The sequence below is a fragment of the Kaistia soli DSM 19436 genome, from assembly GCF_900129325.1.
In the GTDB taxonomy this organism is placed as follows: Bacteria; Pseudomonadota; Alphaproteobacteria; order Rhizobiales; family Kaistiaceae; genus Kaistia; species Kaistia soli.
Map to the genome: position 1 here is coordinate 1 of NZ_FQUP01000003.1, position 461,373 is coordinate 461,373.

Sequence of the window (461,373 nt, forward strand, 5' to 3'; positions counted from 1 at the left end):
CCGTGTTGAACGACGACGACCGCCGCTTGACGCCGTGCACGACATAGCCCTTCTCGAGCAGAAGCTCCGAGAGATACGCCCCGTCCTGACCCGTCGCGCCGGTGATCAGCGCCGTCTTGCCCGTATGTGAAACCATGAACTCTGTCGCCGCCCCGTAAAAGTTGAGCCGTCACTCGATGTGCCGATGAGCCCGCACGCCCATACGCTTTCACCAAGTTATGAAGGTTTTATGTGGCAGTGCAACATAAATGTGCAGCCGCACATTCACCGCCCCTGCCGGCGATAATCACCCTGTCGAAGCCTACATATGCCGTGCCGAAGGCCGGCACCAGCAACGCATGGTTCCAGCGCGCCGCCCCGGAACAGCCCCCGCCGGATAGAGCATCAATCACCCGACGGCGCCGCCACAACGACGCAAAATACTATTCCGCCGCGGCCTCGAGGACGTCGCCGGTATCGTCGACGCCACGGCCGACCGACGTGTAGCTGAAACCATGGCGCGCCGCGTCTTCGCGACTGTAGACGTTGCGAAGGTCGACAAGAACCGGCGTCTCCATCGCCGACTTCAGCCGGCCGAGATCGAGCGCCCGGAACTGGTCCCATTCGGTCACCAACACCAGCGCATTCGCGCCGGCCGCCGCGTCATAGGGGCTCGCGGCATACGTGACGCGTTCGTCGAGAAGGGGCTTCGCCGCTTCCATGCCGACCGGGTCATGCGCCACGATCCGCGCCCCGGCATCCTGCAGGGCTTGGATGATTGCCAGCGACGGCGCCTCGCGCATGTCGTCCGTCCGCGGCTTGAAGGTCAGCCCCAGCACAGCAATCAGCTTGCCGCGCACGTCGCCGCCGCAGGCCTGGATCACCTTGCGGGCCATTGCGCGCTTGCGCTGGTCGTTGATCGCTACGGTCGTCTCGATCAGCCGGATCGGACTGCCGTGATCCTGCGCCGTCTTGACCAGCGCCAGCGTGTCCTTCGGGAAGCAGGAACCGCCATAGCCGGGACCGGCATGAAGGAATTTCGAGCCAATGCGGTTGTCGAGACCTATCCCGCGCGACACCGCCTGCACATCCGCCCCGACCTGCTCGCAAAGATCGGCGACCTCGTTGATGAAAGTGATCTTCATCGCGAGGAAGGCATTCGCCGCATATTTGATCAGCTCGGACGAGCGGCGAGAGGTGAAGACGATCGGCGAGTAATTGAGATACAGCGGCCTGTAGACCTCTACCATCGGCTCGCGCGCCCGTTCGTCCTCGAGGCCCACGACGATTCGGTCCGGCTTCTTGAAGTCGGCGATCGCCGCGCCTTCGCGCAGGAATTCCGGGTTTGAAACCACCGCGACATCGGCCGCAGGGTTGGTCTCGCGGATGATTCGCTCCACTTCATCGCCCGTCCCCACCGGGACGGTCGACTTTGTGACGACGACAGTGAAGCCCGTGACCGCAGCGGCGATCTCGCGTGCCACCGCATATACATAGGAAAGGTCGGCATGGCCATCGCCGCGCCGCGACGGCGTCCCGACTGCGATGAACACAACATCGGCGTCGCCGACCGGACCGGCAAACTCGGTCGTGAACGACAGCCGACCCGCTTTCACGTTCTCTGCAACAAGTTCGTCGAGTCCCGGCTCGTAGATCGGGATCTGACCCTGCTCGAGTGCCGCGATCTTTTTCACATCCTTGTCGATGCAGACCACGCTGTGGCCGAAATCGGCAAAGCAGGCTCCCGAGACGAGGCCAACATAGCCAGAACCAATCATCGCAATTTTCACGGGCGCACCACGCTGCTGTTCATGGGAGGCCTAAATTCAAGTTGCAGATTGCCGTTTCTGACCGACGTCTGCGGCTCAATATCTACAATGACGCCGGATGATAGTGCAATGCAAAGCTGGATGATAGTGCAATGCATAACACTCTATCGCGCTGCACAATTTTTGCCGCTGCGCCCATTTTTCCCATGCCAAATGGACGAACACGCGGGTAGAGCGGTCGGAAAGGCGCCATGCCGACAAGCCGAGCGCGGTATGTCGCTGCGGCCGAAAGCGGTCGGTTGGAGAATGTGACGCCCTTCGGGCATAGGTTGCGAGCCTCCCGCCGGCCTGATCGGCCCAGACGCCGCAATGAGCGCGATGAGACTCAATCCGGGCTTATGAGCGCTGCTTCTTGTTGGCCCAATGGGGCTTGCCGGCACCACCCGGACGCGAGCGGTTCGACTTCGGGGCCGGCCGCGCCGCGGCCGGCGCCTCAGCCGGCTCGATACGGATCTCTTCCTCGCCGCCACGACGAATCGCGATAGCAAATCGTTCCGCCGCCTCGGCGGTGATCTCGAATTTGCTGTCGCGCTCAAAAATCTTGATCGCGCCGATCTCGTTCTTTGTAACGTGGCCGCGCCGGCAGATCAGCGGCAGCAGCCATTTCGGATCGGCGTTCTTGGTCTTGCCGACCGAAAGGCGGAACCAGACCATGGGCTTGTCGGAATTGCTGAACGGGCGTTCCGAGACGCTTCCCGCGTCGTCGCGCGGGGAATCACGGAAGGGGCGCTCGCCGCCCTTACCGTCTTCGCGCTCGCGACGCTGCGGTCGCTCGCGGGCATCGTTGCGACCAGCGCGGGCCGGGCGTTCGTCCGACGACGGACCGGGATCGAAGAGCTCCTCGGGCTCGGGAAGGCGTGTGCGATGCAGACGGATCAGAGCCGCGGCCACGGCCTCGGCGCCGATGCGCTCGATCAGGGTCTGCACGATCGGCAGTTCGTCGGCCGTCGGCGCCTCCGTCGAAACGAAACTCTCGATCAGACGCTCGCGGTCCTTGGCGCGGATTTCGTCAGCTGAAGGGGCGGATGTCCAATAGGCATCGACGCCGGCACCCTTGATGAGGCGGATCGCCTTGCTGCGCGCCGTGTAGGGAACGAGCAGGGCGCTGATACCCTTGCGACCGGCGCGGCCGGTGCGGCCGCTGCGATGCAGCATTACCGCCGGGCCGGTCGGCAGATCCGCATGAATAACGAGGCCGAGATCCGGCAGGTCGAGGCCACGTGCGGCGACGTCGGTGGCGACACAGACGCGGGCGCGGCCATCGCGAAGTGCTTGTAGCGCCTGCATGCGCTCGCCCTGGCTCAGTTCGCCTGAGAGCGCCACGGCGGCAAAGCCGCGCTCGACAAGGGCGGCATGGAGATGGCGGACCGCCTCGCGCGTCGAGCAGAAGACGAGCGTCGCGCCGACGTCGAAATAGCGGAGCGTGTTGACCACAGCCATTTCGATCTCGTTCGGCGCCACGCGAAGCGCGCGATATTCGATATCTCCATGCGGCTGGTTCTGCACGATCGTATCGATCCGCATGGCATCGCGCTGATATTGGCGTGCGAGACGGACGATTTCGCGCGGCAGCGTCGCGGAGAACAGCAGCGTGCGTCGCTCCTTCGGCGCGGCGTCGAGGATCAGTTCGAGATCTTCGCGAAAGCCGAGATCGAGCATCTCATCGGCCTCGTCCAGCACCACGACCTTCAGTGCCGAAATATCGAGGCGGCCGCGCTCCAGATGGTCGCGCAGGCGGCCAGGCGTCCCGACGACGATATGGGCGCCATCGGCCAGAGCGCGCTGTTCGCGCCGGATGTCCATGCCGCCGACGCAGGTGGCGATACGCGCGCCAGTCGCAGCGTAGAGCCAGGCCAGTTCCGCCTGCACCTGCTGGGCCAGCTCGCGGGTCGGTGCGATGATGAGGGCGAGCGGCAGCTCAGCCCGGTCGAATCGCGTGGCTTCGCCGAGAATGGTCGTCGCCATGGTCAGACCATAGGCCACCGTCTTGCCGGACCCGGTCTGGGCCGAGACGAGCAGGTCGCTCTCGCCGACTTCCGTGCCGACAACGGCCGATTGGACAGCGGTCAGGCTCGTATAGCCCCGCTCGGCGAGCGCCGCGGCGAGGGCGGGATGGCGGATAATCGGAGCGGTGACGGCAGATGCGGCTTCAGAAGTCATGGCGGATATGAAGGCTTTCGGATCGAGCAACCGGTGCCGGACGCCCCTGCGCCCGAGCCCGGACGGCGTCCGGTGGGTTCGTCATAGTGCGATGCGGCAGCGCAGTCCATCGTCGTGAGTGGCCCGCCGGTTCGGAAACGCCGCGTTAATCGTCTTCGTCCATGATCCACTTACCATGTTGCATCGCATCGACACCCCATGATGACCACGCGCCAGCGCCGCAATTCCCACTATAGCAAGCTGCTGCTGCCCCTGGGGGCAATCGCGGTGATGGCCTATTTCGGCTATCACTCGTTCAATGGCGACTATGGCATCTGGTCTCGCGACCGCATGCGCCGCGAGGCGATCGGACTCGAGGCGGAACTCGCGAGCCTCAAGGCCGAGCGGCTCGCCTTGCAGGAGCGGGCCAAGCTCCTTCGCCCGGAAAGTCTCGATCCCGACATGATCGACGAGCGGGCGCGGCGTAATCTCAATGTGCTTAAGTCGGACGAGCTCGTGATTGATCTTGCTGCGGCGCGGCAGGCCAAGGCACAGTGAATTCTGCGCTGCGAGACGATTAACCGAAAATCAGTTCATACGACATTTAGGCAACGAAGTCATGTAGTTGGCGCATGGCTCCGATGCTTGCCATGCATCTTGGATTGCGTGCGGCCTTCGGATAACGTCTGGCCCATTAAGTTTGGGAAACGCTCCGGAGACGTAAGGTATGGCCGTAGCCAAATCGCAGGTCAGCAGCAAGGCTGCGACGACCGACGGACGCAAGCCGGCGGCGAGGGCAGCTAAAGCTGCAAGCGCGCGCACGGCTGGCGCCAAGCCGTCGATCGCCGAATTCTCGCGCGACGAGGAACTCGCCGCCTATCGCGAGATGCTGCTGATCCGCCGATTCGAGGAGAAGGCCGGCCAGATGTACGGCATGGGCCTCATCCATGGGTTCTGCCATCTTTATATCGGCCAGGAGGCGGTCGTGGTGGGCATGCAGATGGCCATCCGCACCGGCGAAGACCAGGTGATCACGGGTTACCGTGATCATGGCCACATGCTGGCGACCGGCATGGACGCCAAGGGCGTGATGGCCGAGCTGACCGGACGGCGCGACGGCTATTCGCGCGGCAAGGGCGGCTCGATGCACATGTTTTCCATCGAGAAGCAGTTCTTCGGCGGTCACGGCATCGTCGGTGCGCAGGTCTCGCTCGGAACTGGCCTTGCCTTTGCCAATCGCTATCGCAAGAACGACCGCGTCTCGCTGACCTATTTCGGCGACGGCGCCGCCAACCAGGGCCAGGTTTACGAGAGTTTCAACATGGCCGAGCTGTGGAAGTTGCCGGTCATCTATATCATCGAGAACAATCGCTACGCGATGGGCACCTCGGTCAGCCGCTCTTCGGCGCAGACCGATTTCTCGAAGCGCGGGCTTTCCTTCAACATCCCCGGCGAGCAGGTCGATGGCATGGATGTGCGCGCTGTGCGCGCCGCCGGCGAGCGGGCTGTGGAATGGTGCCGCGCGGGCAAGGGTCCCTACATCCTCGAGATGCAGACCTATCGCTATCGCGGCCACTCGATGTCCGATCCGGCCAAGTACCGGTCTAAGGACGAAGTGCAGAAGATGCGCACCGAGCACGATCCGATCGAGCAGGTGCGCCTGCGCCTGATCGACAAGGGCTGGGCGAGCGAGGACGATCTCAAGAAGGTCGATGCCGAGGTGCGCGATATCGTCAATGAAGCGGCGGATTTCGCCCAGAACAGTCCCGAGCCGGATGCTTCCGAGCTCTGGACCGATATTCTCAAGTAGGGCGAGGGACAGTCATGCCGATCGAAATTCTGATGCCGGCGCTGTCGCCGACCATGGAGGAGGGCACGCTCTCCAAATGGCTCAAGAAGGAAGGTGACAGCGTCAAGTCCGGCGACGTCATCGCCGAAATCGAGACCGACAAGGCCACGATGGAAGTCGAGGCCATCGACGACGGCAAGATCGGCAAGCTGCTGATCCCCGAGGGCTCGCAGAACGTCAAGGTCAATACGCCGATCGCCGTTTTGCTGGCCGATGGCGAGGACGCCTCTGCCGCTTCGGCGGCCCCGGCCAAGGACGAACATGGCGTGCCCGAGGCTGCAAAGAATGGCAGCGGAGAGGCGGGCTCTGCCCCAGCCGCCAGTGCCGGCGCAGCACCCGCAGCTCCGGCTGCAATCAAGACAGAGATTGCCAACGATCCCGACATTCCCGCCGGCACCGAATTCGTCACCATGACGGTGCGAGAGGCGCTTCGCGACGCGATGGCGGAAGAGATGCGCCGCGACGCAGACGTCTTCGTCATCGGCGAGGAAGTCGCGGAATATCAGGGTGCCTACAAGATCACGCAGGGCCTGCTGCAGGAGTTCGGTGCCGATCGCGTGATCGATACGCCGATCACCGAGCATGGCTTTGCGGGCCTTGCCACGGGCGCTGCGCTCGCCGGGTTGAAGCCGATCGTCGAGTTCATGACGTTCAATTTTGCCATGCAGGCGATCGACCAGATCATCAACTCGGCCGCAAAGACGCTCTACATGTCGGGCGGCCAGCTTGGCGCCTCGATCGTGTTCCGCGGCCCGAACGGCGCCGCCTCGCGCGTCGGCGCGCAGCACAGCCAGGACTATTCGGCCTGGTACAGCCAGATCCCGGGTCTGAAGGTCGTCGTGCCCTATACGGCCGCCGACGCCAAGGGCCTCTTGAAAGCGGCGATCCGCGATCCGAACCCGGTCGTGTTCCTCGAGAACGAAATGGTCTACGGCCATTCCTTCGAGGTGCCGAAGCTCGATGATTTCGTGCTGCCGATCGGCAAGGCGCGTATCCACAAGGCCGGCAAGGATGTCACGATCGTCTCGTTCGGCATTGGGATGAGCTATGCGATCAAGGCCGCCGAGCAACTCGCAGCCGAGGGGATCGACGCCGAGGTCATCGATCTGCGCACGCTGCGTCCGCTCGACATCGACACGGTGATCGCCTCGGTCAAGAAGACCGGCCGCTGCGTCACTGTCGAGGAAGGTTGGCCGCAGAATTCGGTCGGCTCGGAAATCGCCTCGCAGCTCATGGAGAAGGCGTTCGACTATCTCGATGCGCCGGTGCTCAAGGTCACGGGCAAGGACGTCCCGATGCCCTACGCCGCCAATCTCGAGAAGCTCGCGCTGCCGAATGTCGGCGAAGTGATCGCGGCGGTCAAAGCCGTCACGTATCGCTAGGGGGAAGCGGCCATGCCGATCAATATCCTGATGCCTGCGCTTTCGCCGACCATGGAGGAGGGCAACCTCTCCAAGTGGAACGTGAAGGAAGGCGATAAGGTCAAGTCCGGTGACGTGATCGCCGAGATCGAGACCGACAAGGCGACGATGGAAGTTGAATCCATCGACGAGGGCACGGTCGGCAAGATCGTGGTTGCCGAGGGCACGCAGGGCGTGAAGGTCAACGCGCTGATCGCGGTCCTGCTCGCTGATGGCGAGGATTCGTCGGCCATCGGGCGTGCTCCGGCGCCCGAAGCGAAGGCCGAGGCCAAGCCTGAGGCCGCGCCGACGCCGGCCGCCGTTCCAGCTGCAACACCGGCTCCCGCCGCGCCAGCGGCAGCAGCGGCGCCGGCCGCTGCCGGCGACCGCGTCTTCGCCTCGCCGCTCGCCCGCCGCATCGCGAAGGAGGCCGGGCTCGACATCGCGAAGATCGCCGGCACTGGCCCGCATGGCCGCGTGATCCAGGCCGATGTCGAGGCGGCCAAGTCTGGCGCGCCGGCGAAGGCAGCCCCGACTTCGGCACCGCAAGCGGCCGCCGCGCCTGCCCCTGCTCCGGTCCCGGCTGGCGCGTCCGATGCGCAGGTGCTGAAGCTCTTCGCTGAGGGCTCCTACGATCTCGTTCCGCATGACAACATGCGCAAGACGATCGCGCGGCGCCTTTCGGAATCGAAGCAGACCGTCCCGCATTTTTACCTGACGATCGACACCGATCTCGATGCGCTGTTGGCGCTGCGCGAGCAGATCAACGGTGCCGCGCCGAAGGACAAGGACGGCAATCCAGCCTACAAGATCTCCGTCAACGACATGATCATCAAGGCGATGGCCTTGTCGCTCAAAAAGGTTCCTGCCGCCAACGCGTCCTGGACCGGCGACAACATGATCCTGCACAAGGTGGTCGATGTCGGCGTCGCCGTTTCGATCCCCGGCGGGTTGATTACGCCTATCGTCCGCAATGCCGACCAGAAGACGCTGTCCGCGATCTCGAACGAGATGAAGGACCTCGCCAAGCGTGCGCGCGATCGCAAGCTGAAGCCCGAGGAATATCAGGGCGGCACGACTGCGGTCTCCAATCTCGGCATGTTCGGTGTCAAGGACTTCGCCGCGATCATCAGCCCGCCGCATGCGACGATCCTGGCCGTCGGTGCCGGCATCCCGAAGCCGGTGGTTAAGGGTGGCGAGATCAAGATCGCGACGGTGATGTCGGTGACGCTCTCGACCGATCACCGCGTCGTCGACGGCGCGCTTGGCGCGGAATTGATGCAGGCCTTCCGCGGCTATATCGAGAAGCCGATGGGAATGCTGGTCTGACCGGCCCGGCCGGCTGCCTTGATCCCGATCAAGGACGCCGGCCGCCCGATCGGCAAGTGAGAGCGCGTCTGAACACCCAAGGAGAGACGCCATGGCCCATACGCCGCACGAGCTTGCCGAGGATTTCCCTGACGACCAGGACAAGATTGCCCGGCTGAAGGCCGAGGACGCGCATTTCGCGAAGCTGGTCGAGGCCTATCACGACGTCAATCGCGCCGTGCACCGGGCCGAGACCGATGTGGAGCCGACCGACGACGCCCACATGACGGACCTGCGCAAGCGCAGGATGCAGTTGAAGGATGAGATTGCCGGACGGCTCAGGGCGTGAGCGGGCAGGGCGGACCTTCAGGCCCGCCCGCCTGCCGCCTCAGGCGGTCCGGACCACAACCATGACGCCGGCCCTCGCAGATGGTCCGGTGGAAGCGGCGAAGGGGATGGGCCGATGGCCAACAGCTACGACGTGATCATCATCGGTTCCGGTCCTGGCGGCTATGTCGCCGCGATCCGGGCTGCGCAGCTCGGGCTGAAGACGGCGGTCGTCGAGAGCAAGCATCTCGGCGGAATCTGTTTGAACTGGGGCTGCATTCCGACCAAGGCGCTGCTGCGCTCTGCCGAGGTGTTCCATTACATGGAGCATGCCGGCGACTACGGCCTTTCGGCCGACAAGGTCGGCGCCGATGTCGCCGCGATTACCAAACGCTCGCGCGGCGTTGCCAGCCAGCTCAACCAGGGCGTTACCGGCCTTTTGAAGAAGAACAAGGTCGATGTGATCTGGGGCGTCGCTGAGATTGCCGCGCCCGGCAAGGTGACCGTCAAGCCGGCTCCGGCCGAGGCCTATGGCAAGCCCAACACGCCGCCCAAGGGCGCGCTCGGCGCGGGCGACTACGAGGGGAAATCGATCATCGTTGCGACCGGCGCCCGGCCGCGCGCCTTGCCCGGCATCGAGCCCGACGGCAAGCTGATCCTGACCTATTTCGAGGCGATGGTGCCCGAGACGCTGCCGAAAAAGCTGCTCGTCATGGGCTCCGGCGCGATCGGGATCGAATTTGCTTCGTTCTACCGGACGCTTGGTTCGGAAGTCACGGTCGTTGAGGTGCTGCCGCAGATCCTCCCAGTCGAAGATGAGGAGATCGCAGCACATGCCCGCAAGCGCCTGGAAAAGCAGGGCTTCCGCATCCTGACCGGTGCCAAGGTGACCAAGGTCGTCAAGGGCGCGTCGTCGATCACCGCGACGGTGGATCTCGGCGACGGCAAGAGCGAAGAGATTACCGCCGACAAGATGATCTCAGCAGTTGGCGTCGTCGGCAACATTGAAGGCCTCGGCCTCGAAAAGCTCGGCGTAAAGACGGATCGCGGCTGCGTCGTCACCGATGGCCTTGGCCGGACCAATGTGCCGGGCATCTTCGCGATCGGCGACGTGGCGGGTCCGCCGATGCTCGCGCACAAGGCCGAGCATGAGGGCGTGATCTGCGTCGAAGGCATCGCCGGCCAGCATCCGCATCCGATGGACAAAGCCAAGATCCCGGGCTGCACCTACTGCAATCCGCAGGTCGCCTCGGTCGGCCTCACTGAGAAGAAGGCGCGCGAGGCGGGCTATGACATCCGCGTCGGCAAGTTCCCGTTCATCGGCAACGGCAAGGCTATCGCGCTCGGCGAGCCCGAGGGCCTCGTCAAGACGATCTTCGACAAGAAGACCGGCCAGTTGCTCGGCGCCCACATGGTCGGCGCGGAAGTGACCGAACTGATCCAGGGCTTCGTCATCGCCATGAATCTCGAGACGACGGAAGAGGACCTGATCCATTCCGTCTTCCCGCATCCGACTCTCTCCGAGACGATGCACGAAAGCGTCATGGCCGCCTATGGCAGGGCGATCCATATCTGATCGACGACGGCGATCGGTCGTCCGACTGCCGGAATGAAGGTCCGTCGACCACCGCCTCGCGCATGATCGCCATGCGTGAGGCGATCTGGCGCAGGCGGTGCAAAGCCTCCATATTGGGGGCGTAGTGGGAGGAGAGAGGTCGGATATGACGGGTGTTGGCATCTTCGCGACGATCATTATTGGCATCCTTGCCGGCTGGATCGCCTCGCGTACGCTCGGTCGCAGTCACGGGCTAATCATCAACCTGATCGTCGGCCTCATCGGCTCGTGGATTGGCGCGATCCTCGTTTCGACGTTCAATCTCGATCCGCAGCCGGGCTTCATTTCGAGCCTTGTCGTCTCGACGGTCGGCGCGATCGTGCTTCTCTTCCTGCTCGGCCTCTTCCGCGGCCGCTGAATTCCGGAGACCTCATGGTCGTCGTTCTCGATACGGTCAACGCCAAGCTCTCCGAGGCCAAGGACCGCCGTCCGCGTCACCCTGAAAAGGTGAACCGGCCGGAGACGCCGCTGTTGCGCAAGCCGGACTGGATCCGCGTCAAGGCGCCTGGCTCGCCGGTCTATCGCGAGACGCAGGACATCGTGAAGAAGAACGGCCTCGTCACCGTGTGTGAGGAAGCCGGCTGCCCGAACATCGGCGAGTGCTGGTCGAAGAAGCACGCGACCTTCATGATCATGGGCGACACCTGCACGAGGGCCTGCGCCTTCTGCAATGTGCGCACCGGCATGCCGGAGGCACTTGATCGCGCCGAGCCGCAAAAGGTCGCCGAAGCGGTGGCGAAGCTCGGCCTCGAGCATGTCGTGATCACGTCGGTCGATCGCGACGATCTCGACGATGGCGGCGCACAGCATTTCGCCGAGGTCATCCTGGCGATCCGCGCCGCGGCGCCCGGCACGACGATCGAGATTCTGACGCCCGATTTCCTTCGCAAGCCGGGTGCGCTCGAAATAGTCGTCGCGGCAAAGCCCGACGTCTTCAACCACAATCTCGAAACCGTGCCGTCGAAATATCTGAAGGTGCGTCCCGGCGCCCGCTACTTTCATTCGCTGCGCCTGCTGCAGCGGGTGAAGGAACTCGATCCCGGCATGTTCACCAAGTCCGGCATCATGGTTGGGCTCGGCGAGGAGCGGAACGAGATCCTGCAGCTCATGGATGATCTTCGCGTTGCGGATGTGGATTTCCTTACGGTCGGGCAATATCTGCAACCAAGCCGCAAGCATCATCCGGTGATCCGCTTCGTCACGCCGGACGAGTTCAAGTCGTTCGAGACGATTGGCTATGCCAAGGGCTTCCTGATGGTGTCATCCAGCCCGCTGACCCGCTCGTCGCATCACGCCGGCGAGGATTTTGCCCGCCTGCGCGCGGCGCGGCAGGCGCTGCCGCGCGGCTGAGGATCGGATGCCCCATTTCGACACCGAGCGGACCGTCGCGCATTCGGCCGAGGCGATGTTCGCGCTCGTCGCGGATGTCGACAAATATCCCGAGTTCGTCCCGCTCTGCGAAAAGCTGACGGTGCGCGGCCGGCAATCGTCCGGGACGCGCGACGTGCTGATCGCCGACATGACCGTCGCCTACAAGATCGTTCGCGAGACCTTCACCACCAAGGTCGTGCTCGACGAGGCCGCCCGGACGATCCGGGCCGATTATCTCGACGGCCCGTTCAAGCATCTCGAGAATATCTGGACCTTCACGCCCATCGACGATGGCCACTGTAAGATCCGCTTCTCGATCGACTACGAATTCCGCTCGCGGACGCTGTCGATGCTGATGGGAACGGTCTTCGACAAGGCCTTCCGCAAGTTCGCCGACGCCTTCGAAAAGCGAGCCGATGCGGTCTACGGGAAGACCGTCTGACCAGCGCGTCAGCTCCCCACCAATGCCATGAGCATCGCCAGCGCGCGTTCCACCGTTGCGAAGCGAACGCCGGAGCGGTCGCGGTCTTCGAAGACATGCGCCTCGTGAACCGCCTGGCCGCCGCGGCGCATCGCGGCGAAATGGACGAGGCCGACGGGTTTTTCTGGTGAACCGCCGCCGGGGCCCGCAATTCCCGTCACTGCGACCGCAAGGTCTGCGTCGGACTTCGCCAAGGCGCCGACGACCATCGCCAGCGCCACTTCGCGGCTGACCGCGCCGACACGATCGATCAGGGCGGCGGGCACAGCAATCATCGCCGTCTTTGCGGCATTCGAATAAGTGACGAAGCCGCGATCGACGACAGCCGATGAGCCGGCGACCTCGGTGAGCGCGCCTGCAATCAGTCCGCCCGTACAGGATTCGGCCGTTGCGATCGTGAGACCCTTGTCGGCGCAAAGACGGATCAGGGTGCTGGCGGCCGGCAGGAGCGGGGAGAGGTCGGTCATCACGAGGCCTCGAAGGGCAGGCGGATGGTTGCCGTGCCAATGGCCGCGATGCCCTCGCCGCGGCCGACAAAGCCAAGCTTCTCGTTGGTCGTCGCCTTGACGCCGACCCGGTCTACGGAAATGCCGGCGATCTCGGCAATCCGTACGCGCATGGCGTCGCGATGCGGCCCGATTTTTGGGGCCTCCGCGACGATGGCGAGATCGAGATGCACGACCGTGCCCCTGCGCTGCCGGACGCGATCAACCGCATAGGCGAGGAACCGATCGGACGAGGCGCCGCGCCATTGCGGGTCGGAGGGCGGAAAATGCGAGCCGATATCGCCGTCGGCGAGCGCGCCCAGCAATGCGTCGGTCAGCGCATGTAGCGCGACATCGGCGTCGGAGTGGCCGGCGAGGGTCTGATGATGCGGGATCTTGATGCCGCCAAGCCAGACGCCGTCGCCCTCCGTGAAGGGGTGCACGTCATAACCCGTGCCGACGCGCGTCTCGCCATGCAGCATCAGGGTCTCGGCCGCCAGCCGCGCATCGGCCATCTCGATATCCTCCGGGCTGGTCAGCTTTATGTTGGTGCGCGCGCCTGTAACGAGCTTCACCGGAAGTCCCGCCCATTCGGCCAGCGCCGCGTCGTCCGTCGCTTCAATTCGGGCCTCGGAAGCGCGGCGATGGGCATCGAGAATGGTCGTGAACCGGAAGCCTTGCGGTGTCTCAGCGGCGAAGAGGTTTTCGCGCGGCACCGTATCGCCGACAAAACCGCTCTCATCGGCCCGTTTCAGCGTGTCTGTAACCGGCGAGGCGGCAAGGACGGCGTCATGCGCCTCGAGCGCGTCGATTACGCGCGAGATGAGCGCGGGCGAGGCAAACGGGCGGACGGCATCGTGGATGAGTACGGCGTCGGGCGCGAGCGGTGCCAGCGCCTCCAGGCCGAGACGGACCGAGGCCTGACGCGTTGCGCCGCCAGCGACGGCCGGCAGGAGCCCCGGTGCGTCACGGACGGCCGCCCCGTAGAGCGCGGCGTCATTGGGATGGATGACGACGGCAACCGCGCTGATATCAGGATGATCGAGAAAGAGGCGGACCGTGCGGGCGAGAATGGCCTCGCCACCGATCGAGCGATACTGCTTGGGGAGGCCGCCGCCAGCCCGCACCCCGCGCCCGGCCGCGACGATCAGCGCGACAATCAGCGGTTGGTTGGCGGCAGGCGACATGGCACATGTTCCGGACTTGGCCGTCGGGCGAAATCAGATCGCCGGGGCCCTTTCTTGGAGGCTTTGCGGCATGGATCGGAGATTTCCTCCTGCCGTGCAACAAGTCTCTTGCCGCCGCTCAATCCCTGACTAATATGTGGGCAGAGGGCACAGTGCCTATTCGGTAGTCAATTGATTGAAATCTCTACCTCTTTGCGGCGGTTGGCCGATCCGATGGCGATCGGCGATGTCACCATCGCCAATCGCGTCCTGCTTGCGCCGATGTCCGGCGTCTCCGATCGACCGTTCCGGCGCGTTGTCGCGGCGCAAGGCGCCGGGCTTGTGGTCTCCGAGATGGTGGCGAGCGAGGAGCTTGCCGGCGGCAATCCCGAATCGGTTCTGCGCGCCGAGGCGACGGGCAACGCGCTCCATGTCGTCCAGCTCGCCGGCCGCGAGCCGCACTGGATGGCGGAAGGCGCCCGCGCAGCGGCAGAAGCCGGCGCGGATATCATCGACATCAATATGGGCTGTCCGGCGAAGCGCGTGACGACGGGCTATTCCGGATCGGCGCTGATGCGCGATCTTGATCACGCGCTGACGCTGATCGAAGCGACGGTGGCGGCAAGCCCGGTTCCGGTGACGCTGAAGATGCGGCTCGGGTGGGACGAGCGAACCATCAACGCGCCCGAGCTCGCGCGTCGTGCCGAGGCCGCGGGCATCGCCATGGTCACGGTCCACGGACGCACGCGCTGCCAGTTCTACAAGGGCGAGGCGGATTGGGCGGCGATTGCTGCGGTCAAGCAGGCTGTCTCGATCCCGCTCATCGCCAATGGCGACATTCGGACGATCACAGAGGCCGAGACGGCGCTTCGCCTCTCCGGCGCGGACGGCATCATGATCGGTCGCGGCGCCTATGGCCAGCCGTGGCTGCCGGGGGCGATCGCCGCCTATTGCCGCGACGGCGTGATGCCAGTGGCGCCGGCGGGCGAGGCGCTCGTTGATCTTCTCGTCGCGCAATATGAGGAAATGCTGATGGTCTACGGCCCGATCATGGGGGTCCGTAACGCCCGCAAGCATCTTGGCTGGACCATGGAGGCGCTGGATCCCGGCGCGGTCGATCCCGCGATCCGCCAGGCAATCATGACGGAAAACCATCCCGCGCGTGTCATCGCGCTGCTGCGCTCGCATCTATCGAGCGTCCCGGAGCGGAGAGCCGCATGACCCCGCCTCCAGATACACGGGTTCGCAAGCAGGTGGACAATGCCGCCGCCCTGCTGCTCGACGCGCTGCCGCACCCGGTCCTGCTCATCGATCCTGAAGGTCATGTCACCGAGGCCAACGGCGCGGCACAGGACTTCTTCCAGGTGTCGGTGGCAATGCTGCGCCGGCAGCCGATGACCAATTTTGTGCCGTTCGGCAGCCCGCTTCTCGCGCTGATCGATCAGGTGCGCATGCGCGGCGCAGCGGTGAACGAATACCGGGTCGATGTCGGCACGCCGCGCAATGGCAGCGAGCGGATCGTCGACATCTATGCCTCGCCGATCCTGGAGCAGCCGCAGCATGTCGTGGTGATGCTGCAGGAGCGGACCATGGCGGAGAAGATCGACCGCCAGCTGACGCATCGCGGGGCGGCACGCTCGGTCACGGGGCTTGCCGCCATGCTGGCGCACGAGATCAAGAACCCGCTTTCGGGAATTCGCGGCGCTGCCCAGCTGCTCGAAACCTCGGTCGACGACAATGACAGGGCGCTGACGCGGCTCATCACCGACGAGGCCGACCGTATCGTCAAGCTGGTCGACCGCATGGAGGTCTTCTCCGACGAGCGTCCGATCGAGCGCGATCCGGTCAACATTCATGTCGTGCTCGAACATGTGAAGCGGCTGGCGCAGTCCGGTTTTGCCCGTCACATCCGCATCGTCGAGGAATATGATCCCTCGCTACCGCCGGTCTATGCCAATCGCGACCAGCTCATCCAGGTGTTCCTGAACCTCGTCAAGAACGCCGCCGAGGCGATTGGCGACGACGCCGATGGCGAGATCATGCTGACGACGGCCTTCCGGCCGGGCATTCGCCTTTCGGTTCCAGGTTCTGCCAACCGCGTGACGCTGCCGCTTGAATTCGCGGTTCGCGACAATGGCGGCGGCGTGCCGGCCGAGATCCTGCCGCATCTGTTCGATCCGTTCGTGACCACCAAGACAAACGGCACGGGCCTCGGCCTTGCGCTGGTCGCCAAGATCATCGGCGACCATGGCGGCGTGATCGAATGCGAATCGCAACAGAACCGGACCATTTTCCGCGTGCTGATGCCGGCCTTCCCCGGCGCCATGCCGCCAGACAAGGATGACTGAGATGCCGATCGGCAACATTCTCGTAGCCGATGACGATGCGGCGATCCGCACAGTCCTCAACCAGGCGCTCTCGCGCGCCGGCTATGAAGTCCGCCTGACCTCGAATGCTGCGACGCTGTGGCGTTGGGTCAGCCAGGGCGAGGGTGACCTTGTCATTACCGACGTCATCATGCCGGACGAGAACGCCTTCGATCTGCTGCCGCGCATCAAGCGCGCTAGGCCGGAGCTGCCGGTCATCGTCATGAGCGCGCAGAACACCTTCATGACGGCGATCCGCGCCTCGGAGAAGGGCGCCTACGAGTATCTGCCGAAGCCGTTCGATCTCAAGGAACTGATCTCGATCGTCGGCCGAGCGCTGTCGGAGCCGAAGCAGCGCCGGCAGGACCAGCGCGTCGACGAGGGCAGCGAGAACATCCCGCTGGTCGGCCGCTCGCCGGCGATGCAGGACATCTACCGCGTGCTGGCGCGTCTGATGCAGACCGATCTCACGGTGATGATCTCGGGCGAATCCGGCACCGGCAAGGAGCTGGTCGCGCGGGCGCTGCATGATTACGGCAAGCGCCGCACCGGGCCTTTCGTCGCGATCAACATGGCCGCCATTCCCCGCGATCTGATCGAGAGCGAGCTGTTCGGACATGAGAAGGGCGCCTTTACGGGCGCGCAGGCACGCTCCGCCGGCCGCTTCGAACAGGCGGAGGGCGGCACGCTGTTCCTCGACGAAATCGGCGACATGCCGATGGAGGCGCAGACCCGGCTACTGCGCGTCTTGCAGCAGGGCGAATATACGACGGTCGGCGGGCGTACCCCGATCAAGACCGATGTCCGCATCATCGCCGCGACCAATAAGGATCTCCGCATCCTCATCAATCAGGGCCTTTTCCGCGAGGACCTGTTTTTCCGCCTGAACGTGGTGCCGATCCGCCTGCCCGGACTCCGCGAGCGCTCGGAGGACATTCCCGATCTGGTGCGCCATTTCTTCACGCTCGTCGAAAAAGAAGGCCTGCCGCACAAGCAGATCGAGCCGGCGGCAGTTGAGCGACTGAAGCGCTATCGCTGGCCGGGCAATGTGCGCGAGCTGGAAAACCTGATCCGCCGTCTCGCCGCGCTCTATCCGCAGGATACGATCACCGAGAACATCATCGAGGCCGAGCTCGACCAGCCTGTAATAAACCTGCAGGCGCCGGAAACGGCGATGGACGATACGCTCTCGGGATCGATGGAGCGTCACCTTTCGGCCTATTTCCAGGGTTTCGGTGACAATCTTCCCCCGCCCGGCCTCTATCACCGCATCCTGCGCGAGGTCGAGTATCCGCTGATTTCGACGGCGCTGGCCGCGACGCGCGGCAACCAGATCAAGGCGGCCGAGCTGCTTGGCGTCAATCGCAACACGCTGAGAAAGAAGATCCGCGATCTCGATGTCCAGGTGATCCGCTCGTCGCGATAGCGTGCGGCGGCTGTTGCCGCTTCGCCACAATGCTGTTGCAATTCGGTCTCAGTGTCCGGTGTATGTCACGAATCGGACACATCATCCTGAGCCCCAGATCCTTTGCAGCGCGGTCGCTTTCGTGAGCGCCACCGCAGAAATGCCGATGACGTCGCGTGTCGAACGGCCAAGCCGCCGGCGCGTGACGATGCGCGGCGCCGGCTACGTGACCGTCGTTCTGGCGCTCACCAGCGCTTGCACGACCTTCTTCGTGCTGATGGGGCTGACGCCGATCCAGCCGACCGATTCGGTCGTGTTCTGGGCGCTCGCTATCAATGGCTTCCTGACCTTCCTGCTGGTCGCCGAAACCGCGGTCGAGGTGGCGATGCTGATCCGCGCCCGTCGACGGGGCAGGGCGGCGGCGCGCCTGCATATCCGCATCGTCGCGCTGTTCAGCATCGTCGCGGTCGTTCCCGCCATCCTGATGGCGATCATCGCCAGCATCACGCTCAATCGCGGGCTCGATCACTGGTTCTCGGAGCGGACCCGCGCGATTGTCGACACCTCGTTGTCGATCGCACAGGCCTATGCCGAGGAGCATGCCCGGACCTTGAAGGTCGATATTCTCGGCCTCAAGGGCGATTTCGAGCGGGCGCAGACGTTGCTCGCCCGGGATCCCGACCAGTTCCAGAATTTCATGAACTCGATCGCGGCGCTGCGCGGCATTCCAGGCGTCTACCTCGTCAAGCCTGACGGCTCGATGATCGCGCAGGCCGAGTTCCAGTTTTCGAGCAATTTCCCGCCACCACCACTTGATGCTGTCAACCGCGCCAAGCAGAGCGGAGCGGAGCCCGTGCTTATTTCGCCCGGCGCAACCAACGCCGTCGGCGCCGTGGTCAAGCTCGAGAACTACAAGGACGTCTTCCTCTATATCGCTCGCGATATCGACCCAAAGGTCATCCGCTACATCGCGCAGACGAGCGCCAGCGTCGACGAATACAAAAATCTCGCGGCGACGCGCCTCGGCGTGCAGATCGCCTTCGCCGTGCTTTATCTCGGTCTCGCGCTCGTGCTGCTGCTTTCGGCGATCTGGCTCGGCATCGGCTTCGCCAACCGGCTCGTCGCGCCGATCAGAACGCTGATCGACGCGGCCGATGAGATCGGTCAGGGCAATCTCGACGTCACCGTGCCGTTCAAATCGTCGGACGGTGACCTCGGCGCGCTGGGCGCGACCTTCAACACCATGACGGCCGAGTTGCGCAGCCAGCGCTCCGAACTGGTGGCGGCCAGCGAGCAGATCGACTCGCGACGGCGGTTTTCCGAGGCGGTGCTGGCTGGTGTCAGCGCCGGCGTCATCGGCACCGACGCGCGCGGCATCGTCACGATCGCCAATCGCGGCGCGATGCGCTTTCTCGGCGCCAATGCCGGCTCGATCGTCGGGCGTCCGATCGTGGAGGTCGCGCCGGAGCTGATGAATGCTGTCGAGGCCGCGTTCGGAGATCATTTCCGCCTTGAGCATCGCGACCAGATTTCGCTGATGCGCGAGGGTCGTGATCGCACGATCAATGTGCGGGTGACGACCGAGGAGGCGGGGCCGGAGCAGCGCGGCTATGTCATCACGCTCGACGACATCACCGACCTCGTCGCGGCGCAGCGTAGTTCCGCCTGGGCCGATATTGCGCGTCGTATCGCGCATGAAATCAAGAATCCGCTGACGCCGATCCAGCTTTCGGCCGAACGGCTGAAGCGCCGCTTCGGCAAGCTGATCGACGAAGGGCAGGGCCGCGACGTCTTCGACCAGTGCACGGATACGATCATCCGGCAGGTCGGCGATATCGGCCGCATGGTCGATGAGTTCTCGTCATTCGCGCGCATGCCGAAGCCGACCTTCGAGGAGCGGAATATTGGCGAAGCGGCGCGCGAAGCGGTGTTCCTGATGGAGGTGGCGCATCCCGACATCGCCTTCGAGGTGGATCTGCCGGATCAGCCGATGATGGGTCGCTTCGACCCGCGCCTGATGTCGCAGGCGCTGACCAATATCGTGAAGAACGCGACCGAGGCGATTTCCGCGGTTCCGCCCGAGGAGAATGTCGCCCCCAAGATCACCGTTCGCGGCCGGGTCGAGGGCGATATGAACGTGGTCGAGGTGATCGATACCGGTATCGGGCTGCCGGTCGAAAATCGCCACCGCCTCCTCGAGCCCTATATGACGACGCGCGAGAAGGGCACCGGCCTCGGCCTCGCGATCGTCGGCAAGGTCATCGAGGAACATCACGGCCGCCTTGAACTGCTCGATTCGCCGGAGGTCGAGCATGGCGGGCGCGGCGCGATGATCCGCATCACGCTGCCTCGCTCTCACCTCGGCTCCCCGACGCCTGCACCTGCGGCGTCCGCCTTGCCGGCCCCCGTTTCACCCGAAGCCTGACGAAGACGGAAACCCATGCCTTCCGACATTCTCATCATTGACGACGAAGCCGATATCCGCGGTCTCGTTTCGGGCATCCTCGACGACGAGGGGCACGGCACGCGAACGGCCGGCGACACCGACAAAGCCTTGGCCGAGATCGCCATGCGGCGGCCGAACCTCATTTTCCTCGATATCTGGCTCACCGGCAGCCGGATCGACGGCTTGACGCTGCTCGACATGATCAAGGCGCAGCATCCCGATCTTCCGGTCGTGATGATCTCCGGCCACGGCAATATCGAAACCGCCGTGTCGGCCATCAAGCGCGGCGCCTATGACTATATCGAGAAGCCGTTCAAGGCCGACCGCCTTCTGCTGATCGCCGAGCGCGCGCTGGAGGCCTCGAAGCTGCGGCGCGAGGTGCGGGAACTCCGCGAGCGTGCCGGATCGGTCAATATGCTGATCGGTACCTCGATCGCGATGAACCATCTGCGCCAGACGATCGATCGCGTCGCTCCCACCAACAGCCGCATCATGATCTCCGGACCCTCGGGAGCCGGCAAGGAAACCGTCGCGCGGACGATCCATGATCTCTCCCATCGCGCCTCCGGGCCGTTCGTCGTCGTGAACGCAGCGACGATCACGCCTGACCGGATGGAACACGAGCTGTTCGGCACCGAGAATGCCAACGGCCCGCGCCAGATCGGGGCGCTGGAAGAGGCGCACGGCGGCACGCTCTATCTCGATGAAGTCGCCGACATGCCCCGGGAAACGCAGGGCAAGATCTTGCGCGTCCTGATCGACCAGAATTTTCTGCGCGTCGGTGGCACGACACGGGTCAATGTCGATGTGCGCATCATCTCGTCGACCGCGCGCGACCTGGAGCGGGAGATCCAGGAGGGCAGCTTCCGCGAGGATCTGTTCCATCGCCTCTCCGTCGTGCCGCTGCGCGTCCCGGCGCTCGCCGAGCGGCGCGACGACGTGCCGGCACTGGTGCAGCACTTCATCGACCTGATCTCGCACACGACCGGCCTGCCGGTGCGAAAGGTTGGCGAGGACGCGCTTGCGGTGCTGCAGGCGCATGACTGGCCGGGCAACATCCGGCAGCTGCGCAACAATATCGAGCGGCTGTTGATTCTCGCTCGCGGCGACGAAACCCAGATGATCACCGCTGACATGCTGCCGCCGGAAGTCGGAGAGATGCTGCCGACGACGCCGAACCGCGGCGGCGAGCATCTGATGTCGCTGCCGCTTCGCGATGCGCGGGAAATCTTCGAGCGCGAATATCTGACGGCCCAGGTCAACCGCTTCGGCGGCAATATCTCCCGCACGGCCGAATTTGTCGGGATGGAACGCTCGGCGCTTCATCGTAAGCTGAAATCGCTCGGCGTCGGCTGATCCGCCGCCATCATCCCTGTCGTCCGGATTATTTCCATGTCGCGTTTTGCCTATGTCAACGGCCGCTATGCCCGCCACGCCGATGCGGCCATCCATATCGAGGACCGCGGCTACCAGTTCGCCGATGGCGTCTATGAGGTCTGCGAAGTGCGCGGCGGCCGGCTGATCGACGAGCGGCTGCATATGGATCGGCTCGAACGCTCGCTCGGCGAGCTTCGCATCGCGATGCCGATGAGCCGTGCCGCGCTCGGCGCCGTGCTCCGCGAGACAGTCCGGCGCAATCTCGTCCGCGACGGCATGGTCTATCTGCAGGTTTCGCGTGGTGTCTCGCCCCGCAATCATCTGTTCCCGTCGGCAGATACGCTGCCGGCTGTCGTGGTCACGGCGAAGTCCGTGGCGCGGGCGTCAGGCGACAAGCGTGCCGAAGCCGGCGTCGCCGTCATCAGTGTCCCAGACAACCGCTGGGAACGCGTTGACATCAAGACGGTCTCTCTTCTGCCCAACGTCCTCGCCAAGCAGAAGGCCAAGGAGGCTGGCGCCTATGAGGCCTGGTTCGTCGACAAGGACGGCAATGTCACCGAGGGATCTTCCACCAATGCGTGGATCGTGACAGCCGACGGCGCACTGGTGACGCGGCCGGCAACGGTCGGAATCCTCAAGGGCATCACACGAACCGTCGTGTTCGAGCTTGCCGCACGGTCGGGCCTGCGCATCGAGGAGCGAGCATTCAGTCTCGACGAAGCCAAGGCCGCGCGCGAGGCCTTCATTACCGCGGCGACGACCGTGGTCATGCCCGTCGTGCGCATCGATGATCAGGCAATCGGCAATGGCACGCCCGGTTCGATCGCGACGTCGCTCCGCGAGCATTTCCATGAATTCGCCGAGGAGGCCGCGGCCTGGTCCAGGGGCTGAGCAATGCGGCGTTGCGGTATGATTGTGCGGACGCCACATTTGGGGCGTGACGGGCGGGCCCTAAGCGGGCAGACTGGTTAGCGGCCAACTGGCTATGGCCACGGGACACTGTCCCCAACCGGGACCGAAGTCCCCAACAACATCGAGGCGTGAGACAAAAGAATGGCGGACCGCGCACAAAACCTTCAGGATACGTTCCTGAACCATGTCCGAAAGAGCAAGACGCCCCTGACGATTTTCCTCGTCAACGGCGTTAAACTGCAGGGTATAGTTACCTGGTTCGATAATTTCTGCGTGCTTCTGCGCAGGGATGGCCACTCGCAGCTTGTCTATAAGCATGCGATCTCGACCATCATGCCGGGTGCACCTGTGCAACTCTTCGAGCCGGGCGACGAAGCCTGAGCGGGCCAAGGGCCCACGAGCGAGATCATTGACCGACGAGATCGAATTTCCTGACGATGCCGACGAGATTGCCGGCGTCAAAGACGAATCACCCGAGCGAGAACCCGACCGCACGGTGGTGCTGGTGCCCATTCGTTCGGCCCGTTCACGACGAGCCGCTGGCGAAGTGCCGAACCTTGCCCGCAGCGCCGAGGCGCGCGTCGACGAGGCGGTTGGACTGGCGCGGGCGATCTCGCTTGATGTCGTCGGCCAGATTGCCGTTCCCCTCTCGATGCCGCGACCGGCGACCTTGTTCGGCTCCGGCAAGGTCGAGGAAATCGCGGCTCTGGTTAAGGCGGAAGGCGCGGGCCTGGTCTTCGTCGACCATGCCCTGACGCCCGTGCAGCAGCGCAATCTCGAAACGGCCTGGAATGCCAAGGTCATCGACCGGACCGGCCTGATCCTCGAAATCTTCGGCGAGCGTGCGCAGACCCGTGAAGGTCGCCTGCAGGTCGAACTGGCGCATCTTAACTACCAGAAGAGCCGCCTCGTTCGAAGCTGGACGCACCTTGAACGCCAGCGTGGCGGCTTCGGCTTCCTCGGCGGCCCGGGTGAGACGCAGATCGAGGCTGACCGCCGCGCCTTGCAGGAGCGGATCGCGCGCATCGAGCATGAGCTCGAAACCGTGGTGCGAACCCGCCGCCTGCAGCGCGAGAACCGCCGCAAGGTGCCGCACCCGATCGTGGCGCTGGTCGGCTACACCAACGCCGGCAAGTCGACGCTGTTCAACACGCTGACAAATGCCGGCATCTTCGCCGAGAACCTGTTGTTCGCGACGCTGGATCCGACGCTGAGGCGGCTCAAGCTGCCGCATGGCACCGAAGTCATCCTGTCCGACACGGTGGGCTTCATTTCCGACCTACCGACCCATCTCGTCGCCGCATTCCGCGCGACGTTGGAAGAGGTGATCGAGGCGAGCCTCATCCTGCATGTTCGCGATATTGCCCATGAGGACAGCGACGCGCAGGCGAAAGACGTCGAGACCGTGCTCGGACAGCTTGGCATCGAGATCGGCAAGTCCGAGCGCATCATCGAGGTCTGGAACAAGATCGACCTGTTGCCGGAGGATGCGCGGCCGAGCGAGCAACTGAAGGCAGAGCCTGGCCGTCCCGCCGTGGTGCCAATTTCGGCGCTGACGGGCGAGGGGTTGCCGGCGCTTGTGCAACTGGTTGAAGACCGGCTCAACAAGGGCCGCGCGGCCTTCACCGTCGATTTGGCCGGCGCCGATCTCGCCAAGCTGCATCGCCTCTATGAACTCGGCGAGGTGATGTCACGCGAGGACGACGAGGACGGCACCACGCACGCCGTTCTCAGGGTTTCCGAGAAACACGAGACGGCGTTCCACACCGAGTTTCCCAAGGCGCGCCAGACGCATTGAGCGGATTTGGCGGGGGCGCCGCTGTTAATCCGGCAGCGGCGGCGGGCCGCTTTCCAGCGCACGCGGGACGATGGCGAGGTCCATCGCCTTGATGCGCTCGTAGAGCTTGACCTCGCGGGCGAATGGCCACCAGTCGTAGAGCAGGAGTTCGGCCGGACGCCAGAGGCTGACCCAGCCGGCTATGAGAAAGCCCTCGCCGAACAGGCGGCCTTGCATGCTGTAGGTCGAGAACAGCTTCTCTGAAAGCGTCGACAGCAGAAGGCAGACGGCCCAGGCGATGAATCCGATGCGGAGCGCGCGCTGTCCTTCGATGCGCGTTTCCCGGACGCGCTGGCGCGAAAGGCGTTTCTGAACGTTACAGTAGGTGGTGATGGCCGTTTTGAGCCGCGCCGTGAGATCCGGTGTGATGTCCTCTGGCGGCAGGTGCAGGACGATACGCTGCAGCTTGGGCGCGCCACGCGGGCGCGCCTTCATCGTGTCCATCAGTTGGTCGATCCCCGACTCGCTGATGCTGTCCCCTTTGAATGGATCCAGGGCCGGCGCCTCGAAAAAGTGGTGGACGTCGGTCAGGTAGAGGGCTGCATCGCTATCGGTGACGACGGTCATGATCCAGCGTGCTGGGCCTCCACTGCGGCCAGGATCGTCATGTTGGCGACCCCGCGTGACGTCACCGAGGGTGTCAGGATATGCGCCGGCTTGGCGGGACCGAGAAGGATCGGGCCGACATGAAGCGCGTCGGTCATTACCTTAACGACATTGAGCGTGATGTTGGCGGCGTCGAGATTTGGGAAGACGAGCAGGTTGGCCTCGCCGGTCAGTTTCGAGCGCGGCATTGCCCTGACGCGCAGCGCCTCCGAGAGCGCCGCATCGCCATGCATTTCGCCGTCTACCTCAAGGTTCGGCGCCGTCTTCCACAGCAGCTCCACCGCCTGACGCATCTTGCGGCTTGATTCCGTGCGGTGCGAGCCGAAGTTCGAATGCGACAGCAGGGCAGCCTTCGGGACGATGCCGAAGCGGCGAACCTGATCCGCAGCGAGGCAGGTCAGCTCGGCGATCTCCTCGGCCGAGGGGTCGATATTCACATAGGTGTCGGTCAGGAAGGTTGTCGACTCCGACGATATCAGCAGGCTCATCGCGGCGAAGCGGCGCGTGCCCGGACGGAGCCCGATCACCTCACGGATGACCTGGAAATGGCTGCGGAACTGGCCTTCCAGTCCGCAGAGCATCGCGTCCGCCTCGCCCCGTTCGACGGCCAGAGCCGCGATCACCGTTGAATTGGTGCGCACGATGGTGCGCGCCGCATCGGGAACGACGCCGCTGCGGCCGACCTTGTCGAGGAAGAGGTCGACATAGTCGCGATAGCGCGGGTCATCGTCCGGATTGATCACTTCGAAATCAACATCCGGCCTGATTTTGAGGCCGAAGCGCTCCAGCCGGCTCGCGATCACCGAGGGACGGCCGACAAGGATCGGCGAGGCGAGGCCGTCCTCGATGACGGCTTGGGCAGCGCGCAGCACGCGCTCGTCCTCGCCATCAGCATAGATGACGCGCTTGACCTCACCCTTCGCCGCGGCGACCAGCGGCTTCATGACGAGGCCCGACTTGAAGACGAAGCGGGTCAGGCGGTCCATGTAGGCGTCGAAATCGTCGATCGGGCGTGTCGCGACACCCGAATCCATCGCCGCCTTAGCAACCGCCGGGGCGATACGAAGGATCAGCCGCTGGTCGAAAGGCGAAGGGATCAGGAATTCCGGCCCGAACGTGCGCTCCACGCCGCCATAGGCCTGCGCCACGACGTCGGACGGCTCCTCCTTGGCGAGCGCCGCAATGGCGCGCACCGCCGCATGCTTCATTTCCTCGTTGATCGTCGTCGCGCCGACGTCGAGCGCGCCGCGGAAGATGTAAGGAAAGCAGAGGACGTTATTGACCTGATTGGGGAAATCGGACCGGCCAGTGCAGATCATGGCGTCGGGCCGCGCCGCGCGCGCGACTTCCGGCATGATCTCGGGCGATGGATTTGCCAGAGCGAGGATCAGCGGGTGATCGGCCATCCGCTTGACCATGTCCGCCGTCAAAACGCCGCCCGCGGAAACGCCGAGGAAGATGTCGGCGCCATCGATGACTTCGCCGAGCGTCCGTTTGTCCGTGTCCTGGGCGAAGGCGCCCTTCCAGCGATCCATGAGGACAGGACGGTCCTTGTAGACGACGCCCTCGATGTCACAGACCGTAATGTTCTCGCGCTTCGCGCCGAGCGAGACCAGCATGTTGAGGCAGGCGATCGCAGCCGCGCCGGCGCCGGAGGCAACGATCTTCGCCTCCTCGATGGGCTTCGCCTTGATTTCGAGGGCGTTGACGACAGCCGCGCCGACGATGATCGCCGTGCCGTGCTGGTCGTCATGGAAGACGGGGATATTCATCCGCGCCCTGAGCTTCGTCTCGATGTCGAAGCATTCGGGGGCCTTGATGTCTTCGAGATTGATACCGCCGAAGGTCGGCTCCAGCGCTGCCACGACATCGACGAACCGGTCGATGTCGCGCTCGTCGACCTCGATATCGAAGACGTCGATGCCGGCGAATTTCTTGAAGAGGACGGCCTTGCCTTCCATCACAGGCTTGCCGGCCAGCGCGCCGATGGCGCCGAGGCCGAGCACGGCGGTGCCGTTCGAGATCACCGCGACGAGGTTGCCACGCGCCGTATAGTCGAAAGCCTTGGTGGGATCGGCGGCGATGGCGAGGCAGGGGGCAGCGACGCCCGGCGAATAGGCAAGCGCCAGGTCGCGCTGGTTGCCCAGCGGCTTGGTCGCCCTGATCTCCAGCTTCCCGGGTTCGGGATAGCGATGGTAGTAGAGGGCGGCCTCGTCCAGATCGGCGCCTGCCGGTCCTCTTTGCGTCATGATCTGCCTGCGGTGTTTCGTTGTGTCAGTTGCGGCCGAACGGCCCGTGACACCTCTACAACACCAAGGACGATGCCGCGAGGCTCAGAACGTCGCCAGGCGCGGAGACAGCGTGCCGCAGCCGATTCCGGCATTGACGCAAAGACCGATCATCGAGCCGCGCGGGTCGCGGAGTTCCGTATGCATGGAGGGGCGGACCAGCTCGGCCATGCCGATACCGATCAGTGTTGCGAAAAGAGTGACGACGAGGAACGAGCGGGTGGCCATCGAACGCATCTCCAAAGGACCGGCGACGGGACAAACCCTAGATAAATCCGCCTGAACCGCTCCTGAAACAGGCGTTCATAGAGCGTTTGGATTGATTGCGATTTGATTAAAATTGGAACGATCGGCGGACCTGCTCACAGCCTCGTGTTCGGCTTGACGCCCTCGGCGAAATCCTGCATCACGCAGGCATGATGGCTTGGAAGCGTCCTGAATTTCGCTGTCGCCGTGGTGGTTGTCCGGCCTGCTGAACGCCGGCGGGAGCTTGCGCCTGCGGTTCGCCGAAGGGGCCAATGCCTTGATCACCACGGGACCTCATCACCATGACGACGCTTCGCCTGTTCAATACCCTCTCCAAGGAAAAAGAGACCTTCACGCCGATCGACGCGCAGCATGTTCGTATGTATGTCTGCGGCCCGACGGTCTATGATTTCGCGCATATCGGCAATGCGCGACCGGTCATTGTCTTCGATCTGCTCTATCGGTTGCTGCGCTTCTTCTATGGCGCGCGTCACGTCACCTATGTCCGCAACATCACGGATGTTGACGACAAGATCAACGCACGCGCCGGCTCTGAGCATCCGGGAATGCCGCTGAACGAGGCGATCCGGCTTATCACCGAGAAGACCAACATCCAGTTTCAGGCGGATGTTTCGGCGCTCGGCTGCCTTGACCCGACCGAGCAGCCGCGCGCGACCGAACATATCGACGCCATGAAGGCGATGATCGAGCGATTGATCGCGCGTGGCGTCGCCTATGTCGCCGAGGGTCATGTGCTGTTCTCGCCGTCGGCGATGGACCAGCTATCCGGCGTGCCCCGCTATGGTGCGCTGGCGCGGCGGTCGCTCGACGAGATGATTGCCGGCGCGCGCGTCGATGTCGCGCCCTACAAGCGTGACGCGACCGACTTCGTGCTGTGGAAGCCCTCGACAGACGAGGAGCCGGGCTGGCCGTCGCCAGCGGGCATCGGCGGGCGTGGCCGACCGGGCTGGCATATCGAGTGCTCGGCGATGTCGATGGCCCGTCTGCTGGAGCCCTTCGGCGGCGGGCTGCAATGCGACGACCCGGCCAAGAATGTGTTCGACATTCATGGCGGCGGTATCGATCTCGTCTTCCCGCACCACGAGAACGAAATCGCGCAGTCCTGCTGCGCCTTCGGCACCGCGCGCATGGCCAATATCTGGATGCATAACGGCTTCCTGCAGGTCGAAGGCGAGAAGATGTCGAAAAGCCTCGGCAACTTCGTCACCATCCGCCAGGTGATGGAGACGCTCGGCGGCGAGCGGTTTGCGGGCGAGATCGCGCGGCTCACCATGCTGAAGGCGCAGTATCGCCAGCCAATCGACTGGACCGAAAAAGGTCTTGGCGAGTCGACTGTCGAGATCGAGGGGTTGCGACGCGCATTGCGGTCTGCCGTTCCGGGTGATCCATCCGAAGCGGTGGTCGAGGCGCTTGCCGACGATCTCAATACGCCGCAGGCCTTGGCCGAGATCTGGCGGCTGAGCGGTGAGGCGAGGGCAGCGTCCTCTCCGGCGCGTCGGCGCGAGGCTGCGGATGCGCTGGCTGGCTCCTTGAAGCTGCTTGGTTTCGATAGGCTGGTCGACGACGTGACGGAGGAGAATCATGCCCTTCGCGAGGAGCTCGATCGGACGATCCTCGAAGCCACTCGCACTGCGATCGATCCAGACTCGTTCGAACGTCTCGCCGGCGAGGCCGCCGAAGCTTTCGAGGCTCAGATCAAGCGCCGCGAGGCTGAAAGCCTCGGCCTTGAGATCGGCGAGATCGAGACATTGATCGCGGCGCGTCTTGCCGCGCGGCGCGTCAGGAACTTCGCTGAGGCCGACCGCATCCGCGGCGAGCTGGAGGTAATGGGCATCACGCTCAGGGATGCCAAGGACCCGGTGACGGGCGATATCGTGACAAGCTGGGAGCCGCGCTGAGCGCGGCCCCATTCGTCAGGTGATCAGGTAGCCGCCGTCGATGACCAGCACGGCGCCGGTGACGAAGCTGGCGAGCGGCGAGGCGAGGAACAGGACGCCGCCCGCTATCTCTGCCGGGTCTCCCCAGCGCTTCATCGCTGTTCGGCTCCGAATGGCGGCATCGCGTTCGGCATCGGCTCGAAGGGTGGCGGTGAGGGGCGTTGCGATCCAGCCCGGCGCGACGGCGTTGACGCGGATGCCGTCGCTCGCATAGGCGATCGCCAGCGACTTCGTCAGTTGCGCAATGCCGCCCTTCGAGGCGGAATAGCCGGGCACGAGCCCGCCGCCGAAAAACGCGAGCATCGAGGCCGTGTTGATGATCGTTCCGGATGTCTCGGCGAGGCGCGGACGTGCGGCAGCGCAGACGCGCATGGTGCCGTTCAGGTTGATGTCGACGACATCGGCGAAGATGTCGGGATCGAGTTCCGCGCCGCGCCGGATGACGCCCGCACAATTCACGACATGATCGAGGCGCGGCAAACCGGCGACCACGGCCTCGACCGCCGCGCCGTCGCGGACGTCAAGGAGCGAGAAGCGAGCGCCTGCCATCGCAGGATCCGCCCGCGCTGCAGCAACCTCAGCGTCGGTGACGCCGGTCGCCAGCACCGTCGCGCCGAGCGACAGGAAGGCGCGGGCGATCGCGGCGCCTATGCCGGACGTTCCGCCGGTCACCAGGATCTGACGGTTCTCGAACAGGCCGGGGCGCAGTGCCCCGGCGATCGCGGCGAGGCGGTCAGCGGATGAACTGTTCGACATAATCTGCACCGAGGCCCACGGCTGTGTAGTGCGCGCGGCAAAGATCGATCTTGGTGAAGACGTCCTCGATCCCGAGCGGATCGCCATAGGCGTCGACATAGACCATGATGCCGTTGACTTGGAAAAAAGTAATCATCTCCTCGACATCGTCGGGCACGACGAGCGTGTGCGTCTCGCCCGGCGGCTCGAAGACATAGCCGCCTTCCTCCGCCACCCAATCGTGCTCGAGATAGTGCCAGCGCCCCTTGAGCACGAAACCGTGCACCGCCTGCGGATGGCGATGGCGCGACAGCACACCGGACTTCCGTACGCGCAGCAGGTTCATCCAGTAGCCCTGCGAGCGGTTAAGGCAGAGCGGCCGGAACCAGACATTCTCGCCTTGCGGCACCCAGATGCGCTCATCCTCGGGAATCGCATTGGGTATGACGATATCGCTGAGCGCCTCGACAGGATTGGCATGCTGATAGGGCATGCGCGGGTTGGGATCCTTGCGGATGGGCGGCATGGGGTTTCCTCCGGCGTGGTGTTGTTTTCGCGAGCATCGCGGGCCGGCGTCAGCATGTCCACTGTCGCGATCGACGTCGCCGCGGCATCCTTGTCGCATTCACGGGAGAAACGAACTTGACTGAGGCTGCGATTGCCCTCTGGGGCATCAAGAACTGCGACACGATGAAGAAGGCACGGCTCTGGCTCGACGAGAATGGCGTCGCCTACACATTTCGGGACTACAAGCAGGAGGGCGCCGATCCGAAACGCCTCGCGCATTGGGTCGAGAGGCTCGGCTGGGAGGTTGTGCTCAACCGCGCCGGCACGACGTTCCGCGCCCTGCCCGATGACGAGAAGCAGGGCCTTGACGCCGTAAAGGCCATCAAGCTGATGCTGGCGCAGCCCTCGATGATCAAGCGGCCGGTGCTGGAGCGCGATGACGGCCTGCTGCTGGCCGGCTTCAAGCCGGAAACCTATGCGAAGGCTTTGTCGGGCGCGGCGGACTGAGGCGTTGCCAGCGCCCTGCGCGCGGACTAGATCTCCGCCAGCGGTCCATGTCGACCGAACCAACGGGATGACGACAGCGATGAGCGGTGCAGTTTCGCCCGGCGAGGGACTGGACGTCCACCGCCGGAGAACCCATTTTCGGGCTTGGCATCGCGGCATGCGCGAGATGGATCTCATTCTCGGGCGCTTCGCCGATGCCAATATCGCCGGTCTCTCACTTGATGAGCTCGATGCTTTCGATGCGCTGATGGAAGAGCAGGACCGCGATATCTTCGCCTGGTTGACGGGCGAGATCACGACCCCCGCTGCCAGTGACACACCCTTTTTCCGCAAGCTCGCCGCCTTTACGGGCGCAACCCTCCGATAGGCTCCATGATCCGTTTCGAAACCGTTCTCGGTCGTCGCTCGACCGTCCTGTCGGGCGTGCCGGACGGCTTCGATGGCCGTGTCGTCGCCGATCTTGCGACGCTTTCCGCCAAGGACGGCCGTCCGTTCCTGCTTGTCGTCGCGCGCGACGGCAACCGGATGAACGATCTCGAGCAGGCGATGAAGTTCTTCGCGCCGGCGCAGGAAGTGCTGTCCTTCCCGGCCTGGGATTGCATGCCCTATGACCGCGTCTCGCCGAATCCTTCGGTCGTGTCGCGCCGGATGGCGGCGTTGGCCCAGCTTGCGACCCATAAGGCGGAGCCGGGCAGGGCGCTCGTCGTGCTCACGACAGTCAACGCCATCGTCCAGCGCGTGCCGCGCCGGACGGATGTCGCCCGCCAGAGCCTTGCCATCGCACCGGGCAGCCGGCTGCCGATGGAAAAGCTGGTCGGCTGGCTCGAGGATAACGGCTTTATGCGCACCTCCACCGTGCGCGAAGCCGGCGAGTATGCGGTGCGCGGCGGCATTGTCGATCTCTTCGCGGCCGGCCTTGGCGAGCCGATCCGCGTCGATTATTTCGGCGACACGATTGATTCGATCCGTTCATTCGACGCCGAGACGCAGCGCACGGTGCAGCAGAAGAAGCGCATCGACCTCGTGCCGGTGAGCGAACTGGTGCTTTCCCCGGAGGCGATCGCACGCTTCCGCGAGGCCTATGTCGGGCTCTTTGGCGCTTCCGACCGCGACGACCAGCTCTACCAGAATGTCAGCGAGGGTCGCCGCTACACCGGCGTGGAGCACTGGCTGCCGCTCTTCGCCGAGGGGCTCGACACGCTGTTCGACTACCTCCCCGAGGCGGCTGTGGTGCTCGATCACCTGACCGAGGAGGCGCTGGCTGAGCGGCTCGACGACATCGTCGATCATTATGATGCGCGCAAGAGCGCGATGGGCCAGAACCAGGGCGGCGTGCCCTATAAGCCGATCCCGCCGGCCGGGCTCTATCTCGATCGCGACGAGTGGAAGCGGCATGAGGCGGTTGTCCCGCTCATCCGCATGACGCCGTTCGCCGAGCCAGACGATACGATGGTCGTCGATCTCGGCGGCCGGCAGGGTCGGAGCTTCGCGGCCGAGCGATCGGCGGGCGATGTCAATGTCTTCGACGCGGTCATCAATTATGTCGGCACGCTGCGCGAGAAGAAGCGCGTCGTCATCGCGTCCTGGAGCGAGGGCGCGCGCGACCGCCTCGCGCAAGTGCTCGCCGATCACGGCTTGAAGCGCGTCCAGATCATCGACAACTGGCCGTCGGCGCAGTCGCTGCAAAAAGGCATGGTAGCGCTCGGCGTGCTGGGGCTGGAGTCCGGCTTCGAGGCGCCGGATATTGTCGTTGTCGGCGAGCAGGACATTCTCGGCGACCGTCTGGTTAGGCCGCGCAAGCGCTCGAAGAAGGCGTCCGACTTCCTCAGCGAAATCACGGCGCTGTCGGAAGGCGACCTCGTCGTCCATGTCGATCACGGCATCGGCCGTTTCACCGGGCTGAAGACGATCACGGCCGCCGGCGCGCCGCGCGACTGCCTCGAGATCATCTATGCCGGTGGTGACCGGCTCTATTTGCCCGTCGAGAATATCGAGCTTCTGTCGCGTTACGGCTCGGAGGAGACCGACGCTTCGCTCGACAAGCTCGGCGGCGTCGCCTGGCAGTCACGCAAGGCTAAGCTCAAGAAGCGCATTCGCGACATGGCCGCCCAGCTCATCAAGGTCGCCGCGGCCCGCGCGATGCGCCAGGGCACGGTGCTGGCGCCGCCGGATGGGCTCTATGACGAGTTCGCCGCACGTTTCCCCTATGAGGAGACCGAGGACCAGCTCGCAGCCATCGAGGCAGTGGTTGCCGATCTTTCGGCGGGCACGCCGATGGACCGGCTCGTCTGCGGCGATGTCGGCTTCGGCAAGACCGAGGTGGCGCTACGCGCCGCTTTCGTCGCCGTGATGAGCGGCAAGCAGGTTGCGGTCGTAGTCCCGACGACGCTGCTTTCGCGGCAGCATTTCAAGACCTTCACCGCCCGCTTCGCCGGCCTGCCGGTTCGCGTCGAGCAGGCCTCGCGCCTCGTCTCGGCCAAGGATCTCGCCGAGACCAAGAAGGGCATCAAGGAGGGGCAGGTCGACATCGTCGTCGGCACGCATGCCCTGCTCGGCAAGGGCATTGAGTTCAAGGATCTCGGCCTGCTCGTCATCGACGAGGAGCAGCATTTCGGCGTCAAGCACAAGGAACGGCTGAAGGAACTGAAGGCCGACGTGCATGTGCTGACGCTCTCGGCGACGCCGATCCCACGCACGCTGCAGCTGGCGCTGACGGGCGTACGAGAGCTGTCGCTTATCACGACGCCGCCGGTCGACCGCATGGCGGTGCGAACCTTCATTTCGCCCTTCGACGCGCTGGCGGTGCGCGAGGCGCTGCTGCGCGAGCGCTATCGCGGCGGCCAGAGCTTCTATGTGTGCCCGCGCCTTGCCGACCTCGCCGAGCGCAAGGAGTTCCTCGACAAGTTCGTGCCCGAGGTGAAGGTCGCCATCGCGCATGGCCAGATGCCGGCGACCGAGCTCGACGACATCATGAACGCCTTCTATGAGGGCGCCTATGACGTGCTGCTCTCGACGACGATCGTCGAATCCGGCCTCGATATCCCGACCGCAAATACCCTCATCGTCCACCGCGCGGACATGTTCGGCCTTGCCCAGCTTTATCAGCTGCGCGGGCGCGTCGGCCGTTCCAAGACGCGAGCCTATGCACTGTTCACGGTCCCGGCCGACAAGAAGCTGACGCCGATGGCCGATCGGCGCTTGAAGGTGCTGCAGTCGCTCGACACGCTCGGCGCCGGTTTCCAGCTCGCGAGCCACGATCTCGATCTGCGCGGCGCCGGCAACCTGCTCGGCGAGGAGCAATCGGGCCACATCAAGGAAGTCGGCTACGAGCTTTACCAGCAGATGCTGGAAGAGGCCGTGGCGGCGCTTCGCCAGGGCGGCGAGGACGAGGCGGAGGCCGATGGCCGTTGGTCGCCGCAGATCACGGTCGGCACGCCTGTCATGTTGCCGGAGAGCTACGTCCCGGACCTGCCGCTGCGGCTCAGCCTCTATCGCCGCCTCGGCGATCTCGACGAGCCGGAACAGATCGATTCCTTCGGTGCCGAGCTGATCGACCGATTCGGCCCGCTGCCGGACGAGGTCGAGCACCTCTTGAAGATCGTCTATATCAAGGCGCTCTGCCGCAAGGCGAATGTCGAGAAGGTCGATGCGGGTCCGAAGGGCATCGTCATCTCGTTCCGCAATTCGACTTTCTCCAATCCGGCCGGCCTCATCCGCTATATCGGTGAGCAGGGAAGCCTCGCGAAGGTCCGTCCCGACCAGAAGATCGTCCTCATCCGCGATTGGGAAGACCCCGAGAAGCGCCTGAAGGGCACTGCGGTGGTCCTAACGCAGCTCGCGCGTCTCGCTGCGGGCGACGGCAAGAAAGCGGCTTAGCAACGCCGACTTTCACGGCGTGCTGCTGCCGTATTGACGGCGCCAGGCGCCGGGCTCGAAGTCCCGCGGCCGTCCCTTCACCCCGGCATGACCCCGATGCGATAGGCTTCGGCAGCATCGGCATTCGCCGACGCGCTGGCCTGCGGGGGTTAAGGTCATGAAACAACGGCATCCAGTCGGGAACGACCGTACAAAACATGGCGCGACAGAGACTTTCGGATCTCACCTGAAGCGCGCCTTCATCGATGGCGCGGTGATCGTCGTTCCGATCGCGACCATCGTGCTCCTGACGCTCAGCGTCGTCCGTCGCCTGCAGGATGCGGCCCATCCGCTGGTCGGCCACGTCGTCCATCCGTTGATCGTTGCGATCGCGGCCCTGGTACTGATCGTGCTCGCGTTTGGACTTCTCGTCCGCTCGGCGCCTGGTCGTTGGGTCCAGCGGCGGATGGAGGCGTGGATCTTCGAGCGCGTGCCCGGCTACAAGCTGGCCAAGGCCTTCGCCTCCGAACAAATTCTCGGCGAAGGTGACGGACGGACGATCCGCCCGGCGCTCGCCACCATCGAGGATGGGCAATGCCCGGCCTTCGTGATGGACGAACTGGCTGATGGACGCCTGCTCGTCTTCGTGCCTGGCTCGCCTGCGCCGATGGCGGGTGCGCTTTACATCTTCACGGCCGACAAGGTGCAAATCCTCGACATTCCGGTGATGCCATTCGTCCAGGCCATCTCGTCCTGGGGTCTTGGCATGGCCGACCTGCTCCAGTCGTCGCTTGCGGCAAAGCCGGGTCAGTACGATCCTCCGCCAAGTGGATCGAACTGAAGCCGAGGCAATCATGGAAGACCGGTGGCTTACACGTGCGAAGCGTCTGCATGCCGTTGCTGCGACCGGCCTTCACTTCTCCACGGACGCGTTCGATCGTGAACGGTACAGCGAGATCGCAGAGCTCGCAGAGGCCATGCTGGCCGAACTCGCCGATGTTCCGATCGTCCGCATTGCCGGACTGGTCTCGGACCGCGCCACCGGCTATGCCACACCCAAGATCGATGTTCGCGGCGCGCTGATCGAAAACGGGCGCGTCCTGCTTGTGCGCGAGCAGAGCGACGGACTTTGGACGCTACCAGGAGGCTTCGCCGACATCGGTCACTCCGCGGCGGAGAATGTCGTCAAGGAGATGCGCGAGGAGGCGGGGCTGGATGTTTCGGCCACGCGGCTCTATTGCGTCCGACACAAGGCGAAGCATGCCTATAGCCCGGATGTCCGCGACTTCTACAAGCTGTTCTTCTTGTGCGAACGCCGCGGCGATATGGCGTTCACGGCCAGTTCTGAGATCAGCGAAGCCGGCTTCTTTCCGCCGGGACAGCTGCCGCCGCTTTCGCGCGGACGGGTGATCGAGGGCGACATTCTGGCCGCCTTCGCCCTTCATGCAGATCCCGCGCTGCCAACCGTTTTCGACTGACAAGGCGCGAGCCGTTCGGCTACCGGCGGGGGGCGTTCACTTTGCCGGGGCGGCGTACCATGTCGAGAGCGTGTAGCCGTTGACCGATTGCGTCTTCGGGTGCTCGACGCGGGCCCAGCGCGCGAGCCATTGATCGGGCAGGTAATAGAGCGGCACGACATAGTGGCCCGAGATCAGGACGCGGTCGAGCGCACGGACCGCAGCCACGAAATCCTCTTGGCTTTCCGCGGCGAGCAGGGCGGCCAGCATCGCATCGATGGCCGGGCTATGGGCGCCGACATAGTTGAACGAAGCGGGCACGTCGACATTGGTGCTCGACCAGCGATTGCCCTGCTCGTTGCCAGGCGACAGCGAAGCGGGCCACGACGTCATGATCATGTCGAAGTCGAAATCCTGCACGCGGCGCTGATACTGGGTCGAATCCACGGTGCGCACGGTCGCCTTGATGCCGATGCGCTGCAGCGTCCTGGCATAGGCGAGGGCGACGCGTTCCTGATTGCGGTCCTGCAGCAGGATCTCGAAGCCAAGCGGCTGTCCCGTCTTCTCTTCGATCAGAGCGTTGCCATCCAGCTTGTAGCCGGCAGCCTGCAGCAGATCGAGTGCGCCGCGCATAACCTTGCGGTCGCCGCCGGAACCATCGGAAATGGTCGGCCTGTAGGTGCCGTCCATGACATCAGGCTCGACAGCATCCGGGAAGGGGGCGAGCAGAGCCTTTTCGGCGGCTGAGGCCGGCACGCCGACCGAGGACAGCACCGAATCCTGGAAGAAGCTGGCGTCACGGCTATAGGCGCCGGAGAACAGGTTCTTGTTGACCCATTCGAAATCGAACAGCATGGCGAGCGCCTTGCGCACCCTTATATCGGCGAAGACGGGCCGGCGCGTGTTCATCGCGAAGCCCAGCATGCCCTTCGGCAACCCGTTCTGGACGGTTTCCTTGACGACTCGTCCGTCGTTGACGGCGGCGAAGTTGTAGCCCTCCAGCCAGCGTGCCGGATCGGCCTCCGGATTGACGTCGTAGAGCCCCTTCTTGAACGCTTCGAACATCGCATTGCCATCGCGATAATAGTCGATGCGGATCTCGTCGAAATTGTCGAAGCCGCGCTTCGCCGGCAGGTCCTTGCCCCAATAGTTGGGGTCGCGCTTCAAGACGAAGCGGTCGCCGGGCTTGATATCGGCCATCACATAGGGACCGCTGCCGATCATCGGCTTCAGCGTCGACTGGTCGAACGTCTCGGGATCGATCGCGTGTTTCGGCAGGATCGGCATCAGACCGATCAGCATTGGCAATTCGCGGTTTTCGCCGTTCTTGAAGGTGAATTTGACGCCGCGCTCGCCGACCTTCTCCGCCTTTTCGACCTGGCCGTACCAGGTCTTGTAGATCGGACGGCCCTTGTCCTTGAGAATATCGAGCGAGAACAGCACGTCCTCGACCGTTACCGGCTGGCCGTCGGAGAATTTGGCCAACGGGTTGATCGTGAAGGTGATCGAGGTGCGATCTTCCGGCATCTCCACCGAGTCTGCGAGAAGCCCATAGAGGCTGAAGGCCTCATCGCGGTTCCGGACGAGCAAGCTCTCGAAGACGTTGTTGCCAAGCGAGGCGTCCCAGATGCCGCGCGAGGTCGTCGTCGCGCTTTTGACGATGAACGGGTTCAGGCTGTCATAGGTGCCGACAAAGGCATAGGTGATCGAACCACCTTTCGGCGCGTCCGGGTCGGCATAAGGGAAATGGTCAAAATCGGCAGGTAGAGCCGGCTCGCCATGCATCGCGATGCCATGCATCGGTGCGGCAAGGACAGGACCGCCAGCAAGTCCCGTCATGACAAGCGCGGCCAACGCGATCATCGGTCCGAGGGCGCGATTCAACATCGACTCAACCTCCCGCTCATGCGGCTCATCGCCGGCCGGGGCAAAAAAGCTCAGCAAGCCGAGCTTGGCAACTGCTTGAGGCTGGAAAATCACTGGATGAGCGGCTAATGATGCGCCGCCGCCCGCGCGTCACCGTGTCGCCTCAATTGCTGGTCATCCAGCCCCGATCAGTGTCGCCGGAGATGGGGCAAGCATCGCCCTTCGCCTGTGGCAGCGCAAGGCAGACGAAAACTCAAGGACACGCTCGATGTCGTATCGTTGGAATATTGGTTCGGTTCGGGCGCCCCTTTTGGCGGCTGCCGCGCTGATGATGATCGGCGCCGCGCCGATGGCCTATGCACAGGACGCGCCGGCCCCGAAGACGCCGGTTGCCAAGCCCGCCGCTCCGGCGGCTGCTGCTCCGGCAGCGGACGCCAGCGCCGCTGCGGCACCGGGCACGCCGTGGATCAAGGAATGCGGCCAGGACCCGCAGTCCAAGAAGAAGCTTTGCATCACCTCGCAGGAACTGCGCGCCGAGACGAATCAGTTCATCGCCTCGCTGCAGCTGCGCAAGCTGGAGGGTGATCCGAAGATGGCCCTGACGGCCATCGTGCTCACCGGCCAGCTCATCCAGCCGGGCCTCCTGATCCAGGTTGATCAGAACAAGGCCGTGCCGCTTAAGTATGTGATCTGCGATCCGACCGTCTGCTATGCGCAGGCCGAGATCGACGACAGCTTCATCAGCTTGCTGAAGAAGGGCAACAAGGTCGCCGCGATCACGATGAACCCGCAGGGCAAGCCGATGGTGTTCCCCTTCGCGCTGACGGGCTTCACCAAGACCTTCGACGGGGAAGGCCTCGACCGCGCCGCCGGCAAGGCGCGTCGCGACGCGCTGCAGGAGCAGCTGCAGAAGAACGCCGAGGACAACCGCCAGAAGCTCATCGAGCAGCAGAACAAGGAACGCGGCACCGAGACGCCGCCGGCCCAGTAGTCGCGCATCGCGGCAACGAAATGCGAAACGGCGCGCCTCTGGCGCGCCGTTTTCATTTCAGTCAACGCTGGAGCGGTCAGTTGAGCCCGCGACGATGGGCGACATAGATGTCACCCTGCCGCTCGCCGAAATAATCCGGAAGCTGCGGATGGCGGAGCGGCTCGTCCGAACGGTCGGCGAGGAGGTTCTGCTCCGAAACATAAGCGACATATTCGCTTTCGTCGTTCTCGGCGAGGAGATGATAGAAGGGCTGGTCCTTCGACGGACGCACCTCTTCCGGGATCGACAGCCACCACTCTTCGGTGTTGTCGAAGATCGGGTCGACATCGAAAACCACGCCGCGGAACGAGAAATGGCGGTGGCGGACGATCTGACCGATCTGGAACTTTGCTTCGCGTGACTGACCCATCAATAACCTCGAACTGACCGGCGAGCCAAAAGCCATGCCACGCCCCGCCAAGTCAAGGTGGTGCATGGTCGCCGTCAAAGATGCGGCGCGAGCGCCTGGCGCATGGCGAAGCGCTTCAGAGCGGGAAGGCGGTCGAGGGCGAAGAGGCCGATCCCCCGCGCCGCCTGTACCGGCAGGAAGCTCGTCAGCAAGGTGCGATTGAGCGCGTCGACCGCCGTCGTGCGCGAGAGGATGTCGCCCGACCGACGGCGATCATAATCCGCAAGTGCATCGGCCGCGCCGGGATCGATCCGATGGGCAGCCGCCACCGCTGCAAAGACGGCCGCATCGCGCAGGCTGAGATTAAGCCCCTGTGCGCCGATCGGCGGGAAGACATGCGCCGCCTCGCCGATCAATGCGATGCGGCGGGCCGCGAATTGGCGGGCCGTCTGGCCGGTCAGTGGGAAGCGCTGCCGCGCGCCGTCGATCTTGATATCGCCGACGAGGAAGCGCGACTTCTCTTCGAAGATGCGCGCGAGTTCGGCGTCGGGCACCGCCGTGAGCCGCTCCGCCTCGTCGGGTTTCACCACGCAGACAACCGCCGAGCGCCTGCCGGGGAGCGGCACCAACGTGAACGGTCCTGTTTCGGTGTGGAACTCCGTTGACACGTCGTCATGCGGCAGGCTGTGGGTGATGTTCACGACGAGCGCGGTCTGGGGATAGGACCAGCGTCGAACCGAGATGCCCGCCGCCTCGCGTGCCGGAGAATTACGCCCATCTGCGGCGCCAACGAGCCGCGCCTCGATCTGGCCGGCATCCACGGCGTCGACGGCAACACGATCTTCGCTCGGCGTGATCGCGCGCGCGAACCCGTCGAGCCTCATGATGCCCGCGCTCTCGGCCTCGTGCTCGAGCGCCGCGACGAGGGCGGCGTTTGGCACATTGTAGCCGAAGGCCGGGCGGCCGATTTCGCTGGCATGGAACTCGACCAGCGGGGCGCGAACGAGGCGCCGCGTCGCGTCGACGATGCGCATCGTGGCGAGCGGCGCGATGGTATCGGAGAGCGCCGTCCAGACGCCGGCCTCCTCAAGGATATCGACCGAAACGCCGAGCATGGCGACGGTGCGCTTGTCCTTCGGGAACTCGCGCGGCGCGACAAGCGCCACGGAGAGGCCGCGGCTTCGCGCCAGCAGGGCGGCGACAAGGCCAGCCGGGCCCGCACCGACGACGGCGACATCGACAAGGTCAGTCACGATTCAATCTCCTGCGCGGCGCCCATGACCGAGCGCTGGGCACGCCGACGCCAAAGATGGACAACGGCGGTGCCGAGCAGCATCGACATGAGGAACAAGATGATGGCCGGGAAGGCGAAGACAAGATCTGCGACGGCGGGACCGGGACAAAGCCCCGAGAGGCCCCATCCGACGCCGAACAGCGCCGCGCCGATCGCAAGCTGCCCCTCGATCCGCCTTGTATGGGGTTGCGAGAACGACGCCGCCGCGATGGGGCGGCGGCGGCGATGACCGATGCGCACGGCCATCATGGTCACGATCACGGCCGCGGCCATGACGAAGGCGAGACTTGGATCCCAGCCGCCCGAGGGGATGCGGGACACGTCGAGAAACGCCTTGATCTTCTGGGGATAGACCATCCCCGAGATGGCGAGCCCGAGGCCGAAGATCGTGCCCGACGCAAGCGCCGCTGCATGGAAGAGCACGCTGCGGCGTCGATCCGGCTCCGTCACGGCCATTGCTTTGCGAACAGGACCGTCAGTACTGCCGTCGTCATGAAGATCGCGACGGCGAGAAACGATCGGAGCGATAGATTGGCGAGGCCGAAGACCCCATGGCCCGACGTGCAACCCCGCGCGAGCGCCGTCCCGACGCCGACGAGAAAGCCGGCGATGACAATCAGAGGCGACGGGAGATCGAGTGTCGGCAAGGCTCCAGACATCTCCGAGAGGAAGTCCGGTCCGAATTCCAGCCCGATCGCCGCGCCGAGCGGTAAGCCGACTAGGAAGAGAAGGCGCCAGGGTAGATCGACCCGCGCGCCGAAGACGAGGCTGCCAAAGATATTGGATATGCCCGCGACGCGACCATTGACGATCCAGAGCAGCCCCGCGCCGAGGCCGATCAGGGCACCGCCTATGGTCGCGGAAACGGGCGTGAATCCGATCATCGAGTGCTCCGGAGGACTGAGCTTGAAATTGAACACCGAAGCGCTGCGCCGCAACCCCGGGTGATGTCGCAGGCGACAGGACGCCGCACTCTTCGCTCTCGCGCTCTTGCCAGCCCCGCGAGGAGACCCTATCGACAATTCGGCCCGCGCCGCAACGGGACCGGCCTTTGCCGGGCGGCGGCGGGCGAGGGCGCGAACCGGCCTGCCGGTCCGGCGTGGGGAAAGCTGACGTGATGATCAAGGCCTGGCCGCGGACGAGCAGCTGGATCGTCCATATGCTGACGACGAGCGGCGCGGCGTTTTCGCTGCTGGCGGCGATCGCGGCGGGGCGCGGCGACTTCGTCGAAACCTTCCTCTGGCTTGGCGCCGCGCTGTTCGTGGACGGAATCGACGGTCCGCTGGCGCGTCTCGTCCGCGTCGAGGAGCGCGTGCCGTGGTTCGATGGCGCGATCCTCGATCTCGTCATCGACTATTCGACTTATGTCTTCATTCCGGCACTGATCCTGGCACGTTCCGATATCCTGCCGCCGGCGCTCGCCGTGCCGGGTGCGGTTCTGGTCGTTGTCGTTGGCGCCATCTATTTTGCCGATACGCGGATGAAGACGGCCGACTATGGCTTTCGCGGGTTTCCGGCTGTCTGGAACATGGTCGTGTTCGTGCTGATGGCCTTCGCGCTGCCTCAGGCGGCTGCTGCGGGCATCATCGTTCTCTTCGCAGTCCTGACCTTCGCGCCGATCGAATTCGTGCATCCGTTCCGCGTCAAGCGTCTGCGGCCACTGACGCTTGCCGTCACATTCGCCTGGGCGCTGCTGTCGATCCTGACAGTCGTTGCCGGTCTGAGGCCGGGGCATCTTGTTCTCGCCGCTCTGGGCGCGACCACCACTTATCTGACGGTCATCGGCGCCCTTCTGCAGGCGACGCGGCCGCGGCCGGCGGGGGCTTGATCCCGTTGCGGGAACGATTGGCCGGCATGCGGATTGCGACGGTCAGGGTCCGCTGGCCATCCGCCAGCGGATTTCTTCTTCATGGGGCGAGGGCGACACGATGAATCTGGATCTCCTGTTCGAGGCGAGCGCCTGGGCGAGCCTCCTGACACTGACAGCCATGGAGATCGTCCTCGGCATCGACAATATCGTTTTCATCTCGGTGCTGGTCAGCCGCTTGCCGGCCGTAGAGGGCAAGCGCGCCCGACAGATCGGTCTCGCGCTCGCGCTGGTCTTCCGTATCGCGCTGCTGCTGATCCTTTCCTGGCTGATCGGGCTGACCGAGCCCGTGATCACGATCCTCGGCCAGGGATTGTCCTGGCGCGATCTCATCCTGCTCGCGGGCGGCCTGTTCCTGATCTACAAGGCCACGCATGAGATCCATCAGGGCGTCGAAGGCCACGGCGAGGATGGCGCCAAGCCCGTGCAGGCCAGCTTCACGGCGATCATCGCGCAGATCATCGTCATCGACATGGTGTTCTCGGTCGACTCGATCGTCACGGCGATCGGCATGGCGGAGCATGTCGAGATCATGATCGCGGCGGTCGTCATCGCGATGGGCGTCATGTATATCGCCTCCGGCGCCATCGCAGGCTTCATCGATCGGCATCCGACCACCAAGATGCTGGCGCTCGCATTCCTGCTGATGATCGGCATCGCGCTCGTCGCCGATGGCGTCGGCTTCCACATCCCGCGCGGCTATATCTACACCGCCATGGCGTTCTCGGCTTTCGTCGAAATCCTCAACGTCTCGGCGCGCCGGAAGCGGACGGGCTGAACCGGTTCAAAATGCGACGGCCGGCAATTGCCAGCCGTCGCGGGTGCCTGTAGAAAAGGCAAATCTCGAAAGGATTGGCGAATCCGTCAGCGGCGGACTTCAGCCCCGGCCGCGCAAGCGGCTGTTTCCGCACAACGCCGGCAGATTTCAGATGGCACTTTCGTTCGCTTCGGCACGCCTCATCATGGGGCTTTTCTTCGTTTATTCCTTCGCGCTCGCGAACTGGCTCATCCGCATTCCCGATGTCCAGCATCGCCTCGAGCTCGCGCCTGGCGGCCTAGCCCTGTGTCTGCTCGGTCTTCCCTTCGGTCTCGTCTGCTCGATGGTGTTCTCGGGCCCGCTCGTCGAGAAATTCGGGCCGCGACGCGCCATCCGCTACGGCTTCGTCTTCTATGCGCTGCCGCTGATGCTGCCGGGCTTTGCCTTTTCTCCTGTCATGCTGTTTGTCGCGCTCATGCTCGTCGGCCTCGGCATGGGCCCGCTCGAAGTCGGCATGAATGTCGCGGCGGATCGCATCGGAACGGCCATCGGTCGCACCGTCATGTCGCGCTGCCATGGGTTCTGGAGCCTGGGTCTGATGGCGGGCGGCGCTGTTGGGACGGCAGCGGCGACGTTCGGCCTGCCGCCCGGCGAGCACATCGCGATCGCGATCATCCTGGTGCTCATCGTCAGCCAGCTGATCGCCATGCGTTTGCCAGCTCTTGGCGCGCTGCCTGCGGCTGAGCCCGGGGAGAAGGCGCCCGTCTTCGTGCTGCCGCCGCGCAGCATCATCGCGCTTTGCTTCTTCGCCTTCGGCATGCTGCTGGTCGAGGGGGCGATCACAGACTGGAGCGCAATCTACCTGCGCGATGTCTTCGGACAGACGCCGCCGATCACTGGCTTCGCCTTCACCGCATTCGGCTTCCTGATGGCGGCTGGCCGTCTCGCTGGTGACTGGCTGTCGACGCGGTTCGGGCCAGCCACGATGGCGCGCGTCTGCTGTTCGGTCGGCCTTGCCGGGCTTCTCGCCATGGTTCTCGCGGTCGATCCCTTTATGGTCATCGTCGGCGCGGCTGCCGCAGGCTTCGGCGTGTCGATCGTGTTCCCGCTCGCCGTCACTGCGGCCGCATCGCGCGACGGGTCGCCCGCCGTCAACGTCGCCGCGCTGTCTCTGCTGTCCTTCTCGGGCTTCATGGTCGGACCCGTGGTGATCGGCTTCGTGGCCGAGGCTTTCGGCCTCAGGCTCGCACTCGCGACGCTGCTGCTCGCGGCCGGCATGAGCCTTCTCCTTTCAGGCGAGGTTCGAGTTCGGCCGCAGAAACAGACACCACCGCTGCCTTCCTCCGACAGCAAGGCAGCCGCCGCGTAAATCCTCCTAAAAGTCCAGTCAGCACCGCGAGCCGAGCCATGTCCGATAGCCGCCGCATCATGGCGATCTTCTTCATCCAGTCGATCGCCATGGGAAGCTGGTTTCCCCGCATCCCCGAGGTTCAGGCGGCGCTGGGTCTTGGTCCGGCGCAACTGGCGCTGGCGCTTCTCGGCATGCCGATCGGCCTCCTGCTGACGCTGCCATTTGCTGGGCGGGTCGTCGCAAAGATCGGCGCGCGCACAGCGATCATGGGCGGATTCCTGGTGTTTCTCGTGCTGGCGCCGCTGCCGGCCTTTGCCTGGAACCTGCCCAGTCTCTTCTTCGCGCTCCTGGTCGTCGGGACGGCGGTCTCGGGTCTCGAACTTGGAATGAACGTCGCCGCGGACGCGATCGAGCACGCTGCCGGCGCGAAGATCATGAGTACTTGCCACGGCTTCTGGAGCCTCGGCCAGATGGTCGGCAGTCTGGTCGGTGTCGCCTTCGCGGCGCTGGCCGTGCCGGTCAGTGGTTCGCTCGTCACCGTCTCGCTCATCCTGCTTGGCCCGGCGCTCTGGCTCGGCTTAACGCTGCCGCGACTGCCAGACGCCGTCAGTCACGCCGCTGAGCCACGCCGCGACTGGCCGGGCCCATCGAAAGCGCTGATCGGTCTCTGCATCTTCGTGTTCGGCATTGCGATGGCGGAAGGCGCGGCCGCCGACTGGTCTGCGGTGTTCCTGCGCGACATCATCGGCGCGCCGCTCGCGCAGGCCGGCTTCGGCTACACCGCCTATGCCTTCGCGATCGCGGCCGGGCGCTTCCTCGGCGACCGTCTTTCGACGCGGTTCGGGCCGGTGATGCTTGCCCGCTTCTGTGGCGCCGTGACGATCATTGGGATCGGCATCGTCGTTACGAGCTCGGGTGCGCTGCAGGCGATGATCGGACTTGCCGCGCTCGGCTTCGGCTGTTCGGTCGGCTTCCCGCTTGGCGTCACGGCTGCGGCGCGTCTCGGCGACCGGCCCGCGGCGCCGAATGTCGCGCTCCTGTCGCTGTTCGCGCTGTTTGGCTTCCTGGTCGGCGCGCCGATGATCGGCTTCGTCGCGCAGCATCTCGACTTGCGCTTCGGCCTCGCGATGCTGTTGCCGCCGCTTTTTCTCAGCGTCGCGCTGGCCAGCGGCTTGCGTCCGCACCGCACGGCTGGTGAACTCGCGGCTGCCCGCGCCTGATGGCGGGATCATCGGAGGAGAGGTTCATGACCCGAGCGATCCGTATCCATGCGCAAGGCGGTCCCGAGGCGCTGCGCTTCGAAGCCGTCGAGGTCGGAGCACCCGGGCCGGGCGAGGTCCGGCTCCGGCATACGGCGATCGGGCTCAACTTCATCGACGTCTATCACCGCTCCGGCCTCTATCCGCCGCCGCAGCCTCTGCCCTTCGTGCCGGGCAGCGAAGGTGTCGGCATCGTCGAAGCTGTGGGTGAGGGCATTGCCGACATCAAGGTCGGCGACCGGGTCGGCTATGCCGGCCCGACGGGCGCCTACAGCGAGGAGAGGATCATCACGGCCGAGCGGCTAGTGCCGGTCCCTGACGGAATCGACGACGCCATCGCGGCATCGGTGCTGTTGAAGGGACTCACGGCGCGCTATCTGCTGCGCCAAACCTATGTCGTCACGCCGCAGACAGTGCTGCTGTTCCACGCTGCGGCCGGCGGTGTCGGCTCAATCGCCTGCCAATGGGCCGCGGCGCTCGGCGCGACGGTCATCGGGACGGCCGGCTCGGCTCAAAAGGCGGCTCGCGCCCATACGCTCGGTTGCGACCATGTGATCAATTATCGCGAGGAGGACTTCGTCCAGCGGGTCACTGACATCACGGACGGCGCCAAATGCGATGTCGTCTATGATTCGGTTGGCAAGGACACGTTTATCGGGTCGCTCGACTGCCTGAAGCCGCGCGGCATGCTGGTATCGTTCGGTAATTCCTCGGGTGCCGTACCGCCTTTCGAGATGAACCTGCTGCAGCGCAAGGGCTCGCTCTACGCGACGCGGCCGACCCTCGGCCACTATGTCGCGAAGCGGTCCGAATTGCTCGACGCGGCTGCTGATCTCTTCGAGATGATTCTCTCCGGGAAGGTTCGCATCGACGCGCCGGAGCGTTTTCCGCTTGCCGACGCCGCGAAGGCGCAGACTGCGCTCGAAACCCGTCGCACCCAGGGTTCCGTCGTGCTCATCCCCCACCACTGACCGCCGCATGCGGACATTCTGCCGCCATTGCGTGCAGCTCCGGAATGATTGTACGATTTGATTAAGGCTTGTGCAGCTTCAGCTGTGCCGGCCTCAGGCATGTCTTGCATGGAGTTCGAATGGGCCGCCTCACGACGCATGTTCTCGACACGGCGGCAGGCCGCCCGGCGGCCGGTCTGAAGATCGAGCTCTATCGCCTTGATCAAGAACGACATCTCGTCCGATCGGCTGTGACGAATCCCGACGGTCGGATCGACGGTCCGTTGCTGGAAGGCGACGATTTCTCGACGGGTGTTTACGAGCTCGTCTTCCATGCCGGCGACTATCTGAAGCGCGGCGCCATCGCCCTGCCGGACCCGGCCTTTCTCGACGTTATCCCGATCCGTTTTGGGATCGCAGAGCCCGGCCAGCACTATCATGTGCCGCTGCTGATTTCGCCCTTCGGCTATTCAACCTATCGCGGCAGCTGACCTTCATGCGCGACACCATTCGATTCATCCGCCGCGGGGGCATTGTCGAGGTCGGTAACTTCGATCCGATGGCGATGCTGCTCGACCATCTGCGTCTCGAGGAAGGCGCGAAGGGCACCAAGGAGGGGTGCGGCGAGGGCGATTGCGGCGCCTGCACCGTCGCGATCGGCCGTTGCCGCAATGGCGAGGTCGTCTACGAGCCGGTCAACGCCTGCATTCAGCTGCTCGGCATGGTCGACGGCACGGAAGTGGTGGCCATCGAGGATCTGGCCGAGGGCGATGTGCTGCACCCGATCCAGCAGGCGATGGTCGATCGGCACGGCTCGCAATGCGGATTCTGCACGCCAGGCTTCGTCATGAGCCTCTTCGCGCTGTTCCACGCCAGCCAAGGACCGGTGACGCGCGGCGAGATCAATGACTGGATCGCTGGCAATCTCTGCCGCTGTACCGGGTATCGGCCGATCGTCGATGCCGCGCTTGAGGCCTCCGGTGCGCCCCGCGCGGACAAGTTCCACAAGGCGAGCGCCGATACCGCCGGTATCCTGCAATTCCTTGCCGACGACCGCGATCTCTTCATCGGTGATGACGATCGTTTCTTTGCCGCGCCGGCCTCGGTCGATGCGCTGGCCGCGCTCTACCAGAAGCACCCGACGGCAGTCATCGTTGCCGGCGCGACCGATGTCGGGCTGTGGATCACCAAACAGCTGCGCGATATCCCGAAGATCATCCATATCGGCCGTGTCGCCGGGATGAACCGCATCGAGGACACCGGCCGCGAAATCCTGATCGGCGCCACCGCGACCTTCGCCAATGCCGAGCCTTATATGCGGGCCATCGATCCCGACCTCGGCGAACTGTTCCGCCGCATCGGCTCCAAGCAGGTCCGCGCCAGCGGCACCGTGGGCGGCAACGTCGCCAACGGCTCGCCGATCGGGGATTCGCCACCGGCGCTGATCGCGCTCGGTGCGACCATGGAACTCCGGCGTGGAGATCGCGCCCGCGCCATCCCGCTCGAGGATTTCTTCATCGATTACGGCAAGCAGAACCGCGCCTCGGGCGAGTTCGTCACTGGACTGCTGGTGCCGCGTCTGCGCGAGGACCAGGTGTTCCGCTGCTACAAGGTGACGAAGCGCTTCGACCAGGACATCTCGGCCGTGATGGGCGCCTTCCGCTTCACGCTCGACGCGGATGGTCTCATTCGCGAGACGCGCATCGCCTATGGCGGAATGGCGGGAACGCCCAAGCGGGCGAAGGGTGCCGAAGCCGCGCTGAATGGCGCTGCGATCCGCGATTCGGCGGCATGGTCGAAGGCCTTCGCGGCGCTGCGCGAGGATTACGCGCCGCTCGATGATCACCGCGCCAGCGCGGCCTATCGGGCCGAAATCGCGCATGCGCTGCTCGGCAAGGCGCTTCTGGAGGCAGCGGGCACGTCGACGGCGCGCACGCGTATCGTCGGCCGTCGCGAGGAGGCAGCTGATGCCGCCGAGTGAAACCCTGATCCCCGAGGCCGAACTGCAGGTTGTCCGCAAGTCGCTGCCGCATGACAGCGCGCCGCGCCATGTGACGGGCTCGGCTGCCTATATCGATGATATCCGCGAGCCCCAAGGGACGCTGCATATCGCACCCGGCTACGCACCGATCGCGTCGGGGAGGATCACCGCGCTCGATCTCTCCGCCGTCCGCGCCGCGCCCGGTGTCGTCGCCGTCATGACGGCCGAGGACATTCCGGGCGCCAACGACATCTCGCCAAAGCTTGTCGGCGACGATCCGGCGCTGGCCGTGGGCGAGATCCGCTTCCACGGCCAGGTCGTTTTCATCGTCATTGCCGAGACACGCGATCTGGCCCGTCGTGCAACGCGCAAGGCGAAATACACCACCGAAGCGGCGGTCCCGGTCATCGATGTCAGCGAGGCGAGCGAACTCGTCCTGCCGGAATACGCCTTCGTGCAGGGCGATCCAGACGCGGCACTGGAGGCGGCGCCGGTCAGCTTTTCGGACACGTTCCGCATTGGCGGGCAGGAGCACTTCTATCTCGAGGGGCAGATCGCCATGGCGGTGCCGGGCGAGGCGGGCGAGATGTTCGTCTATTCCTCGACGCAGCATCCGAGCGAGGTGCAGCATCTCGTCGCCCACGCGCTGCATCTGCCCTCGAGCGCCGTCACGGTCGAAATCCGCCGCATGGGCGGGGCCTTCGGCGGCAAGGAGAGTCAGGCCTCGCAATGGGCCGTGCTCGCGGCGCTTGCCGCCTGGAAGACCGGCGCGCCCTGCAAGATGCGGCTCGACCGCGACGACGACATGATGATGACCGGCAAGCGGCACGACTTCCGCGTCGGCTATCGCGTCGGCCATGACGAGGCAGGGGTGCTGCAGTCGGTCGATGTCACCTTCGACGCGCGTTGCGGACATTCGGAAGACCTGTCGATGGGCGTCGTCGACCGGACGATGTTCCATGCCGACAATTCCTATTTCTATCCGCAGACCCGCATTCTGACGCGGCGCTATCGCACTAACACCTGCTCGAACACGGCCTTCCGCGGCTTCGGCGGCCCACAGGGCATGGTGTTCGCCGAGCGGATGATGGACCAGATCGCCTATCGGCTCGGCATGGACCCGCTCGATGTCCGCAAGGCCAATTTCTACGCTGGCCGCGGCCGAGACCTGACACCCTATGGGCAGCAGGTCTCGGACAATCTGCTGCATGAGCTTGTCGCCGAGTTGGAAGCCGATTGCGATTATCGCGCGCGCCGCGCCGAGATCGCCGCGTGGAACGCCGAAAGCCGCATCCTGAAAAGGGGGCTGGCGCTGACGCCCGTGAAATTCGGCATCTCCTTCACGCTGATGCCGCTCAACCAGGCCGGCGCTCTGGTGCATCTCTATCGCGATGGTTCGCTGCATCTGAACCATGGCGGCACCGAGATGGGGCAGGGCTTGTTCCTCAAGGTGGCGCAGGTCGTGGCTGAAGAGTTCGGCGTCGACATGGGCAAGGTCGCGATCACCGCGACCCGCACCGATAAGGTGCCGAACACCTCGCCGACGGCTGCTTCTTCCGGCACGGACCTCAATGCCATGGCGGCGCTCGCGGCCTGTGGCGAGATCAAGGACCGGCTGTTCGCCTTTATCGAGCAGAAGTGGCGCGTGCGCCGCGATCAGGTCCGCTTCCGCGACAACCGTGTGTTCTTCGGCAACCAGTCCCTTAGCCTGGCCGAGCTTGCCAGCGCTGCCTATGCCGAGCGCATCCAGCTTTCCTCGGCCGGCTATTACCGCACACCGATCATCGCCTGGAACCGCGACAAGGCCGAGGGGCGGCCGTTCCTCTATTACGCCTATGGTGCCTCCTGCTCCGAGGTCACCATCGACACCATGACGGGCGAGATGAAAGTCGATCGTGTCGACGTGCTGCATGATGTCGGCAAGTCCCTCAATCCGGCCATCGATATCGGCCAGATCGAGGGTGGCTTCGTTCAGGGCATGGGCTGGCTGACGACGGAAGAGCTGGTCTGGGACAAGCAGGGGCGGCTCAGGACGCACGCGCCGTCGACCTACAAGATCCCGACGGCGTCCGATATTCCGGAGCATTTCGTCGTCAAGCTGTTCCAGTCCGAGGGCGCGCGCGAGAAGACAATCTATCGCTCCAAGGCGGTCGGCGAGCCGCCTCTGATGCTGCCGATCTCCGTCTGGTGCGCCGTCGCCAATGCGATCGCCTCGCTCGGGCCGGGCGTCGTTCCCGATCTCGACGCGCCCGCGACGCCGGAGGCGATCATGAAGGCGGTGAGGGGAGCGCGCTCGGGAGGGAATTGATGCTGGTCTGGCAACGTCTCCTCGATGCGATCGACCGTCACGGCAGAGCTGCCATGGCGAGCCTGGTGGAGACACGCGGATCGGCGCCGCGCGAAGCAGGGGCACGGCTGTTGGTCATGCCGGACGGCGGCTTCAGCGGCACGATCGGCGGCGGCACGCTCGAATGGCGTGCGATCGCCGAGGCACAGCGGCTCCTGGCGCGGGAGCCGGCATCCGGCCTCCAGATATCCTCGATCGCGCTTGGACCGGAGCTTGGCCAGTGTTGTGGCGGCCGGGTCGAGCTGGCGTTGGAGATCTTCGGCTCCGAGCGACGCGACGAGGTCGGCCGGCTTGCCGAGTTAGAAGCGGCCGGGCCGTTCCGAACCCGCGCAACGCTCTCCAAGACCAGTGATCGGCTGACGCGCCAGGTGGTTGAGGACGGCAGCGTTGAGATCGGAGGCGCCCGTATCGACCATGGCACGCTGGAAGAGGGGTTTGGTGAGGAGCGACGGGCGCTGTTCCTGTTTGGCTCCGGCCATGTTGGTCGCGCGCTGGTGCTCGCGCTGGCGCCGCTGCCCTTTGCGGTGACGTGGATCGATCCGCGGCCCGATGCCTTTCCCGCTCTTGTTCCGGCCAATTGCCGCTGTGTTCAGCAATCCGATGCACCCGAAGCCCTTTCAGCCGCGCCGGACGGGGCGTTCGTTCTGATCATGACGCATAGCCATGCACTCGATCTCGCCATTGTGCACAAAGCTTTGGCAGATGAGCGCTTTGCTTATGTCGGCCTGATCGGCAGCGCTTCGAAGCGGGCCCGGTTCTCGCGGCTGCTCGGCGAAGCGGGGGTCGGCGCGGCCGGCATTGCCCGAATGGCCTGCCCAATCGGCATTCCCGGCATTCGTTCCAAGCTGCCGGCGGTCATCGCCGCGTCGGTGGCATCAGACTTGCTAATTCGTGACGAGGCGGCGCGCGGGGCGATCCCGATCGAGGCTGACCCGCATCGTCAGGCATCGCTCCGTTCGCCGAGAGGAAGCTGAATTGGAACCCAAAATCGCTGGCCGCCGGACGCGGCCGGAGAGCGGTGCCCTCATCCAGGCGATCGGCATCACCAAGCTGTTCGGCAGCTTCAAGGCCAATGACTCCGTTGACCTGACGATCAGGCCCGGCGAGATTCATGCGCTGCTCGGCGAGAACGGCGCCGGCAAGTCGACGCTGGTGAAGATACTCTACGGCTCGCTGCAGCCGAGCGAGGGCGAGATCCGCTGGAAGGGACAGCCGGTGCGCATCGCCAGCCCCTCGGCGGCGCGCAAGCTGGGCATCGGCATGGTGTTCCAGCATTTCTCGCTGTTCGATGCGCTGACCGTCACAGAAAACATCGCGCTGGCGCTCAGCGACCGCTCCAATCGCACGGCGCTCGCCAAGGAGATCGAGAAAGTCTCGCTCGAATACGGCCTGCCGCTCAATCCGGCTTCGCGCATCGTCGATCTTTCGGTCGGCGAACGGCAGCGGGTGGAGATTGTGCGCTGCCTGCTGCAGAATCCGGAACTCCTGATCATGGACGAGCCGACTTCGGTGCTGACGCCGCAGGAGGCGGACGATCTGTTCCAGACGCTCGACCGGCTGACGGCGCGTGGCTGTGCTGTGCTTTACATCAGCCATCGCCTCGAAGAAGTGAAGCAGATCTGCCATCACGCGACGATCCTCCGCCTCGGCAAGGTCGTCGCCGAATGCGACCCGCAGCAGGAGACGGCCTCGCAGCTCGCCAGCCTGATGGTCGGTGCCGATGTCCACGTGCTGTCCTCGGACACGCCGCCGCCGACATCCGCCAAGACGCGTCTTTCGGTGCGCAATCTGTCGCTGCCCGAGCCGCATCCCTTTGCCGTCGCGCTGCACGACATCTCGCTTGATCTGAAGGCCGGTGAAATCGTCGGCATTGCCGGGATCGCTGGCAATGGTCAGGGCGAGTTCTTCGACGCGCTGTCGGGCGAGCGAACGACTGACCGGCCGGATACGGTTACGATCGATGGCAAGGCAGCCGGCAAGCTCGGCGTCACCGCGCGACGCCGCCTCGGCGCCGCCTTCGTTCCCGAGGAGCGGATCGGGCACGGCGCTGTGCCGCGGCTGCGCCTTTCCGACAATGTCCTCCTGACGCGTCATGCCACGGGCGACCAGTTGCTCCGGGTCGGCGTCATTGATTTTGGCGGCATGAAGACGCTCGCCGATCGGATCGGCCGTTCGTTCGATGTGCGGAAGTCCGCGGTCGATCCGGAAGCCGGGTCGCTCTCAGGCGGAAATCTGCAGAAATTCATCGTCGGTCGCGAAATCGACCGTCAGCCTTCGGTCCTTGTCGTCAGCCAGCCGACCTGGGGCGTCGATGCCGGCGCAGCGGCCGTCATCCGGCAGGTGCTCATCGATCTCGCCCGGTCCGGCTCGGCGGTTCTCATCATCAGCCAGGATCTCGACGAAATCTTCGAGATCGCCGACCGCGTGGCCGTCATATCGCGCGGTCATCTATCCGAGCCGGTACCGGCGCGCTCACTCACCCGCGAGCAGATTGGCCTGATGATGGCCGGGCTCGGCGAAGGCAAGCCTGTGGCCAAGAAGGAGACCGCGCATGCGCATCGTGCTTGAGCGGCGCCTGACGCCCAGCCGAAGCATGCAGTATCTATCGCCGCTGCTGGCGATCGTGCTGTCGCTCGTCACCTTCTTCATCATCTTCGTGCTCTCGGGGATCGACCCGCTCAAGGCGCTCTACATCTATTTCGTCGAGCCGTTGACGGCGGTGTGGTCGATCGAAGATCTCCTGGTGAAGGCCGTGCCTATCATCCTGATCGCGATCGGCCTCGCCTTTTGCTACCAGTCAGCCGTCTGGAACATTGGCGCAGAAGGACAACTCGCCGCCGGCGCGCTCGCCGGCTCGATCATTCCGGTGATGTTCCCGTTGCTGCAGGGACCGGCCGTGATCACTGCGATGATCCTGATGGGCATCGCTGGAGGCATGGCTTATGCCGCGATCCCGGCGATCCTGAAGATCCGCTTCAACGCCAACGAGACTTTGACGACGCTGATGCTCGTCTATGTCGCCAATCTCTTTCTCGACTATATGGCGCGCGGTCCGTGGCGCGATCCGGCCGGCTTCAATTTTCCGAACAGCCGTCCCTTCGACGAGGGACAGATGCTTCCGATCATCGCGGGCGACTCCGTTCGAATTTCGATCGTCTTCATGCTTGTCGCCGTCGTCGTCGCCTGGTTCCTGACCACCAAGACCATGACCGGCTTCAAGATCCGTGTGCTCGGCCTCTCGCCGCGCGCCGGCTCGTTCGGCGGCTTCTCGCGCAACAAGATGGTGATGCTGACCTTCCTGATCTCCGGCGGGCTCGCGGGCCTTGCCGGCATCTGCGAAGTGGCGGGGCCCATCGGCCAGCTACGGACCACGGTTTCTCCCGGCTACGGCTTCACGGCGATCATCGTGGCCTTTCTCGGCCGCCTTCATCCCTTCGGCATCCTAATCGCCGGCCTGTTGCTGGCGCTCTCCTATATGGGCGGGGAGGGCGCGCAAGTCGCCATCGGCCTGTCCGACCAGACGACGCAGGTCTTCCAGGGCATGCTGCTCTTCTACGTCCTCGCCTGCGACAGCTTTATCTACTACCGCCTGAAATTCGTGCGCGAGCGCGCGCTCGATGCAGCAACGGCCGGGTGACGTCATGACGATGCTGGAAGGAATTCTGCTCACCATCGTCACGGCGGCGACGCCGCTGCTGTTCGCCGCGATCGGCGAATTGGTGGCGGAGCGCTCGGGCGTGCTCAATCTCGGTGTCGAAGGCATGATGGCGGTCGGCGCCGTCTGCGGTTTTGCTGCGGCCAGCACGACCGGCCAGCCAATTCTGGGGGTTCTTGCAGCGATCATCGCTGGGATGCTGGCGGCGAGCCTCTTCGGCATCGTCGCACTGTTCTTCGTCGCCAACCAGAATGCCACTGGCGTCGCGTTGACCTTGTTCGGCCTGGGACTTTCCGGGTTGATCGGAGACAGTTTCGTCGGCACGCCGGGCATTCCGATTCCGAAGGTCAATATTCCTGTGCTCAGCGACCTTCCGGTCGTCGGCAGGCTGATCTTCGGCGAGGATCCCTTCGTCTATCTGGCTGTGGCGCTGGCGCTCGCGACCTGGTGGTTCCTGTTCAAGACACGCGGCGGGTTGATCATCCGCGCCGTCGGCGACAACGCACATTCCGCGCACGCGCTCGGCTTCTCCGTGCTGAAGACGCGCTTTCTGGCCGTGCTCTTCGGCGGCGCCTGTGCGGGGCTCGGCGGTGCCTATCTCTCGCTCGTCTACACACCGCAATGGACGCAGGCGATGACCGCCGGCCGTGGCTGGATCGCGCTCGCTTTGGTGGTGTTCGCCTCCTGGCTGCCGGGCCGGCTGGTCGTCGGCGCCGTTCTTTTCGGCGCCGTCAGCATCCTGCAGCTTCATGCCCAGGCGATCGGTATCGGCATTCCCTCGCAGTTCCTGTCGATGCTGCCTTACATCGTGACGGTCGTTGCGCTGGTGGTGATCTCGCGCAATCGCGCCCTGCTCAGCGTCAATACGCCCGCCTGTCTCGGTCGCCCCTTCGTCGCCGATAGCTGATGATTGGCCGTTCGTGCCTTGCGGCATGAGCGGCGTTCTTGCTGCACTGAACTGATCCAGAGGAAGGACAAGAAACGATGCGTAAATACGTGGTTGCCCTCGGTGCCGTTGCCCTCGTGGCCGGCATGGTTTCGGGCGCCGAAGCCGCCGACAAGATCAAGGCGTGCTTCGTTTATACCGGACCGCACAATGACGGTGGCTGGAGCCAGCAGCACGACATGGCCCGCCTCGAAGTCGAAAAGCACTTCGCGGGCAAGGTCGAGACGGCCTATGTCGAGAACGTGCCGGAAGGCCCGGATGCCGAGCGCGCCATCGAGCGTTTCGCCCGGTCGGGCTGCAACGTGATCTTCACGACCTCGTTCGGCTTCATGGACCCGACGATCAAGGTCGCCAAGAAGTTCCCCGACGTGAAGTTCGAGCATGATGCCGGCTACAAGACCGCCGACAACGTCTCGATCTACAATATGCGCTGGTATGAGGGCCGCTACGTCCAGGGCCAGATCGCTGCGAAGATGTCGAAGACCGGCGTTGCCGGCTATATCGTCTCCTTCCCGATCCCTGAGGTCGTGATGGGCATCGATGCCTTCATGCTCGGCGCGCAGTCGGTCAATCCCGACTTCAAGATCAAGGTCGTCTGGGTCAACACCTGGTTCGATCCTGGCAAGGAAGCGGACGCCGCCAAGGCGCTGATCGACCAGGGCGCGGACATCATTGTCCAGCACACCGACTCGCCGGCTGCGATGCAGATCGCCGAGGAGCGCGGCCTGCATGCGTTCGGCCAGTCGGCCGACATGTCGAAGTTCGGGCCGAAGGCGCATCTCGCCTCGCTGGTCGACAACTGGACGCCCTACTACATCGAGCGCGTCCAGGCGGTTCTCGACGGCACCTGGAAGTCGACCGACACGTGGGATGGCATGAAGGAAGGCCTCGTCGTGCTCGGGCCGCTCACCAATATGCCGGACGACGTCAAGGCCTTGGCAGAGGACTCGATCGCCAAGATCAAGGCGGGCGAGCTCCAGGTCTTCAAGGGACCGATCACCAAGCAGGACGGTTCGGTTGGCGTCGCCGACGGCGCGGTTGCCGACGACAAGACGCTGCTCGGCCTTAACTGGTACGTGAAGGGCATCGACGACAAGCTGCCGCAGTAGCGGACGCGCCGCGGCGTGCCACGGTGGCACGCCGCATGATTCATGGCCGGTGCCCGCGTGGCGCCGGCCATCACCGCAACGGGGCCGAATTCCGCAAAGATGTCCGCATTCGTCGTCGACTGGCTCAATCTCCTCATCCGCTGGTCCCATCTCATCGTGGGCATCGGCTGGATCGGCACCTCGTTCTATTTCATCGCGCTGGATCTCTCGCTGAAGAAGCGCGAGCAGATGAACCCGGGCGTCTATGGCACCGCATGGGAGGTTCATGGCGGCGGCTTCTATCATGTCGAGAAATATCTGGTCGCCCCGCCGGCGCTGCCGTCTGACCTGATCTGGTACAAGTGGGAGGCCTATCTCACATGGGTTTCCGGCTTCCTGCTGCTGATCGTCCAGTATTATTGGAACGCCAACTCCTTCCTGATCGATCGTTCGGTCCTGCCGCTGCTGCCCTCGCAGGCGATCGTCATCTCGATGCTTTCGCTGGTCGGCGGCTGGCTGATTTATGACCGGCTGTGCAAGTCGTCGCTTGGCCGCTCGACGCCTGTCCTTGCCGTCTGCCTGTTCATCCTGATCGTCGGCGCGGCGTATCTGTTCACGCATGTGTTCTCGGGGCGCGGCGCCTTCATTCATGTTGGCGCGTTCATCGGCACGATCATGGCAGTCAACGTGTTCGGCATCATCGTGCCGAACCAGCGCAAGATCGTCGCCTCGCTGCTCGCGCATGAGCCGCCGGATCCGCGCCTCGGCGCCATCGGCAAGCAGCGATCGGTGCACAACAACTATCTGACGCTGCCCGTGCTGCTGATGATGGTCTCGAACCACTATCCGTTCCTGACCAGCCATCCGCAGAGCTGGATGATCGTCGCCTTCATCCTGCTGCTTGGCGGCTCAATCCGGCATTTCCTCAATCGGCATGAGGCGCACGACCCGTTCCTGAAATTCGCCTGGACCCTGCCGGTCGGCATCGTCGCGCTCGGCGTGCTGATCAGCATGACCGCGCCGAAGCCGCTCGAGATCGCGCCGGGCATGACCGTCTCCGATGCCGATGTTCTCGCGCTGACCGCCAAGCATTGCACCATGTGCCATGCCGCCAAGCCGACGCATGACGGCTTCGACGCGCCCCCGAAGGGCGTGATGCTGCAGACGACAGCGGAACTGGTGCAGCACAAGGATCAGATCATCGCGCAGGCGGTGCAGGGCAGGGCGATGCCGCTTGGAAACGAGCACGGCATGACCGACGAGGAGCGCAAGACGCTTGGCGCGTGGCTGCAAAGCCATTAGACACCAGCCGGTCGCAACAAGGCCCGCCGGAACGACGATGCAGAATACGCCGCTCTCCCTCGACGCGGTCAATGCCATGAACGAGACGGCCTTTATCGCCTCGTTCGGCGATATCGCCGAGCACTCCCCCTGGGTCGCCCGCGCGGCCTATGCTGGCCACCCCTTTGCCGATCATGCGGCGTTGGTGGCGGCTTTCCATGCCGCCATCGCCGCCGCTCCGCATGAGGCGCAGCTCGCACTCCTCCGTGAGCATCCCGATCTTGCCGGCCGCGCCCGCATCGCAGAGCTGGCCGTCGAATCGCAGGTCGAGCAGCTCGGCGCGGGACTCGATCGTCTGACGGCCGACGAATATGCCGAGTTCACCCGCCTCAACGAGGCTTATCGGGCGCGGCACGGCATTCCGTTCATCCGCGCGGTCAAGGGCTCCACAAAGGAGCAGATCATCGAAGCGTTCCGCGAGCGGCTGCCGAATACGCCGGAGACGGAGTTCGCCATGGCGCTGACGCAGGTGCAGCGGATCATCCGCTTCCGCCTTGAGGATCGCGTCGCATCATGACCATCGTGCCGGCAATCGGACGTCTGACGACACGGCAGATCGGCGAGCGCGCCCAGGCCATGATCGATGCGCTCTCGGTGATCTCCGCTGACGAGGACGCCCTGACGCGGCTCTATCTGACGCCGGAGCATCGCCACGCCGCCGAGATGGTCAGCGGCTGGATGGAGGCTGCGGGCCTTTCGGCGCGGATGGACGCTGCTGGGACGGTGCGCGGCGCGATGCCGCCAGCCGCCACTGGCCGCAACAGCAACAAGGTGCTGTTGATCGGTTCGCACATCGACACCGTCATTGATGCCGGTCGGTTCGACGGCAATCTTGGCGTCATCGTCGGAATCCTGGCCGTGGAGCAATTGCGGGCGCGCGGCATCGCGCTGCCGTTCGGCCTTGAAGTCCTTGCCTTCGGCGATGAGGAGGGCGTCCGCTTTCCGGTGACACTGACCTCGTCCGCAGTAGCGGCTGGCGTTTTCGACACCAAGGCGCTCGACGTCGCGGACGAGAAAGGCGTCACGTTGCGCGAGGCGCTGATCGCCTTTGGCGGCGATCCGGAGCGGCTGCGGCAGGAGGCCTATCAGCGTCCGGCGGTGCTAGGCTATCTCGAGGTGCATATCGAGCAGGGGCCGGTCCTGGAGCGCGCGGGCGAGCCGCTGGGCGTCGTGACCGCCATCGCCAGCCAGAGCCGCCACCGCATCCGCATCCGCGGCGAGGCGGGCCACGCTGGCACCGTCCCGATGGAGATGCGCCACGACGCGCTCATGGCCGCCGCCGAAATCATGCTGATGGTCGAGGCCATCGCGCGGAAGGGCAAGAAGCATGCTCTGGTTGCAACCGTCGGCCATGTCGAGGTGATGCCCGGCGCCTCCAACGTAATCCCGGCCGATGTGCGCTTTTCGCTCGACGTCCGCGCCGCGACGGATGAAGCCCGCAAGGCAGCGGTGGAGGAGATCACCCTGTTCGCGCGCAAGATCGACAAGCGCCGCCACGTCGTCGTCGGTGTCGAGACGATGATGGAGAAGGGCGTCGCAACCTGCGCGCCGCGCCTGACCAAGGCGATTGCGGCAGGTGTTGGGGCCGTCCAGGGCAAGCCGGCGCGCAGCCTAATGTCGGGCGCCGGCCATGATGGCCAGTCGATGGTGCAACTCGGCGATTTTGGAATGATCTTTGTTCGCTGCCGGGCCGGCATCAGTCATAATCCCAACGAATGGGTGTCGATCGACGACATGGGCGTCGCGGTGGAGGCGCTGGTGGCGACGATCGAGGAACTGGGGCGGCAGGAAAGGGCAGGGCGATGATCGGCGCGGCGGTCGACAGCCTCTTTGAACGCGAAGTCGCGTTTCTGAAGGCCATGATCCGCATCCCGAGTGACAATCCGCCCGGCGATTGCGCCGCGCATGCCGAGGCCGCGACTGCCGCTCTTGAAGCGCTCGGCTTCAGCGTCGAGCAGCATCCCGTCCCCGAGCCGTTTTCCCGCCAGCATGGCCTTCGCAGCATCATCAACCTGATCGTCCGGAAGACGTTCGGCAGTGGCCTCGGCCCGGTCATCGCGCTCGCCGCCCATGGCGACGTGGTGCCGCCCGGCGAGGGCTGGAGTACCGATCCGTATGGCGCGGAGGAACGGCATGGCGCCATCTATGGCCGCGGTGCCGCTGTCTCGAAAGCGGATTTCGCGGCCTATGCCTTTGCGCTTCTGGCGCTAGGCCAGTCCGACAGGGCGCTTGATGGCGGCGTCGAGCTGCATTTCACCTATGACGAGGAAACGGGCGGCTTTGTGGGGCCGAAATGGCTGCTGGAGCACGGTCTCTCCAAGGCCGACTATGCGATCACGTCGGGCTTCTCTCATGCTGTCGCCACGGCGCATAGCGGCGTGCTGCATCTTGAAGTCGTTGTTCGCGGCCGGCAGGCACATGCGGCCGTCGCCGCGCTCGGCGCCGACGCGCTCGAAGCGGCGACACCCGTCCTCGCCGCCATCTATGCCGAGCGCCGCCGCCTGACAGCCATCCGCTCGGATGAGCCGGGCATCGGCGGTCCGCAGATCACCGTTGGTCTCATCTCGGGCGGCATCAACACCAATGTCGTGCCGGATCGCATTCTGCTCAGGATCGACCGGCGCATCATTACCGAAGAAGACGGCGAGGCCGTCGAGGCTGAGCTGATCGGGTTGATCGAGGCGGCGGCGCCCTCGACCCCCGGCATCGAGATCGAATGCCGCCGCATCCTGCTGGCCGAGCCGCTGCGGCCGCTGCCCGGCGTCGACAAACTGGTCGAAGCCATCAGGGAACCTGCCGAGGCGCTGTTCGGCGTGCCGATCGCCGTCACAGGCGTGCCGCTCTACACCGATGCGCGCCACTATGCGGCAGCCGGAATCCCCACGGTGCTTTATGGCGCCGGCCCGCGTTCGATCGCCGACGGCAACGCGCATTCGGCCGACGAGCATATCCGCCTCGACGATCTGCGCGCGGCCACCGAAGTCATCGCACGGGCGCTTGAGACGTTGCTCGCGCGATAGAGGCAACCTTTCGGACGCCGAGGAACGTCAGCGCGCCGGACCGGGCCAGACTGCTGATGGTGCCGTCTCGTTCAGCGAGCGCCTGATCCCGAGTGCGCCATCCTCGATGCGGATTCGATAGACGAGAAGCGCGATGTTGAGCACGCCGAACAGCAGGGCCAGCCAAGGTAGGCCGAGCGCACAAGGCAGCAGAGGCATCTCGATCGCGACGATCAGGTAGTTCGGATGCCGCATCAGCCTGTAGGGCCCGCGGCGGCGAAGCGGCAGGTCGTCGACTGTGATGATACGCGTCGTCCAGAAGGCGCCGAGGCTGGCGATCGTCCAGACCCGCATCACCTGGAGCAGCGCATAGACACCCAGGAGGATCCAGGGCACCGGAATACCCGGCTGCACGAACAGCAGCATGGCACCGATCCAGGCGCCATGCAGGAGGATGAACAACGGATAGTGCCCGGCGCCGATCTCGCGGCCCCGCCGCAACATCAAGGCGCGGCGGTTTCGCTCCGACCAGGCCAGTTCGATGATGCGTTGGATGACAACGAAACCGAGCAGGAGGTAGGGCCAGAGCATGATCATGCTGCGCCGGATCCGACATGTACCATCTGGAAGGCCGCCGTGAAGCCGGGGCCGAGCGCCGAGAGCAGAAGCGAGCCCGTCGTGCCGCGGCGGATCAGTTCATCAAGAACGAAGAGCACGGTCGGCGCCGACATATTGCCGTTCTCGCGCAGCACCTTGCGCTCCGCATCGAGGCCCATCGGCTCGTAGCCGAAGACTTTTTCGAGTTCGTCGACAACCTTGGCGCCGCCGGGATGGCAGCAGGGGCGATCGATGTCGTCGGGGGAAAGGCCGGCGCTCCCGAGAAAGCCCTCGAGCGCGCCCGGCATGTCGCGCGAGACGATTTCGGGAATGCTCTGCTTGAAGATGACGTCCAGTCCCTGGCCGTCGACATCCCAGCCCATGACATCGAGCGTATCGGGCCAGCAGTGTTCACCACCGGCGCCGATCATCACAGCGCTGTCCGCGGCGCTGCCGCTTTCAAGCACGGCAGCGGCGCCGCCATCGCCGAACAGGGCGCAGGCGACGAGGTTGCTCTTGGTGATGCGGTCGTAGCGAAACGCCAGCGACGAGAACTCCACGACGATGAGCAGGCACCTGCTCCCCGGCATGGCCCGCGCCATCTGCGCGGCACGGCTGAGGCCGAGAACGCCGCCGGCGCAGCCGAGGCCGAAAATCGGCAGTCGCACGACATCGCGCCGGAACGGCATCTCGTTCATGATGCGCGCCTCAATGCTCGGCGTCGAAATGCCGGTCGACGACACGAACACAATCTGGTCGATGTCCTCCGCCTTCAGTCCCGCAGCCTCGAGCGCCTTCTCAGCCGCCTTGCGGGCGAGGGCGGTGGCGTTCTTGACGTAGAGCTTCGTCTTTTCGCCGAAATCGGCCTCGCCCATGAACCATTCGACGGGAAGACAGGAATGGCGCGTGTCGATGGCGGCGTTGTCGAACACCTGCTGCAACTGATCAAAGAATGGCATGCGGCTGCCGAAGACCTCGCGGGCCCGCTCACGCGCCACGATCTGCGGCACGTGATGATCGGGGGTAACCGTGACGAGCGAGCGAAGGGTCACCGACGGCGGCACGAGGTGCTGCGCCGCCGCCAGATCGAGAGGACGCTGAAGCGTCATGAGATCGGTCTTTCTGCTCGGGGGCGCTTATTCGTGCCCGGTTGTGAGGAAGTTGGAGAGGTCCTGGTACTGCTCGCAACTAGTATTGCCGCATAGCTTTGCCAGTGTGGCGAGTTCGGCCTTCGCTTCCTCGATCCGGCCGGCAGTCGCATAGCCTTCGCCGAGATATTCGCGCGTATTGAGATTGTCGGGCTCGAGTTCGAGCGCCTGCTTGTAGTAGCCGATGCCGACATCGACGTCGCCCATCTTGCGGTGGCTGTAGCCGATATAGGTCAGGACCGTCGCATCTTTCTTGTTGCCGACGGCGTCTAGCACCGCGAGCGCGTTGTCATAGTAGCCGGCGAGGGCGAGGGCACGACCCTGCTGTGTCAACTCCTTGTCCGACAGGCTGCCCGATTGCGCCTTGACGCAGCGCTCCAGAGCCTTCGACCAGACGAGGCCCTTCCTGCAGACCTGATTGGCGGGCATCCCGCCGCTGCCGCTGCTTCCGCCTCCGCTGCCGCCACCTCCACCGCCGCTCGCGGCCGCTGCGGGCAGGGCGGCCAGCACCGAGATTCCGACCGCGAGAGCGGTTCGCGTTGCAAAGCCGAACATGTTAGTCATCGTCACCTCCAGCGCATCCTCGCCGCGATCGGCGTGGTCTGTGCATGAACACGCGCTCCCAGCCGCCTATTCGCATCCCGATGAACAACAGCAGTCACGATGATGTGAGATTGGGGCTGAGGCCGTCATTGCCCGCGCTCTGGCGCTTCGCTCTCGTGCTTTCGCGCAGCCGGGACACGGCCGATGACCTCGTGCAGGCAACCTGTGTGCGCGCGCTCGAGCGGGCAGGGCAGTACGAGCCCGGGACGCGGCTCGACCGGTGGCTGTTCTCGATCCTGCATTCAATCTGGGTCAACGAAGTGCGGTCACGCAAGGTCCGACAAGGCAGTGGCGTCATCGATGCCGAACTGGCGCTGATTTTTGACGGCCGACAGGCGATCGAGACGAATATTCTGGCGGCTCAGATGTTAGCTGCCATCGGGAAGCTGCCCGAGCCTCAGCGCGAGGCTGTGCTGCTCGTCTATGCCGAAGGATTTTCCTATCAGGAGGCCGCGACCTTTCTCGGCATACCTATCGGAACGATCATGAGCCGGCTGGCCGCGGCGCGCGGGCGGCTCGCTGAATTGAACGACAACAGCGGGGACGGCGATGGCCGGAACTGAGCATCAGGATGACGAGACGCTCACCGCCTTCCTCGACGGGGAACTGAGCCCGCGTGACCATGGCGCCGTGCTCGAGCGGCTCGGCGGAGATCCCGGACTGCGTCAACGCCTGGAGGCGCTGCAATTCTCCCGGCAAGGCCTCGACGCCGCGTTCGGGGCAATGCTGAGCGTTGCGCCACGCGCCGATCTCGAAGCAATGCTCGACCGGGCGCTCGCCCAGGCGCCGCAGCCGCGCCGTTCTGCGCCGATCCGCTCGCGCATTTGGCAGACGTGGCAGCCGCGTCTTCTTGCAGCGGCGGCCCTCATCGTCGTTGCCTGTCTGGCGGGCGGTCTCGGCTATAGCCTTGGCGGCGCGAACGCGCCCAAGGCGGCTGAAGGCTGGCATGAGGCCGTCGCGGAATACTGGGCGCTGACGACCAAGGCGACGCTTGCATTGGCGCCGTCGCCGGCGACGCGGACGCAGCAGCTCGCTCTTGCCGGCGACGCGCTCGGCATTCCCTTGACCGCATCGGCGATCTCGCTGGACGGGCAGTCCTTCCGCGGCGCGCAGCTCTACGAGTTCAACGGCAAGCCGCTGGTGCAAATTGCCTATCTCGATCCGGACTATGGCCCGATCGCCTATTGCGTGATCCGCAATGGCAAGCCGGGCGCGACATCCCCGACGTCAGCGGAAATCGGCGGCTTCAATGTCGTGCACTGGTCCGGCGACGGGTTCGGCCGGATGGTCATCGGCCGTGCGCCCGCCGGGCGGCTGGCCGAGATCGCGGCAAGGCTGGCAGGCGAAGCCGGGCAGGGCGCCTGAGCGCCCTATCCCGCTGCGACCTCAGACGACCTGACCGTAGAGGTCGTAGGCGTCAGCGCGATCGATCTTGGCGGTGACGATGTCGCCGACGCGGATCGGGCGGCGCGACACCAGGTGGACGTTGCCGTCGATCTCGGGTGCATCCCAGACCGAGCGTCCCTTGGCCGAAAGCCCGCCGCTTTCGTCGACGATGACCTGGATGCGGCGGCCGACCCGCTTCTGCTGGCGGGCGGCGCTGATCGCCTGCTGCTTCTTCATGAAGCGGTTCCAGCGTTGCTGCTTGACCTCTTCCGGCACCGGATCGGCGAGCTCATTGGCTGGCGCACCGTCGACCGGTTCGAACTTGAAGCAGCCGACGCGGTCGAGCTTCACCTCGTCCAGCCATTCAAGCAGGAACTCGAAATCCTCGTCGGTCTCGCCGGGAAAGCCGACGATAAAAGTCGACCGGATCGCCAGATCGGGACAGATTTCGCGCCACCGATGGATGCGCTCGGCCGTCTTTTCCTGGTTGCCCGGACGGCGCATGGCCTTGAGGACGCGCGGGCTCGCATGCTGGAAGGGAATGTCGATATAGGGAAGGATCTTGCCCTCGGCCATCAGTTCGACGACAGCGTCGACATGAGGGTAGGGGTAGACATAGTGCATTCGCACCCAGGCGCCGAGTTCGCCGAGCGCCGATGAAAGGTCGAGGAACTTCGCCCTCACCTCGCGGTCGCGCCAGCGGCTCGCTTCATATTTGATGTCGACGCCGTAGGCGCTGGTGTCCTGCGAGATGACCAGAAGCTCCTTGACGCCGGCCTTCACGAGGCGCTCGGCCTCGCGCAGCACATCGCCGGCCGGGCGGCTGACGAGATCGCCGCGCAGCTTGGGGATGATGCAGAAGGAGCAGCGGTTGTTGCAGCCTTCGGAGATCTTGAGATAGGCGTAGTGGCGCGGCGTCAGCTTGATGCCCTGCGGCGGCACGAGATCGACGAAGGGATTGTGCGCCGGCGGCACCGCCTGATGCACGGCGCCGAGCACGCTCTCATATTGCTGAGGGCCGGTGATCGCGAGCACATTCGGGAAGGCGTTGCGGATCTGCTCGGGCTCGGCGCCCATGCAGCCGGTAACGATGACCTTGCCGTTCTCTTTCATCGCCGTGCCGATCGCTTCGAGCGATTCCGCCTTGGCGCTGTCGAGGAAGCCGCAGGTATTGACGATCACGACATCGGCGCCGTCGTGATGGCGCGACAGTTCGTAGCCCTCGGCGCGCAGATGCGTCAGGATCCGCTCGCTGTCGACCAGTGCCTTGGGACAGCCGAGGCTGACGAAGGAAATGCGCGGGGCTTCGCCCGTAGGCGCTTCGGGATTCATGGACATCATCCGAAAACGAGGGTGGGGCGGCATCGTGGCAGCCGCCAGATCGCCCGATCTGCGGGCGTTTGGCGCCTATCTGTCCAACCGCCCGGCGCATGTCAATGGCGAAGGACGCGGCAAGGCGCCCGAGCCCGGCCGCGCCGGAGGAGGGCGACCGTTTAGCCCCCTAGGCAAACAGCAGTTCCAGCGCGCGGTGATCCGAGACCTCCGGCTCGGCGACGACATCGAACTGCGTGACCGCGACGGTGTCCGAGACCAGCATATAATCGGCAAAACGACCGGGCTTCCGGTACCAGGACGTGCGCGTGTCGGTGTGGCCGCGGCCGGTGACGAGATCGGCGAGGCCGAGGCGCGCAAGAGCGGCGAGGGTGGCGCTGTCTGGCAGCACATTGAAATCGCCGCAGACGACGAGCCGCTCACCGGCCGGACGCACCTGCCCGATCAACCGGATCAGCGCTTCAGCTTGCGCCGCGCGTTCCGGCGTATCGCCCTTGCCGGCCGGGTCGCGCAGGCCGTGCATCTGCGCGACAGTCAACGTGAAGTCGGCCGCATAGTCATGGACCCGGAAGACGTGGGCGTTGCGCGCGCGCGGATGCTCGCCCCAGCCATTGGCCGAGAACGCGCCGTGGACGAAGCCCTGGGCCTGGCCGAGCAGCGGCAGCGATTTCCGAATGAACGTCGCAAGCCCGAACTCCGACATCACGGCCTGATCGCCATCCCAAAGGACACCGCGCGCTGCCGGCATGAACAGGCCGTCGTGTCCCGGCAACACTGCGGCGATCTCGCTGAAAAGATCGGACCGTTGCGACAGCTCGATCCCGTCGTCACGATAGACGAGCCAGGACGAGGTCTCGGCAGCGCTGCCGACCTCAGGCGACCGATGCGTCCGCGTCACTTCCTGGAGGCAGAGAATGTCGGCGTCGCATTCGCCGAGGTAACGGAGCAGCGGCGCATGGAGGCGGCCGCCCCACACATTCAGCGACAGGATCTTCAGCATCGGTCCATCTGCTCATCTGTAACGATCATTGCTGCCGAGCCTCTCCGCAAATGCGGCGCTTGCCAATCGCGACGTCAGCGAGCTTTCGCGCGGTGCGGACCATCGGATGGGGCAGGCAGCGTTTGGGGCCATGGCTTTACGGTCGTCAGGGCCTGAGCACGCCACATGCAAGATTCGCATAAGGAAGATTATGGAACCAAAATGCTAGTCCGGGCGAGGGTGGCGATATCTGCCATTGGCGCCCCCCGCGCTGCAGTCGAGCCAGGTCGCGATCGCAATGGTTTCGGGAAACCGGTGAAGCTCTCCGAGCGTATGTGATATCGGGCGCCGCATCCATGGTGCCCGCTTCCTGCCCGCAGATTTTCTCCCTGGAGATCGCTAATGAGCATCGCGACCCGCAACGAAGCGGTCGATCGTCCGGCGACGATTGCGGCTCTCTGCTGGCTCGGCACGGCCACAGCCTATCTGGTGGCGGAGACGATCGCGGCGCGCGCCTTTCGCGATTACAGCTACCAGACCAACTTCATCAGCGATCTCGGTATCCCGTATCAGACGGTCTCCGGCGGACGTGCGATCGACTCGCCGCTGGCTTGGGTGATGAATGCCGGCTTCCTGGTCCAGGCGCTGTTCTTCGCTTCGGCGGCGCTGGCCATCGGTCGGGCGCTGCCGGTGCGCGGCAAGGCCTATGGGCTCTTCCTCGGCGCTGCGCTGGCCGACGCCACCGGCTTGATCTTGATCTCGGTCTTTCACAGCGGCGCTCGTGAGGTCGCCAATGGCCAAATCGTCTGGCATACGATTGGCGCCGGACTTTCGATCCTTGGCGGCAATCTCGTCGCGATCTCGTCGGGTTTTGCGTTGCGGCCGCTCGGCATGCCGCGCTTCTACAAGCCGGCCGGCATCGCGTTCGGCCTATTCGGCATCGGCAGCATTGCCTGGCTGATGGTGGGGCCGAAGGTCATTCCGGACGGCCTCGTCGAGCGTGCCAGCGTCTATTCAATTACCGCCTGGGAATTGATGACCGCGGCACTGCTGCTCAGGAATCGCGGCGGCCGGCCGTGAACGGGTCGGCCGGCCGGTCGGGGCAGGGCTTCAGAAGGTGAGCTGATGCACGCCGCGGACAAGGCCGCCAACGGCCGCACCCGATAGGCTCCAGGCCGTGCCGACGAGTTCGCTACCGCCGGAGATAACGGCCTCGCCGCTGCGGACGAGGAGACCGCGCTCACTCCCCTCACCTGCCACACGACCCACCGGCAGCGGCGGAACGGGACCATCCGGCGCGGCCGTCGCCACGTCATATTCTGCTTCGGCCGGCGCCGGATCAACGGGCGTCTGTACGACCGGCTGGGCTGTTGCCACCACCGGCGTCGCAGGCGGCGCGATGCATTCGAGGCATGGCCGCCGCAGCGGCTTCGGCGGCAGTGCCGCGACCGGTTCGGGCTGCTCGGCAGCAGGCTTCGCCTGGTCGGCGACCGGCGCCACCTTGGCAGGCTGCACGACGGCCACAGGCGCCGGTGCGACGGGCTCGATGATGCTGGCGATGCGATCCGGCCCGATCATGTGGGTTCCCGAGACCACGAGGACAGGCTGCTCGACATCGCCCGGCGCAAGCGCGCCGGTGCTGGCAATCGCCGCCGCGCCGAGAGCGACCGCGATCGCGGCGCTATAAAGCACGATGGGGAACCGGCCGGATGACCGTTCCATGCGGAAGTGCTTGTCCATGATGATCTCTGGCCTCTGCGATTCTCTTTGCATGCGTTGCAGTCTTGCCGCAGTTTTCGGCTGCATGCCGACCGGATCGCGGCGCGATTGCGTCTTTTGTGACGAAGGATTGCGTCTATCGAGCCGGCATGGCGCGAGATTTCGGGTTTTCGGCAGCGTGTCATATGGTAATACCAAAGACGCATCCGGTGACCTTCCGAGGACGCCGGCAAAGACCCGACATCCTGGAGGATCGCCTTGGCCTATAGTGACCATCCGCGCCCGCAGATCGAGCGCGCCCGCTGGCTCTCGCTCGATGGAGCGTGGCAGTTTGCCTATGATGACGACGCACGCTGGACCGGCCCGGCCGATGCCTCGTTTGATCGCACCATCACCGTCCCCTATGCGCCCGAGGCACCGCGAAGCGGCATCCACGACGAGGGTTTCCATCCGGTCGTCTGGTATCGCCGCACGCTTGAGCTGCCCGCCGATCTCGCGCCTGATGCCGCGCATGACGCGATCCTGCATTTCGGCGCCATCGACTATAAGAGCGATGTCTGGATCAACGGCCAGCATGCCGCGTCGCATATCGGCGGTCACACGCCCGTCCGCGTCCGCCTTGCGCCCTTCATGACCGGCGGATCGCTGGACATCGTCGTCCGCGCCGAAGACGATCCGCTCGACATGATGAAGCCCCGCGGCAAGCAGGACTGGCTCGCGGCCCCGCATGGCATCTGGTATCCGCGCACCACCGGCATCTGGCAGACCGTGTTCGTCGAGCAGGTCGGCCGCAGCCATATCGAGCGGCTGCAATGGACCCCGGATTTCGCGAAGTTCGAGATCCGCCTTGATACGCGCATTGCTGCGCCTGACGGTCATCGTCTGCGCGTCCGGCTCTGGCTCGGCGGCCGCGTGCTGGTCGAGGACGAATATGGCCTGAAGGGGCGGGACACCAGCCGCGTCATCGCCCTCCCCGATCCGGGCATCGATGACGCCCGGGCCGACTTCGTCTGGTCGCCGGAGCACCCGCAGCTCATCGATGCGGAGCTGTTCCTGGTCGATGCGAATGGCGACGTCGTCGACGAGGTCAAGAGCTATACCGCGCTCAGGGCCGTCTCGACCGCCAATGGCCGCTTCATCATGAATGGCCGCTCCTACTTCCTGCGTCTCGTGCTCGACCAGGGCTATTGGCGCGAAGGCGTGATGACCGCGAGCGACGAGGAACTGCGCCGCGATGTCGAACTGACCAAGGCGCTCGGATTCAATGGCGTGCGCAAGCACCAGAAGATCGAGAACCCGCGGTTCCTCTATTGGGCCGATGTGCTCGGCCTGCTCGTCTGGGAGGAAATGCCCAGCGCCTATGGCTATTCGAACGAGTCCGTAACGCGGCTCACGGCCGAATGGCAGGAAGCGATCGAGCGCGACTATTCGCATCCTTCGATCGTCGCCTGGGTTCCGTTCAACGAGTCTTGGGGCATCCCGGAGCTGCCGCACAGCCCGGTCCAGCGCAGCTACCAGCAGGCGCTCTATCACCTGACCAAGACGCTCGATCCAACCCGTCCGGTGAGCGGCAATGACGGCTGGGAGCAGATCGCCACCGACATCTTTGCGGTGCACGACTATCATCATAGCGGCGCGATCCTGCACGAGCGTTATGGCTCCGCCCCTGCCTTCAAGGACACGCTGACGACATTCCGTTCAGCGGGACGCGCGCTTGCCATCGATGGCCATCCATTTGCCGGCCAGCCGGTGATGCTGACCGAATTCGGTGGCATCGCTTATTTCATGGGGACTGAGGCCGGCTGGGGCTACAGCACGGCGCAGGACGCGGAGGATTTCGTCGAGCGCTATGCCGACGTCCTCTCCGGGGTCACCGATTCCGAGCTCCTCGCCGGCTATTGCTACACGCAGCTGACGGACACCTACCAGGAGCAGAACGGCGTCCTCACCATGGACCGCAAGCCGAAGGCCGATATCGAGGCCATCCGGGCGGCCAATCTCGGCGTCGCGATCGAGCGGCTGCCGCAACACCCGCTTGGCTACAATGCCCGCTGGCTGAAGACACAGGCAGAACGCGGCAACTGAGCGCCGCATCTCATAAGCCGAAGACCGAAGGGCAGGGGCGATCTCCCTGCCCTTCTTGTTTCAGGGGCCGATAGGCGGCGGCAGATTCTTGCGGCCGAGCTGGGTTTTCTCGAAGGCGAGCACGATGAACAAGGAAAGGCCGAAGGGAATCAGGAGGTAGAGCAGGCGAAACACGATCAGTGCCGCCAGCACGTCATTCGGGTTCATCTCGGGCAACGCAGCCAGGAAGGTGACTTCCAGCACGCCGAGGCCGCCGGGCGCGTGCGACAGCAGCGCCAGCGTGAAGGAGGCCAGGAAGATGCCGAGGATGATCAGGTAGCCCGGATTCCCGGTCTCCGGCAGCGCAAAATAGATGATCGCCGCTGCCCCGCCGAGCTCAATCGGGCCGGCGAGAAGCTGGCGTCCCACGATTGGAAGGCGCGGATACTGAACGTAGAACTTGCGGATGTGCCACGGAGGCAGATGCCGCCAGGACCCAAACACATAAAGCGCAACGAGAAGCAGCAGGACGAGGCCGAGAACCAGTCCCGTCAAAGGCGGCACGTCGATGAAGCGCGTGATCAGATGCGGTTTTAGCACGAGCACAAGCCCGCTGGTCAGCACGGTGCCGAGGGCAAAGGTGAACGAGCAGAAGACGATGAGAAGCCCGATTTCCTGCGCCGTCAGTCCGCGCGTCGAATAGGCCCGATAGCGAACCACCGCGCCCGAAATCACCGAGGCGCCGATATTGTGCGACAGCGCGTAGGTCGTGAACGAGCAGAGCGAGATGAACAGCCAGGAGATCTTCTTGCCGCCGATATGGGCGATCGCGATCCGGTCATACCAGGCGAGCGCGCCATAGGCGCAAAGCGTCGCCAAAACCGCCAGGATCCAGTTGTGGACGCTGATCGCCGCCAGGCTGTCAGCAACAGCCGCGAAAGAAATACGGCGAAACTCACGATAGAGAATGAAGATCGAGACGATGACCGCCACGATACCGAAAATAGACCATGCCGCGTTGCGGAGCTTCATTGACGCCTTTTTCCTTTTCGCACCGATCTCCGCCGGCGCTGCCACAGCTTCAGGAGATTGGCATGCTGGTTCCGGGACGGCCAGACCTAAGCGGCCCGATCGCCTCCAAAGCAGACACCAATCGCTAGAGGGAAAGGTCGATGACCATGCCGTCAAAGGCCGGCTCGATATCGCCGGGCAGCATCGCAACGAGCGTGCGATAGTCGAGATCACCATGCATATGCGTGAAGATCGTGCGGCGCGGGCGCAGGCGATCATGCCAGGCGATCGATTCATCGACGCTGAAATGACTTGGATGCGGCCGCCAGCGCAGCGCGTCGACAATCCATAATGAAAGCTGCTGCAGGTGTGGCAGCGTCTCGTCGGGGAGAGCGCTGACATCGCTCGAATAGGCGAAGTCGCCGATCTTGAAGCCGAGGCTATCGATATCGCCATGAACCTGGCGGAACGGCAGGATCGCCAGCCTTCCTCCCGGACCATCGACGCTAAAGCGCTCGCCGGCGACGATTCTCTGGCGGCCGAGGATCGGCGGGTAGCTGCCGCCGGCCGGCGTCTTGAAGCAGTAGCCGAACGCCTCCTCCAGCCGCTCCTGTGTGCTGTCGTCCGTATGGACCGGTACCAGCTTGCGACTATCGAGCCAGAAGGAGCGCAGGTCGTCGATGCCGTGCGTGTGATCGGCATGGGGATGCGTGTAGAGGACGGCATCGAGCCGGTCGACTCGCGCCTCGAGAAGCTGGTTACGGACATCAGGGCCCGTATCGACCAGCACGCGGGTCGGATAGGGGCTGTCGCCCCGGAAGCCGTCGATGAGGATCGAGGCACGCGTGCGCCGGTTTTTCGGTTCAGACGGGTCGCAGGCGCCCCAGTCATTGCCGATGCGGGGCGTGCCCGGCGAGGCGCCGCAGCCAAGAATGGTGATGCGGATGCGCTCGGCCGCTGGTGCCGTTTCCATCGGCTCACCCATGGGCCGCAGCAGCCTTCTCGAATGCCGACGCCGGCACCTTGGTGAAGAGGCGGCGGAAATTGGCCGTCGTGACGGCCGCAATCCGCTCCATTGAAAGGCCGCGCACCTCGGCAAGCACGGCTGCGGTGTCTCGCACATAGGCTGGGCGATTGGTGTGGCCGCGATGCGGCACCGGTGCCAGATAGGGCGCATCGGTCTCGACGAGAAGCCGGTCTTCCGGGATGTCGCGGGCGATCGCGCGGATGTTCTCGGCGCTGCGGAACGTCAGGATGCCGGAAAACGACACATAGCAGCCAAGCGCGACGCCGACCTCGGCCAGTCTGGCCCCTGACGAAAAACAGTGCAGGATAGCCGGGAAGGCACCCTCCCCGTTTTCTTCGGTCAAGATGGCGACCATATCTTCGTCGGCTTCGCGGGCGTGGATCACCAGCGGCAGGCCGGTGAGACGCGCTGCCGCGATGTGGCGCCTGAGGCCCCTCGCCTGCTCGGCCTTGTGCTCGGCGCCATAGACATAGTCCAGCCCCGCCTCGCCGATCGCGACCACTTTCGGATGCGCGGCAAGGGCAACGAGCTCGGCCGTCGTGACATCGGGCTCTTCATGGGCGCTGTTCGGATGCGTCCCGACGGAGCAGAAGACGGATGGATAACGCTCGGCGATGGCGCGGATCTGGTCGAACCGGCGAACGCGAGTCGAGATCGTCACCATCAGGCCGACACCTGCCGCGTGGGCCTCGTCGATGAGCCCCGCGCGGTCGGCATCGAATTCGGGGAAATCGAGGTGGCAGTGGCTGTCGACGAGCATTGGTCCTGAAAGCAAATTGCGTGACGTGCCCTCGAGGCGAGGCACGGGCCAGAGGATTGAGTAGCTGCTTCGTGCTGCCCTGTCGACCGTTCTGGACAGGCTGAGGCCCGCGCTTCTACAATCTATGCAAGCATCATTCCGAACGGGATTCGATATTGCCTTCCCTGCAAGTTTCCCTGTTTGGGTTGACACCGAAGCGCCTCAAGGAAGAGGTGATGCTGCGGCGTCTTGCGACCGGCATTTCCGAGATGGCGACGTTCTCGCCAAGCCTTGCCTTCGAGCATGGCAGCGAGCGCAGCCGCCATCGTCATCTGGTCGGCTTCGAGCGCATCGGCAACCAGATCAACATCGTGCTCGACCGCGATCGACTTGCTAGCGATTGGCCCCTCTACCAGATGATGTGGCGCCGTTTGCCGACGCTGGTCAGGCTGGTGTCGCGCACGGCGCCTGAGGTCACTTCGCTGCTCGGCAACATCTCGGACGGCGGCGGAAACGAACCGAACGAACTCGCTTTCTGCAGCGACGAGCCGCAAGCGGTTCTGGTGCCCGACCCCGGCTTCATGACGGCGCGTCTTTATCAGCCTTTCCGGGAACTGGCGGACAGCAAGCCCGGGCAGTGGAACCGGCGCAAGGAGACGCTGCTCTGGCGCGGCGCCATCACCGGGCCTGGCCATGCCATCACCGAGCAGATGGACATGGACGATCCGAGCCTCAAACAGCGCGTCCGCTTGTGCCTCGCCCTGCGCGGGCTTCCCGATGTCGATGTGAAACTGACGTCGACGGAGCGCGACGCCGCCTCCCACCAGACGCGAGAAGCAATCCGCACGCACGGACTACTGGGGGATTTCGTCCCGCCCTCGCGCTGGCACAGTGTCAAATTTGCGCTCGATATCGATGGCCCAACAAACAGTTGGGGCAACATGTTCACGCGGCTTCTCATGGGCTGCTGCATGCTGAAGGTCGAGTCGTCGCACGGCTTTCGCCAGTGGTATTACGACGATCTCGTGCCTTGGACGCATTATGTCCCGGTCGCAGCTGATCTCTCGGATATCGTCGAGAAGATCGAATGGTGTCGCGATCACGATCAGGCTTGCCGCGAGATTGCGGCAGCCGGCCAGGACTTCGCCCTTCGCCGCACGGTCGAATCAGAAACCGTCGCGAGCGTTCAGAAAATCAACGAGATTTTCGCCGGAGCTTGAGCGTCGCCCGGGACGTGGGAAGCACCGACTTCGCCGGTGCCTCCTGTTACTCGATGCCGGTGTCTGATCGGCACGCTGGCTAAGCTTGCGTCCCTTCGTCCGCGACATAGCGCGGGAATACACCGCTCGGCACCGGCAGAGCGCTCCCGCCTACAAGCCGCCCTGCTTCGCCGAGTGCTTTGAAATCACGGCGATCAGACGGGACACCCAGCAGATCCAGCAGCTTGCCGCTGGATGCTGGCATGACGGGCTGCGACAGGATCGCGATCTGGCGAACCAGTTCGGCCGTGACATACAGCACGGTCGCCATGCGCTCCGGATCGGTCTTCTTCAACTGCCAGGGCGCCTCGCCCGCAAAATAGCGGTTGGCTTCGGCGACGACCGTCCAGATGGCGCCAAGCGCCTGGTGGATCTGCTGGCTCGCGAAAGCGGCGCGGCAGATGGGCAGCAGACCGTCGGCGCTGGCAAGGATCTCGCGATCGGCGTCGGTCAAAGCCCCTGGAACCGGCAACGTGCCGTCGAGGTTCTTGGCGATCATCGACAGCGAGCGCTGCGCCAGATTGCCGAGGTCATTGGCGAGATCGGCATTGATGCGGTTGACGATCGCCTCGTGGCTATAGCTGCCGTCCTGCCCGAACGGGACCTCGCGCATGAAGAAGAAGCGAACGGGATCAAGGCCGTAGGTCTCGATCATCGAGAACGGGTCGATGACGTTGCCGACCGACTTCGACATCTTCTCGCCGCGGTTGAACAGGAAGCCGTGCGCGAAGATCCGCTTGGGCAGAGCGATCCCGGCCGACAACAGGAAGGCCGGCCAGTAGACCGCATGGAACCGCACGATATCCTTGCCGATGACGTGAAGATCGGCCGGCCAATAGCGCTTGAAGCTTGCGCTCTCTGTGTCGGGGTAACCGACGCCGGTGATGTAATTGGTCAGGGCGTCGACCCAGACATACATCACATGCTTCGGGTCGCCCGGCACCGGAATGCCCCAGTCGAAGGTGGTGCGCGAGATCGAGAGGTCGCGAAGGCCTCCGCGCACGAAACTTATGACCTCGTTCCGGCGCTCATCCGGTCCGATAAAGTCCGGATTGGACTCATAATGGGCGAGCAGACGGTCCTGATAGGCGGAAAGGCGGAAGAAGTAGCTCTCTTCCTCGACCCATTCGACCGGTGATCCCAGCGGTTCGCGGCGCACACCATCCGTACCGACCGTCGTCTCCTTCTCGTCGAAGAATTGCTCCTGCCGGACGGAGTACCAGCCCGCATATTTATCCAGGTAGATATCGCCGTTTTCGGCCATGCGGCGCCAGATTTCTTCGCTGGACCGATGGTGGCGCGTTTCCGTGGTGCGGATGAAATCGCTGGGGTCGGCGCCAACCGCGGCGACCAACCTCTGGAAGGCCGCGGAATTCTGGTCAGCGAGGGCAAGCGGCGCCAGGCCGGCCTTCTCGGCGGTCTGCTGCATCTTGAGGCCGTGCTCGTCCGTTCCGGTCAGGAAGAACACGTCCTTGCCGTCGAGCTTTTGAAATCGCGCCAGTGTATCCGTCGCGATCACAGTATAGGCGTGACCAATGTGCGGAACGCCGTTCGGGTAGAAAATCGGGGTGGTGAGGTAGTACTTCGGCGTCGTCATCGCCTTCTCGCCTTTTTTTCGATTGCGACATCAACAAGGGCCCCGAACTGTGTCAGGGTCGCGGAGCGTCACATTCGGGTTGCGCGGGCGAGCATGTCGATAGTCGTGAGCACGTATTGCTTGCGGTCAAGATTGAGTGCCTCGACCTCGGCCGAGGATTGGCGGACTTTCTCCCATACCTCCGCCCAGTGCGCAAGCGGAACGGCCGCCACGACCGGTGGCAGAGCGCCGAGCGTTTCCGGCTCGGGCAATCCGCGCGCGCGGCGCGCCAGCCAGTCGAAGACGAGGTCCTGGAAGCTCTCGAAAGCGTCGTCGGCGCCCCTCTGCGCGACAAGATCGCCGAGGCGGTGGGCCGCGTTCGCGTCAAGCGCCGGGAATCGGCTGACGGCGCGGCTGAACGCGTTGCCGATCGCCAACACGTCTTCGTCGAGAAAGCGGACGGCGCGGCGGATGCTGCCTTCGCCCGCCAGCGCCGCGAACCGCCGCTCATCCGGTCCAGCATCGGAATGGCGCTCCAGCGCGTGTTCGATGGCTTCGGGCGTGAGCGGCGTCAGGTCGAGACGTCGGCAGCGCGAGCGGATCGTCGGCAGAAGCCGGCCCGGCGCATGGCTGAGCACGAAGAACAACGCGCCGCGTGGCGGCTCTTCGAGAACCTTCAACAAGGCATTGGCCGCGTTGGTATTCATGTCGTCAGCGGCATCAACGATCGCAATGCGCCAGCCTGCTTCGCCGGCCGTCGCGCCGAAAAACGGGATCGTGCGACGGACCTCATCGACGGTCAGCGATTCCTTGAAGCGCTTGTTTTTGTCGTCATAAGGCCGCGCCAGGGTCAGGAGATTCGGATGCGCGTGGGCCGCGATCTTGCGCGCTGCCGGATGATCGGGGTCGATCGCGAGGCTTGTCGCTGCTGGTGCCAGCGTCGGATCGGGATGGGCGAGCGCGAAGCGGGCGAAGCGATAGGCGAGCGTCGCCTTGCCACTGCCACGCGGACCGCTGATCAGCCAGGCATGGTGCATGCGCCCGCCGCGATAGGCGTCAATCAGAAGTTGTTCGTCAGCTACGGAGCCATACCAGTCCGTCTGCTGCTCAGGGCTCGGCCAGCCATCAAGCGCGTCGAGCTGCGGCAGATCCGGCGAGGCGGCCATGATCAATCCTTCATTCGGTTTGTGCCAGCAATCGGCTGACCACGGCCTGCCAGATATCCGCCGCAACGTCATCCTCTTCTCGCGTCGCGTCGATCACGATGCACCGTTCTGGTTCACGCGCTGCGATACCGAGAAAGATTTGCCGGCGGACCTCGTGCCGGGCGATCGTCTCGCGCTCAAAGCGATCGGCGCCATCCGATCCCCGCCGCGCCGCCGCCCGGGCCAGCCCGATCTCGGCCGGCAGATCGAGCATCAGCGTCAGATGCGGTCGCATGTTGCCGATGGCAAGCGCCTCGAGTTGATCAATGAAGGTGGGATCGACGCCGTCGGCACCTTGATAGGCACGTGTGGAATCGATGAACCGGTCGCACAGCACGAATGCACCGCGATCGATCGCTGGCTTGATGACCTGATCGACGTGATCCGCTCTGGCTGCCGCGAAAAGGATCGTCTCCCCCTCCGCGCCAAGTGGCTCAGCGGCGCCGGAGAGAATATAGCTGCGGATCGCCTCTGCTGTCGGTGTTCCTCCCGGCTCGCGCGTCACGACCACATCGATGCCGTCGTTCTTCAGGCGTTCGGCGAGACGCCGCAACTGTGTCGACTTCCCCGCGCCCTCGCCGCCTTCGAAGGTGATGAAGCGCCCTGCCCGCGCCGACGACGATCCCGACGGATCGCCAGATTCTTCTGCGCGCATCAGAGCCAGCCGATCAGCAATTCGCCGAGCGCATCAAAGGCCCGCCGTTCCATTGTTCCCGTCGCGACATCCGCCATCGTGACGACCGGCTTCTCGACCAGAAGGTCGTCTCCGACATAGACCTTCACGGTTCCAACCTGCTGTCCAGCCTTCACAGGCGCGACCAGCGGCCCGTCATAGACGAGCCGCGCACGAATCCGGTCTCGCGCGCCGCGGACAAGCAGCACATCGAGTGGTGCCGTAGTCGCGAGCGGCACGCCACCCGCCACGCCGCCATAAACCCGAGCATCGGCGATCGTCTCTCCGGCGCCGAAGAACCTTATCCGCTCAAAGGCCGTATCTGCATAGTCGAACAGCTTGGAGGCTTCCTCCGCCCTCGCTTTGTCGGTCGGCAGGCCGCTGACGACCGCCGTCAGTCTGTGGCCGTCGCGGAGCGCCGAGGCGGTCAGCCCAAAGCCCGCCGTTTCGCTGTAACCGGTCGAAAGGCCGTCGACCCCGATGCCGGCGGCTAGCAGCGGGTTGCGGTTGCGCTGATAAATCTTGTTCCAGGTGAAGTCCGGCTCAGCATAAATCTTGTAGAGATCTGGATGGGTGAGCGCGAGATAGTTGGCGATCGTGGCGAGGTCGGCGGCTGTCGTCTTCTGCTCTGGATCGGCAAGGCCCGTGACATTGCGAAAGCTCGAGCCAGTGAGGCCAAGCGCCGCCGCCTTCTCGTTCATGCGAACCACGAATGCCGCTTCCGAACCCGCAATCCCTTCGGCAAGGATCAGACAGGCGTCGTTGCCAGCCTGCACGATCGCGCCACGAAGCAGGTCCGCCACAGGCACGCCCGACTTGAGCGCCGCGAACATCGTGGCGCCACGCGACGGCGCGCCACCGGTGCGCCAGGCGTTCTCGCTGACCTTGAAAGTCTGGTCAATCTTGACTTCGCCGGCCTTCAAGGCGTCGAAGACCACCGCCATGGTCATCATCTTTGCCATCGCGGCGGGCTCGAACGGATCATTCTCCGCCTTTCGGTAGAGTGTCGCGCCGGAATCGACATCGATCAGGATGGCGCGCGGCGCCTTACTGTCGAAGGCTTGCTGCGCCTGGACGGCAGCCACCGAAAGCTGCAGCAATGCAACGGCGATCAAAGCTTGGCGCGGCGCATAAGGCAGCATGACAGGACCCGCTCGGAGACGCCCTGGCTTTGAGATGTCGTTGCTGCGGACCGGCCGTCAAGCGCCCTTACGGCACTGACTTCCTTAGCGCGTGACGACGTACGCATCCCGGGCGCCGGCCGCCGTGACGGCCGCGACAGCTTCGCTGTCGGAAACGCCCCGGTTGGTGACGAGCAGCGTCAACCGCTGCATCGTCTTCCCGCCAACGACAACGTCAACCGTTCTCGCGCGCCCGAGCCAAGAGAGGCGTTCCGCCATGGCTGCGGCATTGGCATCGCTGGCGAAGACGCCGATGGCGATCTCCGTCGCGTCTGCGCTGCGCTCGGCAGCAGCGCGGGCAACGGCTTGCTGCAAGGCGAGCTTGAGGCCGGCACGGGAGGATCGCCCCAGATCATCGGCAGCGCGCTGCGCTTCCGTGAAGTCTGGATCAGAGGCGTAGGATGACCGTGCGGAGCGATAGACCGGCTGTTGATCCTGCTCGGTGAACGCCGATGGATCGTCGACAGTGAAACTGCCGAGCGTGCGCTCGCCATAGGTCGTGCCGTCGGTCGCCGACGCGCGCACAACGGTCGGCGCGGCGACGCTTTCCGGTTCGGCAATCGCAACGGCGGCAGGAGCCTGATAGACAGGCGCCGCGGCCGGCACGTTGTTCTGCGCAGCCTGAATTTCATAATTGTACGGATCGATCGGCGTTCCGCCCTCGACGAAGATGTCCGGGCGTGCACGCGGGATCGGGGCCATCGCGAGAACGATCTGCGAACTGGCGGCCGGCGCGCGCATGGCGACAGGGACGATCGCGGTAGGCGCAGGCTGGCGCATCGCAACCGAGATCGTCGGCGCAGCCGCCCGCGGCTGCGACCGCATGGCGACGGCCACCGCGCTCGCGCGCTTCACCTCGTTCATGGCAACCATCACATTCGGATTGCCGATCTCGGTGTTCTGCGGTGCGACATAGGTCGCCATCAACATCTGGCGGTCATGACCTTCCATCTTGGCCGGGCCGATATATTCGACCTTGACCTTGACGGCTCCGTGCCGCTTCACCTCAAGCAGTTCCGCTGTCTTGGCGGAAAGATCGATCAGACGGTCACGCTCATAGGGACCGCGATCATTGACGCGGACCACGACTGACGAGCCATTCTTGAGGTTCGTGACGCGTGCATAGCTCGGCAGCGGCATGGTCGGATGCGCCGCCGAGAGCGTATCCATGTCATAGACTTCGCCGTTTGCCGTATACCTGCCGTGGAAGGCGGAGCCATACCAGGACGCGTAACCGACAGCCGTATATTTGCGGTTCTCGAACGGCTTGTAGACACGGCCTTTCACTGTATAGGCCTTGCCGACCATATAGCGTCCGCCGCCCTGCGGGACGGCCTGCCCATATTGGACAACGCGCGGGCTGGCTTTCACGCCATACTTGCTCTCAGGAAAATATTCGGACGAGCGCTTCTTGGAAGGCGGCGGCGCGGATGCGCACGAGGCCACGAATGACGCTGCCGCGGCGATGAACAACGCTGCCACAAACGGCTTTGCGGCCAAACGGTCCAGTCGCGATACGCGCGGGCTGTGTTTACTAGACGTCCCCATCCTGCCTCTCTGATAGCAGCAACTGCCCGCCTTGTCGACCAAGCAGCCGGATCGCGCCTCAACACCGACACGCCGACGGCACGGACAAGGCGATACCGCCCGGCCATCCCATGCTCCATAGGCAGGCACTTCTGTTGACAGGTGGTTAAGAAGCCCTCACCCGGACAAGTGAAATTCGTGACCATCTGTCGGGACGCGGACAAATCCGGACAAGCACCGGCATGAGATTGGCCACCGCCCAACAGTCCGGTTGTTGGGCCATATTCGCGGATTGGACCACCGCTTCTCGCGGCACCTCTTGAGGGCGGACGCTTCCCTTCGGCGCGAAATCTATGGAATTCGAGGGTGCCTGCCGATGCCCGCCGAACGCTCCACATGGCGCGACGTCCGACGCTGCCGCGCGTGTTGACGGGACGATCGGAGGCGCGCTAAAGGCGGGTCTCCGGGACCGTTAGGCGCCTGGCAGCAGCGCCCCTCGTGGGGGCATGACTGCACCAAGGCGGGAGCGTTCAGGGTCCGGATGGGTGGCCGAGTGGTTTAAGGCAGCGGTCTTGAAAACCGCCGAGGGTGCAAGCCCTCCGTGGGTTCGAATCCCACCCCATCCGCCAGTAACTCGTTGTACTTGCAATACGTATTGCTCTTTTCGACCGTTCGTTGACCGTGTTCGATGCGAGAATAATGCGCGCCAACTGATACGAAGACCTCGGAATCGGGCGCTAAGGCGGACCAAATCCCCGGAAAATCCCCGGAGGGTGCTTTTCAAGGCCATGCCGCGCTCGTCCAAGCCGAAAGCCCCCACCCGACTTGTCCAGCAATGGCCTTTGTCGACAGCGGCCACGTTGGGATCTGCTGTCCGGACGCGGGGTATCCTGCTCGAGGTGCGGGCGCAGCTGTCGTTTATCGAGCGGAAACTGGTCGACGTCGAAACCGGCACACTCGTGCTGCGCGTCCCGGAAGACGATCTCGACCCTCATGCGGCCACGGCCGCCGTCGTCGCTCAAACACTGACCGGCATCGAGGATCTGCCGATCATCCCGCGCGAGATCGAAGATATCCTTTCAATCAAGACGGCCGAGCGCCACCGCTGGCTGAAGGACGGTCGGCTGCAGAGCGCCGGCACCCGCACGGTCAAGCTGCGCGGTCGCGCGCGAAAGATCACCTTCCATGTCTTCGAGCCGCGCCACATCGAAGACATCCTCGACCGCAACCTGCCGGACATCTGGCGCGAGCAGGACGCGCTGGCGGCGGCCGAGAATCGCCAGCGTGGCAGGCAGAAGGCCGCGCTGAAGAAGGCCGGCAAGCTGGCGGACAACGCGGAGGCTGGGGGCAGCGCTCGTCAGGAGAAGACGCCGCTGAAAGGCTGGGACGATTTCGACCTGGACGGCCTGCTGCGCTGATGAGGCTGCCGGCCGGCCTCGCGACCAAGCGGAACAGCAGCCGATCGCGCGGCACGGTGCGCGCCGTCCGCAGCAACTTTCAGACCGAGCGCGTCCTAGGGGCGGAGTTCACCACTTTCAGACGACCGGATGGACGACGCGCCGCCCATTCTCACGCTCAGACGCGACTCGGCATCGTTCGAGCGTTCAAACACGAGACAATCTGCCAACCAACCTATCATTCACGGGCAACCGCTTCGGTCTTCCCGAGATAGTCGGCCGGCCTCCTGGCAGGTGACTGGCGCTAGGGGCGTTGCATGAGGTCGCTGGCGGCGGCAATGGGGTGACGGACGGCGCGGCGGCCTTCCGACCGCGACGGCCTCTGTCACACGGTGGCGCTTAAGCGCCCCGCCCTCCTCGCCCTTGCCGGTGCCTGGCGTGGGCCGGCCGGCATCTGGAGCTGATCCGCGCCGGCGGGAGCGCGAACTTCGAAGTGGAGACCTGCGATGAATCGGACGGGAAGGTGTCTCGATCTGACTGGATCAGGAGCTATCTGGGAATTCCAGCAGTCGCGACTGAAACACCCTCGCGGCGCGAGATGGTCGAACGCAGATCTTGCAGCCCTAAGCCGCTATATGGCGACTTCAGAAGAAGGGAACACGAGAACCAGCTGAAAATCGCCGGGGGGTTCACCGGGGGTTTCCAGCGCATCGAACAGGACCTTGCCCGGGCCGGCGCGGCGAGTGAAGCACCGGACCGCCAACCTGTCGGGATCGATGCAAATCGACCGTCGGACACCGTTCGAGCTCTCATTCCTGCGTGCCGACCAGACCCGAACCCTTGTCGCTTTCTACTTCTCGTTGCACGTCTAGGGGCTAGTATGTTTGCGTCTGTCCTTCGGTCTCGGCGCTGCCGTGAGACCTTCTTAACGTTCTATAAACAGATGGAGCAAGAAATTGAATACAATCCCAATGAAAAACGATTTCGTTGTACTGAATCGGGCGACGTCGGATCCCGGCAAGCTCGCGAAGGCTGAGGCCGCCAGGGCGATCCGCGATATCGGCTATGACAATTTGCACGTCGACATCGATACGCTCAATGCGACGTGCTGGTGCCTCATGGATCCGGTGGGCAAGCCCTCCTACACGCACGGCCTGATGCACGACATCAGTCGGATGCAGACGGCGATCACGCAGAGCTTCGCGAACCTCTCCAGCCCGGCGGAAGCGCCCTTCTCCTGGTTCGTCATGGCCTCGGCCGTGCCGGGGATCTACAATCTGGGCGGCGACCTCGGGCACTTCGCGCAGCGCATCCGCAGCCGGGACCTGTCGGCCATGCAGCATTACGGCCATGTCGCTGTCGAGGCCATCCACCGCAATGCCGTGGCTTTCGACGCGCCTGTCGTAACGATGGCGCTTGTTCAGGGCGATGCACTGGGCGGCGGCTTCGAGCACGCGCTTTCCTTCGACCTGATCGTCGCCGAGCGCAGCGCAAAGATGGGCCTGCCCGAGATCCTGTTCAACATGTTCCCCGGCATGGGCGCCTACAGCTTCCTGTCGCGGCGCATGACCCGTGATAAGGCGGAGGCGCTCATCCTGTCGGGCCGTATCCACACGGCTGAAGAGCTGTACGATATGGGCGTCGTCGATGTACTGGCGGAAGACGGTGAGGGCCAGTCGGCCGTGCTGGACTACATTGCGCGCCACAACCGCAAGCACAACGCCCACCAGTCGCTCTATCGGGCACGGCGGCGCGTCAATCCGGTGACCCTGGACGAGTTGATCGACGTTGTCGATATCTGGGCCGAAGCGGCATTGAACCTGACAGAGGCCGATCTTCGCAAAATGGACCGGCTCTGCGCGGCGCAGGACCGCAGGCTGGCGACGCTTCACTCCAGCATGCCCGTTCTGGTGGCCGCCGAATGAGGTCGCTCGGCGATGCGCCCACAAGGCGCATCGCCTGCCGCCCCGGCGCTTCAGCCGAGGCCAGCTTCGCGCGCCGAATAGGCGCGCATGGCTTTCTGCGTGCGCTTCAGTTCCGCCCTAGACTGCCGCGCAAAATCCGCGGCGCCCGCCCGCAATTCATCGCTGCGCAGGTCTCGCCAGGATGCGCAGATCCGGCCAAGGGCCAGAGCGCCGATATTCGCCGAGCTGCTCTGGAGGGCGTGGTCATCGCTGCGAAAGGTCTCGAGATCGCCCTTGGCGGCGCTCTTGGCCAGCCGTTCCAGCAGGATCTCGGCGTCCGACAGATAGTCTTCCATCAATTCGATCACGAACTCCGCGCTTCCCAGCTTCTGCAGCCGCTCGACGACCACCTCGTCCAAGCTTGGCAGGACAGCCGGACGGACCAAAGCTGGCCGAGCCTCGCCCGGGACGAGCCTCTCGAGCCCGTCCTTAGCCAGTCGGTCGACGAGAGCCAGAAGCACGGAGGGCTCCACCGGCTTGATGAGACAGTCGTCCATGCCCGCCTCGCGCCAGCGATTGCCCATCAGAGCGGTCGCGTCGGCGGTCAGGCCCACGATGGGGAGCCGCCGTCCGCCGTTGGCCATCATCCGAAACAGCTTCGTGGCCTCGAGCCCGTCGGTGTCGGGCATGTTGAAGTCCATCAGGACGATGTCGAATTGATCCGCCCGCTCCTCCAGGAGGTCGAGCGCCTGCTCGCCCGTTTCCGCCAACCGCACGGAATGGCCGGCGGCTTCGAGGATGCGGGAAAAGACGCGCTGGTTGATGCGATTATCGTCCGCCAGCAAGATGCTGCGGGGCCGGCGCGGCGGAACCGCATCTATAGTCGCAGCTTGCTCCAGCGATGGCGCCGGGGCCGCCAGCCGGCAGGCGATCGTCAGCGCACGGCGCAGCTCGATCGCCGTCGGGTGCTGCGAAAGAAGGCAGGCGCTCCGCTGCCGGATCTTCATCGCCGGTAATGTCGGCGGGGCGTCCGGTCGGATCAGGACGACCTTCGGCGGGGGGCCTGACGCGTTCGTGGACACGAGCGGCAGATTGGCGGTGTCCGGGTCGAAAAGCAGTCGAACCGCATCAGCGGCATGCGGCGGGAACATACGCGCAGGCCCGCGGCTCGGATCGGCGATCAGAGGCTTCACCCCCAGCGTGCCAAGCATGGTGACCAACTCAGCCAGGGGGGCCGCATCGCGGCAAACGAGGACGACGCCGCGTTCGCGCCAGGGTTCCTCGGTTGAGAGACCCTCATCCGGCAGCGTTGAGGTGAGGATGTCGAAACGGAAGGTACTACCTTCGCCCAAGGAGCTTTCGACGGAGATCGAGCCTCCCAGCAGTTCCACCAGCCGCCGCGCGATCGCGAGGCCCAGCCCCGTGCCGCCGAAGCGATTCATGATGCTGGGATTGGCCTGCGTGAAATCCTCGAAGATCCGCTCCTGGTCCTTCGGCGCGATGCCGATGCCGGTATCTGTGATTTCCACCGTCAACCGCACACTGCCGTCCTCCTGCGGCTCGCCGTCCACCGCGATCGTCACGCCGCCATCACGGGTGAACTTCACGGCATTGCCAACCAGATTGACCAGGATCTCGTGCAGGTGCTGGCGGCTACCGAGCAGCCTTAGCGGCGTGCGCGCGGTGATGTGGATGTCGAAGCTCAATCCCCGTTCGCGCACCTGGCTTTCGACCAGCCGGCGCGCATCGACGAGCAGTGCGACAAGGTCGATCGCTTCCTTCGAAACTGGCATGCGCCCGGCCTCGATCCGCGAGAGATCGAGCAGACTGTTGATCAGCGACTGAAGCGAACGGGTGGCCACATCGACGGTCTCGACCATGTCGCGCTGGTCGGCGGCGAGCGGGCCGACCCGCAGCAGTCCGGTCATGCCCACAATGGCCGTCAGCGGGGTGCGCAATTCGTGGCTGACGCTTGCAAGGAAGAGGCTTTTCGCCTGGCTCGCCTCCTCGGCGGCCTCCGTGGCCTGGGAGAGCTTGCGGATGAGCGTCCCGGCATAGGCTGGCAGGATGACGAGCCCGCCCAGCAGCCCCGCCGAGAGATGCCAGCGATTGAACCAGAACGGCGTCGTCAAGACCACGATGCCGAAGCACGCCGTCGCAACCGGAATAGCGACGGCCAGCGAAACCAGACCGAAACGGAAGCCGTTGCCGAAAATGATCCAGAGATAGATAGGGAAGAATAGCGAGGCGACCTCGCCGCCCAGATACAACTGCCAGGAAAGGAAGCCGCAATCCATCAGCAGGGCAAAGAGGCGCCGGCCGCGCGAACGCCCTGGAAAAAGCAGGATGTGCCCCAGCACCCCCAGCGCGAGGGCGATGTAGAGCACCATCACGTTCAGAGCGGGAGCCGTATCGTCGCGGGACGGCGACATCACCAGAACGATGACGATGATGATTGCGAAAATGAGCCGGTTGAAGCTCATCTCATGTTCACTATCGGGCCGGTCCCGGAGTCGTTCGGCCATCCAGTGAAGCGGCGTGGTCAATGGCCGGAGCACCCTAGACGGTGCGGGCATGCTCATTCTCCATCGAGGCCTGCCGGCGCTCGGTGCCTCCCTTACCGTACTGCGCGATCCAGTCGGCAAATTCATCCGCCGGAACCGGTCGGCTGAAATAATAGCCCTGCCCCTCGTCACAGCCCTCCGAACGCAGGAGCTGGAGCTGGGACTCCGTCTCGACGCCTTCAGCCAGCACCTGGAGATGCAGGATATGGCCGAGGTCGATGATGGTACGCACGATCGCCAGCGCGCTGGGATCGCTCCCCAGATCTTGGACGAAGGAACGGTCGATCTTCAGTCGGTGCAGCGGAAAGCTGCGGAGGTAGCTCAGCGAGGAATAGCCCGTGCCGAAATCGTCGACCGACAGGGTTACGCCCAGCGACCGCAGGATGTGCATCTGCTTGACGATCTGCTCGTCATTGCCGAGCAGGATGCCCTCCGTCAGTTCCAGCTCCAACGATGTCGGCCGCATGCCGCTCGCTCCGAGAGCTTCCTTGACCAGCGTTTCCACTCCCTGGCGCTTGAACTGAATCGGCGACATGTTGACGGCGACGCGGAGGTCACGCAGCCCGGACGCTTCCCATGCCGCGCCTTGGCGGCAGGCCTCGTTCAAGACCCACTCGTTGATGAGCAGAATCAGGCCTGTTTCTTCGGCGAGGCTCAGAAACGAGCCGGGGGACAGCAGGCCGCGCTGCGGATGCTGCCAGCGGAGAAGCGCTTCGACGCCAACCACCCTGTCGCCACGCAGGTCGATCTGCGGCTGATAGTGGAGCGTGAATTCGCGGCGCGACAACGCACCGCGCAACTCGGCCTCCATCTGCACCGTCTGGTTCGCGCGAGGGCGCATGTCGGGGGCGAAGAAGCGCCACGTCCCGCCGCCGAGCGACTTGGCGAGGTACATCGCCTGGTCCGAGTTCTTGAGCAGGTCGTCCGGATCCGTCCCATCGAGAGGGGCCAGGGTGACGCCGATACTGGCGCCGATATTAAGCGACAGCCGGCTGTCCGATTCGCTGTTGAGCAGGTCGAGGATCGACTGGGCCAGCCGGCCCGCGTCATCGGAGCCATTGATGTCGGGCTGCAGGACGGCGAATTCGTCGCCACCCAGACGCGCCACGGTGCCGCTCTCTCCGACAAGTTCCGACAGAGCTTCGGCGACACGCTGAAGCAGCTCGTCCCCCCAATGGTGGCCATGCGCATCATTGACCGCCTTGAAGCGGTCGAGATCGATGAAATGCAGGGCGAAGTTCTGATCGCCCCGTCGGCCGCGCGCGAGTTCGCGCCGCAGATGATCCCGCAGCAGCAGGCGGTTGGGCAGGCCCGTCAGCAGATCGTGATTGGCTATGTGCAGCAGGCGCCGCTCGGCCTGGCGCTGGTCGGTGATGTCGATCGACGTCGAAAGGACGCTCGCGATCTCGCCCATCCCGTCATAGAGCGGGGCCTTGCTGGTGAGGAAAATTCGCGGCTCGCCATCCGGCGCCAGCACGTCCTCTTGCCGGGACGATATGGAGCGGCCGGTCTTGAGCACCAGCTGGTCGAGTCGGCGGCTGATATGAGCCCTCTCCTCCCCCAGAAGCGTCTCGATCGGCTGGCCGACCAGATCCTCCGGCGCCTTGCCGTAGAAGGCGGCCTGATGGGCGTTGACGAATACGCAGCGACCGTTGCGATCGGTTGCGTTGATCATGGCGGGGACGGTGTCGATGACCTGGGCCAGCGCCTCGCGACTCTCCCGCAGCAACTGTTCCTTGGCGTTCAGGCTGATCTCCAGCAGGTCGGCCCGCTTCGCGAGGAGCAGCTGTTGGGTCCTGAGCTTCAGAAGGTTCCTGGCCCGGGCGAGGAATTCGACGTGGTCCACCGGGCTGAGCAGGAAATCCGTCGCTCCCGCCTCCAGAGCGGCGACCCTGAAGTGCTGATCGTTGTAGGCCGTTATGACGATGACCGGAACGTCCCGATTGGAGACATTGTCCCGGATGGCGGCGGTCAGCTTCGCACCGGTCATCAACGGCATCTTGTAGTCGGTAATGATCAGATCGGCGGTGTTCTCGGCAAGCCAGTCCAGCGCCTTGCGCGGATTTCCGAAAGTCTGAATCTCAAGCTCGGATCCGATCTGCCTCGCCAGCTTCGAATAGATGCGCTGATTGGTCGAGCTGTCATCGACAATGACGATCTTGTGCATCAGTTCAAGCGCCGTGGACACAGGGCGAACCTCTTACGACGATAGCGTTAGCACCGCGAACGGCGACGACCGGCAATAAGTTGCCTTACAAGCGGTTGCGAAGTGCGTTCAACCTCGATCTATGCGTATACGCTTGTGGCTGGGCAAGAGGTAGCGGTCGGTTCGACCGGCCGGCACAATTTGATCCCAACTTCAATATCGCGCCGATGCATCGCCTGGGTCTTCCGCGCAAAGGCTTGAAGCGCCGAGGGTTCGTTCGGGCGCTTGCGATGCTGTCCCATACAACTATCGATATCGCCGCGGTTCTGCACCAGATTGCGAATGGCTGGCCGCGCCTTCGTAGCGCCGGTTCCCGGTGCCAGCCACGGGGGTGGTGTCAATGCCATTCGGCATCATGCCGTATCGAGCCATTATCCACCAAGAAATTGAGCCGAATAAGAGGAGCGCCCGTACGGAATACCGTCAACTGGGGCGTTCGGGTCTCAAGGCCTCCTCTATGGCCTTCGGGACAGCGACCTTCGGCGGCGTCGGGGCGCTTTCGAAATGGGGAGCAACCGACGATCGGGAGGCCCGGCATCTCCTCGAGATCTGTATCGACGCGGGAATCAATACCGTCGATACCGCCAATGCCTATTCGAACGGCCGGGCGGAAGAGATCCTGGGCGTGGCGATCGAGGGCCGCCGCTAGGATCTCGTCTTAGCCACCAAGGTCCGTTTCCCCATGGGCTCGGGACCCAATGACGAGAGGCTCTCCCGCCACCACATCATCGCCGCGTGCGAGGCAAGCCTCCAGCGGCTGCGGACGGACGATATCGACCTCTACCAGCTGCATGAGTGGGATGGGCTGACCCCTAGCCTCCGCACCTGCTGCGCGATCGTGAATCCAGTGCGAATGACAAGCAATGTCGCAGCCGTCGACTCAGCAATTCGATAATTAGCAAAGTTTAATTTCAGACTTCCAGATAAACTCCGTTAATTATTGATTGACCTACCAATTAACGTGGTACCGTGCCTGCGTAATCGGGCAGTCTTCTGGATGATAGGAAAACAATTGCCGAAGTTCGAATGGATCAAGGCTGCTCTCGGTGGCGCTGTCGTCGGGGCAGTCGTGATGGCGGTGGTCGGGTTTTCCTGGGGCGGCTGGGTAACCGGGAGTGCGTCGAGAGAGAATGCGGAAACGATCGCCGATGCCCGTGTTGTAACAGCTTTGACGCCCTATTGCGTCGTCAATGCTCAAGCGGATCCGCAGTCGTCCGAGCGGCTCGCGGCGCTCAAGTCTGCGTCAAGCTATCAGCGGCGTGATCTGGTGATGGCGAATGGCTGGGCGACACTGGCCGTCGGAAAAGACCCGGATCGGGCCGTCGCGGACGCGTGCCAGAAAGTGCTGGCCAGTTAGGTTCAGCCTCGGCGCTTGTGCCGATCGACGGCGGCGATGTGGCACAGGCCCATTGCGCCGCCAACCGTGGAGAATGCCGAATGTCGCTCAATTTTCCCAACCAGAGCCGCAGCTACAACGCCTCTCATGACTGCGTCTGTTTCTGGGGCCATGAATCCCAGTTCGAAGTCGCGTTTCAGATCGGCAGCGATGCGCTGAAGCGGCTGAATTCGACCGTTCCGGACGACGAGGAAGCACTGCTGCGCGTCTTTGATGGCAACCGTGTCCAGATCCAAAAGGTCGCCGCGCGCGCACATGCACAAAAGCCGGACGGATTTCACCGGCTGTCTGCGACAGACTTCGGATAAAGGTGGTCGAACGCCGCGCCGGCGGCGTCCACGCTCCTCGATCTGAGTGTGGACGGCTAGCCGGCCTTCTCGCGCGACAGGATGAAGTCGAATTCCACGTCGTAATAGGGCGCGGTAACGCCGACCGTGGCGGCTGCGGCCGTGTCTTCGACTTTGGAGAACTCCGCGAGTAGGCTCTTCTTCACGCCGAACACTGCATCTGAATTGATGTAGGGATCGTCGGGATCGAAGATATGCGTTGTCAGCTGCTCGAAACCTTCGGCCGAGATGATGTAGTGCAGATGCGCCGGCCTGTATGGATGGCGCCCAAGCGCGCCAAGCAGCTTGCCGACGGGGCCGTCATCGGGGATCGGGTAGTATTTCGGCTTCACGCCGCGGAACCAGTAGCGCCCGTCATCGCCGGTCCGGAATACGCCCCGCAGGTTGAAGTCGGGCTGGATGCCCTTCTGCTGCACGTCGTAGAAGCCCTCGTCATTGGCCTGCCAGACATCGATCTTGGCGCCCGAAATTGGGTTGCCCTTCGTATCCAGGATGTGGCCATGGACGAACATCGGCTCGCCCTTCTGGTCGAGGCAGATGTCGGCGCCCATCGGCAGCTCGGGCGCATCGTCGACATGGAATGGGCCGAGGACGGTCGATTCCGAGGCGCCGGATGGCTTCCGGTTGTTGATCGCGTCGACCAGCATCGAGACGCCAAGGATGTCTGAGAGCAGGATATATTCCTGCCGCCATTCGTTACAGATCTGGCCGGTTTCGGTGAGGAACATGATCGCGCGGAACCACTCGTCCTGCGTCGGCTCGATCTCCTTGACCGCTTCGTGCAGCTTGCGGGTGATGACCTCCATCACCTGTTTCAGCCGCTCGTCGTTCGCGTTGGCATTGCGCGCGACAACGACGTCGGCTGAGTTCGCCTCGGTGAAATAGCCATACTCGTGCTCGTTGCTCATGGCTGTTCCTCAGCGCGCGAGAATGGATTTGAGGATCCGGCGCAACTCGGCTGCGGGGTCGGCGGCGAGCCCTTCCGAGCGCCAGGCCACGTGATGGTCGGGCCTTACGAGCAGGCAGCCCGCATCACGGATCTCGCGGGCGCGTGCCCAATCGCCGGTATGATCTTCGATCGCGCGGCGCGGACCGATGACATGGGTGCGGATCGGCAGGCCGAACTCGCCGCCAACGGTCTCCGCCGCCGAAACCCACGCCTCGCCACCGATGCCGGTCAGCAGAGTGAATTCGCCATGTCCGCAGAGATCGAGCGTCGAGACCGCCTTACCCGCGCGGTCGAAGACCCAGACATGCGGTAGCCGGGCACCGGGCCATGTGGTCGGCGCGTAATGCAGCTCGCGATCCTGGTCGAAGGCTGGCTCTGCCTGCCCGTCCGACGCTGTCGCGGCCGACTTGTAGCGCTGGTTCATCTCGACGCCATGCGCGTCGAACTCATATTTCTTGAAGGCGATTGCCTTGCGGAGAGCTTCGCGCTGGCTCTCGGCCGCTGGCGTCGCGTCGGCGCGCGCTTCCATGTTACGCTGGATCTTGTCGTGATCGACGCCGCCATCCATGCCGAGCGCCTCGAAGATCGGCCCGAATTCGCCGATCGACTGATTGGCGCGCGTTACGATCTGGCGGGCGATCGGTGCGCGCTCGGCGGTATAGCTATCGAGCAGCGCGAGACCCGCCTGCCCTTTCACCACCTTGGCAAGCTTCCATGCCAGGTTGAAGCCATCCTGGATCGAGGTGTTCGAGCCAAGGCCATTCGACGGTGGATGCCGGTGCGCGGCATCGCCCATGATGAACACCCTGCCCTTCGACATTTGTGTCGCAAAGCAATTGTTCACCGTCCAGGTGTTGGCGCCGAGCAGCTCGATCTCGAGCTCCGGATCGCCGACGAGCTGGCGCGCGACCTCGGTCGCGAGTTCTGGCGTCACCGTTGGCGGCGGCTGGTTGATGTCGTAGCCCCAGACGATGAGCCACTCATTCCAGGGCCGCACCATGCGCACGAGGCCCATGCCGATGCCGCCGACATCGGCGCCGGGCTGCATGACCCAATAAAGAACGCTGGGACGATGGGCGACATATTTCGAGAGGTCGGCGCGGAACAGGATGTTCATCGAGCCGCCGACGCCCATCTTGCCTTCGAAAGGCAAGCCGAGATGCTCGGCGACCAGCGAATTGCCGCCGTCGGCGCCGACCAGGAATTTCGAGCGCACGGTGAACGTCGCCCCCGAAAGGCGGTCGCGTAGCGTCGTCGTGACGCCTTCGGCGTCCCGGATATGGCTGAGATATTCCGTGCTCATCCGTGCCTGCGTCCCGCGCGAACAGGCGGTCTTGAACAGGATCGGCTCCATGAAGGTCTGCGGAAGGTCGTTCATGAAGGTCGGCGATGACAGGAGATGCTCAGCCTTGGAGTGGGGATGCGTGCCCCAGCTCTTCATGCGGCCGATCTCCTCCCCGGCGAGGCTCTCGCAGAAGACGTTCTCGCCCATTATCTCCTGCGGCGAGGCGTGCATCATCGCCTCAGCCTCGACCTCAGCCCCAAGGTCGCGCAGCACTTCCATGGTGCGCTGGTTGGTGATGTGAGCGCGCGGCGTATTCGATAGCCAGCGGTAGCGGTTGACGACCATGTTGGCGATGCCGGCGCTTGCGAGCAGTGCCGCGGTGGCCGAGCCGGCAGGGCCCGTTCCCACGATCAGCACATCGGTCTCGATATTCGCCATCAGATTCCTCCCTCGATCTTAGGACCGGTCAGCCTGCGGCGGACCGGGAACAGGTGCAGGCCTGACCTTGACGAGATCAGACCCCAGAGCCCCTTGGGGGCGAAAAGCATGACGATGATGGCGATCACACCGAGCGTCATCAGGTACCAGCTGCCGTAATCGGCCAAGGCCGAGCGGAGGATGAAGAACACGATCACGCCGACGATCGGCCCCTCGATCGTCCCGATGCCGCCGATGACCACGATGAAGATGACGTAGGCGGTCCAATCGGTAACGGCGAAGGCGGCATCCGGCGATATGCGAGCTGTCTGCATGAAGATCAGCGCGCCCGTCAGCCCCGTCGCGGCAGCGGCGATAAGGAACACTGCCCATTTGAGCCGGCCGGTATCGACGCCGACAGAGCGCGCCGCCTCAGAATTGTCGCGCACGGCCGCCAGCGCCAGGCCGAGGCGGCTCTTCAGCAGCCAGTAGATCCCGCCTGTGACGATGACGACGAGGAGGAGCGCCAGCCAATAAGCGAGGATGTCGCGCGCGGCCGCCTCGCGGACGCCGAAAAGGGCCCGAATCGCGTCGGTGCCGAGGATGTTGCTCGTCGCCTCGCGCGGCAGCGACGTACCCGTACCGCCGCCCAGCGTCTTCCATTGCGCGATCAGCAACCTCGTTACCTCGGCGATCACCCAGGTGCCGATGGCGAAATAGGCGCCCTGCAGGCGGAACGCGAAGAAGGCCGTCGGGATCGCGAGAAGCAGCCCGGCGACACCGCCGAGGAGGATCGCCCAGACCGGGTTCCAGCCGGCGAGAATGACGCCGGCAAACATCGCATAGGCGCCGATGCCGACGAACGCCTGCTGTCCGACCGAAACGAGGCCGCCATAGCCGGCGAGCAGGTTCCAGAGCTGCGCCAGCGTCAGCATGGTCAGGATGAAGAACAGGTCCTGGATGACACCGCGCGATGTCACGGCGGGCAAGGGGAGGCCCGCCAGGACGAGTGCCACTGCGACGATAGCGGTTGTCGTGCCGGCGCGGGTGCGGGTGGTGAGCTTGTACATGCCGCCCTCAATCCACGGCGCGCGGGAACAGGCCCCGCGGCTTCAGCAGCATCACGGCCAGGAAGGCGAGATGTCCCGCCAGGATCTGCCATTCGGGGTTTACGGCAGCGCCGAAGGTCTGCGCGACGCCGATGATCACGCCGCCGGCCAGCGTACCCCAAAGGCTCCCGAGCCCGCCGATGATCACCGCCTCGAAGGCATAGATCAGTCGCGCCGGTCCGATCGACGGATCGAAATTGGCGCGCATGCCGAGATAGAGCGCAGCGATCGTGACCACGACCATTGCGATGCCGGTGGCTATTGCGAAGATGCGCTTTGGTTCGATCCCCATCAGCCCTGCCGTCACGGCATCGTCCGACGTCGCGCGGAAGGCCCGGCCCAGGGCGGTGTGGTAGAAGAGTGCATTCAGCGCCACGATCACGATGATGGCCGATGCAAAGGTTAGAAGTGGCATGACGCCGACCGTGACGATGCCGAGATCGAGCGAAGCGCCTTCCAGACTCCCTGCCGGAATGCGGCGGCTATCGGCGGAAAAGGTTTCGAGCAAACCGTTCTGCAACGCGACTGAGAGGCCGAAGGTAACCAGAAGCGGCGGCAGGATGTCCTTGCCGAGCACGCGGTTGAGCACTGCCGATTGCAGCAGCCAGCCAAGACCGAACATCAGTGGCATGGCGATGAGCGCGGCAATCCAGGGCGGGAGCCCGAGCAGCGTGACGCCCATCAGGATGAGATAGGCGGCAAAGACGATCAGATCGCCATGGGCGAGATTGACCAGTCGCATGATGCCGAAGACGAGGCTGAGCCCAGCCGCGAACAGCGCATAGAGGCCGCCGAGCAGGATGCCCTGCACAAGAGTGTCGACCCAAATCATGCCGCCTCTCCGAAATAGGCGGCATGGATCGCTTCGCGCGTGACGTCGGCCGGCTTGGCGACGAGCGTGACGCGCCCCTCCATCATGCAGTAGACGCGGTCGGCGACGGCGAGCGCCTTGCCGATATCCTGCTCCACGACGACGATCGCCGCGCCACCTTCGCGGATTCTGGGAAGGACCGCGTAGATGTCCCGAATGACGACGGGCGCGAGGCCGAGGCTGATCTCGTCGCAGAGCAGCAGTTCCGGGTTCGACATCAGCGCCCGGCCGATCGCCACCATCTGCTGCTGACCACCGGAAAGCGCCGTGCCAGAGTTCTTCCGCCGCTCGCGCAGGATCGGGAACAGGCCATAGATGGACTCGAGGCTCCAGGGCCCCGGTACCTGGCGCGCCTGCCCGCCGATCAGGAGATTTTCCTCGACCGTGAGCGAGGGAAACAGCCGGCGGCCCTCCGGCACCATGGCGATGCCGCGTTTCATGATCTCGGCCGAGGACAGCGCTCCGATCGGCGTGCCGCGGTGGAGGACCATGCCGGGTTCGTTGCGGATGACGCCGGTGATCGAGCGCATCAGCGTCGATTTCCCGGCGCCATTGGCGCCGATGATGGCGATGCATTCGCCCTCGGCAACGGCGATGTCGACACCGAACAGGGCCCGGAACTGGCCGTAATTGGCGGTGAGGCCATGGGTTTCGAGCAGCATCAGACCTCGAGCCCCAGATAGATTTCGCGAACTTCCTTCGAGGCCATGATCGCGTCGGGCGTGCCGATGGAGATCACGCGTCCGAAATCCAGCACCAGCAGCCTCTCCACGACGGATATGAGCGCATGCAGCACATGCTCTATCCAGATGATCGTAGTGCCACGGGCATGAATGGCCTTGATGGTCGCGACCAGCGCCTTGCACTCGCCCTCGGTCAGGCCGCCGGCGATCTCGTCCAGCAGCAGTAGTTCCGGGCCGGTGGCCATGGCGCGGGCAAGTTCCAGGCGCTTGCGGTCCAATAGGCTCAGCGAGCCGGCGACGACATTCGCCTTCTTGAGAAGCTCGGTTTCTTCCAGGATGCGGGCGCAATCATCGACCATATCGGCCTCGCGCCCTCCCCGTCCGAAGGCGGCGGCGGTGAGCAGGTTCTCGAAGACGGTGAGCCCCTCGAAAGGCTGGGGGATCTGGAAGGACCGGCCGACGCCCATGCGCACCCTGTCCATGGCCGGAGCGCGCGTGACGTCACGGCCGAGAAACTCGATCCGTCCCGCATTCGCCAGAACATTGCCGGTGATCAGGTTGAAAAGGGTCGACTTGCCGGCGCCATTCGGCCCGATGATGCCGAGCGCCTCGCCGCGCGACACCGCGAAGGTCACGGCATCCGTCACCTTCAAAGCGCCGTAGGACTTCGAGACGTCGTCTAGCCTCAGGATCATCGCGGGTGTCCCTCGAATGCGTGCGGAACGCGGGCCGGCTTGGCCGGCCCGCGTGATCGGTCAGGTAAGGGCTTCCATCTTGCCGGCAGTCGGAATCTCCGGCGCGATGCCGTTCTCGACGATCACCAGATCGAAGCCGCCATCGGCCTTGCGGCGCCACTGGCCGCCGACGAGCGGCGTCTTGCAGACATTCTTCGCCGCGAAGGGCGGAACACCGGCGCCGTTCCACGCCACCTTGCCAACAACAGTCGTCATGTCGGTGGCGGCGATCGCGGCGGCGATCGCATCGGCATCGGCCGGGTCCGAGACACGCCCCATGACATTTGCGGCGACCTCGAACAGCGAATGCACGAAACCGATCGGCTGCGTCCAGGGACGCCCGGACTTCGCCGTGAAATCGGCCGCAAGTTCGGCCGAAGACTGGCCTGTCAGCGTCGATTTGAACGGATGCGAGGCCGACCACCAGACTTCGGAGGACAGGTTGTTGCCGGCAGCGCCGAGCGTCTCGACGGATTGCGGGAACAGGATCGCCTTGGCGACCGTCACGGCTTTCGGATTGAACCCCTGCTGCCGCGCCTGGTTCCAGAAGGTGGTGAAGTCGGGCGGGATCACGACGCCAGTGACGATCTCGGCATTGGCGGCCTTGAAGGCGTTGACCTGCGCGGTGAAATCGTCCGAGAGATTCTGATAGCGGCCGGGATCGGTCAGCGTGAAACCGGCAGCTTCGAGCCCTGGCTTCAGGCCGTTCTTGGGATCGCCCCAGGCATTGCCGTCGGCATCGTTCGGGAAGAGGCCACCGACCTTGCCATTGGTCTCGAGCTGCTTCCACATCGCTGTATAGACCGCGATGATGTCCTCAAGACCCCAGAAATAGTGATAGGCGAACTTGAATGGCTTCCACGAGGCGGGATCGCCCGGATTGCCTTGCTGGCCGATGAACCAGGGCTGCCACGGCGCCATGGTCGAGACGACAGGAATGCCTTCCGCCTCGCAGGTGGTGGCGACGGGGTTGGTGTTTTCCGGCGTCGAGCCGACGAGCATCAGGTTGATCTCGTCGTCGACGATCAGGCTCTTGGCGACCTCCGCTGCCCGGTTCGGGTTGGACTGGCTGTCCTTGACGATGACCTCGAAGTTTTTGCCAGCCTCGGATTCGAGGAAGGCCTTGATGTTGTAGGCGTCGCTTTCGGCAAAGCCGGCGAGCGGACCCGTCTGTGGCGAAACATAGCCAAGCTTGATCTTGGCCCCCTGCGCGATGGCCGGCGCTGCGAGACCCGCCGTCGCAAGAGCCAGACCCGTGGCTGCCGAACCCTTCAGCAGATTGCGTCTTGTAAGCATGTCTTCCTCCTCCCTCTTGTTTGCTTTCAGTCCCCCGGACGGCGTCCCTCCCACGCCGTCTGAAGGAGTTCCCGGATCGATCCGGGGTTTATCGGTCGTGGATTGGCATAGGCGTTCCTGACGGCGATCGCCGTCGCGCGGTCGAGATCGTCCTCGCTGATCCCGATTGCTTTGAGGCTCAGCGGCGACCCGACACTCTTGGCGAAATCCCAGAGCCCGCCGCCCGCGGAGCCGCCGCCAAACGCCTCAGCGATCGGGGTGAGCAGTTCCGGCACGGCTGCCTCGTTGAAAGCGGCCGTATACGGCAGCAGGATTGCGTGGGTTTCGGCGTGAGGCGTGTCGAAGGAGCCGCCGAAGACATGGGCGAGCTTGTGGTGCAGCGCCATCTGGACATAGCCGAGCGCCGTCGAACAGCACCACGCGGCGTAGAGCGCCTTGCTCCGGGCCGCGCGATCATGTGGATCTTCGATCAGCCTGGGGATTCCGTCGCGGAAAGCCACCATGGCGTCCTTGATCATCAGCACGATCACCGGATTACGATCCGGCGCGTAGAACGCCTCCATCGCATGGGCGATCGCGTTCATCGCCGAAGTAACGGTCAGGGCGACCGGCAGCGACAAGGTCAGGTCGACATCGTAGATCACCGTCTCCGGGCGGATGTCGGGCGAGCGGCGCGTCGTCTTCTCTCCGGCCGACGTCTCGCCGAGGATGTCGGTCATCTCCGAGCCGGCATAGGTGGTGGGGATCACGACTTGGTCCGCGCCGGTGCGCAGGGCGATCGCCTTGCCGAGGCCAGTGGTGGATCCGCCGCCGAGGCTGATGACGGCCGTGGCGCCGCTGGCGCGGAAGGCTTCGACGGCCGTATCGGTGATCTCAACCGGCGTGTGCATGGTCGCGCCGGCGAAAACCCCCGCGGCGAGAGCCCCGATCGTTCCCGCGAGCTTTTCCGCATCGGCCTTCTGGTGCGGGGTAGAGAGCACCAGCACCCTGTCATGGCCGAGCCGACGTATCTCCTCCTCCGCCCGCGCCATCGTGCCGGAGCCGAACACGACCCGCGTCGTCAGGCCGGGAAAGACAAAACTCTCCATCATCGCGCTGCCTCCATGCGGGGCGCCCGCCCGCGGGCGAGATCGGCGAGCATCGTCTCCAGCATTGCGATTTCGGGATCTGAAACCTCATGGCTTCGGCCGGGGAAAAGATCGGCCCGCAGGTTGGCTCCCCGTCGGCCGAGCGTCGCCGCAGCCTCGGCAAAGGCGGCAACCGGAATCCAGGGATCGGCATCGCCTCCCGTCAGGTAGACCGGTATGCGGCCCGGCACCTGTTCGGCCCGCGCATCTGCGGCAATGCCAATGCGGCAGCCCGTGAAAGCGGCCAGCGCCTCTGGCGGCGGCAACCCGGCGCAGAGATATTCGATGACGAGACATGCACCTTGCGAAAAGCCCGCGAGCAGCAACGGCAATCTTGGCAGTTCGCCCCGAGCCGCGGCGACCGCGGCGGCAAGATGATCGAGCGCTGCCGACAGCTGCGCCCGCGCGACCGGCGTCAGCGGATCGATCGCTCGTGCTTCGACCCATACGCCCGACGGGGCGCGCGGCAGAATGAAGGCCACGGATGGCGCGGCAAGCCGCGCCAGCACGTGGGCCTGCATCTCCTCCGGTGATTGGCCACGACCATGGACGAAGACACAGATTGCCTTCGCCTCAGGGCCCTTCGCACCAAGTCGCAGAGGTCCGCTCCCTGAGTTCATGCGAAGTCCGCCTGCTCCAAACCGGCCCGAAGCTCCGCCTCGCGGTCTTTGAACCATGGCGGGAACACCAGCGTCTTGCCGATCGCGCCCGGGGGCTCGTCCTTGGCCCAGCCTTCCGGTGTCGTCCAGGCGAGCTCGAACAGAGCGCCACCCGGCGAGCGGACATAGCAGGACTTGAAGTAATTGCGGTCCTTCTGCTCCGAGATGTCAGTGAAGCCGAGGCCCTCGATATGGGCGCGGAGCTTCAGCTGGTTCTCTTCATTGCCGGTGTTCAGCGCCAGATGATGGATGGTGCCGCCGGCCAGCGTCCAAGTGCCCTGCGGGCTGTCACGATCGACGATCACCTCGACGCGCTGGTTGGCGCCCGTCTCGTCGGGGACGCGATAGACGAGGCCCTCATGCGTGTCGGCTTCTTTGGTTAGCGGCAGCGCGATGGTCAGGAAGTCGTCCATCGCGGTGCGGTCGGTCACGGCGACCGAGGCGCCGTAGATGCCCTTGATGCCGTGTTCCCGGCCGATTCCCTGTGATGCATTGGTGATCGGCTCCCGGGGATCGCTGTCGCTTTCGACGAGCTCGTGCAGGATGCCAGAGGGATGAGCGAAAGCGGCGCGGTCGGCGCCGAAGCGCGTGATCTTCTTCGTCTCGATGCCGCGGGCGTTCAGCCTGTTAACCCAGAAGTCCGCCGCGCCCTTGGGGATGGATTGCAGAATCGTCCGCGACTGGTTTGTACCGCGACGGCCATAGACGCCGGGTTTCCGAAAGGGGAAGGTCGTGATGATGGTCGAGGCATCGCCATTCGGCGAGCCGTAATAGAGGTGATAGACAGGGATCACCCCGTCGAAAAGCACAGTGCGCTTCACGGAATGAAGGCCAAGCGCCTTGGTATAGAAGTCGAAATCCTCCTGCGCGCCGTCCGTCGACATCGTCAGATGGTGGTATCCGCTTACACGGGCCATGGTCATCTCCTCCCAGAGCGTTTGATTTGGCCCTGCCTCTCCGGGCAGAGAACCAGATTGAGGTTGAGCGCGTATCTTCGCTTGCCGGCCGACGCCGGCAGCGCACGAAACGCGGCGATGAGTTCGGGCTTGACCCCGAATATGGCGTCCCGGTCGATCGCCGGGTCCGACCCGTCGAAGATGTGGGTCGTCAAGGTCTCGAACCCGTCGCTCGAGACGCGGAAATGAATGTGGGCGGGCCGCTCAAGGCCGAGGCCGAGCGCCGTCATCAACTGGCCGACCGGACCGTCGGACGGCAATGCATATCCCCGCGGCTTTACGGTCAGGAAATGAAACCGGCCCTGCGGATCGGTCCGGAACCGGCCGCGAAGGTTAAATTCCGGCTGACGGTCCGGCTCCTGATTCTCGTAGAGCCCCTCGGCATTGGCCTGCCAGACTTCGACCAGAGCGCCGGCGACCGGCGAACCGTCAACCGCCAGCACGCGGCCCTCAACCGCGAGTGGATCGCCCTTGTGGTCACGCGACAGGTCGGCACCAAGCGCCATGTCAGGAACATCGGGCCGGTAGAATGGCCCGGCGAGCGTGTTGGGCGTTGCGGCTTCAGGCCGTGGGTTGTTCTGGTCTTCTATCAGCGAGGACACGCCGAGCACGTCGGCAAGCAGCACCCATTCCTGCCGCCGCGAATCTGCGTAGTGGCCGACGTCGGTCAGGAAATCGATCCCAAGACGGAATTCCTCGCCAGACGGACGCAATTCGGCGATGAGCGCATGGATCGCTCTGACCGCGGCCTCCGCCGCCGCCGCGACCCGGCTCTGCCCGGCAGCCGTCAGGCGACGCGAGAATTCCTCGGCTTGAGCCGAGATGGCCCCGGCGCGCTGCTCCCGTGTCGGACCGTCATGCTGGCCGTGCATCCCGCCGGGGCCTCCCTTCCCCTTGACCATTGGGATAGCACGGGCCGGCCGGGCGCTTGATGAGTTGTGAGACGGCTTGTATAGCATTTTGCTATGAAGCTGAACGAGCGCCACTTGATGCAGCTTGCCGCCGTCCTCGATGCTGGCGGGGTCTCGGAAGGCGCGGCGACGCTGGGCCTGACACAGCCGGCCGTCAGCCGTTCCCTGGCCATGCTCGAGGCGCGTGTCGGCGAGCCGCTGTTCGTGAAGGGCCGCCGGCCTCTGCAGGCAACGCCGCTCGGTGCACAGCTTGCCGCACAAGGCCGCGCCATCATCATCGCGTCGCGCAAGGCAAGCGATACCGTTCAAGGCTTCATCAAAGGCACCAAAGGCATCGTCCGCGTCGGCGGCGTGCCGTTCTTCATGGATGCGATGATCAGCCGGATGATCGGCGAGTTCCAGAACCTCGAACCGGAAGTCACTATCCAGCAGAGCTATCTCAATCTGCCGGAAATGGTCGCGGCGCTGCAGGGCGATCAGATCGATCTCGGCATCGTGCCAATTGGCGTGCTCGATCTCGGCCCCGGCTTTGAATTCAACGAGATCCTCCCGGGCCGCAACATCGTGGCATGCCGGCCCGATCATCCGCTGCTGCGCAATCGCCGTCTCCGGGCGCATGACCTGACCAGCTTCCCGTGGGTCGCTCCCCTGCCCGGCTCGCCGCTGATGTCCGATCTGCAGATGATCCTGATGAGCATCGGCATGTCGGACCTGAACATCCGTTATTCCGGCGGCTCGTTGATGAGCGTCATCAACTTCCTCGCCGAGACGGATGCCTTGGCGGTCCTGCCTTTCTCGGTGGTGTTTGCCCAGCGCAAGGAAAACCGCGTGACGGTGCTTCCCTATGAAATTCCGCAGCCGAACCGCTCGCTCGGCATCCTGCGCCGGGTCGGCGCCCCGCGCTCCCCCGCGGCCGAGCGCTTCGCAGGGCATGTCACGACGGCCTTTGAAAACCTTAAGCACATCATCAAGCGCCACGAGAATGCCGTCGTCTGGGGCCGCTAACGCCCGGAAGCGATAGCAAGCTCAGTGACCTAGACCGGCGCTGCAACGATCACCCCGACTCGCGGGCTAGACGTCCTGTTCAGCTTCAGACAGGCGTTGGACTCGGCTCATGCGCGCCAATAGGCTGGCCCATCCGCAATAGCAGTGATGGATGGATCATGAAGTTCGGCGTTCTTGGCACGGGCGAGGTCGGCAGCGCGATCAGCGGAAAGCTGATGCAGCTTGGGCATGATGTCGTCATCGGGTCGCGCCAACCCGGGGGCGACAAGGCCCGCGCACTCGCAGCGCGGACAGGCGGCGGCATCGGCAGCTACGCCGAAGCGGCTGCGCATGCTGAGTGGATCGTCAATGCTCTACCTGGCGAGGAAGCGATCGGCATCCTCGGTGGCTGCGCCATCGACAGCAAGATTCTGATCGATATCGCGAATTACAATTCTGCCGTCGATCAGCCGATCATCACCCCCATCGGCATTGCCATCCAGAAGGCATTTCCCGGCGTTCGGCTGGTGAAGACGCTGAACAGCGTCAGCGCGCATCTGATGGTGGATCCGGACAGCCTCGGCCAGGCGCACCACGTCTTCATCGCCAGCAACGATGTTGCCGCCAAGGCAGAAGTGACCGCGCTGCTGCGTTCGTTCGGTTGGACGTCGATCCTCGACCTTGGCGATCTCACGGCCTGCCGGGCGATGGAACAACTGATACCGCTCTGGATGCGACTCGAAGAGACGCTGAAGACCACGCATTTCAATCTTGCTGTCGCGCATGACGGCAGCGGCCCGTCCTCCACCTCGTCATAGCAAGGTTCAGGCGCGACAACGCTTTCCCCGCCGCGGACGCCTCCTCCCCTCGGTTGATGATGAGCCGGCGCAGGGCCGCCGGGCGACACTATTTACATATAATAGTACTAATGGTATCGACTCGTCATGCCGTGCTGGGGAGGAACGCCGCGCGGCCAAGGGAGGAAATCTTGAGCATCTTGAAGAAACTCGCCCTCGCGGCGGGCATCGCCACCGCTTTGTCTTCTGCAGCCATGGCTGCGGATATGACGGTCGGCTTCTCGCAGATCGGCTCCGAGTCCGGCTGGCGCGCCGCCGAGACCTCGGTCACCAAACAGCAGGCCGAGAGCCGCGGCATCAACCTGAAATTTGCTGACGCACAGCAGAAGCAGGAAAACCAGATCAAGGCGATCCGCGGCTTCATCGCCCAGGGCGTCGATGCGATCCTGGTCGCACCCGTGGTCGCCACGGGCTGGGAAGACGTGCTCAGCGAAGCCAAGGAAGCCAAGATCCCCGTGGTTCTTCTCGACCGTGGCATCGACGGCCCGCAGGACCTCTACCTGACGTCGGTCGCGTCCGACCAGGTCAAGGAAGGCAAGGTTGCCGGCGACTGGCTTGTCGGCACCGTGAAGGACAAGGATTGCCGCGTCGTCGAATTGCAGGGGACCGTCGGCTCGACGCCGGCGATCAACCGCAAGAAGGGCTTCGAGGAGGCGATTGCCGGCCACTCCAACATCTCCATCGTCCGCAGCCAGACGGGTGACTTCACCCGTTCGAAGGGCAAGGAAGTGATGGAAGGTTTCCTGAAGGCCGAGAATGGCGGCAAGAACATCTGCGCGGTCTATGCCCATAATGACGACATGGCGGTCGGCGCGATTCAGGCCATCAAGGATGCGGGCCTTAAGCCGGGCACCGATATCCTCGTCGTCTCGATCGACGGCGTTCCGGATCTCTTCTCCGCCATGGCGGCCGGCGAGGCCAATGCCACCGTCGAGCTGACGCCGAACATGGCCGGCCCGGCCTTCGACGCTCTCGCCGCCTACAAAAAGGACGGCACGGTCCCGCCGAAGTTCATCATCACCGAATCGAAGCTCTATACGCCCGCCGATGATCCGAAGGGCGAAGCTGAGCGCCGCAAGAGCCTCGGCTACTGATCGGCAATCCAACCAACCACGCCTCGCCGGCTTACGCCGGCGGGGCTATTCTTTGCGGAATCATCCGGCATTGGCCGGTTGAGGCTTGGGGGACGCGACGTGGCAGAGACCGCCTTCCGCATGGAGGCGCGTGGGGTCTCCAAGATCTTTGGAACCCACAGGGCGCTCGACAAGGTTGATTTCGGACTGCTCGCGGGCGAGGTGCACGCGCTCCTCGGCGAAAACGGCGCCGGCAAATCGACTTTGATCAAGATCCTTACAGGCGCCTATCAGCCTGACGGAGGCGAAGTTCTCGTCGACGGCGAACCAGTCCATCTCGATAGCCCGCTGCATGCCCAGTCCTTCGGAATCGGAACCGTCTACCAGGAGGTCAACCTCCTGCCGAACCGATCCGTCGCGGAAAATCTCTTTCTCGGGCATCAGCCGACGCGTTTCGGTCTCGTCGATCGCAAGCGCATGAACCGCGATGCGCGGGTTCTCCTGAAGCGCTACGGGCTCGAGATCGATCCGTCGAGCGAACTTGGCAGTCACTCGGTCGCCGTCCAGCAGATCGTCGCGATCGCGAGAGCGGTGCAACTTTCCGGCAAGGTCCTGATCCTCGACGAGCCGACCGCAAGCCTTGATCGCGACGAGGTGCAGCGACTGTTCGAAGTTGTCGCCAGCCTCAAGCGCGATGGTCTCGCCATCGTCTTTATCACCCATTTCCTCGACCAGGTCTTCGCTCTCGCCGATCGCGTCACGATCCTGCGCAATGGCAAGCTGGTCGATACGCGCCGGCTCAGCGAGCTCACGCGCACCGATCTTGTGCGCAAGATGCTCGGCAAGGACATCGCGTTTTCAGGATCTACCAGCCTGGAGGCCCAGCGCCCCGTCACGGACGTGTTGCTCGAATTCAAGGGCTATGGCCGAAAGCGCAGCGTCCGCCCGTTCACGCTGACGATCCACAAGGGCGAAGTGATCGGCGTCGCCGGCCTGCTCGGCTCCGGACGCACGGAGATGGCGCGCGTCATGTTCGGCATCGACCCGTCTGACGAAGGATCGGTCGCGCTGAACGGCAAGCCCATCTCCATCCGGGCGGCGACCGATGCGATCGCCCATGGTTTCGGCTTCTGCCCTGAAGATCGAAAGGCCGACGGCATCTTCGGCGATTTGTCGGTGCGGGAGAACATCGTCATCGCGTTGCAGGGCAAGCTCGGCTGGTTCCGCGCACTGAACCGCGACGAACAGCTCGATCTCGCCGGCCAGTTCGGCGAATCCATGGATATCCGGGCAGCGTCGCTGGACATGCCGGTCAAGCTGCTCTCGGGCGGCAACCAGCAGAAGGTGATCCTCGCGCGCTGGCTCGCGACCGACCCGGCCTTCCTGATCCTCGATGAGCCGACGCGCGGCATCGATGTCGGCGCGCATGCCGAGATCGTGCGCACCATCAATCGGCTGCGCGACGACGGCATGGCGCTCGTCGTCATCTCGTCGGAGATCGACGAGGTCGTCGCCTATTCCTCGCGCGTCGTCGTGATGCGCGACCGCGAGATGGTGGCGGAGTTGCGCGGCGAGGACATCAGTCCGGCCGTGATCGTCCAGGCAATCGCCACCCATGGCGAACCGACCCCTGAGGAAACGGCGGCATGACGCGTATCTCGTTCGGCCGGATCTTCAATACGCAGACCATCGCGCTCGTCAGCGTGCTGCTGCTGAACTGGATCCTCTTTCCCGGCTTCTTCAAGATCGAATGGCAGGACGGCCGTCTGTTCGGCAGCCTCATCGACGTGCTCAATCGGGGGGCTCCCGTCGCGATCCTTGCGATCGGCATGACGGCGGTCATCGCGACCAAAGGCGTCGACCTCTCCGTCGGCGCCGTGATGGCGATGTCGGGTGCGGTTGCGGCGACGCTGGTCGTGGCCGGCTATTCCGGCCCCGTGGCGGTTGGCGGCGCACTCGCCGTCGGTCTGGCCTGCGGGCTCTGGAACGGCGTTCTCGTCGCCATGCTGGACATTCAGCCGATCATTGCGACGCTGGTCCTGATGGTCGCGGGACGCGGCATCGCCCAGCTCATCACCGAAGGGTCCATCGTCACCTTCTCAGACCCGACGCTGATCTTCATCGGCACGGGATCATTCCTCGGCATGCCCATGCCGGTGGTGATCGCTTTCGCGCTGATGGTGCTGGTGACGCTGGTGGTCAGGAAGACGGCGATCGGGTTGTTCATCGAGGCCGTCGGCGTCAATCGCTCCGCCGCGACCCTCGCGGGCATCCGCAGCCGCCTGTTGCTGCTCACGGTCTATTCGGTCAGCGGCATCTGCGCAGCGATCGCAGGCATCATCGTCGCCGGCGACATCCGCGGCGCCGACGCAAACAATGCCGGTCTCTGGCTGGAACTCGACGCTATCCTCGCGGCAGTCATCGGCGGTACGTCACTGCTTGGCGGGCGGTTCTCGATACCAATGTCGGTGATCGGTGCCCTGATCATCCAGGCAATGAACACCGGCATCCTCGTTTCCGGCTATCCGCCGGAGTTCAACCTCGTGGTCAAGGCAGGCATCATCACGGTGATCCTGATGATCCAGTCGCCGCTGGCCGGCCAGGTCCTCGGCTTCTTTGGCCGCAAGAAATCCGGTGCCTCCCGATGAACCGCAGCATGCGTCCCCTCTTGGCGACGGTCGCGATCTTTCTCGTCGCCTATGCCGCAGCCGTCTTCCAGTTTCCCGGCCTGCTCTCCACCCGCGTGCTGGGCAATTTCCTGACCGACAATGCGTTTCTAGGGATCACCGCCGTCGGAATGACCTTCGTCATCATTTCCGGCGGCATCGATCTTTCGGTCGGGGCGGTGATCGGCTTTACCGGGGTTCTGGTCGCGGTGCTGATCTCGAGTTTCGGGCTGCACCCACTTGTGGCCTTTGCCATCGCCCTTGCCGTCGCCGCCCTGTTCGGCGCGGCTATGGGGCTTGCGATCCACTATCTCGAAGTGCCGGCTTTCATCGTCACGCTGGCGGGCATGTTCCTGGCGCGCGGCGGCGCCTCGGTGATCACCCAGGATTCGGTGCCGATCAACCACGAGTTCTACTCGACGATTTCCTCGCTCTATTTCCGGCTCCCCGGTGGCGGAAGGCTGAGCTTCGTCGGGCTGCTGATGATCGCGGTCTTCGTCTTTGGCGCCGTTGTCGCCCACCGCACGCGTTTCGGCTCCTATGTCTATGCGCTGGGTGGCAACACCACATCGGCCTCGCTGATGGGCGTGCCTGTCGCCCGGACGACGGTGCAGATCTACATGCTGTCGAGCATGCTCGCCTGTCTGGCTGGAATCGTTTTCTCGCTCTATACGTCGGCCGGCTATCCACTGGCCGCGGTGGGCGTCGAACTGGACGCGATCGGTGCGGTTGTCATCGGCGGAACACTCCTGACAGGCGGCTATGGCTTCGTGTTTGGAACATTCGTTGGCGTGATGCTGCTCGGCCTGGTGCAGACCTACATTATCTTTGACGGGACGCTGTCGAGCTGGTGGACCAAGATCGTGATCGGCATCCTCCTGTTCCTGTTCATCGTGCTGCAGCGGCTGGTTTTCGCCGCTTCGGCCCGCGGAGACAGATCATCCGAGACGGCCTAGCATGAGCGAGCCAGGTAGCCTTCTGCGCTCGCTATCGGGCAAGCCGGCTGCGCGCAACTTCCACACATTCGTCATCAACGAGATCGGCGTCGGCATTGTGTCCGGGCGCTTCGCGGTTGGCTCGATCCTGCCGAGCGATGCGGAGATGATGGCGACCTTCGGCGTGTCGCGCACCGTCCTGCGCGAGGCGTTGCGGACACTCGAAGCCAAGGGCATGGTCGAGGCGCGGCCGAAGGTCGGCACGCGCGTCTCTCAGAAAAGCCGCTGGAATCTCTTCGATCAGCAGGTGCTGGCCTGGCATTTCGAGGCGGAGCTCGATGCGGATTTCATCGCTGGGCTGTTCGACATTCGCGCCTCGCTCGAAGGCAGGGCGGCGGATCTGGCGTCACGCCGGCGGACCGCCGAACAGGTTCGATTGCTCAAATACTGGTTGCATCAGATGGAACTGGCCGAGGACGACGCAGAATCGCACGCCTTGGCAGGTCTGGAAGTGCACCGGATCATCGCCGATGCCTCGGGCAATCCGCTCCTTCGCTCGTCGATTGGCCTCGTCGAGCTGACGCTGGCGCTTGTGGCCGTGGCTGGACACGACGTGGAAAAGCGCCGCGCGGCCCGTGCGACATTGACGGCGGACAGTCACACGCTCGTCGCCGCGATCGAAGCCGGCGACGCGCCTACCGCCGTTGACAAGATGTCAGCGATCATCGCGTTCGGGCTCAGTCGCGTTCTGTCCGTGCGCCGCGCTGCCGCGGCGCGCGAATGACGGTCAGGTCAGGAGCCGGCTCACCGGAATGACGAGGACGACGACGAGGCCTTCCGCCAGCCATTCGCGGGTGAGCGTCGCGCCAAGCTGCGTCGATGCGACACGCTCGGAAAGCGTGGTGCCGAAGCCCTTGCGGGTCGGAGTCCCGTCGACGGGCGGTCCGCCGGTCTCCCGCCACCGGATCGTCAGGTGCTTGTCGGCATCGGAACAGTCGACGGCCACCAGCCCGCCGTCCCCTGACAGCGCCCCATATTTGACTGCATTGGTGGCCAGCTCGTGAATGATCAGCGCCATTGCGGTTGCTGCCTGCGTTCCGATCGGCTGATCGTCCCCTTCGATGACGATGCGTCCCCGGCCAGGCGCGTTGTAGGGCGAGACCAGCAGCTGCATGAGGCCTTTGACCGTGTGCGAGTCGTCCTCGGGCGCCGAGAGTGCACTGTGCGGCCGGACATATTCATGGGCCGAAGCCAGGGCCTGGATGCGGGCCTGCACCGATACGGCAAAGGGCCGTGCCTCCGGCTGATCGCGGGTCGGCAGCATAACAAGGCTTGAGACGACCGCGAAAATGTTGCGGATCCGATGCGAAAGCTCGCGGGCAATCAGCTCGCGCTGCGCCTCGGCTTCTTTCAGATCGTCGATGTCCGTGCAGGTGCCATACCAGCGCACAATCCTGCCCTCGCCGTCACGGACGCATTTGGCTCGCCCGATGACCCAACGATAATTGCCGGAATGATGTCGAAGGCGATATTCGATGTGATAAGGCTCGCCAGTTTCCAGCGAATGACGCCAACGTTCCCAGGCACGCTCCTGGTCGTCAGGATGGAACATCCCGTTCCAGGCCTCGCCATCGGTCGTGCCGACCTCCATGCCGGTGAATTCGTACCAACGTTGATTGTAGTAGTCGTGGAAGCCGTCCGGTCGCGTTGACCAGATCATCTGGTCGACGGAGTTGGTAATCGCTTCGAAGCGCTCCTCGCTGGCGCGCAAAGCCATTTCCGTCTGGTGCTGCTCGGTAACATCGACGGCGACGCCGATGAGGCGACCAGTTCCGCCCTCCTCCAGCGTGCGCATCCGGCCGCGAAGCAGCAGCCAGGCGAGTTCGCCGTCTGCGCCGACAACACGGTATTCGCAGCGCAGGCGCTCGACCTTGCGGTCGGCTGCCGCACGAAGGGCGGTCGCCAAAAGCTCGCGATCGTCGGCCATCACCATGGCGAGCAAGCCTTGGAGGTTGCCGGGAGCGTCGCGGCCCTTCTGAAGCCCGTGGAGCGACCAGAAGCTTTCGTCTGCGGAGAGCCAGTCCGTAGCGACGTCGAGCTCCCAGGCTCCAACGCCACCGGCCGCGTCCAGGGCCAAGCGCAATCTGGCCTCGCTGCCGGGTCCCGGCCGAGCCCCAGGCGCAAAAATTACCATCGTATTGAAGCTCTCCGGACCGCCGACGAACCGGCTGTGTAGCGTTGTAGACACAAGTGTCACCAACGTCTGCGCACAAGTGAACATATCAAGGTCTCGTGCATTGTTGAATTCGGAGGCGCGGCGAAGCGCCCTCGCCTGTCAACTAGGGAGAAGACCGTGGCGACTGCTCACCGACCCAAGGATAGACGCGCGAACAATCTGCTCAGAGCCCTCCGCCCTGCCGATCTGGCGCTGCTGGAACCCCATCTTGTCGAGCAGACCCTCCCCTCGGGAACGGTACTGTATGAGCCCGGCGACAATGTGCAGAAGGTCTATTTCCCCTGCGATTCGACGCTGCTCTCCTTTCGGATACAGCTCGATGACGGCCGGGCCGTCGAGACAGCCCTCGTCGGCAGGGAGGGTGCAGTCGCCGGCATTGTGAGCCAGGGCCATCTGCCAGCCTATTCGCGGGCTGAGGTGCAGTTCGGCGGGCCGATCCTCTGGATGAACATCGAGGATCTCGAAGAAGCGAAAATGAAGTCGCCGGTCCTGCACCACTTTTTTGCGCGCTATGCCGACTGCCTGATGGCGCAAGTGTTTCAGTCGGTCGCCTGCAATGCGGCGCATTCGATCGAGCAGCGAGCCGCCAAGTGGCTTATCTCCGCCATGGAGCGCACCAACGACACGTCGCTGCCGATGACACAGGAGCAACTCGCCGGGATGCTGGGCGTCGGGCGCAGCTATGTCAGTCGCGTCATCCAGACCCTAAAGCATCGGGGCATGATCGAGACCCAGCGCGGGCGGCTGACCGTTTCAAATCCGGCCGGCCTCGGGCACCTCGCCTGTTCCTGCCAGATGGCCGTGCGCCGACATTTTGACGAAGTCCTCCGAGGCGTTTATCCGGACGATCCGATCGTCGATTCCAATCGTCGCACACACGCCAACGGGACCGGCTGAACGCCCAGAAAAGGATGCGGCGATTCGGGCAAGACTCTCTTTCGCAACGTTTTTCTGGAACCTTCGGCTAATCTGACTCTTGGTTTGGCAATCTGAAACGGCTCGGCTGATAATGCGGCCTTGCCCTCTGCGCATGGAGGCTCGAGGATTTTGGAGGCGCGTGATGCCTGGAAGCTGACCGACCGGCTGCAGGCCCCGACCGGCAAGGGCGATCCTTTCGCAGCGGCGGTGAGGGCGACGCGCATGTCGATGGTCATCACAGATCCGACCCAGCTTGATAACCCGATCGTTTTCGTCAACGACGCCTTTGTTCAGCTGACGGGCTATCGCCGCGATGAGATCATCGGGCGGAACTGTCGCTTCCTGCAGGGGCCCGATACCGATCCTGGTTCCATTTCGGCGATCCGAAAGGCCATCGAAACCAGAACCGACATAGCGATCGATATTCTCAACTACCGTCGTGACGGCACGCCATTCTGGAACGCCCTTTATCTCTCGCCCGTCACCGACGACGACGGCGAGGTGCTCTTCTTCTTCGCCAGCCAGCTCGATGTGACCCGCCGCAAACGCGCCGAACTGGATGTCATCGAGGACCGCGACCGGGTCGAGGCAGCTGTAGCCGACCGCACCCGCGAGCTGGAGGCTGCGCTCCAGGCTCGCACCGATCTGCTGCATGAAGTCGATCACCGCGTGAAGAACAATCTGCAGCTGATCTCGGCTCTCGTACTGATCGAACGCCGCAAGGCGACGGACCCGTCGACCAAGGCGACTCTGACCACACTTCGCGAACGCGTCGAGGCGCTCTCGGCCGTGCATCGCCTGCTCTACCGCGACGACAATGTCGTGCGGTTCGATATCGCCGGCTTCATCCGGGAATTCGCCGCGGAAGCGACGCATGCGGGCGGCAAACCTCCCGTCGGCCTGAAGCTCGACCTCGAATCCTTAAGCGTTGCCGCCGCTTTTGCTGCGCCTGTCGCCTTGATGGCGAGCGAATTGGTACGAATTGCCATCTCGCATGCGCTGACTTCCGGAACGGAGCGGTTCATTTCGCTCAGCATCAAGCCGACTGGCGCCGGTCTCTACCGCTTCTGCATTGCAGATGACGGATTCGCAACCGGGATCATGAGCAGCGTTGAGCCGGATCAGAGGGCTTTCATCGAACTTCTGGCCACACAATTGCATGCGAAAGTTCATTGGGACGGGCAGGCAGAAGCTAGTCACAGCATATGCGTTGATCTACCGATCGACGAACCGCCACGCGGAGGTTGAATGAATACCCAACTGCGGGTCTTCGTTGTCGAGGATGAGGTTCTGCTGCAGATGCAGCTCGAAGTTTTCCTTGAGGACGCCGGACACTTGATGGTCGGCAGTGCGACCACGATGCATGAGGCCATTACCAAGGCAGGCTCTGCCGGGGCGGATCTTGCGCTGGTCGATATTCACCTGGCTGACGGCCCAACGGGCCTCGAGGTTGGCCGTGCGCTGGCCGATATGGGCCTGCCGGTTGTCTTCATGACAGCGAATGCACGCCGCATTCCCGAGGATTTCTCGGGGGCGATCGGCATCATCAGCAAGCCCTACAGCCAGTCGGGGGTCGCGGAGGCGCTCAACTTCCTCGTCAGCGCGGTCAAGTATCCGCCGCCAGAAGCGCCGCTGCCCCCCTGCCTGGTGCTGGCGCCGGCGCTCGCCGAGCGCTGGCGCATCAACTAGCTGGCACAGTCAGTCCGACTGCTTCGGCGGCATGATGACGAGACCGGAGATCGGCTCGACACAGACGAGGTTGTCGACTACCGAGTGGACCCCCGGCACATTTTCAGCCACCACGCGTGCTGCTGCGCGCTCGCGTTCATCGAAGATGGTGCCGGTCAGGTCCACGGTGCCTTTGTCCACATGCACCCTGATGAGCCCGTTGCCACTCCATGACTGGCGGCCGAATTCCGCGGCGAGTGCAGAGCGGATGGTAGCGTCATCGCTCGGTGCTGATGCCGCTTCCTCGCGCGCCCGCACCATGGCCTTCATGAGGTCGGAGCGGCTGACGATGCCAAGGAGATTGCCCTTGTCATCGACGATTGGAACCCGCTTGACGCGCCGGCGGGTCATGATCTCCACGATCTCCTCGAGCGCGGTCTGCGGCGACGCAGTTTCCACGTCGTGGGTCATGACATCCCCGACCCGCCTGGCATGCGCCTCGACATAATCGGATGCCGCCTGTCCTGGGCTCAGCAGAAACTCCAGCCAGCGCGAGCGCTTACGCCCGGTCGCGATTTCGCTGCGGCGGAGAAAGTCGCCCTCGCTGACGATGCCGACGAGCCGGCCGCCACTTTCAACGACCGGAAGTCCACTGACCTTGTGCGACAGCATTAGCTTCGCGGCGTCATCGATGCTGGTGGTCGGTTCGACGCTGATAACCGGCGTCGTCATCACGGCTTCGGCGCGCATGGCGGCCTCCTAAATTCTGTGGGCCTCGCGGTCCCTGTTCCACGTCTACTCGTTGCTGCGCCGGGAACCTTGATCGCGATCAAGGTCATTGGCGGTCGCCGCCGGGCAGGAATTCCCTGCCGGCGGCGGGGCCGCTACAGTCGCCTCCGGCCGGTAAACGCCATCATAAGCCTGCCGAAGGAAATCGCCATGGCTCAGCCCACGCTGCTCACCTTCAATGCCGGTTCTTCCACCATCAAACTTGGCCTGTTCGCGATGGATGGGACGACGCCACATCGGTTCGGCAAGGGCATGGTCGATCTTCGCCGCGAGCCGCTGATGTTGCACGTCACGGAAGGCGCAGAAAAGGCGGACATTCCGCTCGATGCCAAAGCCGCCGAGGACCTCGACGAGGTGGTCGCGGAAACGCTCGAAGTGCTCGCGACGCAATTCCGGCATGACGCAATTGCAGCGGCCGGCCATCGCATCGTCCATGGTGGCGACCGGTTTCGCGGACCGGCCCCGATCAACGACGAGACGTTGCACGCGATCGAGGCGCTGGTGCCGCTCGCGCCACTGCATCAGCCGCAGGGCTTGCGGTTAATTCGCTCACTCCGCCGGCTGAGACCGGATATCCCCCAGACGGCGTCGTTCGATACTGCGTTTCATCAGACCCAGAGCGACGCCATGCGCCGGCTGCCCCTGCCTCGCGAATGGTTTGATCGCGGTGTCAAGCGCTATGGCTTCCACGGCCTGTCCTACTGCTTCATCGCCAGGGAGCTTGCCCGTGTCGCGCCGGAATTGGCCGCGCGCAAAGTGGTCGTGGCGCATCTCGGCAGCGGCGCCAGCCTCTGCGCGATCGAGAAGGGTGCGAGCCGCGCAACCTCCATGACGTTTTCGACGCTTGACGGGATCGTCATGGCGACGCGGCCGGGCGCCCTCGATCCAGGTGTCATCATCCACCTCGCCAAAGGCGGTCTCCCGATCGAGGAGATCGAAGCGATGCTCTATCACCGGTCAGGATTGCTCGGGCTTTCTGGAATTAGCGCCGATGCACGAGATCTTGCGGCGAGCGATGCGCCGGAGGCCCGCGAGGCGCTCGATCATTTCGCGAGGACGATCGCGGGCATGACCGCGTCGCTGGGCGCCGCACTCGAGGGGCTTGATGTCCTTGTCTTCACCGCAGGCATCGGCGAGCACCAGCCGGCGCTCCGGGCTGATGTCTGCCGCCGCCTCGGCTTTCTCGGCATCTTCGTCGATGAAGAGCGGAACTCCCGGAACGCGCAACGGATCGACGCCGCGTCGAGCCGCGTTGCCGTGTTCGTGATTCCGACTGACGAGGAGCAGGTGATCGCCGAGGAAGCGGCATCGCTTCTCTCTGCGGCGGACTGACCGTTCAGACGCTCAGGGCCGGTCCGAGCAGCGCGCGAAGCCGGGTTGCCAGCGCCGCCGTCGTATAGGGCTTCCGCAGCCACGTCCCGGTTTCGGCCTGCCCGCGCTCTGCAATGCTCGGTTCGGCATAGCCTGAGGTGAGCAGGACCTTGATGCCAGGTCGCAGCGCGCGGATTTCGGCAGCAAGTGTATCGCCATCCATTCCGCCGGGCATCACGACATCGCTGAAGAGCAGGTCGATCGTGCGGTCCTCGCCAGCAACCGCGAGCGCTTCAGCCGCGTCCGATACCTCAATCACTTCGTAGCCGAGATCGCGCAGCCGCGCGACGGCGACGCGCCTGACCCGTGGCTCGTCTTCAACTACAAGGATCGTTTCCGTGCCGCCTTGAGGACGTCCCGGCGCCTCCGACGTTTTCCCCTCGCCAAGGGCCGCGGCCGCGGGCCGCGCGCCTGGCAGGTAGATGCGTACGGTCGTGCCGTGTCCCGGCTCGCTTTCGAGGCGAATGAGACCGCCCGACTGCGTGACGAACCCGTAGACCATGCTGAGGCCGAGGCCCGTGCCGGCGCCGACGCCCTTGGTCGTGAAGAACGGTTCGAAGGCCCGCTCCCGGACAGCCGGCGTCATTCCCGTGCCCGTGTCGGAGACCGAGATCAGGACATAGTCGCCCGGCCGCATATCGGGCCGCGATCCAGTTTCTGCCAAGGCGATTTCGGCATGGCTGATCTCGACGGTGAGCCGGCCGCCACGCGGCATGGCGTCCCGGGCATTGAGCGCGAGGTTCAGCAGCGCGTTCTGAAGCTGCGACGCGTCGACCATTGCATGGTTGGACGAGCCGGTCACGACAGTGCGGAGTTCGATCGTCTCGCCGAGAGCGCGGCGCAGCAGATCGGAGAAATGGGCAACGAGCTGGCTGATGTCCGCCAACTGGGCATTGAGTGGCTGGCGACGTCCGAAAGCGAGGAGTTGCCCCGTGAGCCGCGCGCCGTCATCGGCGGCCTCCTGTGCCGCCTGAATCAGTTCGCGGGTCGGGCCGGCCTCGACGCGCTGCTCGATCATTTCGAGATTGCCGCTGATAATCGTCAGGAGATTGTTGAAGTCATGGGCGATCCCGCCAGTGAGCTGGCCGATCGCTTCCATCTTCTGAGCCTGGCGCAGCTCTTCCTCGAGCTTGTGCCGGCTGGTCAGATCGCGGATGAAACCGGTGAAAATGCGCTGGCCATTGGCGACCGTTTCGCCGACGGCCAGCTCCATCGGGAAGCGTGAGCCGTCCTTCTTGGTGCCTGTGACGATGCGGCCGTAGCCGATGATGTGCCGACGGCCTGTCGCGAGATAGCGCGCCAGATAATTGTCGTGATTGTCGCGGTCCGGCGGCGGCATCAGCATGCGGACATTGTGTCCGCGCACTTCGTTGGCTGAATAGCCGAACAACCGTTCCGCAGCCGCGCTGAACGAATCGATCGTGCCCTTTTCATCGATGATGACCATCGCTTCGGGAACGGTTTCGAGAATCGAGCGCAGATGAGCTTCGCGCGTCGCGATCTCGAGCTGGGCCCGCTTCAAATCGCTCAGATCGTGATTGACGCAGAGGACCGAACCCGGTGGCACCGCGATCATCCGGCTCGCGATCGCCAGCATGCGCCCGTCGCGGTGGCGCTGCTGAACTTCACCGTCCCAAGAACCTGTCTTCGCCAGCGCATTGACCATCGCAGCCCGGGGCGAGGCAAAACTCGTGAGGAGAAATTGCTGGAGTGGCTGGCCGACCGCTTCCTCGCGCGTCCAGCCGTAGAGCGCTTCCGAGCCGCTGCTCCAATGCGAAATCACGCCGCTCTTGGCGTCATGGATGATGATGCTGCCTGCGTCGAGAAGAGCGGCGATGGTATCGAGATTGGCTGCGCCGGGGGGCGCGGCATGGTGGGCGTCAGTCACGATCGGGCCTCGTTACACAATGGACCCGGCTAGTGGGGCCAGACAGCCTGACGTGAATAGGCGACTGCGATCGGGTCGTGCGCACCATCGTCGCCTTCGCCGGCCAGAATCTCAAGCTTCAACGGCTGACGGACGACGATCGCGTGGCGACCGCTGGCCGCAATGACGCCGCGGCTGGTGAGACGAGTCATGATGCGCGAGACCGTCTCGATGGTGAGGCCGAGATAGTCCGCCATGTCGAGCCGGGTCATCGGGAGGTCGATCAGCGGCTGGCCGTCCAGATGCGCCGATGCGCGCCGGGCGATGGCCAGCAGGAAGCTTGCGACGCGCTCCTCTGCACTCTTGCGTGCCAGAAGCACCATCTGGTCCTGGGCCGCTTCCATCTCGTCCGAAAGGCGGGCGAACAGCTCCGGCCGAAGCGTCGGGGAGCCGTTGACCTCTTCGTCGAAGCGGTTCCGCGTCACGCGGCGGAGCTTCACCCGGGTGACGGCCTCTGCGGTATAGAGATAGCAGCGACGCTGCGACAGGCCGACGAGATCGCCTGGATAGAGGAAGCCGGTGATCACCCGGCGGCCGTCGCCGATGATCTTATAGACGCGGAGAACACCTTCGATGATCTGGAAGAGATGGGCGGCGACATCGCCCTCCCAGAAGAGGGCCGCGCCCGGCTCGAATCGCTCCTCAGCCTGACGGCGGAAGACGCTGGCGAGCCCCTCGCCGGAACCGATCTCGCCGGGAACGTGGTCCTGGCGGCTCAGTGCCATCATCGGTTCGGAGTACATCGGGAAACCCTCGCGTCTCGTTGCTGCCGGGTGTCATCTGACGGGCTCTCGGTGACGCGGGGACGATGCGCGTGCTACGTTCGGTGCTCGTTCGTAACAGAGTGTGACAGCAGTCGATGATCCCTGCCGAGACTGGAACCGCAGAGACACGCCATGGCTGAGCCGCATGCGCGGCAGGAGCATCTGGTCGTGGTCGATGACGACGCGCGCATTCGCCAGATGCTCGCCCGCTATTTCGAGGAAGAGGGCTATCGGGTCACCACGGTGAGCGACGGCAAGTCCATGCGCGAGGTACTCGGGCGTGGCGCCGCCGACCTGGTGCTGCTCGATCTGATGCTTGGGCCCGGCGAGAGCGGGCTTGATATCGCGCGGGATCTGCGCGCCCGCTCGGACATCCCGATCATCATGCTCACCGGACGCGATGACGTCGTAGACCGGATCGTCGGTCTCGAGGTCGGCGCCGACGACTACATTGCTAAGCCATTTCACCTGCGCGAGGTGTTGGCGCGGATCAAGACTGTGCTGCGCCGCCGCGCGCCGGCGCAGCGCGTCGCGGAAGCGTCCGCAGATGGACCGATCCGCTTCGAAGGCTGGGAGCTCGACATCGGGCGCCGCCGGGTCGTCAGGCCAGACGGCTCCGACGTGGCCCTCACGACCGGCGAGTTCGATATCCTTTCGATCCTCGCCCGCAGCCCAGGCCGCGTCTTCTCGCGCGATATGCTGATGGATCTCACGCGAGGCCGTCAGCTCGATGTTTTCGATCGTACGATCGACGCGCAGATCGCCAGGCTGCGCAAGAAGATCGAGACAGATCCGAAAAATCCGCTGCTCGTAAAATCGGTAAGGGGCGTCGGCTATGTGTTTACGGGAAAAGCGGACTAGGAGCGGACTAGAATACCAGCGAGGCCCCGAGTCCAAGCATGGCGCCGACGGCGCCGCCGCAGAGAATGGCAATTGCGAGCGCTAGAATCTTGCGCATCAGATTTAGATCTCCATGATTGGGTTTTGCCGCCACTTCGGTAACACCGGCGTACCTTCTTGCCAGTGACCGGCTTCACGGCCATGTTCCGCCCGCTGACATGTAACGCCTGTCTCCGAGGAGAGTTTCATCAATGGGCACGCTTTCGATCGACCTGGTGACAGATATCGTCTGCCCGTGGTGCTTCATCGGGCTGACCCGTCTCGACAATGTCCTGAAGGAGACGGGAATGGAGGCCACGATCACCCACCATCCCTACTTCCTCGACCCCGACCTGCCGGCCGAGGGCGTCGACGTCGCGGAGCGGCTGAAAGCCAAATATGGTGGCGATGTCAGTGCGATGTTCGCGCGGGTCGAGGCCGAGGCCCGCAAGAGCGGCATCCCGCTCGATCTTTCCAAGCAGCCGCGCCAGCGCCCTACCGACCGCGCCCATGCGTTGATCCGCGCCGCAGCGGAGAAGGGCACCCAGCATGCCCTCGCCCGGGCTCTGTTCGAGGCGCATTTCCTTCAGTCGCGCAATATCGCCGATGCTGACGTGATCGCTGAAATCGCCGTCGGCTTCGGCTTCTCCGATGATGAGGCGCGGGCGGTGGTCGTTGACGCCGACGCGCTCCACCGCACCCGCCAGGAGGCGGCCGCTATGGCGGATATGGGCATCGGCGGCGTGCCGTTCTTCGTATTCAACCGGGCGCTTGCGCTTTCCGGCGCGCAGCCGGAAGCGGTGATGGCCGACGCCATGCGCCAGGCGGCCGCTTCGGAGCCAGCCACCTGACGTCTTGTCGCGGCGACGCCATCGCTGGAAACTGTCTCGGTCGCTCGGGCGTTATCAGCCCATGGACGGCCGACTTCGCGCTGAATTGAAGGAAACGACGCCATGACCGATCGTTCGCGTCTGTTCCCCGCACTCCGCTATAACGACGCGCGGGCTGCGATTGATTTCCTCGTCGCAGCGTTCGGCTTTACGCCGCACGCGATCCACACGACGCCCGACGGCCTGATAGCTCACGCGGAACTCCGGCTTGGTGACGGCATGGTCATGATCGGCGCGATCGGGCCGGACCTAGCCGCCAAGGGCCGCACCGTTAGCGGCGGCACAAGCAGCATCTACGTTTCTGTCGCCTATGTGGATGGTCATCACGACAAGGCCGTTGCCGCCGGAGCAGTCGTGACGCGTCCGCTCGCCGATACGGATTACGGATCGCGCGAATACTCGTGCCGCGACCTCGAGGGCTATGAATGGTCGTTCGGCACCTACGATCCCATGTTGCCGCCTGGCGACTGAGCTACAGGATACGGCGGAAGAGACCGTCATAGAGGGTGACGAGCCCCTGCCCGTCCACCTCGATCATCGCTTCGAAACTGCCGTCCGCCGCCTCATAGCGATAGAGCCTATCTTGCTCGACGCATGTGTAGCGCTGGTGATCGAGCGAGAGTTCGAGATCGGGAAAGCGGACATAGAGCGCGGTGATCTCGGCAGACTGACCTTCGGTGAGGCCAAGGCGCCGGATCGGCAACGTGTTGGTGAACGGGCTTGCCGAGAAATCGACATCGAGGGCGCCGGCAAGTGCGGTCAGTCGCTTGCCCTCGCCGTTTCGCCATTTGCCGTCGCCATCTGACTGCAGCATGAGCTTCGGGCCGCCGGCCACCGCGACCTGCGCACGCGCCACAGCACCTGAGGCATGGCAGGCGACTTCATAGGCGGCCGCGAAATGGGCGTCGCCTCCCGACAGGATAGCGCCCTCGCCGCTGATGCCCGCCTCCCGATCGGCAAAAACCAGATGCTCGATGCCGTTGCCGTCCCAACTCTTCCAACGCACTGCCTTCGACATGCCAGTCCCCTCTCCTTGAACAGCCACAAGGCCGCTTCGGATGTCACCATATTTGACGGCAGGCCAGCCTATCGATCGAGGCCCGCCAGCAGCAGGTACTTCTTCTCCACGAATTCATCGATGCCGTGATGAGACCCTTCGCGGCCGTTTCCGCTTTCCTTGACGCCGCCGAATGGGGCGAGTTCCGTCGAGATCAGCCCCGAATTGATGCCTACCATGCCGTATTCCAGCCCTTCGCCCACGCGGAAGATGCGGCCGATGTCGCGTGCGTAGAAGTAGGCCGCAAGGCCGAATTCGGTATCGTTCGCGGCAGCGATGACCTCCTCCTCCGTCTCGAAACGGAAGACGGGGGCTACAGGTCCGAAAGTCTCCTCGCGGGCGAGCTTCATGGCGGCCGATGCCCCGGTCAGCACCGTTGGCTCGAAGAACGTGCCGCCAAGGCGGTGCCGATGCCCACCGAGCATGACCTTCGCGCCCTTAGACGTCGCATCGGCTAGATGCTCTTCCACCTTGGCGATAGCCTTGTCATTGATCAGTGGCCCCTGCGTGACACCCTCAGCCGTTCCATTCCCGACCGACAGCTTGGCCACGGCGGCGGTCAGCTTCTCCACGAAAGCATCATGGATGCCGGCCTGGGCGTAGATCCGGTTCGCGCAGACGCAGGTCTGACCCATGTTGCGGAACTTCGACACCATGGCGCCTTCAACGGCTGCATCGAGATCGGCATCATCGAAAACGATGAAGGGTGCATTGCCGCCGAGTTCGAGTGCGACCTTCTTCACGGTGCCCGCCGCCTGTCGCATCAGCAGCTTCCCGATTTCGGTCGACCCGGTGAAATTGACGAGACGGATCGCCGGATGTGACGTCAGCACGCCCCCGATTTCCTTGGCGTCGCCGGTAACGACGTTGAAGACGCCTTTGGGAATGCCAGCGCGGTCGGCGAGTTCGGCCAGCGCCAGCGCCGTCAGCGGCGTCTCGCCGGCCGGCTTCACGACGATCGGGCAGCCGGCGGCGATCGCGGGGCCGGCCTTGCGGGTGATCATGGCCGCCGGAAAATTCCAGGGCGTGATGGCGCCGACAATGCCCATCGGCTGGCGCAGCACGAGGATGCGCGCATCGGCGCGGTGGCTCGGCAATGTCTCGCCGGCAATGCGCTTCGCTTCCTCTGCATAGAATTCGATATAGCTGGCCGCATAGTCGATTTCTCCCCGCGACTCGGCGAGCGGCTTGCCCTGTTCGCTTGTGAGGATCAGAGCGAGATCCTCACGATGGGCTATGATCCGCTCATACCACTGGCGGATGAGCTTCGACCGTTCCTTGGCGGTCCTCGCAGCCCAGCCCTTGAACGCCGCCGCTGCCGCATCGACGGCCGCGGTCGTCTCGTCGGCGCCAAAATGGGGCACGCGTCCAATCACCGCGCCCGTCGCCGGATTGGTGACGTCAGTCTTGGCCGTTCCGACCCAGGCGCCGTCGACATAGCAGCGATCCTTCAGAAGCGTCGGATCGATCAGGTCAAGCTCGATCAGAGCAGGCGTGTTCATGGGCTTGATCCTTGGGATGCTGCATGTTCGAATTGACGGTCAGCGGTTCTGCCGACATGGAACGGCGAAAATAGCGCGCGTCGCCCCGCACTGCCATGGTGACTCTGTCGGACAACGGGAAACCAGCGTGAAGCTCATTTACGACACTGATATCGGCTGGATGAATGACGACTGCATCGCCGCGCTGCTCGCGCTGCACTCCCCGCGGATCGACCTTCTCGGCATCACGCCTGTCATGGGCAATTACGACCTGAAGCTCTCGCTCGCCGCCGCCCTTCGCCTTCTGGAATTCACAGGGAAGGAGGACGTTCCAGTCTGTGCCGGCTTCGACCGGCCGCTGCTGCATGAGCGCAGCGCTTATGCCGACCAGATGTGGGGCGAGTGGGCGACGCATCCCGCCGAAGTCGAACTGCCCTGCGGCCTGCCACAACTCGCAGCCGATCCCATGCATGCCTCCGACTTCATCATCGAGATGGTGACGGCGTGGCCGCATGAAGTGACCATCGTGGCGGTCGGGCCGCTGACTAATCTCGCCGTCGCCCTTCGGAAGGCGCCCGAGATCGCTAGCCTGATCAAGAGCGTCGTGGTGATGGGCGGTGCGCTGCAGCTTTATCCCGATGGCTGGGGAAATTCGACGCCGCTGTCGGAGTTCAATTTCTGGGTCGACCCGGAGGCGGCGCGGATCGTGCTGCGGGCAGGACTGCCGCTCAGCCTGCTGCCGATGAACGTCTGTCGCAAGACGCATATGCCCCGGGCCTTCGTCGACCGGATCGCTGCCTCAACCACGGCGGCAACCGGCGCGGCGCAGCTTTTTCGTGACTATATGCTACCGCTCTTCGACGCCGAGGGCACCCAGAACCATCTGGTCTATGGCCTCTATGATTCCTCGGCCCTGGCCTACGCCCTGGAACCCGGCCTCTTCCGCTCCGAGCGCCTCTGCGTCGACGTCATCACCGAGCCCGGACTACAATATGGCATGAGCGTCGGCTATCGAGCGGGCGCGAGCGGGGTCGGCCACGACAATACCCGCTTCCCTGTGAACGACGCGCCGCCGGAGGTCACCGTGGTTCACGACATGGATTTCGATGCCGTGGTCTCACTCTACTTGAACGAAATCGGCGCCTAGCGTTCGCCCAAAACGTCAAGGAGCGCTGGCAAGCCCATGATGTCCATGATGACATGGTCAGCATGCGGCGCGAGAGCTTCGGCTGGGAGATACCCGCTCGCAACGCCGATGGCGAGGACGCCGGCCGCGCGGGCGGCGTCCAGATCATGCAGCGTGTCTCCTATCAGGGCAGTCTCTGCCGGCGCTGTGTCGAAGCGGTCCATGAAGGCGTGTATCTGGCCAGCATCCGGCTTCCTGCCAAAGCCTGAGTCATAGCCGATGATCGCGTCGAACAACCGATCGACGCCGAGCTTCTCGCTCTGCGCCCGCGCACCAGACTCAGTGTCGTTGGTGACAATGCCCAGCAGATAGCCCTCGGCCTTCAACATCGTGAGCAGGCCAAGCGGGTCGCCGATCGGCGCGACGGAGGCCAATGCCCCGGCGTTGAACAACTGGGATAAGCGCTCGACGAAGGCTTCGTGATTGCCGACAGCTATCCCAACGACGGGCGCGAAATGTGCGGCGATGTCGGTGACCGTCCCACCGACAAAAGGCGAGGTCGGCATGATGGCCGCGGTCGCAGTGTCATAGTGAAGAATGGCGGCAAGCTGGCGATGCATCTCGGCATCATTGCCGGCCAGCGATGCCAGCACCGAAGCCGCGGCGCCGTTCCAGGTGATTGCAAAATCGACCAGGGTTCCGTCCTTGTCGAAGAGAAGCGCCTTCAGCCGCGCCATCAGATCACCGCCTCGATCAGGAACGGGCCCTTCCGCACAACGGCAGACCGATAAAGGTCGGCGAAGCGCTCGCAGGTCTCAGCACGGGCCGCCTCGACGCCCATGCCATGCGCCAGCGACACCCAATCGAGCGCCGGCTCGTCGAGCCGCAGCATGCGGTCGGCATTGTGGCCGAAGCCGGTCACGCCAACATTGCCCATTTCGAGGCGCAAGATGGCGTAGGCGCGATTGGCGAAGACGATCACGACGACATCCAGCTTCTCCCGCGCCGCCGTCCATAGCGCTTGGAGAGTATACATGCCGCTGCCATCGGCTTGGAGCGTCACGACCTTTCGGTCCGGGCAGGCGATCGCTGCACCGACCGAAAGCGGCATGCCGGTCCCGATCGCACCGCCAGTGCACATCATGTAATCGTGCTGCGGCCCCTGTGCGCTCAGCGCGTAGAAACGCCGGCCGGAGGTCAGCCCCTCGTCGACCACAATGGCCTGCTCCGGAAGAACGGCGGCGGCGATGATCGAGACGGCGTCTTCGTTTAGCGGTCCACTGGGCATCGCCGGCATCGGCACGGCATCGGGGCGGCGTGGCGAGCTCTGCCTGGCACCAAGCCGGTCCGCAAGGCGTTCGAGCGCATCCGGGATGTCGTCATCGGCCTCCACCAGTGTCGCGACATCACATCCGGCGGGCAGGAGCCGGCTCGGCTTGCCGGGATAGGCGAAGAAGGCGACCGGCTCGCGGGCGCCGACCAGCACGAGCAATGTCAGGTCGGCCAGTGCCGCCGTCGCCTGGGCGATCGGATAAGGGATTCGCTCCAGTGGAACGCGGTCTACGCCCCGCTCGCTGCGTCCGTTCAAGACCTCTTCGAACAGGCGGGCGCCGGTCTTGGCTGCAATTCGCCCAGCCATCTCCAGCGCCGTGCCGCGGGGCGCCGTGCCCGCGAGCAGGAGCCCTGCCCGGCCTCCGGCGGCCGCGAGGGCCGAGGCCAGCTCGGCAATCCGCGCTTCTTCGACCCGAGGCGGCGATGCGATTCTGGCCGGTCGCGCGTCGCCATCGGTGGTAACCGAACCCCACGCGGCATCGGACGGCAGGATGAGCGTCGCGACGCCGGGCCTCTCGATGGCTGCGGCAATCGTCGCTTCCGCCGCCGGGCCGACGTCATCCGGCCCGGTGGCGCGGCGGACGAAACTCGACATCGACCGGGCCAGCGAGTCGATATCGCTGGTCAGTGGCGCATCGAAGCCGAGATGATAAGTGGCGTGATCGCCGACGATGTTCACGAGCGGCGTCCGGGCGCGGCGGGCATTGTGCAGATTGGCAAGCCCATTGGCGAGGCCGGGCCCGGTATGCAGCAAGGTGGCTGCCGGCCTGCCGGCCATGCGGCCGTAGCCGTCGGCGGCGCCGGTCGCGACCCCCTCGAACAGGGCGAGAACACAGCGCATCGCCGGCTTTCGATCCAGCGCCGCGACGAAATGCATTTCCGAGGTGCCTGGATTGGCGAAACAGACGTCGATGCCGCTGGCAAGTAGCGTATCGCAGAGGCGGTCAGCGCCGTTCATTCCATATCCGCCGGGCTCGGGCTTGGGACGGGCCAGACAGTCGCGCGTGGACGACGCGGCTGTCAATCAGGCCTAAGGGCGGGCTCCACCTCGCCCCCTGTCTATTCGGCTGGCAAGCAGTTGCTTTTGTTCTCCGGGGATGGAATATCGCGCGTCCTCCTGTCTCCGGAATTTCATCATGAACAAGGGCGTCGTCCTCGCGCTCGCGAGCTATGCCGTCTTTTCGTGCGCCGACGCGGCCATCAAGGCCGCTGGCGGAAGGCTGCATGTTGCCGAAATGACGCTGATCCTCACCGTCTTTTCATGCCTCGCCGTCTTCTTCGCCAAGCCGAGGCAGGAGCGTTGGGGCGACATGTTGCGGATGCAGCGGCCGGGCCTGGTTGTGGCCCGCATGTGCGCCGCCGTTGGAGCAGGCCTCGCCAGCGCCTATGCCTTCACGACGCTGCCCCTCGCCGACGCCTATTCGCTGATCTTCCTGTTGCCGCTGTTCGTCGCTGCCTTCTCGTTCTTCTATCTGCGCGAGCGGACTAACCTCGCGCGGCTCGTCGGACTGATGTTCGGCCTTGCTGGCGTGTTGCTCGTCGTGCGGCCGGGCTTTCGCGAGATTCTGCCGGGCCACCTCGCGGCGGTCGCAACGGCGCTGCTCGGGGCACTGTCGCTGCTGATGTTGCGCGTCATCGGGCGAACCGAGCGGCAAGTCACGCTGCTAGGCACGCTGATGCTCGGCTCGCTGGTGGTCAATGGCGTGATCACGCTCTTCGTCTTCGAATGGCCGACGATGCACGAGCTGATGCTTCTGGCGCTTTGCGGCCTCCTGGCCGGCGCCGGCCATCTGCTGATCATGGCCGCGACACGCAATGCGCCGGCCAATCGCATTGGCCCGATGCAATATAGTCAGATCGTCTGGGCGGTCGTGTTGGGCGGATTGCTGTTCGACGAACTGCCAGATGCGATTGCTCTTATCGGTATCGGGCTGGTGCTGCTTTCGGGCGTGCTGAATTTCCTGCCGGCCCGGTCGTCCGAGGCCGTTGCGGCGGTCAACGGACCGGTTCCGGCTCCGCGGCATCCAGAATCCTGAGGCTCGCCTGCTTGCGGCCTTGCCAGTGATCGAGGCCGAGCACACCAGCGACATGCAGCGGCCGGCCGCGGCTTTCGAGCAGCAGGCGGCCAAGCTCGGTGTCGGCGGCGCGAAATGCGATGGCGCGCAGGTTTTGATCGCCGCCTGACAGCTGCACGCGGACATGCCCGTTGCCCACGGTCTCGACATAGCCAATGCGGTGCGCCGGAAAGGCGAAGACAGGCTCGGCATGGCCGGCACCGAACGGCCCTGCCCGCTCGATCTGCTCGATGAAATCGGGCGTCGCCGCCCGCGCGGTCAGCGCGCCATCGACGAGAAGCGCGCTGGCGGAACGAGCCGCGCGGGACGCCACAGCCGCTCGAACCTCGAGGAAAGCCCTGAAATCGCCGAGCCGCGCCTTCTCGACCGTGATGCCGGCCGCCATGGCGTGGCCACCGCCCTTGACGAGCAGGCCTTCGCCAACGGCTGCGCGGACAAGCGCGCCGAGATCGACGCCAGGCACTGAGCGGCCCGAGCCGGTGCCGAGCCCGTTCGGCATCATGGCGATGGCGAAAGCCGGACGCTGGAACCGTTCCTTCAGCCGCGCTGCTATCAGTCCGACGATGCCCGGATGCCAGTGCTCGTCCGCTGTGACCAGCACGGCCGGGCCTTCGGAGCCGCCGATCTCCGCCTCGGCCTCGGCCAGCGCCTGTTCGAGCATCGCCGCCTCGACGGCCTGGCGCTGACGGTTGAGGTCATCGAGCGAGGCAGCGATCACTTCGGCCTCGGCCGTCGAATCCAGCGACAGGAGTCGCGCGCCGAGCGCAGCATCGCCGATCCGGCCGCCAGCGTTGATGCGCGGCCCGATCAGAAAGCCGAGATGATAGGGCGAGACGGGCGCATCGATCCGCGCCAGGCGCGCCAGCGCTGCAATGCCCGGATTGGCGCCTCGGCGTAGCGTGATGAGGCCCTTTACGACGAAGGCGCGGTTCAGTCCGATGAGCGGCACGACATCGCAGACCGTGCCGAGCGCCACCAGATCGAGCCATTGCAGAAGATCTGGCTCCTGGCGGCTTTCGCCATACCAGCCACGGCGGCGCAGAGCCCGGTTGACAGCCACGACAGCCAGGAAGCTAACACCGACGGCCGCGAGGTAGCCGAGCCCCGAAAGGTCGTCCTGCCGATTGGGATTGACGACGGCATGAGCCGGCGGAAGGTCGGCGCCCATCTGATGATGGTCGAGCACGACCACGGGATGGCCAAGATCCGCCGCGACGCCGAGGGCCTCGTGGCTGGTTGAGCCGCAGTCAACCGTGACGATGAGCCCGGCGCCTTCCTCGATCAGGAGACGGATCGCATCAGGGTTGGGACCGTAGCCCTCGAAGATACGATCGGGGATGTAGACGCGGGTCGGAACGCCCTGGCTTTGCAGAAAGCGGGCGAGCAGTGCCGAGGAGGTGGCGCCGTCCACGTCATAGTCGCCGAAGATCGCAACCGCCTCTCCGCGCTCGACGGCATCGGCAATGCGCTCAGCGGCGCTGTCCATGTCGGTCAGCACCGAGGGATCGGGCATCAGCTGGCGGAGGCTCGGATTGAGGAAATCGGACGCGTCATCGACGGCGACGCCGCGCGCCGCTAGGACGCGGGCCAGAAGCTCGGGCAGTTCGTGGCGCTGAACCATGGCGGTGGCCGAGAGGCCAGCCGTCGCGTCGAGGCGATCATCCCAGCGCCGCCCCGTCGCCGACCGCTCGACGCCGAGAAAGCTGCGTCGGGCGGCCGTGCCGAAATCAGACATTGCCGTGCCCGATCAATTCTCCGTCGCGAACTTCTCGTCGTCGCGATGGGTCGCTTTGATGAAGCGGATCGTGCCCTTGGAAGAGCGCATCACCAGCGTTTCCGTCGTGATACGGCCGTCACGTGCATAGTGCACGCCGTTCAGCATGTTGCCGTCGGTGACGCCGGTCGCCGCGAACAGCACTTCGCCACGGCACATTTCGTGATGAGTGTACTTCTTGTCGAAATCGACGATGCCCATCTTGCCGGCGCGGGCCTTCTGGGACTCCGACTGCGTGATCAGCCTGCCCTGCATCTGGCCTCCCGTGCAGCAGAGCGCTGCGGCAGCAAGGACGCCTTCCGGCGCGCCGCCGGTGCCGAGATAGATATCGATCCCGGTCGCATCGGGATCGGTGACGTCGATGATGCCGGCAACGTCGCCATCGCCGATCAGCCGAACAGCGGCTCCGGTGGCGCGAACCTCGTCGATGAGTTTGGCATGACGCGGTCGGTCCAGGATGCAGGCCGTGATTTCGTTGACCCGCACGCCCTTGGCCTTGGCCAGCGAGGCGATGTTCTCGGACGGCGTCCGGTCGAGATCGACAGTTCCTTCGGGATAGCCGGGGCCAATGGCGATCTTGTCCATATAGACGTCCGGCGCGTGCAGCAGCGTGCCGCCTTCGGCGATCGCCACGACCGCCAGCGAATTCGGAAGGTTCTTGGCGCAGATCGTGGTGCCCTCGAGCGGATCGAGCGCGATATCAACTGCGGGCCCGTAGCCGGTACCGACTTCCTCGCCGATATAGAGCATCGGCGCCTCGTCGCGCTCGCCTTCACCGATGACGACGGTGCCCTCGATGGCGAGATTGTTGAGCTCCTTGCGCATGGCGTCTACGGCCGCCTGGTCGGCCGCCTTCTCATCGCCACGACCGCGCCAGCGAGCCGCTGCCACAGCCGCCCGCTCCGTCACGCGAACAAGCTCGAGTGTCAGAATTCGATCAAGTCCCGCGGTCTTTGCTTCCGTCAAAGCCATCGCTTTCCCCACTTATGCGAACTGTTCGATCCGTATCATCTGCGGATGCTCGGCGATATGGCCGTCGACAGTGATGCGATCCAGCGCGTCCTTGATCTGCGCTTCCGTCGTATCATAGGTGATCAGGATGACAGGCTGAGGCTCAAGCGGCGTCGGATGATCCGGGGCGTCGGCGCGTGGCGCCCGCCGCCGCTGCACAATTGATTCGAGCGAGATGCCGTTTTCAGCCATGCGCTGCGCAATTGAGGCAAAGGCGCCAGGCCGATCGAAGACGGCGAGGCGGACATAGTAGCCGCCCTCATGGGCCCGCATCTGCGCCCGGCGATAGGGCTGCAGGGCGCTCGCCGGCCGCCCAAACGTGCCGACGACATCGCCGCGCGCAATGTCCGCGATATCGCTCATCACGGAGGACGCGGTGGCGTCACCGCCCGCCCCCGGCCCGGACAGCACCAGGCGCCCTACGAAATCGGCCTCTACTGCGACGGCATTCGTGACGCCGTCGACCCTGGCGATGGGTGAGGATTTCGGCACCATCGTTGGGTGCACGCGCTGCTCGAAGCCGGTATCGGTTCGGCTCGCGACGCCGAGAAGCTTGATGCGATAGCCGAGCTCGTCAGCGGCCTCGATGTCGGCAGTCGTGATCGAACGGATGCCCTCGACATAGACGGCGTCGGCGTCGATTTCCGTTCCGAAGGAGATCGCGGCAAGCAGCGACAGCTTGTGGGCTGTGTCGAAACCATCGACGTCGAAGGTCGGATCGGCCTCGGCATAGCCGAGACGTTGTGCTTCGGCGAGGCAGGCCTCGAACGACAGCCCTTCCCGCTCCATGCGCGTCAGGATGTAGTTGCAGGTGCCGTTCAGGATGCCGAACACGCGCGAGACGGTATTCCCGGCCAGCGACTCGCGCAGCGTCTTGATGATGGGAATTCCGCCCGCGACGGCCGCCTCGAAATTGAGCGAGACCCCTTTGGCCTCGGCGGCCGCGGCGAGCTCGGCGCCGTGTCGCGCGAGCAGCGCCTTGTTGGCGGTCACGACATGCTTGCCGGAGGAAATGGCGGCGCGGACAGCCTCATTGGCCGCACCTTCGGCACCGCCAATGAGTTCGACGAAGACATCGATTTCGGCAGACCGCGCCAGCGCCACCGGATCGTCGAACCAGCCGCAGCCCGAAATGTCGACGCCACGGTCGCGATCACGGTCGCGGGCGGAAACGCCCGTGATCGCGATGGGCCGGCGGGTTCGGACAGCAAGATCTTGGCCGTGCCGCTCAACCAGACGAAGCAGGGACGTGCCAACCGTGCCCAGCCCGGCAACGCCCAGCCTCAAAACCGTTTGATTCATAAGTCGCCCCAGAGGGGCCCGGACTATCGCCGGGCGCTGCTGATCGGGACGACGTTGTGCAACGTTTTGTCTGCCGATTCAAGGAAGCGGCGGATATTGCGGGCCGCCTGGCGGATGCGCTGTTCGTTCTCGACCAGCGCGATGCGGACATACTCGTCCCCATGCTCGCCAAAGCCGACGCCTGGCGCCACCGCGACATCCGCCTTCTCGATCAAGAGCTTCGAGAATTCGAGGCTGCCGAGCGAACGGAACGGCTCGGGGATCGGCACCCACGCGAACATCGAGGCGCGCGGAGCTGGAATCTCCCAGCCGGCCCGTCCGAAGCTCTCGACGAGCGCGTCGCGGCGATGCTTGTAGGTGGCGCGCATCTCGTCGATGCAGTTCTGCGGACCATTGAGGGCCGCCGTCGCCGCTACCTGGATCGGCGTATAGGCGCCGTAGTCGAGATAGGACTTCACGCGGGCCAATGCCGCGATCAGGCGCTCATTGCCCACGGCAAAGCCCATGCGCCAGCCGGCCATGGAATAGGTCTTCGACATCGAGGTGAATTCGACCGCGACGTCCATCGCGCCGGGCACCTGGAGAATCGAGGGCGGCGGCACATCATCGAAATAGATCTCAGCGTAAGCGAGATCCGACAGAACGAAGAGGTCGTGCCGGCGCGCGAACGTCACCACGTCGCGATAGAAGTCGAGATCGGCGACATGGGCCGTCGGATTCGACGGATAGCAGAGCACCACGGCGATCGGCTTCGGGATCGAGTGGATGACTGCCCGCTCCATCGCATGGAAGAATTCCGGCCCCGGCTCGGACGGAACCGAGCGGATGACACCGCCGGCCATCAGAAAACCGAACGCATGAATCGGGTAGCTCGGATTGGGGCAGAGGACCACGTCGCCCGGGGCGGTGATCGCCTGCGCCATGTTGGCGAAGCCTTCCTTCGAGCCGATCGTCGCGACGATCTGCGTCGCGGGATCGAGCTTCACGCCGAAGCGGCGCTCGTAATAGGCCGCCTGGGCCTTGCGCAATCCATTGATGCCACGCGACGCGGAATAGCCATGCACATCGGGGCGCGCCGCGGTCTCGGCCAGTTTCTGCACGATGTGCGGCGGCGTCGGAAGGTCGGGGTTGCCCATGCCAAGGTCGATGATGTCGGCGCCTGCGGCCCGTGCGCTCGCCTTAAGCCGGTTGACCTGCTCGAAGACGTATTGCGGCAGACGCCGCACGCTGTGGAACTCGCTCATTGCTCCGGATCCATCCTGGCTCGATGCACTTTGATTGGATGCATTTAACGTTGCGCCTTTGCCGGCGCGGCGGGGTTCATATCATTGAACCGGCTTCAAAAGGGAGCACTTTCATTGCGGGCATTTCGTGGCATCGATCACCTTGTCGGTGCCGCAGCCGTTCTGGATTTCCTCCAGCGTCTGCGCGGCATGATTCTTGGCGAGCGCATCGAGTTCGGTGGCCCGCTCAGCCCCCTGCTTCTTGGCGTCTGCCCCGGCCTCGGGACTGGCGATCTTGCCCTGTGCGGCGATCGCGGCCTTGGTTTGGTCCTGTTCGGCCGGCGTCAACGGCTTGCCGGGTTGAGGCGCGCCGCCCGTATTGATGTTGGGATAGGTACCCGGTCGCTGCATCTCCGGGTCAGCGCTGAAATCCAGCGTCTTCTTGACCGTCGTGCAGCCCGAAAGCGCAGCAACAAGCCCGATCGACAGCCAAAACACCATTCTTCGGCGTTGCCGCATCTCGTCACCGACCATTGAAGCCACCATTATTTTCCGCTGCGAGGGTAAGCGTCTCGTAAACGCCTCCCGGATATCCCTCATCCTGCGAACCTATTACACTTGCAGCGCGCCGAAAGCAGCGGCGTCGCGAAAAAGTCCGGACAAGCGAGGAAGCAATGGCTGGCGACAAGAGCGCATCGGGCGGGCCAACGGGGCCGGCGGGAACGCCGATCAACCTGATGGTGAAAGACCCCGAGCGGCTTGCGCGCAACATCGCGCTCATCCTCGAAGGCGCCTCGCGGGCTGCTGCCAACTTCCTCAAGCCGCGTGAGAACGGCTCCGTTTCGGCCGATGTGGTCGACGAAATCACCGAGATCATCAAGACGCTGTCCAAGGTGATCGAATACTGGACGGCCGATCCAACCCGCACGGTCCAGGCGCAGACGCGGCTGTTCGGGCGCTATTTCGCGTTGTGGAATTCGTCCATTGCCCGCATGGCCGGCGCTCCGATGCCACCGATCGCCGTCCCTGACGCGCGTGACAAGCGCTTCCAGGATCCTGAATGGACCGACAACCAGTATTTCGACTTCATCAAGCAGTTCTATCTCATCACGGCCCAGTGGGCGGACGAGATGGCGCGCGATGCCGGCGATATCGATGCACACACGCGGCTCAAGGCGCGCTTCTATGTCCGCCAGATCGCGAATGCGATCTCACCCTCGAATTTCCTCTTCACGAACCCGGAGATCCTGCGCGATACGCTCGATTCAAGCGCCGAGAATCTGGTCCGCGGCGTCAACATGTTTGCTGACGATATCGCCGCCGGCGAGGGCGAACTGAAGATCCGCCAGGTCGACACGTCGAGCTTCTCGATCGGTGGCAATCTGGCGCTGACGCCCGGCAAGGTCGTGCACCAGAACGATGTCTGCCAGCTGATCCAGTACAAGGCCGCGACGACCGAGGTGTTGAAGCGTCCCCTCTTCATCGTCCCGCCCTGGATCAACAAGTTCTACATCCTCGATCTGACGCCCGAAAAATCCTTCATCAAATGGGCCGTCGAGCAGGGGCACACGGTCTTCGTCGTTTCCTGGATCAACCCGGGCGAAAGGCAGGCCGGCAAGAGCTTCGAGCACTATATGCGCGAGGGCATCCTCGAATCGCTTGACGTCATCGAGAAGATCACGCGCGAAAGGCAAGTGAACGCCATCGGCTACTGCGTCGGCGGCACGCTGCTGTCCTTCTCGATGGCCTATATGGCGGCCACCGGCGATACCCGCATCGCCGCCGCAACGCTGTTCGCGACGCAGGTCGACTTCACCTTCGCCGGCGATCTCAAGGTGTTCATCGACGAGGAGCAGATCGAGCAGATCGAAAAGAAGATGAGCGTGCGCGGCTATCTCGAAGGCAAGAACATGGCGTCTTCCTTCAACATGCTTCGCTCCAACGAGCTCATCTGGTCTTACGTGGTTAACAATTACTTTCGCGGCCGCGAACCGATTCCGTTCGATCTCTTGTTCTGGAATTCAGACGCGACACGAATGCCCGCCGCTAACCACTCGTTTTATCTGCGAAACTGCTATCTGGACAACAAGCTCGCCAAGGGCGAGCTGTCGGTCGGCGATGTCCGGTTGTCACTCCGCGACATCAAGATCCCGATCTACAATCTAGCAACGCGGGAGGACCATATCGCTCCGCCGCGCTCCGTGTTCTACGGTTCGTCCTTCTTCGGGGGGCCCGTGACATTCGTGCTGTCCGGCTCGGGACACATTGCCGGCGTGGTCAATCCGCCTGTACGCAAGAAATATCAGTACTGGACAGGCCCCGCTCCGGCTGGCGATGGCTTTGACGACTGGCAGGCCAAGGCCGAGGAGCATCCGGGCTCCTGGTGGCCGCACTGGCAGGCATGGATCGAGAGCCTCGACGCAACACGCGTCAAGGCGCGCATCCCCGGCGGCCGTCGCGTCAAGGCAATCGAGGATGCGCCCGGAAGCTACGTGAAGGTGATGTCGTAACTCGTTCTGGTGAGAGGGGGACCGCGATCCCTCAACGCCGCAGAGAATAGCCCAACAGGATCAGCGCACGCTTCTGATCATTGCTCATGTCGATACGGCTGAAAGTCAGGACGATTTCTTGGTCTCCCGGCGCGATCGTGAGTTCAACGAAGCATGTCTCGCCCTCTTTCTTGAATGCGACCGCGATCGTGCAATGGCCTTGGCCGCGACCACCGATCGAGACGGAGATCGTCTGGTCAGGCACGGGCGACATGACGTCGAGACGAAGGGTCGCCTTACCAGGCGTCGTATCCAAGAGTTTGAGCGTCGCTGCCGAGCCAATCACCCAGCGCATCTGCGGTAGGTTCCACTGCGGATAGGGGCCCTCAAGCCCAAGTATCCCGGTGCCGGGTGCCAGCGTCGGGAGGCTCGTCTTCCGCGCATAGATTTCAATAGGTCCACCCGAAAGGGGCGGCGTCAGCGACGCGATCCTCACGAAGTCGGAATTGGCTTTGACGGCCTCGCGGACCGCCGGCAGCGATCTGACGCTCGGCAGCCAGCTGATGAGGTCAGGATCATCGGGCGAGAACAAAACCACATGTGACGCCGCTTCGATATTGGCGAGGTGCTCCGCCACATCGTCCGAGCGGTGAGCGTCGAAGGCGTGATCGGTCGCATCACTCCGCTGAATGAAGGCGAAGTCCAGGACATCTGCATTCAGATAATCCGTGATTGCCGGAAAGTATATCCTCGATACGGTGTCGCCTTGCGGCTTTGTCGCTTCGTAAGTCGCATCGATCAGGGCGCGCCGCTTTGCCAGGACGTCAAGTGAAGCGACGCTCTGCTTACCCTCCTTATTGAACCAGTGCCACTGAAAGCTTGACAGGGCCGTGCCAACCAGAACGACGGCCAAGGCGGCTGCAAAGCCATTTTGCCAAGCCTTGTGGGCCAGCGCGGCCGAGAACAGGGCGCGCGCAGCCAGCAGGAAGAATACGAGGCAGAACGCTGTAACCTGAATGCCGAGAAAGACCGATTTATGCGCCGGTAGCGACACCAAGGCATAGGAGGCGCAAAAAATCAGAGCCATCGCGGCGACCCTGCGAAGCGCGGAATCGCGCCGACGGATCACGAGCCCGACAACCGCAACAACGATAAGCGCCAAGGTCACGAAGACCCAGACACCCATGGTCTTGTGGCCACCCTGTCCGCCCCAGAGATAGAAAGTGGCCTGTTCATAGGGCGGCAGCTTGACGGCCCAGAGGTCCTTCTCCCGCGTGAACGTGGTGACGATGATGTACTGGATCTCGCGGGCGGCGGCCAAGATGTAGTGAGGAAGCACGACGACAAGGGTAATGGCCACCGCAGCCACATTGTGGCGGAGCATCGTGCCCGGCTTCAGCGTCCGCTGCCGCTCGAGATAGTCGAGCCCCGTCGCCAGCATGAGACTGAAGCCGTAGAGCGCGATCGTGATCGGAAAGACCGATGGCTTGGTCAGGAGAGCCGCAGCAAAGATCAGCGCGATCGCTAGCAGGCGTCTGCGCCCCGCGCCGACCCACGGTCGCTCGACGAGCGCGATGCAGCCGAAGGCGAGCAGGAACGCGTTGACGATGTCGGGGCGCGCCTCGATCACGAGGAAGCCGAGGACCGGCCAAGCGAGCACCGCAATGACGACGGTCGCGGTCACCCAGGCGGGCAGATCTGCGAACCAACGCCGGACAACAAGCAAAAGGGCTACGACCCAGGCCGTATTGACCAGCGCGGGCGCCCATTCGTTGATGCCGAATATGAGGAAGCCGATGAAACTGACTGCAGTCGCGGTTGGTGCATGCGGAGAATCTGCGACGTAACCTTTGAAAAGTCCCGAGAAGCCGAGATCGTAGAAGCTGAGCAACCTGCGGCCGGAATCGACGAAATAGCCGATGTCGTCGAACGTGGCCGGCGCTGCCAATTGGCCCTGGCGGAGCGACTGCATTACCGAGGCAACAGCAAAGAGCACACCGGCCGCTACGAACCAGACAGCCGGCAGCGGCTTCTGAGTTGGAGACGGTACTGGGCTAGCCAAAGGTTCGCTCACGATGCCGCCCTTTCGGGGGCCGCGGTCCCGCCGGTTGCCGCAACGGCTAACGTTGCTGCTGGAAGGTGGGGCGGCACGGCGAGCTGGTGTCTGGGCGGCATTCGTCCCTCGCGGTCGGCTGAGATCATCGCCGTCGCGTTATGGCCGAGCGCGGCGCCCACCGCAATTGTCGGTTGGCATTTCGCGCGGTTGCAGTGGAACGCTTGAGCATCCCACTGCAATGCGCCGGCCCCCTAACGGGCCGGTTGCCGTTCGATCAGCTGGTGATGAAGGCCAGGAGGTCCGCGTTGATCACCTCGGCATGGGTGGTCAGCATGCCATGCGGATAGCCTGGATAGGTCTTCAGCGTGCCGTTCTTCAGCAGCTTGACGGACAAGAGGGCACTATCGGCAATCGGAACCACCTGATCGTCTTCCCCGTGCAGAACCAGCGTCGGGACAGTGATCGCCTTCAGGTCTTCGGTCTGGTCGGTCTCGGAGAAAGCCTTGATGCCTTCATAATGCGCCTTGGCGCTGCCCATCATCCCCTGTCGCCACCAGTTGTTGATGACGCCCTGCGAGACTTCGGCGCCTTGGCGGTTGAAGCCATAAAAGGGGCCGGTCGGGAAGTCGACGAAGAGCTGCGCGCGGTTAGCGGCGAGGCCAGCACGGATGCCGTCGAAAACCTCGATCGGCAGGCCGCCCGGATTGGCTTCGGTCTTCAGCATCAGCGGTGGCACGGCGCTGACCAGAATGGCCTTCGCGACTCGCCCCTGCGGCTCGCCGAATTTCGCAACATAGCGTGCGACTTCACCGCCGCCGGTGGAGTGGCCGATATGGACGGAGTTCCGGAGATCGAGATGCTCAGCGACCGCCGAGGCGTCGGCAGCGTAGTGGTCCATGTCGTGGCCGTCGCTGACCTGCGCTGATCGGCCGTGGCCGCGACGGTCATGAGCGACGACGCGGAAACCCTTGCTGAGGAAGAACAGCATCTGGGCGTCCCAGTCGTCACTCGACAAGGGCCAGCCGTGATGAAAGACAATGGGTTGCGCATCCTTCGGGCCCCAGTCCTTGTAGAAGATCTCGGTTCCGTCGGCGGTCGTGATCGTGCTCATGATGGTTCCCTCGGCCAGGACGGCCCCATGCCGGCCTGCTGGACGAATATGTAGCGCTGCGAAGCTTGGTTGCGTGCGTGGCAGGAGTGACATTCTGAGGGGTAAAAGCGACAAGATGGATCTCCCGGACAGCATCTGCACCGAGGTCGCGATCCTTTGCTATCCAGACTGCCAGCTTGCGGCGGTGTACGGACTGACCGATCTCTTTCGTATTGCGGGGGAGATCAGCCGCGACCGTGCCGATGGCGAAACGACGCCTGCCATTCGCGTCAGCCACTGGCAGCTCGATGCTTTCGGCGCGGAGGTCGTCTGCACATTCGATAGCCATCCAGGACGTCCGCACAGGCTCGGTTACGTCGTCGTCCCGCCCAGCCTGATCGTGCCCTCTCGGATGCAGCCGATGCAGACGCTCGTTTCTTGGCTGCTGGCGCAACACGGCAACGGCACCCGGCTTTGCTCGGTCTGCGCCGGGGCATTCCTCGCCGCAGAGACAGGCCTTCTCGACGGCCGCGATGTCACGACGCACTGGGCGTTCGCCGCCGAGCTTGCCGAGCGCTACCCGCAGCTCCGCGTCGATGCCGACCGCATGCTCATCGACGACGGCGATGTCGTCACGGCGGGCGGCATCCTCGCCTGGACCGATCTTGGCCTGACGATGGTGGCGCAACAGCTCGGCCCCTCGATTATGCTCGATACCGCGCGCTTCCTCCTCACCGACCCTCCCGGCCGCCTGCAGCAACCCTTCATCGGGTTCGTGCAGCGCCGGGATCATGGCGACGAGGCGATCCTGAAGGTCCAGAACTGGCTACAGACCACAAACGCACGCGATCATGCGATCGAAATGCTCGCCGGCCGGGCCGGATTAGGTGAGCGGACATTCCAGCGCCGCTTCCTCAAGGCAACGGGACTGCGCCTGACAGAATATGCGCAGCATATCCGCGTCGCGAAAGCACGCGAACAGCTCGAGACAAGCCGCAGAAGCATCGAGCAAATCGCATGGGACGTCGGCTATGGCGACGTCTCGGCCTTCCGCCGCATCTTCCAGCGGCTGACAGGCCTGGCGCCGGCCGATTACCGGCGCCGCTTCGGTGCGGTACTGCAGGATCCGGAGGAGCCGCTGGTCCCGACTATTCCCTGAAGGTGCCTGCTTTCGTCGCCGCAAATGTCGCGAGCGCATCCATCAGCGGCGGCGAGAGGCAGTCATACGGCTCCAGTCCCACCTCCCGGATTCGGGCCCGAATGCCGTCCATCTTTTTCGGCGAAACGCCGCTTTCAATCACCGACGAGACAAAGGCGGCGAATTGCGGCGCCTGCCAGCCCTTGTCGCTCGAAAGCTCGGTGTGGACGAAGGTGAGCCCCTGGAAGGCATGGTCGCGCTCGACCGGGCCGTGCATATGAGCGCCGCAGGCCCTGCAGGCATGGCGCAGGATCAGGGCGCCAGGATCGACGACCGCCAGCTTGTCGCCGTTCTCGACGACATGGACATTCGCCGTCGGGGTGACCGCGACGACGGAGAATGTCGCACCGGCCGGCTTCCAGCATTTGGTGCAGCCACAGGCATGGTTGTGCACCACCTGCCCATCGATCCGCACCTTCACTGGCTTGTCCACACAGAGGCAGACAAGCGTGCCACCTGCGAAGCTGTCGGATCCCGCAACGATGCCATCGTCGATCGCCGGGTGAAGAAGAACCTTCTCTGGCATTTCCTGCTCCCTCTCGCTCTTTTCTGGCCCGTTGGCGCGGGCAGGAGAAAAGCTAGACCCGTTCCCATGCTTTGGGAACGAATCATTGGGGCCCCCCAAAGGGCGATCAGGAAAGGCCGGCGGCCTCCTCGAGACCGAGCGCGAGATTGAGGTTCTGCACCGCGGCGCCCGAGGCACCCTTGCCGAGATTGTCGAGCAGCGCCAGTGCCATTCCCTGCCCGTTCGACGCGTTGCCGAAGGCCATGATGCGCAGGCGATTGGTGCCGTTGAGGTTTTCAGGGTCTATGAGGGCGTGAAAGCCGGCTGCGCCCGCCCGCGCCTTCTGCACTTCAGCCGCCTCGTCGGCGGAGAGCACCTCAATGAACCGCTCGCCCTTGTAATGCGCCTCATAGGCGGCCGTGAGATCAGACGCCGAGGGTTTGCCGGGCAGCCGCCCGAGATGGAGCGGCAGCTCGATGATCATGCCCTGAGCGAAGCGACCGACCGCCGGCGTGAAGATCGGCGCTTCGGCGATCGAGCCATAGCGCACGACTTCCGGCAGGTGCTTGTGGGCGAGCGTCAGGCCATAGGGCCGGAACGCGTCGTGCGAGCCGGGCGGCGGGGTCTGCTGCTCGAATTCGGTGATGAGGCCCTTGCCTCCGCCGGAATAGCCGGAAATGCCGTTGACATAGAGCGGCCAGTCGGCGGGTAGCAGGCCGGCATCGACCAGCGGCCGGATCAGCGCGATGGCGCCCGTCGCATAGCAGCCAGGGTTGGCAATGCGGGTCGCCTCGGCGATCTTCTGGCGTTGGCCCGGCGCCAATTCGGCGAAACCGTAGGCCCAGCCCGGGAACACGCGATGCGCCGTCGAGGCATCGATGATCCGCGTCTCCGGATTGGTCACGAGCGTCACCGCCTCGCGGGCCGCATCGTCGGGCAGGCAGAGAATTACCGCGTCGGCAGCGTTCATCATCTCGGCCCGTGCGGACGTTTCCTTGCGCCGCTCCGGCTCGATCGACAGCAGCGCGATATCCGGCCGCCCCTCCAGGCGCTGGCGGATCTGCAGCCCGGTGGTTCCGGCTTCGCCGTCGATGAAGACCTTGGCTGACATGATCGTCTCCGCTTTGAGCAAGTCGTGGAGGTATGCGGATGAAGTGCCCGCCAACCGGCCCTATCAGGTGGGTATGACGGGACCATGCAAAAAGGGCGCTCCGGTTTCCCGAAGCGCCCTTTCCGAAACGTCTGTTGACGCGGCTTAGCGCTTGGAGAACTGGAAGCTGCGACGCGCCTTGGCGCGGCCGTACTTCTTGCGCTCGACGACGCGGCTGTCGCGGGTCAGGAAGCCGCCCTTCTTGAGGACGCCGCGCAGCTCGGGCTCGTAATAGGTGAGCGCCTTCGAGATGCCGTGGCGCAGCGCGCCAGCCTGGCCCGAGAGGCCGCCGCCGGCAACGGTGGCGACGATGTCATACTGGCCATTGCGATTGGCAACGCCGATCGCCTGGCGAACCAGCATCTGCAACACCGGGCGCGCGAAATAAGCCGAGAACTCACGCGTGTTCACGGTGATCTTGCCGGTGCCCGGACGGATCCAGACGCGGGCGATCGCGTTCTTGCGCTTGCCGGTGGCATAGGCGCGGCCCTGGGCGTCCAGCTTCTGGACATGAACCGGAGCGGCGTTCTCGGACGAAGTCGAGACGAGGTCCTGGAGCGACTGAAGATCGGCCATGTTCAGGCAACCCTCTTGTTCTTGGGATTGAGCGCGGCGACATCGAGCACTTCAGGCTGCTGTGCCTCATGCGGATGGCTGGAGCCACCATAGACGCGCAGATTGCTGAACTGCCGACGGCCGAGCGGACCCTCGGGGAGCATGCGCTCGACGGCCTTCTCGATCACACGCTCGGGGAAACGCCCCTCGATGATCTGGCGCGGGCTGCGCTCCTTGATGCCGCCGATATAGCCGGTGTGCCAGTAGTAACGCTTGTCCTGGTACTTGCGGCCCGTGAAGACGCACTTCTCGGCATTGATGATGATGACGTTGTCGCCATCATCGACATGCGGCGTGAAGCTGGCCTTGTGCTTGCCGCGCAGACGGTTGGCCACGATGGTGGCGAGCCGGCCGACGACCAGCCCTTCGGCGTCGATCAGAATCCACTTCTTCTCGACATCCGCCGGCTTGGTGGAAATGGTGCTCATTATCGAACTCGTTTCTCGTGCCCTCGGGGGCATAAGGGAAGGCAACGGGACGAGCCCGTCGATCGGCGGGTTATCTACAGTTTCGCTGTCCGCGCGTCAACCATGACAAGATCGCCTCAGCGGCAAAAGCTCTATAAAAATCATAGTTCTGGCTATTGCGGTAATATGATACCGCAAATCGTGTCCGGCCGATTTCCGCCACGATGATAGGGCTCATTGGCAGCGGCCGGGATGAACTGTTCCCGCTACCTGCCGATCGGCTATTGTGTCGTCCCAATCGCGCGACCAGGAAGAAGACAATGACCGAAGGCGGACTTTCTCCCCGATTGAGCATCGTGACGCTGGGTGTCGCCAATGTCGCGAAGTCGAGAGCGTTCTACGAGTCGCTCGGCTGGCGGCCGTCCTCGGCCAGCCAGGAGCAGATCGTCTTCTTCCAACTGTCCGGGGTCGTGCTGGCGCTGTTCGACCGCAACCACCTCGCCGACGACGCCACGGTCGCGCCAGCCGGCGACGGCTTCCGCGCGGTGACGCTGGCGCACAATGTCGCTTCGGAAGCCGAGGTCGATGCTGCCCTCGCGCATGTCGAGCGCTGCGGCGCCCGCATCGTCAAGCCGGCGGCGAAAGTCTTCTGGGGCGGCTATTCCGGCTATTTCGCCGATCCCGACGGCCATCTCTGGGAGGTGGCCTTTAACCCATTCATTTCCTTTGATGAGGCAGGTCGCCTCGTCCTCCCTGGACCCGTCGTATGAAAATCAGAACGCTCGCTCTTCTGCTCGCCGCGACGTCGGCCCTTGCCGGCTCGCAGGCTTTTGCCGCCACGCCCTACACGCCGGTTGTCGCCACCTATGACACGGCCGGTGCCGATGATGCCGAGCTCAAGGCCTTCATCGATTCGCTGCAGAAGGCGATCGACGGCGGCGATGCCGCTTTCCTGAAGCTTCAGGTCGCCAAGGACCTTCTGATCTACGCGCCGCCCGTCGGCTTCCCCGATGCCACGACACCCGGCCCTCTCGCCAATCCAGACAAGCATGAGGGCGAACAGCGGCTCGACGAGGCTGCAATTCTGATGGGTTCGGCGGATGTCGATTACACCCGCGATGATCTCGACAGCATGGTGATCGACCTGTTCGGCACGGCCATCGAGCCAAGGACGGTGGGCAAGTCCAAGATCGCCGGCGACCGGCTGTGCTCGCCCGCGGAACCGATCTTCGATCGCGACAAGGCGCTGGAGATGGCAGCCGCGGCCGATGTTCCGCCCGGGAACCTGTGGATTCTGTCCGACAAGACGGACTTCCACGAGAAACCCGACGCCAAGTCGCCGGTCATCGAGACACTGCCGGCCAATTCGGTGGTTCCGTTCATCGAGGGCTCTGTCGACGTTCCTCCGGCGGATGGGGGTGCCACAGCGCCCGATACGAATGATGCCGAGGCCGCGGATGATGGCGGTTGGTATTCGGTCGCCCTGCCCTCGGGCAAGACCGGCTATGCCAGCGACGACGCCTCGCTCGGCTTCCAGGCGGTCAGCGTCTGCTACGGCAAGGTCGAAGGTCACTGGGCCGTGACGGCCGTGATGGTGCCGAGTCTCTGAGGGGCTCCAGCCATCGGCGTCGGCTCAATGAGCCGACGTCCGCGACATCAGGTTGACGATCATCACGCCGACAAGGATGAAGCCGATGCCGACGGTGCCCCAGGCGTCCGGCTTCTGGCCGAACACCGCCCAGCCGATGGCCGAGATCAACACGATGCCGATGCCGGACCAGACGGCGTAGGCGACGCCGATCGGGATCGCGCGGAGCGTCAGTGACAGGAAGTAGAAGGCGGTGACATAGCCGACGGCGACGACCAGAGATGGCCCGAGCCGCGTGAAGCCGTTGGAGGCCTTCAGCGACAAGGTCGCGATCGTCTCGGCGAAGATCGCAATTCCCAGAAAGAGATAGCTCTGCATGATCAGGCGCCCTTCCGCGTCTGTTCCATAAGGCGGTCGCGCAGCCCTGCCCGATCGTCGGTTTCGAAGCCAAGAATGTCAGCCAACCACACGCCATCCGCCGCGAACCGGGCGAGTTGCAACGCATTGTCGCTGTCGGTCTCGACATGTTGGCCCAGCCGTCGCCGCAGCCATGCGGCCCAGGCGGTGCGGATCTGCGGATCGGCGATGGCGGATATCCAGAGGCCCGCAAAAGGCGGGCTCTGATGGCGTTCGTCGGCGCGGAACACCGAGCCGATATAGGCGCGGGTGAAGCAACCATACCGCTCACCGTCTGCCGCGATCGCTTCGTCGATCTCGCGGTCGAGCTCGTCGAAGAGGCCCGCGAAGACCGCATCGACGAGGGCGGACTTGCTGCCGAAATGATGGAAGAACGCACCCTTGGTGACGCCGGCCGCCGCGGCGACGGCGTTGACGCTGAGCCCTGCGACGCCCGCGTCCACGACCAGCGTGCGCGCGCAATCGAGCAGCGTGGCGCGGACCTGTTCTGGGTCTTTGGGTTTGCGATGAGCCTGCGACATGAACGAAACATACCGCGCGGTATGTTCGAGCGTCCAGCCTTGTGATTGAGGCGTTCGGGCCTCATCTGATGATTCCCGCATCAGGAGCTCACCGATGACGATCGATCACGACCGCTATGATGATGACTATCTGCGTGACATCCTCGCGACGACGCAGACAATCGCCATGGTCGGCGCCAGCCCGAAGCCCGATCGTCCGAGCAATGGCGTGCTCGCCTATTTGAATCGCGCGGGCTACGCGACCTATCCGGTCCACCCCGGACTTGCCGGCGGCACGATCCACGGACGGACGGTTGTGGCCCGGCTCGCCGACGTGCCGGTGCCGATCGACATGGTCGATGTGTTTCGGAATTCCGATGCGATCCCGGCTTTGGTCGATGAGGTGCTGGCGCTCGATCCGCTCCCGAAGGTCGTCTGGCTGCAGCTTGCGATCCGCAATGATTCAGCGGCGGCGCGGCTCGAAGCGGCCGGGGTCAGGGTCGTGATGGACCGGTGTCCCGCAATCGAGCGGCCGCGCCTGCTAAGCCGCTGACGAGCGAGCACAAACGAGCCATTCGCGGCTAAAACGCGGAAAATCCTTCTTTGCCAGGCGCCATCGCTTCGCGCTATCGATAGAAAAAGTGCGCGGACCATCAGGTGCGCGAATGCGTCTGGCTTGGGAGGACAAGATGGCTGAAGACAGGATTCCGGGATTTGCGACGCTCGCGGTACATGCCGGAGCGCAGCCAGATCCAACGACCGGCGCGCGGGTGACGCCAATCTATCAGACGTCGTCCTTCGTGTTCGAGGACGTCGACCACGCCGCCGCCCTGTTCGGGCTGCAGGCCTTCGGCAACATCTATACCCGCATCGGCAACCCGACCAATGCCGTGCTGGAAGAGCGCGTCGCGGCGCTGGAAGGCGGCACCGCCGCACTCTCCGTCGCCTCGGGCCATGCGGCGCAGCTCCTCGTTTTTCACACGCTCCTGACGTCGGGCGACGAGTTCGTCGCCTCCAAGAAGCTCTATGGCGGCTCGATCAACCAGTTCGGCAATGCGTTCAAAAGCTTTGGCTGGAACGTTGTCTGGGCTGATCCGGACGACATCTCGTCCTTTGAGCGGGCAATCACGCCAAAGACCAAGGCGATCTTCATCGAGTCGATCGCCAATCCGGGTGGGATCATCACCGACATCGCGGCGATCGCAGCCGTCGCCAAGCGGGCCAACGTGCCGCTGATCGTCGATAACACGCTGGCGACGCCCTATCTCTGCCGGCCGTTCGAGCATGGCGCCGACATCGTGGTGCATTCGCTCACCAAGTTCCTCGGCGGCCACGGCAATTCGATCGGCGGCATCATCGTCGATGGTGGTCGCTTCAACTGGACGCGCGAGGGCCGCTATCCGAAGCTGTCCGCGCCGCTCGCCGAATATGGCGGCATCGTGCTCGCCGAGACCTTCGGCAATTTCGCCTTTGCCATTGCCTGCCGCGTGCTGGGCCTCCGCGATCTCGGACCGGCGCTGGCGCCGCAGAACGCATTCCTGATCCTCACCGGCATTGAGACGCTGCCGCTGCGCATGCAGCGCCATTCCGAGAACGCGCGCGCCGTAGCGGAATTCCTCGTCGATCATCCGGCAGTATCCTGGGTCAGCTATGCCGGCTTGCCGGGCGATCGGTACTACAATCTCGCGAAGCGCTATGTGCCGAAGGGCGCCGGGGCCGTGCTGACCTTCGGCCTTGCGGGCGGCTACGAGGCGGGCATCAAGCTCGTCTCGTCGGTCAAGCTGTTCTCGCATCTCGCCAATATCGGCGACACGCGCTCGCTGATCATTCACCCGGCCTCGACGACGCATCGGCAGTTGTCCGATGCACAGAAGGTGCAGGCTGGCGCGGGTCCGGATGTGGTGCGTCTCTCGATCGGAATCGAGGACAAGGAAGACATCATCGCCGACTTGCAGCAGGCGCTCGGCTAACCGCTGGCGCGGGGCGGGCTCAGGCAGCCTGCCCCGCCGACCAGCCTGATGACCACGCCCACTGAAAATTGTAGCCGCCGAGCCAGCCGGTGACGTCGACGACCTCACCGACGAAATAGAGGCCCGGCACGACTTTCGCCTGCATCGTCTTCGAATCGAGGCCCGCAGTATCGACGCCGCCAAGCGTCACCTCGGCGGTCCGATAGCCTTCCGAGCCGTTCGGTTTGACCCGCCAGTTGTTCACGGCGGCATCCACCGTCTTCAGCACCGCGTCAGAGCAGTCCGCAAGGTTTGGCCTCGCGCCGGACTCGTTCGCGATGAACTGCGCCAGCCGCTTCGGCATCTGCTCGGAGAGCAACGTCGCAACCTGCTGGCGCCCATTCGCGGCGCGAGCGGCCTTCAGCGCAGCGAGAACATCCATGCTGGGCAGAAGGGACAGGCCGATCGCCTCGCCCGGCCGCCAGTAGGATGAGATCTGCAGGATCGCCGGGCCGCTGAGACCGCGATGGGTGAAGAGCAGCGCTTCGTCGAACGATGTCTTGCCCGCGCGCGCGATGGCGTCGACGGCGAGCCCGGCCAGGGGTGCGGTCTTCTCGAGCAGCGCTGGCTCAAATGTCAGCGGCACCAGTCCCGGCCGGGTCTCGACGATGGCAAGGCCGAACTGCCGCGCGATGCGATAGCCGAAATCAGTCGCGCCCATCTTGGCGATCGACAATCCGCCGGTGGCGACGACCAGCGACTGCGCTTCGACCGTTTCTTCCGGCAGGTCGATGCGATAGCCATCCGGACCATGCCCGACCGCGCCGACCGGGCAGCCAAGGCGCAGCGTGACGTCGCCGAACGCCATTTCGGCGATCATCATTTCGACGATCTGTCGCGCGGAGCCGTCGCAGAACAGTTGTCCGAGCTTCTTTTCGTGCCAGGCGATCTTGTGACGCTCGACCAGCGCGATGAAATCCTGCGGCCGGTAGCGTGACAGCGCCGAGATTGCGAAGCGTGGATTGGCCGAGATAAAATTTGCCGGCGCGGCGCCGACATTGGTGAAGTTGCAGCGGCCTCCGCCGGAGATACGGATCTTCTCGCCGGCCGTGCGCGCGTGATCGACGATGAGGACGCGGCGCCCCCGCTTGCCGGCCTCGGCGGCCGCCATCATGCCGGCGGCTCCGGCGCCGATGACGACGACGTCGAACCGCGTCACGCGGGCCTCGGGGTGGCGAAGATGGCGTCGATCTCCGTCGGGCCGAGAATGCGAAACGCACCCGGCTCCAGGTCTCCGGGAAGAGCGAGCCCGCCCACGCGGTCACGATGCAGTGCGTCGACATGGTTGCCGAGCGCCGCGAACATCCGCCGAACCTGATGGTAGCGGCCCTCGTTCAGCGTCACGAAGCACTCTGTCGGCGAAAGCGTCTCCATCGCGACCGGAAGCAGCGGCTTTTCCTCGCCTTCGAGCATCAGCGTTCCCGCGGCGAGCGCCGCAGCCTCGCTGCCATCGAGCGGGCGAGCGAGCGACACGCGATAGCGCTTCGGCACATGGCTTTTCGGGGCGATGATCCGGTGCAGCAACGCCCCGTCATCCGTCATGAGGATGAGGCCGGACGTCTCCTTGTCCAGCCGCCCGACCGTCGAGATGGCCGGGTCGCGCCGGCGCCAGCGCTCGGGCAGCAGACTGTAGATCAGCGGGCCGATATCCTTCTGCGAGCAGGTGACGCCGAGCGGCTTGTTCAGCATCAGGATGAAGCCGGGCGCCGGGTCGAGCGCCACACCTGAAACCGTCATGCGGGTCGCGAGGTCGGCGGTCACATAGACGCGCTGCGCCGGGTCGGTCTCGGCCTCGCCATCGAGGATCACGCGGCCGCCCTCGATCAGCGTCTGCACCTCGCGGCGCGAGCCATAGCCGAGATTTGCCAGCAGCTTGTCGAGCCTCGCGGTCGGCGCCTTGCTCATCGGATGGCCTCAAACAGTTTGTAGCCGTCGGCATCGCCGATGAGGCGGACCACCTTGAAGCTCGCCTTGAGCACGTCCTCATAGGGCAGATGCCGGTTTGCCGTCACGAAGGCACGGCCGCCGCGGCGCAGGCTGCCGGCGGCGCGGCGGATGAAGGCCTGGCCGAGCGCCCTGTCCTCTGCGCCGCCGTCATGGAAGGGGGGATTCATGACGATGAAATCGAGTGCCTCGGGCAATGCGGCCGTTCGCACATCGGCCCAGAGAAAGTTGGCGCGGGCGTCGACGACATTATGCTCGGCGCATTCGACGGCCCGGCGGTCGATGTCGACCAGCGTCAGCGATGTCACGAGCGGCGACGGCAACACGGCGCGGGCCAGGATGCCGATGCCACAGCCCAGATCCGCGCCGCGGCCCTCGAGCAACGGCAGTACCTCGATCAGCGCGGCCGTACCGGGATCGATGCGATCAAACGCGAAGACGCCGGGCTGGGACCAGAGCCCGAGTTCGGGGACAATGCGCGGCGCGCCATCGGCAATCGCTTCATCGATGCCTTCGAGCGGACGATCAATCACGACCTCGCAGACGCGGTGATGCCGGCGGGGGGCAGAGGCGACGGCGAGCCCAAAGGCCTCGAGCTCCGCCACAAGGCGCGCGCCGCCCTTCTTCACAGGCGCCATCACCGTGAACCGCCCGCCCGGCGCCAGCGCCTTCAAGGCGAGCGCCAGCACATAGCGCCGCTCGATCGTCCCCGGAGGGGCCAGCATCGCCAGCGTGGCTAGGTCGTGGTCGCGCTCTTCGAGCTTCGCGGCGCCTGGCATCAGCGGCGAGAATTGCGCCGCGTCCTTCGCCACTTCGGCGAGTTCCGCGGGTGGCTCGCCATAAACACCCTGTTGCTTGCTGTCCGCCATGTCCCGCCACATCTGATCATCTTCGGGGTTCCTACCCCGCAACGGCGGATCGCGAAAGTCCCTGACAGCTCGGCGGCGGTCCGGGTTGCCGGAGCGGGCGTGGCCATGGATGTTGGGGGCAAGGAGAATCATGCCGGCAATGCGTCCCGATATCCTCAATCCGCTGTTCCGCTCGGTCACGAGCCTTCCCGGAGTCGGGCCGAAGGTCGGTGAGATGATCAGCCGGCTGCTCGGCCTCAATGCTGCCGGCGAGCCGCCGCGGGTTGTCGACTTGCTGTTCCACATGCCGACCGGCGTCATCGACCGCCGCAAACAGCCCGGCATCGCTCTTTCGCCTGAGGGCGCGATCGTGACGCTTGCGCTTCGGATCGACCGGCATCAGCCGCCACCGCCGGGCAATCGCAAGCAGCCTTACCGCGTCTTCGGGCAGGACGAGACCGGCGAGATTGCGCTCGTCTTCTTCCACGCCGAGACGGCCTTTCTCGAACGCACCATGCCGGTCGGCGAGACGCGCTATGTCAGCGGCCGGGTCGAGTGGTTCAACGGCCGCCCGCAGATGGTCCATCCGGATCATGTCGTCGATCGGGATGGCTTTGAAAAGCTGCCGATGATCGAGCCTGTCTATCCGATGACAGCGGGTCTCGCCCGCAAGACGTTGGCGCGCGCGATCCGCGGCGCAGTCGATAGCCTGCCGCATTTGCCCGAGTGGTTCGACGCTCCGCTGCTTGCCCAGCGGAGCTGGCCGGACTTCCACGATGCGCTCGACGCCTCGCATACACCGCGTGGTGCGGAAGATCTGGCCGCAACAAGTCCGGCGCTGATGCGTCTCGCCTATGACGAGATTCTCGCCAGCCAGCTGGCGCTCGCCCTCACCCGCGCCAATCTTCGCCGTGCCTCCGGTCGTGCACGGGTCGGCGATGGCCGCATGCGCCATGCGATCGTGGAGGCCCTGCCTTTCAGCCTGACGGCGAGCCAGAGCCAAGCGATTGCCGAGATCGAGACGGACCTCGTGGCGCCGGACCGGATGCTGCGCCTCCTCCAAGGCGATGTCGGCTCCGGCAAGACGCTGGTGGCGCTGATGGCGGCCGCCATCGTCATCGAGAGCGGCGCGCAGGTCGCCCTGATGGCACCGACCGAACTGCTCGCGCGTCAGCACGCGAAATCGCTGGCGCCGCTCGCCGAGGCCGCAGGCATGCGCCTGGCGGTCCTGACCGGCCGGGAGAAAGGCCGCGAGCGCGTCACAATCCTCGAAAGGCTTGCAGAGGGCGCCATAGATCTCGTCGTCGGCACGCATGCCGTCTTTCAATCGGGCGTGGAATTTCGCGATCTGGGCCTTGCCGTCGTCGATGAGCAGCACCGCTTCGGGGTGCATCAGCGTCTCGCGCTCGCCGGCAAGGGCGCTGCGACCGATATCCTTGTAATGACGGCAACGCCCATCCCGCGCACGCTGGTGCTGGCCGCCTTCGGCGACATGGACGTCTCCAAGCTCACGGAAAAGCCAGCCGGCCGGCGCCCTATCGAAACGCGCACCATTCCGCTCGAACGTCTCGACGAGGTCGTCGGGCGCATCGCGACCGCCATCGAAGGTGGCGCCAAGGTCTATTGGGTATGTCCCCTGGTCGAGGAGTCGGAGGAGGTTGACGCCGCAGCCGCTGAAGCCCGCTTCGCCGAGCTGCAAGCGACGCTGGGTGCTGCGGTCGGTCTCGTGCATGGCCGTATGAAGGCGGCGGACAAAGATGCTGCGATGCTGGCCTTCCAGCGCGGCGACACGCGGCTCCTCGTCGCGACGACCGTGATCGAGGTAGGCGTCGACGTTCCGGATGCAACCATCATCGTCATCGAGCATGCTGAACGCTTTGGCCTCGCGCAGCTCCACCAATTGCGCGGACGTGTCGGGCGCGGTTCGAAGCCGTCGACCTGTCTGCTGCTCTATCGCGGACCGCTCGGCGAGACGGCGCATGGCCGCCTCGCCATCATGCGGGAGACCGAGGACGGCTTCCGCATCGCGGAGGAAGATCTCCGCCTGCGCGGCGAGGGCGATCTGCTCGGCACCAAGCAGTCCGGCGTGCCGGGCTTCCGCATCGCCCGGTTCGAGGAGCACGGCGCGCTGTTCGAGATCGCGCGGCAGGATGCGCGGCTGATCGTCGAGCGCGACCGCGATCTCATCTCGGAGCGCGGCAAGGCCCTGCGGCTGCTGCTCTATCTCTTTGGCCGCGACGAAGCGATCCGCCTGTTGCGCGCCGGCTGATTACGCCTCGCCTCGGCCGCGATTTACGGGTAGGCGTTTGGCTCCCGCCGAACCGTTCGAGCGTCATGCCTCCGCCCGCTCCCCCCGAACGTCCGCTGGCGCGAGTTCGCGCCCTCTTCCGCTCCAGCGAGCCGTCGCTGCTGCTGCTCGCGGCCATCATCGGCGCGCTTGCCGGCGTGATCGTCGTGACGATCTCCTTGTTGACCGAGGCACTGCATGTCCTGCTTTTCGGCATCGATCCGGGCAGTCAGCTCAGCGCAGCCGCGTCGATCGAGCCGTGGCAGGTCGCCGTTCCGCTTGCCGGCGGGGCGCTGCTCGGTCTCGTCGTCTTCCTCTTTCGCAAGCGACGCCGCCTGATCGTCGACCCGATCGAGGCCAATGCGCTGCATGGGGGGCAGATGTCACTCTTCGACAGCCTGCGCGTCGGTCTCGAAAGCGTCATCTCGAACGGCTTCGGCGCCTCGGTCGGTCTCGAGGCCGGCTATACGCAGGTTGCGAGCGGCTTTGCTTCGGCCATCGGTACGCGCCTTGGACTGCGCCGTGCCGATCTCCGCCTTGTCGTCGGCTGCGGCTCGGCCGGCGCTATCGCCGCCGCATTCGGTGGCCCGCTGACCGGGGCCTTCTATGGCTTCGAGCTGATCATCGGCGTCTATTCCGTTGCGAATGTCGCTCCGGTCCTGATCGCCGCCCTGACGGGTTATCTCGTTGCGCGGGGTCTCGGCCTTGACGCGCATGTCATCACAGTTCCGAGCGACTTCCATATCGAGGCTGCGAACTATCCGCCTTTCCTGTTGCTCGGACTGCTGCTTGGCCTGCTTGCGATCGGCATCATGCGCCTTATCACGCTGGTCGAACTTGGCTTTCAGAAGAGCGGCATTCCGCGCTTCTTCCGGCCGGCGATTGGCGGTGCCGCGGTCGGCCTGCTGGCGCTGATCACGCCGCAGGCGCTGTCCGGCGGGCATGGCGCGCTCTACCTCAATCTGGCGACGACCCCGGCCATCGGCACGCTTCTGCTGGTGATCCTCGTCAAGATCGCCGCGACCTCGACCTCGGTGGGCTCGGGCTTCCGCGGAGGTCTATTCTTCGCCTCGCTGTTCCTCGGCGTCCTGGTCGGTCGTCTCTACGGCGCCTCGCTCGAGCTCGCCTTTCCACAGCTCGACCTCGATCCGACTGTGACGGCGATCGTCGGCATGAGTGCGCTGGCGGTCGGCATCATCGGCGGTCCGCTCACCATGACATTCCTGGCGCTTGAAGTGACCGGCGATCTGCAGCTGACCGGCATCGTGCTGGCCGCCTCGGTGCTCTCGACGACGATGGTGCGGCAGTTCTTCGGCTATTCGTTCTCGACATGGCGACTGCATCTGCGTGGCGAGACGATCCGCGGCGCACAGGATATCGGTTGGCTCCGTGATCTGACCGTGGGACGCATGATGCGCACGGATGTGCGGCCGATCCTGGCCTCGATGCGGCTCGACGCCTTTCGCAGTCTCTACCCGCTCGGCTCGGCGCAGCGTGTGGTGGCAACCGACAATGCCGGCGCCTATGCCGGCATTGTGCTGGTTTCCGATGCACATGCGAGCGCCGAACCCGGCGAACATAGCGTCGCGAAGCTCTGCCGCTACCCGGACCGGATGCTGCTTCCCGACATGACGGCGCGCGAGGCGGCAGCGACCTTCGATGCCGCCGAAAGCGAGGAACTCGTCGTCGTCGACGACACGGATCACCGACAGGTCATCGGCCTCCTGACCGAGGCCCATCTGCTGCGCCGCTATGCAGAAGAACTCGACAAGGCGCGACGCTCCCTTTCAGGCGAGAGTTAAGCGCTCAGGCGGCCGGCAGGCGCGGCGGCAGCGCGGGATGGAGCCGCGCCGGATCGTATTCCGGCGTGACGAGGCCGGCGGACAGCACCACCTTCGCGGCCTCTTCGACCGTCATGTCGAGTTCGATCAGCTCGCTGCGCTTTACGAACAGCATGAAGCCGGCCGTCGGCGCCGGGCTTGGCGGCAGGAACACGGTCACCCATTCCTCGCCGTCCTGGCCGATACGCTGGCGGATTTCGCCGCGCGTCTCGGTGGCGATGAAGACAATCGCGTAGACGCCCTTGTAGGGAAACTCCATCAGCGCGGTCTTGTGGAACGACTTGCCCTTCGACGAGAGCACGGTCTCGAACAGCTGCTTCAGCGCGCCATAGAGGTTGCGCACCAGCGGCGTGCGGCCAACGAGCGATTCGCCGAGGCCGACCAGCGTGCGGCCGACGAAATTCGCCGTCAGGAAGCCGAGCAGCGTCAGCGCGATCACGGCGACCAGCACACCGAAGCCGGGCACAGAGAACGGCAGATACGAGTCGGGGCTGTATTCGCGCGGAATGACCGGTTTCACCCAGCCGTCGATCCATTTGATCAGCGACCAGGTGAGATAGATGGTGATCGAGATCGGCGCCGCGATCACGAGGCCGGTCAGGAAGTAGTTCCGCAGCCGCTTGACGATACGCCGACCAGGCGAATCGACGGGTACGGATATCTGAGGCTCGTCCAGGCTCATGCCGTCTCCTGTCGCCGAAAGGCGAACTCTGCCACGGCATTATGACGGCTGCGAAAAGGATCGCCAGCCTCGATCCGCGCCAGATGGCAGCGGCAGAGGCAACGCAGCGGCGCTGCTATTCGACCGTCACCGACTTGGCGAGGTTTCGCGGCTGATCAACGTCGGTGCCCATGAAGACAGCCGTGTGATAGGCGAGCAGTTGGACCGGGATCGCATAGACGAGCGGTGTCACCGCCGCCGGCATTTCCGGCAGGATCAAGGTCTCGACAGCGTCGATCGCTGCCGCTTCGCTGCCCTTGCGGTCAGTGATCAGGATGATCCGTCCGCCGCGGGCGGCCACCTCCTGCATGTTGGAGACCGTCTTCTCGAAGACGCGATCATAAGGCGCGATCACGACGACAGGCATCTCCTCATCGATCAGCGCGATCGGTCCATGCTTCAGCTCGCCGGCCGCATAGCCTTCGGCATGGATGTAGGAGATTTCCTTCAGTTTCAACGCGCCCTCCAGTGCGATCGGATAGCTCGTCCCGCGGCCGAGATAGAGACAGTGCTTCACCTTGGCGAGATCGCGGGCGAGCGCCTCGATCTGGCCTTCAAGGCGGAGCGCCTCATGCATCAGGCGCGGAACCTCGCTGAAGCTCCGGACGAGCAGCGCTTCCTCGGCGGCATCGATGGTACCGCGCGCCCGTCCGGCTGCGATCGCGACCGCGGCGAGCACGGCGAGCTGGGCGGTGAAGGCCTTGGTCGACGCGACGCCGATCTCCGGCCCGGCGAGGATGGGCAGCATGACATCCGCCTCGCGGGCGATCGTCGATTCGCGGACATTGACGATCGCCGCAATCCGCTGGCCCTGGCCCTTCGCGTAGCGGAGCGAGGCCAGAGTGTCGGCTGTCTCACCGGATTGCGATATCACGATCGACAATCCGTCCTTCGACAGGGGCTGCTCGCGGTAACGGAACTCCGAGGCGATATCGATGTCGACAGGCAGCCGGGCGATCCGCTCGAACCAGTATTTCGCGACGAAGCCGGCGTAGTAGGCAGTGCCGCAGGCCGTGATCGAGAGGCGGTCGATGCGCGAGAAGTCGATGTCGTCGACCGCCTTGGCGGCGCTTGCGACGAGATCGAGATAATGCCCGAGCGTCCGGCCGACGACCTCCGGCTGCTCATGGATCTCCTTGACCATGAAATGGCGGTGGTTGCCCTTGTCCGCGATATAGGTCGAACCGGCGGTGGTCGTCGGCGTGCGGGCAATCTCGACGTCGTCGGCATCGAAGATCGTGGCGCCGGCTCTTGTCAGGACGACGCTGTCGCCGTCTTCGAGATAGGTGATCTCGTCGGTAAACGGACCGAGCGCGATGGCATCGGAGCCGAGGAACATCTCGCCGCTGCCCCAGCCGATGGCGAGCGGGCTGCCGCGGCGGGCGCCGATCACCAGATCGTCCTCGCCCTCGAACAGGAAGGCGAGCGCGAACGCGCCGGTCAACCGTTTCAGCGTCGCCTGCACGGCCTCCTTGGGCGACAGACCATCGATGAGTCCGAGCGTCACCAGATGGGCAACGACTTCGGTGTCGGTGTCGGACGAGAACACGCGGCCAGCGGCCTCCATCTCGAGCCGCAATTCGCGAAAATTCTCGATGATGCCGTTATGGACGACCGCGACGCGTTCGGTCGCATGCGGATGGGCGTTGCGCTCAGTCGGAGCGCCATGCGTCGCCCAGCGGGTGTGGCCGATGCCGGAGCGTCCGGTCTTGCGATTGGCGCGGAGCTTCGCTTCGAGATTGCGCAGCTTGCCCTCGGCCCGCAGCCGGTCGAGATGGCCCTCTTCGAGGACGGCAATGCCGGCCGAATCATAGCCGCGATATTCGAGGCGCTTCAGCCCGTCGACGAGAAGCGGCGCAACCGGCGTCAGTCCGAGAATGCCGATGATGCCGCACATGCCTCGCGTCCCCCATGATCCGAGGCCGGCGATCATCCGGCCGATTTTCAGACCCTGCCGCCAGAACCCTTAATAGTCCTTGGCAAACCCCGGAAATCACGTCCTGTTTCGGATTTTCATTGATCCCTCAGACGCGCTTCCGCTGCGTGGCCGCTTTGGCGGCTCGGAAGCGCGCGGCCCAGCCGGGCTTTTCCACTTGCCGTCCGCGCCCAAGCGCCAGCGCATCCGGCGCGACGTCCTCGGTGATGACGCTTCCCGAGCCGACATAGGCCCCGTCGCCTATATTAACCGGGGCGACCAGCGCGCTGTTCGAGCCGATGAAGGCGCCCTCGCCGATCACTGTCAGCGCTTTGTCGAAACCATCGTAATTGCAGGTAACAGTACCGGCGCCGATATTCGCCTCGGCACCGACACGGGCGTCTCCGATATAGGTCAGGTGACTGACCTTGGCGCCGGCACCGATCTCGGCATTCTTCACCTCGACGAAATTGCCAACTTTCGCCTGGGGCCCGAGCTTTGCGCCCGGGCGAAGCCGCGCGAAGGGCCCGACAGCCGCGCCGGCTTCGACCCGCGCGCCTTCGAGATGGGAGAAGGCATGGATGACCGCGCCGCTTTCGACCGTCACGGCAGGGCCGAACACAACGTTCGGCTCGACGGTGACATCAGGCTCCAAAAGCGTGTCATGGGAAAAGAACACCGTTTCCGGCGCGACCAGCGTCACGCCGGCCAGCATGGCGCGACGGCGCGCGCGCGTTTGCCAGATGGCTTCGACCTCCGCGAGCTCGACGCGCGTATTGACGCCGGCCACCTCATTCGCATCAGCCTCGATCGCAACGACCGGCAATCCGGCAGCATGGGCGACGCCGACCGCGTCGGTCAGATAGTATTCGCGCTTGGCGTTGTCGTTGCCGATGGAGGCGAGGAGATGCAGCAGACCGGCACCGGCAAAGGCCATCAGCCCAGCATTGCAGAGCCCGATCTGGCGCTCTTCTGGTGAGGCGTCACGCTCCTCGCGGATGGCGACGAGGCTGCCCTTCTCGACGATCAGGCGTCCATAGCCGGTCGGATCGGCGGGCCGGAAACCGAGCACCACGACGGCGGCGCCAGCGGCGATCTCGGCGCGCAGTCTTGCGATCGTCTCGGGTGTCACCAGCGGCGTATCGCCATAGAGCACCAGCACGTCATCGGCCGGGTCGGCGAGCGCGTCGCGTGCCGCGAGGACAGCATGGGCCGTGCCGCGGCGTTCTGTCTGGACAAAGATATGCGAGGACGGCGCCGCCTTGCCGACGAAGCGCTCCACAGCCTCTGCACCGCTGCCAACCACGACGGCGAAACGGCCGATGCCGGCGGCGGAGGCCGATTTGAGCACATGACCGATCATCGGCAGGCCGGCGACAGGATGCATTACTTTCGGCAGGGCGGAACGCATCCGCGTCCCCTCGCCGGCCGCGAGCAGGATGGCGAGCGATGAGCGATCGGTCATGGGTCCTCCCTTCGTCGAATGGAGGCCAGCATTGCGCGATCCGGGCGCTTGCGGTCAAGCGCCGAGCGGGTTCAACACGCCGCGGCTCAGCCGACCTGCTGGAGCATCGGGAAGGTTTCGAGCAGGAAGAAGGAGATCCGCGACATCTGGCCCGTCAGGAACAAGAGGCCGGCGAGGACAAGGAACGCGCCCATGGCCTTCTCGACCTTCGGCAGATGGCGGCGGAAGCGCCCAAGCGCCTCGACGAGATGCTCGGCAAAGCCCGCAACCAGCAGGAACGGTATGCCGAGCCCCAGCGAATAGATCGCCAGCAGCCCGGCGCCGCGCGCCACCGTATCGGTCGAGCCGGCGACCGCCAGGATCGCGGCAAGCACCGGTCCGATGCAGGGCGTCCAGCCAAAGGCGAAGGCGAGGCCGAGCACATAGGCGCCGGCAAGGCCGGCCGGCTGCTTGTCGACCCGCAGCCGCGCCTCGCGGTGCATCAAGGCGATGCGAAAGACGCCGAGGAAATGCAGTCCCATGACGATGATCACGAGGCCGGCGACGATCGACAGGATGTCCTGGTAGCGCGCCACCATACGGCCGACCACCGAGGCGGTGGCGCCAAGCAGCACGAAGACCGTCGAGAAGCCGAGCACAAACGCAAAGGAGGATCGCAGCACCACGCGCCGCACCCCGCGCTCAGCCTTGCGTGCCGTCACCTCTTCGAGGCTGAGGCCCGTCACGTAGCAGAGATAAGGCGGCACAAGCGGCAGGACGCAAGGCGAAATGAACGATAGCAGCCCGGCGATCAGGGCGCCCCACAACGTGACATCTGACGGCATCGACACCATGGCCTCAGGGCCAGGAGGCGGCCCGCGACGGTTATAGGCGATCGGACGCGGCGGGCCAGTCACGGATATGCGATGATGCCGGTCAAGCTGCCGGCAACCGCTCGCGGAGCCCCTTGGCGCCGCCTCCGGCTTCCGATAGATGGCTTGGAAGACGTGGGGCCAGCACAAGGTGACCGGAATGATCGTGAGTTGCGGCGAGGCGCTGATCGATTTTCTGCCGACGAAGGATGCCGAGGGCCGCGACAGCTATCGCCCTGCGGTCGGCGGATCGCCCTATAATGTGGCTCTGACCACCGGGCGTCTCGGCATCAAGAGCGGCTTCCTCGGCGGCATTTCGACGGACTTCTTCGGCGAGATGCTGGCCGCCGAGCTCGAGCGCAGCAATGTCAGCCTTAAATATGCCGGGCGCTCGCTGCGCCCGACGACGCTTGCGTTCGTCAGCCTCGCGCATGAAGAGCCGCAATATGCGTTCTTCGACGAGAACAGCGCCGGACGCCTGCATGATCCCGCCAAGCACGAGTCCGTGGCCGACGACGTAGAGGCTCTGCACTTTTCGTCCTTCTCGCTCGCGACCGAACCATTCGCCAGCCGGCTGGCGACCGTGATGGACCAGAACCGCGGCAAGCGTGTCATCAGCTACGATCCGAATGTGCGGCCGACGCTGATTCCCGATCGCGAAGCCTTCAAGGCGCGCGCGGAAGTGTTTGCCCATGGCGCCGACATCGTGAAGATCTCTGGCGCCGACCTCGAATGGCTGCATCCGGGTGAAGCGCCGGAGACGATCGCGGCCGGATGGCTTGCCGGCGGAGCTGGCATCGTCGTTGTGACGCGCGGCGGCGCGGGCGTGACCGCCTATACCCGCACCGGATCGATCTTCTCCCCCGTCCAACCGATCACCGTCGCCGATACGGTGGGTGCCGGCGACAGCTTCTCGGGCGGACTGCTCGCGCGTCTCTCCGAAAAGGGCCTGCTCAGCATCGACGCGATCCGCGCGATCGACCATGCAGCTCTCAAGGATGCGCTCGACTTTGCCAACCGCGTCGCTGCGGTCACCTGCTCGCGCGTCGGCGCCGATCCGCCCTGGCGGAATGAAATCGCCGGCTGAGGCGATCCTCGCTCACTCGTGCCGCAGCGCCTCGATCGGATCGAGATGCGCGGCGCGGCGGGCCGGCACATAGCCAAAGATGACGCCGATCAGCGCCGAGAAGGCGAATGCGATCACGACGATCGATGGACTGACGACGAACGGCACGCTGAGCGCCGTCGTCGCGCCATAGGCGAGCGCCAAGCCGAGAAGAATGCCGACCGCGCCACCAAACAGCGACAGCACCACGGACTCGACCAGGAATTGCGCCAACACCTGGCTTTCCAGTGCACCGATCGCGAGCCGAATGCCGATCTCGCGCGTGCGCTCGGTAACCGAGACCAGCATGATGTTCATGATGCCGATGCCGCCGACGAGGAGGCTGACGGCAGCGACCGCGCCGAGAAGGCCGGTCAAGAGCTGAGTCGTCCCTGCCATGGTTTCGAGCATCTGCGTCATGTCGTTGACCGAGAAGTCGTCGGTCTTGCTGGCGACGATGCCGCGGCGCTCGCGCATCAGCCGCTCGATGTCGCCCTGCACCTTGCTGGTCGCCACGCCGTCCTGTGCCGAAACCAGGATCGTCCCGATATCGCTCGAGCCGGTAATCCTCCGCTGGACGGTGCGCAGCGGCATCAGGACGGTATCGTCCTGATCGGTGCCCATGCCGGACTGGCCCTTCTTGGCGAGGGTGCCGATGACCTCGCAGGACACATTGCCGACGCGGAGCGCGCGTCCAAGCGGATCGGTGGCGCCGAACAGCTTGGTGCGCACGGTCTCGCCTATGATGCAGGCGGCGCGACCTCCGCGCTCCTCCGTTTCCAGGAAGGCGCGTCCCGAGGACAAGGACCAGTCGAGCGCCGACAGGTAGCCGGAGGTAGTCCCGACCACACCTGTCGAGCGACTCTCGCCGCCGAAGATCACTGTTGCCGACGATTGAGCCATCGGCGCGACGGCGCGCAGGCCGTTGACCTGGTCGCGGATCGCCGCGACATCGCGATCATTGAACGACTTCGCCGTCGTGCTGGCACGGCCGGGTCCGAACTGGCCGGGGCGCACGAACAGCATATTGCTGCCGAGCTTGGCAATGTCGGCGGTAACCCGCGCCGTGGTGCCGTTGCCGATCGTCACGAGCGCGATGACAGCCGCGACGCCAATCACGATGCCGAGCACCGTGAGAAACGAGCGCATCGGGTTCCGGCGAATGGTGCGGAGGGCCAGCTTGAGCGATTCGGCGAGCATCAGGCCATTGTCTCCAGCGCGCCGTCCGATTTGAGGCGATCCGACTCGATGCGACCATCAACGAAGCGGATGATGCGGTCCGCGAAGGCGGCAATGTCCGGCTCATGCGTCACCATGATCACGGTGATGCCCTGGACGCGGTTCAGCGTCGTCATCAGTTGCATGATCTCGAGGCTGGTCCGCGTATCGAGATTGCCCGTCGGCTCGTCGGCGAGCAGGACGGCCGGATCGGTCACGATGGCGCGCGCGATCGCGACGCGTTGCTGCTGGCCGCCCGAAAGCTCGGACGGCGTGTGCCCGGCCCTCCCCTCAAGGCCGACACGAGCCAGCGCCGCCAACGCGCGTTGCCGCCGATCGCCAGCCTCCAGGCCGCGATAGACCAGCGGCAGCTCGACATTTTCCACCGCCGAGGTGCGCGGCAACAGGTTGAAGCCCTGGAAGACGAAACCGAGCTTATGCCGCCGCAGAAGTGTCAGCTGCGTACGCGACAGCGTCGACGTGGCGATGCCCTCGAAGAAATACTCACCGTCGCTCGGCCGGTCGAGGCAACCGACAATGTTCATCGCCGTCGACTTGCCCGACCCGGACGGGCCCATGATCGCGACGAAGGCCCCCCGATCAATCGACAGGTCGACATCGGCCAGCGCGCGCACCTCCGTCTCGCCGCTGCCATAGCGCTTGCTGACGTGTTTGAAGGCGATCTCTGGCGTCGTCATTTCCGGGCCGTCGCGTCGACGATGAGGCTGTCGCCTTGCTTGACGTCGCCGCTCTTCACCACCGTGTGGACGCCGTCGGTTGCTCCGATCTCGATCGACACGGGCACCGGCACACCGTCGCGCAGCACATAGACACGCCGCTCATGTCCGGTCGGCTCGGCCGAAGTGATGGCCCCCATATTGGGCGGGCGGAAGAGGCCGAACATCAGCGGCTTGCTGGCCGTGGCCGGGGGCACGTAGCGCAGAGCCGCATTCGGGATCAGGATCGCGTCCTTGACCTCGTTGACGACGATGTCCGCCGTGGCGGTCATGCCCGGGCGCAGGAGCAGTTTCGTGTTGTCGACGGTAAGGAGCGCCTTATAGGTCACGACATTGTTGGTCGTCTCGGAAACGAAACGGATGTCCTTGATCGCAGCCGGAAAGCTCTGGTCTGGATAAGCGTCGACGCTGAACGTCGCCTTCTGGCCGACGGCAGTCTCTCCAACATCGGCCTCATCGACATCGACCTGTAGCTCCATCTGGCGAAGATCTCCGGCTATGACGAAAAGCGTCGGCGCCGAAAGCGAGGCGGCGACCGTTGCGCCGGGATCTACGCTTCGCGTCAGCACGACCCCGTCGATCGGCGAGCGGATGACCGCCTTGGAAAGGTTGCTCTCGGCGAGGGAAAGATCAGCTGCGGCCACATCGACATCGGCCTTGGCGGCCGCTTCGCTTGCGACCGCCGAGTCATAGTTGGCCTGTGCCTCGACCAGTTCCTGCGAGGAGGACACATTGCGGCCGACCAAGACCTTCTTGCTCTGAAGCGTGCTTTCGGTCGAGGTAATGGTGGTGCGCGCCTTGGCGACATTCGCCTTTGCTGAAGCAAGCTTGGCGCGCCCACTCGCAAGTGCCGCCTCGAGATTGTCGGTGGCGAGCTCTGCGAGGACATCGCCAGTCTTGACGGGACTGTTATAGTCGACATTCACCGACTTGATGCGGCCGGAGAGTTCGCTCGAGACATCGACCTTCTCCGTCGGCTGCACGGAGCCGGTCGCCGTGACGGTCACGGTCAGCCCCCCGCGCGTCGCCGGTGCAGTCGTGTAGGTCATGCCATCGCCGCTGCCGACGAGGAGCGGCCAGAGCAGATAAGCGGCCAGCAAAGCGAGCACCGCGACGGCCGCGATGCCCCATCGGCGCCAGCGATGGGGACGGGCTGCCGGTCCGATGATGTCGGCAAGGCGCGGTCCGTCGGCCGGGCTTGCGGCGGACGTCGGTTCGGACCGTCCTCCACCTGCGCTGGTTTCGTCGAGCATCTGCTTCATCATGGATCCTTCGCGGGCCTTTCCCTTATTTGGGAGGTTGGTTGCCGGTCAAATGATGAGTTGTATCAATTCAGGTCATGATATTGCTGATTGTTGCGTCGCTCACGGAAGACTGATCGACATCAACGTCACTTCTGCCGGCTTGCTCGCGTAGAAACGCTGCATGACAAGCGAGGTTCGATCGATGAGCGCACGCGAGGCGTCCTTTTCCCTGCCCTGGCTCGACCGCCGTGGTGAATTCTCTTCACTGAAGGCCTTGGTTTTCGCCGGCATTCTGCTGCCCGGACTGTGGCTGACCGTCCGTGCAATCAGCGGCACACTCGGTCCCCGCGCCATGATCGAGATCAATCACCAGGCAGGCCTCTGGGCGGTGCGATTCCTACTCCTAACGCTGGCTGTCACGCCGCTGCGCTTCATCTGGCGCTGGCCGGAACTCGTCTTTTTGCGGCGGATGCTGGGCGTTGCCGTCTTCGCCTATGCGGCGATCCATCTCGTCGCCTATGCCGGCGATCTCACCTTCGACGTCCCAAAGGTCGTATCGGAGATCTTCGCCCGGCCCTATCTGACGATCGGCTTTGCGGCGCTGATCATGCTGATACCGCTCGCAGCCACCTCGACGAACGGGATGATGCGGCGCATGGGCGGCCTCCAATGGCGGGCGCTGCATAAGCTGATCTATCCGATCACCGCGTTGGCGGCGGTGCACTTCTTCCTGCAGTCGAAGCTCGGCGTCACGGAGCCAATCGTGATCGCAGCACTCGCAATCTGGCTCGGCGCATGGCGCCTCTTGGCGGCAAGGATCGGCGAGCAGCGTGCCGGCTCGCTCGCCGTAACGATCGGCCTTGCGGCGGTCGTCGTGATCGGAACGGCTCTTGGCGAGGCCCTCTACTACTATCTCAAGATCGGAGTGCCGTTCACACGCATCCTGCCGACCAATTTCGCTTGGAAGAGCGGCATCCGGCCGGCCTGGATCGTGCTTGGCATCGCGATCGTCGTGATTGCAGTTGCCTATGGTCGCGGCCTGCTCGAAGCACGCAGGCCGCGCGGCCGCCGCGCTCAGGCGAGTGTAGCGGCGAAGCCCTCACCCTCGCCGGCGCAGCGACAAGGAAAGGCCGCGTAGCGCTCGACGCTGTAGGGCTTGGCCGCGAGGCTGCGGCAGAAGGACGTCACGGCCTCCTCGAGGCGGTCCGCGATCGCCATGTCACCCTCGTTCATCGCGGCGATCTGGTCGCGCGCCGCTTCAGCCCTGTCGGCCAGGGCGGTCATGTCGGAGGCAAGATGGCGGCCGTCGCGGACGATGAAGCGTCCGTCGACCATGACGTGGCGAACGGCTGTTGCATCCTCGGTCAGAACGAGTTGGTTGGCCGGATCGTTGATCGGCATCCAGTTCGGATGATCGAGCGTCAGGAAGACGATATCCGCCCTCTTGCCCGGGGCGATGGCTCCGACGTGATCGAAGCCGGTAAGCTGCGCGCCGCCTGTCGTCGCGGCGGCTACGACCTCCGGCGCCGAAAGCCACAGACGGTGGTCCGGCTGGCGGACGCAGGAGACCTGCTGCGCCGCCCGCATCGCTTCATACATGTTCTGATTGTCGGACGATGTTGCGCCGTCGGTGCCGATGCCGAGATTGATTCCGAGTTCCAGCATGCGGCGCGAATCCGCGATACCGGCGCCGAGCCGCATATTGCTGCCGGCGTTGTGCGAAACCGACGCGCCCTTGTCGGCGAGCCGCCGCATATCGTCGTCATCGAGCCAGACGCCATGCGCGACCGAGAAATGCGGGCCGATCAGTCCGAGCTCGTCGATATGGGCAACCATCGACTTGCCATAGAATTCGCGCGCGGCCAGCACCTGGATCTTGGATTCGCCGACATGGCTCTGCATCACCGTGCCATGCTCGCGGACAAGGCGGTCGCAGCCCTGCATGAGCGCGCTGGAGCAATGCGTCGGGATCGTCGGGGCGACGCCGAGCTTGACGTGGTCGCGGTTATGCGGCCAGGCGGCGAGCGCCTCGCCCATAAGCGCGAGAATCTGGTTGGTCGCATCATCATCCCCGCGCGTCGCCAGGGCGGCCAATTCGGGCGAGAGGCTGTCGATGAGGCCGGGGATCGCGCGATAGAAGCTGATATCGCTGAGCATCGGCGCCATGACGGCGCGGATGCCGGCGTCGCGATAGGCTTGGCCCATGGCGATCAGCTCTTCCGTCGTCGCCACGGGCACGCCGAAGGTCAGATCGTAGGCGACGGTGCAGCCCTTCATCGCCATCTCGACGGCGCCGAGATAAGTATTCAGATATTTGATCTCGGCGCTCTGGTTGCCGAAGCGAACCGGCGCCGCCATCAAGAGCATTTCGAGGTTCCAGCGGTCACGGAAGCCGCGTGTCAGCGCCCCCGAGCCGTGGGTGTGGCTGTTGATGAGGCCGGGATGCAGCAGGTGGCGGCTCGCATCGACGAGCTCAGCATCATCGGGGGCCGCAAGGCCGGGCGCGCCGATTTCCAGGATCGCGCCGTCCTTGATCAGAATGTCGCGCAGCGGCGCCTGCCGGGCTGCTGCGTCGAGAAGGCGTCCGCCGCGGATGATGGTGAAGCTCGTCATGTCGCCCCTGCGCTTTGACCTGGTGTCACGGCATTAGAACAGGATCGGCGCGGCTGTGTAAGGCTAGGGAAGGGTCGACACGCCTAGATTTCGGCGCCGAAGGGATAGGGGTGCACGCCGCCATTCGGGTCGGTCACGGTACCGGCCTCATCGACATAATCAGGACCGATCGGCACCTTGCCGTAGCCGCCAGGGATGTCGAGGACATAGGTCGGTTGTGCAAGGCCGGAGAGGCGTCCGCGCAGCGCCCGCATCAACGCCTGCCCTTCGGCGATCGATGTTCGGAAATGCGACGTGCCCGGCGCAAGGTCGGCATGGTGGAGGTAATAAGGCTTCACCCGCGCTTCGACGAAGCATCGCATGAGCGCCGCCATCGTGTCGGGATCGTCGTTGACGCCCTTCAACAAGACGCTCTGACTGACCATGCCGATGCCCGCATCGGCGAGGCGAGCCAGCGCCGTGCGCGCGGCCGGCGTGAACTCGCGCGGGTGGTTGGCGTGGATGGCGATATAGACTGCCTTGCCGGTGCCCGAGAGCGCCTTGACCAAGGCGGTGTCGATCCGCTCCGGCGCGACGATCGGCACGCGCGTGTGGAAGCGCAGCACACGGACATGTTCGACTGGCCGGAAGCGGGCGAGCAGCGCGCCGAGACGCCGGGGCGCCGCGACCAGCGGGTCGCCGCCCGTGAAGATCACCTCCCAGATGGCAGGACGCGCGGCGACATAGGCCAGGGCAGCTTCGAAGGCTTCGTCGCCGAGCAGCGTCGGCCCTCCCGGCCCCACCGTCTCGCGGCGGAAGCAGAAGCGGCAATAGACGGCGCAGGCATGAACCAGCTTCAGCAGCACGCGGTCGGGATAGCGATGCACAAGGCCCGGCAACGGGCTGTGCGCATCGTCGCCGATCGGATCCGTGAGCTCGTCCGGCGTGGAGCGGAGCTCTGCCCCCTGCGGCAGGAACTGCGCCGCGATCGGATCGGCGGCGTCATCCGGGTTGATGAGCGCAGCCATCTCAGGCGTCACGGCCACCGCATAGCGCGCTGCGACGGCATCCAGTGCCGCAATGTCTTCCGGTGCAACGAGCCCTGCTTCAGCCAGCGCCGCGGGGCTGCGCAGTGTCGGCCGGGGTTCGAGCGGGATGACGGAGAGATCGGACATCGCGTGCTTTTCCGTCATCGCGTCGCCGGTGTCCAGACAACGAGGTCGAGCCGCGGCGCGCCGGTCGCCAGCATCACCAGTCGATCGAAGCCAAGCGCGATGCCTGATGCCTCCGGCATGATCGCGAGCGCGGCGAGGAAATCCTCGTCGATCGGGTAGCGCTCACCGAAGAGCGCCTCCTTGGCATCCATGGCAGCGATGAAGCGGCGGCGCTGCTCGTGAGGATCTGTGAGCTCGCCGAAGCCATTGGCGAGTTCGACACCGCAGGCATAGAGCTCGAAGCGTTCGGCAACGCGCGGATCGCGCGCCGAGCGGCGGGCGAGCGCTGCCTCGGCGATCGGATATTCATAAAGGATCGTCGGCTGGCCGATTCCAAGGCGCGGCTCGATTTTTTCAGAGATGACGCGGCTGAACACATCGCTCCAGCTATCGTCGTCGGCGACGCGCATGCCTTGTTCGGTCGCCGCAGCCGCAAGCCCGTCGCGATCGACCGTGCCGTCATTGGCGACGGTCGCCAGGAGATCGATGCCGGCATGACGGTCGAAGGCTTCCGCGACCGTCATGCGCTCGGGCTCGACGAAGGCGTCGGCGTCGACGCCGCGATGCGTGAAGCGGCGGATACCGGCGGCATCGGCGGCGGTCGCCAGCAACGCCGCGCAATCCAGCATCAGAGTCTCATACGATTCTTGCGCCCGATACCATTCGAGCATGGCGAACTCGTTGGCATGGCGCGGCCCGCTCTCTCGATTGCGGAAGACTGGTCCGAGCGTGAAAATGCGCTCCTCGCCCGCGGCGAGCAGCTTCTTGGCGGCAAATTCCGGCGAGGTGTGCAGATAGAGCGGTTGCCGCGTGCCGTCGGGATCGATGCGTTCGGTGGCGAAAGCGTGCAGATGGGTCTCGTTGCCGGGCGAATGCTGCAGGATCGCGCATTCGACCTCGATGAAATCGGCGCTCGCAAACCACGCGGCAAGGGCGGCCTTGATGCGTCCGCGCACCTGCAGGAATGGGCGGCGGTCGGCATGGACTTGGGGCGTCCACCAGGGCGAAGCGGCGGGGTTCATGGTTGTGGCTCGCGAAACGACAGGCGGGATCACTGCCTGCTGGCGTGCCGCGAGGCAAGGGCCACCGCGCCCTTCCTTGCAGTTTGGACTGGCATGCAGGCTCAGAATCGGTATGGTGCGCGCCATTCTCGCGCCTTTTCCGGGCGCGCTACAAAACGAGGCGCTCCCATCGGATGGCGCCCGCACCAAGGACCGCATTGCCGTGAAAGTTATCGCCAGCCAGATCCGCAAGGGCAATATCCTCGAGGTTGAAGGCAAGCTCTACGCCGTGCTCGTGGCCGAGAGCTTCCATCCCGGCAAGGGCACGCCGACCACACAGATCGACATGCGCCGCCTTTCGGACGGCGTGAAAATCTCCAACCGCTACAAGACGACCGAGCAGGTCGAGCGCGCCTTTGTCGAAGACCGCGATTTCTCCTACCTCTTCGCCGATGGCGAAGGCTTCACGTTCATGAACACCGAGAACTACGAGCAGCTGATTGTCTCGAAGGATGTCGTCGGCGACGCCGCCCCCTATCTTCAAGAAGGCATGGTGGTCCGCCTGTCCATCTTCGAGGACCAGGCCGTGGGTATCGTGTTGCCGCAGCGCATGACGCTCGAAGTGGTTGAGACCGAGCCGACGACCAAGGGCCAGACCGCGTCCTCCTCGTTCAAGCCGGCCATTCTTTCGAACGGTGTCCGTTCGATGGTTCCCCCGCATATCGGGCCCGGCACGCGCATCGTCGTGCTGACTGACGACGGCTCCTATGTCGAGCGCGCCAAGGACTGAGTTCCGCCGAGCTTCGTAATGAGCCGATCCGCCCCGCGCCCTTGCGCGGGGCTTTTCGTTTCGGCCGGCCCCCAGCCTCAGGACGCCGGCGGTGGCCTTTCATCGCGTACCGCAAAGTGGTGTACTGACGTTAAGCGCGCATTAAGCATAATGCCCTCTCCAATTGCCTTCACCAATCGACAGGAGGGGTGATTCCAGCATGACGCCGGTTGAGACGCAGCAAGCCCCGCGGACAGGGAGTGATTGCGCGTGACGTGGCGGTCCGCCATCGAGCTCTCGGTCGTGCTCATTTTGACGGGCTGCGTCTATCTGCTGCTCTCCAGCCTGCGCATTCTGCCCGGCGCAACAGTATTCCTCGAATCGCATGGTGAAGTGGTCGCAGCCACTGCGGTCTTTGCGGGAACCGCCCTCGCCCTCCTCGTGCTGCAGCGTTTCAGCCGGCTCGCGTCCCGTCTCGACGAGGCTCTTGGCCGCGAGCGTCAGCTTGGCCTCCTGTCGCAGATCGATCCGCTGACACGCATCCTGAACCGGACCGCGTTCATCGACGAGCTTGGCCGCGCCATTCACCGTCATCGCACGGGCGGATCGCCCTTTGCGCTGCTGACCATCGATCTCGATCGCTTCAGGAACGTCAATCATGTCCACGGCCATGGGGTCGGCGACATGGTGCTGGTGGAAGTGGCTCGCCGTCTCGGGTCATTCCAGACGGTCGGCACGAGCATCGCGCGGCTTGGCGGTGACGAATTCGCCCTTCTGATCGAGAATGACAGGATCGATGACCTCGCTCGGCGCGTTGCGCGGCGCCTGATCGAAAGCCTAGCAGCGCCCGTATGGGTGCCGCAGGGGGTCCTTTCGATCGGCGCGACGATCGGGATAGCGACGTCCGAACTCAACGACGCTGATGCCGAGGAACTCCTTCGAGCCGCCAATATCGCTCTCGGCGAGGCGAAACAGGGCGGGCGGGGCACCTTTTTCTACTTCGAGGAGAGCATGGGCGAAGCGCTGCGCCGCCGCTCGTCGCTCGAGACCGATCTCCGCCGCGCAATATCGGCTGGCGAGATCGTCCCGTTCTATCAGCCATTGATTGCACTCGACGATGGGCGGCTCACAGGTTTTGAGGTCTTGGCGCGCTGGGACCATCCCCGCTACGGCCTCATTCAGCCTTCATCCTTCATCCCGCTTGCCGAAGAACTCGGCCGCGTCGGTGACCTCTTCTACCGCATTCTCGCTGCCGCCTGTGCTGACGCTAAGGCCTGGCCGAAAGAGCTGTCCTTTTCGGTCAACCTGTCGCCGACGCAGTTTGCCGAGCCGCAGCTTGCCGCTCGCATTCTCTCGATTCTCGGCAGCGCCGGCGTTGATCCAAGCCGGCTGGAGATCGAGATCACGGAGAACGCGCTTGTCGATGAAGTCGCTTCGGCCAAGCTCATGCTCAGCTCGCTGCGGGAAGTCGGCGTCGGTGTTGCGCTCGATGATTTTGGCACCGGGTATTCGAGCCTTCGCCACCTCAACGACCTGCCGATCGACCGGCTGAAGATCGACCGCCTGTTCCTGGAGGGCGCGCGGCAGAATATCGAGAATTGGAAGATCGTCCGCGCCATCGTCCAGCTTGCGCATTCGCTCGACATGGAGACAACAGCCGAAGGCATCGAGATTCCCGATGTCGCGGAAATCCTGCGCGACGTCGGCTGCGATATCGGCCAGGGCTTCCTGTTCGGCAAGCCCCTCTCCTCGGCCGCGACTTCGGCCTGGCTCGCCGACATCAGCCTCGGCGGCAGTGCCTATGTGCCGAAGCTGGCGAACTGATCGCCCCCTAGGCGGCCTTCTGCCATTCCATCATGAGAAAATAAGGCGCCCGCCTGTAGCGCGCCGTCCGCTCGTCATCGGCGCCCACCGGTTCAGGCTCGGCGAAATGCCGGAGATGAAAGCCGGCGCTCAACAGCGACTGCATGTAGACGCCGAGCGGGCGGTGCCAGTTGACGATCCGAACGCCCTGCCAGGCGATCCATTGCGGTCTTTCGTCCAGATAGTGATCGATGTAGAAGCGCCGAGATCCGTCGGCTTCGCGGGTCCAGCCGGTCGGCGGACCCGCCGTATTGAAGCTCTGCAGGTTGGCGATCAGAAAGGTCCCGCCCGGACGCAACACGCGGTGAACTGCGGCGATCGCAGCGTCGAGCCCGGGTATATCGATGAGCGAGAGGTAGCTGACTGCCAGGTCGAAGCTCCCCTCCCCGGCATCCAGCGACTCGGCTCGTCCGAGCCGATAGTCGCCAGCCGGGTCGCGCTTTCGGGCTTCTTCGATCAGGGCTGCGGTCGGGTCAATGCCGCATGTCCGGAGGCCCGCCGCCTGCATCATCCGGCAGAATCGGCCTTCGCCGCAGCCGATATCGATCGCCGTCGCAAAGCCTCGCCCCGCGATACGCGCCAGCATCGGTGCGTCGAGGACGTAACGGCGTGCCCAGTCGCCGTCCTCACCGAGGCCGTCGATCCAGGCCGCAGCCGATTCGTCCCAGCCATCCGTCATTGCAGAGACTCAGACGAGACGAGACTGCTCGATCGCCGCCGCGACAAAGGACGCGAACAGCGGATGCGGTGCCAGCGGCCGCGACTTCAGCTCGGGATGATACTGGACGCCGATGAACCAGGGATGATCGAGGAACTCGACCGTCTCCGGCAGGATTCCGTCAGGCGACATGCCGGCGAAATGCATGCCGCAGGCCTCGAGGCGATCCTTGTATTCGATATTGACCTCGTAGCGGTGGCGATGGCGCTCGGAGATGTCCGTGGCGCCATAGATGCCGGCAATGCGCGAGCCAGGCTCCAGCGTCGCCTCATAGGCGCCGAGACGCATCGTGCCACCGAGATCGCCCTTGGCGTGACGCTTCTCGAGCATGTTGCCCTTCAGCCATTCCGTCATCAGACCGACGACGGGCTCCTCGGTCGGGCCGAATTCGCTCGAACTCGCGTGCTCGATACCCGCCAGGCTGCGAGCCGCCTCGATGACGGCCATCTGCATGCCGAAGCAGATGCCGAAATACGGCACCTTGCGGCGACGGGCAAAGCCGGCCGCGTTGATCTTGCCTTCCGATCCGCGCTCGCCGAAGCCGCCGGGGACCAGGATGCCGTTCACGCGCTCGAGATAGGGCGCCGGATCTTCCTTTTCGAAGATCTCGCTCTCGATCCAGTCGATATTGACCTTCACGGTGTTGGCGATACCGCCATGCTGCAACGCTTCGATCAGCGACTTATAAGCGTCCTTGAGGCCGGTATATTTGCCGACCACGGCGATCGTCACTTCGCCTTCCGGGTTGCGAAGCTTGCTGGTCAGCGCTTTCCACTTGCCGAGATCGGGCGCGGGCGACCCGTTGATTCCGAAAGCAGCGAGAACCTCATCGTCGAGACCCTCAGCGTGATAGGCCGTCGGAACGTCGTAGATATGGGCGACGTCGAGCGCCTGAATGACCGCCGATTCGCGTACATTGCAGAACAGCGACAGCTTGCGCCGCTCTTCCTTGGGGATCGGGCGATCGCTGCGGCAGAGCAGGATGTCGGGCTGGATGCCGATCGAACGCAGCTCCTTGACCGAATGCTGCGTCGGCTTCGTCTTCAGCTCGCCCGCGCTCGGGATATAGGGCAGCAGCGTCAGGTGGATATAGACGACGTGATCGCGCGGCAGGTCGTTGCCGATCTGGCGGATCGCTTCGAGGAAGGGCATCGCCTCGATGTCGCCGACGGTGCCGCCGATCTCGCAGAGTACGAAGTCGACGTCCTCGTTGCCCGAGAGCACGAAGGTCTTGATCGCGTCGGTGACGTGCGGAATGACCTGCACCGTGCCGCCGAGATAGTCGCCGCGCCGCTCCTTGGCGATGATCTCCTGATAGATCTTGCCGGTGGTGACCGAGTCCGCCTTCGAAGCCGGACGTCCGGTGAAGCGCTCGTAATGGCCGAGATCGAGATCCGTCTCGGCTCCGTCGTCGGTTACGAAGACTTCGCCATGCTGATACGGGCTCATCGTGCCCGGATCGACATTGAGATAGGGATCAAGCTTCCTCAGGCGGACCTTGTAGCCCCGCGCCTGGAGCATGGCGCCGAGCGCCGCAGAGGCGATGCCTTTGCCCAGGGAGGAAACCACGCCGCCGGTGATGAATACGTACCGCGCCATGGGCTCTTACCTTAGCCTCCGATCCAACGATTCGCTTCGACAAAAGGTGTTGCAGCCGCCGAACGCGGTGGCCGAAAACACCATGAATGATCAAACGGGGCAAAAAAGGACGCCCCAAACGAAACGTCGCCGCGAAGGGGCGGCGACGCCTCTGAATTCTAACGCTCGGCCCGCAGCTAGTTGGTGCTGGGCACCGAAGGCGTTGCCGGCGCAGCCGGAGCCGGTGCCGTCGTGGCAGGCGCGGTCGTTCCCGTCGCAGGAGCAGGCGTCGTGCCGGTTGCCGGTGCGGTGGTCGCTCCGCCCGCCGCAGGCGCAGCGGACGTGCCGTCCTTGCGCGCCGGAAGCTGGTCGAGAATGCCACCCTGACCGCTGGCCGGGGTCGTCGCCGGAGCCGACTGGCTCTGGATCCGGTCGAGGATCGAGGCCGGCCGGTCGCCATAGCGCGTCAGCAGCGTCAGCGCGATCGACGTCAGGAAGAAGACGCCGGCGAGAATGGCCGTTGTCCGCGTCAGCACATTGGCCTGGCCGCGGGCACTCATGAAGCCGCCTCCGCCGCCGATGCCCAGCGCTCCGCCTTCGGAGCGCTGCAGCAAGACCACGGCGACGAGCGCGACGACCACCATGAGGTGGATCACGATGATGACTGTCTGCATCGATGACTCTGGTAGGAAGCTTCTGAAATCCGGCGCCTTGTACACGATCGACCGGGACGATGCCAGTGCCCGGCTACCCGGATATGGGATTCGCCGGGCCTGGTACCAAGGGGCGGCTGCCGCGTGGCCTCATGCATAGGTCGCTGCAATGGCGAGAAAGTCCGCCGCCTTGAGGCTGGCGCCGCCGACGAGCGCGCCGTCGACATTGTCGATGGCAAGGATTTCGACCGCATTCGCGGGCTTGACCGAGCCGCCATAAAGGATGCGGATGCGCTCACCCTCCTTGCCGAAGCGGCGGTCGAGCCACTTGCGGATATGGCCGTGGACCTCGGCGATCTCGGCAGTGGTCGGCGTGCGGCCCGAGCCAATCGCCCAGACCGGCTCATAGGCAAGCACGAGGTTGGAGCCCGTCGCGCCGTCAGGGACCGATCCGGACAGTTGGCTGTCGATCACGGCGATCGCCCTTCCGTCCAACCTTTCCGCCTCGGTCTCGCCGATGCACAAAACGGCGACGAGCCCGGCGCGACGCGCGGCCTCCGCCTTGGCGCGCGCCTCGGCATCGGTCTCAGCATAGATGGTCCGCCGCTCGGAATGGCCGACGATAACGAGTCCGCCGCCGCAATCGGCAATCATTTCGGCCGAGATGTCGCCCGTGAAGGCGCCGCTCTGCTGCGCGTTACAATCCTGCGCGCCGATCCAGATCCGCGAGCCGAGCGCCACGACACAGAAGGTCTGGATCAGCGTCGCTGGCGGACAAACCGCCATCTGCACCTTCCAGCGCAGCTCCGGTCCATAGCCCTCGATCATGCGCCCCAATTCGGCAGCGGAGGCCTTGAGGCCGTTCATCTTCCAATTGCCGACGACGAGCGGGGTACGGAGGGCCATCGATCGATCCTGATTATCCGGCGAATATCATAGTGTCGCTGTATGCCGGCACCTGCCTACCCTGAGTCAAGAGGCCGTTTCCAGAGGCCGGACAGCTGGAATCGATCGGTGACGGCCGCTATTGCCCCGGCGAGATCACCTTTCTATGATCGCGCGCCCTAAGCGAGGGCGTTGCCGCCCCGCTCTCTCAGAGGATGCCGATGCTCGATTCCATGCGTAAACACGCCTCCGGTCCGGTGGCGAAAGTCCTGATCGGCATTCTGATCATCTCGTTCGGCGTCTGGGGCATTGCCGGCGCGCTGAGCGGCATCGGCACCAATACGGTGGCGACGGTCGGCAATACGGAGATCTCGGTCGCGGCCTTCGATCGCGCCTATCGCCGCGAACTGCAGAGCGTCAGCCAGCAGGTCGGCACGCAGGTCACGCCGGATCAGGCGCGCGCGTTCGGCCTCCCCAATCAGGTCCTCGCCCGCCTCGTGACCGAAGCGGCGCTCGACGATCAGGCCGAAAGCCTCGCCCTCGGCGTCTCGCAGGACACGCTGGTCAAGGAAATCGCCGCGGATCCTTCGTTCAAGGGCCCCGCGGGGACCTTCGATCGCGCCTATTTCGTCCAGGTGCTGCGCGCAAATGGCCTGAATGAGGACGACTATGTTCTGGAGCGCCGCAACGTCGAGCGCCGCAAGCAGATCGCCGACAGCATTTCGGGTGGCGCGACGATGCCGGCCGTGCTCGCCGAAGCGCTGCATACCTATCAGACCGAGGCACGGACGATCCGCTACCTGGTCCTCCCCTCTTCGCTGATCACCGATGTCGGCGAGCCGACGTCCGAGCAGCTGACGACCTTCTATAACGACCACAAGGCCGACTGGCGCCGGCCGGAACTGCGCGAGATCGCGCTGCTTTCGGTGTCGCCCGAGGATGTTGCGCGGCCGTCAGACATCGACGATGCGTCGGCGCAGAAGGCCTACGACGCCGATAAGTCGCAGTATTCGACGCCGGAAGCACGGCACGTCTACCAGCTCATCTTCTCCGACCAGAGCACCGCCGAGGCGGCTGCCGCCAGCCTTAAGGGCGGCGCATCGTTCGAAAGCGTCGTCGAGGGCGCCGGCAAGAAACTCGTCGATACCGATCTCGGCGTCGTCACGCGCGACAAGCTGATCGACGCGAAAGTGGCGGATGCGGCCTTCTCATTGCCCTCGGGCGGCACGAGCGACGTCGTCGTCGGCAGCTTCGGCCCGGTGCTGCTGAAGGTGACCGACATTACGCCGGCGACCGTGCAGCCCTTCGACAGCGTCAAGGCAGAGATCAAGAAGAACCTCGCGCTCACCGCGGCCCGTAACGACCTCGGCACGCTGCGCGATGCCATCGAGGACGCGCGCGCCGGCGGCTCGACGCTTCAGGAAATCGCCACCAAGAACAAGCTGACGGTGAAGACCATCACCGTTGACCAGTCCGGCAACAATGCCGACGGCCAGCCTGTCGCCGACATCCCGACCAAGGATGCGCTGCTGAAGGCGGCGTTCGAGAGCGATGTCGGCATCGACAATCCCTATCTCAACAATGGTGATGGGGTGGTCTGGTATGCCGTGACGTCGATCGATCCGGCGCATGACCGGCCGCTCGACGAGGTCAAGGACAAGGTCGCCGCCGCCTGGAAGAAGGCGACGATTGCCGACCAGCTCGTGGCGAAGGCAAAGGACACGGCTGCTCGGATCGCCAAGGGCGAGACGCTCGACGCGATTGCCGACCAGCTCAAGCTGACCGTCGAGACCGACGCCAACCAGACGCGCGGTAGCAAGCCGCCGGCGGATTTCTCGGCCGATGCGCTCAAGGCCGCCTTTGCGGGACCGAAGGGTCATGCGGCGGCGGTTGTCGGCGTCACGCCCGACCAGCAGATCGTGCTGCAGGTGGACGAGGTCACGGAGACGCCCTTCGTCAAGAACGACTCGACTCAGGCTTCCTTGACCAAGCAGCTCGCCGATGCGATGCAGAATGACCTGTTGCAGCAATATATCGCCGAACTGCAGAACCAGCTCGGCGCCAAGGTCAACCAGCAGGCGTTGCAGCGCGTGATTGGCGCGAGCTAAAAAGGGAAGCTATGTCGTCCGCCGGTTCCCACCTCCCCCCGACGATCAGCCGCCTCTCGCGGCCGTCGGCGGCTGGGTTCGGCGGGGGCTCGGCTTCGGCCCCGCGTCGCTGGCATGGTGACGCACGCTGGCATGCCGGGTGGCGATGGCGCTGATCGCCATGCCCGGTTCTTCCGGGCTGACGAACGCCGCCGCAACCACCGACATCCGGGCATCCCTGCCCGCCGAGACCCTGGACAGACATCATGCTGATCGAGCCGTCGCTTGAGACGATCGCGCGCAACTATTCCGCCGGCAAGGCGCAGGTCGCGTGGACCCGCCTCGTCGCAGACTTGGAGACGCCCGTCTCCGCCATGCTGAAGCTCTCCGCCGGCCGCGCCAATACCTTCCTCCTCGAATCGGTGGAAGGCGGCGCGGTGCGCGGACGCTATTCGATGATCGGCATCGAGCCCGATCTGCTGTTTCGCGCCCATGCCGACAAGGCCGAGATCGACCGGACGGTTTCGCCCGGACGCGAGGCGTTCGTGCCGGCTGAAGGCCGCTCGCTGGACGTGCTCCGGGCGCTCATCGCCGAATCGCATATCGATTTGCCGGAAGCGCTGCCACCGATGTCGGCCGGCATTTTCGGCTATCTCGGCTATGACATGGTCCGCCAGATGGAGGATCTCGGCCCGCCCAATCCCGACGCGCTCGGCCTGCCCGACGCGATCATGATGCGCCCGACCGTCATGGTGATCTTCGATGCGGTGAAGGACGAAATCACCATCGTCACGCCGATCCGTCCGGCCGACGGGGTCTCCGGGGAGGAAGCGCATCGCCGGGCCGTGAACCGGCTGACCGAGGTTGTCGATACGCTGGAGGGGCCGCTGGCCCGTGTCGCGGGCGCATCGGATGTCGATCTCGACGTACCGGTCGTCTCGAACACGCCGCATGAGCGCTATCTGGAGATGGTCGCGAAGGCCAAGGAATATATCGCCGCTGGCGACATCTTCCAGGTCGTGCTGTCGCAGCGCTTCGAGGCGCCGTTCAGCCTGCCGCCCTTCGCGCTCTATCGGGCGCTCCGACGCACCAACCCCTCGCCTTTCCTGTACTTTCTCGACTTCGGCGAGTTTGCCGTCGCCGGATCCAGCCCCGAAATCCTCGTCCGCGTGCGCGACGGCGACGTCACCATCCGTCCGATCGCCGGAACGCGACGCCGGGGTGCGACGCCGGAACTGGACAAGGCGCTCGCCGCCGAATTGCTCGCGGACCCGAAGGAGCTGGCCGAGCATCTGATGCTGCTCGACCTCGGCCGTAACGATGTCGGCCGAGTCGCCGAGATCGGCTCGGTGAAGGTCACCGACAAGTTCTTCCTCGAATATTATAGCCAGGTGATGCACATCGTTTCGAATGTCGTGGGCCGCCTCGCCGCCCCGCACGACATGCTCGATGCGCTCGCCGCCGGCTTCCCCGCCGGCACGGTTTCCGGCGCGCCGAAAGTGCGCGCAATGCAGATCATCGATGAGCTGGAAGGGGAGAAACGCGGCATTTATGCCGGTTGCGTCGGCTATTTTTCGGCTGATGGCGCGATGGATACCTGCATCGTCCTGAGAACCTCGATCATCAAGGACGGCAAGATGTACGCGCAGGCCGGGGCGGGCATCGTCGCGGACTCGGTGCCCGAAAGCGAGCATCAGGAATGCATCGCCAAGGCGCGGGCCCTCTTCCGTGCGGCCGAGGAAGCGGTAAAGTTCGCTTCCCAGGCCGGACGCGGGCAGTAGGCGGAGGAACGGCAGTGGCATTTCTCGTCATCGATAACTACGACAGCTTCACCTACAACCTCGTCCATTATCTCGGGGAGCTTGGCGCGGAACTGATGGTCCGCCGCAACGACAAGATCAGCGTCGACGAAGTGATGGCGCTCGATCCCGAGGGCATCGTGCTCTCGCCGGGCCCGTGCACGCCGAACGAGGCGGGCATCTGCCTTGACCTCATCGACCAGGCCGGCGCCACGATCCCGATCTTCGGCGTCTGCCTTGGCCATCAGGCGATCGGCCAGGCGATGGGCGGCGATGTCGTGCGCGCGCCTTCCCAGATGCATGGCAAGATTTCGACCATCAGCCATACGGGCCGCAGCGTCTTTCGCGGTATCAACGGACCCTTCCAGGCGACGCGCTATCACTCGCTGCAGGTGCGCCGCGAAACGATGCCCGACGTTCTGGAGATCACGGCTGAATCGGAAGACGGCGTCGTGATGGGGGCCATGCACAAGACCCTGCCGATGCACGGCGTGCAGTTCCACCCCGAAAGCATCGCGTCCGAGCACGGACATCGCATGCTGCAGAATTTCCTCGACATCGCTGGGGAATGGAATCGGCGGCATCGCCAGGCGCGGTCGGTGGCGTGAGCGTGGCACGATGAGCGATTTCAAGGCCTATATCGCGAAGGCCGCTTCCGGCAAGGCGCTCGACCGCGCCGAGGCCGAGGCGGCGTTCGATATCATCATGTCGGGCAACGCCACACCGGCGCAGATCGGCGGCTTCCTGATGGCGCTCCGGGTTCGCGGCGAGACCGTGGACGAGATCGCCGGCGCCGTGGCGACGATGCGATCGAAGATGCTGACCGTCGAGGCGCCGGAGGGCGCGATCGATGTGGTCGGCACCGGCGGTGACGGCTCGCACACGCTTAACATCTCGACCGCCTCTGCCTTCGTCGTCGCCGGCGCGGGCGTTCCGGTCGCGAAGCACGGCAATCGCGCGCTCTCCTCGCGGTCGGGCGCGGCTGACGTGTTGATGGCGCTCGGCGTCAATGTCGACGTGCCTCCTGAAACGATCGCCACCGCGATCCGCGAAGCCGGCATCGGCTTCATGTTCGCGCCGGCCCATCACGCGGCGATGAAGCATGTCGGGCCGGCGCGGGTCGAACTCGGCACGCGGACGATCTTCAACCTGCTCGGGCCGCTCTCCAATCCGGCCGGCGTGAGGCGCCAGCTGGTCGGGGTCTTCGCGCCGGAATGGTTGGAGCCGCTCGCTGCCGTTCTCTCGGCTCTCGGATCGGAGCGGGCCTGGATTGTCCATGGCGCTGGCGGCGTCGACGAGATCACATCGACGGGGCCGACCCGCGTCGCGTCGCTGGACGGCGGCCGGATCCAGACCTTCACGATCACGCCGGAAGAGGTCGGCCTGCCGCTTTCGCCGCCCGAAGCGATCAGGGGCGGCGATGCGGCAGAGAATGCGGCCGCACTTCGCGCGCTGCTCGGTGGTGCGCCGGGCGCCTATCGCGACACGGTGCTGCTCAATGCGGGCGCGACGCTGATCGTCGCCGGCAGGGTCGCTTCGCTCGCCGAAGGCGTTGCCCGTGCCGCGAACGCGATCGATACCGGGGCTGCGATGGCGCGGCTCGAGAAGCTCGTTGCCGTCACGAACGGATGAGATGATGACCGACATCCTGAAGAAAATCGAGGCGACCAAGCGCGACGAGATCGCACTCGCCAAGGAGCGCATCCGCCCGAGCGAGATGGAGGCGCGCGCGATGGATGCGGCTCCAGCGCGCGGTTTCGGTAACGCGATCCGCAACAAGCTCGCCGATGGCAAGCCGGCGCTCATCGCCGAGATCAAGAAGGCGAGCCCGTCCAAAGGCCTGATCCGGCCGGATTTCGACCCTCCCGCTCTTGCGAAGGCTTATGAGGACGGCGGAGCGGCCTGCCTGTCGGTGCTGACCGATGCGCCCTGGTTCCAGGGCGCGCCCGAATATCTCGTTGCCGCCCGCGATGCCGTCGATCTGCCAGCGCTCCGCAAGGATTTCATCTTCGAGCCCTATCAGGTGTTCGAATCGAAGGTTTGGGGCGCCGATTGCATCCTGATCATCATGGCCGCCATTCCTGACCAGATGGCGCGTGAAATCGAGGACGCCGCGGCAAGCGTCGGGCTCGACGTGCTGATCGAGGTGCATGACGAGGCTGAGCTTGATCGCGCGCTTGGTCTTCGCTCGCCGCTTATCGGCATCAACAACCGCAATCTGCGCACGTTCGAGACGACGCTCGAAACCTCCGAGCGCCTGGCGCCGCGGGTGCCCGGCGACCGGATCATCGTCGGCGAGAGTGCGATCTATACGCGGGACGATATTGCCCGGCTTCGGGGCGCAAACATCCATGCCTATCTCGTCGGCGAAAGCCTGATGCGCCAGGACGACGTCGCTGCGGCAACCTCGGCTCTGCTCGCACCGGCCGCCTGAACATGCCGGTCGTGGTCCGTGCGATTCTCCCGGAAGAGGCGTCGCTGCTTCCGGAGATCGAGCGCGACGCGGCGGAGCGATTCCGCGAGGTTGGCCTCGACGCGATTGCCGATGGCGAACCGAGTTCCGAGCCGTTCATCCTCGCGGTGATCGAGAAGGGCGTGGCGCTGGGAGCCGTTGCGGGAGACGCCGGCCTTGTGGGCTTTGTGCTTGCGGGCCTGCTCGACGAGGCGCTGCATGTCTACGAGCTCTCCGTGCGCGCTGTGTTCAATGGACAAGGCATCGGCACCGCGTTGCTGGCTGGGATCGAGACCGCGGCCGCCGATCGCGGCCTTGCGGCTTTGACCCTGTCGACATTCACCGACGTGCCCTGGAACGCGCCCTTCTACGCGCGGCGAGGGTTCCTGCCGGTGGAGATCGATGACTGGGGCCCGGCCTTCCATCTGCTCAACGGCGCCGAACGCGCCGCCGGGCTGCCTCTCGACCGTCGCATCTTCATGCGCAAGGAGCTTGCCCGATGACCGCCCGTCTCACCCATATCGACGAAACCGGCGCCGCCCATATGGTGGACGTCTCGGACAAGCCGGTGACGAGCCGCATCGCGGTCGCGGAAGGCGCCGTCGAGATGCAGCGGGAGACGCTGGCGCTGATCACGGCCGGCAATCTCGCAAAAGGCGATGTCTTCGCGACGGCGCGCATTGCCGGGATCATGGCTGCCAAGAAGACGCATGAGCTCGTGCCGCTCTGTCATCCGATCATGCTGTCAAAAGTCACGATCGACATCGAGGCCGACGAGACGTTGCCGGGCCTGCGCGTCCGCGCAACGACCAAGGTCGCGGACAAGACCGGCGTCGAAATGGAGGCCCTCACGGCCGTTTCCGTCGCCTGCCTCACGATCTACGACATGGCAAAGGCGGCCGATCGCGGCATGGTCATCGGTCCCATCCGGCTGGTCGAGAAGATGGGCGGCCGCTCCGGCCATTGGAAGGCCGAGCCTTGAAGGGTCTTCTCCCGGTCGAGGAAGCGATCCGCCGTGTGCTCGATGGCGTCGTTCCGCTTGAATCCGAGGCCGTAGCGATCTCGGACTGTCTTGGCCGCGTGCTGGCCGAGCCGCTTGTCGCGCGGCGCTCGCAGCCGCCGCGCGATGTTTCCGCGATGGACGGCTATGCCGTTCGCGCGGCGGATGTCGCAGCCTTGCCCGCACAGCTTGCTGTAATCGGCGCGGCACCGGCGGGCCATCCCTTTGCCGGCCAAGTCAGTCGCGGCGAAGCCGTTCGGATCTTCACCGGGGCTGTCGTTCCCGACGGCGCCGATGCGATCCTTCTGCAGGAGGATGTGGAGCGCCTGTCCGAAGAGCGCATCGCCGCCCGCGAAATTGTCACCACCGGCCAGCACATCCGCAGGCGCGGCCTCGATTTCGAGATCGGGGCGGCTTTGCTCCCGGCAGGATTGCGGCTCGGGATGCGCCAGCTCGCTTTGGCCGCGGCGCTCGATCATGCGAACGTTCCGGTGCGCCGCAAGCCGCTGGTCGCGATCATCGCCACAGGCGACGAGCTTGTTCCGCCCGGCAGCGATGGTCCGGAGGACAGCATCGTCGCCTCCAACGGCTATGGCATTGCCGGCTTAGTGCAGTCGCTCGGCGGCGCCGTCCGCGACCTCGGGATCGTTGCCGACGACAAGGATAAGCTTGCCACCGCGATCGATGCTGCTGAAGGCGCCGATATTCTCGTGACGCTCGGCGGCGCATCGGTTGGCGATCATGATTTCGCCCAGGAGGTTCTGACGGAACGGGGCATGGCGCTCGATTTCTGGCGCATCGCCATGCGGCCCGGCAAGCCGCTGATCTTCGGCCGGCTTGGACCGATGCGCGTCCTCGGCTTTCCCGGCAATCCTGTCTCGAGCCTTGTCTGTTCGCTGCTGTTCCTGCGGCCACTTGTAGAGACGATGCTGGGACTCGCGCCCGTCGAGCACGCGGTGAGCGCGACGCTTGGGGGACCTTTGCGGGCGAATGACGGCCGGCAGGACTATCTCCGGGCCGAGATCGCCATCGCCTCTGATGGCACTCGGATCGCGACGCCCTTCCCGCGTCAAGACAGCTCCATGCTGTCGACCTTCGCCGAGGCGGGATGCCTGATCGTTCGCCCGCCGCACACCCCGGCCGCGCTTGCAGGAGAGGCTTGCCGCGTCATCATCTTGCCTTGATTTGAATAAAAGTTAGGCCCGCGGGTGAACTGTTAATTAATTGTTCACATTTAATCACTGCGCGCGTACTACTTCTGAGCTACCCGCATCCGCGTCAGTCGGAACGCGTCTTGCTCTGGGACGTTGATTCTCGATGGTCGAACGCCGGGAGGGAGATCATGGAAAGAACGCCGAACAAGGTTTCGCCCAGTCAGCACAATCTCGGCATTGGTTCGAGCCTGGCTGCTGGCGCTCTGATGCTCTGCCATATGAACAGTTCGGGCCTTACTCGCTATGACAATCTCATTGCGGACCTCAACCGGCTCAACGCTGCGCCGCCACCGCGTGTTTCACGTCGCAGCGACCGCCCGCAGCGCCTGCATTCGCGCTGGGTCAGCTGGATTTATCGCTGAACGGACGCTCTCAACAACTCCCGTCAGCACCCGCTTGCAGGACTGTCAACCAAAGCTGAGTTCCGAAGTCGGCCGAGCGTTAGCCTAGGCCGACTTCTTGTGGATGCTCGCGCCATGATCACGCGCATCGTTGGCGTGTATATCGATATCGACGACCAGCGGAAGATGATCCGATGCGACGCGCGCAAGCGGCGTCCGCACGACTTCGACATTTTCAACCTTGGCCCTGCCCCGCAGCCAGACATGGTCGATCCTCAGCGTCGGGAGGCGGCCTGGGAATGTAGGCTTCGCCTTCCGGTCGCCCCATTCCTTCTGGACATCGGTGAACTGCGCCGCGAGCCGCCGATAGGGTGACAGCCCGGGCGGCGCATTGAAATCACCGACGAAGACGACCGGATCGTGGCAATCGGGATGGCCAAGCCAGTCAGGGCCGAGCAGTGTCGACAGCTGAAGCATCTGCTCGTGCGGCCAGACGCCGAGATGCGTATTGACCACCTGGAGAGCCGCCCCTCCAACATCGATGGAAGCCCACAGCGCGCCGCGGGGCTCGACCTTGATGCGGTCGTGAAAGCCCGGGAGCGGGCCTGTCCGAACCATCGAGATCGGCAATGCCGTCAGGATCGCGTCGCCATATCGCTCGGGGCCGACATGGGTCGAGGCATGGAAATGCGCCTCCATGCCAAGCAGCGACGCCAGCGTCCGCGCCTGATCAATGCTACCCGTGCGCGGCCGACCGACATCGATCTCCTGCAGCGCAACGATATCGGGCTTGCAGCTCGCGATCACATGCGCCACGCGCTCGGGCGAATGCTGCTTGTCGGTGCCGATGCAGCTGTGCACGTTGTAGGAGAGGATGCGAAACCGGCTCATTGATGATCCTTGTTGCCGCCTTGGCAATTCGCACAGCCCGAGAGCGTTCCCGTCAATGGGCGGTCTTCGGCGCGTAGACTGCGGGATTGACGACTGTCGGGCGACCGGGAAGGCTAAGAGCCGCTGTACGGGGTGGCGTCTCGGCGATGACCGCACCACGGCGAATGACCGTCAGACGCGTGGCCCGCATGCGGATCGCTTCGATCGTGTCGGCAGCCTGCAGGATGACGAAGTCAGCGTTCTTGCCCGGCGCAATGCCATAGCCGTCAATGCCGAGGATCGCGGCCGGTATTGTCGTGACCGCCTCGAACGCCCAGCGAATGGCTTCGCGGCTCGTCATCGGCACGGCATGGACAGCCATGCTGGCGACATCCAGCATGTCGGCATGGCCAAGGCCATACCACGGGTCCATGCAGCAATCCTGGCCGAGCGCCACTGGAATGCCCAGCGCCCGCATCTCGGCGATCCGCGTCAGGCCGCGGCGGCGCGGATAGGTGTCGTGGCGGCCCTGCAAGGTGATGTTGATGAGCGGATTGGCGATCGCGGCGATGCCGGCCTCGCGCATAAGAGGCAGCAGCTTTGAGACGTAGTAGCTGTCCATCGAATGCATCGAGGTCAGATGGGAGCCAACGGCGCGTCCACCGAGACCAAGCCGATGCACCTCGGCCGTGAGCGTCTCGATATGGCGCGAGAGCGGGTCATCGCTCTCATCGCAATGGACATCGATCATCAGTCCGCGCTTCGCAGCGATTTCACAAAGCGCTGTCACCGAGGCTGCGCCGTCGGCCATCGTGCGCTCGAAATGCGGAATTCCGCCGACGACGTCGACACCCATGTCAAGCGCGCGCTCCAGATTGCGGGCGGCGTTGGGTGAGCGGTAATAGCCATCCTGGGGGAAGGCAACGAGCTGCAGGTCGAGATAGGGCTTCACCTTCTCCCGCACCTCGAGCAACGCCTCGACGGCAAGCAAGCGATCGTCACAGACATCGACATGTGTGCGCACCGCGAGGAGGCCCTGCGCGACGGCGAGGTCGCAATATTTCAGGGCCCGTTCGATGACCGCTTCATGCGTCAGCAGCGGCTTCAACTCGCCCCAGAGCGCGATTCCCTCCAGCAACGTACCCGACTCGTTCATCCGCGGCAGGCCGAGCGACAAAGTCGCGTCCATATGGAAGTGGCAGTCGATGAAGGGAGGAGAAACGAGATAACCGCGAGCGTCGATGACCCGGCCGGCATCGGCTGCAATCGACGGCTCGACTGCGCTGATCCGCCCCTTCTCGACGGCGATATCGACCCCCGAGCGTCCGTCCGGAAGTGTCGCGTTCTTGACGATGAGATCGAATGCCATGCATGCCCCGGCTGTGCTGATGCTGATATCCGATCAGGACCAGCGCGGCTTTGCAAGCGCTGCCGCCGTCGCAGCGCCCTTGACGCTACTGTGGATTATACGGCGCCGTCGTCCCGGCATAGGCGCCGGCAAAGGCAGCGCCTGCATCTGCGCCAAGCGAAGCGGTGACGTCGCTGCCGACCTTCTCCGCGTCAGCCTTTGGCAGCGTTGCTGCCGCCGTCGCGAGAGCTGCGGCGAGTTGCGCGGCGTCGCTCGCGCCGAGCTTTGGATTGCCGCCGAGCGTCGGATCGGTCTTGTATTTGCCAAGCATCCGCTCGATCAGGGGCTTGCAGCCAGACTGGCATTCTTCGAGCGCCGCGAGATCATCCTGGAAGGCGAGCGCCGCCATGTCGGGCGTCGCATTCATGTCCAGTTTCTTTTCCATCTGCTGCATCTGCTGATCGGTCGATTGCGCCAGGGCGATCCCCGACGCAGTCGTGACAGCAAAACCAGCGATGGCCATCAGCGCCGCAATTCTCAGCTTCGACGACATGTCTTCTCCCCCAGCGACCGTGCGTTGCCGATCAATCGGCCGTCATCGCCGGCACATTTGGCGCGACGGCAGGCTTCTTGCTCTTCCCCCGCTCCTCAAGGCGCTGCAGCACCGTGAAGAAGGACGGCACGAACAGGACCGCGAGGCAGGTCGAGGCGAGCATGCCACTAACGACGGCGATGCCGATCGAGGCACGCGAGCTGGCACCGGCGCCGGTCGCGAAGACCAGCGGCAGCACGCCGAGGATGAAGGCAAACGAGGTCATCAGGATCGGGCGGAAGCGAAGCCGAGCCGCCTCGACCGCCGCCTCGGCGATCTCCATTCCTTCCGCTCGCTTTTCGCGCGCATATTCGACGATCAGAATCGCGTTTTTGGCCGCCAGCGCGATCAATAGGATGATGCCGATCTGCGTATAGAGATTGTTGGCGAGGCCGAGCGAGGTCAGGGCCGCGACCGTGCCGAGCAGAGCCAGCGGCACCGCCAGAATGACCGAGAGCGGCTGGATCCAGCTCTCATACTGACCGGCCAGCACGAAATAGACGAGCACGACCGCAAGCGCGAAGACGAAGTAGATGTCGTTGCCGACGATTTCTTCCTGGTACGACATCGCCGTCCAGGCATAGCCATAGCCCGGCGGCAGCGTTTCGTTCGCAATCTGCCCCATCAATTGCATCGCCTGGCCCGAGCTGAAGCCCGCGGCGGGGCCGCCGGCCAGCGTCGCCGCCGGATAGAGATTGTAGAGGGTGATCAGCGGCGGACCGTCGCTGTTTTCGAACGAGATCAGGGTGCCAAGCGGCACCATATCGCCGGTCTTCGTCTTCACCTTCAGATTCAGGATGTCCTTCGGCTCGATGCGGCTCTCGGGCGAGGCCTGCACATAGACCTGGAAGACATTGTTGAACTTCGTGAACTGATTGACATAGGTCGAACCGAGATAGGCCTCGATCGTCGAGAACACCTGGCCGACCGTGACACCCAGCGTCTCCGCCAGGATGCGGTTGATCTTGAGCGTGAACTGCGGCGTGGTCGCGCTGAAGCTCGAATTGACGCGCTGCAGGCCCGTCTGCGTCGCGGCATTGGCTTCCACCTGGCTGACAGCCGCCTGAAGCTTGTGGAAGTCCGAGCTGCCGTCCTTGACCAGAATCTCCATCGTGAAGCCACCGGTGCTGCCGATGCCCTGAATGGGCGGGGGCACGATCACGAAGGCGGTGGCGTCGGACAGCTTGTTGAGCGACGCCGAGAGATTCTCGTAGATAGCGCGCAGGTTTTCGGCCTTGCCGCGCACCGACCAGTCCTTGAACATGACATAGACGGCGCCGGCATTGAACAAGGTCGCAGAATTGTCGAGCACCGATATGCCGGTGATGCCGATTGCGCTGGCGACGCCGGGCGTCTTCAGCGCGATGTCGGTGGCTTCCTGTACGACACGATCCGTCCGCTGCAGCGAGGCGCCCTCGGGCAATTGTACCGAGATGACGACATAGCCCTGGTCTTCATTGGGCAGGAACGCAGTCGGGATTCGGCTCAGCCCCCAGAAGGCAACGCCGACCAGAATGACAGCGACGAGCAGCATCAGATAGCTGACCTTCACCATGTGGCGGATCAGCCCGGCATAGTGACGCTCGCACCAGTCATAGACATGGTTGAAGCCGCGGAAGAAGAAGTTCTTCTTTTCAGGCGGTGTCGGCGCCCGCAGCCAGAGCGCGCACTGCGTCGGCTTCAGCGTCATGGCGTTAATCGCGGAGATGAACGCCGTCGCCGCGATCACCAGCGCGAATTGCTGGTACATCTGGCCGGTCAGGCCCGGCAGGGCTGCTGAGGGCAGAAACACGGCCATGAGCACGAGCGTGATGCCGATGATCGGGCCGAACAGCTCGCTCATCGCCTTCACAGCCGCCTCGCGGCCGGTCATCCCGGCCTCCATATGACGTGAAACGCCTTCGACGATCACGATGGCGTCGTCGACGACGATACCGATCGCCAGGATGATGGCGAACAGGGTGGCCGTATTGACCGTGAAACCAAGCGCCGCCATGGCGGCGAAGGCGCCGATGATCGTCACGGGCACGGTTGTCGCCGGCACCAGCATGGCGCGCCAATCCTGCAGGAACAGCAGGATGACGATGAGGACCAGGATGGCCGCCTCGAACAGCGTCTTGTAGACCTCGTCGATCGATGCGGTCACGAACTTGGTGGTGTCGAACGGGATCTCGTATTTCAGGCCCGGCGGGAACGCCTTGGAAAGCTCCTGCATCTTGGCGGAGACGGCATCAGCAACCGCGAGCGCGTTGGCGTCAGGCAACTGGAATATGCCGATCGCCGCCGACGGCGCATTGTTGAAGGTTGCGGTATGGCTGTAGCTCTGCGAGCCAAGTTCGACACGGCCGATGTCGCGCACGCGAACGATCTGGCCGCCATTCTCGTTGTTGACCTTGACGACGATGTTCTCGAAATCCGGCGCGTCGTTGAAGCGCCCGTCCACGTTCACCGTGTACTGGAAGTTGAGGCCGTCCGGTGCCGGCGGCATGCCGGTCATGCCCGCCGTGACTTCCTGGCTCTGCTGCTGGATGGCATTGACGACGTCGCTCGGCGTCAACCCGAACGACTGCAGCTTGTCCGGGTCCATCCAGATGCGCATGGCATAGGGCCCGGCGCCGAACACCGTGACATTGCCGACGCCTGGAATACGCGCCAGTTCGTTCTGGATGTTGATGACGCCGTAATTCGACAGATAGAGCCCGTCATAGCTCTTGTCCGGCGAAAACAGAGTGATGAACTGCAGGATCGCCGTCGACTTCTTCTGGACGTTGACGCCCTGGACCTGCACCGACTGCGGCAGCGAGGCGAGCGCAATCGACACACGGTTCTGGACGAGGACCTGCGCCTCATTCGGATCCGTGCCGATGTCGAACGTGACGACGAGATTGTAGGTGCCGTCACTGGCGCTCGTCGACTGCATGTAGATCATGCCCTGGACGCCATTGACCTGCTCCTCGATGGGCAGGGCAACTGTGTTCATCAGGGTGCGCGCGCTGGCACCCGGATAGCTGGTCGAGACCTGGATCGTCGGCGGCACGACATTGGGATATTGCGACACCGGAAGCGTGTAGAGCGCCACAGCGCCGAGCAGCACAATGACGAGCGCCAGGACGTTCGAAAGAACCGGCCGCTCGATGAAAAACTTTGAAAACATGGAAGCCGCCTGCCCTGGGGTCGCCGATCGGTCGCGTTAGCTCGAAGCCCTCACGGGGTCGCTGGTGCCGGAGCCGGCGCCGCCGGCTCAGGCGTTGCGGCCGGCGCTGGTGTTGTCGCCGGAGCCGGGGCTGCCGGCGGAGCTGCTGTCGCAGCCGGAGCCGGTTCCGAGCCAGCTGGCGGCGTCACAGCCCGCGTGGCGCTTGCCGATGGCTGGGCGGCGCTCATGCTGCCCTTTTCCGGATCGACCGTATTTCCCGGGACGGCGCGCTGGTTGCCGCCGACGACGACCCAGTCATCCTTGGTCAGTCCGGAGTCGATCACGCGCAACTGGCCTTCCAGCTGACCCGGCTTGACGATCCGCTGCTCGACTTTGTTATCCGAACCGACAACCAGGACGTAGCTGCCGGCCTGGCTCGTGGCGATCGCGGTGTCGTTGACGAGGATGGCGTTCGGCTGCTTCTGCAGCGGCACGCGCACCTTGGCGAAGAGGCCCGGCAGAAGCGCCGAGTCCTTGTTGTCGAACACGCCGCGCACTGTGAGAGTGCCCGTATTCTGATCGACATTCGGGGCGATGTAATCGATGACGCCGGTATAGGGATAATCGGTGTCGATCGAGAGGCCGATCTCGACGGGAATGTCGTGGACGTCCCGCAGCGTCTTGCCGCGCTTGGTGAGCGCTTCCTTGATGAGAAGAACCTGCCGCTCGTTGACGCTGAAATAAGTATAGATCGGGTCGTTCTGGACGATCGTCGCCAGCTTGGTCGGGCCGCTATAGCCGACAAGCGCGCCGATATCCTGCAGGTGGTTGCTGACCACGCCATCGAACGGCGCCTTGATCTCGGTGTAGCCGAGATTGATCTGCGCCACCTCGACATCCGCCTGGGCCTGCGCTGTCGCAGCGATGGCCTGGTCGAGCTGTGCCTTGGCGTCATCGGCCTTGGCGACCGACGTCACCTGCTGCTGAACCAGCGTGTTCTGGCGATTATATTCGAGCTGCTTGTTCTCCTGCGCAGCCTGAGCAGACGCCAGTGCGCCCTTCGCCTGATCGAGCTGTGCCTGATAGGTGTCCCGCTGGATCGTGAAGAGAACGTCGCCGGACTTCACCTTCTGGCCGTCAACATATTTGATGCCGGTGAGGAAGCCCTGGACGCGGGCCTCAAGATCGACCTGATTGAATGCGTCCGTATTGCCCGTGAGCTCCATATAGAGCGTGACCGAGTCCTGCGTCGGCTGCGCGACCGTCACCTTTTGGGGCGGCGGCGGCACGTATTCATTCTTCTCGTTGCAGGCGGCCAGAGACAACACGGCGACCGATGCAGCTGCGAGCAGCAGTCCGCGGCCGGTTCTCACAAGGCTCAGGTCGCGACGGCTCATTCCATTTCCCCCGGAGCGGCCAGATCACGGCCGGTATCGCTGACGGTCACACCGCCGCCCGACGTGCAGCGAATCCGCCGGCACCTTCTCGAGCGACACAAGCATATAGCTGGTCGATTGTTAAGGAGCGGTGGCAATTGTCGACTGCAATGGCCATCAGCTGACCGGGCAACAAAAAAGCCGCTGGCCTTTCGGCAGCGGCTTTCGATCTAGAGGCCAGCGACCTCAGAATGCATTGGCGTGCAGCAAAGATGCCGGCGTCAGTAGCAGGATCTTAACGTCGTAGAGCGGCGTCCATTTGCGGATATAGGCGCGGTCGCAGCGAAGACGCATCTGGATCTTGTTCATCGCATCCGTCGGTCCGCGATGGCCCTCGATCTGAGCCAATCCAGTCAGACCCGGGCGCACGAGATGCCGGTCACTATAGTTCGGCAGAATGCGGCCGAATGTATCATCCATCGGCACCGCATGCGGGCGCGGGCCAACGAGCGACATGTCGCCTCTGAGGACATTGAGCAACTGCGGCAGCTCATCAAGGCTGGTCCGGCGGAGGAAGGCGCCAACCTTGGTGATGCGGCTATCGCCGGCCGAAACCTGCACGAACGTGCCGTGCGTTTCCAGAACGCTCATCGAACGGAACTTGTAGAGCGTGAAGATTTCGCGCGCTACGCCATAACGCTTCTGCCGGAAGAACACGGGACCCGTGCTTTCAAGACGAATTGCGAGCGCAATGATCAGCAGGACCGGCAGCAGCACGAGGAGAAGCGTTGCTGCGCCGACCACGTCGAGCGCGCGCTTGAATCGCGAGTTGTTGATTTCCGAGGCCCGTGTCACAAGTCTTGCACTCGGCACACCGACGTCACGCGCTGGGGCGACGTCGCTCTCTGCCGAACGGAACAGTCCAAGGCTGGCCGGCTCAGTCACGACGCCTTGAGCAGATTCATCAAAAAACATCGGTAGTCCCCGCGGATTGCCCGAGTTTTGCACCGCACAACTCACCGTGCACAGCAGCATAAGCGGTTTGTAACCTCTAGCCCGGTTGCCAGCAAGCGCTTTCTTGCGCCTGCCCCGGTTCGCGCCTGCCCACTAATCAGGCAAAACGCAGTTCGACATTCCTAGAAAATGACTGGCCCTTGCATGATCTGGCCCCCGCGCCCACCGGCATCGAGCTTTGCGATTATTCATTCAACGATCCATTAACGGGGCCGCGTGAGGGTCCCACATCCGTTGTTGTCTGAATTAATCCTCGCTTGGGCAGCAGACACGACGATTGCGACACAATGAAGGGGTCGCCATGATCGAGCGCCTTTCGTTTTGCGCCCACGCCCAGAGATCCTGACTCCCATTTGGCATCGAAACACCAGTCTCAATAGCAGACAGGATTTTGGTGATTTTGCAAGCATATCCTTTGGTGAAGCCGAATATCACAGCAAATGCTCGACTCACGCGCCATGAGTGTCCGTCGCGAAGGTAGCAGGCAGGGTCGGTTGCAGAGAATGTCTTTGCCACTCTCGTGCGTCGGCAAGTCATTATTCTGTTGTTATTCTGTCATGTTCCATTGAGACATTTTCGCAACGGCAGCAACGCGAAAAATTGACCAAGTGATTATGACATTCTCTTCACATGCCAGCGCCCGACCGGCCCGCTAGGTTCCGCTCGACCTGACGCGAGGGGTCGCGACAGGCGGCGGTTGCTGATCGCAGCCGCATTCTACATTGATTTGGGGGCACCTGACCGAAAGATAAACTGGCGCCGAGGCAGTCATGCTTCGCCGACCGGTCTATCCGATCGTGTCTTGTTTCTTCCTCAACACGAGGTCAGACATGAATTTCAAGCATTTGCTTCTCGGATCCGCTGCCGTGATCTTCGCTTGCGGCGCCGCCGAAGCTGCCGATCTTACGGTCGCCGAGCCGGTCGACTATGTAAAAGTCTGCGATGCGTTTGGTAAGGGCTTCTTCTATTCTCCTGGCACCGACACCTGCATCAAGGTCGGTGGCTACGTGAAGTTCGGTACCGCTTTTGGTGATACCGATTTCGGCACGTACAACAAGATTTACCCGAACAGCCAGTGGTCGAACTTCTACACGGAAGCCTCGGTCCAGCTCACGGCTTCGTCGGTCACCGAATTCGGAAACCTCACCGGCTTCCTCGACTTCCGTGCTCAGTCCGGCAACACCGGCTCCTTCACGCAGTCGGCGACGCAGACCGTCAACGCGGCCACCAATTCGGCCTATGTCGACAGCGCTTATCTCGCGCTCGGTCCGATCAAGGCAGGCCGTTTCGACTCCCTGTATGATTTCGGCCAGGGCTATACCGATACCGGCGGCTTCGCGTCCGACACCAAGACCGACCACATCCAGCTGACCTACGCCGTCAACGGCTTCGGTCTCGCGATCTCGGTGGAAGACCAGCGTGACCGCGGCGCTTCCGGCAACACCGGCGATCCGGTGCTCAGCGGCGCGAGCTACTACCAGGGCGGCCAGACCAACATCCCCGACATCGTCGGCGCCCTGACCTACGCCTCGGGCATCTTCTCGACGAAGATCGCCGTCGCCTATGTGAATGACGCCGTTGATATCAATGGCGGCGCCGGCACGCTTGCCAATCCCTATGTGATCGACGCCAAGTCAGGCTACGCCATCGGCGGCAGCGTCGAGTTCGCTCTCGACAGCTTCTCGAAGGGCGACAAGTTCTTCGTGACCGGTTCGTATGGCGACAACGCCAACTCGTACACCGGCATCGCCGGCGGTACGTCGGTCGCCAACCTGACCTCGAGCGTCAATAGCAATTTCATTGCTTCTGCCGCGCCTGGCTCCAGCTGGTCGGCGCTCGCTTCGTACAAGCATGTCTGGACCCCGACCGTCTGGTCGGCCGTCTCCGGCGGCTACGCGTCCTATGACGGCGACAGCTACTATGACAACTACACCGTCGATGCGTACCGTGGCGTGTTCTCGACGGGCTGGACCCCGGTCACCGGTCTCGACCTGATGCTCGACGGCCAATACTCGCATGTCGAGGTCTCCGATGGCCGCACGGCCGCCGCCCTCAAGGAAACCGATGGCGACGCCTGGACGGTCAACCTCTGGATGAAGCGCTCCTGGTAATATCCGGCTTCCTGCGGCTCGCCGCTCGTAGCCTCTCCTGACAATCTGGCCGGCGTCGCGATCCAGCGGCGCCGGCCATTCGTTACTGGAGGGCAACCGCGCGAGGAACCCATGCTGAACGCCCTTACCTATGCCGTGACGCTCGTCCTGTTCGCCGCCATCGACACGGTCTGGCTCGGCACCATGGCGGCCCGGATCTACCGTCCGCTCCTCGGCGATATTCTCCTCGAGAGCTTCAGGCCGGGGCCGGCTGTCATCTTCTATCTCTTCTACGCCGTCGGTCTGGTCGTGTTCGCCGTGCTCCCAGGCGTCAAGGGCGCCGGCGCTGGCTATGCGCTGCTCTGGGGCGCGCTGTTCGGCCTCTTCGCCTATGGCACCTATGACCTCACCAATTTTGCCACCCTGCGCAACTGGGGCGTCGCCATCACCGCCATCGACATGACATGGGGCACGGTTGTGAGTGGCGTTGCCGCGTGGCTTGCCACCGTCATCGCCAGCTGGCTTGCGCGGCAGTTCGGCCTTCTCTAGGCGCGCTTCCGGCTTGGAGGCCTTGGGAAAAAGGCGGGCACGCGGTCGCGATAGCGCGCAAAGGCCTCCGGGCGGCTGCGCATCATATGCGCCTCGAGCGGCGGAATGCCCGAAACATGGACGAGCAGCCAGTACATGAAGGCGGGGCCGGTCAGCGCCACGAAACCGAACGCATAACCGCCGAAATCGATCGCGAAGACCGGATAGGCGAGCCAGCCCAGCCATTCGAAGAAGTAGTTGGGGTGGCGCGACCACGCCCAGAGGCCATCCTCGCAGACGGCGCCCTGCCCTGCCTGCTGGCGCTCGCGAAAGCGCTGCAACCGGCGGTCGGCCAGCGTCTCGCCGAGGATCGCGACCAGAATGAGCGCCACCGCCGCGGCATCCTGAAGACCCAGTCCCTCTCGCGGGTTCTGGGCCGCGGCCAGGATCGACAGACCGAGAAACCAGCCGGCCGCAGCCTGTATCATCAGGAAGACGAAGAGCCGGCGCTGGAACGCGGCGCCCCACTCCTTGCGGAAGGCGGCATAGCGCGCATCTTCCGCGCTGCCGCGTGAGCGCGCCGCAATATGGCTGCCGAGTCGGACCGACCAGAGCCCCGCCGCCAGCGCGACCAGAAGCTGGCGGCTGCTTGGCCATTCCAAACCCGAGACCGGCAGGAGCGCGAGGCCAACGCCGGCCAGACCTACGCCGAACGACCAGAACGCATCCGACCATCCGGCATTCCCCGTGACGCGTTGCGTCAGCCAGGCCAGCGTCATCACGGCGACCAGCACGAGGCCGGCGCCGACGAGACCAACGACGATCACCGTCATCTCGCTGGGCTCACCGGCTGAGGGGCGTTAATTCGGTGGGCTGGCGAAACGGCATGCGTGCGGGACAAGGCGGCTCCATCGGCAGATCTATGGCAAGTCCTCGGATTGCTTGCCTCAGCGGAGCACATAGCGCCGGACTTGGCCGCGCATAGCGCCGTCTGTCGATTTGCCGGACAGCAGACGCCTGCCGAGATGAGGCGCTACGATTTGAGCGCGTGATTGAACGCCTTGGAGAAGGCCGCGTCGAAACCGCCAACGAATCCGACGGCGAACTGGCCTGCCATCGACACCACCACCATCGCCACAATGATCGCTCCGATCTGGGCCGGCCGCAGCTTCAGCACCAGCGCAACGACAACCGTCACCAAGACGAAGGCCAAGAATGCGATCAGGATCGTCGCGCCGGCGAGCTGCGCGACACATGAAGCGATGAAGCCGGCGGCCGCAGCCGCCACGCCGACGCCAAGCGGCGCTTTGGTGAGATAGGCGCCGAGCGCTCCGCCACAAAGCGCAAGCACTGCATAGAATACCGTGAACATAGAAATCATCGCTCATTCTCCTTGCGAACCCTCTTCGCATAGCGACGGAGACTTTAAGAAACTCTTCCCGCGGCCAGCTGTTCTTCACCGAACTGTCTCAGCGCGCGCCGATCGGTTCACATCCGAGATCGAGACTGGATTCCCATCTTGGAAGCGATATACTCCATATACGTTTCGTATATGGAGGCCGTCATGGGCATCGTGAATATCGAGGACGACTTGCATGAGCAGCTGCGCAGGGCGAGCCGGGTTTCGTTCCGTTCCATCAACGCCCAGGCGGCGTACTGGATCAAACTCGGCATGCTCTGCGAGACCAATCCGGGGCTGTGCTTCAGCGAGATTCTCGGGCGCGAGCTCAAATCCGCCGGCGTCTCGGCGCAGCCGCTCGTCGCGAGTGAAGCATGACCAAGACGCCCCAGGAACTGGCATTGCTGGCTGAATCCGGGCGGCTGCTGGCGTCCGTCTTCGCGATGCTGGACCGCACGCCGCTGATCGGCATCTCGACCTTCGAGATCAACGAACTGGTCGAGCGCTTCATCGTCGATAATCTCGCGGCCCGGCCGGCCAGCAAGGGACAGTACGGCTACGGCTTCGTCCTGAACGCTTCCGTCAATGACGTGGTCTGCCACGGCATCCCGTCGCAATCGGACGTGCTGCGCGACGGCGACATCGTCAACTTCGACATCACGCTGGAAAAGAACGGCTACATCGCCGACTCCAGCAAGACCTACCTCGTCGGTGCGGTCCATCCAGCCGCGAAACGGCTGGTCCGGACGACCTATGACGCGATGTGGGCCGGCATCCGCGCGGTTCGTCCCGGCGCGCAGCTTGGCGATATCGGCTTCGCGATCGAGCGACACGCAAGGTGCAACGGGTATTCGGTCGTGCGCGAATATTGCGGCCATGGAATCGGCCGCCAGATGCATGAGGAGCCGCAGATTCTGCATTTCGGACGACCCGGAACGGGCCTCGCCCTCCGCGAAGGCATGGTGTTCACCATCGAACCGATGCTCAACCGCGGCCGGCGGACCGTGAAGACCGAAGCGGACGGCTGGACCGTCGTGACACGCGACGGATCACTCTCGGCCCAGTTCGAGCACACCGTCGCCGTCACCGCCTCCGGCGTCGCGGTCCTGACGCTGCGCCCGGATGAACGCGCAGCCTGATGGTCGGGACGGCGCGATGACAGGTCGGCACCGCTGATCCTGCCGGCATCCCCTTGGCGACCAAGTCGCCAGGGGCTTTGGCACGCGAAGGCCGCAGGACCGCCCGGAGACTGATCTGGGCGAGTGCAGAGAACAGAGCCACGCTCTCGCCAGAATCTGGCCGCGTTACGCTCAACCGGCGTCGCTGCTTTGGACATCGAGAACCCAGGTGATGCCGAACCTGTCCTTCAGCATTCCGTAGAGCGGCGACCAGCCGGCCGGCGCAAGGTCCTGCAAAACCTCCCCGCCGACCTTGAGTTTGTCCCAATAGGCGGTGATTTCGTCGCCGTCATTGCCGCTGACGGACATGAAGAACGGGCTTTGTCCCGGATCGTAGGCCCGGCTCGCCGGTGCGTCATAGGCCATGACGGCAAAGCCTTCGTTCGAAACGACACGACCCCAACCCACCAGGTCGGCTTCCGCCGGATCGGTGGTGCCATAAATCTGCGCATGGGTGAGAAGCACCAGATCGCCACCGAAGACGGATTGGTAGAAGGACAGTGCCGGGCGCGCTTCGCCGCGGAAATTGATGTGTGCGACGGTCTTGATGCTCATCGTCTTCGCCCTCTGGCTGTGTGAAACGGCTGAAGCGGGTATAGATGCACCCACCTGACACTTCACGGCAGTTGGACGATGAGCGGACCCGATCGATTGCTGCGCCTGCTGCAACTGATGCGCGTCATGGCGCCCCCGATCACGGCGCAGCGCCTGGCGGTCGAACGCGGCGTGTCCGTCCGATCGATCTACCGCGATATCGAGCTGTTGCGGCTGTCGGGCGCCCGGATCGAGGGGGAACGCGGCTATGGCTATCGGTTGGTCGAGGACTACGCCCTGCCGCCGCAAACATTCGATCGTCTGGAAATCGAGGCGATCACCGTGGGCCTCAGCGAGGTGCGCCAGATGGGCGACCCGGACCTCGCGCGTGCCGCCGATTCCGTCCTCGCGAAGGTCGCCGCAACCTTGCCGGATGATCGCGAACGGCAATTGCTGCATGCGATATCCCATGTCTACAGGCCAACGGGTCGCTACGGCCTGCATCCGCATCTGCAGGCGATACGGCAGGCGTGCTGGGAGGAACAGGAGATCGAGATCAGCTATCTCGATCAAGCGGGCACCGCCAGCCAGCGCATCATTCGTCCCCTTGCCATCATGTACAGCGATCACGTGCTGACGGTTCTGGCCTGGTGCTGCCTGCGTGATGACTTCCGCATGTTCAGGGTCGACCGGGTCGAGAGCCTTTCAAGCAACGGAACCAGCTTTCGTCCCCGGCGGGCGCCGTTGTTGCGCGACTATCTGGCAAAGCTCAGTGAGAAACGGAGCGACTGAACGGCAGCTTTCGGGTCAGGCTTCGCCAATATGCTTTGACAGCAATGGGGCAGCCGTCCGCCGAAACTAACTTTCTGCGGTAAGCCAAGTTCGTGATCTGCGGACGCGGTCCGCGCGGCAATCGGCGGGAGTGGCAGAGAGGATTGAATTCGGCGCTCGCGATCAATTCGTTAGTTCATAGACACTTATCTCAGGCGCCGAGCGGCACTTTGGACGACAGATTGGCGTTGTTTTGGACGGGAGCCGAATCCTGATTCACAGGCACTAGATGGTGCCAGAGCAGTGCATTTGTTTCCTAGCGCAGCGGCTCGAACGGTTACCCCCTCAACTGCAGAGAACATTGAAGAACGTCGCAAGCTGTTCCTTGCCGTCAGAAGTAGCCATTGGCGCAATTCCTAAAAACATGCCTGCTTCCCGAGAACCCCTAATGTGAATACCTACACTGTCCGAAAACGCAATTGTCCTCGCTTCGGCCTCACTAAGATTGACGAACACATTGACGTACATCCCTTCAATAATTCGGTGGCAGCGGCTGGAGACGTCTATCTTGATCTCTTCGTTTTTTACAACTAATTCTACAGGAACGAAATTCATCAACTCGTGCTCTCTACCTTGCGCCTCTATTACAGCCCAGAACATAAAGCCGGATTCTTTCAAATAATTCAGTATTATCTTATGATGGCCATAGATTGAATCCCGCTCTCCTCGGACGTAGATCATATTGCGCCGCGCCTGGACTGTCCAAACTACAGTCGTTTGACCTCCGGTAATAACCTTCAGTCTCTCAAGTTCGGCCTCAGTAACTATGGTAATTTCATCGCTACGTGTTGAGGCAGAGAGCGCCATAAATTCCGGCGAAATACCCATTTCGTGAATATAGCCAGCTATCCTTGCGGAAAGCACTTGAGAATGGCCAATCGCATCCGGAGTCGGATTGCGGAAGGAAAACTGATGGACTCCAACCTGTCCTCCTTTGAGGACAAGCCTGATCCTGCCGCCAATCAATATAAGTGTCGCCGCGCTCATGCAACGGCCCGGTTGGTAGTCTCGCTTGAAAATGAATTCGGAGGAATTGTCATGTTTTAGGAGGCACTTGCCGACAGTAGTCTCCAGCCAGTGCTCTCTAATAGCTCGCCCTATGCCAATAGCCGCATCAACATCGCCACCGCTCGAGTCAATATATACGGTAGTGCGCGGCGGAACCTTAGATATCTTCAAGAACTGAGTAAACTTGCGATCATCCCCCGGCTCAATCTGGCCGAGCGCATTGACGTAGAAATAGCCCCCAATCATGCGCTCGAATTCTGTCTGCGGGTCGGTGTAGAAGAACTGCAAGATCGCTCACCATCATCGGTAGGAACTCGCCCATACTGGTTCGATTCGAAGATGGATTGCGACCGCCGGTAGAAAAAAGGGCGCCGATGCCAAATCCGAGCGCCCTCTGATCGTCGCGCTATGGATCGCGGCTAGCCCTTGCATCCGGCAGACTTCGTTGTTTGCCGCGTGGCTGCGTCCAAGCCAGATGCTTCTTGATGTTTGCCAGTGCGACCGGGTCGCTTGCGGCGATCTCGTCCATCCGAGCGGGTAGCTCGAAGCAGTCGGGGCGCGCCGTTTTGCCGTCGATCGTCCCGCCTGCTTTCAATCCGGTTTTGTAACCGAAATTGTAACAGGGCTCCGGCCGTTTTATTATGAATCGGCAGAATTCAGACGCTCTGCGAGCGGTACAGGAGGTAAGTGGCGGAGAGGAAGGGATTCGAACCCTCGAGACGGTTTTAAGCCGTCTACTCCCTTAGCAGGGGAGCGCCTTCGGCCACTCGGCCACCTCTCCGCCGCCGGGTCTACAAGAGGCAAAGGAGCGAAACAAGGTCTTTCGGCAGTTTCCCAGAACTATGTCGCCCCGTGCCGGGCCGCTGTGGTCGTTCAGCGATCAGGATGCATGATCCTTGAGCAATGGGTCTTGACAGGCGCAGCGGATCGGATAGACGTGAGTAAACGATAACCCAGCAGCGCGGAACGCCAACATGGCGCGCTCGAAGGTCTCCCTTCAGGACATTGCAGGGCAGCTTGGCGTCTCGGTCAAGACTGTCTCCGGCGCGCTCAGCGGCGACGGCTCGATCCGCATGGCGGAGGATACGCGCCAGCGTATCCGTTCGCTTGCCGACGAACTCGGCTACATGCCGAACCTGATCGCGCGCGGCATGCGCCAGGGCGTGATGCCGATCATCGGCATCGTCGCCGACGGGCTGATCACCCAGCCGTTCGCGACCGAGATCATGCGCGCCTTCGACAATTCGATGCGCAGCGACGGTCTCTCGGTGATCGTGACCAGCACCGGCAGCGGACGTTCGGTCGATGCCAGCATCGCCGAGCTGCAACGGCTCATGCCGCAGTCGATCGCCTATGCGACGATGTATCATCAGGTCGTCGATCTTCCGGCCGCCGCGCAGGATTCGATCGCGCTGATGATCAATTGCCGCGACAGCAGAGGCTCGCTGCCCTCGCTGGTGCCGGCCGAGCGGCAGGCCGGGGCTGACATCACCGGCCGTCTGATCGAGGCTGGCCGGCAGCGCATCGCCTTCTTCAATCTGCCCGGCCTTCTCGCCGGCGCGCTCCGCGCCGAGGGCTTTCGCGATGCCCATGCGAGCGCCGGAATCGCCGTCGACGAGACGCTCCTGCGGCCGGCGACGCGCGGAACCTACAGCAACCAGGCGCGCAGCCTCGTCTTCGAGCATGTGGCCGAGCTCTTTGGCGGCCCGGCGCGGCCCGATGCGATCCTTTGCGGCAATGACCGCGTCGCGCTCGAGGTCTATGGCGCGCTGCGCCGCCACGATCTTCGCATTCCGGACGATGTCGCCATCGCGAGCTTCGACAACCAGGTCGAGATCGCCGCGCGCCTCGATCCGCCGCTGACCACCATGGCCCTGCCGCACAGAGCCATGGGCCGACGCGCAGCAGAAATTCTGGCCGGGCAAGGCGCCCCGGCGCGTACCGTTGAAGAAATCCCGTTCCGTCTTGTGGAGCGGGCTTCGATCTGAAGCCCCGCGGAACGGTCTTAAGAGGGAGAGAGAACGCCATGGCGTTTCATCTGAGTAAACGTTTACTGAGCCTGTTCTGTGCCGGCACGATGCTGGCGGGCGCGCTGACGGCGGCCGAGGCGGAAACGCTGAAGCTGATGTTCCAGGGCGATGCCTATGAGATCAAGAACATCACGGCGACGGCGAAGAAGTTCGAGGCCGCCAATCCGGGTGTGACGGTCGAACTGATCAACACGCCGCATGACGGCTACAACGAGAAGATCGGCGCCGCGGTTTCCGCCAAGGCGCTGCCCGACGTGATCGAGCTCGATGGACCGTTCCTGGCTAACTATGTCTGGTCCGGCCTGCTGCAGCCGATCGAGGGTCTCGTCGACCAGGCGATCATCGACGACATGACGCCGTCGAATGTCGCGCAGGGCACCTATCCGATCGACAAGAAGCTCTATGCGATCGGCCTCACCGACTCGACGGTCGTGATGTATGGCAGCCGCAAGCAGCTGACCGAGCTCGGCATCCGCATCCCGACTTCGGTCGACGATGCCTGGACCAAGGACGAGTTCCAGGCAGCGCTCGAGAAGCTCTCGACGGCGCCCGGCGTGAAGTGGCCGCTCGACCTCTTCCGCTCCTATGGCACCAAGTCGGAATGGATCACTTATGGCTACGAGCCGCTGCTCGTCTCCATGGGCTGTGATGTCATCGACCGCATCAGCTGGAAGGCCGAGGGCATGCTTGACGGCGCGACCTGCGTCGAGGCGGCCAAGATGATGCAGGATTGGGTGAAGAAGGGCTGGGTCGTTCCGCAGTCGGCTGGCGGCAACCAGTTCTACGCGGCCGGCCGGCCTGCGGCGCTCGCCTGGGGCGGCCATTGGTTCTATGCCGAGGCCGAGGCCCAGATGGGCGACGATGTCGTCGTGATGCCGCTGCCGAAGTTCGGCGAGAAGGGCGCGAGCCCGAATGCGACCTGGATCTATGCGATCTCCAAGGATTCGGCCAATCCGCAGCTCGCCGGCAAGTTCCTCAGCTTCATGCTGCAGGATCCGGACTATCGCGCCGGCTATCGTGACCATGCCGGCTTCCCGGGCCTGAAGTCGTTCGCTGCGGCCTCGCCGCTCTATGCGCCGGGCGGCGCCATGGCGGTTGCGTTCGAACAGGCCGGCAAGACGGCCGTTCCGCGTCCGCCGCATCCGGCCTATCCGACCATCACGCTCGCTTTCCAGCAGGCGATGACGAACATCTTTGATGGCGCCGACGCCCAGCAGGAGCTGACCAAGGCGGCCAAGGAGATCGACGCCGACATCGAGGACAATGACGGTTATCCGCCGTTCGGCGAGGCCAAGTAGGCTGTTTGCCCGGCCTTCTTGGCCGGGCGGATGCCGCAAGACATCAGCGCCGCGTCCCCGGGGGACGCGGCGTTATCCAAGAGCCGGAGATGATCCCAAATGTCTACCGAAACCCTGACGGCCGGCCGGCATCGCCGCGCCCCGCTCTGGGGCGGTCGCTTTCAGGAACTCGGTATGCTGCTGCCATCTCTGGCACTCATCGCCGCGTTCCTGCTGCTGCCGTTCCTCTCGTCCTTTCGCATCGCGCTCACCAATGAGCGGCTGATCCCGCGTCCGGTCCCCGCCCGCTTCGTCGGCCTCGACAATTTCCAGAAAGTCCTGACGGACCATGATTTCTGGCAGGCGCTGTGGAATGTCGCCCGCTTCACCGTGATGGTGCTGCCGGTGCAATGCGGCTTCGCGCTCGCCATCGCCCTGCTTCTGAACCAGAAGCTGCCGTTCCGCAATTTCTTCCGCGGCCTGTTCTTCCTGCCGGCGATCACGTCGATGGTGGTCGTGTGCGTGATCTGGGCAACGCTGTTCCAATATCCGACCGGCCCGTTCAACCAGATCCTCGGTGTCGTCTCGTTCGGCATGGCGCAGCCGATCGACTGGCTCGGCGATCCCGCCTGGTCGATGCCGGCCATCGTGCTGCTCTCGGCTTGGCAGGCCTATGGCTTCCAGATGATCGTCTATCTCGCAGGCCTGCAGGGCATCTCGGATTCGCTTTACGAGGCGGCATCGCTGGATGGCGCCAATCGCTGGCAGAAGTTCTGGCATGTCACGATGCCGTCTCTGCGGCAGACGCATGTCTTCGTGCTGATCATCACGACGATCCAGGCCTTCAAGCTGTTCACGCAGGTGAACATCCTGACCCAGGGAGGACCGCGCGGCACGACGGAAACGCTCGTGCACTACATGTTCTCCGCCGGCTTCGTGAATCAGCGGCTGGGTCTCGCCTCCGCCGTTGCCATCATCCTGTTTTTCATCGTGCTGGCCGTCTCGCTCGTGCAGCGCCTGGTGGTGAGGGACCGCAAATGACCGTCATCTCGGAACCCCTCTCGCCGCCTCGGCGGACCGCCTCCGAGCCGCGCGATATTGGCGGCATCATCAAGCTGGTTGCCGTCTCGATCATCGCGCTGGTCATCGTCTCGCCGCTGATCGTGCTCGTCGTCGGCAGCCTCAAGGCCGACCGTTTCCAGATCCTCGCCGACATGGGAACGTTCCGCGCCTTCTGGGTCGAGAACCCGACGTTGCAGAATTTCCGCGACATGTGGGTCTTTTCGGGCGCCCTGCCCTTCGGCCGCTACCTGCTGAATTCGCTGGTCATCCTGTTCTGCACGGTGATCGGCGGCGTGTTCCTCAATTCCATGGCCGCCTTCGTGCTGGCCTGGGGGCGGCTGCCGGGGCGTGCGGTCATTCTTGCCGCCCTCGTCGCGCTCTATATAGTGCCGCAGGAATCGATCGTCCTGCCGCTCTTGACGATCATCAACAGGATCGGCCTGTCCGACAGCTTTGCGGCGCAGATCCTGCCCTTCATGGCGAGCCCGCTCTACATCTTCCTCATCTACCAGTTCTTCATCCAGATCCCGCGCGACATCTATGATGCCGCGACGGTCGACGGCGCCGGGCCCTTCCGCATCTACTGGTCCGTCTTCCTGCCGATCAGCCTGCCGGTCCTCGCCACGGTCGCCATCCTGCTCGGGATCGAGACCTGGAACCAGTATCTGTGGCCGCTGATGGTGACGCAGACCGACTATGCGCGGCCGATCTCGGTGGGCATCGCCTCGTTCTTCGGGACCGGCACCGTCTACTGGAACAACGCCATGGCAGCCTCGGTGATGATGATGATCCCGGTGCTCATCTTCTACCTCGCCTTCCAGAGATGGTTCGTCAGTTCGTTCATCTCCTCCGCCGTCAAAGGCTGAAACGCCCGTCAGGATTTCCATCATGAAGATCGACTTTGCCCTCAATGCGGGCGAGACGCTGCACGTTTTCCTGAAGCCGGTCGGGGCAGCGCGCGAATCCGTGGCGAACCTTGTCACCGCGGACGGGGCGTCGCGCGAACTCCGCGGTCCTGCCTCGGACGACTTCACCCGAGCTGAAGCGGAGGGGCTGACAGCAGGCCCGGCTTCGCTGACATGCGACGCCGCAACGACCGCACTCTCGCTGGTTTATGCCTTCGACCCCGCGTCGGTGCTCACCTCGGGCATCCGCACGCTGTTTACGACGGATCGGAACCGGGCCAACACAGCCCGTCATCTGTTGCATCTCGCGCCGCCCTTCGGATGGATGAACGATCCGAACGGGCTGTCTCGGGCGGGTGGGCTCACGCATCTGTTCTACCAGCACTATCCGCACAGCCATCGCTGGAACACCATGCATTGGGGCCATGCCGTCTCACAGAACGGCATCGACTGGACCCATCAGCCGATCATGGTGATGCCGAGGCCGGAACTGCTCGCCTCGGACGAGAAGGTCGGGGGCGTGTTCTCCGGCTCCGCCATCAATCTGCCGGATGGCGGCCTGCGCATTTACTACACCGACCGCGAGGACGATCGCCTGCCGAACTGGGAATGGCAGATGACGGCGGTGACGGAGGATCTCGTCACCGTCGGGCCGTCTTCACCTGTCGTCAGCGCGACTCCGGCCTTACCCGGCTTTGGCAAGAATTTCCGGGATCCCTATGTCTTCAAGGGGCCGGACGGTCTCTGGAAGATGCTGCTCGGCGGCGGCACCGAGACTGCAGCCGTCGTGCTGCTTTATGAGACGAGCGATCCGCAGGGTGTTGCCGACTGGCGTTTCGTCGGCGTTGTGCATGAAGAACCGACGACGCAGAAGCTCCCGGCCGAATGTCCTTGCATGGTGGCGCTCGATGGCGAGGGCGAAGGGCTACACGTGCTCATCCTCGGCCTGCTTGGTTCACGCGACGAAGTCAGCCGCCGCCGCAACATCACCGTCGCGATGGTCGGCCGCTTCGATGGCAAGACCTTCGAACCCCTGGAGCGCTTCGAGCTCGATTATGGCACCGACGCCTATGCCTTTCAGGGCATTGCCGGCGACGATGGCCCGTTCGGCTATGCCTGGGCGGCCAACTGGACCGACGTCTTCAAGGAACGCGACTTCCCGAGCGCCATGACCTTCCCGCGCCGGCTGGTCTGGAAAAACGGCACGCTCTCGACGCCGCCGCTTGAAACGGTCGAGGCGCTGCGCCTGCCGGCATCTCCCGTCGCGATCGAGCCCACGTCGCCGCCCGTCGCTTTGCGGGACGGGCTCGGCGAGATCGAAATCGAGATCGGCGCCAAGGGCGAGCCTTTTGAGCTGGCATTCGCGCATCCGGCCTTCGGCCTGTCGCTCGGCTTCGATGGCAAGGTGCTCGAGCTGCACTTCAAGCCGCCGGGCACGCGGCCCTCGCCGCGCTACTTCATCGAGAATATTGCACCCGAGAAGCTCAGGATCTTCGTCGATGTCGGGTTGATCGAGATCTATGTCGACGATGGCCGCTGGTGCATCACCAAGCGGATCGACAGCGACGAGCCAATCAGCTCGGTGAGCCTCGCCGCAGCGCCCGGTATCATCGCCGCCGCGTCGTTGCGCGCTCTGCGTCCGCAAGGCGCCTGACGGCGCTCCGACCAGCAATCACGCGATGATGGTCGCCGCCAATGCTTCGGCGGCCATCAGCAGATCGGCGGGCGAGAGGCGGATCTGCAGTCCACGCTGGCCGCCATTCACATAGACATAGGTCTCGTCGATCGCGGCGGCTTCGACGACCGTGCGCAACTTGCGCTTCTGTCCGAACGGGCTGACGCCGCCGACCTTGTAGCCCGTCAGCCGCTCGGCGTCCGGCACCGGCATCATCGCCGCCGACTTGCCGCCGAAGGCGATCGCGACCTTCTTCATGCTGGCCTCGCGATCCGAGGGAAGCACCAGGCAGACCGGCTTGCCATCGACCTGCGCGATCAGCGTCTTCAGGACGCGATGCGGCGGCTCCCCGATGGCCTCAGCCGCCTGCAATCCGACGCGCTCGGCGCCCGGATCATAGTCATAGGTCACGAGTTCGAAGGCGACGCCGAGCTTGCGGAGCGCGAGAGTCGCGGGGGTCGTCTGGGCCATCCGGAGCATTCCACGAAAATGATCGCCCCTTGATGCGGGATGGCAGGCCCTTGCCGCAAGCCCTCTCCGAAGTCGGACGACGTCAGAGCGCCTGATCGAGGATCAATGCCGCGGCACCGACGAGGCCGGCATTTTCTCCAAGACCGGCCGGAACGACCACGACGTCGCGGAAAGCAGGCATGAGGTTCTCACGCATGACGTGATGAATCCGGGCCTCCATCAGGTCGAAGCCGGAGACTACGCCTCCGCCCATGATGACCCGCTCCGGGCTGTAGAGATGAACGAGGCTCGCGAAGCCGCGACCAAGCAGCCACGCCTCCTCATCGATCAACGCCCGCGCCACGGCGTCACCGTCGCGCGCGGCGGCCACGACATGGCGGGCATCGACATGCCCGTCCCGCGCCAGCGCGCCGAGAGCGCTTTCCGGATGAGCGATGGCTGCGGCGCGCGCGCGCTTGCCGAGCGCAGTCCCCGAGGCATGCGCCTCGAAGCAGCCGACGACGCCGCAAGGACAGCGCGGGCCATCTGGCGTCATCGTGAAATGGCCAACATGGCCGGCCATGCCACGCCGCCCATGCAGCACGCGGCCATCGGCGATGACGCCGCCGCCGATCCCCGTCGAGACCGTCACATAGACGAGATGGTCGAGCCCCTGCCCCGCACCGTGGCGCCATTCGCCAACCGCCGCGGAGATGCCGTCGTTTTCCAGCACCACGGTACGGCCGGTTATGTCCCGAAGGCGATCACAGAGTGGGTAGTCATCCCAGCCCGGCAGTGTGGGAATGTGCAGGATAGTACCTGTCTCGCCGTCCAAAGGCCCGGGCGCCGAGATGCCGATCCCCGCCACCTGCGCATGATCGGCATCCCCCTCGACGCTGGCGATCAGCCGGCGCATCTGGTCCAGCACCGCATCGGGTCCACCGACGGCATCGGTCGGTTCGGCCGCGCGTCGCAGCACCTTGGCACCATCGACAAGGGCGGCGCGGAGCTGGGTTCCGCCGAGGTCAATGGCGATGGCGAGACGGCCGCTCATGCTTCAGCGGGCAAGCGGCAGGCCGTGGACCCAGCCGATGCGCGCCGAAAGATCCGGGGCGCCAAAGGCCAGCGAGCCCATGACGATTGTCTCGGCGCCGCTAGCTCTCAGATCAGGCACGGTGTTTTCGCGGATGCCGCCATCGGCGGCGAGCCGCAGATCTCCCGTCCGGCCTGCACCCGCGATCAGCTTCGCAGCCTCGCGCAGGCGAGAGGTCGCGGACGGGTCGAGCCCTTGTCCCTTCACGCCAATTCGCGTTCCCAGCAGCGTCAGGAGGCTGATGCGGTCGAGATGATCGGCGACGGTGGCGACAGGCGTCTCCAGCTTCAGCACGATGCCCGAGGGCAGGCCGAGCCGGCCGATCAGGTCGAGGCCGGCGTCGAGATTGCCATTCTCGGCATGAATGCTGATAAGATCGGCGCCGGCTTCCGCGAATTGCTCGATCTGCGCGCCTAGGATTGCGTCCTCGACCATCAAATGAACATGCAATGGCTTGGCCGTGACTTTGCGAACAGCAACCAGAAGGTCCGGGAAATAGAGCAGCGCCGGCGAGAAATGTCCGTCGGCGACGTCGACATGGTAGATGTCCACGAAGGGATCGACGCGCGCGACATCATCGGCGAGGCGGCCGAGATCAGCCGACCAGAGCGAGAATTCTGCGAGCAGACGGTCTTTCGGCAGCGCCTCGAACCAGCCGGTTTCGGGTTTCATGTGGACGTCTCCTTCAGGAAATCGGATAGCGCGGCGCGAGCCTCGCGAACATAGGCTTCACGGCTCACCGCCTTCGGCGTAATGCGGACCAGCGTCGCGGACGGGATCGTCCTGGCCAGCGCCTCGGCATGGGCGAGCGGGTGGATCGCATCCTGCTCATGCGCAATGATCAGCGTCGGAACGCGGAGGGACGCTACGGCATCGGTGTCGACCCCCGGCCCATCCGAAGAGATACGGATCAGAAGTTCGGAGGTCGTGGCGATCGGCATGCGCTGAAAGAAGCCGCGCAGCGAGGCGATGTTATCCGGCACGCGCTCGGCGAGTTCGGCGGCGACGGACGAATTCTCGAAAAGAACCCGCGCCTCAACGGGCCCGTAATCGCGCAGCAGTTCTCCAACCAGCGCGTTCGGCAGCATATTGGCGGGCGCCAGCTCGGTGAACCAGGCCGGGCGGACGAGAACGAGACCGGAAACCAGATCGGGCCGTGTGACCGCGAGCCTCAGCGCGATCGCGGCCCCCATCGAGACGCCACCGATGACGACAGGCGGCCTCGCCTCAGCCTCAATCAGCGCCGCGACATCGTCGGCGAAGGTCGCAATTGAAAAGCGCTGCGCCGGACCAGCCTCGGACAGGCCGTGACCGCGGCATTCCAGCGTCAGGCACGACCAGTCGGCAAGCGGCGGAAATAACTCGGCCGGCTGGGCGGCATCGCCGCAGAGACCATGCTGGAACAGCATCGTCCGCCCGGCACCGCTTCGCGCCGTGGAAAGGGCAAGTCCCTCCCGCTCGAAGCGCCCCCGGATCATGTCGGAGCGCCTGACGCTTCGAGGAAGGCGGCGACCCGGGCCGCATCGCCGGCCGCAAGGCCATGTGTGACGAGCGGGCCGTCGAAACCGGCTGCCCGAAGGACGCGAATGAAATGCGGGAAGTCGATGACGCCATCGCCGGCTGTCGCGAAGCTGCCATCGGCGTGGCGATCCTTGGCGTGGGCCAGCGCGATGCTGTCGCCGAGCCGCGAGACCGCATCCTCGACCAGGGCTTCCCGCTCGGCGGCAGTCGCCGCCTCGAACAGATTGGCGGGATCGAGCACGATCCTGATGCGCGAGCTCCCGAAATGGTCGATCAGCGTGCGCGCGTTGGCTGCCGAAGAGACGACATTGCCAAGCTCTGGCTCAACGCCGATCGCGATGTCATGCGCCTCGGCGATCGGCAATAGCAGCTCGAATTCGGCGATCAGATCGTGCCATGCCGCCGGGCTGGCATTGTCGGGATGATGGCGCCACTGGTCGGCGGCATCACGGCTGCCGGTGCAGACGGTCAGGAGCCGCGTGCCGATCACCGGCGCGGCAGCGGCGAGCGCGGCGAAGCTGGAACGGCCTTCCTCGCGAACGGAGAGCGCGGGATGGATCATGTTGTAGGTGGCCGAGAGCGCCGCGATCGCGACGCCGGTGCGCTCCGAGGCATCGGCGACCGCACGAGCTGTCGACATGTCGACGGATACCGGCAAGGACGGCAGGCCCGAACAGGCCATATTGTACTGCACAGCCGCATAGCCGGCGTCACGCGCGGCCGCGAGCACGGCGTCGGGGGTCGTTCCGGGGAAGGTCTTCGCGAAGATACCGAGTTGCATCAGAGCGCTCCGGCCACGTCGGCAAGTTTCACCGGCTGGCCGGTACGCGCCGATTCCGCGACCGCGACCATGCCGCGCACGCAGGCGACGCCGTCCTCGATATCGGCGCCACGCATCGGCGCGCCGTCGAGGATCACCGATGCGAAACCCTCCAGCTGGCGGCGATAGAAGTGGCCGTCAGCGCCGAGCACCCGCGAGGTGGTTCCGGTCGCTTCGTGGAAGATGTCGACGTCGGAACTCTTGTAGTACCAGGGATTGTAGGTCTTGCCGACGATGCTGCCGCGCTCGCCATAGATCTGGAAGCCCTCGTGCCAGTCCATGCGCACCGGGATCGTCAGATCGAGATGGCCGAAAGTGCCATTTTCGAAGGCGACATCAACGAACCAGCAATAGGCGTTGAAGCGCTCACGGAAATGCGCGTCGACCTCGACGATCGGTCCACCGAAATAGCGGGCCGTATCCAGAAGGTGGCTGCCATGGGCGAGCATGAAATAGCGCCGGAGATCGGCCTTCGGATTGCCTGAGGGCCGCTTCGAGCCGGCACTTGTCACGATCAGCGGCTGCACTGCGTCGGTCATGGCGTAGCGATGGGTCGAGTCGCAGTACCAGGCCTTCAGCGCGAGCATTTCGCCCATTTCGCCGTCGATGAAATCCTTGGCGCTCTCGAGTCCAGCGTCGAAGCGCTTCATATGGCCGACCTGCAGCACCTTGCCTGAAGCCTCGACGGTTGCCTTCAGAGCCTCGACTTCCTCGACCGTGATGCCGATCGGCTTCTCGGAGAGAACGTGCTTGCCGGCCGCGAGCGCAGCCTTGGCAGCCGGAACATGGAAAGCGTCGGCCGTCGCGATGATCACCGCATCGAGTTCAGGATCGGCGAGCATGGCATCGTAACTGTCGAACGTCTTTTCCGGCGCATGCATCGCCGCCATCCGGGCCAGCAGATCCGGCGCGACGTCGCAGATCGCGAACAGATCGGCATTCTTGGCCTTGGTCGCGCTTTCGAAATGCGCCGCTTGAGCAATCTGCCCGCAGCCGAGCACGCCAACCTTCAGCCGCCGTTCGTTCTTCGCAACCATTGCCGTTCCCTCTCGCGCGCCGTCGTTCCGCCTCTTCGATTAATATCTTTACTAAAGTAACAAATCAAGGACAAGCCGGATGCTAGGCTTCCCCGTCCGCCAGATCGAAATTGGAGAGATCGAATGCGCGGTGATGCGCAATGGTCGCGGCCCCGATCGCGCATTCATGCAAGCCAAGCGCCGAAAGGCGGATATCCGGCACGCGCATGCCCGGGACGATGCCTGACGCCACCACCGCCTCCAGCACGGGGATCATCCGCTCGATCACCGGCCGCATAACGCCGCCAAGGACGATCGTCGAGGGATTGAAGATATTGACGAGGCTGACGATACCGCGGCCGAGCCGTTCGGCGATATGATCGATGGCTGTGACAGCGTTGGGGTCATCGTTCTCCGCGGCCTCAGCGACCCGCCCCGGAAGACCGGTCGTGTCGCTTTCGCCGGTTTCATCACCGCTGCGCCAGAGGCGGGCGAGCGCCGCGAGATTGACGAAGGTCTCCAGACAACCGACCTGCCCGCAGGAGCAACGGGGGCCGTTGTCTGCAATGCGGACATGCCCGAACTCGCCAGCCGTGCCCGAGCCGCCGCGCAGCAGACGGCCATTGATGATGGCCGCCCCGCCGAGACCCGTGCCGAGCTTTAGGAAGATCGTGCAGTCACTCGGCAGTTCCGGCTGGGTATAGACCGCGCCAAAGGCGGCGGCGGTGGCATTGTTCTCGACGATGGCGGGAAGCGGAATTGCCTCCGCAAGCAGCGCCCTGAGGTTCAGTTCCCGCCAACCGAGGATCGGGAGGTGGACGACATAGCCGTCAAGCGTGACAAGGCCCGGAACCGTGACGCCAACGGAACGAATCCGGCCAGAAAAACGCGGATCCGACTCATGGGCTGCGAGTTCGTCGGCGATCATAGCGGTGATCATCTCGGGCGACGTTGCCCTCGGGATGATCCGTTCCGCCGTTTGCGTCACCTTCGCGGCCAGATCGAGCAAGGCAAAGCGGAGCACGCCGACGCCGATCTCGACACCGAGAAAATAGGCACCCTCAGGAGCCAGGGCGACCGCTACCGCCGGACGGCCAGGCTCCCTCCCCGCCCGCGCCGCGCCGCGCGGCTCCTCGCGCACCAGGCCACGCTCGATCATCTCGGTGACAAGGCGCGTGACGGTCGCCGGCGTCAGCGAGAGCTGTCGCGCCATGTCGGCGCGGCTTGAAGGTCCATGGACGCGCAGAAGCGTCAGGATGCCCCGTTCGTTGACGTAACGGGCCAGCGTCTGGTCGGCCATGCGCAGCGAACCCTTTCCTCGGGCCCAGCCGCGGCCCCCCGGATCATCTATCCGATCAGGGTCGCAATGTCAGGCAGCGCCGTCAGATGATCGAGCGCCGCGAGGCGATGCCGCCATCGACGGTCATGATCGTGCCGGTGATATAGCCCGCGCGATAGGAGGCGAGGAACACGATCAGATCGGTGACCTCGTGCACATGGGCCGGACGTCCGAGCGGATAGGTCGTTTCCAACTCGCCATAACGGTTTTCGTCGCCGAAGACGTCCTTGGCGCGCTTCTTCAGCATGTTGTAGATGCGGTCGGTGTTGACCGGACCCGGATTGACGCCCACGACGCGGATCTTGTCGTCGAGGCTCGACCCGCCGAGCGCGCGTGTGAAATGCATCAGACTGGCATTGCCGACCGCGCCCGCGATGTAGCGCGGGTCCGTAACCTCGCCGCCATTGCCGATATTGTTGATGATCACGCCGCCGCCGGCCGCCTTCATACGAGGGTAATAGAGCCTGCAGAGATTGATATAGCCGAAGACCTTCAGTTCCCACCCGGCGCGCCATTTGGCCTCGTCGATATCGAACAGCGAGCCCGAAGGAATGACGCCTGCATTGTTGACGAGCACATCGACATCGCCCGCCGCATCCGCCAGCCGCTCGGCCGCCCCAGGCTCGGTCAGATCGAGCGGCATCAGCGTGACGCTCCGCTCCGGCATCTCGTCGACGATCTCGGCCTTCAGCGCGGCGAGCTTCTCGACATTGCGCGCGGTCAGCACGAGTTCGCAGCCCTCCTCGGCGAATGCCTTGGCAAGCCCGGCACCAATCCCCTGCGAGGCGCCGGTGATCAACACCTTCTTGCCGGTCAAACGCAGATCCATCGGGGGTCTCCTCTTGATTTCAAACGGTCGTCGCGACCGGGCGGTAAAATGTCTGCTGCGCTAGCGCGGCGAATTCAGTGGATGGACCGTCGTCCGGATGTCCGTCCAGAGACCCATCCTGGCGGCGCCTTCAGCAGCGCTGTCAGAGGGCAACTGGCCGTTGCGGATCAGAAAATCGTTGGTGAAGCGAATTGCTTCGTTCGAGAGATAGCCAAGGCCCACCGCCGTTCCGTCGCCCCATAGCGCCAGCTTCGCGATCTCGGCGATCATCACCGTCTGGAGGGTGGCATCGAGGGAGGGATCGCGCCGGAGCACACTTTCGACCGCTTCGCCTTGCTGAGCGAACGCATGCTGCCAGCCTCGCAGGCTCGCTTCGACGAAACGGGCAACGAGCGACGGCTCCTGGTCGGCCAATTGTTCGGAGGTAATGATTGGATCGCGCGGGATGACGATGCCGTGGCCAGCCGGATCGAACAGGACCAGGTCGTCGATCCCCGCAGACCGCAGCTTGGGCAACTGATTGTAGAAAGTCGCGGCGGCGATATCGACGTCGCCATCAAGGAACGGCTGCATGGAGCCGCCTTGAATGACTTCTTCGATCGAGGCCGGACTGACGCCGGCCTCCGCCAGCATCGCGCGGAGGATCAGATGGATGCCGGTGTACCATGTGCTGACGCGCCGGCCGGCAAAGTCCGCGAGCGAGTAGATGCCCGATCCGGCACGCGCGATGTAGACGACATCGGTTTTCTGAAACACCGTGGCTACGGCGACAACCGGCAGGCCTTCGGCGCGGGCTGCCAGCACACTCTCGAGCCCGCCGCCCTGCGCAAATTCGGCTTCGCCGCTGGCAACGACCCGCTCGGGATCAACGCCCGGTCCACCAACCCGGATGTCGACGTCGAGACCGGCCGCCTCGTAGAAGCCCTTGTCTGCCGCGACGTAGTAACCGGCGAACTGCGACTGATGCAGCCATTTGAGCTGCAAGGAAACCCTGTCCGTCATAGTGCGCCCTCGCGAGTGCCAGCCAGCACGACGTTCAGCGGCACCGGACGCAGCGGAATGCGTGGCGGGTTGAAGCCGGCCGCTTCGGGCGAGGTGCCTGTTTCAGCCGCGACGATCTCAGCGACGGCAAAACCGCAGATACGGCCCTGGCAGCGGCCCATGCCGGCGCGCGTCCATAATTTGGCCCCGGCGACACCTTTCGTGCCTCCGCTCAAGGCCGCGCGTATGTCCCCCTTGCGCACGTCCTCGCAGCGGCAGACGATTGTCTCGTCGCAGACCAGCGTGGCGATGGACTCGGGGACTGGATAGAGCCGGCCCAGCGCTTGGCCGAAGGCACGGGCGGTCTGTAGCCGGCGCGCGAGGATCGCTCTGCGGTGTGCGAAGTCGGATGTAACGAGACCGAGATCCGCCGCCGCGGCAATGCCGGCTAACGCGCCCGATAACCGGGCCGGGGCAGCGCCAGCGATCCCTGTCACCTCGCCGGCTGCATAAATGCCCGGTATCGACGTCCGGCCTGTCTCAGCATCTGCGCTGCAATACCAGCCGCCAACGTCCCGGTCGTAAGCATGGCGACAACGCAAGAGCGCCGTCAGTTCGATCATTGGCCGGAAGCCCCAACCGATCAGCAATGCATCAATGCCGGAGATGGTCTCCGTTCGTGTCGTGTCGATGGCCCCGTCATGGCTGATCGGCGCGATCCGTATGGCCTGGACGCGATCACCGCCAAGAGCCTCCGTGACGACGAAGCCGCGGCGGCGGTCCCGGATCGCCCGAACAGCGGCCAGAAGCTGCAGCGCCTCGGCCCAGCGTGCCGGATGGCGGGACACAAGTCGTGCAGGCGCACACCGCGCCGTCCCCGCCTCCACCAGCATCGCCGGCGTCGCCCCGATCCCGCGCAGGGTCGCCGCGACCGCGTAGAGGAACGGTCCATTGCCGGCGAGCGCGATGCGTCGCCCCGGAGCGGTGCCGCCGAGCTTGGCGAGGCGCTGGCCGGCGCCTGGCGTCATCACGCCCGGCAAGGTCCAGCCAGGGAAGGGCATGACGCGATCATAAGCGCCACTGGCGACGATGAGCGCGCGGTAGCGGAAGGCGAGCGGACCTGCCGGGCCGTTGGCAAGGATCTCGCGCTCCGGAAAAGCCGCCCAGACCTCGGCGCCACTATGAATGGTGACGTTTGCGGCAATAGCGGCGCGGGCGGCGGCTGCCCCTTCAGCCTGCTGACGCGTCGATGGCGGCCCGACAGGATCCTGCATCCAATATTGACCGCCCGGCTGCGTGCCGGCGTCGATGAGATCGACTTTTGCCCCAGCTTTGGCGGCGGCGAGTGCTGCCGAGAGCCCCGCAGGACCGCCACCGACCACGAGGATATCAGTTTCGATCCGCATCATGGCCGGCCGGTCTCGATGCGCATGCCGTCGCTGACCGGCGTGATACAGGCACGAATATTGGGCCGACCATCGACGGTGACGAGGCATTCGAAGCAGATGCCCATGCCGCAAAAGAGTCCGCGCGGTTCCTCGCCTTTCGCCGTTCGGCGGAGGATCGGATTTCCCTCGCCATGCAGCACAGCGCCGAGAGGCCGTCCGGCCACGGATTCGACGCGGCGCCCATCGACGAGGAGGGTAATCCGCGCAGTCATGCCGCAGCCCTGGCGGCAAACCGGCCGACATCGTAGAGGTCGTCACGGCAGGGCGGCGTCGTGCCGTCGATGCGGTCCCTGATGATCCTGGCCATGCCGAGCGACCGAACGAAGCCAGTGCCGCCATCGCCTGCCGCCACAAACAATCCCTCGGGCCCGGCAGGACCGGTCAGGAAGCGATCGTCCGGCGTCACCGCCTCATAACGGACCCAGGACCGCAGCAGATCGAGTCCCGCCAGCGCTGGAAACAGGAAGAGCAATGTATCAACGGAATCGCGCACGAAGGCTCTATCAACTTCCGGCACGATCTCGGGACTGCCTGTAGCAGTCACGCCGCCTTCGAGCACGGTATTGAACAGCACCTGCCCGCTCGCGGCCTGCTGGATCTGCGTGTAGCCGGCATCGACGCCCCCTTCCGCCTTGCAGGCGCCGACGACGGTGCGAATGACGGGTCTCGTTCCAACCGTGGCGAGACATTGAGCCTTTCGCGGCACAATGGGCAGTTCCACGTCGGCGGTCGCAGCAAGCCTCTGCGTCCATGGCCCTCCGGCGATGACAACGATGCTGGCCTCGAAGCGGCCGAGCGACGTCTCGACGCCGGCTATCCGTCCGCCTCTGGTTACCAAAGCCGTCACCGTGGCTCCGGAAACGACGTCGGCTGATCCACTCCTCGCGACATCGAGCAGGGTTCGGACGGCGAGAAACGGATTGACGACCGCGGAGTCGGGCGACCAGGTGGCCGCCACGATCGGACCTGTCAGTCCCGGTTCGATCGCCTGGACCTCCGCCGGGTCGAGCAATTCAGGCCTCAGTCCGGCCGCGCGCTCGATGCCGATCCAAGTCTCGGCCGACCGCCGCTCATTCTCGTGCCGCAGGAAGCGCAGCTGGCCGCAGCGGTTGTATTCGAAGCGCGGCGCCCGGCGATCGAGCTCCGCCCAGGCCTCGCAGCACCATGTGAGAAGCGGCAGCTCCTCCTCGTCCATCATATGCGTGCCGATGCAGGCGAGGCTCGCGCCCGAGACCGCACCACCCGGGACGCCTTGCTCAAGAACGAGGACGCGACGCCCGCTTTCGGCCAGCGCCGCAGCAGTCGCGGCGCCCACGACGCCGGCGCCCACCACGATGGCGTCGGCGCGCTTCACCATGAGCTGCTCCGCACCGCCTCGGGCGCCGCAGCCCAGAAGCGGGTATCAACGAGACCAGGATCGTCCGGCACGCTGTGGCCTTCGATCTCTGCCATCGCGCGAAGCGCCTGTTCCATGTGGCGCGGATCTGGATAGCCGAGGCCCTCCGACAAAGTCGCCCCGGAAAGCGCGAGCGCCCGTATATCGGCAAGCTGCCCTTCCTGCTCGAGCCGGGACATGTCGGGCCTGAGGCGAACCGTCAGCGAGATCGCCGCGTCGAGATCGTGGAACGCCTTGGTCCAGCCGGCCAGGACGGCGTTGATGACGCTCTGCGTCGCCTCGGGATGGGCCTCCACGAAGTCGCGCCGTGCCACCAGACCATCCTTCAGAAGCGACGCGCCATAATCTGCCGCTCGGAAAATGATGAAGTCGTCGAGCGATCCGGCTGCATGCTCAAGATGATGGATCTCGTGATAGGTCGTCATCTGCGCACAGTCGACCTTGGCCTCAAGAATGGCCGAAACGGTGTCGTTGACCGCCATGCGCTCGTAGTCGTCCTGCGTAAGGCCGGCGCGATGCAACATCCAGGTCAGCTCGAGATCCTCGCGGCCCGGCCAGACGCCGAGACGCCGTCCCGCCAGATCGCGCGGCCGCTCGATGCCCAGGCTGCGGCGGGCGGGGTAGACGAGCGAGCTGACCTGCTGGATCGCGAGCAGGAAAACGAGCTCGTCGGCCCTGCCGCTCTCCATCATGTGGGCGGGACTTGCCACCGCGAAGGATACGTCGCCATCCAGCACCGCTGCGATCGGCCCCTTGGCAAAATCAAGCGGCACGCACCGGATATCGACGCCGGCATCAAGGCCGAGACCCTCATGCTCGGCGATGAGATAGCCGGCGAATTGTGGTTGCGGATGCCAAAGCAGGCGGATGCGGATCGTCTTCATGTCGCCCTCGTTCATCCGTAGCGCTTGCCGCCGGCAAACCAATCGTCAAATCCAGGCGCCGTGCTCACGACGACGTTGCGCTTGCGCTGGTAGCCCTTGAGCGCGTCCCAACCGTTTTCGAGGCCATAGCCACTGTCGCCGAAGCCGCCCCAGATGGAGCGCGGGTCGTTCTTGTGGTGATCGTTGACCCACACCATGCCGGCGCGGATGCGTCCGGCAACGCGGTGGGCGCGGGCGACATCGCGCGTCCAGACCGAAGCGCCCAGCGCATAGGGCGAGTCATTGGCAAGCCTCAGGGCCTCGGCTTCGTCCGAGAACGCAGTGACCGAGACGACGGGACCAAACACCTCGTCGCGGAACAGTGCCATGCCGGGCTCGACGCCGGCAAAGATCGTCGGCTCGACATAGAAGCCGGCTGAGAAGGGTGCTGGAAGATCCGGCACTTCGCCGCCGACGACGCAGCGCGCGCCGGCTTTCATGGCGCCGTCGATATAGGCAAGGCAGCGCGCCTGCGCGCCCGCGGAAATGACAGGTCCCATGTCGGTGGCCGGATCGGCGGGGTCACCGAGGCGCAGCGCCCTCGCCCGCCTTGCGAAGGCCTCGACGAAAGCGTCGTGAATGCTGTCCTCGACGATGAAGCGGCTCGCCGAGACGCAGGTCTGCCCCGCCGCAACGAAGGCCGCAAAGGCGGCTCCGGCCGCCGCTTCCTCGATATTCGTGTCCGCGAAAATCACCACCGGCGTCTTGCCGCCGAGTTCCAGCGTGCAGGGAACCAGCCGTTCGGCAGCCGCGGCGGCCACCTTGCGGCCGGTCGCAGTGCCGCCGGTCAGATCGATATGCCTCACCGCAGGTGCGGCGCAGACCAGCGCGCCGGTTGTGCCGTCGCCCGTGATGACATTGACGACGCCAGCGGGCAGGCCGGCCTCGGAGCACCATGCGGAGAAAAGCAGTGGCGTTGCCGGCGCGAGTTCGGACGGCTTGATCACCACGGTGTTGCCAGCGGCAAGTGCGGCGGCAAGCTTTTTGACGAGGATGAGGATCGGGTGGTTCCACGGCGTCAGCAGCGCGCAGACACCATGCGGCTCATAGGCGGTGTAGGCTAGGAACCCTCCCCGCAGACGGTTTGATTCCGCCTCGAGACCGGCGGCGATACCGCCGAAATAGTCGAGCCATTCGGGAATGCGGCCCATCTGTGCGCGCATCTCGCGGATCGCTCGGCCCGTGATGGCCGATTCGAGCGTCGCGAGTTCGGCCATGCGCTGGCGTACGATCTCGGCGATCGCCCGAAGGTGCCGGCCGCGATCGAGTGGATCCAGCGCCGCCCATTGCGGCCCGGCGGCTTCCGCCGCCGCCACGGCCGCTTCGACGTCGGAGGCGTCACCGATCGGAACCGCGCCGAAAACCTCGCGACTGGCCGGGCTCGCGACGGGAATGCGGCCCGCACCCGAGGCAACGCGCCATTCGCCACCGATATGCAGCATGCTGCCCGAGAGCATCAGATCACGATCCGTCATCACTGCCGCTCCGGACGATCGAGTCCTAGATGGTCGCGCAACGTCTTACCCTCGTAGTCGGCCCGAAAGAGCCCACGGTCCTGCAGGATCGGCACGACGAGGTCGACGAAGTCGTCGAGACCGGCCGGGAAATAAGGTGGCATGACATTGAAGCCGTCGGCCGCACCGTTCTCGAACCAGTATTGCAGCGTGTCGGCGACCGTCTCAGCCGACCCGGCGAGCACCCAATGGCCGCGCGCCGCAGCGGTCAGATTGTAGAGATCACGCAGCGTCATGTTCTCGCGTCGCGCCTTGGCAAGCATCACCTTGGCAAAGGCGTGATAGGCGTCGTTCTCGCCGAGTTCGGGTACAGGCCCGTCGAGGTCATAGGCGCTCATATCCGTGCCGAAGCGATCGGACAGCATGGCGAGTGCGTTGGTGGACGAGACGAAACTCTGCAGTGTCTTCAACTTGTCGAAGGCCTCGCGATCGGTGCGGCCGACGACCGGCATCACACCCGGCAGCATCGTGACCGCGTCGGTGCTGCGGCCGAAGCACGGCAGCAGCGCCTTGAACGACGCATACTGCGCCTTGGCCTCGTCGAAGTCCTGCACCACGGAGAAGACGACGTCGGCGGTGCGCGCCGCAAGGCGCTGTCCGGGCGCCGAGCCGCCTGCCTGCAACACGACCGGCTGGCCTTGCGGCGAACGGCCGATGTTGAGCGGGCCCTTCACCTTGAGATAGGGACCATCATGATCGAGCGCGCGGACCTTCGCCGGGTCGATATAGAGACCGCTCTCGCGGTTCATGACGATGGCGTCGTCGGCCCAGCAGTCCCACAGCCCCTTCACCGTCGAGACGAATTCCTCGGCGATCTCGTAGCGGAGGCTGTGGTCGGGGTGGGCGCGGCCGAAATTGGCGCCCGAAACGGCGTTTGAAGTCGTTACGGCATTCCAGGCCGCACGGCCCTTGGAAATATGATCGAGCGATGCGAAGGCGCGCGCCGTCGACCAAGGATCGCCATAGGTAGTGGATGCGGTGGCGCCAAGGCCGATCCGGCTGGTGGTAACGGCAAGCGCCGAAAGCATCGTCAGCGGCTCGAGGCGCAGCGTATAGGAGGGGTGCGCTGCCGGATCGGCGTAGAGATTGTCGCCCATGAAGATGAGATCAAATTTGCCGCGCTCGGCGCTGCGGCCGATCTCCTGGATCGCCGTGAAATCCTGGAAGCTGTCGAACGCGCCGGGATAACGCCAGCCCGCGACATGGCTGCCGGTGCCGAGAATGAAAAGGCCGAGATGCATCTGCCGCTTGGTCATTTCAGCACCTGGACGAGCATGTCCGCGAATGCCGCCGTGTCCGCCCGCCTGACGATGCGCGCATTGGCGTCGCGGTCCTCCCAGCGCTCGACGAGCCGCGGCGGATGGACGCTCGACCAACCGCGCGTCGTCTCGCCGCCCACCTCGACATCGACGACGACTTCAGCGCTTTCGAGGATCAGGCTCTCGTCGATCGCCATCGCGCAGGTCAGTGAATCGGGATGGGTCGAGATGGTGCTGCCATAACGTTCGAAGGCGACCCGTCGGGGGGTCTTCGTCACGTCCATGAAGAATTTTCCAAGCGGCGTGCCGAGTGCCTCGATCCGCGCCACCGCTTCGGCATCGATCGAGCCGGAATTCAGCGTCAGCGTCCAGGTCGACAGCGTGATGTTGAATCCCGCGCCGAACACGATCTTCGCCGCTTCCGGGTCGACGTAGAAATTGAACTCGGCCGCCGGCGTCACATTGCCGACAGCATTGTCGGTGCCGCCCATGATCCAGAGACGCTTCAGCGCCTTGGCGATGCGGGGCTCCTTCAGGAAGGCGAGCGCGATATTGGTGAGCGGGGCCTGCGCGATGATCGAGATCTCGCCGGGATTGCCCATCACAAGATCGATGATGGCGTCGATCGCGTGCTTGGCTTCCGGCCGCTGCGCAGCCGGCGCGAACTCCAGTTCGCTCATCCCGTTCGAGCCATGGAAGCTCGCCGCTTCCCAGCGTCCCATGAGTGGTCGCGCGCTGCCGAGATAGACCGGAACCTCCCCGCCCCTGCCCGCCACTTCGATCGTGTGGAGGGCGTTTTCGACCTGTTGGTCGAAGGCGACATTGCCGTTGCAGATCGTCACCGCCTCGAGGCGGGCGGCAGGATGGCGAAGGCCGAGCAACAACGAAAAGCAATCGTCGCCGGCGGTATCCGTATCGATGATCAGGCGCGTCATCATGAAATTGATCGCTTATTCGAGAAACGCGAAACCCATGGTGCGCGCGTGGTAATGCAGGCCACCATCCTGGACGATGAGGAACATCGCCCGCTCGGCACTGTCGTTGTGATGCGAGTGCGGCTCGGTGGCAGGAGTCACCAGTGTCGCGAAGGGCGACCAAACGCATTTCTCGCCGCCGACCATCGAATAGCAGTCGTCGCCCCTCAGGATGAGCGTGATGGCAGCCGAGTTATGCCGATGCGCGCGCTGCTGCTCGCCAGCCGGAACGGTGTTCAGCGAGAGCGTCAGGGTCGGCATGATGTTGCGCGCCTTTTCCTGCCGGTCAGAAGAGAAAATCAGCGCGATGCCTGACGTGGTTGCATTCTGGGCCGCCTCCACGACCCTGCCAAGTTGGGCCGCGATCTCGGCCGCCGGATAATGCACGACGTCGATAGGCGCTTCGGCGTCTGGCGCCGGCCGCGATCCGTCGAAGGCGAGTTGCGGCTCGTTGGTGACGACCCAGAGGACGGCGCCGCCATCGGCTGCTGTCAACCTTGCCGCCACGCCGCCCGGCGCGAGAAAGACATCACCGGGGCCAAAGTCGACACGCTCCAGACCGATTTCGGCCGAGCCGGAGCCGCGCATGACATACCAGATCGCGCCTGTCGCTGCGAAATCGGCCACTAGCGTGTCGCGCGGAGCGATGGCGGCATAGCGGGCGAGCATCAACGGCGTTGTCGCCGCGAAGGCAGTACCGATCGCCGGTGACTGGTCACAGGGATAAAGACCGGTCACGGCGGATTCGAGAGCCGTCTGCGCTTCGTCGCGGAAGCAGGTCGCCGGGACTTTCGGTAGCTTCACATTGAAGGCATTGCCTGAATTGAAGAAACGCGCCCGCGCTTCGGCAGCGTTGCCCGGCGCGCCGGGCAACTGGACCGGCATGTCCGCCATGTCGATCGGCGGAGCCTTGGAAGCAGCACTGGTCATGTCCGTGTCTCCTTGTCTCAAAGGTTCGGCCGGCGTCGATGCCAGTCGGACACGCCCTGGTAAGCGTGCGCGGCGCGGCACAGCAGCGCTTCGGCAAAGGGCTTGCCCGCAAGCTGGAAAGCCATCGGGATGCCCATGCTGCTCGCGCCGCATGGCACCGTGATCGTCGGATATCCGCAGATGTCAAACGGAGCATTGAACGGTCCCACGGCCAGAATACCGTCGGGGTCAGGACCGAGCGTCGCCATATGAGCAAGCGTTGGCCCGGCAATCGGCAATGCGGGCACGAGGAAGAGATCGATCGGCGCGAACATCGCCGCCACGGCGCCGTTAAAGGCCCGCCGAGCCTGCTGCGCCTCTGCAAGTTCGAAGGCTGTCACGCGGTGACCGAAGTCCAGCAGCGCGGACAGGCGCTCGCCATATTCTGACCGGCGGGCTGGGAATGTATCACGGTGTGCAAGTGCAGCTTCGACCGAGCATTCGGTGTGCCAACCATAGAGAATGGGGCGCGTCTCCGGGAAATTCACCGCAACGAAGCGCGCGCCGAGACTCTCGAGAACGGGAACAACGGCATCGATCGAGGCAACGACTTCCGGCGTCGCCTTCGCAATGATGAAATCCCGATCGATGCCGATCGTGAGGCCGCCGATCCCCGCATCAATCCCGTCCATGTAGTCCGGAACCGCAACGGAGGCTGCCGTTGGGTCGGATGGGTCCGCTCCCGCGATGGCATGGAGCAGCGCGGCCGCGTCGCGGGCCGACCGCGCCATCGGCCCGACATGGTCCAGCGACTCTGCAAGCGGGAATACGCCATGACGGCTGACCCGACCCCAGGTCGGCTTGATGCCAGTCAGACCACAGCAGGCGGACGGAAGGCGGATCGAGCCGCCGGTGTCGGTTCCGAGCGTGCCGTAGGCAAGGCCCGACGTGACAGCGACACCTGAGCCGCTCGACGAATTGCCGGTCCAGTGCGCGTCGCCGAACGGGTTGACGGGTTCGGTGATGGACGGATGATAGCCGGCATAGACGCCCTCGGTGGCGGTCAGCTTGCCGAGCATGACGGCGCCGGCCGAGCGCAGGCGCGCCGTTGCGGTCGATTCATAGGGTGCCTGGAAATCGTCGTACATCGACGAGCCAAAGCCGGTACGAATGTCCATCGTATAGAAGACGTCTTTGACGGCCATCGGTATGCCGTGCAACGGGCCGCGCCAACCTCCGGCCGCGATTTCGGCATCGGCCTCCATCGCCGATTTGAGGGCCATTTCGGGCGCGACGGCGATATACGAGTGCAGCCGCCCGTCATGCTCCGCGATACGGGCGAGCATCAGCTCCGTGAGCCCCAGCGATGTCACGCGACCCGAACGAATCGCGTCGGAGAGCGATGTAAATTCTGCGCTCCAAAGCTCGTCCTCCATCGTGCGCACCCTCGTTGCCGGCCGCCACCGATGCCGCCGATCTGCGTATACAATAATAGATGATCTGGATAACCGATGCCCATATTATGGGCTCGCGACGCTCAGATTGGCGTCGAATCGCGGTTTGTGGGTCCATCCCGACGTCCCGCCGTCCATCGCACCACACGGCTTTGGCTTGGCATGCATATTGCTGATGAGTTCTTGCATACATGGACGGAGGGTCTGAATGTCGACTTCTATCACGCAGGGCATAGCGGCAGCATTCTTGGCCGCAATCACCGGCATCGCGGCGATCGACAGCGCCGCAGCTGCCGATCCGGTTTCCGTGCGCCTCAAATGGGTGGCGCAGGCGCAATTCGCGGGCGTCTATGTCGCCAAGGCCAAGGGCTTCTACGAGGCGGCCGGCCTCGACATGACCATCAATCCAGGCGGACCCAACGTCAATGTGGAGACGCTCGTGGCCTCGGGCGCCGATACATTCGGCATCGCATCGGGCACCGAAGGCGTGCTCTATGCGCGCGAGAAGAAACTGCCGCTGGTCGCGATCGGCATGTCGCAGCAGATCACGCCTTTTGCCTATGTGGCCTACACCGAGTCCGGCATCAATTCGGTCAAGGATTTCAAAGGCAAGCGCGTCGCGACCTGGATGGTTGGGCCGCAATATACGCTCTATTCGGTGCTGGCCGCCGAAGGTTTGAAGCAGGACGAAGTCAACATCGTCTCGCAACCCTTCTCGATGCAGCCCTTCATCGACAAGCAGTTCGATGTCGCGACGGTCACGCTCTACAACGAGCTGAACACGCTCAAGGAGCAGGGCATCACGAACATCAAGGTGTTCATGCCCGACGATAGCGGCGTCACCACCCAGCAGGACGCCATCGTCACCTCCGAGACGATGATCAAGGACAAGCCGGCCGAGGTGCAAGCCTTCTTGGACGCGACGCTGAAGGGCTGGAAATACGCTTTCGAGCACAAGTCTGAGGCCGTGGACATCGTGATGGCCGCCGGCTCGGGTCTTGAGCGCAAGCATCAGGAACTCATGCTTGACGAGATCGAGCGCGTCATGACGGCGAAGGCCGGCACGACGGAAGGCCTGGGCTACATGGATATGAAGTCGATCGAAACGGTGCAGGCAGATCTCATCAAGTTCGGCGCCATGAAGACCCCAGTCGATCTCAAGTCCGCCTTCGACAGCGCCTTCTGGGCCAAGGTCCCGGACGCCGACAAGAAGATGTGATCACCGGCCTCGGCGGCGCCATCTGGTGCGCCGCCGCAGCTCCGTTCTGCCGGCGCAATAGGCCGGAAAGGAGACCGATCCTTGCCTGACGAGACGACCGCCGTCGCCACCCCGCCGCATCTCCAGCTGGTCAATGTCTGGAAGCGCTTCGGCGAAGCGCCGAAGCAGACCGTTGCAGTGCGCAATGTCGACCTGTCGATCGAGCCGGGCGCATTCGTGACGCTGATCGGGCCGTCGGGCTGCGGCAAGTCAACGCTGTTCAGCATGATCTCCGGCTTGCTGCCGCCCGACTCGGATGGCTCGCTACTGCTCAATGGCAAGGTGCAGCAGGATGGCGCGCTGCTCGGCAAGATCGCCTTCATGCCGCAGCGCGACCTGCTGTTTCCCTGGCGAACGGTCCTCGACAATGCGACGCTGGCGCTCGAGGTGGAAGGCATGCCGCGCCGCAGGGCGCGCGCCAAAGCCGAGGCGCTGTTTCCCGAGTTCGGGCTTGGCGGCTTCGAACAGCACTATCCGCATCAGCTCTCAGGTGGCATGCGCCAGCGCGTTGCGCTGATGCGCACCTTCCTGTTCGAGCGCGACCTGATCTTGCTCGACGAACCCTTCGGTGCGCTGGACGCGCTGACGCGCAGCATGATGCAGCGCTGGCTGCTCGACATCTGGGCGAAGCATCGCCGGACTGTTCTGTTCATCACGCACGATATCGACGAGGCGATTTTCCTCGGCGACAAGGTCGTCGTCATGACCGCCCGGCCGGGCACGATCAAATGCGAGGAGGCGATCACATTGCCGCGCCCGCGTGATCTCGGCGTCGTGACGACGCCGGAATTCATGGCCGTCAAGAAGAAGCTTCTCGCGGTTGTCGAAGAGGAGAGCCTCAAGACCTTCGCGGCGGCATCGCCATGAATGCGCGCGCCCTCGCCCGCTCGCCGGTCGCCTCTGTCGTCTATGTCGCCGCCGCCTGGCTGGTTCTGGTTCCGCTCTTCAAAGTCCAGCCGCGCTATTTGCCGCCGCTGCCGGTGGTTCTCGCCGACGGACTCTCGGTCTGGCCGGATCTCGTCGCCGGCTTCTGGCGTACACTGGTCGAGACCGTGCTGGGATTTCTCGCCGGCGTCGTGCTCGGCGTCGGCTTTGGCATCGCGTTTTCGGCCTCTCGCATCATGGAGCGTGCGTTTCTGCCGATCTTCGTTGCATTGCAGACGGTTCCTGTGATCGCTTTCGGTGCCATCGTGGTGATCTGGTTCGGCAACACGATCATGGCGAAGGTCGTCATCGCGCTCTATCTCGCCTTCTTCCCCATCGCGGTGAACACGCTGCGCGGGCTGGAGCTTGCCGATCCGCAGCGCATCGCGTTGATGAAGAGCTTCGGCGCCTCGCACCTGCAACTGTTCCTGAAGCTCGCATTGCCGACCGCGCTCCCCAACATTCTCATCGGCATGAAGCTCGCGGTTGCCCTCAGCCTTGCCGGTGCGATCGTCGGCGAATGGTTCGGCGATACGGTCGGCCTCGGCGTCATGCTGCTGCAGGCGCTCTATTTCGAGCAGATCCCGCGCGTCTGGGTGCTGATCATCGCCTGCGGGGCGATGGGCACGCTGCTCTATGGCGCCCTCGTCCTTCTCGAACGGAGGTTCGTCTGGTGGCGTACGGACTGAGATTCATCCGATCCGCCTGGCCCGTTGCGTCGGCGCTCGCGCTGCTGCTGCTCCTGTGGCAGTTCGGCGCCGCGGCGCTCGACATCCCGACCTATATCCTGCCGCGCCCGGCCGAGATCTTCGTCACCGCCATCGCGAAATGGCCGCTGCTCGGTGACGCGCTGACGGTCACGCTGATCGAAGCGGTCGGCGGATTCCTTCTCGGCGCGGCGATAGGCATCGTGCTTGCCGTTCTGATGATCCTGGTGCCGCCGCTCGAGGCGCTACTGATGCCGATCGCCGTCGTCATCAATGCGGTGCCGTCGATCGCCTTCGTGCCGCTGGTACTACTCTGGTTCGGCCTCGGCATGGAATCGAAGATCGCGATCGGCGCACTTGCTGTCGTCCTCGTCGTGCTGCTCAATCTCCTGGCCGGGCTGAAGCGGCCAGAGGCCGATGCGATCAACCTGATGCGCTCGTTTGGCGCGGGGCGAATCGGCATCCTGTGGCGCCTGCAGCTGCCAGCAGCGATGCCGGGCCTCGTGACCGGCCTTCGCGTTGGGCTCGCCCGCAGCACGATCGCCGTCATCGTCGCGGAAATGATGGGCGCCTATAGCGGCATTGGCCAGGTCATCTATCAGGCCACTGGCCAAGTCGATTATCTGACGGTCTGGGCGGCGGTGTTCGTCGCCTCATTGGGCAGTCTCGCCCTTTATGGCGTGCTGGTCGCGATCGACCGCAAACTCGTATGGTGGAGATGAAGATGGCGTCGTTCCCGGCCAACATGGATCCCGCGCTGGAAGTGGCGCCGACCAGCGAGGCGGCGCTTCGCATCCAACTCGCCGCCTGCTTTCGCCTCGTCGCCCATTTCGGCATGGACGACCTCATCTACAATCACATCTCCGTCCGCCTGCCGGGACCGGAGCATCATTTCCTCATCAATCCCTACGGCCTGCTCTTTTCCGAAATCGACGCTTCCTGCTTCGTCAAGATCGACCTCGACGGCAACAAGGTCGAGCCGAGCGACTATGAAGTGAACCAGGCCGGTTTCATCATCCACAGCGCCATCCATTTAGGCCGCGAGGACGCGCTCTGCGTGCTGCACACGCATTCGGAGGCGGCGACCGCCATCTCGGCACTCGAGGAAGGGCTGCTGCCGCTCAGCCAATTCGCCATGCGCTATCAGGGGCATATGGGGCTGCACGACTATGAAGGCGTCGCCATCGACACCGATGAGCGGCAGCGCCTCATCGACGATATCGGCACCCACAACACGCTAGTGCTGCGCAATCACGGCGTGCTGACCGTCGGCCGCACGATCCAGGAGGCCTTCATCCTGATGTATTACTTCGAGAAGGCGGCGCGCGTGCAATTGCTGGCGCAGAGCGCGGTTGCCGGCGGCGCTCACTTCGCCGTTCCGGCTACGGAAGTCACCGACAAGGCTGCGCGGCAGTTCAATGATCATCAAGGCGATATCCGCGCGCCCGGATCACGCGAATGGCCGGCCTTCATACGCCTTCTCGACCGGATCGACCCTTCCTATCGAAATTGAACCGAATCGGTTGGTTGCATGCACAATCTGCGGTCTATGATCGAATGGCTGCTTTCGAGCGGCCCTGCAAACGGTGACGGACAACCATGACAGCGCGCGACGCCATCGCCGAAAGCCATCCAGACGACGCCACTCCTCTACGTGGACGAGGCAGCACGCTTTCCGAGGACCTCCGCTCCGCGCTGGAGGAAATGATCGTCTCCGGTCAGTTGCAGCCTGGCACTCGGCTCGACGAAGCCGAGATCGCAGCGCGATTCAAAGTGTCGCGAACCCCCGTGCGTGAGGCGCTCAAGGCGCTGATCGCCACCGGCCTCGTCGAAGTTAAGAGTCGACAGGGCGTGACCGTCGCGACGATTTCAATCCCGATCCTGCTCGAGATGTTCGAGATGATGGCCGCGCTCGAAGGCCTCTGTGCGAAGCTCGCCGCCCGGCGCGCCACGACTTCAGAAAAGGCCAATCTTCGCGCCATCCATGGCCGGTTGATCGAGGCGCTGGATGCCAGCGAGCCAGAACGCTTCTATGCGATCAACCATGCTTTCCATGACGCACTCTATGATGCGGCGCATACGCATTTCCTCGCCGGCCAGACGCGCCAGCTTCGACGCCGTGTGGCCGCTTATCGCCGCCACGTCACGCATCAGCCCGGCCGGATGGCAGCGACGATCGGCGAACACGCCCGCATCCTCGAAGCGATCGAGCATGCCGATGCCGAGCGTGCCTTCCGCGCCGCCAGCGAGCATGTCAACTTGCTCGGCGACGACATGGCGGACTTCATCTCCTCACTGCCAGCAGCCCTGACGCAGCAGTCCTGAGACGCACAATGACCGGCGACAGCAATTCGGCCGGACGCCCTTGGAAGCTGCGGCCAAGACAACCTCGCAGCCGGATTTTCATCCGAGGCGCTCCACGAGAATATTCCGCAGCAGAGCGTTGAATTCGCTTGGATTCTCTAGCATGGGGAAATGCCCCACGTCTTCCATGAGGCGGACGTCCAGTCCGGCAAGCTCGATGAGTTCGTTGCGCCGGGCGAGCATGGCCGAGTTGATCGTCGTCACAGGCACCGGACAGAGATCCCACCGGGGCACAATGTCCCAGGCGAGCAAAGCCTCGAGAACGCCGAGTGCCGCCTTCGGATTCGTCGCGGCCATGGCATCGCCAATCCAGTCGATGAGGCCGGCCCCGGCGCCGTCTGCGGTGATCGCAGCGATCATCCCGCGCATCGTGTCTTTGAAACTAGCTTCAAACATGGCCCGCCGCGCAGCGATTTCCGCCGCCGGCCGAGCCGCATAGAAGCCGGCTTCCGTAAACGTATCGACGCCGATCAGGGCGCGACAACGCGGGCCAAGCTGCACCGCTGCTTCGAGCGCGACGGCGCCTCCCATAGAATGTCCGACGAGGACGACGTCTGATCCGATCCAGTCCGCAACTGCGGCAATGTCGGAGCCGAATTCAGCCATGGACCAGTGGCCCGACGGCCTCGTTGGTTCGGCCAGTCCATGACCCGGCAAGTCAATCGTGACGACGCGATAATCGCGCGCCAGATGTGCCGCCTGCTGGTCCCAGAATGCCGCGCTGCAGCTCCAGCCGTGCACGAGGATGATAACGGGCCCTGCGCTGCCGTAGAGCGTGACAGGGATCGGTGCGCCGTCCTCGGCGACGACGACTGTGGAAACTGAATTTCCAGAAGAAGTCGCCATGGAGGCAACCGGATTGCGTGACATGCCAGCCAACCACTGATCCTATCGAGCTGCCGAGCTTAAGCACGGCGGCCGCCCACATCATGCTCAAAGCGACGGCACGCGGAGACTGCTATTTCCGCATGCAGCGACCTTGACCATGCTTATGCGGATAACGAATAGTTGCATACAGAAACTGCATCTGCGTGGACATGAGATCATGACAGAATCCGCCGTGCCGGCCCCTCTCGTCAGCGGCGGACGCTTCTTCGCCATGCGACTGAAGCCTGGCGAGGATGTCCTCGACACGCTCCAGGCCTTCGTCGCGGCGAACGACCTGAAAGCTGTCGGCATCGTCACCAGCGTCGGCAGCCTGACGCATGCAATGATCCGCTACGCGGCCCGTCCGGTGGGCGCACTCCGCGAAGGTTTGTTCGAGATCGTCTCGCTCATTGGCACGATCGAGCCTACCGGCTGCCATGTTCACATCTCCTGCTCGGACGAGAACGGCGACATGTTCGGTGGCCACATGCTGTCCGGGTGCCTTGTGCGCACGACTTGCGAAGTGGTGCTCGTCGATCTGACCGACATGGCTTTCGGTCGCGAGTATTGCCCCCTCTCGACGTGGGATGAACTCGTCATCTCGCCACGGTCCTGACAACAGAGCTGAGGAACGGATGATGAAGTTCGACACACGAACCCTGATCTTGATGGCGGCTGCCGTCGTCATCAACATAATCGGCGGCCAGATCGCCCACTTTCTCAAACTTCCCCTCTATCTGGACTCGATCGGTACGATCCTGGTCGCAATCCTTGCGGGCCCGCTGGCCGGCGGCATCACCGGGCTCGTCACCAATCTTGTCTGGGGCCTGATCCTTAATCCTGTCGCGGCCGCCTTTGCGCCGGTCGCTCTGGTCATCGGTGTTGTCGCGGGATTGCTCGCTCGCGCCGGCTGGTTCCGGACCTGGTGGCAGGCCACGATCTCGGGCGCCATCGTTGCCGTGCCAAGCACGATCGTGGCGGTACCGATCATCGTCTACATGTTCGGCGGCGTCACTGGCGGCGGCCCCGATTTTGCGGCAGCCTATCTTCTGGCAGTCGGGCAATCGCTGGTTCAGTCGGTGGCATTCTCCAATCTCGGCATCAATATCGCCGACAAGGCCGTGACGGCGCTGATCGCCTGGATCGTCGCCAGCCGCCTGCCGCTGCGCCTGACGAGCAATTTCGGTTTCTTCGAACATTCGAGGGTGTGAGACGGTGGCAAGCGGGAGCAAACAGGAAGCCGGCAAGCAGAGTCTTCTGTTCACGCCTGGCGAGAGCCTGCTCCACAAGGCCAATCCCCTGACATCGTTGGTGATCATGCTCTGGATGATCTCGGCCGCGGCGGTGTTGCCGACGGCCGGGACCGCGATCCTCGTCCTCGCAGCCATCACGGTTTCGATGGCGACCGGCGTCGGCAAGCGATCGGTCAAACGGCTGCTCATCACCATGACGCCGATCGGCGTCGCGCTCATCGTGGTGCATGGGCTGCTCATCGAACGGCCCGACCAGACCGACCTCGGCCTCGTCGCGATCAGTCCTGATGGCCTCGACTACGCCCTCAAGGTGTTCATGCGGGTGGCGGCGATGCTGATGGCGACGCTGCTCTTCGTGACAACGACGCATCCATCGGAAATGCTGAAGGCGCTCGACCAGCGCGGCGTGCCGCCCGGCGTCGGCTATCTGGTGGCGAGCCCGCTGCTGCTGATCGAGCCGTTCTCGGACCGTGCCAAGGCGATCCGGGACGCGCAACGTGTGCGAGGGCTCGACCTCACCGGCTCATGGAAGGCACGCATCATCGCCCTCCCCATATTGCTGATGCCGCTGATCACGCTGGCCCTTTCCGATCTCGACCAGCGTGCATCGATCCTTTCGGGACGGGCTTTCCGCGCCTTTCCCCGGCGCACCGTCATCAACGCGCCGCACGATTCGACCTTTCAGGTCTGGTTTCGTCGCATTCTGGTCGCGGTCGCCGTTCTCCAACTCGGGATTCCCTTGCTGTGGCACTTCTAGAAGTCCACGACCTCGCCTTTCGCTTCCCGCGCGCGGAGAAGCTGGTCCTCGACGGCGTCTCTTTCTCGGTCGAGCGCGGCGAGCGGGTCGCGATCCTATCGCCGAACGCCGGTGGCAAGACGACGCTAGCCCGATGGCTGGCCGGACTGCTTCCCGACGGGGTCCTGAAGGCCGAACGCGGCCATGTCAGCATGGACGGCAAGGATTGGACGGAGTGGCATATCGCCGAGCGATCGTCAGCGATCCAATATGTCGGGCAGGTCCCCTCGCAGCAGATGACCGGCTGCGCCTTCACGGTGTTCGAGGAGATCGCCTTCGGACCGTGCAATCTGGCTCTGCCGGAGGCCGAGGTTCGGGCCCGGGTCGACGAGGCGATGACGGTCTGCAACCTGCGCCATCTCGTTGATCGCGATCCCTTCACCCTCTCGGGCGGCGAGCAACAGAGGCTTTCGATCGCGGCAGCCCTCGCCATGAAGCCGCAAGTGCTCATCCTCGACGAGCCGACCTCCAATCTCGATCCAGAATCACGCGACGATCTCCTTGCACAGCTGGAACTCTTGCCGGGTGAACTGACCATCGTCGTGCTTGAGGTGGCGCTTCGGCCATCTTTGGCTCTCGCCGACCGCTTCCTTCTGCTCGACGAAGGTCGGATTGCCGTCGATGGTCCGGCAATTGATGTGCTGACACACCCACGCTGCATCGAAACGCTCGGCATGACGGCGATCACGGAGGCAGGCCGGCGTATTCAGAATGCCGGCGGCTGGGCGGAGGGGCGGCCTCTGCCCCTGACACTCGCCGACGCGCTCCAGACCCTGCAGGTGCCCGATGCTGTCCGTTGACGACGTTACCTTTTCCTATGTCGCGGGTGCGCCTGTCCTGGCCGACATCGACTTCAAAGTCGCGTCCGGCGAAGTGGTGGCAATCGTAGGGCGCAACGGCGCCGGCAAAAGCACGCTGCTGCGCCTCCTGAACGGGCTTTTCCAACCCGAGAGCGGCGCGATCATCGTTGCCGGCAACGCGACTTCTGATACGCCGGTGCACATTCTCGCCCGATCGATCGGCACGGTGTTCCAGGCGCCGGAACAGCAGATCTTCAATCCACGGGTCCGCGATGAAATCGCCTTCGGCCCCAAGCAGCTTGGCCTTACGGGCGCGACGCTCGAGGCGCGCATCGCCGAGGTACTGGAGCGCATCGGTCTCGCGTCAGAAGCGGACGCGCATCCGCTTGACCTCGACCAGTCTGCCCGGCGCATGGTTGCGATCGGCTCCGTGCTGGCGATGCAGCCGCCGATCCTCTTGCTCGACGAGGCCCAGCGGGGACTCGACAAAACGGCGATCACGCGGCTTTCCACGATCATCGAGACTGAAAAAGCCCGCGGCACGGCCGTGATCCTCGTCTGTCACGATATGGATTTCGTGGCCCGGCAGGCGGACCGCGTGCTGGGGCTCGCCCGTGGCCGGCTCGCGGCCAATCTGCCGACAAAAGCATTCTTCACCGACAAGGCTCTGACCGCGTCGATCGGAGTCGAGGTGCCGGATGTGCTCGCGCTTTCGGAAGCGCTCGCGCTGCCTCCGACTTTGACACCGGCGGCATTCGCCGACGCCTATATGGCGCGTGAGCGGACTTGACGCCGCGTGGTACGGGCGACTAGCTTTTGCGATGCAGCATCGAACCCGAGAATGGGCGATGCCGCGATGATCGCGACACTTCGACAGTTTAATTCAAATCGTCTCCCGATTGCGAAGGGCATGAAGCCTGGCGTCGGCATCCAGCTTGGAAAGCAGGATCCGCCATGGTGAAAGACGGCAAGCAGCATCTCGCAAGCCTCCGCGACAGCCGCACGATCTATATCGACGGGCGCAAGGTTGCCGATGTGACCACAGACCCGGCCTTCGCGAATGCCGTCGCGACGTCGGCCGCATTTTATGACTATCAGGCCGCGCCGGAAAACATCGAAGCGATGACCTTTCGCTCGCCGACTTCAGGCGACCAGGTCAGCCGCGCATGGCATCTGCCGCGCAATCATCGCGAACTCGTGGAGCGGCGGGAGGCGCTGACGCGCTGGGCCGAGATGACCTGCGGCATGGTGGGCCGCTCGCCGGATCACGTCGCTTCAACGCTCGCCGGCTTCCGCATGGGCTTGCCAGCATTCCGCGACTACGATCCGGCCCGGGCCAGCGCGGTCGAATCCTATTTCGACTATGCGCGCGACAACGACCTCTATCTCTCTTACGTCATCATCAACCCGCAGTCCGACAAGGCGAAGTCGGCGAGCGGCCAGCCTGACGCGCATCTCGTCGCGTCGATCGTCGACGAGGATGCCGCCGGCATCACGATCCGCGGCGCCAAGATGCTAGCAACGAGTGGCATCATGGCCAATGAGATCATGGTCTCGGGCTTCAACGCGCTGCAGGCCGGCGACGAGGCCTATGCCTTCACGGCGGTACTGCCCATCGGTGCCAAGGGCCTGACGCTGATGTCGCGGCGCAGCTACGAGCAGGCTGCAACGTCTGAATTCGATTATCCGCTGTCGACCCGCTTCGACGAGAACGACGCGGTGGTCTATTTCGATGACGTGAAGATCCCCTGGGATCACGTCTTCGTCTACAAGGACCTCAAGATGGCCCAGGCGCAGTGGCACGACAGCCGCGCGCATGTGATGCAGAACTACCAGTGCATGATCCGGCTGATGGTGAAGCTGAAATTCCTGCTCGGCATCACACGCAAGATCGCCGAGACCAACAACATCATCAACTATCCGCAGGTTCGCGAGACGCTTGGCCTCGTCGCGGCCAAGGTCAACAATATCGAGGCGCTGGTCGTCGCCATGGAGGCGACAGGCGAGCACTTCAACGGCTATTATGTGCCGAACCGCACGATCCTCTGCACCGCGCAGGTCATCGCGCAGACGACCTATCCCGAGGTGGTCGAAGCGCTGCGCACGCTTTCGGGCGGCGGCATGATCATGGTGCCCTCCTCCTTTGCTGACTTCGAGACGCCGGAGACCCGCGCGATCATCGAAAAGACGCAGCGTTCCATCGTCACCAACTCCGAAGGGCGCGTGAAGCTGATGAAGCTCGCCTGGGATGCCGTCGGCTCGGAGTTCGGCTCGCGCCATCTACAGTATGAGATGTTCTATTCAGGCCCGACTTTCGTCACGCGCGGCAACTCGTTCCGCTTCTTCGACTGGGATGGCGTGAAAGGCACGGTCGACGGTTTCATGGAAACCTATGGGCTACCGGCGCCGGGCCTTCGCTCGGCCGCAGAGTGACGGCGATGGATGTGCCCGAACGGCCTTCCCGCGAGGCGATCGAACGCCTCGCCTTTGTCGATCACGGCCGTGACAGCCTTTTGCTGACCGGAGAGGGACCGCTGGCGGGGCTCTCCTTCGCGGTGAAGGATCTGATCGACGTTGCGGGCTATCGATCGGCCTGGGGCAATCCCGACCGGCTCCGCGATGCTCCTCCGGCCATAGCAACCGCGCCTTCGGTGCTGGTCCCGCTGATGGCCGGCGCGCGCATGGCCGGAAAGACCGCGACGGACGAGCTGGCCTGCGGCATGTTCGGGATGAACCCGCATTTCGGCATCCCGATCAACCCAGCGGCTCCGGATCGCGTGCCGGGCGGGTCGTCGAGCGGCTCGGCCTCTGCCGTCGCGGCGGGCCTCGTCGATTTCGCCCTCGGCTCCGATACCGGCGGCTCGATTCGTGCGCCGGCGAGTTTCTGTGGCCTTTACGGGCTCCGGACGACTTTTGGTCGCGTCTCGGTCGCCGGCGTGATGCCAATGGCGCCGAGCTTCGATACGGTCGGATGGCTCACGCGCAACATCGCGATGATGAAGCGCGTCAGTGCCTGTTATTTCGGTCCGATCGGGCCGGCGGCGGCGCCGCGGCTGATGGTCGCCCGTGATGCGTTCGATATCCCGGAGCACGGGATCGGCGCTGCGCTGCTGCCGATCGCGAAGAGCCTCGGCGCCTCGACCGAGATCACGCTTTACGAGGAAGGGGTCGAGCACTGGCTGGAAACCTTCCGCCCGCTGCAACTGCATGACCTGTATGCAACGCTCGGCGCCTTCGCGACCGAGCCCGGACGACGGCTGTCGCAGGCTGTTGCCGAGCGGTTCGCGCTCGCCTCGACGGTCAAAGCTGAGGACGTCGCCAAAGCGATACCGAATCGCGAGGCCTTGACCGACCGGCTCGTCGCCCTGCTCGGCGACGACGGCATCATCGTCCTGCCGACGGTGCATGACCTCCCGCCCCGGCGCGATGCGCCTGTCACGGCTCAGATCGCCTTTCGCGAGAAGACTCTCGCCCTCACGGCCGTCGCCAGCCTCACTCGGTTACCGCAACTCGCAATCCCCGCGACGACGTTCGAAGGTTGTCCGGTCGGCCTGTCGCTGATCGGCGGCCCTCGCAGCGAGAAGCGCCTGATCGCCTTTGCCGACACTTTGGGTGACCTGACGCGCAAGGCTGCGGCATGACCCCAGTCGCCAATGGTGTCCGCGACTTCGTGGGCTATGGTCGGACACCGCCGGACCCACGTTGGCCGGGCGGAGCACGGCTGGCGCTCGTTGTCGTGCTGAATGTCGAAGAAGGCGCGGAGCCATCGATCCCGGATGGCGACGAGGCCTCCGAGGCCGCACTGACCGATGCCATTCCGGGTGAAGTGAGCGCCGGGCGCCGTGACTTCGTAGCAGAGACGCTGTTCGAATACGGATCACGTGTCGGCTTCTGGCGGCTCACCGAGCTTTTCGCCGAGCGTGGCATGCCGCTGACGATCAATGCCTGCGCGGCCGCGCTACGCCGCAACGGCGAGATCGCCGCGGCCATCCGCGATGGCGGGCTGGATCTCTGCTGCCATGGCGACCGCTTTGTCCGCTACTACCGCATGGACGCGGCCGAGGAGCGCGCCGCGATCGCCGCCGCCTATCTTGGCATCGTCGAGACAATCGGCCGGCCGCCGCTGGGGTGGCAGAGCCGCTATTCGTCCAGCGAGGCGACACGGGCGCTGCTGGTCGAGCATGGCGGGTTTCTGTACGACTCCGACTCCTATGCCGACGACCTGCCCTATTGGGTAGCGGTTGGCGACGCGCCGCATCTCGTCGTCCCGCACTCCTTCACGCATAACGACAACCGGCTTGCCACGGCCAAACTCGGGACGGCCGAGGACTTCTACGATCATCTCGCAAGCGCATTTCGCGTCCTGCATGCCGAGAGCGCGCGGCGGCCGCGCATGATGACGGTAAGCTTGCACAGCCGCATTTCGGGCCAACCTTCGCGCTTTGAGGCGATCAGGCGCTTTCTCGATCTGGTCTCTGCCCATGACGACGTCTGGTGCGCCGGCCGCTCGGAGATCGCACGGCACTGGATGGCGACGCATCCCGCGGAGAGTGTGCCATGAGCCGCACCGTCATCACGGGCGGGCTCGTCGCCGATCTTGCGTCAGGAACGGCAACCGCACGCGACCTGCTTGTCGAGAACGGCCGTCTTGCGGCGATCGCAGAGCCCGGCGGCCTCGACGCCGGCGATGCCGCCCGTCATGACGCTTCCGAGCGTTTGATCCTGCCGGGCTTCGTCAACAGTCACACCCATGGCCATGCCAATCTCGCCAAAGGCGTCGCCGACCGCTGGACACTTGAAGCCTCGCTCACCAACGGGCCGTGGATGGGCGGCGCGCGCGATGTCGAGACGATCTATCTCTCGACGCTGATCGGCGCGCTCGACATGCTTTCGAAGGGCTGCACGGCCTGTTTCGACCTCGTCTATGAGTTCCCGCGCCCAACGGTCGGGGGCTTCATGGCGGTGGCGCGGGCCTATGCGGACGCCGGCGTCAAGGCGGTGCTGGCGCCGATGGTCGCCGACAAGACACTGTTCACGGCGATTCCCGGTCTAGCCGCCTCCCTCCCCCAAGACCTGCGCGAAAGCGTCGGCCGTTTCGCACTGGACGGCGGAGATGCCACGATCGAGGCTGTCGAGGCCATCATCGCCGAGCGGGCAAACCTGCCGGCCGGCATAGCGCTGGCTTTGGCGCCGACGATTCCGCATCACTGCTCGGAGCACTTCCTGCTGCGCCACGGGGAGCTTGCCGAGCAGCATGGTCTCCCGGTCCATATGCATGTCGCTGAGTCTCGGCTGCAAGCGAGTGTGGCGCGCGATCTCTGGGGTCAGTCGCCCGTCGCCTATCTCGCCGAGCGCGGCGTGCTCGGCCCGCATTTCATCGCGGCGCACGCCGTCTGGCTCGACGCTGCCGATCTTGACCTTCTTGCCGCGCACCGCTGCAGGATCGCTCACATTCCGGCCTCCAACTTCCGCCTCGGCGCTGGCATCGCGCATGTGCGGCCGATGCTGGAGCGCGGCATCTGCGTCGGACTCGCGACCGATGGCGCAAACTCCTCGGATGCCCTTTCAATGCCACAGGCGATCCGCCTCGCCTCCTATGCGTCGCGCATATTCGACGCTCCGCGAGAGGATTGGCTTGGCGCTGGCGAGACCCTTCGCCTCGCGACCGAAGGCGGCGCCGATCTCCTTGGCCTGCCGCGCGCCGGCAGGATCGAGGTGGGGGCGGCAGCCGATCTCGCCTTCTTCGATCTCGGCCATATCGACTTCCTGCCCCTCATCGACCCGCTCAACCAGGTCGTGACCGCCGCAGATTCCGGCTCAATTGCCGACGTGATGGTCGACGGAGACCTCGTGATCCGCGACCGCCGCCCGACGCGGATCGACCGGATGGACCTTCGCGCCCGGGTCGGCGAAGCCGTTGCCCGGCTCGATCCGAGCCTCACCGAAGCGCGGACGCTCGCCGGACGGCTCGAACCACACGTGGTCGCCTTTGCGCGCAGCCAGCGCCACAAGCCGCTTCCCATCAATCGTTTCCTGTCCGTCGAAGGGAAAGACCGATCATGACCAACCCTGTCGATCCGACGGACTTTCGCCGCGCCTGCGCCTTGTTCCCGACCGGCGTTGCGGTCGTGACGACGCATCACGGCGACATCTTTGCCGGGATGACGATCAACTCTTTCGCATCGGTCTCTCTCCAGCCCTCGCTGGTGCTGTGGAGCATCCGCGAGAACGCCCGCTCGCGCGCCATTTTCGAGGGTGCCGGACGTTTCGCGGTCAACGTTCTCTCCAGCACCCAGATGGATGAGGCGCGACATTTCTCGAAGCACACACTGGAGGCCTTCGACGGCGAACCGATGGTGATCTCGGAGCGCGGCCTTCCGCTGCTGCCCGGCGCGCTGGTTCATCTCGAATGTGAGACGCGGGCGATCCATGATGGCGGCGATCATCGCATCATGATCGGCGAAGTCGTCGCGCTTTCGGCGCGTGAGGGCGATCCGCTGATCTTCTTTAACGGCCGTCTTTCGGCCGGCTTCCATGCGTTCGAAAAGAGCTGATCTTCATGAGCATAGCCCGTATCGGCCACATCACCCCCTCCTCCAACACGCAACTGGAGCCGCTGACCTATGCGATGAACCGATCGCTCGACGGACGGCTCGCGCATCACTTTTCGCGCATCCGCGTCAAGCATCTGGCGCTGGAGGCCGCCTCCGACGCACAATTCCGCCTGGAGACGATGCTGGCCGGCGCCCGGCTCCTCGCGGATGCGCCGCTTCAGGGCATCGTCTGGAACGGCACGTCGGCAAGCTGGCGCGGGCTCGAAAACGACGTCGCGCTCTGCGAGGCGATCACGCGCGAGACCGGACTTCCCGCTTCGACCTCGACCCTCGCCTTCTACCGCGCCTTCCGGACATTCGGCTGGAAAACCGTCGCGCTCGCCGTCCCCTATACCGAGGACATCACAGAGGACATCGCCAAGGAATATACGCGCCAGGGCTTCCCTGTGGTCGGAGCCGCGTCGCTCGGCATCCGCGAGAATATCGATATCGGCGCGTCGCCCGCGGACGACATCCGCAAGGTGCTGCGGTCCGCTGCAACGAGCAAACCCGACTGCATCGCGGTTGTCTGCACCAACTTCAACGCCACCGAACTCGTCCAGGAGATGGAGGCCGAACTCGGCATCCCGATCGTCGATTCGATCGCCGTGACATTCTGGGAGGCCTGCCGGCTTGCCGGAATGTCGACGCCCGTCCTGGGCTGGGGCAAGCTCCTTGCATCAGACACGGCGGCTTCGGCCTAGTTCAAGCAGTCCACTGAAAAGAGGGAAAGATGGCCAAGGAAATCTTCGTTGCCTATGGCGTCGACGTCGACGCGGTCGCCGGATGGCTGGGTTCCTATGGAGGCGAGGATAGCCCGTGCGACATTTCCCGCGGCGTTTTTGCCGGAGAAGTGGGCACGCCGCGCCTTTTGAAGCTGTTCGATCGCTTCGGCATCAAGACGACCTGGTTCATCCCTGGCCATTCGATCGAGACTTTTCCCGACGAGATGGCGGCTGTCGCGGCGGCCGGCCATGAGATCGGCATGCATGGCTACAGCCATGAGAACCCGCTGATGATGACGCGCGACCAGGAGGCCGCCGTCCTCGACAAGTCGATCGCGCTGATCGAGAATCTGCAGGGGCGCAAGCCCTCCGGCTATGTCGCGCCGTGGTGGGAGTTCTCGAACACCACGATCGAGATGCTGATCGAACGCGGCATCATCTACGATCACTCGCTGATGCATAACGACTTCTTCCCCTACTACGCCCGCACCGGGGAAAGCTGGTCGAAGATCGATTATGGCAAGCCGGCAGAGACCTGGATGACGCCGATGAACCGCGGCACCGAGACGCCGCTCGTCGAGATTCCGGCGTCCTGGTATATCGATGACCTGCCGCCGATGATGTTCATGAAGGCGGCGCCAAACAGCCACGGCTTTGTCAATCCGCGCGATATCGAGGAGCTGTGGCGCGACCAGTTCGACTGGGTCTATCGCGAATACGACTATGCCGTGTTCACGATCACCATCCATCCGGATGTCTCCGGCCGGCCGCAAGTGCTGATGATGCATGAGCGGCTGTTCGGCCATATGGCCAAGCACCCTGGCGTCAAGTTTGTGACCTTCGAGGACATCGCCAAGGACTTCCTGAAGCGGCATCCGAAGGGCACGCCCGGTCCGAAGCCGTAGCGGCGGACAGAGGAGACTGGTCGCATGCGTGCGGAATGGCGGCGGACATGCGACCTAATCCTCGAAGCGGCCGCCGGTCTCGCGATCACGCTCATACCGTCGGGCCAGCGGAAATGGCGGCAACCAGTGCTCCCGGCGGATGGTCCAACTCTCATAGGTCGGCCGCATCTGGTCAGGAGCATCGAGCGACCCGAGATTGATTTCGATTTCGTCGTCGCTGACGGAATAGACGGACGAGCCGCAACGGGGACAAAAGAAGCGTCCGGCATAGGAACGCGTCTCGCCCTCGATCGCCACGGCATTTCCGGGAAATATCGCCGAGGCATAAAAAAGGGCGCCGTGATGCTTGCGGCAGTCGAGGCAGTGGCAGATGCCGACCCTGTAGGGGCGCCCCGATGCGACGAACCGGACATCGCCGCACAAGCAGCCGCCGGTGAATTGTTCCATGATGCGCCTCCTTTACGGTCCGCTAGCCAGGATAGCGTCAACCGGCAACCCGTTCGAGGGTTTGCCATAGTCTGCGAGGATTGAGTCCTCCGATGTGCGGCCTTTGCGGAACTTTCACCGAAATGCACTGGGCGGCAGCGCCGACAGCGGCTGCCCGTCCCGGACTCGGACGTGCGCGCCTTGCCGCCGCTGCCGCAGACATCGCAGCAGAATCGGGGGTCCGTATCGCCGCCTGGGGTCAAGGATTCCGCGTCATCGGTCCGACCGGACGCACCGAGATCGTGCCTGATCTCGCGGCGCTGTGGCGGGCAATAGACCGGCTCGGTCGCGCAAGGCCTGATCCGCTCGCGAGCCGCCACGATGAATGAGCCGATCGATGTCGATATCCTCACCGGCTTTCTCGGCAGCGGCAAGACAAGCTTGATCCGGCGCTTGGTCGACGGCGGCGCTCTCACGGAAACAGCGATCCTCGTCAACGAAATGGCCGATCTGCCGGTTGATCGCGAACTGATCAATCTGTCCGGCGCGGCCGCCTCGGTTGTCGGCGACCGCTGCCTCTGCTGCGTTACCGACGGCAATCTTCGCGCCGCGATCGTCGCGCTGATCGAGAGCAAGGCGAACGGAACCGTTCCGCCGTTCCGCCGCATCCTGATCGAGACGTCGGGAATAGCCGATCCAACATCCTTGATCGCGACGCTCTCGACTGACCCCATCCTGAAGGCGCGCGTTCGTCTTGGACGGGTCGTCACCCTGGTCGATCTCTGCCACGGCTCGGTGACACTCGACGAATCCGCCGAAGCGATGTCCCAGCTCATCGCCGCCGATATCATCCTGCTGACGAAGGCAGACCTCGCCGAAGCCGGCACGGCGGAGCAACTGGCCGACCGTATCGGAGCCGTCAACCCGATTGCCCGGACATTTGCGGCAGGCGGTCTCGATCCGTTCGATCGGTCCCTTCTTGCCGATCAAGCCCTGCCCGCCCGCGCCATCCGCTCGTTCATGGCCGCACCGACGACGCCCGGTCACAACCGCATCGTGGCCTCGGTGCTCACTGCGGAGGCTCCTGTGGCCTGGGCGCGCCTCGCTGCCTGGCTGTCGCTTCTTCTGCATCGCCACGGCGACGCCATCCTCCGCATAAAGGGATCGGTGGGCATCGAGATGGATGACGGACCCGTCGCCGTCGTCGTCCAGTCAGTGCGCCATGTGGTGCACAAGCCCGAGCATATGCCGGCGAATGGCGGCGCGCCTCAGACCGCATTGGCGGTGATCGCACGCGGCCTGGATCACGAACGACTCGCCGCCTCATTTCGCCGCCATGTCACGGAAGAGAAGGTCTCGAAAAACGCTCATTGAAGAGGTGCCGATTGCTCAATGAGCAGCGTCTGCATAGCGTTTCGGCATGTCGCCGGCGCCGCTCTTCGGTAGACCGCCAGCTTCGGTTGGTATGCGGATTGCTTGGAAGATTGCCGTCCAATCGACCGGAAGACCGGATTGGACATTCCCGAACAGAAGTCCGGTGCTTTGCGCCGCGCGTATGTCCGCCTGGCGAAAGCCTGATGGCGCGGACCGGTATGGAGTGCGTCGCATGACGATGAGCAGCCTCGACGAGTTGGCGAAGCGCGTTCGCTTCGAACTAGACTGCGTTGCCTATCCGGCGCGCGAGTGGGTCGTGCCCCGCCAGCACGACGGCAAGCCGGTGCTCGACGTCCTCATCGTCGGTGGCGGCCAGAACGGCCTTGCCCTCGCCTTCCGCCTGCTGCGGGAGCGCGTCACCAATGTCCGCGTGCTTGACCGAAGCCCGAGCGGTCAGTCGGGGCCTTGGATCACCTATGCTCGCATGCAGACACTGCGGACGCCGAAGCATGTGTCAGGGCCGGAACTTGGACTGCCGGGTCTCTCGATCCGCGCATGGTACGAAGCGAAGTTCGGTGCCGCGGCCTGGGCCGGCGTCAACAAGATCCCGCGCGCCGACTGGCATGACTATCTCGGCTGGCTGCAGTCGACCGTCGGCATCGACGTCACCAACGACGCGGCCGTGATCGACATCGAGCCGCTTGCCGACGATCTCTTCGACGTCCGCGCAATAATCGCCGGCAAGGCGGAACGGCTGCTGGCGCGCCACGTCGTGCTTGCGACGGGCATCGAGGGCGCGGGTAAATGGCAGGTGCCCACTGTCGTCAAGCAGGCCCTGCCCAGAGAGCGATATGCGCACACGGCCGAGCCGATCGATTTCGCCGCCCTGAACGGCAAGCGCGTCGGCGTCATAGGCGCCGGGGCCTCGGCCTTCGACAATGCGGCGATGGCGCTGGAAGCCGGCGCGAGCGCGGTCGACGTTTTTGCGCGGCGGCGTTCGCTGCCGAAGGTCAATCCAAACCGCTATATCGAGAATGCGGGGTATATTCGCCATTTCGCCGATCTCGACGACGAGGCGAAGTGGCGTTTCATGCGGCGGTTCTTCGCGCTCAACCAGCCGCCGCCCCAGGATACGTTTGAGCGCTGTGCGCGCTTCGACGCTTTCGATCTCCATCTCGGCAGTCCGATTGAAAGCGTCACCTTCGAGGATGGACATGTGCGGCTCGGCACGCCTGGGGGCGTGTTTGACTATGATTTCCTGATCGTGGGTACGGGTTTCGTCGTCGATCTGGCGTTGAGGCCGGAACTGGCCCGCTTTGCGCACAAGATCGCTGTCTGGTCTGATCGCTATACGCCTCCCAAAGGCGCGGAGAGCTCGATGCTCGGCGCCTATCCTTACCTGTCGGGTGACTTCCAGTTCACGGAGAAGGCATCCGGCGCGGCGCCCTATCTGTCGCGGCTCTACTGCCATTCCTTCGGGGCCATGATGAGCCTTGGTGCCACCGCCGGCATCTCCCAGCTCAAATTCTCAACCGAGCGCATCGCCCTTGGCATCACACGCCAGCTTTTTCGCGACGACGCCGAGGCCTTCATTGCCGGTCTTGACCGCTATGACGAGGTCGAGCTCGACATTTCCGCCTTCGAAGCGCGCCGCGCCGCCCGCGCCTCGCGAGTTGCCTGAAAGGACGAACAAAGCGAAATGGTCACTGTCACCGATCGCGCCCAGCGCATCACCGAATCCGCGGACAAGATCGAAAGCCCGTTCGTCCTCGATCCGACGCTTTGCCTCTACAGCCCGCAGGACAATGTCGACAGCCTCACACATCCGCGCATTGCGGCGTGGCTCGATTTCATCCGCAACGACTACGAACCGAAGCTGCCAGCCGCGAAGCGCAAGGTTTTGCTCTTCATGCCCTGCACGAAGACAAAGCCCTATCCCTTTTCATCTGAACATAAAGCGATCAATCAGCGCCTTGCCGACACCGGCTTCCGGCCGACCGCGCAGCTCGACCTGCCGCAGGAATTGCAGGCCCGGCTCGAGCCGGAATTCTCACAGGACGTACTCAATCTCTCGCCGCTGATGGACGATGCCGGCACGCTTGTGCACCGCATGGTGATCTCCGAGCCGATGGGCGTCGTGCCCTATGAACATATCATCGACTATCCGGGCGGCGCCTCGCCGGCCACGGCCTATGACGACCCGGGCCTGTTCGAGAAGCGCGGCAATGCGGTGTCGCCCTGGCGCAGCGACTCGACAGCCATTGCCGTTTCTAAGACACGCTGGAAATGGGGCGACGAGGAGCGGCGTCACTATGCGCTGATGCACAACGCCATGGCCGAGGCGGTCGCCGCCGTCGTCGGCCGGATCGGGCATCGCTATGACGACATCGTCTCCTGGGTGGCGCCCGGCCTGACCCATCGCAGCTTCGTCATCGGCAAAGCCGAGCGCGCGGCGAACAACGTTCCCGCCACCCGCAAGGTCGGTTCCGGCCGCGTGGACCTTGTTGGTGCCAATGACTACCTTGGCCCCGACGCCGCCATCGTCTGCCTGCCGACGCTCGACCAGTGCAAGGATGCGATCGACCGCCTCGCCGCGCGGCTCGGCATCGACACGATCCAGGCGACCGGCATCTATGCCCGCGGCGGCGCCAACGCTACGCCGCTTGCCCTCCCCGAACTTCTTGACGTGCTTGTCGCGCGGCTGCGCGACCAGAAGGAAAAGTGAGAATGACGCTTCTGAAACTGACCATCGGCGCCAGCGACAGCGACCGCACCCGGCCGATCGCCAACGGCGAGGTCAAGATTGCCGGCGTCGAGCCGGATGTGACACTGATGGGCGTGCAGGCGCTGTTCAACAAGCAGCTCGGCTCGCACCATTTCGACGCCTGCGAATTTCCCCTCGCGACCTATCTGCGCACGCTGGAGCGGCCAGACCGGCCCTATCTCGCCGTGCCGATCTTTCCCTCGCGCCATTTCCGCTTTTCCAGCGTCTTCATCAACAAGGCGAGCGGCATCCGGACGCCGGCTGACATGGCAGGAAAGCGGATCGGGCTCATGGTGTTCGACATGGCCGCAGCCGTCTGGCAACGCGGCTTCTTCGAGGAGCACTACGGCCTCGACCGGACGGCGCCGATTTACGTCACCGGGGGGCTCGAAGCGCCCCGGACGGGCGATGAACATCCGCAGGTCTATCCTGACAAATTCAAGGTGGAGCGCACCGACAGATCTTTGGCGCAGATGCTGGCGAGCGGCGAGATCGACGCGCTTTATACGGCTCGCGCGCCAAGCACCTGGCCATCCGAGACCGTTGGCCGGCTGTTCGAGGATGCCAAAACCGCTGAGCTCGACTATTTCCGCAAGACCGGCATCTTCCCGCCGATGCATATCCTCGCGGTCAAGCGGCCGATCGCCGAAGCAAATCCTGGCCTGACAAAGGCGCTGTTCGACGCTTTCGCCGAGGCACAGACAGTGGCGCGGGCGAAGCTCTTCGACCAGGTGGCGCTTTCGACCATGTTGCCCTGGGCGCTTGAATCGCTGCTTGAGGCCGAGCGTGAGCTCGGGAAAGATTATTGGCCGGTTGGGTTTGCCAAGAACCGTGCCATGCTGGAGGTCATCATCCGCTACCTCACCGAGGACGGCCTGATTTCGACGGCCTTCAAGCCGGAAGACCTTTTCGAAGGCGCGGATATTCTCGCCACCTGAGCGATGGAGCATGCGATGACCGTTTCGGGCTTCGGCTGGCGGGATCTCTCGACGGATGCGGTTCCGGCTGCCGAGCGGCTCGACTATTGGCGCGAGGCGACGAACAGCTTGTTTCCGCCGACACAACTGCGGCGGGACGGGTTTGAGGGCTTCTATGGCCATGTCGCCTGGTTGAGCCTCGGCGAAGTGACGATCGCCGACATCGTCTCGACCAGTCTCGATGTCGTGCGCAGCGAGCGGGATATCCATTGCGGCGATGATCGCTGGTACGAGCTGACGATCCAAATCGACGGTGAATGCGCATTCTCGCAGGATGGGCGTGACATCGTAACGGGCCCACGATCGATGGTCCTCTATGACAGCCGTCGGCCCTACCAGATGCGCTTTCGCGGCCCCTATCGGCAGGTTTCGCTGAAGGTGCCGCGTGCGGCTCTCAGGGAGCGCGTACCCTCTGTCGACCGTCTGGTAGCGCTGCATCTCGCAGCCGACCGTATTCCGGGCCGGTTCATCTACGATTTGGCCAGTGGACTGTGCGAGCGGCCCAACGACATCCCGGCCGCGCTTTCGAGTCGGCTGGAGCAGCATGTGCTCGAACTGACAGCGACCGCTTTGATGGATGTGGGGAGCGGTGAAACCGTCTCGTTCTCCCGTGTTTCGCAGCTCGATCGCATCAAGGCCTATATTCTTGCCCATCTCGACGACGCCGAACTCTCGCCGCGCGGCATCGCAGCGGCGCATGGCATTTCGCTGCGCCGCCTCTATGAACTATTTGAGGGTGAAGAGCAGCAGGTCGCCCGCTTCGTCCAGGCGCAGCGGCTCGACCGCATCCGCCGCGAACTGGCGGATCCGCTGATGCGCGGGCTTCCGATCAACAGCATAGCCCTCCGCCGCGGTTTCAAGGATTTCTCGCATTTCAGCCGCGCTTTCCGACGCCAGTTCGGCGTCGCTCCGGGTGCGTTCAGATCGGCCTCGTCACATTGAAGGAACGAGCGCACGCAGCACCATGCTTTTGCGCCAGCACAGCACTGTCGTCTTGAAGGCGCATGCCTCCTAATGCCCTCCTGAAGATGCGAGGAGCAGACGAACATGGCCTATCGGGAAATGGACACGCAGGGCTGGCAGGTGCTGGACCGCGCCCATTATCTGCATCCCTTCACGGACCATGCGAGCCTGCGCCAGGGCGGAGCCCGCGTCGCCGTGCGCGGCGAGGGCATCTATGTCTGGGATACCGAAGGGACGCGCATCATCGACGGCCTTTCCGGGCTCGGCAATGTGAATATCGGCTATGGGCGGCGCGAGCTGGTCGAGGCCGCGGCTTCGCAGATGCTTGAGCTTTCCTATTGCCAGTCCTTCTTCAAGACGACGCATCGCTCGGCGGTCATGCTTGCCGAGAAGCTGACATCGATGCTGCCCGACAGCCTCAACCACGTCTTCTTTCAGTCGTCCGGCTCTGAGGCCAACGAGACCGCCATTCGTCTGGTGCGGCACTATTGGGACCTTGCCGGACGGCCGCAGAAGCGGATGATCATCGGGCGTGAGCTTGCCTATCACGGCTCGACGCACATGGCGGCCAGCCTCTCCGGCATCCCGCCGATGCACAGCGCCGGCGGCGACATCCCGATGCCGAGCGTCACCCATATCAAGACGGCCTATCAGTATCGCAACGGCTTCGGCATGGACCCGGCTGAGTTCGGCGTGCTTGCCGCGAGCTGGCTCGAGGACAAGATCCTCGAGCTTGGGCCGGACAATGTCGCGGCCTTCATCGCCGAGCCCGCACAGAGCGCCGGCGGCGCGCTCTGTCCGCCCGAGACCTACTGGCCCGAGATCCAGCGCATTTGCAGGAAATATGACGTTCTGCTCATCCTCGACGAGGTCGTGATGGGCTTCGGGCGCACCGGCCACTGGTTCGGCCATCGCCGCTACGGCATCGAGCCGGACATCCTGCAGCTTGGCAAGGCGATCACCTCCGGCTACCTGCCGCTCTCCGCGACGGTCATCTCCGACCGTATTGCCGATCTGCTGATCGACAAGGGCGGCGAATGGGCTCACGGCTACACCTATTCCGGTCATCCGACCTGCTGCGCCGTGGCACTCGAAAACATCCGCATCCTCGACGAGGAGAAGTTGGTCGAGAACGCCGGCGCGACGCTGGCCCCTTATTTCAAGGCTAAGCTCGACTCATTCATCGATCATCCGTTGATCGGCGACGTGCGCTCGGTCGGGCTGATGGGCGGGCTGGAGATCGTGCAGGACAAGGCAACGCGCGAGGCGTTTCCCTACGAGGCCCATATTGGCGACTATTGCGCCGCCGAGGGCCTGAAGCGCGGCCTCGCCTTCCGCGCCAATGGCGACACGATGAGCCTAATGCCGCCTCTGGTCACGACGATCGAACAATTCGACACGATCTTCGACATCGCCCGTGAGGCGCTGGATGCCACCGCGAAAGAGTTCGGTGTCACGGCATGACGAAACCGACCGGCCTCGTCTGGCATGAATTGCTGATGTGGCACGACACGCATGCACTGGCGGGATTCATGCAATCCGGCCGCGGCGTGATCGAGCCCGACGAGCCATCGGAAAGCGCGGCTGGCAAGCGACGGATCAAGAACCTGCTCGATGTTGCAGGACTGACCGAGCAACTCCTTCTCATCAAGCCCCGGCCTGCGCGCGAGGAAGAGCTCGGCCGCGTTCATCACGTCGATTACATTGCCCGGTTGAAGGCGATGAGCGATGCGGATGGCGGCGACGCCGCGCTCGGCGATCCGGTCGGCGTGACGCCGTTCGGCCCTGGCGGCTACGAGATCGCGGCGCTGGCAGCAGGCGGCGTTCTCGAAGCGGTCGACGCGATCATGGAGGGCCGCGTCGCCAATGCGTACGCCCTGCTCCGTCCGCCCGGCCATCATGCAGAAGCGGCCCGTGGCTTCGGTTTCTGCATCTTCAACCACGGCGCCCTGGCCGCCCGCCACGCGCAACTGGTGCATGGTCTCCAGCGTGTCGCGATCCTTGATTGGGATGTCCATCACGGCAATGGCGCGGAACGGATCTTCTGGACCGATCCGAGCGTCCTGACGATCTCGATCCACCAGGACAACTGCTATCCGCCCCAATCAGGGCTGATCGATGCGATAGGCGGCGGCCCCGGTGCCGGCTATAATGTCAACGTTCCGCTGCCGCCCGGCTGCGGCAGCGGCGCATACCTTGCTGCCATGGATCGCGTCATCCTGCCGGCCCTCCGTGCTTTTTCGCCGGAGATGATCATCATCGCCTCTGGCCTCGACGCCGGCGCCTATGATCCGCAGGCACGCATGATGCTCGGCGGCAGCGCCTTCGCCGCCATGACAAAGCGCGTCATGAACGTCGCCGCCGATTGCTGCGACGGACGTCTTTTGCTGAACCACGAGGGCGGCTATCACCGGCCCTCGGTGCCGTTCCTCGGCCTTGCCATCATCGAGGCGCTGTCCGGCCTCAAGGGAAGCGTCGAGGATCCGTTCGAGCCGATCATCGCCGGAATGACCGGCCAAGACCTGCAGCCGCACCAGGACGCCGCCATCCGGCGCGTCGAGGCGCAGCTGTCGGACGTATGAAGAGAGAAAAGGCCGTGGCCGCGACAACGAGTTTCTATATCGGCGGCGCCTTCGTTGAACCGCTTTCAGGCACCCGCGCGCCGGTGATCAATCCGGCAACCGAGGAGGCGATCGCCACGATCAGCCTCGGCAACGCCGCCGACGTCGACCGCGCGGTCCAGAGCGCCCGCGACGCGTTTCCGGCCTTTGCGGCGACCAGCGTTGCGGAGCGGCTGGCACTCTTCGCGCGCATCGTCGAGGTCTTCAAGGCGCGGCGGGAGGATCTCGCTGCCGCCGTGACGGCCGAAATGGGGTCGCCGAAATGGCTTTCCTGGGAGCTGCAGACGGCGTCGAGCATCGTCTATTTCGAAAGCGCCGCCGAAGTTCTGCGCAATTTCGCCTTCGACGTGCCGCATGGGCAATCGCTGATCACGCATGAGCCGATCGGCGTCTGCGGCCTCATCACGCCCTGGAACTGGCCGCTCAACCAGATCGTCACCAAGCTAGCGCCGGCGCTCGCCGCAGGATGCACCGTGGTGCTCAAGCCGTCGGAACTGTCGCCGCTATCGGCGCTGATCCTCGCCGAGGTCATGCATGAGGCGGGCGTGCCGGCCGGTGTCTTCAACCTCGTCAATGGGACCGGACCGGTCGTCGGCGCGGCGATCGCTGCCCATCCCGACATCGACATGGTCTCCTTCACGGGTTCGACCCGCGCGGGCATTGCGGTCGCCAAGGCGGCCGCCGACACCGTAAAGCGTGTGCACCAGGAACTCGGCGGCAAATCTGCCAATATCGTGCTGCCGGACGCCGATCTCGATCTCGCCGTGACCGATGGCGTCAAGCGCTGCTTCATCAATTCCGGCCAGTCCTGCATCGCGCCGACGCGTATGCTGGTGCACGCGTCCCAGCTCGACGAGGTCATCGATCGCGCCCGCGCCGTGACGGCGTCGATGGTCGTCGGCGATCCGACATCGGCCGAGACGAGCATGGGCCCGGTGGCCGGCAGCGCTCAGTTCGCCAAGGTCCAAGGCATGATCGAGACCGGAATCGCCGAAGGGGCGCGCCTCGTCGAGGGCGGTCCCGGACGGCCGCAGGACCTCAACCGCGGCTATTTCGTGCGTCCCAGCATTTTCGCGGATGTGACACCCGACATGACCATCGCGCGGCAGGAGATCTTCGGTCCGGTTCTTTCGATCCTCACCTATCGCAACGAGGAAGAGGCGGTGCGGATCGCCAATGACAGCGTCTATGGCCTCGCCGGCTATGTCTATTCACGCGACGCTGACCATGCCCGCGCCACCGCCCGCCGCATCCGCGCCGGCCGCGTCTTCATCAACAATCCCTGGTTCGACTTCGAGGCGCCGTTCGGCGGCTACAAGCAATCCGGCAATGGCCGCGAACTCGGCGATCACGGCATGCGCGAGTTTTTGGAGGTGAAGGCGGTGCTCGGCTGGGACGCGGGGGCGGTACGGTGAGCCCTTCCTCCCTCTTCATTTTCCTAGGGAAGCATTTCTGATGCGCACATGGCTCCGTGATCCGATCGCCATCCTTGCAGAGGGCGCCGAGCGCGGAATCGTCGTCGAGGGCAGCCGCATCGTGGCGCTGGTCGGGCGCGACGATCCCGACCCGCAGCATGACGCAGCGTTCGATGCGAGCCGCCATGTCGTGCTGCCCGGCCTCGTCAACACGCATCATCATTTCTTCCAGACGCTGACGCGCGCCCATCCGGCCGCGATCAACAAGGAACTGTTTCCCTGGCTGAAGGCGCTCTATCCGCTCTGGGGCGATCATCTCGACCGCGACAGCTTTCGCCTTGCCACGCGCCTGGCGCTGACCGAACTGCTGCTGTCCGGCTGCACGACGGCGTCAGACCATCTCTTCGTGTTCCCGGCCGACATGCCCGACGCCGTCGATATCGAAGTTGAGGAGGCCGCAAAGCTTGGCATGCGCGTTGCCCTGACGCGCGGCGTCATCAATCTCGGCATGACCAAGGGCGGCATCGCGGACGAGCGGCTGATGCAGGATGACGACGTCGTGCTCGCCGACTGTGAGCGCGTGCTCGGCCGCTATCACGATCGCCGTCCTGGTGCCTATTCGACGGTGGCGCTTGCGCCCTGCGCGCCGTTCAACGTGACGCGCGAGATGATGTGCGCAGCGGCGGAACTAGCTGAAAAGCACGATTGCCGGCTGCACACCCATCTCGGCGAAACCGAGGACGAGAACGATTTCTGCCTGTCGCGCTTCGGCATGCGGCCACTCGATTATCTGGAGGAGGTCGGTTGGCTGAACGACCGCGTCTGGCTCGCGCACGGCATTCATTTCGACGATGCGGAGGTTGCCCGGCTCGGCCGCCACCGCGTGGGCGTTTGCCATTGCCCGACTTCCAACATGGTGCTCGCCTCGGGCATCTGCCGCACCAAGGAGCTGGAGGCGGCCGGCGCCATCGTCGGGCTCGGTGTCGATGGCTCCGCGTCGAACGACTCGTCCAATATGATGGAGGCCGTGCGCCATGCTCTGATGATCGGGAGGCTGCGCTACGATGCGGCGGCGGTCACCCATCTCGACGCGCTGCGCTGGGCCACCGAAGGCTCCGCCGCCTGTATCGGGCGGTCCGATATCGGGCGGATCGCGGTCGGCATGGAGGCTGATCTGGCGCTGTTCACGCTCAACGAATTGCGCTTTTCCGGCGCTGGCGACCCGATTGCCGCACTGGTTCTGTGCGGTGCGCACACGGCGGATCGTGTCATGGTCGGCGGCGCGTGGCGCGTGATCGATAGCGCCCCTGTCGGTGTCGATCTTGCAAGGCTGCGGCACGAACATGGCGCCGCAGCCAGCGCCTTTTTGAAGGCCCTCTGAAGAAGGACATCGCACGCCAGTCATGAACGCCCTGCCCGCGCCGGAAAGCCTGACGTCTCCGCATGTGCCCGAAACAGTCGGCCCAGTCGACGTCATCATCGACCAGGCCGGAAAGACGTTTCAGACGGCGCGCGGACCGGTGCGGGCGCTCGATCCGATTTCCTTGAAAATCCCACGCGGCGCCTTCGTCGCGCTGATCGGGCCCTCCGGCTGCGGCAAGTCCACATTGCTGCGGATGATTGCGGGCCTTGAGCAGCCGGACGAAGGAGGCGCCGTACTCGTGCGCAGCAAGCATCCCGAGCAGTTCCGCAAGGAAGGCGAGCTTGGTATCGCCTTCCAGGATCCGGCATTGCTTCCATGGCGCAGCGTTGCCGACAACGTCGCCTTTCCGCTGCAGATTCTCGGCCGCCCGGTGAAACGGCATCAGGCGACCGTCCAGTCGTTGATCGAACTCGTCGGTCTCAAGGGCTACGAGCAGGCACTGCCCGGCCAGCTTTCCGGCGGCATGCGCCAGCGCGTCGCGATCGCCCGCTCGCTGGTGACCGACCCGTCGGTGCTGCTACTGGACGAGCCGTTCGGCGCGCTCGATCAGATCCTCCGCCGCGCAATGAACGTGGAATTGCAGCGCATCTGGGCAGCGCGGCAGACAACGACTTTGCTGGTCACCCATGGCATCGACGAGGCTGTTTTCCTCGCTGACACGGTCGTGGTGATGCATGCGAAGCCCGGCCGCATCGCCGAAATCATCACAGTGCCCTTCGCGAGACCACGCCTGCCGAGCCTCTTCAGCAGTCCCGATTTTCATGCGCTCTGCGATCGGCTGACGGAGAGTCTCCATGGCGAGGACGGGTCGCAATGATCGCGCCCTCCACGCGAGAGAATGCGCGTATCCTGTTTGGAACGCTCATATTCTTTGCTGTCTGGGAGTTCATCGGCGCAACGACGTCGTGGGGCGTTGCGATGGTGCCAGCGCCGTCCCGCATTCTCATGCAGGCTTTCGCTGACCGTGAACTCTACTGGCTACATGGCAGCGCCACGATCCAGACATCGGCCATCGGATTCGCGATCGGTGTCACGGTCGCGGTCGTGGCCGCGCTGTTGTTCTGCCTGTCGCCAGGATTGGAACTCGCCTTTCGCGGTATCAACATTGCCCTCTTCGCCATGCCGGCGATCGTCATCGGCCCGCTGCTCGTGCTCTTCCTGAAAGGCGATTGGCCCCAGACGGTGCTGGCGGCACTGATGGTCTACTTCCCGGCGATGTCGGCAACGCTGCTGGGCCTTCGCGCAGTCGATCCGCGCATCGCAGATCTCGTGGCAGCCTATGGCGGCGGCGAGGGGAAGCTGATGCGGTATGTGCGGCTTCGTGGTGCCCTGCCCGACCTCTTCGCCGGTTTCCGCGTCGCGGCCCCGCTTGCGGTGCTCGGCGCGGTGCTCGGCGAGTTCGGTTCCGGCACGCGCTGGGGCTTCGGCGCCTTCCTCCTGTCAGCCTTGCCCCAAGGCAATCCGGCGCGTCTCTGGGGCATCGGCCTCGCATCGAGCGCCATTGCATTGGCCGGCTACGCGCTGTTCCTGCTGCCCGCCCGCCGCCTCTCCGCGTCGAGCACCGCCGTGACGCTCGCCGCCGTGCAGACGGCCGCACGCTCCAATGGCGGCTGGAACTGGCAGAGGGTCACGCTCGCGGGCGTTTCCGTCGCCTTGCCTTTCGTCATCTGGTGGCTGGCCGTCACCCTTTCCCATGTCAGTCCAATCATAGCGCCCGGTCCTGGCCGCACCCTTATGTTCCTCATCGAAGGGCGGCAGGCGGCTGGTGCCCGCGCCGCGCTGCTGACGGCGCTCGGCCAGACGCTGCCCATCGCCCTTCTCGGGCTGCTCGCGGGCCTTGCCTTCGCTTTCGTGCTGGCCGCGCTCTCGCTGCTCGCGCCAGCCGTCGCGCGGGCGCTGCTACCCATCGCTCTCGTGGCGCAGAACATGCCACTGGTCGCGGTCGTGCCTTTCGTTGTGCTGGTCTTCGGCCGAGACGTGACAGCTTCGGTGTTCATGGCCATGCTCGTGGTGTTCTTTCCGGCCTATGTGCTGCTGCATCAAGGCTTCACGACCGTGCCCCGCGCGGCGAGTGATCTCGTCAGCGCCTACGGCGGCGGCCGATGGAAGCAGCTGGTTCACATCGCCATTCCCTATTCGATCGGCCACCTCTTCGCGGCGGCGAGGCTCGTCGCGCCGCAAGCGCTGCTGGGCGTGATGGTGGCAGAATGGCTGCTTTCGGGAGTTGGCCTCGGCAACTTACTCAATATCTCCCGCGGCGGGCTCGACTACGACATGATCTGGGCCGGCGCGCTCATCTCCATCCTCATCTCGGTCGCCGCCTATGAGGCGGTCGGCTTCATCGAACGGAAGGTCGGCCGATGACGGGCATGATCAGATGGCACCATGCCTCGCTCACGGTTTCCGAAATCGACCCGGCGATCGCCTTCTTTGGCGAGGTGTTCGGTTTCGAGCCGATCTTCATCGAACGCGGCATGCGCGACGACATCGTCGCGCTGACGGGACAACAAGGCCTTTCCTGCGATTTCACTCAGATGCGTTCCGATGCCTATCCGCTCATCCTCGAACTGATCGCGTTCCACTCCGACGCCGCGCCGCGGCCAGAGGCTGACGCGCTGCCTTGGCGACCGGGGGCCGGCCACGTGGCTTTTCATGTCGATGACTTCGACCAAACCGTCGCCCTCGCCGTCCGGCAAGGAGCCAGCATGCTCGGCCGTGCGATCGATTTTCCCGGTGGACGGTCGATTTATTGCCGCGCGCCAGGCGGGGCCTTCTTCGAGATCGAATATCTCTCCGACGGTGCAGGTTGAGGCGATTTGCCATGGTTTTTCGCGCGCTGCCGCAGGATTGCACCGGTCATCACAAGAATGAGCAGCCGCTGCCTATAACTTGGACACAGTATTGGCCCGGTCTGCATATTAGGCAGTTGAACCTGGATGCACCGGCGATACAATCCGTATTCAAGGTTCTGATCGACCGAGAATTCGGGTCGAACCGACTGCTGATGCGATCGCGCCTTCGGCATTGCCATGGGCAGGTTCGAGTCAGACCGTCGACCATATCACCCGTTCGCGCCACCGCAGGCCGCCGCGGCTCCGCCTCCCTCGGAGCCAGCGCGCCTTGGGGCTTGTCACTCCCCTCCGCTGATACAGGAGCCGATCAATGATGTTCACTCAGACCCGCCGCGCCTTCGGCAAGACTGCCCTTGCCGGCCTCGCCGCGGCGGCATTCGCCCCGATCGGACGGGCTCGTGCCGCCGAGGCGCCGCTCTCCTTCCAGTCGATCTGGATCAACGATCCCGAGTTCATCGGCTATTTCATCGCCATCGACAAAGGTTGGTACAAGGAAGGGGGACTCGACCTCACCTATTTGCCCGGCGGCCCCGATGTCATTCCGCAGGCCTCGTTGCTGACCGGCAAGGCCGACATCGCGCTGACCTCGCTGATCGAGACGGCCTCGGCCGTGTCCGAAAAGGGCGCGACGTTCAAGATCATCGGCGCGCAGTTTCAGAAGAGCCCGGACAGCGTCATCAGCCTTGAGGCGACCGGCATCAAGTCGATCAAGGATCTGGTCGGCAAGACCGTCGCCTGCCCGCCGCTCAGCCTCGGCACCTTCAAGGTGTTGCTCGGTCTCAATGGCGTCACGGAAGATCAGGTCAAGATCGTTCCCTACGCCTTCGATCCGACGCCGCTCGCGACTGGCCAGGTCGATGCCGTTGTCGACTTCATGACGTCGTTGCCGTTCATCGTCGAGCAGACATCGGGCAAGAAGGCGAGCTACCTGCTGTTCTATGATTTCGGCCTGCCCTTCGGCCAGGATCTTGTCACCGTCAACGAAGAGACTCTGAAGACGCGCCGCAAGGATATCGTCGCCTTCATGCGCGCAAGCCGCAAAGGCTGGGACGAAGACTTCGCCAATCCTGAGAAATACACGAAAGAGTATGAGAACACCTGGTTCAAGGGCAATGGTTATACGCCGGAAGCGGCGCTGTTCCATTCGCGTATCCAGGTCGACCTCATGAAGAACCCGAACGGCGTCTTCGCGATGGACGACGACTGGATCGAGAAGAACCTCGCGACGCTCGACAAGGTTGGGGTCAAAGCCGACAAAAGCTTGTTCGATACGAGCATTCTCAAGGAACTCTGACTGGGACGGCCGGCAACGGCCAGTGATCAATGGCAAGCCTCTTTACGCCCCTGACCATCAGGGGCGTGACCTTCAAGAACCGCATCGTCGTTTCACCGATGTGCCAGTACGCCGCGAGCCAGGGCTTCGCGACGGACTGGCATTTCGACCATCACGCGCGCTTCGCTCTTGGCGGGGTCGGCGGCGCACTGGTCGAGGCGACGGGCATCACGCCGGATGGTCGCATCACGCCCGAGTGCCTCGGCGTCTGGGATGATGCGCATGTCGAGGGCCTCGCCCGCATCGCCGCGACCTATCACAGGCAGGGCGCGGTGATCGGCATCCAGCTCTCGCATGCCGGCCGAAAGGGGAGTTCGACGGCCCCCTGGGATGGCGGTTGGGCGTTGCCATCAAGCGACCCGCGCGCCTGGGAAACGGTGGCGCCCTCGCCGATCGCCTATCACGAGGACTGGCCGGTTCCGCACGCCCTCGATGAAAGCGAGATCGTGGACGTCGTCGCTGCCTTCGTCGCGGCGGCTGGGCGCGCTGTCGCTGCGGGATTCGACTTTGTCGAAATCCATGGCGCGCATGGCTATCTGCTGCACAGCTTCGTGTCGCCGATCTCCAACCGACGCACGGACCGTTATGGCGGCACTCCGGAAAATCGGATGCGCCTCTCCCTCGAGGTGGCGACAGCGATCCGCGCAGCAATCCCCGACAACATGCCGCTTTTCTATCGCGCCTCCTGCATCGACAGGATTCCGGAAGAGGGCCTGACGCTCGACGATGCGGTGGCGCTCGCCAAGGCGCTGAAAGCGGCCGGTGTCGACGTCGTCGACTGTTCGGCCGGCGGCATCCTCGTTCGCACCAATCCCGGCCATATCAAGGAAGGGCCAGGCTTCCAGATCGGTTTCGCCGCACGCATCCGTGCAGAAGCCGATATCGCCACCATGGCCGTTGGCGCGATCACGGAGCCGGAACAGGCCGAGGACGTGATCGCCAGCGGCAAGGCCGATCTCGTGGCGATCGGCCGCGAGCTCCTGGCCGATTCCAATTTCGCGCATCGTGCGGCGGGCGCACTCGGCATCGACAAGCCCGATTTCGTGCTGCCCGAGCGCTATGCGTTCTATCTCCAGTTCCGGCGGCCGGCACCATGACGGCCCCGCTCGCCAAGGTTCCGCTCGGCCGCCGCTCAGGGCTCACAGTCTCGCGTGTCGGCTTCGGCTCGGCGCCGCTCGGCGACTTCTTTGAGAAGCTCGATGAACGCGAGGCGATCGCCACGGTGGAAGCGGCCTTTGCGGCCGGCATCACATTGGTTGATACCTCACCGCATTACGGCAACGGCCTCGCTGAGCATCGCATCGGCACGGCCCTTCGGGCGGCGCCGCGCGACAGCATTGTCATATCCACAAAGATCGGCCGGGTGATGAGCCCGGCCACGCCTGGCGGCGGCCCGGTGCCTCCGCCGGCGCGCGGCTTTGTCGGCAGCCTGCCGCATCGGCCGCAGTTCGACTATTCCTATGACGGCGTGATGCGCTCGTTCGAGCAGTCGCTGCTACGGCTCGGCACCGATCGTATCGACATCCTGCTGATCCACGATATCGACGCATGGACGCATGGCGAGGATCAGGTCGAGGCGCGCTACCGCCAGGCGCTCGACAGTGGCTACCGCGCGCTCGACCAGCTCCGGGCCGAAGGCAGTATCAAGGCGATCGGGCTCGGGCTCGATGATCATGACTGGTGCGAACGCTTCCTCAGCGCTGCCGATTTTGATGCTGTCCTGCTCGCCGGCCGCTATTCGCTGCTGGAACAGCCGGCCCTGCCGACGCTGCTGCCGCTCGCGCTCGAACAGGGCGTCGGCATCATGCTCGGTGGCATCTTCAATTCAGGCATCCTCGCCACAGGCGCCATCCCCGGAGCGCGCTATAACTACGAAGCTGCTCCGCCCGAGATCATGGACCGCGTCGCACGCATCGAAGCCGTCTGCCGTTCACATGGCGTGCCGCTCGCGCGCGCCGCCGTGCAGTTCGTGCTTGGCCATCCGGCCGTGTCCTCGCTCGTGCTCGGCGCGGTCAAGCCTGCCGAAATTGATCGTAACCTCGCCGCGCTCGATCAACCCGTGCCCGAAAGCCTCTGGTCCGACCTGAAGACCGAGGGGCTGCTCGATCCGGCAGCCCCCACACCCAACAAGGAGCCGCCCGTGCTCCAAACAAGGGAGACCGCCTGAATGCCTCTCAACGCTCCGGCCACGACGCTGTGGATCGATACCGATACCGGCTCCGACGACGCCGTCGCGCTCGTCATGGCATTCATGAATCCCACCGTCGAGATCGCCGGCATTTCGGTCGTCATGGGCAATTGCTCGCTGGAAAAGGCTCTGCAGAACGCGCTTTACACGCGCGAAATCTGCGGCGCCACGCATGTGCCCGTTTATGCCGGCATCGGCAAGGCGCTGATCCGCGGGCCGTTTGACGCCGTCAACGTGCATGGCGAGGACGGCATGGGCGATATCGGCCTGCCGCTCTCCGGTCGCCTTCCCGATGAGGGCCATGCCGTCGACAAGATGATCGAGGTCATCCTGTCGCGGCCCGGCGAGATCACGCTGGTGACTCTCGGGCCGCTGACCAATGTCGCGGTGGCGCTGGCACGCGAGCCGCGGCTTGCGCAGGCGGTCAAACATTGCGTCATCATGGGCGGAATTGGCGACGGACCCGGCAATGTCACGCCGGCTTCGGAATTCAATATCTATGCCGACCCCGACGCCGCTCGTATGGTTTTCCAATCCGGCATGCCGATCGTGATGTGCGGCTGGGAGGTTTCCTGCCGCTATGCCGTCGTCGAGCCTGCCGACACCGACGAGCTAAAAAGGGTCGGAGGGTCGCTCGGTGCGTTCTGCGTCGATATCCAGCGTTTCCTGGTCGAGTTCGCCACCAAGGTCTCGGGCCTGCCGGGCATCGACCTCCCCGATCCGATCACCATGGCGATCGCCATCGATCCGTCGATCGTGGTGAAGTCGAGTGAGGCTTTCGTGGAGGTCGTGAACGCCGATGGACCGGCGCTCGGACAGACGATCGTCGATCGCAAGCTGCATGCCGGCAAGCCGGTCAATGCCACGGTGGTGGATGTCGCCTCGCGCGACTGGTTCATGAAAATGCTGATCGACGCGGTGACACGCCCGGTCGGCTGATCAATCTAGACGCGGGACTTTCGTCCCGAGGTTGCCAGAGGCGGGGGCACGCTGAAGGCCAAGAAGGATGCCGGCCGAACGGCCGGTTGGGATGCGGTCTTTCTTCTCTGGGGAACAACATGAAGTTCGACAATAGAACGCTCGTTCTGATGGCGGCGGCCATCGTGATCAATATCGTCGTCGGCCAGATCGTCGCCTGGCTGAAACTCCCTCTGTTCATCGACTCGATCGGGACAATCCTTGTCGGAATCCTCGCCGGTCCGATCGCCGGCGCCATCGTGGGTACGCTCGCATGCCTGATCTGGGGGTTGATCCTTGATCCGGTCGCGGCAGCCTTCTTCCCGGTCGCGCTGGTCATCGGCGCCAGCGCCGGCATTCTCGCCCGCTATGGCTGGTTCTCCAGCCTCGGCAAGACCATCGTCTCGGGCGCCATCATCGCGGTCATCTCGACGATCGTCGCCATTCCGATCATCGTTTACATGTTCGGCGGCGTGACGGGCTCGGGCACGGACTTTGCCACCGCCTATCTGCTGGCCATGGGCACGCAGCTCATCCAGTCGGTTGCGATCTCCAACCTCGTGCAGAATCTCGCCGACAAGATCATCACGGCGGTCATCGCCTGGCTGATCGCGACGCGCCTGCCACGGAACTTCACCACCGGCCTGCCGTTCTTCGCCTACACGAAGCCCTGATCTTCAGCGCTGGGCCAAAGAAAAAAGCGGCCGTCCCTTTGTTCGGGGCGGCCGCCTTTTTTGTCAGTCTCCGGCTTTCGCCGGTCACGCGCTCAGTGCGCCGTAACGACTGTCTCGGGCGCTGCGGGCTTTGGCTTGCGGCGATCGGCGACGCGACGAACGACGACATAGAACATCGGCACCATGAAGATGCCGATCGACGTCGCCGCGAGCATGCCGCCCATGACGCCGATACCCACAGCGTTTTGGGCGCCCGAGCCGGCGCCCGTCGCGATGGCGAGCGGCAGAACGCCCAGGATGAAGGCGAGCGAGGTCATCAGGATCGGCCGCAGGCGCTGACGCGCGGCGAGCAGCGTCGCCTCGACCAGTTCCTTGCCGGCTGCCTGCTGGTCCCGTGCGAACTCGACGATCAGGATCGCGTTCTTCGCCGAGAGGCCGATCGTCGTCAGCAAGCCGACCTTGAAGTAGACGTCGTTCGATTGGCCGAAAAGCTTGGCCGCCACGAGAGCGCCGAGCACGCCGATCGGCACCGCAAGCATGACGGAGAACGGGATGGACCAGCTCTCATAGAGCGCCGCCAGGCACAGGAAGACAACGAGGATCGAGATCGCGTAGAGCGCCGTCGCCTGATTGCCGGAGAGCTGCTCCTGATAGGAAAGGCCGGTCCAGGCCGCCGTGAAGCCGGATGGAAGCTCCGAGACGAGCGTCAGCATCTCGTCCATCGCCGTGCCGGAACTGACACCTGCGGCGGACGAACCCTGGATGCTCACCGCCGATATGCCATTGTAGCGGTCGAGCTTCGGCGATGCCCGCGTCCAGCTCGACGAGGTGAAGCTTGAAAAGGGCACCATCTCGCCGCTCGCATTGCGAACGAACCAGCTGTCGAAGCTTCCAGGTTCTGTGCGGAATTCGGCGTCGCCCTGCACATAGACAGGCTTCACCTTGCCGCGATCGATGAAGTCGTTGACATAGGATCCCGCGAAGGCGACCGAGATCGTGCTGTTGATGTCAGCGAGATCGACGCCGAGCGCCTTTGCCTTGGCTTGGTCGATATCGACATTGAACTGGGCCTGATCCTCCTGCCCACCCTGACGAACGCCCACGACGAGCGGATCCTTGGCCGCTGCCGCGAGCAACTGGTCGCGCGCCGCCTTCAGCTGGTCCTGACCTGCCCCGGCCGTATCCTGGAGATACATCTCGAAGCCGTTCGATTGGCCGAGATTGGGGATGACGGGCGGCGCCAGAGCGATGACCTGCGCGTCGCGGATCTTCGAGAAGGCGGCCATTGCGCGTCCCGCGATCGCCGCAGAAGTCTGGTCCTTGCCTTTGCGCTCGTCGAAGTCCTTCAGCTTGATGAAGGCCATCGCGGAGTTCTGGCCGCTGCCATTGAAGCCGAAGCCGAGCGCTGAAAACACCGCGTCGACATCGCCCTTTTCCTCGTTGAGGAAATGCGCCTCGACCTGCTTGACCACCTCGAGGGTCCGGGCCTGCGTGGCACCGGATGGCAAGGTGATCATCGTCATCAGCACGCCCTGATCCTCCTCCGGCAGGAAGGAGCTCGGAAGGCGCACGAAGAGCAGGTAGACGCCGGCGACCATGATGAGGAACAGGGCGAGGAAGCGTACCGGACGACGAATGATGCCGCCGACGCCGCGGACATAGCTGTCAGTGCCGCGATCGAAATTTCGATTGAACCAGCCGAACAGCCCCTTTCGCTCGCCATGCTTGGCAGGCTTGAGCATGGTCGCGCAGAGCGCCGGCGTCAGCACGATGGCGACCAGAACGGAGAGCACCATCGCCGTGACGATCGTGACTGAGAACTGGCGGTAGATGACGCCGACCGAGCCAGAGAAGAACGCCATCGGCAGGAAGACGGCCGAGAGAACCATGGCGATGCCGATCAACGCGCCGGTGATCTCGCCCATGGATTTCTTCGTCGCTTCACGCGGCGACAACCCCTCCTCGGCCATCACGCGCTCGACATTCTCGACAACGACAATCGCGTCGTCGACGAGAAGGCCGATGGCCAGGACCATGGCGAACATCGTCAGCGTGTTGATGGAATAGCCGAAAAACGCCAGGACCCCGAACGTACCGAGCAAGACGACGGGCACCGCGATTGTCGGAATCAGCGTCGCGCGAATGTTCTGCAGGAACAGGAACATCACGAGGAAGACCAGAACAACGGCTTCGGCAAGCGTCTCGACCACCTTTTCGATCGAGAGCTTCACGAAAGGCGTCGTGTCATAGGGATATACGACCTCGATCGATGACGGCAGAGCGGCCGAGAGCCTCTCCATAGCCGCCTTGACGCCGGCCGAGGTGTTGATCGCATTCGCCCCGGTCGCGAGGTTGATACCAAACCCCGCCGCCGGCAGGCCGTTGTAGCGCGAGTATGAGCCGTAGCTCTCCGAGCCGATCTCGACCCGCGCGACGTCGCCAAGATGCACGATCGAGCCGTCGGTGGCCGTTTTCAGAATGATGTTACGGAATTGGTCGGGTGTCTGCAGCTGGCTCTGCGCCGTCACCGTAACATTGAGCTGCTGCCCAGCCGGGCTTGGCAATCCGCCGAGCTGGCCCGCCGAAACCTGCCTGTTCTGGACCGAGATCGCTGTCGAGATATCGCTCGGCATGAGCTGGTACTTGGCGAGCTTCGCCGGATCGAGCCAGATGCGCATCGCAAAGCCCGAGCCGAAGACGTTGATGTCGCCAACGCCCTCGACGCGCTTGATGACATCTTCAAATGTTGATGAGAAATAGTCTCCGAGATCCTGTGACGACAGGCTGCCGTCCTTCGACACCAACGCGCCGACCATCAGGATGCCGGAACTCGACTTGGTGACGCTGATACCCTGGTTGACCACGGCGTCGGGAAGCTGTGACTCGACCAGTTGCAGCTTGTTCTGCACCTGAACCTGCGCGATGTCGGGATCGACGCCGCTGGCGAAGGTGAGCTGGATCGAAGATGAACCAGTCGCGGAACTCGATCCGGACATGTAGTCTAGGTTTTCAAGCCCAGTCAGGCCCTGCTCGATGACCTTTGTCACGGAGTTCTCGACGGTCTCGGCGCTCGCACCCGGATAGGTGGCGGAGATGCGAACCGTCGTCGGTGCGATCTCGGGATATTGCGCAATCGGCAGCGTGTAGATTCCCAGCAATCCACCGAGCATGACGGCAATGGCAAGCACCCAAGCAAAGATCGGGCGGGCAATGAAGAAGTCGGCGATCGAACCGCGCTTCATTTCGCTGTCTCCTTCTCGCCAGAAGCTGCCGGCCCCGACTTGACCACGCCGTTTTCGTCGAGCGTGACGGCGACGGGCGCGACTGCCGCTCCATCACGGATCTTCTGCAAGCCGTCGACGATCAGGCGGTCGCCATCCTTGATCCCTTCGTCGACCAGCCAGTTGTTGCCGACAGCTTGAACCGTGTTGACGATGCGCGTCTCGACCTTGTTGTCGGCCGTGAGGAACATTGCCGTCGCCGCACCCTTGGCATTGCGATCCACCGCGCGCTGCGGCACCAGGAAGCCCGCCTTGTCGTCACCGAGTCCGACGATGGCGCGGACATACATGCCGGGCAGCAACACCCGGTCGGGATTGGCGAAGGTCGCGCGCATGGAGAAGGTGCCCGTCGTCTGGCTCACCGTCGCCTCCGAAGACTGCAACGTTCCGGTCTTGTCATAGGCGACGCCGTTATCAAGAATGAGCTTCACCTGCAGCGGCCCCTCGGGTCGCTGTAGCCGTCCGCTATCCATCAGCCCTCGGATGCGCAGAAGGTTGGCCGTCGAATCCGTGAGGTCCACATAGATTGGATCGATCTGGCGGATTGTGGCGAGCGCGGTGGTCTGGTTCGCCGTGACAAGCGCGCCTTCAGTCACCGCGGACGTGCTGATAAGGCCGCCGATCGGTGCTGTGACACTTGTGAAGCCGAGATTGATCTGGGCCGTCTCAACCGCAGCTTGCGCCGAGGCCACGTCCGCTTTGGCCTGGGCCAGCGTAGCCTTGGCGTCATCAAGACTCTGCGCCGTGACCGAATTCACGCCGACCAGCTGGTTGTAGCGGTCGACCTTTGCCTGTGCGCTCGGCACCGCGGCCTCGGCCTTCTGAAGTGAAGCCGCGGCAGAGTCATAGGTTGCCTGATAGGTGCGCGGGTCGATCTCGTAAAGAAGATCGCCGGCTTTCACCGTCGATCCTTCCGTGAAGACCCGCTTCCTGATGATTCCGTCCACCTGCGGCCTGATATCGGCAACTGCAGATGCGGTAGAACGACCGGCAATCTCAACGGTGATGGGCACCGGTTGCGCGTTCAAGGTCACGAAGCCGACCTCGACCGGCGCGCCGCTTCCGGGCGGGCCACTTGGCGACTTCTCGCCGGAACAGGCGGCCAATGCGGCAAAAAGACCGAGCATCAGCGCGGGCCTGACGTTGCGACGGTTCATGTAAGGTCTCCGGCCAAAAGGAACGAGGCTGCGACACCTCTCGACGCGATACGAACGAAACTCGCCGACGGGTCGGACTTTAGACCTTACAGCTAGAGGAAGTGTGTCTTTCGATTAGGTCGGAAAGGCTCGAAACATTGCCGTCACCCGCGCTTTCGTGTCGAAACATGGCTCTCAGGCCGTTGCGACATGTCTCGTTACGATTTGTTTCCAGCCTAGAAGTCCAGCCCGATATCAAGGATCGGCGCACTGTGCGTCAGCCAACCGACCGAAATGAGGTCGACACCGCTGGCAGCGATGGCGGGCGCCGTCGTCGGATTGATACGCCCCGACGCCTCGGTGATCGCACGACCATCAACCATCGTGACGGCGCGGGCGAGCATCGCCGGATCCATGTTGTCGAGCAGCACCGCGTCGACGCCAAGTTCGAGCGCCTCCGCGAGTTGGTCGAGGGTGTCGACTTCGAGCTCGATCTTCACGAGGTGGCCGACATGCGCCTTGGCTCTTTCGAGAGCGGGGCGAATGCCGCCGGCGATGGCGACATGGTTGTCCTTGATCAGCACCGCATCATCGAGGCCGAAGCGGTGGTTGGCGCCGCCGCCCGCCCGAACCGCATATTTCTCCACGGCGCGCAATCCAGGCGTTGTCTTGCGGGTGCAGACGATATGCGCCTTGTAACCCGAGACGGAGGCGACAATCGCCGATGTCGCGCTGGCGATGCCCGACAAACGGCACAGGAAATTGAGCGCCGTCCGCTCGGCCGTGAGAATGCCCCGGGCCGGACCACGAACCGACGCGATCGTGTCGCCGGGCGCTACCGCGACACCATCAGCCAAGGCGACTTCGACGCCGATATCCGGATCGATCAGCCGGAAGGCAAGACGCGCGAGGTCGATGCCGGCGATGATGCCCGGTTGGCGGGCGACGAGACGCGCTTCGGCGCGTGCGTCGGCAGGGACGATCGCATCGGTGGTGAGGTCGCCGGCGCGGCCAAGATCCTCGAGCAGCGTCGCGCGGACGAGCGGCTCGATCATGATCAGGGGAAGAGGATTGATCGGCACGTCAGGCGCTCCGGGCAGATGGAAAGACGGTTTCGGCGATGTCGCGCGCAGCGGCGAGCGCCGCGCTGGCGGTGATGCGGGTTCGAAGAGCGGCGCTCGCGCGCTCCGGATAATCCGTCCGGCTATGCGCACCGCGACTCTCGCGTCTCTCGAAGGCCGCGACGGCAATCATGAGGCCGACCAATGCCGGATCGGCAGCAGCCGAATTGCCGAGCGCGCGCGGCAGCAACGCCGCGACGGCCGATGCGAGCCCCTCCCCGTCGCGCAATACCCCGGCATGACGCGACAGGACCGGTCGGACGGATGATGGATCGGCAGCTGCTGGAACCTCGGCAAGTGGCGTCGGGCGGAATGGTCGTGCTGGCACCGCCTTGAGGCTTTCCGCCACGGCGGCGGCTGCCACGGCCGCCTCGGTGAGCGAATTGCTCGCGAGACGATTGGCCCCGTGCAGACCGGTCGAGGCGACCTCGCCGGCGGCCCAGAGGCCTTCGACGCTGCTCCGGCCGGCGGCATCCACTGCGATGCCGCCCATATGGTAATGCGCAGCGGGGCGGATAGGGATCGGATCGCGCGCAGGATCGAGGCCCGCCTCGCTGCAGAAGCGTGCGATCGCAGGAAAACGGGTACTGAAGCCGGCTCCCGGACGCGCGCGCGCATCCAGGAAGACGCTATGGCCGGCGGCGAGTTCTCTCCAGACGGCACGGGCGACAACATCGCGTGGCGCAAGTTCGGCGCCCGGCTCTGCGGCCAGGAAGCGCCGGCCGTCTTCGTCGATCAACAGCGCACCCTCGCCCCGCACCGCCTCGCTGATCAGCTTCATCGGCCGTGCAGCCGTTGCGAAGGCCGTCGGGTGAAACTGCACGAACTCGGGATCCGCGATCACCGCGCCGACGCGCGCGGCAAGCGCGAGACCCTGGCCGAAACAGGCGAGCGGATTGGTCGTTTCCTCATAAAGCCCACCGATGCCGCCCGTTGCCAGCACGACACGCGTGGTCGGAAGCACGGCGGCGCCATCTGGTCCGGCGATCAGAATGCCGGCGACCCTCCCCTCGCCATCGAGCAGCAGTCTCCGCGCCTCGACATGCTCGAGCGCAGTGATCGACGGTGTGCGCCTGACCGCTTCGACAAGCGCGCGGATGATCTCGCGGCCGGTTCCGTCACCGTCGGCGTGGACAATGCGGTTGCGACTATGGGCGGCCTCGAGGCCGAGGCGGAAGCCGCTCTCATGGCGGTCAAATTCGACGCCCAGCGCAGCCAGCCGGGCAATCGCGCCTGGTGCTGCCTCGACGATCCGACGCACCGCCGCTGCGTCGCAAAGGCCGTCGCCGGCTGCGAGCGTATCCTCATGGTGCAGAGCGGGGCTGTCGTCGTCGCCCATGCTCGCCGCCATGCCGCCCTGTGCCCAAGGGCTTGAAGCCTCGCCGCCGAGCGGCGCCTTGGTGAGAAGGACCACGGGCTGCGGCGCCAGGAAAAGGGCTGTTGCAAGCCCGGCAAGACCCGCACCGACGATCACCGGCTGGCCGGCGAGTACGGCAAGATCGGCGCTCATATCGCGAGCATCCGCTCGACGGAGCTGCGGGCCCGATCCGCGATCGCGGGATCAATCGTCACGACGTTGCGATTTTCCTCGAGCGCGCGGCGAATGTTCTTCAGTGTTATCCGCTTCATATGCGGACAGAGATTGCAGGGTCGGATGAATTCGAGGTCCGGATAATGGACGGCGACATTGTCGCTCATCGAGCATTCGGTGAGGAGCACCACGCGCGGCGGCCGATGATCGGCAACATAGTCGGTCATGGCGGCCGTTGAGCCTGCAAAGTCCGCCTCGGCGACGACTTCTGGCGGACATTCGGGATGGACGAGCACGGTGACGCCCGGATGGGCGGCGCGCAGTTCGCGGACGTCCTCGGCCGTGAAGCGCTCATGCACCTCGCATTGGCCGGCCCAAGTGATGATCTCGACGCCCGTCTCGGCGGCGACGTTGCGGGCCAGATACTGGTCCGGCAGCATGATGACCCTGGGCACGCCGAGTGACTCGACGATGCGCTTGGCGTTGCCCGAGGTGCAGCAGATGTCGACCTCGGCCTTCACGGCAGCGGTCGTGTTGACGTAAGCGACGATGGGAACGCCCGGATAGGCCTCGCGCATCAGGCGGATGTCGGCCGGCGTGATCGAATCGGCCAGCGAGCAGCCGGCTTCCGTATCCGGAATCAGCACGGTCTTTCCCGGATTCATCAGCTTTGCGGTTTCGGCCATGAACGAGACGCCGGCGAGCACGATGATATCGGCCTCGACATGCATCGCCTCGCGGGCAAGGGCCAGACTGTCGCCAACGATATCGGCGACGCAGTGGTAGATCTCGGGCGTCTGGTAATTGTGCGCCAGGATCACCGCGTTCTTCTCGCGCTTCAGCGCCAGGATCGCCTCGACGTCCTCGGCAAACAGCGCCCAGTCGGCGGGCGGCACGACGCTGCGGATCGGCGCATAGAGCGCCTCGGTGCGAGCGAGAAGCGCTGAGAAGGCGGTAGCGGTAACGGGGGCAGGAGCGTCCATGACAATACTCACTTTGAGCATAAGTTGGACATATGCTTACGCTGAGTATAAGCGGTGTCAAGACCGGATCAGTGGCAATTTCGTTCCGGCAATGGCGCGCTCGACCTCGACCGCATGGCGGAAGCGGAACAGCTTCGCCGGCCGACCGAGCGTTTCGGCTGCGGTTTCGCCTGTTTCTTCAACAAGTTCCTGCTGTTCAACCAAACGGCGAAAGTTCTGTTTGTGCACCAGCCGCCCGCCCAGTGCCTCGACGCAGCGCTGGAGCTGAAGCAGGGTAAACATCGGCGGCATGAGCTCGAAGACGACCGGCCGATACTTGATCTTCGCTCGAAGCCTGGCGATTCCCGTCGCGAGAATGCGGCGGTGATCGGTCAGCATTGCCCTGCCCGGCACTAGGAGGCCGTGCTCGTCCAGTCGCGGCTGATGTGCCTCGGCGACGAGGCCGGCTTCATAGAGCAATTCATAGCGTTGGAGCGTCAGTTCCTCGTTCCAGGGATTGCCACCAAGGCCGAACGCTAGCGCGACGCGATGGCGCCGCTCGGTGCCTCCACCCTCGGCCCAGGCGGTCAGCGCCGGAGCAACGATCTCCTCGATCACCGGCGGTGGACCCGACCGCCAGTCCTCCCATGGGAAATAATCGTACCAGCTTCGCCAACCCTCGGCGCTGTCCCGGCCGACATCCTCGCGCGTCAGCCCGAGATAGCTGATCGAGATGACGCGCGCGGCCGTCGGTCCGGCGCCGCGATCTCGGTCGGCGAAGGTGTAGAGCTGCTCGACATAGCCGAGCGGATGATGCGTCTGCTGCTCGACCCAATCGCGCAGGCCCGACTGGAGCGAGCGATGGGCAAGCTCGAACGGCCCGGAAGGCAGGGCACGGCCACCGTCGAGGGTCATGACGCGCGGCTCGCCACCGGTCACGGCGACAAGGACGGCAATAAGGTCGACCTCGGCCGAACGTCCCGCCGAATTGTCGCTGCCCCGTTCTTCCGTCTTTGTTTCCGCCACGCTTTGCCCCGCCATGCCCGAACCCACTATCGAGCCATCGGGGCGATTGTCGTGAAGTTGATGGCGGAAGCAAGCGTGCTGAACCGCTGTGACCATTGGCGCAACCACGCAGCGTCAATCGCTCGGATGACCGCATGCAAGGCTTGATCTTGGCCGGCCGGGAATGTGACGTTGAGCGCCCCGAAGCGCCCGCGCATCGCCCGTCTGGATCTTTTCCAATGCACGTAGCCGACAGCCATATCCTCGTCGTTGACGATGTCGAGGACAACCGCGCCATCCTGCTGCGCCGGCTGCAACGGCTTGGTTTCCGCCATCTTGCCGAAGCCGAGGACGGCGTGGCTGCGCTCGATCACATTCGCGCCCATCCGGTCGATCTCGTTCTGCTCGACGTGATGATGCCGCGCATGAACGGGGTCGAGGTGCTGGAGGCGATCCGTCTAGAAAACCGGCTCGAGCAGACGGCCGTGATCATGATTTCGGCGTCGACCGAGATCGAAACGGTCGTCAAGTGCATCGATCTCGGCGCCGAGGACTATCTGCCGAAGCCATTCAATCCGTCGATCCTCCGCGCGCGCATCGGCTCGGTGCTAGAGAAGAAGGCGCTGCGCGCTGAGGTGCGGCGGCAGCTGACCCGTCTTGAGGTTGAGATGGCAAGCGCGCGCCAGCAGCAGCTCGCGATGGTCAACACACATTTCCCCTCGCCCGGCGGTGCGATCGATCTCCATGCCGTCATGATGCCGGCGCAGGAAGTCGGCGGCGATCTCTATGACTTCTTCGAGGTGACGCCAGGAACGCTTTGCATCGCGATCGGCGACGTTTCCGGCAAGGGCATGCCGGCGGCGCTGTTCATGGCCCGCACGCGAAGCCTGCTGCGCGCGGGGACACTGCAGTTCTACGCCCTTGCCGGGCGGATGCCGCGCCCCTCCGAGGTCGCAACGCTGCTCAATGAAGAGCTCTGCAAGAACAACGAGGACTGCGTCTTCGTGACCTTGGTCCTCGGCTTCCTCGATATCGCCAGCGGGCGGCTCGACTATGTGAATGCGGGCCACCTGCCGCCCTTCAAGGTCGGCGCGGACGGGATCGTGGCCGATCGGACGAATGCGGATCCACCGATCGGCGTCATGGATCACCTGACTTTCGCGGATCGCGACATACAGCTTGGCGCGAGCGAGACACTGGTGCTGATGACCGACGGGCTGCCCGAAATGGAGAATGACGGTCACGAGCTCTATACGTCGGAGCGCCTGATGGCCGATTGCCTGTCGCTCGCCGGAAACGCGGCACGCGCCTTCAGCGGCGGGCTCATCGAGCGCGTTCTCGCCCATGCCGGTGACGCGCCGCAATTCGACGACATCACGGCGCTGGTGCTGCGCTGGAGACCGCCGTCCGCCGATTGAGGCGCTCAGCCCGCGCCGAGTAACGCCGCCATCTTCGCGGTCAGGCGCTCGAAATCGACAGGCTTGGTATCAAAGTCATGGCAACCGGCTTCGAGCGCCGCCTCGCGCTCGCCGACCATCGCATGCGCTGTCAGCGCGATGATCGGCAGACTGGCGCCACCTTCGGCGCTGCGAATGCGTCGCGTGGCCTCCCAGCCATCGAAGACCGGCAGGCTCAGATCCATCAAGACGAGATCAGGCGCTTGGCCCAGCGCCTTGTCGACGGCCTCCTGTCCGTCGACGGCGAGAAGCACCGTATGGCCGGCCCGTTTCAGCCGTCGCGAAAGCATGTCGCGATTGAGCTCGTTGTCTTCGACGAGCAGGATCACGGCCATCAGCCCGTCCCTCCTTCCGTGACCGCGCGGATGGCACGGCTCAATTCGAAATGCGCCGCCTTGCCCTTGGCAATGATGCCTTGGGTCGTTTGGCTGAGCCGGGCGCGCTCATCATTGGAAAGCTCTCGCGCGGTTACGACGATGACGGGAATGTCGCGCCAGGCTTCAGCGGCGCGCAGATGGCCGAGAAATTCAAATCCATCCATCTCGGGCATGTTGAGATCAAGCAGGACGGCGTGCGGCACTGGGTGGCCAGCCAGCCAATCAAGCGCTTCACGGCCATTGCGCGCTTCGGCGGTCGCCATACCGAGCTTCTCTCCGATGCGGCCCATCAGTTCACGCGTCGGCGCATCGTCCTCGACGACGAGCAATGTCTGGCCCTCGGCTGCGCTTCGGTCGGGCAAGTGACGCTCAAGCGTCGCCAGCAGCTCGGTGCGGTTGAGCGGCTTGGTGAGCATGGCGGCTGCGCCGAGCGTGAAGGCAAGGCTCCGGTCATCGGTGATCGACACGATCACGACCGGGATGTCGGCAAGCTCCGGATCTTCCTTGAGCGCCACCAGCACCGCCCAGCCGTCGACCTGCGGCATCATGATATCGAGCGTGATGGCGTCGGGTTTCTCCGAGCGGGCGAGTTCCAGCGCCTCCGCGCCCGAACCGGCATAGAGGGGCGCATAGCCCTCGCGAACGAGATGGGAGCCGATGATGTGGCGGGTATGTGGATCATCGTCGACCACCAACACACGGCCGGCCTTGCCGCCGAGATTGGCCGGCGCGTCACCCTCTGGCACGGCCGCCTCGCCCTCACTCTCGAGCGCCTCGGCGCCACCATCTGTAATCTTCAGCACGAAGCACGAGCCCTCGCCCGGCGTACTGGTCACCGTCAGGTCGCCACCAAGCGTGCGGGCGAAGCTTCGGCTTATGGCAAGGCCGAGGCCCGTCCCGCCAAAGCGCCGCGTCGTCGAACTGTCGGCTTGCGAGAAGGCCTGGAAGAGGCGCCCCTGCTGTTCCTCGGTCAGGCCGATGCCTGTATCCGTCACCGAAACGACCAGCTGTCGGCCGCTCCGGACGACTGACATCGTCACCGTGCCGTCCCGCGTGAACTTGGTGGCATTGCTCAGCAGATTGAGGACGATCTGCTTCAGCTTGGTGTGATCTGTGCGAACCGAACCGATATCGGGCGGAATCTCGACGCGGAACGTGTTCCGATTCTTCGCGGCGAGCGGCTTCACCAGCGTTTCGACGTCGCGGGCGAGGGCGGCGAGATCGACGGCCTCGAGATAGACTTCCATCCGCCCCGCCTCGATCTTGGATAGATCGAGGATGTCGTTGATGATGCTGAGGAGATGCTGCCCCGCACCCTCGATTTTCTTCAGATCGGCGACCGCGTCCGCATTGCCATCGTCTTCGGCGTCCTGCATCAGCAGCTGGCTGTAGCCGATGATCGCGTTCAGCGGCGTCCGCAGCTCATGGCTCATATTGGCGAGGAACTCGGATTTCACCTGCGTCGCGTGATCTGCCGCCTCCTTGGCGAGTTCGAGTTCCCGCTGACGCTCGCGAAGCTCCGTGACGTCGGTATAGACGGCGACGATGCCGCCCTGCCCCGTCCGCCGCTCCTGGATCTGCACCCAGCGCCCGTCGATGAACTGCTCGACATGCGATTCAGGACGCCCACGGCGCGCCAGCCTCTCGGCGATCCAGCTCTCGGTTTCCTCCGCGCCGAGACCGCGCATCTCGGCTGAGCGGCGCAACAGATCGACAAATGCCATTCCCGGCCTGATGGCATCCGCGATCGCGGTCAGCATGCCGCGATACTGCGTATTCGTCAGCTGCAGGCGGTCATCGGCATCATAGAGCGCGAAACCCTGGTTGATACTCTCGATGGCGTCGAACAGCGTCTGTCTCTGCCGCCGCGCTTCCTCGGCAAGACGGTCACGCTCGCGGATGCTCTCGGCGAGAAGGCCGAGCGCATCGCGCATGGCGCCGAGCTCATCGCGCGCCGGCTCCGGCAGGGCGACGTCGCTGCGCCCCCGCGTGATCTCGCCGATGGCCGTGACGAGTTGCTTGAGCGGCGGCAGGATCGAGGCGAGAACGATGAAGGTCAGTAGAGCGCCAAGAACGACGGCCACGGCTGTGACGATGAGCGAGACATTGGTTCCGTTGGTGAACTGCCTCAGCACCTCGACGCGCGCCGCCGCGGCCTGGCTACGCAGCTGCGGTTCGATGCCCGATAAAAGCGCCTCTACCTGTTCGCCATGGCCCCTCGCCTCGGCAAACAGCGCATTGCCGACAACGCGCTGGTCGTCGGTATAGGCGTCGACGGCTTTCATCGCGCTGGCGTCGAAAGCGGCGACGCCGGCACCGATCGCTTCGGCCTCCTTCGGCATGAAAGGCTTCAACGCCGCAAGACCGGCATCGAGACGCGCCCGCGCGGCGTCGCCCTTTGTTTCGGCCAGCGTGAGCAGGCTGACCGCGAGGTCGGCGCGCCAATACAGCAGGTCCTGGAAGGCCGAATGAACCTCGCTCACCGCATCCGACATCGCGGCGATGCGCTGCGCCTCGCCGACCGTCACCGCCGCGCGCTGGCCGGTCCAGAAGATGTAGGCGCTCGTCGCCGCCATCGGCAGCAACAGCAGCACGGCGAGCACGATGGTGCGGACCGGGATGGAGGTCGTACGGAGCAGTCGGATGAGTGAGCGGGCCACGGGCGCGGCTCAGGGATTGGCAAGGACGACGCTGATGACGCCGCCAAGATCGCTCTCGGCCGCCCCCTCGCGCGGATAGCCAGTGATGTCGATCGAGCCTTTCGGCGCGCCATGGCAGGAAAGGCAGGACGCGGCGTAATATTCCGGCACCGCCATGCGGAATTCCTTGCCGCCGTTCGCCTCAACAATTTCGGAGAAACTGGTACCACGCGTCCAGGCGGGGCTGCGGAACTTGTCGGCGATCACGGCCGTCTCCCAGCCATCCGGCCGTGCCTTGCGATTGCGCACGAGCTCGGGTGGTGCGGTGACCTTTATGTGCGCCTCGCCCCCGACCCTTCGCGCGAAGGACTCGTTTACGAGACGGGCGAAGGTCGCGGGAATGAACCCTTTGAACGCGACGCCCTTTTCGTTGATCAGCGGCTGGGCGTCGTCCATCACCTCCTTGATCGAGGCGAGCTGCGCGGCGATCAAGCGTCCCTGGCGGGTCGAAGGCGGATAGCTCGCCGGATCCTCACCTGTCTTCTTCTGATAATTGGCCGTGGCCTCGGCAATGACGGCCGCCGCATCGAGATGCTTGTCGCCGACGGCCGGATCGTTGATCTCGGTCTGATGCTTCGAGATCACCGCGCGGGCCGACTGTAGCATGGTCGAGAGACGGCTCGCGATCGCCTCGGGAGAGCCAGCGACCGTGCTCGACAGGGATGGTGGTGCCACGCTCTCTGCGGTCTTGCCAATGACGGGAATGGCCACCAGAGCCGTGGCAACGCAGAGCCCGGTCGCTATCCACTTCCAGCCGATGCTTCGCTGCCGACCGCCCAAGCGGGCCCCGATCCGCGTCATGCTCCACCCCTGTCTTGCCGCATGGCGGACGCAAAGCCAGTCCCACAGGAGGCCCGTCCAATCCAGTTATGTGATGCTAGCAAAACACGCGACGAGTCGCGCCAGCAAGATGGGCTTCGCGCGCCTTTCGCCGATCCTGTCATCGCCCGGAAAGTGGGCGGCCGGGATGGCCAGGCCGCCCATTGAAACGCGTCAGGAGCCAGCCTCGGCTTCCCGACAGATCGGGATGAGGCGCTCTCGATAAGTATGATCGGCGCCGGCGAACTCGTCATTGACCTTGGCGCCGTTCTCCCACCACTGCATCAGTCCGCGTCCCATTTCCTGGCCGGCGCGCGTGTGGACGCAGAGCGCATAGTCCGGGACTTCGACGGCGGCCTCGCCGCGTGCCACGAGCTGAATGACGAGGTCGGTATGCTCAGCGCTGGTGCGATCCTTCTGCGCCGTCGCGAGCAGGCGAACGGCATGCACCGCCATCATGATCTTTTCGCCCCCACTGCAGGTGCGGTAGTTGTCGTGCAGGCAGTTGACGAGCAGCGGCGCCATCGGCAGGCCCATGCCGACATCCTCGACCGCGATCAATTTCAGCCGATGCCAGAAATGATCGGCGACGGCTTCGGAGGTGATCAGCATTTCGTAGGCGGCGCGCACGGCGTTATCGACGTGACTGCGCCTGATCTCCTTCTGAAGAACGGAGACGAGCTGATCGACCGGGACGCCATGCGGCGACACGAGCTTGCTGTAGGGATCGTCTTGATGGGGAGGAGGCCCGATGTGACGCGGAGTCATGGCGCGCCCTTTCTTTTGAAAGTTGCGGCGCGCCCGAGACGGGAGGGGCCAGAGGTTGAACGCCAATCCCATCCCACGGCAACATTCAGGCGTCAAGCTCAAGCGTAGGTCCGTTAATGGGCGGGCCTCCCTCGGCCCTAATTCCGCGTGAGCGCCCTCACCCGGCCCTCGCGGGCCAGGACATTGACGACGACCTCCTGCCCGCTCCGCCTGAGGGCGACATCCATCCGACCCGGGCCGACGCGAAGGCGGCGCAGGATAAGCTCGTCCAGGAAGGGCGGCAGCACCGGCTCGTCGAACATGATCTCGCCAGCCGAGGGATCGAAGCGCAGGCCGAGGCAGGACTGGATCAGTGACAATGGCGTGCCGGCGGCCCAGGCCTGCGGCGAGCAGGCGACCGGATAGAAGGTCGGCCCACGGCTGCGCTGGCGCGGAAAGCCGCAGAAAAGCTCCGGCAGTCGGCGCAGCTCGATATAGATCGAGGCGGAGAACAGGCCTTCGGCGAGACGGGCAGCCTCGTGCCGATAGCCATAGCGCGCGAAGCCAGCGCCGATCAGCGCGTTGTCATGCGGCCAAACTGTGCCGTTGTGATAGCTCATCGGATTGTAGCGCGCCTCGGTCGAGGCGATCGTACGGATCCCCCAGCCGGAAAAAGACGAGCTGTCCATCAGCGTCGCGACGAGAGTCGCGGCGCGCTCCGGATAAGCGATGCCGGTGTAGAGTGCGTGACCAGCATTTGAGCTGCGCACGCGGCAGGGCCGCTTGGCGCCGTCGAGCGCCAGGACATAGGTCGCGAGCGCCTCGTCGAAGAAGTGCTTGTCGAAGAGCCGGCGCAGCGCCTCGGCCTTTTCATCATAAAGCGCAACATCGTCCGGTCTTCCGAGCGCCGCGGCAAGACGCGCCGCCGCGCGCCACGCGCCATACACGTAGGCCTGCACCTCGACCACGGCGATCGGCCCTTCGGCGAGGCTTCCATCGGCATGGAAGATCGAGTCGTGGCTGTCTTTCCAACCTTGGTTGATCAACCCTTCCGCGCGCTGGCGGCCATATTCGACGAAGCCGTCGCCATCGCGATCGCCATCCTTCTCGATCCAGCCAAGCGCTGCCTCGACATGTGGCCAGAGTCGCCTGGCCGTCGCGACGTCTCCGGTTCGGTCGAGATAAGCACCGGCCAGCATGATGAAGAGCGGTGTCGAGTCGACACTGCCGTAGTAGCGGCGGAACGGCACCTCGCCGAGTTCCGCCATCTCGCCTCGGCGGACTTCATGAAGGATCTTGCCCGGCTCGGCATCAGCGGCTGGGTCATAGGCTGTCGCTTGGTTAGCCGCGAGCTGCAGTAGGACGCCACGCGAAATCGCAGGATCGAGCCAGAGGGTCTGGAGCGCCGTGATCAAGGCGTCCCGACCGAACACCGTGCTGTACCAGGGGATGCCGGCATAGGGATAGGGTCCCTCCGGCGTCTCGGTGATCAGCATATAGAGATCCGAAACGCTGCGGCGCACAGCCTCATCGAACAGTTCGTTCGAGGTCGTGATGGCCGTCGCCCGGCCGGACGAGGCCCGGAGCGCCCGCCGCGCGTCGCGAAGCGCCTGGAAGAATGCGCGGCGTGATGCCGTTGCCGTCTCGCGCGCGCCGCAACGAATTTCAACGAACAGCAGTTCGGCGGCGTTCGGCGGCAGGTCGATCGTATAGGTAACCCGGTCGGCCGCGACCGCTTCCGGGCGGGGATCGAAACGGAGGCTGGTCTCGCGTCGCTCGCCATCCAGTCCCGTGTAGGCGAGCACCACGCCATCCGCTCGGATCTCCGCCGGATGGTGCTCGCCGTGCCTTTCGCGCTTGGTGCCGCGCACCTCGAAGAGATCGGCGAAATCGGCGGCGAAATCGATCGTCAGCGTCAGCCGGTGTGGCACCTGGTCGAAGTTGCGGATCGCGATGCGCTCGAAACACGTCGCGTTCCAGAGGAACCGCGATCGGCGGATATGGATGAGATCGTGGTCGAGTACACGTGTCCCGTCCGGCCCGAATAGATCGGGATTGGCAAGATCGCAGGTCAACGTCGCATTGTCGTCACGCAGCGTAGAGCTCAGCAGGATCGGTCGATGACCGGCGACATTGAGCGCGAGGTGCGAGAGGTGCCGTGTGTCGCGGTGATAGACGCCCTCGGGACTACCAGGACCGGATGCAGCATCACCGTTGTGATCGAAGACGCCGAACGTGTCGCCATGCTTCAGCGTGCGCGGCCGCCGCTCCTGCAGTGAAGCCGTGGACGGAATGAAGAATTGCGGCGCGGCGGGGATCTCGGGTCCCGCAGTGACGACGGCGTGCGAGACCTCATCGGCCGTATGCTTGTCCATGAATCATGCTCCAGTCGCCCTCGATCGATCCCGTTTGCGGCCATCGATGCCCATGGGGCAACTCGCCGGACAATGGTGCGTTCCCGGCCGATTGGGCCGCGCGCTTCCACCACAGCGCTTGACAGGATCCGGCGCGGCCGTCAGGCCTCATGCATGGCAATCATAGAAACCGTCATCGTGCCGACCCACGGCCAGGGCCTTTACGAATTCACCGACGAGGCCAAGGATTTCCTTGCCCGCGCCGATATCGGAACCGGCCTTCTCACGGTACTGGTGCGCCATACCTCGGCCTCGCTGCTGGTGCAGGAGAACGCCGACCCGGATGTCGTCCGCGATCTGAACGCCTTCTTCGCGCGGCTCGTACCGCCGGCGAACGACCCGTCGATGGCCTATCTGGTTCACCGACTGGAAGGTCCCGACGACATGCCGGCGCACATCAAATCCGCGCTGACGCAGGTTTCCCTGTCGATCCCGGTTCTCGATGGACGGATGATGCTCGGCCGCTGGCAGGGGCTCTATCTCTTCGAGCATCGCGACCGGCCGCACCGGCGCGAGATCGTTCTCTGCGCCAGTGCCTAGTGCCTCATCAAGCAGGTCGATCGAGACCGGCGGCGCCTCCAGCCGCGGTCAGGGTGCCGAGCGCGGCAGCAATTGCTCAGCGAGAGTCGCCCAATAGCTGGCGCCGACCGGCAGGACCTCGTCGTTGAAGTCATAGCGCGGATGATGAAGCTGCGGGTCCTCATCCGTGCGCGCGCTCCCGAGCATGATGTAGCTGCCCTGCTTGGCGTTGAGCATGAACGAGAAATCCTCCCCGCCCATGGTCGGCTGCGGCAATTCCGAGACGCCGCGCGCGCCGGCAACCGCTTCCGCGGCCCGCTTCGACAGCTCCGTCGCCGGCCCGTCATTGATCGTCGCCGGATAGGTCCGCTCGTAGATGAGTTCGGCCGTCGCCCCATAGGCTTCGGCGGTGGCACGGACGATGCGCTGCATCGCGCTTTCTACGAGATCGCCGATCTCCGGCAGATACCAGCGCGTCGTTCCGCGCATCATCACTTCCGAGGGAATGACGTTGAATGCACCGCCGCCTCGAATCTCGCCGACAGTGACGACCGCGCTTTCGAGGGGCGGCACGTTGCGGGCGACCACGCTCTGCAAGGCGGCGACGATCGCGCCGGCGACGACGATCGGATCGACGCCGTCATGCGGCTGCGCGCCGTGCGCGCCGCGTCCCGTGATCGTGATGGTGAAACGGGAAACGGCTGCCATGGTCGGCCCGACGCGCCACAGAAATTCGCCGGCAGGCGCTTTCGGCCAGTTGTGCATGCCGAAGACCAGATCCATCGGGCAGCGCTCGAACAGGCCCTCGCGCACCATCATGCCGCCGCCGCCATGCAACTCCTCGGCCGGCTGAAAGATCGCGTAAACCGTGCCGTCGAAATTGCGCGTCTCGGCGAGATAACGCGCCGCGCCGAGCAGCATCGCGGTGTGGCCATCATGGCCGCAGGCATGCATAACGCCCGCCGTCGTCGAGGCATGCGGAACGCCGCTCTCCTCATGGATCGGCAGGGCGTCGATATCGGCACGCAGTCCAATCGCGCGGCCCGGCTTCGCGCCATGGATGACGCCGACGACGCCGGTTCCTGCAAAACCGGTGATGATCTCGTCGACACCAAACTCCTTGAGCCTTTCCTGGATCACGGCGCTGGTGCGGTGCTCTTCGAGCGCCAGCTCGGGATGGCGGTGCAGATCCTGCCGCCAGGCGGTCATGTCCGCGTGGAAATCGGCGATCCGGTTGACGATGGGCATTGCTTGGTCCTTCAGAAGAGGTCAGGCGGCCGCGAGCGGACGCAGCACGAGATGGCCGGGCGCCACCTCGTCATAGCTGGACGGCTCGACGGCGGCCCCGACCGGGAATATCGGCGAGGAGAGTGGGCGGAAGCTGCGGTCGTCATGCGGGCGGCGGCGTGCCGGATCGGCGATCGGCACGGCCTCGAGCAGCGAGCGCGTATAGGCGTGGCGCGGATTTTCGAACACGGCGGCGCGAGGGCCGATCTCGACGATGCGGCCGAGATACATCACCGCGACATTGTGAGACACGCGCTCGACCACCGCCATGTCATGGCTGATGAACAGGAAGGACAGGCCAAGATCGGCCTGAAGCTCCATCAGCAGGTTGAGCACTTGCGCTTGCACCGAGACATCGAGCGCCGAAACACTCTCGTCGGCGACGATGAGCTTCGGGCTTGGAGCAAGCGCCCTGGCAATGGCGACGCGCTGGCGCTGACCACCGGAAAGCTCGTGCGGGAAGCGGCGCAGGAAACTTCGCGGCAGCTCCACGCGATCGAAGAGATGCGCGACACGGTCATGCAGTTCGCTGCCCGAGGCGAGGCCGAAATTCACCAAGGGCTCGGCGACCTGGTCGAGCAGCCGCCGATAGGGGTTAAGCGAGGCAAACGGATCCTGGAATACCATCTGCATGTCACGGCGGGCATGCCTCAGATCGAGCCGGCTGAGCGAACGCACATCCCAGCCATCGAGTTGGATCTCCCCGGAATTGGCCTCGACAAGCCGGAGGATGGAACGACCGCAGGTCGACTTGCCGCAACCAGATTCGCCGACGAGCGACAGTGTCTGGCCTTTCGCGAGCGAAAAGCTGACATCCTCGACCGCATGAACATTTGCGACGGTGCGGCGGAGCAGACCGCCCTTGACCGGAAAGCGGGTCGTCAGGTTTTTCACGGTCAGGAGCGGCTCGATCCTGCCGCCTTCGGCCGGCGGCGACGCCATGGCGCGCTCCGTCTCGTCGCCGAGGATGCGCATCGGCTCGGGCGCGGGCTTGTCGCGCATCTCGCCGAGCTTCGGCACGGCCGCGAGGAGCGCCTTGGTGTAGGTCTCGCGCGGATGCTCGAAGATTTGGCGGACAGGCCCCTCCTCGACGACATCGCCGCGATACATGACGACGACGCGGTCAGCCATCTGCGCGACCACGGCCATGTCATGTGTAATGAACAGCACGGCCATGCCGTTCTCGCGCTTCAACCGATCGATGAGGCCAAGGATCTCGGCCTGAATGGTCACGTCGAGCGCCGTTGTCGGCTCGTCAGCGATCAGCAGTCGCGGCCGGCAGGCCATCGCCATGGCGATGACGATGCGTTGGCGCATTCCGCCCGAAAGCTCATGCGGATATTGCGTCAACCGCCGTTCGGGTTCCGGAATGCGGACCTCTTTCAGCAGCTCGAGCGCCCTGCCCCGCGCGTCTTCGCCGGTCAGACCGCGATGGCGTTTCAAGCCGTCGGTTAGCTGCCGCTCGATCGTGAAGACCGGATTGAGCGAGGTCATCGGCTCCTGGAAGATCATGCCGATCTCGTTGCCGCGGATGCCTTGCATGACGTCTGGCTCGGCTTTGGCGAGGTCGATCACCTCGCCGCTACCGCGCGCGAATTCAAGCGAACCCGCCGCGATGCGGCCGCCGCCGAATTCGATCAGGCGCAGGATGGAGAGCGACGTCACCGACTTGCCGGACCCGGATTCGCCAACGACGCACAGCGTCTCGCCTGGCTGGATCTCGAAACTGACATCCTTGACGCCGGCGACCATGCCGTCATCGGTCTGGAATTCGACGCGGAGGCCGGAGACCTTGATGATCGGTTGGCCGTGCGAAGTCTGCGGGGTTGTCGGTGCGGTCATCACGAGGCCCTCGGATCGAGGACGTCACGCAGGACATCGCCGAACATGTTGAGCGCCAGCACGGTGAGCGCTACGGCGGCGCCCGGCGCGAGCGCAGTCCAGGGCGCGACGTCGAGATAGTCGCGCGAGGCCTGGATCATCAGGCCCCAGGAGGAGTTCGGCGGCTGCGTACCGAGCCCTAGGAAGGAGAGTCCGGCCTCGGCGAGGATCGCGAATGCGAGGCTGATCGTTGCCTGCACGATGACGAGCGGCAGCACGTTCGGCAGGATATGGCGCCAGATCATCGCGGCGTCGTTGGTACCCGCAGCGCGGGCCGCCTCGACATAGGGCATGGCTGAAACCCGCAGCGCCTCGCCCCGGATGATCCGGGCGAGGAACGGAGTGAAGGCGATGCCGATCGCGATGATCGTATTGGGGATACTCGGGCCGAGCATCGCCGAGATCGTCAGCGCCAGCAGGAGCGCCGGGAAGCTCAGCAACGTATCGACGATGCGCATCAGCACGTTGTCGACGGCGCCGCGCGCATAGCCGGAAATGATGCCGAGCGGCAGGCCGATCAGCACGCTGATGGCTACGGCGGCACCGGCGATCCCGAGCGAAGTATGGGCGCCAAGCAGCACGCGGAAGAAGATGTCGCGGCCAAGTTGGTCCGTGCCGAAGGGATAGCCGATGCTTGGCGGCTTCAAACGCATCGTCATCTTCATCTTGGTCGCCATGTCGGCCGGAATGACCAGAGGTGCGAAGATGCCAATGCCGACGATGAGGACGATCAGCGTGAAGCCGATCACGCCTTGCGGGGTGAGGAAACGCTTCACGGCTACTGCATCCTGATGCGGGGATCGACCAGCAGATAAAGCAGGTCGACCACGAAATTGGTGAGCATCACCACTGCGGCGATGAAGAACACCGAGGTCTGGATCAACGGCACATCGCGATTGAGCAGCGCCTGATAGGTGATCCAGCCCATGCCGGTGTAGTTGAACAGGGTCTCGACGACGATGATCGAGCCGAAAAGATAGCCGATCTGCAGGCCCGCCACGGTCATGATCGGGCCGACCGCATTCCTGAGGCCGTAGCTCCAGACGACGCTGCCCTCGGAAAGACCCTTGGCGCGGGCGACACGGATGAATTCCTGGTTGAGGATGCCCGTCATTGTCGAGCGGGTGACGCGGGTGAGATGCGCCATCAGCCCAAGGCCGAGCGCCAGCGCCGGCAGGAAGGCATGGCGGGCGGCGCCGATGAAATCGACGGAGGGATCGACGAAGCCGCTTGAGGGAAACCAGCCGAGCGTTCGCGCGAACAACAGGATCAGCACGATGCCCCAGAAGAAGTCAGGCAGGCTGATGCCCAACAAAGCGGCGCTCGACGAGACCGTGTCCTGCCATTTCTTGCGGTGAACCGCCGCCCAGACGCCGAGCGGCACGGCACAGACGAGCGCGATCGCCATCGACATGACGACGATCAGCGCACTCGCCTTCATCTTCTGCGCCATCAGGTCGGCGATCGGCTCCTTGAAGACGAGCGAATGACCGAAATCGCCGACCACCATGCCGCCGATCCAGCGGCCATATTGCGCGACGAGCGAATCATTGAGGCCGAGTTGTTCGCGAAGACCAGCGAGCGCCGTCGGATTGCTCTGCGTGCCGAGGATCATCATAGCGACATCGCCGGGCAGAATGCTGGTGACCGCAAACGTGATGACCGAAATGAGCCACAGCGTCAGCACGATCGAGAACAGGCGGTTGAGGAGATAGGTCATTGGCCTCGGCGGGTCAGGGGCGTTGTTGCTCGGCGAGGAGACGAGAACCGGCCGGACCGCGAGTGCAGCCCGGCCGGTCGCGGGATCAGGTGTTGAGCCAGACCTTGTGGAAGCGCAGGTTGCTGCCGTTCGGATGGACGATCGTGTCGAGGCCGCCGACCGTCTTCTGTGCGCCGATGGTGCCGTTGCGGAACCACAGGATCACGTCCAGCGTCTGATCGTGGATGCGCTGCTGGACCTTCTTGTAGAGATCGGCCCTGGCGACGGGATCAACCGTGCCGCGCGCCTGCTGGGTCAACGCGTCGATCTCGGCATCCTTGATATTGCGATAGTTGAACGCGCCGGTCGAGTTCCAGAGGCTGTAGTAGAGGAAGTCCGGCTCCCACAGCGTGAAGAAGTTCATCATCGAGATCTGGAAGTCGCGGTTCACCCAGACCTGGCTCAGCCAGTCGGCCCAGGTGAGCTGCTCGATCTTCATTTCGACGCCGGCGGCGCGGAACCATTCGGCCATGATCTGCGCCGACTCGACATGATAGGGATAGTTGGTCGTCGTCTTGAAGACGAGCTTCAGCTTGCCCGGCCCGTAGCCAGCCTCGGCGAGCAGCGCCATCGCCTTGTCGAGATCCTGCGGACGCTGCTGGAGGGCGGCATCGTAAGAGCTTGAGGTCGGAAAGCTCGGCGAAGCCGTCAGCTTACCCTGGTCCCAGAGCGCGCCCTGCAGCAACTGTTCCTTGTCGATCATCAGGTCGAAGGCCTCGCGGACCCGCGCGTCCTTGAAGGGCTCAAAGTCGTGGTTGAAGTTCAGGAAGTCGAAATTGAGCGGGAACCACTTCAGCGTCTGCAGCGTGTCGATGCCTTCGACCTCGGTAACGCGATCGGCCGGGATGTCGTTGATCATGTGCAGTTCGCCGGTGCGCAGTCCGGTCAAGCGCACGGTCGGCTCGGTGATTTCGCGCGAGATGACCTTGTCGAGATAAGCCGGGCCTTCGAAGTAATCGTCGAACCGAACCAGCTCGACCTCATGTCCGAATTCGCGGCGGACGAACTTGAACGGCCCGGCGCCGACCGGCATGTTCGCCTGGCCCTCGCCGGAGCCCGCCGGCATGATCACGCCGGCGCCGTTCTCGGCGAGGCGGCTCAGGAACGGCGCATTGACGCGGCCGAGCTTGACGATGACGGTGTTCGCATCGGGGGTCTCGATCGCGGTGACATCCTTGAACACCTCGAAGTTGACGGCACCGGTCTTCGGATCGCGCACCCGGTCGAACGAATATTTGACGTCCGCGGAATCCAGCGTCTTGCCGTTGTGGAATTTGACGTCCTTGCGCAACTTGAACGTGTAGGTCAGTCCGTCGGGGCTCTCCTCGAAGCTCTCGGCGAGCATCGGGATGACGTTGAACGCCTTGTCGACGGTGACGATCGGGCAGTGAATGTTCTCGAGCAGGCGGAGCGTCGAAGCCGAGCCGGTGACATGCATGTCGAGGCTCTGTGTGGTCTCGGAGTGCCCCCAGATCAGCGTGCCGCCCTTCTTGGGGGTCTCCTGCGCCAGCAGTGCGCCCGGCCAGCCGGTCATCATCAAAGCGCCGCCGCCCAGAAGGGCCGTGGTCTTCAGGAAGTCTCTGCGGTTCATGGGAGGATCCTCTAGCGGCGATGCGGTTGAGCGGATGAGCGAATCCGGCAGGAGCCGGGGCATGCGATGGGTCAGATCAGGCCGGAAGTGGGGGACGCGCAGAGGCGACGCCGAGCGCGCGTTCAAGAGCGATGCCGAAATTGACGAGCCGGCCCTCATCGAACAGGCGGCACCAGAGCGAGATGCCCTGCGGCACCTTGAACAGCGGGCCATCGGCGCCGGGCTCGCCGGTCGTCAGCTTGCCGGCGCCGAGCGAGGCCGCGCCGCGGGTTGCGAGCTCGAGGAAGCCGGCGCGCAGATGCAGGCAGGGATGACCGGTGAAATTGCTCGCCACCAGCATCGGTCCCGTCATGAACGGGCCGATCAGCAGGTCGACATCGGCGAAGAGCGCGTCAAGCGCCAGCATCACCTGATAGCGCAGCCGGTCCAGCTGGACGTGGTCAACGGCTGAAAGGAAGCGCGCCTTGCGGAAGGTGTTCGGCCAGGCGCCGTCATCCTGCCAGGTCAGCGTGTCGTCGAGATCGCTGAGCGTCAGAGGCTCGAAAGCGGCCGCCGCCTCGGCGTAGAGAATGTTCATCAGCGCTTCATAAGGAAGATCCGGCAGCGCGACTTCCACGACGTCGACACCCAATGACCGCGCGGCGGCGAGCGCCGCATGATCGACCTCGGTTGCCCCTTCGCCGAACGCCTCGGGCAGAAAGCCGATGCGAAGTCCCTCGAACGAGGCCGTGGCGTCGAAGTTGAAAGAAGCGCCGAGCGAACCGCGATCGGCCGGATCGAAGCCGTTCAGGGCCGCTAGCACGATCGCGGTATCCTCGACGCCGCGGCAGATCGGGCCGACCTTATCGAGCGACCAGCAGAGCGCCATGGCGCCGGCGCGGGAAACGCGGCCGAAGGTCGGGCGGAGACCCGTGGTGCCGCAACGCTGGCTTGGCGAGGTGATCGAGCCGAGCGTTTCGGTGCCGATCGAAAAGCCGCAAAGGCCCGCTGCGGTGGCGGATGCCGAGCCGGCGCTCGAGCCGCTCGAACCTTCCTCGAGATTCCAGGGATTGCGTGTCCGGCCGCCATACCAGATGTCGTTGTAGGCGAGTGCGCCAACGGTCGTCTTGCCGAGCAGGACCGCGCCGGCGGCACGGAGGCGATGAACGATCGCCGCATCCTCCGTCGGAATGCGATCCTGGAACGGCTCGGCGCCCCAGCCTGTGACGACGCCCTTGGTGTCGAAGAGATCCTTCAGCCCATAGGGAATGCCATGCAGCGGGCCAAGCAAGGTGCCGCTCGCAAGCAGCGCGTCCGCCGCGTCGGCTTCCGCCAGCGCGGTCTCGGACATGACCGTCGCATAGCAGAAGAGATGCGGATTGAACGCGGCGATGCGCGCGAGATAGATCTCGGTCAACCGCCGGCTCGTCAGCGCGCCCGAGGCCATCCAGGCCGAGAGATGGGTCAGCGGCGCAAAGGCAATGTCCGCGTCCTCAGCGGGACAAGCCGCCGCGACGGAGGAATAGACGGGCTTGGTCTGCGGTGGCGGCACCGGCGTCGTGGCAAGGCGCGGATCGAAACGGCTTGCCGTCGGCATCGCATTGTCGAGTACGACAGCGCGGCGCGCGACGGCCGAAGCGATCTGGCCCTCGAGATTGTCGAGCATCTGCGCGCGCTCGGCCGGCGTATAGCGGATCGCCAGCAGGTCTTCCGCCGCGGCGATGCTCTCGGTCGTGATCATTGAATCTGCTCTGCTGGCCGGCGCATCAAACGGATCGAGCGGGCTTGGCGAGCCGGGGCCGCTCATGAAGGGGTTTTGGCGCGGCTGGCGAGCGAGCGCCGATCACGCCTTGCTGCAAGGCCTCGGCCGGATAGCGGTGGCCCTCGTCGATGAGCCCGCCATAAAGCTCCGGTCGCCGATCCTGCAGCAGGTTGAGGCCGAAAAAGGCTTCCGTGCGGGAGGCGAGGATCTCGGCCTGGAGGTCGGCCTTGTGGACCACGAGCCCCTCTTCGTCGGCAAGATAGGCAACGACCTTGCCCGTCGGGTCGACGATCTGGCTGCCACCATAATAATCAACGCCTGCCGAATAGGCGCCCTTTTCGCAATGATTGGAGACGACCAGCCAGAACTGGTTGAAGAAGGCGTTGGACTGCGATGCGAGGTCCATAGCCCAGCCGTGATAGTCAGTCGCGCGGTCATGGCCCTTCATCGGCCATGCGGTCGACATCAGGACGACATCGGCGCCCTTGACGGCGTAGCTGCGCAGCAGTTCGGGGAATGCGAGATCGTAGCAGATGATGCTGGCCAGCGTGCCATGGGCGGTGCTGACGACCGGCATCTCCTCGCCCGGCGAGAAATAGGGAAACTCAAAGGTGTTGTGAGTCTTGCGGTAGATGCTGAGGACGCCATCCGGTCCTACCAGCGCGGTCGAGTTGTAGATCGCGTTGCCGTGCAGCGCCTTCTCGGCGAGGCCGACCTGCACGAGCATCCCGTGGCGCCGCGACAGGGCCGCGATGGCATCCGTCGACGGCCCCGGAATGGTCTCCGCCTCGCGGAAATAATACTGCTTCTGCTCGGCTGCCGCCTTCGAACCCATAGCCAGCCCGAAATCGGCATAGCCCTGCAGGCCCATTTCCGGCAGCACCAGGACGTCGACATCAGAGGCGCCGGCCTCTTCGATCAATTCGCAGAAGCGCTTCAGATTGCGGGTCTTGTCGTGAACGATCTTCACATTGGCGGCGGCCAGCGTCGTCTCAGGCATGGGATTTCTCCAGCCGCACGCCGCACGAAAACGTGCGCCTCGGCTCGTCGGAACAAAACTAAATCGATTATTGAAGCTAGCATTCTGTCGAATGCCAGCGAAGTCCAAACCATAACCACTCAGTGACTATTGTTTAGACAGCATCTTTACCGATGCCCTGTGCTTCCAGCTCGTCGGCATCGCGCTAGCAACTCTCGCAAGTACAACTAACACTTCGCCGCAAGAGCATTGCGACGTTGCTTTCTATTCATAGACGCACGCAGCAGTAAACCTCGAGTGTTACCCGCCTCGCCTTCGATCCTGTCCGATTTGTGATCGCCCTGCCCGGCTTCGTTATCAGCTAGGGCGTCACGATGGCCGAAGCCTGTCAGGCAATCGGAACCCTGTCAATACATACATGCATGCTTGCATGTTTTATAGAGACTGCTACCCTCGCGCCATGCAGCCCACCCCCGAAAAATCATCGCGCACCCAGGAAGAGCGGACCGCCGCGACCAGGGCGCGGCTGATCGAAGCCACGCTCGACCTTCTTCTCTCGAAGGGTTATGCGGGCACTTCGGCTGTGGACATCGCCGCGCGCGCCGGCCTTACGCGCGGCGCGCTGGCCCATCATTTCGCGGGCAAGGACGAACTTGTGGTGGAGGCTTTCGACAAGCACCTCACCATGGTGACCAGTGACATCCGCACCTATGCCGGGCTGGTTCAGAGCGGATCCCTGAGCCTCAGCGACTTCATCGACCGCGTGTGGATCATCTTCTCCGGGCGCTTCTTCATGCTGACGCTGGAGGAAGTGACCGCTGCTCGGCACAACGACTATCTGCGCGTGCGCCTCGAAAAACGGACGCGGGCATTCCACGAGAATCTCGACGCCATATGGCGCCACTTCTTCGCTGGCACCGGCCTCGGCGCGCTGGAAATCGAGGTCATGCTGAACGCGACCCTCTGCCTGCTGCGTGGCATGGGCGTCCAGACGGTGCTGCGGGATGACCCCGTCTATTTCCGCCGTCTGCTGCGCTTCTGGAAGGCGGTGCTCAAGGAACAGATCGAGGGCGCGACCCGTGCTGCCTCGGCAAGAACCCCAGATACGGACTCACACGCATGATCCAGCCTTCGGTCGTTTTCGAGAATGCCCGCCTCCTTGACGGATCGACGGACGAGCACGACCGTTTCGTTCGCGTCGCGGACGGGCGGATTGCCGAGATTTCGGATCGGCCAATCATCGATGGCGATGCCGTAAGGATCGATTGCGGCGGGCGCACGCTGATGCCCGGCCTCATCGACTGCCATGTCCATGTCACGGCCACGATGGCCGATCTCGGGCGCAATGCCCGCCTGCCCGACGCGCTTGTTGCTTTCGGGGCCGCGCGGATCATGGCCGGGATGCTGAGCCGTGGCTTCACGACCGTCCGTGATGTCGGCGGCGCGACGCACGCGCTTGTCGATGCGCTGGCGCAAGGCCTGATCGAAGGGCCGCGCCTCGTCATCTGCGGTAAGGCTCTCTCGCAGACCGGCGGCCATTCAGACCTGCGCGGCCGCTACGACAATCGGCTCGCCGAAGACCTCACCTACCGGCTCGGCACGATGGGACGGCTTTGCGATGGCGTCGAGAGCTGCCGTCTCGCGGCGCGCGACGAATTGCGGCAAGGCGCAACATTCATCAAGATCATGGCCAATGGCGGCGTCGCCTCGCCAACCGACCCCATCCATGTCCTGCAATTTTCAAAAGCCGAGCTGGAGGCGATCGTCGAGGAAGCACGGAACGCCCATACCTATGTCTCGGCGCATCTCTATACCGACGAGGCCATCGCACGCGCCGTCGCGTGCGGCATCCGCTCCGTGGAGCACGCCAATCTGATCGAGCCGCCAACCGCGCTGCTGATGGCCGAGCGCGGCGCGATCGCCTGCCCGACCTTGGTCACTTATGAGGCCTTGCACAGCGAAGGCGCATCGCTGGGACTGCCGCCGGACTCAGTCGCCAAGATCGACGACGTGCGCATCCGAAGCCCACGTTCGCTGGAAATCCTGCGCGAGGCCGGCGTGCCCATGGCCTACGGCACCGATCTGCTCGGCGAAATGCACCGCTTCCAATCCGACGAATTTGTCATTCGCGGCCGCATCCTGCCGCCGGTCGAGGTGATACGCTCGGCGACGTCGGTCGCCGCCGATCTGATCGGCATGACTGGAGAGATTGGCTGCATCGCAACCGGCGCTCACGCGGATCTTATTCTGGTCGACGGCGATCCGCTTGCCGATCTCGCGCTGCTGACAGGCCAGGGCCAGCACATGCCCATCATCATGCAGGCCGGCAGCTTCGTGAAGAACTCTCTCGCGGCATCGAACTGACGTGGACGACGGAGAGATAACGGGGGCGGCCGGAGCCGCCCCCCGATCCGTCAGACCGCGACGCGGATGACGTTGTAGGAGAGCGGCGGCAGCTTCGACTGCAGCTTGCCCGCCTCAACGACCGTTCCCGACACCGTCTTCGGCACGACATTGTCCGGGTTCGCCGCCGTATTGATGGCATTGAGGTCCGGATGCGTCATCTGGATATGCTCGACGAGGCGCGCGCCCGGGAAACCCTCAAGCGTCGCGGCAAGGTCCAGCGTCTCCGTCAGGTGGCGATTGACGATGAAGAAGGTGACCTCATCGCCAGCCACCGACCGGACGGCCGAGACGTCGAGATACGGCACGTCATCGCCGAATTCGCTGTCATAGGTCGGGCCGTCAACGACGGCGCGCAGCGAGGTGCCGCGGCCATAGATCGAGGCATAGAGGAACGGATAGTAGATGGTCTGCTTCCAGGCCGGACCGCCCTCTTCCGTCATGATCGGCGCGATGACGTTCACGAGCTGCGCGATGCAGGCGATCTTCACGCGGTCGGCACGACGGATGAACGTATTGAGAATGCCGCCGACCTGCAGCACATCCTCGAAATTGTAGAGGTCTTCGAGCAGATGCGGCGCATCCGGCCACTCGTCGCCCTCGAGGATCTTCTTGTCCTGCTCGCGGCTGTGATACCAGACGTTCCACTCGTCGAACGAGATCTTGACGTCCTTCTTCGACCGCTTCTTGGCCTTGATGAAGTCGATGACGCCGCCGATCGTATTGATGTAACGGTCGAGCTTCTCGCCCTTCGCCAGATAGTTGAGCGTGTCATGCTCGTTGTTGGCGAAATACATGTGCAGCGAGATGTGGTCGATCGAGTCATAGGTGTGATCGAGCACCGTCGCTTCCCAATCGGGATAGGTCGGCATATCGGCGTTCGACGAGCCGCAGACGATCAGCTCAAGCGACTTGTCAAAGAGGCGCATCGCCTTGGCGGTCTCATTGGCGAGGCGGCCATATTCCTCGGCCGTCTTGTGGCCAACCTGCCAAGGGCCGTCCATCTCGTTGCCGAGGCACCAGAGCTTGACGTTGTGCGGGTCCTTCCAGCCGTGCTGACGGCGAAGGTCGCTCCAGTAGGAGCCGCCCGGATGGTTGCAATATTCAACGAAGTTTCGCGCCGCATCGAGGCCGCGCGAGCCGAGATTGACGGCGAGCATCGGCTTGGTGTCGGCCTTCTTGCACCAGTCGACGAATTCGTTGACGCCGATGCGATTGTCGTCGCGGGTGCGCCAAGCGAGGTCGAGGCGAGTCGGACGCAGCTCGCGCGGACCGATGCCGTCTTCCCAGTTATAGGCGGATACGAAATTTCCGCCGGGATAACGCACATATGGCGTCTTCACCGCGCGGACGAGATCGATCACGTCGCCGCGAAAGCCATCCTCGTCGGCGGTCGGATGTCCGGGCTCATAAATACCGGTGTAGATCGCGCGACCCAGATGCTCAAGGAACGAGCTGTAGACACGATCGTCAATCGGAGAGACCGCGAAGTCCTTATGGACGATCACGTTCGCTTTCACGGCAACCTCACTTTGCGTTTCCCAAAAAGTGTATCATTATTCGTGATACATAATCATCAGTATGGTCCGCGTGCCGCAGACTGTCAATCGCTTCGCAGCCGGCCACCGCGCAATGTCAGGCCGGCGTCCGATAGATCCGCATGACGATATCCTGATCAAAATTGCCAAAACCTCGGCCGAAGATATTGATTCCGCCGGGATTTCTTGCGTCCTCGGCGATGCCGACCCGAAGACGGATCGAGTGATGGCTGTTCATATCGAGATCCGCGATGTTTATATCAGAGATCTTGATATCATCGATGAAGGTGCCGCGTTCGGAGATGGTCCACGTCTTCAGCGTGCCATATTGCGAGCCTTCGAGCTTCCACCAGCGCGGCGTCAACAGCCCGCGCTTGTCGCCGTAATCGCCCGGCGACGTCCATGTGCCGACGGCGATATTATTGACCCAGAGCGTGATATCCGACGGCCAGTCGGGATTGGTGCCTGGCACTTCCGACGACAGTTCCATCGAGAATTCGACCGCGCCGATCTTGTCGTTGAGCAGGCGCGCATTGTTCGGGAATTTGTATTCGACGAAGCCGCGGCCGAACCAGATCAGACCGGCCTGCATGCGGCTCGGATCAAGGAAGTAATTCGGAACGTCCAGCATGCCGATCACGCCCTCCGTCGAACAGAGGCCGCATGGCGCCTCGACGGCGCAGCTCGTGTAGAGCCCGATCGGCATCGATACCTCGATGGCCTCGTCGTCGGGGGCCTTCACCTCGCGGTCGAACCGGATCACGATCTCCGCATAGCGGGCGGAGCAGATCTTCTGGTGGCCCTTGCGCGCCTTGACGGTTTTGGTGTCGATCAGATCGGCCTGTTCCAACGCTTGCACGCTGGTCGCCACGGTCGATTGCGGCAAGCCGAGTGCCGCGCTGATCTCGTTGACGTTCATCGGACCCTCTGCATGCAGAAGGCGCAGAATATCGATGCGCGCAGGCGATGACAGCACCCGAACGGCCGCATGGCTTTCGGCGGCGTCGAGTGTCAGAAAATTACGGGTCAAGAGCGGGCGTTTCCTGGCGGCGTGTCCATCGGTTATCCCGATTCATATCACCGCGTCTGATAGAGTCGAGGCGCCAACAGACGATGTCCTGAGGAAGCGGTGCCCTAGATTTTGGGTCGACCTGCACATTCTTTCGTCATGACGGCAAATCGCGCGGCGAACTAGAGTTTCGCGATCAATGGCCATGAATCGGTAAAAGGGAGTGACGATGAGCAGGGCGAGGATCGTTCGCGAGCGGATCTGGGAAAAGCTGCGTCCGGTCGCCAAGCCGGATTCGCGCTTTCATCTCAATTTCTCTGAGGTGATCCCCGATTTCGAGGGCAGCGAGAGCGCCACCGACCGGCTCGTCGCGCAGCCCTTCTACCAGAAAGGCAGCTACGCCTTCGTCACCCCGGACAATGGTCTCGTCGACCTGCGTCGCCGCATGCTCGAAGCCGGCAAGACTCTCGTCGTTTCGACCTATGGCATCTACCGCGGCTTCTACCTGCTCGAACCTTCGATGGTCCCGCCCGGCCAGGCCCTCTTTGCCGCCTGGCTGGATGGGCTCGAGCATTTCGGCAGGCCGATCTCGCTGGCCGAAATCGCCAAGCGCGGCCGCTTCGATTTCATGGTGACGGGCGCCTCTGCGGTTTCGCTGGATGGCGTGCGCTTCGGCAAGGGCCATGGCTTCTTCGATCTTGAATGGGGCATGTTCACCGAAGTCGGCATCGTCGACGAAGCCACTCCGGTGGCGGCGATGGTACATGACGTCCAGGTCGTCGAGGAAAAGCTTCACCCAAGCGAAACCGACATCCTTGTCGACACCATCGCGACGCCGACCCGCTTCCTCGAGGTGAAGCGCGCGACCCGCCCGCGTGGCATCAGATGGGACATGCTTTCGGCAGAACAGATCGCCGCGACGCCGCCCCTGCTCGAACTGCAGCGGATGAAGGCCTTGGCCACTCCAGCTTGATCTGCCGGCGCGACCGGCGCGGCGTCTTTCAGGCGCCTTCGATCATGCCGGTCTGCCGCGCGACTGATATCGCCAGATTGCGCCGGCTGACGCCGAGCTTGGCGTAGAGATTCTTCAGGTGAAACTTGACGGTCGCTTCGCTGAGGCCGAGGTCGCGGGCAATCTCCTTGTTGGTAGCGTCGCCGGCGAGCAGGTCCAGCACTTCGCGCTCGCGGGCGCTGAGAAGCCCGTCCCGTTCGCTCTTCGGCCGCGCAGGACCGCCCTGCTGCCAGGCGCCGGCGATGCGACTGACAAATTCCGACGTCTTGGGGCTGAATGTCGACAGACCGAAGCGGCGCACGATGCCGCGCACCGCCTGCGATAGCGGCAATCCCTCGTCGAGAAACACCTGCAACCAGTCCTGCGGCCGTGCCAAGGCGATGGCGGCAAGCAAGGCGCCGCGCGCTTCTTCAAGCCGGCCCGCGGCCCAGAAGGCTTCGATCGACACCACCCTGCCGACCAGATGATGATAGCCGCGGTCGTGCTCGCGCGAGCGTTGGTCGAGCCGCGCCAACAGCCGCAGCGCTTCTTCTGCCCGTTCGGTGCGCAGGAAGATGCGCGCCAGCGCGACGGAGGCGTCGCTCCATTCCCGCCAGGTCGGCCACACCCCCTCGTCGTCGATCGGCGGCAGGTGTTCGACGATGTGCAGCGCAGATTCGAGCAGCCCGGCGCGCGTCATCAGCTCGATACGGATGATGTCGACGGCAAGTCGCAACCGGGGCAGCGCACGCTCGACGGCCACCTCTTCCGCGCGGTCGATCACCGCCAAGGCCGCCTCGATGCCGGCCTTAGCAAGCTGGCAGCGGGCGAGCGTGCCGTAGCCGCGCACGAACAGATCGACCCAGCCTTCGCCGCGCGCAAGAAAGGGCATGCCCTCGCGCATCATGGCCTCGGCAGCTTCCCATTGCGTCTGGTGGTAGAGCGCCTCGGCAAGCGGGATATGGGCGATCGCGATCAGGTTGCGGTCGCTCCATTGATGGCGCTGGCACAGCTCTTCGGCTTCGCGGCCAAACATGATGGCCGTCGCCGGTCTACCGGCCAGCATCGCCACGAGGCTCATATGGATGAGCATGAAGATCTGCCCGTAGGAGGACTTTTCCTCGCGGTAGCAGGCCAGCGATTTCAAGGCGTTGGTACGGGCGGCCTCGAGATCGCCGCTGACAGTGTAGGCGATGCACAGATGATTGTAGATCCAGCCCCGGCCGAAGGTCTCCGCCGGACCAAGACGACCGGCAATCCCTTCTAGCCGCTCGATCTCGACCGCATCGGAATTGCGGTCGTTATAGACATTGATCAGCCCCTCGATGTGATCGAGCGCCGAGATGGGGATGGCGAGGAAAGGTGATCGCTGCCCAGATTCCGCTGCGTTGCGCAGGTCGACGATGATGGCGCGCGCCTGCTGGACCCGACCCTGCTTGGCGAGGACCAATGCATAAGAGAGCTTCAGGCTCGGCGAGCGGTGGATAACATCCGTCGGGATGTTGTCGATCACCCCCGCCAGCACCGAATGCCCGGCCTTCAGGAAGATGCTGACGCCGCCGGCCTGCCGGATCGCCTCCGCGGCGAGCGCAAAATCACCGGCGCGCGATGCGTGACTGACGGCCTTTTCAAGATGGCCACGCTCGGCGAACCACGCAGCCGCCCTTCCGTGCAGCGCCGCCACCCGTTCGGGCGGGAGCGATTGCAGATGCGCCGCGAAGGTGGCGCGAACCACCGGATGAAGGCGCAGCCAGCCTGGTCGCTGGCTGACGGGAACGAGGATCGGCGCGAAATCCTCAAGGTCCCTCAGCGATCGCGGCGCCACGTCGACGCCAGAAAGATGGGCGGCCAGATCGAGCGGGAAGTCGGCCAGGATGGAGCAGACCGTCAGCGCCTCCCGCATGTCCGGCGGGATCTGCGGCGCGACCTCTTCGAGCACGAAATCGCGGTAGAGGCGATGGGTGCCTGCGATCAGTTCAGCGCGCACCTCGGGGCTCGCCGTGCCGTTCAACAGCGGTACGGCAAGGCTGACCAAAGCCGGCCAGCCGCCGGTCACCTCGGCGAAAGTCTCGAACTCCTCGTTCGAAAGCGCCTTGCCGACGAGGCGCCGCATCTCCGACCGCGTGAAGGCAAGTTCGTCGGCGAGTATCTCGGTCAGGAGACCCTTGAGCCGAATGCGCGACAACGACAATTCGGGTCGGCGGTGGGTCGAGATGATGATGCGCAACGGCTCCGGCAATTGGCGGAACAGCGCATTGCAGAAGGCCGAGAACGCTTCGCCCTCGGCGACTTGGAATTCATCGAGGATGACGACGGGGCGTCCGCCTTCTGCGACCAGCCGGCTCAGCAGCAATTGCCGCGCCCGCTCCAGCCCGAGACGCTGGGCGGGCGCCGTATCAAGGCCGAGAGCGGCAGCGAAATTGTCGAGGAATACGGCTGGATCGGAGTCCTCGTGAGACAGGGTCAGCCATGAGAAGCGATCCTGCGCCGTGTCGCATCGCGCCTGGACGGCAGCAAGGAGTTCGCTCTTGCCGAAGCCAGGCGGCGCACGCAGCAGGATGATCTGCCCAGCAAGGCCATTGCGCAGCCGATCGACGAGGAACGACCGCTCGATGACGTCATGCGCGCCACGCGGCCTGCCGAAGCGTCTCGGCAGCACGTCGATCCGATCGACGAAGGGCAGAACCGCCATGACCCAGATGCACCTCTCAGGCTTCGCGTGAGCCGCGTCCGTCGGTCCTCCCAAGCAAGTTTCACGCCGGTCTCAGCGCTGTGGCAAAAGTCCGAGCGGGCGATAGGCGTGATCAAGACCGAAGGCCTTCGGGCCGAACACGTCAAGCGCCTCGGGCGTGCGCATGATCGGGGGAACGCGCACGGCGAGGATATTGACGCGCTGGCCGTAGCGCAGGCGTTCGGTGGTGATCGCCTCGCCGGTATCGACATCGAGCAGCGAGATGAGATCGGGCACGATGGCGAGGATTTCACCAGCCTGCTCGGCGACGAGGTTCTCGTTCTGGATCTGGATGCGGATCGGCTCCTCGCCGCGGCGGAACGGCTCGATCGTCACGATACCGACCGACCAGCCATTTTGAACGCGGCGGGACACATCGACAACCTTGCCGGAGCCGACAACCTTCGCCTCCTCGTAATGCGTCCCGGCAAAGAATTCGATGAGGCTTTCGAGACCGTCGCGATGCTGGGCCTTGGCTTCGCGCATCGTGCGTCCGATGCCGAGCGCCAACGATACCGTGCCGGGTACGGAAACGCGGCGGCAGGTGGCGCCGTCCATGCCGTAATTGGCGATGAAGGACTGGCCGCCCATGCGGATCGTCAGGCCGCGCGCGATCCATTCGGACTTCGCCGCAGACTTGACCTCGAGGATACCGGTATTGCCGCGCTCGTCGGCGATTGCCACGGGCGCGGCCGGCACGCCATAGACGTTGAACGTCTCCATCTCGAGCTGCGGGAAGGCGCGCCCCATGCCGTCGGCATCGACGACCGGGAGCCCTCGCTTCGCCGCCGCCATCAGCGGGATCGTCGAATTGATCCCGCCAGCCTCAAAGGGGATCAGCGCGTCGAGCGTGCGGCCGGTATAGCGCTCATAGAGGTCGAGCGCGCGGCCCATCTCCTCGCCGCTCGGCAGCTTCTCGATCAGGATCGTCGGCGCGCCCATCGCCCCGCAGGCGACAATATTGAAGGCGTCCGGCAGTTCGTCGAGCGGGATCAGCCGCACAGGTCCATGCGCCTCGATCGCCGCGCGGGTCATCAGCTTGCCCATATAGGGGTCGCCGCCACCGCCAGTGCCGAGAATGGCGGCACCGACCGCGAGGTCGTCGAGATCGTCCAGGGTGATATGCGTGCGCATGGTCAGGTCATCGTCTCGATGGGCGTGAAGGGTTCGTCGAGGCCGAAACAGCGCGGTCCGAAGACGTCGAGCGCTGCGGGGGTCCGCATCATCGCGGGCACAGCGACTGCGACGACCGTGACGCGCTGGCCGTAGCGCAGGTTTTCGGTGGTGATCGGCTCGGCGCTCTCGCTGTCCATGATGCAGATGAGATCGGGAACGATGGCCCTGACCTTGCCGTCGACACGGGCGATCAGGTTCTCGTTCTGGATCTCGATCTCCATCGTGCCGCGCCATGGGCCGAGACCATCGATCCGCGCCCGCCCGATCGAGAAGCCGTTGCGCGTTTCGCGTGCGACATCGACGATCTTGCCGGTGAAGATGATACGGCCGTGATTGTAGAGTGTCTGCGGCAGCAGCCGCAGCAGCGCGTCGAACGGGCTCTCGTGATTGGCTTTCGCCTCGCGCAGGCAACGGCCGATGCGCATGGCGAGCGTCATGGTATTGGGCACGGCAGTGCGCTTCACATCCGCGCCGGACATGGAATATTCGGCGATATAGGCGCAGCCGCCCATGCGGATCGCCACCATGCGCGACAACCATTCCATCTGTTTGTTGTCGGCGCCGTTCAGCAGCGTGGAGTCTCCATACTCGTCGGTCACGACCATCGGGCTGCCCGATATGCCGTAGACCCCAAACGTCTCCATCTGCAGTTCGGGAAAGGCGCGGCCCATGCCGTCCGCATCGACGATCGGCAGTCCGAGCCGGGCGCCGACGACGAGCGGGATCGTCGAATTGATCCCGCCGATCTCGATCGGCATCGTCGCATCCGCCTTGCGTCCGAGATAGCGTTCGAGCGCACGAAGCGAACCGATCGCCTCCTCGCCGCTCGGCAGCTTCTCGATGAGAACCGTCGGCGCGCCCATCATGGCAGTTGGGATTACGAGAGCATCATCAGCGAGTTCGGACGGATCGATGACATCGACCGTCAGCCCCTCGTCGAGGCAGCGCTGAACCATCAGCCGCCCGACATAGGGGTTGCCGCCGCCGCCCGTGCCGAGAAAGGCGGCACCGATGGCGAGATCGTGCAGGTCTTCGGATGTGAGCTTCATGGCCGCCTCACGCCATGACCAGATCGCCGACCGCCTTGACGCGAATACGCGTCGCGCTGCCGGGCAGATAAGCGAGAGGCACCTCCTCGATGTCGACGATCTTCACCGTCGATGGATCGGCGCCGGCCTTGGTGGCGCGGTCCGCGGCCTCGGCCTTGGCGCCATCCAGCACCACGTCGCGCGAGGTCCCCTCGAGCGAGAAGATGCGGTCGACTTCGCCGCCGACCTGCGCGATGGCCGCGCCGATGGCATTCGCGACGGAGGCGTTTTCCGGGCGGATCACCTCAGAGGCCGACGGCAGCTGGCGCGAAACGAGGATCGAGCCGCCGCCGACCAGAATGACGGGCAAGGGCTCGGCGCTGGTCTTCATCCTGTCGACCGCCTCGTCGACCATGCGATGGATTGTGTCGAGCGCGGTAGCAATGGTCTTGGCCGGGACATGGGCGACACGCGCCCGATCGCCGATATCCTCAAGGCCGGCCGCGACGATGATGTCGGTCGTCGTCAGCGTGTCGCCGCCGAAGACGAGCGCCTTCGAGGTGATCTCGTAGCCGACCGAATCCGGCCCGATGCGCGCGCCATCGTCGCGGACGAGCGAGCCGCCGCCAAGTCCGACCGCCAGCACGTCCGGCATGCGGAAATTGGTCCGGACGCCACCGATATCGACAGCAACGGCGGATTCGCGCGGAAAGCCCTGCATCAGCATGCCGACATCGGAGGTGGTACCGCCGATATCGACCACCATCGCCTCCTTGCGCCCGGCCAACATGGCAGCGCCGCGCATCGAATTGGTCGGCCCCGAGGCGAAGGTCAGCACCGGATAACGCTCGACATAATCCGGCGTCATCAGAGTCCCGTCATTCTGGCTGATGAAGAACGGCGCCTCGATGGCGAGTTCCTTGAGCGCGCTGCGGAACGAGCTGACGACCTTCGCCGAGAGATCGGCGAGGCAGGCATTCATGATCGAGGCGTTCTCGCGCTCCAGAAAGCCGACGCGGCCGATTTCATGGCTGAGCGAGATCGCCAGGCCCGGAACCTCATTGAGCAGGATCTCGGCCGCGCGCTGCTCCATCACGGGCGTGACGGGCGAGAAGACCGAGGTAACCGAGGCGGTCCGAATGCCTCGTGCCTTGATCTCGCCCGCAATGCGCAGGATCTCCTTCTCGTCGAGCGGCGCGATCTCGCGGCCGTCGAATTCATGGCCGCCATGGACCATGAAGGTGTGGCGGCCGAGCGTGGTCGCAAGATCGTTTGGCCAGTCCGTCATCGGCGGCAGCGCCCGGGTCGCCGGCAGTCCGAGACGGATGGCGGCGACCTCGAGCAAGCGCTTTCGCTCGACGACGGCATTGGTGAAATGCGTCGTGCCGATCATGACGGCCTGGATCTCGGAAGCGGCAACCCCCGTCATCCTGAGCACTTCCTTCAGCACGGCGATGATGCCGGAGCTGACGTCGGCGGTGGTGGGCGTCTTGCAGGCGCCCTTGACGGTGATGCCGTCCATGAGGGCGGCGTCGGTATTGGTGCCGCCGACGTCGATGCCGATGCGCATGGATGCGAACCTTCGTTTTGAGTTTCTGCTTGGAACGATCAGGCTGTGAGGGCTTCGGACCAGCCAGGGTCCCAGCCGATCGTGATTTCGGTGCCCGGCGCGAAACGCTCGACATGCGCCTGGTTCTGTCGCTCGGCGACGATCTCCTGGCTGCCGCGCTTGAGGCGATAGCGGACGATCGCGCCCTGATAGGTCTCGCTGAGAACGGTGGCCGCGAGGCGCGGCCCCGTTTCGCCGAGCGCGGCGCCCATCAGGATGTTCTCCGGCCGCACCACCAGCTTTGCCTGGGTTCCGGGCTGGAGGTCGGCCGCGCCGCGGGCGCTCATCTCGTGGCCGTCGAGCGAGACGACGACCATGTCGCCATCGCGGCGCGCCACCGTCACGTCCATGACGTTGGAATGGCCAATAAAGGATGTCACGAACAGCGTCTTCGGCCGCTCATAGATGTCCTGCGGCGTGCCGATCTGCACGATGCGCGATTTCGACATGACGCCAATGCGATCGGACATCGTCAGCGCCTCGTCCTGATCATGCGTCACATAGACGGTCGTGATGCGCAGCTTTTTCTGGAGATCCTTGATCCAGAACTTCATTTCCTCCCGGAGGCCCTTGTCGAGCGCCGACAAGGGCTCGTCGAGGAGGAGGATGCGCGGCTCGGTGACGAGCACGCGGGCGAGCGCCACGCGCTGCTGCTCGCCGCCGGAAAGCTGGCGCTGGTAGCGATCGTCATAGCCGACAAGGCCAACCTGCTTCAGCGCCGCCTCGACACGGCGGGCAATCTCGGCCTTCGGCATCTTCCGGAGCTTCAGGCCGAAAGCGATGTTTTCCGCGACATTCATATGCGGGAAGATCGCGTAGTTCTGGAAGACGATGCCGATATCCCGCCTTTCGGGCGGCAATGCCGTGATGTCGTCGCGGCCGACGAAGATCTGACCCGAAGTCGGGCGGATGAAGCCCGCGATCATGCGCAGCGTCGTCGACTTGCCGCAGCCGGACGGGCCGAGAAGGGAGAAGAACTCCCCCTCCCCGATTTCGAGATTGACCTCGGAGACGGCGTTCCCCTCGCCATAACTCTTGGTGAGGTTCACAAGGCGGATGTCGGACATGGCTCTTCCGGTTCCGGGATCGATTTTCGGGTGCGATCAGCCGGCGAAGATGCCGTTGACGGTCTCGACGATGTCGGCCTCGTTCTCGTTGTAGCTCTTCCAATCCGGCGTCCAGTAGCCAGCCGTCGAGTCAGCGGTATTGGTGACGCCCTTCGAAGCGAGGTTCGGCGTGACGACCACATCCTTGTTGACGGGGCGCTGGTAGAACTTCTCGCACATCACAGACTGAAGCTTCGGATCCAGCGTGAGATTGAGGAGCGCATAAGCGAGCTTCTTCTGCACGGGCTCCAGATACTTACTGATCGTCTTGGTCTGGGTGAGGATCGGCTTCTTCTCTTCCCAGAGATAGGGTGCGACTTTGATGCCCTTGTCCATCATCTGGTACACCTCGGCATCATGCTGGACGGCCACGATGACCTCGCCGCGCTCAAGCAGTGTCTGCATGTTGCCGGTGAAATCGGAGATCTTCATCGGCATGGCCTGCTTCATGGCCTCATAGCCGGCGGCGAGATCATATTGATCCTTGCCGAACAGCGCGCAGGCCGCGATGAAGAAGTCCATCTGCAGGCCGTTCGACGTCACATAGGTGCCGCGCTTACCTGCGAACTTCTCTTCCCAGAAATCCTTGAACGTCTTGATCGGCGGATCGACGAGATCGGTGCGATAGGCATAGCAGTAGCGTGTATAGCTCCACGTCACGCCGACGCCGGTTGCCGTCGCGAACGGCCAGATATTCTTGGCGTTCGGAAGATTCTCGATGACCTCATCCAGCGGCGTGAAGAAATCGCCCGCCGCCGCGGTCTTGAACATCTCGCCATAGTTCCAGTTGGCGATCGCGAAGGGCGGCTTTTCCGGGCCGCCCGCGACGAATTTCGGGAACCACGGGAAGGAGCTCTCGTAGACGATCTTGCAGTTGAAGTCCTTCTCGAACGCGTCGAGCATTTCCTTGCGGACGATCTCCTCCCAGAAGCCGCCCCATTCCGCGATGTTGAGCGTCGCGCCGCCAGCGTCGAAGACGCCGCCCTCATAGACGGCGTCGGCCGACCAGGCATGGTTGATGTTGAAGAGGTTGACGCCGGCGCCCATGGCCGCAAGGCCGGCCGTGCCCTTCAGGAATCCACGGCGGGTAGCCCCGCGCCTTTCGCTGCTGCTGGTCATTCTTTCCCTGTCCTTTTTCGGTATGGACCGCGACCGCTCCGGCGGGCGCGGCGGAGCTTGCGATCAGGCGCGGAAGACGCGCCGGAGGCTGACCAGTCGCGACGAGACGACGGTCGAAAGGGCAACGAGAGCGATGGCGAAGATGCCGGCCGCGGCCGCGGTGGGCTCGAATTTGTAGCGAAGCGAGATGTACATCGCCATCGGCAGCGGCTCGTGGTTCGGCACGGTCAGGAATAGAGTGGTCTCAAACTGGCCGAAGGACACGATGAAGGCGAAGATCGCACCAGCGGAGATGCCCGGCGCGATGAGGCGCAGCGTGATCTTGCGAAACGCCGTCCAGGGCGAGGCGCCAAGGCTGCGTGCGGCCTCCTCCAGCGAGAGATCGAAACCGACCATCGAGGCGGTGACGGTGGCGATCACGAAGGGGCAGGTGACCAGCACATGACCGATCAGCAGCCCGGCAAAGGTGCGGGCAAGGCCGATATCGGTCGTGACATAGAAGATGTAGAGCGCGAGGCCGAGAACGACGCCCGGCAAGACGACCGGCAGCATAAAGAAGCCGCGCAGCGCCGCGGCCGCACCGCTACGCGAGCGCGACAGGTAGAGCGAGGCGAGCGTGCCGAGCACGGTCGAGATCAACGTCGACACCAGCGCCAGCACGAAGCTGTAGATATAGGCGGACATGAAGGTCGCCGAGCCGAGAAATGCCGTGACCCAGCGCAGCGACAGTCCCTTGGGCGGGAAGGTCAGATACTCGCCGGCATTGAGCCCGGCGAGGACGACGATCACGACCGGCAGCAGCAGCAAGACCAGCGTCAGCATCGCCACGGCCTTGAAAACCGGGGAAACGGGGGCCTCGTCGCGCATCAGGTGCGCCCTCCCGAGGTCCAGACCGCGGCGCGGTGATAGACGAAGACGGCGATAAGGCTGGTCACGAACAGCACGGCGGCGACGGCGGCGCCAAACTGCCAGCGGCCGGACTCGGCGATCTGCTGGTAGATGTGGATCGGCAGCACCATGACTTTCCAACCGCCCATCAGCGCCGGCACGACATAGGAGCTGATCGACAGCGCGAAGACGAGCAGCGATCCGGCGAGAATGCCCGGCATCGAGAGCGGCAGAACGACCTTGCGGAATGCCTCTGCCCTGCTCGCGCCGAGGCTTCGCGCCGCTTCCTCCAGCGAGGGATGGATGGCGCGGATGATGCCGATCAGCGACAGCACCATGAAGGGCAGCGTCACCTGCACAAGGCCGACCACCACGCCAAACGTGTTGTACATCAGCGGCAGCGGCTCATGGATCAGGCCTGCCCAGATGAGCGCGCTGTTGATGAGACCCGTATCGCCCATCAGCACCATCAGCCCATACATCCGGATGACCATGTCGAGCTGCATCGAGGACAGCACCAGGATCATCAGCAGCGTGTTGCGGCCGGGATGCTCAGTCTTGGCGATCAGATAGGCCAGCGGATAGCCGAGGATCAGCGCGATGGCGGCGACGACGATCCCGATCCCGATGGAGCGCAGAATCGACGAATAGTAGATCGAGCGCGTGAAGATCCGCTCGAAATTGTCGAGGGTGAACGCCGTCGTCAGGGTTACGACGCCGGGCACCGTCTTGTTGAACGAGATGGCCAGCAGCGAGACAAGCGGGACCAGGAAGAACGCCAGGAAGAACAGAAAGGCCGGCAGAACGAGCCACCAGAGGCGAAAGCCGCCAAAGGCTTCGGCGACCGAGAAGGCCGGCCGACGCAGCGCGATCCTTCCTCCGGTGACGCTCATCGTGTGTCGCCTCCCTGCCCGGCCACGCTGGTCATTCGGCGGCGATCGCGGATGGCAGGACGATGTCGTAGCCGAGCATCTCCTTCACGGGTGGCGCGGGATAGGTCAGCTTGCTCTGGCTGAGACCGACGCGCGCCAGTGCCGCCGCGATGGAAACCGCGGTCGGGATCGGGTCGATGACGGGAATGTCGATGCCACGGGCCAGCAGCCCGTCCCTGACGGCGGCCGCACAGCCAAGGAGCCCGGTGCAGCCGAAGATGACTGCCTCCGCTCCATCGGCCTCAACCGCGAGAAGCGCCTGTTCGACGAGGCGCGCCCGCGTTTCCACGAGATCGTCTTCCAGCGCCAGGACGGGGATGTCGACATGGCGCACCGAGGCCATCTTGGTCGATAGGCCATAGATGGCGGCTTCATTCTCGAACTGCGCCCGAAGGCGCCGCATCACCGTCACGACGCTGAAGCGATGCCCCAGCATCGCCGCGACATGCATGGCCGTCTCGGCAGGCCCGAGCACCGGGATCGAAACGACCTCCCGAACGGCGCGCAGGCCGGGATCGCCCATGCAGTCGATCACGATCGCATCGGCACCCTCGCGTTCGGCCTCGATCGCCCTGGCGATCGTGCCGGGCACGGACATGGCGATCTCGTATTCGCTTTCGATGGACGCCGGGCCCTGATCGATCTGGCTGTAGCTGACGACGATGCCGTCATATTCGAGCGCCTTCAGATCGGAAGGTCTCCGGAAGCCCTTGGTGGTGATCGGGGAGAGAACCCGCACGTCGACTGGAGCGCCCATGGCAGCCTCGTTCGTCATCTCGATTGCCAAACGGTGGCACCAGCGCGGCGACGGACCAAGCGTCCAGCGAGATAGGTACGAAACTGATTCGGAGGGTAGGTCCGCGCAACTTTCTGTCGCCCACCTACCCGTTAGGGTAGGAAATACCCAAGGCGGCAATTGATTTCATTGCGGTTTCCGGCGAATGCGACTGCCTGCGTTTTACGCCGTGTTGTTTTTCTGGGCAGGAAAGCCGTGGCGGGCGGTTTGACAGGGGCGAAGCGGAGGGGAAACCTCAACACCGACGACGGCCGTCCCGGTCGCCTCGCACCCCTATCCCCTCCAGAGATCGTGGCCGTCTCGCTCATGCCCCCTCGTCCAGCCAAAACCTTTGCCGACATCGTTCCCCGCATCCGCCGCTCGGCCTCACTCCTGCGCAATTATGCCTATGACTATCGCCGCTTCACGCGCGCATCGTTCCTGAACGGCCCGAGCAGCCGGGAAAACCGAAAGGCGCATATTCATCTGCTCGCGCATATGGTCGAGCACGGCCTGTCTCTCCGCGATCCACGGCCGGGGTTCGGCATGCCGAGGGTCGCCGAACTCTGCGACGAGGCGACCCGCTACATCAACGATCACGGCCTCGATGCGAGCGCCGAGATCGCGGTCAAGGCGCTCGTCGCCTATGCCGCCTTCAACAGGGATAACGGTGGCGGCATCGGCGCGCTTGCCGAAAGGATCGCGGGCATCGAGCGACGGGTAGAGGCGGCGCGCGCCGAACTTCTCGGCGGGACCGAGGACGTGCTCGCCGACGAGATCCGCCAGCGGTCCTCGATGGACTTCCTCGATTTCATGGATGCGCGCCACAGCGTGCGCCAGTATGCCGACCGTCCCGTCGCGCCTGACGTCATCGAGCGCGCCGTCAGGGCCGCGCAGCAGACGCCGTCGAGCTGCAACCGCCAGACCTGCCGCGTCTACGCCTTCACGGACAAAGAGGATATCGCCCGCGTCCTTGCCTTCCAGCAGGGCCATCGCGGCTTTGGCGAGCAACTCGGCGGCCTCGCGATCGTCACCAGTGACCTCCGCCACTGGTACACGGTCGGCGAGCGCTATCAGGGCTGGATCGATGGCGGCATGTTCGCGATGACGCTGACGCTCGGTTTTCACGCCGAAGGGCTCGGTGCCTGCATGCTGAACTGGAGCACGACAGAGGACATCGATCGCGCCATGCGCGCCTTTGTCGGTATTCCCGACGACGAGCTGGTCATCACCATGATCGGCTTCGGCCATATGCCCGAGCGCTTCAAGGTGCCGCGCTCGCAGCGAAAGCCGCTCGATGACGTGTTGCGCCTGTCCCCGACTCTTCCGCGCTGAGACCTTCCATGTCGCCCCAGCCCGTTGCCGTCTTCGACGGCCATAACGACGTTCTCCTCCGCCTCTACAATCAGGGCGGCGAGGCCGGAATCCGCGGTTTCCTGGACGGAACCGACATCGGCCATATCGACCTTCCGCGCGCACGGGCCGGCGGGTTTGCCGGCGGTCTCTTCGCGATCTTCCCGCCCTCGCCGATGGCCGCCGACTTCATGGACGCCATGGCTGGCGACAACTACGACCTGCCGTTGCCAGACCCGCTCTCGATCGCCGAGGGCCAGGCACCGACACTCGCAATGGCGTCGATCCTGTTTCGCCTCGAGCGTGCGTCGGAAGGCAGCCTCGCCGTCTGCCGGACCGTCAGCGAAATCCGTGCGGCGATGCGGCGCGGCGCACTTGCGGCGGTGATGCATATCGAAGGGGCCGAGGCGATCGGCTCCGATCTCGAAATGCTCGACATCCTGCACGCCGCCGGTCTCCGATCGATCGGACCCGTGTGGAGCCGTCACAACCGCTTCGGCCATGGCGTTCCCATGCGCTATCCGTCCTTGCCCGATACAGGCCCCGGACTGACGGATCTCGGCGGCGCGCTCGTTCGGACCTGCAATCGCCTTGGCATCCTCATCGACCTCTCCCACATCACCGAACAGGGCTTCTGGGACGTTGCCGCGATCTCCGATGCGCCGCTCGTCGCGACCCATTCCAATGTCCATGCGATCGCGCCGGTGTCGCGCAACCTGACGGACCGCCAGCTCGACGCCATCCGCGAGCGCGGCGGAGTCGTCGGGCTCAATTTCGCCACGGCCTTCCTGAGGCCCGATGGACGCATGGTCGCGGATACGACGCTCGATGTGATGCTGCGCCATCTCGACGCCCTGATCGCGCGGCTCGGCGAAACGGGCGTCGCGATTGGCTCCGACTATGACGGCGCCGTGGTGCCGGCGCCGCTCTCCGACGTCTCGAAACTGCCCGCGCTCTGGGAACGACTGCGGGCCGCGGGCTATGGCGAAGCGCTCATAGCCCGCATCGCACGGGACAACTGGCTCGACCTGCTCGACCGAACATGGAAGGCGTGAGCCTGGGTTCCCGGTCCGCGAAGGCGCCCCACCGCGCGTCAGGCGGCCGGCAGTTCCAGGGCTTCCAGATCCGCAATGAGGCTTGGACCTGTCGGCTCCCAGCCGAGCGTCTGACGTGTCCAGGCGCTTGAGGCGGGCATATCGAGACCAGCCAGCGAGGCGAGCCAGCCGAAATAGTCGGCAGCCTCTTCGACCGGGACGGACTGCGTCGGCAGGCCGAGCCGCTCTCCGATCGTCGTCGCGATCGAGCGCGTCGACACGCCCTCCTCTGCGACCGCATGATATTTTGCGTTCGGCTCCGCTCGTTCGATTGCCAGCCGGTAGAGCCGCGCGACATCGACGACATGGGCCGCCGGCCACCGGTTGAGGCCGTCCCCGATATAAAAGCAGACGCCCCTGGCGCGATAGGCCGCGATCGCGTTGGTGATGAGGCCCTGCGTCACCGGATCATGGACCTGCGGAAGACGCACGACGGAGACGTTGACGCCACTCGCCGCCACAGCCGCGGCCGCTTCTTCGGAAGCTGCGCGCGGATGATGGGCCGAGCTGACGATCGGATTGCCTTCCCTCGCGGGCTCGCCCGGAACCGTGTTGGCGATCGGCGTTCCCGAGGTGATGACCAGTGGCCGATCCGAACCGGCCAGCACCGAGCCCAGCGTCTGGATGACGACGCGGTCATCCTCGCAGTTCTGCACGAAGCGCGAAAAATCGTGATTGAAGGCCAGGTGGATCACGCCATCCGACCGGGCGGCACCTTCCTTCAGGCTGTTCGGGTCCGCAATCGACCCCCGATAGACTTCAGCACCTGTCGCCGCGAGGGCCGGGGCTTTTTCATCAGATCGGCAAAGGCCGATCACCTGATGACCGGCGGCGATCAGATCAACCACCACGCGCGAGCCGATATTGCCTGTTGCGCCTGTTACGAAGACACGCATCGTCACTCTCCATATTTTGGTGACGACAATCTCGGCTGGCTGGCTATCATGGTAAAGTCGGTAGCTTAAGGTAGTATAATGTCTGTCACGATGAGCGGCCAAACCGGGCCTGGCAATCAACTCGGCGTCTATCTCCGTGATCGGCGCGCCAAGCTCGACGCCGCAGCCCTCGGCTATCCAACCGGCCGGCGGCGCACCGTCGGCTTGCGGCGCGAGGAAGTTGCGCAGCGCGCCAATATCAGCCCAACATGGTACACCTGTCTTGAGCAGGGACGCGGTGGCGCGGCCTCGCCCGATGTGTTGGACCGGCTGTCGCGCGCCCTCATGCTGACCGATGTCGAGCGGGAGCACCTCTTCCTTATCGGCCTCGGCCATCCACCCGAGGTCCGCTACCAGAAGAGCGACAGCGTCACGCCGCGGCTGCAACGCGTCCTCGATGCGCTCGACCCGAGCCCCGCGCTCGTGCGGACCGCCATCTGGAACGTTCTCGCCTGGAACAAGGCAGCGTCCGTGCTGCTCATGGACTATGCCTCTGTTCCAGCCGATCAGCGCAACATCCTGCGCTTCATCTTCCTCGATCCGCGCTCGCGCGAGACGCAATATGATTGGGAAAGCGTCGCGCGCTTCGCCCTGGGCTCATTTCGGGTCGATGCCGCCCGCGCCGGAGCCGCCGAGGACGTAACGCCCCTCGTCGAGGAGCTCTGCCGGCTCAGCCCCGACTTCCAGCGACTGTGGCAAGCGAACGATGTGCAGGGGCCTCATGGCGAAGTCGTGAAACACATCCGGCACGCCGTCCTCGGTGACGTCTCGTTCGAATATTCGGCCTTCGCTGTCGATGGACGCAAGGACCTGACGATGGTCGTCTACAACCCGGCCACCCCCGAGGACGCGCAGCGCATCAGCTCGCTCCTGACCTAGGCCGGCAGCGCGATGCCAGAGATTTCCGCGCAGATCGCGACGAGCCGATCTTGCAAGGCGGGATCATGGGCTTGCGGGTTCGCGCTCATCTGCTTCAGGTGGAAGAAATAGGCACCCGTCACATCGGCATTCTCGTCATCGCCCGCCGCGAGCCAGGCCTGCGTCAGATGGGCCTGATTGATGTCATCAGGTGCGCTAGGACCGCCCATCTTTGTCGGCACCCAGCCAGGTTCGAGCGCATTGGAGAAGACCTCCGGCCAGCGCCGCGCAATCGCGAAGGCGAGCATCGCATCATGCAGCTTGCTCTCGGCATAGGCGGCCGATCCGTTCCACCGCCGCGTTCTCCAGAGGATGTCGTCGAGGTTCGCGTCGGCGTGGCGATGCATGCCGGAGGAGAGATAGACGAGCCGCTTCGGCCGCTCGATCAACGCCGTCAGGATATAGGCCGACAGCGTGTTGATGGCAAAGACGCTCGGCAAGCCGTCGGCGGTGATCCGGTGGCTCTCGCGATAGCCGACGGCAGCGTTGTGGATCACCGCGTCGAACCGCCCGAGAGCATTGACCGCATCAGCCACGCCTTTGGCGCCCGCGATCGTCTCGAGATCACCGACCACAACCGACTCGGCCTTTGGCAGAGCCGCCCGAGCGTCGTCGGCGCGGTCGGCGTTGCGGGCGTGCAGAACGACCTCATGACCCTGATCGACCAGGCGTTCGGCTGCCATCAGTCCAAGTCCCATGGACGAGCCGGATATGAAGATGCGTGACATGGAAAAGCTCACTGGGTTGGCGCCGGCCCTCCGCCGCAAAAGCGCGATGGCCGGATCATCTCATTCAAGCACGACGATGTCGGATTCACCTATCCACGAACATATGGCGCGGCGCGCCCTCGGCAAGGAACGGCAGGTATCGGGCAGCGAAATCCAAGCCTGCCAAACGCGTCTTTTCCCGATCGCCGGGCGGACCGCGCGCGCCGGTCGCACCGAAATAACGAACCGGTCCATCTGCTCATTGCGGGAACAGCTCGACATGAGTCTCGGCAGTGCGGCCATAGTAGACCACGCGGCGACCGAGAAAGGAGACGAGGTAGCCGGCGCAACCGGCGGCCTTCACCTTCTCGCCAAAAGCCGCATAGGAATAATCGGGCGCGTTCCGCTGCGCCCACCGGACGAGGGCCTCGACTGCGTCGCCGTCAAAGACCGCGGCCACCGAACCGGCGGGATGCGGCATGTCGAAGTCGGCATTGTCGCCATCAGGCAGATAATAGGTCTGGCTGTTGCGGCGATAATCGACTGCGTAGCCCTCGAAGCCGGCATTGACCAACTTGCCGATAATTTCCGGAAAGCTCAGCTTGCCTTCATGCGCTGCGTCGAGACAGAATTTGGCGATAGCACGTCGTTCCGCGTCCATGCGCAGATCCTTTCCTGATAGAGAGATGTGAGAGATCGAGGGCTCAGTCGACCGGAATTGTCGCCAACCCGTGTTTGTCGATCAAAGCCCGCAGCAGGCCTCGAAACCGTTCGTGATCCTGGCGGCCGAGCGTCGCGAAAAACGCCGCGTCATTCTCATCGGCGAGCCGCGCGAGAAGTGGCACCTTTTCGGCGCCGGCGTCCGATACCGAAAGGGTGTGGGCGCGCTTGTCCTCCGCGTTGCCGACACGAACGATCAGCCCCTTTTCCAGCAGCCGATCGGCCAGTTTGCTGATCGCCCCTTTCGTCATGCCCATCTTCCGGGCCAGCGCAGAAGGCGCGATGGCATCACCGCCATAAAGCGCGCGCAGCATGACCCACTCCGCCACGGTCACGCCTTCCCCCGCAACGCTGCGCGCGAACTCCTGCGACACGGCATTCGACACCATCCGAAGCAGATAGCCCGTATGGGCGTCGAGGTCTGAGACAGACGACATGTCCGAGTCCGTAGCGATGTGGTTGACTATGAAACTATATCGTCAAAAGTTTCCTAGTCAACCTGTGTGAGCATCGTCCGGCTGGCTCACGGGCCGGGTGTCCAGTTGGGCGGCGGATTGTTGAACGGGTCCTGATCATGGAGCTGGCGCAGCACAACAGTGTTCTCGCGGATGGTCGAGAGGCGTAGATTGTTGGGGTTAAGCGCCAAGCTGGGATTGGTCTGGCGTTCGACCTGATGGTCGATGGAGATCCCCAGACGGGTTCCGTCCGGCAGGTTGATCTCCGGGATCGAGGTGGCGTTCGGATTGATGACGCCGCCATTCCGCTCTTCGGGGAAGATGCCTCCCATGGCGCGGATCGCCTGCAGTGCCGCCGGGTCACGGCGAACAGCGCGCCAGAAGCGGTTGCGCTGATTGTTGAACAGCCGCCTGCTGTTACCAGCTGTCAGCGTGGCGGCCTCACCCGGATTGGCGACCTGGTTCCACACCGTTCCGAGAGGCGCATTATCCTGGCTGGTCAGATTGCCCCTGAAGGCGTTGCGCGCAGCCGTGCGCTGCGCCGCCGGGATTCCCATCTCCGCCTCGACATTCGGTGCGACCGTCGAGGCCGCGGGCGCCTGAGCCTTCGTGTCGGGCGGCGCGGCCGCCTGGCTCGCCGGTTGTTCGTTCTGGCTCGCCACCAGCGCAGACGGCGTGGCCGGCACCGTGCCGGAACTGTTGCCGGCGCGCAGTGGCGGCAGCGAAAGCTGAAGGCCCAGCATGCCCGCGCGCGCATAGGAACCGATCTGGTTCTTGGCGTTGACCGCCGTGCTCTTGACGCCGGATCCGAATTTCTTGCCGGCCTCCTCATAGCCCGCCTGCTGCCGTTCGATCTTGGGGGAGGCATGCAGGGCCCCGATCGTGGCAAGATTGATCGCGGTCGCCTGCAGGGCTTCGGCATTGCTGCCGCCCTGCGCGCGAACGTCTAGATAGTTCACGCCAAGGCTGGTCCCCGTCGATACGGTCGACTGCAGCAGCGACCCATTCGCAAAGGGCGCACCCGCGAGAGTGCCGATCGAACCCAGCGCCGTCTGCCTGCCGCCATACAGCAGCGCATCGTCGAGATCGGCACCGTTGAGCTTCGCCTGCGTCGTGGAGCCGACAAAGTTTCCAGCGCCCTGCGACACCAGCCGGTTGGTGAGCTGTCCTGCCGCCGTACTTCCGGGCCCGAGTGCCTGGCCAACAATGCGCGTGGTCGCGCCGCCCGCGCCGGCCGCGAATCCCTCCTTGAAGCGACGTTCGCCCTGTTCATTGGCGGCGGCCAAGGCCTGGGCGTGATCGGCGCCCGCGATACGCTGTCCGACATATTCGGATGTGCCGGCCACCGATCCCGCGCCGGACCCGACGACCAATCCTGTGCCGACGATCGTGGTGCCGGTCGCCGCGGCGCCGGTGAGTCCGAGTCCGCCGGCTCCGACGGCACCCGCGACGAAGGGCGCCGCCACCACGGCGCCGATGGCGATATCGATGGCGAAGGCCGCGTCGCGCACGAAGGTCAGGCCAGTCACTGCAGTCTCGGCGCCGCTGATCAGCCCGGTATGCCAGGCATAGACGGCCATCTCCATCTTGCGCGCCTGCGTCGAGGCCGCGACCAAAGGATCGACGGCGGCCGAAAGGTTGCCGCGATCGAGCTCGGCCTTGGCGCGCGTCGCATTGGCCGCGAGCACGCCGGCCGCGATCGACATCGCAAGGCCCGGATCGTCAACCCCGCCGAGCCAGCCCGAGATTCTCGAGACAATGGGATGGTCGTCATTGACCTTGGTCTGCTCGGTATAGAGCCCCTTGGCGCTGTCGGCCGTACTGGCGGCGCGGTCGAGCGCCTTGCGCAGATTGGCCGCTGCATCGGCGCGAAGTTGCTTGGCCTGCGCCTTGGAAATGCGGATCCGCTCATTGCCGTTCTGGATGAAGGCCGCGAGCGGCTCGGACGGGTCGTCATAGATGGCTTCGATGATGCTGATCTTGCGCTTCAGGCCCTCGGCGCCCTCGCCCGCCTCAGCGAAGGCAGCCTGCACGCGCTTGGCTTGGCGTGTGGCCGAGTCCGCCTGCATGACTTGTTCGAACTGCGGCGCCAGCACCTGCAGCTCGACGCGCAGAATACTGCGCTCGTCGTTGGAGACATCGCCGCGTTGCAGATAGGCGATGATGAGATCGACCTCGTGCTTGATCTCGTCGGGATCAGTCAGCGGCGTCGAGGCCCGGTCGCGCAGGATGCGCGGTATCTGGTCGGGCGTGAGCGGCGCCAGGGCCGGCGCGGCCGCCTTTCCCTTGCCACGCCCCTTCGCGGCGCGCTTCGGCTTGGGCGGATCGGCATTGGCCGTCTTCACCAGGGCTGCGAGCCGGGCCTGAAGGCGGTCACGGATGGCGAAGAGCCGGTCGGTTTCTTCGGTCCCGGCATACTGGGCGTCGAGATATTCGGTGAGCTCGGCGATATCGGTCTGCAGCTGGCTGACGCCGAGGGCGTTGATGTGCTCGTCATAGCCGCCCGGCAGCGAGTTCTGATAGTCCTGCAGCCGGAAGGCCGGACCGACACCACGCGCCTCGCCGACCGACGCCCGCTCGCCACGCAGCACACGGCCCGATACCTGCTCCGCCTCGCGCTCGGCGGCATCTCTCGATCCGCCGGCAGAGGCAGCCCGGCCGCGTTGCTGTTGCACCGTGTGGACCAGTTCGTGCCCGATCAGGTGCAGGCCCGACCGCGACTTCGGATCGAACGCGCCGGGTGCGAAGGCGATGTGCCGTCCGATGGTCATCGCCTGAGCGCCCAGCGAGGCCACGGCCGGATTGTCGGCAGCGATGCGAACGGGCGAGAGATCGGCACCGATGCGGCTCGCGAAATAGTCTCGGATCGGCGGGGCGAGCGGCTGCCCCGCGGTGCTCTCGCGCGGCACCAGGCCGCCGACGATCTGCGACGACGCCTTCGTTTCGCGTTGCACGCTTTTCGGCAACGCGCCGGCAGGTTTGCCCGCTGCGGCCTTGCCGCCAGGGGAAGCGCGGGCGGCGGCTCGTGTTGTGGTCATGGCCGCCGTCCCTCCTCGAACTCGCGCGCGGGCTGCGTGATCTGGATGGCGCGGCGATAGAAATCGCGGCTCGTCGGAGGGAATGCCGTCCAGCGCGCGATCAGCCCGGTCGCCGGCATGACGCACAGCGCGATGCCACGCGCCGGATAGAGCCATTCGCCCGACGCCACGGCGCTTTCGCGGAAGAAGCCGTCCATGCGTTCCGGTGGCGGCCCGAGTGCTTTGATGGTCTCAGCGCATATTTCGGCATCGAGTGACCAGTACTCAGCTTCGATGAAGGCCAGCGTGTCCCCGGCAAGGTGAAACAAGAAGGGCGCGTCAAAGCCCGGCTGCCTCAGGGCGCGAAACCGGTAGTCGATGCGATCGAGCCCGCGGCGCGCCCGGCCTTCGCCCTCGGAGAAAGGATAGCGCCGAACTAGCTCCGCCTCGGACGCCCGCGGGAAGCCGTGCCAGCCTTGTGGGTCGCGCTGGAGATAGAAATCAAGCCCGTCGGCGTTGCTCATGGCTTGCCGATCATCTCGGCCTTGCCGAGGAAATAGGATGCCAGGAAGTTGCGGATACCGACAATGCCGGCCAGCCGCTCGGCATTGGCGAACTCGGCATAGCCGACGAATTGCGGGATCTTGAAGGTGGTCAGCGGATCGTGGAACGGCCCCTCGATGGTCTTCCGCAATGCGGCGTCAAAGGTGATGCTGCTCCATACGATGTGGGACAGATACTCCGTCGCGCCCTCGCGCAGCACCTTGTTGCCCTTCTTTTCCGACTTGGTCTGGCGGTATTTCGTGTGGTCAGCATTCTCCAGCGTGTGGATGTATTCGTGGATGAACGTGTAGAAATAGTGCCACATGTCGAACCGCTGCCTGTCCGGCGTCGTGCCCTTGAAGCGCTGGATGAAGATCTTGCCGGTATTGGGATCGGCGAAGCCCGGCCAACCCTTGTCGGTCTCGATCAGCTCGCTGCGGTATTTGCCCACGAGCGCCTTCTTGACCCGCTTGATGATATCGGCCTCGGCCTTGCGGGTTTGCACCGCTCCATGCTCGGTATCCAGCGGATAGACATCCTGGCCCTCGATGATCTTCTGCACGCGCCAGTTGGCTCGCTCATCTTCCTTGGCCTTGCCGCCGGCCTTCAACTGGGCCTCCTTGTCGTCCCAGCCATCAAAAAGATTGGTGCCCTGGGTCAGCGCCGGATGTACGACGCCTGAGTAATATTCCTTGAAGACTGCATCGGTCGCCTTCTGCGATTCCTTGGCGATCAGCTCGATCTGCTTCCAGTCATAGAGCTTGGCGGGGTCCTTGTGGTCCTTGCCCTTGTCCTTGCCGAACCGGTCGTACTGGTCGACGATGACGCTCTCGACCAGGGTCGTGAGCCTGTCCTCATATTTGCCCTTGCCCTTGATATCCGGAACGAAAGTGGGCAGCGGTCCGCCACCCACTGCCTTCACCTCGGTCGATATGGCGCGGTCGGCGGCCTTCCGTTCCGCCGTATCGAGTGTGTCGGTGCCGGCAAGAAGGCTGCCGGCCTTCTGCCTGCCGATCACGGCGCGCTCGACCCCGTAGCCGCCGGCGAATTTCGCGTCGAGGGCGTCGAACGTGACCTTGTCGCACTGGTCCGCGGTGACCTTGCCCGTCAGGCCAGCGGCGGTCTGGAACTTGGTGACCGCGCCGGCGACATAAGTGTCGAAATTCTCGTCGATGATGCTCAGCGTGTAGTGGCCAAGCTCCGACAGGGCCACCGTGAGGCGGACCACTGCCTCGCCGCTGTCACCGGTCTTCAGAACGCGCTTGCCATCGGAGACATCGTCCAGTGTCGGCTCGTCCTGAAAGCGCACCGCCTTGGGTTTGAGGAATAGCTGCCCCGGTTGCCGCATCAGCCCTTGTTGATGCTGGACCACATGCGCCAGTTCATGGGCGATCAGGCGCCGGCCCGCTTCCGACGCCGGGGCATAGCGGCCCGGCCCGAAGACGAGATCGCGACCATCGGTAAAGGCTTCGGCGCCCATCGCATCGGCGCTTCGGCCGGCTTGCGCTCCAGCGTGAATGCGCACCTGCGAGAAATCAGCGCCGAAGCGCGGCTCAAAATAGCCCCGCGTCGCAGCATCGAGGCTCTGTCCTTGCCCCATTCGGCTGACGATCGGCGACGAACCGGCAGGCCGCGCCGTCCCGGCCGGAACGACAGGGTTCGCCTCGACACCCCGCCCCCCCATCACGGCATCCGACTGCCGGTCAGCCGACCGTTCGCGCGGGTCGTGGCGCGGCGCGGCAGCCCAGCGGGTCAAGCCCTGCCCGGCCTTCGCCATGCTCGCGCTCGCCAGCCGTCCGCCCGCCATCATCGCCTCCCGAGGGCTCGAACGAGCGCCGCGGCGATGTCGCGCTCATTGGCGCCGTGCGGCAGATCGAGATGGAGGGACGGCCGCCCAGCCGGCGACAGCGCGCCGGAGCGAGACGCTTCGTCGACCGCCCTCTCGATCGCAGCACCAAGACGCCCGGCCGCGCGGGCATCGATCCCCGAGACGGCAACCGAACCGATCGCGAGGCGCGGTGCCGTCGTTGCGGGAGCGCCTCCCGGCGCGCTGGGGGGACCCGTCTTCATCGTCGCGCGCCCAAGGTCGAACTGTCGCGATCAAGCTTCCTGAACTCGGCCGCCATCGCCGCCATGACATGCGACATGCCGATCGCCTCGCCCTCTGCCGAAGCACGGAAGGCAGCGTTGGTGGCGATGGTGGCGATGTTGCCGCCGGTCAATTCCTGCCGCGCCAGCGCGTCCCAATCGATGCCGTATTGCGGGGCTGTCGGTGGCAGGGCCCGCTGCCAGAGCCGGCGCCGCACGCTTGCGTTCGGCACCGGAAAATCGACGATGATGCGGATGCGGCGGAGAAAGGCGGTGTCGAGATGCGATTTCAGATTGGTCGCCAGGATCGACAGCCCGCCGAAATTCTCCATGCGCTGCAGGAGATAGCTGATCTCGGCATTGGCATAGCGATCATGGCTGTCCTTGACCTCGCTGCGCTTGCCGAACAGCGCGTCTGCCTCGTCGAAGAACAACACGCAGCCTCCCGCCTCCGCTGCGCTGAAGATCCGGCTGAGATTCTTCTCGGTCTCGCCGATATATTTGCTAGTGACGCGGGCGAGATCGATCACATAGAGGTCGAGATCGAGCGCCTTGGCGATCGCCTCGGCCGCCATGGTCTTGCCGACGCCACTCGGGCCGGCAAACAACGCGCTGATGCCGGTTGCCCGGCCGAGAATCCGCCTGTACCCCCAGTCGCGATGGACCTCGCTGCGGCGGGAAATCTGGCCGGCAAGGCCCTGCAGATCGGCCAGAACGTCCGGGTCCAGAACCATGTCGTCCCAGCCGCGCTCCGGGACGATGCGGGTCGTGAGGGCCTCCAGATCGCGCGAGCCGAGTTCGCGGCAAGCCGACCAGGTTTCGGCGGGATCAGCATTGCGCCGCCGCGCGATGGCGTCGATCTCGCTCGGACCGAGAGCAAAATGCTCGGCGAGGCTCGCGAGATCGGCTTCAGCCGGGTGGAGCAGCGAACGCCGCCAGATCGTCAGGCGCTCGTCCGCCTGCAAGGCCGGCAATCGCAGCACCGGCAGGTCCTCGAGCCCGTCGACCGGCCGCTCCGAAACGATGAAGAGCGGCATCGGCAACAGGAACCGCAGGTTCCGCGCCGCCTCGTCACTGCCATCAGTATCGTCGATCTCGATCAGCAGTGCGCAATTGTTGAGAACGCATTCGCGCGCCAGCGCAGCCAGCTCCGACGCGCCCGATGGCCGGCCGGTCAGGCGCCGGCAGCCGAGGCCGAGGCGGGCGGCGATCGCGGCGGCGAGGCCGCGCCGGCCGGAACGCCGGGGGCCGACAATCTGGATCTGCAAGGGCACCGCAGGCGAAGCGGCAATGCGCGCGGACGAGGCTTCGAGCCGGTCAGGCAGCGACACCAGCGGGACCGGGCGCGTCAAAAGATCGGCAGGATCGTCCGATGCCTCGATGCCGCAGAGCAGCAGGCGGATGCGTTCCGGCAGCGTGATGGCGGCATGGACAGCCAGGTCTCGTTCGTCGAGTTCAATCAAGGCGAAGCGGCGCAACATGCCGCCCGGCGACAGGCTCTGCAGGGCCTGCGGCGGCAGGCGCTCGCTCCCGGTGAGCAGTCGCGCAAGAAGATGCGGCGAGACCGCTGCAGCCGAAAGGCGCCCCTGCGCCGTGCCATAACGTGGCCCGAAACGGCCGTCGACTTCGGGCGCCAACGCCAGCAAGAGCACGTCTTCTTCAAAGGGCGACAGCGAAAACAGGGCACCGAGGCGATCGAGCGCTGCAGGTTCGCCCGACGCGAGCATCGCCTGGCGTGCTTCTTCCCAAGTGGCGCGTTCCGCCCCGGCTTCCTCGCCCGCCAGGCAGCGCTCCAGCCAGGCGAGGCCGAGCGCCACCACCTGGTCATTTTGCGCCAACCAATTCGTTTCGTCCGCCCCAGCCGCTCCGGCCGCCGATCCGCCGGCGGGCGGGCTATCGGCGACGGCTACCGAGGGTTTCATGGGTCGAGCCTGAATGTGAAGCCGGTCTCGCGGCTGCGCGCGCCGTTGACCTGAACGCCGACAGCATAGGGCGTCGCGCTCGGCAGCAGCGACGCGGCTATCGCGCTGACCGGCACTTCCACCTGTGTCGGTGTCGGGGCCGCCCATGCATCGCCGGGCTGTGGCGGACGGACAGCAATAGCGGCATTGCCGACCAGGACCTGGCTCGGCAGATGCGGCGCCCACAGACGCTGGCCGGTCACGCGCAGCATGGCGCCGCCATTGCCAAAGGCTGGACTGGTGGCGGCGATGACCGGCACCACTTGCAGCAGCGCCGTGTTCGATCGGAGCGCGCGATCCTCCGTGACCGGCACGCCGCGATCGAGCGCGCCTTCGACACCCTCTGTCGCCGTCACGCCGAGCAGATGCACCTCCAGCGTTCCCGGCTGCAGACGCTGATCCGGCGGGATCGGCCGGAGAGCGGCGTGATCGAGGTCGACCGGATACTGGCTGTCGGGCAGCAACAGCCTGATACGGCCGTTGGACGGCAACGGAATGCGGATTGGCTCCAGCGTTCCGAGCCGTACGTAGAGCCGCTCGGCGGTGATCGGCTCGTGCTCGATCGTCAGTTCCTCGCCAATGGCGATGCGCATGTCGCGCAGCGTGTCGGCAGGCGGTGGCGGCGGGGTGCGATAGGCAGCCGCGATGGTCGGCGCGTTCGCCACCGAGACCAGCAAGCGGCGCCGCTCGACCGGCTGGGCCTGACGGCGCTGACGGCGCGATTCGAGCTGCACGATGCGCGCCTCCAACGCGAGGGAGCGGCGGAAATTGGCCTGTGGCATGGCGGACCACAGCTTGGTGAGTTCATCCGTCGGCGCGTGGAACAGCACGACCTTGGCCCGCTCGAACTCCGCGCGCAGCACCGCGTCGAGTAAGGGATCGCCGATGGCGCCGACCCGATTGGTCACGAGCTCCAAATCGTCCATGCGGCCGCCAAAATCGTGCAGCACCAGCAGCGCGTCGCCGAGCAGTGCCTGGGCGATCAGGTCGGAATCCTGCTGGTCGTCCGAGCGGGCATAGCTGGTCAGCAGGTAGCGCAGCGTCAGCGACAGCGGCGGCATCCCGTAAGCGGCCGGATGTTCGCGGCCGGGGATGTTCTGGTTCTTGAGCTGTGCGTCTTCCGCGACTTCGTAGAGATAGAGGTTGATGCGGGGACCGTTGACACCGGCGACGGTGATGTCGGGCGGAGCCAGGGTGACCGCCACGCCAGCCGTTGCCATGCGATCGACGATCAGCCGCCTCAAGGTCCGGGATACCGCCGCGATCGCGTTGAAATCCGCCATGGTCGGCGCCTAGCGTTCATACCCGCCCCGAAGGCGGGCATAGGCTGAAAAGCCATGGCTGCGGGGTGGTCCGGTGGGCGCCGATGAGGCAGAAGCCGGGGGCGGCGCGACGCTGATCGTGATCCGTCCGATGCTGACCAGCGGCCCCTCGTCGGGCGTTGGCGCGACCGAGACATCGTCCCGCCGTGCCTGAGTGGGTCCGCTGGCGGATCCGACCTCATCCGCAGCCTCGATCGCCTCGAACAGCCGCTCCAGTCCGGAGCGCGTCCGCACCGGAGAGACCGGGTACGATGCTTCCAAGTCAGGCTCGGACGGCGACGGGACAGCCTCACGGCTTCTTCGGCCGAGGCGATCGGGCTCGGACGGGGGCGCTATGTCAGAGGAGCGAACGATGCCTCTCGGCAGATCGGCGCGTGTCTCGTTCCCGACCTTCCGCTCCTGCCGCGGGATCGCCCTCTGCTCAGCCGGGATGCGGACAGGAGGAGCAGGAATAGCCGATCCCTGACGGGGTGCGTTTGCGGATGCCGGCGATGGCTCGATCCTGTCGGGCGTTGCCGGAGGCCGCGACGGCGCGGCCGACGTTGCGTCCGACATCCGCGGCCCCGGCTCTTGCCGATGATGTGTCGGACCGACGTCCGCGGCATGTGGCTGCGCGCGGGCTCCATCAGCCTCTGCCTGCGACATTTCATTGCCGGGTTCGCTGCCAAGTGCCGTTGCGCCGTAAATCGCCGGCATCGGCCTGATGATCGGCAAGGACGCGAGACGCGAGCCGCCTTGGCCGCGCAAGGCCAGACGTTCCAGGAATCCGCTCATGGCGCGTTCTCCGCCGCGACGAGGGAACAATAGCGCCGGCGCCGGTCGCGAGGCAGATCCAGGATCGCGGCCTCGCTCCAGCCATAGGCGCGCGCCAGCCGATCAACCTGGCGCATGATGCCGCCCTCCTCGGCAATCGCGCGGCGGAGCAGTTCGAAAGCATCGAGCCACAGGGTTGAGGTTCGGCCGCAGTTCGGGCAGGCCAGTGACAGCGTGCATTCGGCGTTGGGATCGAGCTCTGCCAAGGCCCGCGCGAGCTCTTCGCTGGCGCCAACCTTGCCGTCGGTGCAGGCGAGAGCCAGACTTTCCGCCGCAGAGCCGTTATGGCTTAACGCGCGCCGTATATCGGCACCCGTCGGCACCCGGCAGGCGATCGTCCGCGCGCCGAGGCGGATGCGATGCATCGGCCCAGGTTCCGGCGGCATTTCTGAAAGCAGATCGAGATCGAGGCCGAAGGCGATCGTTTCGCCGCAATCGTCGCTGCAGGCGACCTGCGTTTCTATCAAGGCGCCAAACGTTGCCGCATGGATGGCACGGAGCAACACCTCGCGGTCACCGATGCTCAGCGCTTCGGCCGCTTCGAACCCGATCGGCCCTGCGGCGTCGGCAACGCACGCGCCGATCAGCCGGGACGCGATCTCGACTGCGCTCTGTTCCTCGGCGAGCCCGTCGGCGATCGCCAGTTCATCCTCGCCCGCAAGCGCGCGGACCCAAAACCGCCCGTCCCTGCTCAGGCCCCCGTCCTGGCGCTCGATCGACGCGGAGCGGGCGGCATAGGGAGCGACGACCGGGATGGCGTGCTGTGTCATGGCCCTGCCCTGCCCGCGCCGGGTTCAAAGGGAATCCGGGCGATGGTTCCGCGCTGCCGCATTCATGTCACGCGGGCTCCTCGAAGCGGGGCTCCGCCGGTTCGGTGACGGCATAGTCGCGCTCCCAGCCCTCGTTCTCGAGTTTCAGAGTCTGGATGGCGATCGCGTTGGCATTGGCATCGAGATCGGGCAGCGCCTGAAACTCGGAGACCCAGCAGCGATAGAGTTGGTAGGACAGCACCTTCTGGCCGGCCTCGTTGAAGAGGTCAAGGATGACATCCTTGCGGAAATCGGCGAGCGAAACTTCCGCCCCGAGACCGGAACCGAAATTCCAGATCTTGTTGGCCCACTGCTCGAAATCGATATCGTGGGTCACCCCGCGTTCGAGCGTGATGGCCTCATATTTAGTGCGACCCGGCGATTTCCGGCTGGTACTGGGGTCGCCGCCCTCGCGATGTTCCACCACCTCGGTCGAACGCTTGAGCGCCGAGCACTTGCTGACGCCGGCGACATAGCGCCCATCCCACTTCAGGCGGAACTTGAAGTTCTTGTAGGGATCGAAGCGGCGGGCGTTTACGGTGAACTGAGCCATGGCCTGCCCTCATCAGACGTCGACGCGACGCGCGATCTGCTGAATTTTCAGAATGACGAACTCCGCCGGCTTCAGCGGTGCGAACCCGATCTCGACATTGACGATGCCGTTGTCGATGTCGGTCTGGGTCGTGGTATCGGCGTCGCAGCGCACGAAATAGGCGTCGCGCGGCGTCGACCCCTGGAAGGCGCCCTTGCGGAAAAGATCCTGCATGAACGCCCCGACATTCAGCCGGATTTGCGCCCACAGCGGCTCGTCATTGGGCTCGAACACCACCCATTTCGTGCCGCGATAAAGGCTCTCTTCCAGATAGAGGGTGAAGCGGCGGACCGGCACATATTTCCAGTCGGAGGCGAGCTGGTCGGCCCCGTCGAGGGTGCGCGCGCCCCAGCAGATATTGCTGTAGACGGGGAAGGTGCGCAGGCAGTTGACCCCTAGCGGGTTCAGCGCGCCGTTCTCCGGATCGGTCAGCACATAATCGAGCGCCTGAACGTTGCGCAGCCTTGCATCGGTGCCCGCTGGCGCCTTCCAGACGCCGCGCTGTGTATCGGTGCGTGCGAACAGCCCGGCGATGGTGCCGCTCGGCGCGATGCTGCGCAGCCGGCCACGAGCATTTGGATCGCTGATCTGCGTGCGCGGGAAATAGACGACGGCATTGGGATGGCGCAGCGTGTCATTCGCAGAAAGCCAGGCCTGCATCTGGTCGAGCCGCGCGACATTCGGCTTGATGTCGACCAGCAGCATCGAGCGCCGTTCCTCGCAATAGATCTCGGCTTCCGTGTAGAGCGCGCGCATGTCGGCATCCGACATGGTGAGCGTCGCAGCATCGGGGATCGACATGATGTTGAAGAGATCGGCATCCTCGAGCGCATACATGCCGGTCTTGGCCCCCCGCACGCCGCGATAGCGCGCGACGTCGACCGGCATGGTGCCGTCACTGCCGCCGGCAAGGGGAAACTGCTGCGCCGCCACGACGGCACGCGTCGCGACGGCCGCCGCCGGATCGAGCAGATAAGTCGCGAGGCCCGCGCCACCGAAGCTGATGGTGGCGGCCGGATCGAACGGACGCGCATTGCGGCCGAGACGGACAGAGAAGCGCAGTGGACTGAGCGCGGTGTTGTCACCAACGAGCTCCACCGTCGCCTCGGAAAGATAAGGCTGGCTCGCCAGCGGCAGCAACCCAGCCTGTGCCCGCAACGCCGTCTGGAACACACCCGGCCACGCGCCGATGCTCGCCGGCGCGGGAATATTGAAATTGGGAATGTTGGTGACGACGCCCGCGATCGTGACGACGGCGTTCAGCACCGTCACGCCGGCCGGGACGGCCGTGGCCGCTGGCATCGGGCCGCCAGTCGTGCCGCTCGCCGCCGGACGGGCATTGGCCGCGGGCAGAGCCCCCAATCCAGTGCGGTTGAGCTGAACCAGCGCCGAGCCGGCATTGATGGTGTCGAGCGCGTTGTCCGGCCCAGCCTGCATGGAGAGATTGATGAAGCGCTCGCTGGCCACCGTCACCGTCCGGTCGCCGTCGACGCGCACCAGGCTGATCGTGACGTTGAACAGGGCGCCGGTTTCCGCCGCGACGGCTGCCGGGCGGGTGGAATAGTCGACCTCCACCCGAAGCAGATTGCCCCACGCGCCTGGATTGTCCGCTGGATTGCCCAGGATCTGGCGGCCGGCGCTGAGACGCACGATATTGTTGCCGAACCCGTTGACCGCAACCACGGTGGCAGGCGCCGCTGCCGTAGCAGCCGTGGCGTCGCTCGCCACGCGAACGACGAGGCACTCGGTGCCACCATTCAGGAAGAACTGCTGGATCGCGTAGCTGGCCTCGCTGGCAACGCTGACCCCACCATATTCGCGTTCGAAATCGGGCAATCCCAGAAGGCGGACCGCCTGGTTCAGGAGGCCGCGTGGAAAGGTGCCGATGAACGCGGCGACAGATGTCGAAACACCAGCGATCGTCTTGAGTCCGCTGGGAATTTCCTCGACATACACGCCGGGATAAGTGGGCCGGACTGGCATAGCCTACGCCTCCTGAAATGACAGCACAGGACCGACCGCAATACTTGTATTACTACAAGAAATACGACTTATTGGCGCGTCTTAAAGACTAAAATTTTAGACGCTGCCTGCCCGCGCTCCAAACGTCTGATTGACTAAGGAGTTGCTATATATCAAATGGGGGACTATGTTTGCGACTTCGCTCATCATCTTATGTATGAGGCGACGTGTCAATGGCATCTGACAACTACATAATATTTTCTGCGGACGTTATAGAACACGTTCTTGCAATACGTTGGATTCCGTGATCAATTTGCCGCTCACGAACTGACAAGAAAAACAAGAAAAGCCGTTTGTTGCACGTATCGGTCGGGGGGCCGGCGACCGTTCCTTTAGCGGGGAGTGCATGGCGTGCCTTCAGCTTTCCCAGGAAGCCCCAAGATCCGAAAAGGCGGCCTCGTCGCCTACAGGCTGCCCTCGCTGCTGCCGACGATCATCGTCTTCCAGTACAATCCAGACGAGGTCTCGCGCAGCATACAGATGCGCGGCGCTCAGGGCGGCGGCCGGGGCGATGCACAGCGCACCGCCGGAGCGCCGGACGAGACGCTCACCTTCACGGTCGAGATCGATGCGGCCGACCAGCTTGAAGCGCCGGCGCAGAACGCGGACACCGTCGCGATGGGGCTCCATCCCGCCATCGCCGCCCTGGAGACGCTCGCCTATCCGTCTTTCGCCCTTGTCGCCGCCAATGAAGCGCTGGCGCTGGGCGGCATCGCGTTCGTGGCGGCGGAACAGGCTCCGCTCACGCTGCTGATCTGGGGCCGCCATCGCGTGCTGCCGGTGCGCCTCGAAAGCCTGACCATCAAGGAGCAGGCCTTCGACGTCGCGCTCAATCCCATTCGGGTCTCGGCGGATATGTCCTTGAAAGTCCTGACCTATCGCGACCTGGAAACGACCAATCCGGGCTATTGGGTCTACATGGCAGGCTTCGCCCAAAAGGAAGTTTTGGCCGCTGCCAACACGCTCACCAGCGCGTCGGCCATTGCCGACCTGCTACCGATCTGAGGAGGCGCCATGTTCACCCGCGGCAGCCGCTATCAGGCGGTCGAGGAAAGCGAATACGTTCAGGCGGACGGACGGACGGTGCGCTACAAGCGCATCCGCTTCCTGCCCTCGCCAGACGGCCGCGGCGGCTATGTGGTGGCCAGCGGCGATCGTCCCGACACGGCGGCGTGGAACATCGCGCAGGATGCCGAAAGCTATTGGCGGCTGTGCGATGCCAACGGCACGGCGCGCCCCGCCGAGCTGACCGCCCGGGTGGGAACCCGCATCATCATTCCCGACCCGACGGGAGGGGCCGGGTCGTGAGCCTGCTTCCCTCCTTCTTCATGGTGCAGCTGGCCTTCGCGCCCTTGCCCTTCTTCGTGGCCAATGCACTCGCGGAGATCGAGGTCGAGACCTCCATCGAGGGCGCGAGCATGTTCCGCCTGCATTTCGATCTCAGCCGGAATGTCATCGGCGATTTCGATGCCATCATGATCGACCTGTTCCGGCCGTTGGTGCCCATTCGCATCAGCCTGTCCTTCGGCCTCGGACTGCCGATGACGCTGATCAACGGCTTCGTGCGCGATATCCAGCTCAACGTTTCCAACACGCCCGGCGGTTCGCGTCTCGAAGTAGTCGGCGCCGATCAGCTCGGCACGACCATGGGCCATATCCAGATCCCGATCCCCTGGCCCAACATTCCCGACAGTGCCATCGTCGCGGCGATCTTCGGTAAATACGCCATTCTGCCGGCCGTCATCCCAACGCCGCCGACGCGGACGATCCTCGACACCACCACCACCCAGCAGGATCGCGACAATGCCTTCCTGCAGCAGATCGCCTCCTTCCACAGCTACCATCTGTTCATTCAGCCCGATCCGATCGTAGGGCTCGATGTCGGGCATTTCATGCCGATGGCGATGATGACGGCGCTACCGCCGCAAGGCGTGCTGTCGATCGATTTCGGCAGCCAGACCAACCTCACTGGCTTCAGCCTCACCAATCAGATGCTTCGGCCGGCAACGGCGATCAGCGTCTTCCCCGAATCCAACACGCGCGCACCCATCCCCATCGTGGTGCCGGCAGCGGCCGAGATCCCGATGGGGCGCGAGCCCTCCCTCACGCGGATCATCCCGCCGCCGATCGAAGTCGAAACCAGCAACGATGCCGCCAATGTCGCCGAGAAGACGTTGCAGGCGATCGCGCGCGTCACCGACTCCGCCCGCACCGTACGTGCCAATGGCGAGGTCGACGGGTTGAAATATTCCAGGCCGCTCTTGCCGGGCCTGCCGGTGCTGGTGCGCGGAGCCGGCAACCAGCATTCCGGTCTCTACCTCGTGACCAGCGTCAGCCATCGCATCTCGCGCGATGGCTACACCCAGAGTTTCGAGGCACTGCGCAATGCCGTGGGCCTGACCGGAGCGGAGATCTTCGTCGATCCGCTCGGGCCGGTCACATGAGAAGGATTGGGCACCATGGCTGACCATGACGGCGGCAAGCGGCGGCGCCAGCGCTGGTACGGCAAGTATCGCGGCACCGTGTTCAACAATGTCGACCCGCAGAGCATGGGCCGCATCATGGCAAATGTTCCGGAGGTGCTGCAGGCGGTGCCGACGGGCTGGGCCAGTCCCTGCGCACCGGTTGCGGGCGTGAAATCAGGCCTGTTCTCGATTCCGCCGATCGGTTCGGGCGTGTGGATCGAGTTCGAGGCCGGCGACGTGTCCCGCCCGATCTGGGTCGGGGGCTATTGGGGGGCGCCCGAGGCGCCCAACGAACCGCCCTCACCCGGCCCGCCTTTGCCAACGCAGAATATCTGGCGGTCGCCCCTCGGCCTCACCATTGCGACCGACGACCTCATGCAGACCGTGGTCGTCACCGATGCGCTCGGCACCAACAAGGTCAAGGTCGACGTCAAGACGGGCACCGTGACCCTCACCGGGCTGGCGCGCGTCGTCTTCGAGGCGCCGATCGTGCAGGAAGGCAGCGGCCAGGCCTTTCATCCGGGCGTCCTGGGCGACCAGCTGCTGACGTATCTGAGCTCCCTCGTCACCGCCTTCAACACGCATGTCCATCCCGGCGAATTGGCGCTCGGCTTCATGCCCGTCACGCCCGCGCCGCCGGTGGCGCCGATGATGCCGCCGACGCCCGCCTTGATCTCCACCAAAGTCTTTCTGGAGTAGAGCCATGGCGATCAAACCCGGCACGCTGGACGATTTCTCGGCTTCGATGGCGGAAGCGATCGAGCAGTCGCTGAATACGAGCCTGATCGCCGATGGCCTGCCAGGATTGCCGATGGAGGACACGCCCGAGCGGCGCGACCGCCGCCGGCTGTTCGTCGCGATCGCACGCGGAGTGATCGGCCATCTCAAGGCGCAGCAGGCCAGCATGGTCGTCCACTACGACGATGATGGCGTCAGCCGCACCACTTCCGTCACCCTCGGCACGACGGGAATCTAGCGATGGCCGCGCATCTCGACATCACCTTCAGCTTCGACGCAAACGGGCGGACCGCCGTCACCGACGATGACGATCATATCCGCGACATGATCAAGGCGGTCCTGTTCACGACGCCGGGCGAACGCGTCAATCGGCCCGATTTCGGCTGCGGCATCCGGCAGCTCGTCTTCGCCCCGCTCAGCGACACGTTGACCGCCACCACACAGCATCTCGTCCAAGGCTCGCTGCTGCGCTGGTTGGGCGACGTCATCCTGGTCGAGGACGTCGCGGTCGAGGCGATGGAGTCGACGCTTTCCATCACCGTCACCTATTCCGTCCGCGCCACCTCCGAGCGCCAGACGGCGGTGTTCGAAAGGGCGATAGCGTCATGATTTCGCGCGAGGAGCCGCTTTGGTGCGATGACGAACAGCGCAACGCGGTGCTGGCGGCACCGGCGCATCCGCTCAACGGCATCGATTTCGTCGAGTATTATCGCAATCCGCTGGCCCCGCCCGGCCAGCGGTTCCGTCTCGAAGTGCGCTTCGTCAAGCCGCCGCCGGCGGGCCTCGTCGGCTCGCCCGCCTCGTTCTCGATCGAGGGCGGTATCCGCATCGTCGGCGTCGAGGTGCTCGACGTCGTCGCGACAGCGGCAGCGGACAGGCTGGCCGTTTTCGTCGACCGCGAGGGCGACCTCTCCACCTACTGGCTGCATGTCGCCGATCCTGGGATCGATGCCGAGCGCTCCGAAGCGCCGTTCAGCTTCAAGGCGGGCTGCCCTTCGGAGTTCGACTGCGCGCCGCGTCATGATTGCGAGCCCGAAACATTCGTCGAGCCGGCGCTCGACTATCTCGCCAAGGACTATCAGAGCTTCCGCCGCCTGCTGATGGATCTGGCGCCTCAGCTCAATCCCGATTTCACCGAGCGCAATCCGGCCGATCTGACTGTCAGCCTGATCGAGCTCTTCGCCTATACCGGCGACTATCTCAGCTACTTCCAGGATTGGGCGGCGACGGAAGCCTTCTTCGACACCTGCCGCGATCGCATCTCCGCCGCGCGCCATGTCCGGCTGATTGACTACCAGCTGCATCAGGGCCGCAATGCGCATGGCTTCGTGCAGTTTGACGGCGCGGCGGGCGTCAATGGCACTGTCCTCGCCGGCACGAAGCTGATGACCCGCGTCAGCCAGCCTCTGCGGGGTCAGGTCGCCGCGCCCGGCTTGATCATCGCTCCCGGAATGGCCGATCTCGACACCGACCCAGCCCTGCAGTCGGTGACGGTTTTCGAGACGGCCGCACCCATCCGTGTCATCGGCGCCCGCAATCTGCTGCGCATCCATGACTGGGGCGATGCGACCTGCTGCCTTGCCAAGGGCGCGCGCGAAGCCTGGCTCTTCGCCACCCGGCCTCTCGGCGGTGGTGACCTCGGGGCGAGCCGTCCGGATCTCCAGGCCGACGAGTATCTGCTGCTTGAGGAAGTGCTGGGGCCGACCACCGGACTTGCCGCCGATGCCGATCCACGTCACCGGCAGGTGGTGCGTCTCGAAATGGTGGAGAACGCCACCGACCCGGTATTCCGCGACACGCTTGTGGGCGGGCAGCTCACGCCGGCCGGGGTCGGCGACACGCCGCTGCCGCTGCTCCATGTCCGCTGGCGCGAGCAAGATGCCACGCGCATGCCGTTCTGCCTGTCCGCCATGCAGCAGCAGAGCGGACAGCTGATTCCGCTGGTCACCATCATCAGGGCCAATGTCGCGCCAGCGGATCATGGCCGCACGGTCATCCGCGAACTGCCGAGCCTCGCCGTTCCTGACGGCACCCTGCCAGCCGTCGAGCCGGGCAGCAGTCGCTGGCCGATAGATATCCAGCCGCTGATCGATGCGCCGCTCACCTTCCAGACCATGCCCAGCGATCCGATCTTCGCCCCCGATGGGCGGCTCGCCACCGGCAGGCATGATCTCGACCAGCCCGCCGACGCGGCCCTGCCGGCGATCACCGTCGAATATGGCTGGGAGGGCGTCGACAGCGAATTGTTCCGGCCCCAGCGTACATTGATCGGCAGCGACATGTTCGACGCGCACTTCGTCGCCGAGATCGGCAACCGGGGCGACGCACGGTTGCGGTTCGGCGACGACCAGTACGGCCGTCGCATCGATCGACCGATCAGCGCCCGCGCGCGCTATCGCATCGGCAACGGGCGGGCCGGCAATATCGGGACCGACACGCTCAAGCACATCATCACGCCAGAGGCCGCCGACCTGGTCGATCCGTCCAATCCGGGTGGCCCGGCCCTGCCCTTCCCGGCCATCACGGCGCTGCGCCAGCCGCTTGCCGCAACGGGCGGTACCGACCCGCAGAGCATCGAGGAGGCGCGTCAACTCGCGCCAGAGGCCTTCCGGGCCGAGACGTTCCGCGCTGTGACGGAAGCCGACTATGAGGCAGCAGCGCTCAAGCTGAACGGCGTCGCGGCTGCCAAGGCGCGGTTCCTGTGGACCGGCAGTTGGCACACCGTGTTCGTCGCGCTGCATCCCGACGATCCGGCCTCGCTCGACCGCCTGCCCGGCGGCGGCGCCGTTCTCCGGCCGGCCTTTGCAGCTAAGGCGAGCGCCTGGCTGGGCCGCTACCGCCTCGCCGGATATGATCTGGTGGTGAACGCCGCCGTCTATGTGCCGATCGAGCTGGACATCAGGCTCTGCATCAAGCGCGGCCATTTCCGGGGCGAGGTGCTGCAGGCGGTCAGCGACGCGCTGTCAAACCGGCGCCTCCCCGGAGGCGTGACGGGCTTCTTCCATCCCAGCAATTTCCGCTTTGGCTCGTCCGTCTATTCCAGCCGGATCTACGCCCTACTGCAGTCCATCGATGGCGTCGAGTCCGCCCGCATCCTCACGATGAAGCGCTATTGGGACCTGCCCAACGGCGAATTGGAGCGCGGGCTGGTGCCGATGGGCCCGAACGAAGTCGCGCGGCTGGACAATGACCGCAACCAGCCGGAATTCGGCGTGCTCAGGCTGAGCGCGGTGGGAGGGCTTTGAGATGACGCACGCTCCCTCGGCCGATTTCTGCAGTTGCTGCGAACCCGGAGCGCCTCCCGCACCGCTGGTGATCGAAAACCGGCCCGGATTGACCGAAATCCGGTGGAAAACGGGCAGCTACGCTACGTTCCGGCAGGCCATGATCGATGCCATCGCCTCCGGCTCGCCGAACCCGGTGGATCCAGACGACACGCTGTGGCCCGCCGAAGTCCGCGCCGCATTGCAGGCCCTGAGCAGCCGCAGCGACGACGATTACGCCATCATGGCGATCGACCTGTTCGCGGCGGTTGCGGACGTCCTGTCATTCTACAGCGAGCGCTACGCCAACGAGATGTTCCTGCGAACAGCGCGGGAGAGGGATTCACTGCTGCGCTTGGTGCGCATGATCGGCTACCGGCTCTCGCCGGGCGTTGCCGCCACCACCGCGCTCGCCTTCACGCTCGATAAGGGCGCGCGCGTCAGGCTCACGCCCGGGCTCAAGGTGATGAGCGTTCCGGGCCAGGATGAGCATCCCCAGACCTTCGAGACCATCGCAGCGGTGCAGGGCGATGCCCGGCTGAACGACGTACCGGTCTACGGCGCGCCGATCCCCAAGGCCCCCTTCGCTGCCGGCAGCCGGCGTTTCCCGATCCTCGCACGGCCCGATCGACTGACCCAGCGCGACAGCATCGTCATCGTCGGTGGCGGCACCATTGAGCTTCACACCGTGCGGCAGATCGAGCAGATGCCGGATGGCGAATATCTCGAGCTCGAGAGCTATATCGGTGTTCCAGGAGCAGGCTCCGTCGGCTTCAAGATCAAGCGCAGCCTCAATCTGTTCGGCTACAATGTGCCCGACAGCTATTCATTCTACGATGCCAACCCAGCGCTCCCTCCGGCCAAACGCTGGGTCACCAAGAAGGCGGCCGTCGATTATTCGCTGTCGCTCGCCGCGAGCGGCGCGCGCTATAGCCTCGATCGCAAGGTGGAGGATCTGAAACAGGGCGCGACGCTGCTGGTCGATTGCGGCCCGACCGCCGCACAGCGCTTCGCCTTCGGCTTCGTTGGCAGCATCGACACTGATGCTGTCGTTCTTGGTCCTATGACCGACACGGTCACGCGGATCGGGATCCAGCCAGTCGCGCCACTGGTCGGTGCCGCCGGCTTCGCGCTCTTGATCGGCCAGGGCCTTCCGCTCATTCCGGATCTCCGCAAGACGCGGATCTTCGAGATCGAGACGCCGGCGATCGTACCGCGCGGCTACGCTTACCCCGCCGCGCTCTCGGGGCAAACCCTCCATATCCGCTCCGACCATCTCGACGATTTCGGACTGCTTGAAAAGAAGCGGAGGATCGTTCTCTCGCAAGGAACGGTCCGGCATCTGGCGCAAATCTCCAGTTTGACGCCCCTCGCAGCCGGCAGCGACGGGATCGCGCATGCTCTCATTGGCTTTACGCCGGCGCTCGGGACGCCGCTGGTCGAGCCGCGCATGAACGCCAATGTCGTCGCCGCAAGCCATGGCGAAACCCAGCCGGACGAGACGCTGGGCCATGGTGATGGCAGCCGGACGTTCCAGCAGTTTCGGCTGCAGCGCAGCCCGGTGACACGACTACCCTCGGCCTCGGGCGTCATCCCGCAGAACGAACTCGCGGTGCGGGTGAATGGCGAGTTGTGGCAGGAAGCGCCCTCGCTCTTCGGACATGGCCCAAGTGAGCGTCTCTACACGGCACGCACCGGCGACGACGGCGTCACTACCCTCGCCTTTGGCGACGGCCGGACCGGCGCGCGATTGCCAAGCGGCGCCAGCAATGTCGTCGCGCGCTATCGTACCGGCCTCGGACTGGCAGGCCGCCTCCAGGCTGACCAGCTCAGCACCCTGCTGACCCGTCCGGTCGGTCTTCGCGCCGTCACAAATCCGCTTCCGACCGATGGCGGTGCCGATCCGGAAGCATTGACCACCGCCCGCAGCAGCGCGCCGGCGACGGTTCGCACCTTCGGCCGCGCCATTGCCCTCCAGGATTTCGAGGATGTGGCGCAGCAGACGGGCCTCGTTGCCCGCGCCCGCGCCAGTTGGGCGTGGATCGGGCTCGAACGGGCTGTACAGCTCACCATCGCCGGGGTCGATGGTGCGCGTCTTTCCTCCGATGCCATGGCGTTGCTGCACGCAGCGCTCAACTCGGTGCGCGACCCCAATCACCCCCTCATCCTCGGCAATCTCTGGCGCGTTCCGGTCGTCGTAACGGCGCGCCTGTTGCGCGATCCAGCATACGAGGCGGACACCATAGAAGCCGCCGCACGGACGGCTCTGAACGCGTTCCTCGCCTTCGACGCGCAGCCACTGGCGCATCCGCTGCATCTCAGCCAGATCGTCGCGGCGCTGCAGGGCGCCACCGGCGTCTCGGCCGTCGATGTCGATCGTTTCCGGATCAAGGGCAGCGAGAGCTGGACAGCGGCCCAGATCGCACGACGCGGCGCAACTACCGACCCGCTACAGCCGAATATCCGGATTTTCGATGCGCGCCCCCTGGTTCCCATCGCCGATCTTGACCCCCTGTCCATTGCGGGGCTCGCACTCGATCCGGAGGCGCTCGCGCTTCCTGCCGAGCAGGCCTTCGTGGCGGTGCCGGCCACCGATATCCTGCTGAACGTGGTGGAGGGATTATGAGCGCTTATTCCACCGCCTTGCGCGACAAGCTATTTTCGCTGCTCCCGGCCTATCTCCAGGAACTGGATGGGCCAGACCGTCGCAACCCCGGCGATCCGCCCGGCCCGCTGCAGGCGCTGCTCAGCATCATCGAGGGGCAGGCTGACGCGCTCGATGCCGACATCCTCCAGCTTTACAACGATGCCTTCGTCGAGACCTGCGAGCCGTGGGTCATCCCCTATATCGGCGATCTCGTCGGCACCACGCCACTGTTCGACGAAAGCCGCGTACGCGGCGGCGACAGCGCCGGCGAATTGTTCGGCAACCTCAACGGTCCCAGCTTCCGTCCCCAGATTGGGCTGGGCAACCGGGCCGATGTCGCCAAGACGATCTACTACCGCCGGCGCAAGGGCACGGTGCCGATGCTGGAGGAGATGGCCCGCGACGTTACCGGCTGGCCCGCCCATGCGGTCGAGTTTTTCCAGCGCCTGCAATGGACGCAGCGCATCAAGAATCATATCCGCCCACAGGCGATCCAGTGCCCCGACCTCCGTTCCCTCGCCCGGTTGGATCGGCTGGACGGCGCATTCGACGAGACGTGCCGGACTATCGATGTGCGGCCGATCGGCGAGATCGAGGGATGGTATGGCATCCGCAAGATCGGCTTCTTCCTATGGCGACTGATCGCACAGAAGTTCGAGGCCGTGGACGCGTGCCGCCAGGGTGCGGCGGGTGATTTTCGTTGGCGATTCAGCCCCTTGGGACAGGATGCTCCACTGTTTTCCGCGCGCCGCCGCGAAGACGAGGAAACCGGACTGAGCCAGCGCCGCCATGTCCCGCAGGCGCTGTCGCGACCTGACTTCCACGAGGATATGCGCCGCGCCCTGCTGCAGCCAGTCATCCCCGACTTCTCCGAATATTACGGCTTGTTCGACCCATTTGCCGGGATGGTGCTCGCCGAAGACCGGGCGATGATGATCTTCATTAACGGCGCGCCAGTCCCGATTTCGCGGATCCGCTGCCGCAATCTCGAAGCCTGGGGTCAGCCGGCGGGAAATCAGGTCGCTATCGATGTCATGACCGGCCGGATCGCGCTCGGGCCGATCGCCGCCGCGGCAGCGGCGGCCGGCGGGGTGCGTGTCTGGTTCCATCACGGCTTCCCGGGCAATCTCGGCGGAGGCGCGTATCGTCGCCGTCCCTGGCTGATCAAGCCGCCGGCCGGCGCCCTCATCCTGCATGTCGACGGCAGCGGCGATCCCGGGACCTTCTCAACCATTGCTGCCGCCCTCGCCCAATGGGTCGCGACGGGCAGGCCCGATTGCATCGTCCGCGTGCACGACAATCGCACCTACAGCGACGCGATCGCCATTGAGCCGGCTGACGGACGCTTCATTGCCATCGAAGCAGCCGACGGCAGCCGGCCGCATCTGCGCCTGCCTGGCCCGCTTGCCATCACCGGCGATCACGACACCGCCACCGTCACCCTGGGGGGCCTGCTGATCGAAGGTCGCGTGACGATCAACGGTTCGCTTGGCAGGCTGCGCCTCATCCACACCACGCTGGTGCCTGGCCAGTCCATCGCAGCGCCCGATCCTGTTCTGCCGCCCGGCCCACCGCCACCGGTTCAGGCCAGCGTCACCGCCGCCGCGACTCGGGCAGATGGCAGCCCCGCCAACACGGAACTGCGGCTGGAGGCGGCCTTCTCGATCATGGGGCGGCTGCGCCTCCCTGAACACTCAGAGCTGATCGCGCTGCTCGATTGCGCCGTTGACGGGCTCGGAGGCATCGCCATTGCCGGTGTCCCGGCCAACAGCTCCGGTCCGTCCTGCCGGATCGAGCGTTCGACAATCCGCGGCGCCGTGCAGGTGCGAGAAATCGATCTCGCCACCGACAGCATCTTCGACGGCCGCATCACCGTGCTGCGGCAGCAGATCGGCTGCCTCCGCTTCAGCTATGTCATGCCGGGCTCTACAACGCCGCGCCGCTATCGGTGCCAGCCGGACCTCGCCTTCAAGCGCGCGAGCGAAATCGCCGGGCCGATGACCCCCGCCGAAAGCGCCGTGCTGCGACAGGAGACCGAGATGCGCGTGCGTCCCGAATACACCAGCGAGGCGTTTGGTCAGCCGGCCTGGCTGCAATTGCACCGCAAGGTCGCAACGGAAATCGCCACCGGATCGGAGGATGGCGCCGACATGGGCGTGTGGTGCCATCTCAAGCAACCGCAACGCCTCGCCAACCTGAAGCTGCGTCTCGACGAATATCTTCCCTTCGGTCTCGAAGCCGGATTCATCCGCGTCACCTGACCGTGTCTCGAAAGGCGAATGGCCATGTCCGGCGATTATTCCCGCTTCACATTCGATCCTCGCAGGCGCTTCGCGGCCGTCTTGATGCAACAGGGCCGGGTCCAGCTGGATTCCGATTGGAACGAGGAGGCCGATCTCCTGCGGGAACGGGTGCGCGTGCTTGGCCTCGACGCCGGCGGCGCCGCATGGGTGGCCCATCTCACCACGCCCAATGCGTTTCTCATCGGATTGCTCGCGGGACCTCCGGCCGATCTTTCAATCGGCGAAGGCCGGCTCTATCTCGACGGCCGTCTGGCGGAGGTGTTTGCGGGCGAAGGTATCACCTATCTTAATCAGCCCTTCCTGCCCGACCCGCCGCCATTCAATCCAGCGGTCGATACGCTGGTCTATCTCGATATGTGGGAGCGCGAAGTCAGCTGGGCTGAGGACAGCCGCCTGCTCGATGTCGCGCTCGGCGGCGTCGATACCACCACGCGCATCCAGCAGGTCTGGCAGGTCAAGCGCGTCGAACCCGGCAATCCAGCTGCCTGCGGTGTCGATCTCGATGCGCTGTTCCCGCCCTCAGCCGGGCGGCTGACGACCTCGGCCGTGGCCCCGCCGGCGCCGGATGATCCTTGCGTGCTACCGCCCAATGCCGGCTATCGCGGCATCGAGAACCGTCTCTACCGCGTCGAGGTTCAGGTCGGTGGGCCGCTCGGCACGGCCAGGTTCAAATGGTCGCGCGACAATGGCTCGATCGTCTCGCGCGTCAGCGCCATCGCGGTTGCCGGCGGTCAAAGCCAGATCAAGGTCAACCGTATTGGCCGCGACGAGGTGCTGCGCTTCACCGTCGGTGACTGGGTGACGCTGACCGACGACTATCGCGAACTCAACGGCGAATCCGGCCAGATGGCTCGCGTCGTCGATATCGACGAGGCCCAGCGCATCGTCACGCTCGACCGCGCGGTCCCCACAGCCGGCCGGCCCTTCGGCCCGACGGCGGCCGACATCACCAGCCGGAACACCCGCCTGCAGCGCTGGGATGAGCAGGCACCCGCCAACGTGCTCGATGCCGACGGACTGATGACCACGGCGGCCGGGCCGCTGGACCTCGAGGACGGCGTTCAGGTGAGCTTCTCCGTCTCGCCGGCTGGCGGCAGCTTCCATGTCGGCGACTACTGGGTATTCGCCGCGCGCACCGCCGATGCCTCGGTCGAGGTGCTTGCGCAGGCACCGCCGCGCGGGATCCGCCACCAGTATCTCCAGTTGGCCGCCATCCCCGCCGGGGCTACGCCGAGCGATTGCCGGCCGCCGCCGCCGTCTTCGGGTGAAGGTTGCTGCACCTTCGTGGTTCATCCGGGCGAGGACATTCAGGCCGCGATCGACGCCCTGCCGCCCGAGGGCGGCTGCGTCTGCCTGAAGGCCGGCCTCCACCTCATCGAAAGTCCCCTGGTCCTGCAGAAGGACAATGTCTCCCTGCATGGCGAAAGCCTCGGTGCCATCCTCTACAACCGGCGCGGCACTGGCCTTTTGATCGTCAGCCAGGCGCTGCACGACCGGGTCCACGACCTCGTCTTCCGCCAGGGCGAAGCGGGCGCACAGCCGGTCATTCAGATCGAAGGGGCCGAGGACTTCGGCCTTTCCGACTGCCGCATCGAAATGTTTGCGCGGCGTGATTCGGTCGGCCTGTTCGCAGTCGCCTCGACCGGCATCGACATCGCAAACTGCACCATCGGCACGCCGAATATCGGCCTCTGGTTCGAAAAAGGCTGCGCCGATGTCAGCGTGACCGGCTGCGCGCTCGATATGCCCGGCGACCAGGAGGACCAGACGACCAACGTCGCCATCGTCGCGCGGGAAATGCGCGGGTTCCTGACCATCGAGAACAACATCATCACCGCAGCGATCAACGGCATCATCGTCAACGACAACGCCGCCGGCCCGCCCCGCTCGCGCGCCCGCCTGCCGCGTATCAGCGGCAATCGCATCCAGCTTGGCGTCAACCGACAGGACGAAACGGCCTTTGGCATCGACGTGGCGGCACCGAACGCCATCGTCAACAACAACCAGCTGATCTATCGGGAAGGCCGGCTGATCGGCATCCGCCTCTGCGGCAGCGGATCGAGCTGCACGGACAATGTTTGCATCGCGCGCACCAGGGAGGTTGGCTTAACCGTCGCCATCGTGGCGGGCGACGAAACCGACGGCAAGTTCCTGCCGCTGGAACGCATCGCCATCAGCGGCAATATTTTGGAAGGCCCGCAACATGGCATCGTCCTCGCCGGCGTCGCGCATGCTGATGTGAGCGCCAATCTGCTCGGTAGAAGCGCGGTGCCGTTCGGGCTGGGCATTACGCTGAACCAGTCCACCGACACCATGGTCAGCGACAATCATATCCTCGAGCCGACCTTCGGCATCTTCGCGATGTCAGGCGCACGCAATTGCCTCCGGCAGAACCGCATCGACGGCGGCAATTTTGGTATCGGCATCGCACTCGAAGAGGCGCCATCGGTGACCGAATGCCGTCTCACCGATCTCGACCGCGGCGGCATCTTGATGCTCGCCACAACGCAGCGCTCGACGATCGTCGAAAACCGCCTGATCCGCTGTGGAGGCGGCGTTGATCGAGCCGTCGCGATCGGCGCTTTGATCGTGTTCGGCGAATGGCATGTCGAGGCGAACGAGGTCATGGATACCGGCCTTTCGGCAGACAAGGCCGGCCCCGTCGCCGCCATCGCCTATGGCATCAGGGGCCTCTATGTCCTCGAGGCGCGCATCGCCAGCAATCTCGTGACCTATAGCGATGCCTCCACGCGTGACCCGGCCGCCGAGGATCGCGCGCTGCTCATGCAGGGCCTGCTCGACTATATTATCGACTTCGGCGACAGGCGGCTGGAGATCGGCTTCCCCGTGCAGATTTGCGACAACAAGTTCATCGGCACTGGGGCCACGGCGCTTGTAGAGCTGCTGGAAAGGCAGATCAACGATCGCATCTATCTGCGCTTCGAGCGGGTGATGGTGTCCGGCAACTACTGCGCTCACGTCACCGCAAACGGCAATCAGCAATCCGCGACCGTGCATCTGCTCGGTCGGGCGCTGACGATTTCGTCCAATCAGATCAAGGCAACGACGCCCGGCTTTCCGTCATGGCAGCTTAACGGCCGGCGCGGCCCCTTCATCGGCAACATCTCAAACGGACCGACGCTCGGTCGCGCGCCAGCCAACCAGTTCCCGAGCCCCGAAAACGCCTTCAACATGATTGTATAGGGAGAGCAGCATGAACCTCGACCAATTGCTGAAACGCCAGGAGAGCCTGACGGCCGAGCTCACCAAGGGGCTGCAGTCGACCGGCTTCGACGCTGCCATGCTGCGACGGCCCGTCGAGGTGAACGAGGCACGAGCCGTGGCCATTCGATCTCGCATCGCGGCGATTGAACAGGAAAAGGCTGACAGCATCACCTGGGCCGACCAGCAGATCGCGGCGCTGAAGGCCGAGCTCGGAACGCTTGGCGATGCGATCAAGTCGGCCGAGGCCATGATCGAACCGGCGCTGAAAGCGACCAAGACGGCAAAAACGAGAGCCGAAACCAAGGCTCGCCCCAAGGCGAAATAACTGCGCCTTGGGTCATCCTGTCAGGCGAAGCGATACCGGCGACGCTGGCCATGCAGTCGGTGGCCGCAATGACGTGCTGCAAGATCGTCTATCAAACGTTGGAAGCGCGCCGGCCTAGACAGTAGGCACGGTTCCGCCGTCGATGACATATTCCGTTCCGGTATTCAGCCGAGCAGTCGCTCTGCCTTGGCTCCGAAGCCGTTGAGGTTCACGCCGAGACCTCGCCTTTCCGGTCCAGCGACCGGACCGTGGATCTTGCGGTCGCATCTGACGACGGCGAGCCTGCGCCATGTCCCGGACGACCTTCGCGCTGCATTTCCGAACAGTCGCCGGCGTTGCGCCCCTGACCTATCTCACCGAGTGGCGCATGCACATGGCAGAGCGCGCCTTGAGAGACGAGAGCAAGTCTGTCGCCTCCATCGCCCGGTCGCTTGGCTACACCTCGGAAAGCGCCTTCAGTAACGCCTTCAAACGCGTGACCGGCTCGTCGCCAAAAGCCTATCGGATCGCGGCGCGGCTGTCAGACCCGTCCGCCGCCGAAAGACAATACGCCGAAGCCGGATCGAGAGACGCCCCTGCCACCGAGAGCGTCGACGCGCTCTAGGGTTCAATCGATTCAGCTGATCAACTGACCGCAATCAAGCCATCACTCCCTGCTCGCGAACGCACACACATTAAGCACTTCAGGGAGGTGCAATTTTCATCGGCAAACCGCTTGCTGAGCGCGTCCAATTTGGCATAGGGTCTGAACTCTAAACCAAAAAGCATCGCCCTATGTATCCTGATCTGGACCGCATCATTGAGGCCAACAGCGAAAGCGCATTTGCGTTTCTCGAGCGGCTGGTGTGCGTGCCTAGCATCGTCGGGGCGGAGCAGTCGGCGATGGAGGTCTTTGTCAACGAGGCATTGTCGCTGGGGCTGAATGTCGAGCGGCTGCCCTTCCTCAACGGCGCCCTGGCGGACCGTCGCGCCGGCGTTGCGCCGCCCGCAGAGATGGTAACCGCCGACCGCTACCAAGCGGTGGCGACCACGCCCGGCGATGCAGACTTGACCCTGCTGCTCTACGGGCACATGGACGTCGTTCCGGCCGAAAACCCGCAATTATGGACCAATCCGCCCTTCGAGCCTCAGCGCCGCAATGGCCGGCTCTATGGCCGCGGTGCCGGAGACATGAAAAGCGGCTTCGCGGTCGGCATGCTGGCGTTACGCGCCTTGGCCGACGTCGCGCCCGACCTGTTCGCGACGAAGCGGCTCGGCTTTGTCGCGGTGATCGAGGAAGAGTGCACGGGCAACGGCGCCCTGCGTTCAGTCAGCGAGCACGGCGTCATTGCATCCGAGGTCGTCCTGCTGGAGCCGACCGATCTCGGCCTGCTGGTCGGCGGCGTCGGAGTGATGTGGATCGACATCGAAGTCGCCTCGCCCTCGGGCCATGCGCACGACGCGGGCGCGCATAGCAGCGCGTTTGATCTCGGCCTTCGACTGATCGACGCGCTGCGCCAGTGGTGCGAGGATCTCGGTCGCACCGAGCCCGAACCGAGCATGGCGACCAACCTCAATCCCTATTCTCTCAATCTCGGCAAGGTGCAGACCGGCGACTGGACGTCGACGGTTCCCTCGCACGCGACCTTCAGCGTCAGGGTCGGCTATCCGCGTAGCTGGTCACCGGACAAGGCGGAGGCTGTGGTGCGCGCGGTGGTCGCAGACTTTGCTTCGCGGTCAGGCTTCCCGGTCGACCCGACCGTGACACTCACCGGTTTTCGGGCGCGGGGATACCTGCTCGATGAAAAGTCGGCCTTGGTTCGTGATCTCACGGCGGCGCATGTCGCGGCCCACGGCGTTGCTCCCGCGGTCTACACCCTCGGCAGCACGACCGATGCGCGGATCTATCTGAACGATTTCGACACGCCGGCCGTATGTTTCGGCGCCATCGCACACGGGATGCACGGCATCGATGAATCCGTGGAACTCCAAAGCATCGTCGACGCAGCCAAGACGCTCGCACGGTTCATCCTGAAGCGCTTCGCAGACGAGGGCGCGCAATGAGCGAGCGCGGGGCAGCGGCAGCGATGCCGCCGACCACTTCCGAGCCGACGGAGGCGGTCGGCGCCGCGCAGCACTGGGGCGCGCCGATCGTAACGCGGCATGTTGCCGACGATGTCGTCGACCGGCTGGTGACTGCCGTCGCCCTCGGTCTCTACGTGACTGGCCAGCAACTCCCGACCGAACGAGAACTCGCTTCGATGCTCGGGGTCTCCCGCACCTCGGTGCGCGAGGCGCTGAAGCAGCTCACCGACCAGGGCTATCTCGAAGTGCGCCGCGGCCGCAATGGCGGCTATTTCGTGCTCGCCAATTGGGGACCGAGTTCAGCGGAACATGTGCGACGGCAGATCATCGCCAACTGGAGCGAGTTCGAGCACATCTTCGATGCCCGAACTCTGGTCGAGCCGATGATCGCGCGGACCGCGTCGGCAAGGCGCACCGATGCCGACATCGCCGCCATGGCCAAGGCGCTGCAGGACTATCTCGACGCCCCCGACCATGACGCCTCGCGGCGCGCGGATTCAGCGTTGCATCTTGCCATTGCCGGGGCGACGCATAATCCGATCCTGGTGGCCATGTCGGTGGATCTTCGCGCCAAGATCACGCTCAACCTTGGTGCAGAGCCCTATACCGACGCCGCGCGGCGCACCGCCATCGGGCAGCACACCGATCTCGTCACAGCGGTGATCGAAGGCCGGGGCGACGACGCGGCGGCGATTGCCGCCAAGCATTTCGCCATCTCCGAAAACCTCATCCGCCAGTTGGTCGACCGGGCCGAGCATGACGGGGCAGCGATCGGAGCGCCGAAATGAGCCGGCAGCTTGGGTTCATCGTGCGACGACTGCTGCTCACGATCCCGATGCTCTTCGTCATGAGCATCGTCGTCTTTCTCATCATCCGCCTGGTGCCGGGCGATCCGGTCCGCACCATGCTGGGCTTCCGCGCCACCGACGCGAATGTCGCCGAGCTGCGGCACCGGCTTGGTCTCGACCAGAGCCTGCTCGATCAATATCTGAGCTGGGCCGGTGCGCTGCTGCGGGGCGATCTCGGCAAGGATATCGTCAGCCATGCCTCGCTGGCGCAACTGCTGGCGCAGCGCCTGCCAGTCACCTTCGAGCTGACGGGGCTGTCCATGCTGCTGGCCGTGCTCGTAGGCGTGCCGCTCGGCGTGCGCGCCGCGACCGGTGGCCGCTGGATCAGGCGCCTGACAGAGGGGTTCGTGGTCATCGGCATCAGCGTGCCCGACTTCTGGCTGGGCATCGTGCTTGTCCTAATCTTTGCCGGCACGCTGATGATCCTCCCGCCGTCAGGCTATGTGCCGTTCGCCACCGACCCAGTCGGGAACCTCCGCTACATGGTTCTGCCGGTGCTGACGCTCGCAACCGGCGAGGCCGCCTATATCCTTCGCACCACGCGTGGCGCCCTCGGCTCCGTGATGAGCCGTCCGTTCATCACCTTCCTTCGTGCTAAGGGCATCAGCCCGCGGCGCATCGTCTTCGGTCACGCGCTCCGCAACGCCGGGCCGTCGATCGTCACGGTGATCGGCATCCAGGTCGGCGTATTGCTCGGCGGCGCCATCATCATCGAGACGATGTTTGCCCTGCCGGGTGTCGGCCGCCTGGTGGTGACCGGCATCAATCAGCGCAACTATCCGACAGTCCAGGTCGGCATTCTTGCCATCGCCACGATCTTCATCGTCGTTTCGCTGATCACGGACCTCATCGTTGCCTGGCTCGACCCACGCGTCGCCGATGGAGCCGGAACATGACCGAGACCGCGAGCACACCGATCGCCGGCGGCAAGATCGAAAGCCACCGCCACTCGCCGAAGCGCTTGATGCTCGTCGGCGGCGGGATCCTCGTGTTGCTCGCGCTGATCGCTATCGCCGCGCCGCTGATCGCGCCGCATGATCCCGAAGCTGTCGAGGTCCATCGCGTTCTCGGTGCACCGAGCCTGCAGCATCCATTCGGCTCCGACGTACTTGGACGCGATGTGCTCAGCAGGGTGATCTACGCCTTGCGCGCGAGCCTGATGGTATCGGTCTCGGCGGTTCTCGCGTCGCTGATCCTCGCGGTGCCGCTCGGCCTCGCTGCTGGCTATTTTGGCCGCTGGGTCGACAGCACAATCTCGCGGACGCTCGATCTGATCCTTGTCTTTCCAGCGATGCTGCTGGCGGTGACCTTCATCGCCATTCTGGGGCCGGGCAGCGTCATCGCTGCGATTGCCATCGCGGTGATCTATCTGCCGATCCTCGCCCGCGTCATGCGCACCAGCACGCTGATCGTGTCGCGCAACGACTATATCGCCGGTTCCCGTGCCCGGGGCGCCAGCCATCTGCGCGTCCTGGCGACGCATGTCGCGCCGAACGCCTTTGGCCCCGTGATCGTTCAGGCGTCGGTCCTCAGCGCGTTCGCCCTGCAGCTCGAGGCCGGCCTCAGCTTCCTGGGGCTCGGCACGCAGCCGCCAACGCCTTCGCTTGGCGGCATGTTGGCCGATGGCCGCGAGGTTTTGATCCAGGCACCGTGGGTCGAGATCTTCCCGGGCCTCGCGATCGTCGTTGCCGTGCTCGGCTTCACGTTCCTCGGCGAAGGACTGCGTCGTGCTTTTGATCCGCGCGGGGTGGCCGAATGAGCGCGGTGCTCTCAATGCGCAATGTCGGCGTGAGCTTCCGCACAGCCGATGCCGCGCAGCCGGCGCCCGCGGTCGACGGCGTGTCGCTCGACATCCATCGTGGCGAGATCTTTGGCATCGTCGGCGAGAGCGGCAGCGGCAAGAGCACGCTCGCCAATGCGGTGATGGGCCTCCTTCCCCCCAACGCCTTGGTCAGCGGCAGCATCAGGGTCAATGACCGCGAGGTGGTCGGCCTCAGCGACGACGCGCTGCGCTCGATGCGGGGCGACGAAGTCTCGATGATCTTCCAGGACCCGACCGCCAGCCTAGATCCCACCTGGCCGGTCGGCGACCAGATCGCCGAGACGATCCGCGCGCACTACCCCGTCAATGCCCGTGACGCCAAAGCTCGCGCTATCGCCTTGATGGGCGAAGTTGGCATCGCGGATGCCGCCGCCCGCTATGGCGACGTCCCTCACCGCTTCTCGGGCGGGCAGCGCCAGCGCATCGTCATCGCGGCAGCGCTCGCCAACAACCCGCAACTGCTGGTCGCCGACGAGCCGACTACCGCGCTCGACGTCACGATCCAGGCTCAGGTGCTGCAGCTCATCGACAGGTTGCGCCGCGACCATGGTACGACGGTCCTCTTGATTACGCACGATCTCGGCGTCGTCTCGATGGTCTCCGACCGCGTCGGCGTGATGTATGGCGGCAGGTTGCTTGAAACCGCCGCGACGCGTGAGCTGTTCGCCAATCCCAGCCATCCCTATACGCGGGCGCTGCTCGCGGCCAATCCCGCCGGCGCGCCGCGCGGCACCCGCCTGCCGGTCATCCCCGCCGCGTGGAACATCGAGAGCCTCCGCGAAGCCGAACTGCTGCGCGCCGCTGCGGGAGCCGTCAATGACTGAGCTGCTGCGGGTCGAACATCTGCGGAAGAGCTACGCCACCGCCCTTCCCTGGGGCCGCAAGCCGCCGCCGGCGCTCAACGACGTGTCGGTCGTCGTCGAGCGCGGCAAGACGCTTGGGCTCGTTGGTGAAAGCGGCAGCGGCAAGAGCACCCTTGGTCGCTGCATCCTTGGACTCACCCGGCCGGATAGCGGCGCGGTGATTTTCGACGGCGTCGAGGTGCAGGCGCTGTCCGGGCGTGCGCTTGCCGCCTTTCGCCGGCGCGTCCAGCCGGTGTTCCAGGATCCTTTCGGCAGCCTCGATCCGCGCTGGCCGGTCGGCCGCAGCGTGCGCGAGTCCCTCGATTGCTTCGGCATCGGCACGCCTGCCGACCGCGAACGCCGGGTACTCGATCTCTTTGACCGCGTCGGGCTCAACCCGGCTCTTGCCGGTCGACTGCCAACCCATCTCTCCGGCGGCCAGCGCCAGCGAGTCGGGATCGCCGCCGCCCTTGCGAGCGAGCCGGAATTGATCATCGCCGACGAGCCGGTCAGCGCGCTGGACATGAGCGTCCAGGCGCAGATCCTCAATCTGCTCATGGACCTGCAGCAGGACCTCGGAGTCGCATCGATCTTCATTACGCACGATCTCGGCGTCGTCGAGCATGTCAGCGACAATATCGCCGTGATGTATCGCGGCAGCATCGTCGAGATGGGCGAGACCGAAGCAGTCATGAACCATCCGCAGCACGACTATACGCGCACGCTCCTCGCCGCCATTCCCCGCCCTCGCTGATCCTTGCCAAGGAGGCCCTTATGCCGACAGCTCACGTGAATGGAATTACCATCAACTACGAGATCGACGGCAACGCGGCCGCCGAGGAAACCATCGTTCTTATCAACGGCCTCGCTGACGATCTGCTCTCTTGGGGCTTTCAGATTCCGGCTTTGGTCGATGCCGGCTATCGCGTGCTGCGCTTCGACAATCGCGGCATCGGCAAGACGGACCGGCCGCAGGGCCCCTACAGCTCCAGGCAGATGGCCGACGACGCCAAGGCGCTCGTCGATCATCTGGGGATCACGGGCTTCCACCTGATGGGCGTGTCGATGGGCGGCATGATCTCCGAGGAATATGCCCTCGCCTATCCGGGCGATCTCAAATCGCTCACACTCGCCTGCACCTATGGCAAGGCCGACGCTTTCTGCCAGACCATGTTCGCGATGTGGGCCGATCTCGCGAAGGAAGTCAGCGTGCCGTTCGTGATGCGCGACGTGGCGCTGTGGGCATTTACCGGCCCCTTCTTCGAGGAACGCCCCGGCGACGCCGCCGAATTCGCAGCGGCCATGGCGGCGCTAGACCAGACCACTGACGTCTATCTCGCCCAGCTTGCGGTGATCCAGGATCACGACGCCACCGCCCGCCTCGGTGAGATCAAGGTACCCACGCTGGTGCTGGCCGGCGAAGAAGACATCCTGATCCCGGTGCGGCTTTCCAGAAAGCTGTGCGAAGCCATTCCTGGCGCGCAATGGAAGACGGTTCCAGGCGGCCATGCCTGCCTCTGGGAGAGCCCCGATCCGTTCAACAGCGCCTTCATCGAGTTCGTTCGCAGTGTCTCCGCTTAGTCATCCGATCAGCCAAGGAACACGATCATGCAACCCGCATTCCGACGGCGCCCCAGCGGCGCAAGAACGCTGAAGCTCACCCTCGCTGCGCTCTCGCTCGGCGCGCTGCTTGCCGTCGCCGGCAGTCCAGCGATCGCTGCCGGGATCAAGGACGGCGGCGATCTTCGCGCTGCACTCACCGGTGAACCCGATGTGCTCGATCCGGCGACCTCCTCGGTCTACACCGGCGCCCAGGTCTATGAGGGCATCTTCAGCAAACTTGTCGATATGGATGCGTCCGGCAAGTTCGTCCCCGATCTGGCGACCTCGTGGACCCAGATCGACGACAAGACCTGGAAATTCGACCTCGTCGGAAACGCCGCGTTCCATAATGGCGAGAAGTTCACCTCGGCCGACGTGAAATACACCTTCGAGCGGATCCTCGATCCCAAGACCGCCAGTGCGTATGCCGGCCTCTACGCCCAGATCGAATCCGTCGATGCCAGCGATCCGGCCGTCGCCGTTTTTCATCTGAAGTCGGCCTTCGGACCGTTCCTCACCAACCTCGCTACCAATGGCGAAATCGTCAACAAGAAGGCTATCGAGAGCGGCGATCCGGCTCGCAACCCCGTCGGCACGGGTCCGTTCGAGTTCGTCGAATGGGTTCAGGGCGACCACATCACGCTCAAGAAGAACCCGAGCTATTTCAAGGCTGGCCTGCCGCATCTCGACAGTGTCACATTCAAGTTTCTCCCCGTCGACCAGAGCCGCATCGACTCGCTGTCCGCTGGTGAACTCGACTGGGCCGACGCCGTCCCGCTCAACCTCGTCCCGACGCTGGCGTTTGATCCGCGCTTCACCTATGTGACCAGCCCGGTCGCCGGCATCCCCGATTTCCTGGCCTTCAACACCAAGCAACCGCCCTTCAACAATCCGAAGGTTCGCCAGGCCGTTGCCCTCGCCATCAACCGTGCCGATATCCGCGACGTGGCTTACCTCGGCACCGGTGAACTCGGCCTCGAGGAAGTGCCGACCGGCTCGAAATGGTATGATCCGACCGGGATCTTCGCGGCCGAACCAGATATCGCCAAAGCCAAGCAGCTACTTTCGGAGGCTGGCTTTCCGAATGGCCTCGACGTCGAATATCTTGGCTTGCCGCAGTATCCGGAACTCTTGAAGACCGGCCAGGTCGTTCGCGACGAGCTTAAGGCGATCGGCATCAACATGACGATCAAGCCCGTCGATGTCTCGGTGTGGTACGATGCCTATGTCTCGGGCAAGTATCAGGTCACTAGCGCGTATCAGGAACGGACGATCGACCCCGACAATTTCTACTCGCTGGTCATCAAGTCGGGCGGCCCGATCAATACCGTGGGTTATTCCAATCCTGCCGTCGACACGCTCATCGACAAGGCCGCCGCAAGCTCCGACGAGGCCGAACGCAAGGATCTCTACAGGCAGATCCGCACGATCCTCACGAACGATGCACCGCTCGTGTTCTCGCACTACGAGACGCTCAATTATCTGATGAACAAGAATGTCACCGGATCGGTCATCACGCCGACGCTCAGCCTGCACATGGAGAATGTGGGCTTCGCGGAGTAGCCGAATAGCCGGCCATACAAACGAAGCGGCCAGCTCCATTGTGGGCTGGCCGCAATTCCTTCAGTCGCTTTCGACATGATGCGGGCAGAAATCAGATGCCGCCGTCGATGGCGTCCAGACTGCAGATGAACACGCTGACGGCTTGGTGCATTCCTCGCAACAAGACGGATGCCGGTCGAATTTCGCAGGTCGTCAACGTCCTGCCGCATGCAATGTCCGCCGCGTCCATCGGACGCGCGCGAGTGGACCACTTCTGCCCCCATTTGGACAGATGGCTAGCAACGCGTGCGGCATCGCCGCCAGCCGGTGGGCTCTAGCTCAAAGACGCCCAACACGACGAACGGGCCGTCACTCCGCGGCGATGCAGCGACTCAATCTCTCAGAGCTGGCACGGCTTCAGCGATTCCCTTCAGCGGAACCTTGAGGGCGATGGGCTGGCCAGTGGTTGCGACGAAGGTCACGGTCGCCTCGGCTGCCGCGCCCAATTCCTTGGAAAGCGCATTGTCGAACGGACCTGCAGCTTCGCAGCCCTGCGGATCGCAAAGGACATAATCGAACTTGCGGGGCTTCCCGGCGCCGACCGTCAACACGATGCCAGGCCTTGTCAGCACACCAAGTGGCACGCGCAGGGCAAAGATCGGCTTTCCAGTGGCGTCGTTGCCGATCTCCCAGACCAAGAGGTTCTGCTGAGTCTTGTTGTTGATCACCCGCAGATTGGCCGCGCAGGTTCGCTTGGCATCCTTCGACAGGCTGTCATGGCAGGTGACAGTCCAATTGTCATAGACAACCGTTTCCGTGCGCTGGGGCGCGCTGGCCGCCGGCTTCGGCGTGCTAGGCGCCGGCTTGGGCGCAGGGGTCTGGGCGAGAGCCTGTGACATCATCAGGCCCGCAAAGATGCCGATTGCCAAGCCGGCCCGGGCGGCCGGACGAGCAGAACCAAGCGCGCGTTGCATCTGGACTTCCTTCTTTGCGGATTGACACAGGGCCGTCGCGAGCCGAACCGGCGCCTTATAGTGAAGGCGGGCCGACCTCCGAAAGGTCGGCCCGCAATTTACGGCCACATAGGGTGTCGCTTTACCAGTTGTAGCGCACGCCCGTCAGCGTCGTCCCCGAGGTGAACTCGTTGTTGAACTTGACATCCGCGTTTACGAAGCCGCTCCAGCCGCTGTTCTTGCCGAAGAGATTGAGGCTGCCGCCCACCTCGCCGAAGGCGCCGCTGAAATCATCAGTGGCGGTGAACGGCGTGCCCGCGTTGAGGATCGTGGCGGCATTGTCGCCATCGAACTCGTACCACAGGCGACCGACGGCCGATGCTTCGATCCAGTAGGTCTCGGCATCATAGACGCGCCCGCCAAAGCGAGCGCCCACCGCGCCGCGCAGACTTTCGCCATCGTTGAATTCGACGGTTGTGTTCGAGACGCTGCCCATGTTGTCGATACTGGCATTGACATAAGCAAGCGTTGCGACCGGCTCGAAGAAAATCTGCGGCGTCCACTGGATGCGGTAACCCGAGTCGAGGACGAAGCCGAGGGACGTCACATCGGACGACTGGCTGGCCCCGCCATAGCTAGACAGCGTCGGCGCGGTGTAGTCGAGATTGAGGAAGTCCGCCTTGACGAGGCCGTCGAGGAAGAAACCGCCATTGATATAGGTGCCGTAGACACCAACCGTGCCGCCGCTGTAGTCGCCCGAAGTCGGGGAATTGTCGAAATTGAGCTGCGACTTGACATAGCCGCCGAGGACACCGAACAGCAGCGCCGACTTGTCGGTGATGTTGCCGCCGATATCGGCTCCGGCCATGAAGCCATAGGTGTTCTGGTTGTAGGACGTGTCGAAATCGAAGTTCTTGTCGAGCACGCTATAACCGACATTGCTGTCTCTGTTCATCCAGCTGCCGATCGCCTTGGCCCAGACGCCTGGAGCGAGGCTCTTCTGGGCGGCATCGGCCGCAGCGGTCGATGCATCAGCCGGCGTCGCCGAGGGCGGATTGAGGAAGTAGGAGCGAAGGTCGGCCTGACGATCAAGCCAGAGCCCTGCGGTCTCATGCCAGATCGTCTGCGCACCGGTGACGAAGGACGGAAACTCCAGCGCTTCCTGATCCGGAAGTCCGACGAGAAGCTGCGTCGTTCCTGTGGCCGTCGGCGCCGTTGCGAGATCGTAGAAGAACAGGCCTTTGTCAATGATTCCGCCAAATCGGCTCGAGTAGTTGTCCGAACTGGGATCGATCACGAAGTTGCCGGAAGCGATAGTGCCGTTCTGGGCCTCGACGACGGCAATGCCTGTCGGGTTGTAGCCGCCCGGTCCCGAATTGACGTCATTGATCAGGATCTGCGTCGTTCCGAATGTCACCTGGCCGGCGATCGGATTGCCGTTCACGTCGAGGCCACCGACCAACAGCATGTCGGACGTCGAACCGGAACCGCCCAGATAGGCGTCGACGGCCAGAGTGCTGTTTCCAACGCCGGTGAACGTCCCGCTGGTGTATGTGACGTCACGGTTGGCGTTGAAGGCGAGCTGACCGGCGCTTTCATCGCTGAGGCTCACCAGACCGACGCCGACGCCGGTCGGATCGCCGTTCACGAAGCTCTCCAGCGACGACAGGTTGGTCTGCTCCCCAACTGCGCCATTCAGCGCCGTCTGGATCCGGCCGGGATTGTTGAGCGTATCGAAACCGCCGCCGAGGCTGTTGTTGCCGACGACGACCCAGGTGTTCGAGCTGTAGTTGTTGAAGACGTCAGCGCTGTCGGTGAGGCCGATCCGGCCGACCAGCGTGCCGTAGTTGTTGATCGTCGTCGCGCCGCCAGTCGCCTCGATGGCCATGCGGATCGCCGCTGCCTCGAGATTGGCGTTGGACGGACTGCTGCCGTCATAAGGCCATGACGTGACCAAGGCGCCGCTGGCGATGTCGATCATCGCTCCGGTGCCGCTCGTCACCGAGAGCACCGCATTGTTCGAGTCGACACCCGACGCCGAGACCACCGAATTGGCTCCGATCGAGAGGGCTGCCGCGCCGCCACTGGCGATCGTGATGCCCCTGCCCGTTCCGGTCTCGTCGCTGTCACCACGGATGGCACTTCCGCTACCGATAGAGACGGCGACGTCGCCAGAAGCAGATGCCGAGACCGCATCCGTACCGGCCTTGACCAACGCTCCGGTCCCAACGGCCACAGTCGCGTCGTCGCTTCCGCCGCCGGCAGAATTAGTCACGACGATGCCCGTCCCGCCAACATAAACAGCGCTTTGCGAACCGGTGGTCACCGAGATGTCGCCCGAACCACCCGAGAGCTTGGTCGCGGAGATGCCAGCGGCGCTGGCCGAGATCGTAGTGCCATTTGCCGTCGTGATGACGGCGTCGCCATCCTGCGCTTCGCCATAGGCGATCAAGCCGTTGGCCGCAGACACATTGGCATTCGCCGAGATCGTGATGTCGCCTTCGCCATCGGTCTTGGAGACCGTCACGCCCGCATCGCCGGCAGAAATCTGGCCCGACATGGTGACGAGAAGATCGCCGTCGCCCGACTCTTGATCGACGCTGATGCCGTTGCCGCCCGCCGTGATGGCCGCGGCCGTGTTGACGATCACGGCGCTGGTGCCATCGCCGTCGCCGTACGACTTGCTGACCGAGATGCCGTCTCCGCCGGAAACGATCGTTCCGCTGAGCGTCGTCGATACCTGAACGAGACCCGCTCCGCCGACATTGACCACGGAAACGCCATCGCTGCCGGTGGACGCTCCCGAGCGGCCGCTGATCGGCCCATCGATGGCGACGGTGGTATCGCCATCGCCACCCTTGAACGCGAAGACGCCGAGCCCATCCGACTGCACGGAGGCGAGAACGTCGATATTGACATCACCGCTGCCCGCGCCAACGCCGGCGACACCGATGGTACCGGCCGCGACGGCGCCCGCGGTGGTGACGTCGACCGAGATATCTTGGCCTATGGCGATGCCGGCGACGCCGACGAGGCCCGCGGCCACCGTGCCCTCGTTGTCGACGACGACGTCATTGCCATCGCCGATGCCGAGGCCGATTACGCCGGCCGTCTCTGCGGTCACGCTGCCCGTCCCGGTATTCAGTACCGTCACGGCATTATCGTTGCCGAAGGCGAAGCCGCCGACACCGACAAGCCCGGCCACCACCGTGCCGCTGTTGCTGGTGGCAATCGTGTTGTCGTCGCCGACGCCGACACTGATGACCCCAGCGAGGTCGGGATCGACCGAGCCGTAATTGATGGTGTTGACGATATTGTTGTCGCCGACCACCAAGCCGCCAACGCCGATCTCGCCCGCCGTCACAGTGCCGCTATTGCCAACACCGACCGTGTTGCCATCACCGATGCCAACACCAATCACCCCGGCAAAGCCGGCGTCGACCACGCCTGCATCAGCATTGAGGACAAGCACCGAATTGTTATCGCCTGTCGCGAGGCCGCCGACGCCGATAAGCTCGGCCGTGACCGCTCCGGTATTGGTGGAGGTGATCGTGTTGCTGTCGCCATCGCCGACAGCGATCAACCCCGCCGCGTCCGAGTCGATGGTGCCGCGGTTCCTTGCATCAACGATGTTGTAATCGCCGAACGCAAGGCCGCCGACGCCAACCACCCCGGCTGTCGCTGAGCCGCTGTTTCCAACATCCACGGTATTGTCATCGCCGATGGCGACGCCGATGACCCCGGCAGCATCCGAAGACACAATGCCGTGGTTTCTTGCATCGACGATATTGTCATCACCGGCCACGAGACCGCCGACACCGACCAAGCCTGCTGCGACTGTGCCGTTGCTGCCAACGCCGACGATGTTGCCATCGCCGATGGCGATGCCCATCACCCCGGCAATGTCAGCGTCGACCGTGCCCTGGTTTCTGACGTCGACGGTATTGTTATCACCGTCCGCCAAGCCACCGACACCGACCAGACCAGCCGTCACCGTACCGTAGTTGCGGACGTCGACGGCGTTGTCATCACCGGCACCGACGCCAATCACACCCGCAAGGCCGGCCGTGACGGTCCCATCGTTCCTCGCCGCGACCGTGTCGTTGTCGCCGACGCCGAGTGCGCCGACGCCAACGAGGCCCGCAGCAACCACGCCGTTGTTTCCAACATTGATCGCACTGTCGTCGCCGATGCCGATCCCGATCACGCCGGCGACATCTGCCGTCACGCTGCCATTGCTGGCATTCATCACAGTGACTGCGCTGTCGTCGCCATAGGCGAGACCACCGACGCCGACGAGGCCGGCCGTCACCGAGCCGAAATTCTGAGTGCTGACGATGTTGCTGTCGCCGACGCCGACGCCGATCAATCCCGCAGTATCCGCCTCGATCGTGCCGCGGTTCCAAACGCCGACCACATTGCCGTCACCGACAGCTAGTCCGCCAACGCCGACCAGGCCGGCTGTGACGCTACCGCTGTTTCCAACACTAAGCTGGTTGCTATCGCCAATGCCGACGCCGATCACGCCGGCAAGGCCCGCATCGACCGTGCCGAAACGGTCGTTCAGCACGCTCACCGAGCTGTCGTCGCCATAGGCAAGCCCGCCGACGCCGACGAGGCCCGCCGTCACTGCGCCGTTGTTGCTGACCGAGATCGAATTGTCGTCGCCGACGGCCACGCCGATGACGCCCGCGAGGCCTGCATCGACCGCGCCGTAATTCCGCACATCGACGGCGTTCTCGTCGCCAACAGCCAGCCCCCCGACACCCACGAGGCCGGCCGTCACCGAGCCATAGTTGCGAGCGCTGACACTGTTGTCTTCACCGACTGCGACACCGATCAGCCCTGCGGTATCTGCGTCGATCGAACCACTGTTCCTCACACCCACCGAGCTGTCGTCGCCGACGACAAGCCCGCCGACGCCCACCAAGCCGGCCGTGACTATGCCGCTATTTCCGACGCGAACCCGGTTGTCGTCGCCGATACCAACGCCGATCACGCCGGCAAGGCCCGCATCGACCGTGCCGTCGCGATCATTCAGCACGCTCACGGAGCTATCATCGCCATAGGCAAGCCCGCCGACGCCGATGAGACCGGCAGTAACCGCGCCGTTATTGCTGACCGAGATTGTGTTGTCGTCGCCGACACCCACACCGATCACGCCAGCGATGCCGGCATCGACCGTGCCGTAATTCCTCGCCTCGATCGAGTTGTCGTCGCCGACCGCCAGACCGGCGACGCCCACGAGGCCGGCGATCACATGGCCGCTGTTTCCAGCTTCGACCCTGTTGTCGTCACCGATGCCGATGCCGACCACGCCGGCGATGTCCGAGGTCACGCTGCCATTGCCGGCGTTCACCGCCGTCACCGCGCTATCGTCGCCATAGGAAAGTGCGCCGACGCCGACGACGCCAGCCGTTATCGAGCCGAAATTGCGGGCGCTGACGCTGTTGTCGTCGCCGACGCCGACACCGATCAGCCCTGCGACATCGGCGTCGATCGTGCCGCTATTTCTTACGCTGACCAGGTTGTCATCGCCGACAACGAGGCCACCAACGCCCACCAGACCTGCCGTGACGGTGCCGTTGTTTCCGGCACGAACCGTATTGTCATCGCCGATGGCAACGCCGATCACGCCCGCGAGACCGGCGTTCACATTACCGTAGCTGTCGTTCAGGACGGTGACCGAGCTGTCGTCGCCATAGGCAAGACCGCCGACGCCGATCAGGCCCGCGGTCACCGCACCATTGTTGTCAGCCGAAATCGTGTTGTCGTCGCCAACGCCAACGCCGATCACCCCGAAGATACCGGCGTTCACCGTCGTGTAATTGATCGCGTCGATCGTGTTGCCATCGCCAACTCCGAGCGCTCCAACTCCGAAAACGCCCGCCGTGATCGTGCCCTTGTTGGTCGCATCGACCGTGTTGCCGTCACCGATTCCGACGCCCAGTGCACCCGCGAGACCGGCGTTCACATTACCGTAGCTGTCGTTCAGGACGGTGACCGAGCTGTCGTCGCCATAGGCAAGACCGCCGACGCCGATCAGGCCAGCCGTGACCGCGCCATTGTTGCCAGCCGAGATCGTATTATCGTCGCCAATACCCACGCCGATGACACCGACGATGCCGGCGTTCACGGTCGTGTAGTTCATCGCGTCAATGGTGTTGCCATCGCCGACGCCGAGCGCTCCCACACCGACCACGCCGGCCGTGATCGCGCCCTTGTTGGTGGCGGAGATCGTGTTGCCATCGCCGATACCAACGCCCAGCGCACCGGCGAGTCCCGCATTCACGTTGCCGTAGCTGTCGTTCAGGACGGTGACCGAGCTGTCGTCGCCATAGGCAAGGCCGCCGACGCCGATGAGACCGGCGGTGACCGCGCCATTGTTGCCAGCCGTAATTGTGTTGTCATCGCCAACACCCACGCCGATCACGCCGACGATGCCTGCGTTCACGGTCGTGTAGTTCATCGCGTCAATGGTGTTGCCATCACCGACGCCGAGCGCGCCCACACCAACCACGCCCGCCGTGATTGTGCCCTTGTTGGTTGCGGAGATCGTGTTCCCGTCGCCGATTCCGACGCCCAGCGCACCGGCGAGGCCCGCATTCACGTTGCCGTAGCTGTCGTTCAGGACGGTGACCGAGCTGTCGTCGCCATAGGCAAGACCGCCGACGCCGATCAGGCCAGCGGTGACGGTGCCGTTGTTGCCGGCCGTAATTGTGTTGTCATCGCCAACACCCACGCCGATCACGCCAACGATGCCTGCGTTCACTGTCGTGTAGTTCATCGCATCGACGGTGTTGCCGTCGCCGACGCCGAGTGCGCCGACACCGACCACGCCCGCCGTGATCGTGCCCTTGTTGGTCGCATCGACCGTGTTGCCGTCACCAATGCCGACTGCCAGCGCGCCTGCGAGGCCGGCGTCGACCGTGCCGTAGCTGTCATTGAGGACGGTGACCGAATTGTCGTCGCCGACCGCGAGGCCACCCAGGCCGATCAGACCGGCCGACACCGAGCCGTTGTTGATCAGCAGCGACTCGTTGCCATCTCCTATGGCCAGCGTTCCGACGCCGATCAGGTAGTTGTCGACAGTGCCGGTATTGTTGATGCCGACATCCGCAATCCCCAGAACATTGCCATCGCCGATCTTGACGGCTCCGACGCCAAGCAGCGCCGTCGGCGCGCTCGAGGTGACGTCGCCATCGTTATGGACGACGACGCGACCCTCACCGACATTTGCAGCGATGACGCCAATCACGTCGGCGTCAACCGAGCTGCCAGCCGACGTCGAGCTGATCGCCGTGCCATTGCCGATCGTCAGGGAGGCCAGGCCGATCAGCGGAGGATCGATATCGCCGTTCAGCGTGGCGGTTGCGTCACCCTGGTTGGAGATCGCGGCGACGCCGACGATGCCACCCGAGATCTTTCCGTTCGCTGTGACATTGGTGTCACCGAACGTGTTGAAGCCGACGACGCCGGCATAGCTGCCGGTCACATCACCAGTCTTGACGTCGACGGTACCGGGCGTGCCTCCGGTGGCAAGCGATCCGGCAAGGACGCCAACGCCGTTATTGCCGAGGACGGTGCCGCCGGTAGTGTCGACGCTGACCTCGTTGCCGCCATTGCCGACGCCAAGCGCGATCACGCCGCTGCCGTTGGTTCCGGTGATATCGCCCGACGTATTGACGTCGACGACCGCCTTGCCATTGCCGAGCGGGAGGCTTGAGGGATCGGAGAAATCGAGCGAACCGAGATCGAGTGTCGTGGGGTCGACCGTCACGCTGCCCGCAACCGCCAGCACACCAACATCGGCTCCGGTGATGTTGGCGGAGCCGGTAACGTCAGTCTCGGCGATGCCAGGCGTACCACCAAGAGCGCCGCTTACGGCAATGGCCGAAACGCCGATGCCGTTTGTGCCAGTCACGGATTCGCCGTCGGCGTTCACCGTGGTCTGAACATCCATATTGGCGCCAAGCGCCAGCGCGTTGATGCCGTTTTCGTTGCCGAGGACAGTCGAGGTGCCCATGGTGTCGACGGTCGTAGCGCCGCCGAGACCGAGGGCACCGGTCGAGATCGCCGCGATACCGTCGCCGGACTGGCCTGTCACCGAACCGCCGGTGACGTTGACGACGGCGCCGCCCCCCACCGTCAGCGCGTTGATGCCGTTGTCACCGCCGACAACGGTTGTCCCGTTGGTCGTGATGTCGGCGGAGATGCCATTGACATTGATGCCGTTGCCGGAGGTTCCCGTGACCGAGCCACCTGTGAGGTCGATCGTGTTGGCCCCGCCAAGAGCATTGATGCCGTTGTCGGCGCCGATCACAGTCGTGCCATCCGTCGTGATCGAATTGAGAAGGCCGTTGGTGGTGATGCCGTTGGCGCCATTGCCGGTCACGGTTCCGCCGGTCAGGTTCAACGTATTGGCGGCGCTCTTGGCGTTGATGCCGTTCTGGCCGCCCGTGATGTCGGTTCCGTTGGTCGTGATCGACGTCGAAATATCTGCGGCGCCGCCATCGGAAAGAATGCCGTCGCCGGCCGTGCCCGTGACCGATCCGCCCGTCAGGTTGGCGACGTTGTTGGCACCGTCTAGATGGATTCCGTTGTTCGATCCGAGGACCACCGTGTTCGTTGTCTTGACAGTGGCGGTACCCAGTACTGGCACCGTCGAATGAGCAAAAATGCCGTCACCATTGTTGCCCGTGACGGTGGTGGTTCCGCCAACTGCACCGTTGATGGTAACGGTCGCGCTCGTTCCAACAGCGTTGATGCCGGAATTGGCGCCGGTCACATTTGATCCGGAGCCGCCCGTATAGGTGGCCGACCCGAGGGTCGCGCCGAGGACGTCAACGCCATTCTGCCCGGAAATCGTGCTCGTCACCGAGCCGTTGTTCTTGAAGGCCGCATTCGGTGCCAGGTTGCCGCCCTTTACGCCGGCTCCAGCGCCCGTGACGCTGACACCGCTGTTGACCGTGACAGTGACGGTGCCGACCTGCAAGCCGGCGGGCGAAGTGAGGCGGTTGCCGGTGGTGGTTGTGGTGTTGCTGCTATAGGTCTTGTCGGCCTGGGCGGGCGCCGCTGCGCCAACAATCAAGGCAAGGGCAAGTGTCGTCGCAATTCCCGTAGAACTCAGAAGACGGGCGCGGGATTCGGCCAGCTGGCCATTCCCCGAGGTTGCGCTCAAGACGTCATTTTTCGCCCATGCAAACGACAGCATTCCATTCCCCCACAATCCGCCCGCCGCTGACTGCCCAGCACAATGCCTAATTGGGAGGCGAATGGTGATGCTCGATGCGGCAGTTGTGAGCCTATCGCTGATTGCATAATAACCGAAAGTGGTACGTCGAACGAATTAGGGCTTTAAAGTGGCGTCGCCATGATCTGTTGCAATCGAGCAACAAACAGTGAGCGGCGGCCTGGCGCGGGGCTCTTCGCGCCCATTCGCCGTCACCTCAGATGGATCCAATAGCACCGTCGCTCGCTCCGGTTGCGTGGCTGAAACGGCGCGCGGGCGGAATCTCTGCAACCGAATCGGCACGGGTTGTGGAGGGGGCCTCGACGCGTCAGCGCGAGAGGCGGCGGCCCGCGGGTCGGCGAGCACGTCCTTCCCGCGACGCGCTGATCGTCTATTGCTCGACGCGTTTCGTCATTGCGATCACGACTTGCGAACTGCGAGCACGGTGTCGGGCGGCGGGACGTCGATCAGCGGCAATTCACGGCGCGCAGCGACTTATCGCCTTCAATCCCGTCCGGCCCCTTTAGTAGGCCAGTCGGTGCAGCCCCGCTGCCAACACCTCGATGCCGGCGACGATGTCCGGTATCGACGAAAACTCTTCAGGCGTATGACTGCGGCCGTCCTTTGAGCGGACGAAAATCATCACGGTGCGCGCGATCTTCGCCATCTGCTGCGTATCGTGCCCAGCGCCACTCGCCATGGTCAGCGTCGGAACGCCCTGCACGGCAGCTGCCTCGCGGAATGTGGTCACAAGTCCTGGATCGCTGAGGCACGGCACCTTTTCGATGCCAATCTCCCATTCGATCGCGAGACCGCGCCGCTCGGCCACTTCTCGCATCAAGCCTTCATGCAGCGCATAGAGTTGCAGTCGCTTCTCGGGATCGGGATGACGAGCGTCGACCGTAAAGCTGACCGAACGCGGCACGACGGCGGCGCCGTTCGGGTCAGCAGCGATGCGTCCGATCGTCGTCACCGCCGGACGACCCAGTCGATGCGCCGTATTGATGACGCCGCTCGCGATCTCGGCGAAACCGGCCATCGGATCGCGTCGAAGATCCATCGGGAAGGCACCCGCATGGTTTTGCTCACCGGTGAGGCGGACATGGTAGTGCCGCAGGCCCGTGATCGCGTCGACGATGGCGACCGGCAGGTCCGCATGTTCGAGGATCGGACCCTGCTCGATATGGAGCTCGATGAAGGCGTCGATATCGTCCCGCTTGGCGGATGGGATGGCTTGCGGATTGAGCCCGATGGCCAGCATCGCCTCGGCCATCGTCTCGCCTGAGTAGCCCTTCATCGCCTCGGCATCGCCGGGTGCGATGGCGCCGGTAATCGCGCGCGAGCCCCAGAAATTGGCGCCGGGGAAGCGGCTGCCTTCTTCCTCGCAGAGCGAAAGCGCCTCCATAGTCCGCTTCGGACTGCCGAACTGTTCCGAAAGGGCGCGGAGCGCGATCAGGGCGCTCAGTGCGCCAAGTGTGCCGTCATAGCGTCCGCCCGGCGTCTGCGTATCGATATGCGAGCCCGAGACGATCGACTTGCCGCCTTCGGTGCCCGCGAGCTTCGACCAGACATTGCCGACGGCGTCGCGACTGACGGAAAGACCGGCCTCCTCGCTCCAGCGAGCGAAAAGGTCGTTCGCTGCGACCCATGCGGGCGAATACACGGTGCGCCAGACACCGGTGCCACTATGGGCTCCGATCGTCCCCATTTCCATGATCATGGCTTCGACAAGGGCTGGGTCGATGTGAATGCGCGTCATGACAGCCGCTCCTGCCGGCCACGAACAAGTTGCGAGAGACAGACGGCTATGACGAGCGCGCCGCCATAGAAGAGATCCTGCACGAACGTGCTGATACCGAGGATCGACAGGCCGGTGATGCCGGTAACAAGGAAATAGACCGCGATCACGGAGCCGATAGGATTGAACCGCCCCGGCGTGATCGTTGTGGCGCCGAGGAACGCCGCCGCGAAGGCAGGGAGCAGGTAGCTGAGGCCCGAATTGGGATCGGCGGCGCCGAGCGATCCGACCGACAGGATGCCGGCGAAGCCGCCAAGAAGCCCCGAAACAAGGAATGTCGCCGCCCGCACCTGGTCGACACGGATGCCCGAAAGACGTGCGACCTCACGGCCGCGGCCGACAAAGAGCAGCCTCTGTCCCGCCGCCGTATAGGTGAAGACGTACCAGATGATCGCCGCGATCAGCAGCGCATAATAGAAGGCGAGCGGAATGCCAAACAACCGCGTGACGATCACGACATTGGCGATGGCGAAGTCGATGCCGCTGATGGTGTTCGAATTCGATATCCAGAGCGTGATGCCATGCAGGAAGGTGCCCATGCCGAGCGTCACGATCAGGGAATTGATGCGGAAGTAGAGCACGATCCAGGCATTCACCGCACCGATGACGAGACCAACCACGAGCGCCATCATGGCCGCGGCGAAGATCGGCCAGCCGAAATAGACATTCAGCACCGCGATCGTCATCGAGCTCAGGGTCAGGTTGCCGGCGATCGAGAGATCGTAGTCGCCGGCCGTCAGCGGGATGATGAGGCCGAGCGTCATCACGACGAGAACGGCCTGCGATCCGAAGATCGTCGAGAAATTGGCCCATGAGAGGAAGACCGTGGGCTTTACCGCGCCAAAGGCGGCAATCACGATCAGCCATGCGATCAGCAGGCCGTAGCGCTCCCCGCGGTCGATCCAGACTTGTCGGCGAGCGGCGGCGTTGGCCGCGGTTTCGGCAGTCATGATGCGGCGGCCTCCGTGTCGGACGAGTTAGCGAGGTCATCCACCCTCAGGTAGCAACTCTCGGCGATGGCGGATTTCGAGATGGCGTCGCCGGCAAGCTCGGCGACTTGTCGGCCCCGGGACAGCACGATCACCCGGTCGCAGATGGCGGCGAGTTGCTCATGGTCCGAGCTCGCACAGATCACGGCCGCACCCTCGCCCGCCATCTTGCGGATTTCGCCGAACACCTGGGCTCTCGCGCCGATATCGACTCCCTGCGTCGGCTCGTCGAGCAGGACGAGGCGCGGCTTCATCTGGAACCACTTCGCCAGCACGACTTTCTGCTGGTTGCCGCCGGACATGGCGCTCATCAAAGTATCGGGGTCCCGTGGGCGAACATCGAAGGCCTCGGTGCGTGCGGCGGCGAAGTCGCGCATAGCGCCGCGCGACAGGCGGGCCTGGCTGCCGAACCGATCGAGAACCGGCAGTGTCACATTGTCGGTGATGCTGAGGGTCGGCACGATGCCGGCGGCGAGGCGGTCGCCCGGAATGAGCACTACGCCGAGGCCTACCGAGCGATGTGGTGTCGCGATGGAAAGATCCTGCTCGGCGCCGTGCAGCGTCAGGAAGCCGGACTTAGCCCTAACAGCGCCAAAACACATGCCGACGACGTCATCATAGCCCGATCCGATCAGCCCGGTGATCCCAACGACTTCGCCGGCGCGCACACGGAAGGAGAGATCTGCGACGCTGCGACCCGAGAGACCGCTGAGCACGACGGCTTCAGGCCCCAATTCGCGGACCTCGGCCCGCATTCCCGCGAGATCGACGGCGCGCCCGACGATGAGACGGATGATCTCCGCCTTGCTGGCGCCCCGCGTCGCGAGCGTCCCGGCCACGCGTCCGTCGCGGAGCACGGTGATGCGGTCCGTGATCTCGGCCACTTCGTCGATGTCATGCGAGACGAAGATGACACTCGCGCCTTCAGCGACGATGCCGCGCACGAGCGCGAAGAGCTTGCGGACGTCTTCGGCCGGAAGGAAAGGCGTTGGCTCGTCGAGGATGAGAATGCGCGCCAAGGCGTCCGGCGTTTGTTCCAGCTGATCAAAGGCGCGAACAATGGCGAAGAGCGCGCGCTGGACGGAACTCAGCCGCTCGACCGGCGCGAATGGGTCGAGCGAGAGGCCGAAGCGCGCGAACAAGGCCCGCGCCCGCTCGGCCTGGCGCCCCCAGCCTATTTTCCAATTGGCGCGGGTCGCATGCTCACCGACGAGCAGGTTCTCAAGCACCGTCATCGACGGCACCAGCCCGAGATGCTGATGGACGAAGGCGATGCCGATCTTGCGGAATTCGCCTGCCGGCAGGGGCAAGGCGACCGGCCGGCCGGCGACCGTCAGCTTTGCACCCGGATCGGGCGCGTGGAGGCCGGCAAGAATCTTGATCAGCGTTGACTTGCCCGAGCCGTTCTGTCCGAGCAGGCCGAGGACCTCGCCGCGACGAACCTCCAGCGCAACATCGGCGAGCGCTTGCGCGCCGCCGAAATGCTTGGAGAGCCCTTCGACACGAAGGGCGATGGCGGGCGCGGCATCCGGCGCGCCCGCCTCCCCTGCGGTCAGCTCAGACGTCACAGCTTCCACAGAGCCTTGTACCCGGCGAGATAGGCGTCGCCGTAACCCTTCGAAGACTCGGCCGGCGTTCCTGCAGTCGCGGCATTCGACGCATCGAAGATGAAGAAGGGGATCTTCGGATCCTTGACCGGGGCGAGGCCGCAGAGGAGACGCATCTGGGCGTCCAGCAGGCCGTAGGCGATCCAATCGAGATTCTCGCCGACATCCATCTCCACCTGACCCTTCTGGATCATGTCGAGCACGAAGGGCGTGCCATTGAAGGTCGCGATCTTCACCCGGTCCGAGGCGCCGGTGATCGTCAGCGCCGGCACGACGAACTGGGACATGCTGTCATAGATCGGGATCACATAGTTGATGCCCGGATCGGCGATGACGGCCGACTGGACATTCGGCTGGATCTTGCTGGCCCAATCGGGGATCGAGACGTTGACGATCTTGTAGGTGCAGTCAGGGCAGTCGGCGAAGGCTTCCTTGAGGCCGGCGACCATGGAGTCGGTCGAAAGCACCTCATTGGTGACGAGCACCAGGGCATTGGTCTTGCCGGCCGTCTTGGAGATCGTCCACTCGGCGAGCAGCTTGCCAGCCTGCTTGTAGTCGATCGGGATCGCAGCCGTGACGCCGCCAGGGACGTCCTGCTCGAAGCCGGTGACATGCGAAGCGGTGACGGCGACGCCGGCATCGCGGGCGGCCTTGATCTGCGGCACCAGCGAGCGCGGATCGGCGCCGGCCAGGAGGTCGATCAGGTTGAACTTGTTCGAGACGCCAAATTCGACGCCCTGCACCCACTGCGTCGGCTGGCCCTGATTCTCCCAGATCTGGAACTTGAAACCGACATCCTTGGCGATGCGAGCCATGGATGCATTGATCGTGGCAAGGAACGGCACAGAGCTCGACCCCGGGATGGAGAGGATCGACTTGCCGGCCATGCAAGCCTTGGCGTCGAACGCCTCGCCGGCCGCCTCGAAGGTGGGGATTGCTGTGTATTTCGCGAGGTCGGCCGCCGCTTTGGCCGGCGCGTCCTCGGCATGCGCACCGTTCATCATGAGGCCAATGGCGAAGGCTGCGCCTGCCAGCTTGATCGAATTCCCTGACATCATTGCTCCCGTCCTCTTAATGCCGCGGCTTTCATGCCATCGGTATACATAGTGCAGTATTCACAGCGTGTTTTCCCGTGCGCGTCAACGCCTGTTTGGCCTTTCGCCTTCAATTCTCGAACCGCCCATCCCCCTTCAGACCAAAGCGCACGCACAAGCAGCAGAGCGCCGCAAATTCCGGCAGCTATTGTGCGCTTTATAATCGGAGCGCCGACCCGTCACCGCTCCCGCAGCCGTCAAGGCGTGTCAAAGCGGAAACAGCGTGGATACGCTCTGGACCTGCTTGGCAAAATATGGACTATGAATCCATAGTACCGTATCGATCGGCGGATAGCCTGCGGAGAACCATGATGAGAACAATCGGCGTCGATGTCGGGGGCACGTTCACGGACCTCGTCTATTGCGACATGGAAAGCGGCGCACTCGCCATCCACAAGGTGTCGACGACGCCCGACGATCCCTCCCGCGGCGTCATGACCGGCATCCGCGAACTTTGTGCCGCCAACGATGTCGATCCCGCCACGATCGACTATGTTTTCCACGGCACCACCACAGCCACCAACGCCGTGCTCGAGAACAAGGGCGCGCGGGCGGGCATGATCACAAATGAGGGCTTCCGCGACATCATCCATATCGGCCGCCACCAGCGTGTCGAGCACTACTCTATCATTCAGGAGCTGCCCTGGCAGCATCGGCCGCTGGTCCGTCGCCAGCACCGCAAGACCGTTGCCGGCCGGCTCGTGCCTCCGACGGGCGCGGAACTGGTGCCGCTTGATCGCGACGCCGTGCGCCGCGCCGCCGAGGAGTTGAAGGCCGAGGGCGTCGAGTCGGTCGCCATCTGCTTCCTGTTCTCCTACCTCAATCCGGCGCATGAGCTAGAGGCGAAGGCCATTGTCGAACAGGTGATGCCGGGCGCGTTCGTGACGACATCGTCGTTCATCTCCCCGCAGTTTCGCGAGTTCGAGCGCTTCACGACGGCCTCGCTCGCGGCCTTTATTGGCCCGAAGGTCGATCGCTATATCGACCATCTCGACACGGCGCTGCGCGACACCGGCGTGCATGGCGATCTCCGGATCATGGCGTCGAACGGCGGCGTCGCAACGCCCAAGATGGTCGTCGAAAAGCCGACGCTGACCCTTCTCTCTGGCCTCGCAGCCGGCGTCCTCGGCGGCAAGTGGATCGGCGATCTCACTGGCCGCAGCCGCCTCATCACCTTCGATATCGGCGGCACCAGCGCCGATATCGGTATCGTCGTGGACGGCGTCTTCGCAGAGACCGACGCGCGCTCAACCTCGATCGCCGGCTTTCCGCTGCTGACCCCGATGATCGACATCCATACAATCGGGGCCGGCGGCGGCTCGATCGCCCATATCGATCGCGGCGGCGCCTTCCGCGTCGGCCCGCGTTCGGCGGGCGCCGTGCCCGGACCGGCCGCCTATGGACGCGGCGGCAGCGAGCCGACCGTCACCGACGCCAACCTCGTTCTCGGCCGCCTGATCGCCGAGGACTTCCTTGGCGGCGGCATGACGCTCGACGAGACTGCGGCGCGCCGTGTCGTCACTGACCTTTCGGAGCGTCTCGGCCTACCCGTCGAGGAGACGGCGCATGGCATCCTGACCATCATCAACTCGAACATGGCAAACGCCATCCGCTCGCGCACGATCCAGAAGGGCATCGATCCGCGCGGCTTCGCGCTGGTCGCCTTTGGCGGTGCCGGGCCCCTGCATGGTGTCGAGGTCGCGGCAATGCTTGGCATCACCGAAGTCATCGTGCCGCCCTATCCGGGCATAACCTCGGCGATGGGACTTCTCACGACCGATCTCAAATATGACGTGACGCGCACGCAGTTCCAGGTTTCCGGCGGCGTCGATCTCGACCGGATCAACGCCGATATCGGCGCTATGGAGGCCGAGCTTGCGGCGCAGTTTGCCGCCGATCGCATCGATGCGACAGACGTCTCGTTCCGGCGCGTCGGCGACCTCCGCTACGTCGGTCAGGGCTATGAACTGAAGATCCTGTTCCCCGGCGGGCCGATCACGCCGGAGAACCTCGCCGAGACCTTCGAAGCCTTCCACCGCACGCATGCCGCGGAATATGGCCATGCTTTCCGCGACAGCCCGATCGAGATCGTCAATCTTCGCGTCAGCGGCATCGGCCGCATGCCGAAGCTTGATCGCCTGAAGACGCCGGAGAGCGGCAGCCTCGCCGCGGCGCTCGTACGCACGGCTCCATCCGTCTTCCGCGTTGGCGATCGGCTGGAGACCGTGGACACCCCGATCTACCGCCGCACCGCCCTCCCCGTTGGTGAGAGCTTCCCCGGTCCGGCGATCATCCTCCAGAAGGATTCCACGACTGTCATGCCCCCGAACACGCGCGCGGTGGTGGACGCCTCCGGTAGCATCCTGATCAGCCTCGAAGCCGCGAACTGAGGGAGACGAAGATGAGCGAGACCACGCTGAACGCACATTCCGGCCACGCCGCTGCGCCGACCCGCGTCGACCCCGTCACTGGCGCCGTCATCCAGGGCGCGCTGGAAAACATCGCGGTCGAAATGGGCCACAAGCTCATGCGCATGAGCTATTCGAGCATCATCCGCGAGTCCGAGGATTTCGGCACCGCGCTCACAGATGCGACGGGCCGGCAGCTCTGCGAATGCAAGATGAGCACGCCTCTGCAATCCGGGCCAATCCCCGGCTATGTCAGGGGCATCCTGAAGCAGATGGCTGCTCGCGGCGAGACGCTGCAGCCCGGCGACGTCATTATGCACAATGACCCCTATGGCGGCGCCAGCCATGGTCCTGATGTCGGCTTCGCGGTTCCCGTGTTCCTCGATGGGACGCTGATCGGCTTCTCAGTCACCACCGCGCATCACCTCGATATCGGTGCGCTGACGCCGGGCAGCACGGGCATCGTCGATGCAGTCGACACCTATGCCGAGGGCTTGCAGTTCAAGGCGATCAAGGTCGTGGAAGCCGGACGTCGTAACGAGGCCGTCTGGTCGATTCTCCGCGACAATATCCGCGCCTCGGCGCTGGTGGTCGGCGACATGGAGGCCCAGGTCCAGACGGCGCAGATCGGCGCCGAACGCTTCCTGGCACTCGTCCATCAGCACAGCCTGAAGACCGTGATGGATGCGTTCGAGGATCTGCTCGACTATTCCGAGCGGCTGATGCGCAACGCGATTTCCGCTCTGCCCGATGGCGACTATTCGGCGGTCACCCATATCGATGGCTTCCTCGACGACGCCGATCCCTCGCGCCGCGACCTGCCGATCGCCGTCACATTGAAGGTCCGCGGCGACAGCATCACCGTCGATCTGACGGGAACGGCACCGCAATTGCCGGACAAACCGATCAACATGCCGCTCGTCGGCACGGTCGATATCTCCATCTGGCTGACACTTCGCTCGATCCTGCTCGACAGCGTCGTCTATGGCAGCATCCCGCAAAACGAAGGTCTCTCGCGCCCGATAACCATCGTTGCCCCGCGCGGCACGATCGCCAATCCGATCTTCCCGGCGCCTGTGATCGCCCGCTTCTGCCCCGGCAACGCGCTGGCCGACACCGTGATGAAGGCGCTCGCTCAGGCAGTGCCGCAGCAGGTTTCAGCAGGCATCGGCAATCTTCGCGTCGTCGCCTTTTCCGGCATGCGCGAAGGCCAGCAGTGGGTGCATATGGAGATCCTCGAGGGCAGCTATGGCGGCCGCTACGGATCGGACGGCATGGATGCAGTCGACACGCTGTTCGCCAATACGCGCAACAACCCGATCGAAGACATTGAATCCCATCTGCCGATCCGCGTCGACCGCTACGAGCTTCGCCACAATGCGATGGCAGCTGGTCGCACCCGCGGCGGCATTGGCACGATCCGCGAGTTCACGTTCCTCGACGACGGCGCCTTCTCGGTCGAGGGCGACGGGCATCGCTACCGTCCCTGGGGGTATGACGGCGGCGATGACGGCTTCCAGGCGTCGTTGAAGCTCGTCCACAAGGCGGGCGGCAGCGAGGACCTCGTCTCCAAGGTGCCCTACCACAAGATCCGTGCTGGCGATCACCTGATCTCGGAAGGTCCAAGTGGCGGTGGATACGGCAACCCGTTCGAGCGCGATCCGGAATCCGTGCTCTCGGACGTGCTCGAGGATCTCATCTCGGCGGAGATAGCCGAGCGCGACTATGGCGTGGTGATCGTCGCCGGCAGGCTCGATGGAACCGCGACCGCGGCGCGGCGCGCAGCCGCGTAAATATTCAGAGGCCGCGTTTCGGCGCGGCCTCTCAGGCCTCGAGGAATTCCCGCCAGCGGCGGACGAGATAGGTATGCTCGTCCATGAAGGCGTTCCAGACGCGGACACGCGACATCCGCTCGAAATAGGAGCCGCCCTCGCGGACTTCGCCAAGCGCGACCATCGGCTGGCCGAGTGGATCTGTGAGCACCGCCTCGGCCGGCTTTCCGGCATACCAATAGTCCCACTCCGCCGCCGAAAGATGGGGCCGCACGAGCTCGGGCTGGGCGAAATAATAACCCTGCCGCGTCGTGACGGCGCCGCCCTTCCCGTTCATCCACCAGTTGAGATAGGCATAGGCGGCGTCGAGCCGCTCGCCCGTCGCCGCCGAAGAAATGCAGAGGTCGACGTGCCAGCCGCGATAGCCTTCGCGCGGAACGGCGGCAATCACCGGCACGCCCTGGCTGCGCAGCATGGCGAGCGCCGGCGAGAACATCGATTGCAGCACCACGCCGCGCTGCATCGAGCGGGCGCATTCGAGATAGTTGCTCCAGATCGTCTTGAAATGGCCGAGCTTCTTCTTGCGCAGCAGGATATCGACGACCGTGTCGATTTCCTCGACGGTGAGATTTCCGACCTCGGCGAAACGGATGTCCTCGGACGCCTCGACGGCAAGCGCCGCCTCGATCATGCCGAGCACCGGATCGCTCATGATCGCCACGCGGCCGGCAAGGCGCGGGTCGAGCAGCCAACCCCAGCTGTTCGGCGTGCCATTGCCGAACTCCTTCAACACCGATGGCAGATAGGCGAAGGCGTCAACGCCGTGCAGGAGCGGCAGCATGACGATGCGGCCAGTCGGCGTCGAACCGAGCGCGCCGGACGGCTGAAGGAACAGCTGGTTGAACACCGAGCCCATCGCCCGCGCATCGCCCTGCCGCTCATAGGCCTGGCCGCGGATGAGATCGGCGTGATCGATGCGCGAAAGATCGATCGCCTGGATCGCGCGCGCGGTCCAGATCAGGTCCACCGTGTGCCACTGGTGATAGACATCGAAGGTATCGGGGCTGGAGACCACCCGCTGAAGACCCTTCACGCTGTCGATCAGCTCGAATTCGATGTCGAAGGGAAGGTCGGCCGCGGCCAGCTCCAGCACCGGGCGGGGCAGAACCTCGCTGCGGCCGATGACGCGGAGCTTAAGGGGTTGAGACAAGCGAAGATCCTGCGCGGCGGCTAGTGAATGCGGACGAGATAGGGAGCGATCTCGGCTGCGTCGAACACGGAAAGAACCTTGAGGCGGGCGCGGCTGCGCGCATGGTCGGCATCAAGATGATGGCGCATGGCAACCGTAGCGCCCTCGGCATCGCCAAGCAGCATGTGATCCAGGATGAGGGCATGCTCGCGCAGCATGTCGCTCTCGTCGTGCAGGCCGATATAGGTGGCGAATAGCCTGTTGATGACGAGCGAAACCTGCTGGAGGCGGACGGCACCAGCAAGACGTCTGTTTCGCAGCGGCTCCAGAGCCTCGACATGCAGCGCCTGCTCCATTGCATCGACCTCGCCGACCGAGAGCGCCGTCGAGCGCTCGAGCGCTTCCGTCACTGCCGCGCGGCTGTCGCGCAGAAAGCCGGCTGAGAGCATCGGCATGGCCGATGCCAATGCGCCCGGCTCGATCAATCGGCGGATTTCATGCGCGTCGTCCAGCATGCGGGCGCTGAGCGGCCCCGCGATCCAATGGGAGCTGCGATCCTTCACGATCAAGCCTCGGGCGTCCAGCCGGGACAGCACATCGCGCACGACAGTCCGGCTGACGTCGAAATGCTCGCCGATGAGAGATTCCGATATCTGAAAAGTCCCGAACGGGATGCAGTTCAGGATCTCTGCCTCGACGGCCTCGAAGATCCGCTCCCAGCTCGCCTGGCCAAGATTGTCACCGAGCTCCAAGGGCAGGTCGAGTTCAAGGCGATGGAGATTGGTACGTTCGGGGCTCGTACCCGCTGCCGCATCGCCGACCACATAGCCCTGCGAACTCAGAGCCGTAATCACGCCGTCGGCCTCGAGCAGTTCGAGCGCGCGCTTCACGGGCGGCCGACTGACGCCGAGCCGGTCAGCGACCGCCGTGGTTAGGAGGCGCGTGCCGACAGGCAGATTGCCGGCAGCGACATTGGCCGAGAGAACCTCGCGCACGATCTGATAATAGGGCTTGCTGCCGCCGGTCGGGGCTCTGGCCATGGCTCTCGCGAACAGGGCTTGGTTACGCGGCGTCGCCGCGCGGGAGTCGTCATCCCGTTCTAGCCTATCTGCCGCGCTTCCGGCACCATTCCCTCGCGTCCCGTCGACGCACGAACCCCTTAGCCCAGGCTTGCGCTCTTCATCACGCGACGGCGAGTTGCCGCAGCTCGCTAAGCGAGGCGCTTCCGCTTGCATCCATTTCCGATATTTGATCAGATATCACAAATGGAGATCGGCATGAAATCGTTCAGTTTGGCCGGCCGCACCGCGGTGGTCACAGGGGGCAGCCGCGGCATCGGCGCCGCGATCGTCGAAACATTCGTCGAACACGGCGCGCGCGTCTTCTATTGTCATGTTGGCGACGAGGCGCGGGCAGAGGCTCTTGATGCGCGCCTGTCGACAGACGGCCGGTTCGCGAAAGGCACGGTTTGCGACGTCGCCGACGAGCAGGCCGTCGCGGCGTTCTTCGACGGTGTCCGCCAGGAAGCGGACGCGATCGACATCCTGGTCAATTGCGCCGGGATCGGCGGTGACAAGCCGTTTGGTTCGATCACGGTGGCCGATTGGGACACGATGATGGGGGTGCATCTGCGCGGCACCTTCCTCGCGACGCGTCAGGTCTTCGACGACATGGTTTCGCGGCGCTATGGCAGGATCATCAATTTCGCGTCGCAACTGGCTTACAAGGGCGCGCCCAATCTCGCCCATTACTGTGCCGCCAAGGCCGGCATTGTCGGGTTTACCCGCGCCTTGTCCTATGAGGGCGCTCCGCATGACGTGCTGGTGAATGCCATCGCGCCAGGACCGGTCGAGACCGAACTTCTGATGGGAATGTCGGATTCATGGCGGGCCATGAAGATGGGCCAGTTGCCGATCGGTCGTTTCGGTCAGCCGGACGAGATTGCCCCGGCTGTCCTGCTGCTCGCCTCCGAATCCGGATCCTATTTCGTCGGACAAACGCTGTCGCCAAACGGCGGCGATGTGATGATCTGACGGCGCACGAAGGACCTCACCTCATGGACAGAGTGATCGACCCTGCCAAGATCGCGGGCCGCGTGCCGTTTTCGCCAATCACGAGCCGGCCGGCCTTCCGCCTGCCGGGCGATGCTCGCGTTGCGGTGTGGACGATCGTCAATGTCGAGAACTGGAGCCCTGCCCGGCCGATGCCGCGCGCAGTTCTCCCGCCGCCGATGGGCCGCATGCTGCTTCCCGACATTCCAAACTGGGCCTGGCATGAATACGGACTTCGCGTCGGGTTCTGGCGCTTCCTCGACGTGCTCTCGTCGCGCGGGCTCAAGGCTAGCTTCGCCGTGAACGGATCGGCGATCGCGGCTTATCCGGAAGTCTGCACGGCAGCCCGCGACGCGGGTTGGGATTTCGTCGGCCATGGCTATGAACAGCGCCCAATGCATGATGTCGCCGACCAGGCGGATGCCATACGACGCACGATTGCTGCGATTGCCGAATTCACTGGCCGGGCGCCGCGTGGCTGGGAAAGCCCCGGCCTGACCGAGACCGAAGAGACGATCGACCGGCTTGTCGAGGCGGGTATCGACTACGTCTGCGACTGGTGCCTGGACGACCAGCCGGTGCGCCTGGCCGCCGCCGGAGGATCGATCGTTTCGGTCCCGTATACGGTCGAACTCAACGATGTTGTCGTTCACGCCGTCCAGGGCCACAGTTCGGACGAACTGATGAAGCGTGGCATCGCCCAGTTCGATCGGCTCTACCTCGAAGGTGCCGAAACGCCGCGCGTCATGGCGATTTCCATCCATCCCTACCTGACGGGCGTGCCGCATCGCATCGGCTATCTCGAGGAGCTTTACGATCACATCCTCGCAAAGGAAGGCGTCGTCCACTGCACCGGCGCCGAGATCTGCGACTGGTTCATCGCCGAAGAGAAGAGGCTCGGGGTCTAGATGCGCGTCGAGCCGCTGACAGACACGTCGTTCGCGGCGTTTGGCGCGCTGATCCGCCACCCCGGCGGGTCTGAGCGCCATTATCTCCCGGCCGTGCTCGCAACGCCGCTGCCAGATGCCAGACCCGCCCTCTGGATCCACCCCGTTAAACCGGCCCAATGGCCGCTCCGGATCGACAAGCTGGAGCGCCATCCGCATGGCGCACAATCCTTCATGCCGCTCGGCAGCGGCCACGCGCTGGTGGTCGTTTGCGGGAAAGATGCCGAAGGCATGCCTGATCCCAAGGCGTTGCGGGCGTTCCTGTGTCCACCGGCCACGGGCTTCACCTACCATCCTGGCGTCTGGCACCACGGCCTCACGAGCATCGACGCCGCGATCGACTTCGTCGTTGTGATGGCTGCCCACGGGGTGACCGGAGAGACGGACTGGTTCTCCCTTCCCACCGCGATCACCATCGAGCACCGGGATCTGCCATGACCGACAACGATCTGCCCCCACGCGACTTCATAGGCTACGGTCCGACCCCGCCCCATCCGCGTTGGCCGGGCGGCGCCCGGCTGGCGCTCAACATCGTGCTGAATGTCGAGGAGGGATCCGAGCGGTCGTTCCCGGACGGCGATGAAATGACCGAGGACGGTTTGACCGAAGGCGGCGTCGGCGGTTTCAAGGGCCGCGATCTCGCCGCGGAATCGATGTTCGAATATGGCGCGCGCGCCGGCTTCTGGCGCATCTTGCGCACGCTTGCCGAACGCGGCGTGACTGCGACGACGTTTGCGTGCGCCGTGGCCATCGAGCGCAATCCGGCGATCGCCGCGGCGATCCGTTCAGCCGGCTTTGACGTCTGCTGCCATGGCTATCGCTGGGAGCCCGTGCAGTTGCTCGGCGAGGAGCGGGAGCGCGAACTGGTCGCGAAGGCCGTCGCGAGCCTGACGGAAACGCTCGGCTCACCGCCATCCGGCTGGTACTGCCGCTATGCACCGAGCGTCTTCACCCGGCGCATCATCGCCGAACATGGCGGATTTCTCTATGATTCCGACAGCTACGCCGACGATCTGCCCTACTATGTGCAGGTTGCCGGCCAGCCGCATCTTGTGGTGCCTTATACGCTCACCAACAACGACACGAAATTCGTTCGCGGCGGCATCTCGACGGGACGGCAGTTCGCCGATTACCTGATCGAGGCCTTCGACGTGCTGTACCGGGAAGGCGCCGAGACACCGAAGATGATGTCGGTGGGTCTGCATTCTCGGATCATCGGCCACGCAGCACGCATCTCCGGCCTTGAACGATTCCTCGACCATGTGGCGCGGCATGACGATGTCTGGATCTGCCGGCGCGAGGATATCGCCCGCCACTGGCTCACGGAACACAAGGCTGCTTGAGGCAGCGGCCCCTGCTCTCCCGCCCGCGCCTCAGATAGCAGCAGGCTGCGCCTGTTGGGCGCGGCGCACGGCGCGGCTCCATGCCATGCAGATATTGTCGAGACGCTCGGCAAGATAGTTCTCGAGACCCTTCTGGTCGCGCTGCTCGATGAGATCGACGATCCGGTTGTTCTCCACCGGAAGCATTGGCGTCCGATCCGGCATGAAATCAAAGAATGATGCCGAGGAATATTGCCAGGTGCGGTCCCACAGCTCCTGGATATGCGCGCGCAGAAAGGCATTCGGCGCGCGGGACATCAAGAGCGTGTGGAATGCCCGGTTGCCGCGCGCCGTCGCGACAGGATGCTCGAGATCTAGTTGAAGCTCGCCTATGAGCCAGCGCATCGACTTGACCGTTTCAGCGTCGTGATAAGGCGCTGCGGCGGCACAGGCGAATGCCTCGAGCCGCAACCGTACCTCTTCGATTTCCCAGGCTGACTGGAATGACAGCCGCGCGACTTCCGCGCTGCGATGCAGGTTGAGCAGAACGAGCCCATCCTTGTGCAGCAGCCGCAGCGCCTCGCGGACCGGCATTTCGCTGAGACCTAGCTCGCCCGCGATATGCGAAAGCCGCAACCGCTCTCCAGGCTTCAGCGTGCCATCAAGGATGCGCCGACGCAGCGTCTCATAGGCGTGATCCGTCTTGGAGAAGGTCGGAGGGTTTTCTGCAGCAAGCATCGTGGGTTGGTCAGCTGATCCGGACGGCCGAGTAGTGCGATCGATCGCAAGACAACTCTTGTTCAATCGACCGCGCGCGGGCGCAAGTCAAGCATCCACCTCCAACGTTCTTGATGGCGAGCTTATCGAGCCGCCGCTTCATTTCTCGGCACACCCGCGACCCACCCGAAGGAATAACGCCTTGATATTGCTGGCCCCACGCTGGCCATCGCAGTGCAGCCGGCCATGGAGTTCAGCAAATAGGCAGTCAGGCTCTGACGTGCCCATTTTATGGCATTGCCTGAAAATGTGATAAAGTTTGATATCATATCAGATGTAAAGAGAGGGCGGCCGATACGCGCCCTTCGAAGAGCTGGCATTCGCGACGGCACAGCCGAGGGGCGATGCCAGCGCGATACCGGGCGGCATGCGACGGCAATGGTCAGCACAGCGCGCCGACAAGAACCGAATCTCCGGGAGGACGATGTGTCCAATTTCAGCTATCTCCCCACCGACGCCATCGCGGGCTCGAAAGCTCTGTTTGAGCGCGCCAGCAAGGTGGCGCCGCTCGGGGCACAGGGCGACGGCAAGTATTATGCCCCCTACCCGCACTACCTGAAGCGCGGCTTCGGCTCGAAGGTCTACGACGTCGATGGCCGCGAATATATCGACTACTGGAACGGCGCCGGTCCGGCCGTGCTCGGCCATGCCGACCCGCGTGTCGATGCGGCAGTCGCCGAGACGATGCGCACGCGCGGCACGGTCTTTTGCGCTGCGAACGACCTTGAGGTCGAGCTCGGCGAAGCGATGGCGAAGCACATCCCCTGTGCCGAGATGTCGGGCTTTCTCAACGCTGGATCCGACACGCTCTATATGGCGGGCCGGCTGGCCCGCGCTGCGACGGGGCGGTCGATCTTCGTTAAGTTCGCCGGCTCCTATCACGGCTGGCACGAAGACTTCCTTTTCAACGTCCAGTCTTATGCCGGCGGCCCCGGCAATGACGGTCTCTACCAGCCGATCCCGGAAACGACGGGCCTCAAGGCAGAGACGATCGCGTCGATCCGCGTTCTCGACTACAACGACATCGAGGCCGTGAAGGAACTGTTCCGCGTCGAGGGCGATCGGATCGCCGGCGTCGTGGTCGAACCCGTGATGCACGGACCGCTGACCGGCAATATCGTTCCGCTGCCCGGCTTTCTCGAGACGTTGCGCCAGCTTTGCACCGACTACGGCGCGCTGCTGATCTTCGACGAGATCCTGACCGGCTTCAGGCACCATATCGGCGGCGCTCAGACAATCTTTGGCGTCACGCCCGATATCGGATGCTTCGGCAAGGCAATTTCCAACGGCCTGCCGATCGCCGCAATCACTGGCCGCCGCGCCGTGATGGAGCATCTGGCGCCCGCTGGACGCGCATTCTTCTCGGGGACCTATAACGGCAATGTCGCCTGCGTCTCGGCGGCCCTCGCCACGATCGGGCAGCTCGCCGACGGCGAAGTCCATGCGCATATCGCGGTGCTTGGCGAGCGGTTGCGCGCCGGTCTCGAAGAGGTCTTCGCCCGGCGCGGCATCGCGGCCAATGCGAATGCCTTTCGCTCGATCGTCGCGATTCACAACAGCGATCGCCGCCTCAATTCCTTCGGCGACGTCTGGGCGCATCACGACATGAGCCGCGCGACCGAATTCGCCAGCTTCCTCTTCGACCACGGCATCTACGCCAAACCGCGCAAGGTCCAGCGTCTGCTGGTATCCGGCGCCCATACCGAAGCCGAGATCGACCGGACCATCGACGTGGTCGACCAGTTCTACGCAGCGTGAGGTTATCGACCTTGACGACCGATCTTAAGAAAACAAAGCGCGTCGGTATCGACATCGGCGGAACCTTCACCGACATCGTCGTCTTCGACGAGGCGACGGGCGAAGTCACCCGCGCGAAGACGCCATCGACCCCGACCGCTCCGGAGAACGGCTTCCTCGCTGCGCTCGACGCTGTCGGCGTGCCGGTCGACGAAATCGGGACACTGGTGCATGGGACGACCATCGTCACCAACCTGATCCTGGAGCGAAAGGGCGCGCGAACCGCGCTCATCACGACCCGCGGCTTCGGCGATGTGCTCGAGATCATGCGCGCCACGCGCCCGCTTCCCTATGATCTCGGCTGGCGCAAGCCCGTGCCGCTCATCCCGCGCGCCTTCTGCTTCGAAGTGAACGAGCGGATCATGGCTGACGGGACCATCGAAACCGCGATCGACGCCGCGCAGGTGGCGGCCGTCGTTGACGAGATCGTGGCCCTTGGCGTTGAAGGCATCGCCGTCAGCTTGATGCATGCCTATCTCGACGACCGGCACGAACGCATCGTCGAGGCGGTGATCCGCGAGCGCGCGCCGCATGTGGCGGTATCGATCTCGTCCAAGATCTGCCGCGAGATCCGCGAATATGAGCGTGCCAATACGACCGTCGCCAACATCTATTCGATGCCGCGCGTCCGCCGTTATGTCGATGCGCTCGCCGCACGGGTCGGGAAGCCAGGGCTCGTCAACTATCTCAGTTCCGAAGGCGGCATCGAGACCGGAACCGAAGCGTCGGAACGCCCCGTCACGCTCTGCGTTTCGGGTCCGGCCGGTGGCGTGCTCGGCGGCAGCTTCCTCGGCGACCAGACCGGCAAGCGCAATCTCGTCACCGTCGACATGGGCGGAACGAGTTTCGACGTCGCGGTGATCCGCGACGGGCGCTTCGACATCAAGAACACGTTCGAGGTCGAGTGGGGCATTCCGATCAAGACGCCGACGATCGACATCAAGACCATCGGTGCCGGCGGCGGCAGCATCGTTTGGGTCGATGATGGGGGTGCGCTGCGCGTCGGTCCGAGCAGCGCCGGCGCCGATCCGGGTCCTGCCTGCTATGGCCGCGGCGGCACGGAATGCACCGTGACCGACGCCAATCTGGTGCTCGGGCTCATCCGTTCCAACGCTGCATTTCCCCTCGATGTCGAACGCGCGCGGGCAGCCGTCGGCCGGATCGCGGAACGCTTTTCGGTCTCGATCGAGGCTGCGGCGGAAGGCATTTACCGCGTCGTCAATGCCGCGATGGCGACGGCAATCCGCCAGATGACGGTCGAAAAGGGCATCGATCCCCGCGACTTCACCCTGGTGCCATTCGGCGGGGCCGGCGGGCAGCACGCCTCGATCCTCGCCAAGGAAGTCGGCATCCCGGAGATCATCGTTCCCAACATGCCAAGCGTCTTCTCGGCGTTCGGCATGGTCAGCGCACCGCTCAAGGTCAGCCGCGCCCGCACCATTCTCAAACCGCTTGAGAGTCTGGCGCCTGGAGAGATCGAGGCCTTTCTCCGCGACCTCGCCGCCGAGATCGGAACCGACGCCTTCGAGAACGCGACCGGCGCACCGCGCTATGAGTTCAGCCTCGACCTTCGCTACGTCAAGCAGGCGCATGAGATCAGCGTGCTCGTTCAGCCGGATTGGACAGCCGGCCAGATCGCCGAGGCCTTCGAAGAGAAGCACTTCGCGCTCTATGGAACGCGGCACGGTCACGCCGTGATGGTCGTGACGAGCCGGGTCACCGCCATTGCCGATATGCCGCCGCTGCCGATCCCGGCCGAGGCGGAGATGCCGGACGCGGTGGCGACAGCCGAGCGGATGACGACCATCACCGGCGTCGCCGGACCGGTTGCCATCTATGACCGCACACGGCTCGTGCCCGGCATGCGATTTGCCGGGCCATGCCTCATCGAGGAGGTCGATACGACCTTCTTCGTCGCCGAGGGCGCCGCGGTCCGCGTCGATCCTTTCCGCAATCTTGTCATCGCCACGAACGGGGACCAGCCCTCATGAGCAGCCTCGACCCCTTCACCCAGCAGATCATCCGCAATCATCTCTTCTCGACCACCGACGAGATGATCCAGACCACGGTGTTGACGGCCTATTCGCCGACCTTCTCCGAGGGCTTCGACTTCTCTTGCGCCCTGTTCGACACGAAGGGCCGCATGGTCATGCAGTCACGCGGCGTCGGCGTCCATCTCGGCTCCCTCGTGGGCGCCATGCAGGCGATGGTGAAACGCTTCCCCGCTCCGAAGCCTGCCGACGTGTTCATCACCAACAATCCCTATCTCGCCACGCATCAGTCCGATGTGGTGGTCGCGCGGCCGATGTTCTGCGAGGGCACGCATGTCGGCTATGCCGTCAATATTGGCCATTGGACCGATATCGGCGGCATGAGCGCAGGCGGCTGCGCCGGCACCTCCACCCATGTCGTGCAGGACGGCCTCATCATCCCGCTGTCGCGGCTTTATGCGCAGGGCGTGCTGATCGAGGAGACGCGCGACTTCATTCTTGCCAATGTCCGTCTTCCCGAAGACGACTGGGGCGACCTGATGAGCCAGGTCTCGGCGACAGCGATTGCCGAGAGCCGCATCCAGTCACTCGCCGCCCGCTATGGCGTGGCTGCGGTGATCGACGGCATGGAGGCCGCGATCGAGTATTCTCGCGCCCGCTTCCTGGCCGCGCTGAAGGCAATTCCGGATGGCGTCTACGAGGCCGAGGACTTCATCGAGGATGACGGGCTGACCGACGCCACCTATCCGATCCGCGTCAAGGTCACCAAATCCGAAACCGGCTTCCTGCTCGATTTCGCCGGCACGGCGCCGCAGGCGCCGACACCCGTCAACGCGACCTTCACCTCGGCGCGTGCCGGCGCCTATGCGGCGATCGTTGCCCTCGTCGACCCGAGCATTCCGGTCAACCATGGCATCTTCGATCAGGTCGAGATGATCGCGCCACCGCGGTCGATCGTGAATGCCGAGTGGCCGGCACCGGTCTATGGCTGCACGTTCGAAATGGCGAAGCGCGTCCCGGAAACGATCCTCAAGGCCTTTGCCGAGGCCGTGCCGGAGCGGATCGGCGCCGGAAGCCACGCCTCGGGCAATAACCTCGCTGGCCGTGCCTACGACGCGCGAACCGGCACAGAGGCGGTTTGGTACAACTATTACGAGGGCGGCCAAGGTGCGACCGCCGCCGCGATCGGCAACGACGCCGTCTATTTCTGGGGCGAGACGTCGATGAACCAGCCGATCGAAGTCTGGGAGCACAAATATCCGGTCCTGGTCGATCGCTATGCGATCCGGGATGGCTCAGGCGGCGCGGGACGCCATCGCGGTGGCCACGGCACCGTCCATGAATATCGCCTGCTGGCCGACCACTATCTTTCAGGGCTCGGCGACCGCCACCGTGTTGCCCCCTGGGGTCTCGCCGGCGGCTCGCCGGGCACGCCCAATCGCTGGTCGATCCACCGCGACGGCGTCACGACAGAACTCGGGGAGCTCTACGGGCTGAAGAGCCCATCGAAATTCTACAACCTGCATGTACCCAAAGGCGACGTTCTCATCATCGAGACCGGCGGCGGGGGCGGTTACGGAACGCCATAACTCAATAAGAGAGCAACAGCTCCGACGGGAAAGACTTAAGCAATCACAATTCCAGAGGTGACTATGTCTTATCTACGCAAATTCGCTTTGTCGTCGGCGTTAGTGGTAGGAGTCGTGCTCCCATCACTTCCGGCACTGGCCGATACGGCCAGCGAGACTTTGATCGTCGCCGGCCCCCGCACCCCGGAGTCGCTCGAACTCGAATATCCTTCGACCGAGGCCGTGCAGGAGGCCCGCAAGAACGTCTATGAGCGTCTGCTCGCCTATGAGATGAAGACCAACGAAGACGGCGTCCAGGTCGAGAACTTCGACAAGCTCGTCGGCGCGCTGGCGAAGTCCTGGGAAGTGTCGCCGGACCGCTCGTCGATCACGTTCCATCTGACCGACGCCAAGAGCCACGCCGGAAATACGCTCACCGCGGACGACCTGATGTGGACCTTCGAGCGCGGCTGGACGCTCAAGGGCACCTTCTACTGGTATATGCACCAGATGCTGAAGATCAACGATTTCAGCGCCTTCCAGAAAATCGACGACCACACCGTCAAGATCCAGCTGCCCGGCCCGTCGCCACTGATCGAGCGCCTCTGGGTGAATTCGGATCTTGGGATCATCGATGCGACCGAGGCGAAGAAGCATGTCACCGCCGAGGATCCCTGGGCGGCCAAGTGGCTCAGCACCAATACGGCCTCGTTCTCGCCCTACAAGGTCACCACTTTTACGCCTGGCCGGGAAGTCGTCTATGAGGCGAACCTCGACTATTATCGCGGCGTCCCGAAGCTGAAGAAGATCATCTTCCGCGAGGTGCCGACCTCATCCAACCGCGTGGCCGCGCTCCAGGGCGGTGCCATCGACGTCGCGGAATGGCTGCTGCCGCGCGAATTGAACCTTCTGTCCAAGGTTCCCTCGGTCAAGGTTTCCAAGGTCTACGGCAACTACATCCACCGCGTCGACCTGAACAACACGATCAAGCCCTTCACCGACCCACGGGTCCGCCAGGCGCTCAACTATCTCGTTCCACGCGACCAGATCGAGAAGAGCGTCTATTTCGGCACTGCACGCCCGACCAAGAGCCCAGTCTCCGAAATCTATCCGGGCTTCACGGATGAATATTTCGGCTACACGGAAGACGTCGCGAAGGCCAAGGCACTGCTCGCCGAAGCCGGCTATCCGGATGGCTTCAAGACCGAACTCGGCTACCGCACCGGCGACGAGATCGAGGAGCAGATCGCGATCATCCTCAAGACCGCGTTTGCGAGGGCTGGCGTCGATCTGGAACTCTCCAAGCTGCCCAGTTCGACGCTGGTCGAGCGCTACTCCGGCGGCACGATCCCTGCATACTTCCTGCGCGACATGGCGATCGTCCCGGACGCCGCCTATGTCACCAATCTCTGGCTCAACAGCCAGTCGATGGTGGATTTCTCGCACTACAAGAATGCGGAGGTCGACAAGCTGATCGACAAGAACCTGACCGCCACCGACGAGCCGGCGCGCCTCGCCGACATGAAGAAGGTGCAGCAGATGGTGGTCTCGGATGCACCATGGGTGTTCCTGTTCAACCCCGGCTATCAGCTTGCGACGCGGGCCAATGTGAAGGGCACGTCCTGGTACACGCCGAACGGCAACGCCTGGTTCGACTACCACAAGGAATAGCGCGTGGGCGCGGCGGGCCAGACGGCTCGCCGCGCCGCTTCGCTTCGTCTCTCCCGGTTCAGTGAAGGAGCTGCCTCATGCGCGTGTCTCCACGACAATTCTGGCGCCGTCAGCCTCGCCTGCTGCGCATCATCGTGACGCGCATCGCATTGATCGTGCCGCAGATGTTCGGCGTGACGCTGATCGCCTTCCTCCTGATCCGCCTGCTCCCCGGCGATCCGGCGAGGCTGATCCTCGGCAATTTCGCGACCGACGAGTCGATCGCGCTCTATCATCAGAAGCTCGGCCTCGACAAAGATGTCTGGACGCAATTTGCGATCTACCTGGGCAATGTGCTGCATGGCGATCTCGGCACCTCGCCCTTCACCTCCAAGCCGATCCTCGATGACCTTGCCGATCGGGCGCCGGCGACGCTGGAGCTGATCCTGTTCGCCGTGATCTGCACGGTTGGCATCGGCGTCACGATCGCCGTCACCTCGGTGGTAAAGAAGGGCAGCGCCTTTGACTGGGGCGCGCGCGCTTATGGATTTGCAGCAGGCGCCCTGCCCGACTTCTGGGTCGCCCTGCTCCTCGTCTTCTTTCTCTATTACATGCTCGGCTGGGCGCCTGCCCCCTTTGGACGCGTCGACATGATGCTGACGCCACCGCCGACCGTGACCGGATTTTTGACCATAGACAGCCTTCTCGCAGGTGATTTCGAGGCCTTTCGCTCGTCCGCCGGTCGGCTGATCCTGCCCATTCTCACGATCACCATCGTCAATGCCGGCGCGGTCACCAAGATGACCCAGACGGTGTTTGCCGAGATCTGGGCCGCGCCTTTCGTCGAGCAGATGCGGGCCTGCGGTGTCCCGGAACGCCAGATCATCCGTGCGGCGCTGCGCAACAGCCTGCCGCCGATCATCAGCGTCTCCAGCTTCATCCTCGGCTTCCTGCTCGGCGCCGCCGTGCTGGTCGAGACGATCTTCTCCTGGGGCGGCCTCGGCCAATATGCCGTGCAGGCGGTGATCAACAGCGACTATGCGGCTTTGCAAGGCTTCGTGCTCGTCGCCTCCGCGTTCATCCTCGTCGTCTATTCGATTGCCGACATCCTTTATGAAGTCGTCGATCCGCGGATCAGGACATGATCACCATGCCATCCGACGCACCGATCCGCTCATCGTTCCTCCGCCCCGCCCTTGTCATCGGTCTCTTCCTGCTGGCGCTCCAACTGATCGCCATCATCTTCGCCCCGTGGATCGCGCCATTTTCGCCGATCGAGGCAAATCCGATCGACTCGCTCCAAACACCCAATGCCATCCACTGGCTGGGCACCGACGAACTCGGCATGGACATCTTCTCGCGCATCGTCTTCGCCACGCGCGTCAACCTCCTGATCGGCTTCGCAGCGGTGGCGATCTCGCTCGCGATCGGCGTGCCGATCGGCGTCCTGGTCGGCTATTACCGCGGTTTCACCGGCGCACTCGTGATGCGCTTTTTCGACTTCATCCAGTCCTTTCCCGTCTTTGTGCTCGGCATGGCGCTGGTCGCCGTGCTCGGACAGGAGATCTGGAGCGTCGTCATCGTGCTGTGCATGCTGTTCGTGCCGATGTTCTCGCGCATCGTCCGCGCCGAAGTCCTGTCGCTTCGAGAGCGCCCGTTCATCGCCGCCGCGCGGTGCAGCGGAGCGGGTGATTTCGCGATCATGTTCCGCCACATCCTGCCGAACGCCATGACGCCGGTGATCGTGCAGATCTCCGTCTCGATCGGCATGGCCATCCTGTTGACCGCGGGCCTTTCATTCATCGGCGCCGGCGTGCGGCTGCCCGCGCCGGAATGGGGACTGATGGTGAGCTCCGGCGCCCAGCAGATGATCCTTGGAGTCTGGTGGGTTGCTCTGTTCCCCGGCCTCGCAATCGTCTTTTCGGTTCTGTCCTTTGCGCTCCTCTCCGATGAGGCCAAGCGCCTCCTCGACACCAGCAGGCCCGGAGTGCGGCGATGAGCCAGAGTAGCGAGGCGCCTATCGTCGAACTGGACGGCCTCAGCGTCGGCTTCGGCGACAAGACCGTGATCGACGGTGTCGATCTGCAATTGCGTCCGCGCGAGATCTTCGGCGTCGTCGGCGAAACGGGCGCCGGCAAGTCGGTGCTCGCCCGCGCCATCATCGGCCTTCTCCCCACCGGTGGCCGGGTTCTTGCCGGACAGGTGCGTTATCGCGGCCAACCGGTCAGCACGATGGGGCCCGAGGATGCGAGGGCGTTTCGCGGCGGCAAGGTGGCCCTGATCGGCACCAATGCCAAGGCGCTGCTCGATCCTGTCGCGCGGGTCGGCGACCAGATCGCGCGCGTCGTGCGGAGCCATGAACGGTTGGACAAGCGAGCCGCCACGGCCCGCGCGGTCGCTCTCATGCGCGAGATCGGCATCAACGACCCGGAACGACGTGCCCGCGCCTATCCGCATGAACTTTCCGGCGGCATGGCGCAGCGCATCGTGATCGCGATGGCGCTTGCCGGCAATCCGGACGTCCTGCTCGCTGATGACGCAACACTCGGCCTCGACGCGACCGTCCAGGCGCAAGTGCTCGAGAGCCTGGTCGAACGCTCGCGGGAGCGCGGCCTGTCGGTGCTTCTCGTCACGCACGACCTCGGCATCGTCCGGCATTATTGCGACCGCGTCGCCGTGATGAAAGCTGGCCGGCTCGTGGAAGTCGGCGACGTCGAGCCCTTCCTGGCTGCGCCTGCAAACCCCTATAGCCGCGAACTCCTCGACGCCGCCCGAGCCCGGCCGACGCTGCAGCGGCCGCTCGCCGAGGACGACCGCCCGCCACTGGTCAGCGTCCGCGACCTGACGATGCATTTTGCGGTCCCTGGTTCGGTCGAGCCGATCCGGGCCGTCGATGGGGTCAGCTTCTCGATCGCAGCCGGCGAAACGCTGGCCCTTGTCGGCGAAAGCGGCTCCGGCAAGACGACGGCGGGCCAATGCCTGATGCGTCTGCTCGACAACACCGATGGCCGCATCATCTTCAACGGCCGCGACATCACCGACCTTCGCGAGAACGCTTTTCGGCCGCTCCGGCGCAACATGCAGATGGTGTTTCAGGAACCCTATGTCGCGCTCAATCCGCGCTGGCGCGTGCGCGACCTGCTCGCCGAGCCGATGGCACTCATCGAGCCCATGACCTCCGCCGAGCGCGCGCGGCGGGTGGCGGAGCTCCTCGAGGCAGTCCATCTGCCCACCGCTCTCGCCGAAGCGCGGCCGCATGAGTTGACGGCCGGCGAGCAAAAGCGCGTCGGCGTGGCGCGGGCGCTCGCCACGAAGCCGAGCTTCATTGTCTTCGACGAGCCAACCACCGCGCTCGACATTCGCGTCCGCGCCCAGATCATCGATCTCATTCGTGGGTTGCAGTCGCAGATGAACCTCGCGGCACTGTTCATCACGCATGACCTCAACTCGGTCCGCTCGCTCGCCCATCGCGTCGCGGTGATGCATCTCGGCAAGATCGTCGAACAGGGCAGCACGGAGGCCATCTTCGAGCGCGCCGAGCACCCCTATACGCGCAAGCTCCTCGCCGCCGAATTGCCCGTCGACTGCGAACCGCTGCCGCCCGGGGATATCGCCGCGTGATGCCGCGCGGCGTAGCTGCGCCGTGCGATCTCGACGCGTCGTCGGCGCTGGCGCTGATCCGCTCGAGGCAACTCGGGGCGGAGGAGTTGGTTCGCTCCTGCCTCGACAGGATTGCGGAGCGCGAGCCGACGATTCGCGCATTCGTGTCAGTTGACGCGGATGCCTCCATCGCCGCGGCGCGTCTGTTGGACAATGGCGTCGGCCGGGATGGGCCGCTTCAGGGCCTGCCATTCGGGGTGAAGGACGTCATCGACGTCGCCGGCATGGAAACGCAGTTCGGCTCCGACTTACCGATCGGGCGCGTGGCCCACGCCGATGCCGCTGTCGTTGCGACGCTTCGCCGGGCCGGTGCCATCGTGCTCGGCAAGACCGAAAGCGTGGAACTCGCCGCGACTGGCCGCATTCCGCCGACGCGCAACCCGCGCGATCCGACGAGAACGCCGGGGGGATCATCGTCCGGTTCGGCGGCTGCAGTTGCCGCAGGAATGGTCCCCTTTGCTATCGGGACGCAGACCGGCGGATCGCTCGTCCGACCAGCTTCTTATGTCGGGATCCATGCGCTGAAGCCGAGTCACGGCGTCGTGCCGGTGGGCGGCGTCCACCCGCATGCGCCCTCGCTCGATTGCGTCGGCTGGCACGCCCGATCGGTCGCCGATCTCGCACTCGTCGCCTCGCTGTTTCCCTTTCCGCCCGCTCCCCGACCGGTCGCCGCTGACCCGCGCCGACTTCGCGTAGGGATCTGCTGGACCCCGCAATGGGACGAAGTTGACGGAGACGGCCGTTTCGTCTTCCAGGCGGCGGTCGATAGACTTGCCGCGGCGGGCATCGACCTCGGCGAAGCGACGCTGCCGCCGCTGTTCGATGGCCTATCAGCGGCGCAACTCGCAATCATGCGCGGCGAGGCGCGCATCTCGTTCCGGCGCTACTACGACTGCTGGCGCGAGCAGATGCACCCTGACCTCGCGGCGATTTTCGAGGAGGACGCGGCCCCTCGGGCCGGGACGACGGACCGCCTTGCCGACGCGCTCGCGCTGGCAGCGCGCTGCCGCGCCGTCTTTGCCGATCTCGCACATTCGTTCGACGCGATCATTGCGCCGGCCACAACCGGCGCTGCGCCACTGATCGGCAGCGGCACCGGATTGCCGACCATGAACAGGATGTGGACAGCGCTTCACGTCCCCATCGTCGCGCTCCCGACATCCCGAGACGGAAGCGCGCTGCCGATCGGCTGCCAACTGATTGGACGCTTTCGCGAAGACAATCACCTGTTGCAGGTGGCCGCGCATATCGACAGCTTCCTGCAGCCGACCAGTTGAAGGGGCGAGCAGGAGCACGGGACGTCCGGGCTTCGCGCCGGGCACCGTCGCTCTGAGACCAGGCCCGCTGCCCTCGGCGGCGACCGCTTCTGTCTCAATGCCCGCCTCGGCAAGAAATGCCGCGAGCCTCGCGGCAACGGCCGCGACGCCGCCGTGATTGGCTGTGCCGCTGTCGATGGCGACCAGTTCGCCGAGGAGCGACAGCATCACGTCACAACGGGATGCCAGCCATTCGACGGCCGACAGGGGCGCGGTGGCCGACATCAGACGCCCCGCCCGCCGGCCGTGAGGCCGTTTACGTCCCAATGGCTGAGCGAGCGGGCCGCTTCAACAACGTAGGGCGAGAACCGACGCTCATAGTCCTCCGGGTCCCATTTGGTGAGCGTGCCGGCAACATGGACGGCGGCGACGGGCCGCCCGGCGGCATCGAGAACCTGGGCCGCGACCGCCACCTCGCTCGGCGCGCTCTCGTTGACGACGAAGCCATAACCGCGCTCGCGCGACCGGGCGCCCTTTGCCTCAGCCATGAGCTGCTGCCGGGCCGATGGCGCGGAGAAGATCGTCTGGCCGGTCCGAGCGGCGGTAACGCTCCGCTGGCCGGATCATGACGCATGATGGGGTTTTTGGCCCCGCTCGACGCGCGAACAGCTGGTCGAAGCCTCCCCTAGATCATACGACGGCGAGTTGACGTACCAGCCAGTCCTCGCCGCCGAACGCTCCGGACTTCGAGAAGCAGGGCACGCCCGTCCATCGGCCGGCATCCATCCGCGAGGCCGGGATCCCAGGTTCGCTTTCGCCCATTGCCACGAGCCTGTCGGCGCCGAGGGCGGCGCAGAGCGAGGCGAAGGTCTCCCCGCCGACGACGGTCAGCACATCGGGCGGTGGCATCTCGTCCGCGAGACCGTCGATCCGGCGAGCGATGAGCCGTGCCGCCTCTGCACCGTCGATCCCATCGGGCAGATCCGGCATGGCGACGCAGCGTCCGCTCGCCGACAACCGTGCGGCGATCGCCCGGGCGCTTGCCGCCACGTCGGCGCCATAGCGGACAATCGGCTCCTTGCTGTGTTCCAAGAACGCAGCGATCTGGCGGCGCGTGACGTGGTGATGCGAGCCGACCAGCACGAAATGCGAGCCTGGCGGCGACGCGACAACCGGCACCGGGCGACCGGCGAGCGCCCGCGCCAGCCCGGCAGCGCCGCACCAGAGCGTTCCGGCGGCGCCGCGGTGGCGAGCGACGATTCCATCGAGTTCGTCATCCGCCGTTGCGTCGAGCAGCAGGACCTTCGTGCCTTGATCGGCAAGCGGGTTTGTCGTTTCGGTCGCGATGGCGATTCCATGGCGGGCGAGCGCCGTCGCCGGCTCGGCGACCAGCTTGATCGCGCCGGTAGCGTCGGCCACGACCTGGCGTCCGCCGATCGTCATCCGCCGCTGCGCTGGAAAGGCCGGCGCGAGCACGACACGGCGGAACAGGCCCGACCGGACTATCTCCGCGAGTTCGGCGGCCCAATGGCCGCGCAAGAGGCTGTCGATCTTCTTGAAGGCGATGTCGGCCCCGGTCAGCGCCGCCACGGTGTCCCGCGTCGCTGCGATCGCCGCCGTCTCCTCGCCGTCGCGGCATGACATATTAATGGCGAAGGACGTTCCCGGTCGAGCGGCCTTCGGATCGACGAGAACCGGAACGGGACCGACAAGGCCGGCAAACTGGGCGCTCGTGTCGAGCGCTCCGGTGAGATCGTCGGCGACGAGGCGAAAAAGAGTCATGCGGCGGCGGTCGTCGAGGCTCTCGACGGGACGACGGTCACCGAGACGCCGATGTTGCGGACCCGCTCGATCTCGGAGGGGTCGGCTCGGTCGTCGGTGAAGAGCTCGTGGATATCGGAGAGTTCGCAAATTCTGCAGAACGCGGCCGCGCGGAACTTCGATGCATCGGCGAGCAGTACGACGCGCCGCGCCGCCGCGATCATGGCGCGCTTCATGGCAGCGGCCTCAAGCGACGTTTCGCTGAGTCCGAGAGCCGTGATGGCATGCGTGCCTATCAAGGCAACATCGGCCGATAGCTCCCGGAGTAACCCTTCGCCCGGCTCGCCGACCATGGTAAGCGAACCCGCCCGCACCGTGCCGCCGAGCACGACGACCCGCATATTGTTGGCCCCGGCCAGCACCTGGCCGATGCCGAGATCATTGGTAACGGCGGTCAGAGGGACGCCTCGCTCGACGCAGGCACGAGCTGCCGCGAGAACCGTGGAACTGCTGTCGAAGAGAACGCTGGCGCCGGATTTCAGCGTCGCTGCGGCAGCTGAACCGATCGCCTCCTTCTCGAACCGGTCGAATTCGGCGGTGATCGCCGCCTCCGGCTCGAAGGTCGATTGCAACTGCTTCTGGATCACAGCCCCGCCATGCGAGCGCTCCAGATAGCCGCGCTCCTCGAGATGCTCCAGATCGCGGCGGACCGTCGACATCGAGATGCCGATCGCCTCGGCCAGCTCCTGGATGGAGGCGGCGCCGCGCTTGCGGATGAGCTCGAGCATCGTCGCGCGGCGCTGGGCGGGTATGAGTTCGGGGCGTCGGGTCTGATTCATTGATTTCGAACGGAGGTTAGGGGGTGCGGCGGGCGCGGTCGATCAAGAGCATCGCGAGGATGATGCCGCCGAACACCATCTGCCGCAACGCGTCGGGGACCTGCATCAACGAAAGAACCGAGGCGAGCAGAGTGATGAAGATCGCACCCATGAAGGTGCCCGAATAATTGCCGCTGCCGCCGAAGATCGACGTGCCCCCGAGGACGACCGCGGCGATGACCGGCATCAGATAGCTGTCGCCCATGCCCTGATAGGCTTGGTTGGCATAGCCGACGAGCAACAGCCCGCCGAGGCTTGAAAGGAGGCCGGCCAGGGCGAAGACGCCTACGATGATTCGCTCGACCGGAGCGCCAGCGAGGAAGAGAGCTCGCGGCGACTGACCGAGCGCATAGATATAGTTGCCGAAGACGGTGCGTCGCAGCATGAAAAGCACAAGCGCTCCAACGACAAGCCATAGAAGAAAGGCATTCGGAATGCCGACGGTCCGCTCGCGGGCGAGGAAGACCATCAGAGACGGCGGTGCGCCGGCCGGTTTCGCACCGCTGGTGTAGAACACCGTGATCCCGAGCAGCATCGCATTGACGGCGAGCGTCCACACCATGGCCGGAATCCGGAAGATCGCAACGCCGAGGCCGTTGACCGCCCCGATGAGCAGCCCGCCGGCGAGCCCGGCAGGGATCGCGATGAAGGCGAGCGTCGGGTTGCCCGACCCTGCGAGCGAGGTGGCGAGGATCGCCGTGCCGGTGATGGTCAGCGGCACGGAGAGGTCGATCTGCCCAAGCAGGATGACCAGCATCGCACCGGTTGCGAGGATACCGACGATCGCCGCGATCTGGAGCTGCTGCAGCAGGTAGTTGACCGAGAGAACGCCTGGAGATTCCAGCGCGGCGCCGGCCAGCACCACGACGCTGGCGACCAGAAGGATGACTACCGAACGATCGACGCCCCACGACGCCATCCGCCCTGTGCCGGTCGTTGAAGATGAGGTCGTTGACATCAGAGGAACCGCTCCAGGCGGGATCGCACGCGAAGCATGCCGAGCGAGCCAAGGGCGATGGCGATCGCAAGGATGGCGCCCTCGAAGAAGGGCTGAGCCAGCGGCGGAAGGTTGGAGAAGAACATAAGAGCCGAAATCGTCTTGAGGATGAAGGCGCCGAGCGCCGCGCCGAGCGGCGAGCCGACCCCGCCCGACAATGCAACGCCACCGATGACGACCGCGGCGATCGAATTAAGTGTGTAGGACGGCCCGATATTCGGATCGCCCGTCAGCGTCAGCATGCTGATATAAAGTCCCGCGAGCGACGCGAAGAAGCCGCCAAGCGCATAGGCCGCAAGCGTCACCTGAGGCACGCGGATGCCGGTCATCACCGAGGCGTCCCGCGAGGAGCCAATGGCGTAAAGGCTCATGCCGAACCGGCTCCGACGCAGCGGGATGGCGACCAGAACCAGAATGATGGCGAGTGCGATCAGCGCTGTGGGCACGCCATAGACATCGTAGGTCAGCGCGTCGGAGAGCGTCTCGTCGATATCCCCGCCTGGTGTTGGCCGCAGCAATAGGGCAACGCCTGAATAAAGGCTGCCGAGCGCGAGCGTCGCCACGATCGGCGGAATACGGCCGACGACGACGGCGAGGCCGTTGAGCAGACCGCAGCCAGTGCCGACAATCATGACCAGCAGGACTCCAAGCGCCACTTCGCCAAGGGAACCCGACAGGAGGTGCGAGGCAGCGACATTGGTCAGCGCGATCATGGGACCGACCGAGAGATCGATGCCGCGCACCAGCACGACGAAGAACTGCGCTATGGCGGCAAGCGCCAGGAGCAGGCCCTGATTCGACCAGATCGTCATCACATAGGTTGAGAAGCCGCGCGGCTGGATGGTGATGTAGAACGCGAACAGGATCGCGAGCAGCACCGCTGAGATCACGACGCGCGGCACCTTGAACTTGCCGCTTCGGGATATGCCGGTTTCTGTCATGTCGAGGCCGTGTTCGAGTGGGCGTTGAGCGCTGCGGCGATCAGGGCGTCGGGCGTGACCTCGTCGCCGCTCATCTCGCGGACAACCCGCCCGCGATAGAAGACGTAGATGCGATGGCAGAGATGGATGAGTTCCTCATAGTCCGTCGACTGAAGGATGATCGCGAGGCCCTCACCTGCCAGTTCCTGGAGAAGACGGTAGATCTGCGCCTTAGTGCGCACATCGATGCCACGCGTCGGGTCCATCAGAAGCAGGCAGCGCGGCGATAGGGCGAGCCATTTTGCGAGCACGACCTTCTGCTGATTGCCGCCCGAGAGCACCTTGACCGGATCGTCGAGGCTTTTCAGCTTGATCTCCAGCCGTTCCGTGAGGCGCGCAACGGCCACGTCTGCAGGGCCCGCCGCCTTTGTCAGCCCATAGGGCTTGCGGCTGAGCCCGGCGAGGCTGAGATTCTCGCCGATCGACATGTCGAGGATCAGGCCCTCGGTCTTGCGGTCTTCCGGAACGAGGGCGATGTCGACGCCCGGCGCCTTCGCGCGGCGCGGGGTGACACCGCCAAGCGGCTTGCCGTCGAGCGTCAGCGTTCCCTGCACACCCTTCAGGACGCCGAAGACGGCATGCATCAGATATTGCTGGCCCTGGCCGTCGAGGCCGCCAAGGCCGATGATCTCGCCCGGCCGGACGTCGAAGTCGACAGCGTCAAGCCCGCGCTCCCAGCTGAGGCCGCGCCCTGAAAGGAGCGGTGCGACGCTCATGGCTGGCCCCGCGACTCGCGGGGGGAAGAGTTCGGTCAGCGGCTGCCCGACCATCAGTCCGATCATCTCGTCGCGGTTGCGCGTGCCGGCCGCGAAGGTCTCGACATGGCGGCCATTGCGAAACACCGAGACGCGGTCCGCCACGGCGTCGATCTCGTACATCCGATGGGAGATGAAGAGGATCGCGCAGCCTTCATCGCGCAGCTTGCGGATCACGGCAAACACCGTCTCCACACGCTCGGCCGTCAGCGCCGCCGTGGCCTCGTCGAGGATCAACAGACGCGGCCGCCGGTGGATAGCCTTGGCGATCTCGACAAGCTGCCGATCGGCAAGCGGAAGCTCGGAGACGAGCGAAGAGAGGCCGATATGGCTGCCGCCAACGCTATCGAGCGAGGCGCGCACGGCCTTGACTGCGGCGCCGCGAATGAGCCGCAGCATCGGCCCGCCGTCACCGAGCAGGAGATTGTCGCGCACCGTGAGATGCGGCATCAGCGACAATTCCTGGAACATGCAGACGATGCCGAGCGCCGTCGCATCGCGCGGCGTCGCGAAATGCCGCTCGACTCCGTCGACCTTGATGGTGCCGCCATTGGGCGTGATCACGCCCGCCAGCAGCTTCATTAAAGTCGACTTGCCGGCGCCATTCTCGCCGAGAATGGCGTGAACGGCACCAGCCTCGATCGTCAGCGAGACGTCGGTCAGGGCAGGAATCCCGCCATAGGTCTTGGATACGGCGGAGAATTCGACGAGAGATGTCATTCGAACTGGCCTTCCGATGTCCCGCCGACGCGGATCACTCCGCGTTCTGGGCGTCCTGTCCCAGCAGTTCCTGCGGCGTGAAGACCGGGAAGCACTGCGGATAGCCGGTCGTCGTATAAAAATTCGGAGGCAGGTCCGGGAAGTAGTCCTTGCCGGAAACGAGATCGGCATTGTTCTTGTTCGGAATCGGCAGGAAGACCTTCTGGGGCAGTGCTTTGCCATTGAGGAGCACGACCGCCGCCTCCAGAGCGAGTGCCGACATCGCCGGCGCCTGCGCGGCGGTTATTCCCGGATACTTGCCCTCGACGGCAAGCTGGCGCGTGCCGTTACCCGCGTCGACGCCGATCGGGACGACCGGGTGCTTGGCAGCCTGCATCGCATGAAGCGCGCCGATCGCCCCCTCCTGGACCATCACGCCGTCGAAATTGCCATTGGTGGCAATCGCGTCGGCGGTGCCCTTCTCGGCGGTGCCCGCATCCCAGTTGCCGACGACCTGTACGACCTTCAGGTCCTTGTACTGGTCGAGCACCGAATGCATGCCCTCATGGTTGTCGCGATCGACGCTGTTGCCCGGCAGGCCCGAAATCTCGAGCACCTGGCCCTTCACGTCGCCCTTGGCAGCCTTGATCCCGTCGACGACGGCCTGCGCCTTCATGCGGCCGAGGTCGAACTGGTCCTCGTTGACCTGCACGATCTTGTCGGAATCGAGAACGTTGTCGAACGTGACGAGCACGACGCCGGCGCGCTGTGCACGCTTCACAACCGCGTCGAAGGCGGTCGGGTTCACCGCGTTGATGACAATCGCGTCGTAGCCAGCAGCGATGTAGTTATCAATCGCCGCGATCTGGGCGGCTGAGTCATTCCCGACCGAGATCACCTTGAACTCGGAGAGCTGTTTGGCATTGTCAGGGCGCGCACCCCATGCCTTGGCGGACTGGATAGCGGTGATGCGCCAATCATTGCCGACATAGCCGTTCACCAGCGCGATCTTGTACGGGCCCTTCTTGGCATCATACTGGATCGTCTTCTGATTGTCCTTGGCCGGGCTGAAGCACTCCGGCTTGTAGGTATCGGCATGAGCGCCCCAGGTTAGCGCAGCGATCGACGCCGCGCCCAGGAGCCGGGTTATGAATTTCACGGATGCCATGGCAAGTCCTCCCTTTCAGATCGAGTGAGGCGCAGCAGCCTGCGCTCATATTCACTCGCCGGTGGTAGAAAGTGAGAGATTTCGAAAAGTGTCAACTCCCATTTAACACGCGCTCGGCCGCCTGCGCCCACTTTACCCCGCTTTTGTGCAGTGCAATGACGTTTTCTGATAGAACGTGACGTTATATGACTTCCCAACTCCGCCCGCCTTCGCTAGCTTCCGCTCAAACAAGATCAGGTGCATCAGTGTCTCGACCCAGGATTGCCGTCACATCGGGAGACCCGGCCGGAATCGGACCGGAGATCATGGCGCGCGCAGCCACAGTGCTGCGCCCGCGTATCGCTTCCGGCGATCTCTCGCTCGTGCTTGTTGGATCGGCCTCGGCCCATCGCAATGCCGTGAAGTCTCTTGGCCTCGATGATCCCGCGGTGTCCGTCGATCCGGCCCTCCTCGCAGCGCCAGACTCGCCACCCATTGCCTTCGTCGACGTCGATGCCGATCGGCTTGAGGTTCCGGTCGGGCGCTCCACCGCCGAGGGTGGCCGGATCGCCTATGATGCGATTGCGAAGGCCGTCGATTTCGCGATGGACGGACGCGCAGATGCCATCTGCACCGGGCCGATCAGCAAGGAGGCCTTGAACTTCGCCGGCCATCACTACAGCGGCCACACCGAGCTTCTGGCGGACCTGACCGGCGCCCGCGACAGCGTCATGCTGCTCGCTCACGGCAATATGCGCGTCAGCCACATCACCACCCATGTCGCCCTTGAAGACGTGCCGCGCCGCGTGACCCCCGAGCGGATCAGCCGCGTCGTGGTGCTGACCGACGAGGCACTCAAGGCGCTCGGTCTGCCGCGCCGCAAGATCGCAATTGCCGCGCTGAACCCGCATGCTGGCGAAGGCGGCCTGTTCGGTCGGCAGGATATCGACATCGTCGAACCGACGATCCGCAAGCTTCGCGATGAGGGCTTCGATGTAGAGGGGCCGGTGCCTGGCGATACGGTCTTTGTGAAGCTGCGCGCCCGGCAGTTCGATGCGGTGATCGCGATGTATCACGACCAGGGGCACATCCCGGTCAAGCTTCTCGGCTTCTCGGTGGACGAGAAGACCGGCCGCTGGGAGGCGCTGAGCGGGGTCAATGTCACGCTTGGCCTGCCGATCATCCGGACATCGGTCGATCACGGCACGGCGTTCGACATCGCCGGCCGTGGCATCGCCAGTGAAACGAGCCTCATCGAGGCGATCGAACTCGCCGCGTCCTTCGCGCGATCGCGAAGCGCCTGACGCCGGAGGAGCGGGCCCACGGGCCCGTCGGCGCACCATTCATCGCGACCGGTCCGGGCCGGCCCGGTCGCACTCATACAATCTCGGCCCTTGGGGAGGATCCTATGATTTACAGACGAATTCGGACCGTTCTGCTGGCGATGGCGGCGCCCCTAGCCGTCGCGCTGGCGGGCTCTGCCTCGGCAGCGGCCGACAAGCCTACCATCGGCGTTGTCGTTCCGACGCTCGCTGCGCAGTTCTGGAACAACTACATCGACTTCATGAAAAAGGGCTCGGAAGAACTCGGGGTCAATCTCGTCGTGCTCAACGCCGACAACAAGCCCGATCAGATGGTGAAGTCGCTTGAAGACCTCGTCGCCCAGCCGGTCGATGGGATCATCTTCACGCCCTATTGGGCGACGGCAGCCCGTGGCCTGACGCTCGCGAAGGACGCCAATATTCCGGTGATCCTGACCGACAGCTATCCGGACTTCCAGCCGCAGAGCGATCGCTTCCCGAACTATAGCGCCTTTGTCGGCCCGAGCGACGAGGATGCCGGCAAGCAGATGGCCGAGGCGCTTTTTGCCGCCATTCCTGCCGACGCGAACGGCAAGAAGGTCATCGGCGTCGTTAATGGCACGGCCGGTACGTCGGTCGCCATCGACCGCCGCAAGGGCCTCGAGGACGCGCTGAAGGATCATCCGGAAGTGGTTATCGCGGGCGAAGTCGACGGCAATTTCGTCCGTGATACGTCCCAGACGGTGTTCGAGTCGCTCTATCAGGGCAACCCTGAGATCAAGGGCGTCTGGGCCGCCAATGGCGGCACGGCGACGGGCGTCATGACGGCGCTGAAGAATGCCGGCAAGCAGCCCGGCAAGGACGTGATGGTCGTCGCCATGGACCTCAACCCCGAGAATGTTACGGCGGTCAAGAATGGCGAGTTGCTGTTCGACATCGGCGGTCACTGGCTGCAGGGCGGCTTCGCGCTCGTCATGCTCTACGACCAGATCAAAGGTCACCCGATCCCGAAGGATCAGGACAACGTCAAGCTGAAGCTGCTGCCGCTGACGCAGGACCGCGTCGCCCAGTTCGAGGCCGATTTCCCCGGCGGCGTGCCGCCCTATGACTTCAAGGCCCACTCGCAGACCTACACGCCGAGCGCCGGCGCGGCCACCTTCGAGCTGAAATACTCGAAGTAAGCTGAGGTCACACGGTCGCGGCCCGGCGGAGCCTCCGTCCGGGCCGCGACCTCTCTTCGCACCGTCTCGCCCTGCTCTTCAGCCGGGGCCGTCCGGGAACACGACCTTGAAGATCGTCGCCACCGACATCGCCAGAAGCTTCGGCAGCACACGGGCCCTTTCCGGCGTTTCGATCACGCTTGAGCCCGGCCGCGTTCATGCACTCGTCGGGGAAAACGGCGCCGGCAAGTCGACTTTGCTGAAGATCCTCGCCGGTGCAGAGCGTCCCGATACAGGCAGCATCGCCATCGACGGCCAGCCCTATGCGCCGCGCTCGTTGGCAGAGGCGACAGCGCTTGGCGTCCGTCTGGTATTTCAGGAAATCACCATCAATCCGTCGCTGACGATCGCCGAGAACGTCTTCTCGGGCCAGTTGGCGAGATTCCGCAGTCGCGGCCTCCTCAACCAGGCTGCCATGAACCGTGCGGCGCAGGCCCTGCTCGACACCCTGGCGGTTGATGTCTCGGTAGCGCAACCGCTGTCGCGGCTCGATCTCGGCCAGTGGAAATGCATCGAGGTCGCACGCGCGCTCTCCACCGAGCCGCGCGCCGTCCTGTTCGACGAATCCACCGCCTTCCTCAACCACCGCGAGGCTGACCAACTGCTGGCCGCCATGCGTGCCCTCGGGAAGAGAGGCCTCGTCGTCGCCTTCGTCTCGCATCACCTTGCGGAGATCGCCGCGGTCGCCGACCAGCTCACCATCCTGAAGGACGGCAGCAAGGTCGGGGACTTCGCGGCCGGCGAACTCGACCGCGACGGCATCCAGAGCCGGATGGTCGGGCGCGACCTGTCGCGGGGTCTCTACCCTGCCCGCCCGGAGGCGCGGCTCGCTGGCGCGCCGATGCTGCGTTTCATCGGCGTGACGGCCGAAGGGCTTGAGCCGACCAGTCTTTCGGTCACTCCGGGGGAAATCCTCGGTATCGCAGGCCTTAAGGGCGCAGGCGGAGAGCGCATCCTGGAGATCGCGGCCGGTGTCGTACGCCCGCGAAGCGGCGGCGTGACGGTCGGCGGTGCTCCGCTCGTCGCGAAGACGCCAGCCGACGGCTGGGCCTCGCGCATCGCTTACCTGCCCGGCGAGCGCACGACCGAGGGCCTCATCGTTGATGCCAGCGTGCTCGACAATCTCGTCATGGCGAAGCCGCCGCGCCGCGGCCCGTTCTTCGATCGCGCCAAGGCGCGCACGATGGCACAGGCGATGATCGCCCGGCTGTTGATCAAGACGAGTTCCGAAAAGGCGCGCTCCGGCTCGCTCAGCGGCGGCAACCTGCAGAAGGTCGTGCTGGGCAAATGTCTCGCCATCGATCCACGCGTGCTGCTGCTCAACAATCCGACGCGCGGCGTCGATGTCGGCGCACGCACCGAAATCTATCGTTCGCTGCGCGAGGCCGCGAAGGAAGGACTCGCCATCCTGATGGTCAGCGAGGACCTCAACGAGTTGATCGGGCTCAGCGACCGCATCCTTGTCATGCGCGGACAACGCATCGCGGCGTCGATCGATGACCCGGCCGCCACCTCCGAAGACGCCATCATCCGGCACATGACCTGAGGGAAACCAATGTCGTCCACAAAACCCACGGTCACGGGACATTCCGAGACGACGCAGCGGCCGGCTGATGCGCGCTCGCGTCGCGACGACATCCGGCGCTTCTTCCCGATCCTGCTGCTGCTCGTCCTCGTCGCGGTGTTCTCCTTGGCATCGCCGCGCTTCCTGCAGTTCAACAATCTGATGATCGTCGCCCAGCAGGCCGTCGTGCTGCTGGTCGCGGCTCTCGGCATGACCTTCGTAATCATCGCAGGCTCGATCGACCTCTCGGTCGGTGCCATCGTGGCGCTGGCGGCGCTGGTGGCGGCTGCCACCGCAGCGAGCCTCGGCATTTATGCCATCGTTCCCGCATGCCTGATCGGCGCGGCCGCCGGCCTCGTAAACGGCATGGTCGTCGCGAAGGGCAAGGTCCCTTCCTTCATCGTCACCCTCGGCGCGATGGTCGTCTATCGCGGCATCGTGCTCTTCTTCACGCGCGGCGCGCCGATCTCGATCGATGACGAGCGCTTTCTCGATCTCTATTCGGGACGCACCGCCGGCATCCCGCATTCAGTGCTGATCGCCATCCTTCTGATCGCCGCCGCCGCGGTGATGCTCAACCTGACGGTCTTCGGGCGCGAAGTGCGGGCAATCGGCGGCGGCGAGCGGATCGCGCTCCTGACGGGCATCCGCGTCGACCGCGTCAAGATCGCGATCTTCGTGTTGTCGGGGCTAATGTGCGGCATGGCCGGCCTGCTTCAGGGCGCCCGCGCGATGGCAGCGACCGCTCAGCTCGGTGAGGGACTCGAACTCGATGCCATCGCCGCCGTGGTCGTAGGCGGGACACCGCTGACCGGCGGCGTCGGCAGCATCCAGGGGACGATCCTCGGCGCGCTCATCATCACCATTTTGTCGAATGGCATGAACATCGTCGGCCTCGACCCCTATTTCCAGAACATCGTCAAAGGCTTGGTGCTGGTCCTTTCGGTGTTCGTCACGATCGACCGCAAGAAGATCGGCATCATCAAGTGATCCACGAGATCTGCGAGCACGGATACAGGAGGAAGCGTTCATGACGATCCAGACCATGCGTGATTTCGGCATTGGCGAAGGCCAGCTGTTCATCGGCGGCCGATGGGTCGATTCCGCAAGCCGCGAGCGGCGCGAGATCGAGAATCCGAAGGACGAGAGCATCGTCGCCGCCGTCGCTTCGAGCACGATCGAGGATGCCGACCGCGCGATCGCCGCGGCGCGAAAGGCGCAGCCGCTCTGGCGGGCGACCACGGCGGCGCAGCGCGCGGCGCTGCTCAACCGTTTCGCCGCGCTCATCGACGAGAATGCCGAAGCGCTGGCGCATCTGCTGACAGCCGAGGGCGGCAAGATCCTGCACGACAGTCGCATCGACGTCGCCTTCTCCGCCCTCCTCCTGCGCTATGCGGCGGAGAGCGCCCGCCACATTCAGGGCGAGATCATGCCGGGCGAGAACCCCGACGAGCAGATCTGGATCCAGCGCGTTCCTTATGGTGTCGCCGTCGGCATCACGGCCTGGAACTTCCCGGCGGCGCTCTTTGCCCGCAAGGTCGGCCCGGCGCTCGTCACCGGCAATACGATTATCGTCAAGCCACACGAGCAGACGCCCCTCACGACGCTTGTGCTCGCCGAGCTTTCACGCCGCGCCGGAATTCCGGATGGCGTGATCAATGTCGTGGTCGGCGACGGGCGGACCGTCGGCGCTCATCTCGTCTCGCACAAGGGCACCGACATCATCTCGATGACGGGCAGCGTGCGGGCCGGCGGCGAGATCTATGCGCTCGGCGCGGAGCACATCAAGCCAGTGCGCCTCGAGCTCGGCGGCAAGGCTCCCTTCATCGTCATGGAGGACGCCGACATCGACAAGGCTGTCGATGCGGCCGTGGCTTCGAAGTTCTTCGCCGGCGGCGCCGTCTGCACCTGCAACGACCGCATGTATCTGCACCGGGCCATCCACGATGCCTTCATGGAAAAGTTCGTCGCGCGGGTGCAGAAGCTGACGGTCGGCGATCCGACAACCAATGTCGACATCGGGCCGCGCATCAATGCAGGCGAAGTCGCCAAGCTGAAGGCGATGGTCGCGCAGGCGCTGAAGCAGAACGCAACGCGGCTCGTCGATGCCACGCCGCAACAGGCCGAGGCGCGCGGCCACTGGTTCTACCCGACCATTCTCTCCGTCGGTTCGAACGATCTCGATATCATGAAAGAGGAGACCTTCGGCCCGGTCATCGCGGCGCTTGCCGTCGATGATTTCGAGCAGGCTCTGGCCTATGCGAACGACTCCGATTTCGGCCTGTCGGCCTATGTCTTCACCCGCGACCATCGCAAGATCATGCGCAGCGTGAACGAGCTCGAATTCGGCGAGATCTACGTCAATCGCGCTTCCGGCGAGAGCCCGCATGCGCATCATGTCGGTTATCGCAAGAGCGGCATCGGCGGCGAGGACGGCAAGCACGGCATCGAGGGCTATCTGCGCAAGAAGACCCTTTACAACAACTACGCCTGAGCAAGACGGGGCGGCACGCGACGCGCGCCGCCTCCCCTTCGGAGAGAGCGATGATCACGCACTGGTTCGATATCCGCGACGAGCGCTTCGGTGCGCTGGTCCTGCCCAACGTGCATGTCGATGTGCTCTATGAGGGCGGACGCTGGCTCGAAGGTCCTGTCTATGTGCCGGCCGCGCGGCACCTGCTCTTCTCCGACGTTCCGAACGACCGCGTGCTGCGTTTCGATGAGGTGACGGGCGCCGTCACGCTGTTCCAGTCGCCCTCCTTCTTCACAAACGGCCACACGCTCGATCCAGCGGGCCGCGTTCTCGCCTGCGAGCACCAGAACCGCCGCGTCGCGCGTTTCGAGCATGACGGCTCGGTGACGACCGTCGCCGACAGCCATGATGGGCATCGGCTTAACTCGCCCAACGACGTTATCGTCGCCAGGGACGGGACTGTCTGGTTCACCGATCCGACCTATGGCATCGCAACCGAATATGAAGGCGCGCGGATCGCAAGCGAGATCGGCAGCAACAATGTCTATCGCGTCGGCCCGGACGGCCGCGCCGAAGCGATGATCACCGACCTCGTGCAGCCGAACGGCCTCGCGCTCTCGCCGGACGAAAGCATTCTCTACGTGGCCGACAGCGGCTCGCGTCCGTCGCGGCTCCTTGCCTATCCGCTCGCCGCGGATGGGAGGCTAGGCCCGCCTCGGCTGCTCCGCGAGGCCGAGGCCGGAATCTACGATGGTTTCAGGATCGACCGGCATGGCAATATCTGGACCAGCGCCGAGGACGGCGTGCATTGCCTTGCGGCAGACGGCACGCTGCTCGGCCGGATCGTGCTGCCCGAGGTCGCGGCGAATGTCGAGTTCGGCGGCCGTTTCCGCAACCGCCTGTTCATCTGCGCGACGCAGCGTCTCTATGCCGTCTATCTGAATACGACGGCCGCCCGCTGAGGCTGCCTGCCGCGACCCTCTTCATCGCGCGCGCGGGATACTGTCCGTGACGATCGACGTTCGATCCAGTTGGCCCGCCCGGAGGCTTGCCAACGGACCGTCGACGCCGCGCTCCGACGGAGAGGTCTCGTGCTTCCTTCAGGGCGACCCAAGTTTCGCTGACGATCCGCTGGACGGACCTAGCCGCGAAATGCGTCGAGGCTCCGGAAACCCTCCTGCGGATTTCCAGCGCTGACTTATGCCTCAGGCTGCGTCGGCGCGGCGCGCCAACTTCCAGCCGGGCCGGATGAAGTGGCAGGTATAGCCGTGCGGGATTCGCTCCAAGTAATCCTGATGCTCCGGCTCGGCCTCCCAGAAATCCCCCAGCGGCGAAACCTCGGTGACGACCTTGCCGGGCCAGAGACCGGAAGCGTCGACATCGGCGATCGTCTCTTCCGCAACAGCCTTCTGCTCTTCGTCAGCGTAGAAGATCGCGGACCGATAGCTGGCGCCGACATCGTTGCCCTGCCGGTTCGCCGTGGTCGGATCGTGGATCTGGAAGAAGAATTCGAGGATCTGGCGATAGTTCGTCAGATCGGGATCGAAAACAATCTCGATTGCCTCGGCATGGGTGCCGTGATTGCGATAGGTGGCGTTGCGCACCTCCCCGCCCGAATATCCCACGCGCGTGGCAACGATACCCGGCTGCCTGCGGATCAGATCCTGCATGCCCCAAAAGCAGCCGCCGGCCAGAACGGCACGTTGTGTGTTGTCTGCCATGTCTCAAACCCTTCCTTCGTTCTCGAACAGGCGCCGGTATTCACTATAGCCCTTCGACTCGCGATTATTGAGCTGAATGAAGCACAAAGATGCCGAGTTGATGCAGCGGTGCACATCGGCATGAACGCCATACCGTGTCTCGGCCGCGGGACGTCCTAGCCCCGGACGGGCGGCGCCCGGACAAGGGATCAGCTCACATGCCCGGCGAGAAAGGCGCGCATTGCGGCGCCAATCTCGGCGGCATGCGTCTCGAGCGCGAAGCGGCCGCTCTTGACGAAGCGAATGTCCGCCGCCGGCACGTCACGCTTGAAGGCCTCAGCGCCCGACTGAACGAAGAACGGATCGTTCTTGCCCCACACGGCCAGTACTGGCGGCCGATGCTCGCGCAAGTAAGCCTGGACCGCGTCGCAGAGCGCTACATTGGTCTGGTAGTCGAGCAGAAGATCGAGCTGGGTCGCAGCTTGTCATCCGCACAAGCCGCAAGCTTCTACTCACGGAGGGCGGCACGGCCTATGTCGCCTCGGCACGGCGGGTGCTCGAAGAACTGTTCGAGGCGGAGCGTGCCGCCTCGGGCGAATATCGCGCACCGCGTGGCAAGTTGCTCGTGACCGCGCCGATCGCGTTCGGCGCGCTCAACGTCCCTGCGATCGTCCACGATTTCCTCGCTTCCTATCCCGACGTGACGGTGCGGCTTGTCCTGGCGGGAGGACAGGAGCTACGCAGTCCGACCCTTGACATCGTCGAAATGGTAGCGCTACCGTACGCATATCGCACCCGGTGTAGGGCCCAAGCGGCGCCCCGGTGCGTCGGAGGAATGCCAACGATATCGCGGAGAAGTCTCGTCGCTGCACCTGGCTGTGGTGGGAGGCTTCGCGACCGAGCGAGCAGTCGGAGGACGCATTTGTGACATGCGAATTGAAGGATGATTGCCATTATGGTTTCTGAGCCTTGGTACAAAACAACACTTCGATGGGCTCAAACCAATCTGGTCGAGATAGATCCTGAGCGCTACGACGCCAACTTCTGGCGCGAACATTGGCGGAAGACACGTATTCAGGGCGTGATCATCAATGCCGGCGGGATTGTAACCTATTACCCGAGCGAGATTCCGCTGCATAAACCTGCCCTGAAGCTCGCAGGCCGAGACCTCTATGGCGAGATCGTCAAGGCGGCCCGTGACGAGAAGCTCACCGTCATCGCGCGGATGGATTCAAATCGCGTGTCGGCCGAGTTCTATCGCGCCCATCCGGACTGGATTGCGGTCGATGCAGCAGGCAACCCGTATCGGGAAGCCGACAAATACGTCACCTGCATCAACTCCGCCTACTATGCGGAGTACCTGCCCAGCGTGATCCGCGAAATCATCTCGCGCAGCAAGCCGGACGGCTTCGCGGACAACAACTGGGCTGGGCTGCGGCGCGGCCTCATCTGCCACTGCCGCAATTGCCAGGAGCAATTCGAGGCTTTTTCCGGCCTGCTTTTGCCCCACGAAGATAACTGGTCGAGCGAGCCCTATCGCAAGTGGATCCAGTGGAGCTACCGGCGCCGTACGGAGATCTGGGAACTCAATAATCGGGTAACGACCGAGGCGGGAGGGCCGGATTGCGCCTGGATGGGCATGATCTCGGGCGATGTGCTTCACAACAACGAACGTTTCATTGATCTGCCGGAGATTCTCTCTCGCAGCCCGATCATCATGCTCGATCACCAGCGCCGAAACGGCGTGGACGGGTTCGAGCAGAACACGGAGGCAGGCAAACGCCTGCATGAGGTCGGTGGCTGGAACGTCCTGATCCCTGAATCGACCCCGCAATATCAGCTCGGCAGCCCGGCCTTTCGGCTTTCCAGCATGCCGCCGGCCGAAGTGCGGCTCTGGTCGTCGTCCGGCTTCGCCGGGGGGATCCAGCCGTGGTGGCATCATATCGGTTCGATGCATGAGGACAGGCGGCAATACCGGACGGCCGAGCCAATCTTCAAGTGGCACGAAGCCAATCAGGACGTTCTGTTCAACCGCAGCCCAGTCGCCGACGTCGCTGTACTTTGGTCGCAGAAGAACCATGACTATCTGGGGCAACACAACGCATCGGAAGCGACCCTCAATCCCTACCGCGGCGCGACCAAAGCGCTGGACAAGGCAGGAATCGCCTGGCTCCCCCTGCACGCCGACGCCGTCGGCACCGCGGCCGGCCGATTCAAGGTCCTAATTCTCCCCAATCTTGGCGCGATGTCGGCCGCCCAGATTGCGGCCGTGCAAGCATTTGCCGATGAGGGCGGCTCGGTCATCGCCACGTCGGAATCGAGCCTCTACAGCGAGCATGGTGACCGGCTGGCCGACTTCGCGCTCGGCGCTCTGTTCGGCCTGCATCGCCGTAGCGGCGAATTCGGGGGCCAGGGCAAGCCGGATGGCAACATCGAGACCCACGCACGCCACTCCTACCTCCGTCTTTCGCCCGAGCTTCGCGCCGGCGTCTACGGCCCATCGGACCCGACCGCCCCGACAGCTGCGGGAACGCGCCACCCCCTGCTCGCCGGCCTCGACGATACCGACACGCTGCCTTTCGGTGGCTACCTGCCGGTTGCCGAGGCCGACGAAGACACGACAGTGCTCGCGACCTTCATTCCCGACTTTCCGATCTACCCGCCTGAAACCTCGTTCATGCGGACCTTCAGAACCAACCTTCCCGCGATCACGGTCAAGAAGGGCGCCGGCGGCGGAAACCTGATCTGGTTCGTAGCCGACCTCGATCGCTGCTTTGCCCGCGAAGAACAGTTCGAGCATGCGCTGCTGCTGGCCAATGCGGTGCGCTGGAGCATCGGGGAGGGACAGGAGGCTGTCAGGGTCGAAGGAGGACACGGCTTGGTGACGCCGACGCTGTATCGGCAGGGCAACCGCCAGGTGCTGCACCTGAATAATCGGCTGGTGACGTCACGCGTACCGGGACGTCAGGACGAACTGGTTCCGGTCGGTCCGACCACCGTTCGCGTTCGCGCGGCAGATGGCGGCAAGGCACCTGCCACGGTCGATCTGCGCGTCGCCGGGCGTCAGGTCGACGCGACGATGGACGGTAGCGAACTCGTGTTCTCGGTCGACAGGATTCTGGACCACGAGGTGGCGGTCATCGACTGGGCCTGACCCATATCAAACCGGTCAGACCTCAAGACTAATCAAAGGGAGGACTACCCAATATGGCTAAGCAAGAGGACCAGGAAATGGCTGGCGAGGCCGGCCGGCTTACCCGTCGCACAATTCTCGTCGGCGCGGGTGCGTTGGCCGCCTCTCCATTGCTGTCCGGCGTGTCGTTTGCACAGGACGCCACCACGATGCGCCTGTCCTGGTGGGGATCTGATGATCGCCACAAAAAGACGCTGGCGTTGATCCAGCTGTTTCAATCGAAGCATCCGGGTCTGAGCGTGACGCCGGAATATGGTGGCTTCGTCGGGTATCAGGACAAGCTGTCGACCGAGTTCGCCGGCGGCAACGCTCCCGATGTCATGCAGGTGGCCGACCCGGGAGCCCTGATTGCTGCTGGCCGGTTGCTGGCGCTCGACGACTATATCGCGGCCGGCAAGATCGACGTCAGCAACGCCAGTAAGAGCGTGCTCGAAACGGCCAAGGTGGGCGGCAAGCAGTATAGCGTGCCATGGGGTCTCGCCTGCGGCTGCTACTTCCTCGACAATCAGGTGTTCGAGGACGCCAAGGTCGACATCCCCGACTATGGCTGGACCTGGGACGAGTACGCCAAGGTCGCCAAATCGCTGTCCAAGCCCGGCTTTTACGGCTCGGCCGACATCTGGGCGGCCGCGGGGACGCGCGCGCTCGCCGGCCTCGAGGTGTTCCTCAGGGAACGCCAGAAATACGCCTTCACGCCGGACGGCAAGATCGGATTCGGTCCGGACGAGCTCACCGAATGGTTCACCTTCTGGGACGAACTGCGCAAGGCCGGCGCCGTGCCCCCTGGCGAAGTGACTGCGCTGGAGACCGGCTTCGAGACATCGCCGATCATCACCGGCAAGGCCGCGATGTATCCGATCAACAGTTCAATCGCGTCTTCATTGCAGGGGCTGACCAAGCACAAGCTGACCGTCGCCCCCTTCCCCACCGGCGTCGGCAGCACAGCGCTCAAGGGCGACCAGTACGGCGCCTTCGTGAACTCGAGCATGCAGGTCTACATCAATGCCGACGCCAAGGATAAGGATCTGGCGGCGGCGTTCGTGAACTTCGTGCTCAACGATCCCGACGCCGCCAAAATCCAGCTGATGGCACGCGGCGTGCCGGCCTCTTCCAAGATCGCAGAACTGGTGACGCCCGACATCTCGCCCGTCGAGCAGAGCATGGTGGCCACCGTCAAATACGTGGCCGATCATGCGTCCGCCGGCTTTGTTCCGTGGCCAAAGCAGGGCGCCGAGGTCCAGGATCTGATGCAGCGGTCGCATCAGGCCGTGGCCTTCGAACAGGCCTCGATTGCGGACACGGTCAGCCAGTTCTTCGACCAGGCCGGGCAGATTCTAGGCTGATGACGATTGGTCATTCCAGCGAAAGCCCCGCCGCGACAGGCCTCAGCCCGTCGCGCTCCGGCGCACGCCCGGCTCGAACCCGCAAGCCGCTCAGCGACAACGCCTACGGCTACCTGTTCCTCGCGCCGTGGCTGGTCGGACTGCTAGTGTTTCTGGCCGGCCCGACGCTCGTCTCACTTTATCTGTCCTTCACGGATTTCAATCTGTTGCAGCCGCCCAAATGGGTGGGGGCGCAGAACTACATAACGCTGTTCTCGCGCGACCCTCGCTACCTGCAAGCGCTGCGCGTGACGTTTACCTATGTGTTTACCGCGGCGCCGCTGAACCTGCTCTTCGCGCTCCTCCTCGCGCTCCTGCTCAACACCAGGATCCGCGGCATCAGTTTGTACCGAGCCGTCTACTACGTTCCCTCGCTGCTGGGCGGTAGCGTCGCCATCGCCATCTTGTGGCAGCAGATTTTCGGGCTGGACGGCGTGGTCAGCCAGATCCTCGGATTTTTTGGTGTTCATGGGTCGAGCTGGGTGTCCTCGCCCAAACAGGCGCTGTGGACGCTGGTGATACTGCATGTCTGGCAGTTCGGCTCGGCCATGATCATCTTCCTCGCCGGCCTCAAGCAGATCCCGGCGGAGCTCTACGAGGCCGCAACGATCGATGGTGCCGGCAAGGTCCACCGATTCTGGTTCATCACCCTGCCGATGTTGACACCGGTGATCTTCTTCAACCTCGTGCTGCAGATCATCAACTCGTTCCAGGCTTTCACCCCCGCCTTCATCATCAGCGGCGGCAAGGGCGGTCCGCTCGATTCAACGCTGTTCTACACTTTGTATGTCTACATCCAGGGCTTCACTAACTTTCGCATGGGCTACGCGTCGGCGATGGGCTGGATTCTACTCATCATCATCGGCGTCTTCACCGCGCTCGCCTTCCTGAGCAGCAAGTACTGGGTCCACTACGACGACGCGAGATAGGGCCATGGCAACCAGCACTCGAACCGTCCGGGTTTTCCCATTCAGCCAGCTGCTGACACACCTTGTGCTGATCGTCGGCGCGTTCTGCATGCTCTATCCGTTGCTTTGGATGATCGGCAGCTCGTTCAAGCCCGACAGTGAAATCTTCACCGAACTCAGTCCGATCCCCAGAAGCCTCGACCTGACGAACTATATACGCGGCTGGGTACTCGGGAGCGGCACGTCGTTCGCGACGTTCTACATTAATTCCTTCGTCGTCTGCGCCGGCGCCATCATCGGCAATCTGCTGTCGTGCTCTCTCGCGGCCTACGCCTTTGCACGGATCAGGTTCAAGCTGCGTGGCCTATGGTTCGCCGTCATGCTCGGCACCTTGATGCTGCCGTTCCATGTGACCGTGGTGCCTCAGTACATCATCTTCAATGCCCTTGGCTGGACCAACACCTTCCTGCCGCTTGTGGTGCCCAAGTTCTTTGCCGTCGACGCCTTCTTCATATTCCTGATGGTCCAGTTCATTCGCGGCATTCCCATCGAGCTCGAACAGGCGGCTATGGTTGACGGCTGCAACCGGTTCCAGATCTTCACCAAGATTATCCTGCCGCTTCTAGGCCCGGCCCTCGTGACGACGACGATCTTCACCTTCATCTGGACCTACAACGACTTTTTCAGCCAGCTCCTCTACCTTTCGACAGAGAAACACTACACCGTGTCGCTGGGCCTGCGGCTGTTCCTCGATGCCTCCGGACAATCGGCCTGGGGGCCGATGTTCGCCATGACCACGCTTTCGCTGGTCCCCGTCATCCTGGTGTTCGCTTTCTTCCAGCGGCGGCTGGTCGAAGGCATCGCCACCACCGGCCTCAAGGGCTGAGCTCATGGCCGAACGTACCATCGCCATCCAGATCGGCGCAGTTTCCTTCATCGACGAAGGTACCGGCAGCGTCCTCGATACGGTTCAATCGCGGGCCGGAGTCAACACGCTGTGGCTCGCGACACCCACCTGGAATCGTGCCAGTGGCGGCCGGGCGGAGCCGGGGCGTCCCTTTCCCGACCACGGCAAGGCGGAATACGAGCCGGACTGGCGCGGCGGCAATTATGCCAAGGTGCACCCTGAATTCTATCGTGGCAGCGTTCTGGGCCCGGCCGGGCGCGCGCCAGAATACCCCGACTGGGACATGCTCGAGGCTGTCATCGCCGAGGCAAGACCTCGCGGGCTCAAGAGTTTTGCCTATTTCGACGAAAGCAGCCATGCCCGCGAACTGCGCCGCCTGCCTGGTTTCCAGCACTGCCTTGAAGTCGACATCTGGAACAAGCCGGCGCGCCGCCCCTGCTTCAACAATCCCGACTATCGCAACTGGGTCCTCGGCATCGTCGAGGACTACATCAAGAGCTACGAACTGGATGGCCTCGCCTTCTGCTCTGCCCGTCCGGGCCCGCTGGACCGGCTCCTGCAAGAGCCGACCCGGCAGGGTCTCGGGCTGATCGTCTGCTTCTGCCCGCACTGCAAGGCGCGAGCCGCCGAACGCGGCATCGACTGGCGCCGGGCTCAGGAAGGTCAGCGCAAGCTGGTCCTCCTCAATGCCGCGGTCTCCGAGGGCAACCGCCCGCCTGACGGGGTTATTGCGGGCTTCTGGCGGCTGCTGCTGACCTACCCCGAAATCATCGGCTGGCAGTCGCTGTGGGCCGACGGCCAGCACCAGCTTTATCGCGACATATTCGGGACCGTCCGTTCGTTCCGCCCCGACATGAAGGTCGGCTGGGACCTCTACCAGGGCAGCAGCTTCAGCCCGTTCCAACGGGCCAGCCAGAACTACGCGGACCTGAGCCATATCGCCGACTTCCTCAAGATCTCGACCTATCACGATGCCGGTGGTCCGCGTCTCGCGAGCTTCGTGCGAAACATCGCCCGCGCCGTATTCGGCGACGCCGATCCGACCGCTGTCTATCCGATACTTCTGAAAATGCTCGGTCTCGACGAAGGAGCGCTCGATAAGCTGCCGCAGACAGGGCTGTCGGCAGACTACGTCCGCCGCGAGGTGGCGCGCGCCGATGTCGGCCGCGAGGGCCGCAGCACGGTCTGGGCCGGAATCGGCATCGACATCCCGGTCGGGGAACCTGACGCGCAGATGGCAGAAGAGGTTTCGATCGGCGACACACCGATGATCGACGCCGACCTGACAGCCGGCCCGGGCCTCGTCGAGACCACCCCGGCGCGCGTGAGCGCCGCGGTTCGCGCGGCCTTCGCCGGAGGTGCCACCGGCATCGTGCTGGGCCGCAAATATTCGGAGATGCGGCTCGACAACCTCTCGGGTGTCAAGAGCGCGCTGGCCGACCTCTAGATCCAAGGAACTTGGCATGAAGAAGATCACCCTCGGTCGCACCGGATTGTCGGTCTCCCGCATCGCGCTCGGAGGCTATCCCTTTGGCGGCGTCAATCGCGCCAATGACTGGGATCCGTGGTCGGCCGCGGGCCGAGCCGCCGCAATCGGCACTGTGAACTACGCGCTCGACAACGGCATCAACTACATCGACACCGCCCCTGGCTACGGCGAGGGCAACAGCGAACGGATCATCGGTGAGGTGATGAAGACCCGCCGCGCCGAAACGGTGCTGGCGACGAAGGTCCGCTGGGAAGGCATGAGCAAGCAGGCGACCATCAACAGCGTGCGTGAAAGCCTCAAGCGGCTGAACACAGACCGGCTCGACATCGTACAATTCCATGGCGGCATGTTCACCGCAGAGCAGTACCAACACATCGTCAAGGGCGGCCCCCTGGAGGGCCTGATGGAATTGAAGCAGAAGGGCGAGATTGGCTTCATCGGCCTGACCGCCGAGGAGCCATGGACGGCGATCCAGTTCCTCGCCCACCCCGAGATCGACGTGTACCAGGTTGCCTATAACTTCATCTACCAGCATGCCGCCAAGCACTTTCTCATCGACGGCACCAAGGCTGGGGCCGGCATCGTCACGATGAGGACCATGACCTCGGGCATCCTTCAGCGCGCCGCGCGCTACCTCGCGCCGGAGTGGCAGCCGGCACATGATCTGTTCCAGGTCTGTCTCGAATTCGTCCTGTCGGACTCCCGCGTGCATGCCCCGATTGTCGGCATGCGCTGGCCGCATGAGGTCGACAAGAACATTGAGTTGCTGGAAGGGTTCACGCCTGCCTTCGACTTCGCCGCGCTGCCGCGGATGACCGCCGACGTCTACAAGGCGGAAGACTCCGAATGATCGTCGACGCATACTCCCATACCGGCCTGCCTCGCTTCCAGACCGTCGCCGATTATCGAGGCATCATGCGGCGGGAGGGTATCGGGAAAGCCGTGCTCAGTTCGTTCGACAGTTCGCCCGATCTCGCCGGCATCCACGCGGCGTTCACCGAGCAGCCGGAGATCTTTCGCGGTCTCGGTGTGCCGCTCGGCAAGGATCACGGCGAGATCGCGGCAGGGGCCCGCGCCCAACTCGCCGCCGGCTTCACGGGCTTGCGCATGACCGCCCGTGACGTGCTCGAACGGCCGTTCCTCCTCGACATCGTTGGCGAAGCGGGCGGCGTCGTGCTGGCGGTCGGCCGCCTGGCCGAGGCGGCCTGCGCACAGGCCTTGCACGATGCCCTGCAGCGCCATGAAGGCCTCACGGTGATCGGCGGCCACTTTGCGGGCGGCGGCGAACCGGACGAACTCGAGCAGTATCCTGTGGCCGGCCTCTTTGCCCACCCCCGCTTCGCCGTCGTATTCTCGCGCCATGGCGGCTATCCGGCATCCTCCATTCGGTTGTGGGCGCGCTCGATCGTCGCCCGCGCCGGCTGGTCACGAATCCTGTGGGGTGCGGAGGCGCCGCTGTTGTTCTGGCGCAACGAGACGATGCCGGCTGCGATGGCCTGGATCGACTTCCTGGAACCGACGGCAGATGAGCGCGCTGCCTTCTTTGGTGGCAATGCGGAGCGCATCTATTTCGCTCGCCCGCACCAGCCCGGGCCGTTGGCGCTGCCGTTCGACCCGTGGACCTATATCAACGAGGTTCCTGCCGGGCTTTGGGCCAACGGCCTGCCGGTGCCGCAGGAAATCGCCGGCCGGCTGGTCCAGGATTGGTTGGCTGCCGGTGGCGAGGGTACCCTCGGCGGGCACCTTGAAACCGTATTGCAGCGGGCACTCCCGAAACTGTCGAAATCGCGCGGGTGATATCCGCGCCATTCCCGGCACGCCGCTCGAGTATTTTCAAGCGAAGTGGACACCGGTTCGCGTGAGGAAAATGCGGCAAAACAAATAGATAGAGCAATTCTTGTGAACCGGCTTTCACCGGAACTGCTCTAGTCGCGACGGTTGCCGGACCGGTCGGTGCTGCGCCGCTTCATCACTTCCACGCCCATGTCGATCACGGGTTCGCCGACCGGCGCGCCGCCAAGCCGCCTGCGGATGGCGACGACCGCATCGAGGCCGTTGCGATAGCGGTGCGTGCGCCCGCTCGACAATGAGGGGAACGCCGATTCCATGTAATCGTGATCGTTGAATCCGGCGATGCCCATATCTTCCGGGACGCGGATGCCCTGAGCCTGGCATTCGAATAGCACGCCCAGCGCCAGGATGTCATTGTTGCAGAACACCGCATCGAGCCCTGGATCCGCTGCAATAGCCGCCCTGAACAATTCGCGACCGACGCGTGGCGTCGCAAATTCGAGCACCGGCCGGCCGGCGGGCGTCTCCGATGCATCGGCGAGCTTGGGCATGTAGCCAGGTGAAAACGAATGCTCGAGACTGGGCTGTGGCAGCCCCGCGGCCGCGAGGGCAGCCCGATACCCATCGAGCCGTCCCGACGAGCGACGGCTCACCCAGCCGGCAATGAAGCCTATGCGACGATAGCCTTCCTCGATCAGGTGCTCGGTGACCTTCCGTCCGCCGTCGTAGTGGGAGAAACCGATGATCTGGTCGATCGGATCGTCCGAGATGTCCATGATCTGGATGACTGGGCACCCCGCATTTTCGAGCATGCGCCGCGCCTCGGGTGTCTGGTCGATGCCCGACACGATCATGCCCGCGGGCTTCTCACGCAGGAAGACCTTGATCAGCCGCTCTTCCTCCGCCTCGTCATAGCGGGTATTGCCGATCTGGACGGTCAACGGACTGCCGTCGACACCATCGTAGACGCCGCGGAGTACATCCGTGAAAACCGTCTGCGACAGGGACGGAATGAGAACTCCGACCACCGACGATCGCGTCGAAGCTAAAGTACGGGCGCTGAGATTGGGGACGTAGCCGAGCGCCTGCACCGCCTCTTCGATGGTCTTGCGCAGCGTGTCGGATACGAGCGACGGATCGCTCAGCGCCCGCGACACGGTGATTGCGGCGACGCCGGCCCGCGCCGCCACGTCGGCGATGGTGGGACGTCCATCGCCGCGCCTTCGCCGGGCCGACAGGTCCGCTGAAGACTTCTTTCTCTCCGGCCGAATACTGTCCATGGGCCCACTGCAGTTGGTACAGGCTGGCCAATAGCGAGAACCCGTCCATTGGCCTTCGGTTTCGATCCTGTTTGACGCTATGGCGCGCGTTGCATCAAGAGCCGGTTTCCAGACCCTTGCCGATCAAGTTCCAGCGGCAAGCATTATGTTGGTCATTGACGGATATCAACCGGCGTTGCGGGATTCCGGCCGACGAGACTTGGCCGAAACTAAGCTGTTGCCGCCGATTGTATCCCCTACTCCCACTCGATCGTTCCTGGCGGCTTCGAGGTGACGTCGTAGACGACCCGGTTGATGCCCTTGACCTCGTTGATGATGCGGGTTGCCGCGTCGGCGAGGAAGGTCATGTCGAAGTGGTAGAAGTCCGCTGTCATGCCGTCGACCGAGGTTACGGCGCGCAGCGCGCAGACGAAATCATAGGTGCGCCCGTCGCCCATGACGCCGACCGTCTGCACCGGGAGCAGCACGGCGAAAGCCTGCCAGATCGTGTCGTAGAGCCCTGCCTTGCGGATCTCGTCGAGATAGACGGCGTCGGCCTTGCGGAGAATGTCGAGCTTCTCGCGGGTGATCCCGCCCGGACAGCGGATTGCGAGGCCAGGCCCCGGGAACGGATGGCGGCCGACGAAGAAGTCAGGCAGGCCGAGCTCGCGGCCGAGCGCCCTCACCTCGTCCTTGAAGAGCTCGCGCAGCGGCTCGACGAGCTTCATGTTCATCCGGGCCGGCAGACCGCCGACATTGTGGTGCGATTTGATCGTCACCGACGGGCCGCCCGAGAACGACACGCTCTCGATCACGTCAGGATAAAGCGTTCCCTGCGCCAGGAATTCCGGCGCACCCTTGCCGTCGCTGGCGATCTTCTTCGCTTCGGCCTCAAACACGTCGATGAACAGGCGTCCGATGATCTTGCGTTTGGTCTCGGGGTCAGAGACGCCCTCGAGTTCGCCGATGAAGAGATCGGACGCGTCGACATGGACGAGCGGGATGTTGAAATGCTCGCGGAACAGCGACACGACCTGATCGCTCTCGCCGAGGCGCATCAGCCCGTGATCGACGAAGACGCAAGTGAGCTGCTCGCCGATCGCCTCGTGGATCAGCACGGCGGCCACGGCCGAGTCGACGCCGCCCGACAAAGCGCAGAGCACCCGCTTGCTGCCGACCTGCGCGCGGATCTTGGCGATCATCTGCTCGCGATAGGCCGACATCGTCCAATCCGACTTCAGCCCGACGACCTGATGGACGAAATTCGCCAGCAGCTTGCCACCATCCGGCGTGTGCAGCACTTCGGGATGGAACTGCACACCGTAGAGACGACGCTGCTCGTTGGCGATCGCCGCATAGGGCGCGCCCTCGGAGACCGCGATGACCTCGAAGCCCTCCGGGATCGCGGTGATCTTGTCCCCGTGGCTCATCCAGACCTGATGGCGGCTGCCGGGCTCCCACAGCCCTTCGAACAGCGCGGACGGCTTCTTGACCTCGATGAAGGCGCGGCCGAATTCGCGGTGATGACCGACCTCGACGCTGCCGCCGAGCTGGGCGCTCATCGTCTGCTCGCCATAGCAGATGCCGAGTACCGGCACGCCGGCGTCGAACACCGTTTCTGGCGCGCGGGGCGAGCCGATATCAACGGTGCTCGCGGGGCTTCCCGAGAGGATCACGCCTTTCGGCTTCAGCCGCTCGAAGGCTTCCTCGGCCTTCTGGAAAGGATGAATCTCACAATAGACACCGGTTTCCCTGAGGCGGCGCGCGATGAGCTGCGTGACCTGGGAACCGAAATCGATGATGAGAATGCTGTCGGGCATGAGCGGATCCGGCGGAGAGAGGGTGGGCGAACGGGCGAAAGTATCGATCGAAGCAAGAGGCCGGCGCTCAGGCCGGCCTCTAGTCTCGTCAGGGCGATGTCGTCGCGGCGTCCGGCGTTGCCGGCGGCGCAGCGACCGGCGTGCCGGCCCAGCTCGGATAGGCAGCGCAGCCTTCAGGTGCCGTGACGGCGCCGAAGCGCTCCTTCAGCTTGTCGCAGGCGAATTTGCGGGCCTGCTCGGGCATGTATTTGTTGATCTCGACGCCGAAGCGGTCGTTCGGATCGGCAGCGGCGAACACATAGTAGGCCCAGTAGCCGCCGATCACGACGATGGCGAGAACGATGAGCCTGACAAGCCCGCGCATGGATGATCTCCGTTCAGTGGTATCGAGCCTGCCCTTCTAGTGGTGGGGCGGCCGGGTGTCGAGGTCGGCGGATCTGCCGTCCTCAGCTTCGCCGTACAAGCACGGCGATGAAGAAGCCATCGGTGCCGCTGCGACGCGGCGTCAGCATCAGCCCGAGCGGAAGGCGGCGCACGGCGTCGCCGGTTTCGATCATCGCCTCCGTCTCATAGGCCGCGACCAGCGTTTCCGGATCGACGGCCTCGAAGCCGGGATGGTCAGCCAGGAAGGCGGCCACGCGGTCAGAATTCTCCGATTCCAGCAGCGAGCAGGTAATATAGGCGAGCCGCCCACCGGTCTTCACATAGCGTGCCGCCGCTTCGATCACGGCCGCCTGGTCTTTCTGTCGCTCGGCCAGGCTGCCGGGGCGGATGCGCCATTTGGCGTCCGGGTTGCGGCGCCAGGTGCCGGTTCCGGTGCAAGGCGCATCGACGAGGACGAGATCCATCCGCTTTTCGAGATCGTCGAGCACGTCGCTGCCCGGCTTCGGCGTCCGGACCTGAACATTGCGGATGCCGGCTCGGGCCAGCCGGTCGTGGATCGGGGCGAGGCGGCGACGATCGGAATCATAGGCGAAGATCTGGCCGTGATTCTGCATGGCCGGGGCCATGGCGAGGGTCTTGCCTCCGCCGCCGGCGCAGAAATCGAGCACCTGCATGCCGGGCCGTGCGCCGGCGAATTCCGCTGCCAGCTGGCTGCCGAGATCCTGGATCTCGATATGGCCCTTGAGGAAACACTCGGTCGAGGCGATGTGCGGCTCGCCGCGCTCGGGCTCCAGCGGCAGGCGCAGGCAGAGCGGCGACAGCGCGGGACGCTCGGGTGCACGGCCGAGCTCAGATGTCAGCTCACGGGCCGCGTTGTCGGGCTCGGACTTCAACGTGTTGACGCGGAGATCGAGCGGCGCGGATGCGGCCATCGCCTGCATCTCGGCAACGACATCCTCGCCGAAGACACGGCCGAGTTCCTCCGCCAGCCATTCGGGATAATCACCGCGAACATGATCGGGCGCCTCGGCGAGGCGATCGGCGCCAAGGACAGCCCTCTCCTCGTCGGTCAGCGGCAGCGGCGCGAACCGCTCGCCGGAAATCAACCGCTCGATCGAGGGCACATCGAGGCCGCGATGGACACGGAAGAGACCGAGGATGATGGCACGACCATTTTCGTCGCCAGCGGCAAAGGCCGCGGAACTGCGGTGACGGAGCGCATCGAACACCAGATCGCCGATCGCCCGGCGGTCCTTCGAACCGGCGAACCGGTGCGAAAGGCCCCAATCCTTGAGCGCGTCGGCGGCGGGGCGGCGGCGGTCGATGATATCGTCGAGAACCTCGATCGCGGCCGAGATGCGGGCGACAGGCGTCATGTAGCGATTATTCCCTTGTCGGCCGTCACCATGGATAGGCGGCCATTACCATGAGGCCGCCGACGATCAGGCCATTTGACAGCACGACATTCACATCCAGCGTCCGTGCCATGCCCTTCTTGTTCCAGAAGTCATGCACCATCGCCGTGGCGGCGACGACAAAGAGGGCCATGGCGACGAACACTGCTGGCAGCGCGACACCGACGATCGCGGCAAGGCCCAGCACGATCTCGATGCCGCCGCCGATAATGGCGATCCCGAGCGGTTGCGGCAGTCGCTTCGAGCCAAGCAGCATCGCGACCGGACGACGGCCGATCAGCAGACGGACGCCGATGACGACGAAAAGCGCGCCAACAAGCAGACGGCCCACAAGCGCGACATTCGTCAGATCCATCGGCTCCCCTCGCCGCTTCAGAGAAGTCGGATCGCGAGATCCGCCCAGAGCGCCACCACTATCAGAAAGGCCACGAAGAAGCTCGCATGGCGGAGCATCAACGGCCCCTTGAGGCTGCCGATCATGTGGATCGCGCGCACAACGACGAACAGCCACGCAAGGGCCAGTTCGATGATGGAAACGCCGTCGATCATCATCAGGAAGGCGATGACGACGAAGAACAGCACCGGCAATTCGAACTGGTTGGCAACGAGCCGCCGGCCCGCCGCCGATTCAGGCGGCTCGTTGCCGGGCGGGAAGTCCGTGTCCTTGGCCAGCCCGTTCCTGACCGCCGCCGAGCGGGCTCGGCCGAGATTGACATAGGACAGGAAGATGAGGACGGCCTGCGCGATGGCCGGCCAGAGGATGACGGTCTTAAGCATAATGATCAGCCGATTCCCGGATAGTTCGGGCTCTCACGCGTGATCGTGACGTCATGGGTATGACTTTCGCGGAGCCCCGCCGAGGAAATACGGACGAAGCGGGCTCGTTCCCGGAAGGCGGCAAGATCTTCGGCGCCGACATAGCCCATGGCGGCGCGAAGACCGCCGGCAAGCTGGTGCAACACGCCCGAGACCGGCCCCTTATAGGGCACCTGCCCCTCGATGCCCTCGGGCACCAGCTTCAGCGTGTCGCGCACCTCGGCCTGGAAATAGCGGTCGGCGGAGCCGCGCGCCATCGCGCCTACCGATCCCATGCCGCGATAGGCTTTGAACGAGCGGCCCTGGTGCAGATAGACCTCGCCGGGGCTTTCCTCTGTGCCGGCCAGCAGCGAGCCGATCATCGCGCAGCGGGCGCCGGCGGCAAGCGCCTTGGCGAGATCGCCGGAATATTTGATGCCGCCATCGGCGATGACCGGGACATCAGCATTATCGGCAACGGCGACGGCCTCCATGATCGCGGTCAGCTGCGGCACGCCGACTCCGGCAACGACGCGGGTCGTGCAGATCGAGCCCGGGCCGATGCCGATCTTCACAGCATCGGCGCCGGCATCGATCAGCGCGCGTGTGCCCTCGGCGGTCGCCACGTTGCCGGCGATGATCTGGACGCGGTTGGAGAGCTTTTTGACCCGCTCGACCGCGTCGAGGACGCGCTGCGAATGGCCGTGTGCCGTGTCGACCACGATGAGGTCGACGCCGGCGTCGATCAGCATCTCGGAACGCTCGATGCCGTTCTCGCCGACGGTGGTCGCGGCGGCGACGCGCAGGCGACCCTGCTCGTCCTTGGCGGCATTCGGGTTGAGCTGCGTCTTCTCCATGTCCTTCACGGTGATGAGGCCGACGCAGCGATAGGACTCGTCGACAACCACGAGCTTCTCGATCCGATTGGTGTGCAGCAGCCGCTTGGCCTCGGCCTGGCTGACGCCTTCCTTCACCGTGATGAGGTTTTCGCGCGTCATCAGCTCGTAGACGCGCTGGCCGGGATTGGACGCGAAACGCACGTCGCGATTTGTGAGGATGCCGACGAGGCGTCCGGGATTGCCATTGCCTTCGACGACGGGAATGCCGGAAATGCGATGCGCTTTCATGAGCGCAAGGGCTTCGGCGAGCGTCGCGTCCGGCCCGATCGTGACCGGGTTCACCACCATGCCCGATTCGAATTTCTTGACCTGGCGGACCTCCTCGGCCTGCTGTTCGGGCGTCAGGTTGCGGTGGATGACGCCGAGACCACCGGCCTGTGCCATCGCGATGGCGAGACGCGCCTCGGTGACCGTATCCATCGCCGAGGAAATGATGGGAATGTTGAGTTCGATGGTCCGCGTGAGGCGGGTCCGGATGTCGACTTCGCCCGGCATGACGAAGGAATGCCCCGGCTGAAGCAGCACATCGTCGAAAGTCAGAGCTTCGCGACCGGTCGTAAGCTCGATGATCTGTGCCATGCCAACGCTTCCCTTCGAATGCGAAAAACCGGCCGGAGGTCGGGCGACCATCGGCGGGCGAGTAGGAAAATGAGGTTGGCGCGTGCCATTAGCATGACGACGCCGACCTTGGAAGGCATGAAGCGACGCATTCGTTGCAGGACAGGCATGCAGCGCCCGCCGCGCCTCTCAGCGCACCACCGTCAGCCGTTCGGCGGCGCGCGTGATGCCGGTGTAGAGCCAGCGTCCACCATGCTCGCGGAAGGCCCAGCTCTCGTCGAACAGGACCACGTCGTCCCACTGCGAGCCCTGCGCCTTGTGAACGGTCAGCGCATAGCCGAAATCGAATTCATCGGAGGCGCGGCGCTGAGGATAGGACAGTCCCTCGCCGCCATTTTCGAAGAAATCCGGATGCACCGCGACCTTGACGGCCTTGGCGGACGAATCCTCTTCAGGCACGACATCGAGGCGGATCAAGCTTTTGCGCGGGGCGCCGAGCTTCGAAACCGTCCAGGTGCCGCCGTTCAGCAGCCCTTTCTGCTTGTCGTTGCGCAGGCAGACGAGCTTGTCGCCGACGGCCGGCATCGGCGAGAGCAGCCCCTTCAGTTCGCGGATGCGCTGGTTGTAGGAGCGCCGAGTCTTGTTGGTGCCGACGAGAACCTGATCCGCTCCGAGGATCTGCGCAGCGTCGATGTCCCGCCGACCGATGACGCGACTTTCGCCGAAATCGCCATAGTCGAGGGCACGCCCCTCGCGTACGGCCATCGACAGACGGATGATCGGGTTGTCCTGCGCCTGGCGGTGCACCTCGGTCAGCATCAGGTCCGGCTCGGACTCGGTGAAAAACCCGCCGCCCTTGACCGGCGGGAGTTGCGCCGGGTCGCCGAGCACCAGAACAGGCGTGCCGAAGGAGAGGAGATCGCGGCCGAGTTCTTCATCGACCATCGAGCATTCGTCGATGATGATCAGCTCTGCTTCACCGGCGGCACTGTCATGGTTGATGGCGAAAACTGGCTGCTCCTCGTCGTCGCCCGAGCGTGGCCGATAGATCAGGCTGTGGATCGTGCCCGCGCCCTCACAGCCTTTTGATCGCAGCACATGAGCCGCCTTGCCGGTGAAAGCCGCGAAGGCAACCTTGCCGTCGATCCCCTCCGCGATATGTCGCGCAAGCGTTGTCTTGCCGGTGCCGGCAAAGCCGAACAGGCGGAATACCGGCGAATCGCCGCGCTTCAGCCACGCGGCGACACCGGCGAGCGCATCTTCCTGCTGGGGCGACCAGCGCATGGCGTTTCCTTCGAAGCGGAGTACGAAGCCGAATGATGGCTGATAGCCGATTCACGGCATCGGACGACAGCGCGAATGTGACATTGCGGCAACATTGGAGGGGTTAGGTGACATCGTGGCGTAAGTGGGGCTGCTTCGCCTTTGTTTCGGCGGAACTGTCGCCGAATGAAAACGATGACAAGACTGGTCTCGGGTTGCTGCGCCGAAATGTTGCCGAATTGTCATCCAGGCGGATTTTCGCGGCAGTCCTGCAAGTCGGTTACCATTCCTATGCTAAGGCGAACGAAAATAGCGACAACGGCTCAGCGACTGTCCCCCCGGTGGTCGATGTCCATGCCGCGTGAACGTTTCTTATCCCGTCCATATGTAGTCGAAAGGGTCAGGCTTTGAACCAAGCGAAGCCTAATGAGACGACTGGAAAGCTCAGCCGTCGCAGTTTCATGATCGGCTTGCCGATCGCACTTGCCGGCTGTCAGTCGGTCGACGTCACGGCCCCATCGCCGACCGCGTCTGGGCCGGTGATCGACCAGGGCTTCGCCCAGATGTATGCCGCCATCGACACGGAGCCGTTCCCGGTTCCGGCAGTCGATACCCGGAAGATGGACCCGCAGTTCCTTCGCCAGGTCGTGACGATCCCGGCCAGCATGCAGGCCGATGCCGGTACGATTGTCATCGATCCGCCGAATCACTTCCTCTATCTGGTGTTCGAGAACGGCACTGCCATTCGTTACGGCGTTGGCGTCGGACGCCAGGGCTTCGCCTGGTCCGGCGATGCGACGATCCAGGCCAAGCGCGAATGGCCGATGTGGCATCCGCCGAAGGAGATGATGGCGCGCGATCCGGAAGCGGCTAAGTGGCCCGACGGCATGCCCGGCGGTCCCGGCAATCCGCTGGGCGCCCGCGCGATGTATCTCTATCAGGGCAAGGTCGACACGCTCTACCGTATCCACGGCACCACACAGCCCTGGTCGATCGGCAAGTCGCTGTCGTCCGGCTGCATCCGCCTGATCAACCAGGACATCATTGACCTCTACAGCCGCGTTCCGCTTGGGACGCGCGTCCAGGTGCTCGGCAATGTCGAGCCGGATCCGGTCGCTGTCTATCAGAGTCATGGCGGCGCGGTTCCGGATCCCGTTCCGGCCCGGACATCGTCCAACACGACGTTGCCCGGCGGCGCCAGCGGCTGATCGCTTCCGCCATCGTCCACCACGCAATCGAGGCCCTCTCCGGAGGGCCTCTTTTTTCCGGCGAGGCTCCCAAAAAGGCTCTGACTTACCCGATTTCTGGTTGAACCGGTCGGCGGTTATCTCCACCTTGGCCATATCCGCCCGCCCCGAACCAGAAAGTGACCCGTGCCTCACTACACGCCGCTCATCGCGACGATCGTCATTGGCCTCGTCCTCGCCTTCATCCTAGGTGTCATCGCCCATCGCCTGAAAATTTCGCCCCTTGTCGGCTATCTGCTTGCGGGCGTTCTGGTAGGTCCATCGACGCCGGGCTTCGTCGCGGACCAGGGCCTGGCCAACGAACTGGCCGAGATTGGCGTCATTCTGCTGATGTTCGGCGTCGGCCTTCACTTCTCGATGAAGGATCTGATGTCGGTGAAGGCGATCGCTTTGCCGGGCGCGATCGTGCAGATCGGCGCGGCGACGCTTCTCGGCATGGGGCTTGGCTGGACAGTCGGGTGGCCGCTCGTCGGCGGATTTGTATTCGGCCTCGCTCTGTCTGTCGCAAGCACCGTGGTGCTGCTGCGGGCGCTGCAGGAGCGGCGGCTGATGGATACCGACCGCGGCAAGATCGCCGTCGGCTGGCTGATCGTCGAAGATTTGGCAATGGTGCTGACGCTGGTGCTGCTGCCGGCCTTGGCGGAGATCCTTACGGGCGGCACCGCCAGCGGTTCCGGGCTTGCCGGGTCAAGCGGCTTCGGTCTCGTCGGCATCCTCGCTTTGACGGTCGGCAAGGTCGCCGCCTTCGTTGCCTTCATGCTGATTGTCGGCCGCCGCTTCATCCCATGGGCGCTGCATTATGTGGCGCATACTGGATCGCGCGAACTGTTCCGTCTGGCGGTGCTGGCGATCGCGCTCGGCGTCGCTTTCGGTGCCGCCGCGCTGTTCGGCGTGTCCTTTGCCCTCGGCGCGTTCTTCGCAGGCATGATCCTCAGCGAATCGCCGCTCTCGCAGCGCGCTGCGGAGGAAACGCTGCCGCTGCGCGACGCCTTCGCGGTGCTGTTCTTCGTGTCGGTCGGCATGCTGTTCGATCCGCACATCGTCATGAAGGAGCCGCTGCTTCTTCTCGGAACCCTGGCGATCATCCTTGTCGGCAAGTCGATCGCCGCCTTCCTCATCGTCAAGGCCTTCCGATATCCGACCTCCACCGCGCTGACCATCTCGGCGAGCCTTGCGCAGATCGGCGAGTTCTCGTTCATCCTGGCGGCACTCGGATTTGGCCTCGGCCTTATCAACGAGACCGCACGCGACCTGATCCTTGCCGGCGCCATCCTGTCCATCATGCTGAACCCGCTGGTGTTCGGCGCAGCGAAGCTGATCTACCAGCGTACCGGCGAAGGCCATCGCGCGGCGGTGCGCGCCGCCGAGGTGACCGAGGCTGCGGCGCAGGCGCGCGATCTTTCGCCGACCCGCCTTTCCGGCCATGCAGTGGTGATCGGCTATGGCCGCGTCGGCCGCATCGTGGCCGAGGGTCTTCGCAAGGCGGGACGGCCCTATCTTGTCGTCGAGAACGGCGATGAGCGCGCCAAGGAGGCGCGCGCGACCGGCGCCGAGGTGATCCTTGGAAACGCTGTCGAAGGCGAGGTTCTGGCGGCGGCCAATATCGCCGGCGCCAGCCACCTTCTGATCGCCATTCCCGACGCCTTCGAGGCTGGTCAGATCGTGTCGAAAGCGCGCAGCCTCAATCGCTCGATGCAGATCATCGCCCGCGGCCGCACCGACGCGGAGGTTGCCCATCTGGTCGACTACGGCGCCAATCTGGCGATCATGGGCGAACGCGAGATCGCGCTGGGGATGCTCGGCTCCGTTTCCAGCGACCCGGAAACTGACAAGCCCGCCTCGCCGGGCGCGGATGCCGCTGCGGTCGGCGCCGTCTGAGCGTTGCCGCAAAAGCGCAGCGCGACGGCAAATCGTCTATCCGGCGAGGGTCGGCGCGCGCCGACTTCACCGCGACACGAGCGCTCTCTATCCTGACCCGTCATCAGGCCGCTGCAGGCGGCGCCCGATTTCGTGGACAGGAGCAGCAATGCGCGCCGGCAAGGATCTGAGCAATTGCTGGCGCGGTTTGCTCGGCATGGTTTTGGCGACTCTCGTCCTCGCGGGTTGCGCGTCGCGGCCAGAGGGCGCGCTGACGCCGGTGGCCACTGACCCCGCGGCAGCCGGCAGCGTTGACATGCTGGTCGCGACCACGCGCGCCGCCGACCCGGCCCCGGGCGTCTTCTTCAACGGTGAGCGAGGTACCGGCTTGTCGCTCGCCAATGTCGTCATCTCGATCCCCAAGGATCGTGCGATCGGTCAGGTTCAGTGGCCGCGGCGGGTCCCGGGCGACCCGGTCCACGACTTCGTCGCAACATCGGTAACGCCGATCAAGGCGGCGGATATTTCCAGGTGGTTCACGAAGCGGAACGGCAAGCCGCGGCCGGTGCTCATCTTCGTGCACGGCTTCAACACGCCCTTCGATGCCTCGGTGTTCCGCTTCGCGCAGATCGTGCATGACAGCAACGAGCAAGCGGCACCGGTGCTGTTTTCGTGGCCATCACGCGGACGCGTGCTCGACTACAATTACGATCGCGAGAGCGCCAATTTCTCGCGCAGCGACCTTGCCTTCGTCATCCGCGCGGCTGCCCGCAGCCCCAATGTCTCGAGCGTGACCGTGATGGCGCATTCCATGGGCGGCTGGGTGGCCGTGGAGGCGCTGCGGCAGATCGCTCTGCAGGATGGCCGCGTGCCGGCGAAGGTCAGCAATGTCATCCTCGCCTCGCCCGATCTCGATCTCGACGTCTTTCATCGCCAGATGGAAGAGATCGGGCCAAAGCGCCCGCACATCACGATTTTCGTCTCGTCGAACGATCGCGCGCTGCGCGTTTCGCGCCTGCTGTCAGGCGGCGTCACGCGGGTCGGGGCCGTCGATCTGACGCGCGAGCCCTATCTCTCGCAGTTCGAGAGGGCGAACGACGTCACCGTGATCGACCTCTCGGCGCTCAGCAATGGCGACCGCCTCAACCATTCGAAATTCGCCACCAGCCCGGAGATCGTCCAGCTACTCGGCGGGCGAATGGCGGCGGGTCAGCTCATCTCCGACGCCGATGCGCCAGCGGCGCAGATCGGCGCGACGGCGCAGGGTGCCGGCCAGACGATCGGCTCGGTCGCCGGCGTGGTGCTCTCGGCGCCGGTCATGATCTTCGGCAGCATGGCGCGGAACTGATCGAGGCCAGTCAGCCGGCGCGGTCGCGGAGCCAGTCCTCGACATAGAAGCGGATCAGCGCGATGCGGCCGATCGCCATCAGGGGCATCGCGAGCGCGACGCCGAGTGTGCCGAACAGCGTCCCGGCGATGACGATGCCAACCAGCGTCCAGGCCGGCGGAACCTCGGCAGCCTTCTTCTGGATCAATGGGCCGATGATGTAGCCCTCGACCGTCTGGATCACCGTGTAGATGCCGACCGCCCAGATGAGCATCGCCGTTCCAAGCGGCATGGCAACGAGGGCGACCGGTATCGCGGCGACGATTGGCCCGAGATAGGGGATGAAGTTGAGGAGGCCAGCCTGGATGCCGAGCACGAAGGCGCCGGGGACGCCGAGCGCATAGAGCGCGATCCAGACGGCGACGCCCATCAACAGCATGCGTGCCGCCTGCCCGATCAGCCAGGCGCGGAGCGCGCCGCCCATTTCGTCCATGACAGACCGGACACGATCGCGGCGCCCGATCGGCACCAGCCGCACGACACCATCCCGATAGCTCGCGGGATCGAAGCAGAACATCAACCCGACGAAGACGATGACGATCGTCGTCGTCAGGACGCTTGTGGCCGTCCCGACCGCGAATTGCGCATGGCCGAACATCTGCCCCATGTCCGGCAGCAGGCCCTGGAAATTGCGACCGCCTTCCGGCCCGAGCGACTCGATGCCGAAGGCGAGCAGCTTTTCCTGCAGGAAGTCCAGTTGGCTATCGATGATCGCGATCAGGCTGCGGACCTGTTCGGGGAGTTGGACGACGCCGCGGACGGTTCCGACGATGGCAAGCAGCGACAGTGCCGCGATCACGATGACGAGCCGGATCGTTCGGCCGACCGGCAGAATCGGCTTCAGCGCGCGCGCACAAGCATCGAGGAAGGCCGCGAAGAGAATACCCGCGAAGATGACAAGCAGGCTCGAGGCGGTGAACCAGACGAAGGCGAGCGCAAGCAGCACGGCGAGGACGATGAGCGCCGTCGCGAGGCCGCTGCGCGAGGAGCCGCTGGCGCGGCGATCGGTCGGCAGCAGGTCAGTCATTGCCTATCCTCGAAGCAAGATGCGCTGGCCTGACCAGTCGCCCGAAGGTTACTCCCGCCGGAGCGTCTATCTTCCGCGGCCCAGGCCTCCTGCCCTTGCAGAGCAGCAAACCGCGCAGGCCGCAAGCACGGTGGCGGCTCTCAACCTGGCTGAGCCACTGCCACGAGCGCGGCACCGACTGGTCGACGGCCGGAGAGGCCTCAGGCGGCGATCGGTTCCGTTGGCGGCATGGTCGCGGGCGGCGTCGGTGCCGGAGCGCCCTCGCCTTCCTTGATCCGGAAGAACGTGACGTAGAGCGTCGGCAGGAACACCAGCGTCAGCAGCGTCGCAACGAACAGGCCGCCCATGATCGCGAACGCCATCGGCCCCCAGAAAATCGTCGGCGCGATTGGAATCATGCCGAGGATGGTCGAGATGGCGGTCAGCATGATCGGCCGGAAACGCGAGACCGTGGCATTGACCACGGCATCCCAGACCGGCTGTCCGGTTCGTCGCTCCGCCTCGATCTGCTCGATCAAGATGACGGCGTTTTTCGCGATGAGCCCCATCAGCGACAGGATACCCAGGATCGCGACGAAGCCGAGCGGGCGATTGAAGATGAACAGTGCGCCGACGACGCCGATGAGACCGAGCGGCACCACGCTCACGACGAGCAGCAGTCGGCTGAAGCTCTGTAGCTGCGCCATCAGGAAGCTGATCATCAGGAACAGCATGAAGGGCACGACGACCATGACGGAGGCTTGCGACGATGCGCTCTCCTCCACCGTGCCGCCGACTGCGATGTGATAGCCGGCTGGCAACGTGGCCGACAGCTTGGCAACTGCTGGCGTCAGCGTCTCAACCACCGCCTCGGGCGAACTGCCGGGCTTCACGTCGGCCTGAACGGTCAGCGTTGGCACGCGGTCGCGCCGCCAGATCAGCGGATATTCCTGTCCGAAATCGAAGGTAGCGACCTGCGACAGCGGCACGCTCCGCCCGTTGGCGAGCGGGATCTGCAGCGTGCGAAGATTGGCCAGCGACAGCCGCTCGGCGCTCGTCGCCCGCGCGACGACGTCGATCAGATAGATGTCGTCGCGAACCTGCGTCACCGTCGAGCCCGTTACGACTGAGTTCAGCGCAGCGGCGAGCGCCTGCGAGGACAGGCCGAGCAGGCGCGCCTCATTCTGGTCGATCTTCACGCGGACCATCCGCGCCGGCTCCATCCAGTCATAATTGACGCGCAGCGCATCCGGGTTGGACGAAAGCACGCCGGCGAGCTGCTGCGCGATCTGGCGCACCTGCTCGATGTCGGGTCCGCTGACGCGATACTGCACCGGCCAGCCGACCGGCGGGCCGAGCTCAAGCGGCGAGACGCGCGTCACGGCGCCCGGGAAATCCTCGGCCAGGACCTTTTCGAGCTTTTCCTGCAAGCGAAGGCGCGCCGAGACGTCCTTGGCGATCACCACCGCCTGAGAAAAGAACGGATTGGCGAGTTCGACATTCAGCGGCAAGTAGAAACGGATCGCACCGCGGCCGACATAAGTGCTCCAGCGCGCAACATCCGGATCGGCGCCGAGGATCGCGTCGAGCTTGGCCGACGCGTCGGCACTCGCCTCGATCGAAGCATTCTGTGGCAGGCGGAGATCAACGAGCAGCTCGGCACGATCCGAGGCCGGGAAGAACTGGCGCGGGACATGCGGCAGCGTCAACAAAGCGAGTACGAAGAACGCCACGGCGACGCCGATCGTAACCCAGCGCATGCGCATCGCGGCGAGAAGAATGGTCCGGAACGTCCGCGCCACAAAGCCGGGAGGCGCATCGACCGTCTTGGGGTCCGGCTTCTTCAGGAGGAGCACGGCGATCAGCGGCGAGAACGTCACCGCGCCGATCCAGGAGACGACCAGCGCGATGCCGACCACGGCGAAGATCGAGAAGGTGTATTCGCCGGCGGAGCTCTGGGCAAAGCCGATCGGGACGAAGCCAGCGGCCGTGACCAGCGTCCCAGTCAGCATGGCGAGCGCCAGAGTCTTGAATGTGTTCGCAGCCGCTGCCTCTTTCGTCTCGCCATTGGCGAGCCGTGAGGAAATCGAATCGACCGTCGTCATCGCGTCGTCGACCAGCAGGCTGAGCGCGATGATCAACGCGCCGAGCGAGATGCGCTGCAGATCGATCCCAGCGATGTCCATCACCGCGAAAACCATGGCGAGCGACAGCGGGATCGCGAGTGCAACCACGGTGCCCGCGCGAATGCCGAGGCTGACGAAGCTCACCAGGGCGATGATGGCGATCGCCTGCCAGAGCGAAGTCGTAAACTCGCCGATCGCCTCGTCGACGACCTGGGCCTGGTCGGCGACGAGCGTCGGCTCGATGCCGAGCGGCAGTTCGGCCGTCACCTCGTTCATCGCATTGCGGATATTGCCGCCAAGCGCGAGGATATCGCCGCCGTCCTTCATCGAGATCGCGAGGCCGATCGCCGGCTTGCCATTGACGCGGAACATCGGCTGCGGCGGATCCGCGAAGCCGCGATGGACCTCGGCGATGTCGCGCAGCCGGATGAGGCGACCATTCGCGACGAAATTGATGTCGAGCAGGTCCTTCTCGGATTCGAACGCGCCGGTGACCCGGACCGCGATGCGCTCGTCGCCGGTCTCCAGCACGCCGGCCGGGCTGACGACGTTCTGCGCGCGGAGCGCCGTGATGAGCTGGTTGCGGTCGATGCCGAGGCCGGCCAATTGCTCGGCCGAGAATTCGACATAGATGCGCTCGTCCTGCGCGCCCAAAATGTCGATCTTCGAGACGTCAGGGACCGAGAGCAGCTTCGATCGGACGCCCTCGACATAATCCCTCAGCTCACGATGCGTGAAGCCATCGGAGGTGAAGGCGTAGATCGTTCCGAAGGTATCGCCGAAGTCGTCGTTGAAAACCGGCCCGACGACGCCTTGTGGCAGGCTTCCGCGGATATCGCCGATGCCCTTGCGAACCTCGTACCAGATGCCCGGCACCTCGGCCGAGGTGATCTTGTCCTTCAGATTGACGAAAAGTGTCGTCCGGCCGGCGCTGGTTTCGCTCCGGATGTCGTCGACCTCAGGGATCTCCTGCAGCTTGCGCTCCAGCCGCTCCGTCACCTGCTGCAGCGTGTCCTCGAGCGTCGCGCCCGGCCATGCGGCCCCCACGATCATCGTCTTGATCGTGATCGCCGGATCCTCGGCCCGGCCGAGATGGATGAAGGCGGAGGCGCCGGCGACGATGATCGCGATCATCCAGTAGATGATGAACGACCGATGCCCCAGCGCCCAGGCCGAGAGATTGATACCCTTCATGGCGTCGCCCCGACGAGGCGGACGGTCTGGCCCGGATGCAGCGCCTGGACGCCGGCCGTCACCACGACGTCGCCCGGCGCGATGCCGTCGGCGACGATGACCGTCCCCGGATCGTGGCGCACGATCTCGACATTGCGCAGCGAAACCGTCGAGGCCGCGGGGTCGACCACCCAGACGGCGGGCTTCTGTTCATTGGTTGTCAGCGCGGTCGCAGGCAGCGCCATGACCGGCGCGCCGCTGATTTTGAGCGTTCCTGTCACGGTCGAGCCGAGCAGCATCGCGGCGGGCGGCGCATTGATGCCGACGCGGACGGCGAAGTTGCGCGTCTGCGCGTCAGCCTGTGGGGCCACTTCGCGAACGCGGCCGATGGCGGTCACATTCGGGTCTGAGGTCAAGCGAACCGTGATCTCGGCGTCAGGCGGCGCGGTGCGGAGCACTTGCGGCGGAACGTCGAACACGGCGTCGCGGCCGTCGCGGCGCGCAAGCTGAACGATCATCTGCCCGGCCTGGACGACCTCGCCCGGCTCGGCACCGCGCGCCGTTACCGTGCCGTCGACATCGGCCTTGAGCTCAGTGAAGCTTACGCGGTCCTGTGCGATTTCGAGCTGTGCTTCGGCATCGTCGACCTGCGACCGCGCGGTGCGGAGCGCCTGCTGCGCCTGATCCCAATTGGCCCGTGTCGTGAACCCGCTGGCAAGCAGCCGATCCTGCCGCTCGAAAGCGTTCTCGGCCTGGACCAATTGCCCTTCAGCCGCTGAAAGCGCGGCATTGGCCGAGCGCAGCGTGTTGAGTTCGTTGACGGGATCGAGCTTTGCCAGGATCTGGCCAGCCTTGACGCTGTCGCCAACATTGACCGGACGCTCAATCATGCGCCCGCCGATGCGGAACGCCATCGCCGCTTCGTTCTGGGCCTGGACCTGACCCGTCAGGACAACCGATTCGGTCGCTGGGGCGCGCTCCACCGTTACGGTACGCACCGGACGCGGCGCGGGCGCCTTGGCCTCGTCCTCGCGGCCACAGGCTGACAGCAAGGCCGCCGTCACGCTCAGGATGGCGACCGTGCGCAGGAACGACGAACCCGCCTTCGACTTCATTGCCGATATCGTCACAACGAGAATCCCAGCCTTTGAACCGTCGACAGAGAAGCCACGCTACTCGCAGCGTTGCAAGGGACTGCGCTCAAGTAGCGCGAGCACCGAGCTCGGCCGCCCCCCGAAACGCGCATGCGGCAGGTCGATGATGAGTGCCGGCTCCGCGGAAACTACCTATTTGGCGCGTCCGTGTGATGAGCAACCTGTCCCACCACTATGCTGACGATCCCAAATGGCCATGGCTGGCGGATGACTGTCGAAGGTCCTTGTCACTGCGGCCGGACTTGCTCATCCTCGCCACTAACCTCCGCTTGCCGCGGATATGATCGCAGCTGCCGACGGCTGGTGTCGATGAAATCGCAAGGGATGGCGCGGAAATGGCCCCATTGAAGGATGTTGCCCAGCCCGCCCGGTATGGATCCGTTCTGCGATTCGTCGGCTTCATGCTGGTCTTCTGCATCCTGAAAGGGATAGCGCCGGCGGATCTTGCGGTCGGACTCATTGCAGCGCTTGCGGCCACCTCGGTCAGTCTCCGGTTGATGCCGCGCCGGAATGTTTCGCTGGATTTTGGAGCGATGATTCGCTTCGAAGGCCGTTTCCTGAGGCAGTCGCTCGTCGCCGGCATCGATGTCGCCCGGCGAGCCTTTGATCCCGCATTGCCGCTCGCGACCGGGTTCATCACCTTCCGTCCCTCGCTCCGGCGCGGTTTCACGCGCGACCTCTTCACCACGATCTCGAGCATGATGCCTGGAACGCTTCCGGTTGGAGAGGACAACAGGGATGGACTAGTGGTGCATTGCCTCGACATCCACCACCCGGTCGCCGTCGAAATGGCGCAGGACGAAGCACGGCTTCGACGGATCATGACCGAGGGGCGTCCCCATGGTTGACACGTTGACCGTTTCAGCCGTCATCGTGCTCGCGATCGTCGCGGTCGGGCTGGTACGCGTCCTGCGCGGTCCCTCGCGCATCGACCGCATGATGGCTGTGCAACTGCTCGGCTCGGGCGGCGTCGCCGTTCTCGTCCTGCTTGCCGTCGGCAGCGGCACCGAGGCCCTCGTCGATGCCGCGCTGACGCTGGCGCTGCTCGCAGCCTTTGCCTCGATCGCACTGGCGACGACACTCGTGCAGAAGGCGGACCTCGCCGCCAAAGCGGATCGTGCGCCGGGGAAACCCGAGTCATGACCACGATTGTCACGCTGTTCTCGGCGGTCGCGATCTGCGCCGGCATCATCTTCTTTCTCGCCGGTACAGTCGGGCTGCTCCGCTTCCCCGATTCCCTGACGCGGCTCCATGCGCTGACCAAGGCTGACAATCTCGGCCTCGGGCTGATCATCCTCGGCCTTCTGCCTCTATCGGGCAGTTTCAGCACGGCGCTGAAACTGGTGCTGATCTGGGCTCTGGTGCAGCTTGCCGGCGCAACAGCCGCCCAGCTGATCGCTCGCCTTGCCCGTCCATCAGGCAGGGGCAAATGATGCTGGACCTCGCGCTCGACCTTCTGATAACGGCGCTCGTCATCGGCGTTGCGCTGTGGACGATCCGGACGCGCGACGATTTTGCGGCCATCGTCGGCTTCGTCGCCTATGGCCTTCTGCTGACCCTCGCCTGGGCGCGGCTGGCCGCCTATGACGTGGCGCTGACCGAGGCGGCGATCGGCGGAGGCGTCACGGGCGTCATCCTGCTGAGAGCCAGCGTTCGATTGAAGCCGGTCACAACAGCGCGAACGCCGATCGGCGTCAGAGTGCTTGTCGGGCTGCTCTGCGCGGTGATCAGCGCCGGGCTGGCGGCAGTCGTCCTGCTCCCCGTGAGCCCGCCGCCGAGCCTCGCCGCCGACGTGCGCAGCCATCTTGCGAGCACAGGCCTTGGCAATCCAATCGCCGGCGTGCTGATGGCCTATCGCGCGCTCGATACATTCCTCGAGACGGTTGTCGTGCTTCTCGCCCTTTTCGGCGCCTGGTCGCTGACGCCGGATAGGGCATGGGGCGGACGACCGGGCGCGCCGATCCCTACAGCTTCATTCGGACCGCTGCCGCTGTTCGGCCGCCTTCTCATTCCCATAGGCGTCGTCATCGGGATCTATATCGTCTGGGTCGGTGCCGATGCGCCCGGCGGCAAATTCCAGGGCGCGACCATCCTCGCGGCGATGTGGATCCTCGCCATGATGGCTGGCCTCACGGAGGCGCCGCCGATCGGGCGTTGGCGGCTGCGTTTGCTGTTGGCGGCCGGGCCGATCGTCTTCGTCGCGGTTGGGGTCGCGGGCATACCTTTGGCGGGATCGTTCCTCGCCTATCCCGAAGCCCTCGCAAAACCTCTCATTCTCCTGATCGAAGTCGCGCTCACCCTTTCGATCGCCGCGACGCTTGGCCTGCTCGTCGCAGGACCGCCGGAAACCGCGCCGGGGACCGAACTATGAGCCTCGCACCGATCGATGCGGCGACGCTCTATGGCCTGACGGGGGCCGTGCTGGTGGGCATCGGCCTTTACGGCATCGTCCTGCATGAGGGCTTCATCCGCCGTCTGCTTGCCTTCAACCTCTTGGGCGGCGGCGTGTTTCTTCTGTTCGGAGTCATCGCTCGCCGCGGCGCCGGCGCCGGTTTTTCCGGCGATCCGGTACCGCAGGCGCTCGTCATCACGGGTGTTGTCGTCGCCTTCTGCGCGACCGCGCTCGCCATCACGCTGATCGAGCGGCTGGCGGCAGAAGACGATGCCAATGACGGGGATGGCAGCTCATGACCCCGGGACTGATGGCGACGACGCCGGGCGGCTTGCTGCTGGTGCTGGCTGTGGTCGTGCCGGTAATCGGCATTCTCGCCCTTTGGCTCGTGCGCTGGCGCGCCATCGAATGGGTGGCGATCGCAACGCTGGCCATCAATCTCGTCGTTTCGCTGGCGACGCTGCAGGCGGTCCGGGCAAGCGACGCCTCGCTCGTCTATCTCGTCGGCGGCTGGATGCCGCCGCTCGGCCTGGCGCTCCGCGCCGATGGCATCGCCGCGGTGATGATGGTGATGACCGGCGCGATCGTCGCGGTGACGGCGCTCTATGCGCGCGGCCAGTTCGGCTTCGATCCGCATGGCCCCGAGCGGCGGCGGCCGATGGTCTTCTGGACCATGCTGCTTGCCATCACCGGCGCCCTCAACCTCATCTTCGTCGGCGAAGACCTCTTCAACCTCTATGTCGCGCTCGAGCTTCTGACCTTCGCAGCCGTGCCGCTGGTCAGCCTTGACGGCAGCCGCGATACGCTGGCGGCGGCGCTGCGCTATCTCGTCTTCGCGCTGGCCGGCTCGGTGCTCTATTTGCTCGGCGTCGCGGTCGTCTATGGCGCCTATGGCACGCTCGATCTGGTCGTGCTTGCAGAGATGCGCGGCGCCGACGGCGCCCTGCTGCTCGCGATCGCGCTGATGACGGCAGGGCTCATCGCCAAGACCGCCCTCTTCCCGCTGCATCTATGGCTGCCGCCGGCCCATGCCGGCGCGCCGGCGGCTGCCAGCGCGATTCTCTCTGCGCTGGTGGTGAAGGGCTCGTTCTTCCTGATCCTCGGCCTTTGGTTCGACCTGCTGCCGCCGGGACTGGGCGCGATCGGCGCCAATGGTCTCGGGATGCTCGGCGCCGGCGCGGTCATCGTCGGCAGCGTGCTGGCGCTACGGCAGGAGCGGCTGAAACTGCTCGTCGCCTATTCGACGGTTGCGCAGATCGGCTACCTGTTCCTCGTCTTCCCGCTCGCGACCGGCAGCGAGGCGGCATCGCCCTTTGCCTCGCTCGCCTGGACCGGCGGCGTCCTGCAACTTCTCGCGCATGCCTTCGCCAAAGCGGCGATGTTCATGGCCGCCGGCCTCGTCTATGAGGCGATCGGCCATGACCGCATCGCTGGCTTCAAGGGTCTCGGCCGGATCGCACCGATCACCGTTCTGACGATGACGCTTGCCAGCGTGTCGCTGATGGGCCTGCCGCCGAGCGGCGGATTTTCGGCGAAATGGCTGATGCTGAGTGCCGCGCTTGGCGAAGGCGCCTGGTGGTGGGCCGTGGTGATCCTCGCGGGCGGACTACTGGCTGCCGGCTATGTGTTCCGTATTCTCGTTCCGGCCTTTTCGACGCCCGAAGCGCCGGCCGAGCGCAAGTATCCCGTGGCGCCTGTCCGAGAATGCGCGGCGCTCGTCCTCGCCGTGATCGCAATCCTCATCGGCTTCCTCCCGCTTGCGCCATGGCCGCTGCTCGCCATCGGCCGCATTGCGCAGGTATCGCCATGAACGTGCTCCTGCCCCTCGCCGCCCTGTTTCCGCTGGCGCTGTTCGCGCTGTCGGCATTCTCGCCGTGGGTGCGCCAGAGGCTGGCGCGGCTCCTCTGGCTCGCCCCGCTGCCCGGTCTCGTGGCGGCACTTTTCGCGATCGACGGCGCGGTCACCTTGCCGGGTCCGCTCGGTCTCGCCCTTGATTTTCCCGGAGCCATGCTGCTTGGCGCTGCCGCCCTGATCTGGCTGGCGGCCGGCATCGCAGCACCGGCCTTCTGGCGCGAGAAGCTCGAGACCCTGCCCTATCAATCCTGGTGGCTGCTGACCATGACCGGCAGCCTCGCCGTCTTCATGGCCGCGAACCTCGTCACCTTCTATCTCACCTTTTCACTGGTGAGCCTTGCCGGCTACGGTCTCGTCACGCGCGACGGCGGCGCTGCTGCGTTTCGAGCCGGCCGCGTCTATTTCACGCTCGCGGTTGTCGGCGAGGCCTTCCTGCTGACCGCCTTCGTGCTGCTTGCCGTTGGCACGCCATCCGGCAGCATGGCGATCCCCGACGTGGTCGCGGCCCTGCCCGCCTCGCCATCCCGCGATGCGGCGCTCGTCTTCCTCATCCTCGGCCTCGGCAGCAAGATGGGCCTGGTGCCGCTGCATGTCTGGATGCCGCCGACCTACAGCGCCGCGCCTTTCCCGGCTGCGGCCGTGCTCAGCGGCGCCGCGGTCAAGGCCGGCGTCATCGGCCTCGTTCGTTTCCTGCCCTTCAGCGCCGCTTTGCCGGGCTGGGGCGAGGCGCTCGCCATGGTCGGTTTCGTGTCGGCGTTCTTCGGCGTTGCCGTCGGCCTGACGCAACGCAATCCGAAGGCGGTCCTGGCTTATTCCAGCATCAGCCAAATGGGCTTCATCGCCGCCGTCGCCGGAATGGCGCTCGCCGCAGGTCGGCTCGCCGCGCCGTCGGAACTTGCCTTCTACGCCCTTCACCATGTCTTCGCCAAAGGCGGGCTGTTTCTGGCGCTGGCCGCTATCGCCACCACGGGTCCGCGCCATCTCCGTCCCATCCTGTGGCCGGCCATCGTGGTGGCGCTCGGCATCGCCGGCCTGCCGCTCACCGGCGGCGCTTTGGCGAAGCTTGCCGTCAAGGATGCACTCGGCAGCGGGCTTGCCGGCACGCTCGGGTCGCTCTCGGCAGCCGCCAGCACGATACTGATGCTGCATTTCATCACCCGTGCGCGCACGATCGCAGCATCTGACGATCGTGCCGAAGCGCCGCTGGCGATCCGCGGCGCCTGGTGGATCGCGGCCGCCGCTGCGCTCCTGCTGCCGTGGCTGCTCTTTCCATCGGTGGCGGGAAGCATCGGCAAGGTCCTGGAGGTGAAGGCTATCTTCGATCTCGCCTGGCCGATGGTGCTCGGCGGTGTCGCCTTCCTGGGCTGGTCGCGGCTCAGCCGCCGGCCTGAATTGCCGCCCGGTGATGTGCTGATCGTCCTGCGGCCCGCCGCGACCTCTGTCCGTGGGTTGACGGATCGCATCGCGCGCGCCGAAGCCTGGATCACAACATGGCCCGTCGCCGGGACGCTGCTGCTCCTGCTGGCGATCGGCTTCGCAGGGGCCATGGTGGCCGCGCGCTAGCGGTTCGGCTTCAGACTCGGAGCCCCGCCAGGACGTCGGCTAGCCCGGACCACTCCCCTGCGGAGGCCGGCCTCCGAACAACCGGCAGGATCGCATTCATCGAGGCGGCTGCGCGTGCATAGCTCGGGCTGTAGCCAAACTCGTGGCGGAACGCGCGACTGAAGCCGGATGGATCGCTGAAGCCAACCCGCTCCGCGACCTTGACGATCTGGCCATTGTTGAGCGGATCGGCCAGCGCGGCATGCGCCGCCAGCAGGCGCTGTCGGTGAATATAGTGGGCTACGCCTCCGAGTGGCTCGAACAGCCGATAGAGCCGCGACCGTGACACGCCGAGCATGCGGCAGAGCTGATGCGGCCCGAAATTCACCGCGCCGAGATTTTGCTGCACGATCTTGCGTGCGCGATCGAGCAGAGAAACCGTCATCACCTCTTGCGCAGCCTCGGTGTGATCGACCGATGGCATCAGGCATGCAGTGAGAAGCTGCCTCGTCGCCTCGATCAACCGTGGCAACTCATCGGACGGAATGGCGGGAAGGCGGCGTTCCAGACTGACGAGGTAGTCAATGAGAAGACCAGTCAGCGGCGTGTCGGGAAGCTGGCCTGCCAGCCTGTCCAAGCCCGCAGACGCGCTCCGCATTGAATCGCGCGGCACATAGAGGCTGATCACCGAACGGTCATTGGAGTGACCCTCAAAGGGCAATGCCAGCGAACGCATGGACAGCGACAAGCCGCTTCTGGCGGCAGAGCCGCGGCTGATGACGAGGCACCAGTGATCGAGCGGATCGCGCTTCAGATGGCGCCAGTGGCGGATCTGCGCGCCAGCAGGCATCACGGCGCGCGACAGGGCGAGGCTGCCGAGATCCCACACAGTCTGCTCGGCCTCGAAGCCGTCAGCCGGATCGCCCTCGATCGTCACGTCGATCGTCGCGGCCATGAAGCTGCGCCAGGCCGCGAACTGATCATTCTTGCCCAGCGTGCGCGTATCGACACGCACCGGCGAAAGAGGGGTTTCCGCCTTCGGCGCGGACGCACGATCACGCCCAGCCTTATCCCATTCGCGAGAAACTGCAGATCCCATGGCTTCGCTCCCCCGAGCGCCGAAGCTTTCAGTCTACACCCCGGCAGGTCCGTCATCAAACGAGCGGCAGCTATGCAGGAAAACGTCATGTCGCAGTGCAACAAGATGCTATGATTACGAGGCGTTGTTTTGATCGATCGGGGAATTGATGGCCATGAACGACCGCGCGCCCACGGACAATCCGCCGATCCTCATCGACCTCGCCCTGCAGGGCGGTGGCTCACACGGTGCCTTTACTTGGGGCGTGCTCGATCGCTTCCTGGAGGAGCAGCGGTTCAAGATCGACGGCATCTCCGGAACATCGGCCGGAGCCATGAACGCCGCCGTCATGGCGTCGGGATTTGCCACGGGCGGTGCCGAGGGCGCCAAGGCGACACTCGAGGCCTATTGGCGGCAGGTTGCCGACGCAGCGCAGTTCAGCCCGTTCCAGCGCGGTCCGCTCGACGTCTTGCTCGGGCGATGGACACTCGATACCTCGCCGATCTTTGTAGCGATGGACATGATGTCCCGCTTGTTTTCGCCCTATGACCTCAATCCGACGGGCCGCAATCCCCTGCGCACCATCCTTGACGAGGCGATCGATTTCGAAGCCTTGAAGCGCTCGGAAATCCAGCTCTTCATCACCGCAACGAATGTGCGCACCGGCCGGGGCCGTGTTTTCCGCAATGGCGAGATCACGGCCGATGTCCTGCTCGCCTCGGCCTGCCTGCCGACATTGTTCCAGGCCGTCGAGATCGATGGCGAAAGCTATTGGGATGGCGGCTATTCCGGCAACCCGACCATCACGCCGCTCGTGCGTGACCTGGAATCCGACGACACGATTCTCGTGCCGATCAACCCCGTCGAGCGCCCGGGGACGCCGCGATCGGCCGCAGAAATCCTCAACCGGCTGAACGAGGTGTCGTTCAACAGCGTCCTGCTGAAGGAACTGCGGATGGTCGCACTTCTGCGCCAGGTCGCCGATCCCGGCAATACCGAGGGCGCGCAATGGGCGCGGATGCGCATCCACATGATCCGCAACGACGTGATGGCTTCACTCGGCTATTCGTCGAAGCTCAACGCGGAATGGCCGTTCCTGACCATGCTGCGCGACGAGGGCCGCAACGCGGCTTCGGAGTTCCTGACGCTCCATGGCGACGATATCGGCCGCCGCTCGACGCTCGATCTCGACCGGTTGCTGGAGGGGGTGTGACATGGGTCTTGCCGCCGGCCTTCTCGGAATTCTGCTCGGCCTCGGCCTGCTCATCGCCCTCGCCTATCGCGGCTGGAGCGTCCTGCTGCTTGCGCCCGTCGCGGCGCTGATCGCAGCCCTCCTCTCGGGCGAGCCTCTGCTGGCCCACTGGACGCAGACCTTCATGGGCAGCGCGGCCACCTTTATCGGCCAGTTCTTTCCGCTGTTCCTGCTCGGCGCCCTGTTCGGCAAGCTGATGGAGGACAGCGGCGCCGTCGCCTCGATCGCCGATTTCATGACGAAGACGCTGGGCACCAAGCGCGCCATACTGGCGGTCGTTCTGGCCGGCGCCATCGTCACCTATGGGGGCGTCAGCCTCTTCGTCGCGCTGTTCGTCATTGCGCCGATGGCCGGGGCGCTGTTCCGCGCGGCCGATATTCCGCGCCGCCTCATGGCGCCCGCGATCGCGCTCGGCACCTTCACCTTCACGATGATGGCGCTTCCCGGCACGCCGGCGATCCAGAACGCCATACCGATGCCCTTCTTCGGCACGACGCCCTTTGCTGCGCCGGGCCTTGGCATCATCGCCTCGGCGATCATGCTCGGCTTCGGGCTCTGGTGGCTCGCCCGTCAGGAGACGCTGGCGCGGCGCGGGGGCGAGGGCTTCGGCGCCGACCATGGCGTTCCAGATGCTGGCGCGCTGACCGAGACCACCCTGCGCGAGCGCGCCAGCACCGCGCGCGAATTCGATCCCGCAGAGATTGCGCATGGCCACCAGAGCGAGGCGCATCCGCCGATCGCAATTGCCGTTCTGCCCCTGGGGCTGGTCATCATCGTCAACCTCGTGATGTCCTTCCTGGTGCTGCCGCGGCTCGACTTTGCCTTCCTCGCCGAACCGCGCTGGGGCGCACTGTCGCTGGCGTCGGTCAGCGGCGTCTGGTCGGTGGCCGTCGCCCTCGCGGTGGCGATCGTCGCTACGGTCGCGCTCAACTGGCGCCGCCTTCCCAAGCTGCGCGAGACCATGGATGCGGGCGCCAATGCGTCCGTGCTGCCGATCATGGGTGTCGCGAGCCTCGTCGGCTTCGGCGCCGTCGTGGCAGCGCTTCCGGCCTTTGCACTCGTCCGCGACTGGGTGCTGTCGATCGGCGGCGGCCCGCTCGTCTCGCTCGCGGTCGCGACCAACATCCTCGCCGCGCTCACCGGCTCGGCCTCGGGCGGATTGACCATCGCACTCGACGCCCTTGGCGGCACCTATATGAAGCTTGCTGCCGAGATCGGCATGGATCCGGCATTGTTGCACCGTGTCGCGGTGATGAGCGCCGGGACGCTCGACAGCCTGCCGCATAGCGGCGCTGTCGTGACTTTGCTGGCGGTCTGCGGCGCCACCCCAAGGCAGAGCTATCGCGACATTGTCATGGTGGCGATCGTCGGCGCCATCCTCGCGCTGGTCGCGGTCATCGTCCTCGGCTCGCTGTTCGGCTCGTTCTGAACCGACGCGCCCGGCTCAGGGTGCAGCCGGCGCGGGCTCCGACGGAGCGGCCGGAGGCTGCGGTGGAACCGCGGGCGAAACGGGAGCGCCTTCCGTTGCGGCGGACGGCACGACCGGCGCGGCGCTCTCGGCAGCGGGCAGGCCAGCCAGGACGCGCTCGCGCACGAAGGGGAAGAACGGGTTCCACGAGATACGCAGCAGCCAATCGAGGCTGACGATCAACGCGCTCCGCTCGCCATGGGCGGCGATCGTGCCGAGATGAATCCCGAAGGCGTCGGCCGGATCGGGATGGTTGCCATAGAGCCCGTCCTCGGGCGGAAATGGCATCGCGACATGCGACAGCGAATAGATGTCGGGTGAATAAGCGAGACCGGTCGGCTGCACCGCCTCTTCCGTCGATCCCGCCGCGGTGCTGCGCGCAACGACCTCGTCGGTGGTCGGCTCGCGGTTGCCGATCACCGTCAGGCGATAGTTTCGCGGCGCGGGCGTCAACAACGCTGGCAGGAGATCCTCGGCCCGGGTGCGGAACAGCAGTCCGAGTTCGGTGTGGCGATTAATATCGAACAGCACCAGTTCGCTGCCATTGTCCGGCAGGTTGCCGTAGAGCGCATTCACCACGGCCTGAACGCTGACGGTGGCGTCGAGCACGGACTGCAAGGTCAGAACCGGCGCAAGGCCGCCAAGCTTGCCGTCCTGAGCCAAGCGCGTGATCCGATCCTGGACCGCCATAGTCAGCGCATAGGACTGGTGGGCGGCGTTGACCGGGAAGGAATTGTATTTGAACGGATTGAACTCGGGCAGGAGATCGAGCCAGGCCGTCTTGGCGAAGGCCGGCAGCAGCGCGGGCAACCCGGCGAGTCCTGAGAATCGGGCGAAGCGCGTGACGCCGATCATCGGCGACATCAGCACTATGCGCGCCGGCCGGATCAGAGCCTGGTCCTCCTGAGCGTCCAGCGCATAGAGCATGGCGAGCGCGCCGCCATTCGAATAACCGACGATGTGGATCGGCGCGTTGGGGCCCGCCTTTGACCGCGCCTCGCGCATCGCGAGCCGGACGGCGGCCATCCAGTCCTGCCATGACACCGCCGTCAGCCCCCCAGGCACAGTGCCATGGCCGGGCAACCGGATGCCGATCGCGACAAAGCCGCGGTCCTGGTAGAGCTTGGCGAGATGGCGCAAGCTATAGGGTGAATCCGTCAATCCATGCAGGAAAACCGCCGCGCCGACGGGCGTTCCGGTCGGCATGAGCTCGAAAGAGCGGTTCCAGTCGGTCGAAAAGCGCTCCGGGTTGACCGGGCTATCGGCGAAGTAGCGATTGAAGGGTACGCGCTCGGCTGGCTCGAGCTTGTCCGTAACCTGGCTGCGGATGTCGGCGAAGATGGTGTTCTCGGCCTTCTGGTAATCGGCGAAGCTGGCGCGGTCCATCGCCTCGTCCGACATCTCCTTGGGCACGAAAGTATGCCATGGCTCGAGCGGCGGACCGCTTTCCGCCAAATAGATGCGGGCGCCAAGCAGCGTCACGACAACGACGATGACGAGAAGCACCAGGCGCCGAACCTGCCTGCCAAACCAGCGATGCATCGAAATCCCCGCGCCGTTTCCGGACCTTTCGATGTTCTAGCCGAGTCCCGCATCGCCGTCGCGCGTGGGCATGCCCATCGGATCGTGCAGCCGATCGCCCGACAGCGAAGGCTGCACGATCCGCCCTGCCCCCAGGGATGGCTTCCGCTCAGTAGTCGACCGCGTCACGGATGATCGGACATGTCATGCAGTGACCGCCGCCACGGCCGCGGCCGAGTTCGGCGCCGGTGATGGTGATCACCTCGATGCCGGCCTTGCGCAGAAGCGTGTTGGTATAGGTGTTGCGGTCATAGGCATAGACGACGCCGGGAGCTGCGCAGACCAGATTGGCGCCCGAGTCCCACTGTGTGCGTTCGCGCATATAGGCGTTGCCGCCGGTCTCCACGATCCGCATCTTCTTGAGGCCGAGCGCATCGCGAACCGTCTCGACGAAGGTTCCCTTGTCCTTGTGGAGTTCAAGGCCGCCCTTGCCGTCCGGCCGATAGGAGAAGGCCTGGATGCCGTCGACGATGTCCGGATAGTAGAGGACGCAGTCGCGGTCCGCGAAGGTGAACACGGTGTCGAGATGCATGGCCGCGCGCAGCTTGGGCATGGCCGCGACGATGACACGCTCGGCGCCGCCTTCCGCGAACAGCCGCTCGGCAACCTGGCTGATGGCCTGGCGCGACGTGCGCTCGCTCATGCCGATCAGGACATTGCCCTTGCCGATCGGCATCACGTCGCCGCCTTCAAAGGTGGCCATGCCCCAATCGGCCAGCGGATCGCCCCACCAGACCTTCACGCGGCCCGCGAAATCCGGATGGAAGCGATAGATGGCGGCGGCGAGGATCGGCTCCTCGTGGCGCGCCTTCCAGAACAGCGAATTGATCGTGACGCCGCCATAGATCCAGCAAGTCGTGTCGCGGGTATAGAGCGTATTCGGCAGTGGCGGCAGCAGATACTCGGTGACGCCGGCCGCCTCGCGAACCAGCTTCAGCATCTCGCCGCCGTGTATATCGGGGAATTCCTCTGTCGAAAGCCCGCCGATCAGCGTCTCGGCAAGCTCGCGATGCGGCAGCCCATCGAGATAGCTGCGGATCTCGTCCACGAGGCCGAGGCCGACCTGGTTCGGGATGATCTGGTTGTCGAGGATCCATTTCTTGGCTTCTGGAATCGCCAGGGTCTCGGTCAGCAGATTGTGCATCTCGACCACATCAATGCCGCGGTCGCGCATCTTGTTGGTGAAATCGAAGTGGTCGCGCTTGGCATTGTCGACCCAGAGCACATCATCGAAGAGCAGTTCGTCGCAATTGCTGGGCGTCAGGCGCTGATGGGCGCGCCCCGGGGCGCAGACCATGACCTTGCGGAGCTGACCGACTTCGGAATGCACCCCGAAGGGTATAGGCGTGACGGTTTCGGCCATGGATTCGACCTCTCTTTGCGACGTTGACGTCAAGGCGTGATGATGCCGGTCACGAGGCCGGCAGCGCCCGCGATGGCGGCGAGCGCGGTTATGATGAAGACGATGAGTTCGGCCGAGGAGAAGAGCCGCGCGTTCTGTTCCCGCCGCGCCCAGACATAGAGCACGGTGCCCGGCACATAGAGGACCGCGACCAGCAGGACATACTTGAGGCCAGCGGCCAGGAACATGATGATCGTGTAAGCGACGGCGATCGATGCGAAGATCTGATCGCGGCTGCGCTCCTGCGGCGTCGTCGCATACCCTTCGCCGCGCCGCGCGATCAGGACGCCATAGCCGGCGACCAGCAGGTAGGGCAGCAGCGACGTCACGCTCGTCATGTCGAGCATGAAATTGAACGCGTCGCGCGACCAGTAGGTCGAGATAACAAACAGCGACACGACGATATTGGTCAGCCAAAGCGCGTTGGCCGGCACTCTGTTGCCGTTCTGCGCGGCGAAGAGGCGGGGCATATCCTGCGATTTCGCCGCGGCGAACAGCACCTCCGCGCAGATCAGCGACCAGGCGAGATAGGCGCCGAGGACGGAAATGAGCACGCCGATGGAAATGAACACCGCCCCCCAATGGCCGACGACGACTTCCAGCACGCCCGCGAGAGAGGGCTGCTGGACGCCGGCAATGGTGCCGCGCGGCATGGCCGCGTAGGGCAGCAGCGTGACAGCCACCATCAGCCCCATGACGCCGACGAAACCGAGAATGGTGGCCGAGCCGACATCGGCACGCGTCTTGGCAAAGCGCGAATAGACGCTCGCGCCCTCGATGCCGAGGAAGACGAACACCGTGATCAGCATGGTGTCGCGCACCTGCTGGAACAGCGACTTCTCCACCATGCCGACGCCGCCGAAGAAATTCTCGGAGAACTGGCTGTAGTTGAAGGCAAAGACGAAGATGATGATCGCCACAATGATCGGGACGATCTTGGCAACGGTCACGACTGTGTTGATGAAGGCCGCCTGCTCGACCCCGCGCAGGATCATGAAATGAAAGGCCCAGATGCCGATCAGCGAGACGATGATCGCGGTCGGGCTGCTGCCATCGGCGAAGATCTCGGGAAAGAAACGGCCGAGAGTCGAGCCGATCAACACCCAGTAGAAGACATTGCCGAGGCAGCTGCCGAGCCAGTATCCGAAGGCCGAGAGAAAGCCCATATAGTCGCCGAAACCGGCCTTGGCATAAGCGAACACGCCAGAATCGATTTCAGGCTTCTTCTCGGCAAGCGCTTGGAAGACCCGGGCCAGCATGTACATGCCGGTGCCAGCGATCATCCAGGCTATGATGGCCCCGAACGGTCCCGTCGCCGCGCCGAAGCGACCCGGCAGGTTGAAGATGCCCGCCCCGACCATCGAGCCGACGACCATGGCGGTCAGCATGGGAAGCGACATCTTCCCCGTCGTCCTGGAAGCCATTTCCCGCCCTCGATCTGGTTGCACCCGGCGCGCTGTGCATCGCGGCTTGACGCATCATGCGCCTCGTCCAGTTCGGCGACATGAGCTGGGCGTTCCATTCCTGTGCAATGTGTCCAAAAAATAGGCGACTTCGGCCACTGGCGCCGCACGACATCGGCTTGACGGGCGCACCAGATGCCCGGAGGCTGCCGCCTCCAAATGCCTCTCCAAGGACCGCCCCATGCAGCCTTCGCGTGATATCGCCCGCCTCATCGACATCATGGCGGCATTGCGCGCGCCGGTCGGCGGCTGCCCCTGGGACGTCGAGCAAACCTTTGAGACGATCGCGCCCTACACGATCGAGGAGGCCTATGAGGTCGCCGATGCGATCGAACGCGGCGATCGTGGTGATCTCCAGGAAGAGCTTGGCGACCTGTTACTGCAGGTGGTCTATCACGCGCGCCTGGCCGAGGAGGAAGGGGCGTTCGCGTTTGGCGATGTGATCGAGAGCATCACAGCCAAGATGATCCGGCGTCACCCGCATGTGTTCGGGAGTGAGGAGGCACGCAGCGCCGGGTCGGCGAAGGGGTTCTGGAACGAGATCAAGGCGGAGGAAAAGCGGCTCCGCGCCGAGCGACGGGCGGCTGCCGGCCTGCCGGCCGAATCAACGCCCGGCTTGCTGGAACAGGTCCCCACCGGATTGCCACCGCTGGCGCGCGCCGTGGCCTTGCAGAAGAAGGCATCGACGGTCGGGTTCGATTGGAACGATCCGCATGCCGTGATCGCGAAGATGCGGGAGGAGATCGAGGAGGTCGAGGAAGAGCTTGCGGCCGCCGAGCAGGCCCCCGCGCGGCTAAAGGACGAAGTCGGCGACCTGCTCTTTGCCGTCGTGAACCTCGCCCGTCATCTCGATATCGACCCCGATGCGGCGCTGCGCGGCACGAACGAGAAGTTCCGCCATCGTTTCGGCCATGTGGAGCGGCGCCTTGGAGAAATTGGGCGTAGTCCAGCCGAGGCAAGCCTCGACGAGATGGAAACGCTCTGGATCGACGCCAAGACGGCTGGCAGGGAATAAGGAAATGGTGGGCGGTACTGGGATTGAACCAGTGACCCTTCGCGTGTGAAGCGAATGCTCTCCCGCTGAGCTAACCGCCCGTTCGCCGGGCGCGCCGACGAAGATGGCGGCATATAGAGACATGGCCGGCGCCGCGTCAAGCGGGCGATCGGGGGGTTCTCGACCCGCCTTGCAAAAGCCTGCATCGGCGCTCACCAGACCATATTGTATCCGCCGTGAGGCGCGCTATAGATAACCCGCTACTCATCCAAAGCGCTTTGGATTGGCCACGCGGAGCTTCCGCGCCCGTCCCGAGTCGTGCTCGAAACGCGCCCGTGCCGCGGGCTGGAAGTGTCACCGAGGAACCCTCAAGGGAGAATGAGATCATGACGATCCGCGTCGTCGTCTGGGGCGAGAACGTTCACGAGCAGGAAAACGAGACAGTCCGGAAAATCTATCCGGAGGGCATGCACACCACGATCGCGAAGGGACTCGGCGAAGATCCGATGATCGAAGCGTCGACCGCGACGCTGCAGGAAGCAGAGCACGGCCTTTCGGTCGAGCGCCTTGCCAAGACCGACGTGCTGATCTGGTGGGGCCATAAGGCGCATGGCCAGGTCTCCGACGAGATCGTCGAGCGCGTCGCCAATCGCGTCTGGGAAGGCATGGGTCTCATCGTCCTGCATTCCGGCCACTTCTCGAAGATCTTCAAGCGGCTGATGGGTACGCCCTGCTCGCTGAAGTGGCGCGAGGCCGGCGAGAAGGAGCGCGTCTGGGTCATCAATCGCAATCATCAGATCGCGCAGGGTCTCTCGGACTATTTCGAGATCGAGCAGACCGAGATGTATGGCGAGCCCTTCACGGTTCCGGAGCCCATGGAGACGGTCTTCGTTACTTGGTATGAAGGCGGCGAAGTGTTCCGCTCCGGCCTCACCTATCAGCGCGGCGGCGGCAAGATCTTCTATTTCTCGCCCGGCCACGAAACCTATCCGATCTACTACAACACCGACGTCAAGCAGGTGCTGAAGAACGCGGTCAAGTGGGCCAACAACCCCGCTCCCGCCTGGGCCGGCATTACCAATGCCCCCAACACGCCCGCCGACAAGGCGCCCAATGGTCCGCTGACGATCAAGGGCGAAACGCTGCACAAGGCTGGCGAGGCCGGCTTCCGCTAAAGGAAGCTGGATCGCGCTCAGGAGCACACATCTACCATCATGGCTAAGATCCTTATCCTCGGCACCGGCAGCATGGCCGTCAGCCACGCGACCGCATTCGCAGCCGCGCCCAATACTGAACTCGTCGCCGCGGTCGAAACCGACCCGGCACGCCGCGAGGCATTCGGCAAGCAGTTCGGCATAACCGAACTGTTCGCCGATCTCGAATCAGCGATCGCGTGGGGCGGCTTTGACGCCGTTGCCAATGTGACGCCCGATGCGGTGCACTATCCGACAACCATGCGCCTGCTTGCCGCTGGCAAGCATGTGTTCTGCGAGAAGCCTCTCGCGACCAGCTACCCCCTCGCCCTCGAAATGGCCGAAACGGCCGAGGCCAAGGGCGTCATCAACATGGTCAACTTCACCTACCGCAACTCGCCTGCCCTTCAGAAGGCACGCGAGCTGGTGATGGCCGGTGCGATCGGCGACATCCGCTACTTCGAGGCGTCCTATCTGCAGAGCTGGCTCGTCAGCAAGGCATGGGGCGACTGGCGCACGGAATCGCGCTGGCTCTGGCGCCTGTCGGCCCAGCACGGCTCGAAGGGTGTTCTCGGCGATGTCGGCGTGCACATCGTCGATTTCGCCAGCTTCGCGGCGAACAGCGAGGTTGCCAATATCGACAGCCGCCTGAAGACCTTCCATAAGGCCGAAGGCGACAAGATCGGCGACTATCCGCTCGACGTGAACGACTCAGCCGTGATGACTGCCGAATTCGCCAATGGCGCGCTCGGCACGATCTCGGCGACCCGCTTCGCGACTGGCCATGCCAACGACCTGACGCTCCGCCTTTTTGGCACCGCTGGCGGCCTCGACGTCAGGACCGACGGCAAGGTCTCCTCGCTGAAGATCTGCGAAGGTCCGGACATCGATTCGTCGAGCTGGAAGGACGTCGAGTGCCCACCGGTGCCGACCACCTATGCCCGCTTCGCCAAGGCCTGCAACACCGGCGTCAATGACGAGCCGACCTTTCGCCGTGCGGCGGAAGTGCAGCGCATTCTCGACCTCTGCTTCGCCCAGGAGGCCGCTCGCGCCCTCCATGCAGCGGCACCGGTTGTGACCGACTAACGTTTTTGCGGCCCGGCTCCGGCCGGGCCGTCTTCATCAACTGCCTCTTTGCTCTGTGTCTTTTTGGGCACAGAAAACCATATCCGAAGCTTCGACGTGGCACTTCGCCGCGGCGACGGCTTGGCATGCCCGGCGTCTTGCGATACACATTCTCCTCCTGACACGTCCAACGAGGGAGGACTGCATGGCATCGATGCATATAGCTGCCGCACCTGCCTTCCATGTCCGGGAACCAGCCGGACTCTAGTTCGGACGACAGGCGCATCCGGCCCCGGCTCTCAGCCGCGCACGGTCTCCGCCCTCCTCCCAGTTTCCTCTTTTCCGCCGTGTGACGGTGCGTTGCTGCAACGCCGCGTCCGCCGATCATTGTCTTCTTTGAGGCCGGAACCGCGCTCAGCGGCCGGGTTCGTCATCATGATTCGTATCAATGCTTTGCGGCCGCGCAGCCGCTGGCTTTCCGGTCCGTTCGCGAAAGTCTTCGCCTTCACCTTCGCACATTGGCGCAAAGAGAAGCGCATCGCTGCCTTTGTCGCTGGGGCCATGCTGATTGAGACGCTGGCTCACGTTCTGCTGCCCCTTTTCGCGGGACGCATCGTCGATGCACTCGCTTCGAGCGGCACGGAGCGGGAGGCCGCGCTTGCGGTCGCGGTGCGGGCGTTCCTGACCGTCATGGCGCTCAGCATCGGCATGGTAGTGGCGCGGCATCTCGCTTTCATGGGCATTATCCGCCTGACGCTCAACATCATGTCGACCGTCGCCGAAAACGCCTTCTTCCGCGTCCAGCGCTTCTCGACGAACTGGCAAGCCAATAGCTTCGCCGGCTCGACGGTGCGGAAGATCTCGCGCGGCATGTGGGCGCTCGACCAGCTCAACGATACGTTGATCCTGGCTCTGCTTCCGTCGGTCGTCGTGCTGGTCGGCACTACGATCCTGATGGGCGCCTATTGGCCGATGATGGGCGTGATCGTCGCGATCGGCTCCGTGGTCTACATCACTGTGACCGTATCGCTCTCGCTGTTCTACGTCGCGCCCGCGGCGAGCCTCGCCAATGCCTGGGACACCAAGCTTGGCGGCGCTCTCGCCGATGCGGTCAGCTGTAACTCCGTCGTCAAGGCGTTCGGCGCCGAGGCACGCGAGGATGCGCGGCTGGCCGGGATCGTTGGCAAATGGCGCATCCGCACGGCGCGAACCTGGGTCCGCGGCACGAACAATGGCACCTCGCAGAACGCCATGGTGGTGATCCTGCGTGGCGCCGTGATCGGCCTGGTCCTCTGGCTCTGGTGGCAAGGTCAGGCAAGCCCTGGCGACGTCACCTTCGTTCTGACCTCGTTCTTTGTACTCGAAGGCTATCTGCTCGATGTCGGCATGCATGTCCGCAACCTGCAGCGCTCGGTCAACGACATGGAAGAACTGGTGGGTCTCGAGGATCAGCCGCTCGGTATCGAGGATCAACCAGATGCGCAGCCGATGCGCATCGGTGCCGGTGAAATCCGCTTCGACGACGTGACGTTCCACTATGCTGGGCACGACACGCCGCTCTATGAGGATTTCAGCGTAACCATCGCTGCAGGCGAGAAGATTGGCCTCGTCGGGCACTCGGGATCTGGCAAGACGACCTTCGTCAAGCTGATCCAGCGGCTCTATGACGTGAACCGCGGCCGCATCCTGATCGACGGGCAGGACATCGCCCATGTCACGCAGTCATCGCTGCGCGGCGAGATCGCGATCGTCCAACAGGAGCCGATCCTGTTTCACCGCTCGCTGGCGGAGAACATTGCCTATGCCCGGCCCGGTGCGTCGATGGAGGAGATCATGGAGGCGGCGCGGCTCGCCAATGCGCATGACTTCATCGCTCGAATGGCGAAAGGCTACCAGACACTGGTCGGCGAGCGCGGCGTCAAGCTCTCTGGCGGCGAGCGCCAGCGCGTCGCTCTGGCGCGCGCATTCCTGGCCAACGCGCCGGTTCTGATCCTGGACGAAGCAACGTCAAGCCTCGATTCAGAATCGGAAGCGCTGATCCAGGAGGCGATGGAGCGGTTGATGGAGGGACGCACGGCGATCGTCATCGCCCACCGTCTCTCCACCGTTAGGTCGATGGACCGGTTGCTGGTGTTCGAACGCGGTCAAATCGCAGAGGAAGGCACGCATGACGTGCTGGTCCGACGCGAGAACGGCATCTATCGCCGGCTGTTCGAGCGCCAGGCGATGGAACTCGCCAAGGGCCTCGACTTCGCTGCGTGAGCGAAAGATATGGAACGGAGAGCGGGCGGCCCTCGGGTCGCCCGTTTTCATGAAAGTCAGTTGATGTAGCGGACCTTGCCGCCCGAACTGACCATGCAGTTCACCTCGACATCCTTGACCACGAGGTTGACCTGCGCGCCAGACTTGCCGGCCTTCACCTTGCGAACCTGGACATTGCCCTTCAGTTCGTTGTGCTGGGTGGCAGCCGCATTGATGCAGACCTGTCGCGCCTTGCTGGCGCTCACGGCGCCTGCGGGAGCGATGGATACCGCCATAAGAGCGGCGACGGTTGAAGCGACGATCGCAACTGTCTTCATGATGGGCATCCTGTGCAGACGAGGCATCCTCTGGCCTCTACCTTTAATGCGGAGGTCCAGCCGAACGTTCCGTCCCGCTCAGGTTGCAGCGCGGGCCGCAAAGAATCCCGTCAGGCCCGCTTTAGCGCGCGCCAGATGACGGCCGAGAACAGCAACTGCTTCGGTCTCGTCGCCAGAGCGGCAAGCGGCCACAAGAGCGCGGTGCTCCGCCTGCCCCATATCGCCATCGGTGGCGAGGTGGAATCGGAGATAGCGATCGGCGGCGACGAGATGCTGCTCGGTCAGGGCGAGCAGGCGTGGCAGTCCGGCGGCCGCGTACAGCGTCATGTGAAAGCGGCGATTGAGTTCCCCCATACGGGCAGGGTCGGTCTCGCCGTCGATCTCGGCGATGACCTCGTCGGCAAGCGCAAAATCGTCGGCCCCGAGATGCGGCAGCGACAGGCGCAATGCCTGTGGCTCCAGAGCGCTTCGAATCGCGAAGTTGTCGTCCGCATCGGCCAGCGTGATCTCGACGACGATCGCGCCGCGATGGGGCTCGAAATCGACGAGCCCCTGCGCTTCGAGCTGGCGCAGCGCCTCGCGGATCGGCATGCGGCTCATCTCGAAGCGGGTTGCAAGTTCCTCCTGCCTCAGCGGCGTGCCAGGCAAAAGCGCGCCGGAGAGGATCGCCTGCTTGAGCGTTGCCTCGACATATTCCGTCGCGGTGCGATAGCGACGCCCGCCCGACTGGATAATGCCTTCCAGCGAAGTCACTGCCCCTCCCATCCTCCAGACCGCCTAGAAAAGCCAACGGCGCCTTGCCTGTCGATTGGATCCAATCTAACAATCATCGCTGACAAACTCAATTCTCAAGTGTTCCCATGACGGTTTCTCCGACCTCTGATGACGCTCACGCCGGCCTTGCCCGCTCAAGCAATCTGCAGCCCGTGCTTGCGGGCATCATCGCCGCCTTTGTCGGCTTTGCCGGCGTCTTTACTGTGGTCCTGCAAGGGTTCATAGCGGTCGGCGCGACCCCGGCTCAGGCCGCTTCCGGCCTGCTCGCGATCTGCATCGTACAGGGCCTGCTCGCGATCGGCATGAGTTGGCATTATCGCATCCCGCTCAGCATCGCGTGGTCGACGCCGGGCTCGGTTCTCTTCGCAGCTACCGGCATGCTCGACGGCGGCTATGCGGTCGCGATCGGCGCCTTTATCGGTGCCGGCATCCTCATCATCGCCGCCGGGCTGATCAAGCCATTCGGCAAGCTCGTGTCGTCCATACCGCCAGTGCTCGCGAGCGCCATGCTGGCCGGCATCCTGCTCGGTCTCTGCCTCGCCCCCGCAAAGGCAGTCGCGCTCGAGCCCGATCTCGCCATTCCGGTCGTGCTGGTCTGGGCGCTGGTTGGCCGCATCAGGCGCATCTGGGCCGTGCCGGCGGCAGTCGCGACGGCGATCGCGATGATCGCCTGGCATGCGCCGGCCGGCGGGCTGGCAGGGGCACATTTCATTCCGGACATCACCTTCGTCTGGCCGCAGTTCTCGGCGACAGCCATGGTGTCGCTCGCCGTGCCGCTGTTCATCGTGACCATGGCTTCGCAGAACCTGCCTGGCATCGCCGTGATGCGGCTCAATGGCTATGAGCCGCCGGTCGGGCCAGTTTTCGTCGCGACCGGCATCGGGTCGATCATCGCGGCGCCCTTCGGCGGCCACACGATCAATCTCGCGGCCATCACGGCGGCGCTCTGTGCCGGCCCTGATGCGCACCCGCATCCAGGACGCCGATGGATCGCATCCGTTTCGGCAGGTTTCACCTATCTCGTGCTGGGGCTCGGCGCGACCACCGCCGCTGCGCTGATCGCCATCGCGCCACCGGTGCTGATCCAGGCGGCAACCGGGCTCGCGCTGTTCGGCGCCTTTGGCGGGGCGCTCGCCGGCGCTGTTGCGCATCCCGCCGATCGCGATGCCGCGATGGTCACCTTCGTGACGGCTGCATCAGGCCTTTCCTTTTTCGGAATAGGCGCGGCATTCTGGGGGCTCGCAGCAGGCGGAGCTTTCATGCTTCTCAACAAACGCTGGAGCCGATGACGATCGCGGGCCTGGTCCTCGCAGGAGGCGGCTCGACCCGGATGGGCCGCGATAAGGCGCTCGTCCCGCTGGCCGACGAACCGATGCTGGCCCATGTCATCGCGAGATTCGGACCACAGGTCGGCCCTCTGGCGCTGAATGCCAATGGCGATGCAAGCCGCTTCGATGGCTTCGGACTGCCGGTCGTCGCCGATGATCGCCCGGATACGGGCCCGCTCGGCGGCGTTCAGGCCGGGCTCGATTGGGCCGCGACGCTTCCCTCCCCCCCGCGCTTTCTTGTCACGGTCCCGGTCGACGGCCCTCTGCTGCCCATCGATCTCGTCGCGCGCCTGGTCGCCACAGCCGGTTCCGAAGACCGGATCGTGATCGCAGCGTCGGGCGAGCGAGACCACCCGGTGTTCGCGCTTTGGCCGATCGCGCGCGCCGCCGCCCTTCGGTCGTGGCGCAAGACGGCAAAGAGCCACGGCGTGCGCGGCTTTCTCGCGGCTGAAGGCTTCGCGGTCGCGACGTGGCCCGTCGCTGCCGACGGCTTCGATCCGTTTTTCAACGTCAACGCGCCCGATGACCTTGATCGTGCCGAGGCGTGGCTTGCGGGCGGACACAGATTGTGATGCTTATCAAAGCACGCTCAACGCTTAGGCAGGACGATCGATAGGGGGCTGGTTCGATCGTCGCCTGAACGAGAAGCGGCCCGATTGTGCATTCGCTCCTCGCGATGCTAGCAATGACAAATGGTTCCTTTGGGAGCCGAAGGAAACACTGAGGTCCTGGAACATGCGCCTGTTCAAGACAATTGCCCTGACGGCAGCGACCCTTGTCGCGGTTACTCTTTCGGCGGAGGCCAAGGACTGGTCGACGATCCGCATCGGCACCGAAGGTGCTTTCCCGCCTTTCAACTTCATCGATTCCGACAAGCAGTTGCAAGGCTTCGACATCGACGTCGCCAAGGCGGTGTGCGCCAACCTGAAGGCCACTTGCACCTTCGTGGCGCAGGATTGGGATGGCATCATTCCGGCCCTACAAGCTGGCAAGTTCGACGCCATCTTCGCCTCGATGTCGATCACCGATGAGCGCAAGCAGGTCGTCGACTTTTCGCGGGCGTATTACAGCACCCCCTCCGCCTTCATCGCCGTGAAGGGATCGGGCATCACCGACGTCTCGCCGGAAGGCCTCAAGGGCAAGACCCTCGGCGCCCAGTCCTCGACCATCCAGTCGGGCTATCTCGAGAAGGCCTATCCGGGCTTCGAGGTGAAGCTCTATCCGACGCAGGACGAGGTCAATCTCGACCTCGCCTCGGGCCGCATCGATGCGTTGCTCGTCGACAAGATCGTCGGCATGGACTGGCTGAAGACGAAGGATGGTGGCTGCTGCGAGATCGTCGCCGATGTTCCGCTCGGCGGCGGCGTCGGTGCGGCGGTTCGCAAGGAGGATACGGACCTTCGCGACGCCATCTCGAAGGCTGTCGAAGCCATCAAGGCTGATGGCACGTACGACAAGATCAACGCGAAGTACTTCCCGTTCTCGATCTGGGCCAACTGAGCCAAGGATAACCCCGCCCCCGGCCTTGCCTGATCGGCATGACCGGAAAGGCGGCAGAGGAAGATCGGCTTGGACCTTATCGACCTCATCAGTTTCGGGCCTGGCGGCTGGGGCAATGCCCTCGCCGCCGGCACTTGGCTTACGATCCGTCTCGCCGTGGCCACGCTGCCGTTCGGGCTCGTTCTCGGCCTTGCGATCGCGCAGTCAAAGCGCAGCAACAGCCGTCTCCTGCGCGCCTTTGGCAATCTTTACACCACGGTTTTCCGCGGATTGCCCGAACTGCTGACGATCTTCATCGTCTATTTCGGCGGACAGATCCTTCTTCAGAAGCTCGTCAACCTTGTCGCGCCTGGCCAGACGGTCGCGATCAGCGGTTTCGTCTCCGGCATGGTCGCGCTCGGCGTCGTCTTCTCGGCCTATGCATCTGAAGTCTTTCTCGGGGCCTTCAACGGCATCGGTCGCGGGCAGTGGGAAGCCTCCAAGGCGCTCGGCCTCAGGCCATTTCCGACGCTGCGGCTCGTGATCCTGCCGCAGCTCATCCGCCTCGCTTTGCCCGGCCTTGCCAATCTCTGGCTGATCCTCCTCAAGGATACGTCCCTCGTCTCGGTGATCGCGCTCGATGACTTGATGCGCATGACCGGCATCGCGGTGCGCGTCACCAAACAGCCCTTCTTCTTCTTCGGCGTCGCCTGCCTCATCTATCTCGCGATGTCGATGATCTCATCGATCGGCATCACGGCGATCGAACGACGCGCCGAACGCGGCCACAGGCGGGCAGCATGAACTGGGAGCTGCTGCAAAATTACGGCCCGCGCATGCTGTCAGGCCTTATTGTCACGCTGCAGCTCGTGGTGATCTCGATCAGCCTCGGCGCGCTCCTCGCCGTCCCAATTGCGCTCGGGCGGATGAGCAAGAACCGCGTGATCGGCGGCCTGTCCTTTGCCTATGTCTATGCCATGCGGGGAACGCCGCTGCTGGCGCAGCTCTTCCTCGTCTATTATGGGGCGGGACAGTTTCGCGCGGAGTTGCAGTCAATCGGCCTCTGGTGGCTGTTCCGCGATGCCTTCTTCTGCTGCGTGTTCACATTCACGTTGAACACGGCTGCCTATCAGGCTGAAATTCTTCGCGGCGCGATCCTGTCGGTGCCGCGTGGCCAGAGCGAAGCGGCGATGTCGCTCGGCCTCACGCCGCGCTCCGTCTTCCGCATGGTCGTGGCTCCCCAGGCCCTGCTTCTCGCGCTTCGGCCGCTCGGCAACGAGATCATCCTGATGATCAAGGGCTCGTCGGTCGCGGCGATCGTCACCGTGTTCGACCTGATGGGCGTGACACGCCTCGCTTATTCGCGCTCGTTCGATTTCCAGGTCTATCTCTGGGCGGCGGTGCTCTATCTCGCGCTGGTCGAGATCATCCGCCGCGTCTGGGACATGCTGGAGCGGCGCCTGACGCGGCATGTCCGCCAGCACTGACCCTTCGCGGATCGCGCTTCCAGTCAGGCAACCGCTATCGGCCGAAGGCGGGTCGTGTCCTCGCCGCGATGCAGGGCGCGCGACAGGCGGAAGGAATTGGCGATCCGCTCGGCGAATGCGATGACGACAGCCGCGGGGTCGGGTTCGAACGTGCGCCGCGCCGTTGCCGCGAACAGCGTTAGCCAGCGCTCGAAATGCGCGTCGGAGAGGTCGGGCAGACGAAGATGCGGCGCGAGCGGCCGGCCCTCATAGCGTCGCGTCTTGAGCAAGACCGAGGACCAGAAGTCGCACATCTTGGCGAGATGCTCGGGCCAGCGGCCATCCTCGACCTCGCGGGCGAAGACCGGACCGAGGATCTCGTCCGACTGGACCGCGTCATAGAAGCCGTGCACGAGGCGGCGGATGCCATCCTCGTCGATTCCCTCGGGCGTGCCCAATGTCACGGGCACGCGGCCGCGCGGATCGATCGGCTGGCTCATGGTCTCATTCTCCGGCTCGGGCGGACTTCTGCCGTGCTGTCGGACTGGCGGCCTTGATCAGGATCAAGGCCTTAGCGTCACGCCACGCCCTTGTCCTTCTCGAGCGGCACATAATTCAACGGCAGAGCGGTTGCATATTTGATCTGCTCCATCGCGAAGGCGGAGGAAACATCGGCAATGTCGATGCGCGAGATCAGCCGCTTGTAGAAGGCGTCATAGGCTTCGATGTCTGGCACGACGACGCGCAGAAGGTAGTCCACCTGCCCGCTCATGCGGTAGAACTCGACCACCTCAGGTACGTCACGGATCACCTCGGCAAAGCGCTTCAGCCATTCTTCGTTGTGCTGGCTGGTCGTGATCGAGACGAATACCGTCACCTTCGCATTCACCTTGCGTGGATCAAGCACGGCGACGCGGCGGAGAATCACGCCATCCTCCTCGAGCTTCTGGATCCGTCGCCAGCACGGTGTCGTCGACAGGCCGACGCGTCGCCCGATCTCGGCAACGGGAATGGTCGCGTCCTCCTGCAGGATCTGCAGGATCTTTCTGTCGAGCCGATCGATCATTTCCAGTCGTCCCTGAAGTACCAAACCACGTCAGCGGGACGAATTTTTCGCCTAGGCCGCCTGACGCACGATAGATGAGAATATTATTCTCTCTCTATCCTGTCGGCCTGTCAAGACGACCAACTTGGTCGAGTATGACTCTCCTCAACTCGGGCAACAGCTCCGCCTCGAACCACGAATTTCGTTTGAGCCAGCCCGTGTTGCGCCAGGATGGATGCGGCAGCGGAAAGACGACAGGCGCTTCGGTCCGTTCCACAATGCTGCGCCAGCGGCGAACCGTGTCATCGACACCGCCGTCGGCGTCAGCGCCGAGATGCCAGCGCTGCGCCGCTCTGCCGATCGCCAGAACGAGCGAAACGGCCGGCAGCGCCGCGGCGAGCGACTCCCGCCAGGCGGGGGCGCACTCGCGACGCGGCGGCCGGTCTCCGCCCTTGGCATCCAGCCCCGGAAAGCAGAAGCCCATTGGCAGGATCGCGATCCGGCTTTCGTCATAGAAGGTACCGCTGTCCACCCCCATCCAGTGGCGCAGCCGCGCGCCCGAGCGATCGTCGAACGAAATGCCGGACGCATGCACGCGCGTCCCTGGCGCCTGGCCAGCGATCAGGATGCGCGCCTCGGACGAACCGCGAATGACCGGCCGCGGCTCATGCGGCAGCGGCGCACCGCGCGGCGCCTCGACGCAGAGCCGACAGGCGCGCGCCGCCGTTGCGATGTCGTCGAAACGCGAGGCCGCGCGATGCTCCGACAGAATTTCTTTGGAATTGGTTGGATGCATCATCGCGACCTTGCATTAACCAGCCCATCGAAAGGGGACTTAAACCATCACCGGTTAGGCTCGACATTATCGGCGTGCCGTCACGCCAAGGATGTCTTGTATGCAGGGCGTATCGGAGCTGTTTCCGAACGACAAGATCGTCGTGAACCGCGAGCGCGCGGAGCGGCGGCGCGCCGTCGCGCGCACGGTGCGCCATCATCGCGACAGCCTCGCCTCGATGAGCGGCACGAGCCCGAGCTTCGATCACGAATTGTTGGTCCATTATGCGCGGACACGGCTTTCGGCCGCCTATGCCGTGCCGCTGCTTGTCGCACTCGTCGCACTGGTGGCGACCGTCTGGCTGTCGCATACGATCATTATTTCCTGGGCGGCTACGACGCTGGCGGCGCATTGCGTGGGGACGTTTCTCTGCCATCGCTTTCTCAAAAGTTCCGCAGATCGTGTTTCGATCCGGCGCTGGACCAGAATGTTCGTTGCAACTGAATTCTGTTACGGCCTGACTTGGATCGCCCTGCTCATCGCGACGTCGACCGTTCAGGCGCCTGGCATCGAGATTTTCCAGTTCGCGACCATGCTGACCATCCTGGCGGTCGGCACCATGTTCGCCTCCAGCATTCCCGCCGGCGCGGTCGCCGGCACCGCGCCGATCGCGCTGACCATGGTGGCGCTGTTCGCGATCCGGCAGGACGTGCTCTATCTCGCCCTCTCCTTCCTCTCGATCGGCAGCGAGATCTTCTTCCTGACGCTGTCGCAGCGCCTGCAATCCACCACCATGGGCATGATGCGCTATCGCGCCGAGAAGGATAATCTGATCGCCGAGCTCGGAACGGCCAAAGCGATCTCGGACGAATCGCGCCGGCGCGCCGAGGAGGCGAATCTCGCCAAGTCGCGCTTTCTCGCGACGATGAGTCATGAGCTGCGCACGCCGCTCAACGCCATTCTCGGCTTTTCCGAAGTGATGAAGAATGAGGTCCTCGGGCCGATGCAGAACGCGACCTATCGCGAGTATGCCGGCGACATCCATTCGAGCGGCCAGCATCTGCTGGCGCTCATCAATGAGATACTCGACCTCTCGCGCATCGAGGCCGGACGCTACGAACTCCATGAAGAGGCGGTGACGCTCGCCCATGTGATCGAGGAGTGCGAAAATCTCGTCCGCCTCAAGGCGCGCAACAAGAACCTCAAGATCACGCAACTGCTCGAACCCGATCTGCCTCGGCTCTGGGCCGACGAGCGCGCCGTTCGCCAGGTGATCCTCAATCTGCTGTCGAACGCGATCAAGTTCACTCCGCCGGGCGGAGCGATCGACATCCGCGCCGGCTGGACTGCCGGCGGCGGCCAATATGTCTCGATCCGCGACAACGGTCCCGGCATTGCCCCGGAGGAACTGCCGATCGTCATGTCCGCCTTCGGACAAGGCGCCATCGCCATCAAGAGCGCCGAACAGGGCACCGGGCTTGGCCTGCCGATCGTCCAAGCGATGATGCGGATGCATGACGGCACATTCGAACTGCGGTCTCGTCTGCGCGAGGGCACGGAGGCGATCGCGTGCTTCCCCCGCTCGCGAGTCATGGATCCGCTTCCGCCTGTCGTCGAGGAAGCCGAGCGCCGACGGGCCGCCGCCGCCAGGCCGGCTGACCGCATTCAATCGAGCGGCGGCATCCAGGCTCGGCGAACCGCGGGATAGGTCGTGCCGACCACGAACAGGGCGTCGAGTCGATCGGTGCCCTCAGGCGGCTTGTCCGCTTCACGCGCGACAGGCGGCGTCGGCGTTGCCGGCTCGTCGCTGCCGCTCGCCTGCGCATCCTCCTCAGCCTCAATCCCTGTCGCATCAGCTTCGTCGCCGGGCGAAAATTCGTCGCTATCAGTCGCCATGCCTGCGCCACGCGGCCGCGGAAGGCTTGTCGGCGTCTGAAGGGGTACCTCGCGCGCCACGAGCGTGACGGCGCCTGTCCTCGCCAGCCGGGACCGGTCGACGACGGCGGTCATGCCATCGCATGCCGCGGGCGCGGTGAGCGGCGTCACGATCAGCGCCGCCATACGGCAATCATCCGCGAAGGCGGCCCGATCGAGGGCCAGCGCGACGATGCGGCCGTCAGGCAGGCGACCGACGCAGCCGATGCTATCGCAGGCGGTCCCGGCCTTCAGTGCAGGATCGGCTGGATCACGCGGATCACCATCGGCACGCAGCCAGATTCCGGCGCCGAACTTGTCGATCTTGCGCGCCAGGATCTCATAGCCCCCATCCGCGCCGCGATAAGCGACCGACAACCCGTTTGCAGCGATGATCATGTCGGGCCGCGCCGGCAGGAAGGCCAAGAGTCCGCCGAGCAGCATCGGGCCGATTCCGGCGAGGCGCCAGCGCTCGCCCATCAGCGCAAGCCAGAGAAAGCCGGCGATGAAGATGAGCAGCGCTGCTGCCGACGGCATTGCCGCGCCGCCCGACCCCTCCGACCAGGCCGCGACATGCGACGCGACCACCATCATGCCATCGATGCCGAAGCCCATGACCGCGAGGAAAGGCTGGTCGAGCCCGAACGGCATCAGGAGCACGGCAATGAGCGCCATCGGCATGACCAGGAAATCGACCAGCGGCATGGCCAGCACATTGGCGACGATCGAAAGCGGCGCCATGCGCTGAAAATGGTAGAGCGCGAAGGGGGTGGTGCCGAGGCCGCCAAGCAGCGACGTCACGGCAAGACCGGCGACGAGTGCGGCGGCCCAGCCGAGGACGCTGCGGACGAGCGAGCGCTCGGCTGGCGGCCCGCGCCGGCCGCGCCTGTAGCGCGCCATGGCCTCAAAACCGGCGACGAGCGCGACCGTGGCGGCAAACGACATCTGGAAGCCCGCACCGAGGATGCTTTCCGGCGCAAGCGCCAGGACGATGAAGGTGGCGATCGCGACGTTCCGCATCGATATCGCGCGTCGATCGACGAGGATCGCGCTGAAGACGATGACCGTCATGATGAAGGAGCGCTGCGCCGCGACGTCGAGGCCGGAGATCAGCAGATAAAAGAAAGTGACGGCGATCGCTCCGGCTGCCGCCCATTTCTTGATGGGATGGCGCAGCGCGAGCGTCGGCACGAGGGCCAGCAGCGCGCGGATCATCCAGAACGCGGCGCCCGCGACCAGCACCATATGCAGTCCCGAGACGGAGAGGACGTGCGCAAGGCCGGACTGGCGGAGGTCATCCTCGGCGCGATCGCTGATGCCACCGGGATCGCCGATGATGAGCGACGAGGCTATGCGGCCGGTATCGCCGGAGAGCGCGGCGAGAACGCGAACGCGGATCGCCTCGCGCACAATTTCGAGCGGTTCACGAAGCCGGATGGAGAGCGGCACCGGGCCGAGATCGACCGGCTTCGATGGGCCATAAGCAAAGCCTGTCGCGCCGATCCCTTCATAATAGGCGTTGCGGGCGAAATCATAGCCGCCAGGCAGCGCCGGGCCGGAGGGCGGGCGGAGGCGGGCGAGCATGCTGACGGCGTCGCCGACCCTGGCCGCATCCCCGCGAACGGTGACAGTCACCCGGGTCGGCGGATGGCGGAGTTTCGCGCCCGTGATCGAGGCGACGCGCAGCGTCAGGCGATAGCCGCCGCGCCGCCCTTCCCGCCCCTCCACCCAACCCGTGACCGTCGCCGTGACCTCGCGCTCCAGGATTGGGGTCGCCAGGGCATCGGTCCTCAGTTTCGTGGCGGCAACGCCTGAGGCAAACAAGGACGCGAGGAGGAGCAGGCGGAAAAGCCCTGCGCGCTCGTGGACCCGCCAGGCGGCCACGGCGAGGCCGATGGCGAGCAGCAGAAGCGCAGGCGCGACCGGCTCCGACGGCAGCGCGAAATAAGCGAGAGCGCCGGCGCCGAATGCGACCGCCAGCCAGGGCAGGCCGCGTGCCGCGTCGAGTTCGCGCTCGAGGCTTGCCCCCATGGCCAGCCAGAGCCGATCAATCGCGAAGCCGAAGCCCTGCCACGGTCCGCCCGGGACATGCGACAGCAGGCGGCGACGGCGCCTCGCCGCCGGCCGGTCCGTCGCGACAAGCGTTTCGCGCCGATCGCCCCCGGCCATGATCCCCGCCTTTCGCCCAAGCGCGGCTCCATGCTACATGCTGCGCCCACAAACGCGAACACGCGGCGCAGCCGCCCCGCTCCCCCCAATCATCGCCGCCTGGAATTGCCCAGCCTGGAACCGCCCATGTCCAAACCGGTCGTCACCCGCTTCGCTCCGTCCCCCACCGGCTTCCTGCATATCGGTGGCGGCCGGACCGCGCTGTTCAACTGGCTCTATGCCCGCCACACCGGCGGCAAGATGCTGCTTCGCATCGAGGATACCGACCGCGAACGTTCAACCGAGGCGGCGATCGGCGCCATCATCGACGGGCTGAAATGGCTCGGTCTCGACTGGGAGGGCGAGACCGTGTTCCAGT

400 protein-coding genes, 3 tRNA genes and 4 pseudogenes (1 of these 407 only partly in view) are annotated in these 461,373 nt (G+C 64.5%); 212 read left to right on the forward strand and 195 right to left on the reverse strand.

Annotated features, from left to right (window positions below; all coding sequences use genetic code 11):
* From BUB39_RS13510 to BUB39_RS13520, 3 genes are all read right to left on the reverse strand, one after another.
* A partial coding sequence (locus tag BUB39_RS13510; protein ID WP_139251473.1) for a GDP-mannose 4,6-dehydratase occupies positions 1–136 on the reverse strand: 136 nt, incomplete at its 3' end.
* A 286-nt stretch (positions 137–422) separates the two neighbouring features.
* Positions 423–1,769 carry a UDP-glucose dehydrogenase family protein gene (locus tag BUB39_RS13515; RefSeq protein ID WP_073054278.1) on the reverse strand — a complete coding sequence of 449 codons (1,347 nt, stop codon included), beginning with the start codon at positions 1,767–1,769 and terminating at the stop codon, positions 423–425.
* Positions 1,770–2,144: 375 nt separating this feature from the next.
* Positions 2,145–3,968, reverse strand: a complete 1,824-nt coding sequence (locus tag BUB39_RS13520; RefSeq protein ID WP_073054280.1) for a DEAD/DEAH box helicase — start codon at positions 3,966–3,968, stop codon at positions 2,145–2,147.
* A 198-nt stretch (positions 3,969–4,166) separates the two neighbouring features.
* Between BUB39_RS13520 and BUB39_RS13525 the strand changes: the two genes are divergently transcribed.
* The 9 genes from BUB39_RS13525 (at position 4,167) to BUB39_RS13565 (ending at position 12,259) form a co-directional block, all read left to right on the forward strand.
* Positions 4,167–4,505 carry an FtsB family cell division protein gene (locus BUB39_RS13525; RefSeq protein ID WP_244540249.1) on the forward strand — a complete coding sequence of 113 codons (339 nt, stop codon included), beginning with the start codon at positions 4,167–4,169 and terminating at the stop codon, positions 4,503–4,505.
* A 169-nt stretch (positions 4,506–4,674) separates the two neighbouring features.
* A complete protein-coding gene (gene pdhA, locus BUB39_RS13530) occupies positions 4,675–5,757 on the forward strand; it encodes a pyruvate dehydrogenase (acetyl-transferring) E1 component subunit alpha (protein ID WP_073054282.1) in 1,083 nt (360 codons plus the stop codon).
* 14 nt (positions 5,758–5,771) lie between these two features.
* Positions 5,772–7,178, forward strand: coding sequence for a pyruvate dehydrogenase complex E1 component subunit beta (locus BUB39_RS13535; RefSeq protein ID WP_073054284.1), 1,407 nt, complete (start codon positions 5,772–5,774; stop codon positions 7,176–7,178).
* Positions 7,179–7,190: 12 nt separating this feature from the next.
* Entirely contained in the window at positions 7,191–8,525 is a 1,335-nt protein-coding gene (locus BUB39_RS13540; RefSeq protein WP_073054286.1) for a pyruvate dehydrogenase complex dihydrolipoamide acetyltransferase, read from the forward strand.
* 91 nt (positions 8,526–8,616) lie between these two features.
* On the forward strand, positions 8,617–8,853 hold the full coding sequence (locus tag BUB39_RS13545) for an HP1242/YdcH family protein (RefSeq protein ID WP_073054288.1): 237 nt from the start codon (positions 8,617–8,619) through the stop codon (positions 8,851–8,853).
* A gap of 114 nt (positions 8,854–8,967) precedes the next feature.
* Positions 8,968–10,407, forward strand: a complete 1,440-nt coding sequence (lpdA, locus tag BUB39_RS13550; protein WP_073054290.1) for a dihydrolipoyl dehydrogenase — start codon at positions 8,968–8,970, stop codon at positions 10,405–10,407.
* 145 nt (positions 10,408–10,552) lie between these two features.
* Positions 10,553–10,804, forward strand: a complete 252-nt coding sequence (locus BUB39_RS13555; protein ID WP_073054292.1) for a GlsB/YeaQ/YmgE family stress response membrane protein — start codon at positions 10,553–10,555, stop codon at positions 10,802–10,804.
* Between the two features lie 14 nt (positions 10,805–10,818).
* Complete coding sequence (lipA, locus tag BUB39_RS13560) at positions 10,819–11,796, forward strand: lipoyl synthase (RefSeq protein WP_073054294.1); 978 nt, start codon at positions 10,819–10,821, stop codon at positions 11,794–11,796.
* Between the two features lie 7 nt (positions 11,797–11,803).
* Positions 11,804–12,259, forward strand: a complete 456-nt coding sequence (locus tag BUB39_RS13565; RefSeq protein WP_073054297.1) for a type II toxin-antitoxin system RatA family toxin — start codon at positions 11,804–11,806, stop codon at positions 12,257–12,259.
* An 8-nt stretch (positions 12,260–12,267) separates the two neighbouring features.
* Here the strand turns inward: BUB39_RS13565 and BUB39_RS13570 are convergent, their stop codons facing one another.
* Both BUB39_RS13570 and BUB39_RS13575 read right to left on the reverse strand, forming a co-directional pair.
* Positions 12,268–12,765: a CinA family protein gene (locus BUB39_RS13570; RefSeq protein ID WP_073054299.1), complete on the reverse strand. Its 498-nt coding sequence runs from the start codon at positions 12,763–12,765 to the stop codon at positions 12,268–12,270.
* Complete coding sequence (locus BUB39_RS13575) at positions 12,765–13,970, reverse strand: bifunctional 2-C-methyl-D-erythritol 4-phosphate cytidylyltransferase/2-C-methyl-D-erythritol 2,4-cyclodiphosphate synthase (protein ID WP_073054301.1); 1,206 nt, start codon at positions 13,968–13,970, stop codon at positions 12,765–12,767. The genes BUB39_RS13570 and BUB39_RS13575 overlap by 1 nt, the downstream gene beginning before the upstream one ends.
* Positions 13,971–14,183: 213 nt before the next feature.
* On the opposite strand from BUB39_RS13575, the gene dusB reads away from it, so the two are divergent.
* The 8 genes from dusB to hflX all read left to right on the forward strand — a co-directional run bounded on the left by dusB (position 14,184) and on the right by hflX (position 24,253).
* Positions 14,184–15,170, forward strand: coding sequence for a tRNA dihydrouridine synthase DusB (gene dusB / locus BUB39_RS13580; RefSeq protein WP_073055481.1), 987 nt, complete (start codon positions 14,184–14,186; stop codon positions 15,168–15,170).
* Positions 15,167–16,297, forward strand: coding sequence for a two-component system sensor histidine kinase NtrB (locus BUB39_RS13585; protein WP_073054304.1), 1,131 nt, complete (start codon positions 15,167–15,169; stop codon positions 16,295–16,297). The genes dusB and BUB39_RS13585 overlap by 4 nt, the downstream gene beginning before the upstream one ends.
* Before the next feature lies 1 nt (position 16,298).
* Positions 16,299–17,741, forward strand: coding sequence for a nitrogen regulation protein NR(I) (gene ntrC / locus BUB39_RS13590; protein WP_073054306.1), 1,443 nt, complete (start codon positions 16,299–16,301; stop codon positions 17,739–17,741).
* Positions 17,742–17,886: 145 nt separating this feature from the next.
* A complete protein-coding gene (locus BUB39_RS13595) occupies positions 17,887–20,145 on the forward strand; it encodes a sensor histidine kinase NtrY-like (RefSeq protein ID WP_244540250.1) in 2,259 nt (752 codons plus the stop codon).
* Between the two features lie 15 nt (positions 20,146–20,160).
* Positions 20,161–21,522, forward strand: a complete 1,362-nt coding sequence (gene ntrX, locus BUB39_RS13600) for a nitrogen assimilation response regulator NtrX (RefSeq protein WP_073054310.1) — start codon at positions 20,161–20,163, stop codon at positions 21,520–21,522.
* A gap of 36 nt (positions 21,523–21,558) precedes the next feature.
* Complete coding sequence (locus BUB39_RS13605) at positions 21,559–22,434, forward strand: D-amino-acid transaminase (RefSeq protein WP_073054312.1); 876 nt, start codon at positions 21,559–21,561, stop codon at positions 22,432–22,434.
* 162 nt (positions 22,435–22,596) lie between these two features.
* Positions 22,597–22,836 (forward strand): RNA chaperone Hfq, encoded by a 240-nt coding sequence (gene hfq / locus BUB39_RS13610; RefSeq protein WP_073054314.1) that lies wholly within the window; start codon positions 22,597–22,599, stop codon positions 22,834–22,836.
* 28 nt (positions 22,837–22,864) lie between these two features.
* Positions 22,865–24,253 (forward strand): GTPase HflX, encoded by a 1,389-nt coding sequence (gene hflX, locus BUB39_RS13615; RefSeq protein ID WP_425292914.1) that lies wholly within the window; start codon positions 22,865–22,867, stop codon positions 24,251–24,253.
* Between the two features lie 24 nt (positions 24,254–24,277).
* Here hflX and BUB39_RS13620 read toward each other — a convergent pair whose 3' ends face one another.
* From BUB39_RS13620 to BUB39_RS13630, 3 genes are all read right to left on the reverse strand, one after another.
* A complete protein-coding gene (locus tag BUB39_RS13620; RefSeq protein ID WP_073054316.1) occupies positions 24,278–24,859 on the reverse strand; it encodes a hypothetical protein in 582 nt (193 codons plus the stop codon).
* Positions 24,856–27,147 (reverse strand): NADP-dependent malic enzyme, encoded by a 2,292-nt coding sequence (locus tag BUB39_RS13625; RefSeq protein ID WP_073054317.1) that lies wholly within the window; start codon positions 27,145–27,147, stop codon positions 24,856–24,858. The genes BUB39_RS13620 and BUB39_RS13625 overlap by 4 nt, the downstream gene beginning before the upstream one ends.
* An 84-nt stretch (positions 27,148–27,231) precedes the next feature.
* Positions 27,232–27,414 (reverse strand): hypothetical protein, encoded by a 183-nt coding sequence (locus tag BUB39_RS13630; RefSeq protein WP_073054327.1) that lies wholly within the window; start codon positions 27,412–27,414, stop codon positions 27,232–27,234.
* Positions 27,415–27,734: 320 nt separating this feature from the next.
* Here BUB39_RS13630 and cysS point away from each other — a divergent pair, with 320 nt between their 5' ends.
* Positions 27,735–29,351, forward strand: a complete 1,617-nt coding sequence (gene cysS, locus BUB39_RS13635; protein ID WP_073054329.1) for a cysteine--tRNA ligase — start codon at positions 27,735–27,737, stop codon at positions 29,349–29,351.
* A 15-nt stretch (positions 29,352–29,366) separates the two neighbouring features.
* Here cysS and BUB39_RS13640 read toward each other — a convergent pair whose 3' ends face one another.
* Positions 29,367–30,146 carry an SDR family NAD(P)-dependent oxidoreductase gene (locus BUB39_RS13640; RefSeq protein WP_073054331.1) on the reverse strand — a complete coding sequence of 260 codons (780 nt, stop codon included), beginning with the start codon at positions 30,144–30,146 and terminating at the stop codon, positions 29,367–29,369.
* Positions 30,124–30,651 (reverse strand): 2,4'-dihydroxyacetophenone dioxygenase family protein, encoded by a 528-nt coding sequence (locus BUB39_RS13645; RefSeq protein WP_073054333.1) that lies wholly within the window; start codon positions 30,649–30,651, stop codon positions 30,124–30,126. The genes BUB39_RS13640 and BUB39_RS13645 overlap by 23 nt, the downstream gene beginning before the upstream one ends.
* Before the next feature lie 116 nt (positions 30,652–30,767).
* Between BUB39_RS13645 and BUB39_RS13650 the strand changes: the two genes are divergently transcribed.
* The 5 genes from BUB39_RS13650 (at position 30,768) to BUB39_RS13670 (ending at position 36,472) form a co-directional block, all read left to right on the forward strand.
* Entirely contained in the window at positions 30,768–31,139 is a 372-nt protein-coding gene (locus tag BUB39_RS13650) for an ArsC family reductase (RefSeq protein WP_280174658.1), read from the forward strand.
* A gap of 79 nt (positions 31,140–31,218) precedes the next feature.
* Entirely contained in the window at positions 31,219–31,506 is a 288-nt protein-coding gene (locus BUB39_RS13655; RefSeq protein ID WP_073055488.1) for an FAD assembly factor SdhE, read from the forward strand.
* Positions 31,507–31,511: 5 nt separating this feature from the next.
* Positions 31,512–35,015 (forward strand): transcription-repair coupling factor, encoded by a 3,504-nt coding sequence (gene mfd / locus BUB39_RS13660; RefSeq protein ID WP_073054335.1) that lies wholly within the window; start codon positions 31,512–31,514, stop codon positions 35,013–35,015.
* Positions 35,016–35,172: 157 nt separating this feature from the next.
* Positions 35,173–35,835, forward strand: coding sequence for a DUF502 domain-containing protein (locus BUB39_RS13665; RefSeq protein ID WP_139251474.1), 663 nt, complete (start codon positions 35,173–35,175; stop codon positions 35,833–35,835).
* A 13-nt stretch (positions 35,836–35,848) separates the two neighbouring features.
* A complete protein-coding gene (locus BUB39_RS13670; RefSeq protein ID WP_073054339.1) occupies positions 35,849–36,472 on the forward strand; it encodes an NUDIX hydrolase in 624 nt (207 codons plus the stop codon).
* A 36-nt stretch (positions 36,473–36,508) separates the two neighbouring features.
* On the opposite strand, the gene BUB39_RS13675 is transcribed toward BUB39_RS13670, so the two are convergent.
* A complete protein-coding gene (locus BUB39_RS13675) occupies positions 36,509–38,338 on the reverse strand; it encodes an extracellular solute-binding protein (protein WP_073055491.1) in 1,830 nt (609 codons plus the stop codon).
* 247 nt (positions 38,339–38,585) lie between these two features.
* Here BUB39_RS13675 and BUB39_RS13680 point away from each other — a divergent pair, with 247 nt between their 5' ends.
* Entirely contained in the window at positions 38,586–39,308 is a 723-nt protein-coding gene (locus tag BUB39_RS13680; protein WP_084527360.1) for an invasion associated locus B family protein, read from the forward strand.
* Between the two features lie 76 nt (positions 39,309–39,384).
* On the opposite strand, the gene hspQ is transcribed toward BUB39_RS13680, so the two are convergent.
* The 4 genes from hspQ to BUB39_RS13700 all read right to left on the reverse strand — a co-directional run bounded on the left by hspQ (position 39,385) and on the right by BUB39_RS13700 (position 41,874).
* Positions 39,385–39,717: a heat shock protein HspQ gene (gene hspQ, locus BUB39_RS13685; protein WP_073054341.1), complete on the reverse strand. Its 333-nt coding sequence runs from the start codon at positions 39,715–39,717 to the stop codon at positions 39,385–39,387.
* 74 nt (positions 39,718–39,791) lie between these two features.
* Positions 39,792–40,949 carry a UbiH/UbiF family hydroxylase gene (locus BUB39_RS13690; protein WP_073054343.1) on the reverse strand — a complete coding sequence of 386 codons (1,158 nt, stop codon included), beginning with the start codon at positions 40,947–40,949 and terminating at the stop codon, positions 39,792–39,794.
* Positions 40,946–41,440: a DUF6691 family protein gene (locus BUB39_RS13695; protein WP_244540251.1), complete on the reverse strand. Its 495-nt coding sequence runs from the start codon at positions 41,438–41,440 to the stop codon at positions 40,946–40,948. The genes BUB39_RS13690 and BUB39_RS13695 overlap by 4 nt, the downstream gene beginning before the upstream one ends.
* Positions 41,437–41,874 (reverse strand): YeeE/YedE family protein, encoded by a 438-nt coding sequence (locus tag BUB39_RS13700; RefSeq protein WP_073054347.1) that lies wholly within the window; start codon positions 41,872–41,874, stop codon positions 41,437–41,439. Before BUB39_RS13700 ends, BUB39_RS13695 begins: the two co-directional genes overlap by 4 nt.
* Before the next feature lie 230 nt (positions 41,875–42,104).
* Here BUB39_RS13700 and BUB39_RS13705 point away from each other — a divergent pair, with 230 nt between their 5' ends.
* The 17 genes from BUB39_RS13705 (at position 42,105) to BUB39_RS13785 (ending at position 61,552) form a co-directional block, all read left to right on the forward strand.
* A complete protein-coding gene (locus tag BUB39_RS13705; RefSeq protein WP_139251475.1) occupies positions 42,105–42,818 on the forward strand; it encodes a CDP-alcohol phosphatidyltransferase family protein in 714 nt (237 codons plus the stop codon).
* Positions 42,819–42,918: 100 nt separating this feature from the next.
* Positions 42,919–43,635, forward strand: a complete 717-nt coding sequence (locus BUB39_RS13710) for a TerC family protein (RefSeq protein WP_073054351.1) — start codon at positions 42,919–42,921, stop codon at positions 43,633–43,635.
* Positions 43,636–43,786: 151 nt separating this feature from the next.
* Positions 43,787–44,983 carry an MFS transporter gene (locus BUB39_RS13715; protein WP_175561865.1) on the forward strand — a complete coding sequence of 399 codons (1,197 nt, stop codon included), beginning with the start codon at positions 43,787–43,789 and terminating at the stop codon, positions 44,981–44,983.
* A gap of 38 nt (positions 44,984–45,021) precedes the next feature.
* Positions 45,022–46,185, forward strand: coding sequence for an MFS transporter (locus tag BUB39_RS13720; protein ID WP_073054353.1), 1,164 nt, complete (start codon positions 45,022–45,024; stop codon positions 46,183–46,185).
* Between the two features lie 26 nt (positions 46,186–46,211).
* Positions 46,212–47,195: a quinone oxidoreductase family protein gene (locus BUB39_RS13725; RefSeq protein ID WP_073054355.1), complete on the forward strand. Its 984-nt coding sequence runs from the start codon at positions 46,212–46,214 to the stop codon at positions 47,193–47,195.
* Between the two features lie 119 nt (positions 47,196–47,314).
* A complete protein-coding gene (gene uraH / locus BUB39_RS13730) occupies positions 47,315–47,665 on the forward strand; it encodes a hydroxyisourate hydrolase (protein ID WP_073054357.1) in 351 nt (116 codons plus the stop codon).
* Positions 47,666–47,670: 5 nt separating this feature from the next.
* Positions 47,671–49,155, forward strand: a complete 1,485-nt coding sequence (gene xdhA, locus BUB39_RS13735) for a xanthine dehydrogenase small subunit (protein WP_073054360.1) — start codon at positions 47,671–47,673, stop codon at positions 49,153–49,155.
* Complete coding sequence (xdhB, locus tag BUB39_RS13740) at positions 49,142–51,463, forward strand: xanthine dehydrogenase molybdopterin binding subunit (protein ID WP_073054361.1); 2,322 nt, start codon at positions 49,142–49,144, stop codon at positions 51,461–51,463. Before xdhA ends, xdhB begins: the two co-directional genes overlap by 14 nt.
* Positions 51,463–52,476, forward strand: a complete 1,014-nt coding sequence (gene xdhC, locus BUB39_RS13745; RefSeq protein ID WP_073054363.1) for a xanthine dehydrogenase accessory protein XdhC — start codon at positions 51,463–51,465, stop codon at positions 52,474–52,476. The genes xdhB and xdhC overlap by 1 nt, the downstream gene beginning before the upstream one ends.
* 1 nt (position 52,477) lies before the next feature.
* Complete coding sequence (locus BUB39_RS13750) at positions 52,478–54,070, forward strand: ABC transporter ATP-binding protein (protein WP_244540252.1); 1,593 nt, start codon at positions 52,478–52,480, stop codon at positions 54,068–54,070.
* The gene (locus BUB39_RS13755; protein ID WP_073054365.1) at positions 54,054–55,139 is read left to right on the forward strand and encodes an ABC transporter permease; all 1,086 of its coding nucleotides are present in this window, start codon (positions 54,054–54,056) and stop codon (positions 55,137–55,139) included. Before BUB39_RS13750 ends, BUB39_RS13755 begins: the two co-directional genes overlap by 17 nt.
* A 10-nt stretch (positions 55,140–55,149) precedes the next feature.
* The gene (locus tag BUB39_RS13760) at positions 55,150–56,064 is read left to right on the forward strand and encodes an ABC transporter permease (protein ID WP_073055500.1); all 915 of its coding nucleotides are present in this window, start codon (positions 55,150–55,152) and stop codon (positions 56,062–56,064) included.
* 77 nt (positions 56,065–56,141) lie between these two features.
* Complete coding sequence (locus tag BUB39_RS13765; RefSeq protein ID WP_073054367.1) at positions 56,142–57,212, forward strand: BMP family ABC transporter substrate-binding protein; 1,071 nt, start codon at positions 56,142–56,144, stop codon at positions 57,210–57,212.
* A 99-nt stretch (positions 57,213–57,311) separates the two neighbouring features.
* Positions 57,312–58,493 (forward strand): urate hydroxylase PuuD, encoded by a 1,182-nt coding sequence (locus BUB39_RS13770; RefSeq protein WP_073055502.1) that lies wholly within the window; start codon positions 57,312–57,314, stop codon positions 58,491–58,493.
* 37 nt (positions 58,494–58,530) lie between these two features.
* A complete protein-coding gene (uraD, locus tag BUB39_RS13775) occupies positions 58,531–59,049 on the forward strand; it encodes a 2-oxo-4-hydroxy-4-carboxy-5-ureidoimidazoline decarboxylase (RefSeq protein ID WP_139251476.1) in 519 nt (172 codons plus the stop codon).
* A complete protein-coding gene (locus BUB39_RS13780) occupies positions 59,046–60,338 on the forward strand; it encodes an allantoate amidohydrolase (RefSeq protein ID WP_073054369.1) in 1,293 nt (430 codons plus the stop codon). The genes uraD and BUB39_RS13780 overlap by 4 nt, the downstream gene beginning before the upstream one ends.
* Complete coding sequence (locus tag BUB39_RS13785; RefSeq protein WP_073054371.1) at positions 60,335–61,552, forward strand: M20/M25/M40 family metallo-hydrolase; 1,218 nt, start codon at positions 60,335–60,337, stop codon at positions 61,550–61,552. The genes BUB39_RS13780 and BUB39_RS13785 overlap by 4 nt, the downstream gene beginning before the upstream one ends.
* A 27-nt stretch (positions 61,553–61,579) precedes the next feature.
* On the opposite strand, the gene BUB39_RS13790 is transcribed toward BUB39_RS13785, so the two are convergent.
* From BUB39_RS13790 to BUB39_RS13800, 3 genes are read right to left on the reverse strand one after another with little or no spacing between them, the layout of a single operon-like run.
* Complete coding sequence (locus BUB39_RS13790; protein ID WP_244540253.1) at positions 61,580–62,128, reverse strand: isoprenylcysteine carboxyl methyltransferase family protein; 549 nt, start codon at positions 62,126–62,128, stop codon at positions 61,580–61,582.
* On the reverse strand, positions 62,125–63,237 hold the full coding sequence (locus tag BUB39_RS13795; RefSeq protein WP_084527366.1) for a type III polyketide synthase: 1,113 nt from the start codon (positions 63,235–63,237) through the stop codon (positions 62,125–62,127). The genes BUB39_RS13790 and BUB39_RS13795 overlap by 4 nt, the downstream gene beginning before the upstream one ends.
* A 27-nt stretch (positions 63,238–63,264) precedes the next feature.
* Positions 63,265–63,840: a tetratricopeptide repeat protein gene (locus BUB39_RS13800; protein ID WP_084527368.1), complete on the reverse strand. Its 576-nt coding sequence runs from the start codon at positions 63,838–63,840 to the stop codon at positions 63,265–63,267.
* Positions 63,841–63,884: 44 nt separating this feature from the next.
* Here BUB39_RS13800 and BUB39_RS13805 point away from each other — a divergent pair, with 44 nt between their 5' ends.
* Positions 63,885–64,442 carry an RNA polymerase sigma factor gene (locus BUB39_RS13805; protein WP_139251477.1) on the forward strand — a complete coding sequence of 186 codons (558 nt, stop codon included), beginning with the start codon at positions 63,885–63,887 and terminating at the stop codon, positions 64,440–64,442.
* The gene (locus tag BUB39_RS13810) at positions 64,429–65,244 is read left to right on the forward strand and encodes an anti-sigma factor family protein (protein ID WP_073054374.1); all 816 of its coding nucleotides are present in this window, start codon (positions 64,429–64,431) and stop codon (positions 65,242–65,244) included. Before BUB39_RS13805 ends, BUB39_RS13810 begins: the two co-directional genes overlap by 14 nt.
* Positions 65,245–65,265: 21 nt before the next feature.
* Here the strand turns inward: BUB39_RS13810 and rimO are convergent, their stop codons facing one another.
* Both rimO and BUB39_RS13820 read right to left on the reverse strand, forming a co-directional pair.
* Positions 65,266–66,597, reverse strand: coding sequence for a 30S ribosomal protein S12 methylthiotransferase RimO (gene rimO / locus BUB39_RS13815; protein ID WP_073054376.1), 1,332 nt, complete (start codon positions 66,595–66,597; stop codon positions 65,266–65,268).
* 169 nt (positions 66,598–66,766) lie between these two features.
* Positions 66,767–67,597, reverse strand: coding sequence for an endonuclease/exonuclease/phosphatase family protein (locus BUB39_RS13820; protein WP_073054378.1), 831 nt, complete (start codon positions 67,595–67,597; stop codon positions 66,767–66,769).
* Positions 67,598–67,978: 381 nt separating this feature from the next.
* Here BUB39_RS13820 and BUB39_RS13825 point away from each other — a divergent pair, with 381 nt between their 5' ends.
* Positions 67,979–68,656, forward strand: coding sequence for a DUF998 domain-containing protein (locus BUB39_RS13825; RefSeq protein WP_073054380.1), 678 nt, complete (start codon positions 67,979–67,981; stop codon positions 68,654–68,656).
* Between the two features lie 30 nt (positions 68,657–68,686).
* Here the strand turns inward: BUB39_RS13825 and BUB39_RS13830 are convergent, their stop codons facing one another.
* Complete coding sequence (locus BUB39_RS13830) at positions 68,687–69,316, reverse strand: hypothetical protein (RefSeq protein ID WP_073054382.1); 630 nt, start codon at positions 69,314–69,316, stop codon at positions 68,687–68,689.
* Between the two features lie 237 nt (positions 69,317–69,553).
* On the opposite strand from BUB39_RS13830, the gene BUB39_RS13835 reads away from it, so the two are divergent.
* Complete coding sequence (locus tag BUB39_RS13835; protein WP_073054384.1) at positions 69,554–71,380, forward strand: glycoside hydrolase family 2 protein; 1,827 nt, start codon at positions 69,554–69,556, stop codon at positions 71,378–71,380.
* Positions 71,381–71,440: 60 nt separating this feature from the next.
* On the opposite strand, the gene BUB39_RS13840 is transcribed toward BUB39_RS13835, so the two are convergent.
* From BUB39_RS13840 to BUB39_RS13850, 3 genes are all read right to left on the reverse strand, one after another.
* Entirely contained in the window at positions 71,441–72,391 is a 951-nt protein-coding gene (locus BUB39_RS13840) for a lysylphosphatidylglycerol synthase transmembrane domain-containing protein (RefSeq protein WP_073054386.1), read from the reverse strand.
* A 124-nt stretch (positions 72,392–72,515) separates the two neighbouring features.
* On the reverse strand, positions 72,516–73,343 hold the full coding sequence (locus tag BUB39_RS13845; protein WP_073055514.1) for an MBL fold metallo-hydrolase: 828 nt from the start codon (positions 73,341–73,343) through the stop codon (positions 72,516–72,518).
* A gap of 4 nt (positions 73,344–73,347) precedes the next feature.
* The gene (locus BUB39_RS13850; protein ID WP_073054388.1) at positions 73,348–74,157 is read right to left on the reverse strand and encodes a TatD family hydrolase; all 810 of its coding nucleotides are present in this window, start codon (positions 74,155–74,157) and stop codon (positions 73,348–73,350) included.
* Positions 74,158–74,372: 215 nt separating this feature from the next.
* Here BUB39_RS13850 and BUB39_RS13855 point away from each other — a divergent pair, with 215 nt between their 5' ends.
* Positions 74,373–75,356, forward strand: a complete 984-nt coding sequence (locus BUB39_RS13855; RefSeq protein WP_073054390.1) for a glycosyl transferase family 90 — start codon at positions 74,373–74,375, stop codon at positions 75,354–75,356.
* A gap of 79 nt (positions 75,357–75,435) precedes the next feature.
* Here the strand turns inward: BUB39_RS13855 and metG are convergent, their stop codons facing one another.
* The 5 genes from metG to BUB39_RS25985 all read right to left on the reverse strand — a co-directional run bounded on the left by metG (position 75,436) and on the right by BUB39_RS25985 (position 81,401).
* A complete protein-coding gene (metG, locus tag BUB39_RS13860) occupies positions 75,436–76,992 on the reverse strand; it encodes a methionine--tRNA ligase (protein ID WP_073054391.1) in 1,557 nt (518 codons plus the stop codon).
* 68 nt (positions 76,993–77,060) lie between these two features.
* The gene (locus BUB39_RS13865; RefSeq protein ID WP_073054393.1) at positions 77,061–78,137 is read right to left on the reverse strand and encodes a DNA polymerase III subunit delta'; all 1,077 of its coding nucleotides are present in this window, start codon (positions 78,135–78,137) and stop codon (positions 77,061–77,063) included.
* A gap of 10 nt (positions 78,138–78,147) precedes the next feature.
* On the reverse strand, positions 78,148–78,831 hold the full coding sequence (tmk, locus tag BUB39_RS13870; RefSeq protein ID WP_073054395.1) for a dTMP kinase: 684 nt from the start codon (positions 78,829–78,831) through the stop codon (positions 78,148–78,150).
* On the reverse strand, positions 78,831–79,991 hold the full coding sequence (locus tag BUB39_RS13875) for a D-alanyl-D-alanine carboxypeptidase family protein (protein ID WP_073054397.1): 1,161 nt from the start codon (positions 79,989–79,991) through the stop codon (positions 78,831–78,833). The genes tmk and BUB39_RS13875 overlap by 1 nt, the downstream gene beginning before the upstream one ends.
* Positions 79,992–80,075: 84 nt before the next feature.
* The gene (locus BUB39_RS25985) at positions 80,076–81,401 is read right to left on the reverse strand and encodes a septal ring lytic transglycosylase RlpA family protein (protein WP_425292915.1); all 1,326 of its coding nucleotides are present in this window, start codon (positions 81,399–81,401) and stop codon (positions 80,076–80,078) included.
* 695 nt (positions 81,402–82,096) lie between these two features.
* Between BUB39_RS25985 and BUB39_RS13885 the strand changes: the two genes are divergently transcribed.
* The 3 genes from BUB39_RS13885 (at position 82,097) to BUB39_RS13895 (ending at position 84,879) form a co-directional block, all read left to right on the forward strand.
* Positions 82,097–82,186, forward strand: a tRNA-Ser gene (locus BUB39_RS13885).
* 231 nt (positions 82,187–82,417) lie between these two features.
* The gene (locus BUB39_RS13890) at positions 82,418–82,975 is read left to right on the forward strand and encodes a hypothetical protein (RefSeq protein ID WP_139251478.1); all 558 of its coding nucleotides are present in this window, start codon (positions 82,418–82,420) and stop codon (positions 82,973–82,975) included.
* Between the two features lie 950 nt (positions 82,976–83,925).
* Positions 83,926–84,879 (forward strand): crotonase/enoyl-CoA hydratase family protein, encoded by a 954-nt coding sequence (locus BUB39_RS13895; RefSeq protein WP_073054404.1) that lies wholly within the window; start codon positions 83,926–83,928, stop codon positions 84,877–84,879.
* Positions 84,880–84,929: 50 nt separating this feature from the next.
* On the opposite strand, the gene BUB39_RS13900 is transcribed toward BUB39_RS13895, so the two are convergent.
* Together BUB39_RS13900 and BUB39_RS13905 are read right to left on the reverse strand one after the other, a co-directional pair.
* A complete protein-coding gene (locus tag BUB39_RS13900; protein ID WP_175561867.1) occupies positions 84,930–87,341 on the reverse strand; it encodes a sensor histidine kinase in 2,412 nt (803 codons plus the stop codon).
* 76 nt (positions 87,342–87,417) lie between these two features.
* Positions 87,418–89,589 carry a GGDEF/EAL domain-containing response regulator gene (locus BUB39_RS13905; protein WP_073054408.1) on the reverse strand — a complete coding sequence of 724 codons (2,172 nt, stop codon included), beginning with the start codon at positions 89,587–89,589 and terminating at the stop codon, positions 87,418–87,420.
* Positions 89,590–90,085: 496 nt separating this feature from the next.
* Between BUB39_RS13905 and BUB39_RS25015 the strand changes: the two are divergent.
* From BUB39_RS25015 to BUB39_RS13925, 3 genes and pseudogenes are all read left to right on the forward strand, one after another.
* Positions 90,086–90,523, forward strand: a pseudogene (locus BUB39_RS25015) (aldo/keto reductase).
* A gap of 117 nt (positions 90,524–90,640) precedes the next feature.
* Positions 90,641–90,985, forward strand: coding sequence for a hypothetical protein (locus BUB39_RS13920; protein ID WP_244540255.1), 345 nt, complete (start codon positions 90,641–90,643; stop codon positions 90,983–90,985).
* 17 nt (positions 90,986–91,002) lie between these two features.
* Complete coding sequence (locus BUB39_RS13925; RefSeq protein ID WP_210187081.1) at positions 91,003–91,332, forward strand: DUF1488 family protein; 330 nt, start codon at positions 91,003–91,005, stop codon at positions 91,330–91,332.
* Positions 91,333–91,388: 56 nt separating this feature from the next.
* Here the strand turns inward: BUB39_RS13925 and BUB39_RS13930 are convergent, their stop codons facing one another.
* From BUB39_RS13930 to BUB39_RS13980, 11 genes are read right to left on the reverse strand one after another with little or no spacing between them, the layout of a single operon-like run.
* Positions 91,389–92,279, reverse strand: a complete 891-nt coding sequence (locus BUB39_RS13930) for an intradiol ring-cleavage dioxygenase (protein WP_073054419.1) — start codon at positions 92,277–92,279, stop codon at positions 91,389–91,391.
* Between the two features lie 9 nt (positions 92,280–92,288).
* Complete coding sequence (locus tag BUB39_RS13935) at positions 92,289–94,043, reverse strand: FAD-dependent oxidoreductase (RefSeq protein WP_073054421.1); 1,755 nt, start codon at positions 94,041–94,043, stop codon at positions 92,289–92,291.
* Entirely contained in the window at positions 94,043–95,092 is a 1,050-nt protein-coding gene (locus BUB39_RS13940; RefSeq protein WP_073054424.1) for a branched-chain amino acid ABC transporter permease, read from the reverse strand. The genes BUB39_RS13935 and BUB39_RS13940 overlap by 1 nt, the downstream gene beginning before the upstream one ends.
* A 7-nt stretch (positions 95,093–95,099) precedes the next feature.
* Complete coding sequence (locus BUB39_RS13945; protein ID WP_073054426.1) at positions 95,100–95,963, reverse strand: branched-chain amino acid ABC transporter permease; 864 nt, start codon at positions 95,961–95,963, stop codon at positions 95,100–95,102.
* Entirely contained in the window at positions 95,960–96,667 is a 708-nt protein-coding gene (locus BUB39_RS13950) for an ABC transporter ATP-binding protein (protein ID WP_073055516.1), read from the reverse strand. The genes BUB39_RS13945 and BUB39_RS13950 overlap by 4 nt, the downstream gene beginning before the upstream one ends.
* A complete protein-coding gene (locus BUB39_RS13955; protein ID WP_073054428.1) occupies positions 96,664–97,380 on the reverse strand; it encodes an ABC transporter ATP-binding protein in 717 nt (238 codons plus the stop codon). Before BUB39_RS13955 ends, BUB39_RS13950 begins: the two co-directional genes overlap by 4 nt.
* Before the next feature lie 60 nt (positions 97,381–97,440).
* A complete protein-coding gene (locus tag BUB39_RS13960) occupies positions 97,441–98,715 on the reverse strand; it encodes an ABC transporter substrate-binding protein (RefSeq protein WP_073054430.1) in 1,275 nt (424 codons plus the stop codon).
* A gap of 26 nt (positions 98,716–98,741) precedes the next feature.
* Positions 98,742–99,806, reverse strand: a complete 1,065-nt coding sequence (locus tag BUB39_RS13965) for a maleylacetate reductase (protein WP_073054432.1) — start codon at positions 99,804–99,806, stop codon at positions 98,742–98,744.
* Complete coding sequence (locus BUB39_RS13970; RefSeq protein WP_342169113.1) at positions 99,803–100,519, reverse strand: alpha/beta hydrolase; 717 nt, start codon at positions 100,517–100,519, stop codon at positions 99,803–99,805. The genes BUB39_RS13965 and BUB39_RS13970 overlap by 4 nt, the downstream gene beginning before the upstream one ends.
* Positions 100,459–101,418, reverse strand: coding sequence for a VOC family protein (locus BUB39_RS13975; RefSeq protein WP_073054436.1), 960 nt, complete (start codon positions 101,416–101,418; stop codon positions 100,459–100,461). Before BUB39_RS13975 ends, BUB39_RS13970 begins: the two co-directional genes overlap by 61 nt.
* Positions 101,419–101,420: 2 nt before the next feature.
* Positions 101,421–102,329 carry a dioxygenase family protein gene (locus tag BUB39_RS13980; RefSeq protein ID WP_073054438.1) on the reverse strand — a complete coding sequence of 303 codons (909 nt, stop codon included), beginning with the start codon at positions 102,327–102,329 and terminating at the stop codon, positions 101,421–101,423.
* Between the two features lie 93 nt (positions 102,330–102,422).
* On the opposite strand from BUB39_RS13980, the gene BUB39_RS13985 reads away from it, so the two are divergent.
* From BUB39_RS13985 to BUB39_RS14015, 7 genes are all read left to right on the forward strand, one after another.
* Positions 102,423–103,373 carry a LysR family transcriptional regulator gene (locus tag BUB39_RS13985; protein WP_073054440.1) on the forward strand — a complete coding sequence of 317 codons (951 nt, stop codon included), beginning with the start codon at positions 102,423–102,425 and terminating at the stop codon, positions 103,371–103,373.
* Positions 103,374–103,531: 158 nt separating this feature from the next.
* A complete protein-coding gene (locus BUB39_RS13990) occupies positions 103,532–104,170 on the forward strand; it encodes an NADPH-dependent F420 reductase (protein ID WP_073054442.1) in 639 nt (212 codons plus the stop codon).
* Positions 104,171–104,340: 170 nt separating this feature from the next.
* On the forward strand, positions 104,341–105,303 hold the full coding sequence (ytfQ, locus tag BUB39_RS13995; protein ID WP_425292916.1) for a galactofuranose ABC transporter, galactofuranose-binding protein YtfQ: 963 nt from the start codon (positions 104,341–104,343) through the stop codon (positions 105,301–105,303).
* Between the two features lie 120 nt (positions 105,304–105,423).
* The gene (locus BUB39_RS14000) at positions 105,424–106,932 is read left to right on the forward strand and encodes a sugar ABC transporter ATP-binding protein (RefSeq protein WP_073055520.1); all 1,509 of its coding nucleotides are present in this window, start codon (positions 105,424–105,426) and stop codon (positions 106,930–106,932) included.
* Positions 106,929–107,930 carry an ABC transporter permease gene (locus BUB39_RS14005; RefSeq protein ID WP_073054445.1) on the forward strand — a complete coding sequence of 334 codons (1,002 nt, stop codon included), beginning with the start codon at positions 106,929–106,931 and terminating at the stop codon, positions 107,928–107,930. The genes BUB39_RS14000 and BUB39_RS14005 overlap by 4 nt, the downstream gene beginning before the upstream one ends.
* Positions 107,927–108,904, forward strand: coding sequence for a galactofuranose ABC transporter, permease protein YjfF (yjfF, locus tag BUB39_RS14010; protein WP_073054447.1), 978 nt, complete (start codon positions 107,927–107,929; stop codon positions 108,902–108,904). Before BUB39_RS14005 ends, yjfF begins: the two co-directional genes overlap by 4 nt.
* A gap of 1 nt (position 108,905) precedes the next feature.
* On the forward strand, positions 108,906–109,667 hold the full coding sequence (locus BUB39_RS14015; protein WP_084527379.1) for a FadR/GntR family transcriptional regulator: 762 nt from the start codon (positions 108,906–108,908) through the stop codon (positions 109,665–109,667).
* Between the two features lie 3 nt (positions 109,668–109,670).
* On the opposite strand, the gene BUB39_RS14020 is transcribed toward BUB39_RS14015, so the two are convergent.
* Positions 109,671–111,026 (reverse strand): sensor histidine kinase, encoded by a 1,356-nt coding sequence (locus BUB39_RS14020; RefSeq protein WP_073054449.1) that lies wholly within the window; start codon positions 111,024–111,026, stop codon positions 109,671–109,673.
* 210 nt (positions 111,027–111,236) lie between these two features.
* On the opposite strand from BUB39_RS14020, the gene BUB39_RS14025 reads away from it, so the two are divergent.
* The 3 genes from BUB39_RS14025 (at position 111,237) to BUB39_RS14035 (ending at position 113,726) form a co-directional block, all read left to right on the forward strand.
* Complete coding sequence (locus tag BUB39_RS14025) at positions 111,237–112,016, forward strand: Crp/Fnr family transcriptional regulator (RefSeq protein WP_073054451.1); 780 nt, start codon at positions 111,237–111,239, stop codon at positions 112,014–112,016.
* A 150-nt stretch (positions 112,017–112,166) separates the two neighbouring features.
* Entirely contained in the window at positions 112,167–113,285 is a 1,119-nt protein-coding gene (locus BUB39_RS14030; protein ID WP_139251479.1) for a PAS domain-containing protein, read from the forward strand.
* Positions 113,286–113,726, forward strand: coding sequence for a response regulator (locus BUB39_RS14035; RefSeq protein ID WP_073054453.1), 441 nt, complete (start codon positions 113,286–113,288; stop codon positions 113,724–113,726). It abuts the gene before it with no gap.
* 9 nt (positions 113,727–113,735) lie between these two features.
* Here BUB39_RS14035 and BUB39_RS14040 read toward each other — a convergent pair whose 3' ends face one another.
* On the reverse strand, positions 113,736–114,455 hold the full coding sequence (locus tag BUB39_RS14040; RefSeq protein ID WP_073054455.1) for a CBS domain-containing protein: 720 nt from the start codon (positions 114,453–114,455) through the stop codon (positions 113,736–113,738).
* Positions 114,456–114,644: 189 nt separating this feature from the next.
* Between BUB39_RS14040 and BUB39_RS14045 the strand changes: the two genes are divergently transcribed.
* A complete protein-coding gene (locus BUB39_RS14045; RefSeq protein WP_073054457.1) occupies positions 114,645–115,826 on the forward strand; it encodes an acetate/propionate family kinase in 1,182 nt (393 codons plus the stop codon).
* Positions 115,827–115,830: 4 nt separating this feature from the next.
* Here BUB39_RS14045 and BUB39_RS14050 read toward each other — a convergent pair whose 3' ends face one another.
* Positions 115,831–117,753: a hybrid sensor histidine kinase/response regulator gene (locus tag BUB39_RS14050; protein WP_084527385.1), complete on the reverse strand. Its 1,923-nt coding sequence runs from the start codon at positions 117,751–117,753 to the stop codon at positions 115,831–115,833.
* 29 nt (positions 117,754–117,782) lie between these two features.
* Positions 117,783–118,535, reverse strand: coding sequence for a Crp/Fnr family transcriptional regulator (locus BUB39_RS14055; protein WP_244540256.1), 753 nt, complete (start codon positions 118,533–118,535; stop codon positions 117,783–117,785).
* 153 nt (positions 118,536–118,688) lie between these two features.
* On the opposite strand from BUB39_RS14055, the gene BUB39_RS14060 reads away from it, so the two are divergent.
* The 3 genes from BUB39_RS14060 (at position 118,689) to BUB39_RS14070 (ending at position 120,796) form a co-directional block, all read left to right on the forward strand.
* Positions 118,689–119,417 carry a response regulator gene (locus tag BUB39_RS14060; protein WP_073054459.1) on the forward strand — a complete coding sequence of 243 codons (729 nt, stop codon included), beginning with the start codon at positions 118,689–118,691 and terminating at the stop codon, positions 119,415–119,417.
* A gap of 230 nt (positions 119,418–119,647) precedes the next feature.
* Positions 119,648–120,286: a DsbA family oxidoreductase gene (locus BUB39_RS14065; protein WP_073054461.1), complete on the forward strand. Its 639-nt coding sequence runs from the start codon at positions 119,648–119,650 to the stop codon at positions 120,284–120,286.
* A 102-nt stretch (positions 120,287–120,388) separates the two neighbouring features.
* The gene (locus tag BUB39_RS14070) at positions 120,389–120,796 is read left to right on the forward strand and encodes a VOC family protein (RefSeq protein ID WP_073054463.1); all 408 of its coding nucleotides are present in this window, start codon (positions 120,389–120,391) and stop codon (positions 120,794–120,796) included.
* A gap of 1 nt (position 120,797) precedes the next feature.
* On the opposite strand, the gene BUB39_RS14075 is transcribed toward BUB39_RS14070, so the two are convergent.
* Together BUB39_RS14075 and BUB39_RS14080 are read right to left on the reverse strand one after the other, a co-directional pair.
* The gene (locus BUB39_RS14075) at positions 120,798–121,343 is read right to left on the reverse strand and encodes a putative glycolipid-binding domain-containing protein (protein ID WP_073054465.1); all 546 of its coding nucleotides are present in this window, start codon (positions 121,341–121,343) and stop codon (positions 120,798–120,800) included.
* Positions 121,344–121,411: 68 nt separating this feature from the next.
* Positions 121,412–122,884, reverse strand: a complete 1,473-nt coding sequence (locus BUB39_RS14080) for an NAD-dependent succinate-semialdehyde dehydrogenase (RefSeq protein WP_073054467.1) — start codon at positions 122,882–122,884, stop codon at positions 121,412–121,414.
* A 127-nt stretch (positions 122,885–123,011) separates the two neighbouring features.
* Between BUB39_RS14080 and BUB39_RS14085 the strand changes: the two genes are divergently transcribed.
* Positions 123,012–124,010: a nucleoside hydrolase gene (locus tag BUB39_RS14085; RefSeq protein WP_073054469.1), complete on the forward strand. Its 999-nt coding sequence runs from the start codon at positions 123,012–123,014 to the stop codon at positions 124,008–124,010.
* Here the strand turns inward: BUB39_RS14085 and BUB39_RS14090 are convergent.
* Together BUB39_RS14090 and BUB39_RS14095 are read right to left on the reverse strand one after the other, a co-directional pair.
* Complete coding sequence (locus BUB39_RS14090) at positions 124,007–124,726, reverse strand: HAD family hydrolase (RefSeq protein ID WP_073054471.1); 720 nt, start codon at positions 124,724–124,726, stop codon at positions 124,007–124,009. The genes BUB39_RS14085 and BUB39_RS14090 overlap by 4 nt on opposite strands.
* A complete protein-coding gene (locus BUB39_RS14095; RefSeq protein WP_073054473.1) occupies positions 124,726–126,279 on the reverse strand; it encodes an acetolactate synthase large subunit in 1,554 nt (517 codons plus the stop codon). Before BUB39_RS14095 ends, BUB39_RS14090 begins: the two co-directional genes overlap by 1 nt.
* 178 nt (positions 126,280–126,457) lie before the next feature.
* Here BUB39_RS14095 and BUB39_RS14100 point away from each other — a divergent pair, with 178 nt between their 5' ends.
* Positions 126,458–127,357 carry a DMT family transporter gene (locus tag BUB39_RS14100; RefSeq protein WP_175561869.1) on the forward strand — a complete coding sequence of 300 codons (900 nt, stop codon included), beginning with the start codon at positions 126,458–126,460 and terminating at the stop codon, positions 127,355–127,357.
* On the opposite strand, the gene recJ is transcribed toward BUB39_RS14100, so the two are convergent.
* The 5 genes from recJ to BUB39_RS14125 form a co-directional block, all read right to left on the reverse strand.
* Positions 127,317–129,131, reverse strand: a complete 1,815-nt coding sequence (recJ, locus tag BUB39_RS14105) for a single-stranded-DNA-specific exonuclease RecJ (RefSeq protein WP_073054478.1) — start codon at positions 129,129–129,131, stop codon at positions 127,317–127,319. The genes BUB39_RS14100 and recJ overlap by 41 nt on opposite strands.
* Before the next feature lie 12 nt (positions 129,132–129,143).
* On the reverse strand, positions 129,144–130,142 hold the full coding sequence (gene glpX, locus BUB39_RS14110; protein WP_073054480.1) for a class II fructose-bisphosphatase: 999 nt from the start codon (positions 130,140–130,142) through the stop codon (positions 129,144–129,146).
* Between the two features lie 12 nt (positions 130,143–130,154).
* On the reverse strand, positions 130,155–131,483 hold the full coding sequence (locus tag BUB39_RS14115; RefSeq protein ID WP_073054482.1) for a homoserine dehydrogenase: 1,329 nt from the start codon (positions 131,481–131,483) through the stop codon (positions 130,155–130,157).
* A 23-nt stretch (positions 131,484–131,506) separates the two neighbouring features.
* Positions 131,507–132,727 (reverse strand): LL-diaminopimelate aminotransferase, encoded by a 1,221-nt coding sequence (locus BUB39_RS14120; RefSeq protein WP_073054484.1) that lies wholly within the window; start codon positions 132,725–132,727, stop codon positions 131,507–131,509.
* A gap of 111 nt (positions 132,728–132,838) precedes the next feature.
* The gene (locus BUB39_RS14125; RefSeq protein WP_139251480.1) at positions 132,839–133,240 is read right to left on the reverse strand and encodes a hypothetical protein; all 402 of its coding nucleotides are present in this window, start codon (positions 133,238–133,240) and stop codon (positions 132,839–132,841) included.
* Positions 133,241–133,380: 140 nt separating this feature from the next.
* On the opposite strand from BUB39_RS14125, the gene BUB39_RS14130 reads away from it, so the two are divergent.
* The gene (locus BUB39_RS14130) at positions 133,381–135,216 is read left to right on the forward strand and encodes a PHA/PHB synthase family protein (RefSeq protein WP_073054488.1); all 1,836 of its coding nucleotides are present in this window, start codon (positions 133,381–133,383) and stop codon (positions 135,214–135,216) included.
* Between the two features lie 31 nt (positions 135,217–135,247).
* On the opposite strand, the gene BUB39_RS14135 is transcribed toward BUB39_RS14130, so the two are convergent.
* On the reverse strand, positions 135,248–137,269 hold the full coding sequence (locus tag BUB39_RS14135; protein WP_139251481.1) for a hypothetical protein: 2,022 nt from the start codon (positions 137,267–137,269) through the stop codon (positions 135,248–135,250).
* A gap of 256 nt (positions 137,270–137,525) precedes the next feature.
* Positions 137,526–138,362 (reverse strand): alpha/beta fold hydrolase, encoded by an 837-nt coding sequence (locus BUB39_RS14140; protein WP_073054492.1) that lies wholly within the window; start codon positions 138,360–138,362, stop codon positions 137,526–137,528.
* A 115-nt stretch (positions 138,363–138,477) separates the two neighbouring features.
* Between BUB39_RS14140 and BUB39_RS14145 the strand changes: the two genes are divergently transcribed.
* Positions 138,478–139,500 carry a GlxA family transcriptional regulator gene (locus BUB39_RS14145; protein ID WP_073054494.1) on the forward strand — a complete coding sequence of 341 codons (1,023 nt, stop codon included), beginning with the start codon at positions 138,478–138,480 and terminating at the stop codon, positions 139,498–139,500.
* On the opposite strand, the gene gfa is transcribed toward BUB39_RS14145, so the two are convergent.
* The 4 genes from gfa to rplM form a co-directional block, all read right to left on the reverse strand.
* The gene (gfa, locus tag BUB39_RS14150; protein WP_073054496.1) at positions 139,490–140,065 is read right to left on the reverse strand and encodes an S-(hydroxymethyl)glutathione synthase; all 576 of its coding nucleotides are present in this window, start codon (positions 140,063–140,065) and stop codon (positions 139,490–139,492) included. The two genes, BUB39_RS14145 and gfa, sit on opposite strands and share 11 nt — an antisense overlap.
* Before the next feature lie 106 nt (positions 140,066–140,171).
* Positions 140,172–141,155, reverse strand: coding sequence for an N-acetyl-gamma-glutamyl-phosphate reductase (gene argC / locus BUB39_RS14155; RefSeq protein ID WP_073054498.1), 984 nt, complete (start codon positions 141,153–141,155; stop codon positions 140,172–140,174).
* A 144-nt stretch (positions 141,156–141,299) separates the two neighbouring features.
* Positions 141,300–141,770, reverse strand: a complete 471-nt coding sequence (rpsI, locus tag BUB39_RS14160) for a 30S ribosomal protein S9 (protein WP_073054500.1) — start codon at positions 141,768–141,770, stop codon at positions 141,300–141,302.
* 2 nt (positions 141,771–141,772) lie between these two features.
* The gene (rplM, locus tag BUB39_RS14165) at positions 141,773–142,237 is read right to left on the reverse strand and encodes a 50S ribosomal protein L13 (protein ID WP_073054502.1); all 465 of its coding nucleotides are present in this window, start codon (positions 142,235–142,237) and stop codon (positions 141,773–141,775) included.
* A 299-nt stretch (positions 142,238–142,536) separates the two neighbouring features.
* Between rplM and BUB39_RS14170 the strand changes: the two genes are divergently transcribed.
* Together BUB39_RS14170 and BUB39_RS14175 are read left to right on the forward strand one after the other, a co-directional pair.
* Entirely contained in the window at positions 142,537–142,986 is a 450-nt protein-coding gene (locus BUB39_RS14170; protein WP_073054504.1) for a VOC family protein, read from the forward strand.
* Positions 142,983–143,825, forward strand: coding sequence for an SH3 domain-containing protein (locus tag BUB39_RS14175; RefSeq protein ID WP_073054506.1), 843 nt, complete (start codon positions 142,983–142,985; stop codon positions 143,823–143,825). The genes BUB39_RS14170 and BUB39_RS14175 overlap by 4 nt, the downstream gene beginning before the upstream one ends.
* A 24-nt stretch (positions 143,826–143,849) precedes the next feature.
* Here BUB39_RS14175 and BUB39_RS14180 read toward each other — a convergent pair whose 3' ends face one another.
* Both BUB39_RS14180 and BUB39_RS14185 read right to left on the reverse strand, forming a co-directional pair.
* Positions 143,850–144,182 carry a DMT family transporter gene (locus BUB39_RS14180; RefSeq protein ID WP_073054508.1) on the reverse strand — a complete coding sequence of 111 codons (333 nt, stop codon included), beginning with the start codon at positions 144,180–144,182 and terminating at the stop codon, positions 143,850–143,852.
* A 2-nt stretch (positions 144,183–144,184) separates the two neighbouring features.
* Positions 144,185–144,742 carry a TetR/AcrR family transcriptional regulator gene (locus tag BUB39_RS14185; RefSeq protein ID WP_073054511.1) on the reverse strand — a complete coding sequence of 186 codons (558 nt, stop codon included), beginning with the start codon at positions 144,740–144,742 and terminating at the stop codon, positions 144,185–144,187.
* A 100-nt stretch (positions 144,743–144,842) separates the two neighbouring features.
* Between BUB39_RS14185 and BUB39_RS14190 the strand changes: the two genes are divergently transcribed.
* Both BUB39_RS14190 and BUB39_RS14195 read left to right on the forward strand, forming a co-directional pair.
* A complete protein-coding gene (locus BUB39_RS14190) occupies positions 144,843–145,274 on the forward strand; it encodes a CoA-binding protein (protein WP_073055531.1) in 432 nt (143 codons plus the stop codon).
* 136 nt (positions 145,275–145,410) lie between these two features.
* A complete protein-coding gene (locus BUB39_RS14195) occupies positions 145,411–146,691 on the forward strand; it encodes an O-acetylhomoserine aminocarboxypropyltransferase (protein ID WP_073055533.1) in 1,281 nt (426 codons plus the stop codon).
* Positions 146,692–146,710: 19 nt separating this feature from the next.
* On the opposite strand, the gene BUB39_RS14200 is transcribed toward BUB39_RS14195, so the two are convergent.
* Genes BUB39_RS14200 through BUB39_RS14210 form a run of 3 tightly spaced genes read right to left on the reverse strand, consistent with a single transcriptional unit; the run spans position 146,711 to position 149,543 of the window.
* A complete protein-coding gene (locus tag BUB39_RS14200) occupies positions 146,711–147,889 on the reverse strand; it encodes a BaiN/RdsA family NAD(P)/FAD-dependent oxidoreductase (RefSeq protein ID WP_073054513.1) in 1,179 nt (392 codons plus the stop codon).
* On the reverse strand, positions 147,886–148,635 hold the full coding sequence (locus BUB39_RS14205; protein WP_073054515.1) for a pseudouridine synthase: 750 nt from the start codon (positions 148,633–148,635) through the stop codon (positions 147,886–147,888). Before BUB39_RS14205 ends, BUB39_RS14200 begins: the two co-directional genes overlap by 4 nt.
* On the reverse strand, positions 148,632–149,543 hold the full coding sequence (locus tag BUB39_RS14210; RefSeq protein WP_073055535.1) for a class I SAM-dependent methyltransferase: 912 nt from the start codon (positions 149,541–149,543) through the stop codon (positions 148,632–148,634). Before BUB39_RS14210 ends, BUB39_RS14205 begins: the two co-directional genes overlap by 4 nt.
* Positions 149,544–149,682: 139 nt before the next feature.
* Between BUB39_RS14210 and recG the strand changes: the two genes are divergently transcribed.
* On the forward strand, positions 149,683–151,791 hold the full coding sequence (gene recG / locus BUB39_RS14215; protein ID WP_073054517.1) for an ATP-dependent DNA helicase RecG: 2,109 nt from the start codon (positions 149,683–149,685) through the stop codon (positions 151,789–151,791).
* Positions 151,792–151,856: 65 nt separating this feature from the next.
* Positions 151,857–153,611: a chloride channel protein gene (locus BUB39_RS14220; RefSeq protein WP_073054519.1), complete on the forward strand. Its 1,755-nt coding sequence runs from the start codon at positions 151,857–151,859 to the stop codon at positions 153,609–153,611.
* 4 nt (positions 153,612–153,615) lie between these two features.
* Here BUB39_RS14220 and BUB39_RS14225 read toward each other — a convergent pair whose 3' ends face one another.
* The 4 genes from BUB39_RS14225 to BUB39_RS14240 form a co-directional block, all read right to left on the reverse strand.
* Positions 153,616–154,332 (reverse strand): DUF502 domain-containing protein, encoded by a 717-nt coding sequence (locus tag BUB39_RS14225; protein WP_073054521.1) that lies wholly within the window; start codon positions 154,330–154,332, stop codon positions 153,616–153,618.
* Positions 154,333–154,447: 115 nt separating this feature from the next.
* Positions 154,448–156,268, reverse strand: coding sequence for a glutamine--fructose-6-phosphate transaminase (isomerizing) (gene glmS, locus BUB39_RS14230; protein ID WP_073055537.1), 1,821 nt, complete (start codon positions 156,266–156,268; stop codon positions 154,448–154,450).
* Positions 156,269–156,395: 127 nt separating this feature from the next.
* A complete protein-coding gene (gene glmU / locus BUB39_RS14235) occupies positions 156,396–157,751 on the reverse strand; it encodes a bifunctional UDP-N-acetylglucosamine diphosphorylase/glucosamine-1-phosphate N-acetyltransferase GlmU (protein ID WP_073054523.1) in 1,356 nt (451 codons plus the stop codon).
* A gap of 86 nt (positions 157,752–157,837) precedes the next feature.
* Positions 157,838–158,575 carry a cytochrome c biogenesis CcdA family protein gene (locus BUB39_RS14240; protein ID WP_073055539.1) on the reverse strand — a complete coding sequence of 246 codons (738 nt, stop codon included), beginning with the start codon at positions 158,573–158,575 and terminating at the stop codon, positions 157,838–157,840.
* Between the two features lie 148 nt (positions 158,576–158,723).
* Between BUB39_RS14240 and BUB39_RS14245 the strand changes: the two genes are divergently transcribed.
* Complete coding sequence (locus BUB39_RS14245; protein ID WP_084527389.1) at positions 158,724–159,689, forward strand: carbohydrate kinase family protein; 966 nt, start codon at positions 158,724–158,726, stop codon at positions 159,687–159,689.
* A gap of 12 nt (positions 159,690–159,701) precedes the next feature.
* Here BUB39_RS14245 and BUB39_RS14250 read toward each other — a convergent pair whose 3' ends face one another.
* Genes BUB39_RS14250 through BUB39_RS14260 form a run of 3 tightly spaced genes read right to left on the reverse strand, consistent with a single transcriptional unit; the run spans position 159,702 to position 162,927 of the window.
* The gene (locus BUB39_RS14250) at positions 159,702–160,907 is read right to left on the reverse strand and encodes an ABC transporter permease (protein WP_073054527.1); all 1,206 of its coding nucleotides are present in this window, start codon (positions 160,905–160,907) and stop codon (positions 159,702–159,704) included.
* The gene (locus tag BUB39_RS14255; RefSeq protein WP_073054529.1) at positions 160,907–161,623 is read right to left on the reverse strand and encodes an ABC transporter ATP-binding protein; all 717 of its coding nucleotides are present in this window, start codon (positions 161,621–161,623) and stop codon (positions 160,907–160,909) included. The genes BUB39_RS14250 and BUB39_RS14255 overlap by 1 nt, the downstream gene beginning before the upstream one ends.
* Entirely contained in the window at positions 161,620–162,927 is a 1,308-nt protein-coding gene (locus BUB39_RS14260) for an efflux RND transporter periplasmic adaptor subunit (RefSeq protein ID WP_425292917.1), read from the reverse strand. The genes BUB39_RS14255 and BUB39_RS14260 overlap by 4 nt, the downstream gene beginning before the upstream one ends.
* A gap of 181 nt (positions 162,928–163,108) precedes the next feature.
* On the opposite strand from BUB39_RS14260, the gene BUB39_RS14265 reads away from it, so the two are divergent.
* Complete coding sequence (locus BUB39_RS14265) at positions 163,109–164,044, forward strand: protein-methionine-sulfoxide reductase heme-binding subunit MsrQ (protein WP_073054532.1); 936 nt, start codon at positions 163,109–163,111, stop codon at positions 164,042–164,044.
* On the opposite strand, the gene BUB39_RS14270 is transcribed toward BUB39_RS14265, so the two are convergent.
* The 3 genes from BUB39_RS14270 to epmA form a co-directional block, all read right to left on the reverse strand.
* Positions 163,981–165,519 (reverse strand): amidohydrolase family protein, encoded by a 1,539-nt coding sequence (locus tag BUB39_RS14270; RefSeq protein ID WP_073054534.1) that lies wholly within the window; start codon positions 165,517–165,519, stop codon positions 163,981–163,983. The genes BUB39_RS14265 and BUB39_RS14270 overlap by 64 nt on opposite strands.
* Positions 165,520–165,602: 83 nt before the next feature.
* Positions 165,603–166,673, reverse strand: coding sequence for a lysine-2,3-aminomutase-like protein (locus BUB39_RS14275; protein WP_073054536.1), 1,071 nt, complete (start codon positions 166,671–166,673; stop codon positions 165,603–165,605).
* Between the two features lie 14 nt (positions 166,674–166,687).
* Positions 166,688–167,734 carry an EF-P lysine aminoacylase EpmA gene (gene epmA / locus BUB39_RS14280; RefSeq protein WP_073054538.1) on the reverse strand — a complete coding sequence of 349 codons (1,047 nt, stop codon included), beginning with the start codon at positions 167,732–167,734 and terminating at the stop codon, positions 166,688–166,690.
* A 202-nt stretch (positions 167,735–167,936) separates the two neighbouring features.
* On the opposite strand from epmA, the gene efp reads away from it, so the two are divergent.
* Positions 167,937–168,503 (forward strand): elongation factor P, encoded by a 567-nt coding sequence (gene efp, locus BUB39_RS14285; protein WP_073055543.1) that lies wholly within the window; start codon positions 167,937–167,939, stop codon positions 168,501–168,503.
* A 249-nt stretch (positions 168,504–168,752) separates the two neighbouring features.
* Positions 168,753–170,306 carry a putative bifunctional diguanylate cyclase/phosphodiesterase gene (locus BUB39_RS14290; RefSeq protein ID WP_175561871.1) on the forward strand — a complete coding sequence of 518 codons (1,554 nt, stop codon included), beginning with the start codon at positions 168,753–168,755 and terminating at the stop codon, positions 170,304–170,306.
* Positions 170,307–170,313: 7 nt separating this feature from the next.
* On the opposite strand, the gene BUB39_RS14295 is transcribed toward BUB39_RS14290, so the two are convergent.
* The 4 genes from BUB39_RS14295 to tpiA form a co-directional block, all read right to left on the reverse strand.
* A complete protein-coding gene (locus tag BUB39_RS14295; RefSeq protein WP_073054542.1) occupies positions 170,314–171,024 on the reverse strand; it encodes a class I SAM-dependent methyltransferase in 711 nt (236 codons plus the stop codon).
* 9 nt (positions 171,025–171,033) lie between these two features.
* Positions 171,034–172,662 carry a CTP synthase gene (locus BUB39_RS14300; protein WP_073054544.1) on the reverse strand — a complete coding sequence of 543 codons (1,629 nt, stop codon included), beginning with the start codon at positions 172,660–172,662 and terminating at the stop codon, positions 171,034–171,036.
* A gap of 176 nt (positions 172,663–172,838) precedes the next feature.
* Positions 172,839–173,315 carry a preprotein translocase subunit SecG gene (gene secG / locus BUB39_RS14305; protein WP_073054546.1) on the reverse strand — a complete coding sequence of 159 codons (477 nt, stop codon included), beginning with the start codon at positions 173,313–173,315 and terminating at the stop codon, positions 172,839–172,841.
* A 129-nt stretch (positions 173,316–173,444) separates the two neighbouring features.
* Complete coding sequence (gene tpiA, locus BUB39_RS14310) at positions 173,445–174,200, reverse strand: triose-phosphate isomerase (RefSeq protein WP_073054549.1); 756 nt, start codon at positions 174,198–174,200, stop codon at positions 173,445–173,447.
* 200 nt (positions 174,201–174,400) lie between these two features.
* Here tpiA and BUB39_RS14315 point away from each other — a divergent pair, with 200 nt between their 5' ends.
* Entirely contained in the window at positions 174,401–176,287 is a 1,887-nt protein-coding gene (locus BUB39_RS14315; RefSeq protein ID WP_073054551.1) for a peptidylprolyl isomerase, read from the forward strand.
* 45 nt (positions 176,288–176,332) lie between these two features.
* Here BUB39_RS14315 and BUB39_RS25630 read toward each other — a convergent pair whose 3' ends face one another.
* Positions 176,333–176,494 (reverse strand): hypothetical protein, encoded by a 162-nt coding sequence (locus BUB39_RS25630; protein WP_210187082.1) that lies wholly within the window; start codon positions 176,492–176,494, stop codon positions 176,333–176,335.
* A gap of 38 nt (positions 176,495–176,532) precedes the next feature.
* Between BUB39_RS25630 and trpE the strand changes: the two genes are divergently transcribed.
* The 8 genes from trpE to BUB39_RS14355 all read left to right on the forward strand — a co-directional run bounded on the left by trpE (position 176,533) and on the right by BUB39_RS14355 (position 183,093).
* The gene (gene trpE, locus BUB39_RS14320; protein WP_073054553.1) at positions 176,533–178,047 is read left to right on the forward strand and encodes an anthranilate synthase component I; all 1,515 of its coding nucleotides are present in this window, start codon (positions 176,533–176,535) and stop codon (positions 178,045–178,047) included.
* A 14-nt stretch (positions 178,048–178,061) separates the two neighbouring features.
* Entirely contained in the window at positions 178,062–178,673 is a 612-nt protein-coding gene (locus tag BUB39_RS14325; RefSeq protein ID WP_073054556.1) for an anthranilate synthase component II, read from the forward strand.
* Between the two features lie 10 nt (positions 178,674–178,683).
* Positions 178,684–179,697, forward strand: a complete 1,014-nt coding sequence (gene trpD, locus BUB39_RS14330; RefSeq protein ID WP_073054558.1) for an anthranilate phosphoribosyltransferase — start codon at positions 178,684–178,686, stop codon at positions 179,695–179,697.
* A 4-nt stretch (positions 179,698–179,701) separates the two neighbouring features.
* Positions 179,702–180,499, forward strand: a complete 798-nt coding sequence (trpC, locus tag BUB39_RS14335) for an indole-3-glycerol phosphate synthase TrpC (protein WP_073055545.1) — start codon at positions 179,702–179,704, stop codon at positions 180,497–180,499.
* 2 nt (positions 180,500–180,501) lie between these two features.
* Complete coding sequence (locus BUB39_RS14340; RefSeq protein ID WP_073054560.1) at positions 180,502–181,020, forward strand: GNAT family N-acetyltransferase; 519 nt, start codon at positions 180,502–180,504, stop codon at positions 181,018–181,020.
* Positions 181,017–181,499: a cyclic pyranopterin monophosphate synthase MoaC gene (gene moaC / locus BUB39_RS14345; RefSeq protein ID WP_073054562.1), complete on the forward strand. Its 483-nt coding sequence runs from the start codon at positions 181,017–181,019 to the stop codon at positions 181,497–181,499. Before BUB39_RS14340 ends, moaC begins: the two co-directional genes overlap by 4 nt.
* A complete protein-coding gene (locus tag BUB39_RS14350) occupies positions 181,496–182,701 on the forward strand; it encodes a molybdopterin molybdotransferase MoeA (protein WP_073054564.1) in 1,206 nt (401 codons plus the stop codon). The genes moaC and BUB39_RS14350 overlap by 4 nt, the downstream gene beginning before the upstream one ends.
* 158 nt (positions 182,702–182,859) lie before the next feature.
* Positions 182,860–183,093, forward strand: coding sequence for a hypothetical protein (locus tag BUB39_RS14355; RefSeq protein ID WP_073054566.1), 234 nt, complete (start codon positions 182,860–182,862; stop codon positions 183,091–183,093).
* 84 nt (positions 183,094–183,177) lie between these two features.
* Here BUB39_RS14355 and BUB39_RS14360 read toward each other — a convergent pair whose 3' ends face one another.
* The 6 genes from BUB39_RS14360 to BUB39_RS14385 form a co-directional block, all read right to left on the reverse strand.
* Positions 183,178–183,963, reverse strand: a complete 786-nt coding sequence (locus tag BUB39_RS14360; protein ID WP_073054568.1) for an endonuclease/exonuclease/phosphatase family protein — start codon at positions 183,961–183,963, stop codon at positions 183,178–183,180.
* A gap of 52 nt (positions 183,964–184,015) precedes the next feature.
* Positions 184,016–185,311, reverse strand: a complete 1,296-nt coding sequence (locus BUB39_RS14365) for an amidohydrolase family protein (RefSeq protein WP_073054571.1) — start codon at positions 185,309–185,311, stop codon at positions 184,016–184,018.
* Positions 185,312–185,396: 85 nt separating this feature from the next.
* On the reverse strand, positions 185,397–185,843 hold the full coding sequence (locus BUB39_RS14370; RefSeq protein ID WP_073054573.1) for a hypothetical protein: 447 nt from the start codon (positions 185,841–185,843) through the stop codon (positions 185,397–185,399).
* 31 nt (positions 185,844–185,874) lie between these two features.
* Positions 185,875–189,036, reverse strand: a complete 3,162-nt coding sequence (locus BUB39_RS14375; protein WP_073054575.1) for an efflux RND transporter permease subunit — start codon at positions 189,034–189,036, stop codon at positions 185,875–185,877.
* A 50-nt stretch (positions 189,037–189,086) separates the two neighbouring features.
* Complete coding sequence (locus BUB39_RS14380) at positions 189,087–190,412, reverse strand: efflux RND transporter periplasmic adaptor subunit (RefSeq protein WP_073054578.1); 1,326 nt, start codon at positions 190,410–190,412, stop codon at positions 189,087–189,089.
* A 225-nt stretch (positions 190,413–190,637) separates the two neighbouring features.
* Positions 190,638–191,336 (reverse strand): sugar transferase, encoded by a 699-nt coding sequence (locus BUB39_RS14385; protein ID WP_244540257.1) that lies wholly within the window; start codon positions 191,334–191,336, stop codon positions 190,638–190,640.
* A gap of 899 nt (positions 191,337–192,235) precedes the next feature.
* Here BUB39_RS14385 and BUB39_RS14390 point away from each other — a divergent pair.
* Positions 192,236–193,516 carry a porin gene (locus tag BUB39_RS14390; protein WP_073055550.1) on the forward strand — a complete coding sequence of 427 codons (1,281 nt, stop codon included), beginning with the start codon at positions 192,236–192,238 and terminating at the stop codon, positions 193,514–193,516.
* 111 nt (positions 193,517–193,627) lie between these two features.
* Complete coding sequence (locus tag BUB39_RS14395) at positions 193,628–194,044, forward strand: DUF2177 family protein (protein ID WP_073054580.1); 417 nt, start codon at positions 193,628–193,630, stop codon at positions 194,042–194,044.
* Here BUB39_RS14395 and BUB39_RS14400 read toward each other — a convergent pair.
* On the reverse strand, positions 194,041–194,856 hold the full coding sequence (locus BUB39_RS14400) for a DUF1295 domain-containing protein (RefSeq protein WP_073054582.1): 816 nt from the start codon (positions 194,854–194,856) through the stop codon (positions 194,041–194,043). The two genes, BUB39_RS14395 and BUB39_RS14400, sit on opposite strands and share 4 nt — an antisense overlap.
* Positions 194,857–195,056: 200 nt before the next feature.
* Positions 195,057–195,404: a hypothetical protein gene (locus tag BUB39_RS14405; RefSeq protein WP_073054584.1), complete on the reverse strand. Its 348-nt coding sequence runs from the start codon at positions 195,402–195,404 to the stop codon at positions 195,057–195,059.
* A 183-nt stretch (positions 195,405–195,587) separates the two neighbouring features.
* Between BUB39_RS14405 and BUB39_RS14410 the strand changes: the two genes are divergently transcribed.
* Positions 195,588–195,800, forward strand: a complete 213-nt coding sequence (locus BUB39_RS14410) for a ParD-like family protein (RefSeq protein WP_073055552.1) — start codon at positions 195,588–195,590, stop codon at positions 195,798–195,800.
* Positions 195,797–196,561: a type I methionyl aminopeptidase gene (map, locus tag BUB39_RS14415; protein ID WP_073054586.1), complete on the forward strand. Its 765-nt coding sequence runs from the start codon at positions 195,797–195,799 to the stop codon at positions 196,559–196,561. The genes BUB39_RS14410 and map overlap by 4 nt, the downstream gene beginning before the upstream one ends.
* A 171-nt stretch (positions 196,562–196,732) precedes the next feature.
* Here the strand turns inward: map and BUB39_RS14420 are convergent, their stop codons facing one another.
* Entirely contained in the window at positions 196,733–197,155 is a 423-nt protein-coding gene (locus tag BUB39_RS14420; protein WP_073054588.1) for a VOC family protein, read from the reverse strand.
* A 78-nt stretch (positions 197,156–197,233) separates the two neighbouring features.
* Here BUB39_RS14420 and BUB39_RS14425 point away from each other — a divergent pair, with 78 nt between their 5' ends.
* Positions 197,234–197,926, forward strand: coding sequence for a helix-turn-helix transcriptional regulator (locus BUB39_RS14425; protein WP_073054590.1), 693 nt, complete (start codon positions 197,234–197,236; stop codon positions 197,924–197,926).
* A 324-nt stretch (positions 197,927–198,250) separates the two neighbouring features.
* Here the strand turns inward: BUB39_RS14425 and BUB39_RS14430 are convergent, their stop codons facing one another.
* Together BUB39_RS14430 and BUB39_RS14435 are read right to left on the reverse strand one after the other, a co-directional pair.
* Positions 198,251–199,261 (reverse strand): COG3904 family protein, encoded by a 1,011-nt coding sequence (locus BUB39_RS14430; protein WP_244540258.1) that lies wholly within the window; start codon positions 199,259–199,261, stop codon positions 198,251–198,253.
* A gap of 400 nt (positions 199,262–199,661) precedes the next feature.
* Positions 199,662–199,754 (reverse strand) — tRNA-Ser (locus BUB39_RS14435).
* Between the two features lie 193 nt (positions 199,755–199,947).
* Between BUB39_RS14435 and BUB39_RS14440 the strand changes: the two genes are divergently transcribed.
* From BUB39_RS14440 to BUB39_RS14460, 5 genes are all read left to right on the forward strand, one after another.
* Positions 199,948–200,961, forward strand: a complete 1,014-nt coding sequence (locus tag BUB39_RS14440) for a LacI family DNA-binding transcriptional regulator (protein ID WP_073054592.1) — start codon at positions 199,948–199,950, stop codon at positions 200,959–200,961.
* A gap of 38 nt (positions 200,962–200,999) precedes the next feature.
* Positions 201,000–202,301 (forward strand): ABC transporter substrate-binding protein, encoded by a 1,302-nt coding sequence (locus BUB39_RS14445; protein ID WP_073054594.1) that lies wholly within the window; start codon positions 201,000–201,002, stop codon positions 202,299–202,301.
* Positions 202,302–202,400: 99 nt separating this feature from the next.
* Positions 202,401–203,321 carry a carbohydrate ABC transporter permease gene (locus tag BUB39_RS14450; RefSeq protein ID WP_073054596.1) on the forward strand — a complete coding sequence of 307 codons (921 nt, stop codon included), beginning with the start codon at positions 202,401–202,403 and terminating at the stop codon, positions 203,319–203,321.
* The gene (locus BUB39_RS14455; protein ID WP_073054598.1) at positions 203,318–204,208 is read left to right on the forward strand and encodes a carbohydrate ABC transporter permease; all 891 of its coding nucleotides are present in this window, start codon (positions 203,318–203,320) and stop codon (positions 204,206–204,208) included. Before BUB39_RS14450 ends, BUB39_RS14455 begins: the two co-directional genes overlap by 4 nt.
* Before the next feature lie 22 nt (positions 204,209–204,230).
* Complete coding sequence (locus BUB39_RS14460; protein ID WP_073054599.1) at positions 204,231–205,901, forward strand: GH32 C-terminal domain-containing protein; 1,671 nt, start codon at positions 204,231–204,233, stop codon at positions 205,899–205,901.
* A gap of 18 nt (positions 205,902–205,919) precedes the next feature.
* Here BUB39_RS14460 and ybaK read toward each other — a convergent pair whose 3' ends face one another.
* The 18 genes from ybaK to BUB39_RS14550 all read right to left on the reverse strand — a co-directional run bounded on the left by ybaK (position 205,920) and on the right by BUB39_RS14550 (position 223,830).
* Entirely contained in the window at positions 205,920–206,393 is a 474-nt protein-coding gene (gene ybaK, locus BUB39_RS14465) for a Cys-tRNA(Pro) deacylase (protein ID WP_073054601.1), read from the reverse strand.
* An 82-nt stretch (positions 206,394–206,475) separates the two neighbouring features.
* Entirely contained in the window at positions 206,476–207,426 is a 951-nt protein-coding gene (locus tag BUB39_RS14470) for an ROK family protein (protein WP_073054603.1), read from the reverse strand.
* Positions 207,427–207,429: 3 nt separating this feature from the next.
* The gene (locus tag BUB39_RS14475) at positions 207,430–208,137 is read right to left on the reverse strand and encodes a ribulose-phosphate 3-epimerase (protein ID WP_073054605.1); all 708 of its coding nucleotides are present in this window, start codon (positions 208,135–208,137) and stop codon (positions 207,430–207,432) included.
* Positions 208,134–208,943: an alpha/beta fold hydrolase gene (locus BUB39_RS14480; RefSeq protein WP_073054607.1), complete on the reverse strand. Its 810-nt coding sequence runs from the start codon at positions 208,941–208,943 to the stop codon at positions 208,134–208,136. The genes BUB39_RS14475 and BUB39_RS14480 overlap by 4 nt, the downstream gene beginning before the upstream one ends.
* Positions 208,940–209,767: a sugar phosphate isomerase/epimerase family protein gene (locus tag BUB39_RS14485; protein WP_073054609.1), complete on the reverse strand. Its 828-nt coding sequence runs from the start codon at positions 209,765–209,767 to the stop codon at positions 208,940–208,942. The genes BUB39_RS14480 and BUB39_RS14485 overlap by 4 nt, the downstream gene beginning before the upstream one ends.
* Positions 209,767–210,843 carry a Gfo/Idh/MocA family protein gene (locus BUB39_RS14490; RefSeq protein ID WP_073054611.1) on the reverse strand — a complete coding sequence of 359 codons (1,077 nt, stop codon included), beginning with the start codon at positions 210,841–210,843 and terminating at the stop codon, positions 209,767–209,769. The genes BUB39_RS14485 and BUB39_RS14490 overlap by 1 nt, the downstream gene beginning before the upstream one ends.
* Before the next feature lie 82 nt (positions 210,844–210,925).
* Positions 210,926–212,122: an ROK family transcriptional regulator gene (locus BUB39_RS14495; RefSeq protein ID WP_073054614.1), complete on the reverse strand. Its 1,197-nt coding sequence runs from the start codon at positions 212,120–212,122 to the stop codon at positions 210,926–210,928.
* Positions 212,123–212,204: 82 nt separating this feature from the next.
* Positions 212,205–212,990 carry an SDR family oxidoreductase gene (locus BUB39_RS14500; RefSeq protein WP_073054617.1) on the reverse strand — a complete coding sequence of 262 codons (786 nt, stop codon included), beginning with the start codon at positions 212,988–212,990 and terminating at the stop codon, positions 212,205–212,207.
* A gap of 60 nt (positions 212,991–213,050) precedes the next feature.
* The gene (locus BUB39_RS14505) at positions 213,051–213,992 is read right to left on the reverse strand and encodes an ABC transporter substrate-binding protein (RefSeq protein WP_073054619.1); all 942 of its coding nucleotides are present in this window, start codon (positions 213,990–213,992) and stop codon (positions 213,051–213,053) included.
* On the reverse strand, positions 213,989–215,380 hold the full coding sequence (locus tag BUB39_RS14510; protein WP_073054621.1) for an FAD/NAD(P)-dependent oxidoreductase: 1,392 nt from the start codon (positions 215,378–215,380) through the stop codon (positions 213,989–213,991). Before BUB39_RS14510 ends, BUB39_RS14505 begins: the two co-directional genes overlap by 4 nt.
* Complete coding sequence (locus BUB39_RS14515) at positions 215,377–215,631, reverse strand: (2Fe-2S)-binding protein (RefSeq protein WP_073054623.1); 255 nt, start codon at positions 215,629–215,631, stop codon at positions 215,377–215,379. Before BUB39_RS14515 ends, BUB39_RS14510 begins: the two co-directional genes overlap by 4 nt.
* Complete coding sequence (locus BUB39_RS14520) at positions 215,628–216,776, reverse strand: NAD(P)/FAD-dependent oxidoreductase (RefSeq protein WP_073054625.1); 1,149 nt, start codon at positions 216,774–216,776, stop codon at positions 215,628–215,630. Before BUB39_RS14520 ends, BUB39_RS14515 begins: the two co-directional genes overlap by 4 nt.
* A complete protein-coding gene (locus tag BUB39_RS14525; protein WP_175561873.1) occupies positions 216,770–217,699 on the reverse strand; it encodes an ABC transporter substrate-binding protein in 930 nt (309 codons plus the stop codon). Before BUB39_RS14525 ends, BUB39_RS14520 begins: the two co-directional genes overlap by 7 nt.
* A gap of 11 nt (positions 217,700–217,710) precedes the next feature.
* Positions 217,711–219,213 (reverse strand): aldehyde dehydrogenase family protein, encoded by a 1,503-nt coding sequence (locus BUB39_RS14530; protein WP_084527401.1) that lies wholly within the window; start codon positions 219,211–219,213, stop codon positions 217,711–217,713.
* Complete coding sequence (locus BUB39_RS14535; RefSeq protein ID WP_073054629.1) at positions 219,213–220,508, reverse strand: LLM class flavin-dependent oxidoreductase; 1,296 nt, start codon at positions 220,506–220,508, stop codon at positions 219,213–219,215. The genes BUB39_RS14530 and BUB39_RS14535 overlap by 1 nt, the downstream gene beginning before the upstream one ends.
* Positions 220,505–221,449 (reverse strand): nucleoside hydrolase, encoded by a 945-nt coding sequence (locus BUB39_RS14540; protein ID WP_073054631.1) that lies wholly within the window; start codon positions 221,447–221,449, stop codon positions 220,505–220,507. The genes BUB39_RS14535 and BUB39_RS14540 overlap by 4 nt, the downstream gene beginning before the upstream one ends.
* A gap of 12 nt (positions 221,450–221,461) precedes the next feature.
* On the reverse strand, positions 221,462–222,415 hold the full coding sequence (locus tag BUB39_RS14545; RefSeq protein WP_073054633.1) for a cupin domain-containing protein: 954 nt from the start codon (positions 222,413–222,415) through the stop codon (positions 221,462–221,464).
* Positions 222,416–222,432: 17 nt separating this feature from the next.
* The gene (locus BUB39_RS14550) at positions 222,433–223,830 is read right to left on the reverse strand and encodes an amidase (RefSeq protein ID WP_073054635.1); all 1,398 of its coding nucleotides are present in this window, start codon (positions 223,828–223,830) and stop codon (positions 222,433–222,435) included.
* Between the two features lie 226 nt (positions 223,831–224,056).
* On the opposite strand from BUB39_RS14550, the gene BUB39_RS14555 reads away from it, so the two are divergent.
* The 6 genes from BUB39_RS14555 (at position 224,057) to BUB39_RS14580 (ending at position 229,062) form a co-directional block, all read left to right on the forward strand.
* Positions 224,057–225,067, forward strand: coding sequence for an ABC transporter substrate-binding protein (locus tag BUB39_RS14555; protein WP_073054638.1), 1,011 nt, complete (start codon positions 224,057–224,059; stop codon positions 225,065–225,067).
* Positions 225,068–225,148: 81 nt separating this feature from the next.
* Positions 225,149–225,973, forward strand: a complete 825-nt coding sequence (locus BUB39_RS14560; RefSeq protein ID WP_073054640.1) for an ABC transporter ATP-binding protein — start codon at positions 225,149–225,151, stop codon at positions 225,971–225,973.
* The gene (locus tag BUB39_RS14565) at positions 225,970–226,719 is read left to right on the forward strand and encodes an ABC transporter permease (protein ID WP_073054642.1); all 750 of its coding nucleotides are present in this window, start codon (positions 225,970–225,972) and stop codon (positions 226,717–226,719) included. The genes BUB39_RS14560 and BUB39_RS14565 overlap by 4 nt, the downstream gene beginning before the upstream one ends.
* Complete coding sequence (locus tag BUB39_RS14570) at positions 226,704–227,459, forward strand: ABC transporter permease (RefSeq protein ID WP_139251485.1); 756 nt, start codon at positions 226,704–226,706, stop codon at positions 227,457–227,459. The genes BUB39_RS14565 and BUB39_RS14570 overlap by 16 nt, the downstream gene beginning before the upstream one ends.
* 2 nt (positions 227,460–227,461) lie before the next feature.
* Positions 227,462–228,250, forward strand: a complete 789-nt coding sequence (locus tag BUB39_RS14575) for a class II aldolase/adducin family protein (protein ID WP_073055561.1) — start codon at positions 227,462–227,464, stop codon at positions 228,248–228,250.
* Positions 228,251–228,336: 86 nt separating this feature from the next.
* Positions 228,337–229,062: a GntR family transcriptional regulator gene (locus BUB39_RS14580; RefSeq protein ID WP_084527403.1), complete on the forward strand. Its 726-nt coding sequence runs from the start codon at positions 228,337–228,339 to the stop codon at positions 229,060–229,062.
* 78 nt (positions 229,063–229,140) lie between these two features.
* Here the strand turns inward: BUB39_RS14580 and BUB39_RS14585 are convergent, their stop codons facing one another.
* On the reverse strand, positions 229,141–229,947 hold the full coding sequence (locus BUB39_RS14585; RefSeq protein ID WP_175561874.1) for an alpha/beta fold hydrolase: 807 nt from the start codon (positions 229,945–229,947) through the stop codon (positions 229,141–229,143).
* A 199-nt stretch (positions 229,948–230,146) separates the two neighbouring features.
* On the opposite strand from BUB39_RS14585, the gene BUB39_RS14590 reads away from it, so the two are divergent.
* From BUB39_RS14590 to BUB39_RS14645, 12 genes are all read left to right on the forward strand, one after another.
* The gene (locus BUB39_RS14590) at positions 230,147–230,584 is read left to right on the forward strand and encodes a PPC domain-containing DNA-binding protein (protein ID WP_073054646.1); all 438 of its coding nucleotides are present in this window, start codon (positions 230,147–230,149) and stop codon (positions 230,582–230,584) included.
* A 22-nt stretch (positions 230,585–230,606) separates the two neighbouring features.
* A complete protein-coding gene (locus tag BUB39_RS14595) occupies positions 230,607–231,179 on the forward strand; it encodes an ECF transporter S component (protein WP_073055566.1) in 573 nt (190 codons plus the stop codon).
* Between the two features lie 4 nt (positions 231,180–231,183).
* Positions 231,184–231,978: an energy-coupling factor transporter transmembrane component T family protein gene (locus BUB39_RS14600; RefSeq protein ID WP_073054648.1), complete on the forward strand. Its 795-nt coding sequence runs from the start codon at positions 231,184–231,186 to the stop codon at positions 231,976–231,978.
* Positions 231,966–232,817 carry an energy-coupling factor ABC transporter ATP-binding protein gene (locus BUB39_RS14605; RefSeq protein ID WP_073054651.1) on the forward strand — a complete coding sequence of 284 codons (852 nt, stop codon included), beginning with the start codon at positions 231,966–231,968 and terminating at the stop codon, positions 232,815–232,817. The genes BUB39_RS14600 and BUB39_RS14605 overlap by 13 nt, the downstream gene beginning before the upstream one ends.
* Positions 232,804–233,607, forward strand: a complete 804-nt coding sequence (locus BUB39_RS14610; protein WP_073054654.1) for an energy-coupling factor ABC transporter ATP-binding protein — start codon at positions 232,804–232,806, stop codon at positions 233,605–233,607. The genes BUB39_RS14605 and BUB39_RS14610 overlap by 14 nt, the downstream gene beginning before the upstream one ends.
* A gap of 164 nt (positions 233,608–233,771) precedes the next feature.
* On the forward strand, positions 233,772–235,250 hold the full coding sequence (locus BUB39_RS14615; protein ID WP_073054656.1) for a 4-hydroxyphenylacetate 3-hydroxylase family protein: 1,479 nt from the start codon (positions 233,772–233,774) through the stop codon (positions 235,248–235,250).
* Positions 235,251–235,255: 5 nt separating this feature from the next.
* Positions 235,256–236,458 (forward strand): amidase, encoded by a 1,203-nt coding sequence (locus BUB39_RS14620; protein WP_073054658.1) that lies wholly within the window; start codon positions 235,256–235,258, stop codon positions 236,456–236,458.
* Complete coding sequence (locus BUB39_RS14625; protein ID WP_073054660.1) at positions 236,455–237,378, forward strand: polysaccharide deacetylase family protein; 924 nt, start codon at positions 236,455–236,457, stop codon at positions 237,376–237,378. Before BUB39_RS14620 ends, BUB39_RS14625 begins: the two co-directional genes overlap by 4 nt.
* Positions 237,375–238,880: an amidohydrolase family protein gene (locus BUB39_RS14630; RefSeq protein WP_073054662.1), complete on the forward strand. Its 1,506-nt coding sequence runs from the start codon at positions 237,375–237,377 to the stop codon at positions 238,878–238,880. The genes BUB39_RS14625 and BUB39_RS14630 overlap by 4 nt, the downstream gene beginning before the upstream one ends.
* Positions 238,877–239,371, forward strand: a complete 495-nt coding sequence (locus BUB39_RS14635; RefSeq protein WP_073054664.1) for a flavin reductase family protein — start codon at positions 238,877–238,879, stop codon at positions 239,369–239,371. Before BUB39_RS14630 ends, BUB39_RS14635 begins: the two co-directional genes overlap by 4 nt.
* Positions 239,372–239,376: 5 nt before the next feature.
* Positions 239,377–240,114 carry a maleate cis-trans isomerase family protein gene (locus tag BUB39_RS14640; protein WP_073054666.1) on the forward strand — a complete coding sequence of 246 codons (738 nt, stop codon included), beginning with the start codon at positions 239,377–239,379 and terminating at the stop codon, positions 240,112–240,114.
* A 29-nt stretch (positions 240,115–240,143) separates the two neighbouring features.
* Complete coding sequence (locus BUB39_RS14645) at positions 240,144–241,040, forward strand: polysaccharide deacetylase family protein (protein ID WP_073054668.1); 897 nt, start codon at positions 240,144–240,146, stop codon at positions 241,038–241,040.
* A 54-nt stretch (positions 241,041–241,094) separates the two neighbouring features.
* Here BUB39_RS14645 and BUB39_RS14650 read toward each other — a convergent pair whose 3' ends face one another.
* Complete coding sequence (locus tag BUB39_RS14650; RefSeq protein WP_073054671.1) at positions 241,095–241,487, reverse strand: GFA family protein; 393 nt, start codon at positions 241,485–241,487, stop codon at positions 241,095–241,097.
* A 360-nt stretch (positions 241,488–241,847) separates the two neighbouring features.
* On the opposite strand from BUB39_RS14650, the gene BUB39_RS14660 reads away from it, so the two are divergent.
* The 17 genes from BUB39_RS14660 (at position 241,848) to BUB39_RS14740 (ending at position 261,007) form a co-directional block, all read left to right on the forward strand.
* Positions 241,848–242,840, forward strand: coding sequence for a CobW family GTP-binding protein (locus BUB39_RS14660; RefSeq protein WP_073054675.1), 993 nt, complete (start codon positions 241,848–241,850; stop codon positions 242,838–242,840).
* A gap of 232 nt (positions 242,841–243,072) precedes the next feature.
* Positions 243,073–244,521 carry an NAD(P)-binding domain-containing protein gene (locus BUB39_RS14665; protein WP_210187084.1) on the forward strand — a complete coding sequence of 483 codons (1,449 nt, stop codon included), beginning with the start codon at positions 243,073–243,075 and terminating at the stop codon, positions 244,519–244,521.
* Between the two features lie 18 nt (positions 244,522–244,539).
* The gene (locus tag BUB39_RS14670) at positions 244,540–245,565 is read left to right on the forward strand and encodes a hypothetical protein (protein ID WP_073054677.1); all 1,026 of its coding nucleotides are present in this window, start codon (positions 244,540–244,542) and stop codon (positions 245,563–245,565) included.
* Positions 245,566–245,567: 2 nt separating this feature from the next.
* Entirely contained in the window at positions 245,568–246,542 is a 975-nt protein-coding gene (locus tag BUB39_RS14675; RefSeq protein ID WP_073054679.1) for a substrate-binding domain-containing protein, read from the forward strand.
* Between the two features lie 15 nt (positions 246,543–246,557).
* Entirely contained in the window at positions 246,558–247,523 is a 966-nt protein-coding gene (locus BUB39_RS14680; protein ID WP_175561876.1) for an AraC-like ligand-binding domain-containing protein, read from the forward strand.
* A gap of 105 nt (positions 247,524–247,628) precedes the next feature.
* Entirely contained in the window at positions 247,629–249,008 is a 1,380-nt protein-coding gene (locus tag BUB39_RS14685) for an aminotransferase (protein ID WP_244540259.1), read from the forward strand.
* A complete protein-coding gene (locus tag BUB39_RS14690; RefSeq protein WP_073054683.1) occupies positions 249,005–250,126 on the forward strand; it encodes a class II histone deacetylase in 1,122 nt (373 codons plus the stop codon). The genes BUB39_RS14685 and BUB39_RS14690 overlap by 4 nt, the downstream gene beginning before the upstream one ends.
* A gap of 14 nt (positions 250,127–250,140) precedes the next feature.
* Positions 250,141–251,580, forward strand: coding sequence for an aldehyde dehydrogenase family protein (locus tag BUB39_RS14695; protein WP_244540260.1), 1,440 nt, complete (start codon positions 250,141–250,143; stop codon positions 251,578–251,580).
* A 40-nt stretch (positions 251,581–251,620) separates the two neighbouring features.
* Complete coding sequence (locus BUB39_RS14700; RefSeq protein WP_073054687.1) at positions 251,621–252,961, forward strand: 8-oxoguanine deaminase; 1,341 nt, start codon at positions 251,621–251,623, stop codon at positions 252,959–252,961.
* Between the two features lie 22 nt (positions 252,962–252,983).
* A complete protein-coding gene (locus BUB39_RS14705) occupies positions 252,984–253,820 on the forward strand; it encodes an ABC transporter ATP-binding protein (protein WP_139251486.1) in 837 nt (278 codons plus the stop codon).
* On the forward strand, positions 253,817–255,367 hold the full coding sequence (locus BUB39_RS14710; protein WP_073054689.1) for an ABC transporter permease: 1,551 nt from the start codon (positions 253,817–253,819) through the stop codon (positions 255,365–255,367). Before BUB39_RS14705 ends, BUB39_RS14710 begins: the two co-directional genes overlap by 4 nt.
* Entirely contained in the window at positions 255,364–255,813 is a 450-nt protein-coding gene (locus BUB39_RS14715; RefSeq protein ID WP_073054691.1) for a VOC family protein, read from the forward strand. Before BUB39_RS14710 ends, BUB39_RS14715 begins: the two co-directional genes overlap by 4 nt.
* Before the next feature lie 352 nt (positions 255,814–256,165).
* Complete coding sequence (locus BUB39_RS14720) at positions 256,166–257,149, forward strand: ABC transporter substrate-binding protein (protein ID WP_073054693.1); 984 nt, start codon at positions 256,166–256,168, stop codon at positions 257,147–257,149.
* A gap of 29 nt (positions 257,150–257,178) precedes the next feature.
* On the forward strand, positions 257,179–258,285 hold the full coding sequence (locus BUB39_RS14725) for an NADH:flavin oxidoreductase/NADH oxidase (RefSeq protein WP_073054696.1): 1,107 nt from the start codon (positions 257,179–257,181) through the stop codon (positions 258,283–258,285).
* Positions 258,282–259,355, forward strand: a complete 1,074-nt coding sequence (locus BUB39_RS14730; protein WP_073054698.1) for an aldo/keto reductase — start codon at positions 258,282–258,284, stop codon at positions 259,353–259,355. The genes BUB39_RS14725 and BUB39_RS14730 overlap by 4 nt, the downstream gene beginning before the upstream one ends.
* On the forward strand, positions 259,356–260,315 hold the full coding sequence (locus BUB39_RS14735; protein ID WP_073054700.1) for a nucleoside hydrolase: 960 nt from the start codon (positions 259,356–259,358) through the stop codon (positions 260,313–260,315).
* 119 nt (positions 260,316–260,434) lie between these two features.
* A complete protein-coding gene (locus BUB39_RS14740) occupies positions 260,435–261,007 on the forward strand; it encodes an ECF transporter S component (protein WP_073054703.1) in 573 nt (190 codons plus the stop codon).
* 92 nt (positions 261,008–261,099) lie between these two features.
* Here BUB39_RS14740 and BUB39_RS14745 read toward each other — a convergent pair whose 3' ends face one another.
* The 6 genes from BUB39_RS14745 to BUB39_RS14770 all read right to left on the reverse strand — a co-directional run bounded on the left by BUB39_RS14745 (position 261,100) and on the right by BUB39_RS14770 (position 270,079).
* Positions 261,100–264,234 (reverse strand): efflux RND transporter permease subunit, encoded by a 3,135-nt coding sequence (locus BUB39_RS14745; RefSeq protein ID WP_084527521.1) that lies wholly within the window; start codon positions 264,232–264,234, stop codon positions 261,100–261,102.
* A gap of 11 nt (positions 264,235–264,245) precedes the next feature.
* A complete protein-coding gene (locus BUB39_RS14750; protein ID WP_073054708.1) occupies positions 264,246–265,445 on the reverse strand; it encodes an efflux RND transporter periplasmic adaptor subunit in 1,200 nt (399 codons plus the stop codon).
* A gap of 215 nt (positions 265,446–265,660) precedes the next feature.
* Positions 265,661–266,506 (reverse strand): carboxylating nicotinate-nucleotide diphosphorylase, encoded by an 846-nt coding sequence (gene nadC / locus BUB39_RS14755; protein ID WP_073054710.1) that lies wholly within the window; start codon positions 266,504–266,506, stop codon positions 265,661–265,663.
* 1 nt (position 266,507) lies between these two features.
* On the reverse strand, positions 266,508–268,055 hold the full coding sequence (locus tag BUB39_RS14760) for an L-aspartate oxidase (protein WP_073054712.1): 1,548 nt from the start codon (positions 268,053–268,055) through the stop codon (positions 266,508–266,510).
* Positions 268,052–269,059, reverse strand: coding sequence for a quinolinate synthase NadA (gene nadA / locus BUB39_RS14765; RefSeq protein ID WP_073054714.1), 1,008 nt, complete (start codon positions 269,057–269,059; stop codon positions 268,052–268,054). Before nadA ends, BUB39_RS14760 begins: the two co-directional genes overlap by 4 nt.
* Before the next feature lie 57 nt (positions 269,060–269,116).
* Positions 269,117–270,079: an NUDIX hydrolase gene (locus tag BUB39_RS14770; protein ID WP_073054716.1), complete on the reverse strand. Its 963-nt coding sequence runs from the start codon at positions 270,077–270,079 to the stop codon at positions 269,117–269,119.
* Positions 270,080–270,282: 203 nt separating this feature from the next.
* On the opposite strand from BUB39_RS14770, the gene BUB39_RS14775 reads away from it, so the two are divergent.
* Complete coding sequence (locus BUB39_RS14775; RefSeq protein WP_073054718.1) at positions 270,283–271,461, forward strand: PP2C family protein-serine/threonine phosphatase; 1,179 nt, start codon at positions 270,283–270,285, stop codon at positions 271,459–271,461.
* Between the two features lie 5 nt (positions 271,462–271,466).
* On the opposite strand, the gene BUB39_RS14780 is transcribed toward BUB39_RS14775, so the two are convergent.
* The 5 genes from BUB39_RS14780 to BUB39_RS14800 all read right to left on the reverse strand — a co-directional run bounded on the left by BUB39_RS14780 (position 271,467) and on the right by BUB39_RS14800 (position 278,517).
* Positions 271,467–271,835, reverse strand: a complete 369-nt coding sequence (locus BUB39_RS14780; RefSeq protein ID WP_073054721.1) for a response regulator — start codon at positions 271,833–271,835, stop codon at positions 271,467–271,469.
* The gene (locus BUB39_RS14785) at positions 271,835–274,537 is read right to left on the reverse strand and encodes a response regulator (RefSeq protein WP_073054723.1); all 2,703 of its coding nucleotides are present in this window, start codon (positions 274,535–274,537) and stop codon (positions 271,835–271,837) included. The genes BUB39_RS14780 and BUB39_RS14785 overlap by 1 nt, the downstream gene beginning before the upstream one ends.
* 9 nt (positions 274,538–274,546) lie before the next feature.
* A complete protein-coding gene (locus BUB39_RS14790) occupies positions 274,547–275,377 on the reverse strand; it encodes a Tll0287-like domain-containing protein (protein WP_084527407.1) in 831 nt (276 codons plus the stop codon).
* A gap of 192 nt (positions 275,378–275,569) precedes the next feature.
* Positions 275,570–276,163 (reverse strand): AAA family ATPase, encoded by a 594-nt coding sequence (locus BUB39_RS14795; RefSeq protein WP_073054725.1) that lies wholly within the window; start codon positions 276,161–276,163, stop codon positions 275,570–275,572.
* Positions 276,164–276,300: 137 nt separating this feature from the next.
* Complete coding sequence (locus BUB39_RS14800; protein WP_073054728.1) at positions 276,301–278,517, reverse strand: amylo-alpha-1,6-glucosidase; 2,217 nt, start codon at positions 278,515–278,517, stop codon at positions 276,301–276,303.
* A 153-nt stretch (positions 278,518–278,670) separates the two neighbouring features.
* Between BUB39_RS14800 and BUB39_RS14805 the strand changes: the two genes are divergently transcribed.
* Positions 278,671–279,096, forward strand: coding sequence for a secondary thiamine-phosphate synthase enzyme YjbQ (locus BUB39_RS14805; protein WP_175561879.1), 426 nt, complete (start codon positions 278,671–278,673; stop codon positions 279,094–279,096).
* A gap of 48 nt (positions 279,097–279,144) precedes the next feature.
* On the opposite strand, the gene BUB39_RS14810 is transcribed toward BUB39_RS14805, so the two are convergent.
* From BUB39_RS14810 to BUB39_RS14840, 7 genes are all read right to left on the reverse strand, one after another.
* Positions 279,145–280,323 (reverse strand): M20 aminoacylase family protein, encoded by a 1,179-nt coding sequence (locus BUB39_RS14810; protein ID WP_073054730.1) that lies wholly within the window; start codon positions 280,321–280,323, stop codon positions 279,145–279,147.
* Between the two features lie 21 nt (positions 280,324–280,344).
* Positions 280,345–282,204, reverse strand: coding sequence for an ABC transporter ATP-binding protein (locus BUB39_RS14815; RefSeq protein ID WP_073054732.1), 1,860 nt, complete (start codon positions 282,202–282,204; stop codon positions 280,345–280,347).
* A complete protein-coding gene (locus BUB39_RS14820; RefSeq protein ID WP_073054734.1) occupies positions 282,204–283,019 on the reverse strand; it encodes an ABC transporter permease in 816 nt (271 codons plus the stop codon). The genes BUB39_RS14815 and BUB39_RS14820 overlap by 1 nt, the downstream gene beginning before the upstream one ends.
* Before the next feature lie 2 nt (positions 283,020–283,021).
* On the reverse strand, positions 283,022–283,963 hold the full coding sequence (locus BUB39_RS14825) for an ABC transporter permease (RefSeq protein WP_073054737.1): 942 nt from the start codon (positions 283,961–283,963) through the stop codon (positions 283,022–283,024).
* An 85-nt stretch (positions 283,964–284,048) separates the two neighbouring features.
* Positions 284,049–285,593: an ABC transporter substrate-binding protein gene (locus BUB39_RS14830; RefSeq protein WP_073054739.1), complete on the reverse strand. Its 1,545-nt coding sequence runs from the start codon at positions 285,591–285,593 to the stop codon at positions 284,049–284,051.
* 76 nt (positions 285,594–285,669) lie between these two features.
* Complete coding sequence (locus tag BUB39_RS14835; protein ID WP_073054741.1) at positions 285,670–287,313, reverse strand: amidase; 1,644 nt, start codon at positions 287,311–287,313, stop codon at positions 285,670–285,672.
* A gap of 25 nt (positions 287,314–287,338) precedes the next feature.
* A complete protein-coding gene (locus tag BUB39_RS14840) occupies positions 287,339–288,334 on the reverse strand; it encodes a carbon-nitrogen hydrolase family protein (RefSeq protein WP_073054744.1) in 996 nt (331 codons plus the stop codon).
* A gap of 439 nt (positions 288,335–288,773) precedes the next feature.
* Between BUB39_RS14840 and BUB39_RS14845 the strand changes: the two genes are divergently transcribed.
* Complete coding sequence (locus BUB39_RS14845) at positions 288,774–289,436, forward strand: TetR/AcrR family transcriptional regulator (RefSeq protein WP_073054746.1); 663 nt, start codon at positions 288,774–288,776, stop codon at positions 289,434–289,436.
* Positions 289,433–290,677: a metal-dependent hydrolase family protein gene (locus BUB39_RS14850; protein ID WP_073054748.1), complete on the forward strand. Its 1,245-nt coding sequence runs from the start codon at positions 289,433–289,435 to the stop codon at positions 290,675–290,677. The genes BUB39_RS14845 and BUB39_RS14850 overlap by 4 nt, the downstream gene beginning before the upstream one ends.
* A 50-nt stretch (positions 290,678–290,727) precedes the next feature.
* On the opposite strand, the gene arfA is transcribed toward BUB39_RS14850, so the two are convergent.
* Both arfA and BUB39_RS14860 read right to left on the reverse strand, forming a co-directional pair.
* Positions 290,728–292,236 (reverse strand): arabinosylfuranosidase ArfA, encoded by a 1,509-nt coding sequence (arfA, locus tag BUB39_RS14855; RefSeq protein WP_073054751.1) that lies wholly within the window; start codon positions 292,234–292,236, stop codon positions 290,728–290,730.
* Between the two features lie 115 nt (positions 292,237–292,351).
* Positions 292,352–293,284 carry an ArsR/SmtB family transcription factor gene (locus tag BUB39_RS14860; protein WP_073054753.1) on the reverse strand — a complete coding sequence of 311 codons (933 nt, stop codon included), beginning with the start codon at positions 293,282–293,284 and terminating at the stop codon, positions 292,352–292,354.
* Between the two features lie 208 nt (positions 293,285–293,492).
* Here BUB39_RS14860 and BUB39_RS14865 point away from each other — a divergent pair, with 208 nt between their 5' ends.
* On the forward strand, positions 293,493–294,236 hold the full coding sequence (locus BUB39_RS14865) for a 5-formyltetrahydrofolate cyclo-ligase (protein WP_073054755.1): 744 nt from the start codon (positions 293,493–293,495) through the stop codon (positions 294,234–294,236).
* Between the two features lie 28 nt (positions 294,237–294,264).
* Here BUB39_RS14865 and BUB39_RS14870 read toward each other — a convergent pair whose 3' ends face one another.
* The 9 genes from BUB39_RS14870 to BUB39_RS14910 form a co-directional block, all read right to left on the reverse strand.
* On the reverse strand, positions 294,265–296,946 hold the full coding sequence (locus tag BUB39_RS14870; RefSeq protein WP_084527415.1) for a LuxR C-terminal-related transcriptional regulator: 2,682 nt from the start codon (positions 296,944–296,946) through the stop codon (positions 294,265–294,267).
* Positions 296,947–297,018: 72 nt separating this feature from the next.
* On the reverse strand, positions 297,019–298,119 hold the full coding sequence (locus BUB39_RS14875) for an S-methyl thiohydantoin desulfurase family protein (RefSeq protein WP_073054757.1): 1,101 nt from the start codon (positions 298,117–298,119) through the stop codon (positions 297,019–297,021).
* 2 nt (positions 298,120–298,121) lie between these two features.
* Positions 298,122–299,210 (reverse strand): S-methyl thiohydantoin desulfurase family protein, encoded by a 1,089-nt coding sequence (locus BUB39_RS14880; protein ID WP_073054759.1) that lies wholly within the window; start codon positions 299,208–299,210, stop codon positions 298,122–298,124.
* 7 nt (positions 299,211–299,217) lie between these two features.
* Positions 299,218–300,759 (reverse strand): hydantoinase/oxoprolinase family protein, encoded by a 1,542-nt coding sequence (locus tag BUB39_RS14885; protein WP_073054761.1) that lies wholly within the window; start codon positions 300,757–300,759, stop codon positions 299,218–299,220.
* 38 nt (positions 300,760–300,797) lie between these two features.
* Positions 300,798–301,865 (reverse strand): ABC transporter ATP-binding protein, encoded by a 1,068-nt coding sequence (locus BUB39_RS14890; RefSeq protein WP_073054763.1) that lies wholly within the window; start codon positions 301,863–301,865, stop codon positions 300,798–300,800.
* Between the two features lie 36 nt (positions 301,866–301,901).
* On the reverse strand, positions 301,902–303,023 hold the full coding sequence (locus BUB39_RS14895) for an ABC transporter substrate-binding protein (RefSeq protein ID WP_073054765.1): 1,122 nt from the start codon (positions 303,021–303,023) through the stop codon (positions 301,902–301,904).
* Between the two features lie 63 nt (positions 303,024–303,086).
* The gene (locus tag BUB39_RS14900; protein WP_073054767.1) at positions 303,087–303,890 is read right to left on the reverse strand and encodes an ABC transporter permease; all 804 of its coding nucleotides are present in this window, start codon (positions 303,888–303,890) and stop codon (positions 303,087–303,089) included.
* On the reverse strand, positions 303,890–304,804 hold the full coding sequence (locus BUB39_RS14905) for an ABC transporter permease (RefSeq protein WP_084527417.1): 915 nt from the start codon (positions 304,802–304,804) through the stop codon (positions 303,890–303,892). Before BUB39_RS14905 ends, BUB39_RS14900 begins: the two co-directional genes overlap by 1 nt.
* 31 nt (positions 304,805–304,835) lie before the next feature.
* Complete coding sequence (locus tag BUB39_RS14910; RefSeq protein WP_073054769.1) at positions 304,836–305,600, reverse strand: aspartate/glutamate racemase family protein; 765 nt, start codon at positions 305,598–305,600, stop codon at positions 304,836–304,838.
* A gap of 345 nt (positions 305,601–305,945) precedes the next feature.
* On the opposite strand from BUB39_RS14910, the gene BUB39_RS14915 reads away from it, so the two are divergent.
* Both BUB39_RS14915 and BUB39_RS14920 read left to right on the forward strand, forming a co-directional pair.
* Positions 305,946–306,953 carry a nitroreductase family protein gene (locus tag BUB39_RS14915; protein WP_073055592.1) on the forward strand — a complete coding sequence of 336 codons (1,008 nt, stop codon included), beginning with the start codon at positions 305,946–305,948 and terminating at the stop codon, positions 306,951–306,953.
* Positions 306,954–306,961: 8 nt separating this feature from the next.
* Positions 306,962–308,026, forward strand: a complete 1,065-nt coding sequence (locus tag BUB39_RS14920) for a dipeptidase (RefSeq protein ID WP_073054771.1) — start codon at positions 306,962–306,964, stop codon at positions 308,024–308,026.
* Between the two features lie 38 nt (positions 308,027–308,064).
* On the opposite strand, the gene BUB39_RS14925 is transcribed toward BUB39_RS14920, so the two are convergent.
* Complete coding sequence (locus tag BUB39_RS14925; RefSeq protein WP_073054773.1) at positions 308,065–308,961, reverse strand: SDR family oxidoreductase; 897 nt, start codon at positions 308,959–308,961, stop codon at positions 308,065–308,067.
* A 78-nt stretch (positions 308,962–309,039) separates the two neighbouring features.
* Here BUB39_RS14925 and BUB39_RS14930 point away from each other — a divergent pair, with 78 nt between their 5' ends.
* Complete coding sequence (locus BUB39_RS14930) at positions 309,040–309,879, forward strand: helix-turn-helix transcriptional regulator (RefSeq protein WP_084527419.1); 840 nt, start codon at positions 309,040–309,042, stop codon at positions 309,877–309,879.
* Here BUB39_RS14930 and BUB39_RS14935 read toward each other — a convergent pair.
* The 13 genes from BUB39_RS14935 to BUB39_RS14995 all read right to left on the reverse strand — a co-directional run bounded on the left by BUB39_RS14935 (position 309,876) and on the right by BUB39_RS14995 (position 324,928).
* Entirely contained in the window at positions 309,876–310,646 is a 771-nt protein-coding gene (locus BUB39_RS14935; protein ID WP_073054775.1) for an SDR family NAD(P)-dependent oxidoreductase, read from the reverse strand. The two genes, BUB39_RS14930 and BUB39_RS14935, sit on opposite strands and share 4 nt — an antisense overlap.
* Before the next feature lie 238 nt (positions 310,647–310,884).
* Positions 310,885–311,286, reverse strand: a complete 402-nt coding sequence (locus tag BUB39_RS14940) for a DUF1398 domain-containing protein (protein ID WP_073054777.1) — start codon at positions 311,284–311,286, stop codon at positions 310,885–310,887.
* 43 nt (positions 311,287–311,329) lie between these two features.
* Entirely contained in the window at positions 311,330–311,734 is a 405-nt protein-coding gene (locus BUB39_RS14945; protein ID WP_244540261.1) for a MarR family winged helix-turn-helix transcriptional regulator, read from the reverse strand.
* A 134-nt stretch (positions 311,735–311,868) separates the two neighbouring features.
* Positions 311,869–314,838, reverse strand: coding sequence for an eCIS core domain-containing protein (locus tag BUB39_RS14950; RefSeq protein ID WP_073054781.1), 2,970 nt, complete (start codon positions 314,836–314,838; stop codon positions 311,869–311,871).
* Positions 314,835–315,341 (reverse strand): hypothetical protein, encoded by a 507-nt coding sequence (locus tag BUB39_RS25500; protein ID WP_073054783.1) that lies wholly within the window; start codon positions 315,339–315,341, stop codon positions 314,835–314,837. Before BUB39_RS25500 ends, BUB39_RS14950 begins: the two co-directional genes overlap by 4 nt.
* Positions 315,338–317,137: an eCIS core domain-containing protein gene (locus BUB39_RS14960; protein ID WP_139251512.1), complete on the reverse strand. Its 1,800-nt coding sequence runs from the start codon at positions 317,135–317,137 to the stop codon at positions 315,338–315,340. Before BUB39_RS14960 ends, BUB39_RS25500 begins: the two co-directional genes overlap by 4 nt.
* A 29-nt stretch (positions 317,138–317,166) precedes the next feature.
* On the reverse strand, positions 317,167–317,430 hold the full coding sequence (locus tag BUB39_RS14965; protein ID WP_073054787.1) for a hypothetical protein: 264 nt from the start codon (positions 317,428–317,430) through the stop codon (positions 317,167–317,169).
* The gene (locus BUB39_RS14970; RefSeq protein WP_139251488.1) at positions 317,427–319,286 is read right to left on the reverse strand and encodes an AAA family ATPase; all 1,860 of its coding nucleotides are present in this window, start codon (positions 319,284–319,286) and stop codon (positions 317,427–317,429) included. Before BUB39_RS14970 ends, BUB39_RS14965 begins: the two co-directional genes overlap by 4 nt.
* Before the next feature lie 80 nt (positions 319,287–319,366).
* A complete protein-coding gene (locus tag BUB39_RS14975) occupies positions 319,367–320,692 on the reverse strand; it encodes a Pvc16 family protein (protein WP_073054789.1) in 1,326 nt (441 codons plus the stop codon).
* A gap of 9 nt (positions 320,693–320,701) precedes the next feature.
* On the reverse strand, positions 320,702–320,992 hold the full coding sequence (locus BUB39_RS25235; protein WP_139251489.1) for a hypothetical protein: 291 nt from the start codon (positions 320,990–320,992) through the stop codon (positions 320,702–320,704).
* A gap of 509 nt (positions 320,993–321,501) precedes the next feature.
* Entirely contained in the window at positions 321,502–322,314 is an 813-nt protein-coding gene (locus BUB39_RS14985) for a T4 family baseplate hub assembly chaperone (protein ID WP_073054792.1), read from the reverse strand.
* Positions 322,315–322,381: 67 nt separating this feature from the next.
* Entirely contained in the window at positions 322,382–322,906 is a 525-nt protein-coding gene (locus BUB39_RS14990) for a phage tail protein (RefSeq protein ID WP_073054793.1), read from the reverse strand.
* Positions 322,907–322,918: 12 nt separating this feature from the next.
* Positions 322,919–324,928: a phage tail sheath family protein gene (locus BUB39_RS14995; RefSeq protein ID WP_073054794.1), complete on the reverse strand. Its 2,010-nt coding sequence runs from the start codon at positions 324,926–324,928 to the stop codon at positions 322,919–322,921.
* Between the two features lie 390 nt (positions 324,929–325,318).
* Between BUB39_RS14995 and BUB39_RS15000 the strand changes: the two genes are divergently transcribed.
* From BUB39_RS15000 to BUB39_RS15095, 20 genes and pseudogenes are all read left to right on the forward strand, one after another.
* On the forward strand, positions 325,319–325,972 hold the full coding sequence (locus tag BUB39_RS15000; protein ID WP_073054795.1) for a hypothetical protein: 654 nt from the start codon (positions 325,319–325,321) through the stop codon (positions 325,970–325,972).
* 9 nt (positions 325,973–325,981) lie between these two features.
* Positions 325,982–326,275 (forward strand): hypothetical protein, encoded by a 294-nt coding sequence (locus BUB39_RS15005; RefSeq protein ID WP_073054796.1) that lies wholly within the window; start codon positions 325,982–325,984, stop codon positions 326,273–326,275.
* Positions 326,272–327,411, forward strand: a complete 1,140-nt coding sequence (locus tag BUB39_RS15010; protein WP_073054797.1) for a phage late control D family protein — start codon at positions 326,272–326,274, stop codon at positions 327,409–327,411. The genes BUB39_RS15005 and BUB39_RS15010 overlap by 4 nt, the downstream gene beginning before the upstream one ends.
* A 15-nt stretch (positions 327,412–327,426) precedes the next feature.
* A complete protein-coding gene (locus BUB39_RS15015) occupies positions 327,427–328,131 on the forward strand; it encodes a phage baseplate assembly protein V (RefSeq protein WP_073054799.1) in 705 nt (234 codons plus the stop codon).
* Between the two features lie 4 nt (positions 328,132–328,135).
* A complete protein-coding gene (locus BUB39_RS15020; RefSeq protein ID WP_073054801.1) occupies positions 328,136–328,408 on the forward strand; it encodes a hypothetical protein in 273 nt (90 codons plus the stop codon).
* A gap of 2 nt (positions 328,409–328,410) precedes the next feature.
* Complete coding sequence (locus BUB39_RS15025; RefSeq protein WP_073054804.1) at positions 328,411–328,779, forward strand: GPW/gp25 family protein; 369 nt, start codon at positions 328,411–328,413, stop codon at positions 328,777–328,779.
* Positions 328,776–331,415: a baseplate J/gp47 family protein gene (locus tag BUB39_RS15030; protein WP_073054806.1), complete on the forward strand. Its 2,640-nt coding sequence runs from the start codon at positions 328,776–328,778 to the stop codon at positions 331,413–331,415. Before BUB39_RS15025 ends, BUB39_RS15030 begins: the two co-directional genes overlap by 4 nt.
* Before the next feature lies 1 nt (position 331,416).
* Positions 331,417–334,059: a putative baseplate assembly protein gene (locus tag BUB39_RS15035; protein ID WP_084527427.1), complete on the forward strand. Its 2,643-nt coding sequence runs from the start codon at positions 331,417–331,419 to the stop codon at positions 334,057–334,059.
* Complete coding sequence (locus BUB39_RS15040) at positions 334,056–336,341, forward strand: hypothetical protein (protein ID WP_073054809.1); 2,286 nt, start codon at positions 334,056–334,058, stop codon at positions 336,339–336,341. The genes BUB39_RS15035 and BUB39_RS15040 overlap by 4 nt, the downstream gene beginning before the upstream one ends.
* Positions 336,342–336,365: 24 nt before the next feature.
* Positions 336,366–339,587 carry a DUF6519 domain-containing protein gene (locus BUB39_RS15045; RefSeq protein ID WP_175561880.1) on the forward strand — a complete coding sequence of 1,074 codons (3,222 nt, stop codon included), beginning with the start codon at positions 336,366–336,368 and terminating at the stop codon, positions 339,585–339,587.
* A 10-nt stretch (positions 339,588–339,597) separates the two neighbouring features.
* A complete protein-coding gene (locus tag BUB39_RS15050) occupies positions 339,598–339,933 on the forward strand; it encodes a hypothetical protein (protein ID WP_073054812.1) in 336 nt (111 codons plus the stop codon).
* A 277-nt stretch (positions 339,934–340,210) separates the two neighbouring features.
* Positions 340,211–340,537: pseudogene (locus BUB39_RS15055) on the forward strand (helix-turn-helix transcriptional regulator); the annotation flags it as partial.
* Positions 340,538–340,707: 170 nt separating this feature from the next.
* A complete protein-coding gene (locus tag BUB39_RS15060; RefSeq protein ID WP_073054815.1) occupies positions 340,708–341,976 on the forward strand; it encodes a M20/M25/M40 family metallo-hydrolase in 1,269 nt (422 codons plus the stop codon).
* Positions 341,973–342,785: a FadR/GntR family transcriptional regulator gene (locus BUB39_RS15065; RefSeq protein WP_084527429.1), complete on the forward strand. Its 813-nt coding sequence runs from the start codon at positions 341,973–341,975 to the stop codon at positions 342,783–342,785. The genes BUB39_RS15060 and BUB39_RS15065 overlap by 4 nt, the downstream gene beginning before the upstream one ends.
* Positions 342,782–343,741, forward strand: coding sequence for an ABC transporter permease (locus BUB39_RS15070; RefSeq protein WP_073054817.1), 960 nt, complete (start codon positions 342,782–342,784; stop codon positions 343,739–343,741). Before BUB39_RS15065 ends, BUB39_RS15070 begins: the two co-directional genes overlap by 4 nt.
* Positions 343,738–344,604 carry an ABC transporter permease gene (locus BUB39_RS15075; protein ID WP_073054819.1) on the forward strand — a complete coding sequence of 289 codons (867 nt, stop codon included), beginning with the start codon at positions 343,738–343,740 and terminating at the stop codon, positions 344,602–344,604. Before BUB39_RS15070 ends, BUB39_RS15075 begins: the two co-directional genes overlap by 4 nt.
* Positions 344,601–345,491, forward strand: coding sequence for an ABC transporter ATP-binding protein (locus BUB39_RS15080; protein WP_073054821.1), 891 nt, complete (start codon positions 344,601–344,603; stop codon positions 345,489–345,491). Before BUB39_RS15075 ends, BUB39_RS15080 begins: the two co-directional genes overlap by 4 nt.
* Positions 345,484–346,263 carry an ATP-binding cassette domain-containing protein gene (locus BUB39_RS15085; RefSeq protein WP_073054823.1) on the forward strand — a complete coding sequence of 260 codons (780 nt, stop codon included), beginning with the start codon at positions 345,484–345,486 and terminating at the stop codon, positions 346,261–346,263. The genes BUB39_RS15080 and BUB39_RS15085 overlap by 8 nt, the downstream gene beginning before the upstream one ends.
* Positions 346,264–346,283: 20 nt before the next feature.
* The gene (locus tag BUB39_RS15090; RefSeq protein WP_073054825.1) at positions 346,284–347,090 is read left to right on the forward strand and encodes an alpha/beta fold hydrolase; all 807 of its coding nucleotides are present in this window, start codon (positions 346,284–346,286) and stop codon (positions 347,088–347,090) included.
* Positions 347,091–347,117: 27 nt separating this feature from the next.
* Positions 347,118–348,674: an ABC transporter substrate-binding protein gene (locus BUB39_RS15095; RefSeq protein ID WP_073054827.1), complete on the forward strand. Its 1,557-nt coding sequence runs from the start codon at positions 347,118–347,120 to the stop codon at positions 348,672–348,674.
* Positions 348,675–349,045: 371 nt separating this feature from the next.
* Here BUB39_RS15095 and BUB39_RS15100 read toward each other — a convergent pair whose 3' ends face one another.
* The 6 genes from BUB39_RS15100 to BUB39_RS15125 form a co-directional block, all read right to left on the reverse strand.
* Positions 349,046–349,627 carry an invasion associated locus B family protein gene (locus tag BUB39_RS15100; RefSeq protein WP_073054830.1) on the reverse strand — a complete coding sequence of 194 codons (582 nt, stop codon included), beginning with the start codon at positions 349,625–349,627 and terminating at the stop codon, positions 349,046–349,048.
* A 121-nt stretch (positions 349,628–349,748) separates the two neighbouring features.
* Positions 349,749–358,787, reverse strand: a complete 9,039-nt coding sequence (locus tag BUB39_RS15105) for a hypothetical protein (RefSeq protein WP_139251490.1) — start codon at positions 358,785–358,787, stop codon at positions 349,749–349,751.
* A 574-nt stretch (positions 358,788–359,361) separates the two neighbouring features.
* Complete coding sequence (locus tag BUB39_RS15110; RefSeq protein ID WP_073054834.1) at positions 359,362–360,597, reverse strand: Zn-dependent hydrolase; 1,236 nt, start codon at positions 360,595–360,597, stop codon at positions 359,362–359,364.
* A complete protein-coding gene (locus BUB39_RS15115; RefSeq protein WP_073054836.1) occupies positions 360,594–361,586 on the reverse strand; it encodes an ABC transporter permease in 993 nt (330 codons plus the stop codon). The genes BUB39_RS15110 and BUB39_RS15115 overlap by 4 nt, the downstream gene beginning before the upstream one ends.
* On the reverse strand, positions 361,583–363,193 hold the full coding sequence (locus BUB39_RS15120) for a sugar ABC transporter ATP-binding protein (RefSeq protein WP_210187085.1): 1,611 nt from the start codon (positions 363,191–363,193) through the stop codon (positions 361,583–361,585). Before BUB39_RS15120 ends, BUB39_RS15115 begins: the two co-directional genes overlap by 4 nt.
* Entirely contained in the window at positions 363,190–364,290 is a 1,101-nt protein-coding gene (locus BUB39_RS15125) for a sugar ABC transporter substrate-binding protein (protein ID WP_073054838.1), read from the reverse strand. The genes BUB39_RS15120 and BUB39_RS15125 overlap by 4 nt, the downstream gene beginning before the upstream one ends.
* 344 nt (positions 364,291–364,634) lie before the next feature.
* Here BUB39_RS15125 and BUB39_RS15130 point away from each other — a divergent pair, with 344 nt between their 5' ends.
* Positions 364,635–366,716 carry a hydantoinase/oxoprolinase family protein gene (locus BUB39_RS15130; RefSeq protein WP_210187086.1) on the forward strand — a complete coding sequence of 694 codons (2,082 nt, stop codon included), beginning with the start codon at positions 364,635–364,637 and terminating at the stop codon, positions 366,714–366,716.
* Positions 366,717–366,727: 11 nt separating this feature from the next.
* On the forward strand, positions 366,728–368,527 hold the full coding sequence (locus BUB39_RS15135) for a hydantoinase B/oxoprolinase family protein (protein ID WP_073054843.1): 1,800 nt from the start codon (positions 366,728–366,730) through the stop codon (positions 368,525–368,527).
* Between the two features lie 31 nt (positions 368,528–368,558).
* Here BUB39_RS15135 and BUB39_RS15140 read toward each other — a convergent pair whose 3' ends face one another.
* On the reverse strand, positions 368,559–369,716 hold the full coding sequence (locus BUB39_RS15140; protein WP_073054845.1) for an ABC transporter substrate-binding protein: 1,158 nt from the start codon (positions 369,714–369,716) through the stop codon (positions 368,559–368,561).
* A gap of 20 nt (positions 369,717–369,736) precedes the next feature.
* Positions 369,737–370,735 (reverse strand): GntR family transcriptional regulator, encoded by a 999-nt coding sequence (locus BUB39_RS15145; RefSeq protein WP_073054847.1) that lies wholly within the window; start codon positions 370,733–370,735, stop codon positions 369,737–369,739.
* 237 nt (positions 370,736–370,972) lie between these two features.
* Between BUB39_RS15145 and BUB39_RS15150 the strand changes: the two genes are divergently transcribed.
* The 4 genes from BUB39_RS15150 to BUB39_RS15165 are packed head-to-tail and all read left to right on the forward strand — an operon-like array spanning position 370,973 to position 374,036.
* Positions 370,973–371,728, forward strand: coding sequence for an SDR family NAD(P)-dependent oxidoreductase (locus BUB39_RS15150; protein WP_073055602.1), 756 nt, complete (start codon positions 370,973–370,975; stop codon positions 371,726–371,728).
* A 23-nt stretch (positions 371,729–371,751) separates the two neighbouring features.
* Positions 371,752–372,654 carry a polysaccharide deacetylase family protein gene (locus BUB39_RS15155; RefSeq protein WP_073054849.1) on the forward strand — a complete coding sequence of 301 codons (903 nt, stop codon included), beginning with the start codon at positions 371,752–371,754 and terminating at the stop codon, positions 372,652–372,654.
* The gene (locus BUB39_RS15160) at positions 372,655–373,131 is read left to right on the forward strand and encodes an ureidoglycolate lyase (protein WP_073054851.1); all 477 of its coding nucleotides are present in this window, start codon (positions 372,655–372,657) and stop codon (positions 373,129–373,131) included. It abuts the gene before it with no gap.
* Positions 373,128–374,036, forward strand: coding sequence for an allantoinase PuuE (locus BUB39_RS15165; protein ID WP_073054853.1), 909 nt, complete (start codon positions 373,128–373,130; stop codon positions 374,034–374,036). The genes BUB39_RS15160 and BUB39_RS15165 overlap by 4 nt, the downstream gene beginning before the upstream one ends.
* A 30-nt stretch (positions 374,037–374,066) precedes the next feature.
* On the opposite strand, the gene BUB39_RS15170 is transcribed toward BUB39_RS15165, so the two are convergent.
* Positions 374,067–374,753 carry a GntR family transcriptional regulator gene (locus BUB39_RS15170; protein ID WP_073054855.1) on the reverse strand — a complete coding sequence of 229 codons (687 nt, stop codon included), beginning with the start codon at positions 374,751–374,753 and terminating at the stop codon, positions 374,067–374,069.
* A 465-nt stretch (positions 374,754–375,218) separates the two neighbouring features.
* Between BUB39_RS15170 and BUB39_RS15175 the strand changes: the two genes are divergently transcribed.
* From BUB39_RS15175 to BUB39_RS15210, 8 genes are all read left to right on the forward strand, one after another.
* The gene (locus BUB39_RS15175) at positions 375,219–376,550 is read left to right on the forward strand and encodes an aspartate aminotransferase family protein (protein WP_175561881.1); all 1,332 of its coding nucleotides are present in this window, start codon (positions 375,219–375,221) and stop codon (positions 376,548–376,550) included.
* 11 nt (positions 376,551–376,561) lie between these two features.
* Positions 376,562–378,580: a hydantoinase/oxoprolinase family protein gene (locus tag BUB39_RS15180; RefSeq protein ID WP_073054857.1), complete on the forward strand. Its 2,019-nt coding sequence runs from the start codon at positions 376,562–376,564 to the stop codon at positions 378,578–378,580.
* A complete protein-coding gene (locus BUB39_RS15185; protein ID WP_073054859.1) occupies positions 378,577–380,169 on the forward strand; it encodes a hydantoinase B/oxoprolinase family protein in 1,593 nt (530 codons plus the stop codon). Before BUB39_RS15180 ends, BUB39_RS15185 begins: the two co-directional genes overlap by 4 nt.
* Before the next feature lie 114 nt (positions 380,170–380,283).
* A complete protein-coding gene (locus tag BUB39_RS15190; protein WP_244540262.1) occupies positions 380,284–381,819 on the forward strand; it encodes an ABC transporter substrate-binding protein in 1,536 nt (511 codons plus the stop codon).
* 77 nt (positions 381,820–381,896) lie between these two features.
* Complete coding sequence (locus BUB39_RS15195) at positions 381,897–382,943, forward strand: ABC transporter permease (protein WP_084527441.1); 1,047 nt, start codon at positions 381,897–381,899, stop codon at positions 382,941–382,943.
* The gene (locus tag BUB39_RS15200) at positions 382,940–383,797 is read left to right on the forward strand and encodes an ABC transporter permease (RefSeq protein WP_244540263.1); all 858 of its coding nucleotides are present in this window, start codon (positions 382,940–382,942) and stop codon (positions 383,795–383,797) included. The genes BUB39_RS15195 and BUB39_RS15200 overlap by 4 nt, the downstream gene beginning before the upstream one ends.
* A complete protein-coding gene (nikE, locus tag BUB39_RS15205) occupies positions 383,794–385,419 on the forward strand; it encodes a nickel ABC transporter ATP-binding protein NikE (protein WP_073054863.1) in 1,626 nt (541 codons plus the stop codon). Before BUB39_RS15200 ends, nikE begins: the two co-directional genes overlap by 4 nt.
* Positions 385,419–386,735 (forward strand): amidase, encoded by a 1,317-nt coding sequence (locus BUB39_RS15210; RefSeq protein WP_073054864.1) that lies wholly within the window; start codon positions 385,419–385,421, stop codon positions 386,733–386,735. Before nikE ends, BUB39_RS15210 begins: the two co-directional genes overlap by 1 nt.
* A gap of 263 nt (positions 386,736–386,998) precedes the next feature.
* On the opposite strand, the pseudogene BUB39_RS15215 reads toward BUB39_RS15210, so the two are convergent.
* From BUB39_RS15215 to BUB39_RS15245, 7 genes and pseudogenes are all read right to left on the reverse strand, one after another.
* Positions 386,999–387,298: pseudogene (locus BUB39_RS15215) on the reverse strand (IclR family transcriptional regulator domain-containing protein); the annotation flags it as partial.
* 106 nt (positions 387,299–387,404) lie between these two features.
* Positions 387,405–388,496, reverse strand: coding sequence for a four-carbon acid sugar kinase family protein (locus BUB39_RS15220; RefSeq protein WP_073054866.1), 1,092 nt, complete (start codon positions 388,494–388,496; stop codon positions 387,405–387,407).
* Positions 388,493–389,314: a DeoR/GlpR family DNA-binding transcription regulator gene (locus tag BUB39_RS15225; RefSeq protein WP_073054867.1), complete on the reverse strand. Its 822-nt coding sequence runs from the start codon at positions 389,312–389,314 to the stop codon at positions 388,493–388,495. The genes BUB39_RS15220 and BUB39_RS15225 overlap by 4 nt, the downstream gene beginning before the upstream one ends.
* Before the next feature lie 16 nt (positions 389,315–389,330).
* A complete protein-coding gene (locus tag BUB39_RS15230; protein ID WP_073054869.1) occupies positions 389,331–390,311 on the reverse strand; it encodes an ABC transporter permease in 981 nt (326 codons plus the stop codon).
* Positions 390,311–391,291, reverse strand: coding sequence for an ABC transporter permease (locus tag BUB39_RS15235; protein WP_073054871.1), 981 nt, complete (start codon positions 391,289–391,291; stop codon positions 390,311–390,313). Before BUB39_RS15235 ends, BUB39_RS15230 begins: the two co-directional genes overlap by 1 nt.
* On the reverse strand, positions 391,288–392,805 hold the full coding sequence (locus BUB39_RS15240; RefSeq protein WP_073054873.1) for a sugar ABC transporter ATP-binding protein: 1,518 nt from the start codon (positions 392,803–392,805) through the stop codon (positions 391,288–391,290). The genes BUB39_RS15235 and BUB39_RS15240 overlap by 4 nt, the downstream gene beginning before the upstream one ends.
* 34 nt (positions 392,806–392,839) lie before the next feature.
* Complete coding sequence (locus BUB39_RS15245; RefSeq protein WP_073054875.1) at positions 392,840–393,952, reverse strand: sugar ABC transporter substrate-binding protein; 1,113 nt, start codon at positions 393,950–393,952, stop codon at positions 392,840–392,842.
* 245 nt (positions 393,953–394,197) lie between these two features.
* On the opposite strand from BUB39_RS15245, the gene pdxA reads away from it, so the two are divergent.
* The 6 genes from pdxA (at position 394,198) to BUB39_RS15275 (ending at position 401,451) form a co-directional block, all read left to right on the forward strand.
* Positions 394,198–395,235, forward strand: coding sequence for a 4-hydroxythreonine-4-phosphate dehydrogenase PdxA (gene pdxA / locus BUB39_RS15250; protein WP_073054877.1), 1,038 nt, complete (start codon positions 394,198–394,200; stop codon positions 395,233–395,235).
* A 104-nt stretch (positions 395,236–395,339) separates the two neighbouring features.
* Positions 395,340–396,413, forward strand: coding sequence for an ABC transporter substrate-binding protein (locus tag BUB39_RS15255; protein ID WP_073054879.1), 1,074 nt, complete (start codon positions 395,340–395,342; stop codon positions 396,411–396,413).
* A gap of 106 nt (positions 396,414–396,519) precedes the next feature.
* The gene (locus BUB39_RS15260) at positions 396,520–397,998 is read left to right on the forward strand and encodes a sugar ABC transporter ATP-binding protein (protein WP_073054882.1); all 1,479 of its coding nucleotides are present in this window, start codon (positions 396,520–396,522) and stop codon (positions 397,996–397,998) included.
* Between the two features lie 9 nt (positions 397,999–398,007).
* Complete coding sequence (locus BUB39_RS15265) at positions 398,008–399,006, forward strand: ABC transporter permease (RefSeq protein WP_084527443.1); 999 nt, start codon at positions 398,008–398,010, stop codon at positions 399,004–399,006.
* 40 nt (positions 399,007–399,046) lie between these two features.
* Positions 399,047–400,510, forward strand: a complete 1,464-nt coding sequence (locus BUB39_RS15270) for an aldehyde dehydrogenase family protein (protein ID WP_073054884.1) — start codon at positions 399,047–399,049, stop codon at positions 400,508–400,510.
* A 50-nt stretch (positions 400,511–400,560) separates the two neighbouring features.
* Positions 400,561–401,451, forward strand: coding sequence for an SMP-30/gluconolactonase/LRE family protein (locus BUB39_RS15275; protein WP_073054886.1), 891 nt, complete (start codon positions 400,561–400,563; stop codon positions 401,449–401,451).
* A 243-nt stretch (positions 401,452–401,694) separates the two neighbouring features.
* On the opposite strand, the gene msrA is transcribed toward BUB39_RS15275, so the two are convergent.
* Positions 401,695–402,210, reverse strand: coding sequence for a peptide-methionine (S)-S-oxide reductase MsrA (msrA, locus tag BUB39_RS15280; RefSeq protein WP_073054888.1), 516 nt, complete (start codon positions 402,208–402,210; stop codon positions 401,695–401,697).
* A gap of 188 nt (positions 402,211–402,398) precedes the next feature.
* Positions 402,399–402,662 (reverse strand): annotated as a pseudogene (locus tag BUB39_RS25240) (alpha/beta fold hydrolase); the annotation flags it as partial.
* A gap of 482 nt (positions 402,663–403,144) precedes the next feature.
* Between BUB39_RS25240 and BUB39_RS15285 the strand changes: the two are divergent.
* The 7 genes from BUB39_RS15285 to BUB39_RS15315 all read left to right on the forward strand — a co-directional run bounded on the left by BUB39_RS15285 (position 403,145) and on the right by BUB39_RS15315 (position 411,865).
* Positions 403,145–405,343 carry an alpha-amylase family protein gene (locus tag BUB39_RS15285; protein WP_073054890.1) on the forward strand — a complete coding sequence of 733 codons (2,199 nt, stop codon included), beginning with the start codon at positions 403,145–403,147 and terminating at the stop codon, positions 405,341–405,343.
* 77 nt (positions 405,344–405,420) lie between these two features.
* Positions 405,421–406,725 carry an ABC transporter substrate-binding protein gene (locus tag BUB39_RS15290; protein ID WP_073054893.1) on the forward strand — a complete coding sequence of 435 codons (1,305 nt, stop codon included), beginning with the start codon at positions 405,421–405,423 and terminating at the stop codon, positions 406,723–406,725.
* 5 nt (positions 406,726–406,730) lie between these two features.
* Positions 406,731–407,693: a carbohydrate ABC transporter permease gene (locus BUB39_RS15295; protein WP_425292920.1), complete on the forward strand. Its 963-nt coding sequence runs from the start codon at positions 406,731–406,733 to the stop codon at positions 407,691–407,693.
* A gap of 4 nt (positions 407,694–407,697) precedes the next feature.
* A complete protein-coding gene (locus BUB39_RS15300; protein WP_073054898.1) occupies positions 407,698–408,558 on the forward strand; it encodes a carbohydrate ABC transporter permease in 861 nt (286 codons plus the stop codon).
* A 4-nt stretch (positions 408,559–408,562) separates the two neighbouring features.
* A complete protein-coding gene (locus tag BUB39_RS15305) occupies positions 408,563–410,026 on the forward strand; it encodes an alpha-amylase family protein (protein WP_073054900.1) in 1,464 nt (487 codons plus the stop codon).
* A gap of 16 nt (positions 410,027–410,042) precedes the next feature.
* Positions 410,043–410,918, forward strand: a complete 876-nt coding sequence (locus tag BUB39_RS15310) for an aldo/keto reductase (protein ID WP_073054902.1) — start codon at positions 410,043–410,045, stop codon at positions 410,916–410,918.
* Positions 410,915–411,865 carry an amidohydrolase family protein gene (locus tag BUB39_RS15315; protein ID WP_073054905.1) on the forward strand — a complete coding sequence of 317 codons (951 nt, stop codon included), beginning with the start codon at positions 410,915–410,917 and terminating at the stop codon, positions 411,863–411,865. Before BUB39_RS15310 ends, BUB39_RS15315 begins: the two co-directional genes overlap by 4 nt.
* Before the next feature lie 128 nt (positions 411,866–411,993).
* On the opposite strand, the gene BUB39_RS15320 is transcribed toward BUB39_RS15315, so the two are convergent.
* The 8 genes from BUB39_RS15320 to BUB39_RS15355 form a co-directional block, all read right to left on the reverse strand.
* On the reverse strand, positions 411,994–413,139 hold the full coding sequence (locus BUB39_RS15320; RefSeq protein WP_073054907.1) for a LacI family DNA-binding transcriptional regulator: 1,146 nt from the start codon (positions 413,137–413,139) through the stop codon (positions 411,994–411,996).
* Between the two features lie 236 nt (positions 413,140–413,375).
* Positions 413,376–414,938 (reverse strand): glutamine-hydrolyzing GMP synthase, encoded by a 1,563-nt coding sequence (gene guaA / locus BUB39_RS15325; RefSeq protein WP_073054909.1) that lies wholly within the window; start codon positions 414,936–414,938, stop codon positions 413,376–413,378.
* Positions 414,939–415,026: 88 nt separating this feature from the next.
* A complete protein-coding gene (locus BUB39_RS15330) occupies positions 415,027–415,302 on the reverse strand; it encodes a hypothetical protein (protein WP_073054911.1) in 276 nt (91 codons plus the stop codon).
* A gap of 82 nt (positions 415,303–415,384) precedes the next feature.
* A complete protein-coding gene (locus BUB39_RS15335) occupies positions 415,385–416,698 on the reverse strand; it encodes an RsmB/NOP family class I SAM-dependent RNA methyltransferase (protein ID WP_073054913.1) in 1,314 nt (437 codons plus the stop codon).
* Between the two features lie 25 nt (positions 416,699–416,723).
* The gene (locus tag BUB39_RS15340) at positions 416,724–417,092 is read right to left on the reverse strand and encodes a DoxX family membrane protein (protein ID WP_073054915.1); all 369 of its coding nucleotides are present in this window, start codon (positions 417,090–417,092) and stop codon (positions 416,724–416,726) included.
* 17 nt (positions 417,093–417,109) lie between these two features.
* Positions 417,110–417,514, reverse strand: a complete 405-nt coding sequence (locus BUB39_RS15345) for an MAPEG family protein (protein ID WP_073054917.1) — start codon at positions 417,512–417,514, stop codon at positions 417,110–417,112.
* 5 nt (positions 417,515–417,519) lie between these two features.
* Positions 417,520–419,010 carry an IMP dehydrogenase gene (gene guaB / locus BUB39_RS15350; RefSeq protein WP_073054919.1) on the reverse strand — a complete coding sequence of 497 codons (1,491 nt, stop codon included), beginning with the start codon at positions 419,008–419,010 and terminating at the stop codon, positions 417,520–417,522.
* 168 nt (positions 419,011–419,178) lie between these two features.
* On the reverse strand, positions 419,179–420,273 hold the full coding sequence (locus BUB39_RS15355) for an ATP-dependent DNA helicase (protein WP_073054920.1): 1,095 nt from the start codon (positions 420,271–420,273) through the stop codon (positions 419,179–419,181).
* Between the two features lie 386 nt (positions 420,274–420,659).
* Here BUB39_RS15355 and BUB39_RS15365 point away from each other — a divergent pair, with 386 nt between their 5' ends.
* The 3 genes from BUB39_RS15365 (at position 420,660) to BUB39_RS15375 (ending at position 424,704) form a co-directional block, all read left to right on the forward strand.
* Complete coding sequence (locus BUB39_RS15365; RefSeq protein ID WP_342169195.1) at positions 420,660–421,460, forward strand: L,D-transpeptidase; 801 nt, start codon at positions 420,660–420,662, stop codon at positions 421,458–421,460.
* Positions 421,461–421,625: 165 nt separating this feature from the next.
* Positions 421,626–423,377 (forward strand): YbaL family putative K(+) efflux transporter, encoded by a 1,752-nt coding sequence (ybaL, locus tag BUB39_RS15370; protein WP_073054924.1) that lies wholly within the window; start codon positions 421,626–421,628, stop codon positions 423,375–423,377.
* Between the two features lie 148 nt (positions 423,378–423,525).
* Positions 423,526–424,704 (forward strand): alpha/beta hydrolase, encoded by a 1,179-nt coding sequence (locus tag BUB39_RS15375; RefSeq protein ID WP_084527450.1) that lies wholly within the window; start codon positions 423,526–423,528, stop codon positions 424,702–424,704.
* Between the two features lie 10 nt (positions 424,705–424,714).
* Here the strand turns inward: BUB39_RS15375 and BUB39_RS15380 are convergent, their stop codons facing one another.
* The 3 genes from BUB39_RS15380 to BUB39_RS15390 all read right to left on the reverse strand — a co-directional run bounded on the left by BUB39_RS15380 (position 424,715) and on the right by BUB39_RS15390 (position 430,163).
* Positions 424,715–425,770, reverse strand: coding sequence for an AI-2E family transporter (locus BUB39_RS15380; RefSeq protein ID WP_073054926.1), 1,056 nt, complete (start codon positions 425,768–425,770; stop codon positions 424,715–424,717).
* Between the two features lie 200 nt (positions 425,771–425,970).
* Positions 425,971–429,069, reverse strand: coding sequence for an efflux RND transporter permease subunit (locus BUB39_RS15385; RefSeq protein WP_073054928.1), 3,099 nt, complete (start codon positions 429,067–429,069; stop codon positions 425,971–425,973).
* The gene (locus tag BUB39_RS15390) at positions 429,066–430,163 is read right to left on the reverse strand and encodes an efflux RND transporter periplasmic adaptor subunit (RefSeq protein ID WP_073054930.1); all 1,098 of its coding nucleotides are present in this window, start codon (positions 430,161–430,163) and stop codon (positions 429,066–429,068) included. Before BUB39_RS15390 ends, BUB39_RS15385 begins: the two co-directional genes overlap by 4 nt.
* A 374-nt stretch (positions 430,164–430,537) precedes the next feature.
* On the opposite strand from BUB39_RS15390, the gene BUB39_RS15395 reads away from it, so the two are divergent.
* From BUB39_RS15395 to BUB39_RS15425, 7 genes are read left to right on the forward strand one after another with little or no spacing between them, the layout of a single operon-like run.
* Positions 430,538–431,050, forward strand: a complete 513-nt coding sequence (locus BUB39_RS15395; protein WP_073054932.1) for a Na+/H+ antiporter subunit E — start codon at positions 430,538–430,540, stop codon at positions 431,048–431,050.
* Complete coding sequence (locus tag BUB39_RS15400) at positions 431,043–431,345, forward strand: MrpF/PhaF family protein (RefSeq protein ID WP_073054934.1); 303 nt, start codon at positions 431,043–431,045, stop codon at positions 431,343–431,345. Before BUB39_RS15395 ends, BUB39_RS15400 begins: the two co-directional genes overlap by 8 nt.
* A complete protein-coding gene (locus tag BUB39_RS15405) occupies positions 431,342–431,635 on the forward strand; it encodes a cation:proton antiporter (protein WP_073054936.1) in 294 nt (97 codons plus the stop codon). Before BUB39_RS15400 ends, BUB39_RS15405 begins: the two co-directional genes overlap by 4 nt.
* Positions 431,632–432,573, forward strand: coding sequence for a hydrogenase subunit MbhD domain-containing protein (locus BUB39_RS15410; RefSeq protein WP_084527453.1), 942 nt, complete (start codon positions 431,632–431,634; stop codon positions 432,571–432,573). Before BUB39_RS15405 ends, BUB39_RS15410 begins: the two co-directional genes overlap by 4 nt.
* On the forward strand, positions 432,570–432,893 hold the full coding sequence (locus BUB39_RS15415; RefSeq protein WP_073054938.1) for an NADH-quinone oxidoreductase subunit K: 324 nt from the start codon (positions 432,570–432,572) through the stop codon (positions 432,891–432,893). The genes BUB39_RS15410 and BUB39_RS15415 overlap by 4 nt, the downstream gene beginning before the upstream one ends.
* Positions 432,890–434,404, forward strand: a complete 1,515-nt coding sequence (locus BUB39_RS15420; RefSeq protein ID WP_073054940.1) for a complex I subunit 5 family protein — start codon at positions 432,890–432,892, stop codon at positions 434,402–434,404. The genes BUB39_RS15415 and BUB39_RS15420 overlap by 4 nt, the downstream gene beginning before the upstream one ends.
* Positions 434,401–436,011, forward strand: coding sequence for a complex I subunit 5 family protein (locus BUB39_RS15425; protein WP_073054963.1), 1,611 nt, complete (start codon positions 434,401–434,403; stop codon positions 436,009–436,011). The genes BUB39_RS15420 and BUB39_RS15425 overlap by 4 nt, the downstream gene beginning before the upstream one ends.
* A gap of 10 nt (positions 436,012–436,021) precedes the next feature.
* Here the strand turns inward: BUB39_RS15425 and BUB39_RS15430 are convergent, their stop codons facing one another.
* On the reverse strand, positions 436,022–437,089 hold the full coding sequence (locus BUB39_RS15430) for a helix-turn-helix domain-containing protein (RefSeq protein WP_084527457.1): 1,068 nt from the start codon (positions 437,087–437,089) through the stop codon (positions 436,022–436,024).
* Between the two features lie 154 nt (positions 437,090–437,243).
* Between BUB39_RS15430 and BUB39_RS15435 the strand changes: the two genes are divergently transcribed.
* Together BUB39_RS15435 and BUB39_RS15440 are read left to right on the forward strand one after the other, a co-directional pair.
* Complete coding sequence (locus BUB39_RS15435) at positions 437,244–438,281, forward strand: patatin-like phospholipase family protein (protein WP_139251494.1); 1,038 nt, start codon at positions 437,244–437,246, stop codon at positions 438,279–438,281.
* Position 438,282: 1 nt separating this feature from the next.
* A complete protein-coding gene (locus tag BUB39_RS15440) occupies positions 438,283–439,749 on the forward strand; it encodes a GntP family permease (RefSeq protein ID WP_073054970.1) in 1,467 nt (488 codons plus the stop codon).
* 15 nt (positions 439,750–439,764) lie between these two features.
* Here BUB39_RS15440 and BUB39_RS15445 read toward each other — a convergent pair whose 3' ends face one another.
* The 3 genes from BUB39_RS15445 to BUB39_RS15455 all read right to left on the reverse strand — a co-directional run bounded on the left by BUB39_RS15445 (position 439,765) and on the right by BUB39_RS15455 (position 444,195).
* Positions 439,765–441,330, reverse strand: coding sequence for an alpha/beta hydrolase (locus tag BUB39_RS15445; protein WP_073054981.1), 1,566 nt, complete (start codon positions 441,328–441,330; stop codon positions 439,765–439,767).
* A 148-nt stretch (positions 441,331–441,478) separates the two neighbouring features.
* Entirely contained in the window at positions 441,479–442,732 is a 1,254-nt protein-coding gene (gene arcA, locus BUB39_RS15450; protein ID WP_073054983.1) for an arginine deiminase, read from the reverse strand.
* Positions 442,733–442,761: 29 nt separating this feature from the next.
* On the reverse strand, positions 442,762–444,195 hold the full coding sequence (locus BUB39_RS15455) for a basic amino acid/polyamine antiporter (RefSeq protein WP_073054985.1): 1,434 nt from the start codon (positions 444,193–444,195) through the stop codon (positions 442,762–442,764).
* Between the two features lie 220 nt (positions 444,196–444,415).
* Between BUB39_RS15455 and mazG the strand changes: the two genes are divergently transcribed.
* A complete protein-coding gene (gene mazG, locus BUB39_RS15460) occupies positions 444,416–445,249 on the forward strand; it encodes a nucleoside triphosphate pyrophosphohydrolase (protein ID WP_073054987.1) in 834 nt (277 codons plus the stop codon).
* Positions 445,250–445,254: 5 nt separating this feature from the next.
* Here the strand turns inward: mazG and BUB39_RS15465 are convergent.
* A tRNA-Val gene (locus tag BUB39_RS15465) sits at positions 445,255–445,329 on the reverse strand.
* A 285-nt stretch (positions 445,330–445,614) separates the two neighbouring features.
* Here BUB39_RS15465 and BUB39_RS15470 point away from each other — a divergent pair.
* From BUB39_RS15470 to BUB39_RS15480, 3 genes are all read left to right on the forward strand, one after another.
* Positions 445,615–446,403, forward strand: coding sequence for a ThuA domain-containing protein (locus BUB39_RS15470; RefSeq protein WP_073054989.1), 789 nt, complete (start codon positions 445,615–445,617; stop codon positions 446,401–446,403).
* A 39-nt stretch (positions 446,404–446,442) separates the two neighbouring features.
* Positions 446,443–447,507: a Gfo/Idh/MocA family protein gene (locus BUB39_RS15475; RefSeq protein WP_073054991.1), complete on the forward strand. Its 1,065-nt coding sequence runs from the start codon at positions 446,443–446,445 to the stop codon at positions 447,505–447,507.
* 414 nt (positions 447,508–447,921) lie between these two features.
* Positions 447,922–449,748, forward strand: coding sequence for an ABC transporter ATP-binding protein (locus tag BUB39_RS15480; RefSeq protein WP_073054993.1), 1,827 nt, complete (start codon positions 447,922–447,924; stop codon positions 449,746–449,748).
* 56 nt (positions 449,749–449,804) lie between these two features.
* Here the strand turns inward: BUB39_RS15480 and BUB39_RS15485 are convergent, their stop codons facing one another.
* Both BUB39_RS15485 and BUB39_RS15490 read right to left on the reverse strand, forming a co-directional pair.
* Positions 449,805–450,065 (reverse strand): hypothetical protein, encoded by a 261-nt coding sequence (locus BUB39_RS15485; protein WP_073054995.1) that lies wholly within the window; start codon positions 450,063–450,065, stop codon positions 449,805–449,807.
* A 78-nt stretch (positions 450,066–450,143) separates the two neighbouring features.
* Positions 450,144–450,818, reverse strand: coding sequence for a GntR family transcriptional regulator (locus BUB39_RS15490; RefSeq protein WP_244540265.1), 675 nt, complete (start codon positions 450,816–450,818; stop codon positions 450,144–450,146).
* 107 nt (positions 450,819–450,925) lie between these two features.
* Between BUB39_RS15490 and BUB39_RS15495 the strand changes: the two genes are divergently transcribed.
* The 5 genes from BUB39_RS15495 to BUB39_RS15515 all read left to right on the forward strand — a co-directional run bounded on the left by BUB39_RS15495 (position 450,926) and on the right by BUB39_RS15515 (position 455,133).
* Positions 450,926–452,128, forward strand: coding sequence for a benzoate/H(+) symporter BenE family transporter (locus BUB39_RS15495; protein WP_073054999.1), 1,203 nt, complete (start codon positions 450,926–450,928; stop codon positions 452,126–452,128).
* On the forward strand, positions 452,125–452,739 hold the full coding sequence (gene mobA, locus BUB39_RS15500; protein ID WP_073055001.1) for a molybdenum cofactor guanylyltransferase MobA: 615 nt from the start codon (positions 452,125–452,127) through the stop codon (positions 452,737–452,739). The genes BUB39_RS15495 and mobA overlap by 4 nt, the downstream gene beginning before the upstream one ends.
* 163 nt (positions 452,740–452,902) lie before the next feature.
* Positions 452,903–453,667 (forward strand): ABC transporter substrate-binding protein, encoded by a 765-nt coding sequence (locus BUB39_RS15505; protein ID WP_073055003.1) that lies wholly within the window; start codon positions 452,903–452,905, stop codon positions 453,665–453,667.
* 69 nt (positions 453,668–453,736) lie between these two features.
* Positions 453,737–454,450, forward strand: a complete 714-nt coding sequence (locus BUB39_RS15510; protein WP_073055005.1) for an ABC transporter permease — start codon at positions 453,737–453,739, stop codon at positions 454,448–454,450.
* Positions 454,447–455,133 (forward strand): ABC transporter permease, encoded by a 687-nt coding sequence (locus tag BUB39_RS15515; RefSeq protein ID WP_073055007.1) that lies wholly within the window; start codon positions 454,447–454,449, stop codon positions 455,131–455,133. The genes BUB39_RS15510 and BUB39_RS15515 overlap by 4 nt, the downstream gene beginning before the upstream one ends.
* A gap of 23 nt (positions 455,134–455,156) precedes the next feature.
* Here the strand turns inward: BUB39_RS15515 and BUB39_RS15520 are convergent, their stop codons facing one another.
* The 3 genes from BUB39_RS15520 to BUB39_RS15530 all read right to left on the reverse strand — a co-directional run bounded on the left by BUB39_RS15520 (position 455,157) and on the right by BUB39_RS15530 (position 456,956).
* Positions 455,157–455,612 (reverse strand): group III truncated hemoglobin, encoded by a 456-nt coding sequence (locus BUB39_RS15520; RefSeq protein WP_073055009.1) that lies wholly within the window; start codon positions 455,610–455,612, stop codon positions 455,157–455,159.
* A gap of 77 nt (positions 455,613–455,689) precedes the next feature.
* Positions 455,690–456,175 (reverse strand): Lrp/AsnC family transcriptional regulator, encoded by a 486-nt coding sequence (locus BUB39_RS15525; RefSeq protein WP_210187093.1) that lies wholly within the window; start codon positions 456,173–456,175, stop codon positions 455,690–455,692.
* A 97-nt stretch (positions 456,176–456,272) separates the two neighbouring features.
* Positions 456,273–456,956 (reverse strand): uracil-DNA glycosylase family protein, encoded by a 684-nt coding sequence (locus BUB39_RS15530; protein WP_073055013.1) that lies wholly within the window; start codon positions 456,954–456,956, stop codon positions 456,273–456,275.
* Between the two features lie 97 nt (positions 456,957–457,053).
* On the opposite strand from BUB39_RS15530, the gene BUB39_RS15535 reads away from it, so the two are divergent.
* Positions 457,054–458,640 carry a sensor histidine kinase gene (locus BUB39_RS15535; protein ID WP_073055015.1) on the forward strand — a complete coding sequence of 529 codons (1,587 nt, stop codon included), beginning with the start codon at positions 457,054–457,056 and terminating at the stop codon, positions 458,638–458,640.
* On the opposite strand, the gene BUB39_RS15540 is transcribed toward BUB39_RS15535, so the two are convergent.
* Entirely contained in the window at positions 458,598–461,015 is a 2,418-nt protein-coding gene (locus BUB39_RS15540) for a ComEC/Rec2 family competence protein (RefSeq protein ID WP_073055017.1), read from the reverse strand. The genes BUB39_RS15535 and BUB39_RS15540 overlap by 43 nt on opposite strands.
* A gap of 126 nt (positions 461,016–461,141) precedes the next feature.
* Between BUB39_RS15540 and gltX the strand changes: the two genes are divergently transcribed.
* A protein-coding gene (gltX, locus tag BUB39_RS15545) for a glutamate--tRNA ligase (protein WP_073055019.1) crosses the window boundary here: on the forward strand, positions 461,142–461,373 show its 5' end (the start). The gene runs 1,187 nt beyond the window's last position; only the first 232 of its 1,419 coding nucleotides appear in the window; the start codon lies at positions 461,142–461,144; its stop codon lies off the right edge, out of view.

Coding starts and splice junctions, on each gene's coding strand:
- BUB39_RS14275 (WP_073054536.1), bottom strand. CDS start 166,673: ATGTCCGATCTCTCCGTCATCCCGCTCGAACCCCGGCCGACACTGCGC.
- BUB39_RS14125 (WP_139251480.1), bottom strand. CDS start 133,240: ATGGTCGGTGACGAGATGCGGCAACGCCGAAGAATGGTGTTTTGGCTG.
- BUB39_RS14635 (WP_073054664.1), top strand. CDS start 238,877: ATGACCAACCCTGTCGATCCGACGGACTTTCGCCGCGCCTGCGCCTTG.
- BUB39_RS14295 (WP_073054542.1), bottom strand. CDS start 171,024: ATGACGGATGGCTGGGACGAATCGGCTGCGGCCTGGATCGACGGCCTC.
- BUB39_RS14830 (WP_073054739.1), bottom strand. CDS start 285,593: ATGAACCGCAGAGACTTCCTGAAGACCACGGCCCTTCTGGGCGGCGGC.
- BUB39_RS15225 (WP_073054867.1), bottom strand. CDS start 389,314: ATGAATCAGACCCGACGCCCCGAACTCATACCCGCCCAGCGCCGCGCG.
- BUB39_RS14580 (WP_084527403.1), top strand. CDS start 228,337: ATGACAGCGCGCGACGCCATCGCCGAAAGCCATCCAGACGACGCCACT.
- tmk (WP_073054395.1), bottom strand. CDS start 78,831: ATGCGCGCAGAAGAATCTGGCGATCCGTCGGGATCGTCGTCGGCGCGG.
- BUB39_RS14735 (WP_073054700.1), top strand. CDS start 259,356: ATGCCTCTCAACGCTCCGGCCACGACGCTGTGGATCGATACCGATACC.
- BUB39_RS13700 (WP_073054347.1), bottom strand. CDS start 41,874: ATGATCGGATTCACGCCCGTTTCCGCGACCATAGGCGGTGCCCTGATC.
- BUB39_RS13820 (WP_073054378.1), bottom strand. CDS start 67,597: ATGCTGAAGATCCTGTCGCTGAATGTGTGGGGCGGCCGCCTCCATGCG.
- BUB39_RS15080 (WP_073054821.1), top strand. CDS start 344,601: ATGAGCGCGGTGCTCTCAATGCGCAATGTCGGCGTGAGCTTCCGCACA.
- BUB39_RS14185 (WP_073054511.1), bottom strand. CDS start 144,742: ATGTCGCAGGCTCATCGCAAACCCAAAGACCCAGAACAGGTCCGCGCC.
- BUB39_RS13865 (WP_073054393.1), bottom strand. CDS start 78,137: ATGGCCGCCTCGCCGGATCTGCCGCAGCTCGACGCGCTTGATGGCTGG.
- BUB39_RS15435 (WP_139251494.1), top strand. CDS start 437,244: ATGAACGACCGCGCGCCCACGGACAATCCGCCGATCCTCATCGACCTC.
- BUB39_RS13755 (WP_073054365.1), top strand. CDS start 54,054: ATGCGCATCGTGCTTGAGCGGCGCCTGACGCCCAGCCGAAGCATGCAG.
- BUB39_RS14665 (WP_210187084.1), top strand. CDS start 243,073: ATGACGATGAGCAGCCTCGACGAGTTGGCGAAGCGCGTTCGCTTCGAA.
- BUB39_RS14800 (WP_073054728.1), bottom strand. CDS start 278,517: ATGGACAAGCATACGGCCGATGAGGTCTCGCACGCCGTCGTCACTGCG.
- mazG (WP_073054987.1), top strand. CDS start 444,416: ATGCAGCCTTCGCGTGATATCGCCCGCCTCATCGACATCATGGCGGCA.
- BUB39_RS13930 (WP_073054419.1), bottom strand. CDS start 92,279: ATGAGCAACGAGCACGAGTATGGCTATTTCACCGAGGCGAACTCAGCC.
- BUB39_RS15315 (WP_073054905.1), top strand. CDS start 410,915: ATGATCGTCGACGCATACTCCCATACCGGCCTGCCTCGCTTCCAGACC.
- BUB39_RS15155 (WP_073054849.1), top strand. CDS start 371,752: ATGGACAGAGTGATCGACCCTGCCAAGATCGCGGGCCGCGTGCCGTTT.
- BUB39_RS14790 (WP_084527407.1), bottom strand. CDS start 275,377: ATGACGCGGATCGGGGCCCGCTTGGGCGGTCGGCAGCGAAGCATCGGC.
- BUB39_RS14065 (WP_073054461.1), top strand. CDS start 119,648: ATGGGCACGCTTTCGATCGACCTGGTGACAGATATCGTCTGCCCGTGG.
- BUB39_RS14645 (WP_073054668.1), top strand. CDS start 240,144: ATGGCCAAGGAAATCTTCGTTGCCTATGGCGTCGACGTCGACGCGGTC.
- BUB39_RS14670 (WP_073054677.1), top strand. CDS start 244,540: ATGGTCACTGTCACCGATCGCGCCCAGCGCATCACCGAATCCGCGGAC.
- ybaK (WP_073054601.1), bottom strand. CDS start 206,393: ATGGCCCAGACGACCCCCGCGACTCTCGCGCTCCGCAAGCTCGGCGTC.
- BUB39_RS14315 (WP_073054551.1), top strand. CDS start 174,401: ATGCTCGATTCCATGCGTAAACACGCCTCCGGTCCGGTGGCGAAAGTC.
- BUB39_RS15415 (WP_073054938.1), top strand. CDS start 432,570: ATGAGCCTCGCACCGATCGATGCGGCGACGCTCTATGGCCTGACGGGG.
- BUB39_RS13545 (WP_073054288.1), top strand. CDS start 8,617: ATGGCCCATACGCCGCACGAGCTTGCCGAGGATTTCCCTGACGACCAG.
- BUB39_RS14840 (WP_073054744.1), bottom strand. CDS start 288,334: ATGCCTGAGACGACGCTGGCCGCCGCCAATGTGAAGATCGTTCACGAC.
- BUB39_RS14550 (WP_073054635.1), bottom strand. CDS start 223,830: ATGGAGGACGAGCTTTGGAGCGCAGAATTTACATCGCTCTCCGACGCG.
- BUB39_RS14575 (WP_073055561.1), top strand. CDS start 227,462: ATGGCGTCGTTCCCGGCCAACATGGATCCCGCGCTGGAAGTGGCGCCG.
- BUB39_RS13830 (WP_073054382.1), bottom strand. CDS start 69,316: ATGGACAAGCACTTCCGCATGGAACGGTCATCCGGCCGGTTCCCCATC.
- BUB39_RS15075 (WP_073054819.1), top strand. CDS start 343,738: ATGACCGAGACCGCGAGCACACCGATCGCCGGCGGCAAGATCGAAAGC.
- BUB39_RS15025 (WP_073054804.1), top strand. CDS start 328,411: ATGGCCGCGCATCTCGACATCACCTTCAGCTTCGACGCAAACGGGCGG.
- lpdA (WP_073054290.1), top strand. CDS start 8,968: ATGGCCAACAGCTACGACGTGATCATCATCGGTTCCGGTCCTGGCGGC.
- BUB39_RS14775 (WP_073054718.1), top strand. CDS start 270,283: ATGCACGTAGCCGACAGCCATATCCTCGTCGTTGACGATGTCGAGGAC.
- BUB39_RS15285 (WP_073054890.1), top strand. CDS start 403,145: ATGGTTTCTGAGCCTTGGTACAAAACAACACTTCGATGGGCTCAAACC.
- BUB39_RS15135 (WP_073054843.1), top strand. CDS start 366,728: ATGAGCGAGACCACGCTGAACGCACATTCCGGCCACGCCGCTGCGCCG.
- BUB39_RS13790 (WP_244540253.1), bottom strand. CDS start 62,128: ATGATCATGCTCTGGCCCTACCTCCTGCTCGGTTTCGTTGTCATCCAA.
- pdhA (WP_073054282.1), top strand. CDS start 4,675: ATGGCCGTAGCCAAATCGCAGGTCAGCAGCAAGGCTGCGACGACCGAC.
- BUB39_RS14410 (WP_073055552.1), top strand. CDS start 195,588: ATGGGCATCGTGAATATCGAGGACGACTTGCATGAGCAGCTGCGCAGG.
- BUB39_RS15445 (WP_073054981.1), bottom strand. CDS start 441,330: ATGCATCGCTGGTTTGGCAGGCAGGTTCGGCGCCTGGTGCTTCTCGTC.
- BUB39_RS13955 (WP_073054428.1), bottom strand. CDS start 97,380: ATGATCCTGAGGCTAGACGACGTCTCGAAGTCCTACGGCGCTTTGAAG.
- BUB39_RS15520 (WP_073055009.1), bottom strand. CDS start 455,612: ATGAGCCAGCCGATCGATCCGCGCGGCCGCGTGCCCGTGACATTGGGC.
- nikE (WP_073054863.1), top strand. CDS start 383,794: ATGAGCCAGAGTAGCGAGGCGCCTATCGTCGAACTGGACGGCCTCAGC.
- BUB39_RS14780 (WP_073054721.1), bottom strand. CDS start 271,835: ATGGCCGTGATCCTGCTCGTCGAAGACAACGAGCTCAATCGCGACATG.
- BUB39_RS14585 (WP_175561874.1), bottom strand. CDS start 229,947: ATGGCGACTTCTTCTGGAAATTCAGTTTCCACAGTCGTCGTCGCCGAG.
- BUB39_RS13825 (WP_073054380.1), top strand. CDS start 67,979: ATGAGCATCGCGACCCGCAACGAAGCGGTCGATCGTCCGGCGACGATT.
- BUB39_RS14460 (WP_073054599.1), top strand. CDS start 204,231: ATGAAGATCGACTTTGCCCTCAATGCGGGCGAGACGCTGCACGTTTTC.
- BUB39_RS14680 (WP_175561876.1), top strand. CDS start 246,558: ATGACCGTTTCGGGCTTCGGCTGGCGGGATCTCTCGACGGATGCGGTT.
- BUB39_RS14120 (WP_073054484.1), bottom strand. CDS start 132,727: ATGAGCGAGTTCCACAGCGTGCGGCGTCTGCCGCAATACGTCTTCGAG.
- BUB39_RS14825 (WP_073054737.1), bottom strand. CDS start 283,963: ATGACCTATCTCCTCAACCGCCTGTTCTCGATCGTGCTGACGCTGTGG.
- BUB39_RS14475 (WP_073054605.1), bottom strand. CDS start 208,137: ATGAAACCCGAAACCGGCTGGTTCGAGGCGCTGCCGAAAGACCGTCTG.
- BUB39_RS15130 (WP_210187086.1), top strand. CDS start 364,635: ATGATGAGAACAATCGGCGTCGATGTCGGGGGCACGTTCACGGACCTC.
- BUB39_RS13990 (WP_073054442.1), top strand. CDS start 103,532: ATGAAGTTCGGCGTTCTTGGCACGGGCGAGGTCGGCAGCGCGATCAGC.
- BUB39_RS14300 (WP_073054544.1), bottom strand. CDS start 172,662: ATGGCGCGGTACGTATTCATCACCGGCGGCGTGGTTTCCTCCCTGGGC.
- BUB39_RS14835 (WP_073054741.1), bottom strand. CDS start 287,313: ATGATCACGACCGAGAGCATCGCCGCGGCGGAAGACCTGCTGGCGATC.
- mobA (WP_073055001.1), top strand. CDS start 452,125: ATGACGATCGCGGGCCTGGTCCTCGCAGGAGGCGGCTCGACCCGGATG.
- BUB39_RS13540 (WP_073054286.1), top strand. CDS start 7,191: ATGCCGATCAATATCCTGATGCCTGCGCTTTCGCCGACCATGGAGGAG.
- BUB39_RS14005 (WP_073054445.1), top strand. CDS start 106,929: ATGACGCGTATCTCGTTCGGCCGGATCTTCAATACGCAGACCATCGCG.
- BUB39_RS14195 (WP_073055533.1), top strand. CDS start 145,411: ATGGCTGAAGACAGGATTCCGGGATTTGCGACGCTCGCGGTACATGCC.
- BUB39_RS13595 (WP_244540250.1), top strand. CDS start 17,887: ATGACGTCGCGTGTCGAACGGCCAAGCCGCCGGCGCGTGACGATGCGC.
- BUB39_RS25500 (WP_073054783.1), bottom strand. CDS start 315,341: ATGAGCAACGCCGACGGGCTTGATTTCTATCTCCAGCGCGACCCACAA.
- BUB39_RS14810 (WP_073054730.1), bottom strand. CDS start 280,323: ATGCCCATCGTCAACCGGATCGCCGATTTCCACGCGGACATGACCGCC.
- BUB39_RS13725 (WP_073054355.1), top strand. CDS start 46,212: ATGACCCGAGCGATCCGTATCCATGCGCAAGGCGGTCCCGAGGCGCTG.
- BUB39_RS14060 (WP_073054459.1), top strand. CDS start 118,689: ATGGCTGAGCCGCATGCGCGGCAGGAGCATCTGGTCGTGGTCGATGAC.
- BUB39_RS14895 (WP_073054765.1), bottom strand. CDS start 303,023: ATGACCAGCAGCAGCGAAAGGCGCGGGGCTACCCGCCGTGGATTCCTG.
- BUB39_RS13640 (WP_073054331.1), bottom strand. CDS start 30,146: ATGTCGAACAGTTCATCCGCTGACCGCCTCGCCGCGATCGCCGGGGCA.
- BUB39_RS14040 (WP_073054455.1), bottom strand. CDS start 114,455: ATGCGCGCCGAAGCCGTGATGACGACGCCGGTTATCAGCGTCGAACCG.
- BUB39_RS15305 (WP_073054900.1), top strand. CDS start 408,563: ATGGCCGAACGTACCATCGCCATCCAGATCGGCGCAGTTTCCTTCATC.
- BUB39_RS13805 (WP_139251477.1), top strand. CDS start 63,885: ATGAACACGCGCTCCCAGCCGCCTATTCGCATCCCGATGAACAACAGC.
- BUB39_RS25630 (WP_210187082.1), bottom strand. CDS start 176,494: ATGTCGGTGGTTGCGGCGGCGTTCGTCAGCCCGGAAGAACCGGGCATG.
- BUB39_RS15355 (WP_073054920.1), bottom strand. CDS start 420,273: ATGCGCTGGTCGCCCCAGCAGGAAGATGCGCTCGCCGGTGTCGCCGCG.
- BUB39_RS13905 (WP_073054408.1), bottom strand. CDS start 89,589: ATGCACAAGATCGTCATTGTCGATGACAGCTCGACCAATCAGCGCATC.
- BUB39_RS14920 (WP_073054771.1), top strand. CDS start 306,962: ATGTCGCCCCAGCCCGTTGCCGTCTTCGACGGCCATAACGACGTTCTC.
- BUB39_RS14725 (WP_073054696.1), top strand. CDS start 257,179: ATGGCAAGCCTCTTTACGCCCCTGACCATCAGGGGCGTGACCTTCAAG.
- BUB39_RS15405 (WP_073054936.1), top strand. CDS start 431,342: ATGACCACGATTGTCACGCTGTTCTCGGCGGTCGCGATCTGCGCCGGC.
- BUB39_RS15195 (WP_084527441.1), top strand. CDS start 381,897: ATGCGCGTGTCTCCACGACAATTCTGGCGCCGTCAGCCTCGCCTGCTG.
- BUB39_RS14130 (WP_073054488.1), top strand. CDS start 133,381: ATGGCTGGCGACAAGAGCGCATCGGGCGGGCCAACGGGGCCGGCGGGA.
- BUB39_RS15200 (WP_244540263.1), top strand. CDS start 382,940: ATGATCACCATGCCATCCGACGCACCGATCCGCTCATCGTTCCTCCGC.
- BUB39_RS15310 (WP_073054902.1), top strand. CDS start 410,043: ATGAAGAAGATCACCCTCGGTCGCACCGGATTGTCGGTCTCCCGCATC.
- BUB39_RS15320 (WP_073054907.1), bottom strand. CDS start 413,139: ATGGACAGTATTCGGCCGGAGAGAAAGAAGTCTTCAGCGGACCTGTCG.
- BUB39_RS14420 (WP_073054588.1), bottom strand. CDS start 197,155: ATGAGCATCAAGACCGTCGCACACATCAATTTCCGCGGCGAAGCGCGC.
- BUB39_RS14540 (WP_073054631.1), bottom strand. CDS start 221,449: ATGATGACGCGCCTGATCATCGATACGGATACCGCCGGCGACGATTGC.
- BUB39_RS14545 (WP_073054633.1), bottom strand. CDS start 222,415: ATGACCAGTGCTGCTTCCAAGGCTCCGCCGATCGACATGGCGGACATG.
- BUB39_RS15110 (WP_073054834.1), bottom strand. CDS start 360,597: ATGACGCGCATTCACATCGACCCAGCCCTTGTCGAAGCCATGATCATG.
- BUB39_RS15065 (WP_084527429.1), top strand. CDS start 341,973: ATGAGCGAGCGCGGGGCAGCGGCAGCGATGCCGCCGACCACTTCCGAG.
- BUB39_RS13985 (WP_073054440.1), top strand. CDS start 102,423: ATGAAGCTGAACGAGCGCCACTTGATGCAGCTTGCCGCCGTCCTCGAT.
- BUB39_RS15015 (WP_073054799.1), top strand. CDS start 327,427: ATGGCTGACCATGACGGCGGCAAGCGGCGGCGCCAGCGCTGGTACGGC.
- BUB39_RS15485 (WP_073054995.1), bottom strand. CDS start 450,065: ATGAAGACAGTTGCGATCGTCGCTTCAACCGTCGCCGCTCTTATGGCG.
- BUB39_RS15020 (WP_073054801.1), top strand. CDS start 328,136: ATGGCGATCAAACCCGGCACGCTGGACGATTTCTCGGCTTCGATGGCG.
- BUB39_RS14565 (WP_073054642.1), top strand. CDS start 225,970: ATGAATGCGCGCGCCCTCGCCCGCTCGCCGGTCGCCTCTGTCGTCTAT.
- BUB39_RS14620 (WP_073054658.1), top strand. CDS start 235,256: ATGGATGTGCCCGAACGGCCTTCCCGCGAGGCGATCGAACGCCTCGCC.
- BUB39_RS15030 (WP_073054806.1), top strand. CDS start 328,776: ATGATTTCGCGCGAGGAGCCGCTTTGGTGCGATGACGAACAGCGCAAC.
- BUB39_RS15035 (WP_084527427.1), top strand. CDS start 331,417: ATGACGCACGCTCCCTCGGCCGATTTCTGCAGTTGCTGCGAACCCGGA.
- BUB39_RS15165 (WP_073054853.1), top strand. CDS start 373,128: ATGACCGACAACGATCTGCCCCCACGCGACTTCATAGGCTACGGTCCG.
- rplM (WP_073054502.1), bottom strand. CDS start 142,237: ATGAGCACCATTTCCACCAAGCCGGCGGATGTCGAGAAGAAGTGGATT.
- lipA (WP_073054294.1), top strand. CDS start 10,819: ATGGTCGTCGTTCTCGATACGGTCAACGCCAAGCTCTCCGAGGCCAAG.
- BUB39_RS13675 (WP_073055491.1), bottom strand. CDS start 38,338: ATGTTGAATCGCGCCCTCGGACCGATGATCGCGTTGGCCGCGCTTGTC.
- BUB39_RS14995 (WP_073054794.1), bottom strand. CDS start 324,928: ATGCCAGTCCGGCCCACTTATCCCGGCGTGTATGTCGAGGAAATTCCC.
- BUB39_RS14685 (WP_244540259.1), top strand. CDS start 247,629: ATGGCCTATCGGGAAATGGACACGCAGGGCTGGCAGGTGCTGGACCGC.
- msrA (WP_073054888.1), bottom strand. CDS start 402,210: ATGGCAGACAACACACAACGTGCCGTTCTGGCCGGCGGCTGCTTTTGG.
- BUB39_RS14760 (WP_073054712.1), bottom strand. CDS start 268,055: ATGAGCGCCGATCTTGCCGTACTCGCCGGCCAGCCGGTGATCGTCGGT.
- moaC (WP_073054562.1), top strand. CDS start 181,017: ATGACCGCCCGTCTCACCCATATCGACGAAACCGGCGCCGCCCATATG.
- recJ (WP_073054478.1), bottom strand. CDS start 129,131: ATGTCTGATTTCGGCACGGCCGCCCGACGCAGCTTTCTCGGCGTCGAG.
- BUB39_RS13645 (WP_073054333.1), bottom strand. CDS start 30,651: ATGCCGCCCATCCGCAAGGATCCCAACCCGCGCATGCCCTATCAGCAT.
- BUB39_RS15380 (WP_073054926.1), bottom strand. CDS start 425,770: ATGACTGACCTGCTGCCGACCGATCGCCGCGCCAGCGGCTCCTCGCGC.
- BUB39_RS13945 (WP_073054426.1), bottom strand. CDS start 95,963: ATGATTTGGGTCGACACTCTTGTGCAGGGCATCCTGCTCGGCGGCCTC.
- BUB39_RS14225 (WP_073054521.1), bottom strand. CDS start 154,332: ATGAGCCTGGACGAGCCTCAGATATCCGTACCCGTCGATTCGCCTGGT.
- BUB39_RS14170 (WP_073054504.1), top strand. CDS start 142,537: ATGACCGAAGGCGGACTTTCTCCCCGATTGAGCATCGTGACGCTGGGT.
- BUB39_RS14930 (WP_084527419.1), top strand. CDS start 309,040: ATGTCTGTCACGATGAGCGGCCAAACCGGGCCTGGCAATCAACTCGGC.
- ntrC (WP_073054306.1), top strand. CDS start 16,299: ATGCCGATCGGCAACATTCTCGTAGCCGATGACGATGCGGCGATCCGC.
- BUB39_RS15410 (WP_084527453.1), top strand. CDS start 431,632: ATGATGCTGGACCTCGCGCTCGACCTTCTGATAACGGCGCTCGTCATC.
- BUB39_RS15090 (WP_073054825.1), top strand. CDS start 346,284: ATGCCGACAGCTCACGTGAATGGAATTACCATCAACTACGAGATCGAC.
- BUB39_RS14055 (WP_244540256.1), bottom strand. CDS start 118,535: ATGTACTCCGAACCGATGATGGCACTGAGCCGCCAGGACCACGTTCCC.
- BUB39_RS13680 (WP_084527360.1), top strand. CDS start 38,586: ATGTCGTATCGTTGGAATATTGGTTCGGTTCGGGCGCCCCTTTTGGCG.
- BUB39_RS14950 (WP_073054781.1), bottom strand. CDS start 314,838: ATGACCACAACACGAGCCGCCGCCCGCGCTTCCCCTGGCGGCAAGGCC.
- BUB39_RS14925 (WP_073054773.1), bottom strand. CDS start 308,961: ATGCGTGTCTTCGTAACAGGCGCAACAGGCAATATCGGCTCGCGCGTG.
- BUB39_RS14485 (WP_073054609.1), bottom strand. CDS start 209,767: ATGCAACTCGGTATCTTCGCGAAGACCTTCCCCGGAACGACCCCCGAC.
- BUB39_RS13720 (WP_073054353.1), top strand. CDS start 45,022: ATGTCCGATAGCCGCCGCATCATGGCGATCTTCTTCATCCAGTCGATC.
- BUB39_RS14700 (WP_073054687.1), top strand. CDS start 251,621: ATGCGCACATGGCTCCGTGATCCGATCGCCATCCTTGCAGAGGGCGCC.
- BUB39_RS13520 (WP_073054280.1), bottom strand. CDS start 3,968: ATGACTTCTGAAGCCGCATCTGCCGTCACCGCTCCGATTATCCGCCAT.
- uraD (WP_139251476.1), top strand. CDS start 58,531: ATGCAGAATACGCCGCTCTCCCTCGACGCGGTCAATGCCATGAACGAG.
- BUB39_RS14400 (WP_073054582.1), bottom strand. CDS start 194,856: ATGACGGTGATCGTCGTTGGTCTCGTCGGCGCCGGCCTCGTGCTGGTC.
- BUB39_RS14720 (WP_073054693.1), top strand. CDS start 256,166: ATGATGTTCACTCAGACCCGCCGCGCCTTCGGCAAGACTGCCCTTGCC.
- arcA (WP_073054983.1), bottom strand. CDS start 442,732: ATGGCCGAAACCGTCACGCCTATACCCTTCGGGGTGCATTCCGAAGTC.
- BUB39_RS13625 (WP_073054317.1), bottom strand. CDS start 27,147: ATGACGCAAAGAGGACCGGCAGGCGCCGATCTGGACGAGGCCGCCCTC.
- BUB39_RS13975 (WP_073054436.1), bottom strand. CDS start 101,418: ATGGCCCGTGTAAGCGGATACCACCATCTGACGATGTCGACGGACGGC.
- BUB39_RS13665 (WP_139251474.1), top strand. CDS start 35,173: ATGAAACAACGGCATCCAGTCGGGAACGACCGTACAAAACATGGCGCG.
- BUB39_RS13565 (WP_073054297.1), top strand. CDS start 11,804: ATGCCCCATTTCGACACCGAGCGGACCGTCGCGCATTCGGCCGAGGCG.
- BUB39_RS14205 (WP_073054515.1), bottom strand. CDS start 148,635: ATGAGCAAGGCGCCGACCGCGAGGCTCGACAAGCTGCTGGCAAATCTC.
- BUB39_RS13960 (WP_073054430.1), bottom strand. CDS start 98,715: ATGCTTACAAGACGCAATCTGCTGAAGGGTTCGGCAGCCACGGGTCTG.
- BUB39_RS14035 (WP_073054453.1), top strand. CDS start 113,286: ATGAATACCCAACTGCGGGTCTTCGTTGTCGAGGATGAGGTTCTGCTG.
- BUB39_RS15185 (WP_073054859.1), top strand. CDS start 378,577: ATGAGCAGCCTCGACCCCTTCACCCAGCAGATCATCCGCAATCATCTC.
- BUB39_RS14095 (WP_073054473.1), bottom strand. CDS start 126,279: ATGAACGGCGCTGACCGCCTCTGCGATACGCTACTTGCCAGCGGCATC.
- BUB39_RS15345 (WP_073054917.1), bottom strand. CDS start 417,514: ATGCTTAAGACCGTCATCCTCTGGCCGGCCATCGCGCAGGCCGTCCTC.
- glpX (WP_073054480.1), bottom strand. CDS start 130,142: ATGGCTTTGACGGAAGCAAAGACCGCGGGACTTGATCGAATTCTGACA.
- BUB39_RS15400 (WP_073054934.1), top strand. CDS start 431,043: ATGGTTGACACGTTGACCGTTTCAGCCGTCATCGTGCTCGCGATCGTC.
- guaA (WP_073054909.1), bottom strand. CDS start 414,938: ATGCCCGACAGCATTCTCATCATCGATTTCGGTTCCCAGGTCACGCAG.
- BUB39_RS14945 (WP_244540261.1), bottom strand. CDS start 311,734: ATGGTGTCGAATGCCGTGTCGCAGGAGTTCGCGCGCAGCGTTGCGGGG.
- BUB39_RS14815 (WP_073054732.1), bottom strand. CDS start 282,204: ATGACCGCACCGACAACCCCGCAGACTTCGCACGGCCAACCGATCATC.
- BUB39_RS14850 (WP_073054748.1), top strand. CDS start 289,433: ATGATCCAGCCTTCGGTCGTTTTCGAGAATGCCCGCCTCCTTGACGGA.
- BUB39_RS13855 (WP_073054390.1), top strand. CDS start 74,373: ATGCTGCGGCGTCTTGCGACCGGCATTTCCGAGATGGCGACGTTCTCG.
- BUB39_RS14375 (WP_073054575.1), bottom strand. CDS start 189,036: ATGTTTTCAAAGTTTTTCATCGAGCGGCCGGTTCTTTCGAACGTCCTG.
- BUB39_RS15040 (WP_073054809.1), top strand. CDS start 334,056: ATGAGCGCTTATTCCACCGCCTTGCGCGACAAGCTATTTTCGCTGCTC.
- BUB39_RS13965 (WP_073054432.1), bottom strand. CDS start 99,806: ATGATGGAGAGTTTTGTCTTTCCCGGCCTGACGACGCGGGTCGTGTTC.
- BUB39_RS14880 (WP_073054759.1), bottom strand. CDS start 299,210: ATGAAGCTCACATCCGAAGACCTGCACGATCTCGCCATCGGTGCCGCC.
- trpD (WP_073054558.1), top strand. CDS start 178,684: ATGAGCGATTTCAAGGCCTATATCGCGAAGGCCGCTTCCGGCAAGGCG.
- BUB39_RS14390 (WP_073055550.1), top strand. CDS start 192,236: ATGAATTTCAAGCATTTGCTTCTCGGATCCGCTGCCGTGATCTTCGCT.
- BUB39_RS15385 (WP_073054928.1), bottom strand. CDS start 429,069: ATGAAGGGTATCAATCTCTCGGCCTGGGCGCTGGGGCATCGGTCGTTC.
- BUB39_RS14520 (WP_073054625.1), bottom strand. CDS start 216,776: ATGGTGAAGCGCGCCGACGCCATCGTGGTGGGCGCCGGCGTCGTGGGC.
- BUB39_RS14630 (WP_073054662.1), top strand. CDS start 237,375: ATGAGCCGCACCGTCATCACGGGCGGGCTCGTCGCCGATCTTGCGTCA.
- BUB39_RS14365 (WP_073054571.1), bottom strand. CDS start 185,311: ATGGCATTCGATCTCATCGTCAAGAACGCGACACTTCCGGACGGACGC.
- BUB39_RS14440 (WP_073054592.1), top strand. CDS start 199,948: ATGGCGCGCTCGAAGGTCTCCCTTCAGGACATTGCAGGGCAGCTTGGC.
- BUB39_RS13555 (WP_073054292.1), top strand. CDS start 10,553: ATGACGGGTGTTGGCATCTTCGCGACGATCATTATTGGCATCCTTGCC.
- BUB39_RS14255 (WP_073054529.1), bottom strand. CDS start 161,623: ATGACGACGCCAGAGATCGCCTTCAAACACGTCAGCAAGCGCTATGGC.
- hspQ (WP_073054341.1), bottom strand. CDS start 39,717: ATGGGTCAGTCACGCGAAGCAAAGTTCCAGATCGGTCAGATCGTCCGC.
- BUB39_RS15515 (WP_073055007.1), top strand. CDS start 454,447: ATGAACTGGGAGCTGCTGCAAAATTACGGCCCGCGCATGCTGTCAGGC.
- BUB39_RS15245 (WP_073054875.1), bottom strand. CDS start 393,952: ATGGCATCCGTGAAATTCATAACCCGGCTCCTGGGCGCGGCGTCGATC.
- BUB39_RS14990 (WP_073054793.1), bottom strand. CDS start 322,906: ATGGCTCAGTTCACCGTAAACGCCCGCCGCTTCGATCCCTACAAGAAC.
- BUB39_RS13840 (WP_073054386.1), bottom strand. CDS start 72,391: ATGAAGCTCCGCAACGCGGCATGGTCTATTTTCGGTATCGTGGCGGTC.
- BUB39_RS13895 (WP_073054404.1), top strand. CDS start 83,926: ATGAAAAACGATTTCGTTGTACTGAATCGGGCGACGTCGGATCCCGGC.
- BUB39_RS15275 (WP_073054886.1), top strand. CDS start 400,561: ATGATCACGCACTGGTTCGATATCCGCGACGAGCGCTTCGGTGCGCTG.
- BUB39_RS15240 (WP_073054873.1), bottom strand. CDS start 392,805: ATGACATCTCTCGTCGAATTCTCCGCCGTATCCAAGACCTATGGCGGG.
- BUB39_RS14240 (WP_073055539.1), bottom strand. CDS start 158,575: ATGCCGTCAGATGTCACGTTGTGGGGCGCCCTGATCGCCGGGCTGCTA.
- BUB39_RS14935 (WP_073054775.1), bottom strand. CDS start 310,646: ATGTCACGCATCTTCATATCCGGCTCGTCCATGGGACTTGGACTGATG.
- epmA (WP_073054538.1), bottom strand. CDS start 167,734: ATGAACCCCGCCGCTTCGCCCTGGTGGACGCCCCAAGTCCATGCCGAC.
- BUB39_RS14500 (WP_073054617.1), bottom strand. CDS start 212,990: ATGGATCTGCGTTTGACCGGCAAGAAGGTGTTGATCACCGGCGCCTCG.
- mfd (WP_073054335.1), top strand. CDS start 31,512: ATGATCCGTTTCGAAACCGTTCTCGGTCGTCGCTCGACCGTCCTGTCG.
- rimO (WP_073054376.1), bottom strand. CDS start 66,597: ATGAATCCCGAAGCGCCTACGGGCGAAGCCCCGCGCATTTCCTTCGTC.
- xdhA (WP_073054360.1), top strand. CDS start 47,671: ATGCGCGACACCATTCGATTCATCCGCCGCGGGGGCATTGTCGAGGTC.
- BUB39_RS14915 (WP_073055592.1), top strand. CDS start 305,946: ATGCCCCCTCGTCCAGCCAAAACCTTTGCCGACATCGTTCCCCGCATC.
- BUB39_RS15265 (WP_084527443.1), top strand. CDS start 398,008: ATGTCGTCCACAAAACCCACGGTCACGGGACATTCCGAGACGACGCAG.
- BUB39_RS13760 (WP_073055500.1), top strand. CDS start 55,150: ATGCTGGAAGGAATTCTGCTCACCATCGTCACGGCGGCGACGCCGCTG.
- BUB39_RS14905 (WP_084527417.1), bottom strand. CDS start 304,804: ATGAGCGTCACCGGAGGAAGGATCGCGCTGCGTCGGCCGGCCTTCTCG.
- BUB39_RS14015 (WP_084527379.1), top strand. CDS start 108,906: ATGAGCGAGCCAGGTAGCCTTCTGCGCTCGCTATCGGGCAAGCCGGCT.
- BUB39_RS14740 (WP_073054703.1), top strand. CDS start 260,435: ATGAAGTTCGACAATAGAACGCTCGTTCTGATGGCGGCGGCCATCGTG.
- BUB39_RS14625 (WP_073054660.1), top strand. CDS start 236,455: ATGACCCCAGTCGCCAATGGTGTCCGCGACTTCGTGGGCTATGGTCGG.
- BUB39_RS13795 (WP_084527366.1), bottom strand. CDS start 63,237: ATGACGCTTCAGCGTCCTCTCGATCTGGCGGCGGCGCAGCACCTCGTG.
- BUB39_RS14650 (WP_073054671.1), bottom strand. CDS start 241,487: ATGGAACAATTCACCGGCGGCTGCTTGTGCGGCGATGTCCGGTTCGTC.
- trpC (WP_073055545.1), top strand. CDS start 179,702: ATGACCGACATCCTGAAGAAAATCGAGGCGACCAAGCGCGACGAGATC.
- BUB39_RS14690 (WP_073054683.1), top strand. CDS start 249,005: ATGACGAAACCGACCGGCCTCGTCTGGCATGAATTGCTGATGTGGCAC.
- BUB39_RS13780 (WP_073054369.1), top strand. CDS start 59,046: ATGACCATCGTGCCGGCAATCGGACGTCTGACGACACGGCAGATCGGC.
- BUB39_RS13525 (WP_244540249.1), top strand. CDS start 4,167: ATGATGACCACGCGCCAGCGCCGCAATTCCCACTATAGCAAGCTGCTG.
- BUB39_RS14210 (WP_073055535.1), bottom strand. CDS start 149,543: ATGGCGGACAGCAAGCAACAGGGTGTTTATGGCGAGCCACCCGCGGAA.
- BUB39_RS15420 (WP_073054940.1), top strand. CDS start 432,890: ATGACCCCGGGACTGATGGCGACGACGCCGGGCGGCTTGCTGCTGGTG.
- BUB39_RS14140 (WP_073054492.1), bottom strand. CDS start 138,362: ATGAGCACGATCACGACCGCCGACGGAACCGAGATCTTCTACAAGGAC.
- BUB39_RS14940 (WP_073054777.1), bottom strand. CDS start 311,286: ATGGACGCGGAACGACGTGCTATCGCCAAATTCTGTCTCGACGCAGCG.
- BUB39_RS14640 (WP_073054666.1), top strand. CDS start 239,377: ATGAGCATAGCCCGTATCGGCCACATCACCCCCTCCTCCAACACGCAA.
- BUB39_RS13845 (WP_073055514.1), bottom strand. CDS start 73,343: ATGGAAACGGCACCAGCGGCCGAGCGCATCCGCATCACCATTCTTGGC.
- BUB39_RS15270 (WP_073054884.1), top strand. CDS start 399,047: ATGACGATCCAGACCATGCGTGATTTCGGCATTGGCGAAGGCCAGCTG.
- BUB39_RS14380 (WP_073054578.1), bottom strand. CDS start 190,412: ATGAGCCGTCGCGACCTGAGCCTTGTGAGAACCGGCCGCGGACTGCTG.
- BUB39_RS13605 (WP_073054312.1), top strand. CDS start 21,559: ATGTCGCGTTTTGCCTATGTCAACGGCCGCTATGCCCGCCACGCCGAT.
- BUB39_RS15335 (WP_073054913.1), bottom strand. CDS start 416,698: ATGACGCCTGTCGCCCGCATCTCGGCCGCGATCGAGGTTCTCGACGAT.
- BUB39_RS13710 (WP_073054351.1), top strand. CDS start 42,919: ATGAATCTGGATCTCCTGTTCGAGGCGAGCGCCTGGGCGAGCCTCCTG.
- BUB39_RS13630 (WP_073054327.1), bottom strand. CDS start 27,414: ATGGCCACCCGCTCGTTCCTCGTCGTCACTCTTTTCGCAACACTGATC.
- BUB39_RS14865 (WP_073054755.1), top strand. CDS start 293,493: ATGAGCAGGGCGAGGATCGTTCGCGAGCGGATCTGGGAAAAGCTGCGT.
- BUB39_RS14180 (WP_073054508.1), bottom strand. CDS start 144,182: ATGCAGAGCTATCTCTTTCTGGGAATTGCGATCTTCGCCGAGACGATC.
- BUB39_RS15220 (WP_073054866.1), bottom strand. CDS start 388,496: ATGACTCTTTTTCGCCTCGTCGCCGACGATCTCACCGGAGCGCTCGAC.
- BUB39_RS13670 (WP_073054339.1), top strand. CDS start 35,849: ATGGAAGACCGGTGGCTTACACGTGCGAAGCGTCTGCATGCCGTTGCT.
- guaB (WP_073054919.1), bottom strand. CDS start 419,010: ATGGCACAGATCATCGAGCTTACGACCGGTCGCGAAGCTCTGACTTTC.
- BUB39_RS13800 (WP_084527368.1), bottom strand. CDS start 63,840: ATGACTAACATGTTCGGCTTTGCAACGCGAACCGCTCTCGCGGTCGGA.
- BUB39_RS14175 (WP_073054506.1), top strand. CDS start 142,983: ATGAAAATCAGAACGCTCGCTCTTCTGCTCGCCGCGACGTCGGCCCTT.
- BUB39_RS15505 (WP_073055003.1), top strand. CDS start 452,903: ATGCGCCTGTTCAAGACAATTGCCCTGACGGCAGCGACCCTTGTCGCG.
- BUB39_RS14100 (WP_175561869.1), top strand. CDS start 126,458: ATGAACAAGGGCGTCGTCCTCGCGCTCGCGAGCTATGCCGTCTTTTCG.
- BUB39_RS14515 (WP_073054623.1), bottom strand. CDS start 215,631: ATGACTGCGCGGATTACCCTCCTCGTCGATGGGCGCCGCGTCGAATCC.
- BUB39_RS14075 (WP_073054465.1), bottom strand. CDS start 121,343: ATGTCGAAGGCAGTGCGTTGGAAGAGTTGGGACGGCAACGGCATCGAG.
- ntrX (WP_073054310.1), top strand. CDS start 20,161: ATGCCTTCCGACATTCTCATCATTGACGACGAAGCCGATATCCGCGGT.
- BUB39_RS14660 (WP_073054675.1), top strand. CDS start 241,848: ATGAATGAGCCGATCGATGTCGATATCCTCACCGGCTTTCTCGGCAGC.
- BUB39_RS15115 (WP_073054836.1), bottom strand. CDS start 361,586: ATGACTGCCGAAACCGCGGCCAACGCCGCCGCTCGCCGACAAGTCTGG.
- BUB39_RS14705 (WP_139251486.1), top strand. CDS start 252,984: ATGAACGCCCTGCCCGCGCCGGAAAGCCTGACGTCTCCGCATGTGCCC.
- BUB39_RS15340 (WP_073054915.1), bottom strand. CDS start 417,092: ATGGATCTGACGAATGTCGCGCTTGTGGGCCGTCTGCTTGTTGGCGCG.
- BUB39_RS13940 (WP_073054424.1), bottom strand. CDS start 95,092: ATGTACAAGCTCACCACCCGCACCCGCGCCGGCACGACAACCGCTATC.
- BUB39_RS15170 (WP_073054855.1), bottom strand. CDS start 374,753: ATGCTTGCTGCAGAAAACCCTCCGACCTTCTCCAAGACGGATCACGCC.
- BUB39_RS15060 (WP_073054815.1), top strand. CDS start 340,708: ATGTATCCTGATCTGGACCGCATCATTGAGGCCAACAGCGAAAGCGCA.
- BUB39_RS14080 (WP_073054467.1), bottom strand. CDS start 122,884: ATGAACACGCCTGCTCTGATCGAGCTTGACCTGATCGATCCGACGCTT.
- BUB39_RS14115 (WP_073054482.1), bottom strand. CDS start 131,483: ATGAATCAAACGGTTTTGAGGCTGGGCGTTGCCGGGCTGGGCACGGTT.
- BUB39_RS14045 (WP_073054457.1), top strand. CDS start 114,645: ATGGCTCAGCCCACGCTGCTCACCTTCAATGCCGGTTCTTCCACCATC.
- BUB39_RS15495 (WP_073054999.1), top strand. CDS start 450,926: ATGACGGTTTCTCCGACCTCTGATGACGCTCACGCCGGCCTTGCCCGC.
- glmU (WP_073054523.1), bottom strand. CDS start 157,751: ATGACCGATCGCTCATCGCTCGCCATCCTGCTCGCGGCCGGCGAGGGG.
- BUB39_RS14845 (WP_073054746.1), top strand. CDS start 288,774: ATGCAGCCCACCCCCGAAAAATCATCGCGCACCCAGGAAGAGCGGACC.
- BUB39_RS15330 (WP_073054911.1), bottom strand. CDS start 415,302: ATGCGCGGGCTTGTCAGGCTCATCGTTCTCGCCATCGTCGTGATCGGC.
- BUB39_RS13810 (WP_073054374.1), top strand. CDS start 64,429: ATGGCCGGAACTGAGCATCAGGATGACGAGACGCTCACCGCCTTCCTC.
- BUB39_RS15005 (WP_073054796.1), top strand. CDS start 325,982: ATGTTCACCCGCGGCAGCCGCTATCAGGCGGTCGAGGAAAGCGAATAC.
- BUB39_RS15395 (WP_073054932.1), top strand. CDS start 430,538: ATGGCCCCATTGAAGGATGTTGCCCAGCCCGCCCGGTATGGATCCGTT.
- BUB39_RS15150 (WP_073055602.1), top strand. CDS start 370,973: ATGAAATCGTTCAGTTTGGCCGGCCGCACCGCGGTGGTCACAGGGGGC.
- BUB39_RS13900 (WP_175561867.1), bottom strand. CDS start 87,341: ATGAGCTTCAACCGGCTCATTTTCGCAATCATCATCGTCATCGTTCTG.
- BUB39_RS14070 (WP_073054463.1), top strand. CDS start 120,389: ATGACCGATCGTTCGCGTCTGTTCCCCGCACTCCGCTATAACGACGCG.
- BUB39_RS15095 (WP_073054827.1), top strand. CDS start 347,118: ATGCAACCCGCATTCCGACGGCGCCCCAGCGGCGCAAGAACGCTGAAG.
- BUB39_RS14555 (WP_073054638.1), top strand. CDS start 224,057: ATGTCGACTTCTATCACGCAGGGCATAGCGGCAGCATTCTTGGCCGCA.
- BUB39_RS14890 (WP_073054763.1), bottom strand. CDS start 301,865: ATGTCCGACATCCGCCTTGTGAACCTCACCAAGAGTTATGGCGAGGGG.
- BUB39_RS14395 (WP_073054580.1), top strand. CDS start 193,628: ATGCTGAACGCCCTTACCTATGCCGTGACGCTCGTCCTGTTCGCCGCC.
- yjfF (WP_073054447.1), top strand. CDS start 107,927: ATGAACCGCAGCATGCGTCCCCTCTTGGCGACGGTCGCGATCTTTCTC.
- trpE (WP_073054553.1), top strand. CDS start 176,533: ATGCTGATCGAGCCGTCGCTTGAGACGATCGCGCGCAACTATTCCGCC.
- BUB39_RS13765 (WP_073054367.1), top strand. CDS start 56,142: ATGCGTAAATACGTGGTTGCCCTCGGTGCCGTTGCCCTCGTGGCCGGC.
- BUB39_RS14270 (WP_073054534.1), bottom strand. CDS start 165,519: ATGACGAGCTTCACCATCATCCGCGGCGGACGCCTTCTCGACGCAGCA.
- secG (WP_073054546.1), bottom strand. CDS start 173,315: ATGCAGACAGTCATCATCGTGATCCACCTCATGGTGGTCGTCGCGCTC.
- tpiA (WP_073054549.1), bottom strand. CDS start 174,200: ATGGCCCTCCGTACCCCGCTCGTCGTCGGCAATTGGAAGATGAACGGC.
- BUB39_RS13980 (WP_073054438.1), bottom strand. CDS start 102,329: ATGCACGGCCAGCATGACGGTCCGACACGGGAGCAGCGCGCCGGGGCC.
- cysS (WP_073054329.1), top strand. CDS start 27,735: ATGACGACGCTTCGCCTGTTCAATACCCTCTCCAAGGAAAAAGAGACC.
- BUB39_RS14405 (WP_073054584.1), bottom strand. CDS start 195,404: ATGATTTCTATGTTCACGGTATTCTATGCAGTGCTTGCGCTTTGTGGC.
- BUB39_RS15535 (WP_073055015.1), top strand. CDS start 457,054: ATGCAGGGCGTATCGGAGCTGTTTCCGAACGACAAGATCGTCGTGAAC.
- BUB39_RS14355 (WP_073054566.1), top strand. CDS start 182,860: ATGGAAAGAACGCCGAACAAGGTTTCGCCCAGTCAGCACAATCTCGGC.
- BUB39_RS14360 (WP_073054568.1), bottom strand. CDS start 183,963: ATGAGCCGGTTTCGCATCCTCTCCTACAACGTGCACAGCTGCATCGGC.
- BUB39_RS15050 (WP_073054812.1), top strand. CDS start 339,598: ATGAACCTCGACCAATTGCTGAAACGCCAGGAGAGCCTGACGGCCGAG.
- BUB39_RS14730 (WP_073054698.1), top strand. CDS start 258,282: ATGACGGCCCCGCTCGCCAAGGTTCCGCTCGGCCGCCGCTCAGGGCTC.
- BUB39_RS13875 (WP_073054397.1), bottom strand. CDS start 79,991: ATGCTGCCTTATGCGCCGCGCCAAGCTTTGATCGCCGTTGCATTGCTG.
- BUB39_RS14455 (WP_073054598.1), top strand. CDS start 203,318: ATGACCGTCATCTCGGAACCCCTCTCGCCGCCTCGGCGGACCGCCTCC.
- BUB39_RS13785 (WP_073054371.1), top strand. CDS start 60,335: ATGATCGGCGCGGCGGTCGACAGCCTCTTTGAACGCGAAGTCGCGTTT.
- BUB39_RS14510 (WP_073054621.1), bottom strand. CDS start 215,380: ATGATGCGGATCGAAACTGATATCCTCGTGGTCGGTGGCGGTCCTGCG.
- BUB39_RS14875 (WP_073054757.1), bottom strand. CDS start 298,119: ATGCGCACGCATATCACCCTGGACGATCTCGACGACCTCGCGGTCGGT.
- BUB39_RS14530 (WP_084527401.1), bottom strand. CDS start 219,213: ATGACGGATCGTGATCTGATGCTCTCGGGCAGCATGCTGCATATCGGT.
- BUB39_RS14265 (WP_073054532.1), top strand. CDS start 163,109: ATGAGCGCACGCGAGGCGTCCTTTTCCCTGCCCTGGCTCGACCGCCGT.
- BUB39_RS14975 (WP_073054789.1), bottom strand. CDS start 320,692: ATGGCGGATTTCAACGCGATCGCGGCGGTATCCCGGACCTTGAGGCGG.
- BUB39_RS15430 (WP_084527457.1), bottom strand. CDS start 437,089: ATGGGATCTGCAGTTTCTCGCGAATGGGATAAGGCTGGGCGTGATCGT.
- BUB39_RS14750 (WP_073054708.1), bottom strand. CDS start 265,445: ATGAACCGTCGCAACGTCAGGCCCGCGCTGATGCTCGGTCTTTTTGCC.
- BUB39_RS15235 (WP_073054871.1), bottom strand. CDS start 391,291: ATGACAGAAACCGGCATATCCCGAAGCGGCAAGTTCAAGGTGCCGCGC.
- gfa (WP_073054496.1), bottom strand. CDS start 140,065: ATGCCAGAGAAGGTTCTTCTTCACCCGGCGATCGACGATGGCATCGTT.
- BUB39_RS14715 (WP_073054691.1), top strand. CDS start 255,364: ATGACGGGCATGATCAGATGGCACCATGCCTCGCTCACGGTTTCCGAA.
- BUB39_RS15125 (WP_073054838.1), bottom strand. CDS start 364,290: ATGATGTCAGGGAATTCGATCAAGCTGGCAGGCGCAGCCTTCGCCATT.
- BUB39_RS14710 (WP_073054689.1), top strand. CDS start 253,817: ATGATCGCGCCCTCCACGCGAGAGAATGCGCGTATCCTGTTTGGAACG.
- BUB39_RS15375 (WP_084527450.1), top strand. CDS start 423,526: ATGCGCGCCGGCAAGGATCTGAGCAATTGCTGGCGCGGTTTGCTCGGC.
- BUB39_RS15475 (WP_073054991.1), top strand. CDS start 446,443: ATGGCTAAGATCCTTATCCTCGGCACCGGCAGCATGGCCGTCAGCCAC.
- BUB39_RS14770 (WP_073054716.1), bottom strand. CDS start 270,079: ATGGCGGGGCAAAGCGTGGCGGAAACAAAGACGGAAGAACGGGGCAGC.
- BUB39_RS14340 (WP_073054560.1), top strand. CDS start 180,502: ATGCCGGTCGTGGTCCGTGCGATTCTCCCGGAAGAGGCGTCGCTGCTT.
- BUB39_RS15210 (WP_073054864.1), top strand. CDS start 385,419: ATGCCGCGCGGCGTAGCTGCGCCGTGCGATCTCGACGCGTCGTCGGCG.
- BUB39_RS15530 (WP_073055013.1), bottom strand. CDS start 456,956: ATGATGCATCCAACCAATTCCAAAGAAATTCTGTCGGAGCATCGCGCG.
- BUB39_RS14000 (WP_073055520.1), top strand. CDS start 105,424: ATGGAGGCGCGTGGGGTCTCCAAGATCTTTGGAACCCACAGGGCGCTC.
- BUB39_RS14370 (WP_073054573.1), bottom strand. CDS start 185,843: ATGTCGTCGAAGCTGAGAATTGCGGCGCTGATGGCCATCGCTGGTTTT.
- BUB39_RS13655 (WP_073055488.1), top strand. CDS start 31,219: ATGAGCGGTGCAGTTTCGCCCGGCGAGGGACTGGACGTCCACCGCCGG.
- BUB39_RS14260 (WP_425292917.1), bottom strand. CDS start 162,927: ATGATGAAGCAGATGCTCGACGAAACCAGCGCAGGTGGAGGACGGTCC.
- BUB39_RS14595 (WP_073055566.1), top strand. CDS start 230,607: ATGAAGTTCGACACACGAACCCTGATCTTGATGGCGGCTGCCGTCGTC.
- argC (WP_073054498.1), bottom strand. CDS start 141,155: ATGTCAGCCAAGGTCTTCATCGACGGCGAAGCCGGAACCACCGGGCTG.
- BUB39_RS15440 (WP_073054970.1), top strand. CDS start 438,283: ATGGGTCTTGCCGCCGGCCTTCTCGGAATTCTGCTCGGCCTCGGCCTG.
- BUB39_RS14910 (WP_073054769.1), bottom strand. CDS start 305,600: ATGGGCGCTCCAGTCGACGTGCGGGTTCTCTCCCCGATCACCACCAAG.
- BUB39_RS14425 (WP_073054590.1), top strand. CDS start 197,234: ATGAGCGGACCCGATCGATTGCTGCGCCTGCTGCAACTGATGCGCGTC.
- BUB39_RS15100 (WP_073054830.1), bottom strand. CDS start 349,627: ATGCAACGCGCGCTTGGTTCTGCTCGTCCGGCCGCCCGGGCCGGCTTG.
- BUB39_RS14985 (WP_073054792.1), bottom strand. CDS start 322,314: ATGACACAGCACGCCATCCCGGTCGTCGCTCCCTATGCCGCCCGCTCC.
- BUB39_RS14245 (WP_084527389.1), top strand. CDS start 158,724: ATGGCTTGGAAGACGTGGGGCCAGCACAAGGTGACCGGAATGATCGTG.
- BUB39_RS14490 (WP_073054611.1), bottom strand. CDS start 210,843: ATGGTTGCGAAGAACGAACGGCGGCTGAAGGTTGGCGTGCTCGGCTGC.
- BUB39_RS14525 (WP_175561873.1), bottom strand. CDS start 217,699: ATGAAGACGATCCGCATCCGCCTGCTTTGGCATCCGCAACCACAATTC.
- BUB39_RS14795 (WP_073054725.1), bottom strand. CDS start 276,163: ATGACTCCGCGTCACATCGGGCCTCCTCCCCATCAAGACGATCCCTAC.
- rpsI (WP_073054500.1), bottom strand. CDS start 141,770: ATGGCCGATCTTCAGTCGCTCCAGGACCTCGTCTCGACTTCGTCCGAG.
- BUB39_RS14505 (WP_073054619.1), bottom strand. CDS start 213,992: ATGACGGACAGGGTTTCCTTGCAGCTCAAATGGCTGCATCAGTCGCAG.
- uraH (WP_073054357.1), top strand. CDS start 47,315: ATGGGCCGCCTCACGACGCATGTTCTCGACACGGCGGCAGGCCGCCCG.
- BUB39_RS15255 (WP_073054879.1), top strand. CDS start 395,340: ATGATTTACAGACGAATTCGGACCGTTCTGCTGGCGATGGCGGCGCCC.
- BUB39_RS13570 (WP_073054299.1), bottom strand. CDS start 12,765: ATGACCGACCTCTCCCCGCTCCTGCCGGCCGCCAGCACCCTGATCCGT.
- map (WP_073054586.1), top strand. CDS start 195,797: ATGACCAAGACGCCCCAGGAACTGGCATTGCTGGCTGAATCCGGGCGG.
- BUB39_RS14960 (WP_139251512.1), bottom strand. CDS start 317,137: ATGGCGAAGGCCGGGCAGGGCTTGACCCGCTGGGCTGCCGCGCCGCGC.
- BUB39_RS15455 (WP_073054985.1), bottom strand. CDS start 444,195: ATGGCTTCCAGGACGACGGGGAAGATGTCGCTTCCCATGCTGACCGCC.
- BUB39_RS13585 (WP_073054304.1), top strand. CDS start 15,167: ATGACCCCGCCTCCAGATACACGGGTTCGCAAGCAGGTGGACAATGCC.
- BUB39_RS14445 (WP_073054594.1), top strand. CDS start 201,000: ATGGCGTTTCATCTGAGTAAACGTTTACTGAGCCTGTTCTGTGCCGGC.
- BUB39_RS14885 (WP_073054761.1), bottom strand. CDS start 300,759: ATGCGCATCGGCATCGACGTCGGCGGCACCAATACCGACGCCGCCCTC.
- BUB39_RS14590 (WP_073054646.1), top strand. CDS start 230,147: ATGACAGAATCCGCCGTGCCGGCCCCTCTCGTCAGCGGCGGACGCTTC.
- BUB39_RS14495 (WP_073054614.1), bottom strand. CDS start 212,122: ATGGCCGACCAGACGCTGGCCCGTTACGTCAACGAACGGGGCATCCTG.
- BUB39_RS14805 (WP_175561879.1), top strand. CDS start 278,671: ATGGCAATCATAGAAACCGTCATCGTGCCGACCCACGGCCAGGGCCTT.
- BUB39_RS14145 (WP_073054494.1), top strand. CDS start 138,478: ATGGATCTCCCGGACAGCATCTGCACCGAGGTCGCGATCCTTTGCTAT.
- BUB39_RS13935 (WP_073054421.1), bottom strand. CDS start 94,043: ATGGCGAATATCGAGACCGATGTGCTGATCGTGGGAACGGGCCCTGCC.
- BUB39_RS14450 (WP_073054596.1), top strand. CDS start 202,401: ATGTCTACCGAAACCCTGACGGCCGGCCGGCATCGCCGCGCCCCGCTC.
- BUB39_RS14675 (WP_073054679.1), top strand. CDS start 245,568: ATGACGCTTCTGAAACTGACCATCGGCGCCAGCGACAGCGACCGCACC.
- xdhC (WP_073054363.1), top strand. CDS start 51,463: ATGCTGGTCTGGCAACGTCTCCTCGATGCGATCGACCGTCACGGCAGA.
- BUB39_RS13620 (WP_073054316.1), bottom strand. CDS start 24,859: ATGACCGTCGTCACCGATAGCGATGCAGCCCTCTACCTGACCGACGTC.
- nadA (WP_073054714.1), bottom strand. CDS start 269,059: ATGGACGCTCCTGCCCCCGTTACCGCTACCGCCTTCTCAGCGCTTCTC.
- BUB39_RS15390 (WP_073054930.1), bottom strand. CDS start 430,163: ATGAAGTCGAAGGCGGGTTCGTCGTTCCTGCGCACGGTCGCCATCCTG.
- BUB39_RS14615 (WP_073054656.1), top strand. CDS start 233,772: ATGGTGAAAGACGGCAAGCAGCATCTCGCAAGCCTCCGCGACAGCCGC.
- BUB39_RS14480 (WP_073054607.1), bottom strand. CDS start 208,943: ATGATCCGGGGGCGCTTCGAGCGGGAGGGACTTGCCCTTTCCACGGCG.
- BUB39_RS14220 (WP_073054519.1), top strand. CDS start 151,857: ATGCCTCCGCCCGCTCCCCCCGAACGTCCGCTGGCGCGAGTTCGCGCC.
- BUB39_RS14090 (WP_073054471.1), bottom strand. CDS start 124,726: ATGGCGCGGCTGAAGGCGCTTCTCTTCGACAAGGACGGAACCCTGGTC.
- BUB39_RS15045 (WP_175561880.1), top strand. CDS start 336,366: ATGTCCGGCGATTATTCCCGCTTCACATTCGATCCTCGCAGGCGCTTC.
- dusB (WP_073055481.1), top strand. CDS start 14,184: ATGGCGATCGGCGATGTCACCATCGCCAATCGCGTCCTGCTTGCGCCG.
- BUB39_RS15290 (WP_073054893.1), top strand. CDS start 405,421: ATGGCTGGCGAGGCCGGCCGGCTTACCCGTCGCACAATTCTCGTCGGC.
- BUB39_RS15145 (WP_073054847.1), bottom strand. CDS start 370,735: ATGGCCAGAGCCCCGACCGGCGGCAGCAAGCCCTATTATCAGATCGTG.
- BUB39_RS15480 (WP_073054993.1), top strand. CDS start 447,922: ATGATTCGTATCAATGCTTTGCGGCCGCGCAGCCGCTGGCTTTCCGGT.
- xdhB (WP_073054361.1), top strand. CDS start 49,142: ATGCCGCCGAGTGAAACCCTGATCCCCGAGGCCGAACTGCAGGTTGTC.
- BUB39_RS15085 (WP_073054823.1), top strand. CDS start 345,484: ATGACTGAGCTGCTGCGGGTCGAACATCTGCGGAAGAGCTACGCCACC.
- BUB39_RS13850 (WP_073054388.1), bottom strand. CDS start 74,157: ATGCTCGTCGACAGCCACTGCCACCTCGATTTCCCCGAATTCGATGCC.
- BUB39_RS13770 (WP_073055502.1), top strand. CDS start 57,312: ATGTCCGCATTCGTCGTCGACTGGCTCAATCTCCTCATCCGCTGGTCC.
- BUB39_RS14965 (WP_073054787.1), bottom strand. CDS start 317,430: ATGAAGACGGGTCCCCCCAGCGCGCCGGGAGGCGCTCCCGCAACGACG.
- BUB39_RS14900 (WP_073054767.1), bottom strand. CDS start 303,890: ATGCGCGACGAGGCCCCCGTTTCCCCGGTTTTCAAGGCCGTGGCGATG.
- BUB39_RS15230 (WP_073054869.1), bottom strand. CDS start 390,311: ATGTCAACGACCTCATCTTCAACGACCGGCACAGGGCGGATGGCGTCG.
- metG (WP_073054391.1), bottom strand. CDS start 76,992: ATGACGACGCCGAAGTACTACCTCACCACCCCGATTTTCTACCCGAAC.
- BUB39_RS14870 (WP_084527415.1), bottom strand. CDS start 296,946: ATGGCGGTTCTGCCCTTCGTCGATCGGATCGACGTGCTGCCGAGACGC.
- BUB39_RS13970 (WP_342169113.1), bottom strand. CDS start 100,519: ATGGTTCAAAGACCGCGAGGCGGAGCTTCGGGCCGGTTTGGAGCAGGC.
- glmS (WP_073055537.1), bottom strand. CDS start 156,268: ATGTGCGGCATCATCGGCATTCTCGGACTGACGCCGGTTGCGCCGCTT.
- BUB39_RS13535 (WP_073054284.1), top strand. CDS start 5,772: ATGCCGATCGAAATTCTGATGCCGGCGCTGTCGCCGACCATGGAGGAG.
- BUB39_RS14535 (WP_073054629.1), bottom strand. CDS start 220,508: ATGACCAAGCGGCAGATGCATCTCGGCCTTTTCATTCTCGGCACCGGC.
- hfq (WP_073054314.1), top strand. CDS start 22,597: ATGGCGGACCGCGCACAAAACCTTCAGGATACGTTCCTGAACCATGTC.
- BUB39_RS15470 (WP_073054989.1), top strand. CDS start 445,615: ATGACGATCCGCGTCGTCGTCTGGGGCGAGAACGTTCACGAGCAGGAA.
- BUB39_RS15425 (WP_073054963.1), top strand. CDS start 434,401: ATGAACGTGCTCCTGCCCCTCGCCGCCCTGTTTCCGCTGGCGCTGTTC.
- BUB39_RS13575 (WP_073054301.1), bottom strand. CDS start 13,970: ATGTCGCCTGCCGCCAACCAACCGCTGATTGTCGCGCTGATCGTCGCG.
- BUB39_RS14470 (WP_073054603.1), bottom strand. CDS start 207,426: ATGAGCGGCCGTCTCGCCATCGCCATTGACCTCGGCGGAACCCAGCTC.
- BUB39_RS15070 (WP_073054817.1), top strand. CDS start 342,782: ATGAGCCGGCAGCTTGGGTTCATCGTGCGACGACTGCTGCTCACGATC.
- BUB39_RS13715 (WP_175561865.1), top strand. CDS start 43,787: ATGGCACTTTCGTTCGCTTCGGCACGCCTCATCATGGGGCTTTTCTTC.
- BUB39_RS14610 (WP_073054654.1), top strand. CDS start 232,804: ATGCTGTCCGTTGACGACGTTACCTTTTCCTATGTCGCGGGTGCGCCT.
- BUB39_RS15540 (WP_073055017.1), bottom strand. CDS start 461,015: ATGGCCGGGGGCGATCGGCGCGAAACGCTTGTCGCGACGGACCGGCCG.
- BUB39_RS15300 (WP_073054898.1), top strand. CDS start 407,698: ATGGCAACCAGCACTCGAACCGTCCGGGTTTTCCCATTCAGCCAGCTG.
- BUB39_RS14250 (WP_073054527.1), bottom strand. CDS start 160,907: ATGCTCGCCGAATCGCTCAAGCTGGCCCTCCGCACCATTCGCCGGAAC.
- recG (WP_073054517.1), top strand. CDS start 149,683: ATGCGTCCCGATATCCTCAATCCGCTGTTCCGCTCGGTCACGAGCCTT.
- BUB39_RS15160 (WP_073054851.1), top strand. CDS start 372,655: ATGCGCGTCGAGCCGCTGACAGACACGTCGTTCGCGGCGTTTGGCGCG.